Below are 461,373 nucleotides of genomic sequence, written 5' to 3' on the forward strand. Positions count from 1 at the left end.
ACCAGGAGTTAAAGTTCTGTTTTCAAGTAATGAAATTAAACTTAAATAAAGTGATCCAGTATATATATTACCTACATGACGATTATAGTATACAGCATCTTCATAACCAGACGTTAATCGAGATTGAGTCGTTTCATCAGTATCATTAATGATAGAATCTAATGCTTTTTTGCCCATTTTAGTAAAAGGCACATGGAAACATAATGATTCAAAATCGGATAATGATTTATCTTCACGACGTGCATACTCTTTCCAACTTTCTTGGAATGATTCAATATATGCATCTTTTGATAATGCACCTGCAACAAGTGGATATTTATAACCAGTCGGTCTCCAGAAATCATACACATCTGCTGTATAAGCAACAGCATCATTGTTTAATTGTAAAATGCGAGGCTGATGTGAAATTAACATTGCCACTGCACCAGCACCTTGTGTAGGTTCACCGCCTGACTCGATACCATAACGTGCTGTATCACTTGCAATGACCAATACTTTTTCGTTAGGACGGTTTGCAAGATAATCTTTAGCAAGTTGAATTGCAGGTGTAGCTGCATAGCAAGCTTCTTTCATTTCAAAACAACGTGCAAAAGGTTGGATATTTAATAAATGGTGAATTTGAACTGCTGCGGCTTTAGCGTTGTCGATAGCAGATTCAGTAGCAACGATAACCATTCCAATATGTTTTTTATCATCTTCTGTTATAATATCTTTAGCAGCATTGGCTCCCATTGATACGATATCTTGAGATACTGGACTTACTGCCATTTGTGTTTGTCCAATCCCAATTAAAAATTTGTTTGGATCAACTTGACGAGCCTCTGCAAGCTTCGCCATGTCTACATAGTATTTAGGGACATAAAAATTGATTTTATCGATACCTATATTCACAGGCATGTCATCCTTTCGAATAGTCTAATTTTAACAATACAATACTCTGTATTTTACCAAAATAAATTACTAAAATACAATTATATCTATATTACAGGCAAGGAGATAAAGAATGAAACAAATCGCTATTGTAAGTGCTAAAAGAACGCCAATTGGCAAATATAAAGGGAAATTGAGAAATTATTCAGCTGTTGAACTAGGTACAACAGCTTTAAAAGGAGCTATTGAATCAATTGATATCGATCCATCTCTTATTGAACAAGTTATTTTCGGAAATGTCTTACAAAGTGGTATAGGACAAAACTCTGCACGACAAATTGCTATTAAATCAGGTATTCCTGATACAACTCCAGCGATGACGATTAATGAAGTATGTGGTTCAGGACTTAAAGCAATTATTTTAGGGAAGCAACTTATTCAATTAGGAGAAGCTAAAGTCGTTGCTGTTGGTGGTGTTGAAAGTATGACTAATGCACCTAAACTTATTTTAAAAGACGGAGAAGACCCTGTAGAAAGTTTTATGCATGATGGATTAACGGATGCTTTCCATTATGTTCCGATGGGTGTCACAGCAGAAAATATAGCTGAAAAATATCATGTAACACGTGAAATGCAAGACGAGTTTGCTAACCATTCTCATGCTAAAGCTGCAAAAGCCGTGGAAGAAGGTAAATTTGATAACGAAATTATAAAAATGACAGACGCTGAAGGTAATGAGATGACTTCTGATGAAGGTATAAGATCAAATAGTAGTGTTGAAAAATTATCTACTTTGAAAACAATATTTAAAGAGAATGGAACAGTCACTGGTGGTAATGCTTCGAGTATTAATGATGGATCATCTGCCCTTATTTTAATGGAAGCAACATTTGCAAAAGAACATGGATTTGAAATTCTTGGCATAGTAGGAGATTACGCTGAAGTAGGTTGCGATCCACAATACATGGGTTATGCACCTTTTTATGCAGTAGAAAAATTATTAGAAAAAACACATCAAAACATTAATGATATTGATATTATAGAAATGACTGAAGCATTTGCAGCTCAAAGTATACCTGTTAAGGATCATTTAAAAATTCCTGATAGCATTTTAAATATTTATGGTGGTGCCATTGCATTAGGACATCCTATTGGTGCAAGTGGTGCACGTCTCGTTACAACACTTGTGAATGCTTTAGAACAAGAACATCAACATGCAGGTATCGCAACAGCTTGCATTGGTGGAGGACTAGGCATTGCTTTAATGATTGAAAAGGGAGTACATTAATATGAAAAGTTTAGATAAAAACTTTCGTCATTTATCAAGAGAAGATAAATTAAAACAATTAGTAGACTACGGATGGTTAGATAAAACGAATTATCAAACATTATTAAGCAATCCAGTTATTGATGAGGAAGTGGCAAACAGTCTCATCGAAAATGTCATTGGCCAGGGTACGTTACCAGTTGGATTATTACCTAAAATTATCGTAGATGAAAAAGAATATGTGGTACCTATGATGGTTGAAGAGCCGTCAGTTGTTGCTGCTGCGAGTTATGGAGCGAAACTTGTTAACCAAACTGGAGGATTTAAAACGATAAAAAGTGAACGATTGATGATTGGACAAATCGTATTTGATGATGTTAAAGATACAGAAGACTTAACACAACGCATTCAAAAACAAGAAAACCAAATTAAACGTATTGCAGATGAAGCCTATCCTTCTATCATCCGTCGTGGGGGTGGCTATCGTGGTATTGACATAGATGCGTTTCCTAATGAACAGTTATTATCTCTTAAAGTATTTGTTGATACTAAAGATGCGATGGGCGCAAATATGCTTAATACCATTTTAGAAGCAGTGACAGCCTATCTAAAAAATGAGTTAACAGATCAAGAGATATTAATGAGTATCTTATCTAATCATGCAACGTCTTCTGTTGTAAGGGTAGAAGGTGAGATTGATATCAATGATTTAAATCGCGGCGATTATTCTGGTGAAGAAGTAGCTAAGAGAATGGAGCGTGCGTCAGTGCTTGCACAAGTCGATATTCATCGGGCAGCAACACATAACAAAGGAGTCATGAATGGAATTCATGCCGTTGTTCTAGCTACAGGTAACGATACACGAGGTGCTGAAGCAAGTGCGCATGCTTATGCAGCACGTGATGGTCAGTATAGAGGCATGGCCACGTGGAAATATGATAAAGCCCGTGGACGTCTTGTGGGCACAATTGAAGTACCGATGACTTTAGCCATCGTTGGCGGAGGAACGAAAGTATTACCAATCGCGAAAGCTTCTCTAGACTTACTCAACGTTGAGTCTGCTAGAGAATTAGGACATGTAGTGGCTGCAGTAGGTTTAGCACAGAACTTTTCAGCTTGTAGAGCCCTTGTTTCAGAAGGTATTCAAAAAGGACATATGAGTTTGCAATATAAATCATTAGCGATTGTTGTAGGCGCTAAAGGTGAAGAAATTTCAAAAGTTGCTGAGCAACTTAAACAAGAACCTAAAGCAAATACCGAAGCGGCTAAACGTATTTTAAAATCAATACGTCAATCTTAAAAATAAGCCATGAGAATTTAGAAATGGAAGAGATTCCATCACTAAACTTTCATGGCTTATTATGTTATGTCAATTAATAAATGTAATTGTAATTACGCGCAGCAGATGCACTAATATAACGCGTACTGTAGGCTAGTGGACGGTTATAATTATATTCTGAAACAAGAATTTTTCCACTACTGTAAACACGTTCAACGATGGCAACATGACCGTAATATCCTGCAGTTGATTGCATAATAGCATAGCGTTTAGGCTTATGTCCTGTTCTATAACCAGCACGCTGAGCTCTATAGTACCAGTTTTTGGCATTACCCCATTGATTTGAAACAGGTTTACCTAATTGAACACGGCGTTGATATGCCCACCAAGTACATTGATATTTATTATAATAGTTATAACCAGCTGCTTCAGAAGTATGTGTATGTTCAACATTTTGATATGTATAAGTTCCAGTAAAAATAATTGTCGTAGCTAATATTAGACGTAAAATGAATGTTTTAATTTTCATTAAGTTCTCCTTAAAAATCAAATAATTTAAAATCTAAAATAATAATATTATTTAAAAAGTTGTAATACAATATAAGAAATGAATTATACAAATAACTGTAATACTTCTGAAATATACGTAATATACTGTAGCTAAATTTTTGTATAAAAAAAGACGCCACGATGGCGCCTTAGTGAGATGATACTTCCATGTAATGTATAACTACATTTTATTGAAATCATACATCTGTGAATTGGTTAAAAACAGCTAATGCTCTTTTAACACTAGTCACCGGTATGTTTTCAAGACACGGATTTGTTCGAAAATATAGCAATATTTCGTTTTGGCTCTTCACGTCTTTAGGAAAAGTGTTATCTTGATTAATCCAATTTACCAATTCACCTAATGGTGTGTCATCGCCTATAAAATTTTGCATAAATTCGTAAAAGCTCAATTCATCACCTCATATTCGCTTGAGCCGATTTTGATTATAACATTTTTTGTAATTTGAAAATATAGTTTTGTTTATATGAAAAATAATTTATTTATAAATATTATTTTTCCATAAAGTATACATATTTGAGTCAGTTCTCGAATGAATTCAAATTGAATGAATTTACATTTTTTTTACAAAAATAATGTATAATAAAAAAAAGAATTTTTTAAGAAGGTGAGCAATTGGATATCAAGCATATGAAATATTTTATGGAAGTTGTGAATCAAGGTGGTATGACAAATGCTTCTAAATCTTTATATATTGCTCAACCAACTATAAGTAAAGCAATAAAAGATATTGAAAAAGAATTAGACATGCCTTTATTCGATCGACAAAAACGTTATTTAGTTCTTACAGATGCAGGAAAAGTGTTTTATAAAAAATGTGAAGAAATTTTAGCATTATATGATAATATTCCAAATGAAATTAATGGCTTGCTTGGTTTAGAAACAGGTCATATTAATATTGGGATGTCAGCAGTGATGGATATGCAACAGTTTATTAATATTTTGGCGGAGTTTCATAAATTATATCCAAACGTTACCTATAGTCTTAATGAAAGTGGGGGTAAATCGATTGAAAATCGTTTGATTAACGATCAAATAGACATTGGCATTACGACCATTCCTATAGATGAGAACACATTTGATTATGTGTCTTTATATAGTGAAGATTTAAGACTTATAGTGAGTGAAGAACATCAGTTAGCTAAGCGTTCATCTGTGACTATGGCTGATTTGAAAAATGAAGATTTTATATTATTCAATGAGGACTTTTATCTTAATGATAAAATTATAGCTGCTGCAAAAAATGCTGGTTTTATCCCAAATACAGTGTCCAATGTATCACAATGGAATTTCATCGAATATTTAGTCATAGCACGATTAGGCGTTAGTATTTTACCAGAACATATTGCCAAGATGTTAAAAGATGAGATTAAAAGTATAAAAATTGAAGACTCAGGTATGAGCTGGGAACTTGGAGCAATTTGGAAAAAAGATAAACTTTTAAGTTATGCAACTTCTAAATGGATAAAATTTATGACTGAGAGATTGGAAAACAAGTAAACGGTTCATTTTTACAAATAGTGAAAAACCTTAACGTAGGTTCTCTCACTATTTTTTTATTTTTAAAACGGTTCCATAGAAAATAACTATAAGTTATATATAAAATCAATATTTTTATAATCTATCAATATAGATTACAATTTTGAATATAGACTAAAAAATCGCTGTAACAAATTCGACAAATTTATGGAGGTCAGTCGTTTTGAAAAAAGCATTAAATATTATAGAGATTATTCTTCAAATCGTATTGGTGGTAGCGATTAGTATTATAGGTTCACTGCTACAAAAATGGCTACATATACCATTAGCAGGAAGTATTATCGGTATGATATTATTTTATATTTTATTACATTTTAAAATTATTCGTGTTGAATGGGTTTCTAAAGGAGCCGACTTCTTATTAACTACAATGGTCTTCTTCTTTATTCCTTCAGTTGTAGGAATTATGGATATTGTTTCTAATATCACTACAAGTTATATTATTTTCTTCCTCTTGATTATTATTGGTACAAGCTGTGTGGCACTTGTTTCTGGATTTATTGCTGAAACAATGTCTAAGAAAAAACCTCATACTAAGAAAGGAAATCATTAAAAATGGATATATTAAAAGGCGTTTTAATGATATTATTAACTGTTGTAATGTATAAACTTGCTCAAATATTACAACGTAAATATAATAACCCATTATTGAATCCAGCATTAATCGGTTCACTTGGAATAATTATTGTTTTACTTTTAACACGTCAAAACTATCACGATTACATGATTGGCGGTCAATGGATTAACCATCTATTAAATGCCACTGTTGTATGTCTTGCTTATCCACTTTATAAAAATAAAGATAAGATTGTAGAAAATATTGGGGTCATTTTTTCAAGCGTCATGGCTGGCGTGATATTGAATTTTGTGTTAGTGTTTAGTTCGTTAAAGTTATTAGGTTACTCAGAAGAAACAATCGTAACTATACTACCTAGATCAATCACAGCTGCTGTAGGAATTGAAGTTTCTCAAGAACTTGGAGGTACAGATACGATTACAGTCCTGTTTATCATTACTACTGGATTGATAGGTAGTATGATGGGTTCAATGCTACTTAAGGTTGGTCAATTTAAAACATCAATCGCGAGAGGTTTAACATACGGAAATGCATCACATGCTTTTGGAACTGCAAAAGCGTTAGAACACGACATCGAATCTGGCGCATTTAGCTCAATTGGAATGATTTTAACAGCAGTTATTAGTTCAATTCTTATTCCAATTATGATTAAGTTGTTTTACTAAAGGGAATACAGAAATAAAATGTATATTTAGGAAAGGGGCTATTTAATCAAATGGCGAAGATTAAAGCAAATGAAGCATTAGTTAAAGCATTACAAGCTTGGGATATTGATCACTTATGGGGTATTCCAGGTGACTCAGTTGACGCAGTAGTAGATAATTTAAGAACAGTTAGAGATACTTTCAAATTTTATCATGTACGTCATGAAGAAGTTGCAAGCTTATCAGCTGCAGCATATACAAAGTTAACAGGTAAAATCGGTGTAGCTTTAAGTATTGGTGGACCTGGGATTGTTCACTTATTAAATGGTATGTATGACGCTAAAATGGACCGTGTACCTCAACTTATTATTACAGGTCAAACGAATAGTACATTATTAGGTACAAAATTCTTCCAAGAAACTAACATTTCTAAAATGGTTGACGACGTAGCAGTATTCCATCACCAAGTTCAAAAAGGCGATGACTTATTTGAAATTACAAATGAAGCGATTCGTACTGCATATGAAAAAAATGGTGTAGCCGTTATTATTTGTCCAAATGATCTATTAACTCAAAAAATTAAAGACACTACAAATCGTCCAGTAGATACGTCTAGACCAGTGTTACCAACACCATCTTATCGTAGCATTAAAAAAGCTGCTAAATTAATTAACAAAAGTAAAAAACCAGTTATGCTTGTTGGGGTAGGTGCAAAAAATGCTTCAACTGAATTACAAGACTTCATTGAAGCAGCTAAAATCCCTGTAATTCATACATTACCAGCTAAAACTGTTTTACCTGATTCACATCCATACAGTGTGGGTAACTTAGGTAAAATTGGTACAAAAACGTCTTATCAAACTATTCAAGATGCTGATTTATTAATCATGGCTGGTACTAACTTCCCTTATGCAAATTACTTACCTAAGAAAAATATTAAAGCGATTCAAATCGACACAAATCCAAACGTAATTGGTGAACGTTTCGATATTAATGTTGGTATTGTTGGTGACGTTAAATTAGCATTCCATCAATTAACTGAAGCAATCAAACCAGTACCTCATCGTTCATTCTTAGACAAAACGTTAAAACGTAAAGCTGTATGGGATAAATGGATGGAAAAAGACATGAATAATACAAGTGCTCCAATTCGTCCAGAACGTTTAATGAAAGCTATCAATGATTACAGTAAAGATGACGCTGTATACTCAATCGATGTTGGTACTTCAACTGTTTGGGGTACACGTTACTTAGACTTAAATGTTAATAATAAATTTATTATCTCAGCATGGTTAGGTACAATGGGTTGCGGTCTTCCAGGTGCCCTTGCTTCTAATATTGCTTACCCAGGTCGTCAAGCAATTGCAATTACTGGTGACGGTGCATTCCAAATGGTAATGCAAGACTTCGCAACTGCTGTTCAATACGATTTACCAATGACAGTCTTCGTATTAAATAACAAACAATTATCATTCATCAAATATGAACAACAAGCTGCTGGTGAGTTAGAATATGCCATTGACTTCTCTGATATGGATCATGCTAAATTCGCTGAAGCTGCTGGTGGTAAAGGTTATGTATTAAAAGACCCTAACCGTATTGATGAAATTGTTGAAGCAGCATTAAATGAAAATGTACCAACTGTTGTTGATGTACATGTTGATCCAAATGCTGCGCCATTACCAGGTCAAATCGTTAACGAAGAAGCATATGGTTATGGTAAATGGGCTTACAGATCTATCACAGAAGATAAAGAATTTGACTTTGATAAAGTACCACCAATCTCTGTAGCTGCTAAACGTTTCTTATAAGAAATAGATTCGACACACTGACGAAAGTAATGCTTTTGTCAGTGTTTTTTTATGAATATTTAAATTATAAAAAATGTAAAATATTAGTAAAAAAGATATTGAAAACGCTTTATATTATAGGTATAATTAAATTGTTAAAAAAGAACTGCGTGTTACTATTTAATTAGGCATGAGCAGATAAGCTATCATTATTTTTGTCATAAATGATGGGCTTATTTGGTCATGCTTTTTTAATGCGTAAAAAAGATATATTGAAAGGATTGAATCAAAATGTTTAAAAAGCTATTTGGACAATTGCAACGTATTGGTAAAGCATTGATGTTACCTGTGGCAATCTTGCCTGCAGCTGGATTATTACTAGCAATTGGAACAGCTTTTCAAGGTGAAGCATTACAGCAATATCTTCCATTTATTAAAAATGGAGTAATTCAAAATATTGCTAATATGATGACAGGTGCTGGTGGTATTATTTTTGATAACTTACCTATCATTTTTGCACTCGGTGTAGCAATTGGACTAGCAGGTGGAGATGGTGTAGCAGCCATTGCAGCTTTTGTCGGATTTATTATTATGAATAAAACCATGGGAGCATTCTTAAATGTTACACCAGCACAATTGGAAGATCCATCTAAAGGATTCGCAAATGTTTTAGGCATACCTACACTTCAAACTGGAGTGTTTGGTGGGATTATTATAGGGGCTCTAGCAGCTTGGTGTTATAACAAGTTTTATAATATTTCCTTACCATCGTATTTAGGGTTCTTTGCGGGTAAACGTTTTGTGCCGATTATGATGGCAACGACATCGTTTATTTTAGCTTTCCCAATGGCTTGGATTTGGCCATTCATTCAAAATGGATTAAATGCATTTAGTACAGGTTTGTTAGATTCTAATACTGGATTGGCAGTATTCTTATTTGGATTTATTAAACGATTACTTATTCCATTTGGTTTACATCATATTTTCCATGCGCCATTCTGGTTTGAATTTGGTTCTTGGAAAAATGCAGCTGGAGAAATTATTCGAGGAGATCAACGTATTTTTATTGAGCAAATACGTGAAGGTGTTCATTTAACTTCAGGTAAATTCATGCAAGGTGAATTTCCTGTTATGATGTTTGGATTACCAGCAGCAGCATTAGCAATTTATCAAACAGCTAAACCTGAGAATAAAAAGGTAGTTGGAGGTTTGATGTTATCAGCAGCTTTAACATCATTCTTAACTGGTATTACTGAACCGTTAGAATTTTCATTCTTATTCGTAGCACCATTATTATTCTTTATTCATGCAGTACTTGATGGATTATCATTTTTAACACTTTATCTACTACATTTACATCTAGGATATACATTCTCTGGAGGATTCATAGATTTTGTTTTATTAGGTATTCTTCCAAATAAAACACCATGGTGGTTAGTGATTCCAGTAGGATTAGTTTACGCTGTTATTTATTATGTTGTATTTAGATTCTTAATTGTTAAATTCAACTTTAAAACGCCAGGTCGTGAAGATAAACAAGCCTCTGTAGCTAATACATCTGCAAGTAAATTACCTTTTGATGTGTTAGATGCAATGGGCGGTAAAGAAAATATCAAGCATTTAGATGCTTGTATTACGCGTTTACGTGTTGAAGTCAATGATAAATCTAAAGTAGACGTTGAAGGACTAAAAGCCCTTGGTGCTTCAGGGGTGCTTGAAGTAGGAAATAATATGCAAGCGATTTTTGGTCCTAAATCAGATCAAATTAAACATGATATGGCACGCATTATGAATGGAGATATCACAAAACCTAGTGAAACCACTGTGACTGAAGATACATCAGATGAGCCAGTACAGTTGGAAGAGGTAAAAGAAACGGATATCTATGCACCAGGTACAGGTCATATAATTCCATTATCTGAAGTGCCAGATAAAGTATTCTCAGAAAAAATGATGGGTGACGGTATTGGATTTGTTCCTGAAAAAGGCGAAATTGTAGCACCATTTGATGGTACAGTTAAAACGATTTTCCCAACGAAACATGCCATCGGTTTAGAATCTGATACAGGAATTGAAGTATTAATTCATATTGGTATCGATACAGTGAAATTGAATGGTGAAGGCTTCGAAAGTTTAGTCGATGTCAATGAACCTGTCACACAAGGTCAACCATTAATGAAAATTAATTTAGCATACTTAAAAGAACATGCGCCAAGTGTCGTTACACCAGTGATTATTACAAATCAAGGTGATAAAACATTAACATTCGATGATGTTGATTCAGTAGATGCTGGTAAACGCATTATGACAATTAAGTAATAAAACAAGCCTGGGACATCATATGTGTCTCAGGCGTTTTTAATGTGTTGACAGTCGATGACTGAATTGAAAAGGTGTGGTCTCAAGTTTTTCAATTCTAATCTCTTTGCCATGGCGGGGCGACGAATTCAGAAAGAATTCTGTCCCCCTTACTTTTTATTTAATATACAACATTATTCAGTTATATCATTCTCAATTAATAATTTGATAGCTTTATGATCTGTAGCATTTCTAAATAAGTCATAAGCATTTTCAATGTCACTTAATTTACTATAATGTGTCACGAGTTGTTCTGGTTGAATGATTTTAGATTTGAGAGCTTCCAACAATTCTTCAGTGGTATTAGCAGAAACTAAACCCGTTGTAATGTTGATATTTTTAATCCATAATTTTTCGATATCAAATTGAACGGGTAAGCCGTGAACACCAACATTAGCAATTGTTCCATCGACGCCAATCAACTTTTGACATAAATCAAATGTTGCTGGAATACCAACTGCTTCAATAGCAACATCGACGCCACGATGATTGATATCTTTGATTTGTTGAATTGCTTCATTCACATGATTAGAATTAATTGTATGAGTCGCGCCAAATTTTTTGGCTGTAGCTAAACGATGATCGTCTAAATCAATCATAATTATTTTTGAAGGTGAGTAGAATTGAGCAGTTAATAAAGAAGCTAATCCAACTGGTCCAGCACCTACAATAGCAACAGTGCTTCCAGGTTTTACTTTTCCTTTTAATACGCCAATTTCATAACCAGTCGGTAAAATATCTGAAAGCATCACGAGTGCTTCATCAGATAAAGAAGTAGGAGCATGATATAAAGAATTATCTGCAAAAGGGACTTTCACATATTCTGCTTGCGTACCATCAACAAGATGTCCTAATATCCATCCACCGCCATTTTCACAATGAGCATAGATACCTTTTTTACAGTAATAACATTTGCCACAAGATGAGATACAAGACACAATGACTTTATCGCCGACTTTGAAGTTATTGACATTAGAACCAACAGATTCAACAATACCAATACCTTCGTGACCTAATGTGGTATATTGAGGAACTTCAGGTGTGTCCCCTTTAATAATATGTAAATCAGTACCACAAATTGTTGTTTTGACCATTCTAATAATAGCGTCAGTACTTTCCGTAACAACTGGTTTTTCTTTATCGACGAGCTTAGCTACGCCAGGTTTTTCATAGATGTAAGCTTTCATGTTGATTCCTCCAATATAAATTGTGAATTATTTCACAAACATTATAACATTAATTTAATAAGATGTATTCTATTTTGAAGAGAAAATCATTGAACTCTTGTTAAACGTATTTAACAAGAGGATTTAGATGAAAAAATAAGTGTAACATCGTAAAATAAATATGTATAAGAGAACTAGACCGTTAAATTAAATAAGTAGGTGAAAATATGACTAAAAATATTGAAAGTATAGAACAATTTCATCAATTTATTCAAACGCATCGATTAGTAGTGATTCATGTTATGCGGAATCATTGTTCAGTATGTCATGCGGTATTGCCACAAATTGAAGATATCGTCAATGATTATTCTAAAGTACATTTTGCTGTTATCAATCAATCTAATGTAGAAGCTATTGCGGGAGAACTATCTATATTTACTGTTCCAGTGGATTTAATATTTTTGGACGGAAAAGAAATGCATCGACAAGCGCGTTTTATCGATATGCAAGATTTTGAGCACCAGTTAAGTTTAATGCATGAGAGTTTAAATTAAGTTAAGAAAGCCTAAACACGATAAATGAATTGTTGTGTTTAGGCTTTTTTTACTATTTATTTAAGATTGCTTCAATGATAGCATCAGCACGTTGTTGATGCTCTAAAATAATATGACTTGATTGTTTGAAACGAGTAAGTTCATCTTCTTCTAATTTCAGTTCAATGACACGATCAGCACCATTACCGTTAATCACTGTTGGCGTTCCAATATAAAGGTCATTTAATCCATATTCACCTTCAAGATAACTTGACACATTCATAATCACATTTTTATTAAATAAAATAGCTTCTACAATACGTACTAAACTTAATGATATGCCGAAGTTTGTAGTACCTTTTCGAACGTAAATATCATATCCCACTTGAGTAGTTTGAGAAGCGATAGATTGTTTGAACGCGGTTTGGTCTACTCCTTTATTCAATAAATCAAGAACAGGTTCGCCGGCAATTTGAGCATGAGACCAAACAGCTACTTGAGAATCACCATGTTCGCCAATAACAGGCGCATAGACATTTTGTGGTGCCACATCAAACGTGCGACTTAAGAAAAATTCGAAGCGGGCTGTATCTAATGAAGTGCCTGATCCAATAATTTTATTCTTAGGAAATTGAGACACACGTTTTATGACATAACTCATAATATCGACTGGATTAGATGGAAGTACAAAATAACCATCGAAACCATGAGCAATGACTTTTTGAATCATAGGCACAAAGATATTTACATTATCTTCTAATAATTTTAAACGTGTGTCGCCTTTATCTAATTTTGCACTTGCACAAATGACGACGATATCAGCATCACTACAATCACTATACGAACCAAGATGTACATCTACAAACTTATCTCCAAAAGGTGTAGCATGGTTTAAATCCCATACATCTGCTTTTGCTTTATCTTCATCAATATCAATAATAGCTAGCTCATCGACTAGTCCTTTATCTACAACTGCATGTGCAAACGCAGAACCTACGAATCCACTACCAATAAGCACAATTTTATTTCTTTTCATTCAGCATAACCTACTTTCTAAAATAAAATAAAAATTCTGATAATTGTATTTAGAATAGCACGTATCATTATTTTTTTAAATCTTTAAAAGTTGAATAAGCGATTTACTAAAATATAATGACTATGAGGTATATAATAATATAGAGTATAGGAGGTTAAAAAATGAAAAAACGATTGTTAACCGTAGTGACATCTGCAATTCTTGGAACTTTAGCTTACATTAAAGTAAAAGAAAAACGCAGTTATCAAAGCTTTATTACTGAAAAATATATTCGTATGTCTGGAATGAAAAAAACATTTGAAAATGTGAATGAGGCTAAAAAAGCATTAGAGGAAGTCAAATCTTTAACAGCTGGTAAATATGATGGGACAGATTATGAATTTAAACATCGTGCGCATACTAGAAGTATTAATGGGTCTGTCACATATATTGTTAATGATAAAAGAGAGCCTCATCAAGATGTTGTGCTTTACATTCATGGTGGTGCTTGGTTCCAAGATCCATTAGATAATCATTTTGATTTTATTGATCAACTTGCAGGAGAATTGGATGCACGAGTGATTATGCCTGTCTATCCTAAAGTACCTCATAGAGATTATCGAACAACATTTGAATTACTAAAAAATATTTATCAAAAAGAAATATTAGAAGTAGAAAATCCACAACATATGACGATAATGGGAGATTCAGCAGGTGGTCAAATTGCTTTATCATTTGCACAATATCTTAAAAAAGAAACACCATTACCACAACCAGGACATATTGTGATGCTGTCTCCAGTTCTTGATGCAACATTTAGCAATCCTGAAGCTAAGAAATATGAAAAAATAGATCCTATGTTAGGAATTGAAGGAAGTAAATATTTCATTCAATTATGGTCTGGTGATACGCCAATAGAAGACTATAAAATATCACCAATTAACGGAGATTTAGAAGGTCTTGGTCGTATATCTATTTTTATAGGAACAAAAGAAACGCTATATCCAGATGCATTAAAGCTCTCTAAAATGTTAAATGATAAAGGAATTGAACATGATTTTACACCAGGTTATAACTTATTCCATATTTATCCTATTTTCCCATTACCAGAACGTCAAAAGTTCTTTACACAACTAAAAAATATAATGGGAAAAGATTAAATACTAGTTTGAACGTTAGTGTTATTTTTAAGAGCATTAAAATAAAGAATAAAATATCTTTGATATCACATCTGCCTAGGCTGTTTTTTAAAAGTAATAATAAAATAATGAGTAAAATGAGTATCATTCTAAGCATTTGAAATACAATGAAAATCGAATGTTTAGGTTGGGAAATTTTATCGAAATTCAATAAAAAATGTCACTTATTAATAGTCTAGCTCTAGCAGTAAGTAACATACCCATCCGCATGTATATGACGTTGATTGAATAGTAAATCAGATACTGTACCACTTAGTCCCATAATAACTATGGCACCTATCATAGTAAACAGTATTTCTCTTGTTCGTTTATGAGTAGTGTCCATATGATGTACCTCTATAAACGATATTACAATTTTTATATAAATATAAAAACAGATACTAACTTGTATTATTCTCTAGAGTTAGTATCTGTTTCTTTATATTGAATATTAATAGTATTTTTATGTGAAGGTAGAGCATCTTCTTTTTTAATTTCAGTAAAGTTTGAAGTCGAATGTGGTGATTCATTTTTGTTGATTGTCTCGTTAGAAGATTGAGAACGATTGTTGATATAACGAGGGTCAGTATCTAGGACAGAATGACTCATGTCATTTCCTTGTAGACTGCCAATCAAAATAAAGATGAGATAACTAGAACAAGCCAGTAAAACTAAAGCAAGATAAATGCCAACTGCAATTTTAACAGGTTTAGCCATAGATTTATCCATTTATGTCCTCCTAGAGTCATAGCAATGTTTACTTATAAACTAACATGAGAGTTTTAAGTAAATGTAAATAAGAAGTAAATATTTATCAATTTACTATTAATAAATGTACGATAATTAAATTTGTTTATAGTAATTTAAAATAATCAATAATTTATCCGAGAAAATATTTATGTTTTATTAACTTTTTTATAATTTTATACTATTCTTAACTGAATATTTACATTTTTAAAACTGACTAAATATTAAGATGATAGCATACCCTTATTAAAGTGTTTAACGCATTAATTAAGATAATATTAAATGAAAGACAAAATATGTTTAAAGAGAGGGACTTCAGTTTGATTCTCATTATCATTTGTATCGCTTTGATATTATTTCTAGGAATTAGAGAGAAAAAGCGACATACACACCGTTTAAATAAGATTCCTCTACGAATAAATATTAATGGTATTCGTGGTAAATCAACTATTACAAGAATGATTTATAGTATTTTGCGAGAAGATCAATATCATGTCATTGGTAAAACAACAGGTACTGATGCCAGAATGTTGTATTGGTTTACAGAGAAAGAATATCCTGTCCTTAGAAAACCGCAAGGCGCCAACATAGGAGAACAAAGAGACATTGTGCAAAAAGTAGTTAAGCAAAAAGGCAATGCGCTTGTTAATGAATGTATGGCAGTTAATCCAGATTATCAAATTGTCTTTCAAGAAGATTTAGTAAAAGCGAATATTGGTGTCATTGTCAATGTTATGGAAGACCATATGGACGTATTAGGGCCGACACTTCAAGATATTGCTCAAGCATTTACTGCAACGATTCCCCGAAATGGAAAATTAGTAGTCATGAAGGATGAGTTTACAGACTTTTTTGCTAAAGAAGCTAAAAAACGTAAAACTGAACTTATTGTTGTAGATAAAAATGATATACCTGAATCATACTTAAGGAAATTTAATTATTTAGTATTTCCTGATAATGTAGCCATCGCTTTAGGTGTAGCTCAAGCTGTAGGAGTTGAAAAAGACGTTGCGCTGCGCGGAATGTTAAATGCGCCTCCCGATCCTGGAGCGGTTGAAATTAAATATTTTAATGCAAATAACACAAAAAATGTATTTGTTAATGCGTTTGCTGCTAATGAGCCTCAGTCTACGAAAGCGATATTAAATAAAGTGGAATCATACGATTATCCTTATACAAAAAAAGTAGTGATTCTGAACTGTCGTTCTGACAGGGTAGATCGAACGCGCCAGTTCGTTGAAAATTTTATTGAGGACGTCGAATTCGATACCTTAATTTGCACAGGAAAAAGCACGCAAATGGTTACAGATATAATGCAACGGCTACCTGAAAAGACATACATAAATCTTGAAAATCATGACTTTTCAGATATAGAAAAAGCGATTCTTAGTGAATCACATCAGGCACTCATATTTTGTGTGGGAAATATTCATGGTCCAGGTGGAAAAATAGCAGAATTTATAGAAGGGATAGAATAAAATGATAGGTTCGGAGTTATACTTTTCCCTATTTGTTGGTATTGTATTAAGTTTAATTTTTGCAGAAAAATTTGGGATTAATCCCGCAGGTCTTGTTGTACCTGGTTATTTAGCCCTTATTTTTGATCAACCCATTATGTTACTATCTGTGTTGGTCATTAGTTGTCTCACTTATTTTATTGTTACGTTTGGTATTAGTAGATGGGTCATTCTTTATGGTAGACGTAAATTTGCAGCGATGATTTTAACTGGTATGGTTCTAAAATTTATTTTTGATTTAATTTATCCACTCACTCCATTTGAAGTTGTAGAGGTTTCAGGTATCGGAGTTGTTATTCCTGGTATTATTGCCAATACCATTCAAAAACAAGGTGTTGTAATTACATTAGCTACAACAATGTTATTAACATGTATGACTTATGTCATCTTGTTCTTATATAGCTTTATTAATTAATCGCGAGCGAGGAGCGCATAATAATGAAAAAAACAAAACGATTATCAGCGAGCGAATGGTTACTTAAGCAATCAAAACGACATAAACGAAGAAACTTTTTGTATACGTTTATTGTCTTAGTTATCACAGTAGTACTTCTAATTTTTGCTATTCGAGCTGTTAAAGTTGAACCTGTAGAGACGATGCCACATTCAGGTAATAGTATTAGAAATACATATTTAGGAAATATCACTTTGAATAATGACATCAGAAAAGTCAATTTAAATGATGTTTTTAAAAGTTTAAGACAGCCATTACAACAAAGTGATTTTTCCACAGCTTCTTTATATGTGAACCAATTTTCTAAAAATCCTAAAGAAAATTTAAACAAAAACATAGAAAACATTATGTTTTTAAAAAAACAAAATATTAAAAGTATCAATTTAATTAATAGCACTATAGATAATGTACAAGCGCAAGATTTATCCAAAAAAGTTGAAGCACAAACAGATTATAATTTTTTAACTGGAAATGGTTCGAATCCAATTAATAGTAAAACAGTGCAACAAAAAGTTAAAAATAAAAAAGTCGCTAATGTTTCGTTCACAGATATTGAATCGTATTATGAAGATCCTTTAAAAAATACGACATCTATTAGCTTAGATCCTAAAATTTTTGTACCATTAATTAAAAACTTAAAGGAAAACAATGATCTTGTAGTTGTGAACGTAGATTGGGGGATTCCTAACGAACGTAATGTAACAGATCGCCAAAAAGCTTATGCTCATGCATTAGTTGATGCAGGTGCAGATGTAATCATTGGCCATAATACAGTTATACAAAGTATTGAGAAATATAAACATGCTAGTATTTTTTATAGTTTAGGAAATTTAACCTCTGCTGATTTTCTATCAAAAAATCAAAAAAGTATAGTTGTTCAACATGATTGGGATGGTCAGCATCATCAATTTCAAATTACACCTGTTCGCTCTGCAGATGGAAAATTAACAAAAGATCATATGAATAGTATGGAGTCACAACGTTATTACAATAATATTAAAGATAAAACAATTCATCTGAAAGAAAAGAATGGGGGGTATTCTTTTGAATATTAAACAAAATTGGTTACCTATTGTTACAACACTCATTATTATTGCTATTTTATTAATGGTTACATTTGCTAGAGCAAATGAAGGTCTCGATAATTACGAAAAAAATGAATTAAATAAAGCCACGGAGCAATATTTATCTAAAGGGGCCAAGTAGTATGAATATCTATAATAAAGTGACACTATCAGTCATTTTAGTGATTACAATTTTAATCTCATTTACATTTTATTTTTTTAATAAAGAAGATAAACCTGATAAAGATGATCTATATGAAAACAAGATTGCTAACCGTAAATCAGCAACCTCTGATGAGCAAAAAACGTATGGTGTCGCTTCAAACAATGCTATCGCAACACGTGTAGGTAATAAAATTATTGAAGATGGTGGTAATGCAGTTGACGCAGCGGAAGGTGTCGCATACGCGCTTGCAGTAACAGAACCTCATTCATCTGGATTAGGTGGTGGCGGCGCTACACTTACCTACGATGGTAAAAATGGTGAAGAACCTCGCATGTATGAATATAAAACAACATCTTCATTTAATTACAAAAAAGGAGATAAAATAGGGACACCTGGTTTTGTACGCGGTTTACATGATATGCATGAAAAAGAAGGTAAAATGGATGAGAAAAAAATCTTAAACTATGTCATTCCATTAGCTGAAGATGGCTTTGAAGTAGATTCAGAGTTAGAACGTAGTTTGAAATTATTTGGTTCTGACATTGATCGAAACTCTCCCTTCTTTAAAGGCAAGCGTACAGTTCGTGAAGGTGCAATTGTAAAACAACCTGCTTTAGCAAATACTTTAAAGAAAATTCGAGATAAAGGGCCGGATTATTTTTATAATCATATTGGAAAAAGTTTATCTAAACAATTAAAAAATCAACTCACTGAAGAGGATTTTAAACAAGTAAAAACAGAAGAAAAGAAACCTATTAGTACAAAATATTTAAACAATACTGTTTATGCTGCATCTAACCCATTAGGTGGGATCTTAATGGAACAAGGTTTGAAGATTGATGAAAGCGTAAATTCTGCAAATGATCGTACAGATTATATTACAGGGATTGTCAAATCTCGTGATATTATGTATCGAAATAGAGATATTGTTAATGGCAAAGAATCTAGTAGCAATACCTACTTGTCTCAAGATTATTTATTAGATAAGATTAACGGTATCAATTTTGACGAACAAGGTAGTGACTTCAATACACAACGTATTGATAACACAAGTACAACGCACTTTGTAGTGATTGATAAGAACGGTAAGTTAGCAAGTACTACAAATACATTATCAAGCTTCTTTGGAACAGGTAAATATGTTAAAGAAGGTTTTTACATGAACAACTCACTAACAAACTTTTCAACAGATCCAAACAGTCCAAATTATGGTGAGAAACATAAAGCACCACGTTCTTATACGTCACCTACTATTATTGTTGGACCCGACTTCTATATGGGCATTGGTACGCCAGGAGGAAATAAAATTCCAACGATTCTTAATGAAGTCATTGTAGACTATTTAAGAGGAAATGGTACGTTGCAAGAATCTATTAATAAGCCACGTTTTTATAATGATGGTGGAACAATCTTCTATGAAAATGCTATGGATGATAACGATGTCAATATTTTCAAAAGTCTAGGTTTTGGTGTAGAAGAAAAACGTAACGACCCTAACTTTGGTAGTGTGCAAGGTGCCGTTTATAATAAGAATGATAGAACAGTGGAAATTGGGCATGATGTAGGGAATAGATAATAAAAAAGGACAAAAATCAATCGGTTTTTGTCCTTTTTTATTTACTCAAAATAAGTATTGAAATAATTATTTAAAACGCTATCATAAATACATAGATAGCTAAATTTAATTTATTTACAATAGAAAATATAAAAATAATAAATTGTCATTAATATAATGATATGAATAGTGATATAAAGGGTGAGTCGTATGAAAGAAGCAGTATTAGGTATTGATCTTGGAACGAGCGCAGTTAAAATTATTGCGGTAAATCAAACAGGCCATGTGATTACTTCAACAAGTGTGCCTTTAAATTTAATACAATCCCAACCTGGATATAGCGAACAAGATCCAGAGGAATGGTTTAATGCAGTTAAAACAGGCATATATCGGTTAAATCATTCTGATGAAATGAAATCGTATAAAGTGAAGGGCATCTCATTCTCAGGTCAAATGCATGGACTAGTAGCCTTAGATAAAGAAGGTCACCCTGTACGACATGCTATCCTTTGGAATGATACACGTAATTCAGAACAATGTAAGCAAATTCGATCGGTTTATGGAGAGCGATTAAATGGAAATCCGATTCTTGAGGGTTTTACACTTCCTAAGATGATGTGGGTAAGTACACATGAGCCTGAACTATGGAAGAAAGTAGATGTGTTCGTTCTTCCTAAAGATTATGTACGTTATTGTTTAACGGGTAAGATTCACATGGAATATTCTGACGCTGCAAGTACGCTCCTTCTTAGTCCAGAAACGCATGATTGGTCAAAAGACGTTGGAGATACATTTGATATAGGAGATGTTTATCCATCACTTGTGAAATCCACAGACGAAGTTGGAATGATTCAAGACCCCTTAGCGAGTGAACTTGGTTTTACATCTCCAGTAAAAGTATTTGCTGGGGGTGGAGACAATGCCTGTGGTGCTATTGGTGCAGGTATAATCAATGATAATGATACATTATGTAGTATTGGTACTTCTGGTGTAATCGTAAACGTAGAAAAAAGTAATCAAACGCACTATAAAAATAATATACATTTTTTTGATCATAGTGTTCCAAATACATATTATGCAATGGGAGTAACGTTGGCTGCAGGATATAGTCTTAATTGGTTAAAGAGAACATTTTTTGATAACGATACGTTTGATGAAATTGTTAAACAAGCGAGTACCTCGTCAATAGGTGCAAATCGTTTATTATTTGCGCCTTACCTAGCTGGTGAGCGTACACCACATGGCGATGCATTTATTCGAGGGAGTTTCATTGGTATTAGCGGTAACCATTCTAAATCAGACTTTGCACGGGCGGTACTAGAAGGTATTACCTTTTCTTTATATGATTCAATTCAATTGATGCGAGAAGCGGGAAAAGAAATTACACATATTACTTCAATTGGTGGAGGGGCAAAAAGTGAATTTTGGCTTCAAATGCAAGCTGATATTTTTAATGCATCTATACGTAAATTGAAGCATGAAGAAGGACCAAGTATGGGGGCAGCAATGATTGCGGCGTACGGATTACAATGGTTTGATTCTTTTGATGACTGTGTAGCACAATTTATAGACGTTGAACATATATATGAACCAAATTTGCAACGACACCAACAATATGAATCTTATTACAATATTTATAAACAAATCTATCAACATACACATCAACTTACAGAAGCATTATTAAAGATTTAAAGCGTTTAGCCCATGATTATTTAGAAAGAAACTCGAAGAATCAGATGACAAAGTAGGGACAGACATCGTTTTTATGTCCCTACTTTTTTAATAGTAAATTCCGATTAACATTCCTTTTTATAATTAAAATATTATATTTATAAAAAATATATTGACAAAAATCTAATATAGATATTAAATAATATATATAAATTCCTCATTCCAAATAACACTATCTGTTAAGTATGGAAAGGAGTGATAGTTATGAACGATACCCATTTCATTGATCAACTATCACACGTAAATATGATTGAGACGCTTTATTTAAATTCCAATGATTTAAAACCCTCTATGAATCTTTTCCTAAATTTATTATTTAAACGATTATTACTAGAATATTATGTATACATTCGTACAATTTACAATAAGTATGCATGTTTAGAAATGCCATTTCTATCCTTTCAACTTTTTTTCAATCATTTTCATGATTTATTTTATATCATGTATACACTCATCGATACGCAAAATATAACAACTTATTCTAACGTTTTAGAATAGTAAAACGATATAGTTAAGTATGTTTGTGTGTATAAGAGATCCACCCCGTTAAGAAATAGAGTGAGTAAGAAAACAATAAATAATTGATAAAATTCAATCAAGTGGTGAACATTCATATTACTAAAAGATGAATTATAACTGAGTGTATTTATAAACATCTTTTTCAGTAGAAGTGAGTATATTTCTCATTTCTACTGTTTTTTTATGAATAAAATTAATATTTTGCGTCTAATTTTTTTACAAGAAAATTAAATTCGTTAAAATACTTAAAATGTGAATTATTTCACAAATAAATTTTGGATTTACTATATTAGGTGTTGAAAACGTTTTCTGCCAGGTGTACTATGACATTGGCTAGGAAATTAGAGAGAAAGAGGTTATTGGGAAATGAATATTATTTTAGGCGTTGGGACTCTTGTATTAGTATTAATTGTAATGACACTTTTCTTAAACTTTGCACCATATGGGAAACAAGGATTACAAGCACTGTCGGGAGCAGCCTGTGCGACTTTCTTACCACAAGCATTCTTAAGTTATGCGATAGGTGGCGTTTTCCATATTCACTTCTTCCAAGTGATTGGAGATTTAGCAGGAAGTTTAGCTGGCGTTGCAGTAGGGATTTTGACATGTGTTAATTTAGGTATTTCCCCAGTATTTGCAGTTATCGTTGGTTTAGTATTACATGATTTTAAATTACTACCAGCATTTATTGCAGCGTATGTTATTTCATTTGGTATTAAATTTATTGAGAAGAAAGTACCAGAAGGGTTAGACTTAATTACAGTTATTTTAATTGCTCCAGCTGTTGCATTTGGCTTAGCAACGGTAATTAGCCCAGGCGTAATGGCTGTATTGCAACAAATTGGTGGCGCAATTACTGCTGTAGGAGATAGTAATCCATACGCTTTAGCAGTGATACTTGGATTAGTAATTCCAGTTACAGGTATGACACCATTAAGTTCAATGGTACTGACAAGCTTATTAGGTTTAACAGGTGTACCAATGGCAATCGGTGCATTAACTTGTACAGGCGCTTCATTTGTTAACTACGTGATGTTTAGTAGATTAAACATTGGTGGTCCATCTAAAGCATTTGCAGTTTTTGTTGAACCGCTCACTCAAATTGATTTAATTGCTAAATATCCATTACAATTATATGGAACAAATGCCTTGATTGGTGTAGTAAATGCATGTATTGTAACATTTAGTGGACTAGTAATAAATGTAAAAGGTATGGCTACACCAATTGCTGGTGCAATTGTATTGTTTGGCTTTAATACACCAATGAAAGCAGTAATTACAATCATTGCTGTAGCAATTTCAAGTATCATTTTGGCGTTCGTTATCAGTACATTGATTAAAAAATTCAATCTTATGGATTTATCTATTAAATTACCATCTAAACAAAAACAACCTAAGGAGAGTGTTTAAGAATGGCTACTAAAAAAAGTTATGACTATCAAAGTGCGTTTGATATTATTGGGCCAGTCATGATGGGACCTTCAAGTTCTCATACAGCTGGAGCAGTAAAAATAGGGAATGCTACTTTTAATGTACTAGGAGGCATTAAACCAGAAACATTAGCAATTCATTATTATGAATCATTCGCAAAAACACACCAAGGGCATGGTACAGATTTAGCAATTGTAGGTGGTGCAATGGGTTATAGTACGTTCGATAGTCGAATTAAAGATTCATTAACTATTGCTAACGATTTAGGTATTCATGTTGATATTATTGAAGAAGATGGAGAAAGTATTGGAGAACATCCAAACTGTGCTTATTTAATTGCTGAAGCGAATGGACGTCATATTGAAGTAATTGGTAATTCTATAGGTGGCGGTACCATTAAATTGAGAAGAATTAGTGTTGAAGGTATAGATGTTAACTTTAATCATGGCTTACCTATTTTAGTCATGGATGGATCTAAAAATAAGTCGGAAGTGAATCATTTCTTAAATGATGTAAACGAACTTGGCGTAAGTATAGATGAAGAATTGGTTGATACAGATGATGATAATAGTTTAGTTGTTTTACCGTTAACAAAAGCAATCAAAGAATCAACATTAAATCAAATTAAAGAAAAATATAATCACTTAAACATATCCTATATAAAATAAAGGAGGATTAAAAATGTTCGATTCAATTAGAGAAACTATAGATTATGCTGTTGAAAACAATATGTCATTCGCGGATATTATGATTCAAGAAGAAATGGAATTATCAGGTCAATCACGTGATGAAGTTAGAGATTTAATGAAAGAAAATTTACAAGTCATGCGTGATGCTGTAGTTAAAGGGACCACAGGAGATGGGGTAGAAAGTGTCACAGGTTATACGGGACATGATGCAGCTAAAATCCGTGATTACAACGAAAATCATCATGCTTTATCAGGCCATGAAATGATGGAAGCAGTCAAAGGCGCTGTAGCAACAAATGAAGTGAATGCGGCAATGGGTATTATTTGCGCGACACCGACAGCTGGGTCCTCCGGTACGATTCCGGGCGTATTATTTAAATTAGAAAAAACACATGGTTTAACAGAAGATCAAATGGTTGATTTCCTATTTGTTGCATCATTATTTGGACGTGTAGTTGCAAATAATGCGAGTGTTGCTGGAGCAACGGGAGGTTGTCAAGCAGAAGTAGGTTCAGCTTCAGCTATGGCAGCAGCTGCTGCAGTATCGGTCTTTGGTGGTGAACCAGAAGCTTCGGGTCATGCGATGGCATTAGCTATTAGTAACTTATTAGGCCTTGTGTGTGACCCAGTGGCTGGACTTGTTGAAATCCCATGCGTCATGCGTAACGCCATTGGTTCAGGAAATGCATTAATTTCAGCTGATTTAGCATTAGCTGGTGTGAAAAGTAGAATTCCAGTCGATGAAGTCATCGAAGCGATGGACAAAGTAGGGCGAAACTTACCAGCACAACTTAGAGAAACTGGACTAGGTGGTTTAGCAGGTACACCAACAGGAGAAGCCATTAAACAAAAAATCTTTGGTAATGCAGAAGATCCAGTCAATAGTTTTTCATAATATTTAAAATCCTAAACCATTCTTGAATGATAGCATATTCAAGAATGGTTTTTTATACCTTAAATTATCAGAAAATTTCAAAAAATAATTGCAATATTTCACTTTTAAATATAGAATAACTTAAAAGGGGATGATGATATGCTTAGATTATATATCTTATTTTTAGCCTTCATCATTAATACAACGTTAACACGTGTATGGACGATCGAAGGAACTTGGGAGCATCTTTTACTTCAATCAATGTCTATGAGTATAATGTTTGTATTTCTTTTTTACTATATGTGTTTTATGCTTGAAAATAGAAAACATAACAAAATAGATAAGCTTAGAGATGAAAAATAAACAAAAAAGTCGAGACAGTTATTTGAATAACAGAGTCTCGATTTTTTTATGAATTATGTATCCGCTTTTAAATCGTATTGATAGAAAGCTAAATCAAGCCAACGTTCAAATTTATAGCCTACGTTTTCAATCGTACCAGCATGTTTAAAATTGAATGTTTCATGAAGTTTAATACTTGCTTCATTTAATGTATCTATACCTGCAACTATAGTACGATACTGGCGGTGTTTAGCATCATCAATTAAATGTTCGAGTAAATGTGATGCCACGCCTCTTCTACGATAGTCTTTATTTACATATATAGAATGCTCAATAGAATATAAATAGGCTGGCCAATGTCTAAATTGACCATACGTGGCAAACCCAGCTACTTTATTATCTATTTCAAATACAAATATAGGTTCGTTTGCAAGCACTTTTGTTTCGAACCATACTTCTCGTTCATTAAGACTTTGTGGATGATAAGTATATACAGCCGTTGTATTCAATATAGCATCATTATAAATATTTAATATATCAGGTAAATCTTTACGTTCTGCTTCTCTAATTATGATAAGCACCTACTTATAGTATTTATTATTAATTTAAGCACTTGCATGAAATTAAATCAAATATATATCATATAATCTAACATTTTATTTAGAAAAATAAATGGTATACTATGAATTAAGAATTTTAAAATTAAAGGAGTACTACTTAGTGAAGAATTGGACAAATCGACTCATGACCATGATTGGCGTGATTTTGATATTAGTAGCAGTATATTTATTTGCGAAACCATATATTGATAATTACTTACATCAAAAAGATAATAACGATAAAGTAGAACAATACGATAAAAATGATAAAAGCAATACATCAAAAGAAAGACCTACGATTCCAAAAGATAAATCGAAAATGGCAGGGTATATCAGTGTACCCGATGCGGAAATCAAAGAACCTGTTTACCCAGGTCCTGCGACACTTGAACAACTTAATAGAGGTGTAAGTTTTGCAGAAGGTGATGAATCACTTGATGATCAAAATATTTCTATTGCAGGACATACGTTTACTGATCGTCCACATTACCAATTTACAAATTTAAAAGCAGCAAAAAAAGGCAGCAAAGTTTATTTTAAAGTTGGAGATGAAACACGAGAATATAAAATGACAAGCATTCGAGATGTAAACCCTGAAGATGTTCAAGTATTAGATGAACATGAAGGGGAAACCAATCAACTGACATTAATCACGTGTGATAATTATAATCAACAAACAGGCGTTTGGGAAAAAAGAAAAATTTTCGTAGCTAAACAAATTAAATAAATACTTTAGTTGACCGTTCATCTTCTCATTGATGAGCGGTTTTTATGCATAAAATTTTATTCTTTGTATGTAATTTCTAAATGTGAATATAGTTTCACTCTTCAAGTACTGACTTCAATCCCAATCATAAGGTGGATATAATGGACGATGAAAAGTATTGTAAGGGGGAAACCACTCATGATTAGAGCCATTGCAGTAGATATGGATGGGACATTTTTAGATACAAATAAAGAATATGACAAAGTGCGATTTGAGACAATTTATCAAGAATTAAAACGAAACCATATTGAATTTATTGCAGCCAGTGGTAATCAATATGCAAAGTTAAAGTCTATTTTTGGAGAGCGAGACATGTATTTCATTTCTGAGAATGGTGCAGTGATTTATCATGGCAATCAATTGTATAATTACTGTAGTTTTGATCAAACTATATATGACAAAGTAGTGAATTATATTCATCTTGATCAACACATCGACGAATTCATTGTATGTGGACTTAAAAGTGCATATATTTTAAAAGATACGTCAGAAGCCTTTAAAAAGGATGCTCATTTTTATTATCGTCAATTAGAAGAAATAGATACATTTCAACCTTTACCTAATGATGAATATGTGAAGATTGCATTAAATATTAATCGTGAGACACATCCCAATTTGGACACAGATTTAGAAACAAAGTTTAAAGAAGAAATTAAACTGGTTTCAAGTGGCCATGATAGTATCGATATTATTATGCCTAATATGACAAAAGGCCAAGCGTTAAAACGTTTGTTAAAAAAATGGGACATGTCACCATCAGAATTAATGGCATTCGGTGATGCTAACAATGATAAAGATATGCTAGAATTTGCAGAGCATAGTTATGTTATGGCAAATAGCCATGATCAATCATTATTTGATATCGCAAAATTTGTAGCGCCAAGTAACGATGAACAAGGGGTACTTCAAATGATAGAAGAAAAAGTATTAAAAAGTGAGACAGAATAATTCGTCGACTCACTCAGTGGTCGACTGCCAACACATAAAAATGCCTGGGACATCATAAGTTGTCCCAGGCATTTTTATATATCAAATCTTAGTTTAATTGAGTGTCACATTTACCTGTGTTAATGACAGATAATGCAGCATTTAATCCACCTTCAACTAAGTTTCTAACTGCTTCATCTGAGAAGAAAGCAATATGAGGTGTCACTAAGATGTTTTCATTTTCAATTAATTCAAGTAAAGTTTTATCTTCAATTTCTTTACCTGTCCAGTCATATGTGAAGTAATCAGCTTCATTTTCATATGTGTCAATGGCAGCACCATATAAAGTACCATCATTTACAGCATCAATTAAAGCTGGTGTATCAATAACAGCACCACGAGCAGCGTTGACTAATACAGCGCCTTTTTTCACTTTGCTAAACATGTCAGCATCGAATAAGTGGAAGCTTTCTTTGTTAGCAGGTACATGTAAAGAAATGATATCAGCATCGGCAATTGCTTCTTCAACTGAATCTTTATATTCTAAGAAATCTAATGAGTTGTTTGGATATGCATCATAGCCTACTACTTTTGCACCAAAACCAGCATAAATTTTACCAGTTGCAGCACCAATACGGCCTGTACCGATAATTGCAACAGTCATGTTTTTAACAGGTGTAGACATGATAGGTGCAGCCCATTTGAAATTATGTTCTTGAACGCGTTTTTCAATTGCAGGGAATTTACGTACTAATTGTAAAGCGATTGATACTGAGTATTCAGCAATTGTTTCAGGTGAATAACTTGGTACGTTAGAAATTACAATATTGTGTTTTTTTGCAAGATCTAAATCATACATATCAAAACCAGCAGTACGTTGAGCGATTTGTTTAATACCGTATTTTTCAAGTTTAGGATAAACAGAATCTGCTAATTTACCGAATTGCATTGTAGTTACGCCATCGAAACCTTCTAATTGATCTACTGTGTCTTCGCTTAAAATATCTTCAGAAGTAACAACTTCTACATTGTGTTCTTTACCCCAATTTAACGCGTCTTTTTTTTCGTAATCACGAGTTCCGAAAAACATAATTTTTGTCATTAAAATAACCCCATTTCATTTTGTATAAATAAGTTAAAATTTAATAAATACGTAAGACTAAAGTTGAAGTAAGAGATTGGGTACAACATCATTGAATGTTATCTCTAACACAACTTACAACCCTATTATATTGTGAATTAGTTCACAAATCAATTAAAAAGGGACTTTTATTTTGTATAATATGAAATTATATACATAAAATATCATTTAAAATGAAATATTACAACTTGGGAATAGGTGAATCCTTTTGAGCTAATTATTTTGGCTAAAATAATTTGTATTTTATAATTTGAGTAAGTTTTTAAATAGAGGAGTGGATGACTATCAATCAGATTCAAAATACCATTATAGATGCGTTTAAATTTAGATTTGCTACTAAGGAATTCGATACAACAAAAAAGATAAGTGATTCTGAATTCAATACCATTCTTGAAGCAGGACGATTATCTCCTAGTTCGTTAGGTCTTGAGCCTTGGAGATTTCTTGTGATTCAAAACGAAACGCTACGTGAGAAATTAATACCTTATAGTTCTGGTGCACAAAAGCAACTTAATTCTGCCAGTCATTTTGTACTAATTTTAGCCCGTAAGAATGTAACACCGACGTCTGATTATGTACAGTCATTTATTAGAGGGATTAAGCAGTATGAAGAGAGCACCATTCCAATGTTTGAAGATAAAGTACAGGGATTCCAAACACGTTTCCATATTAATGATAATGCTAGAACCATTTTGGATTGGGCGTCTAAACAAACCTACATTGCATTAGGTAATATGATGACAGCAGCTGCATTAATGAATATTGATTCCTGTCCAATGGAAGGTTTCGATTTAGATGGCGTAACTGAGTTATTAGAACATGAAGGGATCATTGATAGTAATCAGTTTGCACCTTCAGTTATGGTAGCTTTTGGTTATAGAAAAGAGAATCCTACAAAACCTAAAACACGTCAACCACAAGAAGATGTAATTAAATGGATAAATTAAGCATAGTTTTGTAAAAAAAGGGTAAATAATAAGTATACAAAACGTATCAATGAATGAAGTAAATTTAACATTACTTTATATAGAGTTACGTTATGATTTATAAACAAAGAAAGAGGGATGAAAACGGATGGCAAAAGTAAATGTTAGAGATTTTTTAGATGAACAATATGATTTATTTATAAATGGTGAATTCCAACCAAGTGAAAGTGGAGAAACACTTACGGTAACTAACCCAGCAAATGGTGAAGAGTTAGCCAAAGTTGCTAAAGCAAATGAAAAAGATGTTGATAAAGCAGTGCAATCAGCACATGAGGCATTTGATAGTTGGAGTAAAATTTCTAAAGCAGAACGTGCAGATTATTTATTAGAAATTAGTCGTCGTATTGAAGAAAATAAGGAACATTTAGCAACAGTTGAATCACTTCAAAATGGTAAACCTTACCGTGAAACATCAACAATTGATGTTCCTCAAGTAGCTGAACAATTTAAATATTTTGCAGGAGTATTAACGACTGATGAAGGTTCGGTTAACCAAATAGATCATAACACGATGAGTTTAGTTGTAAATGAACCTGTGGGAGTAGTAGGTGCAGTAGTAGCATGGAACTTCCCAATCTTACTTGCATCTTGGAAATTAGGTCCAGCATTAGCAGCGGGTAATACAGTGGTAATTCAACCTTCTTCTTCTACACCATTAAGCTTAATTGAATTAGCTAAAATTCTTCAAGATGTGTTACCTAAAGGTGTAGTCAACGTCATTACTGGTAAAGGTTCAGAATCAGGTGATGCGATTTTCAAACATGAAGGTGTAAATAAATTATCATTCACTGGTTCAACAAGTGTAGGTTATGGTGTTGCTAAAGCAGGCGCTGAACGTATTGTGCCAACTACGTTAGAACTTGGCGGTAAAAGTGCTAATATTATCTTTGATGATGCAAATTTAGATCAAGTCATTGAAGGCGTTCAATTAGGTATTCTATTCAACCAAGGTGAAGTATGTAGTGCCGGTTCACGTTTATTAGTACAATCATCTTTATATGATAAATTATTACCAAAATTAAAAGAAGCGTTCGAAAATATTAAAGTGGGTGACCCATTCGCTGAAGATACAAAAATGGGTGCACAAACTGGCCCAGAACAAATTGAAAAAATTGAAAGTTATATTAAATTAGCAGAAGAAGATGACAAAGCAAATATTTTAACGGGTGGACATCGTATTACTGATAATGGTTTAGATAAAGGCTACTTCTTCGAACCAACAATCATTGAACTTTCAGATAATAGTCATAAATTAGCTCAAGAAGAGATTTTTGGACCTGTTATTGTTGTTGAAAAATTCGAAGATGAAGAAGAAGCAATTAACATTGCTAATGATTCAGAATATGGTTTAGCTGGTGGTGTCTTCACTACAAACTTACTTCGTGCATTAAATATTGCAAAAGCAATTCGTACTGGACGTATTTGGGTTAATACGTATAATCAAATCCCAGCTGGTGCACCATTTGGTGGTTATAAAAAATCTGGTATCGGCCGTGAAGTTTATAAAGATGCAATTAAAAACTATCAACAAGTTAAAAACATCTTTATTGATACAAGTAATGAAACAAAAGGCTTATACTAATTAAAATATGATTAAATAGCTTAATACATGTTTTAAAATGTCGACAAAGGTATATACTTTGTCGGCATTTTTTTATGAAGTATGATTAAAAATTAGAAAAGTATGACAGATTTCATTTTGAAGTTGTATAAGTCTCTCGGTAATACCAATTTAACGTATATGCAGACGTTTTGATGAAAATCTAAATAGTAAGATCTTCGAACTGAAATCAAAATTTAATATAAATTGTATTTTCAACTTAAAAATTGATGGTTAATATAATATAAATACGTCTTTATATTTTAAGTTTGATGAAATTTAAATACATTATATATTTTGAAAAGAGAAAATGATGAAACGTTTAAAATTTTTAGTTATTTATTTAGTTATTACAATTATAGTAAGCGGTTGTTCAAACATTGATAATGTAAAGCATCCTAAAGAAGCCTATACACCTAAATCATTAACTGTTGAGTTTGTTCCATCTCAAAATGCTCAAATTCTTAATGCTAAAGTAAAACCTTTGCAACAATTATTATCTGATGAGCTGGAAGTTCCTGTAAAAGTACATATAGCAACAAATTATAATACAATGATAGAAGGGTTGAAATCGAAAAAAATCGATATTGCATTTATTTCTCCTGTTTCTTACACATTAGCTCATGATGCTCATGCAGCAGATGTATTGTTAAAGTCAAAAGGTTACCTAGTAGATAATAAAGGAAATCAAACACATCACCTTGTAGATTACTATAGATCTCAAATTGTGGTTCGTAAAGATAGTAATATGAATCATTTAAAAGATTTGAAAGATAAGAGGGTAGCGTTACAAGATGTGGAATCAACGTCAGGATATATTTATCCTTTAGCATCGTTAATGGAAAAAGGAATAAAAAAGTCTGATATTCAAATTCAACAAGTGAAAGGTCATGATCAGGGGTTAATTGCATTATTAAATCATGATGTAGAAGCTGTTGCTACATATCAAGATGCTCGGGCAGATTTAAAAAAAGAGTATCCCAATATTTATCAAGAAACTAAAGTGATTTATCGCACAAAGAAAATTCCGAATGATACCATTTCAGTACGTAATGATATGAGTAACAAATTGAAAAAGAAAATTAGTCGAGCATTTATTGATATCAGTCATACAAAAAAAGGTAAATATATTATTAGTGATATTTATGGTCATCAAGGTTATGAAAAAGCAAAAGATAGTGATTTTGATACTGTAAGAAAATATCGAGATATTGTAGATTAAAAAAGGTTGGATGATTGTCATCCAACCTTTTTTTTAATCAGGAACCACACTTACATCTCCATGAACAGTCACACTAAACCCTTCAGGTGATGTTAAATTCGTTTCTTTAGCGTGAGGTTGATAGATATCAATATGTGTTAATCCATAAGTGTTCTTATTGTCTGGATTCACTTGATTAGATTGCCATGTATTCACAGCAATGTGATGATGATAGTGTTGTGTAGAAATAAATAAACTTTGAGGGAGGTTTGAAATATGTTCAAAACCAAGTTGATCAATATAGAATTGACGAGCCTCCATCAAATTATGTGTTTTTAAATGGAGATGTCCTAGTTTTCCATCTGATGGAAAACCTTGCCAACCCTTTTCAGTACGATGTGAAATTAAATCTTGTGCATCAACTTCAAGGGTATCCATTTTAATAAAGCCATTCTCCCATTCCCAACCACTAGAAGGGCGATCTTGATAGACTTCAATACCATTACCTTCTGGATCATTGAAATATAGCGCTTCACTTACTAAATGGTCACCGCCACCAACAGGCTGATTTAAACGACTCATATGATATAGGAAGTTAGCTAAGTCTTGTCGTGAAGGTAATAAATAAGCGATATGAAAAAGGCCAGCTTCTCTAAATTCAGGATGACGTCCATGATTTAAAAGATGAAGCGTTAACGTGTGACCATGTTCTCCAACATTAAAAATGGTTTGTGTGTCAGTTTTCTTTTTAATAGAAAAGCCGAGTACTTCAGAATAAAAGTGATTCATTTTGTTTAAATCTTTAACATTTAAAGTGACGTTCGTCACTTGCATTGCTTCTTTTGAATGAAATGCAGTCATGTATCATTGCCTCTCTTTTTTTATACTAAGTATATTAAATATACTAGAATAATTAATAGGAAACAAGATAAATCACTTGATTAAAAAAATCCTCTAGAGAATCATTCTCTAGAGGATTTTATTTTACTCTTATCCTAAATAAACATCTTGGTAACTATCATTTTTTTCTAATACATCTTTTGCAAATGGACAAGAAGCGATAATTTTTAAATTATTTTGACGAGCATGTTCTACAACTGCATCAACTAATTTAGTTCCTAAACCTTGACCACCTAATTCATCAGATACACCAGTGTGATCGATTTCAATTTCATTGTTATCTACTTGTTTGTAAGTGATTTCTGCTTTAGGATTATTTTCGTCTTCACCTACATAAAATTTATTGTTACCTTGTTTAATTTCTTCAGCCATATTACTTCACTCCTTATATAATGTCTTAGTATTATTTATCACATTTCCACTAAATTAAAACATTACATAAATAAAATTTAGAATATAAAAATTATAAAAAATTTAAATACAAAGTTATTGCTTTTTTATAAAAGAACAGATATAGTTGAGAACGAAATTATTACGTTTTGGAGGGGTTTGTGTGAAGAAGATGATCGCAATTATCGGTTTAATGTGTTTGTGTCTCATATTATCTGCTTGTAGTACAAACCGCGATATCACTCACAAACAGAAAAAAGTAACAACTGAGAATAAATTAAAAATTTATACCACGGTTTTTGCGTTTGAAAGCTTTACAAAACAAATTGGTGGTAAATATGTGGATGTAGATACGATTTATCCACCGGGTGCTGATATGCATACATATGAACCTAGTCAACGCGATATGATTAATATTGCAAAAAGTGATTTATTTGTTTATTCAAGTGATCATCTTGATCCAGTAGCAGCTAAAATTACAAAATCAATGAATAATAATGATATGAAATTAGCGGTTGCAAATAGTTTAAATAAACAAATCCTTGTGAATGAAGATGATGATCACGATGAACATGGACATCATCATGAAGCAACATCATATGATCCTCATGTTTGGCTTGATCCAATACTAGACCAACAATTCGCAAAGAAAATTAAAGATGATTTAGTTCATAAAGATCCTGCGCATCGTATATATTATGAGCATAACTATAAACAATTAGTTGAAGATTTAAAACAAATTGACCACACATTATCTAACATAACGACGCGTCCTAAACGAGATAAAGTAATTATTTCTCATGATTCATTAGGATATTTAGCGCGACGTTACCACTTCGAACAAGAAGGGGTTAGTGGTATGAATAATAAAGAGCCAAGTCAGAAAGACATCTTAGCGCTCATTAATCAAATAAAAGACACACATGAACCGTATATTTTATATGAACAAAATATTTCTTCAAAAATAACCGATGTGATTCGTAAAGAGACCCAAACTCAACCTGTAAATTTTAATAATTTAGCAGTATTGTCTCAATCTCAATCAGAAGATCAAACACTCACTTTTCAATCCATTATGAAAAAAAATATTCAAGCCCTCGATAAAGCATTAAACAAATAAAAAGGAGAGCAAGAAAGAATGGCGTTACATTCTTTCTTGCTCTCTTTTTTTATTTTTAATTTACCATCTAATATAACTTACAGTTGTATTGTAATATTCTTCAAAACCATGAATACCGTCTGCACCACCAAGGCCAGATTCTCTCCAACCTGCGTGATAACCATTGACTGCTTCTTCTGCCTCACAGTTCGCATACACTTCTCCAAATTTTAAACGTTCAGTAGCTGTCATAATTTCTTTTAAGTTTTCAGAGAAAATATAAGATGATAGACCTGCATTCGTATCATTTGCCATATCAATAACGTCATCAAAGTTTGTATACGTAGTTATAGCAAGAACAGGACCGAAAATTTCTTCTTTAAAAGCACTATCAGTCGTTTTTACATGATCTAAAATTGTAGGAGCGTAGAAGAATCCTTTACGATCTAATTTATAGCCACCTAATACTAAATCTGCGCCATGTTTTACTGCTTCTTGAACTTTATCATCAATACTATCTAATTGTTTTTGATTAATGATTGCACCATAGTCAGTGTTTTCATCGTATGGATCTCCAACTTGAAGCGCATCCATTTTATCTTTCACTTTATTAATAAAGTCATCATGTACATCTTCATGAACAAAGATACGTTCTGGACATGTACATACTTGGCCAGCGTTATTAATACGTGCAGTAACAATATAATCAACAGCTTTATCTAAGTCAGCGTGTTGTGTGACAAGAACAGGAGCATTTCCACCTAGTTCTAAGTTAAGTTTTTTAATGCTGTCAGCCGCATTTTTAAATACAGCTTTACCTGCGCCCATACTACCCGTTAATGAAACAAGCTGAATATCTTTATGAGTTGCCAATTGTGTTCCAACTGTTTCACCAGTACCTGGAACGATTTGAATAAGACCAGCTGGAATAGTTGAATCACGGAAAAGTTCAGCAATTTTTAATGTTAATAATGTTGTTTCTTCACTTGGTTTGATAACGACAGAACAACCCGTTACAATAGCTGGAATCACTTTACGCATAAGCACTAAAATTGGAGCATTCCAAGGCACAATACCAGCCGTCACACCGATAGGTTTTTTTGTCAGTTGAATGGTTTCGTTTACTATACTATTTTGTAATACTTCACCTTTGTTACTCATACTTAAACTTGCCATATAATCAATGAATTCTATTGATTTATCAATTTCACCTTTAGCTTGTACTATTGTTTTACCTTGTTCTTTAACGTATAAATGAGCAATGTCATCTTTATGTTGTTCAAGTAAAGGAATTAATAATTTTACATGCTCAGCACGTGTAGGAGCTGGTACTTTTTCCCATTCAAGTTGAGCGTGTTTAGATTTTTCAATTGCGTCGTTTACCTCTTCTTCAGTAGCGAATGTAATCGTATCGATTGTTTCTCCCGTAGCAGGATTAATCACGTCCATTGTTTCGTTTGACTTACTTTCTACAAATTCATTATTAATAAATAGTTGATTCGTCATTAACGACACCTCCATACCTATTATTCCCGTAAAGTATTAAATTTAATCTATAAAAAAAGAAGATTCAAAAGGAGATTAATGTTCTCCCTTTGAACCTTCTTTTTTTGAATATTTAAAATGTCTAACCCCTTTATATAAAATAGGAATGAGTAGAATAAAGCCAAATAACCCCATAATTGGAAATACTTTGCCAATGAGTGAAATAAAGCCGATAAATGTACAAATGAACGTCACGCTTGTCATGACGATAATAAGTACAAAATATTGTTTTGAAAACGGTGTTGTGAAACGAGAGGCGAATGCGTACATTAAGCCTACAATAGTATTATAGATAACTAGAATCATAATAATAGACATGATAGTTCCCAAAATAGGTGAGATATGTCGTGCCAATAATAAGGTTGGAAGCGCTACGGATTTAATATCATTAAATTTTGTCATTAAGCCTAAATTAATCATTAAAAGTAAAAATGTAATAATGACGCCACCGATTAATCCGCCCCAAATAGAAGCACGTTGGTCATGTAAACGTCCCCCCATTACACTTAGAAAACTGAAGGCAGCAGCAATTTGTAAACTGGCATAATTGATGCCATCAAACCACCATCCAAGTGAAATAGATGATTTATGCTGTGCATATTGATTTGCACTTTCAAAGTCAAGATGGCCAGTTGCAAGATAATATATCGCAATAATTGTGACGACGATAACTAAGAAAGGTGTAACGATACCGAGTACTGCAATTAAACGATCAAATTTTAAAAATAATGTAACCAAAATCAGACCGACGAGAATAAGTGAACTAAGCCAATAAGGTAAATGAAAACTTTCTTGAATTGTAGATGCCCCGCCCGCGCTCATAATAATAGCGAGTGAAAACAAAAATAATGTTAGGATAATATCAAATAATCGAGCAATCATAGGGTGCAAATAGTAATGAATGGATTCTGAATGATTATGTGATTTTATATTGTAACCAGTATTTAAGACGAACATACCGCCTAGTGTGATGATTAATCCTGTAATAATAATCCCTAATACACTGAATTGACCGTTACTTGTGAAAAATTGGAATATTTCTTGACCTGTAGCAAAACCAGCACCAACGACAACACCTACAAAGGCAAATGCTACGATCATCGATTCTTTTAAAACTTTCATTTTCAAAAATCCTTTCTAAATCAAACACATGAGAATATATTAATCTATTTTAAAGGACATTTTGTTAAAAATAAATATTAAAGTTTACTTGTAATGAACATTGTATTTCTCAAAAATACATTAGAAAGAATTTGTATAAATTTTAAGTTATATGGGGTATATAATAGTTTATAGTTCTTATATAAATGTTGTTTAAAAAATGTAATTAATATACTATACATTATTCAGTAAAGTTTGATAGGATATTGCAATATATTCAATTTAAATAAGGAAGGTGTAGATATGTTATTTGATTTACCTGTAATGCTAGTTATTGTGTTATTTCTTGCATTAGGTATCTTCAGTCAATGGTTAGCAAATCGAATTAAATGGCCTTCAATTGTAGTCATGTCGATTGTTGGTTTATTAGTCGGACCTATATTAGGACTAGCAAATCCTGAGCATACGCTAGGTTCAGAGGTATTTAGTCCAATTGTATCTCTTGCGGTAGCAATCATATTATTTGAAGGAAGTAGTAATCTAGATTTTAGAGAATTAAAAGGCATTTCTAAGGCGGTTATACGTATTATTACGATAGGCGCCACAATTGCATGGGCGCTTGGAGCTATTGCCTTACATAAAATTTTAGGTTTTCCTATTTCTATCGCTATTGTTATGGGTGGATTACTTCTTATTACTGGACCAACGGTGATTCAGCCACTGTTAAAACAAGCCAAAGTTAGAAACAGTGTAGATACTGTCTTACGTTGGGAAAGTATTATACTTGATCCACTTGGTCCAATACTAGCATTAGCTGCATTTTATGTGTATCAAATCGTTGGACAAGGTTTTGGTTTCCAATTACTCTTTATATTTATTTTTAAAATGTTGGTTGTAGCATTAATTGGCTTTGGTGCTTCATTCTTCTTCAATTGGCTCATCCAACGCGATGTCATACCACAAAATTTAATGCCTTCCATTCAGTTGGTGTTTATATTGCTCGTGTTTAGCATCTGTGACCAAATTCTCGATGAATCTGGTTTACTGGCAGTAACCATTTTTGGATTAATGATGGCACGTTATAAACGACATGATTTAATTTATAAAGAGTCAGATCATTTTATTGAAAATATGTCTTCCATTTTAGTTTCAACGGTGTTTATTTTAATAACATCATCATTAACACCGTCTGTATTGATGGATGTATTATCATGGAAACTTGTGATTTTCTCACTTGTTATGATTGTGTTAGTACGTCCAATTGCTGTTTTATTATCTACAATTGGTACTGAAATCACTAAAAAAGAGCGTGCGCTTGTAGCCATGATGGCACCAAGAGGGATTGTTGTATTAACTGTAGCACAATTTTTCGGTGGATTATTTTTAAATGATAATATAAAAATGGCATCTTATATTACACCGGTAACATTTGGTTTAGTATTTATTACTGTAGTAATATATGGTTTTAGCTTTACACCAATAAGTAAAATGCTTGGTTTAGCAAGCACTGAACCTCCAGGTGTCATTTTAGTAGGTGAGAGCGAATTTTCTTATCACTTAGGTAGACAGTTACAATCGCATGGTATTCCAGTGATGGTGTTTAACTTGTTTAGTAACACTTCTGATAAAGCTGAAGAACTCGGTTTTGAAATTTTTAAAGGAAATTTATTATCAAGTAGTGATCGTATGTATGCAGACTTAATTCGCTATAACAAATGCTTATTAATGACCAAATCATTTATTTTTAATAGTCTTGCATTTAATGAGTTAGTTCCAGAATTTGGATTAAATAATGTAAATATGATGCCAGTATCCTTTACAGATGATCAAGCACGTAATAATTTAAATGGACCGCTTCGTAATCATATTTTATTCGATGAAAAGCATAGTCCAAGATGGTTTGACAATGTGATTACGAATCAAAATATTATCGAAGTTCCAGCCTCTTCATATCATGATATTACAGATAAAGATATGATTATTTATCACATTAGTGACGATAAAGAAGCGACATTCCATAGGAGTACAAAATCAATGGATGAATATGACAATGGAACATATGGTATTTTAAGAAACGTATATAAATAATAAAAACGCCCGGCGACAGTTCATTTGAAGTGTCGCCGGGCATTATTATAGGTTTATTTTAAATATCTGTCGTGCATTAATAATTTTAACATGCGAATTTGTTCCATAATGTCTTTACCGACATTTGTATCTCTAATTTTTTTACGTTGTAATTCTTCATCAACGACACGTCGTACTGATAGTTCATCAGCACCATCAGATAAGACATTCTCTTTAGAATCAAAGAATTGGTGTGCTACAAGCTGCATACCAAATGAATTGTAAAGTAACGTGTAACCTGCGATACCTGTCGTAGATTGATAAGCTTTTGAGAATCCACCATCAATGACTAACATCTTCCCATTAGCTTTAATAGGATCCTCGCCATCGATTTCTTTTACTGGTGTATGTCCATTGATAATACGACCTTCATCAGGATTAAGTCCGAAATCTTTTAGCATTTTGCGAATCATATCAACATCTTCACGTAAGTAATAATAAGGGTTTTTCGGTTCTTTATGAGACGCTTTATCTTCAATGAAGTAGCGCTCAAATGTAGTCATGGCACGTTTACCAAATAAAGAACTGTATTTTCCTGTCCATAAATACCATACAAGATCCGTAGATAAATCATCTGTTTTCTCTTTGTCGCTAAACGCTAAGCGCACGTGACGTTCAAAGACATCTAATAAATCACGGCCTTTATGTTTTACACCTTCAATTTCAAAAGATTCCATTTCGCCTTTATCATCTACAGGAATGCAACCATGAATAAGAAGATTTCCATTATAAGGGAGATATAATTTACCTTTTTGCATTAGAAAGGCCATATGACGTTTTAATTTTTCAGATTGTTGGAAAGACAGTAATAATTTATTAACAACATCTTCTTCTTCTGGTAATAATTTTGCAGGATCTTTAGGGTCCACCGTACTAAAGCAAGTATCTTTTAAAGGATACGTTTTACCATAAATTGTAATTTCGTTTGTATCATAATTTATTTTTTCTAAAACTAAACGGTCTTCCATTTCAAAACTTGGGCGACGTTTAATAATTGGCATTTCAAGCTTAAATTGAATCATTGTAATGGCTTGGTGAATCTTAGTAATTTGTGCTTCTTCGTGTTTAGATAAGCCCACTTTTTTATCCGGACGTTTTTTCGGTTTGAACGCTGGGTTATCGCCATCGTAATGTTTTTCAGCTAAAGTGAGGAGTGGTCTTAAATTAATACCATATGCATCTTCAATAATATCTAAGTTATCGTAGCGTGCACATATACGTAGTAAATTGGCTAAACACACTTTAGAACCTGCATAAGCTCCAATCCAAAGTACATCATGATTACCCCATTGAATATCAACAGAATGGTAGTCAATTAATGTATCCATAATTTTGTCAGGTTCTGGACCACGATCGTAGATATCACCCACAACATGAAGATGATCGACGACAAGACGTTGGATGGTATAAGATAATCCAATAATTAAATCATCTGATTGATCAAGCTCGATAACTTGATTTAAGAGCGTTTCATAATACGATTTTTTATTATTAAATTCGTTATTTTTATAAAGCAACTCTTCAATAATATATGTATACTCTGAAGGTAAGGCTTTACGTAGTTTTGAACGCGTATATTTTGAAGAACAATACGTGATTAAATCAATCAAACGCTCGATTGTCAGGATATACCATTCATTTAACTCACGTTTTGAATTAAAGTCATTCTTAATGAGCTTTAACTTTTCTTCTGGGTAATACACTAGCGCAGCTAAATCATCTATTTTTTTTTGAGAGATGTTACCTGAAAAGATATCGTTAATTTTAGCACGGACATTACCAGAGCCATTTCTTAATACGTGTTGGAACGATTTATATTCACCATGAAGATCGCTGACGAAGTGTTCAGTACCTTTTGGTAATTCTAAAACGGATTCTAGATTAATAATTTCTGTTGCAAGTTTTTCAGGACTATCAAATTGCTGAGATAGTAAATCCAAATACTTTTTCTTTAATTCACTTTCCGTAGATTGAGACATTTGATTTCACTCCTGTATAGGAAATTTATTAGATAATAAGCAGAGTAATAAAACCGCTTACATAAATTATCGTTAAAAAGCATCACTTTTTCAATAGTGATGCTTGAATTGTTGTAAATTTAATTTGAAAGTAAAATTAATGTACTTATTTAGCGTTATTTTTTTTGAAGAATAGACGATAGAGTACATAAAGAATAATAATGATAAGAATCACATACATAAAATAAGAATATGTATGGATGCCAGACATTAATACATCGAAACTATCGCTAAGAAGACGACCAAGTAAAATTAAGGCAAAGTTCCAAATCGTTGTGCCTAATAAAGATAACATCGTAAATGTTGCAACATTCATTTTATTGATACCTGCTGGAATAGTGATTAATACACGTAAAACAGGAATGAAACGACATAATAGAACTGCCCACGCGCCATAACGTTTAAACCAGTCGTTCGCACGTTTCACATCATTTCCTTTAAGTTTGAACCATTTACCATACTTATCAACAAATCGATAAATACTTTCCTCTTTAATTAAACGACATAAATAATACAAAATAAGTAAACCGATAAATGAAGCAATTGTTGAAATAATAAATAAGACTAAAATTGAAAGACCTGATTTAACTGACATTAAACCTGCAAATGTTAATATAATTTCAGAAGGCACAACAGGTAAGACATTTTCTAATAAAACAAGAATGAAAATGGCTGCATAACCCCATTGACCTATAAAATTTGTAATAATTTGTTCCATTATAAAGTTAAAAATCCTCCGTTATTAAACATTACTCGAATAAAAAATTCATAGTAAATTCATTATATAGGAATTTACTATGAATTGCTTGTGATAACATAATAAGGATTGTACAACTCATTTTAAGGATTTTAAATATTGATGATACAATTGTTCTGCTTCATTATCATCTTCAACGCCATAGACATTCATTCTACCATCTTTGAATAAGGTAATTTCATAATTGCCATCTTTAATTAGCTTTGCAAATGAGGTTGACTTCACAATATCACCTGGGAAATGTTCAGCATAGTCAAAAGCAGTAGGTTGATATCTAAATAGGTAGGCTTTTCCGCATAAGCTTTCAATATTCTGTTGTTGTTTCGTTTCTAATAATTCGTAATGACCTTTACCACATACGTCACATTCATCATCTTTTAAAATATCGATATTCAATGCTTTATAATCAATATGAAATGCATCAAGAGTAATTAACTTATGAGAAAATCCATGACCAGATAAATAACGAATCGCTTCTGTGACCTCATAGCTTGCTACCTGTGTAATCACAGGCGGTAATACGCCATTAATAGCACAACTCTCTGCACTGGTTGGAATTTGTTTTAATAAACATTTCAAACAAGGTCCTTTGAAATCAATGCCGTAAACGGTACCTTTACTACCTACAGCAGCACCATACACCCACGGAATATGGTGTTTTTGACAGGCTTCGTTAATAAGATAACGAATTTTGAAATGATCCATACCATCAATGACAATATCAGGATTGACGGCTTTGAAAATATCTTCAATAGTTGTAGAGTCAATTTCTTGGTAATAAGTTTGAACGTTTACATTTGAATTAATGTGTTCAATCTTTTGTTTAACTGCGTGAACTTTAGGGACCATGTTGTGAGCATCATCTTCAGTATAGAGTGCTTGGCGATGTAAATTAGATAATTCAACGATATCCATATCGACAATGGCTAAATGATGCGCACCCATACGTGCTAAAAGCTCTGCAACGTGACTTCCTAACGCGCCTGCACCAAGTATTAAAATGGTTGCATTGGAGAGGGCAATTTGGCCATCCTCTCCAAATGCATGATAACGCATTTGACGGTTATAGCGTTGCATTATAAGAATCCTAAACCTTCAGTAGGGCTTGATGCTTGGGCTGTATATTTTACTGGAATACGTCCTGCTTCATATGAGAGACGACCTGCATGAATACCCAATTTCATTGCTTCAGCCATTTTAACAGGGTCTTTTGCACCTGAAACTGCAGTGTTTAAAAGAATAGCATCAGCGCCTAATTCCATCGCATGACACGCATCTTTTGGTGAACCAATACCAGCATCCACAATAACGGGAACATTTGAATGTTTAATAATGTAACTTAAATTAAGTTGGTTATTAATACCACGTCCAGTACCAATTGGAGAAGCAAGTGGCATGACAGCATGAACACCTAATTCTTCTAAACGTTTCGCTAATACGACATCATTAGAAATGTAAGGACATACGATATAACCTTTTTCTAATAACACTTTACATGCTTCATATGTTTCAAATGGATCAGGGAGCAATGTTTCATCATCACCAATCACTTCGACTTTAATCATGTCACATACTCCAGCATGTTTTGCAATTTCAGCGATACGAATCGCTTCTTCAGCCGTTTTGGCGCCAGCTGTATTTGGAAAAGTAATAAAGTCTTTAAGATTAATATTTGCTAATGGATTAGGCAAGTTTTTATCATATAAATTCATACGTCTTACGGCAAAAGTTAGTACATTCGCTTCTGCTGCTTCAATCGCTTTTGTTTGCGTCGCTTCATCTTCAAATTTTCCTGTACCTAATAATAAACGAGATTTAATTTCTAATGGTCCAATTTTAAACATTTTATCCGCCTCCAACAAATTCTAATAATTCTAATCGATCATCTTCACGTACTGTATGTTGATCGTAGTCTTCTTGTTTAATTAAAGTTTTATTATATTCGACAATGACACGTTTAGGATCTAATTCAAGAGATTCAAGTACAGAAGTAATAGATTGTTCTGAATCAAAATTGAATGTGTCTCCATTAATGATACACTTCATAATTTAACCTCCTTGAAGCACTAAATGATTCATATCGACGCGGTTTAACACCGGTGAGTATCCAATTAGCGATATCACGCCCAATAATAGGTGAAAGTAAAATACCGTTACGATAGTGACCAGAAATCACATATAAATCTTCATCAATACGGTCCATTATCGGTATTTCTCCTTCAGTATATGGACGGACACCAGACCACTGTTTAATGACTTTGCCGTGTGCGAGTTCTGGTATACGTTCATTTGCAAAGTGGTGTAACCAAGAGATGCCATCGTCTGTATTACCAACTGAATAATTATCAAACTCGCTTGTGGCACCAATTAAGAAACGATTTGGATATTTTGGCACGATATAACAGCCATTGGTCATAAATACGGTTTCTTTTAAATCCAAGTGGTCATTTTCAATCAGTAAGACTTCACCTTTTACACCGACTACATCTCTAGGTAGTGAGTATTGAGTTAATAATTTAGATGTCCATGCGCCTGCTGCCACAATGACTTTCTTAGCTTGTAATGTGCCTTGTGACGTTTCAACATCGTAGTACCCATTTTGGCGCTGAACAGATTGTACCTCTGTATTGACATATCGCTTAATTTGACGTTGCTTTAAAGATGTAAATAAAGCTTTAGTGTAGTGATTGGCATTAATCTGTCCATCTTGTGGAATGTAAATAGCCATTTCACTTGATGTTACTGTGCCATTCGTTAAATGAGTCAGTTCCTCATCTGAAAGAACAATGACACTAGAATCTAAACCACTTAAAAATTGATACTGTTTTTCTAAACTTTCAACATCTTCAGGACGATTAGCCACTTTAATTAAGCCTGAATTTTGAAACTGAATGTCAATACCTGTCTCAGCTTCTAAATCTTGACATAATTGTGGAAAGAGACTTCGTGATTCAAGAGCAAGTCTAAATAAATCAGTATCTTCAGTAAATTCATTTTGAGCACCTAACATTCCACCTGCTTTATATGACGCGTGTTTACCTGGTACGTCACGATCGATAAGTGCAATGTCAAGGTGAGATTGACTTAATTGGCGTGCAATAGACATGCCAATCACGCCCGAACCTATGATTAAAACATCATGCATCTTTCAACCACTCCTTTCGCAATAGTTCAATTTGTTGTAAAGATGCGTTCATAAAAAAAGAAATCGCACAAATTCCTTTAAAACCATGAGGTAATTGAAGAATCGTTTTTTCAGTGATACCTCCAATGGCATAAATGGGAATAGGAATCTCTAACACACGCTGAATCTCTGCTTTTGATCGAGGCAATTGATTAGGTTTTGAAGGTGTCTTAAAAATGTGACCAAAAAAGACATAATCAAGATCGTGTTCATAAGCTGCTTTAACAGATTCAATTGAATGTGTAGACATACTCACTTCAATCTCTGGATGCGTTGATTTATAGCTAAATGCATCTTCATCCATTTCTCGAAAATGAATATGAGAGAGGTGAAGTTGTTCAAGTAAATGTACATCACTATGAATAATGATTTTTGATTTAGGGAATCCTTTTTCTATAAGTGATGTTAAAAATGAAGACAAATCACTTGATGACATGGGAGTACGAAACAATAAACCATCTATTCCATCCGAGATATCAAGAAAATGTTGTACATCATCATTGGTTAAATCTTTATATTTCGCTATCGCTATAAAAATGAACATCACTCCTTATTAAACAAAAAAACGCTATTTCCCTGCAGTAGGGAAATAGCGTTTTGTTTAACTTTACGATATCCTAGTCGCCACTTTCCTACGCCAGTACAAACTGGATCAGGTTCCAGGAATTATAAAGTTCGTTCTTTACTCTCAGCCTTAAACAAAGGCACTTCCAGTGGATTGTTTATTCAGTTGTGTTTAAAATAAACATCAGCGTTTTTGCTTCAATTTTATTCTACAACCTTTTTTAATAGAGTTCAAATACAAAAACAAATTAGATTTGTAGCAATATACTTTTTAATCAGTAAAACACATTTTACATAGCTATGTATAAATAAAATAAAAAATATTCAAAAAGTAATTGTAAACGCTTGCAAAACCTGTTAATATTATAAAAAATATAGCAAAAAGCTTATGATATGGGGCTTGAAAGGCGGTTAAAAAAAGGGAACAACATGATTGGGAGTTTTCATTATCAACGTGTAAGTAGAATCAACACAACTTTAAAGGGAAGCAGGAAAAAATTATGGTACAAAGACAAAAGAAAAGTAATGTTCGTTGGTATTTCGCTATCGCATTCTTTATTATTGGGGTCATTGCATATATGGATAGATCTAATATCTCATTTATTGCACCTCAAATGATGGAAGATCTTCACATGACAAAGCAACAATTTGGTTTATTAGCTTCATTCTTCTCACTAGGTTATGCATTGATGCAAGTGCCTTCAGGTATGTTAGCAGAGAAGTTTGGTCCACGTAAGATGATTTCAATCGCATTATTATGGTGGAGTGCATTTACAATTTTAACGGGAATGATTAAACATCATGGTTTATTATATTTAGTACGTTTCTTATTTGGTATCGGAGAAGCGCCAATGTATCCATCTAATGCAGTATTCAATTCAACTTGGTTTGCTAAAGATGAAAAAGGGAGAGCATCGAGTGCGTTGTTAGCAGGATCATATTTCGGTCCAGTATTAGCACCAGTAATTACTATCGCAATTGTTAATGCATTTAACTGGCAAGCCGTATTCTACATTTTTGGGGCAGTTGGTATTGTGATTGCAGCACTTTGGGCAATTATTGCAAAAGATTTACCTGAGCAACATCGCATGGTCAATGATGCAGAAAAACAGTATATCATGCAACATCGTGATTTAGTAGAAACAACTAAATCCGTAGCACCTTGGAATCAATTTTTTAAACGCATGAGTTTCTATGCCATTGCAGGGCAATATTTCGTAGTTCAATTTGTTATTGCTCTATTCTTAATTTGGTTACCTACTTATTTAACTGAGCAATATCATGTACAATTTAAAGATATGACAATTAGTGCTTTACCATGGTTTATTATGTTTATTTTAATTTTATCTGCGGGTGCGATTTCAGATAAAATTTTGCATAGCGGTCAAAGTCGTTTTGTAGCGAGAGGGTTAATTGCAATTGTTGGCTTTATCGTATTTGCTATCTCCATCTTCTTTGCAGTTCATACACAAAACTTATATGTGACCATCTTTTGGTTATCACTTGGCTTAGGTGGTATGGGTATTTCAATGGGAATGAGTTGGGCAGCAGCAAATGACATTGGACGTAACTTTGCTGGTACAGTATCGGGTTGGATGAATTTATGGGGAAATATTGGTGCGTTAATCAGTCCATTTTTAGCAGGTGCATTAGTATCATCACTTGGCTGGACAATGACATTCCAATTATTAATTATTCCAGCGGTGATTGCAGCTGTATTATGGTTCTTCGTTACACCAGACAAACCATTAATTAAAGATGAAAGTAGACATATTAAATAAGATTTATACATTATCCACAAAAGTGAAAGCCTGGGACATCATCAGTTGTCTCAGGCATTTTTAATATATTGACTGTCGATGACTGAATTGAAAATCAATGTTACCTCTCTTCTTACTACTGTTTTCTTTTTATAATATCCGGGTAAAACGTTATAATTATATTTGGAAGGTGATTATATGATTATTATTAATGCGAAGCTTAAAATTAAAGAAGATGTGCGTAATGACTATTTAGATTTAATGAACAAATTAGTTCAAAGTTCCCGTCAAGAACCGGGTAATACATTTTATGCTCATTATGAAGATGTAGCAGAACATAACACATTCGTTGTTGTTGAAAATTATAAAGACCAAGAAGCGGTTCAAGCACATAACCATTCAGATCATTTCAAAGCATTTAGTGAAAATATAGGAAAATATGTCGCTGAAGAACCTGTCATTGATGTAGCAGAAACAAAATAATAACTAAACATGCCTTGTCTAAGTGATATTTGTACTTGGGCAAGGCGTTTATCATGTTATGATAAGATGGTATGAAATAAGATGGTATGAAAAATGAAAGGAAAGATAGTAGTGGGACATGTGATTGCTTCATTAATAAGGTTTGATAAGCCTAAAATTAATCTATGGAAAGGTATACGCCAAGGATTATTAATGATTATCCCAACATTGATAGGGTATTTACTAGGACATTTTAGTTTTGGTCTACTCGTAGCAACTGGAACTTTGGCACATACTTATGTATTTAAAGGTTCAGCACAATCCATGTTAAGAACAGTCATTATTTGTACGTTATCCTTTACCATTTGTATGATGCTTGGAACATTAACTGTCAATCAGCCAGTTCTGTACGGCGTATTATTATTAATCGTTACTGTCATTCCATTCTATGTATTTAATGTGTTAAAAATTGCGGGTCCTTCATCCACATTCTTTTTAGTTACATTTTGCTTATCCAGTAACTTACCTGACGCTCCAGAACAAGCACCGATTCGTGGCTTAGCGATTTTTATTGGAGGAATGTTAGCGACATTAGTCGTCATTTTAACTATTGTATTCCAAAAACAAAAAGCTGAAGATCGAGCGATTACCTCTGACTTTCAGACGATTAATAATTTAATGCATCACTTTAATGATGCTGAAAAATTTAAAGACATTTCACAAGACACAGTAACGAAATTTAAAAATTCAGAGAAACTATTGATTACATCGACTACTGCGATGAGTGAAAAGTTAAGTTCTCGCTTTGAAAAGTTATTGCTTCTTCATACATCAGCCCAAGGAATTTATGCCGAGTTACTTGAACTAAATGAAAAAAATATTCGTCCCATCCCTCAAGAACTGATTGAGATGATGGATATGATTACAAGAAATGCCTATAAATTATCTTCAAAACGAGAAAAATGGACGAAAAAAGTCGATGTGGATGAACCATTTGAAAGTTTGATGCAACACATACTTAAAATAGACGAAATTGCACAATTACAACCGGAACAAATAGAATCTGAAGCGAGTATTCGTAAGCCATTATATAGTAAACGTATCGTTCAAAACTTAACACTCGATTCCATTATTTTCCGCAATGCATTAACGTATGCTGTTATTATGGGCGCAGCTATTTTTGTATCGTTATTTTTCAATATCCAACGTTCATATTGGATTCCATTATCCGCCCATACAGTATTATTAGGATTAACGACGATTCGGATGTTAGACCGTTCATTAGCACGTGGTCTTGGAACAATTGTAGGGACTTTACTTCTATCAGCCATACTCTTTTTCCAACCTCATTTAATTGTCGCAGTCATTTTAATGGGGCTGTCTGCTATGATGACAGAAGGATTTGTCGCAGCAAATTATGCTTTTGCAGTTATTTTTATTACAACACAAGTCATCCTGTTAAATGGTTTAGCCTCTGGTAATTTATCCATTGATATTGCGTATACACGAATTGTTGACGTATTGATCGGGATTGTGATTGCGGTCATTGGTGTTTTAATCATTAATCGAAAAAATGCTTCAACCATGTTACCTACTGTGATTGCAGAAGTGGTACGTAAAGAAGCGGTTATTTTCCAATATTTATTTTCAGAAAATAAATACCAAGATACAGCACGTGATAGAACAGAAAGTTTATCATTATCTGTAAAAATGAATAATATGACACAAGTGTACAATTCAGCCAATGGTGAATTATTCTCAAGTAAAGAGGCCATTCGTTATTATTATCCAAGTATTTTTGCCTTAGAAGAAATTAGCTTTATGTTAATGCGTGCAATGCAAGACAAACAACGTCAACGCATTTCAGAAAAACAAATGGGAGAATATCTTGTCACATTTGAAAATGTAGCAAAACATTTTGAATTACGCGGTAGTCTTAATGAAAAAGAATTGACGGATTTACCACAGTATAATTATTTAAAATCTGCCTTAATGAAGTTACAAGATAATTGTGTAGCAACACGTAAAGACGTTGATTATACAAATCATCAGAAAACGGTGGACGCTTAATATCAATGTATGACGTTTCATTATAGCGTATGGTGGTAAAGCTTACTAAACACTATAGAGGAGCGTGACATCATGCCTTGGACAATGAATGATTATCCACAAACTTGGAAACATTTAGATGAATTAGAGCGTAAAAAAGCAATTGATATTGCAAATGCGATGTTAAAAGATGGCTACAAAGAGGGAGACGCTATTCCTATTGCAACAAAACAAGCAGAAGAATGGTACAAAGATGCCAGTAAAGAAGAATTAGAAGAATTAAAACATAAACATATTACTCAACATCAAAAAGATCCATCAGCACGACCTGAACTGAATGATGAAGATGTTCATGTATATTATGAGGATCATGAATGGAAAGTTAAAACAGAAGATGCAAAACAAGCGTCTGATACGTTTAGTACTAAAAAAGAAGCAAAACAACGTGCCAAAGAAATTGCTGATAATCGTGGTACACAAGTGATTGAACATCAAAAAGATGAATAATGTAATAGAGTCCGAGTAGCAATGAAACTTGCTATTCGGCTTTTTTTATGACTAAATGACTCAGACTAAATGAGTAGCGTCAAGTCTAGGTTATCATTTTTAGTTCACTTAAGAGTTAGATATAATATACAGTGATGATTAAAGGAGGCAACAAATATGTACGTAGAGAGAAAACCATCATTGTACATTGAAGAGCTACGCAGTGAATTCAAAGAAAATATTGATAAGTTTAAGAATGGAGATGAAGCCTTCGATAAGCTAGTGGGTTTCGTAGAGCTCGATCATTTATATTCTTCTGCATTAAAAGAGATTAGTACGAAGTTAGATATTTTAGATGACAATTTTAATCATATTTACAAACATAATCCAATTCATCATATGGAACGTCGCGTCAAAGAAATGACGAGTTTAGTTAAAAAATTGCAACGTAAAGGTTTAACTATAGATGCGGAAACAGCGAAAACCAATATTTTAGATATCGCTGGTATTCGTGTGGTCTGTAATTATCTTGAAGATATTTATGTGATTGAGAAATTATTATTAAAACAAGAGGACGTTAAATTACTTAAGCGTAAAGATTATATACAACACCCAAAAGAAAATGGTTATCGCAGTCTTCATATAGTCGTGTCGATTCCAGTCTTTCTAGCTGATAGAGTAGAGGTTACACCAGTAGAAATTCAAATTCGAACTATTGGTATGGATATGTGGGCAAGTTTAGAGCATAAAATTCGTTATAAAAATAATACAAATACAGAGGACTATAAAGACAAACTTAAAGAATGTGCAGTAGAAATCTCAGATGTCGAAGCAAAAATGCAAACCATTCACTCAGAGATTCAAGATAAAGATAAATAATTTAGTCATATAGCGAAACGATAGAAATGTATAGCTATTGTTTCGCTTTTTTATATAAAATAAAATGATATATTTTTATGATAAAATAAATTAATAGTAATATATATTTTTTGGAGTTTTAAAATGATTAAACAGAATTTTAAGTCACAACGATATGAACTAAAACAATTTAAGGGTGAACACATTGAAGTCGCATTTGCCGGAAATATGGATGCAGATAAAACCATCGTATTTATACATGGAGCAATGATGACATATCGCATTATGTTGTTGTTTGAGCCTTATTTTAGAGAGAACAACCTTATTTTTGTTAACTGTCCAAGTAGAGGCAGAAGCTCTAACATTGTAAGAGAACAACATACATTAGATGATTATTCTGAGCGTATCAATGATGTACTTTCACAAGTTATCGAAACATACGGTATTAAAAACTTAGTGATCATAGGTTATTCTATGGGAGGAATGATAGGCACACGTTTATTAAAATTTAATACGTTACCTATTTCACATCTGGTTTATTTAAATAGCGCTGCACGTATTACACCAAATCAAAGTATGTTGTCACGCTTATTTACTTCAAATAGTAAAAGAGATCATTTTAAAGATGAGATGATTGCCTTTAAAAATTTACCGCAGTATATTTTGAAAAAATCTTTTCATAACAAAAATAATAGTATTCGTAACTTATTTTCATATATTGCACCCATTAAAACGATTATTACAGATATCATTTATTCTACAAACGCAGATTACCTTCCAGATATAGAGGAAATAGAGCAATTTCCTAAACTTTTATTTATTTCAGGAGAAGATGACGAAATCATTCCTTACACTGATTCACAAGAAACAATGAAAATGTATAAAAAATATGGCGGTGAAGTAAATGAAGTTATATATTCTGGTATCGGACATATCGACTTTCCTGCTGTCTTGGATAATTTGCCTAATGGAACCATAGGTATTATTGACCACATTAAACAGTGGATTCAAGAAGAATAAGACGACCGGCAGACTGCATAAGCAAATGTTAAAATCATACTTGCTTATGACGTAGCGTCATTAGCTATGTTAACAGTAGGAGGTGAATGATATGTCACACTATACGATTGGAGAATTGGCAAAACAGAGTAAAGTCACGATTCGAACACTACAATATTACGATCGAAGAGGATTACTTATAGCTCATCGACAAACTGACTCTAATCGCAGATATTATACTGACGAACATGTAAAGCAGCTTGAACTGATTTTAGTATTAAAACAATTAGGATGTACGTTAGATGAAATAAAGACATTACTTGATGAAGATACAAATATGAACACACTTAAGACACTACTTTCATTGAGAAAAGATGCATTACACTCAAAAGTAGAGGTGTACAGTCATACATTAAATCAAATTGAAAAAGTCGACACATACATTTCTGAGCAATCAAGTGCGTCTATTAACCATCTTACTGACATAGATGACGCTATGAAACAAGAATATAAAATAACATACTTTAGAAAAAAGATTTGGATAAGTGCTGGAATCTTAGGGATCATACACTATAGTGGTTTACTATTAAGTCTATTAGGACGTTCAACTAAGCCGTTGATCGTTATATTTCCCATCTTAATCACATATGCCATTGCGCTGACAGCAATATATTTAAAAAAAGTGTTATATCTATGTCCGAATTGCCAGCATACATTTAAACCTACATTAGGTGCCTTCGTGAAAGCGAAACATACACCTAAAACAAGACAATTAACATGTCCCAACTGCCATCAAACACATTATTGTATCGAAGTATATCAAAACGAATCGTAATAAACACCTGGCTTATCATGAGCTAGGTGTTTTAAATTACAAAAAGTAAGCGCTTGCAAAAATAGAGTGAGTGTATTACTATACTTGTATACAAGTTAACGTATTGAGGTGAAAAGATGGAACAACATTATCCGAAACAATGGAAAAACAGAATGACTACAGGGGAAAGTATCGCTGCGGAACTTAGGTTTCAGATTGTTAATAGTACACTTGAACCCGATACTTTACTAACTGAAAATCAAGTGGCTAAACAATTCGATGTCAGTCGCTCTCCGGTTAGAGATGCATTTAAATTACTGCAAACGAATCAACTCATTCACCTCGAGCGCATGGGTGCAAGGGTTCTTGAATTTGGTGAACAAGAAAAGAAAGAATTATATGATTTACGATTAATGCTTGAATCCTTTGCATTTTCAAAATTAAAGCATATTGATAGAAAAAAAGTGATTAAAGAAATGAAAAAACATTTAGAAATGATGAAAGTCGCTATTCAATTTGAAGATGCTGAATCATTTACGCAACACGATCTTCAATTGCATGAAGCATTGATTCACGCCTCTCGACATCATTATCTTCAAACATTTTGGAACCATTTGAAACCCATTGTAGAAGTACTTGTATTATGTTCAATGAGAGAGCGAATGAGAACAAATAAAGAAGATTTTGACAGAATACACCGTAATCATTCGGTATTTATAGAAGCGGTAGAACGTTATGATACTGATACGTTAAGAGAAGCGTTTCATTTAAACTTTGATGATGTAGGTAAAGATATTGAAAGCTTTTGGTTACAATAAATAGAAGGAAGAAGGAATACATATGAAATACATGATTGGAGTAGATATTGGAACAACAAGTACGAAGTCAGTACTTTATGATGAACATGGTCAATTTATTACAAAACATCATATTGGCTATCCTTTACATACACCAAACGTTGATGTTTCAGAAGAAAATCCTGACGAATTATTCGATGCCGTATTAATGACAGTCAAACATGTGGTTCGCGAATCTGGGGTGCGCAAAGAAGATATTAAACTCATTTCTTTTAGTGCGCAAATGCATAGCTTAATTGCACTAGATAGTCAACACGAGCGCTTAACTGAAAGTATAATTTGGGCGGATAACCGTGCGAATCAATATGCTGACTTGATAAATGAACAATATGGGGGACATGACATTTATAAACGCACAGGTACACCCATTCATCCTATGTCACCACTCTCTAAAATCTTTTGGATGAAACATGAGCAACCAGATATTTATCAAAATACTGCAATGTTTGCGGATATTAAAACGTATATTTTCTATCAACTTTATGAAGCATACGTGATGGATCACTCTATGGCTTCAGCGACAGGCTTGTTTAACTTACAACAGTTAGACTGGGATCAAGAAGCACTTGAATTACTCGGTATTTCAGCCTCTCAATTGCCTCAACTTGTACCGACGACACACATTTTAAAAGGGATGAAAAAACGTTATGCCACATTGATGGGTATCGATGAAAATACACCGGTTGTGGTTGGTGCAAGTGATGGGGTGTTATCAAATTTAGGCGTTAATAGTTATAAAAAAGGTGAAGTTGCAGTCACAATTGGGACATCAGGTGCGATTCGTACAGTCATTGATAAACCTCGTACAGATTATAAAGGCCGCATTTTCTGTTATGTCTTAGATGAAGAGCATTATGTGATTGGTGGACCGGTCAACAATGGGGGTGTCATTCTTCGATGGTTACGAGATGAATTACTCGCCAGTGAAGTTGAAACAGCAAAACGCCTGGGAGTGGATCCTTACGATGTACTTACTAAAATAGCGAGTCGTGTTAAGCCAGGGGCAGATGGCTTAATTTTCCATCCGTATCTTGCGGGAGAGCGTGCACCCTTATGGAATGCGAATGCACGGGGTTCATTCTTTGGCTTAACATTGTCACATCAAAAAGAGCACATGATACGCGCTGCACTTGAAGGGGTGTTGTACAACCTTTATACCGTCTATTTAGCACTTGTTGAAGTAATGAATGAAACACCTAATACGATTAAAGCAACAGGTGGCTTTGCGAAAAGTGAAGTATGGCGTCAAATGATGGCAGATATTTTTGATACTGATGTCATCGTACCAGAAAGTTATGAAAGCTCTTGTCTAGGTGCGTGTGTCCTTGGTTTAAAAGCATTGGGAGACATTGAAGATTATTCGATGATCGAAAATATGGTTGGTACGACTCATGCACATCAACCTAACCAAGATACAGTAAATATATATCAACAACTTGTAACGATATTCATAAGCTTAAGCCGTACACTTGAAGATCGCTATGAAGAAATTGCAGATTTTCAACGTAAACATATTAATTAATCCACATATTTAAATCAATTATACATCAAAGGGGAGAAGACAAATGGGAACAATATGGACACTAGCAAGTGTTGTTATTGGAATCGTATTACTACTGACACTGATTATTTTCTTAAAACTAAATACATTTATTTCATTAATTATTACATCGATTGTCACGGCTATCTTATTAGGTATGCCTTTAAATAAAGTAATGGAAACGATAGAGGCAGGTATGGGCGGCACTCTAGGTCATATTGCACTCATCTTTGGATTAGGAGCAATACTTGGCAAATTACTTGCAGATGGTGGAGGCGCCAACCGTATTGCGGATACACTGATTGATACATTTGGACAAAAACACGTTCAATGGGCGATGCTGATTGCAGCTTTCATCGTTGGTATTGCATTATTCTTTGAAGTAGGACTCGTATTACTCATTCCACTTGTTTTTACCATTGCTAAACGTGCGAAAGTGTCACCACTGAAATTAGGATTACCTATGGTAACAGCATTATCTGTGACACATGGTTTCTTACCACCACATCCTGGTCCTGTGGTCATAGCAAAAGAATTAAAAGCGAATATTGGACATGTGTTACTATATGGGATTATTATTGCTATTCCAGTGACGCTCATTGCAGGTCCGATTTTTAATATAGTTGCACAAAAACTTATCCCATCTGCTTATACACGTGAAGGGGATATTTCAGCACTTGGTTCACAAAAAGAATTTAAAGCATCTGAAATGCCAAGTTTTGGTTTAAGTATACTCACTGCTGTATTACCTGTTATTTTAATGTTATTATCAACGGTTGTTCAATTAGTGACTGGACATGAAAATGCTAAAAATCTGTTTGAACAAATTATTTACTTTATCGGTACAGCAGGTACAGCGATGTTAATTTCAGTCATCTTTGCTATTTTTTCAATGGGCTTACATAGAGGAAGAAAAATGGATGACATTATGAAATCTGTAACGAATGCTATTTACCCAATCGGTATGATGATTTTAATTATTGGTGGTGGCGGTACATTTAAACAAGTCCTCATTGATGGCGGTGTAGGGGATACAATTGCTAAGTTATTCGAAGGTTCAACCCTGTCACCTATCTTACTAGCATGGATTGTCGCTGCAGTATTACGTATTGCACTAGGCTCAGCAACAGTCGCAGCGATTTCAACAACAGGTATCGTCTTACCATTATTACAACATTCAGATGTAAATGTGGCACTTGTCGTACTTGCCATTGGTGCAGGGAGCGTGATCTTATCACACGTTAACGATGCTGGGTTCTGGATGTTTAAAGAATATTTCGGATTGACCGTTAAAGAAACCTTCTTAACTTGGTCATTACTTGAAACCATCATTTCAGTATCGGGCATCATCTTCATCTTATTCATTAGTTTGTTTGTATAACTTATAAAAGAAGTGAGAGAGAAATCAATGAATTTCAATCTTACTTCTTATTTTTTTATAGCATGGAAGAATACAGTCAATCGCTATGAATGACAATAAAAGAATGATAAACTTACTTATAATATAAAAGACAGAATGCGCAAAGGAGATATTCGAGTTTGAAACAGATAAAGAAAGCCATCATACCTGCGGCTGGTTTAGGGACACGTTTTTTACCAGCGACAAAAGCCATGCCTAAGGAAATGCTTCCTATTTTAGATAAGCCAACGATTCAATATATTGTTGAAGAAGCGGCACGTGCGGGCATTGAAGATATTATTATTGTGACGGGTAAACATAAACGTGCGATTGAAGATCATTTCGATAATCAAAAAGAATTAGAAATGGTCCTTGAAGAAAAAGGTAAAACAGACTTATTAGAAAAAGTACATTATTCTACAGATTTAGCGAATATCTTCTATGTACGCCAGAAAGAACAAAAAGGATTAGGACATGCCATTTATACTGCACGTCAATTCATTGGTAACGAACCGTTTGCAGTATTATTAGGTGATGATATCGTGGAATCTGAAGAGCCAGCGATTAAACAATTAATGAATGTATATGAAGAAACAGGACATTCTGTTATTGGGGTGCAAGAAGTGCCTGAACATGTGACTCACCGTTATGGCATTATTGATCCATTAGAGAAACAAGGTCGTCGCTATGAGGTGAAACAATTTGTTGAAAAGCCTGAACAAGGTACAGCACCTTCTAATTTAGCGATTATGGGACGTTACATTTTAACGCCAGAAATTTTCGATTATTTAAAAACACAAAAAGAAGGCGCCGGTAATGAGATTCAATTAACTGACGCGATTGAACGTATGAATAGTGATGTTCCAGTGTATGCATATGACTTTGATGGTAATCGTTATGATGTTGGAGAAAAATTAGGATTCGTTAAAACGACAATAGAATATGCGTTAAAAGATCCTAGAATGAAAGATGAACTCGTCACATTTATTAAACATTTAGGATTATAATAATTAAAGTGCCTAAGACATTGAAGAACAAGTGGTGATTCTTCAATCTTCTTAGACACTTCAATCTCATCAAAACTAAACCTAAAAACAGGACACACCCTATTTTCCGCTAAGGCGTGCCCTGGATTAGAGAAGAGATAAATTGTCGACAAACACTTCTCTAACCATAAATCCTCAACATCTCAGAAATTTTTTCTGAGAATCTTTTCCTCAGCGTCTTAGGACTTCTCCTAAGACATTTTTATTATATAATATAAAATTTGAATATCATAGATATTGCAATAGCAATATTTTGACTAATAATATCACTTTTCGGGAGAATTAAAATTTTCTTGGATAAGTGATGTTTTATTTTTAAAGAAATTCAATCCTAGTATGTTATTGATGAAAAAGCGAAGTTTGATAAAATTATAATAAATAAACTAAAACAGAGGTGTTATTTATGAAAAAAAATATTAACGTTGTTGGTGCAGTTATTTATTCGGAAAATAAAATCCTATGTGCACAACGTAATGAAAATATGAGTTTACCTCTAAAATGGGAATTTCCAGGTGGAAAAATAGAAAAGGGAGAAACAGAAGAAGAAGCTTTAATTAGAGAAATAAATGAAGAAATGAAATGCGATTTAACTGTAGAAAGTAAAATAATAGCAGCTGAATATGAATACGATTTTGGGATCGTTAACCTTACAACTTATAAATGTACATTAAATAATGAAATGCCAACTTTAACAGAACATAAAGAAATAAAATGGTTAGAACCCGATGAACTTACTGAATTGGATTGGGCGCCTGCTGATATTCCAACTGTAGAAATAATTGTTAAAGGTAAAAATTAATGGAAGACAAACTAATATTAAATCTAAAACAATCCTTAAAAAAAGGATTTATTGATAAAAATCTGACAAATGAAAGTAATTTAACTCCTAAGTTACTTGTAAACAATAATAATCAAAACGTGCTTACTTCTATTATTAATGAATTAGAAAAATGTTGTTCTTTTTTTATATCTGTAGCATTTATAACAGAAAGTGGTTTAGCAAGTTTAAAAACTATATTCAATGATTTAAATCATAAAGGGATTAAAGGTAAGTTAATCACTTCTAATTATTTAGGTTTTAATACACCCAAAATGTATAGAGAATTATTAAAACTAGAAAATATAGAAGTTCGATTAACTGATGTAGAAGGCTTTCACGCTAAAGGATACATATTTGATCATAAAGATTATTCTTCAATGATTATAGGAAGTTCCAATTTAACATCGACTGCTATGAAAATAAATTATGAACATAATATTTTATTATCTACTCATAAAAACGGAGAGTTAATTTATAATTTAAAAAATCAATTTGAAGTGCTTTGGGAAAATAGTATAAGTCTAAATTCTCAATGGATTAATGATTACGAAGAAATATTTGAGTCTAAATTATATAAAGATTTTTTAAAAATAAATAGAGAACAAAATCATTTGGTTAACCGATTTAAAAAATCTAATGAAATCCAACCTAACATTATGCAAGAAGAAGCATTAATGTCTTTAAAAAATCTTAGAAATTCTGGAGAGAATAAAGGATTAGTAATTTCTGCAACTGGAACAGGTAAAACGATTTTATGTGCCTTAGATGTTAGAAACTATAATCCTCAAAAATTTTTATTTATTGTTCATAATGAAGGTATTTTGAAAAAGGCAATGAAAGAATTTAAAAAAGTTCTTCCTTTTAATCAAGAAACGGATTTTGGCTTTTATACTGGTAAACATAAAGATATCGAAGCAAAATATCTTTTTGCAACAATTCAAACATTGTCTAACAATAATAATTATGAAGTTTTTGATAAAAAAGAATTTGATTATATTGTTTTTGATGAAGCTCATAGAACAGATGCATCGACCTATCAGATTATAATGAATTATTTCCAACCTAATTTTATGCTTGGAATGACTGCTACACCTGAAAGAACCGATGAAGGAAATATTTTTGAGTTATTTGATAATAACATTGCTTATGAAATTAGGCTACCTAAAGCTTTAGAGAGCGATATTTTATGTCCTTTTCATTATTTTGGAGTAACTGATTACATTCATAATGGTGTAACAAGTGATGATTATACTGAATTAAAAGATTTAACTTCAGAGGAAAGAATAAAACATATTATTGAAAAAACAAATTATTATGGATACTCAGGTAGTCAGTTAAAAGGACTTATTTTTGTAAGTCGAAAAGAAGAAGCGACTGAAATAGCTGAAAAACTATCGCTTAATAATATTCCGAGTAAAGCTTTAATAGGCTCAGATACTCAGAATAAGAGAACAAAAGTAATAAATGAATTGGTTAATGGAAAAATCAATTATATTGTCACTGTTAATTTATTTAATGAAGGAATAGACATTCCAGAAGTTAATCAAATAGTAATGCTAAGAAGTACTCAATCTAGCATTATATTTACTCAACAACTTGGAAGGGGCTTAAGAAAAAGTTCAGAAAAAGAGTTTGTAACGATTATCGACTTTATTGGAAATTATGAAAATAATTATTTAATTCCTATTGCTTTATCAGATAATCAATCTCATAACAAAGACGACTATCGAAAATTTCTGACTGAACCTAATAAATTAAGTGGTGTGTCAACTATTAACTTTGAGGAAATAGCTAAAAAGAAAATTTTTAAATCAATTGATCATGCTAATTTAAATAGTACTAAAATAATAAAAGAAGCATTTGAAAGTGTAAAAGAAAGAATAGGTAGAATACCTATGCTTATGGATTTCATTACTCAAAATTCTATTGATCCCAAAGTGATTATCTCTAAGTTTAACAATTATTATTTATTTCTGAAAAAATATAATTATATTGAAAAAGATTTTAATAAAGATGCTGTTAAAAATTTAACTTTTTTATCAAAAGAATTACTACCCGGATTAAAACAAGCTGATTATAAAATTTTAGAAAGTATAATAAGTGAAAATAATTATGCATCAATACCTAAAGATGACTTGGAAACTTCTTTAAATATTCTATCTTTAAACTATTTTGGAAAAAATGAAAATGAAAGATATGGTAGTCCAATTATAGATATCAAGACAAAAAGACTAAGTAAAACTTTTTCTAAGTATCTTGAAGATGAAGATTATCAAGCATTTGTTTTGGATATTCTAGCCATAGCAAAATATTATAATCAAAAAATTCAAGATTCTGGAAATGATTTAATCTTATATAATCAATATACACGCTTAGATTTTCTTAAATTAGTAAATTGGAGAAATCATGAGAAAAATATGGCAAATAATATATATGGCTATAGAATTTTGGATGAACACATACCATTATTTATTACTTATCATAAGTCAGAAGATATAGATGATAGTATAAAATATGAAGATCATTTCTTAAATCAAGAAGAGTTTGCTTGGGTTTCAAGAAAAAATGTATCATTAAAGAATAAAGAAATAAAGCAAATTATTAATCATAAAGAGGACGGAAAGACAATATATATTTTTGTTAAGAAAAATGACTCTGAAGGCTCGCAGCATTATTATTTAGGAGAAGCTGAGTATGTGAAAGGTAGCGCAAATGAGACAACTAATGTCACGGAAGATAAGATTGTGACCATGAATTTTATAATGAAAACTCCAATTAGAGATGATATTTATAGATATTTAGTAAATTAAATAGCGATTTATTGTTAGTTTTAATTAAATTAAATAAATTGGGTGAATATATATTTAAACGTATTTTATCACTAAATATTTTTTAGAAAAGAAGCATAAGATTTAATGATTTTATGCTTCTTTTTTAATTAATTAAAAAGGAATATGAAGGTATCGAAATTTTTTATTCCCTAACACACTTATCATTTAAATTCAACTTACATGTGAAAAAATGAACAAACGAATTTTCAAATTATTGAACTATTTGTGAAAAGTATCACATACCCCTTTTAAAATATAAAAAAGCGTGTATGATAAGAATTGTAAGGAATAAGTAATTGGAGTGATACTAATGAGAAAAGTAATAGAAGGCGTTATCTTTTCTGAAGAAGGCAGCTACGATATTTATTTAAAAACAGGCGTAAACCAAGGATTAATTAGTGATATAAAAGATGGATATATGACAATTGATTCAATGTCTTATTTAGACGCAGAACGTTTATATTTCTATGGTCTCGAACGTAAAACACTAGTTACAAATTAAAATACAAAATTGAATGACCTCCTATAACATTCAAGAACGTATCTTATCATGCCCTCGTTGGTGAGCAGTCGAGGGCATATCCTAAATATACCCCCAATCATTTTTAGATAATGTGTTAAAACCCGCATCTCACTTCCCTTGATGCGGGTATTTTTATTATAAAGATTTAAAGTTCTTTTTCACTTCATTATATTGGTACTCTTGATTATACAATTTGAACTTATAGCCATCTTCACTAGCAAAAGGCATTCGAATATTTGGAATGTGATCTATTCGTGCAATGAATTCCCTTTCTTGGCGTGTACGTTCTTTGACACTCATGTTTAACCACTCTTCTTTAGTAAATAAATCTTCGAAACGAAATGAAAAACTTGTGCGACCTACTTTTTGACGTAATGCTTGAACTAATGGACTAAAATCTTTCGCAATCACAGACATATCTATTCCCCTTTATTTATAGTCATATATCTTCACTTTATTACGTTTAAGTTTAAATTACAATCTATAATTGAGACTTTAAATTGATAATGACGTTTATGTATAAAGAATTATGGAAATGGATGAATAAACAACAATAAAGGATGATGAATATGGCTAAATTAACAGATACAGTTGCGATAATTACAGGTGCGAGTAGTGGAATTGGTGAAGCAACGACCAAACGACTTGCTGAAGAAGGTGCTAAAGTTGTGCTAGCTGGTCGTAATGATGAGAAGTTACAACGTGTTGCAGAACATTTGAATGAAGGAGACTATCTTATTACGCCAACCAATGTGATGTATCGTGATGATGTGGATGCTCTTGTAGAAAATGCGATTGCTAAATTTGGAAAAATTGATATCTTTGTCAATTGTGCAGGCATTAACTTATCTTCTAAAATCACAGATTACAAAGTAGACGATTGGGATAAAATGGTTGATACGAATATTAAAGGATTGTTATATGGTCTGAATGCTGTACTTCCTCATTTTGAAGAACAATCTAGTGGTCATATTGTCAATATGGCATCTATTTCAGGCTTTGAAGTTAATAAGACGAGTGCATTATACAGTGCAACGAAATCTGCTGTATTACGTATTGTAGAAGCTTTAGAAAAAGAGCTTGCGCGAACGGGTATTAAATCAACCAGTATTTTACCAGGAATGGTAGATACACCTATGACAGAAGGATATGACTTTGGTGATAGAAAGAAATTAGATCCTGAGAATATAGCTGATGCGGTAATCTATGCAGTGACGCAACCTGCACATGTAAACGTTAATGAAGTCGTCGTTCGTCCAGTTTAAATCTAATGAGAATAAGAGCGTTTCTTGCCTATGGTAGGAAACGCTCCTTTTTACCCTTCAATATTAGTGTTGAAATGTTACACTTATATTGAAAGATCATATAACTTAAAAGGGTGATAAAGTGATGGAACAACGTTTATTTGAATTGTTAGATGTATTAGTTAAATATAATACGGAGAGTCCTCCTGGACGTAATACGGATCCTTTACAAGATGACATTGAACACTTATTAAAAACACTAAATTTTGATATTCAACGTGAACATTTATATGAAAATGATAGTGTTATCGTCGCAACATTAAAAGGGGAAGATGAGGATGCACCTAAATTAATTCTCAATGGTCATGTAGATGTGGCGAATGTGGACGATGATTCTAATTGGCAATATCCACCGTTTCAATTGACTGAAAAAGAGGGATGGCTATATGGTCGTGGTGTGAGTGATATGAAAGGCGGTATGGCCTCGCTGTTTTATGTGCTTGAAAAGTTACATCAAGAAGGACGACGACCTAAAGGAGATATTGTCGTGCAATCTGTAGTAGGAGAAGAAGTGGGTGAAGCGGGGACGAAACGCGCATGTGAAATCGGTCCTCACGCAGATTTGGCATTAGTATTAGATACAAGTGAAAATATGGCACTTGGACAAGGCGGAGTCATTACAGGATGGATTACGGTTAAAAGTAAGAATACCATTCATGATGGCGCACGTAGTCAAACGATTCATGCAGGTGGAGGTTTATTTGGTGCGAGTGCAATTGAAAAAATGACCAAAATCATTCAAGCACTGAATGAACTTGAACAGCACTGGGCAGTGATGAAACATAGTCCTGGTATGCCGCCAGGTGCGAATACGATTAATCCAGCAGTGATTGAAGGAGGACGCCATCCTGCTTTTATTGCTGATGAATGTTGTTTATGGATTACGGTTCATTATTTACCAAATGAAAGTTATGAAGACGTTACAAAAGAGATAGAAGCATATTTAAATCGTGTTGCAGATGCAGACATTTGGTTAAGAGAGAACCCGTTACAGTTCGAATGGGGCGGTGAATCAATGATAGAAGATAAAGGAGAAATTTTCCCAAGTTTTACTATTCCATTAGAACATCCAGGCTTTAAACAATTACAAGATGCACATTATCACGTTCATCACAGTGAAATGAAACATGGTATGAGTACCACAGTGACAGATGGAGGTTGGACTGCTCATTTTGATATTCCAACCATTTTATATGGTCCAGGTAGTTTAGAAGAAGCTCATAGTGTAGATGAAAAGATAGAAGCACAAGAACTTCAAACTTATAGTGAGGTGTTATATACATTCTTAAAACACTGGTATGACCATCCTGAGAAATAAATTAAAAAGCCAAGTCGTGCTGTTGAATGACACGACTTGGCTATTTTATAGTCACATTATTTTTTTAATGTGTTTCGAAGACGATTGACCCAGCTCGCTCTTCTTTTAGAAACGACGGGCATTCCTGAAGGCTGGGTTGCCTCCTTTTTTAGCTTTTTACCATACTTAACTGCTTCTTTCATCAAGTAAGCTTGTGAATTTAATGGAGATAAATCATTTTGAACGTAATGATACTCACCATACTGATCTTGATAACGTCCTTTTTGATTATCAGATAATTGTAAATTCATAAAGTCTACAAGACGTTTACCGATTTCTTTATCTTCTACAGGGAATAAGATTTCAACACGTTTAATCATGTTACGTGTCATGACGTCTGCAGATGATAAATAAATACGTTCGTCACCATTATTGTAGAAGTAATAAATACGAGAGTGTTCTAATAGACGACCTACAATACTTACAACTTCAATATTTTCGCTGACACCTGGAATGCCTGGTTTTAGGCAACAGATACCACGAATAATAAGTTGAATGGTAACACCCGCTTGAGATGCTTCAAATAATTTTTCAATGATGGCCTTATCAGTTAAGGAATTCATTTTCATCATAATTTTACCGTTACCATGTTGACGATGACTTGCAATTTCTTTATCAATCCGATCAATAAAGACGTCACGAATATCGAAGGGTGCGACAATTAATTTATTATATTCAGGTTTAACTGAGTAACCACTTAAATAGTTAAAGAAATTAATGGCATCTTCAGCAATTAATGTATCTGTCGTAATCACACCCATATCTGTGTATAGTTTTGCAGTTTTATCGTTATAGTTACCTGTACCTAAGTGTACGAATGAAGTTAATTTGCCACCGATGCGTTTAACGACTAGAGCAATTTTACTATGCGTTTTTAAATGGGTCATACCATAAATAACGTGACAACCTGCATCTTCTAACATACGTGCCCAATGAACATTATTTTCTTCGTCGAAACGTGCTTTTAATTCTACAAGTACAGTTACTTGTTTACCATTTTCAGCCGCTTCTTTTAAGCTTTTAATAATTGGTGAGTCTTTACTCACACGATAAAGCGTTTGTTTAATCGCAATCGTGTTAGGATCTTCAGCTGCTTCACGAATAAAGTCTACAATAGGCTCAAATGATTCGTATGGGTGATGGAAAAAGACATCACGTTTTAATGCAAGATCATACACATTATTGTTACCTAATGAACGTGGAATTTGTGGTGTGTATTTATCATATGTTAAATATTTTAATTTATGGGATAGATGATCAACTAAGCCAAAGATAAATGTTAAATCTAAAGGTCCATTAAGTAAGTAAACGTCTTGTTCATCCACTTCTAAAGTGTCTGTTAACCATCCTAAATCTTCGATAGAAGCGGTACGATTGTCGACTTCTAAACGTACAGCCGAACCACTTTTACGTTCTTTTAAGAAACGTTCGATTTCGATAAGTAAGTCTTCAGCGCCATCTTCATGAATCGTTAAATCAGCATTTCTAGTAATTCTAAATGTAAAGGTATTTAATACTTCATAGCCTGTAAATAAGTGATTGATGAAGTGTGTAATGACATCTTCTACCATGACTACATATTGTTTTGAGCCTTCATTATAAGTTAAGAATCTAGGGATAAGAGATGGAATTTGAACAATAGCTGAGTTAATGGCATCATCTGTATCGATATCTACGAAGATATTTAGACTTTTATTATTTAGTTTTGGGAAAGGGTGGTATGCATCTATACCAAGTGGTGTTAACGTTGGTAAAATCGTGAGTTTAAAATCCCTTTCTAACTTACTTAAAATAGAGTCAGATAAGTTTTCTGGTTTACACATCACAATGTCATAATTGCGTAATTCTTCGATAAGTTCGTTATAGCGTTCATATTGCATATTGACATAATTTTTAGCTTTTTCTTGAATAGCATCTACTTGTTCTTGTGGTGTCATTTGTGTTTTATTTTCAGGTTTATCGAATCCCATTTTTACTTGGTCTTTTAAACCAGCCACACGCACCATAAAGAATTCATCTAAGTTCGAACTAAAGATAGATACGAAATTTAATTTTTCTAATAGTGGATTGTTGTTATCATAAGCTTCTTGTAATACACGATAGTTGAAATCTAACCAACTAAGTTCGCGATTATTATAGTATTTCGGCAAGCTAATATCATAGTCTCCCAATTGAGTTTGCATATTCAAAATACACCTCGTCATTTCTTCGATTATCAATCTTTCTATTTATAAACATATATAGTCTATGACAGAACTATCTATAATATAGCATACAAATTTTAAGATTTTGTAAAGACAATGGATACTGATCCTTTAAGAATCTTTTCAATATGCTTTTTCTGTCTTAATGCTTGATATTTCTCAGCAATCGGTTCGCCTTCAGTATAATGTACGGTCAGTTCATAATCGTCATTGCCTTTTTTCGTTTCTTTTAAACTCACGTCTTGAAAAAAGCTAGTTTGTGAAATATTTAAAGCATTCACAAATTTAATAATGCCACCTAATGCTTGAATGGTTTCAATTTCCTTATTACTAAACCAATCTGTTTCTTTACAATAGAACTTAAGTAAAGATTTATTTTTAAAACTTGCTAAAAGGGCGAGTTTAACGCGATCTTTATGTGTATACCCATTAATCATTGAATTCGCGATAATATAATACGTATGTGGAGAACTTGAATCTGAATCAATAAATCTACCTAAATAATAAATATAGGTTGCTTCTTCAAAGAGACGTTGCTCTGTGTCATTAATCTTTAAATCACCTAAATCCATTAATTGTTTTAATAAAGATTGCGCTAATTTTAGACGACCTTGCGAGCTATGTTCTTCGATATGATAGTCATGTGCTAAGAAATAAATCGCTTCTTTACGCACATTATGTTTGTCAAATACATCTGGATAGCGTGAGCGAATTTGTTTAATAATATAGCCTTCACGTAAGCCATTTCTTGAAAATGTGAATTGCTTCGCATCTATTTTTTTATAAAGTGTCTTAAATACTGATACTGCTGGAAGAATAATATCTGCACGATCGCGACTTAATCCATCTAGGTTATTTAACTCATCACGTGAACTTTTACGTATCATGTTGTACACTTCATCAATATCTTTATCTGACATTGTATAATTGTGTACGCCACTTATAGGATAAGCGTGTTCAGATTGATGAATACGTGCTACGTTACGTGCAGAACCACCAACGCCGACTAAGGCAATCTCTTGATCTTTAAGCCAATCCAATGTACTAAATTGTTGAGATAAAAATTTCTCCATATCTTTGATCGCACCTTTATCATTGTGGTCTTTGCCATCAAAGAATTTATGTTTTAACGTGACTACCCCGAAAGGAAAACTATGTGATTCAAATAGTTCTTTATCCTTAAATAAAGTAACTTCCGTTGAACCGCCACCGATGTCTACAGATACGCCATTTTCAATTTCAGTGGTATGAGTAATAGCATAGTAACCATAATATGCTTCTTCTTTTTCAGGAATAATTGAGATTTCAATATCAAGTTCATCTTTCACTCTTTTAACAATGTCATCCTTATTCTCAGATTGACGAATCGCTGCTGTTGCGATAGGATGTAATGCTTTTACTTTAAATTTTTCAGATACAGATTTAAAACTGCGTAATGCTTCAATGAGTACGTTAATGCCTTCTTGGCTCATTTTATTTTCTTTTGTCAAGTATTGACTCAAGCGAGCAGGCGTTTTAATGTTGAGCAATTCATTTAATCCTGCATCTTTGCTAAATCTAAAGATAACTAATCTAATCGTATTTGAGCCAATATCTATTAATCCTATACGTTCTTCCATCATGGCCTCCTAAGTCTTTCAATACTTCCTATTATAGTTTTATTTTACATGAATTTTATAAATAGAAAAAGATACGAATCCTATTTGCATTTCTTTGAATATAAAAAAGAATTCAATTGTAAAACGATTTCATTTTTAGTATAACGTTTAATCTAAACTGTTTAGTGGAACAATAAGGTTGTATTAGAAAACAAGTTCACTAGGAGTGTGACAAGATGAAACGTTTAGAAGATAAAATTGCAGTCATCACAGGTGCAAGTACCGGTATTGGACAAGCATCAGCAAAAGTGTTAGCTAAAGAAGGGGCACATGTCTTAGCACTTGATATTTCAGATGAATTAGAAAAAACTGTAGATGATATTAATCAAGAAGGCGGTAAAGCGACAGCTTATAAAGTTGATATCTCTCAAGATCAACAAGTGAAAGATTTTGCTGAGAAAGTTAAACAAGACTATGGTCACATTGACATTATCTTCAACAATGCAGGTGTAGATAATGGGGCAGGACGTATTCATGAATATCCAGTTGAAGTATTTGATAAAATTATGTCTGTTGATATGAGAGGGACGTTCTTAGTAACGAAATTCTTATTACCATTAATGTTGGATAATGGGGGTTCAATCATTAATACAGCTTCATTCTCAGGACAAGCAGCAGACTTGTATCGTTCTGGTTATAATGCCGCTAAAGGTGGCGTCATTAATTTCACTAAATCGATTGCGATTGAATATGGACGTGAAAATATTCGTGCGAACGCGATTGCACCAGGTACCATTGAAACACCGCTTGTAGATCATTTAGCTGGTACATCTGAAGATGAAGCGGGTAAAACGTTCCGTGATAATCAGAAATGGGTCACTCCACTTGGTCGTTTAGGACAACCTGAAGAAGTAGGTAAATTGGTTGCTTTCCTAGCATCAGATGATAGTTCATTTATTACAGGTGAAACGATTCGTATTGATGGCGGTGTGATGGCATACACTTGGCCTGGTGAAATGTTAAGTGAAGATAAATGGAAACATTCTGTAGAATAAATCATAATGGATATATTAGCGTTTAAATGTGAGAGATGGCTTCAATGTGAAGCTGTCTCTTGCTTTTTATGTATTTAGATAAATTATCATATTTTATAAAAATGTTATAATATTGTTGTCGTCTTTCCTTTAGACGGTCGTACGTTTAAAGGGGGTGAAGTTATGACGTTAATATTTGTACTCGTTATCGCACCTATATTAAATAGGTGGCTCAATATATTGTTTGATTATTGGTTTGAACAATATAAGAATAAAAAAGACGGCAGATAATCCAATACACAAAGAACCCCTAGTCTAGGGCAATAGACTAGGGGTTCGTATCGTTATGACGTTAATACTCGTTAATGTGATATTAACATAAGTAGATGTAATATTTCAATATTCAAATTACCATTTGATTTGATTGTACGTTTGGTCATTTAAAGAACGTACAATTTCAGTGATTAATCGTACTGAATTTTCATAATCATCCGTATGGAGAACAGATACATTTGAGTGCATATAGCGTAATGCTACACCAATGGCAATTGTTGGAATACCATCGTTAGCAACATGGATACTACCAGCATCTGTACCACCGCGTGGCGTTGTATCCCATTGAACCGTAATATAATGTTTTTTTGCCACTTCTTTAATATGTTGACGTAAGCCTTGATGTGCCACATTTGAAGCATCCATTAAAATAATGACTGGACCGTCACCAATGGCTGTATCACTACCATATTGTGCCATTCCAGGTGTATCGTATGCGACCGCAACGTCGACTGCGATAGCTAAATCGGGGTTGATTTTATTTGCTGCGACTTTAGCGCCACGTAAACCAACTTCTTCTTGTACAGTACCACCTGCATATAAATTAATACCAATCGATTCATCTTTAAGATTGTTAAGTACGTCAATAGCCAGTGCACAACCGTATCGATTATCAAATGCTTTGGCAGTTAAATATTTACCATTTGCAAGTTGTTCAAACTCACTATAAGGTGTAATCATATTTCCAATTTCAATACCGTATTGTTCAGCATCTGCTTTACTTCTAACACCAATATCAATAAACATGTCTTTGATATCGATAGACTTTTTGCGTGCGTCTGGTTCGAGTACATGTGGAGGTTTAGAACCAATGATACCTCGTATCTCTTTACCATCGTCAGTCGTGATGGTTACTTTTTGAGATAACATCACTTGGCTCCACCAACCGCCAATAGGTTGAAATTTAATAAACCCATTATTGTCAATTTTAGTAACGATGAATCCAATTTCATCTAAATGACCAGCTAACATTAATGATTTAGATCCCGTTTTACTTTCCCTTTTACCAAAGATACCACCCAAACCATCTTCGATAATCTCATCACTAATCGGTGTTAAATAGTCTCGCATTTTTTCTTTAACTTGGTATTCATAACCAGCGATACCATTAACATCTGTTAATGTTTTTAGTAATTCGATAGATTCTTTCATACATTGAGTCCTCCTAAAATGTTGTTAAGTGTATTGTAGCATGGATAAAATGAATTTTATGAAAAATAGTTTATCATATCTATGTAAATTAAATGTATCCTATTCATAGTTAGTAAGTGATATAATTTGTGTAAAATTAAATATGGGGAAGTCGATGAGTATGATGAAAAAAGTCTTAACATTATTTGGGTTGTTAGTGTTAAGTGTGAGTATATTAGGAGCTTGTAATCAATCACGTTCAAAAACATACGAAGGTGATATTAATGGTAAGCATGTTCTTACAACATTAACTTATAAAAATAATAAAGTGATTAAACAATCAACTGTCAGTACGTTAAAATATGAGGATCTCGGAATGTCTAAACAAGAAGGTAAAACATCTTTTAAAGATTATCGTCCATTAAAAGGAAAAAAGGGTGTAACATATACGCTAAGTAGTAAGCATCAAAAAATAGTTGAAAATATAGATATTGATTATAACAAAGCAAATTTAAAAGACGTTAGTCGTTACTTTGCATTAGCACATTATTCTAAAAACTATAAAAAAGTAACAATGGATGGTACGGTCAAAGAACTTAAAAAAATTGGATTCCAGAACAAAAGCAATATGAATGAAGAATAATATAAAAGTGAGACAACCATTGGCTTAGATGGATTGTCTCACTTTTTTGTTGACTATTGAATAAGTTTTAATTTATAACTTGCGATATCTTCAATATGTCCATTTTTTCTTTTAATCACAATATGATCTTCTGTAATTTCGTTTGGGCTTTTAACACCTACTGCAGCCGCAACATTAAATAATCCTTCATGTAAACTCGTCACATAGTTTGTGACACGATATTGCTTTTCTTCAACAATTAAAGCTTTTTCTTTTTTAGGATCAGTTGTTGCGACACCAACGGGGCAAGTATTTAAATGACATTGTTGACTCATAATGCAACCAATGCTAATCATCATACCTCTTGCAATATTACATAAATCAGCACCAAGTCCGAGTGCAATGGCTACTTTATCAGGTGTAATAAGTTTTCCAGATGCGAATATCTTCACATATTTGCGTGCATCATAACGTTCTAAAACACCAGTAACGATTGGAAGGGCAGTAAAAAGTGGGAGACCTACACCATCTTGTAATTCTTGGAATGTTGCGCCAGTTCCACCTTCACCACCATCAACAGTAATAAAGTTTGGATAAATAGCTAGGTTAATCATTTCTTGAACAAGGGCCTCAACTTCATCAACTCTGCTTACAACAATTTTAAAGCCCACAGGTTTCTGACCGAGTTTTTGCAACTTAGCTACAAATTCTAATAATTCTTTCGGATTATTAATGAAATCGAAGCGGTTAGGTGAGTTGATTGTCTTATAGGGTTCGATATGACGAATTTTAGCAATTTCTTCTGTAACTTTATTGCCCTCCATATGACCACCACGTGTCTTAGCGCCTTGTGCAAGCTTAATTTCAAATGCTTTAACTTCTTTATAGTTTGCCACATTTAAGAAAGCTTCTTCACTAAAAGCACCGTCTTTATCTCTCACGCCGAATAAACCTGGTCCAATTTGATAAATAATATCGCAGCCACCTTTAAGATGATATTCAGATAAACCACCTTCCCCTGTATTCATCCATGTGCCAGCACGTGCAAGTCCTTGAGATAATGCAGTGATCGCGCGACCACCTAATGAGCCGTAACTCATACCAGATTGGCCTACTAAACGTTTAACTTTAAAGGGATGTGCTAATTCTTCGCCTATAATAACTGCATGATCATCTGATAAATAATAAGGATCGATGTGTTTATTCTCACGATGCTCTTCACGCTTAAACAATCGTTCATTATCGATTGAATAAATAAATGTTGAAATCATTGAATGGTTATCAATTTGAAGTTCTGACTTTTGTAATGGAAACATAGCGTTTCGAATATAAAAGCCTTCTTCATAGATTTTTTCTGTACCAAAACTAGTCATTCTTGAATGATATTTACTTGCTAAAACGATATCAGTATATTGATTTCTTGAAAATGGTTTTCCTTCGGTATCATTTGCAAATAAATATTGACGTAATTCTGGTCCTATTTTCTCTGAAAAGTAACGTACTCTGCCTAATACAGGAAAGTTACGTAACACACTATGTTGTTCTTGTCTTTTATCTTTGAATAAAAGAAATAATCCAACCATTAATATAGAAAGTAACACCATCATAATAAGAATATTAACTATAAATTGCATGACAGTAAGTAATGTTGTCATGCCCATCCCCCCTCAATTCCCTTTATACTGTAAATCTTACATCAAAAAATTTTATTTACAAATAAAAATAAATAGATTTAATATTTATCTTTAAATATCAAATTGTGGAAAAGTTAGAATCTCTTATGACAATAATGTGTTTAAATGATAAAGTACTATATGCGTAGATAGTTGAGGTGATATATGAAAAAAGAAAAAGATGTGATTACACAAGTGGTATCAAAAAATCGATGGAGTAGTCCTAAAATAATAAAAAAGGATTTTCTACTCATTCCTTTATTTATCTTTTTCCAAATTTTAACGCCTATTATTATTGTTTTTGGCGTATTAGGTGTGACGGCTATGGTTACCCAACAACCACCGCCATCTTATTTATATAATGTGATGCTAAGTTTAAGTTTTGTGATTGCTCAATTTATTGTGTTAGGATTATTTTTCACATTACATAAGTTTTATATTGCGAATGTTGTACGACGACAATATCGTATTGCGATTCATCAGTATTTGAAATTTATGATCATCATCGTAATGGTTAGTGTGATGTTATATTATGGTTTTAATGCATTGGCACACATATTACCGCATCCTTTTGGCTATGTAGACACACAAGCACAACGTCGTTTAGAAGGATTGTTTATTCATCCAAGTGCGCTGATATTCACTTTTATTTCAGTAGTATTATTACGCCCCTTAATTGATGAGTTACTATTTCGTCATCTGTTGATTCATGAATTAGGTAAAAAATTTAATCTTTTAGTAATGATGATTGTTAGTGTGTTAATAGAAACTATTGTCCAAGTATATGATTTAATTTCAATATTGGAAGCCATCCCTTACATGATTATTTCAATAGGTGCAGTGATGGTATATATGAAAAGTGGGAAAAATTTAGCAGCCTCCTATCTTTATCATAGTACTGTACAACTCATCATATTTATTATTACAATGATTGATAAGCTTGTTTAAATAGAAAGAATAGGAGAGTTATATGACTTCGGAACATAATGATACATACTACCAAACCTCAGAACAGCGACCGATAAGAAATGAATTTGATTCAAAACGTATTGTTAAACGTGATTTTTGGCTCATACCTACATATTTAGTCATGAATATTGTTTTTCCGTTGATTCTTACATTTATTGTGATGGCAATGATTTCAGGCATCACAGGTGGTCATATATCGGAAAGTAAGTTTACAAAATATTATTTAGGATATGCGCAAGTCTTTACGTTAATTGGTCAATGTCTTGTATTAGTAGTCTTTTATTTAATGCATCGCAAAACCATTATTCCTATTGCCATCTCACGTTTCAAAGCTTTAAAAAAACATATTCCACTCATTATTATTGTGATGGTGGCCCTTTATGTGTTGCAAGGCGCATATGGTTATTTAGTAGAATTTTTACCGAAACAATATCAGTTTGATGATACAGAAAATAACAAAATGATTATTAAAATGTTTGAAATCAATTGGCTTTGGCCTGTTTTATTTTTAGATATTGTGATTATTACACCTGTTGTAGAAGAATTATTATTCAGACATTTGTTAATTCATGAGTTAGGTAAAAAATTAACGTATGGTGTGATGTATGTCGTGTCAGTACTCGGATTTGCAGGATTACATATGACAAGTGCATCATCACCATTTGAAGTTGGTCCTTATATAATTATGGCTACAGGATTTGTTGTGGCATATCACTTAAGTGGTCGAAATTTAGCGATGACGATTACCCTACATATGATAAATAACTTTGTTTCTTTTATAGCGATTATTATGAGTATCATTTGGGGTTAAGGGTAAGAGGTAAAGTCATTGAAATTCAAAAAATAGTAACATTGAATTTCATTACTTTGCCTCTTTTTTTGTTATGATAAAAAAGAATATGTCATCCCATTAAAGAGTAAAGATAAGGAGGAAACGCTTGTGTTATTAGAAGTAAAACATCTGACCTACAAAGCCGATCAACGAACGATACTCAATAATATTAATTTTAAATTAGATCAAGGTGAAACCGTTGCAGTGGTTGGTCCTTCTGGAAGCGGAAAAAGTACATTCTTAAAGCAACTCAACAATTTAATTAGTCCGACTGAAGGAGAATTATTATTTAAAGGAAAACCATATGATGAGTATCGTCCTGAAGAATTACGTTCTAAAATTAGTTACATGATGCAACAAAGTGAATTATTTGGAACGACAGTAGAAGATAATATGGCTTTCCCAGCATTAACGCATCATGATCAATTCGATGAAGATAAAGCGAATGATTTACTTAATAAAGTCGGCTTATCGAATTATAGTCTAGATTCAAAAGTAGAACATATGTCTGGGGGAGAACGTCAACGTATTGCTATTGCACGCCAGTTAATGTATCAACCAGAAATATTACTTCTAGATGAATCAACGAGTGCACTTGATACGCAAAATAAAGAAAAAATTGAAGATATTATCTTTAAATTAGCAGATGAAGGCGTCGCTATATTATGGATTACGCATAGTAATGATCAAAGTATGAGAAACTTCCAAAGAAGAATTACTATTAAAGATGGTCAGATTACAAATGAGGAGGTGTTAAGTCATAATGAGTAATACAGCGCTTTGTTTAACAGCATTATTATTATTAATTCCTATTATTATTTCATATAAAGAAGGCTTACATATTATCAAAGATTTAGTCGTCGCTTCGATTAGAGCGGTGGTTCAATTATTAATTTTAGGATTGATATTAGAATATATTTTTAAAATTGATCAAGTATGGATATTATTGATTGCAGTATTAGTCATTATTATTAACGCTTCTTGGAATACAATTCATCGTGCATCGCCTGTTATGCATCATGTGTTTTGGATTTCTTTTGTTTCTATATTTATATCAACAGCAATTCCATTAGCATGTACAGTGCTTGCTGGTGCCATCGATTTTAAAGCAAATGATGTCATTCCTATCGGTGGTATGCTTGCAAATAATGGTTTAATTGCCATTAATTTGGCATATCAAAATTTAGATCGTGCGTTCGTTCGAGATGTAGATGATATTGAATCTAAGTTAACATTAGCAGCAACGCCAAAGCTTGCATCTAAAGGGGCGATTCGTGAAAGTATTCGTTTGGCGATTGTTCCAACAATCGATTCTGTAAAAACATATGGGTTAGTGTCTATTCCGGGTATGATGACAGGATTAATTATTGGAGGTATGGCACCATTACAAGCCATCAAATTCCAATTACTTGTTGTATTTATTCATACTACTGCAACGATTATGTCTGCATTGATTGCAACGTATTTAAGTTATGGTCAATTCTTTAATGCACGTCATCAACTCGTAGCACGTACAACGAATATAAAAGACAATAACTAAATCTCAATGACACATTTTTTCGCACAAAAGTTTAAGAAATTATTATATAATGAAACAGTTACGAATGATAAAGGTTACCATTGCGTAACTGTTTTTTTATACCAAAATATAGAAAGAAAGGAGTTCTATGCATGTCTGTCATGCGAGTGGCAACCTTCATTATTAGTGTGTTTATCGTCGGTATGGTTGAGATGATGGTTGCAGGAATTATGAATTTAATGAGTGGAGATCTCGGTGTCTCTGAAGCGATTATTGGTCAGCTTGTGACTTTATATGCATTAACCTTCGCTATTTGTGGACCCATACTTGTTAAGCTTACGAATCGCTTTGCAGTACGACCGGTCTTATTATGGACACTCGTTGCATTTATTATTGGAAACGCAATGATTGCGATGGCGCCTAACTTTACTATTTTAGTGATTGGACGTATCTTATCTTCAGCAGCAGCGTCACTCATTATTGTTAAAGTCTTAGCTTTAACAGCGATGTTAACGATACCTAAAAATAGAGGGAAAATGATTGGTGTCGTTTATACTGGATTTAGTGGGGCTAACGTATTTGGCGTCCCAATCGGTACGATGATTGGGGATGCAATAGGTTGGAGATTTACGTTCTTATTTATTATTATTGTGAGTGTGATAGCCGGTGTACTGATGATGGTGTATTTACCATCAACATCAGAATTAAATCAAGTTCAACGGCAATGGGGTTCAACTTCAAATAAACAGCTAAATACATCTAAAATTTTAAGACCAGCGGAGGTAGTCAAATATTTAGCGATTACTTTTTTAATTTTAGTAGCCAATTCTGTGACATTTGTTTATATTAATCCTCTTATTTTGAATCATGGCCATCAAATGGGATTTGTATCATTGGCGTTATTAGTGAATGGGATTGCAGGAGTGATTGGTACGTCGTTAGGTGGCATATTAGCAGATAAACTTAGTAGTAAACGTTGGCTAATCATTGCCTTTTCTATTTTTATAGTTATGATGTTGATGATGAATCTTATTTTGCATACTGTTACCTTATTATTAATTGGATTGTTTATATGGAATATTGTACAGTGGAGTACCAATCCAGCAATTCAAAGTGGTATAATTGAACATGTTGAAGGTGATACGAGTCAAGTGATGAGTTGGAATATGTCGAGTCTGAATGCGGGAATAGGATTTGGAGGCATTATTGGAGGACTCGTTGTTTCAAATATCTCTGTTCAAGCAGTCACGATTGTGAGCGCGATGGTTGGAGCTATGGGTCTTATTATTGTCTTAAGTTTAAAAAATATGTCTTATATGAGACATTAAAGAGGAAGTGGAACAGAATTCATTTTGAATTCATTGTTCCACTTCTTTTTATTTATATATATAACAATAAGGTGTTTGAGGAGAATAAGATGGCCATGGCATAGTGTGGTATGTCGCAAAATAGATTAAATCATCTATCATGTGTTTACTGAGATGACGTTCATGTTCTAATGAGTTCACACCGTGCGCTTTTAAAATCTCTAATTTTCCAAACCAAAACACTAAATCTAAAATATGATAAGCAGATTGAAACGGTGATGCATTAGAAAGGCACCAGTCAAAACGTAATTTCCAACAATGGGGATTGTTGTCAAGTTGATTTAAAAATGAAATTGCAGGTGTTTCAAAATAATGCGTTGTCACCATACGGGCTTGGTCTTTACCAGTTTGAGCTTGAGAAATGTGAAGGTGTATATCATTTAATGTCATGACTTCCACAAAGCGCTCAGGTGATAATTTTCTAGATTCATTGCGAATATAAATATTGCCTTCCTCTTTCGTAGTACCTATAACAACCGGTTTAGTAAATTGAGAAAGGGGACGAGACATGTTTGACTCTTGAATAGGTGCATAAATCAATTCAAGACCTTTTGATTTTCCGCGTGATGCTTCATCATAAGCCATTAATGATAATATCTCTAAAGTTGTTAAATGAGTCATTCTTTTTTTAGGAAAATAGGTATCTTTCAGATAGGCAAAATGGGCTGCTTTCTTTTGTCCTAATAAATGAGAATCAAGATGTAGCGTTCCACTTAATAACATCACTTGATGATAGTATTTATCTAATTTTGGTCGTTGCATTAATGCCATAATACTCATACTACCAGCAGACTGTCCCATTAATGTTATATTGTTTGAATTTCCACCGAAATAGTTAATAAACGTATGTACCCATTTGAGTGCATTAATTTGATCAGACAAACCATTGTTTTTATTATAATCGCTATTGAAGTAAGACCAGTCTAAAAACCCTAAAGCACCTAAACGATAATTAAACGTAATGACAATGACATCATGTTGTTCAACAATATGTTCAGGTGTATAAAGTTCCTGAGAACCATGTCCGTTCACAAAGCCACCACCATAAAAATAGATAATGACAGGCTTATTTTTATATTGATTATTTTGACACCAAATATTTAAATATAAACAGTCTTCACTTTGGTTAAATAATTGAGCATGTGATGAGAAGAAGGTTTCGAGTTTGTTATGTGGTTGTGGTGGTATAGATTTAAACGATGTTGCTTCAATGGTCTTATTCCAACTTTTTAAGCATTTCGAGTGTTTAAATCGATGTTCATTGATAGGTTTATCAACATAAGGAATCCCGAGAAAGTAATTAATTTTCCCTTTAGTATAGCCTTTAATATCTCCGCCATGTGTTTTAATTAAAGTCAACAGTATCATCTCCATACTTATCTTATATCTAATATAACATTAAAAAAAACGTCTGAAGCAAGATGAGACTATTCTCTAACTTGTTTCAGACGTTTGAATGATTATTCGTTACCTTTAGCAGCTGCTTCAGCTTCTTCTGGTGAGCCATCTTTCATTTTTTTATTGATTTTCTTAGCACGTTTGAAGTAAATACTATTGAAGTGACTTGAAGAACCAATTTTATAAAAAATGAGGGACAACACAATAATAGCAATAAAGTCATATGGGTAGTGAATCCAGTTCATACCTTTAAATTCTTTACTACCTATAAATGACATAGCAGCTAATAAAATAAGATAGACAATAATCCATAAGCTACCGCCAATTTGCTTTTTAGTATTTTTCCAATTCATTTTATATTCATAGAAGAAGTAAATTGGTAAACCTAAAATAATAATTAAAATAACTTCTGCTGTAGTAGGCCACATTGCCCAATAAATGGCCAGTGATGCTAATACGAATGATAAAGGTGCCATGATTTTTAATAATTTACCACGGAAGGGACGATGCAATTTAGGTCCCATTTTACGTAACGCAATAACGGTAGTAGGACCTGTAAGATAGGCTACTAATGTTGCAGTTGAAATAACAGCTGCAAGTACCCCCCAATCGCGGAATAACGTTACCATGATAATACTCATGACAGCATTAAATGCAATCGCAACACGTGGAATATTATATTTTGAATTAATTTTTCCTAAGAATTTAGGAATATGACCATTTTTTTCCATAGCGCTTAATACGCGACCAGTAATGGCTACAAATGATACACCAGTACCAAATGGAGATACTACGGCTTCAATATAAAGTAAAATGGCTAACCAATTAATACTTAATAAAATTGCCATGTCTGCAAATGGTGAATTAAAGTTAATACCGTGCCAACCATGTGAATGAATCATTGATTGTGGCATTGAAGTGATAAATGTACTTTGTAAGATAATATATAAAATTGCACTTAATGTTAGTGAAATGCCGATACCACGTGCAATGTTTTTCTCAGGATTTTTAATTTCTGAGCCCATATTAATGATCGTTTGGAATGCATTAAATGAGAAGATAATACCTGATGTTGTTGTTGCTGCAAAGATAGGTGCACTACCATACGGCATAAATGTATTCAAGGAATGACCATAGTTTCCTGCATCAAACCCTGAGAGCGTTAACATAATAATTGTTAGGAGTGGCACACCTAATTTAAATACAGAAATTAAACTTGTAAATGATGTTAATAATTTTACAGACCAATAATTTAATAATGAAAAGACAATGATGATAATGTAAACAACAAATAAACCAATTGTACTTACAGAACCATTATGCATCAATGCCTGAGTTGGCTTAGCCCAGTCCCAAGGCCAAGAGCTTATATATTGGACTGCAGATACTGCTTCAATTGGAATAATCGTTACGAGTGATACCCAATTTGCCCATGCAGCAATGAAGCCAAGTAATGACCCATGTGTATATTGAGCATAGTTACTCATTCCACCGGATTGTGGAAACATTGTTCCTATTTCAATATAGTTATAAGAAATCGTTCCAATAACTATGAAGCCTATGACCCATGAGATAATGGCTGCTGGTCCAGCTACTGAAGATGCTTCCCATGCTCCAAAGAGCCAACCAGAACCAATTAACGAACCTAAACCGAGTAACACAAGCTGCGTTAGGCTAATTTTATTATCGCTTTTATTCTTTCCCATAAATACTCCTTTTAATTTATTTTATTTTTTATAAAAAAACACGATATAATTATACGCTTATCATTTAATTAGTCAAACTAAATATTTAATAGATTTCAAAATATTATTAAAAGGAGTTTATTAAATTTTTTCTATAATATAATGATGATAATGTTATGAAAAAGTATGTAGTGAAACCGATGTAGAAAGAGAATAAATGATAAATAAAAATAGAGATGATAGGCATAGAATCGTATGATTTGAAATAATACAAAAAACCCTGTAAAGAAAACTTCTTTACAGGGTTAAAACATTTAATTAATATTTTTGGTCACCATTTAATTTAACTAGGATTTTAGCTTGTGATTTATCATTAACTAATTGATTGAATCCTGATTCAACGATGTCAGCTAATTCAATTTTATCTGTTACAACGCTCTTAACATCTAAGCTACCATTTGCGATTAAATCAATTGTTTGTTGGAATGTTGTTGGTGTATAAGCAATAGTAGACGTTAATTTAACACCAGAGTTTGTCAATAACATTGGATCAAAGTTAACTTCGTGTGCAAAGATTGAAACAATGACAACACTACCTCTTGGGCGTGTTACTTTTACTGATTGTGCTAATGTTACGCCAACACCAGCTACTTCAAATGTTACATCTACACCGTTTTCAGTGTGTTCGTTTACGAATTCTAGTGGATCAGTATGACCAGAGTTTACAACGTGAGTTGCGCCCACCTCTTTAGCTTTAGCTAAACGTTCTTCTGATAAATCAAATACAAAGATTTTACTAGCACCAGCTGCTTTAGCTGCAACGACTGTTAATAAACCAATTGGACCCGCACCAAAGATAGCCACTGTATCACCAAATAATAAGTTACCTTCTTTAACAGCTTGCACTGCTACTGCTGTTGGTTCAACTAATGCACCTTCTTGAGCAGACACATTTTCAGGTAAGTGATACACATTGTCTTCAGGTGCATTAGTAAATTCAGCGAAACCACCATCTGAACCCAATCCGATGAATGTATACCCATCATATAAATCTAAATTTTCTTCTTTTTCACGTGCAGAAACAGTTGGGTTTACAACGACACGGTCGCCTTTTTTATATTTTGTAACGTCTTTCCCCACTTCTTCAACGATACCTGAGAATTCATGTCCTAAAGTTACAGGTGCTTTTTGACCTAAGAATGGATCAGGTTTGTCAGTTGAAATAAATACTGGACCTTCTAAATATTCGTGTAAGTCAGTACCACAAATACCAGCCCAAGATACTTTAACTTTTACTTCGTTATCTTTTAATTCTTTTGGTTCACGATCTTCAACGCGAACATCTTTTTGACCATACCATACTGCTGCTTTCATGATATATAACATCCCTTTCATAATAAAAAACACTTTGTAATTATAGATTAATACGAGGAACTCAGAAATTCAAATATATATAAATGAATTGTTAAACACTTTAGAAAAATTTGACAATTTTTCGAACTTTAATTGTAGACAATATAAAAAAGTTGGAATGTACTATTTACAAAGAATAGTTGTATATAAGTAATGTTAAATTTAAAAACTTAAAAAAATAATTAGGTAAAAAAATTAATTATTACATATAAATAATGTTTCAAAAAATTATAAAGGGTATATAAGTATAGGTGGTGGAATTTTAACGATTTCTATTAAAATGCAATTTTTTAAAACTTTATTACGCAATGGCCATATGGTTCTTGATTGAGACAATCAAAAATAGAATACTTTGGCTTTTTTGTATTTAAAATTTTCCATCATTAATACGATAGAAGGGGACATCCTATGACGCTTAGTATAAAGAACCTTACTAAAATTTATTCTGGAAATAAGAAAGCAGTCGATAATATTTCTTTAAATATTGAAGCTGGAGAATTTGTTGCATTTATTGGAACAAGTGGTAGTGGTAAAACAACAGCATTAAGAATGATTAATCGCATGATTGAACCTACAGAGGGTTCAATTGAAATGAATGGTAAAGATGTACGTAACATGAATCCAGTAGAATTACGTCGTAGTATTGGATACGTGATTCAACAAATTGGATTAATGCCACATATGACTATCAGAGAAAATATTGTGCTCGTTCCAAAACTTTTAAAATGGTCTAAAGAAAAGAAAGATGCTAAAGCAAAAGAGTTGATTAAATTAGTCGATTTACCTGAGGATTACTTAGATCGTTATCCGTCTGAATTGTCGGGTGGACAACAACAACGTATTGGTGTAGTTAGAGCGCTTGCAGCAGAACAAGACATTATTTTGATGGACGAACCGTTCGGTGCATTAGATCCTATAACTAGAGATACGTTACAAGATTTAGTTAAAGATTTACAAAAAAAGTTAGGAAAAACGTTTATTTTTGTAACTCATGATATGGATGAAGCGATTAAGCTAGCAGACAAAATTTGTATTATGTCGAAAGGCCAGATCGTTCAATATGATACACCGGACAATGTTTTAAGATATCCAGCAAATGATTTTGTTAGAGAATTTATTGGACAAAATAGACTGATTCAAGATCGACCAAACTTGAGAACGGTTGAAGATGCAATGATCAAACCAATTACTATTCAAGCTGACGATTCTCTTAATGATGCAGTCAATATTATGAGAACCCATCGTATAGACACTATTTTTGTAGTGAATAATAAACATCGTCTTTTAGGGTTTTTAGATATTGAAGATATAAATCAAGGATTACGTCAAGGTAAAGAATTAATTGATACGATGCAGCGTGATGTTTATAAAGTACATATCGATTCAAAACTACAAGATTCAGTGCGAACTATTTTAAAGCGTAATGTACGTAATGTGCCTGTAGTAGATGATCATGATACATTAATTGGACTGATTACACGAGCAAACTTAGTAGATATTGTGTATGACTCCATTTGGGGTGAAGAGAATGAAACGAGTCACTCTTCTAAAACCTATTCAAATGAAGTTGAGCGAGAGAATGAACGTCAAAATGAAACACAACAACGTTTAACAACACAAGGTACACAACGTTATCATGAAGATATTATGAACGGAACAGATAGAGAACATACCCATAATACGGATGATACGGGAGTGGATCGTTAATGAGAGACTTTTTTGCACAATACGGAGAAGAACTCGTATCGAAAACGATAGAACATTTCTATATTTCTATTATTTCGTTACTTATTGCTATTGTCGTAGCTGTACCACTTGGTATTTTATTATCAAAAACAAAACGTACGGCGAATGTTGTATTGACTATTGCAGGTGTACTTCAAACGGTACCAACACTTGCCATTTTAGCGCTTATGATTCCAATTTTTGGTGTAGGTAAGACACCAGCAATTGTAGCTTTATTTATCTATGTATTATTACCTATCTTAAATAATACAGTATTAGGAGTTCAAAATATTGATAAAAACATTATTGAAGCTGGAACAAGTATGGGGATGACAAAACTTCAATTAATGAAAGATGTGGAATTACCCCTTGCCTTACCATTAATTATTAGTGGTATACGTCTTGCAAGTGTATATGTCATTAGCTGGGCTACACTTGCGAGTTATATTGGTGCAGGTGGTCTAGGTGATTTAGTATTTAATGGCTTAACTCTCTATGAACCACCAATGATTATTAGTGCTACAATTTTAGTGACTTGTTTAGCACTAATTGTGGATTTCTTATTATCTTTAGTTGAAAAATGGGCTGTACCTAAAGGTCTTAAAGTATCTAGATAGTTTAAAAGGGAGGAATGAACAGCTATGAAAAATATTAAATATATATTTATCGTTCTTACATTGTCTCTCGTAGTATTATCTGGATGCGGCTTACCCGGTTTAGGTGACAGTAATTCGAAAGACAGTGTGAAAATTACAGCGACTGAAAGTAGTGAAACCAAAATAGTAGCAAATATTGAGAAATTAATGATTGAACATTATACAAATGGAGATATCAAACCAATCATTATTGGAAATTTAGGTTCAAGTATTGTTCAACATAATGCACTTATGCGTGGAGATGCTAATATGTCAGCGGTGCGTTTTACAGGAACAGAGTTAACCAGTGTACTCGATGCACCCCCAACTAGAGATGCGAATAAAGCCATGGATGAGTCACAGCGATTATTTAAAAAGAAATATGATCAAAAATATTATCATTCACTTGGCTTTGAAAACACGTATGCGTTTATGGTAACAAAAGAAACTGCTGATAAATATCACTTAGAAAAAGTATCAGACTTAGAAAAATATAAAGATCAGTTACGCTTGGGTATGGATACTCAATGGATGAATCGTGCCGGAGATGGATACCCAGCTTTCCAAAAAGAGTATGGCTTTAAGTTCAAAAGTGCACGTCCAATGCAAATTGGTTTAGTGTATGATGCACTTAAAAACAAAAAATTAGATATTGCCGTTGGTTACTCCACAGACGGACGTATTGCGGCATATAATTTGAAAATCTTAAAAGATGACCGTAACTTTTTCCCTCCATATGATGGCAGTCCATTAGCCACAGAAGAATTAATTAAAGACCATCCAGAGATTGATAAAGCTTTAACAAAATTAGAAAATACAATAAGTACAAAAGAAATGCAAAAACTGAATTATGAAGCAGATGGAAAAGGAAAAGAACCAGCCGTCATTGCAGAAGAATTTATTAAAAAACATAACTATTTTGAAGATAAGAAAGGTGGTCAATAACTGTGAAAGGGAATGTGTTAAGTTCGCTTTATGAATATTACACTTTGAATTTTGGCTATCTGATGGAACTCTTTTTTAAACATTTATTAATGTCTATATATGGAGTATTGTTTGCATGTATTATTGGCATTCCAATTGGTATTTTAATTGCACGTTATTCAAAAATAGCATGGCCAGTGATTACTATTGCTAATGTTATTCAAACCGTGCCAGCCATTGCAATGCTTGCTATACTGATGTTGGCGTTAGGGCTCGGTCCATCAACGGTTGTATTTGCAGTGTTTTTATATTCCTTGCTACCGATTATTAAAAACACCTACACAGGTATGACAGAGGTTGACTACAATATTAAAGACGCAGGTAAAGGTATGGGAATGACTAATAACCAAGTTATGCGTATGATTGAGCTTCCACTATCGTTATCTGTGATCATCGGTGGTATTCGTATTGCACTTGTTGTAGCAATAGGAATTGTTGCTATTGGTTCATTTATTGGCGCACCGACGTTAGGAGACATTATTATTCGTGGAACCAATTCTACTGATGGTACAGTCTTTATTCTTGCAGGTGCGATTCCAATTGCATTAATTGCGATTTTAATTGATATTGGTCTACGTTTATTAGAGAAAAAATTAGATCCCACACATCGTTCTAGTAAACAAGTACAAAGTTTAAGATAAATTAAAAGCGTTGCTTAGACGATGACTAAGTTGTTACTTAGTTCGTCAGCAACGCTTTTTTTATTAGAATAATAGTGAAGCAAGTGGTGGTACGATTACAACAATAATCACACCTACAATTACTACTGCAATACTTCCCATTGATTCTTCTGTTTCTCCTAGTTCTTTAGCAGCGGCAACACCAAGTGTGTGTCCACTTGTACCAAGAGCTAAACCACGTGCAATTGGATTTGAAATTTTAAACATTTTTACAATTTTTCCACCTAATGCTGAAATAACGACAGCGTTAAGGATAACTGCTAATGATGTTAATTCTTTTACACCACCGATACCGTCAGATACTGGTAAGGCAATCGCAGTTGTTGCAGCTTGAGGTAACATAGACGCACTAATTTGATCACCTAAGTGGAATAATGTTGCAACTAAATAGATTAAGATTAAAGCTACTAGTGTACCCACAGCAATACCACCAAAAATTTGTAACCAATACTTTCTAAGTACTTGACGTTTTTTATAAAGTGGAATCGCGAAACTAATTGTTGCAGCTTCTAAGAAGAAGTTGATAATATCTCCACCAATTTTATAGTTATCATAACTAATACCTGTTACTTTTAAAAAGACAATTCCTGCCACCATCGCTACAAATAAAGGTGCCAGTAGGAAAAAGCCATTTGTTTTTTTATAGAAATATTGTGCAATAATATATGGAATTAATGAGACTAAAATACCAAAATAAGGTGTTGTAATACCTAAGTGATCAGCCATTAGTTTTCCTCCTTAAGTCGTGTTTTTTCATTTTGTTCTTCAGTAGGGAATAATGTTTTTGTTACAAATAATTGTGATACATAGCCCACACTGACTAATAATAATAATGTTGAAATAATAATTAATAGAATAATTAAAATTGGATGTTGACTTAAAAGTGGTAATGAATTAATAACTGACACACCGGCTGGTACGAATAAGAAGCCGATATTATTTGTTAGAGCGGTTCCCACACCCTCTACTTGACGTAATTTTACGACTCCTGAACTTAATAAAATAAATAATAATACGAGTCCGATTACCGATGCAGGCATTGGAAACGGAATAAATGATTCAATAATTTTTGAAACAAATAATACAGCAACAATAGTTAATACTTGGATAAAGAAATTGTAAGTTTTACCTGCTTTCTTATTTTCCTGAGTATTAGCGGTAGTTGAATTGTTTTTCGCCATATTGATACTCTCCCTCTTTTTCTTTTCTCTTGATGTTAGTATAAAATGAAAACGCTTTCTTTAGTTGGATTTAGATGTGAGTTACGAAAATTAATAGGTGAGTTGCAGTATTTCCCAGTTGAAAATCAGAAAGTGTTTATAGAACAACAAATAAGCTATGAGGTCATTAAAAAAGCTTTTAATCTAACACTTGATCATATGAAGCGTTAGGTTAAAAGCAAACTTAGAATAGATATTAAACAAGACCAATTTCTTGTTTGAATGATTTCATAAATGAACGACTAACTTGAAATTTGACATTCGTTGTCATTGTCACTTGATACGTATAATTAAACCAGTGTTCGACACTTTCGATATACTGCTTATTAATAATCGTAGCTCTATGAATTTTTATAAACAATTGCTTAGGTAATTTCTTCTCATAATAATTGAGTGGTTCTGTCGTTTCATATGTTTTTTTTAAAGTCGTAATAGTCGAAATTCCGTTGTTCACAGAAATCGCAACAATATCGTCTAAATTAATGACATAAATACGTTCATCCACTTCGATAGGAAGTACACTTTGATTATTATTATAAGAAGAAGTACTCGTTTGTGATTGTGGAGAGTGAATAGGGTCAGACAATGTTTGAACCTGTTGTTTAGCGTTTAATAATCGTTTTACTTTTTGAACTGCTTGTTCAATCCGTTCTAATTCAAAAGGTTTTAAAATATAATCAACTGCATCTAATTCAAATGCCTTTACTGCAAACGTATCATGTGCCGTAGCAAAAATGATATAAGGGGGGTGTTTCATTTTTCGAATTTTATGAGCTAAATCAATCCCATTTTCATCCATTAAATTAATATCTAAAAACACTAAATCATAGGTATGACAGAGTAGTTTTTCTAGAGTTTCTTCAATATTTTCAGCTTCATCGATTATTTCGAAACTAGATATTTCATTTAATAAGTAATGTAATTCATTACGTGCTAATGGCTCATCGTCAACAATAAGTGTCCTCATTTAACGTTCCTCCTTTATTAAATGGTATGGAATCATACAGGATACTGTTGTTCCATGATTAGATGTATCAAAGTGTAACTTTGCATTAGAACCATATAAACCAGTGAGACGGCGATTTAAGTTTTCTAATGCACTGCCAGTTCCAGTTTCTGAAGCCACACTGATTTGTCCAAGTGAGGGTAATTTTTCAGGCGCTATACCATGTCCATTATCACTAACTGATATTTTTAATGAGGCTTTTTTGTATTGAACGTCTACACAAACAATGTTATCTTTTCGTCGATGTTTGAATGCGTGTTTAATTGCATTTTCCACCAAAATTTGAATGATAAATGGTGGAATTAACACTTGTTTATAGGCATCATCAATATGATATTTAATTGTAAATCGATCTGGAAAACGTGCTTGTTCTAATGATAAATATGCTTTGACTTGTTGTAATTCTTTTTCTAAAGTAATCGTACTATTACGCGCACCTTGTAAGTTTGATCTGAAAAATTGACTCAATTGTAAAAGTAACTTGCGTGCTTTTTCACTGTCAATACGTACAAGTGCTGAAATGGTATTAATCGCATTAAAGAAAAAGTGTGGATTAACTTGAGCTTGTAGAGACTTAATTTCAGCATCCCGTAATAATTTACTTTGCGTTTCGGCAAGTCCCAGTTCTAATTGGCTTGAAAAAATATCTGCTAAACCTCGAGCAAGTTGTTTAGTTGATGTTGTAATATGACTATAGTCTGTAAAATAAAATTTTAAGGTACCTGCGACATTTCCATGCGTCATTAAGGGTACAACGATAGCTTCTCGAAGCGGACAATTCGGATTATTACATCCAATGTCCTCTTTTGAATTGGCTTCTTTTAATTGACCTGTGCGTATGACTTCTTTAGATAAATTAGTAATGATTTCTTTTTTAGCGACATGATGATCGCTACCCGCACCTACGTGTGTTAAAATATCGGTTTTATTGGTAATTGCCACAGCAGATACTTTCATTAGTCTCAGTATAATTTCAGCTACAGGACGAGCTGATTTTTCATTTAATCCTGAACGAAAATAAGGTAGTGTTTTATTTGCTAATTCAAGGACGTCATGAGTTTGAATTGCACGTGTTTGTTCTTCTTGTTTTAAAGTAGATAGAATAATAGATAAAAATAACGCAGTACCAATACTATTAATTAATATCATCGGTAAAGCAATAAATTTTACCAATGACCAAGCATTAGAAACATCATCAGCAAAAATTAAAATACAAGCCATCTGAATACTTTCGTTTATTAATCCAATCATTGCACCTATTAAAACAGTTGGATAACGATTATGTCTCATGGTGCGATATCCATAAAATCCAGAAATTAATGCAATGATGACTGATGAAAATAGGTAAGTATAAGCATTTGCTCCACCAATGATGATTCGTGATAAGCCCGAAATAATACCAACGATAATCGCCACAAAAGGACCACCGATTAAACCAGACATTCCAATCGTTAACACCCGTGTATTCGCAAGTGACGTTTCGTTATTTAGATGATAGTAAATATTACTGGAAATAATTTTGCCATGTTCAATTTCAATTCCAGTAAAGTTAGAAATAATTGCAAATAATGAAAATAAGATGGTGAGTTCTATTTGAGCACGTAATTTTTCACGTGCACTCATAATCGTCTTGAAGTGACTAATATTCATTAAAATGTAAGCAATAATAATAATTAAGCCCACACGTTCAAGTAATAAAATAAATAAATTAAACATATTTGCACCTATTAAGTATATTAATAAAATTTAAAAGTTTTACTACACTTTTTATTATAGTATGGAAAATTTAAAGTTGATAGTTTAAAATGTTTACTTATAAATACTTAGCACTTAATTTATAATAAATGATAATTTATTTTGGAAAATAATATTTAAAAAGAAAAAAAGATTTTTATATCCCATTATAGTAAGCTATGATAAAATTTTAATGTAGTTTAAAATTATATAGTTTTTGGGCAAAGTAGGAGGAATTTTTTTATAATGGAGTCTTCAAAAGAATTTAAGGGAGATAATCGGTTACTCGTTGGAATTATTATTAGTGTATTAACATTTTGGTTGTTTGCGCAATCGTTACTTAATATTGTGCCCACACTACAATCATCATTTAATACCGATTTGGGTACCATTAATATTGCAGTGAGCTTATCTGCCTTATTTTCTGGTTTGTTTATTGTAGGTGCTGGAGATGTTGCTGATAAATTTGGTCGCGTCAAAATGACTTATTTGGGACTAGGCTTAAATATCATTGGTTCATTATTATTGATTATTACACCAGTTCCATGGTTATTACTGATTGGACGTGCTTTGCAAGGTTTATCAGGTGCATTCATTATGCCATCAACTCTTGCGATAATTAATGAATATTACATAGGAAAAGAAAGACAACGTGCATTAAGTTTTTGGTCTATTGGTTCATGGGGCGGAAGTGGAATATGTTCATTGTTCGGTGGATTTATCGCTTCAACAATAGGATGGCAATGGATTTTTATTATTTCTATTGCTTTGTCGATACTTTCATTTTTCTTAATTAAACACACGCCAGAAACAAAAAATGAACCAGATACTGATACAGACAATAGCGGTTCAAAATTTGATGTTATAGGTTTGATTTTATTAGTTATTACATTATTAAGTGTCAATGTGATGGTAACACAAGCATCTGATCGTGGATTATTATCACCTGTCATTCTATCATTATTTGGAATATTTTTAATTGCTGGTATATTCTTTGTCCTTCGTGAATTTAAAACTGAGAACCCACTTGTTGATTTTAGTTTATTTAAGAATAAAGGATATAGTGGTGCTACACTTTCAAACTTCATGTTAAATGGAGTAGCAGGTGGTACGCTCATCGTAGTAAATACATACTACCAAAGTCATTTAGGTTTCACTTCATTACAAGCAGGATTAATCTCTATCACTTATTTAGTAGCAGTTCTTGTAATGATTCGTGTAGGTGAAAAACTATTACAAAAATTAGGTGCTAAAAAGCCATTGCTCATAGGTAGTGGATTTACATTTTTAGGGTTACTACTTTTATCACTAACCTTCTTACCTAATTTGTTTTATATTATTTCAAGTATTATTGGTTATCTATTATTTGGTATTGGGCTCGGTATGTATGCAACACCATCTACAGATACAGCAGTTGATCAAGCGCCAGATGATAAAGTGGGGGTTGCCTCTGGATTGTATAAAATGGCTTCATCATTAGGAAATGCATTTGGTGTAGCTTTATCAAGTACGATTTATGGTGTTTGTGCAGCGAAAATGAATTTAGAACTTGGAGGTTTGGCGGGCGTACTCTTTAATGCCATCATCGTTTTAACTGCTTTCTTTGTCATTTTCTTCTTAATTCCAAGTAAAACTAAACGTGCTTAATTAAAACTGGATATTCATACCATTTAAATCTGAGGTGCGCTAGAGTGCCTCAGATTTTTTTATTGATAAAAGAATAAATGTAAACATAATAATGAGTCCTTATACAGAGTGATAATGACTTCTACATCAATTATTGAAAAATAAAAATAGTTCTAATTTTATCAAATTATTTAGAATATTCTGTTTATATTATTGACGATACTTTATTAAAGTAGTATTTTAAAAATAATATTAAAAGAAGGAGTCGAATGTTATGAAAATAGCAATTGCTGGTTCAGGAGCGTTGGGAAGTGGTTTCGGTGCAATGTTATATCGCCAAGGTAATGATGTTACACTCATTGATGGTTGGGAGCCACAAGCAACAGCTGTAAAACATGAAGGTTTACATATTGATATAAATGGAGAAGACTATCATTTAAACATTCCTATGTATCAAGATACAGAAATACCAAGTGATCTTCAATTTGATATTGTATTTTTATTTACAAAAGCTATGCAACTTGAGAGCATGTTAACACATATCCAGCCACATATTCATGATACAACAATTATGGTGTGTACAATGAATGGTTTAAAACATGAAGACCGTATTGTAAATTATGTAGATAAATCACGTATTGTTCGTGGTGTAACTACATGGACGGCCGGATTAGAATCACCTGGACATACTCATTTAATGGGTAGTGGTCCAGTAGAGATAGGTTCTCTTGTGCCAGAGGGACAGAATAATGTTGAAGTGATATATAATCTATTAGAACAAGCAAAACTTAATCCACATAAAAGTGAAGACTTGCAACAATCTATTTGGAAGAAGATTTGTGTAAATGGTACAGCAAATGCGCTATGTACCATTTTAGAATGTCGTTTATCAACATTAAATGAAAGTGAATACGCAAGAAAACTTGTATATGACATTACTAAAGAGATAGTAGAAGTTGCTACTGTTGATGATGTACATTTAAATGCAGATGAAGTCTATCACTATCTTATCGATTTAAATGATAAAGTAGGTCCACATTTCCCATCAATGTATCAAGATTTGATTAATAATAATCGACGTACTGAAATTGATTACATTAACGGAGCAGTGGCTCGCTTAGGTTCAGAACATCATATCGATGCGCCAATTAATCAATTTGTAGCGAACATGGTACATGCCAAAGAAAAGCAACGTCAAGCTAAGTAAATAGAGTGCAAAAGTGAGTTAAAAGTGATTAACTCACTTTTTAATTTGTAATCATTAAGGGTAAATATAATATATAGTGAGATAAGGAGTTGTGAAATTAATGAAACAATCAACGAAAAGAGTTATCATGACGGGCGTTATTGGCGGATTATTAAGCGGTGCAGTTAAAATGGGATGGGAAGCACTCATCCCTCCTAGAACACCACAACGTGAAGAAGAACCACCACCAATGACATTACTGCATAAATTGAATTTACCTGACAATGTTAAACATGCTACGTACCGTTATAACGAGAACGATATACCTATAACTGTCATGGGCATTCATTATGGCTTTTCAATTGCAAATGCTATCGTATATGGATTACTTGCTGAAAAGTGTCCAAAAGTGACGACATTAAGAGGCACATTCTTCGGTATTTTGATTCATATTGCTTTTCATGAATATATACTACCTAAATTAAATCTAACACCACAAGTTAAAGATTTACCTAAAGAAGAACGCATTTCAGAATTATTAGGTCATATTGTTTGGATGAATACGATTGATTTAATACGAAATAGTCATCGATAAATAAAAAAGGAAGAGCGTGAGAGTCTCGCTCTTCCTTTTTATATAATTAATCTTATCAATGGTTAGAAGTGTCTGAGGATGTTTCTGAAGTAGTTTGACGCTTTATTTCTATGCGTTGTCTTAATTTTTCTCCCTCAATTTTACCGACTTTCGCATAATGACTATGAGCAAAATGCATTTGAATAATTAAAAACGTTGCACTTATAGCCCAATATAAACTTAACGCTGATGCTGAATGTAATGATGCATAAGTAATAAATAAAGGAGATAAGACCATCATGACATAATAAGATCGACGTTCATTTTTAGGATAATGGATTGAGTTGACAAGAGGTTGTATAAAATACATCACAGCTGCAATGATGGTCATGATGATATCAGTATGCATTAAATTAAACCATAAAAAATGAGGATGCTGAGTAATACCACCACTTGTTGGATATTTAATTGACGTATATAATCCGAGAAGAATTGGAATTTGAATTAAAATTGGAAATGTGCCAATTAAATTTTTAAAAGGATTGATTCCATACTCATTATATTTTTTCATTAATAATTTATTTGCTGCACGTCGTTCTTCAGGCGATTGAGCTTCTTTAATTTTTTCTTGGATTTTATTAATTTCTGGTTTTACGACATCTGTTTTGCCACGAATAACATGAATATTTTTTACTTGAATACACATGAGTGGCATCAGTATTAAACGCAATATAAATACAATGACGATAATAGCTAAACCATAGTTTTCGTTGAATGCATGTCCTAAGACATGGAGTAAATCATCCATCGGTTTTACAAATACAGTATAAAACAGGCCGTGTTGTGCTTCTTTATGAGAATAGTCACAACCTGCAAGCATTATTAAGGACATCGGTAATAAGAACCATTTCTTTTTCATATTTAAACTCCTATACACTGGTCTTTAATAATCTTAGTCTTAGTGATATAAGCTTAACATAATAATGAAGAAAAGAAGACATACATGTTTTAATAGACTATATTGGTCGTTTGGATAGCGTTGTGATTTTAAGGATAAAATAACTCCATAGACTTGTCAGTAATAAGACGAAGCTAAATAATGTTATTTTCACTTGTAATGGTAACCATGACATCATAAAACGCCAATCAGAATTTGATAATAAGAGTATTGGAAGTAAGTGAAGTATCGCTAAAATAAGTGTGAAAGTTAACATCATCATACTTATTTTGATGAGTAATCCACCAGACATCGTTTTAAAATAAATAGACTTAAATTTAAAAATTAAGCGATAGATTATTAGAAAAACACTTGCTACAGCTATCAGTAAAATAATAGTGATGATGATAAATACGATATTCCACTGATTAATAAGATATTGTAACGTTTTAATATGTTGACCATTACTCATTTGTATATTGAGATGCTGTGCAAGTTCGGCTACATTTTTTGAATAACTATTAGCAAGAACTACAATGCCATAGTCTTTTTTGGGATTTAAAATAATATATGAAGAATAGTTTTCAAGTGTACCAGGATGATATACAATTGTTTCTGAATGATTATCATCAATAAACCAACCTGCTGCATAGTGAACGTCTTGAGAATGATCTATTGCTTTAACTCTAGGCTGATGCGTTAGTTGAACTAATGATGCTACTTTTTTTGGCGGATTAAGTTGAAACTTCAACCAAGAGGCTAAATCTTTCGTGTTCGTCATCATATAAGCAGCTGGATTATCTCCTAAATTAAATTCAGGACTATCAGCATAAGCTTTTCCTTTTTTTATTACATACCCTTGAGCATCATTGTTCTTTTTCATATTACTTTCTTTTACTGTTGATTGCGTCATATGTAATGGAGTGAAAAGATGTGTGCTTAAATAATTCGCATATGATTGATGAGAAGCCTTTTGAACAATCAAACCTAAAATATCATAATTCATGTTGGAATACTCAAATTGCTTGCCTGGTTTAGCATCTAAGTTACGTCCTTTGATACTATGAACAAGGCCTTCTAGACTGTTTGTGTCTTTTGTGATGTTGTCATCATTTGTGATGTCTCCTGAAATACCACTTGTTTGAGCAATCAATTGATCTACTGTGATATCTACTTTTTTATGATTATATTTCATATAGAAACCTGGAATATACTGACTGACTTTATCATTGAGATTGATTTTATGTGCCTCAACAAGTTGCATCATTGCATAACCAGTAAATGCTTTGGTATTTGAAGCAATTTCAAAACGCGTATGTGGTGTGACTTTGGATTTCTTTTTAATATTTGAAAAACCATAGCCTTTATTAAGAATCGTCTTATTATTTTTTACAATAAGAACGGACATTCCTGGAATATGATCGTCTTTCATTTTATTAACAATCATGTTATCGATATAACTTTGTGACGATGGACTAAACATTGAATAACTAGATTTTAATTTAATAGCTATGGAAAGAATAATGATTCCTACTAATAAAATCATCCCAATCATGATCAATTTTTTTTTCATTTTCCCTTACTTCCTTACTTAATACTTCTTAAAATTAAACCTCTAAAAATAGTATAGCAAGTTTAAACTTAAACGGCTCTATACAAATATTAAATACTGTTGACACCTCTTTAAAACTGGTAAAAAGAAAATATTTCAAAAATATAATTGTAAAAAGTTACTTAAAATGTAATTTATACTATATTATTTCCGTGGAAATGTATACTTTTTCACTAAATGGGAGTATATTTTATCCATTAAAAATGAATATAAAAAGAGGTAAGGATGGATTATGTTCACTCAACTTAAAAGACTTATTATTGGTAAGCCCAAAAAAAATAGAGACTTAAAAAATGAAAAAATAAGTAACTTTAAGGCTTTAGCAATTTTATCTTCTGACGCATTATCTTCAGTAGCATATGGTCCAGAACAGATTTTAATTACTTTATCTGTGGTTGGAGCTATTGCATCTTGGTATACATTGCCCATTGCGGCCGCTGTTTTAGTGCTACTTGCGGCATTGATTCTATCATATCGTCAAATTATATATGCTTATCCTAAAGGCGGAGGAGCGTATATGGTTTCTAAAACAAATTTAGGAGAAAAATGGGGATTGCTTGCAGGTGGCTCTTTATTAGTAGACTATATTTTAACCGTCGCAGTAAGTATTTCATCAGGTGCGGATGCTTTTGTCGCAGCGTTTCCAGGATTATATCACCATAAAGTATTCATTGCATGTTTATTAGTACTATTTATTCTAATAATGAATTTACGTGGTTTAACAGAGTCAGCAACTGTGCTCTCTTATCCAGTTTATTTATTTATACTTGGATTAATAGTCATGATTGTTATTGGAACATGGAAAGTGGCAACAGGACAAGCTGAACCTCATATGCATGCGACAGTAGGAACCGCAGTGCCAGGTGTCACATTATTTTTATTACTTAAAGCATTTTCTTCAGGTGCATCATCTCTAACAGGTGTAGAAGCTATTTCGAATGCAGTAACAAACTTTAAAGATCCTGGTTCTAAAAATGCAGTTAAAACGTTAATTACTATGGGAATGATATTAGCTTTCTTACTTGTAGGTATTGTGGGATTAGCATATTGGTATGGTATTATGCCACAGACTGAAACAACTGTATTATCTCAACTTGCAATGAATATTTTAGGGCATAATGTAGGATATTATTTTGTACAAGTAACGACTGTTATGATTCTTGTCCTTGCTGCTAATACTGGATTCACAGCCTTTCCAATGTTAGCTGCAAGTATGTCAAAAGATAAATATATGCCACGTATGTTTAACGTAAGAGGAGACCGTTTAGGTTATTCAAATTCAATTATTACATTAGGCATTTGTGCAATGTTGCTTATTATCTTTTTCCATGGTAAAACTGAAAATCTTATTCCTTTATATGCAGTAGGTGTATTTATTCCTTTTACACTAGCTCAATATGGAATGGTTTTAAAATGGATTCGTGGTCGTGAAAAAGGATGGTCTACTAAACTTATTGCAAATGCTATAGGGGGGACTATTACTTTTATCGTATTTATGATTTTCTTAATTACGAAATTTAGCCAAGTATGGCCAATCTTAATCTTTTTACCGATTGTTGTATATATATTTACGCGTATTAATAGACACTACAAGGATATTGCTGAGCAACTTAGCACAACTAAAATTGTTCAAGATATGCCAGTAGTTGATAAAAATCTAGCGATTGTACCCGTTAATACGATCACTACAGCATTAAATAAATCTATTTATTATGCACATATGATTGCAGATGATGTGATTGCTGTACATGTATCTTTCGGAGACCAAACTGATAATTTATTTATTGAAAAATGGAACAAACAATATCCAGATATTAGACTAGTGACGTTACACTCAGAATATCGCAGTGTCATTCGTCCGATTTCTCGATTTATCGATAAAATTAATAAAAAAGCGAATGCTCAAAACTATGTCATCACAGTGGTTGTCACTGAATTTATTCCTAAAAAACCATGGCATAACTTTTTACACAATCAAACGAGTTTGCGATTAAAAATGCATTTATTCTATCAAAAAAATGTTATTTTAGCGACGGTTCCTTATAAATTACAAAAGTAGAAGAAAATAAAAAGAACTCGAGAGATACAGGTCTCTTGAGTTCTTTCTATATATTAATGATTTAATTCATTGGCAAGTACAATTTCATTATAGTTAATATTTTCACGTAATTGCGTGGCAATTTCATTGGTAACTTTATTTTTAGAAATCAATTCGTCTAAAATTTGACGCTGAGTATACAATGCATCTAATTTAGCATCATATTGTTGTTGAGTGTTTAATTCATGCATAAATTTATTTTCTTCACGTTGATGTTTTCGATTATGATGTTGTCTTAACGTACGTGATAGTGCGTAATATTGGTTGATAATTAAACTGACTTCGAGGACATTTGTGCTATTTTGTTCTTCTTGAAGTCTCAAAGTCACCTGACGGTTAACAATACGTATAATGTGTTGTACTTTTTTAAAGTTATTTCTTAATTCTTTTCTGTCAGTATAGCGCTGTTGTTCAAATGAGGATTGATTCACACTATGATGTGAATCTTTTCGCGCTTTAAATCTAAGTATGATTAACTTACTAAAACGATTTAATTTCTCAATAAAAGACATTTCTCTAAATGATTGTGTAAATTCCATTACTTTGCGATAATCACTTAAATCTTTTTTAGTAATACGCTCCTGTTTAATTAACTGTTGAAGTGTCTCAGTTTCAACTTCTTCTGCAATGTCTCTTAATCGATGTAATTCTTTCGTATTTTTATCATCGCTTTCCATGTCGATTAAAAATGATAATTCATTAAAATATTGATTCAGAATAGGTCGATAATCGATATCTTTGTGCGTAGCTGCTTTTTCTTTTAATGTGCGAATAACATGTTGAATCATGAAAATTTTAGCGGATTGATAACTCATACCTTTGAAGTGTGATTGTTGTTTGGATGGCGTAATGAACGGAAGAATCATTTGTGCAAAAATTAAACTGATGAGTACCATCATTGAAGCAATAAATAGTAAATCGTTTCTATGATCAAAGTTTTGATTGCCGTTAATAATGAATGGTAATGTTAATGCCATTGACAATGAAATCGTTCCATGAATGCCACACAAAGTCATAATAAATGCATAACGACTCCGTTTTGGTGGTTGTGTTTCTTCTTCGTCATCGAGATATGCTTCAACATTTTTCGGATAGTAAAAATCTTTGAACAAAACATAGACCCAAATAAATCTAAAGATATAGATGGCAAATGCTATAAGGAATGCTACCACAATTAGAAAAACTAAATTTTGTGGTTCATTACGTACAATTTCTAAAATAACTTCTGGCACAATATATCCTAAAACGACGAAGACAAAGCCATTTAATGCATAACTTAATGTATTCCAAATTTGATTGTAGTTCATTTGTAATTCAGTTTGGGCGCGAATGAGACGATCTCGTTCTAAACCATGAATCAACCCAGCTACCACTACTGCAATAATCCCAGAAGCATGAACTTCTTCAGCAATAAAATAAATGACAAAAGGAGTAAGTAATTGGATGAAAGTCAATGTATTACTATCTTTTAAACCTTTATTAGAAGTGAGGTAAACACGTAAACTGACGACTAAAGCGCCAATTATTGCACCTACTAAAATACCAAGAAATGTTGAGAGTAGAAACTGACCAATTGCATTCATAGCTGAAAAACTACCTGTCACCAGGGCAGTGACTGCAATTTTAAAAGAAATAATACCTGCAGCATCATTTAATAGAGACTCTCCTTCTAAAATTGCCATAGACCCTTTGGGTAATACTTTACCTTTAGTAATGGCTGATACAGCAACTGCATCTGTCGGACATAAAATAGCTGCAATAGCAAAAGCAGCTGGCATCGGTAAATTAGGCCAAATCCAATGGATGAAAAAGCCGACTCCAATCACAGTTGTAAATACTAATCCCATGGCCATAAGAACGACAGGTTTTCGATATTCTAGAAGTTTTTCTCGAGAAACATGTGTCCCTTCCACAAATAAGAGTGGGGCAATGACAGCCATCATAAAGACTTCTGGTTCAAATTTAAAATGTAGTGGAATGGGTAAGATGAATAAAGCGACACCTAAGGCAATTTGAATGAAAGCTGTTGGAATGTTGGGGAAGCGATGATAAATAATAGAACTAATGATAACAGCAAGTATAAATAATAAAAAAGCTTCTAACAATTCCATATGTATTGTGACTCCTTTTTTTAAATAATTAATATTTTATCATGATTAAAAAGATAATGAGATATTTTAGTATATTTCATTATTAAGACATAGAAAAGCGAAACTGAATTCAGTTCCGCTTAAATAAAATGTCTAATGATTGATTGATTCTCGAGGTTGCTGACGTGTTTTTTCAGCTAAATATTCAGCGTTTTTCTTATACTTTTTATAAAACAAGAATAAGAATATAAACCAAACTGGTGAAATACATATGGCTACTCTCGTATCAGCACTAAAGAATAATAACACAAATACAAATAAGAAAAATGCAAGAATAACATAGGCTATTGCTTTACCGCCTAGAAGTTTAAATTTATTATGTTTATGTTCTTCAGGATTTTTCCGTACATATATAATGTAAGAAATAATGATCATTGCCCAAACGACTATAAATAATACAGTTGAGAGGGTAGTGACATAAATAAATAATTGAATTGCATCTGGGAAGATAAAGTTTAATAATGCAGCTAAAAGTAATGTTCCAGAAGATACCAGCATTGATAAGTAAGGCACACTATGATGATTTGTCTTACTTAACATTTTAGGTCCTAATCCTTGTTTAGATAAACCAAATAAAATACGACTATTAGAATAAATACCACTATTCGTTGCAGAAGCGGCTGCTGTTAATACGACAAAGTTAACAAGTCCTGCTGCAAAAGGTAAGCCAATCATACTAAATAACATCACAAATGGACTTGCATCAGGGTTGATCTTATTCCAAGGAATCACTGACATGATCACAAGTAAGCCTCCCACATAGAATAATAAAATTCTAACAGGTACATTATTAATTGCTTTTGGAATAACTGTGCGAGGATCTTTAGTTTCTCCGGCTGTAACACCTATTAGTTCAATACCAATAAATGAGTAGACAGCAATTTGGAATGACATTAAAAATCCAGCTGGTCCATTTGGAAAAATACCGCCATGATTTACAAGATTACTAAAAGACGCATGACCATACGATGTTTTAAATGAAAAGAAAATCATAACTAAGCCAACGATAATCATAGCAATAATAGTAATAATTTTTATAATAGAGAACCAAAATTCTAACTCTCCAAATAATTTTGCACCAAGCATATTGAATGAAATAAGTAAGAGTACGATAAATAATACAGTTAGCCAGTGAGGAACGTTTGGAAACCAAAAACTAAAATATTGTCCCATTGCTGTTAAATCAGACATACTTGAAACAATCCAAGATAACCAATATGTCCAACCAATGACAAAACCACCGAACGGCCCTAAATATTCGTTGGCAATGTCTACAAATGAATTGAAACGTGTATTACTAAGTAACAATTCTCCAAGTGCTCTCATAAAAGCAAATAACACGATACCAATAATTAGATAGGTGATGAGTAGTGATGGTCCTGTTAACGAAATCGTTTGTCCAGAACCTAAAAATAATCCTGTGCCAATAGCGCCACCAATTGCAATTAATTGAATGTGTCTATTACTTAATTCTCTTTCTAACTGTCTTGCCATAGACTTCCCCCTAAGAAAGCAATATGATAATCGAGTAAGCGTTTTCTTCGAATTTTGAAAACTTTTTTAACAAAGTAGAAAAGAGTAAAGATCAATTTGTAATTAATTAGAATATTCAGATTTTTAAAAGTTTACCTTTTTTAAATTTTGTTAAATATGTAACTTTGTTAAAAGTTAATTTTATTATACTCTTAATTTTCAAAAAAACAAATATGTGTATACAACTATGAAAAACAGAATAATTTATATTTATAATAATCTATGGCATAATAGATAAAATTTAAAAATGTATTAGAGGAGTAGAGGAATGAGAATCGGAGCGATTTCTGATCTACATATAGATAGACATCCTAAATTAAAATCAAATGTATATCTAGAAACATTGATTAAAGTAGTACAACATAGAGAGGTTGACTTACTATTAATTGCAGGAGATATTTCGAACTATTTTAGAGATAGCTATCAATTTATTAAAGATTTAAAAACTGCTTTACATATTCCCGTACTATTTGTTCCAGGAAATCATGATTATTGGAAAGTAGAGGATGAAACGACATCTCAAGATATTTATGATTTTTATAGAACAAAGCCAGAGTGTTTGTTGGATCATCCATATGTAATTAATGATAATTGGGCTATTGTAGGCCATACTGCTTGGTATGATTACAGTTACGCTGATAAAAAGTTTGAAGAAACTCGATTAAAAAAAGGGAAATATTATGGGGCCACTTGGCAAGATAAAGTGAAAATCGATTGGGATGAAGATGATACGATTTTATCCAAAAAGGCGGCTAAGCATGTTAAACAAGCATTGGAGCAACTTCAAGATAAACAAATTATTTTAATGACACATATTGTAACACATTCTAAATTTGTAGTACCTACCCCTCATCGTATTTTTGATTTTTTCAATGCATTTATAGGTACATCAGATTTCGATCAATTATATCAGCAGTTTCCGATTAAATACAGTATTATGGGACATGTTCATTTTCGTAAATCTTTAGTTGAAAATAATATAACCTTTTTATGTCCTTGTTTAGGTTATAAAAGAGAATGGCGAACAGCAGATATATATTCAGAAATGAATCATGCATTAATGGACTTTGTAATAGAATAAAAAAAGAGCAAGAAACGACGTTTAGAAGGAAGTCGCTTCTTGCTCTTTTAATTTATGGTTTTACATAGATACATTTTTTACCAGGGGCGTTAAAGCTAAGCTCCATGAATTCTTTTTTAATTTTTATAATCTGGAAGCGATTAGGTACTAATGCAGGCACAATTACTTTTCTTAAAAAGTGACTCCATAAAGGATCAATATAATAGTAATGTGTGTCGTCATATCCAATAAGTAATGTAACGTGAATGTTAGACACAAGCTGACGCGTATGGTTATCAAATTTAAACGTTTTACGTGAAGGTTTTTGACCTAAACTTGTATGATACATAAGAACCGGTTGTCCTTGATCAATCACAGTTTCTAGTTCCTCTAAATTCGTACCAGTGCCATCTACGATACGTGAATCAAAAGTTTGTAAATATGGAACATAAGCAGAAGGGAAAATCGTTTGGTGATGACCAAACTTAACAAGTAAATGATGACCAACATAGCCTTTATAGGGATTATTTGGATGAGTGGGCCAATGTTTCATAATATCAGTAGCTTTAATATTATGATGATTATATTGTAATAACATAGCTGCAGAAACGCCTTCACAACCCATAATCATAGGGATTGGAAAAAGTTGACTTTTAGGCGTAACAGATAATAATTTTTTATTCATTAACGTTCTCCTTTATGACAATAAAACATTGTTTTAAAGTAAATTTATTATATACCTTGATTAGAGTAGCGTATAATCATTTGAATTCTTTGTTTGAATATTATTTACTAAGAAACATTATTACTAAAATATGGATATCGTTTTAAGTATATATTCATTTTTAGTTTGTGGTCAAAGCGTATTAATATCTAACTGTAATAATTCGATTATATATTGAAAAGAAATCCCTTTTTCATATTCTTGGAAAACGTATCGTAATATATTGGCTTTCATTTTATATTTACTAGACATAAAAAACGCCCTTCAAAGTTTTAATATCTACTTTGAAGGGAGCATATCAACAATTGTCTTAACATATTGGCAGTCGATGATTATATTAAAAATGGATGCTAGATTACATTTATTAATATAAGAATACATTAGATACGTTGATATTTTTTAAAATATAAAAATTGAAGTAAAACTATGAGAATTGCTGTGATAACAATTACTGTGATATAAGGCATTACATTGTATTGTCCTTTAAGACCAACTAAAGGAGACACTAAACCACCAAGGATAAATTGAAACAAACCTAGTAAACTAGAAGCATTTCCACTTCCACCAGTACGTTCTTCCATAGCCATTGAAAATCCTAAGGGGCCGATTGAAGTGACAGGACAAACATTTAAAAAGAAAGCGACTAATAAAAGCCACAATGGACCTTGTAATATCAAAGTAAATACAATGAGAAGTACACCAATAAGTTGAATGAAAGTCAAATAAATTAAGATTTTAAAGCGATGTATACGTTCAACAAGCAAAGCAACGATTTGACTCACAACAATTAAACCAATGCCATTGATTGCAATCATTACACTAAATTGTTGAGGTGTCATATGGTATATTTTCTGAGTGATAAACGGAGAAGCAGATGAAAAACTAAATAACATAACATAAGTTAATCCTTGCAAAAACATTGGAATAATAAATTTTGGTCGTTTAAGTAAACGTCCAAAGTCAGAAAATATATGTTTAAAATTGGAAGTAACGTGCTCAAAGTGATGTGTGGTCGGCATATTGAAAGTAACGCCACCTAACATAATCATACTAATAGCTGTTAAAATAACAAAGATAATTCTCCATGAGCCAAGAGAAAGCGATAAACCTCCAAGTAACGGCATTAAAATAGTCACTATACCATTTACAACCATAAGAGAAGCAAGAAATTTAGCTAGAGTATTTCCTTGGTAATAATCTCCTGCGAAAGCTTTAGCGATAACAATAATACCTCCGGCAGTTAATCCTTGTACCAAACGTATCAATAAAAATATTGGAAATGTTGTAATAAATATCGCACTACATGAAGCTAAAACGAATACACTAAGAATTATTAGTGCAATTCTTTTTCGACCCAATACATCTGATAAAGGTCCGAATACAAACTGTCCAAGCGCTAGACCAATCATTGCAAAGGATAGGGTAAGTTGTATGCTTGACGTTGATGTATTAAATTGTTGCTGAATTGCTGGTAAAGCAGGTAAATACATATCTATAATCATTGGACCAAATGCTGTCATTGTTCCTAGAACGATAAGTAATAGCATCGGCAATTTAGTATGTGTTGAGTTATGCATAATTGTACTCCTTGAAAAGATTTGCAATGTACATTATATAGGTTTTTGAGAAAATATGTAATTTCAAATATAAAAAGCTCTAAAAAGATTGATTTAATCAATTTTTTTAGAGCTGAAATTTATCACAATACATAAGAATATTAATTATTATTACCAAGAATACTGTTTAGTTTTTTCTTGATATCATCTACTTTATTATTGACATCATCTAATAGCGCATTCACTTTGTTTTCATTTGCGTTGTTTTGTTGTGCATTATTTGCTTCTTTTAATTTATTAACTTGGTCTTGATAAAATTGAGTTAATTTAGAGTCTTCTTTAGTAATTTCATTATTTTTTAATTTATCAATTTGAGATTGAATTTGTCTAAGACGTGATTCAGTGTCTATTTTATCTTTAATATCATTTTTTGCATCTTCAACTTGTTTCTTAATATTATCGCTTTGATTTTGAACTTCTTGTTGATAATTTTTAGATACATCATTTGTTGCATTATAAGTATGTTGTTTATTTTCCGATTCATTTTTATGATCAATATAAGATTTAGTCGCAAAAATGCCAATAATTAAAAGAAGAATTGCAATAATAGCGATTAACCAACGTTTTGATTTTTTATTTTTTTCATTCTCTTCTTCAAGTAATTGTTCACGTCTAAAGTCACGATCGTTATAGTAACGATTAGCATTTTCATCATAATCGCCTTGATTTTGATGATACTCATGACGCGGTTCATTTCTTCTGTAATTTTCTTCATTTTGACGTCCTTGTTGACGTTGTTGATACTCCCGACTTTTTTGATTACGTTGTTGATATTGATCATCGTATTGATATGAATCTTTGTATTTTTCAGTACGTTTCATAGATTTCACCTCTTTTTAATTATTTAACTTAATTAATCGAGCAATATTTTCAACAGTTTGTGTTAAGAATCGTTCTCCATGTGCTAATAAATAGGGTAGTTCTGAGGGCGTTTCTATAATGCTAAACACACTATCAATTCCATGTTGATATACGGCTTGATAATTTTTTCCCAAACTACCGCATATCGCAATCACAGGTAAGTCGAATTGTTTGGATGCTTTTGCCACTCCAATAGGTGTTTTACCATAAATTGTTTGTACATCTATTTTTCCTTCTCCTGTAATAACTAAATCGGCATCTTTAATTCTTTCAAGAAACTGCGTTTCTTTTAAGACAATATCGATGCCATTAGATAATGACGCATTGAAGAAAGTGAGAATACCGGCGCCTAATCCACCGGCAGCTCCAGCACCGGGTATATCTTTAACACTGATATGATATGCTTTCTCTATCATATCATGATAATTTGCGAGTGCGGAATCCAACTTTGGTATCATCTTTTCAGTTGCTCCTTTTTGTGGTCCATAAATATATGTGGCACCATTAGGGCCTAATAAAGGATTTGTAACATCACATGCCACTTCAAAGGTAACGTCGTTTAATCTATAATCTAAATTTGACGCATCTATATGGGTCAAATGAGCAAGAGCACCACCACCAAGTTCAATTTCTTCATTATCAGAGTTTAGAAACTTTACGCCAAGAGCGGTCAGCATACCACTACCACCATCATTTGTTGCACTTCCTCCTATGCCTAATATAATTTTAGTCACATGATGGTTTAGAGCGTCTTTAATTAATTCGCCAACACCAAATGTTGTAGTAATTAAAGGATTACGTTCATCTGTACGAATTAAATCTAATCCTGAAGCTGCTGCCATTTCAATAATAGCTACACGATTATCTTTAGAACGAGCATAAGATGCAGTCACTTCTCTAAATAGTGGATCATGTACTTTAATGCTATGAATTGACGCATCTAATGCTTCTATTAAAGCCTCGGTTGTACCTTCGCCACCATCTGCCATAGGGATAACCTCTGTTTTAAGCGAATCACCGAATATATTTTTAAAACCCCGTTCTATAGCTAATCCAGCTTGTTTAGCAGTCATACTCTCTTTAAATGAATCTGGCGCAATAACAATTTTTTTTATGTTCAACGAGATCACTTCCGATTAAAATTATAAATAAAAATCTAAATTAAAATGATTTAATGTTTAAAATATAAAAAAAGTATATAATGGTATTTAATTAAATAGAATCGATTAAACACTATAATTTAACATTATTGTAGTGGAGGAGTAGTGTAAATGTCTAACTTTAAACAACACGAATTTTACATCTGGGTCATAGGGTTATTATTATTTTACGGTTACTTAGGTTTAATCATTCCTTTACATGGAATCGATTGGTTTTTTGGAAGTCCTCAAGGCATAAGTGCCTTTTACCAACATTTTGATAATTTGAATGGACGTTATATTAGTAATTTAATTGAGCTTGTAGCAGTACGTTCGGTAATATTACGTATGATTATGTATTCAATAATATCAGTAAGTATTATTTTATTAATACTCAAATTGATACGCCAAACATTTTCAATTCGTCATCTCATGCTTGCAACTATTTTATTACTTATTATACCTAATTCAGTTTTTTCAGAGAGTTATGGAAGCTTTGGTTATTTTTTTAGTTATGCTTTTGGAATGATATGTGTTCTCTATCATTTTTGTTTTATAAGTAAAATTTTATTTACAAAAGATGAACTAAAAATGTACAATATCATTTTGTTTTGGATAAGTTGTTTCAGTGGGCAATTATTTGCTGAATCATTAACTTTTTTTGTTAATTTAGCTTTATTCACGACATTAATGGCTTATTTTATGTTAAAACGTAAAATTAATTTTAATTTATTAATAGGGTTTCTATTATCATTATGTGGTACATTAATAATGTTGATTAACCAGACGTACATTAATTATCTGAGTGACATTCAAGCAATGAGAGCACACATTGATGGCTTAGGTTATGTTCATAAATTAAGAGTTACAATATTAAATGACCTTCCACATTATATGTTTTTTAATCATATTGTCATAGTGTCTATGATTGCGATTGTTATAATTGGGTTACTTATAAAAAATACTCGCTTTCAAACGTTTTCTAAAATTAGACAAATTCTATTAATGATTGGCATACTTGCATTGCCTATATACAAGATATTTATTTTTGAACCCTTTAATTTTAATCAAACAACGTTGATTACAAGTTATGGTCTAATTAATTTCTTACTATGCTTTAGCTTTTTCGTCAGTATAAGTATGGCTAGTTTTATTATAGTTACAGATAGCTACTATCGTATCATTTTAATCGCTGCTTTTATTTCCATTATTTTAAGTGCGATACCTATCTTTTTCATTTCAGAGGTAACGTCTCAACAGTTCTTTATTGTCTATATAATGTGGTGTGTGATATTGATTACTTTAGTTACTGAATTACATACTTTAAAACAAAGCTATGATAATATTTTAAAAATTTGTGTAGGATGTTTATTATTCGTATTTATTGCTATTTTTACGATTGTGCATTTTAAATATGAAGCTAGATTAAATAATATTCAAACTCAAATTCAACAACATAGAAATGAAATTATTGTAAAACATTTGCCATTTGAGACATATTTCTATGAAATGACTCCAACTGAAGAAACCGCAAAGGAAAATTTCAAAGAGTACTATCAAATTTCAAATAATAAACAACTTAAAATACTGCCGTTTGATATTAATGTAATAGAAGACAGAGGAGATTAACTATGAAGTTAAAACAAACGCACTATGAAATAATCAAATTCGTCATCGTGGGTGGGATTAATACACTTGATTATTATTTAGTGTATCTCATTTTATTAAAATTATTACACGTTCACTATATGGTGAGTCATATTATTGGATTTATAGTAAGTTTTATTATTTCTTATTATTTAAATTGTTATTTCGTTTATAGAGTTAAACCAACCCTTAAGAAATTTTTAAGTTTTCCATTAACACAAGTAGTAAATATGGGAATGCAATCTTTGTTTTTATATATATTTGTAAGATGGTTTCATTTCCCTTCTGAAATTGCACCCTTTGTAGGACTTATCGTTACAATTCCAATTACTTTTATATTATCTAAATGGATTTTAAAAGACTAAAATTTAAGAAAGAGCTAGAAATATGTATTTCTAGCTCTTTTTTTATAAATAGTAAATTAGGCTTGACTAAAAAATTAATTAGTTTATTTTTATAAAAATAATAGAAATAAAAAAATATTGTAATTCAAATTTCGATAGTACATACTATTAATACTAAGTGTTTAAGGTGGTTAACTAGATATGACCCAAAGCGAAAATCTTAAATTGGCGCAAAGAGGCGCTTATTTAAGTTTAGTTGTTTATATCGTTTTATCTGTTGCAAAATATATTACTGGGTATGTGTACGATTCAGCAGCTGTAAGAGCAGATGCATTGAACAACATGACTGATATTGTTGTCTCTATCGCTGTTATTGTGGGATTAAAGATTTCAATTAAGCCAGCTGATAAAAATCACCCTTATGGTCATTTGAAATCTGAAAATATTTCAACGCTTCTCGTATCATTTATTATTATGTTTGTAGGTATACAAGTAGTGATTGAAAATGCACCTCGAATGTTGACAAATGAACAACATATTCCAAATTTTATTACGATTATTATTAGTATGATGAGTGGTGTCATTATGATTGGTGTTTATGCTATTAATCATAGGCTTGCAAAACAAACTAAAAGTAGCTCATTAGACTCGGCCTCAAAAGATAATTTATCTGACGGTTTAGTCAGTATTGGTACTGCTATTGGATTATTATTTACACAATTTGGTCTACCTATCATTGATGTAATACTTGCCACTGTATTAGGGTGTTTAATTATTTATACTGGGTTTGGAATATTTAAAGATTCAATTTTTACATTGAGTGATGGATTTAAAGAACAAGATTTAGAAGAATATCGAAATCTTGTTCAAGAAGTTACAGATGTAAGAGAAGTAAAGAATGTAAAAGGACGTTATCACGGCAGTAGCATTTTTTTAGATGTAACGATTGTAGTTGATGCAAGTTTATCATTACAAGAAGCGCATGATATTTGCGATAGAGTAGAAACACATTTAGAAAATAATGGTATATCGTCTGTATATGTTCATCCAGAACCAAATACATTAAATGAAAAATAAAAAAGAGCGGGAGTATACTCCTGCTCTTTTTTTATTCAATTTACCACCAACCATTTGATTCTCTAAAACGTATCGCTGCTCCAATTGATCCATAACGTTCTTTTGCATATTGAATCATGCCTTTCGTTTGGGTTTCCACTGATCCATACCCCCATGATTGGTTAGTTTGGCCTAATCCATGGTATTGACCATTTGATGCATTAGGGTTACCGCCAGATTCGGGAAGTACAATTTTCTCCCACATTTCTTCTGTGCCTCCAGCAGCTAAGAAACGTTGATATACTGATTGTGTGCTACTTGTACTAAAAGTTGTCGTGTTTGAACTTGATGTATTTAAATTAGATGTATGACTTTGATGATATTGGTATTGATGTTGTTGAGAAGGGGAGGTTGATACCTCTTCTGCGTGTGCCTGGCCACTTTCTACTCCAGCGGCACCTAATGAGAGCATTGTCATTAATGCAAAGATTGATTTTTTCATAATAAAAAACTCCTTTGTGATTTGGATATTAATGTTCGAATTAAAACATTGCATCCCAATAAATCTAGATGTTGACTACGGTATGTTCACTATAACAGTTCATTTAATGACATAGGTTACTGTCATATCAAGAATAATTATCAAATATGAACACGACGTAACAAATATCTCAACGTTTATCATATATTCCGAATTAAATGATAAGTAGTCCTATTATGAAAAAAATTGAAATCGTTCTATAATAATGTTGTAAAGATAAATAGATATTAAATTAAATAATGAGGAAAGTATTTATAATTCAATCATCATACTCATTAACTTTCTATTAATCTAAGGAGTGTTATATTATGCCAAAATTAATTTTATGTCGACATGGACAAAGTGAATGGAATGCGAAAAATTTATTTACCGGTTGGGAAGATGTTCAACTGTCAGAACAAGGGAGAAATGAAGCCATCACTTCAGGTAAAAAATTAAAAGAAAACAAAATTGAAATTGATGTTGCCTATACTTCTTTATTAACAAGAGCATTAGAAACAACTCAATATTTATTAGCTGAATCTGATCAAGAATGGATTCCTGTTCATAAAAGTTGGCGTCTGAACGAACGACACTATGGAAAATTACAAGGATTAAATAAAGATGATGCCCGTAAGGAATTTGGTGAAGAACAAGTTCATCAATGGAGACGTTCTTATGATGTATTACCGCCAGCACAAACTGAAGAACAACGTCAATCTTATTTAAATGATCGTCGCTATCGTCATTTAGATCATCGTATGATGCCTTACTCTGAAAGTTTAAAAACAACATTAGAGCGTGTAATTCCAATTTGGACTGATCATATTTCACAACATTTATTAGATGGGGATACTGTACTTGTAGCAGCACATGGTAACTCTATTCGAGCATTAATTAAATATTTAGAAGACGTATCAGATGAAGACATTATAGGCTATGAAATTAAAACAGGTGCACCGTTAATTTATGAATTAGATGACGATTTAAAAGTAACTAATCATTATTATTTATAAAAGTGTGAGCAAGAATTTTTATTTATTGTAATATAGTAGATAGAATAAAAGGCTAAAGCATTAAAGAAGTGCTTTAGTCTTTTATTAATGTAGTGGAGTAAGATTGCTTATAAAAATAGTTAAACGGTTTTAACTAACGTCGATATTGCTTAATCATCTTTAATGCACGTTTACGTGTTTTAATATTAGAACTTTTTAAGTTGCGACGTGCAGTTTGTAAATCTGGTTTCATAAATATTCCTCCTTTTTATAAAGAATAAAGGAAAAGATGGCTTATGTAAATAGTAATTATTACGATTTAAAAATAAAAATAAGGAGATGATACCATGTCGCATAGTAAAAAGTTAATTATGATTTTCACTATGCTATTAGGTGGTTTTTTTGGTTTATTAAATGAAACCTTGTTGACCACAGCATTACCGAGAATAATGAAAGATTTTCATATTGAATATTCTCAAGTACAATGGCTCACAACAGCCTTCTTACTAACAAATGGAGTAGTTATTCCATTATCTGCATTTATTATTCAACGTTATACAACAAGACAGGTCTTCTTAACTGGAATTATTATATTCTTTCTAGGCACTTTACTAGGAGGATTTAGCCCTAATTTCATTACTTTATTAATTGCAAGAATTATCCAAGCATTAGGTTCTGGTATTATGATGCCACTAATGATGACGACTATATTAGATATATTTGAACCGCACGAACGTGGAAAATATATGGGGATGTTTGGATTAGTGATTGGTTTAGCACCAGCGATTGGACCTACATTATCTGGATATTTGGTTGAATACATTAATTGGAGAGCATTGTTTTATGTTGTAGCTCCAATTTCAGCAGTGACCTTCATACTTGCTTTAATTTTTATTAAAAACGTTGGAGTAAAAGTAAAAGCACCCATTGATATGCTCTCCATTATTTTATCTATTATCGGATTTGGTGGTATGTTATACGGGGTAAGTTCTATTTCTCAGAAAGGTTGGAATGACCCAGTCGTTCTGAGCACTATTATTTTAGGCATTATTTTTGTAGTTTTATTTATTTGGAGACAAGAACGACTTGAAACCCCTCTATTAAGTTTTAAAGTATTTAAAAATAGTCAATTCACAGTAGGTATTGCTATTATGGCTGTAACGATGATTTCGATGATTGGATCTGAAACGGTATTACCTATGTTTGTACAAAATGTGTTGCAACGTACGCCTGTTGATTCTGGTTTGATATTGTTACCCGGAGCAATTGTAATGGCAATCATGTCAATCATATCTGGGCGTTTATACGAAACGTTTGGCGCACGAGTACTTTCAATGATAGGTATGCTTATTGTAACAATTACGACGTCCTACTTTGTAGTCATGGATGAGCATACGTCAACAATTGTTTTAGCAACTATTTATGCGATTCGTATGATTGGTATTGCTTTAGGGTTAATGCCTGTAATGACGCATACAATGAACCAACTCACTCCAGAATTAAATGCCCATGGATCTTCAATGACAAATACAATTCAACAAGTAGCGGGTTCTATTGGTACAGCTGGTTTAGTAACAATTTTAAGTGTAGCAAGTCAGCATTTTAAACCGACATTTAGTGATTATCAAGGAATGGCTAAAACAGAGATGATGAAACACATTCAAACAGACGCAATGATACATGGTTATCATTCTGGCTTTTTATTTGCAGTCATTATCACAGTCGTTAGTTTATTATTAACTTTTTTACTTAAACGAAAAAAGAATTTAAATGAAGAAAGGCATTAACCTCATATCTAAACATTCTATTTTATTTAATAGTTTAAATAGTTATTGACTATTCATAGTGATGAGATTAGAATTAATTTATTCTGACTAATTTAATAGGAATATGGAGGAGTTATTAATGAAAAGACTTTTATTTGTAGCTTTGACACTTATTTTTGTATTAGCCGCATGTGGTAATAGTGGTTCATCTGACAAAAATAGTGATTCAAAATCAAGTAGCAGTAATAGTGATAAAAAAACATTACGTGTAGGAACTGAAGGGACTTATGCACCTTTTACTTTCCACAACAAAAAAGATCAGTTAACTGGTTATGATATTGATGTAATTAAAGCTGTTGCGAAAGAAGAAGGATATAAACTTAAATTTAATGAAACATCTTGGGATTCAATGTTTGCTGGTTTAGATGCAAAACGTTTTGATGTCATTGCAAACCAAGTGGGTATCAATAAAGAAAGAAAAGAAAAATATAAATTCTCTAACCCTTACACTTATTCAAGTGGTGTCTTAGTTGTTCGTGATGATGAGAAGAATATTAAATCATTTGATGATGTGAAAGGTAAAAAATTAGCGCAAACATTTACTTCTAACTACGGAAAACTTGCTAAAGATAAAGGTGCTAACATCACTAAAGTAGATGGTTTCAACCAGTCTATCGATTTATTATTATCTAAACGTGTGGATGGTACTTTTAATGATAGCTTATCTTATTTAGATTATAAAAAACAAAAACCTAATGCTAAAATTAAAGCAATCAAAGGTGATGCAGAACAAAATAAATCAGCATTTGCATTCTCTAAAAGTGTCGATGATAAAGTTGTTTCTGATTTCAATGATGGTCTGAAAAAACTTAAAGAGAATGGTGAACTAGCAAAAATTGGTAAGAAATGGTTCGGTGAAAATGTTTCTGAGCCTAAATAGTCAACAACAACACGCATTAGATGCAGCAACTCAAGCATTTGGACCCATGTTGGAAGGTTTAGTAAAATACTCTATTCCAATTACAATTGTGACATTTATTTTAGGTTTGATTATCGCTTTGTTTACGGCGTTAATGCGTATTTCATCTAGTAAAGTATTAAGAGGAATTGCACGTGTATATGTATCTATTATTCGTGGCACACCAATGATTGTACAACTCTTTATTATCTTTTATGGTATTCCAGAACTTGGACGTCTAATTACTGGAAATGCGGACGAACAATGGACATTGTCTTCTGTTGTTTCAGCGATTATTGGATTGTCTTTAAATGTAGGTGCATATGCATCTGAAATTATCCGTGGTGGTATTATTTCTATTCCAAAAGGCCAGACAGAAGCGGCATACTCTATTGGAATGAATTATCGTCAAACGATTCAACGTATTATTTTACCTCAAGCGATTCGTGTCTCAGTCCCAGCTTTAGGTAACACATTCTTAGGATTAATTAAAGACACATCATTACTAGGATTTATCTTAGTAGCTGAAATGTTCCGTAAAGCGCAAGAAGTTGCTTCTACAACATACGAGTACTTTACAATTTATATTCTCGTAGCCGTGATGTATTGGATTGTTTGTTTTATTATTTCAGTCATCCAAGGCTTCTATGAATCATATATTGAAAGAGGGTATAAGGCATGATTGAGTTATCCAATATTCATAAATCTTTTAATGATAAAGAAGTGATTAAAGGTATTGATTTGAATGTAAAAAAAGGTGAAGTTGTCACATTAATTGGTCGTTCCGGTTCGGGTAAGACTACATTATTGCGTATGATTAATGCGTTAGAGATTCCGACTGAAGGCAACGTTACTGTGAATGATAAAACGTATACTGCTAAAGATAAGAAATCTCAAATTGAAGTACGTAAACAATCAGGGATGGTATTCCAAAGTTATAATCTTTTTCCACATAAAACGGCTTTAGAAAATGTGATGGAAGGTTTAGTAACTGTAAAGAAAATGAGTAAATCAGAGGCTGAAAATAGAGCATTAGACTTACTTGAAAAAGTAGGTTTGACACATGTTAAAGATCAGCGCCCTCATGCACTCTCTGGTGGTCAACAACAACGTGTGGCGATTGCGAGAGCTTTAGCGATGAATCCTAAAGTGATGTTATTTGATGAACCTACATCTGCACTTGACCCTGAACTTGTAAATGATGTGTTGAAAGTTATTAAAGAATTAGCAAATGAAGGCATGACGATGGTGATAGTTACTCATGCAATGCGTTTTGCAAAAGAAGTATCTAATAAAGTTGTATTTATTCATGACGGTGAAATTGGTGAAGAAGGTTCTCCTAAAGAATTATTTGATCACCCTAAAACTGATGAATTAAGACGTTTTTTAAATGTGATTAATGAAAATTAAAAAAGAATCGTCGTTTGAGATATTTCATCTTGAACGACGATTCTTTTTATTGAATAATGCTTTCTTTCTTCAGATAAATAGATTTTAGAAATATTTATATTTTAAACTGATAGTAAAACAGTAAGCTCAAATTGAAGTACTTTATTCTCATATTGATTAAATGTCATAATTTCAACGGTTAAACTACCAAATTGTTTTTTCAATTTTTTATCTAAAACTTTAACTTTTACATATAAGTTGTCATTTGGATAGACAGGTTTAATAAAGGTTACATTATTTAAATGAGTCCCTGCTATAATGTCTTCTTCATATTTGTTTTCTTCAATCCAAAGTTTAAAGGAAAGAGAAAGGGTATGCATACCTGATGCTATAATCCCTTTATACATTCCTTGACCTGCTTTTTTCTTATCTAGATGCATATATTGAGGGTCAAATTGATGAGCAAACTCTAATATTTCTTTCTCAGTTATTTTGTAATGTTTACTAATGAATGTATCTCCTATAGAAAACATACTGTATTTCATAGTTATATGCCTACCTTAAAGTATACTTATAATGCAATGATTATCTTCTGTTTTTGATCCATTGTTGAGTATGATAAAGAACAGGTTTAATTGGTTTAATGAAGTCACCAATATATTCATAAACACCAGCATTAAAGCCTTTTTTGAACTGTTGGACACCATAATCTTCAGCATTTTCACTAAAGTCTCCAGTAATACCATAGAAGTTGTAACGGTCAATGTTATGCTCTTTAGCAAATTTAATCATTTCCCACTGTAAACGATAGGCCCCCATATATTCATTATATTTTGGGTTAGAACCACTAGATAAATAATATACTTCATGTTCATTGTAGATATATAATGCAGCTGCTAGATTTAATACTTCACCTTCTGCTGCAATTTTATCTTTTGTTTGGTTTATTTTACGTTCATTGCTATCAAATTGTTGTTGAAGTTGATTGCGTTTATTTTTGTTCTTTTTAGAGTTAGGGCTTTCTTTTAAAGCTTCTTCAATTTCAGTAAGTTGTTTTGTTAAATCCTCATGTTTATGTTGTAGAGTAGACAAATAATCTTTTAAATCGATATAAGCTAATTTTAGCATGGCATGATCTTTATATGTTTTTTGCATTTCATAGAAATAAGGCTCATCTCTAAATTTAAAGCCATGTTTTTCTTCAGCCATTTGGAACAGTTCGAAGAAAGTATGTGTGTCTTCCATAGGTAATGTTTTAACTTTTACGCCCATTTCATACGTCTTTTTAATATTACGACGTGTTTGATAGTCCATTTCTTTTAATAATTGGTCTTCAGTTTTATCTTTAAGATCAAGTACAGACAACCAACGAATTTGACTCATTGTACTATAACCTACAGACCAACCTTGATGTTTATATCCTAAGTCTTCAAGTGTTTTAATCACTGCACGATTATCGTAGCTTTTTAAAATTTCTCCATCTGCATTACGTAGGTTTTCTAAAATATATGGATCTACTAAAACAAAGAGACAATTTTGTTTTTTTAAATATTCTGTTAGTGATTTGAAAAAGAAGTGAACCAGTTTGATATTGCTATAATCCATTACTGGACCACGATGTGTGTAAAAATATTTATAAAATTTTAATGCGCGTGCTTCAGTCATTAATGTTGCTGCAATGACATCTCCACTATCATCTTTAACACCTACAACATGTACATCATGTTTCATCTCATTTCTATTATCAAAGTGTATTCGAGATTGTGTATAGTGAGAAAAATGTTCGGATGTGAATTTTTCAAATTCTTCAGGTGTTAAACTTACGAATTTCATGATTATCTACTCCTCTGTATTTTTAAGAATTCTAAACTATTTTATCAAATTAGTTCTATTATTACACACATTTAGTAAATTAATTTGCTCATATTTTAGTATTAGATAATAATTATTTTTTTAAATATATAACTATAAAACTTAAAATATATTATTTTTTAATAGTCTAGTTTATATTGCAAAACCACGGTATGATAATCAGTATATGCATAGTATAATAGTAAGAGTTATATTAGGTTAGATTAGAAAAAGTAGGAGTGAAGAAATTTGAAAAGATTGATTGTATCATTAAGTGTATGTGTCATATTGCTAGCGGGTTGTGGTAATGATGAATATGCTAATAAAATAGATAAAGCTGTAAAACTACAAGATAAAAAACAAGAACGACTTGCTAGGAATGAACAAGGCGATGTGGTAAAACACTTTGATAAAAAAGACGCTAATATATATGTGTATGAAAAAGGTAAGTATGTTGTATTAGCATATAGACCATTAAGCAACAACGATGAAATGCATTATTATACATATCAATTTAAAGATAAGAAGGTAACCTACTTAGAGCACTTTGATACGAAACAATATATTAGTACACATGATTCGGATTATAAGGAAGAAAATCTTAATTAACTGAAACAATCTTAAGGAGTATATATGAAAAAATTGATTTTTATTGGAGCTGGGATCATATGTTTAATCATTATCGTTGTCGCTTGCTCTCAAAAGAAAAAAGAAACAACCCCAGCTCATACGAGAAATGGGAAAATTTTAATTGTAGAATATGGAGACTATAAATGTCCTTATTGCAAAAAAATTGAAGATAACGTCATGCCTATCATAAAAAAAGATTATATTGATACAAATAAAGTGGAATATCAATTTATTAATGCAAGTTTTCTTGGAAAAGATTCATTAATGGGCTCTAGAGCAGGGAATGCTATTCAAGCTATTGCACCAAAAGAATATCTTACTTTCCAAAAAAATATATATGCTCATCAACAAGATGAAAAAAAACAGTGGATTACTGAAACATTACTAGATAAAGAAATTGACCAATTAAATATTTCTCAAAAACAAAAAGATCGCATAAAAAAAGAATATAAAACTAAAAATAGTGATGCTTGGAAGGAAGCAGAAAAACAGAAAAAGTTAACAAAAGAAAATCATATTCAATCTGTTCCAACAGTTTTTATCAATGGTAAAAAAGTAGAAGACCCTTATAAAGTCAAAGAATGGAAAAAATATTTATAGCATAATACAAAAGACCTAACTTAGTGTTGTTTAAATATTAAATTAGGTCTTTTAATTATGTTTTTATATCGTTTAAGACATATTTAAAAATTTTACATTCAAAATCATTATTTTTATAAAAAAAGGGAATACAAATAAAAGAAACAAAATCAGCACAATTAATATATTTTAATTAAGTCGCTTAGTTTGTAATTTTTGTTAGATTTATTTAATATACTAAGTATAATAATTATATCAAAGTAAAAGATAAATAAATTGAATAATATTATTTTATCATTTCACTATTGGAGGGAAAATAAATGGCTAACTTTAATTTAGATCCAGTTCATTCAGGTGTAAATTTCTCAATACAACACCTTGTAATTAGTAATGTAAAAGGACGTTTTAACGATTTTGATGCAGATATTACAGGTGACTTTCATGATTTAAGTTCTTTAAAAGGAACTTTTACTGTTCAAGCTAATTCTATTGATACTAAAGTAGAAGATCGTGATAATCATCTTAAAAGTGAAGATTTCTTAAACGTTGAACAATATCCTGAAATTAAATTTGAAATTATTAGTGTTGATGATCGTTCAGTTACTGGTAATGTAACAATTAAAGATCAAACACAAAAAGAAACATTTGATTTAGATTATAAAGGTATTAGCTTAAACCCACTTAACAATAAAAATACAGCAGGTTTAGTTATTACTGGTGAACTTGATCGTGAAAAATATGGTGTTACATTTAACCAACCATTAGAAACTGGTGGTTTCTTATTAGGTAAAACATTAAATGTGGAATTCGATTTAGAATTTCCTATCGAAGAATAATACGGTTAAAAAATAGGCAAGGTTCTAACTTTGCCTGTTTTTTTATTGTCTTAAAATATAATAGTTGCTAAATTATAAGAATCACCATTTTAGAAATCAGGAGAGATAACGATGTCAATCGATGTAAAAGAAAATAAAATAATTTTTAAAAGAACATTTAAAGCTCCTATCAATGATGTATTTGAGGCCTATACAAATCCATCGTTATTTGAGCAATGGTTTCATCCACAAGGCGCTAAGACAAAAGTATATCGTTTTAATACTGAAGAAGGCGGGGAAGCCTTCTTTGCAATAGAAACCTCAGAACAGACAAGCTATACATTAACAGAATATCGAAAAGTGGATCGTCCGAAGTATCTTGAATACTTTGATTACTTTGCTACACCTGAGGGAGAAAAAGATACGCGTTTACCTGGTATGCATATTTCAATCAATTTTAACTCAGATAATAAACAAATGACTACTATTACGTCTACGTCAGTGTTTCCAACTAAAGAAGCAGCTCAACAAGCAGTAGGTATGGGAATAGAAGCAGGTATGAATTCAACATTAGATCAACTAGAAGTCTTACTTAATGAATAAATCGTCACGAGGATGTCAAAATTAAATTGAACTTTTAAGTTATAATAATATTGAAAAGAGGATGATATAGTATGAAAGAAAGATATTTAAAAGTGCTGGGATTATTTTCAATTAGTACTTTAATTCCAACATTATTAATTAATTCAAAGTGTTTAAATAATGGCGTCATAAAATATATTTTAAGAACGGCATTAGGCTATGGTATTTTTGCTTCAGGATTACGTTATTTTTCAAAATTAAAAAAAGCACATTAATATCATGACAAGAGCAAGATATGGAAAATAAACCTCCATATGTTGCTCTTTTTTAATCTCCTCTATTCAAAATGCACGTTACTATATATAATATAAAATTATAAATGAATTAAGGAGAGGGAATATGACAAGTAACCATACAACAATTGAAGATACATATACTACAAAAGATCTTATTAAAGCGGCTGTAAGACAGGTACAAATGAAAGAAGTTATGGCAACTCAAACACCTGGACGATATTTACTAAAGTCAATGATGTCAGGATTTTTATTAGCTATTGTTACAGTATTTATGTTAGCAATCAAAACACAGTTTGCAGGAACAAATGATGGACTTGTTAATTTATTAGGAGCAATCTCATTTAGTTTAGCTTTAGTTCTTATTGTTCTAACTAATTCAGAATTACTTACTAGTAATTTTATGTATTTAACTGTCGGATGGTACTACAAAGTCATTGCAGTTAAAAAAATGTTATACATATTCTTATTTTGTTTTATTGGAAATATTATAGGTGGGTTTATTTTATTCTTATTAATGAAGGGTACACATGTGATGACACCTGAAATGGTTGCAAGTCTAAGTAAAACAGTACATTTAAAAACGGTAGAATCAACTTGGTTAAATATTCTTATCAAAGGGATATTCTGTAACTTCTTTATTAATATTGGTATTTATGTTTCAATGCTTTTTAAAGAAGGTTTAGCTCGCGCATTTTTCATTGCTGTTGGTGTTATAGTATTTGTATTTATGGGATATGAACACGTTGTATTTAATGCTGGATTATATGCAGGAATGATTTTTTATAATAGTGATGCATTATCATGGATAGATGTGCTAAAAAATATCGTATTTGCTTTTGTAGGTAACTATATTGGTGGAGGTATTTTTGTAGGGCTTGTTTATGCCTATTTAAACGGAAAAAGAGACAGTATAAAAGCATAGTAAGACGATCAAAGAGCGGAAATATCGAGAGACATTTCCGCTCTTTTAATCCCCAACATATTGACTTAATATTCAGGAAATCTTATTATTTTAATCAACATTAAAATAATAAGGGGGAAACCATTTGGTTGCGAATATTCTAGTAGCTCATGGCATGAGAAAAGGAGATCAAAATAAAGCACTCGGTGAATTTATAGATAGTTTATTACAAGATGAAACTTACGCTTATGAGCTTGCTTTTATTGAAAGTGAAGAAAAAAGTGTTGAAAATACGATTATTAATTTAATAGAAAAAGGAGAAACGCAATTTAAAGTTGTACCTTTACTTATATTTTCAGCTATGCATTATATTGTAGACATTCCAGAGATGTTAAGAAACATTAAACAAGCACATCCAAATATAACCTATGAAATTAGTGCACCTCTTGGTACGCATCCATATATGGTAGATTTAGTAGAACAACGTATTAATGATGTGGATATAAAAGAAGAGTCAGATGTGGCAGTTGTATTGATTGCACATGGTAGCTTTTCTTATACTAAAGCACATGATGAACTAAAAGAATTTAGTACTAAGTTAAAGCAAGATAAACCGATATATTGCCGTACGTTATATGGAGATATTACGTTTAAAAATGATTTAAATCAACTTTCAAGACAATATCGTCATCTTATTGTGGTCCCAATGTTTTTATATGATGGACGTTTAGTTAATAAAGTAAAAGGTCTTATATCAGAGATGGATATTGCTAATGAATTGCACATGACTCCGTCTATTAATTTCGACCCTATTTTAAAATCGATTATTCGAGAGCGATTAAAAGAATTAACAGTATAGTAACTACATACATCTTTCATTATATGAGTGCTAAATTCTCACTTATATAATGGAAGGTGTTTTTTATTAGGGAAATCCCCGATTTTACATTTAAATGTGAAAATAATCACAATTTTAAAAGAATATGGTATAAAATAGCCTTGTAAAGAATAGTGAGTTCAAAAATATTTGAAGTTAATAATAATTAAATGTAATAAAAGGGGTATTGATATGGCTAAACAAAAACTCGTAATGATTGGTAATGGTATGGCTGGTTTAAGAACAATTGAAGAAATTTTAGAACGTTCAGATTCTCAATTTGACATTACAATTATTGGTAAAGAACCTTATCCTAATTATAATCGAATCATGTTATCCAACATTTTACAAAAGAAAATGACAGTCGAAGAAACGATTATGAACACTTATGACTGGTATAAAGAACATCATATTGAACTAATTGTAGATGATCCAGTTGAAAAAGTAGATAGACAATCCAAAACTGTCACTACATCTAAAGGTATCACTGTAGCTTATGATATCTGTATCTTTGCGACTGGTTCAAAGGCATTTGTTTTACCTATACCTGGATCAGAATTACCAAGTGTCATCGGTTGGCGCACAATTGAAGATACTGAGCGTATGATTGAAATTGCTAAAACAAAACGACGTGCCATTGTTATTGGTGGAGGTCTTCTTGGATTAGAATGTGCAAGAGGATTAATGGATCAAGGTATGGATGTGACAGTTCTTCACTTAGCAGAATGGCTGATGGAAATGCAATTAGACCGTAAAGCTGGAGATATGTTAAAAGCTGATTTAGAGCGTCAAGGTATGCATATCGAACTACAAGCAAATTCTAAAGAAATTATAGGAACAGATGATGTAGAAGCTATTAAGCTAGCTGATGGTAGAGTAATAGAAACAGATTTAGTCGTTATGGCTGTTGGTATACGTCCATTTACCGAAGTAGCTCGTGAAGCGGGATTAGAAGTGAATCGAGGTATCGTCGTTAATGATTACTTACAAACATCTGATGAACATATCTATGCTGTGGGTGAATGCGCGGAACACAATGATAAAGTATATGGTTTAGTTGCACCTCTTTATGAACAAGGTAAAGTGCTTGCTGATTATTTAACAGGTAAAGAGACTGAAGGATATAAAGGATCTACGACATTTACGTCTTTAAAAGTATCAGGCTGTGATTTATATAGTGCAGGACAAATCGTTGAAGATGACACTGTACATGGCATCGAAATCTTTAACAGTGTAGATAATATTTACAAAAAAGTCTATCTAAGTGAGGGTCGAGTGGTAGGTGCCGTTTTATATGGTGATACAGATGATGGTTCAAGATTTTATAATATGATGAAAAAACATGAATCATTAGAGGACTATACACTAGTGTCACTTCTTCATAAAGGCGGAGAAGAAAGTGGAATTTCAATAGCAGATATGCCTGATGATGAAACAATTTGTGGTTGTAATGGTGTAGATAAAGGTACGATTGTCAACGCAATTACAACAAAAGGGTTGACTACTGTAGATGAGGTTACAAAAACAACCAAAGCAGGAAATTCTTGTGGTAAATGTAAAGGACAAATTGGAGAAATACTAAAATGTACATTAGGTGATGAATTTGTAGCTGCTAAACCAACAGGTATTTGTGCATGTACTGATTTGACACGTGATGAAATTGTTACCCAAATTAGAGCTAAAGGTTTAAAAACGTCAAAAGAAGTTCGTCACGTACTTGATTTTAAAGATAAGAATGGTTGTCCAAAATGTCGCCCAGCTATCAACTATTATCTAAATATGGTATATCCTCATGAACACCAAGATGAAAAAGCATCAAGATTTGCGAACGAACGTTATCATGCAAATATTCAAAATGATGGTACTTTCTCAGTGATTCCACAAATGCGTGGTGGTGTCACAGATGCTGACCAATTAATTCGTTTAGGTGAAGTAGCGAAAAAATATAACGTGCCTCTTGTTAAAGTAACAGGGTCTCAGCGTGTAGGATTATATGGTCTTAAAAAAGATGAGTTACCAAAGGTTTGGAAAGATTTAGGTATGCGTTCTGCCTCTGCATATGGTAAGAAAACGCGTTCTGTGAAAAGTTGTGTTGGTAAGGAATTCTGTCGATTTGGTACACAATATACGACACGTTTAGGTATTCGATTAGAAAAAACATTTGAATATATCGACACACCTCATAAATTTAAAATGGGTGTCTCTGGTTGTCCAAGAAGCTGTGTAGAATCAGGTGTTAAAGACTTTGGTGTCATTTCAGTAGAAAATGGCTATCAAATTTATATTGGTGGTAACGGTGGCACAGAGGTCACTGTAGGTCAATTACTCACTACTGTTGAAACTGAAGATCAAGTGGTACAACTGTGCGGTGCGCTTATGCAATATTACAGAGAGACTGGAATATATGCTGAACGAACAGCACCATGGCTTAAACGACTAGGATTTGATCATGTTAAAGAAGTGCTTTTAGATGAACAACGTCAAAAAGAACTTTTTGATAGAATTATGGATGCAAAACAAGCACTTGAAGAAGAACCTTGGGAAGCTATTGTTGAAAATAAAGAAGCACAAAAAATATTTGATGTCGAGAAAGTGTGAGGATGAGTGTAATGGAAAAAGTTAAAGTAACAACTATGGATGAATTAACACCATTAATTGGTAAAAAGGTTATTATTAAAGATAAACAAATCGGTATATTTTTAACAGAAAATGGACAAGTGCATGCTATTAATAATGTGTGTCCACATAAAGAAGGACCGCTATCTGAAGGTACTGTAAGTGGAGAATACGTTTATTGTCCACTCCACGATCAAAAAATTGATTTGAATACGGGTAAAGTGCAAGAACCTGATACAGGTTGTGTTGAAACATATCAAGTTGAAATTCAAGATGGAGACGTATTTATATGTCTCTAGTCACTAATAGTGGATTTGGAAAAGTATATTTAATTGGGGCTGGCCCTGGCAATCCTAATTTGCTAACTAAACAAGCAGAACGATTAATTCGTCAAGCAGATGTTATTTTATATGATCGTCTTGTCAATCCATTGATATTACAATATACAAAGCCAACTACTGAAATCATAGATGTTGGAAAAAAACCTTATACTAAACATATTCAACAAGAAGATATTAATTTAAAAATAGTAGCAGCAGCGAAAAAGTATAAAGTTGTTGTACGTTTAAAAGGTGGAGACCCAGGAGTATTTGGACGAGTAACTGAAGAAATAGACATTTTAAAAGAACATCAGATTGCCTACGATATTGTACCTGGGGTAACTTCTGCGAGTGCAGCGGTAGCTTCATTAGACTTAGGTTTAACGATGCGTTCAGTAGCACCAAGTGTTACATTTTCTACAGGTCATTTTAAAGATGATATTGATCAAGACATGGATATACGTAATTTAGCTAATGGTGGGACTTTGGCAATTTATATGGGAATTAAACGATTAAATTATATTATTAGTCAAATTAGAAGATATACTAAAGAAGATTATGATATTGCTATCATTTTTAATGCTACGTGTTATAACGAAACAATAGTAGTTGGTAAACTAAGCACTATTGAATATCAATTATCTAAGCTTAATATTAAACATGATCCAGGAATTTGTATATTAGGCCATATCATTAACTATATGGATGACGAAAAGATTATACACTCAAAACAAACAATAGATGAAACATTGTACGTTATTAAAGGGAATAAAGACTTAGCCCTTTCAAAAGCAGAAGACTTATCTCAACAGTATTTAAAATGCTTAATTCAATATGATGAAACTTATCATTCTTCACAAAAGTATTTATATGAATCGATCATAACGCAGCACCAAAATATTAAATATATTGAAGTGTAGTTCTTTACGCTTCGAATGTCATAAGTGAGATAACACGATATTTAAAACGTGTGTTATCTCACTTTTTTTAGGGATTCTTTTATATGAAATAGGTAATTCCCTAATATAAAAACCATGTGAAAAAATGTACAATTTAAATGAAATTTCTTTAAATAACATTGGACATAAGTAACGTATTACCTTTGCAGGTAGGAGGATTTATATAAATGGGAAAATTCGGATTAAACTTTTTCAAACCAACTGAAACGTTTAATGGAAATTGGTCAGTTTTAGAAAGTAAAAGTAGAGAATGGGAAAAAATGTATCGTGAAAGATGGAGTCACGATAAAGTAGTAAGAACCACACATGGCGTAAACTGTACAGGATCATGTTCGTGGAAAGTTTTTGTTAAAAATGGTGTGATTACGTGGGAGAATCAACAAATTGACTATCCAAGTTGTGGTCCAGATATGCCTGAATTTGAACCTCGTGGATGTCCACGTGGCGCGTCATTTTCATGGTATGAATACAGCCCACTTCGTGTAAAATACCCTTACATTAGAGGTAAACTATTAGATCTATGGACAGAAGCACTTGAAGACAATAATGGAAATCGTATCGCCGCATGGGCATCTATCGTTGAAGATGAAAAGAAAGCTAAATTATATAAAGAAGCACGTGGTAAAGGTGGACATGTACGTGCAAGTTGGAAAGATGTAACAGATATTATCGCAGCACAAATTCTTTATACCATTAAAAAAGATGGTCCGGATAGAATCGCTGGTTTTACACCTATTCCAGCAATGTCGATGATTAGTTATGCATCTGGTGCGCGTTTTATTAATTTATTAGGCGGGGAAATGTTAAGTTTTTATGATTGGTATGCTGATTTACCACCTGCATCTCCTCAAATTTGGGGTGAACAAACTGATGTACCTGAATCAAGTGATTGGTACAATGCTTCTTACATCATTATGTGGGGCTCTAACGTTCCACTTACTCGTACGCCTGATGCCCATTTTATGACTGAAGTACGTTATAAAGGTGCAAAAGTGGTTTCTGTAGCACCAGATTATGCAGAAAATGTTAAATTTGCTGATAATTGGTTAGCACCTAATCCAGGAACAGATGCCGCAGTTGCTCAAGCTATGACACATGTCATCTTACAAGAATTTTATGAAGATAAACCAAGTGATATGTTTGTTAATTATGCAAAGCAATATACAGATATGCCATTTGTATTGATGTTGGATGAAGATGAGAATGGTTATAAGGCAGGACGATTTTTACGTGCAAGCGATTTAGGTATAAAAAGTGAAAATGGTGAGTGGAAACCAGTGATTCACGATGCGATTAGCCACAAACTTGTGGTTCCAAACGGTACAATGGGTCAACGTTGGGAAGAAGGCAAACAATGGAATTTAAAACTTGAAACAGAAGATGGAAGTAAAATTGATCCAGCTTTATCTGTTGCAGAAGAAGAATATGAGTTACAAACCATTCAATTCCCTTACTTTGATAGTCAAGGAGACGGTATTTTCGAACGACCTATCCCAACTAAAAAAGTTAAATTAGCAGATGGTAAAGAAGTACGTATTGCTACAGTATATGATTTAATGGCTAGTCAATATGGTATTAAACGATTTGGTCATGAGTTAGAAGCTAAATCTTATGAAGATAGTGAATCTAAATATACACCTGCATGGCAAGAAAACGTTACAGGTATTAAACAAGAATTAGTGACACAAGTCGCAAGAGAATTTGCACAAAATGCTATTGATACTAAAGGACGTTCGATGATTATTATGGGTGCGGGGATTAACCACTGGTTCAATTCTGACACCATTTACCGTGCTGTATTGAATTTAGTTCTCTTATGTGGATGCCAAGGTGTTAATGGTGGAGGTTGGGCTCACTATGTTGGGCAAGAAAAATGTCGTCCAATCGAAGGATGGAATACTGTAGCTTTCGCTAAAGATTGGCAAGGTCCACCACGTTTACAAAATGGTACAAGTTGGTTCTATTTTGCAACTGATCAATGGAAATATGAAGAATCTAATGTAGATAAATTGAAATCACCACTTGCTAATAACATTAAACATCAGCATCCAGCAGATTATAATGTGACAGCAGCACGTTTAGGTTGGTTACCTTCATATCCACAATTTAATAAAAACAGTTTGTTATTTGGTGAAGAGGCAAAAGATGCGGGCGATGATTCAAATGAAGCTATTTTAAAACGTGCGATTGAATCAGTGAAAAATAAAGAAACAGAATTTGCTATTGAAGACCCAGATTTAAGAAAAAATCATCCTAAAACATTATTTGTTTGGAGATCTAACTTAATTTCAAGTTCAGCTAAAGGTCAAGAGTACTTTATGAAACATTTACTTGGTACACGTTCAGGATTAATGGCTGAACCGAATGAAGATGATAAACCAGAGGAAATTAAATGGAGAGAAGATACAGTAGGTAAATTAGATTTACTTGTATCATTAGATTTTAGAATGACTGCAACGCCTTTATATTCTGATATTGTGCTGCCAGCAGCAACTTGGTATGAAAAACATGACTTATCTTCAACAGATATGCATCCATTTATTCATCCATTTAATCCAGCAATTGATCCATTATGGGAGTCACGTTCTGACTGGGACATTTACAAAACATTGAGTAAAGCAATTTCAGAAATGGCTAAAGATTATTTACCAGGTACATTTAAAGATGTGGTAACTACACCACTTGCACATGACTCTAAACAAGAACTAGGTTCTGAATACGGTATCGTTAAAGATTGGTCTAAAGGTGAAGTAGAAGGTATTCCAGGTAAAACTATGCCTAACTTCTCTATTGTAGAACGTGACTATACTAAAATTTATGATAAATATGTTACATTAGGACCTTTACTTGAGAAAGGTAAAGTAGGTGCACATGGCGTTAGTTTTAGCGTTAAAGAAGAATACGAAGAGCTAAAAAGTATGATTGGTACGTGGAATGATGACGATGAACATTCTGTTAGAAATGATAGACCACGTATTGATACTGCACGTAAAGTAGCTGATGCAATTTTAAATATCTCTTCGGCAACGAATGGTAAATTATCTCAAAAATCATATGAAGATTTAGAAAATCAAACTGGAATGGAATTGAAGGATATTTCAAAAGAACGTGCATCTGAAAAAATTTCGTTCTTAAATATTACAGCTCAACCAAGAGAAGTTATCCCAACAGCAGTATTCCCAGGCTCTAATAAAAATAATCGTCGTTATTCTCCATTTACAACAAATATTGAAAGACTTGTACCTTTTAGAACGCTAACTGGAAGACAAAGTTACTATATCGATCACGAAGTATTCCAGCAATTTGGTGAAAGCTTACCAGTATATAAACCAACACTTCCACCAATGGTATTTGGCGCAAGAGATAAAAAGGTAAAAGGTGGACAAGATGCACTTGTTCTACGTTATTTAACACCTCATGGAAAATGGAATATTCATTCAACATATCAAGATAATGAACGCATGTTGACTTTATTCAGAGGCGGTCCAGTTGTTTGGCTGTCTAATGAAGATGCTGAGCAACATGGTATCAATGATAATGATTGGCTTGAAGTTTATAACAGAAATGGTGTTGTGACTGCAAGAGCGGTAACGTCACACCGCATGCCTAAAGGTACGATGTTTATGTATCACGCACAAGATAAGCACATTGAAACACCAGGTTCTGAGATTACTGATACTCGTGGGGGATCACATAATGCACCTACAAGAATTCACTTAAAACCTACGCAATTAGTTGGAGGATATGCGCAAATTAGTTATCACTTCAATTACTATGGACCAATTGGAAACCAACGTGATGTGTACGTCGCAGTTAGAAAAATGAAGGAGGTAAATTGGCTTGAAGATTAAAGCGCAAGTTGCAATGGTATTGAATTTAGATAAATGTATTGGCTGTCATACATGTAGTGTGACATGTAAAAATACTTGGACCAATAGACCGGGTGCAGAATACATGTGGTTTAATAATGTAGAAACAAAACCAGGTGTAGGATATCCAAAACGTTGGGAAGATCAAGAGCACTATAAAGGTGGTTGGGTATTAAATAAAAAAGGTAAACTTGAACTTAAATCAGGTAGTAAGTGGTCTAAAATTGCCTTAGGTAAAATCTTCTATAATCCAGATATGCCGTTAATCAAAGATTATTATGAACCTTGGACTTATAATTATGAACATTTAACCACAGCTAAAGAAGGTAAACATTCACCAGTTGCAAAAGCACATTCATTGATTTCAGGAGATAAACTAAATCTTGAATGGGGACCAAACTGGGAAGATGATTTAGCTGGTGGACATGTAACAGGACCAGAAGATCCAAATATTCAAAGAATTGAAGAAGATATCAAATTCCAATTTGATGAAACATTTATGATGTATTTACCTCGTCTATGCGAGCATTGCTTAAATCCTAGTTGTGTCGCTTCATGTCCTTCAGGGGCTATGTATAAAAGAGATGAAGATGGTATTGTTTTAGTCGATCAAGAGGCATGTCGTGGGTGGCGCTACTGTATGACAGGTTGTCCTTACAAAAAAGTATATTTCAACTGGAAAACAAATAAAGCTGAAAAATGTACATTCTGCTTCCCAAGAATTGAAGCAGGAATGCCAACTGTATGTTCAGAAACATGTACAGGAAGAATGAGATATTTAGGCGTTTTATTATATGACGCTGATCGTGTACACGAAGCGGCTTCAGCTGAAAATGAACAAGATTTATATGAAAAACAACTTGATATCTTCTTAAACCCATTTGATGAAGAAGTGATTGAACAAGCAGAAAAAGATGGTATCAGTTATGAATGGATCCAAGCTGCTCAAAATTCACCTGTGTATAAATTAGCGATTGAATATAAATTGGCATTTCCATTACATCCTGAATTTAGAACAATGCCAATGGTATGGTACTGCCCGCCTTTAAGTCCAATTATGAGTTATTTTGAAGGTAAAAATTCAGGTCAAAATCCAGATATGATTTTCCCGGCCATCGAAGAAATGCGTTTACCTATTGAATATTTAGCAAACTTATTTACAGCAGGTAAAGTAGAGCCAGTAAAAGAAGCGTTACAAAAAATGGCAATGATGAGAAGTTATATGCGTGCTCAAGTCACAAACAAACCATTTGATACTTCTAGATTAGAACGTTTAGGTTTATCAGAAATTCAAACAAAAGAAATGTATCGTCTATTAGGTTTAGCTAAATATGAAGATCGATTTGTTGTACCATCTTCACATAAAGAAACCTATTTAGATACGTATCACGCTCAAGGTAGCCAAGGATATGGCGGTGAATATTTCGGAGATAATTGTGAAGGCTGCGGTGTTCCAGTAGGTTCAACGTCAGGAAAATCTGGTCAAGAGATTTATAATGAGAATTTCTATGGAGGTATTTTCCGTGATTAATCTAACACAATTTAAATACTATCAAGAAAGTTTTGGATATCTTGCACAACAACTTAATTTTCCAGAAAAATTAACATTTCATCCTAATACATTTGAAGAAACGATTCATCCTTCGCATCCAGGATATTCAGATTTAATGAAATATCGTGAAATTATGTACCAATTTACTTTATCTGAAATTAAAGCAATTTATACGGATACGTTTGATTTCAATAAAACATCACCTCTTTATATGACTTACAATAAATTTGATACTCAAAAAGAAAGAGGTCAAATGCTCGCAAAACTAAAAGTACTTTATGAAATGTTTGGATTAAAAATGGTAGATAATGAATTATCAGATTATCTACCATTGATGTTGCAGTTTTTACATGTAGCAAGTTGGCATAATGATCCTCGTGCAGAAGGCAATATTGAGTTAGTGATTATGATTATTGAAGATGGTACATATGAAATGGCAAATCAATTAGCTAAGGAGAATAATCCTTACGCTTATGTGATTCGTGCATTACGAGAAACATTAAAAGCTTGTTTAGACATTCCAAAAGAGGTGACACATCATGCTTAATCAATTTCTTTGGATTATTTACCCATATTTATGTGTGGCAATTTTTATCGTTGGTCATATTGCTCGATATAAATATGATCAGTTTTCATGGACTGCAAAATCGAGTGAGTTTTTAGAAAAAAAACAACTTAAATGGGGCAGTCTGTTATTTCACTTAGGAATTATTCCAGTATTTTTTGGTCATGTGGTGGGGTTAGCTATTCCAGCAAAATGGATAGATGGACTTGGCATAAGCGAAAGTACATATCACTTTGGAGCTGTTTATATTGGTAGTATTTTTGGTATAATGACTCTAATTGGAATGTTACTTTTAACAGCAAGACGTTTAACGATTAGTAATGTGAGAAAGTTAAGTTCAGCTTCTGATATTTTCGTAAATTTCTTATTAATATTGATTATATTTATGGGATGTTTCTCAACTTTAGTTACTAATGCAATGGTAACTGACTTTGATTACCGTCAAACGATTTCTATATGGTTTAGACACTTATTTACATTCTCACCCAATGCAGCACTAATGACAGGCGTTCCATTATCATTTAAAATTCATATCTTATTAGGATTTACAATATTAGCTTGTTGGCCATTTACACGTCTTGTACATGTATGGAGTATTCCATTAGCATATACAAATAGACGTTATATTGTATATAGAAAACATAAAGCACCTCGTGCACATTAAATATAAAAGGAGTACGATATATGATTCCGGAACCTTTGTTTGAACCGGTACATTTTCAGCAGGAACTTGACACACTTAGAAAAAAAGTAAACTGTGATTTTGCTGCTGTTGCACTATATGAAAACCACGAACCTTCTGGACCTATTAAATGGCAATATGTTTCAGGTAATTTAAACAGTCGTTATAAATTGATTGTTTTGAGAAAAGGCAGAGGCTTAGCTGGGACAGTCATGAAAACAGGAAAGCGAATGGTTATAGAAAATGTTTCCAAAACAATAACACCAGAAGAAAAAATTAAGTACCCTATTTTGATGAGTGAAAACTTAAACGCGCTCGTTGCTATACCATTATGGCATGAACAGCATGTTGCAGGCGTGTTATTATTAGGACAAAGAGGTAGTAAAACATTGCCTAAAGTGATTAATCAATTAAATATTAAAGGCCGTTTGTGGGAATTTAATGAAGAAATCTAGGTGATATATGTGTTAGAGTTATATAATCTGCAAATGGAAGACTTACTAAAAAAATATTATGAAACTACAAATGAAAAAATTGTTTTTGTAAATAAAGAAGGAAAAGTCATTGCAATGAATGACGCCGCTGAAGAAATTATTTCTAAAGATAATAATTATAGTGCGATGACAAATGCGATTTGTGATCGTTGTGAAGGGTATTCAAATGAATTTGAACTTCAAAGTTGCAAAAATTGTTATTTAGACACATCTAAACCAAACGATATCAATTTTCAAGTGTTTATGAAAACAGTAGATCATAAAGTTCGACCATTTACAGCTTCTTATCAAGCGATTGATGAAGATAATGAGATATATGCATTTACACTTCAAGATATTTCGCCGCAAATTGAAAGACAAGAAAAAATGTATCAACGTCAGATGATGAGAAAAACAATTTCCGCGCAAGAAAATGAAAGAAAACGTATTTCTAGAGAACTACACGATAGTGTTGTACAAGAAATGCTAAATATTGATGTTGAACTCAGATTGCTGAAATATCAAAAAGAATCCTCAGAACTTGTCCAACAATCACAACGTATTGAGGGATTAATGTCTAAATTGATTGATGATATCAGACATCTATCAGTTGAATTAAGACCCTCATCTCTAGATGATTTAGGCTTGGAAGCGGCTTTTAAATCATATTTTAAACAATTTGAAAATAATTATGGTATGCAAATTGTATATCAGTCTAACATTAAAGATAAAAGATATGATAGTGAAGTAGAAACGGTGGTTTACCGTGTGGTACAGGAAGCGGTATTTAATGCATTAAAATACGCAGGCGTAAGTTCGGTAGATGTCTTTGTTCAGGAGGTTGGACGTTTATTAATGGCTGAAGTGATTGATCATGGACAAGGTTTTGATCCGAATTCTCAACCACAAGGTACAGGACTAGGGTTGTATGGTATGAATGAAAGAGCAGAGCTTGTAAACGGAAAAGTAAATGTAGAAACACATTTAGGAAAAGGAACTATTATCACTTTAGAAGTGCCACTCTAGAGAGCGTAAAGGGACTGACTTATAATTGAAAATAGTAATTGCAGATGATCATGCAGTAGTAAGAACAGGTTTTTCTATGATATTAAACTTTCAAGAAGATATGGAAGTTGTAGCTACGGCAGCTGATGGAGTAGAAGCGTATCAGAAAGTGATGGAATACAAGCCGGATGTATTAATTATGGATTTAAGTATGCCACCTGGTGAGTCTGGCTTAATTGCTACTAGCAAAATTTCTGAAAGTTTTCCTGAAACAAAAATATTAATTTTGACAATGTATGATGATGAAGAATATTTGTTTCATGTTTTAAGAAATGGTGCTAAAGGATATATTTTAAAAAATTCACCAGATGAACAACTCATTTTAGCAGTACGAACAGTGTATAAAGGTGAAACGTACATTGATATGAAACTAACGACATCATTAGTAAATGAATTTGTAAATGTTTCTAATCAAGATGAAAAAGCAACTAATGACCCTTTCAAAATACTTTCTAAAAGAGAATTAGAAATATTACCATTAATTGCAAAGGGATATGGAAATAAAGAAATTGCTGAAAAATTGTTTGTATCCGTTAAAACAGTTGAGGCACATAAAACGCATATTATGACTAAATTAAATTTAAAATCTAAACCAGAGCTTGTAGAATATGCGCTTAAGAAAAAACTTTTAGATTTTTAAATATATTGAAAGACTTAAATAATGACACTCATATTATATTTCACCAGCACATGATATTCATGTGTTGGTTTTTCTTTGTCTTATTATTTAAATATAGGGGGATTATTAGAGAGTATAAGGGAAACTCCTTATGTTCATATTTTCACAAAGTGATTAAAATTTAAATGTAATCAGTAATTAATCACACAAATTGGCTATATTGATATGTGATTTAATTATCGATAATAGAAAATAAAACATTGATGAAGGTGAAAAAATGAATAAAACTAAGGATGGTTTTCAACTTACGTTACAAACTTTAAGTCTTGTAGTTGGATTCATGGCTTGGAGTATTATTTCTCCATTGATGCCATACATTTCACAAGATATTAAAATTAATCCAGGACAGTTATCAATTATTTTAGCGATACCAGTTATCCTAGGATCGATTCTTCGTGTACCATTTGGTTATTTAACAAATATTATTGGCGCTAAATGGGTATTCTTTTGTAGTTTTATTATATTATTATTTCCTATTTTCTTCTTAGGACAAGCTCAATCGCCTAGTATGTTAATGGCGTCTGGATTTTTTTTAGGAGTAGGAGGAGCCATTTTCTCTGTAGGTGTCACTTCAGTTCCTAAATATTTTTCAAAAGACAAAGTAGGATTAGCAAATGGTATTTATGGAATGGGGAACATTGGTACAGCAATTTCATCATTCTTAGCACCTCCTATTGCAGGTATTGTAGGATGGCAAACAACAGTAAGAAGTTATCTTATTATTATCGCTATTTTTGCAATATTAATGTTTTTCCTTGGAGATGCTAAAGAACCTAAAGTTAAAGTGCCTTTAGGCGCTCAAGTTAAAGATTTATCTTCAAACTACAAACTATATTATTTGAGTTTATGGTACTTTATTACATTTGGTGCTTTTGTAGCATTTGGTTTATTCTTACCTAACTATTTAGTTAATAATTTCGGAATAGATAAAGTAGATGCAGGTATTCGATCAGGAGTATTTATCGCATTGGCAACATTCTTACGACCTGTGGGTGGGATTTTAGGAGATAAATTCAACGCGGTTAAAGTCTTGATGATAGATTTTGTTGTGATGATTATCGGTGCAGTTATTTTAGGTATTTCAAGTCATATTGCCTTATTTACTATAGGTTGTTTAACAATTAGTATTTGTGCTGGATTAGGAAATGGACTTATCTTTAAACTTGTGCCATCTTACTTTGCTAAAGAATCTGGTACTGCAAATGGAATTGTTTCTATGATGGGAGGATTAGGTGGTTTCTTCCCACCACTTGTTATCACGTATGTTACTTCATTGACAGGTTCAAGTCATTTAGCATTTATTTTACTAGCTGTATTTGGAATACTTGCTTTTATTACAATGGGTCATCTTTACAAAAAAGAATACGCAAAATAAATAAACAACGTAGTGCACTAGCACTACGTTTGTTTATTAAATTATGCTAAGTATCTATGTTTTCAATAATCTAATGTAAAATGAAATATGAATACAACGTACTTTGTTTGATGAGAGGTTGAAGAAAAAGCACAAGCTGAAACTGCCCTCTAAGAGAGTAAGACAATAATACGAAGAATTATAAATAAGCCAGTAAATGAATGTCTCATCACTCATTTACTGGCTATCTTGCTGAGAGTTATATCTCAACTTCTTTTATTTATTCTACTGTAATTGTAGTACCTTCGTCTTCTTCATTAATCTTCTTAGGTAAAATCACCACTAAAACACCATCTTCATAACTTGCTTTGATTTGATCTTTATTAATATCTTCGAATTCAAAGCGTCTTACCAATTCCCCACTTGAGCGTTCACTTAATTGAACACTACCAGTTTGCTCAGATACTTGTTTAATTACTTTAATCGTTAAAGTAGCATGTTCATATTTAAGATGAATGTCTTGTTTCTTTACGCCAGGTAATTCGGCTTCTAGAACATATTGATTTTTTTGACTGTAAACATTTGTTGGGAAGCTTTTAGTTGAAAATTGGTTAAATACTTGTTCACCTAAATCACGAAATACATCTCTTGGATTATTTTTAAAAATAGCTTGATCAAAAAACTCTCTATTATTCATATATGAAATCTCCTTTTCAGAGTGATATGTCATAAAATATATTGAAATTTTACAATATCATTATATAAATAGAGATACTACACGTAAAGTAAAAGCAATTTGAAAGTTTGAAGAATTAAAAAGTGAAAGATGTGGAATAAAGAAACATGACAAAAGACGTCAATATTATGTATTAGTTAAAAAATAAAAGAAAGAAGGCACAATAATTACTTAGCTTTTGTCATGTGTATTAACTATTCAGCTTTAGAGCCGAAGTTCTCTGAAATAATATGTCTTAAGCTACTAGCAAGGCCATCCGCTTCATCGTCAGAAATATCAAAATCATTAAACACTTGATTAGAAATTTGCTCTAATACTGGTTTAATGTCTCTACCATTTTGAGTTAATGAAATTTGTAAATTACGTTCATCTTCTTTTTCTCGCATGCGTTGTACGTAACCTTTTTTCTCTAATTTTTTTAAGAGAGGCGTTAAAGTTCCAGAATCTAAGAAGACACGTTGACCAAGGGACTTAATATTTATTTTTTCGTCGTTTTCAATAGCCATAAGAACCATAAAACTTGTGTATGTTAAATCATACTCTTTTAGATAGTGAGTATATTTTTTAATTACCTCTTTTGAAGTCACATAAAGTAAAAAACATAATTGTTTACTTAAATAACTGTCCTTTACATACATATTTTTCCCCCCTCAACTTATTTAAAGATAGTATGAACAATACCTATTGTCAAGACTATATCCAGAGTATTATATAAGTTTTTTAATAAATTTAAAAACAAATTTAACTAAATCTACATATAAATTTAGAATGTTGATTTATTTCAAATTCTAAATTAAATTATTAGTATATTTTGTTACAAAAAAGAGGTATCACTTTAAAAAAGTTACTATTTCATTCATAATTATTTAAATGATAAAAGAAGCTATTTTATTGAGTAAGAGGATGAAGGAGTGCTCTGATGAGTAAGAAGCAAAAGATTATTAGAATTATTATTATATTAGCTATTTCTCTTGTAGTAGCTATTGCGTTCTTCTTTGGAACGAAAGCGTATCAAGGGCATAAAAATGTGCAACTTGTAGACAATTATATAGAACAAAAACATTTGAAAGATAAAATTAAATCAGAAAAAACATTATATAGTGCTAAAAGAGGCGTTTATTATAAACAAGTAGTGTTTAAAGACGAACCTAATTTAACATATATCATTCAGCCAATTGGTACACGTAAAGGTATTTTAGTTGAAGGATTTGATACGGAAACCAAGAAAAGTATTAAAGGTGCAAAACATAACTATTTCAACCAAAATTATAAGCCATAATATATAATCAATACGTAGAACCAGAGATATTAATGATGATTACTACTCAAAAAAACAATATCTATAGAAAAATAGATATTGTTTTTTTAAATGAAATTTTTTGTTAAATGGTAAAGGTAAACGAGTTAGTTAAAAAAGATTTTAGAGTAATGTCATTCATTTATAAACCGCTCTTACATTGAGAAGGTTAAAGATAGTGATTGAATTCCAACATCTATATTCTAAAAATATTCTCACTTTTCTGTTTTTAATTAATTATTTTTGCCAAATTAAATATGTATATTATTTAATAGTTTTTAATTTGTTATATCCGAATTTTGAATAATTTGATATAATTAAGCGATGTCAGAAGAAGGGGGTTTCAACGTGACTCTGTTCAAGAGAAAAGTTAGCCTACCTATGCAAGTATTAATTGCATTAGTGCTAGGTGTAGTAATTGGTTTATTATTATTTGGACAAACAGGTGTTGCAAATTATATTAAACCTTTCGGTGACGTTTTCTTAAATTTAATCAAAATGATCATCATCCCAATTGTATTCTGTTCACTTGCTTTATCTATTTCGAATTTAGGGGATTCGAAAAAAATAGGAAGCTATGGATGGAAATCAATTCTTTATTTCGAAATTATTACAACCATCGCCATCGGTTTAGGTTTAATTATTGGTAATATTTTTAAACCAGGAATTGGATTAGATCCTGATAAGTTACCTAAAGGCGATATTACTAAATATCAATCAACTGCGTCTGCCGCAGAACAATCTACATACGGTAACCACTTTATTGATACAATCGTAAATATTATACCAACTAATATTTTTGAAGCTTTAACTAAGGGTGAGTTATTGCCAATTATTTTCTTCGCAGTATTCTTTGGTTTGGGATTAGCTGCGATTGGAGAAAAAGCTGAACCAGTTAAAGGTTTCTTAAACGGTACATTAGAAGCCGTATTTTGGATGATTAATAAAATCTTAAAATTAGCACCAATTGGTGTATTTGCATTTATTTGTACAACTGTTATGACATTCGGTGCTTCAGCTTTAATTCCATTAGCTAAACTTGTTTTAGTAGTTGTGTTTGCGATGATTTTCTTCATTATTGTTGTTTTGGGTATTGTAGCAAGAATTTGTGGAATTAGTATTTTCTCAATCATTAAAATACTTAAAGATGAATTATTACTTGCATTCTCTACTTCAAGTTCTGAAGCAGTGTTACCAGTAATGATGAATAAAATGGAGAAATTTGGTTCACCAAAAGAAGTGACTTCTTTTGTTATACCAATTGGATATTCGTTTAATTTAGACGGATCAGCCTTATATCAATCTATCGCCGCTTTATTTGTTGCTCAAATGTATGGTATTCACTTATCATTATCTGAACAAATCATTTTAATGGTGACATTAATGGTTGCATCTAAAGGTATGGCAGGTGTGCCAGGAGTATCTATCGTAGTGTTATTAACAACATTGGGGGCAATGGGCTTACCAGCTCAAGGTCTTGCGTTAATTATCGGTGTAGATCGTTTGTTAGACATGGTTCGTACATGTGTGAACGTTATTGGTAATGCATTATCTACAGTAGTTATCTCTAAATGGGAACATGTTTATGATAAAGAAAAAGGTAAGAAATATCTAGAATCAATTTAAAAAAGGACATCTGACATTTTTAGCGTCGCTTGGATAAGCGATGCTTTTTTATTCAAAAAGAAAAAGCGAGATAACTGATTTTAAATGAATGTTATCTCGCTCTTTATACTGCCTAATATATCAAAAGTTACATGCCTTTCATATCATGCATTTCATGAATTTTCATCATGAGACCATGTGGCACTTCATCATGATTTACTTTTGATACTCTAGAAAATGAATCAGAACCTTTTTCTTTTACTAAAAAGACAAAATCGCCTTTTTTTACTTTTACATTAGTGTTAGAAGGTAATTTAACATTTTTCTCTACTTTTTCAGTTTGTTCATTTACCATTTTATCAATAGTGTGACTATCTTTCATATAGCCATAGTAGGATTCTTTTTGCTGACCATTTAGCATTACAATGACTAAAATAATGCTAACAATTAACATAATTGCAATTAAAAAAATTCCTAACCCTAAACCTTTTTTGTTCTTCATTAAGACTCTCCTTAAATATATTAATTTATTTATACAAAAAATAGAATTAAATTGCAATAAAAGTTTCACAAAAATTCAATTGTACTTCAACTAATATAAATGAAGCATTATAAATAAGCAAAAAAAAGTAGATAGAATTCATGATACATTCTATCTACTCTTATTAACAATCAAATTAAAGATCAATTGTGATTGGTGTATCAATATCATCATCATTCATTAAAGTAATCGTTTTTGGATTTATTTTTAACACACATAAATTAGAATCCTCTTTAGAATCGAAGAATGTTTTGTCTTGTGTTTCCCACAACCAATCAATGACTTTCTGATCTTCTACAATGTCAATACTTGCTTCTATTTCAACAAAACTATTATTTGTTGTTTCATTATATCCTAGTAAAATATATGCTTCTGGATTACTTTGAATTTCTTTTACTTTAGAACTTTCATTGCTTGTTTTTGTATATAAATTAAGACCATCGTTATAGAACACCATATATCTGCTATTCGGTTTATTATTATATGCAGTTGATAATACGCCAATTTTAGAAGTATTTAAAACTTTCTCAATCGCTTGAGTCACTTTTTGTTTGTCCAAACTAATCATCTCCTTATTGTATTTATATCCTTTTAAAATTAAATTTAAACAGATTTGATATAAATATATTTCACTTCATCATGATGCAACGTTATGTTAAATGGATGATTGGTTTCTTCTTGTATAAATAGTTCTGTTTTAGGTTGATTGCATCTATCTAACTGATGAATAATACTTTTTTCAATGTATACAGGTAAATTATCTTGAGACATTAATTGATGGATCGTCCCATGTTCTTTATTTAATGTATTTGCGATGATTAAGCTGTTTTCGTTTAATTTATTTAGTATTTGATAATGCTGTTTACTGTCAGACAAATAGCGATCATTAATTTTATTAAATAAGATAAAATGATAATTTCCATCTTTTTGACTCATTAAGTAATTATTTGAAATATGGATAGGCACATCGATAAATGCTGCAATAAATTGATAAAGATGCATAATTGGAAGTAAACTCCCATGTCGATTAAATAATGCAATAAACATCGGATCATCTTCAAAAAGGTGATAGCAAATACCGCCTCCATATTTTAATAGTGCCGTTAAATGACAAACTAAATCTGCTAATTGAAGTGGATGTTTACCGTCATTTGTATACTTAAAGCAACGTAATGATAAGCTACTATAGACAAATTGAGTCGAAGGTATATTAGAATTCTTTATAAAATGAATGTAGTTTTCGAAGTGGGTATTTGCATGAGTAAATCCGCGTTGGTGTTCAATTAATATATTTTTCGTATCAATATTTTCAATGTCAACAAAATAGTAATCAAAATTAAGACGCTTCATTGTATCATAGACCTCTTGTAACTTTTCATACTGATGTAATAATCCTTCCACTAAAACACCATATTTAATCGAACGATTTTTGTTTCTAAGTTTTAAATATGATAGATGGATATCTTGAATAGTCATTGACTTGGTATCAAATACTAGCATAAATCGTACACTTTTTTTATTCCATTTATAATCTTGATTATTTTCTAAAAACGTCATAATTAAATCGTAAAAAGTAGTGAACTCAGATTTATTTTTGATAACGACGGCTAAACTGATATTTTTTTCAAATAATTTTTCGAAGCAGCGATTGAGTAAGGTTCCGTTAATTGAATGTTGATTCATATCACTCATATCATTAATCAAAATGGCTGGTTTAGGTAAATAAGATAAATCGATATCATAATAATCATTAAAAACAAACTGGAATAATTCGTTAATATTTTTAAAATGAATAAATGCCTTTGAAGAACGAGTATGTTGAAGGGCTTCTAATTGCTCAAGATCAATGATAGTCGTTTCGGTAGATAAGTGTTCAGTTGTTTCAAATTGAGAGATTAATTCAAAATACTTAGGTTCAATGTCACTCTTCAATCGTATCGCAGATATATGATCAGAATGATTCAGTTGAGAACGAAATCGTTTTGGACTTAAATTAAGATAATTTTTAAATTGATTAGTAAAATTGGTATGACTACTAAAACCAGATTGTTCAGAAATACTTGTAATAGAGTCATTCGTACAAATGAGTAACCTAATAGCATGATTGATTTTCAAACTTGTATAATAATCTTTAAAATTAATATTCAATATACGTACAAATAAATTTGAACAATATGACTCAGAAATAAGTGCATGTGCTGCAATATCTTGTAGAGAGATATTGGAAGTAATGTGATCATGAATGAATGTAAGTATATTTGTTAAGATATGCTGTTCAACAGGAATCTTTGGAATATATATATGAGGATGTCTAATAACTGCTTCTTTATAAAAAGTTTGTATGATCTTTGGAATCACTTTGTCATCATGATGAGACGTGTTGTACATATGTTCTATATTATTTAAAATGATTGATTTGATAAAATAACTTGATTGTAAGAGATGAGCATCAAAGTGGCAATTAAAAAAAGCAGCGTCTTCAAGATAAAAGTAAGCCATTGGTATTTTGAGCTCAATTAGATTTCTTCCTTTATTAATTTGATATAAATCGCCTTGATTAATGATTGCAATATGATTTGATAATTGATGATATTTTCCATTGATTGTCATTTCTAATTCATTAGTTAAAGAAAATAATATAAGAACATGATTGATGTTTCTCCTAGTCATAGAAGTAATATTTTCATGTAAAAAAAGAGTACTGCTCATAAATAAGTCTCCTCATCTTGTATAGTATTTGTGTGTGGGATTTGGGTCTGTTTGAATAATAAGAGTTATTATATATGAAAATAAATGAGATATTAATAGTTAAAAATAAAAAATTTTTGTTTATTTTTAACTGAAAACGATAACAATTTTATAGATGCACAATATTATTATTTTTTTTAGAATGTCGCATGAGACTATTGAAAATTTTTAGTAGGTTAATGAAACGAATTTAAATGCATAATAAATATAGATTTTGAGTGAAGAGATATAAGATATCAGATAATGATTCACTTGAAATTAACAATGACTAATTCTGTACATACATCACGATACAACATCATTTGAATATGTAGCATCAAGAATGAATTTACTTATATATTTGATGTAAGCCCCATATATTTAAAATCACTTTTAAAATGTATATCAAGAAACCACATCTTAGAGCATTAGCGACAGATATACAATAGTTTAATGAAACTAACGATTACGGTGATTTAAATAGAAAAAAAAAACATTACTCCTTAGAATAAGCAACTTAGAATAGAAGATGCATACAAATATAAAAAGGTATTAACAGTAGCTAACTATTATATTTAGAATCATTATAACTCCCCAAAAATTTCTATTTAATGTGTAACAGTTTTACATCATAACATCTAAATATACTTTTACTTAATTAAACATCACGAATTATATTCAAAGTTAAGAATGTCAGAATTAGTATTAAAAAAATCCTGGGATAATGAATTGTCCCAGGATTTTTGATGTATTAGTAAGTAGGAATTAATAGGTATGTTTATTGCGTTTATAATTGCCGTGATTGTCACTTTAGTTTTATCACGAAGAAAAGCTTACAAAGCGGCAGCAGAATAAAAAAGTAACTCTTGCGATATATTGCAAGGGTTACTTTTTTATTAAAGTTTTTGCTTACGCCATAAGAAAATACTTACAATAGTGACTAATATTAAAGAGATTCCTACAATAACCAGCCACGAAACGTAACTCTTATCATCAATAGGTAATGGAACGTTCATACCAAAGAAACTAAAGACAAGTGTAGGTAGTGTTAGTAATACCGTAAAAAGCGTTAATGTCTTCATAATATTGTTCATTTCATTTGAAAGTAATGAAGAATACGATGACGTGATACTTTCTAAAATACCTGTGTATAATTCAGTTGTTTCAATCGCTTGGTTATTTTCAATGACTAAGTCTTCTAATAAATCCTCATCTTCTTCAAAACGTTTAATTGCAGGCAAACGGAATAATTTTTTAATAATCGTATCATTCCCTTTTAAAGCTGCTAAAAAGTAAACCAAACTTTTTTCTACTTCCATTAAACGATAAAGTTGTTTATTCGTAATACTATTTTTCAAATCTCTTTCAATACGGATTCTTGATTTATTTAAAAGACGCAAATTTCTGTTATAGTGATTTGAAATCGTAAGTAAAATATCTAAAGCAAAGCGACTATGAAATTTTAAATTTACGTTATCTTGTCTTGAATAATTTTCAAGAAATTCATTTTCAGCATCACAAATTGTAAAAATCACACCATTTCCAATCACAATACCTAGAGGAATGGTAACAAATGAGAGAACATGACGATTCGTAGAACTTACAATAGGCAAGTCGACAATAATAAGAGAATAGCCAGTATCTTCATCATATTCAATACGTGCACTTTCATCTGCATCAAGAGGATCACGAATAAAATCTTCTGGCAGATTGTACTGTTCAATTAATTGCTCAATTTCTTCTCTATCAGGTTCGACAACATTTATCCATGATGCAGATTGGTTTATATTTGTTTCAACTATTTCATTAGTAGTTGAGTGTTTATATGCAGTCAACATAATCGATAGTTCCTTTCTTAGTCTTTATTTCGCTGTGTCAATATTTAAAGCTTTATATTGATGCTGAACCATGATTCTTAAAGGTCCATGATAAATAATTTTAAAAATATGATTGGTTAAATCTTCAACTGAAAGACGGTGGGGATCATTCACCCAAAATTTAACAGTAGATATTGTTGCACCAGCAACATAACTATGAAAATATTTTTCTGGTATACCTTCAATCTCATGATTTGTACTAATATATTTTTGCATATTTTCCCCGATTAAGGAATAAATTTTTTCTTCAAGTTTTGACTTCCTATTTAATTGTAAGATCGTTTGATAAAAAGTAATATTATCCGAAATATGTTGAAGCATATTTTTTAAAATAATATTAATAAAATTTTTAGCAGTATCTTCTGGATCTTTTCCCATAATATTATGAAGATGATTTAAGAATGTCATTTGAGAAATAAATTCATCTTCCATATCTGATAATAATAAATATTTATCTTCATAATGTAAATAAAAGGTACCTCTATTAATATCTGCACGATCTGCAATATCTTGAATTGTAATTTTTTCTAATTCCTTTTCATTTAATAATTCGATAAATGAAGACTTAATTGCTGACCTCGTCTTACGAACTCTCCGATCTTCTTTCATTCTGCATCAATCCTTTATAATTAATTAACAATATTAGGCATAATGTTCATTAATTAACGATATGATCATTATTGATTATTGTATTGAAGTGATAACCTCATTATAATTTACAACGTATTAAATATTCAACACATTGTTCAATAAATATAGGGAGGTAAGTAAAAATGAATATTTTTTAAAAGTAAATTACTATGGTTAGCACCAATTGCAGCTATTTTATTATTAGTGATATTCTCTTTAGTGTTTTATCCTGCATTCAATCCAAAACCAAAACAAATACAGATTGCAGTGGTAAATAATGACAAAGATATAGATATTCAAGGTAATAAAGTGAATATTGGTAAAACAATTGAAGATAAATTAATGGATAGTGATTCTGATATTGTTAAATGGATTAAAGTAGATAAAGAATCAGATATTAAAAAAGGGCTTAATGATCATGAATATTACGGCGCAGCTATTTTTAATAAAAATTTTTCAAAAAATGCAATGAGTAAAACGCAGTTGATTATTTGAAAAAAGGTGTATTATATTATTTAGATATCTAACTAAATAAGATAGGCACAAATAGAATATAATTATTAATATTGAGTTAGTGTGTTAGCATATAAAATGAAACACTATTCTGATACTATTTATATTAAATGCGTTGTTTGGTTTAACAGGGGCTGTATGGTCATTATTAATCGCTAAAACAATTTGTTCACTATTAGCAATGTTTATTGCATGTGTTTTAAGGAATGAGTTAACCTTGGACACACAAGCGTTAGTAGAAGAATAAAATAATTTGATATTAAAGCGAGCTATAAGGGAGGAGATCTCTTATTTAGCCCGCTTTAAATTTATATAAACGATGACATATGATAATAATTATTGTTAAATAAGTTATATTACTTTATTATTGTTAAATGAGTATTTTTTATAGGAGGACGTCAATGGTCATTTTAAAGCGAAGTTCTAAAGTAGCTATAGCGTTATTGATGATGTTCCTATTTTTATTCGTGCCGAGTATGACAAAAATAGCTTCTGCGCACGCTACTTTAGAAAAAACAACCCCAGCACAAAACGGTATCGTATCAAAACAACCAGATACAATCGAATTAACATTTAATGAGCCAGTAAATGCCGAATATTCAGGGATAACGATATATAATGATAAAGGAAAGAAAGTTGCTGATGTTAAACCGAGTACAATAGGACATTCAGATACTTTATCTTTCTCAGGCAAGCAATTAAAAGAAGGTACACAACAAATTAAATGGCATACTGTATCTGCTGATGGTCATGAAATTAGTGATCAATTTGAATTTTCAGTTGGTAAAAAAACAGCCAATGGTGTAGATACTACTCCTGTTGCATATGAAACGCCTGCATTTTGGTTTGGTGTGTTTAGATATATCGCTGAAGGCGCAACAATTATTTTAGTTGGTTTATATTGGTTAAACGGTATTGCACGTAGAAATAATTTATCAACATTTGATATTTTCCCTAGACATGTCGCTGTATCATTGATCATGATGATGGCATATATTATGTCACTTGTACTTTATCTGATGACTCTATCATCTGATATTTTGGATTCAGTTTTAACATTTAATCCAAGTGTCTTAATTCAATTCCCATATATACTGAGCGCTGTTGCTTTAATTATTTTAAGTGGATTATTTGTATTAAGAAATATGGAACGAACATGGTATTGGGCTATTTCGATAATTATGATTTTAGCTTTAAGTATGTCAGGACATGCTTGGTCTCAAAGTGCACCTGTTTGGTCAATTATACTTAGAACATTACACTTAGCTGGTATCAGTTTATGGCTAGGCGCATTAATTTATTTGTTTTCTTCAGTATTTACTAAAAAACGAGATGCAGTTGATTTATTGCGAGAAATCTTATTTAAAGTGAATGGAGCTGCTGTTGCAGTTATCATTATTACTGGTATATTAATGTCGATTGATGAAACTAAAATTTTATCAATATGGTCTAATATGCAAACGTGGACAATATTATTAATAATTAAAATCGTAGGAACATTAATGATGATGGCTTTAGGCTTTATGCAAACAACGCGCGCCTTAAACAAACGTTATAGAATTAATAAAGTCTCTTTAATCGTAGAAGTTTCTATTGGTATCATTTTAATACTTGTTGGTGTTATTATGAGTCAAATTAATATTCCATAAAAGGAGATTGTAAAATATGTTTAAAAAATTATTAGCTTCAGGTTTAGTGTTCTTCTTTTCACTAGGTTTATTTAAATATGCTGATGCACATGTAACGATAAATCCAAAAGCAGTTGAACCTGGATCTTATGAAAAAGTGGATGTTCGAGTACCTGTTGAACAAAAAGATCATACTGAAAAAGTCGAATTAGATATTCCAAAAGAAGTACAAGTGTCAAATATTCAACCCGTAGAAGGGTATAAATATAGTTTAGATAAAGACAAAAAAGGTAATATCACAAAAATTACCTGGAAAGCGAAAGATAAAGGCATTGGTCCTAATGAATTTATCGAATTCCCACTTCTTGTAGAAAGTCCTAAAGAAGAAGGCACATATTCATTTAAAGCTGTGCAGACATACGATAATAAAGATAAGGTAAAATGGACGGGTAAAGCGAATAGTGAACATCCTGCTCCAACATTGGAAGTGGAAAAAAATGCAAATGCTGTAACTGTTAAAGAAGACAACGCTAAAAAAGATGAAAGAAGTCAATCATCTTCAGGTGGTTCTATCGCATTGTGGATTATTTCACTTGTTGCCATTATTTTATCTTTAGTTGCATTATTTAAACATGCAAGAAATAAATAAGACATATAATAAAGTGACTTCTAGTGCTTGCTAGAGGTCATTTTTCATAACATGATTTGATTACAAAATTTTGTCACTTTAAAGACGAAGATAATCGATTATAATAATTGAAGTAAGGGAGGATTTTTTATGCGCAGATTATTATATGCTTTTTTAGTCTATATGATTATTGGACTTGTAAGTGGATTTTACTACAGAGAGTTAACGAAAGCACATGATTTTACGGGCGATACGCAACTAGCGCTTGTTCACACACATACATTAATATTAGGTATGTTTATGTTTTTACTTTTACTTCCGCTTGAAAAAGTATTTAAGTTAAGTAGTTTTTATTTATTTAATTGGTTCTTCATTGTATACAATGTTGGTGTCATTATTACTGTAGGAATGATGCTAACAAAAGGCACTTACCAAGTCACTGGAAAAAGTTTTTCACCAGAAGCATTTGCTGGATTTGCAGGTATCGGTCATACAGGAATGCTTGCTGGCTTATTATTACTTTTCTTTTTACTAAGACAAGCCATTTTAAAAGAACCGAGAGATTAAAATAATAATTTGAGACACAATAGATTCAAACCTATTGTGTCTTTTTTTATAATTAAGAATAAAGAGACTAAAAGAGGAGGACGTTTTAATGATTCATTATTCAAATCATCCACCAAATGTTAAAGATTATTGTGAATTAAGAGCAAAAGCAGGTATGAGTCCTAAATCAGAAACAGCAGCAAAAAAAGGATTACCCCATGCATGCTTTAATATTACTATTTATGAAGAATCAACATTGATTGGGATGGGTAGAGTGATTGGAGATGGAGGAACTGCATTTCAGATTATAGATATTGCTGTCCATCCATATTATCAAGGACAAGGTTTTGGGAAAGAAATCTTAAAACAAGTGATGTCATTTATTGAAAATCATGCAGAAAAAGGGACATATGTCAGTCTGATTGCAGATTATCCAGCTGATCAATTATATAAGAAGTTTGGATTTCAATCTACCGAACCAAAATCTGGTGGAATGTTTAAAAAATATTAAAGAAAAGAGATGAGATTAAATTAAATTTCTTTTAAGTTTGTTATTTTATGTCTAGATTACGCTTTACGTAGATATTCTAAATAAAAATCTTTAGGTGATGGCTTCTAGATTAAAAAATATAAGTGAATTTTTAATTTTTAATAAGCTAAATAAATTCTGAAACAATTATTTGAAGTGCATCTAGTATATAAGTTAAATATATTATTTAATAAAATATTCATAAAATAATATACACATATAAAATGAATGATGATAATATATAAATGAACAAATACACCTATTGTTCAGTACAATATAGTAAATGATTGTGAAACATTGAGTTATAATATAGTTTTTAAATAAAAATGTTTCATCATTTACACCTATACAGCTAAGAATAAACATCAAGAATAGGAGTGAATAATCACTGTGAATTATCGAGAAAAATTACAGAAGTTTAGTATCCGCAAATATACAGTCGGTGCTTTTTCAACTGTTATTGCGACATTAATTTTCTTAGGTTCACCTCAAGCACACGCCAGTGAACAACTACAAAAAGATGGACAAGTGATTCAAGCAAAAGCTAGAGACCAAGAACAAACTTCAAATGAGACAAGTAACAAGCAAGTTCAATCTAACACAGAACCTAAAGCTTCACCTGTATCTGAGAGTCAAAAAGGAAACAATGAAACTTTAAATAAAGTTCAGACTACTGATACATTAACAAATGATTTAACATCATTTTCATCTCAAAACGAAAACAAAGATACATCTCATACAACAACAGATTTAAAAGAAAACAATGAAGCTAAATCTCAACTAAATAAATTAGATGATATAAATGTAACCGAGGTGAATGAAGGACATAATCATGACAACCGTAATCGTACTCGTTACGAAGATAGAGAAGCATCAGATGATACTCTAGTATCTTCAACTTCAACAACAATTGATGGTGATAAACTTCAAGCAGCTTATGACCGTTCTTACGCTGAATATCAAAAAATTGATAGAGAACAATCTGATAATAAAAAAGTTGCTCAAATTAAATCGACGTTCAATAAAGTTAATCATTTCTTTAGTGAAAATAACAATTCAAATCAAACATTAATTAATGAATTATATAAGGAACTAGAGCAAGCTAATGCATTAATTGAATCACTGCCACAACGACAAGTAAGAACTATTAGTACAAGAGCAAATAGAGAAGCACGTGCTGTAAGATCAAGTAGACGCCCTGTACGTGGACAAGGTGGAACGAGACCCCCTAGCAATACTGCTAACACTTATACACCACCAGTAGTTCATAACTCTAGACCAAAACCTGGCTCAAAAATAAAAAAGAATTCAGATTTGTATAATAATGCTAAAAAAGAATGGTATGTAGAAAATGAAAATGATGGTTCCGGTTATTGGTCAGGAACGTTTTTACATGCGACAAATAAAAGTGCACCATATTACACTACACGCTCACATTATCGAAATATGAGTCCATCTAGTGTTAGAGGTATTGCAGAAATTTCATCAATTAGACAAAATGATGGATATTTATGGACGATTAATTTTAATAAGTATCATATTAAACGTAATGGCATGGTATTTTGGTTTGGTTTACCAAAAGGTCAAACGCCGACAGGACCAGTTCGTTTTACAGTTACAGATGTCAATGGCCGAGAAACAGCATCATCTGGTGCTGGAGATGGTAGAGACCAATCATTATCAAGAATGTGGGATTCTGCTGGTGGTATTACATCAAGTGCATATAATTTCAGACAAGGTAATCCTTTGAATAGAAGTGAGTTCTATAACGATTCAGTTAATCATATTTATAATTTAGGGGATTTTGCACGTGGTAATGAAAATCAACCACTTACATTCTTTGAAAGAGAAGGTGTTCCAAATAAAATTAAAGTAGCTGGAGACGATATTTATCGTTATTTAACTGCGCAAGTAGATCATAATCAAGGTATTGATCATATCTATGCATTTCAAGCTAGAGGAACAGATAGTTATACTATTCAATTTAAAACGTCTGGTAGCTCACAAGATAGATTATATTATGCAGCAGGTGGTAGAGGGATTGAATTTAATGAAATCAACAACTATAACCAATTATATTTAGAGCCACTAGAACAGTATAATGATCGTAAAACTAAAATTGTAGATGTTATTGATCGCGTACTGCATATTGACCATGTTGAATCGGCTTATGATGTGCCAGAGCGTAGAATAATGAAAAAACATTACTTAGATAGCGATTTCGCTACACACGAATATGCTGAAGATGTTGCAAGTTATCTAAGTAACCCTAGTGATCATGTAATGGGTTTATTCCCTAGAGTGCCTACTGATCGTTATAGAGGTAATTTTGGTGTGAATCCACTTAACTCTTATGAAATTCATGAAATGTTTTCTGAAGAAAAATTAAAAGAGGCTGCGAGAACGGGAAGACCAATTGAAATTTTTGTTGGGTTTAATGTAAGTGATGCATACCATAATGGTGAAACAATCAAAAAAGTAAATTTATTTGTCAAACCAAAGTTAGAACAATCTATTGGATTCTATTCAGATAATGCACCCGATAATAAAGAGAATTCACCTGAATCACAAGCTGCACATCATGCTGTCTTTTTACAACAAGAAGGTCAAATGCTTAATACAGTGACTAATGGTAATAATAAGGATTATCATCAAAATATTCGAATTCAATTTAAAAGTAACGAGTCTGCAAATGTATGGGAAATCTCTGGATATCCACCCTCTCTACGAATTGAAGATGCAGTAGATAGACCCAATACAGAACTTGAGAAAAATAAAGTATTGGTTGGTCAATTGCCACCAGGACGCCATGTGATGACAGCGAGAATTGGTAATGAAACTAAAATCTTTGAAGTCATTGCCAAACCCAATCCGCCAGTTATTTCAACACTTGCGACACAATTAGGACAAAAAGGTGGTAAAAAACCAACTATTACAGTGACACATGTACCACAAGATGAGAGAGCAAAAGTACGTTTAGTTTCAGGTGGTACAGATGGTGCAGGTCCTGGCACATCACCTTTAGGCTATACTGTACTCGCGGAAAAGATGGCAAACTTAGATGGCACGGTGACATTTGAAGAAAGTGATTATACTAATCCTTTACCTAATAATGGGGTTATTAGAGCAATTACATACTATGAAGATCCAGTGCAATCCAACTTTAGTAATTCGATTAATGTAGGACTAGATACTACACCGCCAACATTTAGCAACGTAAGAGGTCTTCAAGATAAATATTATCGTGGAGATAACGTTAATATTTCAATTCCTGTTTCTGATAATGCATATGGTTCAGGTGTGGAAGATGCATCTATCACTGGAAATAGTGGTTTACAAGCGGTATTCAATAGAGATGCTTCTGGAGACGCAGGTACTTTAGTGATTACAGGAACAATTTCGAATGATGTAACGTGGAATAGTGACATACTTGTTCAACCCGTTGCTCATGATAGAGCAGGCAATACTACCAATGTAAGCCCATATCATCTTCATATTGGAAAGTTATCTGATGATAAACCAGTTCAGTTGTTTAGTCAGCAAGAATTGAAAACAGTGGTTAATCCTAATAGTATTTCGCAAAGTGAAAGAAATGATATCATTAACTCGCTTAAAGCTAAAAATAGTAGTTTGACATCATTTTTAAGTACATTTAATCCGTACATGGTTAATAATGATGGTAGAGTAGTCTTGACTTTTAAAGATGGTTCGACTCGTATAATTGATCCGGCTCAAGTGATTACATATAGACCTCAACGTAAATCAATATATACTGAACCAGGTAGTTCAAATACAAAAGAAGCATTTATCACAATTGCTAAAGGTCAAGAGTATACAATTGGACCTGATTTAAGAAAATATTTCTCATTAAGTAATGGACAAGATATTCCTAATAATTCGTTTACAACTATTAATGGTAGTTCAATACCATCACCTCAAGCAATAAGTCGTCTAAATGCTGGTATTTATACTTATAACGTAGATGCATTAAATGCTTACAACCATAGTTCAGAACGTTTGACAATTAAAGTTAACGTAGTTGATGTCAATACATTAGCAGAAAATCAACGTGTTTATCGTTCAACAACTAAAAATTTAAGTAATGATGAAATTACACAAGTTAGAAATGCCTTTAAAGATGCTAATCCGCAATTAAATTTAAATGATAGTGATATCAGAATTGAAAACGATGAACCTTTAAGTAATCATCCAAGTCGTGTAAGAGTAACGATTACTAAAGGTGAATTAACAAAACAATTCATTTCAACATTTGATCATATGGATTTCTTAAAATGGATAAATTTACGTAATGATTATACTGTGACTTGGACAAGTCAAAAACTTAATGGAAGAGGCACAGATGGTGGATTTGAGTGGTCTCCAGATGGTAAAACAATAATTTATCGATATGATGCAACGACTGGAAGAAGAATAACAGGCAATGACGTATTATCACTTTTAAGAGCAACGCCTAAACATGCAGGGTTAAGAAACCATATAGAAGGTCAAGAAAAAATGTTAACAGAATCAGGCTCAGCTCGTGGATTTAAACCTGTAGGATATTCTAAAGGGAATAGTATATATTCGGATGAAGAACATCCATTTACATATGATGGTCAACCTATTCAAGTATTAGACATCGTTGACAGCAATACTGGATATAGCAACTCTGCCGTTGCACGCAGTGACTACAGACATACAAGTAGCAATTCGACAGTGATCAGTGGTGATATTCCAGCCATGAATGGTGCTGCTGGTTTTCATTTAGATAAAATACTTAAACAAAATGGTACTGATAATGGAATTATGGGTGCGATAGATAAACAACAATTGTATTTAACGCCTTATGGTGCAAAAAGCTATATTGAACGCCTTGGACAATCAATGTCATCAACAGACAATGTGATTAATATCGTATTTGTACCAACTGATAAAGTAACGCCAAATATTGTATTAGATGATTATAATGATCATGTTGTATTTTCAGTAGAAACTTTCAGAAATACACTTACATTAACTGATAACTTTGGTATTAAAAATGTTACTGTACCTAATGACAGTCAAATACCTATGAATGTATTAAACCATTCAACATTAAGTGGTGTTGCCCCTAATGTATCTACTCCAATGTCTAAACAAGTAAAGGTTAAAGTAACAGATGGTAGTGATAACGAAACAACGGCTGTATTTAATGTATTAATCAAACCATTAAAAGATAAATATAGTGTCATGACAACTGCTGATGAGTCACATCCAATACGTATAGCAAATATTAGTAACAATGCAAGTTTATCTGAGACAGATAGACAAGCTATTTTTAACAGTTTAGATATTTCGAAATCAATTACCAATAGAAATTACGTTACAGATGGCAGTAATGAAATAAGAAGTAGGGAAATTAGTAATGTTCATCGTTCAGGTAATAATGCAAATGTTGAAGTGACTATCACTTATGCAGATAATTCAAGAACATCCATTACTGTACCAGTAAAACATGTCATTCCTAATATCAGAGGAATAGAATTATTTACAGTACAAGGTCAGCCATTCCCAAGTGGTAAAGGAACAAATAATAATGACTTCTTCGTTATAAACAATGATCAACCTTTGACAGATGCTACTGTGACTTGGATTGGTAATGGACCAGATATTAACTCTACAACAGTAGGTGTCCCACAAATTTTAAGAGCAAACATCTTATTTGATGGTGAAACAACACCCATTGAAAAAGAAGCACACTATAGAGTAGTTAAAGCGAAACCAAAAAGAGTATATCAAACAACAATAAATGGTAATTTCTTATCTTCAAATGAAGGTTTGTCATCTAATGTAGGATCGTTTGTAGAAGGTATTGCAAATTATTTACCATCGGGTACGAACTTCGATTGGGCACCTGGTTCTGGACAACCTTTATCAAATAGTCCAGGTATTTTTACAGAAACAATTAACGTGATATATCCTAACGGTCAAGTAGACCCAGTTAATGTATTGTTTAAAGTGAAACCAACTACGCCTTCAATCGACACTTTAAGTACAAAATATAAAGCTGATTTATCTGGACAATCTATTAAAGTAAATAATGTTCCAAATAATGCACAGGTTAAACTATATACTGAAGATGGTAGAGAAATGAGTAATACAACTATGACTAGAAATCGTGATGGTTCAGTGTCTATTACAATTCCAGGAGTATTACCACTTGGTAATATTAAAGCTAAATCAATTATCACGGTTGATCATGTAACGATTACTGAACAAAATAATAGTGGTTCTGTTGTGAACTCAACACGTTCAGAATCAATAGAATCAGATTTAAGTGCATCTTCACCTGTAACAAAACAACTTGAAGCGGTAGACGGCGGATTAAAATTTGTTAAAGGGGACAACATTGATTTAAATAATCCTAGAACTTACATTAACTCTAATTCAGATATCATACGAGTAGAATGGGAACAGAATGCTAATCAATGGAAAAACACAATTGGTACTACAACTAAACGCGCCATTGTCACATTGAGTAATGGAGAAACGAGAACAGTTTCTATTCCAGTAACCATTTATGCACCAGCCACTGCTAAAGCACCACAACGTGATGTGGTCGGTCACGCGTTAACTTATGGCGATGACGCAGCAAATTATGTGACATTTGAAAATAATTATATGAATGGGGCTACAGTGACTTGGAAAAATAATAATGCTCCAAATAATAATATTGCTGGCGTTCAAAGCTTAACTGCTGAAGTAAGGTATAACGGTATTAATCACGTATATAATGTGCCAGTAAAAGTATATGAATATAAATATAAATTTAAAAAATCAGAGTATAGTACGATTGTAGGAACAAGTTTTGAAGGAAATGGAAATATTAATAATTATGTCGTATTAGAAAATGCGAATGGTTTACCTACAGATGGTTTCCATTTTGTTTGGACTCAAAACACCACAGCTTCTCATAGCGAACAATGGTCAAATTTAGCACATCCAAATCAAGCTTTTAAAAAAGAAGCGAGATTTGAAGTATTAGATAACCAAAACCATGTATTCTTTACTTCTGATCCAGCAATATTTAAAGTGACAAATGCAGTTCCAAATCCAGCAACTGTTACACAAAATGATGTTGGTGATGTAGTCATTTCACCAGGGGTAGGTAAAAACTTAGGCGTTAATGCTGGAAATATAATTGTAAATCCAGATAGAATTACTGTTAAAAAAGGAAATCAAGTTATTGGCACATTTATCAAAAATAACACAGGCAAATGGACAAAAGCGAGTGATTCTATAAACACGCCTGGTTTATCAGTTTCTCCAGATGGTAATGAAATTATTTATGACAAAATGTCAGTTCCAAATGATACGTTGATTAACACCGAATCAACGACCGGGAATGGAGAATTGACTAGTGAAGCTGCTATAAGTGCGACTTACAAAGTTAAGCCAGCAACACCATCTAACACAACATTTGCATTTAAACAAAATGGTGAGTTCGAAGTTATTCCAAACAATGCTAATGCATCAACAACAAAAAATCCTACAGATAAAGTTAAAATTAGCTATGTAGAAAAAATTGGTAATAGTACAGAACAATCTAGAGAATTAATTGTAACTAAAAATAATCAAAATCAATGGTCGATGAATAATCAGCTAGATTATGTAACACTTGATTCTAGAACAGGTAAAGTGACATTTAAAGCTAATTCTTTAAAACCGCATGTACTGATTAATACAGAATCTATTGCTGGAAGTGACGATAATTTCAGTCATAATACAGTTGGAATTGTGGGACCAGAACATCATGATGTTATCATTCATGAGATAGTCAAAGAACCTGGTGAAAGAGTTAGTAATGAGGAACTTAATAATGCGATTAATGTAGATAATAAAGATCATGCTAATGTAAACGAAGGAGTAAGTTTACCTACAAATTTACAGAGTGATACAACGCAAACAGTACCAACACGTATTACTTATAGAGATGGAAGTATAGAAATTGTAAATGTACCAATTAGAACCCATGCAGATAAATCGAGCATTAGAAATGCTTTACCTAAACTTAACGCACAAGGAGACACTAATGGTAAAACACCATCAAGTGTGAATGCATATAATAATGAAATGCAGCATTTGCATGATGAAATTGAAGCAGTTCGAAGAAAAGCTAATGAAGTGTTATCAAATGATAGAGCAACAAATACTGATGTTGCAAATGCGACAAATAATATTAATGATGTCTCATTGAAAATTCAACATGCAATTTCATTACTACAAAATAAAGCAGATAATAGTGCTTTAGTTGAAGCAAAACGTCAACTTGATGTAGCAACAGCAGAACAAGATCCAACGCCAGGAATGACGCCAGCAACAGCAGATAACTATAGAGCGAAAAAAGCAGAAGCAGAACGAATTAGTTCAGAAGCTCAAAAAGTAATAGATAATGGTGATGCGACAGTTGAAGAAATCAGAAATGAGAAAGTAAAAGTAGAAGAAGCATTAACTCAATTAACTGAAGCAAAAAATGCATTAAAAGCAGATAAGTCAGTGTTAGAACAAAAACGTCCAGGATTAAATCATGTGGGTGTTACCGAAGGTAAACAACCAGCGAGCGTGACTGCATACAATAATGAAATGACTAAAATTCATGATGAACTTGAAGCAGCAAAAACAGAAGCAGATAGAGTGATTCATGATGACAATGCGACACCAGCACAAGTAACAGCGGCTATCGCAAAAATTGACGCGGTACAACCTAAGTTAAACAATGCCATTAGTTTACTTCACGACAAAGAAAATAACAGTGAATTAGTGAAAGCAAAAGCGAAATTAGATGCAGCGACTAGCGAGGAAGATCCAACACCAGGAATGACGCCAGCAACAGCAGATAATTATAGAGCGAAAAAAGCAGCAGCAGAGCGAATTAGTGCAGAAGCCCAAGGTGTGATTAACAACGGTGATGCGACAGCTGAAGAAATCAGAGATGAGAAAGCAAAAGTAGAAGAAGCATTAACTCAATTAACTGAAGCAAAAAATGCATTAAAAGCAGATAAGTCAGTGTTAGAACAAAAACGTCCAGGATTAAATCATGTGGGTGTTACCGAAGGTAAACAACCAGCGAGCGTGACTGCATACAATAATGAAATGACTAAAATTCATGATGAACTTGAAGCAGCAAAAACAGAAGCAGATAGAGTGATTCATGATGACAATGCGACACCAGCACAAGTAACAGCGGCTATCGCAAAAATTGACGCGGTACAACCTAAGTTAGATAATGCCATTAGCTTACTTCACGACAAAGAAAATAACAGCGAATTAGTGAAAGCAAAAACAAAATTAGATGCAGCGATTGGTGAACAAGATCCAACACTAGGAATGACGCCAGCAACAGCAGATAATTATAGAGCGAAAAAAGCAGAATCAGAACGAATTAGTTCAGAAGCCCAAAGCGTGATTGACAACGGTGATGCGACAGCTGAAGAAATCAGAGATGAGAAAGCAAAAGTAGAAGAAGCATTAACTCAATTAACTGAAGCAAAAAATGCATTAAAAGCAGATAAGTCAGTGCTAGAACAAAAACGTCCAGGATTAAATCATGTGGGAGTTACCGAAGGTAAGAAACCAGCGAGCGTGACTGCATACAATAATGAAATGACTAAAATTCATGATGAACTGGAAGCAGCAAAAACAGAAGCAGATAGAGTGATTCATGATGACAATGCGACACCAGCACAAGTGACAGCGGCTATCGCAAAAATAGATGTAGTACAACCTAAGTTAGACAATGCCATTAGTTTACTTCACGACAAAGAAAATAACAGTGGATTAGTGGAAGCGAAACGTCAACTTGATGAAGCAACGGCAGAACAAGATCCAACGCCAGGAATGACGCCAGCAACAGTAGATAACTATAGAGCGAAGAAAGCAGCAGCAGAACAAGTAAGTGCAGAAGCTCAAAAAGTAATAGATAATGGTGATGCGACAGTTGAAGAAATTAGAGATGAGAAATCAAAAGTAGAAGAAGCATTAACAGCATTAAATCAAGCGAAAGATGATTTAAGAGCAGATAAAACAGAATTACAACATAAACTTCCAGAATTAGATCAACGTGGCATTACCGAAGGTAAAAAACCAGCAAGCATCACTGCTTATAATGAAGCTCTAGGAAGAATACAAAGTGAAATTGAAGAAGCTAAGACGAAAGCACAAGAAGTGTTAAATAAAGAAAAAGCAACACCAGCAGAAGTGAGAGAAGCATTAGACAAAGTGAAAGCAGTCTTACCAAAACTTACTGAAGCGATTAGTTTACTTCACGACAAAGAAAACAATAGTGAATTAGTGAAAGCAAAAACAAAATTAGATGCAGCGACTAACGAGGAAGATCCAACACTAGGAATGACGCCAGCAACAGCTGATAACTATAGAGCGAAGAAAGCAGAAGCAGAGCGAATTAGTTCAGAAGCCCAAAGCGTGATTGACAATGGAGATGCGACAGCTGAAGAAATCAGAGATGAGAAAGCAAAAGTAGAAGAAGCATTAACTCATTTAACTGAAGCGAAAAATGCATTAAAAGCAGATAAATCAGTGCTAGAACAAAAACGCCCAGGATTAAATCATGTGGGAGTTACCGAAGGTAAAAAACCAGCGAGCGTGACTGCATACAATAATGAAATGACTAAAATTCATGATGAACTGGAAGCAGCAAAAACAGAAGCAGATAGAGTGATTCATGATGACAATGCGACACCAGCACAAGTGACAGCGGCTATCGCAAAAATAGATGTAGTACAACCTAAGTTAGACAATGCCATTAGTTTACTTCACGACAAAGAAAATAACAGTGGATTAGTGGAAGCGAAACGTCAACTTGATGAAGCAACGGCAGAACAAGATCCAACGCCAGGAATGACGCCAGCAACAGTAGATAACTATAGAGCGAAGAAAGCAGCAGCAGAACAAGTAAGTGCAGAAGCTCAAAAAGTAATAGATAATGGTGATGCGACAGTTGAAGAAATTAGAGATGAGAAATCAAAAGTAGAAGAAGCATTAACAGCATTAAATCAAGCGAAAGATGATTTAAGAGCAGATAAAACAGAATTACAACATAAACTTCCAGAATTAGATCAACGTGGCATTACCGAAGGTAAAAAACCAGCAAGCATCACTGCTTATAATGAAGCTCTAGGAAGAATACAAAGTGAAATTGAAGAAGCTAAGACGAAAGCACAAGAAGTGTTAAATAAAGAAAAAGCAACACCAGCAGAAGTGAGAGAAGCATTAGACAAAGTGAAAGCAGTCTTACCAAAACTTACTGAAGCGATTAGTTTACTTCACGACAAAGAAAACAATAGTGAATTAGTGAAAGCAAAAACAAAATTAGATGCAGCGACTAACGAGGAAGATCCAACACTAGGAATGACGCCAGCAACAGCTGATAACTATAGAGCGAAGAAAGCAGAAGCAGAGCGAATTAGTTCAGAAGCCCAAAGCGTGATTGACAATGGAGATGCGACAGCTGAAGAAATCAGAGATGAGAAATCAAAAGTAGAAGAAGCATTAACTCATTTAACTGAAGCGAAAAATGCATTAAAAGCAGATAAATCAGTGCTAGAACAAAAACGCCCAGGATTAAATCATGTGGGAGTTACCGAAGGTAAAAAACCAGCGAGCGTGACTGCATACAATAATGAAATGGCTAAAATTCATGATGAACTTGAAGTAGCGAAAACAGAAGCAGATAGAGTGATTCATGATGACAATGCGACACCAGCACAAGTAACAGCGGCTATCGCAAAAATAGATGTAGTACAACCTAAGTTAGACAATGCCATTAGTTTACTTCACGACAAAGAAAATAACAGTGGATTAGTGGAAGCGAAACGTCAACTTGATGAAGCAACGGCAGAACAAGATCCAACGCCAGGAATGACGCCAGCAACAGTAGATAACTATAGAGCGAAGAAAGCAGCAGCAGAACAAGTAAGTGCAGAAGCTCAAAAAGTAATAGATAATGGTGATGCGACAGTTGAAGAAATTAGAGATGAGAAATCAAAAGTAGAAGAAGCATTAACAGCATTAAATCAAGCGAAAGATGATTTAAGAGCAGATAAATCAGTGCTAGAACAAAAACGCCCAGGATTAAATCATGTAGGTGTTACCGAAGGTAAACAACCAGCGAGTGTGACTGCATACAATAATGAAATGGCTAAAATCCATGATGAACTTGAAGCAGCGAAAACAGAAGCAGATAGAGTGATTCATGATGACAATGCGACACCAGCACAAGTAACAGCGGCTATCGCAAAAATAGATGCAGTACAACCTAAGTTAGATAATGCCATTAGTTTACTTCACGACAAAGAAAACAACAGTGAATTAGTGAAAGCAAAAGCGAAATTAGATGCAGCGACTAGCGAGGAAGATCCAACACTAGGAATGACGCCAGCAACAGCAGATAATTATAGAGCGAAAAAAGCAGAAGCAGAGCGAATTAGTTCAGAAGCCCAAGGTGTGATTAACAACGGTGATGCGACAGCTGAAGAAATCAGAGATGAGAAAGCGAAAGTAGAAGAAGCATTAACTCAATTAACTGAAGCAAAAAATGCATTAAAAGCAGATAAGTCAGTGTTAGAACAAAAACGCCCAGGATTAAATCATGTAGGTGTTACCGAAGGTAAACAACCAGCGAGTGTGACTGCATACAATAATGAAATGGCTAAAATCCATGATGAACTTGAAGCAGCAAAAACAGAAGCAGATAGAGTGATTCATGATGACAAAGCGACACCAGCACAAGTAACAGCGGCTATCGCAAAAATAGATGCAGTACAACCTAAGTTAGACAATGCCATTAGTTTACTTCACGACAAAGAAAATAATAGTGAATTAGTTGAAGCGAAACGTCAACTTGATGCAGCAACGGCTGAACAAGATCCAACGCCAGGAATGACGCCAGCGACAGCTGATAACTATAGAGCGAAGAAAGCAGAAGCAGAACGCATTAGTTCAGAAGCTCAAGGTGTGATTAATAACGGTGATGCGACAGCTGAAGAAATCAGTGATGAGAAAGCGAAAGTAGAAAAAGCATTAACTCAATTAACTGAAGCAAAAAATGCATTAAAAGCAGATAAGTCAGTGTTAGAACAAAAACGCCCAGGATTAAATCATGTAGGTGTTACCGAAGGTAAACAACCAGCGAGTGTGACTGCATACAATAATGAAATGGCTAAAATCCATGATGAACTTGAAGCAGCAAAAACAGAAGCAGATAGAGTGATTCATGATGACAAAGCGACACCAGCACAAGTAACAGCGGCTATCGCAAAAATAGATGCAGTACAACCTAAGTTAGACAATGCCATTAGTTTACTTCACGACAAAGAAAATAATAATGAGTTAGTGAAAGCAAAAACAAAATTAGATGCAGCGATTGGTGAAGAAGATCCAACGCCAGGAATGACGCCAGCAACAGTAGATAACTATAGAGCGAAAAAAGCAGAAGCAGAGCGAATTAGTTCAGAAGCCCAAGGTGTGATTAACAACGGTGATGCGACAGCTGAAGAAATCAGAGATGAGAAAGCGAAAGTAGAAAAAGCATTAACTCAATTAACTGAAGCAAAAAATGCATTAAAAGCAGATAAGTCAGTGCTAGAACAAAAACGCCCAGGATTAAATCATGTAGGTGTTACCGAAGGTAAACAACCAGCGAGTGTGACTGCATACAATAATGAAATGGCTAAAATCCATGATGAACTTGAAGCAGCGAAAACAGAAGCAGATAGAGTGATTCATGATGACAATGCGACACCAGCACAAGTAACAGCGGCTATCGCAAAAATAGATGCAGTACAACCTAAGTTAGATAATGCCATTAGTTTACTTCACGACAAAGAAAACAACAGTGAATTAGTGAAAGCAAAAGCGAAATTAGATGCAGCGACTAGCGAGGAAGATCCAACACTAGGAATGACGCCAGCAACAGCAGATAATTATAGAGCGAAAAAAGCAGAAGCAGAGCGAATTAGTTCAGAAGCCCAAGGTGTGATTAACAACGGTGATGCGACAGCTGAAGAAATCAGAGATGAGAAAGCGAAAGTAGAAGAAGCATTAACTCAATTAACTGAAGCAAAAAATGCATTAAAAGCAGATAAGTCAGTGCTAGAACAAAAACGCCCAGGATTAAATCATGTAGGCGTTACCGAAGGTAAAACACCAGCGAGCGTGACTGCATACAATAATGAAATGGCTAAAATCCATGATGAACTTGAAGCAGCAAAAACAGAAGCAGATAGAGTGATTTATGATGACAATGCGACACCAGCCCAAGTGACAGCGGCTATCGCAAAAATTGACGCGGTACAACCTAAGTTAAACAATGCCATTAGTTTACTTCACGACAAAGAAAACAATAGTGAATTAGTGAAAGCAAAAACAAAATTAGATGCAGCGACTAACGAGGAAGATCCAACACTAGGAATGACGCCAGCAACAGCTGATAACTATAGAGCGAAGAAAGCAGAAGCAGAACGCATTAGTTCAGAAGCTCAAGGTGTGATTAATAACGGTGATGCGACAGCTGAAGAAATCAGAGATGAGAAAGCAAAAGTAGAAGAGGCATTAACTCAATTAACTGAAGCAAAAAATGCATTAAAAGCAGATAAATCAGTGTTAGAACAAAAACGCCCAGGATTAAATCATGTAGGCGTTACCGAAGGTAAAACACCAGCGAGCGTGACTGCATACAATAATGAAATGGCTAAAATCCATGATGAACTTGAAGCAGCAAAAACAGAAGCAGATAGAGTGATTTATGATGACAATGCGACACCAGCCCAAGTGACAGCAGCTATCGCAAAAATAGATGCGGTACAACCAAAGTTAGACAATGCCATTAGTTTACTTCACGATAAAGAAAATAATAGTGAATTAGTTGAAGCAAAACGAAGATTAGATACCGCAACTAGTGAAGAAGATCCGACACCAGGAATGACGCCAGCGACAGCTGATAACTATAGAGCGAAGAAAGCAGAAGCAGAACGCATTAGTTCAGAAGCTCAAGGTGTGATTAATAACGGTGATGCGACAGCTGAAGAAATCAGTGATGAGAAAGCAAAAGTAGAAGAAGCATTAACTCAATTAACTGAAGCAAAAAATGCATTAAAAGCAGATAAATCAGTGTTAGAACAAAAACGCCCAGGATTAAATCATGTAGGCGTTACCGAAGGTAAAACACCAGCGAGCGTGACTGTATATAATAAGGAAATGGCTAAAATTCATGATGAACTTGAAGCAGCGAAAACAGAAGCAGATAGAGTCATCAACGATGAACATGCGACACCAGCCCAAGTGACAGCGGCTATCGCAAAAATCGATGAGGTACAACCAAAGTTAGATAATGCCATTAGTTTACTTCACGACAAAGAAAACAACAGTGAATTAGTGAAAGCAAAAGCAAAATTAGATGCAGCGACTAACGAGGAAGATCCAACACCAGGAATGACGCCAGCGACAGCTGATAACTATAAAGCGAAGAAAGCAGAAGCAGAACGAATTAGTTCAGAAGCTCAAGGTGTGATTAATAACGGTGATGCGACAGCTGAAGAAATTAGAGATGAGAAAGGAAAAGTAGAAGAAGCATTAACAGCATTAAATCAAGCGAAAGATGATTTAAGAGCAGATAAAACGGAATTACAACATAAACTTCCAGAATTAGATCAACGTGGAACTACCGAAGGTAAGAAACCAGCAAGTATCACTGCTTATAATGAAGCTCTAGGAAGAATACAAAGTGAAATTGAAGAAGCTAAAGCGAAAGCACAAGAAGTGTTAAATAAAGAAAAAGCAACACCAGCAGAAGTGAGAGAAGCATTAGACAAAATAAAAGCAGTCTTACCAAAACTTACTGAAGCGATTAGTTTACTTCACGACAAAGAAAACAATAGTGAATTAGTTGAAGCGAAACGTCAACTTGATGAAGCAATAGCAGAACAAGATCCGACCTCAGGAATGACGCTAGCGACAGCTGATAACTATAAAGCGAAGAAAGCAGCAGCAGAACAAGTAAGTGCAGAAGCTCAAAAAGTAATAGATAATGGTGATGCGACAGTTGAAGAAATTAGAAATGAGAAAGCAAAAGTAGAAGAAGCATTAACTCAATTAACTGAAGCAAAAAATGCATTAAAAGCAGATAAGTCAGTGTTAGAACAAAAACGCCCAGGATTAAATCATGTAGGTGTTACCGAAGGTAAACAACCAGCGAGTGTGACTGCATACAATAATGAAATGGCTAAAATCCATGATGAACTTGAAGCAGCAAAAACAGAAGCAGATAGAGTGATTCATGATGACAATGCGACACCAGCACAAGTAACAGCGGCTATCGCAAAAATTGACGCGGTACAACCTAAGTTAGATAATGCCATTAGTTTACTTCATGACAAAGAAAATAACAGTGAATTAGTGAAAGCAAAAGCGAAATTAGATGCAGCGACTAGCGAGGAAGATCCAACGCCAGGAATGACGCAAGCAACAGCGGATAACTATAGAGCGAAGAAAGCAGCAGCAGAGCGAATTAGTTCAGAAGCCCAAGGTGTGATTAACAACGGTGATGCGACAGCTGAAGAAATCAGAGATGAGAAAGCGAAAGTAGAAAAAGCATTAACTCAATTAACTGAAGCAAAAAATGCATTAAAAGCAGATAAGTCAGTGTTAGAACAAAAACGCCCAGGATTAAATCATGTAGGCGTTACCGAAGGTAAACAACCAGCGAGTGTGACTGCATACAATAATGAAATGGCTAAAATCCATGATGAGCTTGAAGCAGCGAAAACAGAAGCAGATAGAATCATCAACGATGAACATGCGACACCAGCCCAAGTGACAGCGGCTATCGCAAAAATAGATGCAGTACAACCTAAGTTAGACAATGCCATTAGTTTACTTCACGACAAAGAAAACAACAGTGGATTAGTGGAAGCGAAACGTCAACTTGATGAAGCAACGGCAGAACAAGATCCAACACCAGGAATGACGCAAGCAACAGCAGATAACTATAGAGCGAAAAAAGCAGAAGCAGAACGAATTAGTTCAGAAGCTCAAAAAGTAATAGATAATGGTGATGCGACAGTTGAAGAAATTAGAAATGAGAAAGCAAAAGTAGAAGAAGCATTAACTCAATTAACTGAAGCAAAAAATGCATTAAAAGCAGATAAGTCAGCGCTAGAACAAAAACGCCCAGGATTAAATCATGTAGGAGTTATCGAAGGTAAGAAACCAGCAAGTGTGACTGCATACAATAATGAAATGGCTAAAATTCATGATGAACTGGAAGCAGCAAAAACAGAAGCAGATAGAGTGATTCATGATGACAATGCGACACCAGCACAAGTAACAGCGGCTATCGCAAAAATTGACGCGGTACAACCTAAGTTAGATAATGCCATTAGTTTACTTCATGACAAAGAAAATAACAGTGAATTAGTGAAAGCAAAAGCGAAATTAGATGCAGCGACTAGCGAGGAAGATCCAACGCCAGGAATGACGCCAGCAACAGCAGATAACTATAGAGCGAAGAAAGCAGCAGCAGAACAAGTAAGTGCAGAAGCTCAAAAAGTAATAGATAATGGTGATGCGACAGTTGAAGAAATCAGAAATGAGAAAGCAAAAGTAGAAGAAGCATTAACTCAATTAACTGAAGCAAAAAATGCATTAAAAGCAGATAAGTCAGCGCTAGAACAAAAACGTCCAGGATTAAATCGTGTAGGTGTTACCGAAGGTAAGAAACCAGCGAGCGTGACTGCATACACTAATGAAATGGCTAAAATCCATGATGAACTTGAAGCAGCAAAAACAGAAGCAGATAGAGTGATTCATGATGACAATGCGACACCAGCCCAAGTGACAGCGGCTATCGCAAAAATAGATGCAGTACAACCTAAGTTAGACAATGCCATTAGTTTACTTCACGACAAAGAAAATAATAGTGAATTAGTGAAAGCAAAAACAAAATTAGATGCAGCGATTGGTGAAGAAGATCCAACACTAGGAATGACGCCAGCAACAGCAGATAATTATAGAGCGAAAAAAGCAGAAGCAGAGCGAATTAGTGCAGAAGCCCAAGGTGTGATTAACAACGGTGATGCGACAGCTGAAGAAATCAGGGATGAAAAAGTAAAAGTAGAAGAAGCATTAACTCAATTAACTGAAGCAAAAAATGCATTAAAAGCAGATAAGTCAGTGTTAGAACAAAAACGCCCAGGATTAAATCATGTAGGTGTTACCGAAGGTAAAAAACCAACGAGTGTGATTGCATATAATAATGAAATGGCTAAAATTCATGATGAACTTGAAGCAGCAAAAACAGAAGCAGATAGAATCATCAACGATGATAATGCGACACCAGCCCAAGTGACAGCAGCTATCGCAAAAATAGATGCGGTACAACCTAAGTTAGACAATGCTATTAGTTTACTTCACGACAAAGAAAATAATAGTGAATTAATTGAAGCAAAACGTCAACTTGATGAAGCAACGGCAGAACAAGATCCAACACCAGGAATGACAGAAGTAACTGCGAATAATTATAAAGCTAAGAAAGTACAGGCAGAACAAGTAAGCAGAGATGCACAAAAAGTGATTGAAAATGACGATGCAACATCTGGGGAAATTGCGCAAGCAATAGCTAAAGTAAATGAAGCTACAGTTGCATTAAAACAAGCTAAACATGATTTAGTTCCAGACAAAACTTTATTGAATAATGCTAAAAACAATTTAGAAACAAGCATTAATCAGGTGCCTGAAACTAAAAATATGACTAGTGATTCTGTTGAAAATTATAGAAATAAATTAAGCCAAGCAAAAGATACATTAGCTAATGCACAAAAAGTTATTGATAACCCAACTTCAACAGTTGATGAAATTAATAAAACTATCGAAAATGTGAAACGTGCTAAAGATGAACTTGAACAAGCTAAACATGACTTAATATTAGATTATGATGCTATTATTAAAAAAATTAAACAACAAACTGATTTAACAGATGCTCAAAAGGATAAATTAATAGAAAAGACAAAAGCTTCTACAACTTCTGATGAATTAGAAAATATTAAACATAATACTGATTTATTAAATGATGCGATGAAACAATTAAAAGAAAACATCGCTGAAAAAGATAAAGTCAAAGCAAGTATTAATTATACTGATGGAGATAAAGATAAAAAAGATACCTATGATGATGCTCTAAAAGAAGCTGAAAAACTAATTAATGATGCAAAAAATCCTATTATTGATCCTAGCGTGATAAATCAACTTAAAGATAAGATAATTGATGCTAAAAATAATTTAAATGGTGTAGAAAAATTACAAAATGCTAGAAATAATGTTAAACACATATTGGAAAGCTTAAAACATTTGAACAATGCGCAAAAAGATGCGTTTAACAATAAGATAGATAATGAAAATTCACGTGATAATTTAGATATAATTATTAATAAAGCTAAAGAAGTGGATAAAGCTATGAAACATTTAATTGATGAAATGGCTGATAATTTAGATATCAAGCATTCTGTTAATTATTCAGAAGCTTCACCAGATAAAAAATCCGCTTATGATGAACTTATTAAAAAAGCTGAAGACTTAATAAATAAAGGTATTGGCACAAATGCATCACTTGAAGAAATTAATAAATTAATTCAAGATATTAAAAAAGCAAAATATGATTTAGATGGAAAACATCAAGTTGAATTAGCTAAACAAAAAGCTTTAGAAGAGTTAGAAAATGAAGTTAACCGATTGAAAGATGAAATTGACAACAATCCTAACCTTTCTAAAGAAGATAAAGAAAAACTTAAATCTAAATTAGAGCGTCTTCTTGAAAATGCAAAAGGTCAGATTAATAATGCAACTACATTAACAGACCTTAATAAGATTAAAGATAATACTCAAAAAGAAATCGATAAATTAAAAGCATTAATTGATGCTAAAACTTTGGCTAAACAAGAAATTATTGATTTTGCTAATAAAAAACATCAAGAAATTCTAAATAATTCTAACTTAACTGATGCTCAGAAACAAAAAGTGGTAGCTGAAATAGATAAAACTTTACAAAAAGTGCTTGAAAACATTGATAACGCCAATGACATCAATGAAATTAACCGTAAACTTAAAGAGGGCAAAGATAATATAGCGAAAATTGTTGCAAAAGAAATTACTAATGCGTTAATAGATAATAAAATTAAAGAAATTAAAGCACGCAAAGATTTAACAGATGAACAAAAAGCTAAATTAATTGATTATCTTGAAAAACTTAGACGTGATACGTTAAAAGAAATTGATAAATCACATATTGATGATATCGGTTCAATTATCCAACAATTAATGGACAAATTGAATATGCTTGATATTGATAAAATTGAAAACATCTTAAGTCATAACAATAAAGACAATAATCAAAATCAATCAAATGTTGACGGTATTCAATCTAATAACAGTCATTTATCTAAATCACATAGATTACCTGATACTGGTTCAGAAAGTACATCTATTCAATTAGAGATTGAATTAATGACACTATTAGTTGGTCTAGGATTAGTATTAAAAAATCGTAGAAAAAAACAAAAAAATAACAAGAATAAAAGATAAAAAAGATATAACTTAGTATCTTTAAAAATAAAGAGCAGGAAACCACTATAAACTGGGTTTCTTGCTCTTTTTTATTAAATAAATATGAACTATGCTTCAAAATCTATAATAATTCTTCCAGCGTTCTCATGATTAAGTACTGTCTCAATAGAATGTTTTAAATCTTTAAAAGCAATTGTATTTTTAATTTCATGTAATTTATTAGATTTTAAATCAGTTGCTAATCTTCTCCATACACGTTGACGTAATTTCATTGGTGTCATAACTGAATCAAGTCCAACGACGCTTACACCACGAAGAATAAATGGAAATACTGAAGTTTCAAAGTGGTTACCTCCAGTCATACCAATTAATGCAACCCCACCACCATTTGTTAGATGCTTTGCTATATAAGGTGTTCCAGGACCACCGCAAGGATCAATAGCAGCTTGCCAAGTTCTTTTTCCTAATATTTCATTACTATCTTCAGAAATACGATCGATAACTTCTCTTGCTCCTAATTCTTTTAATTTATTCGTAGCTTTTTTATTTCCAGTACTTGCTACAACTTTATAACCAAGTTCATTTAACATCATTACAGCTAAAGACCCAACACCACCAGAAGCGCCACGTACAAGTACTTTATCGCCTTCAAGTGTCATAAAGTTAGCTTTTTCTAATTTTTCTATTGCTAAACCAGCTGTGTAACCAGCAGTCCCATAAATCATCGCTTCTTCAAGTGTTAGATTTTCAGGACATTTAACAATCCAATCTGATTTAACACGGGCATACTCACTAAATCCGCCGTAATGATTGACACCTAAATCATAGCCAGTAATAATAACTTCTTCACCTTTTTCGATTGTAGGATCATCAGATTCTACAACTGTACCTGCTAAATCAATTCCAGGAACCATTGGATATGATTTAAGTACACCACTATCTTTAACAGTAGCTAAGGCATCTTTATAATTAATACCAGAATATTGAACTTTTATTAAAACTTCACCTTCAGGTAAATCATTGATTGATAAATCTTTGAAATCACTTGTGACAGTGCCATCATTATCTTTTTCAACCATAAACGCTTTGAAATTTACACTCATAAAATCGTACTCCTTAAAAATAAAAAATTAGATGTTAATTGCATATCCTAAATAACCATACCACATTTTAAACGAGTCATTAAGTTAAAAAGTTTATATAAATTAAATATAAAATAGTCTATATTTTGATAAAAAAATAATTATATTGACAGTAAAACAGCATAAATATATAATTTTACTGATAATGATTATCACTTGATAATAATCATGTTGATAGAGATATAAAACTGTAATTTTAAAATTTAGATGTAGAGAATATACATTTTAAAATATTTAACATCAAAAGATAATCACTAAATTTTAATGAGGTGAATTTATTATGAAGAAATTACCAACTATTTTACTAACATCATCACTACTATTAACAGCTTGTGGTCATAATAATCACGATAATGCTAATGAGAAAACTTCAAAAAAATCTACAAATGAGAATAAAGTAGCATTACAGAAAGCAGCTAAAGAATATAGAAAATATACAAATGAACAGTTAGATCAGTTTTTAAAAGGAACTGAAGAATTTGTATCTGCAATAAAAGCAGATGATATTGAAAAAGCAAAATCTTTGTATCCTAAAGTACGCATGTATTATGAACGTTCTGAACCCGTAGCTGAAGCATTTGGCGATTTAGATCCTAAAATCGATGCCCGCCTAGCTGATATGAAAGAAGAGAAAAAAGAAGATAAGTGGACAGGGTATCATAAAATTGAAAAATCTCTTTATCAAGAAAATAAAATAGATGAAATGACTAAGAAGGATGCTGATCAATTACTAAAAGATGCTAAAGAATTAGATGCTAAAGTAGATACATTAGATATTACACCTAAGTTAATGCTACAAGGATCAGTGGATTTATTAAATGAAGTATCTACATCAAAAATTACTGGAGAAGAAGAGATATACTCTCACACCGATTTATATGATTTTAAAGCAAATATCGAAGGGGCTCAAAAAATTTATGAATTATTTAAATCTGAATTAGAAAAGAAAGACAAAAAATTGAGTTCTACAATTATGGATAATTTTAATAAAGTGAATCAATTACTTGATAAATATAAAAATAATGATGGTTATAAAGATTATAGTGCAGTAACTAAAGAAGATAGAAAAGCGTTATCAGATGCAGTTAACTCACTAGGAGAACCATTAAGTAAAATGGCTGTGGTTACAGAATGAGTAATATAAATCATAAAAATCACCCTCAAATGACTAGACGTTCATTTTTAAAGTTACTAGGTATAGGAAGTGCTGGTGCTGTTATTGGAGCAAGTAGTGTAGGCAGTATCTTTTCGTTTAAATCTATGTTTGATACCCCTGAAAGTGAAGAAAACGATTCATATGAATTTTATGGACATATTCAAGCTGGTATTACTACACCAACTCAAAAAAATTGTAATTTCATTGCATTAGATTTAAAGTCCAAAGATCAAACATTAATTAAAGATATGTTTAAAAAATGGACTCAAATGTCTGTTAGTATGACTGACGGTGCTATTATTGGGGAAAATAGTAACAATACACTATTACCACCTGTAGATACTGGTGAATCAATAGGATTAGATGCTAGCAAACTCACTTTAACATATGGCGTGAGTAAGTCTTTTTTGAAAAAAATAGGATTATCATCTAAAATTCCATTTGATTTTAGAGATATACCTCATTTTCCTAATGATCAATTAGATGAAGAGTATAGTGATGGAGATATTATGATTCAAGCTTGTTCAAATGATCCTCAAGTTACTTTTCATGCCATACATAACTTAATACGACCTTTTAGAGACATCATTAAAATTCGCTGGTCACAACATGGTTTTATTTCTACTAAAAAAAATGAAACACCGAGAAATTTGATGGCATTTAAAGATGGTACAGTTAATCCACGAAACAATAACGACTTAAAAAAATATGTATTTATTGATAATGGATGGGCAGAAAATGGGACGTATTGCATTATAAGACGAATCCAAATTCATATTGAGACATGGGATCGTACTGCATTAGAAGAGCAAGAAGCAACATTTGGTCGTAAACGTTCTACAGGTGCCCCTCTAACAGGTAAGAAAGAATTCGATAATATTGATTTAAAGGCTAAAAATAATAAGGGTAAGTATATTATCGATGAGAATGCGCATACCCGTTTAGCTCGTGAAGTAAAAACTTCTATTAAACGTAGAGCATATAATTATAATGATGGTACAAATGCTAAAACAGGTGACTTAGATACTGGACTCATGTTTATTTGTTTCCAAAAATCTATTCAACAGTTTATCGATATTCAAAATAATTTAGGACACAATGATAAATTAAACGAATATATCACACATCGAGGTTCTGCATCATTTCTTGTATTACCAGGGATACAAAAGGGAGGCTATATCGGTGAAGCACTATTTAGTTAAGATATCGATAATTACTCTCTTAATCATTATTACACGTTTGTTTTCATTGACTTCAGTTAGTGTTGCAAATGATAGTCAATTAAATGATGCGTATGTAGCTATCTCTGATGCGAAATCGACATTAGAGCACAAACAATTAAATTATAACGAAAAACAAAACGTGTTGAATGAAGTAAAACATAAAATAATGTCTTTAAATATTAAAGAAAATAAAAAAGGAAAAGATGTTAAATCGAAACTTCATATGATTGATCAAGCAACGACTACAAATAAACAAATCGACTCGTTATCAGAATTAACAAAATCTCTCATCGTTTACGAAAGTTCTGTATCGACTGATGATATTGATAAAGATATTAGAAATTTAAAAAAACAAATTAACGCAAAAGATAATATCATTCAAGAAGCTGTAAAAAATAAAGATAGATCAAAATTACAGTCTATTAATAATATGTTAAATCAAATTTGGAAAAAACATGAAACGGCCATCAGAAATTATGATGAAAATAAATATGGACAAATAGAAGTGTACTTGATGCAGTTGCGTGTAGCTATTCAAAAAGAACCATTAGACATAAAAAAAGTAGATAATGCTTGGAAGACATTTAAAACAAGTATTGATACTGTTGATAAAAAGCAATCAAATACTGAAAAAAATCAATATAAAGTTACCCAACTTAATATTGAATTAGAGAAAGCAATCAAAGGTATCGAGAGTCATCAGTTAAAACAATCAGATGAGGCACTGGCTAAATTTATACAAATATGGCCTTATGTGGAAGGCAAAATTCAAACTAAAAACAGTAGTTTATATACAAAAATTGAAGATAAAATTCCATATTATCAAAGTATTCTAAATAGTAGTAATAAAGATCGTATTAAAGAAAGTTTAATAAAAATAAATTCTGAAATCAAAGATACTGTAAGTGAAGAAGCGTATTCATCCATAGATGTAATGATTATCTTTTTACGTGAAGGATTAGAAGTATTATTAATCATATTGACATTAACAACTATGACCAGAAAGGTTAGAGACACTAAAGGGACAACAAGTGTCATTGGTGGCGCTATATTAGGTTTGATTTTAAGTCTCGCATTAGCACTTATCTTTATTCAAGTACTAGGAAATAATGGATTATTACGTGAAGGTATGGAAGCAGCACTAGGAATAATAGCAGTTGTTTTAATGTATATTGTGGGTATATGGATGCATAGACGTTCAAGTGCTAAGCGATGGAATGATATGATTCAACAAATGTATCATTATGCAATAAGTAATCGAAACTTAGCATTATTAGGTACAATTGGATTAATATCCGTTTTGAGAGAAGGCGTTGAAGTCATTATCTTTTATATGGGAATGATGGGAAGTATAAAAACTTTAGATTTTGTTATAGGAATTATACTAGCCATTGTTATATTAATCATATTTACATTGTTATTCAAAACAGTTATACGATTGATACCTATATATTTTATTTTTAGAGTACTTTCTATTTTAATATTTATTATGGCATTTAAAATGTTAGGAATTAGTATTCAAAAATTACAATTACTTGGAATGATAACACAACATAGTATTGAGTATATTCCAACACTTAATATCATTGGTTTTTATCCAAGTATTGAAACGATGAGTGCACAATTAATTTATATACTATTAATTGCTTATTTCACTTTAAAACATACTAAAACAAAGCATCATATCTAAATTGAAAATAAAGTCTCAAACGAGTAGATTAATTTACTCGTTTGAGACTTTTGCATTTGATTCGAATTCATTAATGTCGAGTAGTTATTTTAGTTAAAAGAATGCTTATTTCAAATAAAATAATGAGTGGTAAAGTCAAAAATAGATTCAAAGTGATATCTGGTGGTGCAAGAATACTAGCAATAATGAAACAAGTAAAATAAATATATTTGCGATATTGGTGTAATTGTTTAATATCTATTACATCCATTTTAACTAGTCCCATACAAAACATAGGTAATTGAAAGACGACACCAAATATAAATAACCACCTTATTAATTCATGTAAATAAGCATTAAAACCAATCACTGGTTGAATATACATTGTTTTCGATAATGTTAATGAAAATTTTATAATTAATGGAAATCCGATAGTATAGGCGAAACCGACACCAATGATAAATAACGCAGTACATAATAAACTATATTTATAAATAAAAAAACGTTCACGTTGATGAAGCCCTGGTGATATAAATGCCCATAATTGATAGAAAATAATAGGAAGAACTAAGCACAAAGTTACAAAACTAATGATTAGTATATAGATTTGAATCATTTCAGTGAATGAAAAAGTATGTAAAACAACTTGAGTGCGTTTAATATGGTAAACAAAAGTTGTGATCCACCATTTAGATGATATGTATACTAACGGCAAAGTAATTAAAAATGAAATAAGTATATTAATTAAACGTCGCCTTAATTCTTCAAAGTGTTCGAGTAAGGTCGAACTAGTTTGATTTGTCTCGCTGTTGTTTAGAATGTTTACTGGGTGTTTCCTCCACCTCATCTGAATCAATGTGTTCAGCTGCAGACTTAAATTCTCTTAAAGTACTGCCAATCGCTTTACCAAATTGTGGTAATTTTTTAGGACCAAAAATAATTAATGCAACAATACTAATAATGACTAAACTGGTAGGTCCAGCAATGCCTAATATAAATAACTCATGAAACATCTTAAACACCTCACTTTAATATAGTCTATCTTTACTTTATACTTATTGATAATTATTATCAATACATATTTTAATTTATAAAAAAATAATTTAATATAGTGTTTGAAATATGTTTGATAAGGAATAAGATATTATCTGGTTTTGAGAAAAATAAGTACAATAAAAAGAGGGAAAATATGAAAGAAGAAATTGAAGAAATTAAAAAAGATAATGTAAGTGAGTTAAGAAAAATTGCAGAAAAAACGTTTTATGATACTTTTAAAGATAGTTATACTGATGAAAATTTTAAAAAATTTTTTAAAGAAAACTATAATGAAACGAAGTTATTATCAGAAATCGTACATCACCAATCATTTCACTATTTCTATAAGGTTGATGATGAGATTGCTGGTTATTTAAAATTAAATATTAATGAAACACAAACTGAACCAAAAGGTGATCAATATTTAGAAATTCAACGCATTTATTTTGATAAGGATTACCAAGGTGGAGGAAGAGGAAGTCAATTTATTCAATTAGCTATTGATAAAGCAAGGGAGTATAATAAATCAAAAGTATGGTTAGGTGTTTGGGAAAATAATCCTTCTGCCATTGACTTTTATAAAAAGCAAGGATTTGAAATTACAGGACACCATGACTTTATTAATGGTAATGTAATAGACATGGATTTAATTATGGAAAAAGAAATTTAAAATAACACAATAAAGCACTAAGAGGACAGAAAAGTTCTGTCCTCTTAGTGCTTTATTATTTATCTAAAATATCTCTCATAAGTTGAGTTAGTTTTTTTAGAGATTGATTATTACGATTTATAAGTGCATGTCGGTGAATGGTAGGAATCGTATCATGTATTAAATGATTTAGTAACACTTCTTCGTCTGTGTACCAAACTTTTGCTAGACTGTTCAGCACATCAATATAGACGCCACGTTCTTCTTTATATTCTTTGTGATTAGGAGTATATAAACAAACTTTTTTATCAATAGTTAAGGCATCAAAAATGATAGAAGAATAATCAGTAAGTACAATGTCTGATATTAAGATTAAGTCTTGTGTTTCGATATCTATAGGAGCCTCAATGACACCTTCTAGAATAGCATCATCACCTTCAATATGCCCCTTATATATCACATAGTATTTTTCTAGTAACTCTGGTGTCATCGTTAAAGGTGTAAATGATTCTGTATTTTTATGCCATGTTGGCGCATATAATAAAACAGGTTTTGTATGATTAAGTTTTAATTTTTCACGTATTTTTCTTTGCTGATTTTGATTATCTTTATAGTTTAGTAAATAACTTACTCTTGGATAACCAAAAGGAAGAAATTGAACCGTTTCATTAGGAAAAGCAGTCTCAAATAAACCTTCTGAAGCTTTTGAATCTAATAAGACATATGATTGGTGTTTCCATTTATTATATTTTCTTGCTCTGTAATTATAAATATTTTGATTTTGATAGGGTTCTTTACTATCTAAAAATAATTCTTTAATAGGCGTACCATGCCATAATTGAATGACTGTACCATTAGGTTGATACGCTTCAGGCATATAACTTTCAATGACTACAATTTTTGCAGTTTCAATAAGTTCTTTATTATGTTCTGCATCAATGGGAAGGAAATATGGTCCATGTCTATCGTCTGTAATGTAATAAGCTTCTGTTGTTGGATTTCGTTTTACAAAGTAATTAAAAAGGTATTTAGAGTTACCTCTATAGCCATAATCGAATCCTAAAAATACGACATGATTTTTCAATTTGGATGTATCTTTAGTATAGACATAACTTAGTTTTTTATGATTTTGAATCGCACGTTGATGAATTTTATTGTACATCCATTTAGGCAATTTAAATTTTGTTGTTACAAGCCAGCTATCAGCAAAACGAAGAGTTTCGTCAGCTAATGGATGCTTATATTTAGGAAATGGAATCGAATGGCCGTGGATATAAGCTAGTTTATTTAAATCAAAGTGATTGGTAATTTTAATTTCTCTTGTATCTAACGAATTCCAAAATGAACTAGATGTCTGTAATTCCTCAATAAAATCAAAAACAACATGTCCATCTATATCAACCTCATTTTTTAAAATAGTGATGACTGCTAGGTCCATAATAGATTGAATTTGATATTTTGAGAGGTAAATCAGCGCAGTATCAATATTATAAATGATATTTGGATAATGATTAATATTATTCATCCAAGCGAGAAAACTTAATTTATCATTCCCAAAATAACGACAATCATTAAGATAAACACCATGGATTGTGTAATCAACTGCAATAGAATGTTCACCTAATGAGACAGCATTAAGCATGTCTTGATTAATTTTTATTTCGTTAGAATAGGGGATAAAATGTGAATACCCTGCAGATTTAGCTTTATTAAGTTGTATATCTAGATGTGACATATTAGATATATTTATTTGTTTAATCATTATGCATTATCCTTTAACTCCTAAATTTCATATTTTTATTTTACCATGCACTTTTAAAAAATTCATATTTACATGAATGATAATATAAAATCATATGTTTATGAAAATTCAAATAGATCTTACTACTATTGTTGACATAAATTATTTTTACAGTATTGTCAATTGTGATAAGAAATGTTATATTATTTTTGTGAAAATATTCACAAAAATAAAAAGTGTAATATTCTAATTTTAACTTGATTACAATATGTTAATTTTTGTGAATACCTGTTAAAATTAGAAAAGTGAATTTTTAGTTGTTTAGCTAGATAATTCATCAATATAATAAAATATTAAGGAAAGAAGCGTTTAAACTATGTTAGTACATTCTTTTAACCCTTTTGGTAACTTAGCGTTATCTAGTTTAATTGCAGCAATTCCAATCATTTTATTCTTGTTATGTTTAACTGTGTTTAAAATGAAAGGGATTTATGCAGCAATCACTACTTTAGTAGTTACTTTACTTATTGCATTGCCATTCTTTAAATTACCTGGTGGTATTGCTACAGGTGGTGTAATAGAAGGATTCTATCAAGGTATTATCCCAATTGGTTATATCGTTATTATGGCCGTTTTATTATATAAAACGACTCAAGAATCTGGTCAATTTAGTACAATTCAAGATAGCATTATGAGCATTTCACAAGACCAACGTATTCAATTATTATTAATTGGTTTTGCTTTTAATGGCTTCTTAGAAGGTGCTGCAGGTTTCGGTGTGCCAATTGCAATTTGTGCATTATTACTTGCACAACTAGGTTTTAAACCTTTACAAGCAGCAATGTTATGTTTAATTGCCAACGCTGCTTCAGGTGCATTCGGTGCAATTGGTATTCCAGTTGGTATTGTGAATACACTTCATTTACCAGGACATGTTGAAGCAATGAGCGTGTCTCAAGTGTCTACACTTACTTTAGCAATTATTAACTTTATTATTCCATTCTTATTAATCTTTATTATTGATGGTTTTAAAGGTATTAAGGAAACATTACCACAAATTTTAGTAGCTTCAATTACTTATACAGTATTACAAGGCTTAATTACAGTATTTGTTGGTCCAGAATTAGCTGACATCATTCCACCATTAGTGACTATGGGTGTGTTAGCAGTATTCTCTAAAAAATTCCAACCTAAAAATATTTTTAGAATACAAAAAGATGTTAAACCAGAAGCAGTTACTCCACATAGTGGCAAAGAAATTTTATATGCATGGAGCCCATTCATTATCTTAACTGTAATTGTAATGATTTGGAGTGCAACATTCTTTAAAAACTTATTTGCACCAAATGGTCCTTTATCAGCATTGGTATTTAACTTTAATTTACCAGGAACATACAGTGATGTAGCACATAAACCTATTACATTAAGTTTTAATTTTATTGGTCAAACTGGTACAGCCATTTTACTTACAATTATTATTACAGTTTTAATGTCTAAAAAAGTTAATTTCGGTGATGCAGGACGTTTGTTCGTAGAAGCATTCAAAGAACTATGGTTACCAATTTTAACTATTTGTTTCATTTTAGCAATTTCTAAAATCACTACATATGGTGGTTTAAGTGCTGCAATGGGTCAAGGTATCGCAAAAGCAGGCGGCGTGTTCCCAATTTTATCTCCAATCTTAGGATGGATTGGTGTGTTCATGACTGGTTCTGTTGTAAATAACAACTCATTATTCGCACCAATTCAAGCTTCAGTTGCCCAACAAATTGGTACAAGTGCACCGTTACTTGTTGGAGCGAATACTGTTGGTGGTGTGGCTGCAAAACTTATATCTCCACAATCAATTGCGATTGCAACAGCAGCTGTAAAACAAGTGGGTAAAGAATCAGAATTACTTAAAATGACATTAAAATACAGTGTTGCTTTATTGATATTTATCTGTATTTGGACATTTATTTTATCAATGTTTATGTAGTTATAATAAAAAGGATTGCAATTCGGAGAATTCCGATTGCAATCCTTTTTTATTTGAAAATAGAATAAAAATAATCGTAAATTTTATCTGGAGAATAATGTTCAAGAGTTTGATGACTCGATTTAATCATATTTTCTGAATGCGTTCTCTTTTGAATAGCAAGATCAATATATTTTGCTAATGATTGTGCATTCGCATAGTCTGCTAAATAACCATTTTTATTATGTTGAATCAGTTGTGAAGGTCCAAGTGTATCTTTAAAACTAATAACAATATTGTCTTGAGCCATTGCTTCTAATATGACCATTCCAAACCCTTCATTTCGTGAAGGAACGACAGTCATTCGGCTTTGTGCCAATTTTTCATTAAGGTGTTGAGTGGCTGGATGTATAGTTATTAAGTCATTAAGCTGGTAATGATTAATAGTTTCTTGTAAATTTTGATGTTCTTGACCTTCACCATAAATCTCGATTTTATAGTTTTTCTGTCTAAGCGTATCTTTAATGAGTTGGACACTTTCGATTAAAATATCATAACCTTTTTCATATTCTAGACGTCCGGCACTTAAAATAATATTTTTTTTAGGTAGATTTAATTTTTTAGTTCGAATAATATTAGGAACGACATATACAGGTGTTTCAATGAATGATTCATAATGGTTTTTATCAGTATGAGTTAAAGTGGTTAGTGCGTCTAGATGTTGATAAGCATCTAATATTTCTTGTCGATACGCTTTGGGATAGGCATTTAAATTCATATGTTCCATACCTATTGTCATTGCATGTCCATGATAATATTTAGAAATAAATATATTAAAACTTGCTCTTGTGCCTATGAGTACATCGGTATCTATATCATTAATTGCACGTATCAGTTTATGTTCAATATACTTGGAGAATTGATTTAAACCAGGCTCATGTTTTGAAAGGTAGATAGGCTTTAATAAAGGAGTGTATTTATTCAGTCGATTCATAAAGATAGAAATCACATTTTGTGGTTTTAATCTATAATCAACTAAGGACTTTATTTTAATAGAAGAATTAAGTTTGAAGTAAGGCATATCTTTAGCTCTAAAAATAGAGATAATTTCAACGTTATGACCTTTGTCCGCTAAGGTATTTGCTAGTTCAGTCATTGCTTTAACTGTGCCACCTAAGGCGTATATATTATGCATTAAAAAAGTAAATGATTTCATGATTGTACCTCGTTATTAATAATATTATAAAAATTATAGCATGTAATAAACCAACTGTATAAATATTGTAAGCTTTATAATAAAATTAAAATATTTTTGAAAATAGAGATAAAATAATATGATAATTCGTGTAAATACTTTTTTCAAAGAGAAATTATGTATATAATTACTATAGTAATTAAAATGTTATTTACGCTTTTAACGTCAAATTAATATTTATTTTTTTATCAATTAAAGAAAGCGTTTTAAATTAAAAATGGTCGTGTTTATTTCGACTGAAGATGTGATTATAAAAGGGGGACTGGGTTGTTATGAGTATAGAACATAGCAAAACAGATGTCATCTTAATCGGTGGCGGAATAATGAGCGCAACATTAGGAACATTACTAAAAGACTTATCTCCAGAAAAAGAAATTAAAATTTTCGAAAAATTGGAACAATCAGGTGAGGAGAGTTCTAATGTATGGAATAATGCTGGAACAGGACATTCAGCTCTATGTGAATTAAATTATACAAAAGAAAATAAAGATGGCAGTATTGATGTAACAAAAGCAATTAAAATTAATGAACAGTTCCAAGTATCTAAACAATTTTGGGCTTATCTAGTTAGAACTGGTCAACTAGAACATCCAGGTAATTTTATTCAATCTGTGCCACATATGAGCTTTGTTAAAGGTATTTTAAACGTAGACTTTTTGAAAAAACGTGTAAAAGCTTTAAAAGAAAATATTTTATTTCAAAAAATGGAAATCACAGAAGATCGAGATAAAATTGTTGAATGGGTGCCGTTAATGGTAGAAGGTAGAACATCACCCGTTCCTATTGCATTATCTCGGGATGAAACTGGTACAGATGTAAACTTTGGAGCACTCACTAAAAAATTAATTTCTAATTTAAAAGAACATAAAGTAGATGTTACGTATCATCAAGAAGTTCAAAATATTGAAAGATTAAATAATGGTTATTGGAAAGTGACTGTCAAAGATTTGAAGTCTAATACAATTCACACGTTTGAATCTGAGTTTGTGTTCATTGGTGCTGGAGGAGCAAGTCTTCCACTTCTACAAAAAACTGGAATTAAGCAGTCTAAACATGTAGGTGGTTTCCCAGTAAGTGGTCTTTTCTTACGTTGTAAAAACAAAGACGTTATTGAACGTCATTATGCAAAAGTATATGGTAAAGCAGATGTTGGAGCACCGCCGATGTCTGTACCACATTTAGATACACGATTTGTAAATGGAGAACGATCTCTATTATTTGGACCGTTTGCAGGCTTCTCACCTAAATTTTTGAAAACAGGATCCAATTTAGATTTAATTCGTTCTGTTAAACCGAATAATATTGTGACGATGTTAACAGCAGGAGTTAAAGAGTTTAATTTAACTAAATACTTAGTTTCTCAATTAATGCTTAGTCATAAAGATCGAATGAATGATTTAAGAATCTTTTTACCGAATGCTAGAGACGAAGATTGGGACGTTGTTATTGCTGGACAACGTGTTCAAGTGATTAAAGATACAGAAGATAGTAAAGGAAATTTACAATTTGGTACAGAGGTCATTACTTCTGATGATGGATCACTTGCAGCATTATTAGGTGCTTCTCCAGGAGCTTCAACAGCTGTCGATATCATGCTAGATGTATTAAAACGCTGTTACAAAAATGAATTTGATGCTTGGATTCCAAAAATTAAAGAGATGATCCCATCATACGGACTTAAACTTAATGAGCACGAAGAAGTTTATAACGCAGTAAATAAAGAAGTAAGAAAATATTTAAATGTGAAATAATCGAAAAAACAGGTAGTGTCATTTTTAACACTGCCTGTTTTTTCGATTAAGTTAAAATAGGATATGCGGAAATAGAATTTTAAATGTCGTGCCATTTTTAGAATCACTAGATACACATATTTTACCGTGATGTAAATCAATGATGGACTTAGTAATTGCTAGTCCTAAACCATTACTATTATCACTAGCATTGAGTTTATAAAAACGATCAAATAGATGTGGTATCGCTTGTTTAGAAATAGTTTGTCCTTCATTTGTGACCGCAAACATAATATGATTATTTTCTTGATTCAAAGTAATATCGATAATGCCATTTATATCTGAATATTTAATAGCATTTTGAATTAGATTCGAAAATGCTTGATGTAAAAGGCGACGATTTCCCTGAAAATATATTTTATGCATATCAGATAATAACATCAATGATTTATCATCAATCGTGTATTGTTCATGTCGAATGATATCAGTAATGAGTGAAGATAATTCTAAATTATCGTCAACAGATAAGTGATTCGCATTATCTAATTCAGATAGTAATAGTAGTTCTTTTATTAAGTTACTAAGACGTGTAATTTCTAAATGAATATCATTGATTAAGCTATGACGTTCATCTTCTGAATGCGCAAATTGTAATTCAGTTAATAGTCTTTCAATATGTGTAAGAGGTGTTTTAATTTCATGTGAAACATTTTGAACAAAATGTTGACGCATGTCATCTAATTGTTTTAATGACTGACGCATGGTATCAAAACGAAACTGTAAAGTTCCAATTTCATCATGACGGGTATGAGAAATGGGTGTTTCAAAATTCCCATTCATTAATTGTTCGGTCGCCATTTTTAACTTTTTAATAGGTTTAATGATTGAGTATGTTGAAGCAATAACAAGTGAAATAGATATCAGCAATAAGAAAATAAGTAATACCAATAAAAATATTCTAAACTCGCCGAATGTTTTACCTATATCTGGTCGCATAAATACTGCTATAGGTTCATGGTCTTCATAAAATCTTATGCCCACAGTGTTATCAGTTTCATTATCAAAGAAACCTGTCACGAATAATTCAAAAGGTTTGTTTTTTATACCGTGATAATCATGACCACGCATAACTTGGTTAATAGATGATGAGGACAGTGTATCTTTTCTAAAAGGTTCACCATAAAATGTTTTTTGTCCTTGTTTATCGACGGTAACGATTTGATAATTCATTTGTCCTAAATGTTGAAAATAAGATTTTACGTATTTTGAAGGAAGTTGATGTTCATAAGTACGAGCTTCTTTTAACGTACGCATAATTTTAGTGTCATTATTTTCTTTGAGATTGAAATGATAATGTATATTTGCAATGAAAAAACTAACTAATGCACTAAAAATAATCACAGTAATAGTATAAATTGCAATGCGACTATATAGTGTTTTAAACATCTTTATTCACCTTGTATCCCTGGCCTCTTACTGTTTGAATTTCAATAGTTGCCTCTAATTTTTTTAACCGTGTTCTTAAACGCTTAATATGAACGTCTACTGTTCTTTCATCGCCTGTATAATCGAAACCCCAAATTTTTTCAATAATAGACTCTCTTGTGTAAATTTGTCTTGGATGAGTGCATAATAAAAATAGGAGTTGGAATTCTTTAGTAGGAAGATTCATTTTTTTAGATGCTACACTCACCTCCATAAATTCATCATTTAAAATGACATTTCCTATTTCAATCTTATTTTGCGTATTAATTTGATAACGACGCAAAACGGCACGAATTCTAAATAATAATTCCTTAATTTCAAAAGGTTTAGTTACATAGTCATCTGTGCCACTGACAAATGCACGTTCTTTATCACTTAATGCATCTCGTGCTGTTAGCATAATAACTGGTAATTGATAGCGATCTTTTAATAATTGACATAATTCAAATCCATCCATACCTGTCATCATAATATCTACAACTGCGATATCCACGCGATGATGATTAAGATATTTTAATGCTTGTTCTCCACTCGAATGTGTCACGGTTTTTATATGATCCGCTTCTAAATGTTTAGAAACGTAATGCAAGAGTTTTGGATCATCATCTACAATTAAACATTTTATCATTTACTTTTCGCTCCTTTTCTAATTATTATACGAATCTTTAAAATCTAAGACAATTTTCTTTGTTGTTCATATTCAGTTCATATTTACTCTCTATACTGTTTAATAAAGATAAATAGGGAGGAAAAAGAAATGAATTTAGCTTGGAAAGAAATAAAATTTTATAAGTTTCGATATATATTAATTATGCTAATCATCTTCTTACTAGGGAGTATGGTATTATTTATTAATGGTTTAGCTCAAGGTTTAGCGAGAGAAAATGTGTCATTTTTAAATAATCAAAATGCACAAACATATATTATTGAAAAAATGAAAGAACCTAAAATTGAAAAATCACAACTTGATTCAAATCAACAAAATAAGATAGAAGATATTATAAATCAACAAGCAACACATCTTGGACCACAAACATTAAAATTAAAACAACAAGATCAAGATATTCTTACGTTCTCTACTTCTAAAGAAGATCGTCCCTCTTTAAAAGAAGGTCGCTATCCTAATCATTCATATGAAGTTGCAATAAATGATAAATTAACGGGACAAGATGTAAAAAAAGGAGATATGATTAAGTTTAAAGGTCATAAAGAAGCTTATAAAGTAAGTGGTATTATTGAAGATACAATGTATTCTCATAGCTCAATGGTTATGATGAATCATTCAGATTTTAAAGCACTTAATAAAAATTATTCTACATTCTACCCAGTTAAAGAATTAAGTAACAAAGATAAAAATAGAATTAATGATATTTCTAATGTAACAACTGTTAGTGAAAAAACATTGACTGATAACATTGCAAGTTACCAAGCAGAACAAATGCCATTGAATTTAATGATAATTAGTTTGTTCGTGATTACAGCAATTGTATTAAGTGCATTTTTTTATGTTATGACCATTCAAAAAATCTCACAAATAGGTATATTAAAAGCAGTAGGTATTAAAACGAGACATTTATTAAGCTCATTAATTATAGAGATTATTTTAACTACCATGGTTGGTGTTATTTTAGCCACAGTACTTATTTTAATATTAAGTTTAATTATGCCAGTTACGATGCCATTTTATTTAGGTTACGGTACAATTTTATTAATGATTGTTATTTTTCTTATTGTAGGATTTATCGGTGCCTTACTATCATTTATCAAAGTAGTAAAAGTGGATCCAATTGATGCTATTGGAGGTATGGAATAATGACATTAAAACTCGAACATATTAGTAAAACATTTGGAGAAGGTTCAGCGAAGACAAAAGTATTAAAAGATATTAATTTAGAAGTTCAACCAGGAGAGTTTATTATTTTAAATGGTGCATCAGGTTCAGGTAAATCGACATTATTAAATATATTAGGTGGGTTGTTAACACCTACTGATGGTAAGATATTATATGAAGGTCATGACTTATATTCAAATTATAAAAATAGTACAGAATTAAGACTTAATGATATTGGTTTTATTTTTCAAGCGTCACATCTTGTGCCTTATCTAACGGTTGAAGAACAACTCACTGTTATTGCTAAGGAAGCGGGAGTAAATAAAAAAGAAGCCGTTTCAAATGCTAAATATTTATTAACAGAAATTGGTCTCAAAGATCGTTTGAATGCATTTCCACATATGTTATCAGGAGGAGAAAAGCAACGTGTAGCAATTATGCGTGCCTTTACAAATAATCCTAAAATCATTCTTGCAGATGAACCAACAGCAAGTTTAGATGCAAGTCGTGCTACGAAAGTAGTAGAGATGATTAAGGAACGTATAAAATCTGAACAGATGGTAGGTATTATGATTACACATGACGAGCGATTATTTGACTATGCTGATCGCGTTGTAAAATTAGAAGACGGCAAAATACTTAATTAAAAAGTGAATAGTATTCATACTATGGAAAAGTCTGGATCATATAAGAAAATGATCCAGACTTTTTGTATATTAAAGTAATATCCAAATTGACGCTATAAATACTCCGACTAAATACAAAGTCAAAAGTAATTTATATTGATATATAAGTGCAAGAAAATCTCGTAAGAGCGCTTTATCTAGAAAATGATAAGGCGTTGAACTTCCTAATCCTATTATTTTTATATTTAACTTTTGTGCAAAACGTAAGGCTCTTAAAATATGAAATTGACTCGTCACGCATAAAATACTAGGGACATTTTCAAACGATGTATTAATGAAAGATTTAGAATATAAAAAGTTCTCATATGTACTGCTTGATTGTGATTCCATCAATATTGAAGAAGATGATACACCACATTTAATGAGATAATTCTTCATTGCTAAGGCCTCTGAAATTGGTTCGTCAGGACCTTGACCACCACTTACCAATATATTGCAATTATGCGACTGTACTTTATAGATTTCTAAAGCTCTATCCAGTCTAGAGGCTAGCATAGGAGTGACTGTTTCATTGAATATACCTGCGCCAAGTATAAGAATCATATCATATTGTTTATGGGTTTTAGCACGTTCAAATGCAGAAGAAAAAATTAAATATATAATGAAAGCGTAACAAGCACTAAATAAAATTAAAGCAATCCATAAAAACATGCCATTTAAAATAGGTAATGGTATTGTACTAAGATATATAAATATACTAATAAATAAGGTACCATTTATTAATCTACGAAACATTTTGTTTAAGAAATGGATTCCTTTTTTAATTTTAAATAGATGAGAATGTTTGACAAGCAAACCAATGGTAGAAATGATGATTAATATAAACAAACCAGTTGGTAGAGTCATGGTCATGATATTAATGAGATTAATGGTGAAACATAATATCACGCTTGTAATAAAAAAAGAAAGGGAGATAAAATATCTTATATTAAACAAAACACTTAGGATAATAATTAAAACAATAAATAATAAAATGATTGCTAGCATATTTAATAACCTCATATCTATTTATATATTTAAATGTAATGAAAGGGTCACAATTTAGCAACTATTATATTTTTCTATTTGTTTTCAACGTGGAAAATTATTGATATTATTTAACAGAGTATAAAAATTAACTGCACAATATATGAAATTATTTAAGTAAGGAGATTTGTAATGAGTAGAATCTCAAAAAATCATATTGAATTTATGAAACATTTCATAGATGAGACAAATACATTAACGTCTAAACTTTTAAAAGATCAACAAGTAAAATATGGTGTTTCTACTGAACAATCGAATGTACTACGATTACTCAGTCATCATCAAGCTTTATCTATAACGGAAATTACTGAAAAACAAGGGGTTAATAAAGCGGCAGTAAGTCGTCGTATAAAAAAATTAATAGAAAGTGACTTTGTTGCATTACAGAAGCCTAACAATAAAATAGATCAACGCTTAAAGTATATTGTTTTAACAGAGAAAGGGCGCCAATATACGGAAGAAAATAACGAAATTATAAGTCAAATTGTGAATGATATGGTTAAAGACTTATCTAGTAAGGATATAGAAAAAGCTCTGAGTGTGCTTTATATTATAGATGAACGTGTGAAGCATTTTAACGCTAAGGTAAAATAAACGTTAATCGGAAATTATCTCCACAAGAAAAAAGAGTTATAATATTTGTGTGAAAAATATAAATGACATTGCATCTTATGAGAGGAAGTTGATGACAAAATGAAACAATGTCCTTATTGTGGACAAGAATTAAATAAAAGTGATAGGCAATGTTCTAATTGCGGAAATATGATACCTAAAGAAAAAAATAAAGCAACATCGTCCTCTCAATCAGAACAATCTAATTTAAAATTTAAAAAGTTTATTCCTTGGGTCATTATAACTTTCATTATTATTTTAATTGGTATTGTTTTCATACTATTAAAAAATTTCAATTCTCCCGAAGCTCAAACCAAAATTCTTGTAAACGCAATTGATAACAACGATGCTCAAAAAGTAGCTACGTTAATTAGTACTAAAGATGTTCCTGTAGATGATGAAGAAGCAAGTGTTTATATTCAATATATTAAAGATGAAGTTGGAATGATGAAATTTATTCATGATGTCAAACACACAACAGATAAATTAAATAAAAGTAATCATGATTCTGCCTATATACAAACAAAAACAGATAAAAATGTATTAAAAATTAGTAAAAATGGAACGCGTTTTTTAATCTTTAATAATATGAGTTATAGACCACCTACAAAAACTGTTATTGTTAAGCCGAAAATAGATACAAAATATGAATTTAAAGCTGGTGGAAAACGTAGAGTCATTCATGCAAAGGCGAATCAAGCAACTTCTATTGGTAAATACATTCCAGGTGTTTATGCTATCGATGCTGAAAAAGACACAGAATATGGTCATTTTACAGGTCAAATGAAATTTGATTTTAGATATGCTAAAGGAAATACTGTGGAGGTTAATGAGAACTTTAACGAAGCTTCACTTAAAGTTAAATTAAAGGGTAAAAGTGACTTAGATAAAAATACATTGAAAGTAACTATTAATGATAAAGAAATGAAATATGATGCATCAAAAATATATGGTCCATATCCTCAAAATAAAGACATTAGTGTTTCAGCTACAGGTATGGTTAAAGACAAAACATTTACGTCTACAAGTAAAACAATAAAAGCAAAAGATTTAGGAAACATTAATAGTGCAATACTAGATTTTGATGAAGATAAAATTTTTGATTATGTTTCAAAGAAAACTGAAGAAGAAAACATACTTAGAGTTACGTTAGAACCATTTTTTAATCAATATACCTATGCGCTAAATTATGCTATTAATCAACAAAATTTTGAGATAATAAGTCCATTTCTAAAAAATAAGTCTGATGCATATATAGATATAAAAAATCATTTAAGTGATTCAAAGCATTTTGAATTCTCACAGTTGTTAAGTGCAACTCAAAGTGGAGATATTATTAAAGCTAAAGTACAACAAATTAATCAACGCGGAGAAATAGAATATGTCACTTATGAAATAGAAGAAGATAAAGATAATGGAATATTACAAATCATAAACATTAAATAGATTCTAAGGAGAATATTTAAATGGAACAAAGACATAACCAAGATAAGCATTCCTTGTTATTTATTATTATTCTAGGTATGTTGACTGCTATAGGACCGTTAGCGATTGATATGTTCTTACCTGGTTTACCTGAATTGAAAAATGATTTTAACACTACGACAGCTAATGCTCAATTGACACTATCGTTTTTTATGATTGGTCTTGGAATTGGTAATTTATTTGTAGGACCGATTTCCGATAGTGTGGGGCGTAAGAAACCTTTAATTATCGTTATGACCATTTTTACTCTTGCAAGTCTCGGAATCATATTTGTTCATAACATATGGCTTATGATTATCTTAAGACTTTTACAAGGTATTACCGGGGGAGGCGCGGCAGTTATTTCAAGAGCCATTGCAAGTGATTTATATAAAGGTAATGAATTAACTAAATTTCTATCTTTATTAATGTTAGTTAATGGTGTTGCACCGGTTATTGCGCCTGCGCTTGGAGGTATCATTTTAAGTGTAGCAGTTTGGAGAGTCGTATTTGTTATATTAACTATCTTCGGTATATTAATGATAATGGGAAGCCTAACGAAAATACCAGAATCTTTAAGTTTAGAGTATAGAGATAGCAGTGGTATCAAAGTGATATTTCAGAATTTTAAAAGCTTATTAGGTACACCACGATTTGTACTACCCATGCTAATACAAGGTGTTTCATTTATTTTATTGTTTAGTTATATTTCTGCTTCACCGTTTTTAGTTCAAAAAATTTATGGTGTATCCCCACTGCATTTTAGTTGGATGTTTGCTGGAATAGGAATAACATTAATCATCTCTAGTCAATTAACAGGAAAACTAGTAGATTATATTCATACGCAAACACTTTTAAGGTTATTGACATGTATCCAAATTATTGGTGTATGTATTGTTTCGTTAACGCTCATCCAACATGGACCATTCATTTTTTTAGTGATTGGTTTTATAACATTAGTAGCTCCAGTTACAGGTGTAGCTACTTTAGGGTTTTCTATTGCGATGGAGGAAAGTACCACTGGTAATGGTAGTGCTTCGAGTTTATTAGGGCTTGTGCAATTTTTATTTGGAGGTATTGTTACACCTTTGGTAAATGTAAAAGGGGAATATAACAGTACACCTTATCTAACAATCATTATTAGTGCAATTGTGATCCTTATTATTTTACACCTTATTAATTTTAAAGTGTTTAAAACAAAAAGATAAATAAATAGGGAGCAAAACAAAATTTAATTTGATTCTGTCTTGCTCTCTTCTTTATTATCTTTGTAACTTAATTGTATTGGATAATAAAGAATTTGCTACTTCTTTAGGACTTTCTTGGCAACCGCTTCTTAGCCAGTAAAGAATTACTCCAATTTGACCGCTAATTGTATAAGAAATAAAAAGCTCTCTATTTTGAATTAAAGTTTCATTTTCAGTTAAAATCTTATCGTAATATTTCTTGGTAATATCTAAGTAGTCCATAACTAAACTTCTATTTGGATTTGAGATAAAAATAGCGTGAAAAAAAGATTTCTTTCTATATATATATATGAGAATAATATGGAAGAACTTAAATACTTTTTCAGGCTCTTTTTTTATATTGTGAAAATTATTAGAAAGTGCTTTTAATAATTTTTCATACTTATTTAAATGGTAACTTTGGATTGTAGACAATAAGTCGTATTTATCCTGAAAATTATCATAAAAGGTTGAACGATTAATTTTACATTTTGCACATATCATTTTAATTGAAATTTGTTCGAAAGGATAATCTTCTAGCAAATCGATCATACTTATTATAATTTTATATTTCGCTTTTAATTTCATGTATGTCACCTAAATTAAAAAGAATAACCGACAATTTTTTAAGTTTTGTTGGTATTTTTTTTATTGATATGTCTTTATAATATATAAAGTGATTTTTAAAAGCAAATAGGAGGAAAGTTCAATGAAGAAAATGGTGTTAATCAATATCATTACTATCGTTGCTTTAGTTATTATCGGAGTAGTTGGATTTTATTTCTATCATAATGCAACTAGCTATGTAACCACTGATAATGCTAAAGTTGACGGTAATCAAATTAAAATTGCGAGTCCAGCATCTGGACAAATTAAATCTTTTGACGCAAAACAAGGCGATAAATTGAAAAAAGGTGACACAGTGGCAGAAGTAACTGCTCAAGGTCAAGATGGTCAAACTCAAGATCAAAAAATTAAAATGCCACAAGATGGTACAATTGCTAAAACTGATGGAATGGAAGGCTCTATCGCTCAAGCAGGTTCACCAATTGCTTATGCATATAATTTAGATGATTTATACATTACAGCTAATATCGATGAAAATGATTTAAGCAGCATTGAAAAAGGCGATAAAGTTGATGTAACAATCGACGGTCAAGATTCTAAAATCGATGGTAAAATTAAAGAAATCGGAAAAGCAACTGCAAATAGTTTCTCATTAATGCCATCATCAAACAGTGACGGTAACTATACTAAAGTTTCACAAGTGATTCCTGTGAAAATTTCTTTAGATTCACAACCATCTAAAAATGTTGTTCCTGGAATGAACGCTGAAGTTAAAATCCATAAAGACTAAGGAGGTCATAAAATGACAGTGACCTTCATTATTGGATATATCGTTGCAGCGGTCATTTTAGTTGGTTTAATTAATTTATTCGTGTTGAAATCACGTAATAAATCTAAGTTAAATCAATCAAAGGGACAACAAGTAAATGAAGAATCTAAGAGTCAAAATAATCCATCTAAATTTAAAATGAGTGACTTAGAACAAAATAACGATGCAAAGAATGCATCATCTTCTCAGATCAGTGAAGAGAAAAAACGTTACTTTAATAATGATCAATCTCATTATAAGGAAGATAACGATATCAATAATGATAAAAGAAAAAATCATTTTGAAGAAGAACAAGAGCAACAAGATTCATCTTCAGAACAAATTCATCCTGAGCAAAAGCAAACTTCATATTCCTTACACTACTCAGACGATGAACAACACAATGCTCATGCTGAAGATACAGTAAACCATAATGATAGAGATGTTAATAATCAACATCTTTCCAAAGATTCTATTTATGAACCTATTAATCCTGATTCCCAAGAAGGACGTGTGAACGAACGTATAAAAGACCAAACACAAGATTTTGTCTTCGGTGCAGGGATTACAAGAGGTAAAATTTTAGCTGCTATGTTGTTTGGTATGTTTATCGCAATTTTAAACCAAACATTACTTAATGTAGCTTTACCTAGAATTAATACAGAGTTCAATATTTCTGCTTCAACTGGGCAATGGTTGATGACAGGATTCATGTTAGTAAATGGTATTTTAATACCAATAAGTGCGTTTTTATTTAATAAGTATTCATATCGTAAGCTATTTTTAATAGCGCTTTTATTATTTACAATCGGCTCATTAGTTTGTGGTATTTCAACTAACTTCCCAATTATGATGGGAGGACGTGTTTTACAAGCAATTGGTGCAGGTATATTAATGCCATTAGGATCTAATGTAATTGTTACTATTTTCCCACCTGAAAAACGTGGTGTGGCAATGGGAACAATGGGTATCGCAATGATTCTTGCTCCAGCGATTGGACCAACATTATCTGGTTACATCGTCCAAAATTATCATTGGAATGTTATGTTCTATATGATGTTTATCTTAGGATTACTTGCTTTCTTATTTGGATTAGCATGGTTCAAAATTTATCAAAAAACAATCAATCCCAAAGCAGATTATCGTGGTATCGTATATAGTACAATTGGATTTGGTGCTTTATTATATGGCTTTAGTGAAGCTGGTAATAAAGGATGGGGTTCAACTGAAATCATTATAATGTTTATAATTGGTGCTGTTTTCATTATCTTATTTGTTATTCGTGAATTAACAATGAAAGTACCAATGCTTAATTTAGAAGTACTAAAATCACCAACATACACACTTACTACTGTTATAAACATGGTAGTAATGATGAGTTTATTCGGAGGTATGATTTTATTACCATTATATCTTCAAAATTTACGTGGTTTCTCAGCATTAGATTCTGGTTTACTATTATTACCAGGGTCATTATTAATGGGTGTATTAGGACCTGTGGCTGGTAAATTACTTGATACTATTGGTCTTAAACCACTTGCTTTATTCGGTATTGCAGTGATGACTTACGGAACGTATGAATTAACAAAATTGAATATGGATACTTCTTATCTTCATATTATGAGTATTTATGTAATACGTTCGCTAGGTATGGCATTTGTTATGATGCCGTTAATGACTGCAGCTATCAATGCTTTACCACCTCGCTTAATTTCTCATGGTAATGCGTTCTTAAATACGATGAGACAATTAGCTGGTTCAATTGGTACTGCAATTCTTGTTACTGTAATGACAACTCAATCTACAAATCATCTTAATGCATTTGCAACTGAATTAGATAAAACTAATCCAGTCATTCAAGATCATGTACGTGAAATGGCAGCGCAATATGGAGGTCAACAAGGCGCATTACAAGTTATCTTGACTTATGTAAATAAATTAGCCTCAATTGAAGGTATCAATGATGCGTTTTGGATTGCTACAGCATTAAGTGTCTTAGCATTCATTTTAAGTTTATTCTTAAAAGGTAAAAAAGGTGCTGAAGCTGAACATGAGAGATTGATGAGTAAAGAAAGTAATAAATTTTAATAAATAAAAAAGGTATTGGACATATAAAACGTTCAATACCTTTTTTTATTTTATTAAATATAAAATGAGATTACATTTCTATTTGATTCTAGGATGACGATTTCTAAAGAAAAAGCTTATAAATAATAACGCTAAACTACTTGAAAGTAAGATCAGTGCATTGTGAATAGCATCTGCTTCAGTAATAATTTGATTTGGTGGTAAATCTAAGAAAAAGTGATGCAAGTTCTGAGAGATTTGCTTTCCTAACATTTGAATTGTATAACTAAAGGAAAAAGCAATCATTAACGCAACAGCGATAATGATGAAATTAATCACTTTTAAAATCGTTCTATTAAATACAATGGTTAAAATTGAAATAATCATGCTGCCAATACATAAAACGAAAAATATATTAAAGGCTAGAATAAATTTATCGATTACACCTTGTAAGTTAGCGACTTCACTAATATTAATATTGAGTGGTCCAATCTGAGTAGTTGTATTTTGAAAATTTTTAATCTCAGAGAAATCAATCGCTTGATTTGCAAGAACAAAATTTAGAATAGGTTGTTTATACATGCTATAACAAGTAATCCCTACAAGTATAAGAATGATGATATGTATAATTAAACTTATCCACGAATTTTTCTTTTTACCATAATAAGCTTGTTGGTTAACACGAGCATATGGGGGGCGGTTTGTTTGATATCTATTAGGGTTTTGCATTATTATTACTCCTTTGCCGTCATTCATTTGTTTTCTATAGTTGACTCATTTATACTGAATTTAATGTATAATAGGCAATTATATGAACTAGATTGCTCATTTTTAATCATATAAATAGTATTATATCGTTTTTTTAGCTGTCTGTAATAAAGTTTGATTAATTTTACAAATTTATAAGGTAGGTAAAATGTTATGAAAACACGTATGGTAAATAGAATTGTTAATAAATATTTACTACATAATCGCTCAATTCAGTTTAAGAGTAAAGACGAATTTGAATCGTTTATGGAGCGTAGAAAAGATATTAATAGAGCGAAACATAAGCAACCTCCAACTTTAAATGTGAAAGCAAATCTTGATAAATTATCTTTAGGAGATATGCAAGTGTTTAGATTTAATTTTCGTCACGAAACTAAAAAGAAAATTTTGTATATTCATGGTGGATACAACACATTACAACCTTCTCCATTCCATTGGAGATTAATGGACAAACTTGCACTCAACACTTTATATGAGGTCGTTTTACCGATATATCCTAAAGCACCAGAGTTTCATCTTAAAGATACATTTAAAGCAATTAATAATGTATATGAATCGTTATTAAGTGAAGTTAATAATGAAAACATTGTTATTATGGGTGATGGAACTGGTGGAGCACTTGCACTGAGTTATGTACAACAATTAGTAGAAAATGGCAAACCTTTACCATATAAACTATGTTTAATTTCTCCAATGCTTGATGCAACAATGACAAATCCTCAAATTACTGAAGATTTGGTTGAAAAAGATCGTTTTGTGAATATTCAAGGACTTCAAAACATAATGAATGTGTGGAGTGATAAAGAACCATTATCAAATCCTTTAATTTCTCCGATATATGGAATAAAACAAGGATTACCACCAATTATAATGTTTGGCGGGGGTAAGGAAATTTATTATCCAGATATGCAACGTTTGGCATATGAATTGGAAACGCATAACCAATCTATACAATTTTTTGAGTATCCAAAAATGTTTCATGACTTTGCGTTATTCCCAATTCATGAATCTCATAAGGTAATTAAACAAATTAATAAGGCAATTCGTGAATAATGATAAGGACTAAAGTAGAATCGAATTAGATTTTACTTTAGTCCTATATTTTTATATTGAGTATTTATTGACTTGCAATAATAATTCACTAATAATATCATGCTGACCTTTACAATGATAATAAGTATCGAGAGATTGTGCCAAGCTTAAGTTTTCTTTGGATTCATAAGTTGTAGTATGTAACTCTATTACATTTAAAAGTTGTTGTTCAACGTCTTGAGAATGTCTTTTTAGATTAGCAATTAAATCATTTTCATCCGTAGTCGTTTTAATTTCTCTATCTAATGCTTCTATCGCTTGTTTTTGTCCTTGGTAAAAACTGATATTAAATGATCGTTGAATGAGCTCTTGACTTGGTCCATTCATAAATAATGAACGGTTTTCATTTAATTCAATCAAATGCATTTTAAGTGTGTCACTAAGATCAAATAGTGTGTTTTCTAAGATTTCAGAAATAGTGTCTGTCATTATGCCTCTCCTTTCTTTGGAATGCCGATTTGATGTCCTAATGATTTAGGCCAACGCTTATCATATTGAGAATCATAGTATATTTGGATATTAGATTTATAATGTGCGGGGAAAGAAGCAGGGCGGCGTGTTAAACGATTAATACCCATCATCATTATTTCGCTTGTTGCAGCTAAAGTTTCATCATTTTTAAATAATTCTAAAAAGAAGTGAACACGTTTTTCATCATAATCATAAATACGAACACGAACTGAAAACGATTCTTCGAAGTGTAATTCCTTTAAATATGCTGTATGTTCTTCGACTGTAAATGTTGTATAATTAAGCGCTTCTCTTTCTTTTAATGATAAACCATTATAATGATTAAATTCACTAATAACTTCACTGAAAACTGAATTATATTCTGCATCATGCATATGTTGGTTAAAATCGACTTGAGAAGATACTACACTCTTATGAATAATAAATGGATAGTTCATAATATTTTATCCCTTCTTTAAAATTTTATAAAAATACTTTACTAACATAAAATAACACATACACAATATTTAATTCATGGTAGAATGATAACCGTATGGTTAAATAGGAGGAAACAGAAAGATGACCATGATTATTCGATATCAAACTAAGGACGAACCACTAACTCAAGTTGAACAAAGCAGTGATGTACCTAATGATGCTACTATTGTGTGGTTGGATTTTGAAGATGCAACATCCGAAGAAAATGATTTTTTGATTGAAAACTATAATTTTAACTATTTAGAATTAGAAGATGCTATTAAAGGGGTACCACGAGTTAAATATAAATCTTATGATGTTTACCAATACATGGTATTTCATAGTATGCATAAAGATAATTTTACTCCTATAGCATTGAACGTATTTCTAGACGGAAAAACATTAATTACTTATCATCAACATCATTTTGAATCGTTAATGGAAGTTGTCAAGATGAATGCTCGTAAACATGATCCAGATTTAGATTGTGCTGATATCGTTATACATATCCTTGATATGATGGTAGATAAATATTTTGATTTTGTTTATACCATTGAAGATGAGGTATACAACTTTGAAGACGCGCATGTAGATGATACACATAGTAAAAAAGTAATGGATAATGTCTTTCAATTACGTTCTAATCTTATAAAAATAAAACGTGTATTATTCCCAATGCAAGAACTTGTGAATACAATTAAGACTGAAGGTAACTTAATTGTAGATTATAAACATTCAATGTATATTCAACATATTGATGATCATATTATTAAACAAAATAATATTATTAGAACCTCTCAAGAAATGACAAATGAAATTCGAGAAAATTTTGAATCTTATTCTTCTTTTAGAATGAATAGTATTATGCAAGTATTGACACTCGTGTCAGTTATATTTTCTCCTTTAACATTTATAGTAGGCGTATATGGAATGAACTTTGAATATATGCCAGAGTTAAAATGGCACTATGGTTATTTTATTTGTTTAACTATAATGTTACTCATTTCAATTGCATTAATTCTCTTTTTTAAAAAGAAAAAGTGGTTTTAATATAGAACATAGTTTAAAGAAAGTAGGTTGTTACATGAGAGATATCCAAAGAGAGCAAAGAAAAAATGAACATGTAGAAATTGCAATGGCCCAACAAGATGTCCCTCAATCAGATTTTGACCGTATGAGGTTTGTACATCATTCAATTCCAAATATCAATGTGAATCAAGTGGATTTAACGAGTCATACTTCAAATTTTGATATGACATTTCCCTTGTACATTAATGCAATGACAGGTGGAAGTGATTGGACTAAGACAATTAATGAAAAGTTAGCAGTCGTTGCTAGAGAAACAGGCTTAGCTATGGCTGTAGGATCTACGCATGCAGCTTTAAGAAATCCTAAGATGGCTGAATCATTCAGCATTGTACGTAAAACAAACCCTGAAGGCATTATATTTAGTAATGTAGGGGCAGATGTACCAGTAGATAAAGCTGTTAAAGCAGTTGAATTATTAGACGCACAAGCTTTACAAGTACATGTGAATGCACCACAAGAATTAGTGATGCCAGAAGGGAATAGAGAATTCTCGACATGGTTAGAAAATGTGGAAGCAATTGTTCAACGCGTAAGTGTACCTGTTATCATTAAAGAAGTAGGATTTGGCATGAGTAAAGAATTACTACAATCTTTAGTAAATATAGGCGTAACGTATGTAGATGTGAGTGGAAAAGGTGGCACTAATTTTGTCACAATAGAAAATGAGCGTCGTTCAAATAAAGACATGGATTACCTTTCAAATTGGGGCCAATCGACTGTAGAATCATTACTTGAAAGTATAAGTTATCAAAATAAACTAAATGTATTTGCAAGTGGTGGATTACGAACACCTTTAGATGCAATTAAAAGTTTAGCTTTAGGTGCAAAAGCTGTTGGCATGTCACGTCCATTTTTAAATCAAGTTGAACATGCTGGTATTACTAGTACCATTGAATATGTAGAATCATTTATAGACCATATGAAATCTATTATGACAATGCTAGATGCTAAAGATATTAATGATTTAAAACAAAGTAAAATTGTTTTTGATAGTAAGTTAATGTCTTGGATAGAGCAAAGACATTTAAAAGTTGAACGTGGATAATATTAATCGCTTTTGAAGAAGGACGACCTTTTCAAAAGCGATTTTTTATTGAATGAGGTGTTACTTCCATGTTTCTTCTGGTAATAGACAATCGGATTTTCTCATTCTAGAGACATATGGATTTCCTTTAACAGTATATCTTAAGTGTTTTTCTGTCCATTCACCTTTATTTGGGATACCTATACGTGCACTTTCTTCAATCTCTCTAGGAAATTTTCTATTCTTTACATCAATAGATAAACGACATTGATTAATTGTTGAACCATCTATTGCTCTAGGAATATTAAATGCTTTAGTCCACTTTCCCGGACCATTTGTAAGTTCGAAACCAGATTTATTTCGGTTGATTTTCATACCTTCGATACCATCATCAGGTTCAACTGCACGTATTAAGACACCTTCTGGGATACCTTCTTCACGTGTTACTAAATTAATAAGTAAATGCGTATGCATAACATGGCCATATATGGTTCCGCCACGTTCATATAAAGAAGTGACTTTAGGCGTTTGTTTCCCACCAAATCCATGTGCTGCTTTATCTTTAAAACCTAAATAAGCTTCTGTTTCGACGATATAGCCACTATAAGTTTGTGTATGATCTTGATAACTAATTTTAACGCCTAATAAAGATTTAGCCGTTTCAATTGTTGGTTTATTTACAAAGTCCAATATAAATACCTCTTTCTTTAAATGAATCATTTGGATGCTTGTTTAAACTTTTTAATAATTTTATTATAGTGGAAAATGATAGAGTTAGAAAATATTAAATGCATTGATAGAGAATCAAAAAACATCTAATAGATAACGTTTACATTTTTAAATTTATATAAAACCTATGGAATATTAATTAAAAAAGTGTAACAATAAGTATTGATGATAAAGTCAAAGTTTAAAAGTAATAGATGAAATTTAAAGCAGTTTGCTACAATGAAACTAACTTTTCAAAAGTTGGTGAATAAACAAATGATATATTCAATTTTTATTTTTGTATTATCAGGTCTCTGTGAAATTGGTGGAGGCTATCTAATTTGGTTGTGGTTAAGGGAAGGGCAATCAAGTTGGTTAGGATGTATTGGTGGACTAGTACTTGTCTTATATGGTGTGATTGCTACATTTCAAGTGTTTCCAACCTTTGGACGTGTCTATGCAGCATATGGTGGAGCGTTTATTATAATGAGTATCATATGGTCATTTGTATTTGATAAACAAATTCCAGATAAGTATGATGTCTTAGGTGCTGTTGTATGCATTATTGGCGTATTAATAATGATTTTACCAAATAGAGCCTGATCAAGCGTGTTGAGAGGGAGACGTAAGTAATGATAGTTGAAGTAGAGAATCAAAATCATGGTATAGATTTAATTAAAATAGATAATGACGATACGTATATTGTATTTACAAACTATGGAGCACGAATTGTTTGTTGGAAATATCATGATAATAATATTGTGTTAGGTAATAAGGTAGAAGCGGATGAATTTTACCCCGAAAATCCATATAAATTTGGAGCTACTATTGGTCGATATGCAGGACGTATTGAAAATGCTTCTTTTAATTTAAACAACAAATATTATCAATTAGAAGCAAATGAAATGACTAATCAACTTCACGGTGGTAGTAATGGTTTAGATAGACGATTGTTTGATTATGAAATACAAAATAATATAACAAATATTAAAGTTATATTTAAACTTCAGATACAATCAAAAGAGGATGGTTATCCTGGAGATATGATGATTAAGGTTATACATACATATGATGTTGAACATCGCTGGACGATTGAATATAAAGCAACATCAAATGAAGATACATTATTCAATCCTACAAATCATGTGTACTTTAATCTAAATAGAGATAATAATGTCATTGATAATCACTCTATAATAAGTGAACAATTAAAAATGTATCCTATTGATCAGAATCATCTTATTTCCAGTCAACAACCTATTGATTTATTAGAACGATTTAATCATCGTCCTATTCAATTTCAAGATATTTTTAATTCTGAAGATAAACAAATTAAAGAACAAATCCATTTTAATAAAGGACTCGATCATCCATTTGATATTGGTCATCATCGTCTTATCGTTGAAAATAACGAGTTTGCGTTAGATGTAGAAACAACAATGACTAATATAGTGATTTTTACTTTTAACGATACATCAGAATGGAAGAGTGATTTTAATATTTATAAACCTCATTCAGGTGTAGCGGTAGAAACACAATACTTACCTAATGATATTAATAATGAGGGTAATAAAGCTAAATCAATTCTAAAAGCTAATGTTCCATTTTATGCGAAGACAATATATCATATTTCAGAAAAATAACTTTATTTTTATTCAGAAACATACCACTATGACATTAAGTGATAGAGGTATGTTTTTATTTATTCATTGCTTTTTCTTTTAATAATTTCAATTTTTCAATACGTTTAGGAGATAAGTAAGGATTATTAATGGCTTGATTTAAACGGTCTATATTTTCGCGGTCATTATAATAAATATCATTCAAATTTTGAACAGATAAGCGTGTAGGAGATTCGGCAGTTTTAAGGAGTAATAAATGATCTTGTTGCTGCACATAACCTTCTTTTAAAACACGCATATAAAATCCTGTTTTACCGGAGGATGACATCCGCTTAACTAAATGTTTAATACCATACTTTCTTTGAATCTTCCAGCAAGGTTCTCGTATTTCAGAAACTTCTACAATTGCCTCTCCTAATTGATATTGATTTCCAAAATACACATCATTTTCATCAAGGTCAACGAGAGTTAAATTTTCACCAAACATTGCATAATCAGGTAGTATATTAATATCATTTTTATACATTGAATAATTTTCCTTACTAAAACAACAAACAGCTTTGTGTGGACCACCATGGTCTTTATAAGCTTGTTCATCCTCACTGAACCCTGTATAAGATAACCACATTTTTCCAGAAAACATTGTTTTATTTAAAGCAGAATGCATTGGACGTTTTTGATCATAGTTTAAAGTTTCAATTTTACCAGTTGAAATAGCATATACCGGAATCATGTTATGCTCTCCTTTTTTATAATATCTGTTATTTTACTATATTTTTAAAAAGTATAAAAATTTTTTTGATAAATTAAATGAATGTAAAATAGACCTAGGTATTTTAAAAAGGCTAGTGTAAAATAATAAATGAGTATATGAAAAGGAGTTATAGTACCGATGAAGGATGCGAAAGAACTCAAATTAATGACGACAGATGATGCAGTGGCTCAAATTCAAGATAATATGATTCTTGGAATTGGAACAGGAAGTACAATTGAACTATTGATCCCTAAGATTGCAGAGCGTATTCAACAAGATAATTTAAATGTTACAGGTGTATGTACATCTAATAAAAGTGAATTTCTTGCTAAACAATATAATATTAATGTGGTTGATATTAATGATATTACTTATATAAATTTAGCTATTGATGGTGCAGATGAAATTGATTCAGATTTAAACCTTATTAAAGGAGGCGGAGGTGCCTTATTCAGAGAGAAAGTCATTGATGAAATGGCAAGAAAATTTATCGTTTTAGCAGACGAAAGTAAAATGGTAAATTACTTAGGTGAAACCTTCAAATTACCTATTGAAGTTGATAAATTTAACTGGTTACTTGTATCTAAAAAAATTGAAGCATATCATGATATCTCAGTCGAACGAAGAATGAATGAGGATATACCATTTATTACAGATAATGGAAATTATATTTTAGACTGTGAATTAAAAAGTAAGATAGATCCTTATCAATTACATGAATTTTTAATTCATCTCACAGGTGTGCTAGAAACAGGTTATTTTTTAGATATGACAACACAAGCGATTATTGGCACTCAAGAAGGAATTAAAGTAATTAATAAGAAGTAAAAAAGAGAGGAACATGTTTAAGTTCCTCTCTTTTTATTTATTAGATTTATTGATATCATTGATTTCTTCTTTTACATCATCCACTACAGATGAGCGTCTATCTTCTGCATATTTAGAAGATGATTTTAAATGATGATCACCGTCTTGGACTTCAGATTCATTAGTCTGTGTATGAGTCACATTATTTTCTTGTAACGATTGATGTAACGTTTCTTTTTTGTCCAATTCACTATTAGATGTCTTATTTGAATCATCTGTGTCATCATTTACATGGTCTAAATAATTATTAGGTTCTACTTCATCTAATGATTGGTTTGTTGTTTTATATAAGATAAAGCGAATGACTAAACTTAAAAGAATGAAAATAATACCAACAATTGTAGTACTTAAAGCAATGACTTTCATAGAGAATAAGTCACCAGTTTCTTCGCTAAATAAGAATACTTGAGCAAATGTCATTGCAGCATGGAATAGCATTGCAATATAAATCGTACGACCTTTAGTTGCTCTAATTAATTCACCGACAATCATTGAAAACATAAATGTATATAAGAAGTGATAACCTGCATATTGCATTCCATATGTTGTGTTAATAGTCCAAATAGAATACATTAAACCTACAATGATTGAAGCAAAAAATGTATTGACTTTACTTTCAACAATATTTTGTAAATATGAACGGAATCCAAATTCAGCAAAGAAAGCCATGAAAATATGACCAACAATAATTGTAAATACAGATACTGATAAATCATTGGCTTGTAATAAAATAAAACTATCAGCAAATCTATTGAAACTCATCATTCCAATAATAAAAATAATGAGTGGCAAAATTAACGCAAGTATTATACGTTCAATAACTCTAATATCAATAGAGAAATTCAAACCAGCTAGTTGAGTACGCTTATTTTTAAATGCAATAATACAAATTATTGCAGCAATAAAAGGCGCTAAATTATTAATACTAAACACAAAACGTTTAATACCAATAGATGCTTGAAAGTCTCGCAGGATTAAAGACAATGCCATTGTAACAACGAAAAATACAAAAATTGTTAAAGCCCATTGAAATCCTGAAATACGTTTCGTCTTCATGTATGTAACCTCCATTAGGGTAACCATATATATATTCTTTCCTTAATATTATACATATTACAAGGGGATAAATAAATTGTCCATTTTAAATATCATTAAAATGTAATAGTATTGAATTATTTTTAAATTTTTGAAACTAATATTTAATGTCTGAATCATAAATTAAAGGGTGAATAATTTAATAAAAATGGGTATTGATTGTATAAAATATGTTATATGATTAAGGTAACCTTAAATAATTAGGAGGCATCTATTATTATGTACAGTAAAAGCAATCCAAAACTATGGAAAGGAAGAGTAGATAGTCAAAATGATCCTAAGCAGTTCAAGCATTTTCAGACCGTCACATTTGATAATTTAGAAAATATAGAAAATCAATTTGATAAAGTTGGTGTAGGTTTGTTAGGCTATGCCGTTGATAAAGGGATAGAACTGAATGAAGGAAGAATTGGTGCTAAAAAAGGACCAGACGAAATAAAAAAAGCTTTTGCTCAATTACCGGATTTAAGTGAATGTGAATCTCTTGTTGATTATGGAAATGTAGAATATACAAAAGGTTCTCTAAGTGAAGTTCAAGAAGAAATGGGGCGTTTGGCTGCTCGAGTTATTCAACAGCATCACCAATCTTTTTTTATTGGTGGAGGACATGATATCGCATACGCACAATATCTAGCAACGAGACACATTTATCCTGATGCTTCTATTGGCATTATTAATATCGATTCACATTTCGAGACGCGTGCTGATGTACAATCTAATTCTGGTACAATGTTCAGACAAATTTTAGAAAAAGATGATAATATTGATTACTTAGTTTTAGGTTTATCTCAAGGTAGAAATACACGTTCTTTATATGAATATGCTGAAGAAAAAGGAATTATCTATGTATATGCAGATGAAATTTTAAATGATTTGTCTCCAACCATTAAAGATAAAATTGAACGTTTTATTCATCAGCATGAAACGATTATGTTTACAATTAGTATGGACGCCATCGATAGTGCATTTGCGCCTGGAGTAAGTGAACCTACTGTACTCGGATTGAATCCTCATTCTGTATTTAATATAGGTAAACGCGTCATATTAAGTGGAAAAACGTCTTCTATTAGTATTGCTGAAGTTAATCCAAATTATGATATTGATCATCGTACTGCTCAACTTGCAGCGAATTTTATTCACCATTTTATAGAGTAGTTATTTTAAAAATCGAAGTGAACTTTTAGATAAGAGTAGTCCACCATTCTAAGTAATGGATATCTACTCTTATTTAGTTATAAGAAAAGTTTGATAATTATGATACTATAGACTATACAACATTTTATTGGACTTAGAGAAAGGGAAGTGACATTGATGACAAGTTTTAACGACGTTGTAAAATGGAGACGCATGTTTCATCAATATCCTGAGTTATCAAAATACGAATATAAAACGACGCAACGTATAAAAGATATATTAACTTCATACAATATTAAAATGATTGACATTCCAATGGAAACGGGTCTAGTAGCAGAAATAGGACAAGGAGAAAAGTGTATCGCTGTTCGTACTGATATTGATGCGTTACCTATTCAGGAGCAAGTTAGTCAAGACTTTACTTCTACTAATGATGAAGTGATGCATGCTTGTGGACATGATATTCACATGGCTAGTATCTTAGCTATTGCTACCAAGTTAAAAGAAGAAGAAGAACAATTAAATGGAAGAGTAAGGTTTTTATTTCAGCCAGCCGAAGAACTTGGATATGGAGCTAAAGTCATGGCTAAAACCAATGCACTAGATGATGTACAAGCGATTATTGGATTTCACAATTATCCAACATTAGATATTGGAGAATTTGCCATTAAATCAGGTCCTATTACTTCTGCTGTAGATCGTTTTGAATTTAAAATTCATGGCAAAGGAGCTCATGCTGCCAAGCCAGAGCAAGGCAATGACCCTGTAATGGCGTTAGGGCAATTAATTACAAGTTTGCAAACAATTATTAGTCGTAATTTATCTGCCTTTGATAGTGCTGTCATTACAATAGGAGAAGTGTCTTCAGGTAATACTTGGAATGTTATAGCAGATAATGCTTATGTTCAAGGTACGGTACGTTCATTCAAACCTGACGTACAAGATTATATTGAACAACGTATGCATGACATTGCTAAAGGATTAGAACAATTATTTAATATAGAGATTGAATTAATTTATACACGTTTACCAGGCGCAGTTATTAATGACGTAGAGCTTACAAAACATGCTAAAGAAGCGGCAAAAAAAGTAGGATACACAGTAATTGATTTAGAACATCCGTATACAATTGGAGAAGATTTTTCTGGTTTATTAGAGCATCATCCAGGGGTATTTGCATTTATTGGATCGAATAGCGAATATGATTTACATCATCCAAAATACAATCCAGATGAACGTATTTTAGAAAAAATACCTGATTACTTTATAGAACTGATTTATCAATTATTAGCATAATATTTATTAGAAAATTTTTGGAATTATGATTTAATTACTATTTAATGTGGTAAACCAGTATTGAGTGATTAAATAGGAGATGATTTTAATGGGTGCACAAGATCCAAGAACTAAATTTAAAGATTCTGATTATAAAAAACAAGAACAAGAAACACCAGGTTATCAATATAAAATGTCACCTAAACCAGATTGTGGTGAAGAATCATATGAAGGTCATGGTCGTTTACAAGATTATAAAATGCTTGTAACTGGTGGCGATTCAGGTATTGGACGTGCAGCAGCAATTGCTTATGCTAAAGAAGGTGCTGATGTAGTTCTTAACTACTTACCAAGTGAAGAACAAGATGCACAAGAAGTTAAAAAAGTCATCGAAAAAGCTGGAAGAAAAGCAGTGCTTATCCCTGGAGATGTGAGAAATGAGCAGTTTAACTATGATTTAGTAAAACAAGCTTATAATGAATTAGGTGGCTTAGACAACATTACTCTTGTTGCAGGTCATCAACAGTATCATGATGATATTCATGGATTTACAACTGAACAATTTGCTGAAACATTTGAAACAAATGTGTATCCAATTTTTTGGACTGCTCAAGCAGCAACTAAATATTTAAAACCAGGTGCTTCAATTACAACGACATCTTCAGTGCAAGGGTATAAACCTGCTGCAATTTTACATGATTATGCCGCTTCTAAAGCAGCAATTATTTCATTAACAAAAAGTCTTTCTGAAGAATTTGGAGATAAAGGTATTAGAGTGAATAGTGTAGCGCCAGGACCATTTTGGTCACCTTTACAAATCAGTGGTGGACAACCTCAATCAGCAATACCAGAATTTGGCCAAGCTACTCCACTAGGTCGTGCAGGTCAACCTGTTGAATGTGTGGGACCATATGTATTATTTGCTTCAGAAGATGGTAGTTATTTAACTGGTCAAGTTCATAGCGTTACTGGTGGTATTCAAATCGACTAATTTAGTAAAATGTTAAGTATACTGGCGAGAGATTTTTAGAAATCTCTCGCTTTTTATTTTATAAAGGAGAATTAAAAATGAAAGGGATTAATCCAAATCAATTATCAGATATTCAAAATTATAAATTATTAAGTGGTTCAGTTATACCTAGACCTATTGCGTTTGTAACATCGGAAGATGAAAAAGGTAATTTAAACGGTGCACCATTTAGCTTTTTCAATGTAGTGAATAATAAGCCACCTATGATAGCAATTGCAGCACAAAGAAGTAATGGTAAGCGTAAAGATACTGCTATAAATATTGAAAAAACAAAAGAATTTGTTATGCATATTACAGATGAATTCAATATTGAAGATATCAATGAGACGGCTGCACCTTTAAAATACGAAGACAATGAATTAGAACGCACATCATTGACTCTTATCAGTTCATCTATTATACAGACGCCTGCTGTGAAAGAAGCTAATATTCGTTTTGAATGTAAATTAGATCAAATGATTCAATTAGGTACTAAAAATGATGGTGCTGATTTAATTATAGGAGAAGTTGTTATGTATCATATAAATGAAGATGTCTATTTTGAGGATAGTAAAATTGATTTTAATCAGCTTAAACCCGTAGCACGTTTAGCAGGAAATAATTATTCTAAACTCGGAGACACATTTACAATTGAACGTCCAGAATCATAATAATATGAATTTTACATGTAATTGTATTGACGATGATACATGAATCTTGTACCTTTAAATATAAATTCAATTAGTATTAATGAAAGTAGGTTAAATATGGGAGAAGGTAATAAAGGGCATGCATGGGCACTACTACCTCTTGTGCTATTTATTGCATTATTTTTAGGAATAGGAATCGCTACTGGAGATTTTAGTAATATGCCTTTAAATGTTGCGATAACGATTACTGTGATTGTAGCATTAATGATGAATAGAAAAGAAAAATTTTCAAAAAAGATTGAAATATTTACCCAAGGAGCAGGGCATTCAAATATTGTCCTAATGGTTTTCATCTTTATCTTAGCAGGTGCATTTTCAACTACTGCTGAAAAAATGGGTGGTGTTACGTCTACAGTTAATTTAGGACTATCACTCATACCACAAAATTTTATTATTGTAGGATTGTTTATAATTTGTATGTTTGTCTCTATCTCTATGGGAACCTCAGTTGGAACGATCGCAGCACTTGCACCTGTAGGATTTGGATTTTCTCAGGCAACTGATATTTCAGCTATGTTAGCGATGGGAACAGTAGTAGGCGGTGCGATGTTTGGTGATAATTTATCAATGATATCAGATACCACAATAGCAGCAGTACGTACTCAAAAAACAAAAATGAGCGATAAGTTTAAAGTTAATTTTTGGATTGTTTTACCAGGTGCAATTCTAACAATTATCATTTTATTTTTCTTAACAAATGGTGTACATGTTGATCATTCTAAGCAATATGATTATAACTTAGTGAAAGTCATTCCTTATATTTTAGTGCTTGTTTTAGCCGTCATTGGTGTGAATGTTATCGTAGTTTTAATTAGTGGTACTATACTTTCTGGAATCATTGGTCTTATTGATGGTTCTTTCAATTGGAAAGGTTTATTAACTGCTATATCAAAAGGAATTATTGGAATGGAAGATATTGCAATTATAGCTTTACTTATTGGTGGGCTTGTTGGTCTTATTCAACATAACGGCGGTGTAGAATGGTTGCTTAATTTTGTGAAATCGAAAGTGAAATCGAAACGTGGTGCTGAATTTGGTATCGCTAGTCTTGTGAGTGTAGCGGATATCGCTACAGCAAATAACACAATTTCAATTATTATGTCAGGACCATTGGCTAAAAATATTGCCGACGAGTATGAAGTAGATCCTCGTAAATCAGCAAGTCTTCTTGATATTTTTGCTGGATGTTTTCAAGGTCTGTTACCCTATAGCCCTCAACTTATTGCAGCAGCGGGTGTCGCTGGAATATCTCCTTTTAGTATGATGCCATATTGTATTTATTCAATTTTATTAGGCATTTGTGGAATTCTAGCAATTGTATTTAGATTTCCACGTCTTAAGACGAAATAAATGATATATAACAAGTTAAAATCATCTAAATTTATATTTTTTTTAATTTCTGATAGTTGAAATTTTGGTAGTATTTATAAATGCGTTAAAATATAACTAAGAGTGAAAGTAGGTGAGATGAGTGGCAAAATATAATGTAGAAAATGAACAAGTTGAGATTCATATTGAGCGTTTATTTAAATATTCTCCAGAATTGGTTTATAGTGCTTGGACAGATATAAACTTATTAAAGCAATGGTTTATGACCTCCCAACGAACAAATAAGTTATTTGATGCAGATATTCATGAAGGTGGACAATATCGTATAGTAGATGCTCGTAATGGTAAACAAAATGTAATTCAAGGTAAATATGAAGAATTAGTATCCGATGAATATATCAAAATGACTATTGGAATGCCAGAATTAAGCGATAGTCAAGATGTTATTGAAGTAGAATTTGAAGAGCGTGAATCAGGCGGTACGCAAATGTTCTTTTACTATCAATCTATAGTAGAAAAAGAACGTCGTTTAACGGCTTTAGAATATAAACATAAAAAGAAAGAATATCATGATTCTACTGCACATGGTTTAGAATTAATGTTTGATCGAATGAATGAAGTTTTAGATCAATATGTAGAGGACAATGATATGTTACTTTAATTAAAATGAAAAGACCTATTGAGTAAGAGTAAGTTATTACTTAATAGGTCTTTTTATTTATTATAATTCACCGTTTTCTTTTCGCTCATTATATTTTCTTAGTAGCGTTTCAAAGAAGATATGATAATTAATAAAGCTAGAATAATCTATATCATTGTATAAATAAAATGTATGACTAGAAACGTAAACATTATAATTTGCCTTTTGTGCTAATGTATTGTCTTTCATGGTTGTAACAGAAATAAAATAACGTTGGCGCAATTGAAGTAAATTAGTAATCTCAGTTAATTGGTGAGTTTCTCCAGATAAAGAAATCACAAAAAATAAGTCATCTTCATTAGAGTAGTTAAGTACCATTTTAATCTCATGTTCATCATGCAATACAATTACATTTTTATGCATAGTTAATAAGATACGTTGTGCCTCTTCAGCTACATTTTTCTGAGCTCGTCCAGTACCATATAAGTATACATTGGTAGCTTTATCAATTTTTTCAGTAATAAGGTTAAAATTTACCCTTTCTAGGTAAGTAAATGTTGTTTCAATTTCTTGTTTAAATTGTTTGATTGAATCGGTAGGAACTTCATGTAAAGATTGACTTTCAAATTTTAAATAAGATTTAAAATCACTATAGCCATCAAAGCCTAATTTACGGGTGAAACGATGAATCGTTGCGTTTGATGCATGTGTATATTGTGATAGTTCTTGTATTTTTAAAGTTTTACATTGTTCTATATGTGTATTAACAAAATGAGCTATATGAAGGTCATTGTCATTTAATTTATCAAAGTTAGCATTAACTCTCTCATCTAATAACATATAAACACCTCAAGTTATAATATTGAAAATTTTTTCATCTATAGAAAATATAAACTGATTATACAAAAATATTTCAAAATGAGTCAATGCCATTGTATATATGAAAGCGTTTACTATAATAGAATTAAGATATTAAGAAAGCGCTTAAAAAAGTGCAATATCATATGATTAATGATGATATTTAGATTTGGGGGGCAGCATATGAACGCAATAAAACGTTTTGGGAGCGCAATGATAGTTCCAGTATTAATGTTTGCATTCTTCGGGATTATATTGGGGTTTGCAACACTATTTAAAAACCCAACGATAATGGGTGGTTTGGCAGACAGTCACACATTTTGGTTTAAATTTTGGTCAGTCATTGAATCTGGTGGTTGGGTTATCTTTAATCACATGGAAATTGTATTTGTAGTAGGGTTACCCATTTCACTTGCTAAAAAAGCACCAGGTCACGCAGCATTAGCAGCTTTAATGGGTTACTTAATGTTTAATACATTTATCAATGCCATTTTAACGCAATGGCCACATACGTTTGGTGCAAACTTACAAAAGGGTGTTGAAAATGTTACAGGTTTAAAAGCAATTGCAGGTATTCCAACATTAGATACTAATATTTTAGGTGGTATCATTATTTCAGCTATTGTAACTTGGATACATAATAGATATTACAGTAAGAAATTACCTGAAATGCTTGGTGTTTTCCAAGGTTTAACATTTGTAGTCACTATTTCATTCTTTGTTATGTTACTAGTAGCAGCCATTACATGTGTAGTGTGGCCAACGATTCAAAGCGGAATTGAATCATTACAACACTTCATTATTGCTTCTGGTTATATAGGCGTATGGTTATACCATTTCTTAGAACGTGTATTAATACCTACTGGACTTCACCATTTTGTTTATGCACCAATTGAAGTAGGTCCAGTTGTAGCAAAAGATGGTTTAAAAGCAGAATGGTTTAGACATTTAAATCAATTTGCCGAAAGTAGCAAACCATTAAAAGATCAATTCCATTATGGTTTCATGCTTCAAGGTAATGGTAAAGTATTTGGCGCAATTGGTATTGCTTTAGCAATGTATTCTACAACACCTAAAGAAAATCGTAAAAAAGTAGCTGCATTATTGATACCTGCTACATTAACTGCTGTTGTAGTTGGTATTACAGAACCATTAGAATTTACATTTTTATTTATTGCACCATTCTTATTTGTTATTCATGCATTATTAGCTGCAACAATGGATACAATCATGTATGGTTTTGGGGTAGTTGGTAATATGGGTGGAGGACTGCTTGACTTTATTGCAACAAACTGGATTCCACTTGGACAAAATCACTGGATGACTTATGTAGCTCAAGTTATTATTGGTTTAATTTTTTCAGCAATTTACTTCTTTGTATTTAGATATCTTATTTTAAAATTTGATATTCCATTACCAGGACGTCGTGCTGAAGAAGAAGTGAAACTATTTTCTAAAAAAGATTATAAAGAGAAAAAAGGAGAAGATAGTACAGACACTTCAGGTTTTAAGCCTAGTAATGAATATGAAGAAAAAGCATATTATTATTTAGAAGGTTTAGGTGGAAAAGAAAATATTAAAGATGTGACAAATTGTACAACACGTTTACGCTTAACTGTTAATGACGAATCAAAAGTAGAAGATACTGCATATTTTACACATCAACAAATGGCACATGGACTTGTAAAAAGTGGTAAGAATGTACAAGTAGTTGTAGGAATGACCGTACCACAAGTACGAGAAGCATTTGAACACTTAGTGTTTGATGAAAATGATAAAAAATAAGATACCAAAAGGGTCGAAACATTTTGTTTCGACCCTTTAACTACTCTAAGAAATACGTGCATTATGTAATGCGCGAGTTTTATATGTGGCTGATAAAATATCAATATTTCGACAAGCAATAAACTGAATGAGTTTCGAGAATATTTCTGGTTTACAACATACGCTAGCATAATTATTGTTTAATGTATAAGTTAAATCATATTGATTAGAGAAATATGTCATTATATCAATAACTTTATCTTTAATAAAAGCATCTTGTAATCCATCTATACATAAATTAAAGCGTTTAGAAGAAGAATAATGTTGTCCAGAATCTAATAAGATGTGTGTATTTCTAGAAGAGAGAATTTGGTAAATAGAAATTTGGTAAAAACTTAAAAAACTAATGAAATAGGGTAATTGTTGTTTAGGTAAGCTAATTTCAAGGGCTGGAGTATTGTTATATTTAATAATGTTGTATTGAAATGATTCGCAAAATTGAACATTTCTGCAAATTTTCATTAATTGTCTTTTAGTCGATCTTGATTGCAAACCTACAATATTTAGAATGTAAGTTTCAAATTTATCTATCCACATGCAAGAACCTCCCAATTCTTAATAATATGTAGTCTTCATGTCATTATCATTCTTAAAATAAAACACGTCGTTCCCATATACAGTCTGATTGTATCACTCTTTATTATGATTATCACTACGACTTTTGAATGAATTTTAATTTAATATTTTTGTAATACATTCGTAACTCTATTTAAAAAAGAAAAAATAAAAATATACATATTTTTAAATATTCTGAAAATTTATTGTTTTACTTTTTCTCCTGTGATACTCTTATTTCATTATTTAAAATAAGAGGGTGACGTCATGTTAAGTAAAGTAAGTGAATTTGCAACTAAGACATTTTTATTGTGGATGTTTATTGCTGCTATTATAGGTTTTATATTTCCAACTCAACTAGCGACGATTGGTCAATTCGTCCCATGGCTATTAGGAATTGTGATGTTAGGCATGGGAATGACAATTAAACCTAGTGATTTTAAATTGGTTTTTAAAGAGCCGAGGTCTGTTATTATCGGAGTGATCTTACAATTCACTATTATGCCTATCTTGGCCTATACTATTGCGAAAATATTTCATTTACCAGCTGAGTTAGCAATTGGAGTGATTTTAGTTGGATGTTGTCCTGGCGGAACATCAAGTAATGTCATGAGTTATCTAGCTAATGCTAATGTTGCGTTATCTGTAGCGATTACAAGTGTATCTACTTTATTAGCACCATTTGTAACCCCTGCTTTAATTTATTTATTTGCTCATGAGTGGTTACATGTATCATTTTTAAGTATGCTATGGTCGGTCATTCAAGTTGTTTTATTACCAATAATCATAGGATTCATTCTACAACTTGCTTCCAAAAAAGTAACTCGAGAGGCTACTAAAATTTTACCAATTATTTCTGTAGTAGCGATTTCATTGATTTTAGCGGCTGTTGTTGGAGGGAGTAAATCACAAATTCTTAAAACTGGATTACTTATTTTTATTGTAGTCATTTTACATAATGCAGTGGGCTATTTATTAGGTTATGTTTTAGCACATGTATTCAAACTTGATAGAAGAGACAAAAAGGCGGTTTCTATTGAAGTTGGAATGCAAAATTCAGGTTTAGCTGTGTCTTTGGCAACTGTACATTTTAATCCACTAGCAGCAGTGCCAGGAGCCGTATTCAGTTTTGTTCATAATATTTCTGGACCTATTCTTGCCAAATATTGGTCTAAACGTTAATGTAATATGTTAAACTTACCTATAATATTAAGTTTAAAGGAGAAATATCATGTATAAAGCAATAGTATTCGATTTTGATGGTACAATTGTCGATACTGAACAACACTTGTTTAATATTATTAATAAGCATCTAATTAGTCATAATGCAACACCAATTACACTCGATTTTTACCGTGAAAATATTGGTGGAGAAGCAAAGGATTTACACGAATATTTGGAACAGACGATTGGAAATGATAATAAAGAAACTATTTATAAAGAACATCATCAAACAAGCAATCAATTAGAAATTAATCCTACGATTAAACAATTGATGAAATACTTAAAGCAACGTCATATTCCTATGGCAATTGCGACAAGTAGTTATAAAAAGGATATTTTTCCAGTATTTAAGAGTCTAGGTTTAGATGAATATATAAATATTATTGTTGGGAGAGAAAGTGTAGAATATGTAAAACCAGAGCCAGAACTTTATTTGACTGCGGTTCAGCAGCTTAATTATTCTCCAACGCATTGTTTAGCTATTGAAGACTCTGTAAATGGTGCTACAGCTGCTTTTCGCGCTGGATTAGATGTTATAGTAAATACAAATTATATGACTCAAACACAAGATTTCTCAACTATTCCATATATTGGTAAAGATTTAAATAACGAAGAAATTATAAATCGTTTTTTTGAAAAGGGTCATGTGTGAATGAAATGTCGTGGCAATTAATTATCTTCTTTTTAGCTGGACCCATTATTATTGGAATAGGAAATCTTGTTTTAGGTCCAATATTTAATAAACGTATTCCTTTTAGAGTTCGTATACGTTCATTCATGTTAGGATCAATGATATATCTTATACTTGCTTTTATAGCGTATTTCTTTTTGTTACAAGGCAAATTATAAAGTGATCGACCAATATAACAGTAAAAAGGAACCTTTTTCTAAGGTTCCTTTTTTATTAAATAATTATTTTTAGAATAATTGTAAAGACTAATAAAACAATTAAAATCGCATCAATACCTACCATTACGGTAAATCTAGTGCTTTTAGATCCTTGAGATTTAGCTTGTTTCATTGCATTATAATTTGGTATGAGACTTAAAAATAATAAAACAATAATTAATATTATACCGATAGTGACTGACATATATATTTATTCTCCTTTTCTTTTTTCAATCCATTCCCATATAAATCCTGCAATAATACCTACACAGATTCCTATTAAAACACCGAACTTTGGAGAAGATAATACTATTCCTATAATTAAAAAGATTATAACAGCGATAGATAAAGTAATACTAAATTTTATTTTACGTTGATCAGAATTAAAGATTGAAAATACAATTAAGTATAGTAAGAAAAATGCTAAAGTTGCTAAAAACGTTCGTAGTATAAGCGAACTTACCATGTGCTGTTGTTCACTAAAAAAGTTCAGTAAAAAGAACACAATAGCAAAAATAATGGATATTTTTATATCCTTTTTTAATAAATGCTGCATAAGGTTAAACTCCTTTAAGTCTATATAAGCAGTATAGCATACTGCTAAAGTATCAATTAAATATATTAATTTAGTAATATGATTCTCAACTAAAAATAACTCAATAATACAAATATTAAATTATTCATTTTTGTAAAAAAGTAAAAATATTTTAATTAAATAAATGGAAACGCTTTCAATGTAATTTAAAAAATATATTTTATTTTCTGAAAATTATAGTATAATAACTTCAATAAGGTAAAGGATATGTCGACTAAGAAAACGTAATAAATATTTTCTATAGTTTAAAAGTATCGCACCTTAGTCCAAATAGAGATGGGGTATTTTTATGGATAATAATGAATTACACAGGGGACTAAGTGCACGTCAAATTAGAATGATTGCGCTTGGCGGGACAATTGGTGTAGGTTTATTTATGGGGGCAACAAGTACAATTAAATGGACTGGACCGTCAGTTATTTTTGCGTATTTAATCGCAGGAATATTCTTATTTTTAATAATGAGAGCAATGGGAGAATTGATTTATTTAAATCCAACAACAGGTTCATTTGCAACATTTGCTAGTGAATACATACATCCAGCTGCTGGCTATATGACAGCGTGGAGTAATATATTCCAATGGATTGTCGTTGGGATGAGTGAAGTCATTGCCGTAGGTGAGTATATGAATTATTGGTTCCCTCATTTACCACAATGGATACCAGGTGTGATTGCAATAGTATTATTATTAGTAGCAAACTTAGCTTCAGTTAAAGCGTTTGGAGAATTTGAGTTTTGGTTTGCAATGATAAAGGTGGTAACAATCTTATTAATGATTATTGCTGGGTTAGGATTGATTTTCTTTGGAATTGGTAATGGAGGACATCCTATCGGTATTTCTAACTTATGGAAACACGGTGGATTTATGCCAAATGGATTAGTTGGTTTCTTCTTTGCACTTTCAATCGTTATTGGTTCTTATCAAGGGGTTGAGCTCATTGGTATTACTGCAGGTGAAACAAAGAATCCTAAAGAGAATATTAAAAGTGCTGTAAATGGCGTTATATGGCGTATATTAATTTTTTACATAGGTGCTATTTTTGTTATCGTTTCAATATACCCTTGGAATCAATTAGAAAGTATTGGTAGTCCTTTTGTAGCTACATTCTCTAAAATTGGTATTACATTTGCTGCAGGTTTAATCAACTTTGTTGTATTAACTGCTGCATTATCAGGATGTAACTCTGGTATTTTTAGTGCAAGTCGTATGATATATACACTTGCTCAAAAAGGGCAAATGCCTAAAATCTTTACACGTGTAATGAAAAATGGTGTGCCGTTTTATCCAGTATTAACTATTGCAATTGGTATTTTAATCGGAGCATTATTAAATGTTATTTTACCTGTATTTATTAAAGGTGCTGATAGTATTTTCGTGTATGTTTATAGTGCATCTATTTTACCAGGTATGATTCCATGGTTTATGATTTTAATTAGTCATATTCGTTTCAGAAAATTACATCCAGAACAGGTTGAAAATCATCCATTTAAGATGCCAGGAGGCCCAATTTCTAGTGTTATTACCATTATCTTTTTACTCATTGTTTTAATTGGTATGTTATTTAATAAAGACACAGTTATTTCAGTGGTTATAGGTATTATTGTCTTAGCAGGGGTTACAGTTTATTACTTTATTCGCGGTCACCACAAAAATGATGCTATAAAAAGAGTAAAATAACGATAAATATATATATTAAAAAATCTGAGACGTGCATAAACGTCTCAGATTTTTTAACGTTTGGATAGTAAATCCCTAAGTTAAACATAGACTAATATCAAGTTTTTCAATTGTAGACCGAGACCCTAACATAAAGCCATTCAAAAAGAAAGTCGACGACCAACGTAAGTTAGGAATGAAGTGGAACAATGAGTTCTATCCCACTCCTTTTTTACTAATGTTTAAATTCAATTTTTGATAAATATTTGTGATAATTATCTAATGAAATCTTTGACTGTGTTATATAGTCTAAAGAATCGTGATAATTACGTGCTATAAAGCGGTAAAAGATAATATCAATCGTATATAATTGTGCAAATAATGCAGTCGTCGCACTCATACACAGTTCGTTTTTATAATCTTCATTATACGTTAAAACTAAATCAGAATCTTTTGCAATTGAATTATTGTTAGAACTTGTAATAGTAATCATTGAAAGATTAAAATCTTTAACGACTTTTACCATTGCTTGTAGTTCGCTCTGTTCACCACTATTTGTAATAAAAACGACACAGTCATTTTTATTATGTGTAGACAACATTGTAGTAAGTAAATGTGTATCTTGAACTAATTGAATATTGAGACCAATACGGGATAATTTCTGATAAAATTCAAGGGCACACACATATGAACTCCCATAACCATATAGAAAAATGGTATGTGCCTGTTTAAATGTTTCACAAATAGCGTCAATAGTTTGGTGATCTATAAAATGATTACTTTGTTTTAACGACGCTTTAGTTTGAAAATATAATTTTTGTTTTAAACTTTCTACTGATTCATTTTCTACTAACTTGATATTATATGGTGTGACTTGTTTAGGAAACCATTGCTTAATTTCATCGCGTATAGCTTTAAAATTTTGATTAATTAATTTTTGACTATAACGATTCATAGTAGATACACTAATATTAAGCTCATCTGCAATCGCTTCATTAGACATTGAAACTAATTTATGTGGAGAATTTAATATGAAACGTGAAAGTTTCTGTTCACTTTTAGAAGACGAAGCGTAGACTTCATCTATCCTACTTAAAATATTTGTCATCCAATCACCTAATTTATTAAAAGTTTTTCTTTCATCATAAATAGATAGATGAAAATGAAAACATCTCTATCTAGGCATGTGAATACATCATATATTACATCTAAATTCCCACAAATATCGATAAATAACTGTAAAGTGATTAAGTTAAGTAAAGGTTTACGTAATAGGATTACCGAAATAATGTGATATTCTCCCATCAATATGACATTATTTCGAAGATTAAAAAAATAGTATGCAGTTTTTACTTAATATTAATCAAGCATTATTATACATACTATCAATTACAATGACAATTCACCTACTAAACTTATCAAAAAAATAAGGTTATTGATAATTATTAATCTGATTATAAACTTTATAAATATGATTTTGACGTTCTTGCAAATCAACGATTAAATTTCCATTTTTAAAATTTTGAAGAGGGATCTGTTTTAAGTGAGTCACCAATTTATTGTATTGCTCGAAACAATACATTTGTGAATCAGAACAATGAGATGAAATACTATTTATTTGATTATGTTTAAAATGAGCACGGCAATGAGTAATAAAATTATTGTAATCTTTAATTCCCAAAGATAAATGTGCTATGTCCATAAAATAATAATATTTAGCTTTTTCTAGTAAAATTAATAATTGAATTAAAATGTGTTGATCGTATATTAAGGTTTTATAATGCATGGTACATTCATCCTTTAAAAGAGAATGTTAAGGATATATGGTGTGTAAGCATTTAGTATTTAAGAATGAAAGTGAGAATACATCGAAATTTCTTCAATACTCACTATATTCATTATTCATTGTTTTTAGTCTGTAGAAATTCCTTATAGTTATGAATAGTAATATCGTATGTTTGAATCTTTTTTTCAAATGAATAAGAAATATCAACAATATTTAATATTGATAATTCACGAGTTCTACCGAATCCAATTTCATAAACAATAGCAAACCATTGACCGTTACGGCATAGTAAACCGATGAATATCACATTTTCTGCAGTAATTTCATTATTTTCTGAAAAGTCAACAAGCATAACATGTCTTTCGTTACTATAAATTAAAATTTCTGAAAATAGATGTGGTAATGTTAGAGAACGTGTATCTTCTAATTTAATATTATTGGAGATATGTTTCAGTATTTTTAGCATTTGTGTATTAGGTGTTTTTAAACATTTATTCATAATTGAACGAATGTCTTGAGTGTAAGGTAATGTAGAGTGAGATTGACTTTCTTGCAAAGTTAAAAATAGTGCAATAAGTTCAGATTCATTTAATTTAAGTTGAAAATAATGATCAGTATTTTGAATTTCATATCCACCATGTCTTCCTTTATGAGCGTATATATGAACGCCTTTAGATTCTAAGTCATTAATATCTCTAGTAATTGTACGGGTAGAAACATTAAATTGTTTTGCTAAATCAGAAGCATTGATTTTATGTCCTTGTTGAATTAATGACATCATTTGATTTTGTCTTTCCATTTTATTCAATATACTCACCACCTATGAACATTACATATTACATTAATTATAACATAAGACCGGGATTCAAGACATTTATAGTAATAAGTTGATTATAAGTGTAAAAATAAACTATTTTTATTTAGAAAACGCTTACAATTATTAGGTGATTATGCTAATATAATATTTGTAACAGGGTAGAACGATTTCAAACAAAGGGGTAGGGGCTATATAACAGATAGCTCAAGGTGAGTCGTTCGGGTTACATCGAAACATCTTCAATATTTATTACTTACTTTCCTTTCTATTTTGTCGGCTAGCAAATGACTAGCCGATTTTTTATTTTAAAAAAATAATATGTTATATGATAAGATGAATAAAAACGTTGAGGTGACATCATGCAAAATCAACAACTTCAATTTATAGATAAGCATATTACGAATTGGTTCCAACATTTAGATGATATTATTCCTAATTTAATTAAAAATATGGTTACAGAAACAAAAGAAAATCGATTCGATTTAGTTACAAATGTAGATAAACAAATCCAAAATGATTTCGAAGCCTATCTTGAAAAGTATTTTCCTACACATCAGTTATTAGCTGAAGAAAAAAATAATGATGGTATTGAACCCTATCAGGGACACCTTTGGATTATGGACCCTATTGATGGAACAGCCAATTTAGTGAAACAACAAGAAGATTATTGTATTATTTTAGCTTACTTTGAAAATGGACAACCTAAATTATCTTATATTTATGACTACGCTCATAAAATAATATATAAAGCAATTGAAGGTAAGGGAGCTTTCATGAATAATGTCAAACTTGAGTCTCCAGAAGTATTATCGCTTAAAGATACTATTGTTTCATTTGGTTCAGAATACGTGAGTGAAAATTTAAGTAAAGCTTTGTATCAATCGTCTTTTAGTGTGAGATATATAGGAGCTTGCGGATTAGATTCAGTGCGAGTAATTAAAGGACAATTTGGAGCACATTTTAATACCAATCCTAAACCTTGGGATATCGCAGCACAGTTTTTATTCGCTAAAGAATTAGGATTAGTGATGACGCAAATGGATGGGCAACATCTTGATTTCGCTAAAGGTGGTCCCTTTATTATTAGTAATAAAGGGTGCTACGAGGAGATATTAGCTATTATTAATGATGAACACTAATACTTCTATTCTTAGTTATTTGATATATTTACTACTAAAGTTGTATAGTAAATTAAATCATTTAATATATAATAATGGAGATATATTTTAATATAAATAGAATAGGAGGAGGAAGATGCAACGTCCTGATAAGAAAAAACATTCCTCTAGTAAAATAATGAAATGGGTTATTAGTATACTTGTTGTGTTAGCTATCGTTGCTGTAGCCGTTATCGCAGCAACGATATTGATCACAGGTAATAAAATTCATAACCCGCTTCATCGTCAACAATCTGAATTGCGTTCTCATAATGTTAATTTAAGAAATGGAGATCCATTTACAATTGCCTTATTTGGTGTTGACTCTAATGCACAACGTAAAAGTACAAATGATGGTGAACGTAGTGATACAATAATGATTTTATCAGTGAATCCAAAGAAAAAAACGACTGAGCTTGTAAGTATTCCACGTGATACTCAAGCAGAAATCGTAGGAAGAGGTACAACTGAAAAAATTAATCATGCTTATGCTTATGGGGGCCCTACCATGGCTGTTAAATCATTAGAAAAACTAATGAATGTGCCAATAGATCACTATGCTACTATTGATATGGATGGATTACACGACATGATTGATTCGGTCGGCGGTGTTAACATAACGAGTAATGATACATTTACAGTTCAAGGTACAACATTTACTAAAGGGCAATCCACTCATATTGATGGAGATACAGCTATGGCATTTATTAGAAGTCGTAAAGAAACAGGTGCAGGTGGCGATTTTGGACGTCAAGAACGTCAACAACTAGTTTTACAAGCTATGGCAAATAAAATGGTGAGTTCTTCAGCGATTACACATTTGCCATCATTAATTACTCAAATTCAAAAGAACGTCACAACCGATTTAACATTAGGAGACTTAAATGAAATTAGAAGTCATTATAAAGAGGCTAATGATACAGTGAATCGTCATCAGCTAGAAGGTACAGGTAGTATTCAAAATGACGGATTATGGTATTTTATTCCTAATGAAAGTTCAAAAGGGCAAATGACAGAGGTATTAAATAATAATTTGAAAAAATAAAAGATTGATATAGAATTTAAAAAATCTGAGACTCATTTATATGTCTCGGATTTTTTATTTAAAGATATAAAAATTTAAGAGTATATGCTTTATTTAAAAGAATAAAGAAAGGTCAATAGATAGTATTGAAAGCCTTAACATTATATGATTTTAGTTATACAATAATATTAATTCTGTATTGAATATGGGGAAACAATACAGAATCTTAATGAAATTGGTTGTTTACGGAATATAATTATAAGGTGGGGAAAGCAATGCAAGAACATTTAGTTTTAACCCTAGATGATGTGGATTATCTTGTAGAACCTGGAACAAATTTACTCGAATTTATTAAATCTCGTGATACTTTCGTGCCTTCAATTTGCTATAACGAATCCATGGGTCCAATTCAAACCTGTGATACTTGCATGGTTGAAATTGACGGTAAAGTTGAACGAGCGTGTAGTACAGTAGTTGACCGTCCGATGTCAGTCAATACTCAAAATAAACGAGTGAAAGCTAGCCAAAAAGAAGCATTAGATAGAATTTTAGAAAAGCATATGCTGTATTGTACGGTATGTGATTATAATAACGGTGATTGTGAGATTCACAATGCCATGGATGCATGGGGATTACAAGAACAATCATATGAATATAAAACAAAACCTTATGAAAAAGATTATGGTCCTTTCTATCGTTATGACCCAGACCAATGTATCCTATGTGGCAGATGTGTAGAAGCATGTCAAGATGTGGAAGTTAACGAAACACTTTCTATAGACTGGGATCGTGAGCACCCACGTGTGATTTGGGATAATGATGTTCCAATAAATGAATCGTCTTGTGTATCATGTGGTCAATGTGCGACAGTATGTCCATGTAATGCAATGATGGAAGTCAATATGGAGGGTAATGCAGGATATTTAACTGATACAGAACCGGGTTCATTAGCAGCTATGATTGATTTAACTAAAAAAGCTGAACCAGGAGATGGATTGTTATTTGCTGTGTCGGATTCTGAAGCAGAGATGCGCAAAGAAAGAATTAACAAAACTAAAACAGTATGTACATATTGTGGTGTAGGATGTTCATTTGATGTATGGACAAAAGATAGAGAAATCTTAAAAGTTCAACCATCACACGACTCTCCAGCAAATAAAATCTCTACTTGTGTAAAAGGTAAATTCTCATGGGGACACATTAATTCGGATCAACGTTTAACTAAACCTTTAGTACGTAAAAATGGTGAATTTCATGAGGTTGAATGGGAAGAAGCCCTTGATGTTATAGAAGAGAACTTTAAGCGCATTAAAAATAAATATGGTGGCGATCATCTAGCATTTATCGCCTCTTCAAAAGGTACAAACGAAGAGTCATATTTAATGCAGAAACTTTCTCGCCAAGTATTTGGTTCAAATAATATTGATAATTGTTCGAGGTATTGTCAAGCACCTGCTACAAAAGGATTATTTAGAACGGTAGGACATGGCGGGGACTCAGGTTCTATTGATGACTTGGAAAAAGCAGCTATGACGGTACTTATTGGTACAAATACAGCAGAAGCACATCCAGTTATTGCTTCAAGAATTAAACGTGCACAGAAATTGTTTGGACAAAGAATGCATGTCTTTGATATTCGTAAACATGAAATGGCTGAACGTGCAGATGAATTTTATCAACCTAAACCTGGTACAGACTTAGTATGGTTGAGTGCTGTGACAAAATATATTATCGATCATCATTTACATGATATCGAATTTATTAAAAAGTGGGTTGACAATTTTGATGAATACTATGAGTCGTTAACTCCATTTTCATTAGAATTTACTGAAGAGGTTACAGGAATTTCAAAAGCGCGGTTAATTAGTTTCGCGGAAGAATGCGCAAAAGCAGAATCTGTAGCTATTTGTTGGGCAATGGGTGTCACACAACAAGATATTGGTAGTGATACAAGTACAGCAATTTCAAATCTTCTTCTTGTAACAGGTAACTATAGAAGACCTGGCACAGGGGCTTATCCATTACGCGGCCACAATAATGTTCAAGGTGCAAGTGATATGGGAAGTATGCCAGATCAATTTCCAGGTTATCAAATGATACACAATGATGAAATTAGAGCGAAATTTGAGAAAGAGTATGGTGTCACATTGAATCCAACGCCTGGTCGTGATAATCATCAAATGATGGATGGTATTCATGAAGGACAAATTCATTCACTATATTTGTATGGTGAAGATACAGGAATTGTAGATTCAAATATTAACTATGTACAATCTGCATTAGAAAAAGTTGAATTTTTGGTAGTTCAAGATGAATTTATAACATTTACAGCAACGTATGCGGATGTTGTGTTACCAGCTAGTCCTTCGTTAGAAAAAGATGGCACATATACAAATACAGAGCGTAGAATTCAACGTATTAATCAAGCATTATCACCTTTAGGTGACTCAAAACCTGACTGGGTAATTTTCCAATTGATTGCTAAAAGAATGGGCTTTGATTGGAATTATAGTCATCCTTCAGAAATTATGGACGAAATTGCACGCTTAACACCTTCTTATTCAGGTGTCAGCTATGAAAGATTAGAAGGTTTTAACAGTTTACAATGGCCTGTAGCACCAGATGGTATAGATCAACCTACATTATATCTTGATGGCTTTAATTTCGATAATAAACGTGCAAAATTATTTAAATTAACATTTGATAATTTCTTTAAAGAAGATGAAGTATATGATTTACATGTGAATAATGGTCGCGTACTAGAACATTTCCATGAAGGAAATATGACATATCAAACAGAAATGATTAAATATAAAATGCCTCATGCATTTGTAGAAATTTCACCTGAATTAGCAAAAGATCGCGATATCCATGAGGGTGCAGAAGTAAAACTTATTTCTGATACAGGAGAAGCTACTTTAGTTGCTACAATTACTGATAGAGTTAAAGGAAAAGAGATATATATTCCTTTAAATAATGATGCTATGAGTAATGGTGATATAGGTGCTATAAATAAATTAACTAATAGTGACGCGGATTATGCTACACACACACCATCTTATAAACGTACACATTGTCGTTTAGAGGTTATAACTAGAAAAGGTAAATCTCCTTTAAATCCAACGAATTTCCGTGTAGATAAACATCGTCATCCACAATATAGTGTCCAAGTTCAGAAAAAATGGAAGCGTAAGGATTATATTTTCCCGGGAAATGTGGTGGATTAATATGGCTGAAAGAATAACTAAAATTAATCGTCTTGAAAAATCAAAGGAACAACTTAAATTGGAAAGTTTGAATGAAGTTACAGATGCAATTGTTGAAAATAAGGATAGTATTTTAAAAGCTATTCGTATTATTAAAAATTTAGATGATGCAAAACTCTTAGATGCTATTAACGGTGGTATTAAAGGTCGTCAAGTTATTATAAATAAATTCGCTACGGAATTAAATAAAGAGATGTATACTGGACTGATTACAAATTTAGCTCCAATGGTATTTATGCTTGGAAATCTAGAAGTTAAAGAACTAAGTCAATTTTTAAATAAACTTAATAGTGGCTTACACGTAGCTAATCAAGCAAGTCCAAATGCCAAAATGACGATACGAAGCTTAATGAGTGTATTAAAAGATGATGATATGAATCGTAGCTTAACGTACATGCTAAATTTACTTAAAGGCATGTCTAGAAAATAAATTGAATAGATACGACTCCTTAATATAAGAATGAGATGACTTATGTTAAGGAGTTTTTTTAGAAATGAATTTGTAAAATATAGTATACATCTATTATGATAAAGTAGAGTGTATAAATTAAAGTGTAAGGAGAGAGGACTTATTCATCCAAATATTATTAAAATAATGACTATTATTTCTAATATTTTTGTTATATTAGGAATTATATTTTTAATTATGATGAAATTAATGTTAGCGATAGCAATGTTTGCCGTTTCATTGGCAATTAGTCTTGTTATTTTTAATGTATTATTTCGAGATCGTACGGGCATGAAAATTATTATTAATATTTCGTTTGCCATCGTCGTTATTGCTATTATAGTTGCATACAGTATGTTATCTAAATAAGACAATTAGAGGAATTTCAATTTATGAAATATAGAAATAGTAATCATTTACGTTTATCTATTATACTTTTTATTTTTGTTCTCATCATATTGATTGTATTACTTTGTATCAATCATAAGGATATACTACGTAATGATCGAAGATACAGTTTTCAAGAGGCCTTTCAAAAGCAAACCCAATCAAACCAATTAAATACCATTGATAAAAATAATCAGTTTGTTCTAGCGAATAATAATGAAGTGAAAAGAGCAATGAGTATTTCTAAAAAAGATAATGATTTAAAATATATGGATTTATCTAAAACGGTTCCAATGAATGAAGATGAGGTAAAACATATACTTAAAAATAAAGGTATTTTAACAGATCAGGCCCAAACATTTTTAAAGGCCCAAGATAAGTACCAAGTTAATATTATATATTTAATGAATCATGCAATAATAGAAACAGCAAATGGTCAATCCGAACTGGCTAATGGTATTAAAGAGAATAATCATAAATACTATAATTTTTTTGGAATTGGTGCATTTGATCAAGATGCCATTGCTACTGGTCATAGTTATGCTAAAGAGCATGATTGGACAACACCAAGTAAAGCAATTATGGGCGGTGCAGCTTTTATTCGTCATCAATATTTTGAAAACGAACAAATTACGCTTTATCAAATGAGATGGAATCCTAAAAATCCAGGGTCTCATCAATATGCGAGCGATATTGAGTGGGCAGATAAAATTGCAGATAATATGAAAAAAGATTATGAACGTTTGGGTATAAAAAAAGATAAGATACGTAGGAATTACTATATATCTAATAAATAGAGATATTGAGGTGTAATAGAATGAAAGTTGCAGTGATAGGTGCTGGTATCGGAGGTTTAACGGTTGCAGCCCTTTTACAAGAACAAGGGCATGATGTCAAAGTCTTTGAGAGAAAGACTGATATTAAAGAAGTAGGTGCTGGTATTGGCATCGGTGATAACGTTTTAAAAAAACTCGGTAATCATGATTTAGCTAAAGGTATCAAAAATGCCGGACAAAATTTAAAATCATTAAATATCTATAGCGATAAAGGCGACTTGCTTACATCAGCTAAATTGAAAGAGGGAACATTAAATGTGACGTTATCTCGTCAGTCATTAATAGAGTTAATATATTCATATGTAAAACCTAATACTGTATTTACAGATTATGAAGTGACTAAAGTGGATGTTCAATCTGAACTGCCAATGCTTCATTTCTCAAAACATGCAAGTCAGACGTTTGATTTATGTATTGGCGCGGATGGTATTCATTCAGCTGTTAGAAAAGCATTATTCCCAGACTCTAAAGTGATTTATCAAGGTTATACGTGCTTTAGAGGAATGATAGATGAAGTGGACATAATGAATCAATATACAGCAGATGAATATTGGGGAAGACGTGGACGCGTGGGTATTGTGCCTCTAATCAATAATCAAGCCTATTGGTTTATTACAATTAATGCAAATGAAAAAGATCCTAAATATGTATCATTTGAAAAACCACATTTGCAGGCTTATTTTAATCATTATCCTAATCAAGTGAGAGCATTGTTAGATAAACAAAGTGAAACAGGTATTATTAAAAACGATTTATATGATTTAAAACCTTTAACTTCATTTGTACATCATCGTACAGTCTTACTAGGAGATGCTGCCCATGCAATGACGCCAAACATGGGTCAGGGCGCAGGACAAGCAATGGAAGATGCTATCGTTTTAGCTAATTGTATTGCTTCTTATGACTTAAAAAAAGCATTACAGCGATATAATAAATTACGTGTAAAACATACTAAAAAAGTAATAAAACGCTCTCGAAAAATCGGACATATCGCTCAAAAAGATAATAAACTAGTTGTTGCATTGCGCAATTCTATCATGAAACATATGCCAAAACGATTTTTTAGTGGTCAAACTAAATTTTTATATAAAACAAAAGATAAATAAGGAGTGATCATAGAATTCACTATGGATTCTATGATCACTCCTTATTATTTTATTTAATATTATTTTTTATTAACAACAAATTGCGGTTCTTCACCATTCAATTTTTTAATTGTATCATTAGCTACAATTTTAGACATCATTTCACGAGCTTCAAACGTAGCATTACCGATGTGTGGCGTAATGACTACGTTATCTAAAGATTTCAACCCTTCAGTAATATCTGGCTCGAATTCATACACATCGAGAGCTGCACCTTCAATATCTTTATGTTTCAATGCATCAACAAGTGCCTGTTCATTAACGATTGGTCCACGTCCTGCATTGACTAAATAAGCAGTCGATTTCATTTTTTTAAATTGTTCTGAATCAATCATATGGTGTATATCTGGATTGTAAGCAGCGTTGATTGTAATAAAATCAGAGTGTTCTAATAATGTATCTAAATCAACGTATTTAGCACCAATTTCACGTTCTTTTTCCTTTTTTTGGTGAGGACCTGTATAAAGGATATCCATATCAAATCCTTTTGCACGTTTAGCTACTGCACTACCAATTTCTCCAAATCCGATAATACCAAGTGTTTTGCCTGAGACTTCACGGCCTCTAAAGAATAATGGCGCCCAACCATCAAATCCTTTTGTACGAGAAAGTTTGTCACCTTCAACGATACGACGAGCAATTGCTAATACTAAACCGAATGTTAATTCAGCAGTTGCAGCTGTAGATGCTTTTGGTGTATTTGTAACATCAATGTTTTTTTCACGTGCATAATCTACATCTACATTATTAAACCCAGCGCCATAATTGGCAATAATTTTAAGATTTTCACCGCTGTCAATCACTTCTTTATCTACATTAGTAGATAAAATACTAATCAAAGCAGAAGCATCTTTGACACCTTTTTTTAATGTTTCTTTATCGATGATATCTTCACCTTCATACATGTCTACTTCAAAATGTTCTTTAAGTAGATTTAAACCAGCTTCTGGAATTTTACCAGCTATATATACTTTTTCCATCCATCTCACTCCTTTGTAATCTTTCAAATTAAGTATAATGGAAGAAAGATAGGGACACAAAGAATTTATATGAATAAAGTTATTGTATTATTTTTAAAGCAATTACGGATATTAAGATTAAAGCAATACAAAATATACGAATAAATTTTTTTGATTCATTATAGAAAATCATACCTACAATGGTACCTCCAGCAGTCCCAATCCCTGTCCATATTGCATAGGCAGTTCCCATCGAAATCGTCTGCATAGATAGTTTTAAAGTACTAAAGCTAAATATAAATGTAAGCGCACCTAGTAGAATATATATTTTTTTATGTGTACGATTCAGTTCATTTAAGAAAACAACACCTAAAATCTCAAAGCATCCTGCAACTAAAAGGTATAACCACGCCATTTTATAGACCTCCTTCAGATTGGTCATCAGTAGAAATCTTTAATCCGATAATACCTATAATTAATAAAATAATAAATAATAATTTCATAGGTGAAATAACGTGATTAATAAATAACATATCAACAATGACTGTTCCTGCAGCGCCTATACCAACAAAAACAGCATAAACAGTACCTACTGGAAGTTGTTTTGTAGCAGAAAGCATTAAATAAAAACTTAAAGCAATAAATAATAAAGTGATAAGCCAAGTAAACGTATTATGAGCGTAATTTAAACACGTAACCCAAACAACTTCTATCAATCCAGATAAAATGACCTTTAACCATTGCATTACATCCATTACTCCTTATAGTATTTTTGATAAGTAAAAACATTTTCTCAGACAATTATGAGTTATGCAATTTTAGAAAATAGAAAAGTGAGAAAGAATTCATTGTGAATTCATTTTCTCACTTTTAAATTAATGAAAATATAATCTTAAAGGTGATATTAAACGGTAATATATTTATATTCAAGTTATATCAATCTTAGATATTTATGATAAATGAATATAATTATAAGAACGTACTTCGCTTGCTGAAATTGTACGTGTATCCGTCACGTAGGCGCCACCTGTATAATTCATTTCTGAAATTGTAATTGATCCATCACTATTTACACTTTCTACATAAGCCACATGTCCTAAACTTCCTGCTGTGGTTTGTAAAATTGAACCAGCTTTGGCATGATGATTAACTGTGTATCCAGCTGCTTTTGCAGCATTTGCCCAGTTATTTGCATTACCCCATGTTGAACCAATAGCACCATTCACTTTGTCATATACATACCGTGTACATTGACCAACGGTATACAAGTTGTTCTTAGTTGAAGATGTTGTCTTAGTTGATGTACTCTACTCGTTACACTTGAGGAATTTGCAGTAGATGAACTACTAGATGACGTAGTATGAGATACACTATTTAATTTATTCATTGTAGATGTGGCGCTAGCTACATCTTCTGTAGTATGACTGGCTAAATGTAGATTAGGATTTGTATGATTGTTTGAGTAAATAGTATTAGTGAAATGAGAAGGTGCTTACTTGTTAGTGACGATTTTTTTAGATTTTGCTTCATTATAGTGAATTACATTTTGATTTTGCTTTTGTTGATTCAAATGTTGATTAGGTTGATTTTGTGCGTTGTAGTTTGATTGACCAAAATGATATCTTTGATTATTTAGATTTGAATGATTAATTTGACGTGCTTGATGTGCTATATTAGATTGACTTGTCTGTTGATGATTATAGCCTTGCTTTTGAAGTTGATTCTGATTTTGTTGGTGATTTAAATTTTATTGTTGTTCACTATTATTATGTTGTTTTTGTTGATTCACTTGTTGAGTAGCTTGATTTTGAGTTAATTCTGCTGCATCTGCATGATGTATATTTAATCCAAAAGCAGAGACTCCAATTCCTGCTGTCAGTGTTGATAATGTAATTAATTTTTTCATAAATAAAGTCCTCCCAAATACTATTCAACAATAGGATAATTTTAGCGATATGTTGAATATGTTTTAACATTAACTTGTCGCTGTTAACGATAAGTCATACTTTATCAGATAAAAACATGTAGTAGGGCATTGTTACTTTACCGTAAATGAAATTCAAAATTCTTGCACAACTATGTAATAAAAATCTGTTTAATATTTCTTGCAAACTGCATGTTTGCTATACATTTTCTAATTTTTTGAAAATATTAATAGAATTTATATTACAGCACCTTGTAATAAACTTATTTTATATAAAGATATATACATAAAGGGTAAGCGGTTACATTTATGGAGATTTATTTGATATCATACTACTAATAGTGTTTGTAAAAATTTAAATTAGGCTATAGAATAAAATAATACTATTTTGAAGATGCAGTATTTATATCTGCATCTTTATTTATTGATAATAATTTTTTAGATGACTATTAAAAATTCTAAATAGAGAAATGAGGAATGATAACTATGAAAATTGCAATAGTAGGATCAGGAAATGGTGCGGTTACAGCTGCAGTAGATATGGTCAATCAAGGACATGAAGTCAAATTATATTGTCGAAATTCATCAATTCACAAATTTGATAGAGCGTTAAAAAAAGGTGGATTTGATTTTAATAATGAAGGTCATGAAACGTTTGTACCTTTTACAAATATTAGTGATGATATTGAATATGTATTAAAAGATGCAGAAGTGATACAAGTAGTGATTCCTTCATCTTACATTGAATATTATGCGAAAGTGATGTCCCATTATATAACGGCGGAACAAATTATTTTCTTTAATATCGCAGCAGCTATGGGATCAATTCGATTTATGAATGTATTAGAAGAACGTCATATTAATATTCAACCTAAATATGCAGAAGCTAATACCCTTACTTACGGGACACGTGTAGATTTTGAAGAGGCTCGAGTGGATTTATCTCTTAATGTAAGAAAAGTCTTTTTCTCAACATACAATAAGAGAGAGTTAAATGAATGTTTTGATAAAGTGAGCCAATTGTATCCACAATTAGTAAAAGAAGAAAGTTTGTGGAAAACGAATCTAGAAAATGGAAATCCTGAAGTTCATCCAGCTCCTACACTATTAAATGTAGGTCGTATAGATTATGCAGATACATTTGCATTATATAAAGAAGGTATCACAAAACATACAGTGCGACTTTTACATGCTGTAGAATTAGAACGTCTAACTTTAGGGCGTAAATTAGGATTTGAATTATTAACTGCTAAAGAAGCGCGTATTCAACGAGGTTATTTAGAACGTAAAGACGAGGATGAACCGCTAAATCGTTTATTTAATACAAGTCCTGTATTTTCACAAATTCCAGGACCGAACTCTGTAGAAAATCGTTATCTTACTGAAGATATCGCATATGGACTTGTATTATGGTCAAGTTTAGGACGTGAAATTGGTGTAGATACACCGAATATTGATGCGATAATTACCATTGCCTCTACTATTCTCGAACGTGATTTCTTTAATGAAGGACTAACAGTAGAAGAACTTGGTTTAGATAAATTAGGATTAAAATAAGTATAATGTTTGGTATAGAAAAGAGGTCTTAAGAAAAAAGAAAAAGGAGCAAATATATGAAAAGAAAACCCACATTTCTAGAAGCAATATCTACAATTATTGTCATGGTAATAGTTGTTACAATTGGATTTGTTAAATTCAATATCCCTATTCAAGTATTGTTACTTATCGCTTCAACCTACGCTGCTTTTATTGCTATGCGTGTCGGTTTAAAATGGAAAGACTTGGAAGAAGGAATTACACATCGATTGACAACAGCTATGCCTGCTATTTTCATTATTTTGGCTGTAGGTATCATTGTAGGTAGCTGGATGTACGCAGGCACTGTACCTGCATTAATCTACTATGGACTTAAGTTTTTGAATCCTAGTTATTTTCTAATTTCGGCATTTATCATTTCGGCTATATGTAGTTTAGCAACCGGGACAGCTTGGGGATCTGCATCTACAGCTGGGATTGCCTTAATATCTATTGGAAGTCAACTTGGTATAAATCAAGGAATGGCAGCAGGTGCAATTATTGCAGGTGCAGTATTTGGAGATAAAATGTCACCTTTATCAGATACAACCAATCTTGCTGCACTCGTAACAAAAGTAAACATTTTTTCTCATATTAGAGCAATGATGTGGACAACCATTCCAGCATCAATCATTGGACTTATCGTATGGTTTTTTGCTGGATTAAACTCCCAAGGTAATGTAAATACAAAGCAAATAAAAGAACTTTTAAATGAACTAGCTAGTATTTATAATATTAATTTTTTCGTATGGATTCCCTTAATTGTGATTATCATTTGTTTAATACTAAAAATTTCAACTGTTCCATCTATGCTTGTTTCAGCGTTGAGTGCTATTTTGATAGGTAAGTTTAATAATGGATTTAAATTTGTAGATGGTTTTAAAGCAACGTTTGATGGCTTTACATCATCTATGACTGGTCATTCTCATGTCACCGAAAATGCAAAAACATTGATTGAACAAGGTGGAATGATGAGTATGACACAAATCATTGTGACCATTTTTTGTGGTTATGCATTTGCAGGTATTGTAGAGAAATCTGGTTGTTTAGATGTAATGTTACAAACTGTTGCAAAAGGTGTTAAATCTGTTGGTACCCTCGTTCTTATTACTGTTCTATCGTCTCTAATGTTGGTATTTGCTGCTGGTGTGGCGTCAATTGTTATTATTATGGTTGGGGTACTTATGAAAGACATGTTTGAAGATATGAATTTAGATAGAAGTAATTTATCTCGTACATTAGAAGATTCCAGTACTATGGTCCTACCATTAATTCCTTGGGGAACATCAGGTATTTACTATGCGCAACAATTAGGAGTTTCAGTTGATCAATTCTTTATTTGGGCAGTACCATGTTATTTATGTGCTATATTAGCAATTATTTATGGATTTACTGGCATTGGAATACGTAAAAAAATAAATTAAATGATTAATTTGATGTTTAATTCCCCTATGATATGGAAATAACAAATTAGGATTAAAGTATTGATGAGAAACATAGTAGCGATGTTATTTAAAAAATACATTAATTTTAGATATCCTAAAAAATGAATTAAAAGAGGATTTAATTTTTGTGGCGAGAATTCAATCCATAATAATGAATTTGATTAATATGATAACTTAAAGCGTTCGAAACACTAAATTAAAGTAAAGTTTCGAACGCTTTTTGTATTATGCATAAAAAAAAGATTTAGAATTCATATTGAATTCTAAATCTTTTTTCTTTATCAATTTAATTAATGAATGAAATTATATGAAGCAGCTTCACTTGAAGAAAGTGTACGAGATGTTACTACACCTACACCATGACCATAATTCATTTCAGACACTGTGATTGAACCATTACTATTTACATTTTCAACATATGCTACGTGACCGTAAGCACCAGCAGTAGATTGCATAATTGCGCCTGCAGATGGACGGTTATTTACTGTGTAACCAGCAGATGCTGCAGCATTTGCCCAGTTATTTGCGTTACCCCAAGTCGAACCGATTTTACCACCTACACGGTCATATACATAATATGTACATTGGCCAGAAGTGTAGTAGTTTCTACCTGAGCTAACAGAGTTAGAAATTGAAACACCTGTTGATGAAGGTGCAGTTACAGTAGTTACTTTTACATTATTATTAGAAGTAGAAGCAGCACCTAAACCACCAGTTTGTTGATTACTTGTTGTGTAAGATTGTGTTGGATTACTAGCAACTTGATTTGAGTTATTAGTATTATAGTTGTTATAACTATAAGTTGAATTTGTATTAGAATAATTATTATATGTATTGTAGTTATAATTGTAATTATAGTTAGAATGATTTAAACGATCTGGGCTCCAGTTACCTTTCCAAGTGTAATGGTAGTTACCTTGTTGATCGATAGTGTAAGAGTAGCTATATGAAGTAGGATCATTTGGATTATATCCTTGTTCAGCTGCATGAGCTTCATGTCCTTGTCCGGCGATAGCAATTGCGGCAACTCCTGCAGTAGCGATTGTAGCTGTAGCGATTTTTTTCATTATAAATTTCCTCCTGAGAATTAAATTAATATTATTTTATATTTAATAGTCATTTGTTAACTTAGTCTTTAAATCATTTTACTTAACGACAAGAAATACTTTATCAAAAAAATTACAATTTGTGGGGAATGTTAACGATTTGTAATTTTTCGATAATATAAAAGCTTGTAAATTTAATTCTTAGTAATATTTTTTAATATAAAAAACGCTATTATAACAGTGTTTATAGAAGAATATGAAAAAGACATTCATTTTCTTGTAATCTTTTTGTAAAATAATAGAAAAATAATTTATAACAAAATAATTTAGCCTATTGAATGATTACTTGATTAAATAAATACTAAAAAATTATTTTATATGTCATCCTTATATATAAATAAAGTAAGTTTATATTGAAAAACAATAAAATCATACTATAAGATAATAAAGTGATAAAATAAGTCAAAATATTGCTACTGCTAATACCGAAATAAAACATAAAATTGTATATGAAGATAGATCTCCGATACGCATACATAAGTATCGAGGCGATAATTCAATAGAATTAAGTGGTGAATAAAGGGGAGAAATGTCATCGCTTATATCTAGTCTTTATATTACAAACGAGAGGAAAGACGTATGATAGATAATTTTTCGGTAAAGCTTTTAAAAAATACGAGAATATTAAAACAAAAAGAATCCAATATCAAACTTATATATTGGTTAAAGGGTTCTGGAAAAATAAATTTAGACTTAGATACATATAATATGAAAAAAAGAGATCTCGTATTTATTATGTTAAATGATTTATATTCGATAGAAGGCGAAACGAACTCTGTTATTGCAATAATTGAAATTTCATTCACAGATTATTTAAGATTTGCAGACGATTATATCAGACAAAAAGGATATAAATTTTCTTCTATTGAACGAAAACAATTAGAATCATTTATTATTAATCTTCTTGAATTTGAAAGTCGAAAACCTCGACTTCCACACATAAGGGATAAATTAGTTAAACATTTATGTGTAGAATTAGGTTATATTCAAAGAAAACATCGTCAAAACTATAAACTAAACAATCCACTTGTAGATGAAGTTCATGAATATATTATCGAACATCATCATGAAAAGATTAATAAACAAGCATTAGCGAATTCACTTGATATGTCTAACAAAGAGTTAAGTCAAGTGATTAAATTTCATACACCTTATCATAATATTGCTCAATATATTAATGATATTCGTTTGAAATTATGTTTACTTGATATTTTAGATAGTAGTGAATTTATTCAAGATATTGCTTATAAACATGGATTTAATCATTTTCCGAGATTTATTGCATTATTTAGTAAGAAATATGGGATGACTCCAGGTCAAGCACGAAAAAAACAATTTGCTCCAATATATAAGGCTAACGAAACGGTTGAAATATCTTTAGATTATGAAGCACAGTTACTTATAGCTGAGGCCAAAAGTAACTATCATACCTAAAATAGGATTAAGTCCATTAATAAGTAAAAAGATAAAGTATTTAGACCTTTACTCATACTTAATATGAAGTAAGTATATGTATGATATAAAGATAAACTGGTAACACTTTAAAATTGTATCGCAATACTAAAGTCTGTCTTCTAGAATTGTTGTATAAATTGCGAGGTGGCAACTATCATGACGAAAAATGATATGGATGTACTATTATTTTATCTTTTATTTTATAAAGCAGTCGATGAACTTTTAAAATATTCTAAAAACCTAAATATTGAACACCTAAATGTACTATATGCTATTATTGATTATCATAAAACGAAGCATCAAGGTATGGATATTGAAACATTAATGAAAAAAACGTATTTATCTAAACGAACTTTATTCCATCTTGTTAGTCATTTATACCACGAAAATTGGATTTTTAAATCTTATGATGCAAATGATCAACGAAGATTAAGAATCTTACCTGTAGAAGTGTATGAAAGAAAAATGAATCATTTATTATTAGAAATTGGAGAATTACTTGAAAATAACTATCTTAAAACATCAATCAAGAATATGAATTATTGTAAGTTAACATATTTAATTACTATTTATAAAGTTTTAAATAAGATTGAAAAAAGTATTAAGCACTATCAGTTAAGTTTAAATGATTTGCTTGTTTTAGGCATTATTTGGTCGAATCAAAATGACATCTCGTTGAAATCGATAAACTATTTTTCGCGTTGTCAGTCTATAAATATAAATTTAGTAATTAAACAATTACAACAAAGTGGTTATATTTTGAAAGAAAGAGATGTTATAGATGAACGTAGAGTGTGTATAAAGTTAAATATGTCAAAAAAGGAAGAGATTCATTATATCTTGAGACATTGTAGTAAAATGATAAAAAAGGAATTAATATTATAATTTGTTCTAAAAATAACTAGTGATGTAAGAAAGTCTTGTCTCTTACATTACTAGTTATTTTAGGTGTATAACACATGAAATAATTATGTATAATTTAATTTGGCAAATGAGATTTTAATATATAATATCATTTTAATTTCATAAAAATATTGAAATATTATACTTAAATGTTATAAAATAATTTTTATAGCATAAGAAATGTTTAGTGTTGTAGTAGTTAGTATACATGAACCTTGTAGCAACTAGATGTACATCAGAGGAGTGGTTTAGAATATGGGACAAATTAAAGACATCAATGATTTAGTTAACGCAACATTTCAAGTGAAAAAGTTTTTTAAAGACACTAAGAAAAAATATAATCTGAATTATGAAGAAATTTATATTTTAAATTATATTGTTAAAAGTAAAAAAGATGAAATTACTTCAAAAGAAATTGCAACGTATTCAGAATTCAAACCTTATTACTTAACTAAAGCATTACAAAAATTAAAAGATTTACAATTATTATCAAAAAAACGTAGTATACAAGATGAAAGAACAGTTATTGTTTATGTAACAAAAGAGCAACGCGAGAGAATTAATGCTTTAATTGCTGAATTAGAGAAATATATACAATAGAATGATGATGGGGTAAATGAGTGAGACAGAATTTCTGTCCACTCTTTTTTAATTCTAATATACTATGTTAATGAGATACTTTATATTATTAAAACCGAGTGTTAAACTATGATTAAATATATCAAATATCGAATAGGTGATAGTCATGTTAGATTCATTTTTAATAAGTAGTGATATTCAAAGAAAATGGATTAAAAAATTTAAAACAATTGAAGATACATTTAAACAAAGAGCAGCAGAAGAAGATATTGACTCTAAATTCCCATTTGACAATATAAAATGGCTTGTAGAGGAAGGTTATAGTGTGTTAACTTTACCTAAATCATATGGTGGAGAAGGTGCAACAATAGAAGATATGGTCGTTTTACAATCATATCTTGGAGCTATAGATGGCGCTACAGCACTGTCTATAGGCTGGCATCTAAGCGTTGTAGGACAATTATATCAACAGCATATGTGGAGTCAAACTATGCTTGATCAATTTGCAATAGAAGTAAAAAATGGCGCGCTTGTAAATAGAGCAGTAAGTGAAGCGGATACTGGCAGTCCTACTCGTGGTGGGAGACCTGCTACGCATGCAATAAAAACTAAAGACGGTTATAAATTAAATGGTGTGAAAACGTTTACTTCTATAAGTAAAGCATTGACACATTATATTGTTGCAGCATTTGTAGAAGATATTCAAGAAGTAGGCTTCTTTTTAATTCCTAGAGAGACTAAAGGTTTAGAAATTGCAGATAATTGGAATATGTTAGGAATGCGTGCAACGGAAAGTCATGATTTAGTATTAAATGATGTTATAGTTCCGTTTGAAAACTTTGTAGAAACGAAACATAAACCTCAGCTCAATGGATGGATTTTACATATACCAAGTGTATATTTAGGTATTGCCCAAGCAGCGAGAGACTATGCTATTGAGTTTGCCAAAACGCATTCCCCTAATAGCATTGATGGAACAATTGCTACACTACCTACTGTACAACAAAATGTTGGTAAAATGGAATCACTCTTATTATCTGCTCGTCATTTTTTATGGAGTACAGCTAAAGGTTACAATCAATATAATGAAACACTTAATATTTGGAATGAAACATCTGCAAGTAAAATTTTAGTCATGAATCAAGGATTAGAAGTAGTGGATCTTGCTATGCGAATCGTAGGGGCAAAAAGTTTAGAAATGGATCGGCCATTACAACGCTATTATCGTAATATGCGTGCTGGCCTACATAATCCTCCTATGGAAGATGCAGCATATACGAATATTGCAAAATCTATACTTGATTTAATGTAGAATGAATTTTTTATTTATAATATGTTTAAAGAAAGCTATGATTACGTATAATGTAGTCATAGCTTTTTTTACATATTTTTTGGAGGGATTTAATGACTAAAATATATTTTAATCATGATGGCGGCGTTGATGATTTAATATCGCTATTCTTATTACTACAAATGGATAATATTGAATTAGTAGGTGTAAGTACAATCGGTGCAGATTGTTATTTAGAACCTTCTCTAAGTGCTTCATGTAAAATTATAAATCGTTTTTCAAATTTATCTATTGATGTAGCTCCTTCATATGAAAGAGGAGTTAACCCTTTTCCGAAAGACTGGAGAATGCATGCCTTTTTTATGGATGCGCTGCCTATTTTAAATGAGGAATGGATTGATAAACGTTCTATAACGAGTACATTTGAAGCTTATGAGGATATTATTAATGTATTAAATAATAGTAAAGAAAAGGTGACTTTATTGTTTACTGGTCCGTTAACTGATTTAGCCAAAGCAATCAAATATGATAAAGCAATAGTAAACAATATTGAAAAGTTAGTTTGGATGGGAGGAACATTTTTAGAAAAGGGAAATGTAGAAGAACCCGAACATGATGGCACAGCTGAATGGAATGCTTTTTGGGATCCTGAAGCTGTTAAAACAATATTTGATACGTCTATCAAGATAGAAATGGTAGCGTTAGAAAGCACTAATCAAGTACCATTGACACCAGCTATTCGTCAAATGTGGGCAAATCAACGTCAGTTTATAGGAGTTGATTTTTTAGGCATCAGTTATGCAGCTGTACCTCCTCTTACTCATTTTGTCACCAACTCTACTTACTTTTTATGGGATGTATTGACGACTGCTCAAATTGGTAAAGAAAACTTAACAGATTCTATAGAACTTAAAGTAGATGTATGTACAAAAGGACCAAGCCAAGGACGCACATATGAGAGCGATGATGGACGTATGGTGCATGTCGTTAATCATGTCAATCATGATGAATTCTTCAACTATATTACGTCTTTAGCTAAAAAAGTATCTCATTAACTTTAAATGTAAACTTTTTATATAAAATAGTTTACATAAGTGGTATAATTTTCTTCATAAAAGGAGGAAATCAAATGAGTACAAAAAATTTAGTATATACAGCGTTAATGACAGCGGTTATTTGTATTTTAGGCCTAGTACCCGGAATACCGTTACCATTTATGCCTGTACCAATTGTATTACAAAATATAGGTATCTTTTTAGCAGGAGTTATATTAGGACGTAAATACGGCGCACTCAGTGTTATTATCTTCTTATTATTAGCAGCCACAGGTTTGCCATTATTATCAGGTGGACGCGGTGGAATAGGTGTGTTTGCAGGTCCTTCAGCAGGATTTTTATTCTTATATCCAGTAGTGGCGTATCTTATAGGTTTAGTAAGAGATCGTTTTAAAAATCATATTAATTTCTTGACATTATTTATTGGTATACTTGTATTTGGTGTTTTATTATTAGATATTGTAGGAACAATCATTATGGGATTCATTATACATATGCCTATAAGTAAAGCATTTTTATTATCATTTACATTTATTCCAGGAGATATTATTAAAGCGATTATTGCGAGTTTAATCGGCACAACATTACTTAACCATTCACGTTTTAAGAATTTGATATAATAGTACAAAATATACATAGTTGGGTGATGGTTACTATGACATACATAACAATGAAGCAGATTAAAGAAAATGGAAAAATATACTTAGAAGATGAGTTGAATATTATATATTTAACACCTTCTGATCCAATGACATATCACATGAATAAGTGGCAGTACAAAACGTTACCTTCAATTAATCAGTGGTATTCAGATATGGAGAAACAACGAATTTTGCATAAAAAACAACATTCTTCTCATTTATCTTTTACATTTCCAGAAAACCAATTACTGCATTCTACATGGTTAGAAGCGATACGCAATGAAGGATTTCAATTAGGACTACTTGAATTGTACGCGATAGATAGTGTTACATTAAAACAATTTGAGAGCAATATTCAGGTAGATATTGAACCTGTAACTTCATTTAACATGGAAGATTATTTAAGTGTTTACAATAAATTTTCAAAACCGTATGGCGAAGCGTTTGTTAAAGAAAATGAAGAACGAACGAGAGAGGCAATATTAAATCAAATAGATGATGTCACTCGTATAGTTGCATATTATCTTCATAAACCTGTGGGGATTTTGGATGTTATAGTTACAGATGAAACCGTTGAAATTGATGGGTTCGGCGTTTTAGAAGACTATCGTCATAAGGGAATAGGTACTACGATGCAGTCCTATGTAGGTCATTTAGCTGGTTCTCGACCCGTCATATTAGTGGCAGATGGTGATGATACAGCAAAAGACATGTATATAAAACAAGGCTATATTTTTCAAAGCTTTCAATATCAGATAGTCAAAGAAGATGCAATATAAATAAAAGTAGGGAGTGAAAAATGAATTTATAATAAATTCTATTTCACTCCTTTTACACGTTCTGGATGACTATAAATATTAAAAGAATTACCTCTAATAAAACCAATAGCAGTAATATTTAAGTCATGTGCCAGTGTTACTGCTAATGTGGTAGGTGCAGATTTTGATAATATAACACCAACACCGATTTTAGCTGCTTTTAGTAAAATTTCAGATGATATACGTCCACTAAAAATAAGCATTTTATTTCTAACAGGAATTTGATGAGTAAGACAAAAACCGTAAAGTTTATCTAAGGCATTATGTCTACCTATATCTTGACGATGTTCAAAAAATGCCTCACCATCACTAATCGCTGCATTATGCAAGCCACCTGTTTGTTTAAATAAAGTACTTGCACTTTGTAAACCTGTCATCATATTTAAAATTTGTCTTGGAGTGAGAATGATATTAGACATCGATGTTTTAGCAATTGTCGCATCATTTTGAAAATAAAATTCTCGACTTTTTCCACAACATGAAGCAACCATGCGCTTTGTAGAATACTCAAAACGATCACTTAATGACTTAGTTAATTCTACATGAGCAAACCCTTTACTATCATCAATTTGTAAATGTTTAATTTCTTCTTTTTTATAAATGGCCCCTTCAGATGCTAAAAATCCTATGACTAACTCTTCTAAATGTGTCGGACTGCAGATTACTGTAGCAAATTCTTTTCCATTCACCATAATCGTTAATGGAAATTCGGTTACATAGCTGTCTTCAGTTTCGATGAGTTGCTCATCTTCATACCTAATAATTGGTTGATTTTGAACGGCATCTTTATCCATGAATGTCTCCCCTTTGGTTATAACTACTTTATACTGTATCATTATATTCACAAAAAGTATTTCAATATTGAATGATTATATAAAACTTTATATTTTAAAATTTAGAAATAAATATAAAACATGGTAAAACTTTTCAAAAGATATAAAAAGCGTATAATATTTGATTGAATAGGGGGCATAAAAATAAATGACTGTAAAACGATTATTAGCGGTGTTAGGGACTTTCATTATCATTATGGCAGGTTGTTCAAATTCAAAAGATAATGAGAATAGCAAGCAATCTTCAAAGTCAAATAATAGTGATAATCCTAAAACTGAATTGAAAGTTTCAGCAGCAGCAAGTTTAAGTGATGTAAGTAAAGCATTAAAGAAAGAGTTTGAAAAAACACATAAAAATGTAAATGTAACATTTAATTATGGTGGATCAGGAGCCTTAAGACAACAAATTGAAAAAGGTGCACCAACTGATGTCTTTATGTCTGCAAATACGAAAGATGTAGATATGTTGAAAAAACATAATCAAGCTCATAATACATATAAATACGCACATAATCAGTTGGTATTGATTGGTGATAAAAACAGTGATCAAGCTTCAGTAAAAGATTTAAAAGACAACGAAAAATTAGCTATTGGTGAAGTGAAAACTGTACCAGCAGGTAAATATGCGAAACAATATTTAGATGATCAACATTTATATAGTGATGTAAAAGATAAAATTGTATATGCCAAAGACGTTAAACAAGTATTAAATTACGTTGAAAAAGGTAATGCTCAAATGGGATTTGTATATGAGACCGATTTATATACGAATAATGAAAGAACAGATAAAGTAAATGAGATTAAAAAAGCGGATTTGAAAAAATCTATCACTTATGAAGCGGGAGCAACATCAGATAATAAATTTGCTAAAGAATGGATGGAATTTTTAAAATCTAAAAAAGCGAAAAATATTTTAAAAGAATATCACTTTAAAGTATAGGGGGATGACATATGCCTGATTTAACACCTCTATGGATTTCTATTAAAGTAGGATTTATCAGTACGATAATTGTCTCTATATTAGGAATTTTTATTTGTAGAACGTTATATAAAAGAAAAGGGCATGCAACTCAATTTCTTGAAAGCTTAATATTATTACCTATTGTTTTACCACCAACAGTACTAGGGTTTATACTTATTATTGTTTTTTCACCTAGAACATTTGTGGGACAATTCTTTCAAAATATACTTCATTTACCCGTAGTATTTACAATGACAGGTGCAGTAATTGCATCTGTCATTGTTAGTTTTCCACTGATGTATCAACATACTATTCAAGGATTTCGAAGTATTAACCCTAAAATGTTAAATACTGCACGAACAATGGGAGCAAGTGAATGTAAAATCTTCTATCGTTTAATTCTACCATTATCTAAACGTTCAATTATTGCGGGTATTATGATGAGTTTTGCGAGAGCTATTGGAGAATTTGGTGCAACATTGATGGTTGCAGGATATATTCCAAATACAACCAATACCCTGCCACTTGAAATCTATTTTTTAGTAGAGCAAGGAAAAGAAAATCAGGCATGGTTATGGGTACTTGTACTCGTTGCTTTTTCTATTACAGTCATTAGTATGTTGAATTTTGCGAATCGTGATAAAGCTCAGGAGGTAGACTAGATGTTACAAGTTAAATTACAACATCAGTTAAAACAAACATTGATTCATATTAACATTGAAGATACAAAAGCTAAAATATATGCAATACAAGGTCCCTCCGGCATTGGAAAAACGACAATATTAAATATTATTGCGGGATTAAGACAACCAGATGAGGCTTATATTAATGTTAATAATCAGTTATTAGTAGATACTGAAAACCATATTAATGTAAAGATTCAACAACGCCAAATTGGCTATTTATTTCAAGATTATCAACTTTTTCCTAACATGACGGTTCTCCAGAATATTACATTTATGACTAAACAGTCTAAACATATTGATGAGCTTATTCAACGTTTAAATATTAGCCATTTAATGAATCAATTTCCGCCGACACTGTCTGGTGGGGAAGCTCAACGTGTAGCACTCGCTCGAACTTTAAGCACGAAACCCAATTTAATTTTACTTGATGAACCTTTTTCAAGTTTAGATGATATTTCTAGAGATGAAGGCATCCATCTAGTTAAGCAAATTCATGAGGAATGGTGTATACCTATTATTTTTGTAACGCATTCTAATTATGAAGCAGAAGTATTAGCAGATGAAATGATTCAAATTAAATAAACAGGAGTAGGATATCGAAGTCTAGAATGTTTTAGATTTCTGTCCTACTCCTATTTCGTTATAATAAAAAGAAGAGAGAATGTTGAGAGAGGTTTCAAATAATGACTCAAGAACGTTATTCAAGACAAATTTTATTTAAAGATATTGGAGAACATGGACAACAAACCATTAATCAGAAACATGTATTGATTGTTGGAATGGGCGCTTTGGGTACCCATGTAGCTGAAGGACTTGTTCGTGCTGGTATTCGAGAGTTGACTATTGTGGATAGAGACTATATTGAATATAGTAATTTACAAAGACAGACATTGTTTACAGAAAGTGATGCAGATCGTATGTTGCCAAAAGTGGTTGCTGCACAAGATCACTTAAAACATATTCGCTCTGATATAAAAGTGAATATTTATATTGAACATGTAGATGCCCAATTTTTAGAGCAATATGCAACGAGTGTAGATTTGATTATTGATGCAACGGATAATTTTGAAACAAGACAATTAATCAATGATTTTTCCTACAGATATCGCATTCCTTGGATTTATGGTGGAGTAGTTCAAAGTACCTATGTAGAAACTGCATTTATTCCAGGTCAAACACCTTGCTTTAATTGTTTAATGCCTCAGTTACCAGTGATAAATCTGACATGTGATACAGTCGGTGTGATTCAGCCAGCCGTAACGATGACCACAAGTTTTCAATTACGGGATGCTTTAAAGATATTGATTGGTAAACAGATTCCCACGAAGCTGACATATGGAGATATTTGGGAGAATACACATTTTTCTTTTGGTTATAGTAAAATGCGTCGTGATGATTGCCCAACTTGTGGCAAAAATGCTAGCTTTCCGTATTTATATACTCATTCGACTTCATATGCAACTTTGTGTGGTAGAGATACAGTTCAATATGAAAATAAAGACATTACAAAAAAAGTATTAGTTGATTTTCTTATAGCACTTGATATTCGTTATCATGAAAACCAATATATGTTAGTATTTGAATTTAAAAAACATAGAATTGTATATTTTGAAGGTGGGCGAATGTTGATTCATGGTACAACTAAGAAATCTGAAGCAATACAGTTAATCAATCAACTATTTGGATAAGGAGAGAATGATGATGCATGAGCATGAAAATAAAGAAGTTAAAAAAACAATTCAATGTGCAGTGTTAACAATTTCTGATACACGAAATAAAGAAACAGATAAAGGGGGTCAATTAGTTCAAAAGTGTTTGAAAGAACTGAATATAGAAGTGACAGAAGAACACTATAATATCATTAAAGATGACAAGGAAGACATCCAATCTCAAATTGATGAATGGTTAGCATCAGATATTGATGTCATTATAACGACTGGAGGTACTGGTATAGCACAACGTGATGTGACTATAGAAGCTGTAAAACCACTTTTAGATAAAGAAATTGAAGGATTCGGCGAACTTTTTAGATATTTAAGTTATACGGAAGATGTAGGAACAAAAGCGCTTCTCTCAAGAGCATTAGCGGGAACTGTTATGAGTAAATTAATCTTTACGTTGCCGGGATCAACTGGGGCAGTAAAGTTAGCAATGACTAAACTCATTATTCCGGAATTAAATCATATGGTTTATGAACTCAATAAATAAAATAGTCATAAAAAGCATTGTAAATCATAGGTTTCCCTAATTGAAAATGCTGCTTATGACTATCATAATAGAAGACAATCATATAGATTAATCTAATTGACGGTGATAATCTCCAGATTTACCTCCAGATTTTGATTCAAGGTATGTGTCACCAATGATCATTCCTTTATCAGCTGCTTTTGTCATATCGTATACTGTGAGAGCTGTAACTGAAGCAGCTGTTAAAGCTTCCATTTCAACACCAGTCTTACCTGTAGTAGAAACCGTAGCAGTAATGCTTAATTGATAGTGGCGTTGTGTGTTCGCTTGATTCCAAGAGAATTCAATATCTATTCCAGTTAAGGGCAATGGATGACACATCGGAATAATAGTCGAAGTATTTTTAGCAGCCATTATACCTGCAATTTGAGCAGTATTAAGTACATTACCTTTTTTATTTGTATTGTCAATAATTTGATGGTAAATCGCTTCATTCACTGTGATGCTTGAATGCGCTTTAGCAATACGTTTTGTAATACTTTTATTCGAAACATCAACCATTTTTGCATTACCTTGATGATTGATATGTGTGAAATTTGACATAAATAGCCTCCTATAGAAATATCTAAAAATCATAACATATAAATAAAGTTATAATCATTTATTTTTAATAAGTACATCATTATTTTACTGAGTTTATAAAATAGTATAGCATGAATTTATCGTGTAATTGGAGTTGATAAAATGGTAGTTGAAAAAAGAAAACCAATACCTATTAAAGAAGCAATTGAACGTATTGTAAAACAAGATATATATACTCCACAAAGTAATATATCATTAGAGGACAGTTTAGGATATGTCTTAGCTGAAGACATTGTAGCAACTTATGATATACCACGTTTCAATAAATCGCCGTATGATGGTTTTGCTATAAGAAGTGAAGATTCGGCTGGTGCCTTTTCAAAAAATCGTAAAACATTTAAAGTGATAGATCATATTGGTGCAGGCACAGTATCTCATAAAACAGTCGGAGAAAATGAAGCAGTTCGTATTATGACAGGCGCTCAAATTCCTGAGGGCGCAGATGCAGTAGTGATGTTTGAACAAACTGTGGAAAACGGAGATACATTTACTATTAGAAAACCTTTTGAAGAGAATGAAAATGTGTCGCTAAAAGGAGAAGAAACGAAAACAGGAGATATTGTTTTAAAAAAAGGACAAGTCATTAATCCTGGAGCTATTGCAGTACTAGCGACCTATGGTTATACAGAAGTGCCTGTGTTTTTAAAACCAAGTATTGCAGTCATTGCTACTGGAAGCGAATTATTGAATGTAGACGAAGAATTACAACCAGGAAAAATTAGAAATTCTAATGGTCCGATGATACAAGCATTAGCTGATAAAATGGGATTAACGATAGAGTCTTATAGTATACAACAAGATGACTTAGAAAGTAGTATTCAAGTCATCACTAAAGCAATGAAAGATCATGATATTGTCATTACTACTGGAGGTGTTTCGGTAGGGGATTATGACTTTTTACCAAAGATATACAAAGCAATTCAAGCAGAAGTGTTATTTAATAAAATTGCGATGCGTCCTGGAAGTGTGACAACTGTGGCAGTTGCAAATAATAAGTATTTATTTGGTTTATCAGGGAACCCATCGGCTTGTTTTACTGGTTTTGAATTATTTGTTAAACCAGCAGTGCAACATATGATGCAAGCCAAAGCAGTTTACCCTCAAGTTGTGAAAGCAACATTAATGGAAGATTTTGCGAAAGCCAATCCATTTACAAGATTTATTCGAGCAACTGCATCTTTTACTCATAATTGTGCGACTGTGGTTCCATCCGGATTTAATAAATCGGGTGCTGTAGTAGCAATAGCACATAGTAATGCAATGATTATGTTGCCAGGGGGGACAAGGGGATTTAAAGCCGGACATACTGTAGATGTTATTTTAACTGAATCGAATGTTTTCGAAGAGGAACTATCATTATGATTTTACAAATAGTTGGTTTTAAAGATTCGGGTAAAACAACGTTGTTACAACAATCTATTACATTTTTAAAATCTCAAGGCTATCATATTGTAACGATTAAACATCATGGACATGATAAAGATGATATTACGCTTCAATCTTCTAATGTGGATCATATGAAACATTTTGAAGCTGGTGCAGATCAGAGTATTGTTCAAGGATCTGCTTATCAACAAACGGTAACACGTAGAAATCAGCCGTCGCTTGAAGAGCTGATAAAAGAAAGTGTAACTATTCGTTATGACGTTATTTTAGTTGAAGGGTTTAAACATGAGAATTATGACAAAATAGTGGTATATCAGACCCAAGAAGAATTAGAAAAACTGAGACTTCTTACACATGTTCAATATTTTTATAATTATAATAATGAGAATGCTTTAAACAACTATGAGCAATGGTTACTAAAATGGATGAAACAAAAGGATGAATAAAAAAATGAAACAATTTGAAATCGTGACGAATCCAATTGAGCCCGAACAATATAGAACATTTACTTTAAATGAACATCAAGGAGCTGTTGTTGTCTTTACAGGTCATGTTCGCGAATGGACTAAAGGGGTGAAAACAGAATATCTTGAGTATGAAGCTTATGTTCCAATGGCTCAAAAAAAACTAGAACAAATTGGAGAAGAAATTACACAGCGTTGGCCAGGAACGATAACAACGATTGTACATCGTATTGGTCCTCTACACATTTCCGATATTGCAGTATTGATTGCTGTCTCTTCGCCACATCGTAAAGACGCCTATCGTGCAAATGAATATGCGATTGAAAGAATTAAAGAAATTGTGCCGATTTGGAAAAAAGAAATTTGGGAAGACGGTGCAGAATGGCAAGGACATCAAAGAGGAGACCACAGTCAAGCAACTAAAGGAGGGGCTTAAATGAGAGTATTATATTTTGCAGAAATAAAAGAAATATTAGAAATGAATTCAGAGGACATTGATTTAATAGAAGATATTACAGTAGAAACATTTAAAGAATTATTATTTGAACGTCACCCATCCATTCGTGATAAAAAATTTCAAGTAGCTGTGAATGAAGAATTTGTTCAACTTAATGATATTGTAAAGCAAGATGATATTGTTGCGTTAATACCTCCAGTTAGTGGTGGTTAAATATGAAAGCAATTATTCTAGCTGGGGGACACTCTAAACGTTTTGGTAGTCCCAAAGCATTTGCTTGTATTCACGGTGAAATGTTCTATAAACGAATTATTAATACATTAACAGAAACGAATTTATTTGACGATATTATTATCAGTACAAACAAACAACTTAAAAATGAATTTGAGTATAAACAGATTATGATAGATGAAGAAACACATGCAGATAAAGGCCCGTTATCAGGAATCTACACAGTTATGAAACATTATAATAATGAAGAATTATTTTTTGTGGTTTCTGTAGATACTCCTATGATTACTAAAGAAGCAATAAGTCAACTATATCAATTTACAATTTCACAGCGTATGGAACATCAAGCAGATATTATAGCTTATTCAGACAATGATAAACCTATACCGACCATTGCGTTTTATAGTCGAGGAGTCATTTCGAATATTGAAAAAGCACTCAATTCTAATGATTATAGTTTACGGCATGTATATAAAAATGTGATAACATGTTTTCTAGATACTAAAGAGGTTCAGCCTTTAAAAAATTGGTCTAAAAATATTAATTATCAAGATGATTTGAATACTTTACTTCATCAGATTAATGATTAAAGGGGGACGCGTTAATGACGATCCAAATTAAAGACAAATTAGGACGTCCTATAAGAGATCTACGAATTTCTGTAACAGATCGTTGTAATTTCAGATGTGATTATTGTATGCCAAAAGAAATATTTGGTGATGATTTTGTTTTTTTGCCTAAAGAGGAATTACTGACATTTGATGAAATTACAACAATTGCCAAAGTTTATGCTGAATTAGGCGTGAAAAAATTAAGAATCACTGGTGGAGAACCCTTGTTACGACGTGATTTATATAAATTAATTGAAAAACTCAATCGTATTGAGGGTATTGAAGATATTGGTATGACTACTAATGGTTTACTTTTAAAAAAACATGGTCAAAAGTTGTATGATGCAGGATTACGTAGAATTAATGTAAGTTTAGATGCAATTGATGATGAGGTATTTCAAGCAATCAATAACCGTAACATTAAAGCTTCTACCATCTTGCAACAAATTGATTATGCGGTCTCTATTGGATTTCATGTAAAAGTAAATGTAGTTATACAAAAAGGAATTAATGATGATCAAATCCTACCTATGATCGAATATTTTAAAGATAAACACATTCAAATAAGATTCATTGAATTTATGGATGTAGGTAATGATAATGGTTGGGATTTTAATAAAGTTGTTACGAAAGAAGAAATGCTATCTACTATTGAAGAAGAGTTTGATATAGAACCACTTCCACCTAGATACTTTGGTGAAGTTGCCACATATTATAGACATAAAGATAATGGTGCACAGTTTGGTCTAATCACCAGTGTTTCAGCTTCATTTTGTTCTACTTGTACAAGAGCAAGACTATCATCTGATGGAAAATTTTATGGATGTTTATTTAGTGTGATTGATGGTTTTGATATTAAATCATTATTGCGTAGTGGTGCTACACATCAAAAATTAAAAGACACGTTCATTTCATTATGGCAAGCACGTGATGATCGTTATTCAGATGAACGTACAGAACAAACAGTAAAAAATCGACAACGAAAGAAAATTAATATGAATTATATTGGTGGTTAATCTATACAGAAGTAAGTGATAATCATATGTGATATTACTTACTTCTGTATTTTAATTTGATAGTAGCTTTAATTAATTTTAATAATTTCAAAGTAATTTATATTAATCACTAAACAGATATAAATTAATATTTGTAATAGATTAAATTGTACATATGTTATATAATTAAATTAAGCAATTTTATTATATTATGTATTTATACAACTTAGAATCAACTTTGGAGGCATGTACTATGAATAATAAAGTGAATCGCTTTATTGAAGCGGAAAAAGAACTCAGTCAACTAAAACATTGGTTAAAAATGACGTATAAAATTTCTATTGAGGAATTTGTCGTTTTATTTAAAGTGTATGAAGGTAAAAAAATTAGCGGAAAAGAGTTACGCGATACATTACATTTTGAAATGTTATGGGATACAAGCAAAATTGACGTAATCATTCGCAAAATTTACAAGAAAGAATTAATTTCTAAATTACGTTCTGAAACAGATGAACGACAAGTATTTTATTTCTTTAATGCGTCTCAACAAAAAGTATTAGATAAAATGAAAAATGAAATTGAAGCTATTAGTATTGCAAATTAATTAAATAAAAAGAGCACCTCTCATATTCTATAACGAATAATAGGGGTGCTCCTTTTTATATATTAAATGAAAGATTAATACGTATTACCATGTACTTTTCTACCATGAACAATTAAATAAAGTACTGTACATAAAGCAGCTACAATAGCCATAATGAGATAAACTTGAGTATACGTGATTGAATCTGTAAATAATCCAAGCAACGATGGACCAAAGCCAATACCAATATCTAATCCTATAAAGTAAGTTGAAGTTGCAATTCCATATTTACTTGAAGGGGAGACTTTAATTGCAATGGCTTGCATTGAAGAAGAGAGGTTTCCATAACCAATACCTAAGAACACGCCAGCAAGTAATAATACCCAACCATTATAGCTAAATACTAATAAAACAAATGTGATAATTAAGGCAAGAAAAGCTGGATAAACCACAACGTTTTCATTTTTTGCATCAATCATTTTACCAGCAATAGGTCGAGTGATTAATGAAGCGACCGCATAGAAAATAAAGAAATAACTAGATGCTTCTAACAAATGACGTTGCTCAGCAAAAGGTTTTAAGAATGTTAGGATTGACGCATAATTTAACCCGATGATCATCATAACAATTGCTACTGGTACAGCTTCTTTAGCAATAAAATTATGAATATTGAAACCAGAAGCTTGAGCTACTTTTCTATCAACTGCATTTTTAGTAGGATTAAAATCAATTTTAATAAAGAGTGAAACAATTAAACTTGCGATTCCTAGTATGAGACAGATAAGAAATAGTAAATTAATTGAGAATGATTTCAATAATAAAATTCCAAAGAAAGGCCCAATAGCTGATCCAAGAACAAGGCTCAGTGAAAATAAGCTAATACCCTCACTTTTACGTTCTACAGGGGTAACATGTGCAGCAATTGTACCTGTAGCTGTCGTTGCGATAGCTGTAGCAATTCCATTTAGGAGTCGTACAAACATCAAGATGGTTATTGACCCAGAGATAAAATAAAGTAACTGAGTAATGATTAGAAAAATTAAACCAACAATTAAAATTTTTTTAGGACCAAAACGATTGACATACTTTCCTGTTCCAAAACGTCCTATTAATGATCCAATAATAAATAGTCCTACAACAAGTCCAGATATACTGTCTGACACATGATAGGATGTTTTAGAATAATCAGCGATGATAACTAATAATAAGTACATACATAAATAAACAAAGAAGTTAATGATAAAATTGATTGTAAAACTTCTAGTAAAAATAGGTTGTTTAATAGTACTAGTCTGATTCATGAGTATCCCCCTTCGATAATGTGGTATGTAATTTTTTCATGATTGCTATGACGTGATCCAAGTCATCATTAGATATATTAGATTGATGGATTAAATCTTCTTGAATAGGTGTAATACAAGCATTCATGTCCTCAAATAATTGCTGTCCTTTTTCAGATAAACTTAATAGCTTTTCACGTTTGTCAGTACCTGGAGTAACCAAAAGTAAATCCTTTTCAAATAGGACTTTAATAATTTTACGCGCAGTCGGTTTTTCAATAAAACGACGTTTAGATATTTGAACCAAAGTCGTTTGATCATATGTACCAATATCTTTAAGCACTAACCACTGACCTGTATGTAGACCAAATTGATCTAATATAGGTTGAGTACGTTTAATATAAGGACGATAAATACCAATAAAACTATTAAAAAATTCATTTGTGAGCATTTTAAATTGTCTCCCTCGAAAATAGTTAGCGAGGCTAACTAATTAATACCGAAAATTATTATACGCTGATTTCATTCGTTTTTCAACACTAAATATAAGTTATAGAGTAAAGTATAGTGAAATTTGTTAAAATACAATTAAGTTTAAATTAGTAAAGGGGATATTGATACATGAAATTGAAATTTGATCATATGATTCATTACGTCGATCAATTAAAAGGATTTAAATATCCAGGTGAGTTATTAAAAATTCATTCTGGAGGCAAACATCATCAATATGGCACTTTCAATCGTTTAACTTATATAAATGGAAATTACATCGAACTTTTAGATGTTGAAAATGTCGAAAAGTTAAAGAAAGAAGCTAAAACTGAAAAGGGTAGAGTCGCTTTTGCAACGAAAATTGTTCAAGATGATTTTAAGCAAGGATTTAAAACAATGGCATTTAGAACGGAAGATATAGAGAGAGTAAAACAATCTTTAAACGAACGTCATATTGATACGATTGGTCCTATAAATATGGACAGAGAAGATAAAAAGGGTGAAAAGATAAGATGGAAGTTACTCTATATCGCTGATCCCGACTATATGGTAAGGCCTCCTTTTTTTATTGAGGGGAATAAAAATAACGTAGATTATATGCAAGATTTAGATTCATTTTTTCAAAAACAATTTAAAATTGATAAAATTATAATAGATAGTTCTAAACGTTCTAAAACCTTAACTAAGTGGCAAACCTGGTTTAATATGGACATTATAGAAGAAAATGAGAACTACACTGATTTAAAATTAGAAGGGGATACTATCGTTTATCGGATTCAAGATGCAGCTCAATCTGGATACAATACCATTATTTTTAAAGATAATGAAACTACGACTCCTTATTCAATCATTATTAAAGGAGCCAAATATCGCTTCGAACCTAATGAAGGAACTAATTAAATAGATAGGTATAAGTACTATGTGCGATAAAAGCAATATGAATAAAAACTAGTACTAGAGAGATTAAGCTTAGTATTAAAGAAAAACGATTTGTTTTTAATAGTATAAATAAAATGGTAAGTACAAGTGATAAAGCGACAAACATCACTCTCAAACTAAAAAAATTTATAGTTAATGGATGAGCCATTGTATAAATTATTGCAATAGCATTACATACAATAAATATAAGTAAAATAATATTTCTCAATTTTAAAAACCTCTTTAATAAAAAATAGTAGTGTTTTTCATTCATTAAGTATAACAAAAAGAATAGCTTTTTGAAGAAAATACAACTTCTATTATGAGTTTGTCGACACTCTCAAATCTACAATGTATAATGATAAGTAATGCAAAGATAAAGGAGTTTTATATAGCATGGAAAAGATGAATATCACAAATCAGGAACATGACGAATTTGTAAAAACTCATCCGAATGGTGATTTATTGCAACTGACAAAGTGGGCAGAGACAAAGCGCTTAACTGGATGGTATTCAAAACGTGTGGCAGTAGGTGAAAATGGTGAAATTAAAGGTGTAGGACAGTTATTATTTAAAAAGATACCGAAGTTACCATTTACATTATGCTACGTATCACGTGGATTCGTAGCCGATTATAATGATAGAGACGTACTGAGAGCACTTTTAAATGAAACAAAAAAAATTGCTAAAGAAGAAAAAGCGTACGCGATTAAGATTGATCCAGATGTTGAAGTAGAACATGGCACAGAAGCACTTAAAAATTTAAGAATGCTTGGATTTAAACATAAAGGGTTTAAAGAAGGATTATCAAAAGACTATATTCAACCTCGTATGACAATGATTACACCTATTGATAAAACCGATGATGAAATTATTCAAAACTTTGAACGTCGTAATCGTTCTAAAGTTAGATTAGCGCTTAAACGAGGTACTAAAGTTGAACACTCAAATCGTGAAGGGCTTAAAACATTTGCGAAATTAATGCAAATTACGGGTGAACGTGATGGCTTCTTAACACGTGATATTAGCTATTTTGAGAATATTTATGACTCATTACATGAAGATGGGGATGCAGAATTATTCTTAGTGAAATTAGAGCCACAACAAGTGCTTGATGAAACGAATAAAGATTTAGAAGCTCAAGAAGCAGAAAAAGCTAAATTAGAAGCGAAGTCAGAAGCACGTCCAAATGATAAAAAAACAGCTAACAAATTAAATGATGTAGAAAATAAGATTTCTAAGACAACTGAATTAAAAGAAGATTTAGAAAGATTAAATCAAGAACATCCAGAAGGCGTATATTTATCAGGCGCATTACTTATGTTTGCAGGTAAAAAATCATATTACTTATATGGAGCTTCTTCAAATGATTATCGTGATTTCTTACCGAACCATCATATGCAATATGAAATGATGAAATACGCAAGAGATCATGGTGCAACAACGTATGACTTTGGTGGCACAGACAATAATCCATCAAAAGATTCTGAACACTATGGATTATGGGCTTTTAAACGTGTATGGGGCACTTATTTAAGTGAAAAAATTGGTGAGTTTGATTATGTCTTAAATCAACCATTATATCAATTAATCGAACAAGTTAAACCAAGACTTACAAAAGCCAAAATTAAACTCTCTCGCAAATTAAAACGTAAATAATTAATTTACAGTATTGTAGATACAGTATTTAATCTGAACGATTCTATGAAGAAACGTTCAGATTTTTTTACCAATATTAATCACTTATTATAGGAGAAATAACTAAATGATTAAAAAGATGCTTCAATTTTCATTAGGTAATAAGTTTGCTATTTTCTTAATGGTTCTTTTAGTTATTATAGGTGGCATATATTCAAGTGCTAAACTTAAATTAGAATTATTACCTGATGTTGAAAACCCAATTATTTCTGTCCAAACGACGATGCCAGGAGCTACACCTCAAACGACACAAGGTGAAATTAGCTCGAAAATTGATAAACAAGTCAGATCACTCGCTTATGTAAAAAGTGTAGAAACACAATCGATATCTAATGCTTCAATTGTGAAAGTTGAATATAACAACGGAACTGACATGGATAAAGCTGAAGAAGTACTGAAAAAAGAAATAGACAAAATCGATTTTAAGGATGGAGTAAGTGAACCAGAATTAATACGTAATTCCATCGATGCCTTTCCTATCGTAGCTTACTCATTTACAAATGAAAGTAATGACTTAAGAACTACTACAAAGGAAATTAATGAACAATTAATACCTAAACTTCAAACTGTTGATGGTGTTCAAAGTGCACAACTGAATGGACAAACTACACGTCAAGTTACTTTAAAATTTAAACAAAAGGAATTGGATAAAGTAAGGTTATCTGCGGATGATGTTGAAAATTACATTAAGACAGCGACAAGAGAAACACCACTCGGTTTATTCCAATTTGGAAATAATGAAAAATCCCTTGTTGTGGATGGTCAATTTAAATCAGTCAGTGCATTAAAAGATTTAAAAATCCCGCTTTCTATAGCAGGCCAAGGACAATCAAGTGATTCTAACGATAATAGTATTAGTAGTACTGGCCAAGAGGGTAGTCAATCATCTAGTTCAAGTCAATCGCAAGCGAATAGCTCTTTAAAAGGAACAAGTGGTCAAATGCCAAGCGTGCCACTTAGAGATTTAGCTAAAATCACTGTGGGCGATGAACGAGATTCTATTTCAAAAACAAATGGTAAAGACGCAGTTAACGTACAAGTAATGAAAGCACAAGATGCAAATACAGTTCAAGTGGCTAGAGCAACGCAAAAGAAAATAGACGAGTTTGTTAAAAATAATAGTGATATCAAAGCCACAAAAACAATGGACACAGCTAAACCAATTGAAGATTCACTATATACTATGATTGAAAAAGCGGCATTAGGTACCATCGTCGCAATTATTGTTATTTTATTATTCTTAAGAAATATTAAAACAACAGCGATATCTATCGTTTCAATTCCGTTATCTATTTTGATTGCACTTATTGCACTGAAATTAAGTAATGTATCACTTAATATTTTAACTTTAGGTGCATTGACTATTGCGATTGGTCGAGTCATAGATGATTCTATTGTTGTAGTAGAAAATATCTATCGACGATTATCAGATCCAGGTGAACAATTAAAAGGAGACAATTTAGTTATTAGTGCAACGAGAGAGGTATTTAAACCTATTTTATCTTCTACGATTGTTACAATTATAGTTTTCTTACCGCTAGCTTTTGTTTCAGGCTCAGTAGGTGAAATGTTCCGACCATTTGCGTTAGCTATCACATTTAGTTTACTAGCTTCGCTTCTTGTTTCTATTACTGTTGTGCCAGCCCTTGCCTCAACGTTCTTTAAAAATGGAATAAAAATAAATAGCAATGTTAATGAAGAAAATAAATTAGGGGGGATGAGTAAGGGATATAAACGAGTACTTGGTTGGTCACTTAATCATAAATGGCTTGTTCTTATTATTAGTATTGTTATATTAATTACGAGTATAGGAATTGGTGCAGCTAAATTAGGAACAAGTTATATTTCTACAGGGGAAGATAAGTTTTTAGCGTTAACTTATACACCTAAACCAGGAGAAACTGAAGAAGCAGTACTTAAACATGCTGAAAAAGCTCAAAAATACCTTCAAAGCAAAGATAAAGTTAAAACAGTTCAATTTTCTGTAGGTGGGCCTTCTCCAGCAGATCCAACGGGAAGCACGAATAGCATGGCTATTATGGTGGAATATGATTCGGATACGCCTCACTTTGAGGAAGAACCAGATAAAGTGGTTACACATCTTTCTAAAATGAAAGACCCAGGTGAATGGAAAAATCTAGACTTAGGTACAGGAGCTGGAAACAATTCAGTGGACGTAACTATTAAAGGACCTTCTACTGATGCAATTAGAAGTACAGTAACTAAAGTTGAAAATAAAATGAAATCCATTAAAGGTGTAGCAGATGTCAATTCAGATTTATCACAGACCTATGATCAATATGAAATCAAAGTAGATCAAAATAAAGCAACAGATAAAGGTATTTCAGCTGCACAATTAGCATTGAATTTAAATGAGAACTTACCAGAAAAAACAATTACAACTGTTAAAGAAAATGGTAATAATATAGATGTAAAAGTAAAACAGAATAAACAAACAAATTGGTCTCAAAATAAACTAGAAAACATCGACTTACACGCACCAAGTGGAGAAACTGTTAAATTAAAAGATATTGCACGTCTAAACAAAACAACAACACCAAGTAAACTTGTTCAAAAAGATGGCGATTATGCTACAACAGTTTCAGGTAAGATTACCGCTTCTGATGTTGGTGGAACCTCTAGTAAAGTGATGCGTGAAATCAATACAATTGATAAACCTAATAACGTTAAGTTTAATGTTGGCGGTGCAACAGATGATATTAATACAGCAATGAGCCAACTCGCTTTTGCAATGCTTATTGCTATTGTTATTGTGTATCTTGTGTTGGTTATCACATTCAAAGGTGTTTTAGCACCATTTACAATTCTATTCTCATTACCATTTACAGCTATTGGTATAGTATTTGCATTATTGATTACCAGAGAAACCATTTCAGTACCAAGTTTAATTGGTATGTTGATGTTAATTGGTATTGTTGTTACAAATGCAATTGTATTAATTGATAGAGTGATTTCAAATGAACATCAAGGTATGTTAATGAAAGAAGCTTTAATTGAAGCGGGTGGAACTCGAATTAGACCTATTTTGATGACTGCAGTTGCAACAATCGGCGCATTATTACCATTGTTATTTGGGCAAAATAGTTCAATTCTAATTTCTAAAGGAATGGCTGCTACAGTCATAGGTGGATTAGTATCATCAACACTACTAACCTTAATCGTAGTGCCTGTTATCTATGAAATACTCTTTACTTTAAAAAACAAACTTACACGTAAATAAAGATAAATTTAGGATAAGTCAAAAAAAGCAATTGAGACGTATGCACATACGTTCAATTGCTTTTTTATTAATACATAGTAAAAGTTAAAATAATATATATTACAAAAATAATGATAGATATAATATTTAAAATCGAAACACCTTTATGATCGTTTTTAAGTGCTTTAAAAGCTGTAACTTCTACATTTCCTACAAGAAGAAGCAATACAACAAATACCCACCAATTTTCACTAGGAAATTGGATCGTAGTGATAGCTACTACAAATAATAATAATATTCCCATAATAATACGTAAAATATGTACGAACATTGATTTCATTTTAAAAATACTGATATAACTTACAATAAGATACAGTATGGGTAATAAAATTAAGTATATTTTCACTTGATGACATCCTTTCTATTACGACTAATATCATAGCATTCATGAACTTTAATGCCTAGATATATTGAAAAATTATTTCTGACGTAATTTTGAACGTATGTCTGAAATTTCTTTTTCAATTTCTTCTAATTGTTTTACTAAAGGATCAATCTGTTGATTTAGTGATTCTTTTTTCTCTAAATCATTTTGTAAACGAATATAATCGTATTTAAGCTCAGCTAATTGTGATTCTAATTCCATGTCTAGTCGAACTCCTTATTTATTAATATGATTAGTAATGATTATAGCATGAAACAAGTAACTTCTAAAAATACTGTTAATTGTGTTAGAGTAATGAGTTGTAATGGAATATTAGGGAAGAAGGGATGAATTGTGACTGAGCAATTTATAATCATTATTTTGTTAATTGCATTAGGTTACTTACTTAAACGTATTAACTTTATTAAATCTGCAGATAGTCAAGTATTGTCTACGCTTGTATTGAATGTCACATTACCTTCTTTAGTTATTGTCAATTTAAATAGTGCGAATCTTGATTTATCGTTTTCTATTTTACCAATTATGATGCTCATCTATGGCATATTAGCCAAAGTAATTATGGTTGCATTATTTAGAAAATATGATAATCATGTCAAGGGTTCAGTAGGTATGATGGCAGCGTCATTAAACATTGGTTTATTTGCTTATCCACTTGTAGAAACAATTTGGCCTAAAAATGGTATGATTTATTTTGGTATGGCTGATATCGGTGGGGCAATTATTATGTTTGGAGTCACTTACTTTGTAGGTAGTTATTACAGTGAAGGAAGCGATCAATTTAATTTCAAATTTTTAGGGAAAAAGTTAATTTCTTCAATACCACTCGTTACTTATATTGTAATGTTTATACTTAATATGGCTAATATTCATTTACCAAAAGCTTCAATTGACTTTTTTACAATTATTTCTAAAGCGAACATGCCATTATCAATGATTTTACTTGGAATTATGTTGAGCTTCAGAATCGAAAAACAATTTTTACCAATTGCAGTGAAATATTTAATTGTCCATTACGGACTTGGATGTATTGCTGGTTTATTAGTCCACTTTTTCTTACCAACATCAGATGATATGATTAAAACAACGTTATTAATTACATGGTTACTTCCTGTGGGTGTGGCAATTATTCCATATTCAATTCAATTTAAATATAAAACATTACCGTTAGTGGGAATGGTTACTAATATTTCTATTGTGATAAGTATTATTATTATATATATTTATCAAGCTATCTTTGTATAAAAACTACATATACACATGAAAAAAGCAAGCGATTTTTAATCATCGCTTGCTCTTTTACTTTATAGTATGATTACCCTTTTCCACCCATAAATGCAGGATAGTTCATCATACCACCATCAACATATAATGTTGTTCCATGAACATAGCTAGCTAAATTAGAAGCTAAAAACAATGCACCGTTTGCTACATCTTTTGCATCACCGATTTCTCTAGCTGGAATCATTTCTAATGTTTCGGCACGTGTTTTTGGATCAGAGAATTTTTCTTTTGTATGCTCAGTCACAACGGCACCTGGAGAGATATTATTAATACGAATGCCATGTTGGGCATATTCCATTGACATTGTTTCCATCATTAACTTAAGACCGCCTTTACTTGCAGCATAGTTAACGTAATTTGGCCAAGGAATTGTATCATGCACGCTTGAAGTATTAATAATAATACCTTTCTTATCTTCTTTTAAAAATTGTTTTACCGCTTCACGTGAACCAATAAATGCACCTGTTAAGTTAATATCAAGGACTTTTTGCCATTCAGCCATAGACATTTCATGACTTGGAGTGGCTTTTTCAAAACCAGCATTATTAATCATGATATCAACTGTTCCAAATTCTTTAACAGCCGTTTCTACTAATCGTTTCACATCTTCTTCGACTGAAACATCGGCTTGCACCATAATTGAGTCACCGCCAGATTTTTTGATTGTTTCTTGAAGGGCATCAAGTTCTTCCATATGATTTTCTGATCTATAATTTAAGACTACTTTCGCTTTTTCTTTACCAAAAACTTCCGCCATTGCTTTTCCTATGCCACTGCCAGAGCCAGTAATAACCACAACTTTATTTTCTAATTCAGAAAACATTGTATGACCTCCTCAATATACCTATTTTAAGTTTCCTAATATAATTGCTGCGATGATAATCAACGCAATACCTGACCAAATCCCAATCATTTGGCGTCGATCTTTTTTCTCACCTAATAAGAATATACCACCAAGAGTAGAAACTATAACTAATAATTGTGATAATGAGAAACTTGTTGCTACACCAACTTTAGGTTGAGAATAGAACATAAATAAGTTACCTATTCCCCAAACAATCCCTGGAATAATATTAAGTGCGGTAGATTTAATATTTGTTTCATGTCTCATTGAAAGTAAAAATCCACCAATAGCCATACCAACTGATTGGAAGAATAAGGCATCAGTACCATTTACGCCAAATATATTGCCGATTACTACATAACCTACATAACCTAATGTACCTACCACTAGAATAACCATTGCTTTACTAAAATTAGGATCTTTTGTAGAACGCTCATTTTTTCCTTTTAGTGATGTAAGTGTAATCCCTGTTACTAATAAAACCATTGCAATAAGTCCTAACGTAACTTGTAATCCAGTACTCCATTCACCTAAAAAGATAGCACTAAATAAAGTTGTACCTACTAATTGTAAACCAGTAGAAATAGGCATTGTTTTAGATACGCCGACAAGGTTAACAGATTGTAATTGAGTTCCTTGACCGAATGCCCACATTGCACCAGAAATTAACCCTACAATGATGACAGTAGGGTTATCAAATTGTGCATGACCTGTAAGAAGTAAGATTAGACCAATAACCAATGTACCTAACGTTGTACCTCTAATTTGATTGTATGGACCTCCTCCTACAAATACATTGATTAATACGAGACTTCCCCAAAATAATGCAGGTAATAAGGCGATTAATATGTTAATAATCTGCATTTATTACTCACTCTCCTTTTCAAAAATAAGTGCTTTCCTTTCCATAACACTTGGTGAATATTTTATATTATTTGTGATTGATATAAAACGCAATTGCTCATTTTTTTATAAAATATAAAAGACTAATATTATAAAAATGTATAGCCTAAGTATTTTAGTAAGCTGAATTTAATATAGGGGTTTTACTTTAAATTAATAAGATGAGATGGAAAGTAACACTATTGCTATACATGTTACAATATTAAACGTATGAAAATAAAAAGTAAGAATGTGAAAGGAAATTTGAATGAAATCATTAATTCTAGCGGAAAAACCCTCGGTAGCGAGAGATATTGCAGAAGCACTAAATATTAAAGAAAAACATCATGGATATATTGCAAATCAGCGCTATATAGTGACATGGGCTTTAGGTCATTTAGTAACAAATGCTCAACCAGAACATTATGACAAAACATATAAAGAATGGAAATTAGAAGATTTACCTATACTACCTAAGCAAATGCATACTGTGGTCATAGGGAAGACAAGTAAACAATTTAAAATTGTAAAATCTTTAATATTAAATAAAGATGTGAAAAACATTATTATTGCTACAGATGCTGGGCGTGAAGGAGAACTGGTAGCACGTCTCATCTTAGATAAAGTAAAAAATAAAAAGCCAATTAAACGTTTATGGATTAGTTCGGTGACTAAAAAAGCAATACAACAAGGCTTTAAACATTTAAAAGATGGACATGAATATAATCACTTGTATCAAGCAGCTCTTGCACGAAGTGAAGCGGACTGGATAGTGGGTATTAATGCTACTAGAGCACTGACAACTAAATATGATGCTCAACTTTCATTAGGAAGGGTACAAACACCAACGATTCAACTGGTTTATCATCGACAACAAGAAATTAATCATTTTAAACCTCAAAAGTATTATACACTTTCTTTAAATGTAAATGACGCTACATTTGATATTCAAACTAATAAAAGATTTACTAATAAAGAAGAAATACAAAAATTATCTGAAAAAATAGAAAGACAATCAGGTCAGATTGAAGATGTTTCAATTAAGCAAAAAAAATCTTACGCAAAACCTTTATATAATTTAACTGATTTACAACAAGCATCTTACCAACGATTTAAAATAGGACCCAAAGAAACTTTGAATATTTTACAGAGTCTTTATGAACGTCATAAATTATTAACATATCCAAGAACAGATTCTAACTACTTATCTAACGATATGACAGATACCATACAAGAACGTCTCCAAGCCTTATTAGCGACTGATTATAAATCACATGCTCGTCAGTTAATGACTAAGTCATTTACAACTAAGATGCATATTTTTAATAATCAAAAAGTGTCAGACCATCATGCGATTATTCCAACTGAAATTAGACCCAACTTTGATACATTAACTAACAGAGAAACAAAAATATATTTAATGGTTGTACAACGATTTTTAGAAACATTAATGGATCCTTATCAGTATGAAGCGACACAGGTTATTTTAAAAGTGGGAGAATATCAATTTAAACATGCCGAAAACGTCACACGTAAATTAGGATTTAAAGCACTTAGTAACAATGATTCTACTTCTAATAAGACTATCACTTTTAGCAAGAATGAAACCTATCGTGTACAACAAGTCAAAGTAAGCGAACATGAAACCACACCACCTGAATATTTCAATGAAGGTAGCTTACTTAAGGCGATGGAAAATCCACAAAATTATATTCAATTGAATGACAAAAAGTATGCTAATACCCTTCATAAGACGGGAGGAATTGGAACAGTAGCGACGCGTGCAGATATTATTGAAAAACTATTCAAGCTTAATGCAATAGAATCAAAAGATGGGAAATTAAAAGTGACATCTAAAGGAAAACAAATATTAGAGCTTTCTCCTAAAGCACTAACTTCTCCTTTAATGACTGCGGAATGGGAAGAAAAATTACTTTCTATTGAGAAAGGTAAATATAATGCTAAACAATTTATTAATGAGATGAAAGATTTTACTAAAAAAATTGTTGGGGAAATCAAACATAGTGATCAAAAATATAAACATGATAATTTAACTTCTACTGAATGTCCAAATTGCGGTAAATTTATGATAAAAGTAAAAACTAAAAACGGACAAATGCTAGTGTGTCAAGATCCTACCTGTCATACTAAAAAGAATATTCAACGTAAAACGAATGCACGTTGTCCTAACTGTAAAAAGAAAATGACATTGTTTGGAAGAGGAAAAGAAGCGGTCTACCGATGTGTATGCGGTCATACTGAAACACAAGCACAAATGGATCAACGATTGAAAAATAAAAATAATGGTAAAGTTTCTAAAAAAGATATGAAAAAATATATGAATAATCACGATGAATTGGATAATAATCCTTTTAAAGATGCATTAAAGAACTTGAAACTTTAAATAAAATCGAACTTATAATGAAATAAATCGATAAAAGTTCGTTTTTAGTATTGTTTTTTTAAGTAAGTAATATTAAACTATTAAAGTATTTTAAAAAAAGGAGTTTAAAGCTGTGAAAAAATACTTCCAATTCGACGAGTATGGTACTAACTACAAAAGAGAAATCATCGGTGGTATCACAACTTTCTTATCAATGGCTTATATATTAGCCGTGAATCCTCAAGTCTTAAGTTTAGCAGGTGTTAAAGGTATATCTGGGGATATGAAAATGGATCAAGGTGCCATTTTTGTAGCGACAGCATTAGCAGCCTTTGTAGGATCTTTATTCATGGGACTAATTGCAAGATATCCGATTGCGCTTGCCCCAGGGATGGGATTAAATGCGTTCTTTGCATTTACAGTTGTTTTAACAATGGGAATTCCTTGGCAAATCGGTTTAACAGGTGTGCTGTTTTCTGGTATATTCTTTGCGATATTAACAGCAACTGGATTGAGGGAAATAATTATTAATGCAATACCCTATGAAATGAAAATGGCAGTTTCGGCAGGTATAGGGCTATTTATTACTTTTGTAGGTTTACAAAGTGCAGGTATTATTGTAAAAAATGATTCAACGCTTGTAACATTAGGTCATCTAACTAAACCATCAGTACTTTTAGCTATATTTGGGATTGCTATAACAATCATTTTATATGCTAGAAAGGTTCCAGGTTCAATCTTTATTGGTATGATTATAACTGCAATTGTAGGGATGATTACAGGTCAAATTCATACACCATCAGGTATTGTAGGTAAAATTCCAAGTATTACACCTACATTTGGAGCAGCTTTTGAAGCATTTAAAGATCCAGGCCAATTATTTACCATCCAATTTCTTATTGTTATTTTAACGTTCTTCTTTATTGATTTCTTTGATACTGCAGGTACTTTAGTAGCAGTAGCAACCCAAGCAGGTATAATGAAAGACAATAAGTTACCAAGAGCTGGAAGAGCATTATTTGCAGACTCACTTGCTACAATTGTTGGGGCTATTTTTGGTACAACTACAACAACCTCTTATATTGAATCTACTTCTGGTGTTGCAGTAGGAGCACGTACAGGTTTTGCAAGTATCATAACTGGTTTTTGTTTCTTATTAGCATTATTCTTTAGTCCGCTAATTGAAGTCGTTACAAGTGCAGTAACAACACCAGCGTTAGTTGTAGTTGGTATTTTAATGGCGGCAAACTTTGCTGAAATTAATTGGAAAAAATTTGAAGTAGCAGTACCAGCATTTATTACAATCATTATGATGCCTTTATCATATTCAATTGCTACAGGTATTGCATGTGGGTTTATCTTCTATCCAATAACAATGTTAATTACTAAAAAACATAAAGAAGTTCATCCTATCATGTATGTATTAATGGTATTATTTATTTTATACTTCGTGTTTGTACACGGTTAGACATAAAAAGACACATTTAATTTTTGAATTAAATGTGTCTTTTTAATATTGAAATTATTAATTGTTTTTATCATCTTTGTATTGAGTATAAATAACTTTAGAATCTTTATTTGGAATGTAAGTTGGTGCGTTGAGCACAACAAATATAAAGAATACCATTAAGAAAAAGAGTACCCAATGCGTAAACATACCAATAATAGGTAGAAAAGCAACAAATGATCCAATTAATCCAATAAATGGGATCATTGCCATAGGCTTAATTGTATTTTGAGAATCTACTAATAGAATGATGCCTAAAATAAGATAAAGTAAAGCATTTAATAACAAAGGTTGCCAACCAAAGCTAAGAATAACTGTGCCTCCTAAAAAAGGAATACCATAGAAAAATTCGCTAGCTATTAAGAAAATACTAATGATTGATAAAGTAAGTTTCACATTTCTTTTCATTTATATAATATTCACCTCCGATAAAGTTCATGAATTTTAAAATAATTAACATTAAAAATATATAGTTGCAATTTCAAAATTCATTACTCTCTATATCTATTATAAAGGTTTATAGAAAAAAGGGAAAAAATTTACTCAAAATGGTTGAACTACATAAAAATTTTCAGTAAAATAATTAAGTATGTGTTAGACGTAAATAAAAAAGTTAAAGAAAAACCTTGATTTATTAGTGTTTTTCTTGTAACATATTTAATGTTGGACTTGAAGAAAGCGATGAAGCGAAAGGTTACTGACACACCCGGCCGCTTTGCCATGGCGTTGTGTGAGATAGTTTTCGTGGAGAAGTCTATCACTTCAATGTAGACGAACAAGGAGGGAAAATTATGGCAAAACAAAAAATCAGAATCAGATTAAAAGCTTATGATCACCGTGTAATTGATCAATCAGCAGAAAAGATTGTTGAAACTGCTAAACGTTCTGGTGCAGATGTATCTGGACCAATTCCGTTACCAACAGAAAAATCTGTTTACACAATTATTCGTGCGGTGCACAAGTATAAAGATTCTCGTGAACAATTCGAACAACGTACACATAAACGTTTAATCGACATTGTTAACCCAACACCAAAAACAGTTGATGCTTTAATGGGCTTAAACTTACCATCTGGTGTAGACATCGAAATTAAATTATAATAGATCAATTTAGGAGGTGGACTTTCGATGACCAAAGGAATCTTAGGAAGAAAAATTGGGATGACACAAGTATTCGGAGAAAATGGTGAATTAATCCCTGTTACAGTAGTAGAAGCAAATCAAAACGTAGTATTACAAAAGAAAACTGAAGAAGTTGATGGCTACAATGCTATCCAAGTAGGTTTTGCAGACAAACAAGCATATAAAAAAGATGCTAAATCAAATAAATATGCAAATAAACCAGCTGAAGGTCACGCTAAAAAAGCTGGCGCAGCACCTAAGCGCTTCATTCGTGAATTCAGAAACGTTAATGTTGATGAATACGAAGTAGGTCAAGAAGTCACAGTAGATACTTTTGAAGCTGGAGACATTATTGATGTTACAGGAACTTCAAAAGGTAAAGGTTTCCAAGGTGCAATTAAACGTCATGGTCAAGGTCGTGGACCAATGGCTCACGGTTCTCATTTCCATAGAGCTCCAGGTTCAGTAGGTATGGCTTCAGATGCTTCAAGAGTATTTAAAGGTCAAAAAATGCCTGGACGTATGGGCGGTAACACAGTTACAGTTCAAAACTTAGAAGTTGTTCAAGTTGATACTGATAACAATGTTATTTTAGTAAAAGGTAATGTACCTGGACCTAAAAAAGGTTTTGTAGAAATTAAATCTTCAATTAAAAAAGGTAATAAATAATAAGTAGCGAAAGGAGGAAAAAGCATAATGGCTAATTATGATGTATTAAAAGTAGACGGATCAAAATCTGGTTCAGTTGAATTAAGCGATTCAGTTTTCGCAATCGAACCAAACAACAGTGTTCTTTTCGAAGCAATCAATTTACAACGTGCTTCTTTACGCCAAGGTACACATGCAGTGAAAAATCGTTCAGCTGTTCGTGGTGGTGGACGTAAACCATGGAGACAAAAAGGTACAGGACGTGCACGTCAAGGTACAATTCGTGCTCCACAATGGCGTGGTGGTGGTATCGTTTTCGGACCAACTCCAAGAAGCTATTCATACAAAATGCCTAAGAAAATGCGTCGTTTAGCATTACGTTCTGCATTATCTTTCAAAGTTCAAGAAAACAACTTTACAATCGTTGATACTTTTGGCTTTGATGCACCAAAAACAAAAGAATTCAAAAATGTTTTAACTACACTTGAACAACCTAAAAAAGTGTTAGTAGTAACAGAAAACGAAGATGTAAACGTTGAATTATCTGCACGTAATATTCCTGGCGTACAAGTAAGTACAGCTCAAGGATTAAACGTATTAGATATCACTAGCGCTGACAGTGTAATCATTACTGAATCAGCTGCGAAAAAAGTTGAGGAGGTGCTCGGATAATGGAAGCTAGAGATGTTCTTAAGCGCCCCGTAATCACTGAAAAATCTTCTGAAGCAATGGCTGAAGATAAATATACTTTTGACGTAGATACTCGTGCTAACAAAACTCAAGTTAAAATTGCAGTTGAAGAAATCTTCGACGTTAAAGTTGAAAGTGTAAATATTATCAACTACAAACCAAAGAAAAAACGTATGGGCCGTTATCAAGGCTATACAAATAAAAGAAGAAAAGCGATTGTAAAACTTAAAGAAGGTTCAATCGACTTATTCAACTAAAATAAAATAATATTACCATTAAGGAGGTAAGCGACAATGGCTCTTAAAAAATATAAGCCAATTACAAATGGTCGTCGTAATATGACTACGTTAGACTTCGCTGAAATCACGAAGACTACACCTGAAAAGTCATTATTACAACCGCTACCGAAAAAAGCGGGTCGTAACAATCAAGGTAAATTAACAGTTCGTCACCATGGTGGAGGACATAAACGTCAATATCGTGTAATTGACTTCAAACGTAATAAAGACGGAATCACTGCTAAAGTTGATTCAATTCAATATGATCCAAACCGTTCAGCTAACATTGCTTTATTAGTATATGCTGATGGTGAAAAACGTTACATTATTGCACCAAAAGGATTACAAGTAGGCCAAACAGTTGAAAGTGGTGCTGAAGCAGATATCAAAGTTGGTAATGCTTTACCATTACAAAATATTCCAGTTGGTACTGTAATTCATAATATCGAATTAAAACCTGGTAAAGGTGGACAAATTGCTCGTTCAGCAGGTGCAAGTTCACAAGTACTTGGTAAAGAAGGTAAATATGTATTAATCAGATTACGTTCTGGTGAGGTACGTATGATTTTATCTACTTGCCGTGCTACAATCGGTCAAGTTGGTAACTTACAACATGAACTTGTTAACGCTGGTAAAGCTGGTCGTTCAAGATGGAAAGGTATCCGTCCAACAGTTCGTGGTTCTGTAATGAACCCTAACGATCACCCACACGGTGGTGGTGAAGGTCGTGCTCCTATCGGTAGACCATCTCCAATGTCACCATGGGGTAAACCAACGCTTGGTAAGAAAACACGTCGCGGTAAAAAATCATCTGATAAACTTATCGTTCGTGGACGTAAGAGAAAATAATAACAACTTATTTGAGTGTGCGGCTTAACAGCTGCACGCACACAATAAGAAGGGAGGCGCCCAAATGGCTCGTAGTATTAAAAAAGGACCTTTCGTTGATGATCATTTAATGAAAAAAGTAGAAGCTCAAGACGGAAGTGAAAAGAAACAAGTAATCAAAACATGGTCACGTCGTTCTACAATTTTCCCAAATTTCATCGGTCATACTTTTGCAGTATATGATGGTCGTAAACATGTACCTGTTTATGTAACTGAAGATATGGTTGGTCACAAATTAGGTGAATTTGCTCCAACTCGTACATTTAAAGGACATGCAGCTGACGATAAAAAAACTAGTAGATAATAATATATATAAGTAGAGGAGGATATCCTAATGGAAGCAAAAGCGGTTGCTAGAACAATCAGAATCGCACCTCGTAAAGTAAGATTAGTTCTTGACTTAATTAGAGGTAAAAATGCTGGAGAAGCTATTGCTATTTTAAAATTAACTAATAAAGCTTCATCACCAGTAATTGAAAAAGTATTAATGTCCGCTTTAGCAAATGCTGAACATAACTATGACATGAATACAGATGAATTAGTTGTTAAAGAAGCATATGCAAATGAAGGACCAACTTTAAAACGTTTCCGTCCACGTGCACAAGGTCGTGCAAGTGCAATCAACAAACGTACAAGCCACATTACAATCGTCGTAAGTGACGGTAAAGAAGAAGCTAAAGAAGCTTAATAACTATTTAAGGAGGGAATACTGTGGGTCAAAAAATTAATCCTATCGGACTTCGTGTTGGAGTTATCCGTGATTGGGAAGCTAAATGGTACGCTGAAAAAGATTTCGCTTCTTTATTACACGAAGATTTAAGAATCCGTAAATTCATTGATAACGAATTAAAAGAAGCGTCAGTTTCTCACGTTGACATTGAACGTGCTGCTAACCGTATTAACATCGCAATCCACACTGGTAAACCTGGTATGGTAATTGGTAAAGGCGGTTCAGAAATTGAAAAACTTCGTAATAAATTAAATAACTTAACTGATAAAAAAGTACACATCAACGTTGTGGAAATTAAAAAAGTTGATATGGATGCTCGTTTAGTAGCAGAAAATATCGCACGTCAATTAGAAAATCGTGCTTCATTCCGTCGTGTACAAAAACAAGCTATTACAAGAGCTATGAAACTTGGTGCAAAAGGTATCAAAACTCAAGTATCAGGTCGTTTAGGCGGAGCTGACATCGCTCGTGCTGAACAATATTCAGAAGGAACTGTCCCACTTCATACTTTACGTGCTGACATTGATTATGCACATGCTGAAGCAGACACTACTTATGGTAAATTAGGTGTTAAAGTATGGATTTATCGTGGTGAAGTTCTTCCTACTAAGAATACTAGTGAAGGAGGAAAATAATAATGTTACTACCAAAACGTGTTAAATATCGTCGTCAACATCGTCCAAAAACAACTGGTCGTTCTAAAGGCGGTAACTTTGTAACATTTGGTGAGTATGGTTTACAAGCTACAACAACTTCTTGGATCACATCTCGTCAAATCGAATCTGCTCGTATCGCTATGACACGTTACATGAAACGTGGCGGGAAAGTTTGGATTAAAATCTTCCCACATACGCCTTACACTAAAAAACCTTTAGAAGTACGTATGGGTGCTGGTAAAGGTGCTGTTGAAGGCTGGATCGCAGTTGTAAAACCAGGTCGTATTTTATTTGAAATCGCTGGTGTATCTGAAGATGTAGCTCGTGAAGCATTACGTTTAGCAAGTCACAAACTTCCAGTAAAAACTAAGTTTGTAAAACGTGAAGAATTGGGTGGTGAAACAAATGAAAGCTAAGGAAATTAGAGACTTAACCACTTCAGAAATCGAAGAACAAATCAAATCTTCAAAAGAAGAGCTTTTTAACCTACGCTTTCAGTTAGCTACAGGTCAATTAGAAGAAACTGCACGTATTCGTACAGTTAGAAAAACAATTGCACGTCTAAAAACTGTTGCTCGTGAAAGAGAAATTGAACAAAGTAAAGCTAATCAATAAAGTATAAGAAAGAGGAGGTTACAAAAGTGAGTGAAAGAAACGATCGTAAAGTTTATGTAGGTAAAGTTGTTTCTGATAAAATGGACAAAACAATTACTGTACTTGTTGAAACTTACAAAACACACAAATTATACGGTAAACGAGTAAAATACTCTAAAAAATATAAAACTCATGATGAAAACAATTCAGCTAAATTAGGAGATATTGTTAGAATTCAAGAAACTCGTCCTTTATCAGCATCGAAACGTTTCCGTTTAGTAGAAATTGTTGAAGAATCAGTAATTATTTAATACAAGATTAGAGATAAGGGAGGTTTAACTAATGATCCAACAAGAAACGCGTTTAAAAGTAGCAGACAACTCTGGTGCTCGTGAAGTACTTACAATCAAAGTATTAGGTGGATCTGGTCGCAAAACAGCGAACATTGGCGATATCATCGTATGTACTGTTAAAAATGCAACACCAGGTGGCGTTGTTAAAAAAGGCGACGTTGTGAAAGCTGTTGTTGTTAGAACTAAATCAGGCGTACGTCGTAACGATGGTTCTTATATCAAATTTGATGAAAATGCATGTGTCATTATTCGTGATGACAAAGGCCCACGTGGTACTCGTATCTTTGGTCCTGTTGCTCGTGAATTACGTGAAGGTAACTTCATGAAAATCGTATCATTAGCACCAGAAGTACTATAATTTATTAAAACCATAATATTTAAGGAGGTGCCCACATGCATATCAAAAAAGGTGACAACGTTAAAGTTATCGCAGGTAAAGATAAAGGTAAAGAAGGTAAAGTAATCGCTACTGAACCTAAAAAAGACCGCGTCGTTGTGGAAGGTGTTAACGTTATTAAAAAACACCAAAAACCAACTCAATTAAATCCTGAAGGTGGAATCTTAGAAACAGAGGCAGCAATCCATGTTTCTAACGTACAATTATTAGATCCTAAAACAAATGAACCTACTCGTGTTGGTTACAAATTTGTAGATGGTAAAAAAGTTCGTATCGCTAAAAAATCTGGCGAAGAAATCAAATCTAATAATTAATAACTAGTTGAAAGGAGGATCCACTTTGAACCGTTTAAAAGAAAGATACAATACTGAAGTTACTCAAAACTTAGTTAAAAAATTCAACTATAGTTCAGTAATGGAAGTACCAAAAATCGAAAAAATCGTTGTAAATATGGGTGTTGGTGATGCAGTTCAAAACTCTAAAGTGTTAGATAATGCTGTTGAAGAGTTAGAATTAATCACTGGACAAAAACCATTAATCACTAAAGCTAAAAAATCAGTTGCAACATTCCGTTTACGTGAAGGTATGCCAATCGGTGCAAAAGTAACACTTCGCGGAGAAAGAATGTATGAATTCTTAGATAAATTAATCGCAGTTTCATTACCTCGTGTACGTGACTTCCAAGGTGTTTCTAAAACAGCTTTCGATGGTCGTGGTAACTACACTTTAGGAATTAAAGAACAATTAATTTTCCCAGAAATCGATTATGATAAAGTAAGTAAAGTAAGAGGAATGGATATTGTTATCGTAACAACTGCTAACACTGACGAGGAAGCTCGTGAATTGTTAACAAACTTCGGTATGCCATTTCGTAAATAATCTCTAAAAGGAGGCTAATTAAGTGGCTAAAACTTCTATGGTTGCTAAGCAACAGAAAAAACAAAAATATGCAGTACGTGAATATACTCGTTGTGAACGCTGTGGTCGTCCACATTCTGTATATCGTAAATTTAAATTATGCCGTATTTGTTTCCGTGAATTAGCTTATAAAGGCCAAATTCCTGGCGTACGTAAAGCTAGCTGGTAAGATCAAAGAGTTTGAAAGGAGGCAACAATAAATGACTATGACAGATCCAATCGCAGATATGCTTACTCGTGTAAGAAACGCAAACATGGTGCGTCACGAGAAATTAGAATTACCTGCATCAAATATTAAAAAACAAATTGCTGAAATCTTAAAAAATGAAGGTTTCATTAAAAACGTAGAATACGTTGAAGATGATAAACAAGGTGTTATTCGTTTATTCTTAAAATATGGTCAAAACAATGAACGTGTTATCACAGGATTAAAACGTATCTCAAAACCAGGTTTACGTGTATATGCTAAAGCGAACGAAGTGCCTAAAGTATTAAATGGTTTAGGTATCGCATTAGTTTCAACTTCTGAAGGTGTCATCACTGATAAAGAAGCTAGAAAACGTAACGTTGGTGGAGAAATCATCGCATACGTTTGGTAATAATAAATAAGGAGGTGCCATAACATGAGTCGTGTTGGTAAGAAAATTATTGACATCCCTAGTGACGTTACAGTAACTTTTGACGGACAAACTGCTACTGTAAAAGGTCCTAAAGGTGAATTAACTAGAACTTTTGATGAAAGAATGACTTTTAAACAAGATGAAAACACTCTAGAAGTTGTAAGACCTACTGATTCTAAAGAAGATAGAACAGTTCACGGTACAACTCGTGCGTTATTAAATAATATGGTACAAGGTGTTTCTCAAGGTTTTGTAAAAACTCTTGAACTTGTTGGTGTAGGTTACCGTGCTCAAATGCAAGGTAATGACTTAGTATTAAACGTTGGTTACTCTCATCCTGTTGAAATTAAAGCTGAAGATGGCATTACTTTCGCAGTAGAGAAAAATACAACTGTTACAGTATCTGGTGTATCTAAAGAACAAGTTGGAGCTATCGCTTCTAATATTCGTTCAGTAAGACCTCCAGAACCTTATAAAGGAAAAGGTATTCGTTACCAAGGTGAATATGTTCGCCGTAAAGAAGGTAAAACTGGTAAATAATAGATAACTCTCTAAAGAAAGGAGTAATACAATGATCAGTAAAATTGATAAAAACAAAGTGCGTTTGAAAAGACATGCTCGTGTGCGTACTAAATTATCAGGTACAGCTGAAAAACCACGTTTAAATGTATATCGTTCAAACAAACACATTTACGCACAAATTATTGATGATGCTAAAGGTGAAACTTTAGTACAAGCTTCATCTCAAGATAAAGATATCGCTAGTGATTCTACTTCTAAAGTTGATTTATCAACTAAAGTTGGTGAAGTAATCGCTAAAAAAGCTTCAGATAAAGGTATCAAAGAAATCGTATTTGATCGTGGTGGTTATTTATATCATGGTCGCGTTAAAGCGTTAGCTGAAGCTGCGAGAGAAAACGGATTAGAATTTTAATTTAAAGGAGGGACAAATACATGGCTCGTAGAGAAGAAGAAACGAAAGAATTTGAAGAACGCGTTGTTACAATTAATCGTGTTGCTAAAGTTGTTAAAGGTGGACGTCGTTTCCGTTTCACTGCATTAGTAGTAGTAGGAGATAAAAATGGTCGTGTAGGTTTCGGTACTGGTAAAGCTCAAGAGGTACCAGAAGCTATTAAAAAAGCTGTAGAAGCAGCTAAAAAAGATTTAGTAGTAGTTCCACGTGTAGAAGGAACAACTCCTCACACTATCACTGGCCGTTATGGTTCTGGTAGCGTATTTATGAAACCAGCTGCACCTGGTACAGGAGTTATCGCTGGTGGTCCAGTACGTGCCGTATTAGAATTAGCAGGTATCACTGATATCTTAAGTAAATCATTAGGTTCAAATACACCTATCAACATGGTACGTGCGACATTAAATGGTTTACAAAACCTTAAAAACGCTGAAGATGTTGCGAAATTACGTGGCAAATCAGTAGAAGAATTATATAATTAAGGAGGGAAAATAAATAATGGCTAAATTACAAATTACCCTCACTCGTAGTGTTATTGGTCGTCCTGAAACACAACGTAAAACTGTTGAAGCGTTAGGTCTTAAAAAGACTAATAGTTCAGTAGTTGTTGAAGATAACCCTGCAATTCGTGGGCAAATCAACAAAGTTAAACACTTATTAACAGTTGAAGAAAAATAATTAAGGAGGTGCCTAAATAATGAAATTACATGAGTTAAAATCAGCTGAAGGTTCACGTCGTGTACGTAACCGTGTAGGTCGTGGTGCTGGTTCAGGTAATGGTAAAACTAGTGCTCGCGGTCAAAAAGGTCAAAAAGCACGTTCAGGTGGTAGCGTAAGACCAGGATTTGAAGGTGGACAATTACCTTTATTCCGTCGTTTACCAAAACGAGGTTTCACTAACATTAATCGTAAAGAATATGCTATTGTTAATTTAGACCAACTTAATCAATTTGAAGATGGTACTGAAGTAACTCCAGCTTTATTAGTTGAAACTGGTGTGGTTAAGAATGAAAAATCTGGTATTAAAGTACTAGGCAACGGTTCACTTGATAAAAAATTGACAGTGAAAGCTCACAAATTCTCAGCTTCAGCGGTTGAAGCTATCGATGCTAAAGGTGGAGCACACGAGGTGATCTAATGTTTCAAACGTTTATGAACTTCTTTAAAACTAAAGAAGTTCGAAACAAGATTTTCTTCACATTAGCAATGTTAGTAATATTCAAAATAGGAACTTATATTCCGGCTCCTGGAGTTAATCCTGAGCCTTTTGAACAGCAAGGTTCTGATCAAGGTGTCGCTGCTCTTCTTAATACGTTTGGTGGCGGAGCCTTAAAGAACTTTTCTATCTTTGCTATGGGTATAATGCCGTACATCACTGCTTCTATCGTAATGCAATTATTACAAATGGACATTGTCCCTAAATTTACTGAATGGGCTAAACAAGGTGAAGTAGGTAAAAGAAAACTTAGCAATGTAACACGTTATTTCGCTATTATATTGGCATTTATACAATCAATTGGTATGGCATTTCAATTTAATAACTATTTAGGCGGTAAATTGATTATTCATCAATCTGTCATGAGTTATTTATTGATTGCTGTAGTTTTAACAACTGGAACTGCATTTTTAATTTGGCTTGGTGATCAAATTACACAATTTGGTGTAGGTAATGGTATTTCAATCATTATCTTTGCAGGTATTTTATCGACGTTGCCATCATCAATTATCCAATTTGTGCAACAAGCATTTGTTGGTAATGACGATACAACGTTAGCATGGTTAAAAGTTATTGGTTTAATTGTTGGATTAATTTTATTAACAATTGGAGCGATTTATGTATTGGAAGCGAAACGTAAAATTCCAATTCAATATGCTAAAAAACAATCTGCACAACGTTTAGGATCACAAGCAACATATCTACCTTTAAAAGTAAACTCTGCAGGGGTTATTCCAGTCATCTTTGCGATGGCATTCTTCTTATTGCCAAGAACATTAACATTGTTCTTCCCTAAAGCTGATTGGGCGCAAAATATTGCAGAATATGCTAACCCTTCAAACACTTATGGTATGATTGTTTATGTCATATTAATTATTGCATTTGCATATTTTTATGCTTTTGTTCAAGTTAATCCTGAAAAAATGGCTGATAACTTGAAAAAACAAGGTAGTTATGTACCAGGAATTAGACCTGGGGAACAAACAAAAAAATATATTACTAAAGTACTTTATCGCTTAACTTTTGTAGGCTCTATTTTCTTAGCAGTTATTGCTATTCTTCCAATTATAGCGACAAAATTTATGAATTTACCTCAATCAATTCAAATTGGTGGTACAAGTTTATTAATCGTTATTGGTGTAGCAATTGAAACTATGAAATCACTTGAAGCACAAGTGAGTCAAAAAGAATATAAAGGCTTTGGTGGTAGATAATTTGTAGGAGGGCAATTTATGAATATCATTTTAATGGGTTTACCTGGAGCTGGTAAAGGTACTCAAGCGAGTGAAATTGTTAAGAAATTCCCAATACCACATATATCTACTGGTGACATGTTCAGAAAAGCGATTAAAGATGAAACTGATTTAGGAAAAGAAGCTAAATCATACATGGATCGTGGAGAATTAGTCCCTGATGAAGTTACTGTAGGTATCGTTAAAGAAAGAATTTCTGAAGACGATGCAAAAAAAGGTTTCTTATTAGATGGATTCCCTAGAACAATTGAGCAAGCTGAGGCATTAAACAATATTATGTCTGAGCTTGACAGAAATATTGATGCTGTTATCAATATTGAAGTTCCTGAGGAAGAGCTAATGAATCGTCTTACAGGTCGTCGTATCTGTGAGAAATGTGGTACAACTTATCATCTTGTATTTAATCCTCCGAAGGTTGATGGTGTTTGTGATATCGATGGTGGAAAACTTTATCAACGTAAAGATGATAATCCAGAAACAGTATCTAATCGTTTAAGCGTTAATGTTAAACAATCTAAGCCAATTTTAGAGTATTACGATGAAAAAGGCGTATTGAAAAACATTGATGGTGCGAAAGATATTGACGAAGTAACCAAAGATGTCATTGATATCTTAGATCAATTAAAATAGATCAACTAATGTGCGATCTAGATTTATGTGAACTTTGATTAGGTTTCTCTGGCAAGAATTTATTTTTTGAGTGTCGTATGACGATCATAATTCCCGCATTTTGTTAAACTTATAATAACTATTCACTATATTAGATTCGTATCGTTGAAGTTGTCTATTGACGATTACCTTACTATTGTAAAAAGGGGGAAGTTAATCAATGGCGAAACAAGATGTAATAGAATTAGAAGGTACAGTACTTGATACTTTACCAAATGCTATGTTTAAAGTAGAATTAGAAAATGGTCATGAAATTTTAGCACATGTAAGTGGTAAAATTAGAATGAATTATATTCGTATTCTACCTGGCGACAAAGTAACAGTAGAAATGTCTCCGTATGATTTATCACGCGGTAGAATTACGTATCGTTATAAATAATCGTCACTCCATAATATAGGGAGGTATAAAAATGAAAGTAAGACCATCAGTAAAACCTATTTGCGAAAAATGTAAAGTCATTAAACGTAAAGGTAAAGTTATGGTAATTTGTGACAATCCTAAGCACAAACAAAGACAAGGTTAATAAAAGAGAGGTGTAAAAATATATGGCACGTATTGCAGGAGTAGATATTCCACGTGAAAAACGCGTAGTTATTTCATTAACTTACGTATATGGTATCGGTACTTCAACAGCTAAAAAAATTGTTGAAGAAGCTAACGTATCAGCTGATACACGTGTAAAAGATTTAACAGATGACGAATTAGGTCGTATCCGTGAAGTAGTTGACGGTTATAAAGTAGAAGGTGACTTACGCCGTGAACAAAACTTAAACATTAAACGTTTAATGGAAATTTCATCATACCGTGGTATTCGCCACCGTCGTGGTTTACCAGTTCGTGGTCAAAAAACTAAAAACAATGCTCGTACTCGTAAAGGCCCAGTTAAAACTGTAGCTAATAAGAAAAAATAATAGGTAAAGGAGGCAAAATATAAATGGCACGTAAACAAGTATCTCGTAAACGTAGAGTTAAAAAGAATATTGAAAATGGTGTAGCACACATCCGTTCAACATTCAACAATACAATCGTAACTATCACTGATGAATTTGGTAATGCTTTATCTTGGTCATCAGCTGGTGCATTAGGTTTCAAAGGATCAAAAAAATCAACACCATTCGCTGCTCAAATGGCATCTGAAACTGCTTCAAAATCAGCAATGGAACATGGTTTGAAAACTGTTGAAGTAACAGTAAAAGGACCTGGACCAGGTCGTGAATCAGCGATTCGTGCATTACAATCAGCTGGTTTAGAAGTAACAGCAATCAGAGACGTTACTCCAGTACCTCACAACGGTTGTCGTCCACCAAAACGTCGTCGCGTATAATTTTTATTGATTGTTATTGTTACAAATCACTGAGCGAAACAATTTTAAAATTAATTCGACGTTATTAAGGAGGATTTTGTAAATGATAGAAATTGAAAAACCTAGAATTGAGACAATTGAAATTAGTGAAGATGCTAAATTCGGTAAGTTCGTTGTTGAACCACTTGAACGTGGCTACGGTACTACACTAGGAAACTCCTTACGTCGTATCCTACTATCTTCATTACCAGGTGCAGCCGTTAAGTACATCGAAATTGAAGGTGTTTTACACGAATTTTCAGCTATAGACAATGTTGTTGAAGATGTTTCTACAATTATTATGAACATCAAAAAATTAGCATTAAAAATCTATTCTGAAGAAGATAAAACATTAGAAATTGATGTGAGAGATGAAGGCGAAGTAACAGCAAGTGATATTACTCACGATAGTGATGTTGAAGTTCTAAACCCAGAACTTAAAATTGCAACAGTGTCTAAAGGTGGACATTTAAAAATTCGTCTTGTTGCTAATAAGGGTAGAGGTTACGCATTAGCAGAACAAAATAATACTAGTGATTTACCAATTGGTGTAATTCCTGTAGATTCACTATATTCACCTGTTGAACGTGTAAACTATACAGTTGAAAATACACGTGTAGGTCAAAGTAGTGATTTTGATAAATTAACTTTAGATGTTTGGACTAATGGTTCAATTACTCCACAAGAGTCTGTTTCATTAGCTGCTAAAATTATGACTGAACATTTAAATATTTTCGTTGGTCTTACAGATGAAGCGCAAAATGCTGAAATCATGATTGAAAAAGAAGAAGATCAAAAAGAAAAAGTACTTGAAATGTCTATCGAAGAATTAGACTTATCAGTACGTTCATACAACTGTTTAAAACGTGCAGGCATCAATTCTGTTCAAGAATTAGCGGACAAGTCTGAAGCTGATATGATGAAAGTGCGTAATTTAGGTCGTAAATCTCTTGAAGAAGTTAAATATAAATTAGAAGATTTAGGATTAGGTTTAAGAAAAGAAGATTAATAAGTTAAAGGAGGTTAACTCATGGGTTACAGAAAATTAGGTCGTACTTCTGATCAACGTAAAGCTATGTTACGTGACTTAGCTACATCACTTATCGTAAGTGAGCGTATTGAAACTACAGAAGCTCGTGCAAAAGAAGTTCGTAGTGTTGTTGAGAAATTAATCACTTTAGGTAAAAAAGGTGACTTAGCATCTCGTCGTAATGCTGCTAAAACATTACGTAATGTTGAAATCTTAAATGAAGATGAAACTACACAAACTGCACTTCAAAAATTATTTGGTGAAATTGCTGAACGTTATGCAGAACGTCAAGGTGGATACACTCGTATTCTTAAAGTAGGTCCTCGTCGTGGTGACGGTGCTGAATCAGTTATCATCGAATTAGTAGATTAATTTTATATATAAATACACTAACTACTTGTATTTAAAGCAAATGAGTGCAACGATAATGTTTGCCACATACAAATATTGTCTAGCTCAGAGTACCCCATCAACTAAATACTAATATAAAGCGTGAACTCAACTAAAATGTGATGGGGTGCGCGCTTTTTTAATTTTAATGAATCTATAATGATTAAAAAGAGTCGTGCTTTTGAGGCATGACTCTTTTTATATATGAAAGACGTTTACTCATGTACATCTAGTTTTTATTCATGTAAACTAATGTAGTAACTATTAATAAAGGAGGAAGGCTGTGAAAACTGATAATAACAATATCATCGAACTTAAACATGTACATTTTCAATATCAAAAAGATGCGGCCTTCACTTTAGAAGATGTGTCATTTAATATACCAAAACATCAATGGACATCCATTGTAGGACATAATGGTTCGGGGAAATCTACAATTGCAAAACTTATAGTTGGAATAGAACAAGCAACTGAAGGAGAAATTTTTTATAACAATCATTTAGTTACGCCTGATTATTTAAGAGAGGTTAGACGCCATATTGGTATTGTCTTTCAAAATCCAGAAAATCAATTTGTAGGTTCAATTGTGGAATATGATGTAGCTTTTGGACTCGAGAATCACGCAGTATCTCATGACAAAATGAAAGCAATCGTCATTCAATCTTTAGATAATGTAGATATGAAAGAATATATGGAATATGAACCACATTCTTTATCGGGAGGCCAAAAGCAACGCGTGGCTATTGCAGGAGTCTTAGCACTAAGTCCAGATGTCATCATTCTTGATGAAGCAACCTCTATGTTAGATCCCCAAGGTAAACAGTCTTTACTTTCATTAATTAGACAAGTTAAACAAGAGAAAAATTTAACGATTATTTCTATTACTCATGATTTAAGTGAAGCGTTAGAAAGCGACCATGTCGTCATTATGAATAAAGGTAAAGTTTACAAAGAAGGCAAGCCAAATTTTATTTTTTTAAATACACAGTATTTAGTAGAGATTGGCTTAGATTTACCATTTGCAATGAAAATGAATCAAAAGCTAGGCTTTAAAGATGAATTCACTACATATGAAGGGCTGGTTGATAAATTATGACCATTCAATTTAATCATGTTTCATATATTTATCAAAAAGGCACTCCTTATGAATATCAAGCCTTAAATGATATCAATCTCAAAATTGAGCAAGGTAAATACTATGCGATTGTTGGTCAAACAGGAAGTGGTAAATCCACACTCATTCAACATTTTAATGGGCTATTAAAACCAACAAAAGGTAGTATTACTTTTGATAATAAGGAGATTACTCATAAAACAAAAGACAAGCATCTACGAGAATTAAGACAACAAGTAGGTTTGGTTTTTCAATTTCCTGAATCACAATTGTTTGAAGATAGTGTGGAAAGAGAAGTAGCATTTGGTCCTAAAAATTTTAAGATGAATGTGGAACAAGTTAAGTCTTATGCGTATCAGTTACTCTTAGATTTAGGTTTTGATCATCATATTATGGAACAATCGCCATTTGAAATGTCAGGTGGTCAGATGCGTAAAATTGCATTAGTTTCTATCCTTGCAATGAAACCGAATATAATTATTCTTGATGAGCCTACTGCTGGACTTGACCCAAAAAGTCGTCAGCAAGTGATGGAATTAATAAAATCAATTCAAGTCAATCATCATAAAACAGTCATATTAGTGTCACACGATATGAATGATGTGGCGCGATATGCAGAAGAAATCATTGTAATGAGACAAGGGAAAGTAATAGAACAGTGCTCTCCTAAATCATTATTCAGACAACACGAAAAACTGAAAGATTGGCATATTGCATTGCCTGATGTAGTACAACTGCAATATGATGTTGAAGATAAATATCAAACTATGTTTAATGATATTGCCTTAAATGAAGATGAGTTTGTAACATTGTATCAGGAGTGGCAAGAACATGAAAAATAAACTTATTATAGGACGTTATTTACCTAATAACTCTGTGATACATCGTCTTGATCCTAGAGCAAAGTTAATTTTTGTATTTGTATTTATTATTTTTATCTTTTTTGCTCATTCTTTTGCTACATTCGCTTGGATAATATTATTAATTCTATATTTTATGAAAATGGCTAAAATTCAATTTTGGTTTTTAATTAAAGGATTAACACCAATATTTTTCTTCTTAATCTTTACGTTTTTAATGCACATCTTCTTTACTCACGGCGGGACTACGCTATTAGAAATAGGTTTTATTAAAATTGATAGTACAGGGGTATTAGAAGGTATTTTTATTTCTTTAAGATTAATAACGATTGTTATGGTTGCGACAATTATGACATTATCAACAAGTCCAATTGACTTGACTGATGCTTTTGAAAAGTTAATGGCCCCATTGAAACTATTTAAAATTCCTGTGCATCAATTAAGTATGATTATGTCAATTGCTTTAAGGTTTATTCCAACATTGATGGATGAATTAGATAAAATTATTCTTGCTCAAAAATCAAGAGGTTCTGAAATCAGTTCGGGGAGTTTAATGACAAGAATTAAAGCTTTCATCCCATTAATGATACCGCTATTTATTTCTGCCTTTCAAAGAGCTGATGAATTAGCCATTGCAATGGAAGTTAGAGGATATGATGCTAATGTACAACGTACAAGTTATCGTAAGTTGTCATGGCATAAGAGAGATACTTTGAGTCTATTCAGTCTGATACCTATTGGAATGATATTATTTATATTAAAATATATGGGAGTGTAAGATATTGCGCATACTAGTAAATATTGCGTATCAAGGACATGGATTTCTTGGTTTTCAAATTCAACAACAAGGTAGAACTGTTCAACAACAATTTGAAAAAATTTTAAAACGTATGCATCGTCGACATGTACGTATACATCCATCAAGTCGCACAGATCGTGGTGTGCATGCTTATGAACAGTATTTTCATTTTGATACAGAATTGAATATTGAGCCTAAACAATGGAAATATGCGATGAATAGTGCGTTACCTGAGGATATTTACGTGAATAGTGTAAAACAAGTAGATGACACGTTTCATTGTCGTTATGATTGTGTAGGTAAGAGATATCGCTATAAAGTGTATCAAGCAGAACATCGCAATCCATTTGAAAGTGGTCTTAAGACATTTATAAAAGATGACTTAGATTTAGATAAGATGAATGAAGCGGCTAAACACTTTATTGGAACTCATGATTTTACTGGATTTTGTTCACAAAAGACTGAAGTTGAAAGTAAAGAACGTACACTATACCAAAGTGAAGTTGTAAAAACGGACGAAGGTTTTGACTATATCGTCACAGGTTCTGGTTTCTTATATAATATGGTGCGTGTACTTGTAGCTTTTTTAGTAGAAGTAGGTAAAGGGAAGCGACAACCTAACGAAGTTCCTGAACTGCTTAAAGCTAAAAATAGAGATAATGTGCCTTTTACAGCACCCGCTGAAGGATTATATCTTGAAAAGATATATTTAGATCCAGAAGCACTTAAAAATGACTTTGGTGAGGATGTAAAAATACATTATAAAAAATCATTACAAAATAACTAATATGCATTGACAAATGGGCTTATAAAATATAAGATAGTTAACGGTATTGTTTTATATCATCCCACGATAAGCCCCGGAAACTTATTGTGTTACAAGATATATAAGCAGATTAGACAGGAATAAAATAAATGAACATTACGCTTTGAAATCGTAACAGAATGACCTAGATTGCAGGCCTCGTTCGTAGGTTCGACTGCGATGAGTACCTGTAATCTAAGACGAAGCATTTATTTTTAGGAGGATAATTATTATGCGTCAAACATTTATGGCAAATGAATCAAACATTGAGCGCAAATGGTATGTTATCGATGCTGAAGGCCAAACATTAGGTCGTTTATCATCTGAAGTAGCATCTATCTTACGCGGTAAAAATAAAGTAACTTATACACCACACGTTGATACTGGTGACTATGTAATCATCATCAACGCTGAAAAAATCGAATTAACTGGTAAAAAAGAACAAGATAAAGTTTACTACCGTCACTCAAATCACCCAGGTGGTATTAAATCAGTGACTGCTGGTGAATTAAAACGTAATAACCCTGCTCGTTTACTTGAAACTTCTATCAAAGGAATGTTACCAAGTTCACGTTTAGGTGAAAAACAAGGTAAAAAATTATTTGTATACAGTGGCGCTGAACACCCACACGCTGCACAACAACCAGAAAACTACGAATTACGTGGTTAATTAGAAGGAGGAAATTACATTGGCACAAGTTGAATATAGAGGCACAGGCCGTCGTAAAAACTCAGTAGCACGTGTACGTTTAGTACCAGGTGAAGGTAATATCACTGTTAACGATCGTGACGTACGCGAATACTTACCATTCGAATCATTAATCTTAGACTTAAACCAACCATTCGATGTTACAGAAACTAAAGGTAACTATGATGTATTAGTTAACGTATACGGTGGTGGTTTCACTGGACAAGCTCAAGCTATCCGTCATGGTATCGCTCGTGCATTATTAGAAGCTGATCCAGAATACAGAGGTTCTTTAAAACGCGCAGGTTTATTAACTCGTGACCCACGTATGAAAGAACGTAAAAAACCAGGTCTTAAAAAAGCACGTCGTTCTCCACAATTCTCAAAACGTTAATCGATTTGTTATCAATTCAACATCAAAAGTCATTTTATGGTGTCGGTTGGTGTTAAAGAGACAATTCATTTAATAGATTTAAAGCATCAGCATCTTGCTGATGCTTTTTTTCTGGCATTAATTCAAGGTAATAATTTTGAGTAGTTAGTACTGAATTGTATCCAAAACGTCTTGATATATAGTCTATACTGATATCTTTAGAGAATAAAAATGAAGAATGTGTATCTCGTAGTCCATGAAAAGTTGTTTTCTGAATATCCACCTTATTAAGTAAATCATGCAATTGTTTGGCTTGATGAAAACCATCAGTTTTGAAAATATAATCAGCTTTCTTAGAAGACAATTTTAGCAAAGCATTATAAACATCTTTATTAACAGTAATATCACGTCTAGAGTGTTTTGTCTTTAAGCTAATGTCAGAATTAGTAGGGCTTATTGAACGTTGTATTTTAATACCATACTTAAAAATATCAGCTTTTGTAATACCCAACAATTCACCTCTACGAGCACCAGTTTCAAGTGCTAATAATACTAAAACATTAAATTCATCTTCTTGATTTGATAGACAATAATGTCTAAGTTTTTTAAATTCAGTGATTGAAAGAGGGATGTTCTTTTTTTCAGTTTCTTTCCCTTTTGCCTTAAGTAGATGACCAAAATCATTTGGTATTAAACCACGGGCATATGCATATTTCAATGATCCTTTAATTTTTAACATTAATTCTTTAGTGGTTTTTTTAGAATGAGTTTGGGCATATATATCAAGTTTTCGCTATATCACAATATCATTTAAGTTTTTTAGCTGTATATCATTTAGAAAACTCAAATATGCAACTAAGTTATTTGAGACAATCTTTTAAGTCATTTTAATTTATATCATTCAAAATTTGATATTCATCGTTTATTAGATATGAGATAATAATAAAAATAATACATGTAGGAGGTTAATATGAAAACGAAATCAGAAGATAATATCTCTAGTTTTGATAATTTACTTAAACAAATAGAGGAAGCATCTAATAATATACAACGTGAAAAAGGCACTCTTTTTGAAAAATTAGTTTTAGCATATTTAAAGAATGAACCTACATATAAAGCACTATATAAAAATGTATGGGAACTAAGAGATGTACCAAATGAATTTGGGTTACCAGATAAAAAAGATAAGGGTGTTGACCTAGTAGCTGAACAGTTTAATGGTGATATCATTGCAATACAGGCAAAATTCTATAAAAATTCTATTGGAAAATCTGAAATCAACTCTTTTGTTGCTGAAACTGGGTCTAAATATTACCAGGGAGGATTAATTGTTTCTACTGTAGATGAATGGAATAAAAATGCAAGATCTACTATAGAGAATAATCAAAAAAATATAGAAATACTTGGATTATCAGATTTAAGAAATTCTCAAATCAATTGGTCAGATTTTAACTTTGAAAGACCAGAAGAACTAACTATTAAAAAGCCTAAAGAACTACGTTTTTATCAAAAAACAGCTTTAGAAAATGCTATTAATCATTTTGAGAAAAATGAGCGTGGTCAATTAATAATGGCACCAGGAACCGGTAAAACATTTACTAGCTTGAAAATTTCTGAATCATTATCTAAAAAAGCGAGTAATCAATTTAAAGTACTATATCTTGTTCCTAGTATTCAGTTATTAACTCAAACACTTAGAGGATGGAACAATGATACAGAATTAAAAATTGCAAGTATGGCTGTTACATCTGACAGAGATGCTTCTAGAGGAAATGATGGAACGGAAGATATTAAAGCTACTGATATTGGTTATCCGGCTACAACATCTAAAGACCAATTATTGAAGAACTGGAATGACATTAAAGAAACTCAATCTGATAGAGATATGATAGTTGTGTTTAGTACATACCAAAGTATTGATGTAATAGGTGATGCTCAAAAAGAAGGTTTTCCCGAATTTGATTTAATTATTTCTGATGAAGCACATAGAACTACTGGTGCGCATGAAATGAATAAAGATGCTAGTGTATTTACTAAAGTTCATGATAATGAAAAAGTTAAAGGTAAATTAAGAATGTATCAGACGGCAACACCTAAGATATACGGTGATAATGCTAAGAAAAATGCTAAAGATAAAAGTATTCTTTTATCTTCAATGGATGATGAAACAAAATATGGTGAAGTATTTTATCGTATGGGCTTTGGACAAGCTGTATCACATGGAATATTAACAGATTATAAAGTTATGGTTTTAGCTGTTGATGAAACAGCTATTCAAAAAGATATGCAGAAAACACTAGCAGACCCAGAAAATGGGCTTAATATTGATGATGTTGGTAGAATAGTAGGAATTTGGAATGGAATGATGCGTCGTAATGGATATAAAAATCCAATAAAGAATAGTCCATATGATGGAGCACCATTAGAACGTGCTATTGCCTTTACAAGAACAATTGAAGACTCAAAAAAAGTATCAAAACAGTTTGAAGAAGTTGTAAATGAATATATTGGTACTTCAACTGATCAACAAACAACTAAACTTTCAATGAAGCATGCTGATGGTTCAATGAATGCTTTACAAAAAGGAGAAGTACTTGACTGGTTAGCAGATCTAAATAAACCTTCAGACGAAGCTAGAATTGTATCAAATGTTAGATTCCTTACTGAAGGTATAGATGTTCCTACATTAGATGCAGTTATTTTTCTAGCTCCTAAAAAATCACAAGTTGATATAGTACAAGCTGTTGGACGTATTATGCGTAAATCAGAAAACAAGGATTATGGATATATCATCCTACCAGTTGTTATACCTTCAGGAGAGACTCCAGAAACAGTATTAGATAATAATAAGCATTATGAAGCGGTTTGGCAGATTATTAATGCTTTACGTTCTGTTGATGAAAGATTTGAAGCGATGGTTGATAAATTAAATATTGCGAAGCCTAAACAATTAAAGGTAATAGGAATTGGCGGTGCACCTAGCAAAGAAAATAATAATGAAAACACAACTGATGGAACTGAACTTGGTGAAAAATATGAACAAACCCAATTAGAATTTGATTGGGATAAATTTGAAGGTGCTATTTTTGGTAAAATTGTTCAAAAGGTTGGAGATAGAAGGTATTTAGAAAACTGGTCGGCAGATGTTGCAAAAATTGCTCAACGTCAAATTAGTTGGATTAAAACAAAATTAACTGATAAAAAAGATCCTATTACAATTGAATTCAAAAAATTTGTTTCTTCATTACAGCATAATATCAATGAAAGTATTGATGAGAATCAAGCTGCTGAGATGTTGTCGCAACATTTAATTACTAAACCAATATTTGAAGCACTATTTTCAGAATACAGTTTTGTTAATAATAATCCTGTTTCAATGGCAATGGAAAATATTATAAGTGAATTAGAAAAAGCTGGTTTTGCAAAGGAACAAGAAAATCTTGAACCTTTATATGAATCAATTAAAATGCGTGCCGAAGGTGTTGAAAAGTCTGAGGATAAACAAAAAATTATCATTACATTGTATGAACAATTTTTTAAAACAGCATTCGAAAAAACTTCAAAAAAAATGGGAATAGTATTTACTCCTATTGAAGTTGTAGATTTTATTATTAAATCAGTAGATGATGTTTTAAAAAAACATTTTGGGAAAGCATTAGCTAGTGAAAGTGTACATATTTTAGATCCTTTTACAGGCACTGGAACTTTTATTATCCGTACATTAACTTATTTAAAAAAACAATTGGAAAATGGTGAAATTACACTATCGGATATTACACGTAAATTCACACAAGAGTTACATGCTAATGAAATAATCTTATTAAGTTATTATATCGCTGCTATTAATATTGAATCAACCTTTGATGAGATTAATGGAGATAAACAAGGCTATGTTCCATTCGAAGGTATCGTTTTAACAGACACTTTCGAAAGTGATGAAGAAGAAGGTACTTTGAATGATACTTATTTTGGCAAGAACAATGAACGACTAAAAAAACAACAAGACGCTACAATTACAGCGATAGTAGGAAATCCTCCTTACTCTGCTAGACAAGAGAGTGAGAATGATGATAATAAAAACATTACTTATCCTAATTTAGATGAAAAGATTAGAAATGATTATGTTCAATACACAAATGTTAGAAATAAAAATACTTTATATGATTCTTTATTTAGAGCATTTAAATGGTCTACTAATCGATTAGAAGGTAAAGGGGTAGTCGCTTATATTACAAATTCCTCATTTATAGATAGTCAGACTACATCAGGCATTCGAAAAGATCTTTTTGAAGAATATAATTATATTTATATTTTGAATCTTCGTGGTTCAGTTCGTGGGAAATCTGGTATTGATGCGTCAAAAGAAGGTGGAAATGTATTCGATATATTAACAGGGGTATCAATTAATATTTTTATTAAAGATGAAAGTGATGTACACGAAATTTATTATTATGATATTGGGGATTATAAAAGTAAAAAGCAAAAATTAGATTTTTTAGTTGATAAAAGAAGTCTTCAATCGATAGATTGGAATAAAACTGTTCCAGATATAAATTATGATTGGATAAACCATCGAGATAAAGATTATCTTAGTTTTATACCACTAGATAGTGACTTAGATGGGTTGTTTTTAAGCAAATCTTTAGGTGTGAGCACAAATAGAGATATATGGGTTTATGGATTTAATAAAAAATCTGTAATTGAGAATTCAGAAAGAATGGTTGCTAATTTTAATTCGGAAATTAGAAGACTTAAACATCATACAACTGATAAACTAGCTCATATAAATCAGGAAAAAGATTTTATTTCATGGAGTTCTGGATTGAAGAGTCTTTTTAAAAAAGGTAAAGATATTGATTTAGATAAATCAAAAGTTCGATTGAATTTATATAGACCTTTTACAAAAAAATGGATATATTATGATGAACAAATTATTGAACGTCCTAGAAATCACAGAAAGAACTTTGGGAATTTCAATGAAGTTATACTTGTTCCAGGAACAGGTTCAAGGCGTGGTTTTTCAACAATTATTGTAGATAAAATACCAGATTTAAATATTTTAGATGCTGGTGCACAAGGGTTTTCTAGATATAATAATGAAAAATCTGAATTTTTAAATTTAGATACTTCCAATATAAGAGAGTCTGTTGTTAAAGAACTGGGTTTAAATGAAGAAGAAGCCTTTTATTATACATATGCTGTTTTACATTCTTCAGTTTACAGAGAGAGTTATGCTAATGATTTGCAAAAGTCATTACCGAGAATTCCTAAGCTTAAGAATAAAGAACAGTATGTAGAAATTGGTCGTCAACTTGCATATTTACACTTGAATTATGAAACAGTTCCTAAATATGAAGGATTAACGATAAACAAAGAACAAAAGAATCCGAGTTATAAAGTGGAAGCAATGAAACATCCCAAAATCCGAAATGAACAAGGAAAATCTGTTAATGATAAAACTAAAATTATATTTAATAAAGAAGTTACTATTTCTGATATTCCTGAGCAAGCTTATAAGTATGTGGTCAATGGTAAATCAGCTATTGAATGGATTATGGATCAATATAAGGTTAAACATGATAATAAATCTGGCATCATAGATGATCCAAACGAATTCAGTGAAGATTCTAAATATATATTTAACCTATTACTTTCAATTATTAATGTAAGTATGAAAACATTAGAATTAATTGATGAATTACCTGAATTTAAAGTGATTGACTAGTCTATTTTATGGTGCTAATTGGTGCCAGTTGTATCCCTAATGTTAGATTTCTATCATTATATGAGTATTTTTACATGTCATAATTATTGATATGAAAGGATATATTAGTATTTGATAACTTTCATTTTCGATTGTTCAATTCTCAAAACGTTAATATTGGAATTGTTGCAAACTTGTTTGCTTACAAGTTCAGTATGCAAATTGCATCAGCAATTTGTGTTCCATTAGAACGATTAAAGCACTTCTCAAAGTTGAGAAGTGCTTTTTTATACATAGGAAAAACTAAAGGAGCAATAGTCATATTTATTACAGTTATCGACTACTTAACATGTTAAAAACGTCTAAGACAGATGTCTTAGGCTGATATATCTTTTTATTTTTTCATAACTTCTTCAACCACTTCTGTCATGTCATTATGAATAACTAAACTTGCTTGTCTATCATATGGTGTAGCGTCTCTATTAATAATTACAAGATTGTCTCCTGTAAAGTTAGAAATAAAGCCAGCAGCAGGTTGTACGACTAAGGATGAACCTAACACAATGACAGTATCTGCTTTTTGGATTTTATCTAATGCTCTAAAGACAGTAGGCTGATCGAGCATTTCACCGTATAATACGATATCAGGACGAATGACATCACCGCAGTTCTCACAATATCTTAATTTGTGTTCCATAACATATGATTTCGTATATTCTTTCCCACAATTGATGCAATAAAAGCGATTCAGTGTACCATGAATTTCATCAATATGTTCACTTCCAGCATCTTCATGTAACCCATCGATATTTTGGGTAATCACACCTAAAGATTTGCCTTCTTTTTCTAACTCTGCAATCCATTCATGGACGATATTAGGCTTTTTATCTGCTACTAGTAGTCGTTTATGATAAAAGTCGATAAAGCTTTCTTTATTATCATTTAAATGATCAATACTTAATAAATATTCAGGTGAATAACCCTCTTTTGAAATTTCATCAAATAATCCACCCATGGAACGAAAATCAGGTATACCACTTGCAACCGATACACCCGCACCAGTAAAAAATACAATTTTGTTTGATTTATCAACAATTTCTTTTAATTTTTCAATTTTATTACTCAATCTGAGCACCTCGTTTATAATAATGACTAATATAACTTTTTTAAAATGAATTTTATACTATTATTACAACATATTTTTACCTTTATTTTCTAGTTTTAAAACAAGTAATAGTATAGAATGAAATTGCGCTTAAAATCTTTATGAGATATATGTGTTCATTTTATATGGACATGTTTAATAAAATAAGTTGGATGTGAGAATTTGAATGAATAAATACGATCGTTTAGAAGAAATTACTAAACTCGTAAATCAAAAAGGAACGGTTAGGACAAATGAAATCGTTGAGGAACTTAATGTGTCTGACATGACAGTGCGTCGTGATTTAGCTGAACTAGAAGAAAAAGGATTACTAACTAAAATACATGGTGGTGCACGTAGTAATTCAACTTTTCAAATTAAAGAAAAGTCTCATCAAGAAAAGCACACAGAGAATATTGAAGAAAAACGTGCTGTCGCAAGGAAAGCTGTTAACTTAATTGAAGAAAATGATACGATTTTTTTAGGACCTGGAACAACAATCGAGTTACTAGCTCAATTAATAGAACGAGAGTCATTAACAGTGATTACGAATTGTTTTCCAGTATTTCAAATATTATTTAAAAAGCGTTCGCTAAATTTTAAAGTTTACTTATTAGGTGGAGAAATGAGAGAACTTACTGAATCATTTGTAGGTGAAATGACAAATACGCTTCTTAAAACAAAACGATTTAGTAAAATGTTTTTTAGTTGTAATGGAATAAAAGATGCAGATGTACTCACTTCTACAATTGACGAAGCGTATACACAACAACTTGCACTTCATCGTTCACTTGAAAAATACTTATTAATTGATACTTCAAAAATTGGAAAAGAAGATTTTACTCAATTATGTCATTTAGAAGATTTAACAGCAGTAGTTGTTGATAAAAATGATGAAGATAATGTACAAAAATTAAAAGCTTACACAGAAGTGATATATTAATTGAATGATACCAAGATTGTTTAAATAAACAATCTTGGTATTTTTTTAGATAATTGAACGCAATTAAACATAAAAACAAAATATTTTGTTTAAAAAAATGAAATTTCAAACAATATTCCAACATTTATTGTTGATTATTTGTTTATTTATGTTTATAATTTAGGTGTAAAGATTTGAAAGCGCTTTTTCAAACACATGTGTTTAATTATCTTATTTTCAAAGGAGAATCATTATGACAATTTTTATTGGTTCAGATGTCGCTGGTCAACGTCTTAAAGATGTTGTAAAAACATTTTTAAAAGAAAATAACCATGATGTAGTAGATGTAACAGAAGGAAAAGAATTAGACTTTGTTGATTCAACATTAGCAGTTGTACACGAAGTACAAAAGAACGATGATAATTTAGGAATTGCAGTGGATGCTTATGGTGCAGGTAGTTTTATTGTCGCTACAAAAGTAAAAGGAATGATTGCTGCTGAAGTATCAGATGAACGTTCAGCATATATGACACGTAGTCACAACAATGCACGCATGATTACAATGGGTTCTGAAATTGTAGGCGATACATTAGCAAAAAATATTGCTAAAGAATTTGTAAATGGACACTATGATGGCGGACGTCACCAAATCCGCGTAGATATGTTAAATAAAATGTGCTAATTGGAGGAATAAATAATGAAAATTGCTATAGGTTGCGATCACATTGTAACTGATACAAAAATGGAAGTTTCACAACACTTAAAAGCTCAAGGACACGAAGTTATTGATGTAGGTACGTATGATTTTACACGTACACATTATCCTATCTTCGGTAAAAAAGTAGGAGAAAAAGTTGCTAGTGGAGAAGCAGATTTAGGCGTATGTATTTGTGGTACTGGCGTTGGTATTAGTAATGCAGCAAACAAAGTCCCAGGTGTAAGAACAGCATTAGTACGTGATATGACATCAGCACTTTATTCAAAAGAAGAATTAAATGCTAATGTTGTTAGTTTCGGCGGTAAAGTAGCAGGCGAATTATTTATTTTCGATATCATTGATGCATTTATCGAAGCAGAATACAAACCTACTGAAGAAAATAAAAAATTAATTGCTAAAATTAATCATTTAGAAGCACATAACGATAATCAAGCTAATCCTCACTTCTTTGATGAATTCTTAGAAAAATGGGACAAGGGTGAATATCACGATTAAGGAAGATGTGAAATGATTCTAACATTAACTTTAAATCCTTCAGTTGATATCTCTTACCCATTAGAACAGTTTCATCTAGATACTGTGAATAGAGTTAAAAAGACGAGTAAAACTGCTGGAGGAAAAGGATTAAATGTAACACGTGTATTATCAGAATTTGGCGAAAATGTGTTAGCAAGTGGCTTTTTAGGTGGCGCATTAGGTCAATTTATTGAAGAACAATTAATGGATGCTCAAATTGAACAGTCTTTCTTCAAAATAAAAGGAGAAACGCGAAATTGTATCGCTATTCTACATGAAGGACAACAAACTGAAATACTCGAACAAGGACCAACTATTGACAAGGAAGAAGCAGAAAGCTATAAAGCACATCTTTTAGAACTATTTAAAAGAGCTAATGTTATAGCGATGTCTGGAAGTTTACCTAAAGGTCTTAATACAAATTACTACGCTGATATTGTGAAATTAGCAAATGAACAAGGTCTACCTACGATTTTAGATAGTTCTGGTCAATCATTGATGGATGTATTGTTGAGCGAAAATAAGCCTTCAGTGATAAAACCTAATATTGATGAATTATCTCAATTATTACACACTACTGTCACTACAGATATCGATAGTTTAAAAGAAGCGGTTACTCAACCCATCTTCAAAGGTATTGAATGGATTATTGTTTCTTTAGGTGGCGATGGCGCTTTCGCTAAACATCATCAAACATTTTATAAAGTAAATATTCCAAAAATAAAAGTCGTTAATCCTGTAGGGTCTGGTGATTCTACAGTGGCAGGTATTGCATCAGGTCTTGTTCATCAACAATCCGATGAAGATTTACTGAAAAAAGCTAATGCATTTGGAATGTTAAATGCAATGGAGCATCAAACAGGTCATATCAATGTAGATAAATTTAAAGAACTATTCAAACAAATTGAAGTTATAGAGGTGTAATTCATGACAAAATCACAACAAAAACTAGCATCAATCGAACAATTAAGTAATCAAGATGGGATTATTTCAGCTTTAGCATTTGATCAACGTGGGGCATTAAAAAGAATGATGGCTGAACATCAAACAGAACCTCCTACAGTTGAACAAATCGAACAATTAAAAGTACTTGTATCAGAAGAGTTAACACAATATGCATCTTCTATTCTTTTAGATCCTGAATATGGCTTACCTGCTTCTGATGCACGTAATAAAGAGTGTGGTTTATTACTTGCATATGAAAAAACTGGATATGACGTGAATGCAAAAGGTCGTTTACCAGATTGCTTAGTAGAATGGTCTGCTAAACGTTTAAAAGAACAGGGTGCCAATGCAGTTAAATTCTTACTTTATTATGATGTAGATGATTCAGAAGAAATTAACATTCAAAAGAAAGCTTATATTGAACGAATTGGTTCAGAATGTGTTGCTGAAGACATTCCATTTTTCTTAGAAGTGTTAACTTATGATGATAATATTCCAGATAATAAAAGTGCTGAATTTGCAAAAGTAAAACCTCGTAAAGTAAATGAAGCAATGAAGTTATTCTCTGAAGATCGATTCAATGTTGATGTGCTTAAAGTTGAAGTACCCGTAAATATGAATTTTGTTGAAGGATTTACAGAGGGTGAAGTTGTATACACAAAAGAAGAAGCAGCACAACATTTCCGTGATCAAGAAGCAGCGACACATTTACCTTATATTTATTTAAGTGCTGGTGTATCAGCTGAATTATTCCAAGACACATTAACATTTGCACATGATGCAGGTGCACATTTCAATGGTGTGTTATGTGGGCGTGCGACATGGTCTGGTGCAGTTAAAGTTTATATTGAACAAGGAGAACAAGCTGCAAGAGAATGGTTACGTACAACTGGTTATAAAAACATTGATGATTTAAATAAAGTACTAAAAACAACTGCAACATCTTGGAAAGCAAAATAACTTAGGGGAGGTTATTCATATGAACAGAGAAGAAGTACAATTACTTGGTTTTGAAATTGTCGCATATGCAGGAGATGCACGTTCAAAATTATTAGAAGCATTAAACGCTGCTAATGAAGGTGATTTTGATAAAGCTGAACAACTTACGGAGGAAGCAAATGAATGTATTGCAAATGCACATAAAGCTCAAACAAACTTATTAGCTCAAGAAGCGCAAGGTGATGACATTGCATTTAGTATTACAATGATTCACGGTCAAGACCATTTAATGACAACGTTATTATTAAAAGATTTAATGAAGCATTTAATTGAATTATACAAAAAAGGGAGCTGACCCCTATGAATAAGTTAATAGCATGGATAGAAAAAGGAAAGCCGTTCTTTGAAAAAATATCTCGTAATATTTATTTAAGAGCGATTCGTGATGGATTTATTGCAGCAATTCCAATTATCTTGTTCTCAAGTATATTTATTTTAATCACATATGTACCTAACGTGTTTGGCTTTACTTGGAGTAAAACGATGGAAGGTATATTGATGAAACCATATAACTATACCATGGGTATTGTTGGTTTAAGCTAAAAAAGAGCCGTAAACGTTGATATGAAGCGGTTTACAACTCTTGATGATATGAATTGAATACGTTTTGAATACGTAATTACTAAAAACTAACATAATTTGCGAACTTTTCGGCCACTTTCTCACGCTGCTTTTCAGTAACATGTGCATATATTCCCATAGTCGTTTGTATATCCCCGTGACCTAATCTATCTTGTACCTCTTGAACAGATAAGCCCGCTTCAAATAATAATGAACAGTGCGTATGTCTAAAGCCATGTACTGTTATCCTTTTAAAATTATTCTTCTTACATATCAAATTCAAAGTTTCATTAGCATATACTCTATTTAGTCGTTTATTCGTTTCTACATTCGTGAATATTTCTTGATGTTTGCTAGATGTATTATGACCGTGTTTAAGAGATAACACACGTTGTTGAGTACGCCACTCTTTTAATACCTCTAATGTTTTACTATCAACGCTGATCGTTCTAATAGATGAACGAGTTTTAGGCGTATCTATAAACTGCCTATGATTTAAGCCCTCTGCAAGCGTCTTATTCACACTTAACGTTTGATTAGTAAAATCTATATCATTCCATGTTAAAGCCATTAATTCGCCCCGTCTGATACCTGTAAAGGCAAGTGTACGAAATAAAGCATGATGTAATACATTATCTTTTACAAGCTCTAAAAACTGCTGCAATTCATCACTTGTATAGTATTTCATTGTTTCGTGCTTTTGATTACTTTTCTTACGTGGTGCTTTTATGTGATTAAATGGATTATCAGTTATGATTTTTAAACTAATAGCATACTCAAAGATAGTAGACGCATATATACGCCCCTTTTTCGTTTCTGAATATGTTCGATACCATTCATTCAATACCTTTTGACAATGTGGCACGGTAATATCTTTAATAGCCATATCCTTAAAGTGTGGAAGTATCATCATTTTAAACGTTGTCATTGCTTGCTGATAGGTGCTTTCTTTTACTGTATTTCTATATTGTTCTAACCATAGTTCATATATTTGCTTAAACGTCATTATTTCAGTATTTAAGAAGCCGTTAGCTTGTACTTCTGTTTGCAGCTTAGCTTCTGCAATTTTGGCCTCTCTCTCAGTTTTAAAGCCACGTCTTGTTGTCCGCTTCTGCTTACGAGTGATTGGATCAACACCGAGATATGCAACAAACATATACGCCGTTGAGCCGTCTTTCTTTTTATATTTCTTAATCATTGTAAATCAATCCTTTCTACTTGCCCGCATGCGTTTGATTGGATTGAACACACCTTTGAGAATGGTTACTCATTGGTGCGGTAATAGTATGTATGAACTCGTAAGCAGAAGTGAGAGAGTTAATCAGTGATTTGTGAGTATCTTTCTATTAAAGTGTCTATATCTTTAAGTATATTAATATTAATATAATCACTTAATTCAGAAGATTCTAATACAGTATTTTTAAATGTATAGTCAGTAGGATAACTGTTTTTTACTATTCCTAAAAAGTTTTCAAAATCTGCTTTTTCATCTTCAGTTAATCTATTTTCATTAGACAATATAGCATTAAACTTTAATAATTCATTTATAACATGAGCAATAAAATGTATATTATTTGATTTATTATCCTCAATTGTAATCCTTTTTTCGATTTCAAAATCTCTAAATATATAATAATTGTTTATTATCTCACTTACTGTTATATTTTCATTATTTAAATACTTTTTGTATATTTCATTACCTTGTGAAATTGTCTGTAGTGTTTTGAAATTGTAATTTTTGAAGCTGCTAATTATTCTTTTAGCTTTTTCCATTAACTCGCTTATAATTAAATCTAAATTATTAGTAGCAAATTCTAATAACTCATTATAATCATATACGTGTTCTCTCTCAGTAGAAAATTCACTTAAATTAAATGTTATATACAGATTGTATTTAGTGAATATTTGTTGATATAAATACGTTTCTCCCTTACTATTCAATCCTGATAAATCATATTTGTCACTTTTTAAAGAAAAACGTTTTTGCAAGAAATTAATAGGATCGCCATATAATAAATAATCTACACCAATATTTCCAAGCTCAGCTATTTGTTTGAGTCTTTTTTTGTTAGGTAAATTTGCACCATTTTCCCATTTTGAAACGTTACTTTTACTTACGTTAAATAATTTTCCAAAATCACTTAAATCTTTCCCGTTAGCTATACGAATTTTTTTAATCCGTTGTCCTACCTTTAGTTTATCGATTTCACTCATATTATTACCTCCAAAAAAATTATACTATATCAAAATAAATATTTAAACCTGTAGTTGAGAAAAATTGAGTATTAGTTATTGCAATTTAATTCTAAGTTTGATAAATTAGATTTATAAAGTTGAGAGGAGTTGAGTTTATGATTAATAAAATAGCTGGCTATAGAAAGATGATAGGAAAATCACAAAAGGAAATGGCAAAAAAATTTGATATTTCTGTGCAAGCTTATTCAAAAAAAGAAAATGGTTTAATACCTTTTAAAGATAGCGAAAAAGTTATATTTAAGAATTTACTATTACCATATTTCCCAGATATAACAATTGATGATATTTTTTTTAGTCAAATGTTGAGTAATGTTGAGTTTAAGGAGGTTTCTAAATGAGTGAACAATCTATTCTAAGTGAATCCGCTTCTTTAGAATTAGCAAACGGTATTTTGAAATTGGCCGAACAGATAGCGCAGCGAAAGATAGAACAACAACAGAAACGATGGGTTACGCAAACAGAATTAAGAAAGTTATACAGATGTACACATAGTGATATTACCGAGTGGGAACGTTTAGGGCTAACTAAACGAAAGCAAGGTCGCAGTTATTATTATGATCTCAAAGAAGTCGAAGAATTTTTACTATCACAGAAAAAATAAATTATCTAAGTCCCGCATGTTAATAATTTGTGATTGAACGATAGTATTAATTCAATTTTAAGGTGGTGTTTAAATTGATTAGATTTCTGAATGAACTCGTTTATATATGTGTAATTACGATATTTCTAAATATGTATTCTGAATTACATTATGCGTTAGTATTTTTCATATTTGGGAGTATGATTGCAGCACTTAAATTTGATATGAGAGATGAAGAACGCTCATATCTCTATAAAGCATATAGAGAGTATTCAAGAAAGAGCTAGAGAAAAGCAACTATCTAATCTCAAACAAAATAAACCGTTAGGTTCAGCTGAACTAAACGGTCAGAAATAGAAAAAAAATTTAAGTAGAAAGTATCTAAAAAATAAATCGCTTCAATATGGAGCAATAGGAGGAACAAAACAATGAAATTATTTAAAAAGAAATACGATCATAAAAAAGTAAACAAAGTGAAAGATATGATTTTATATACTTCATATTCATTTGAAGCTAAAGCATATGAAGAAGCTATTGAATTATTGAAAGATAACAATAAACAAAAAGCTATTGAACTTATGTATGAAAGATTAATAGAAGCACAAAGAAAAGAATATGAAATGAAGTTAGAAATAGAAAAAGCGTCATCTGTTCACGCCCGCCAAAGCAGAAACAGATAACGCCAATAAATGCAATATAGAAAAATAATAAACTACTGAAAGGATAGCATTTTATGACTAATAAAATCAAGTGTTCTAAAGGTTATGGTGTAATTACGCAAAGTGTTATGTCTAGCAAAGATATAAGTATAGAAGCCAAAGCATTGTATTGCTATTACATGGCTCATGTAGGCGACAATATTATCCCAAGTGCTACACAGACATGCAATGATTTGATGATCAGTTACAAACGTTTTAAAACACTACGAACACAATTATTTGAAAGAGGATTTTTATAGATTGATAAAAATTAGCAGCAAAGGAGGGCAGACGATTGGAACAACCGAGTTATTACGCAATATTAACAGCACGTGTCCGTTATGATAACCGATTAACTGATAGTGAGAAAATACTTTATGCGGAAATAACAGCATTAAGTAATAAATATGGTTACTGTTCAGCAAGCAATAATTACTTTGCTAAGTTGTATGAAGTATCTAAAAGAACTATATCAACACGTATAAATAACTTAAAAAAGTTAAATTATTTGAAAATAGAACTTGAATTAAATGGTAAGGAAGTAAAGAAAAGAAAAATGTACCCCATGACGCATACTTCTATACCTATAGAAGATAATTTCCATAGGGGTGTAGAAAATATAGTGCATACACCTATAGAAGCAAACTTCCAAGAGAATATTACAAGTAATAATATTACAAGATTAAATAATACAAGTAGTAGTAGTGCAAGCACTACTAAACAACAACCACCATCACATTCTTATAGTAATGTATTCAACTTTTACCAAGAAAATGGATTTGGAATATTACAACCATTTGTGATTGATCAAATTAACGCATGGATAGATGATTTCAACGGTAATGAAAATATCGTTATTGAAGCATTAAAAGAAGCAGCAACAAATAACGTGTGTAAGTGGAGTTATGCTAACAGTATTCTTAAAAGTTGGTATCAAGACGGTATTAAGTCTATTGATGATATAGAAGCGCGTAGAAAACAACGTGAAGTAAGTAAGAATAAAACGGAATCTACAAAAACATTCGATAACTCTCAATATGCAGATTTATTTTAGGAGGGAAGATACTTGAAAAGTATTAATGATATTGATTTAAAAAGCAAAATGCGTAGTGAATTGATTGAAGAACAATATAACCTTAAATGTGATAAATGCAAAAACATATATAGTTATCATAAATTCAGAAAATCAGACGGTACAATACAAATAATCAGAAACGGGTGCGAGTGTGAATCCATTGAGAAAGGAAAACAAAGCAGAAGCCAACATAAAGCAAATCAAAAACGCTTGAATATTGAAAAAGTATTTAAGCAATCCATGATGAATGATGATTTGTTAAAAGCTGAATTTGATAATTATAAACCAACTAATAAAAATTTATTAGAAGCTAAACAGATTCTACAAAAGTATGCAGCTAACTTTAAACCAGATAAACCAAAGTCGCTACTTTTACAGGGGAGTTATGGTATAGGAAAAAGTCATTTAGCTATGTCGGTTGTAAGAGAAGTCAAAAAGAAAGGCTATACAGCTTTATTCTTAGATGTTACTGAATTAGTGAAAGCTTATCGAAATACCTACAACAAGAATGTAGCAATGACTGAAAAAGAATTAGATCAAATGATTAGAGATGTAGATTTGCTTGTAATAGATGATTACGGAACAACAGTAAACGATTATGGCAATGAAAAACTATTTTCACTAACAGACATGAGAACAGGTAAAAGCAACATCATAACAACTAATCGTGAAGCATTAGAACTTTCTAATAATGACGATAAAGCAAAAAGATTTAGTCGTTTGATGAAAAACACACAAATTATAAAAATGCATGGTACAGATTATAGATTAAAAGATTTTAAATCATAAGTGGTAACGGGCTTTGTACCCGTTCCGCTTCTCAGAAAGGAGTAACACATAGTATGGCAAGCCTAAAACAAGCGTATCAACAAGACACAGACGCCGAAGAAATCGAAATGATTAGTGATGATACATTATTCACAGTTTACAATCCTAAATTTATTGAAGAAAAAAAGCAGATGATAGAGGACTATATCGAAACGTTATACGAACGTAATACACCAAACATGGTATGTGATCCAGTAACTCAAATGGTTTACTATCAATCGCAAAATTTAGAAAGCCTAGTTATGTACATCATTGAAGAAAAAAAGAAATTGAATGCATTCATCAGAAAAAGCAATAGAAACCTATATCATTTATACGCTGTTTTAGAGAGCTATACAAAGCAAGAACAAATATTTATAAAGAATTACATCAGAAATGCAAAGGTGCGTGATAATGAGCTTGTGAGACACTTTAAAATTGATTTATATAACTATGTCCAAGCTGAAAGAGAGAAAAGGCAAGAAGAACATAACAAAAAGTCATTTAATGCGTACTTAGTGGACAAAGACGAAATAAGAAAAAGACATCAAAAGAAAAAGATTAATAATGGTTATGGCTTAACACTCAATCAAGAGAAAGAGCTGCGATTGATTAAAGAACACGAAGAAGAACGAAATACAGATATAGGGATATTCATTGACTTAATTCAACAGATGAACAATGATGAACTCTTATCTTATGTGTTAGATCGTCATGAATTTAATATTGATAGTTATAATCTCAAAATATTAACTGACGCAGCACTTTATCGCTTGCCATTGAAACAAAGAAAACAAGCCTATAACCATTTAAAAGCAATAACAAGAATACTAAAAAATAATCCAATCGAAAAGAGGTTAAAACAATATGAACAATGATGAAATGAATAAATTAAGTGAAGCATTAGAACTATCAGAATCACAAAGATTAGCATTATATAATTACAGTGAACGAGAAGCTAAAGAAAAAGCACAATCACAAGAACAAAAGAAAGAATTAAGCAGTTTAGAAAAGCATGAGAAACGTCAACAAATCATGTCTATTAAAGACGCTAACCAACGACAAGAAGAAATTGCTAAGCATGTTGATTTATTTAAATAGGAGGGCTATTCATGAAAACATTAAAACAAATTGAAGTGCATAAAAAGAATATTGAAAGCTATCAAAAGGATATACAAGCATTAGAGCAAGAAGTAAATAACGAAAAAGAAAAGATTGATCAACTTAATAAAGACTATCAAGAATTAGTAGTAAGTGGCCAAGTTGAAAAAGCTGATAAGCTATATACTAAAATTGATAAGCAAGAAACGACGTATAAAGCAAAAGTAAAACGTTTAAGCGTTATGAAGCAATCACTGAAACAGGTTATTATTAAAAATTGTAGCAGTATGCAAGAAGAAGCCGATAAATTAAGTGATGAATATATTGATATTTACTATGATGATTTAAAACACTATAACAAGCTCAAAGAAGAACTAAAACAAGCAGAACAGAAACTAGAACAACATAACAATAGTTATCTACTTAATCAACGTAATTTAAGCCATTATATAGATAGATTAACAAGAGAAAACAATATTCAACCAACTGAGTTTATGGGTAGCGTTAATAGTCGCAAACCATTTTATATTTAATCAATGTAGCCTACTTTTTTAGTAGGCTTATTTTATCTGTGAGGTGCATATATGATCCTTAAAAGAATTAGTCACACATTATCCTATCATGAAACTAAAATATCTGAGTATGCTTTACTAACAGAGTATAATCCTAAGTTTATTAACACTAAGATTAAAGCTATTACTACACAAATAGAGATGATGTATCACTTAAATATGTCACATATGACGACAAATGATGTTTATGGCGTTGTATCTATTTCTTATCCTTTAGAAAAGTTAGTGATTAGTATAATTGATGAAAAAGAGAAATTGCAGCGTTTCAAAACGAAATCAAATAGAAATATGCAACAACTAAAACAGATTATTAAGAAATATACACCAAGTGAACAAAAAGATATCATGTATTATATGCAGTCTAATGGCTCAGTCATAGATTATGACCTTATAGAACGCCTACAACGTGATTTATACAAGCTAAAACATTCAAACAAACAGAAAGTAAGTATTTAAGCATGAGATACAACAGAGAAGCTATTAAGCAGTTTATACGTGATTACTCAAAAGAAAATCGTAAAACTATATATGATGAAACTACCAATGTAGACGATTTCTTTTCACTGAATGATGAAGTAGAACAATTTGAATTAAATGAAAATATTGGAAATCAAGTGTTTTTTAATGAATTAGATCAACTCATTTATGCAGTAGGAACTAGAAGGGAATACTATATATTTTTCTTACTATGTGAAGGGAAATCTATGAATGAAGTTGCTAAGATACTTAATTTAAGTAGAGAAAGAATCCGTCAACTATTTAATGGTTTATTAGATAAATTAGAAAATAAGGAGGGATAAAATGAAATCACTAACGCTAAAACAAAAGCAATTCGCAGATGAGTACATTCGAACCGGAAACGCCTATCAGTCGGCAGTAAATGCGGGTTATAGTGTAAGTTATGCGAGAGGTAATGCGATAAAATTGTTGGAAAATGTGAGTATAAATAAATATATAGATGACAACTTAGAAATTATTCAAAAAGAAAGCATAGCAGAAACTGATGAGATCATGCGTTATTTAACACGAGTGCTTAGAGGCGAAGAAAAAGAAGAAATATTGGTATATGTGGGCGACGGTATGCAAGAAATCCAAACAATACAACCTAGTGCCAAAGACAGAATAAAAGCAACAGAATTATTAGGTAAACGTTATCGTATGTGGACTGAAAAACAAGAAATAGAAATCACTACACCAATATTCATTGATGATGTGCCTGAAGAAGATTAAAAAATGATTATGAAATAGTACTTACTCAATTTTGAGTAGGTGCTTTTTATTAATTTTTTGATTAACCAAATCTATTGCTCAAAAAAGTATAAGCATATTTTTATTAATAAATAATTAAGGTATTGGTATTTTACAGTACCCTTTATTTTGTATTTAGTTTTAATTAAGGAATTAGTTTGTTAGTATCAAATTTAAAGATATCTAGGAGGGAATATAAATGGGGTCAGTTCTCACTGTTGTTTTAATATTCTTAATTTTATCTCTAGTCTTTAAATCTCTTAAGAAAAAGAAGTAAGAGAGATATACATATTTGAGTAGTATTAATTTTAAGTTATAAAAAGTAAGCGTTTTCTATTTACATTCAGAGCCTTTTATAAGATAATAAATGCAGCTACTAAACTTACTACTCAAAATTGAGTATCCTTTAATAAACTGACTGTATCCTTTGGGTGCAGTCTTTTTTTGGTAAATTGATAAAATCTTATATTTTAATTGTAAAAAGACAAATAAAAAAGAATACCAACATAACTTATGCTAATTAAGTCGATATTCTACAAATTAGATACTGCCAAAAATTAAAGGAGATAATTGTTGAAAAATAGCAATTTATATTGAATTTATCGCATTAAATATTAAATCAGCTATGTATGTTTCGGTAAATGCAGCTAATACCACTAATGGTAATGATACGAATAAATACATTTTTACTAAAAATATGATATTCATTTTTAAAGAATAGGTCTGTTTTTTCTCTTTTCTAAATAGATTGATAATTTTTTGTATTATCGTTTTATTTATTATATAAAGACAACTAATAAGCACGCATTGACTCATGATTTCTAAAGTGTAGTGTGGAATATAAGCTATTAAAGCTGCTATTCCTTTTTGAGTGTCGAAGCTTATTAAAAAGCCTAGCATTATACCTGGAATAATCATTGATACTATTAAATTTAATGTATATAAAAAAGGGATCGGTATTAAAGCTAAAATAATCATTTGTAATGGGACACTAAAGCCATTATTTACTATAAATCCCCATACTTTTTCTAATCCTGTTGTTTCACTTACTCTTTTTGGTGATTGATTACCTAATTGTTTTATAAATTCTTCAGTGGGATGAAAAAAGAAAGCAAGGATAGTTACTGTAACTAGTAAAATAGTTGCTATTATAAAAATCTTCAATGCTCGTTTGTAATAACTATAATATTTTACATTAAACATATTTTCCTCCATATATTATTATAAGGATAAGTGTAAAATTCATTAAATAACAGGTATAGTATCTCAAATAAACAAATCAAAATCTAGACTATTATATAATAACTTGATGATTAACACGTAAAGAAGAACATAATTTTTAACTAATGGGAACATATTGAAAGTGTATATTTTTACTCTTACAACCGTATTTAAAAGTCCACCTGTAAGCAGTACCTTAAAATAGGGAAGTGGTTTGATTAGACAAAAAGGCCGCCTCAAATTAAGGCCACCTAAGAAATGCTGATACGCCAAGTTACCGTATCAGAAATTTAAATATAGACTTATTAATCAATTTAATAGCTGACGCACTAAGTTAGTGCATTAGAAAACGAAAATATTCGTTCTCTAAAATTTAGATGAATACAGCCGAAATGTCGGCTCAATAGAAGAGGAATAGTAAGTTAGAAAAATCTAATTCTGAAAAGCCATTTGTGGCTACTCTGCGTAGTCAAAATGGCTACGCAGCACACGTTTATGATGTACGATCTCACAGCGCAAATGTGCGCAGTGAATCTCACAATCTAAGTTTGAGCAATGAAACTATTAAAATACAAATAATACAATGATATGCTAATGTAAAGTTAAAAAGGAGTATTAGCAATGGCAAAAGCTTTAATGTTAATCATAACTATTGTTTGTATAGCTTATATTGTGTATAACTTCATTAAAGATAAACCAGTCATTAATATTTTCTTTGCTTTAATAATACAATCAATTTTATTATTTCTAATCCGCTTCTTTTGGATAAAGCAATCTTTTAATAAATCACTTTTATCGTCTTTTGACTTATTTTCGATTATAGTTGTAGTTATTTATTTGATATATAAATTAAGTAGAAGAAAAGAAAAAGAGGATAAATAATTACGATAGTTGCGTATTCAACTTGAGTACGCAGCTTATAAATGACCTAGTAATAAATTTCATTCCCCAAATTTGGGGAGTGAGAATGTAAAAAAAATTATAGATACTGTAAAAATTGTAGACAATGAATAAATTCAATGCCTATAATGATATTAGAAGTTGTTCCCTTATGAAGCACTTCTATATTATATTTTTCTATATGTGAGTCATTTTTTCTTGGCTATGTCCATTGGGCATAGCTTTTTATTTTATTGTAGACAAATATATAAATAATGAGATAATAGCAAAAGAGGTTTAAGACCTTTAACTTCTTTACGTACATATAGAGTTTTAACTCTATCTCAACTACAATGAGGCTAACCTTAATTGGTTAGCTTCTTTTTTTGCGTAAAAAAGCACTCTCAACTTAGCTCATGACGGACTAAGTGAGAGTGTAGATGAAAAGTAAGGAGTGAAACATTTTTATTAATTTATTACATTTATGCATACAAGTTAATGATTTTTATTTTAATAGTGTGGCTAAATAAAAATTAGTGTGTAATAATGATAATTGAGATTGTCTAACTGGCGACTCTTTCCTTTCCACTAAGTATTTCTTCTCCATCGAAAATACTGTATGTTTAGGCAATCTCGACACTTTAAAAGCTTTCATAAATAGCATATCTCTTTAGGGGCGTAAAGCCCCTTTTTGTATGCGAAAAAGTCTCACTAGTACGTGACTAGTAAGACTAAGTTTCAATGAAAGCAATGTTAACTACGAGTTATTTTAACATACATCTACTTCACTTAATAGACATACATTTTATTATACACTGCCGTAACCATTCGTGACGGTAGCTGCATGAACAATTCGTTCAGTCATGTATAAAAGGGAGTAGGAAAACACGACGCCCTTTGTTAGTTGATCTAAGTAGGGACTGAACGAAACGTTATCCCCTTATTCATGGGGTTGTGAAACGCTACCCCATATGTCGCAACTTGCGACGTTAGGTAAGTGAATATAGTAACCGCTTCGATACATTAGCATATTCCCAATTTAGACATATATTAATACAAGGATGTAGTCCTAATTTAGGATTGCAGCATTAACCAGCTTGTCGATTTAGCAATGCGGTATAAAAGGGATTTAAAAATTTATTATACCTTTAAAAATTAGTAGATAAACATTTGTTTCTAGTAGCTAGTAAAAGTAAGTATTAATAAGCTAGTATTGTATATTAGGCAAAATCTTTTGTACTAAGAAAGTGTTTACGTAAATAATTATTTAATTAAAATCAAAATATTTAATGCCAAAAACAATAATAGAAAGTTGAATTTAAGTATTTACAATTCTTAAAGTATAATTATAATTATTAGTGTATGTATAAATAGGAGGTGTTTGTATGTCAGTTAACATTGAGGTTAATAGTGAGGTTTTGAAATGGGGGATTAAGGTTTCAGGGAAAAACTACAACCAAGTTAAAGAGAAATTTAAAAAAATCGATAATTGGATGAAAAATGAAAGTTCCCCTACATTTAATCAACTTGAACAATTAAGCTCATATTTAAATTTACCGTTTGGTTATTTGCTGCTTGATACACCTCCAAAAGAAGATATAGAACTTTTAAATTTTAGAACTATAGATTCTGAGGAACATGGAGAGCCTTCTAGAGAATTGATTGATACTATCTATGATATGGAAACCAAAAAGGAATGGATGAGAGAATTTTTAATCGAGGAAGGATATGCAAAAAATTCTATAGTCAATTCTATAAATTTAGAAGATGACTTTAATGTTTCTTCGAATAAAATTAGAGAAATACTTGGTTTACCGATTGAATGGTATCTTGAAAAAAAAGCAAAGGATTCATTTAATTATTTAAAAGACTTAATAAGTTATAACGGTATTTTAATTATGCAAAATGGTATAGTAAAAAATAATACAAGACGAAGATTAGATATAAATGAATTTAGAGCTTTTTGTTTAATAGATGATTATGCTCCTCTTATTTTCTTAAATAACAGAGATAGTATAAATGGGAAGAAATTTTCATTAATGCATGAATTAGTGCATATTGCTCTTGGTAAACAAAATATTTTTAATGATAATAATGAATTTAGACATAAATATGATAAGATTGAAACTTATTGTAATAAAGTAGCTGCTGAATTGTTAATACCAACAGATAAATTTTACGATAAATGGAAAAATGGTCTTGAAAAAATACTAGTTGATAAAATTTATTCTTTATCTAAATATTTTCAATCAAGTAATGTAGTAGTAGCACGAAAGGCTTTAGATAATGACTTCATAGATAAAGAAATCTATAATAAAGTTGTAAAAGAAGCTAAACATTCATATGAAATTAGTCTTAAGAAAAGAAAGTCAGGTGGTAATTATATAAATAATACTATTGCAAAATTAGACAATAATTTTACTCTAGCTATTTCTAGTGGTGTTGAAAAAGGTAGCACTTTATATAGTGATATTTATAAATTAACTGGATTAAAAAGAGGCACATTTGATGAAGTAATTAATAGATTGGAGGGTAAGCATTAAATGGATAGTTCTACTTTAAATCAAACTAATAATATATTTTTAATAGATAGTAATTGTTTAATTGCGCCCTCCAAAAATTACTATAGTTTTATTTTAACGCCTAGTTTTTGGAAAAAAATTAATAATTTTTCAAAGAAAGGTTTAATTAAAACGATTGATAAAGTGAAAAATGAGATTTGTCATCAAACTAATCAGTCTAAAAAAGATGAACTACAAAAGTGGTTTGAAAATTCTAATGTCAATAATGTTATAAATGTAAAGAGTAAGGAAGATATAGTTGCAAATTATCAAAAAATTTTAAATTATATTCAAAGTCAAAGTTGCTATCAGGAGATTGCTCTAAAAAAATGGTCTGACCAAAATGTAGCAGATCCATGGTTAATTGCCACAGCAATGACTTTTAATTATACTATAGTGACTTTTGAGATGGATAGAAATAAGATGCAATTAAATAATCAATTAAATGAAGCAAAGATTCCTGAGATATGTAAAGCTTTTGGGGTGAATTATTGTAACCTTTTTGAAATGCTAGAAAAATTAAATTTTCAATTATGAATGTATTTTATATTTATGCGTAATATTTTAAAATTAAAGACTTTAACTCTGAACTAATATATAGCAAATAGCATGCGAACAATATACATAAAACTTATTGGTTGAAAACGTCACTTACTAAGTGGCGTTTTTTTATAAAATTAAAGGGTAAAAAATATATAAATACATAATTAAAGGGAGAAATAATATCATGAATGAATTCAGTAATAGTATTGAGGATTTTGAAGATATCTATCAAGAAGAATTAAATAATTCAGAAACTAATTATTTTATTTTAGATACAAATGGTGATTATAAAGGAGAAAAAGAATTTGAAACATATATATGGGAAACTAATAAATATGGAAAGGTAAAAGAAGGTGATCTTTTTATATATAGACGTCCTCAAAGAGCATCAGAGATTAAAAATGAATTTTATTTTTTTGGGTGTGGAAAAATTAAAAAGATTGAGTTAATCGAAGGTGCAAAAGTTAAAGGAATTATTGATAAATCAATAAAATTTAAAGAAAAAGTTTTACAAAGAGATGTTCAAAATATGAAATGGCATACTGAAAAGAAAAAAGAAGGTACTTTTCAAAATTTCTTTTTGCAATATGGAATGAATTTAATTAATAAGAAAGATTTTTTGGAAATTTTATCTTTTAATAAAAAAATATTAGAAGTTCAAAATGAAAGTTTTGAAGATGAAAATACTAATGTGAATATTGATAATGAAATTGAGAAGAAATTGGCTGAAAAAATTAATAATGGAAATTATGAAGTAAAAGATAAAAACGCAACAACTAAAGTAAGAGGCACTGCACAAAGAGTTTTTTCTCAAAAAGTAAAAGTAAATTATCAATATAAATGTGCAATTACAGGGATTGAAACTACTTCATTTTTAATAGCTTCTCATATAGTTCCTTGGAGTAAAAATGAAAAAATTCGTCTCGATCCTTCAAATGGTATCTGTTTATCCTCATTGGTAGATAAAGCATTCGATCAAGGTTATATAGCAATTTCAGATGAATATAAAATTATATTTTCAGATGAATTAAAGAAAGACAAGCAATTATATAGAGAATTAAAAAAGTATGAAAATGATTTTATCAAATTACCTGTAGAATTTAAACCGAACTTAAATTATTTAAGGTGGCATAGAGAAAATATTTTTAAGAAACAGTAAACATGCGGACAAGTTAAATATTTCATCTTAAACTAAACGTCACTATACAGTGGCGCTTTTTATTTGAATACGTTTTGAATACGTTATTTAAAAATTAATAGCAACCTATAATAAAGTTATATCTATAAAACACTGATATATCAACGTTTATAAACAGTTAAAAATACATATAAAAAGTACAAACTAAACCATGGGAATAGTTGGTTTGATTGTAGCTGGAACAACAGCTAAGTCTTTAACCGATTCCTACAACAGGAAATTAGATAAAACCAATCAAATTAACTTTATTTCTACAATGATGGCTGCGATGAGTGGATTTTTATTCTTAGCAGCAGATCCTATTAAAGAGGGTGGATTTTTAAGTGCATTTATGGGCACAAAAGGATTATTAACAGCCTTTATTTCAGCCTTTATTACCGTAATTGTTTATAATTTCTTTATTAAAAGAAATATTACAATAAAAATGCCTAAAGAAGTACCACCAAATATTTCTCAGGTATTTAAAGATATCTTCCCGTTGTCAGCGGTTATTATCATTATTTATGCATTAGATTTATTATCAAGAACATTTATTCATACAAATGTAGCGAACGCCGTATTAAAAATCTTTGAACCATTATTTACTGCGGCAGATGGCTGGATTGGTGTCACACTTATCTTCGGTGCTTTCGCATTCTTCTGGTTTGTAGGTATACATGGTCCATCTATTGTTGAACCAGCAATCGCTGCAATTACTTATGCAAATCTTGAAACAAACTTAAATTTGATTCAAGCAGGAGAACATGCAGATAAAATTATTACACCTGGTACACAAATGTTCGTTGCAACTATGGGGGGTACCGGTGCTACCTACCCTGTAACACTACTACCATTAAAATTTAAAAGTAATTTCCCTTATATTAAGTGTATTCACCTTACCGTTCTCATTATCCTTTCTAGGAACAAAATCAAACGCAATTTCTTTAACTGTACTCAAGATTAACTCCTCTTTTTGCTTAACATTCAACTTACTCCAACCTTTAATCAAGATGTCATCAATCATGTTTAATTGTTCATTCGTAACTGTTTGTGTACTTTCCACTTCTGTGCCAGCATATTCAACCTCATCAAGTATCTCTTTCGTTTCGTCCATTAAGCTAAAATACTCATCATCTTCAATGTAACCTAATGACCATGATCGTGTGAGTTTCTCACGCTGTTTCATAATCTTATCTATATCGTAATCTAGTTTAGGTGTACTTTCTTCTACGATATCCACCTTAAACTTATTCATGTCATAGGTTTTGAGTAACTCTATAAACTTATCTTCTACTTCACTTTCATTGAACGAAATAGTTTGAACATTTTTATCTTTTGAACACGTATCACATTTATAGCGTCTTACTTCGTAAGAATATCCTTTTTTATCCGTTATCTTACCAGCGTATAGATGTAGCTTATTATGGCATTGAGGACATGTTAGAACGCCTCTAAAGATAGCATGATGTTTTACCTTACTTCTATGTGTTTTGTTCTCTATAACGTCTATAATTCGCTTATAATCACTTTCTGATAATACTGGCTCATGCGTATTCTCAATATACATATCTCCATACTTGGTATGACCACGTAATACTGGGTTTTTCATCAATCTAATAATAGAAGTCCTATTCCATTTTTTAATCTTAGGTACATTGACTTTTTTTATATTCATCTGTCTAGCAATTTCATTACCCGATACTCCATGTTTAAATTGCTCAACAAGATAATCAATTACCCACTTATGCTTATTAGGTACAAGTTTTCCATCTACATTGTCATAGCAAAAGGGAGCTTCTCTAATATAGTTACCTTCTCTTACTGCTGCACGACTACCAAATAATGCACGTTCACGTATCGTAGCACGTTCCCACTCAGCCATAGCACCTACCATAGTGATAAACAACTTACCAATGGCAGTTGTGGTATCAAATACTTCAGTAGCACTCTTGAACGCTACATTATACTTCTCAAACATTTCTAGCATTTCAAGTAAGTCTTTAACGTTACGTGTTAATCTATCCAACTTATAAACCAACACTAGATCATAATACTCTAGGTTATCCATAATACGTTTCAATGCTGGTCTATTCATCGAGCCACCACTTACACCAGCGTCAGTAAACACTTTAAAATCGTGCCAATTCTGTACTTCACAAAAGGCTTTCAATTTCCGTTCTTGCTCATGGATAGAATAACCTTCCGTTGCTTGCTCATAGGAACTCACCTGACACGAACGTAAATAGCTACGTTCATAATACATCACTCCTTAAAAAAGTAAAAAAATAATAAGGGTAGACGGACTACCCAATTATTTATTAGCTATTTGTTTCAATAACTCAATAATTTCATCATTTTGTTCTTGTATTTTGTTATTTTGTTTAATAATTTCGTCATTTTGCGCTATTTGCACATAAGTGTTTGTTTTCATATCTTTGTAATGATGAAACTTTGCTTGTTCTTTTTGGCTAAAATGAGTGCCAACACCAATTAAATTATAAATATCATCAAAACTATTAGCTTTTGTTTGATAATAAAAAGCGTTAGATGTAACATCAGTAGGATTACTAATACCTTGTTTTTCAAAACTTTTAACTCGTACATTTTTTGATCTTTGATCGTAAGCATTGTCTATACCAATAGCTTTATTTATTTCTTCACTAAGATTTGGATCGTTATTCCTTTGTAATTGAGCTAGTCTTTCTTGTTCTTCTGCACTTAGTGCTTCGATGGCTTTTTTACCTTCTTTGTCTAATCTATTTTTAATTTGTCCTAGTGCATAACCGTTTTTAAAACCAATCTTTTTAGGCATATTACCATTCCTTATTCTATATTTTTATATTCAAACACTCGTAGTGGCTCAAACTGAATAACGTATTTACCATAGCGAGCGGAATACCCATACTTTTGTTTATAATGTTCAATACTTTGTAGTACAAAACTTTCTGTAACTTCAAAAAAATTAGCAAGTTCATATAAATTATGTATGCCTTGCAAAAATGCTTCAATTATTCCTTTTAAAGTTATGATTTTTTCATTAGCAAGTCTTCTTGCTTTTAATTCATATTTTCTATTTTGAATATCTTGCTCATTAAGTATATTACCGTAAGAGATTTCATGGTGAGCTAGCTCTTCTGACAAAATTTCTAGTTTTTTAGCGTCAGATAAATTTTTATCAATCAATATTACTCCGTTATCATAAAAACCTTTAAACATTCCCGGCAATTCGAAAGTATCGCAAATATGTAAATGATTATTTTGGATTAGTAAATCTTCATATCTCCCCACATAATCAGTCCTTTTTGCGTGCTTGACGCACTAATTCAGCAAATTCTCTAATTTTATCTAATTCTTCTTCTGTGAAGTCATCGTCTAAATGCGCTGCAATAGTATCTTGCTCAACGCTTTTATCTTCTGTGATGCGAGATTTAGGAACATTAAAATAATCCGCTAATTCTTGAACTTTAGAAATTCTTGGATATTTAATTTCTTTTAACCAATTAGAAATAGTTGATTGACTTACACCTATTGCTTCGGATAATTCTATTTGAGTAACATTTTTCTCTTTCATAAGTTGTTCTAAATTCTCTGATAAAATTTTTCTAGCACTTTTGTATTCCATGTTTTTTCTCCTTTAGTATTACTTAATGTAATACTAATTTACCATAAGTAATATTACTTTACAACAAGAAATATCACTTTTAATAAAAAAATATTACTTAAAGTGTTGACATATTACTTAAAGTGATAGTATAGTTGTTTATGCACACAGGAGGTGATAAGAAAATGCCAGATGAATTCAAAGAATTTCCGGTAAAAGTTTGGCGTACTAACTCAAATATGACTCAGCAAGATGTTGCTGACAAACTGGGAGTAACTAAACAATCGGTAATTAGATGGGAAAAAGATGGAGCAGAACTAAAAGGATTGCAGTTATATGCTTTGGCTAAATTATTCAAAACTGAAGTTGATTATATAAAAGCCAAAAAAATTTAATATCATTATCACTTTAAGTGATAATAAGGAGGTAAAAGATTGAACGAAATACAACTTAGCAACGACCTAACAACTATTGAAACTGAAATTAAAAGTTATCAAAACATCGCTGGTCAATCTATTTTTGAGATTGGTCGAAGATTGAAACACGTTAAAGAAAACGACTTAGCACATGGAGAATGGATTAAATGGTTGAAGTCTATAAATATGAACAGAAGTCAAGCTACTAAATTCATTAAAGTTAGCGATGAGTTTTCAAATGGTTCGTTGACGAACCATTTAGGAGTAAATGTTCTTTATGAAATAGCGACTTTACCTGAAGAAGAACGTACCAAAGAACACACAACAGCCAAAGGTGAAATTAAAACGCCTGATGAAATGACAGAAAAAGAGTTACGTGAATTAAAGAAACAACTCAAACAACGCGATGAACAAAACGCTCAACTTCAATCTCAAGTAGAACAAGCACAACGTTCAGAAGAAATTGCGAAGAAACAACTAGAAGATGCAGAAAGTAGAGAACCAGAAGTGATTGAGAAGTATATGGAGCCAGAAGATTACAACCATTTAAAGCAAAGTAACCAACAACTTCAAGATTACCTGCAAGAAGTATCTAATCACAACAAGCAACTTAAATCAGATATTGAAAAGTTGAAAAATGAACGTTCTGAAACTGATGAAAAATCAGCTAAGTACGATCAACTCAATGAAGCTATTAATAAGATGAACGGTCAACTTACTAAAGGACAACAGAAAATCAAAGCACAAAAAGAAGTTTATGACTTAGTAAGAGCCAGCGAGAAATTGATTAAAGAAGTTTCTCCTTTATGTTACCTAGCTTATGGAAAAGACATAGTCGATAACGAATATGCTAGAGAGCCAATCGAAAGAATTATTAAAGATTTAAAAGATATATCAAATAGATTACAAAAACAAATTAATCAAGGAGATGTTATAGATGTCTAACTTTAACGATAACGAAAACAACGAAAATAATGAATTAGAACTTTTTAAAAAGCAAATTGAACAAACTAATAAACAAGGTGAATTTATCGCAAAAGCCTTTGATGAAATTATCAATATGAAAAGCAAGATGGAAAATATGGTAGATGAAGCAAAAGCAATCAACAATCAAACGAACGAAAGATTAAATGATTTGGAGAACACTAAAACATTATTACTAGGCGAAGCTAAGAAAGTTAAATCTCAAGTTACAAGAAGAGGTTATGAGTTAGCTAATCATTATTTTAGAAATGGTGTTTCTGATGAATTGTTCCATAAAAAACGTATTCATTTACAAACTGGTATTTACAAAAAGATAAATGAACAGTTTGACGCTATCACATATACAACAATTAGACATATTGATTTTGACGCAGCGATGGAATTTATCAACAACATTGAATTAGTAGATTTACCACTAAATTATTTAAAACTAACAGAAACTCAAAAATCAGTAGCTGAGAAACATAACGATAAAGTAATCACTTTATTCACTACAAAACCAAAGGAGGCATAATATGAACGTTTTATACAAAACAACCCTCCTCATCACAATGGCAGTTGTGACGTGGAAGGTCGTAAAGATTGAGAAAAACACAAGATTTAAACTTAGAAATTTTGTTTATCCAAAAATTGATAACACTCAAAGTAAAAAGTTAATGGATATTGCTAATCACGATCTAAAAGATATTTAACTGTATTCAGAATTTTCATATCTTGTTGAGCTTTTAAACTTTCGTATAAAGCAATTGAATAAATAATTTCGTAAGTTACGTTTTCAGGAGCATCTTCTTTCAATTTATTTATTCTATCTCTAAGAAAGTCACTGTCACCACCGAATTCTTTTTCGGCTTGATTACTAAGTTCACCAAAGAAACTTTGAAAATCATCAAAATTCATAGTTATCCCCCTTTCTTCAAAAGATAACTAAATTATACACGAAAGGAGTGATTGAAGATGACGACAAATGAAATGACACAAGAAGTCTTCGATAAATTCATCAATTTTTTTGATAAATTCGGAATATTACAAGAGTTAGTTGAGGAGGAAGAACGTGAGAAAGCAAAAAGTAAGTAATGAAGATAAATCAATTTATATCGCTGGAACAATGGCATTAGCATTATTCACTTTTCTAACACTATGTGGAGTGTTCATTGCACAAGCACTAGGTGTAGGAGTAATTGCAGCAGTAGTGACATATGTATTCTTTGATACTTGTTACTACGAAAAAAAGACTGATACTCACGCCAATGAGTAACAGTCGAACACTAATTAAATAAAATTCAACTCAATCATACAACGGGAGGATAGATCATGCAAGAACTAAATATAGATGAGAAGAACGCAATCGAACTTTCAATGCTTGCTATCGAAAATAGAACGCTTAAAAAACGTATAGCGTCAAAAGATGAAATTATCGATGACTTAATGAGAGATATCCGATACTGGGCAAGAATGTACCAATCAGCAAACACTCGTGCCAATAAAAACGCACAATCAATAGTCGAATGTACGGAGGTGCATGAACGTGAAAGAAACAGTCACTTATATAATCAAGCGAAAAGATAACGACTTATATGTAACCAACATGCCTAGTCATAACTTCCCAGCAATCAAATACTCAACTGAATTCAGAGATGCTAAAGAATTTAACGGAGTAGATAAAAGTTCGATAGATATGACGGTACACAAAGCCATCAAACATACGCACATAGAACAGGATAAGTATGAGGAGGTTGAACATGATGGATAGATCGGAAAGTATCACAGAAATCAACAAAGCCTTAAATAGCTTTCACAAAGAAGTGAAACAACCATTCAAAGATAAAAACAATCCCTTCTACAAATCAAAATATGTACCACTTGAAAATGTAGCGGAAGCAATAGATAAAACGTCAACTAAGTTCGGTTTAACTTATACACAATATCCAGTATCAAATGAAAAGGGCGAAGTAGGTGTAGCAACAATGTTACACCACGAAAGTGGCGAGTACATGGAATATCCACCGCTTATGGTTAAGCCTGAAAAGAATACGCCACAAGGTGTAGGCTCAGCAATTACTTATTCAAGACGCTACTCATTAAGCACAGTATTTGGTATCACTAGCGACCAAGATGATGACGGTAATGAAGCAAGTGGTAAACGAAGCAACCAAAATAACCAACGTCAAAATTACAAACAAAACAATACGCCAAAGATGGCTAGTAGCCAAACGATTGGAACGTTAAAACAACAAATAATCAATATTACTGATTTGATGAAAGAAAACGGTAAAGCCAATTCACAAAAAGAAGTAGAAGGAAAATTCGAAGTTAATGGCTACAACCTAACGGAAGATGCAGCGACACAAATCATTCAAAAAATATTAGCAACAGCCAAAAAGTATAGTGGAGGTAATCAGTAATGATAAACAGAGTAATTTTAGTAGGTAGATTAACGAAAGATCCTGAATACAGACAAACGCCAAATGGAGTAAGTGTAGCAACTTTCACATTAGCAGTAAACAGACCTTTCACAAACTCACAAGGTGAACGTGAAGCAGACTTTATCAATGTAGTTGTGTTCAGACGACAAGCAGAGAACGTCAATAATTATCTTTCTAAAGGCTCATTAGCAGGTGTAGATGGACGTATTCAATCACGTAGTTATGAAAACCAAGAAGGACGCCGAGTGTTCGTAACAGAAGTAGTAGCAGACAATGTTCAATTTATGGATAGCAAAGGCAGTAATCAACAAAACAATCAATCACAACAACAACGAGGACAAGCATCAGCAGGCAATAATCCGTTTGCAAATGATAACAACGCAAATATAGATGATGATGATTTACCGTTCTAGGAGTGATTTAAATGGCACAACTAACTAACGTTGAAGTTTCTTATAAAGAAAAAGACTTTTTTGAGCATCTTTCTAACGAAGGTGAGCCATTAGAGTTAAGAAAAAATAGATGTTCTGATTGTCCAGCTACTAATATGTATTTGGAAATTAACGAACGATTAGCAAAACAAGATGCATTTATACAATTAAAGTGTGCTAAAAGAAATTTTTGTCATCAAACACCATGTAAATCATGCAGAGGTTTAGCCGACTATCTAAGAGTGAAAGGCGATTTAGATATAAACGATGAAACTTTAATCATTAAGGGCAGTGATTAAATGCCAATTATTAAAAATTACATCACTCAAGATGACGGTACAACTACCGTTGTCATTGAGGGTGTAGAACTAGACAACAAAACGTCACTCTTACTTGATAACGGGTTTGATGTAGAAGTCGATGTAATTCCAGTTGATCCATTCAGAATAACGAACAAACAGCGTAAGAAGATATTCGCACTCGTCAAAGATATAGAAGTCCATACAGGTATGCCAATGGACTATATGCGACATATGTTTATCGAATATGTAAGAACGTATTACGGATATGATGAACGCATTTCACTTAGTAATTGCACACGTACACAGGCAAGTCAGATTATCGAAGTAACAATCGACTGGGTATTCGCCAACGGAATAATACTCGCTTACAAAACAAGTGATTTATTAAAAGGCGATAAGTCGTTACTTTACTGGGCGACAGTCAATCGTAACTGTGTAATATGTGGCAAAAGTGGAGCAGACCTTGCACATCACTACGCAATAGGTCGTGGTGCTAACCGTAAGAAGATGCAGCATTACGATTATGAAGTTCTAGCCTTATGCAGAGAACATCACTCCGAACAGCACAACATAGGCGTTAAGTCTTTTGACAAGAAATATATCTTACAGGATAGCTGGATAAAAGTAGATGATCGTTTAAATAAAATGTTGAAAGGAGTAAAGACGAATGAGTGAAGTATCGTGGATAAAACTTAAAGTTGGAATGTTTGATGATAGCAAAATTAAGTACATTGAGGCACTTCCTGAACGTGACACAATCATTACTGTTTGGGTAAAGTTGCTAACTCTTGCTGGTAAGTATAACGAACAAGGTTTCATCATGTTATCTGAAAATCTACCGTTTAATAATGAGATGTTAGCCAATGAATTTAATCGGCCACTTAATTCAATCAGATTAGCAATGAGAACTTTCGAAGAATTAGGAATGGTAGAAGAAGTCAAAGGTGCATATAAAGTTAAGAATTGGGAGAAGCATCAAAGTTTAGACAGTAAAAGTAAGCATAATGAGAAAAATAGACTTCGCCAACAACGTTACAGAGAACGTCAAAAGCAAAATAAATTAGAAAATAACGTTACCGTAACGTTACGTAACGATACAGAAGAAGAAGAAGAAAAAGAAGAAGAATATAAGAATAAGAAGAAAGAAGATAGAAGTAACGACATCTTCGCCAAATCAATTAATTACATCACAAATAACTTAGCTAATAACTTATCACCTATTCAATTAGAACTTATTGGAGAAGATATTGATGAAATAGGAGAACATGCAGATGAAGTAGTGAAAGTTGCTGTTGATTACACAAAAGAACAAGGTAATCATGTTGGTTACTTTACTACTGTGTTGAAAAACTGGGCTAAAGAAAACGTAAAAACTAAAGAAGATGCAGAAAGAAAAATTAAGCCTAAACAACAAGAAGATGATTTCCTAGCTAAGAAGAAAAAAGAGTTATTTGGAGGTTAGACACTATGCCGATGACCAAAGCAGAAGCATTTGACATCATTGAATTAGTCGGCAATGTCTACGATATGAAATTCAATGATGAAAAGTACAAGATTTGGTTAGATTTTCTGACTAAAAATGGTGATTATCAGCGAACATTATTAAAAACAAAACAGTACATCAAAGAAAAGAAATTCAAACCTACTGTATCTGAAATTTTAGGTTACAAACCAAACACAAAAATTGTCGATACTATTCCTGTTGAAGAAACGAAAGCCTATAAATTACAACATGATCCTGAATATAAAAAACGTCATGAAGAACGTAAAAAGAAATGGCAGCAGATGAAACAAGAGTGGGGTGTTATGGATGACGAAACTTGATGTATTAAGCACCGAACACTCTATTGTTTCAAACTTAATGAGAAACCCTAACTTATTAAGTAAGTTGAAACTTAAACCTCAAATGTTTACTGATATAAACGCACAGAAGTTTGTTCAGCACGTCTTGGATAAAGGCAAGGTAGACGTGAATGAAATTTATTACAAAAGTAGAGAAGATGTAGAGTTCATTCCTACACAAGTTTTAACTAAATTATTTAACTCAAATGGTACTGACAAAACTTACTTTATGCAAGACCAGATGAACATTTTGAATGAGTATATTCTAAATCAAGCTAGAAACGAAACAAATAATTTTCAATCTTCACCATCAAAAGAAAACTTTAAGTATCTTATTGAACAATTAAAAGAACTAGATACGTTGACGATTGAAAAAGATAACCCTACCGATACATTCCTAACAAATGTTATGGAGAACATACTCTCAGATACGCCTAAGACGTTCATAACGACGAGTTTTAAACGACTAGATGAAAAGATACATGGCTTTGAAGAAGGGCAATTAAACGTGCTTGCTGGTCGTCCTAGTACAGGTAAAACAGCACTTGCACTTAATATTGTTTGGAACTTAGCAAAAGAAGGTTATCCGACAACATTTTTCAGTTTAGAAACTGGTGGAAACAACATTGTTGAACGTTTAACTTCGGCAATATCTAATGTTCCACTATATAAGATTAAAAAGTCAGACGGACTAAGTGATGATGAAGTCGATAGGGTGATGGCTGCAATCAATAGCATTAAACAACACAGTCATTTCAGAATTGAAGATCATGCACAGATTACACCACAAGACGTGAGAGAAATAGCAATGCGACAAAGTGACAAACCTCATGTGATTTGCATTGACTATCTTCAACTTATGAAATCAGATTTACCACAAAAAGATAGACGACTTGAAGTAGAAAAAATCAGTCGTGACCTAAAAATCATTGCTAAAGAGACAGGTTGCCTAATTATCGCACTATCACAATTAAGTCGTGGTGTTGAGAGTAGACAAGACAAACGACCTATGATGAGTGATTTAAGAGAAGCTGGAGGCATTGAACAAGACGCTAACATGATATTCATGCTTTACAGAGATGATTACTACAATAGAGAACTTGCAGATGATGATACAGGTAAATCAGATATTGAGTTGAATGTAGCTAAAAATAAAGATGGAGAAACAGGTGTCGTTGAACTCCAATTCTTTAAAAAAACACAGAGGTTTTATTAATGATTATTGCAGAGTTGCAGCAAACGTTAGGTGTTATGTATCGAGAAGTATATAAAGATGAGCCACTCATTCGAGAACTTATTCTTGAAATGGGTTGGGCTATTGATAGATTGCTAAAAAAAGATGAGATCGTCATGTTTGACGAATACGAAAATGTACGTGAAGTGATTGAACAAGAGATGAAGTGGAGGCGAAACGATGGGAATTATCGAAAATCAACCTAACGCTTATGACCTGTTTGAAAGTGACGGTTGGAAATTGTTGAGAGTGCTACCTAGAGACGATGGCACTTTCTACTTAACCAACTTAGGTGGAATGGCAGATAAATATTTTAAGCAGTATGTGACAAAAGAAGAACTAGCTGAGATGAAACGTAAACATAAATTATTTAAGCGAGAAGAACTCAAACATCAAACAACGATAGACGATTTCTTATTCTAGGAGTGACAACGTGAGAGAAAGTGAAATTCAAAAACAAATTATTGAAACACTTAACGCAAATGGTTGCAAAGTCTGGCGTGCTAATGCTGGAACAGTTCGAGTAGGTGGCAGAACAATCAAACTGCTACCGAAAGGATTTCCTGATGTATTTGGTGTGAGATTAACTGATGGAAAATTTGTTGCAGTAGAGATTAAGAAGCCAAAAGGTCGAGTGAGCGATGAACAAGTGAAGTTCAGAGATTTCTTTGAAAAACACAATGTGATACATGGTATCGCACATAGTCCAGAGGAAGCATTAGAAATCGTAAAGGAGAAGATGAAGAATGGTAAAGATTAAACGAAAAGTAGAAATGACATTACCAGAATTGATTGAGTGGGCTTGGAAGAATGGTGTTAAAGGTAAAGTTTTTCCTTCTTCTAGGTTGGGACAAATAAAAATTGATCATGACGGCAATATAGGTTCAATTGGTTGGATATTTGAAAACGAAACTTTCACAGTAGAAGTGGAAGAAGAAATTACGGAAGAAACAGAAATTCCAGAAATGCTTGAAGTATTTCAAGATAATGATGGAACGCAATGGTTTGGGAATTCTATTGAACAAGTAAAAGATGACTTTAGTAAAGAATTCTGGTTGAAAGACGAAAATACAATGACACTCATCTGGAAAGATGGCGAATTGGTAGGTGATGAGTAATGGATAACATTTGGAAAGATTTTGCAAAAGAGTATATGCCAGAAGATAAATTTGAAAGAGTATGCGAAGAAATTAAAAACTCAAAACAAGTAGTAGATGTTAATCACGAATTTTCTTTAAACAGTTTATTTGGTGGTGTTTACAACAAAGAAGATAAAAAAGTAGGAATGAGAATAACAAGTGGTTGCCAAAATGCTTTTGATGTTTGTTACAAAAATAAAAAACCGATTATTAATGAAGAAGAATTCGGAAGAATTGATTTAATGTTCGACAACAAACTCAGTATTGAAAATTTCATCGAAACTGCACAACTCTTATTGAAAGCATATGACGAAATTACGAAAGAGAGTGATGAGCAATGGCCAAATTAAAAGTTAACTTTGTAATCGAAGGTACAGCTTATATTGATGCAAAAGATGAAACACTAGACGAAGAAGAACGTGTAATGGCGTTAGCAGAAGAACGTCCTAATGAATTTGATAGACAGTTAGATATTACCAATGTAAAAAGCGTTGGTGTCATTTCAGAAGGTTGGAAGTGATCGTATGTACGATAGATATAAAAATATTCCAGATGTGTACATTGGCGGTAAGAAATATCGACTATGCGACGTATATAAGTATTTTGATGTCGGAGATTCGACTGTTCGTAAAAGATACTACAAGCAAAAATTAAGAGGTTGGGAACTTGTCTATGGTAAAGGCAAGGTTCCCGTTGAAATTGAACAAGGTAAGGGGATAGACGAAAAGATGATGAACTAGCAGATATTAAAAAATCTAGAGATTATGCAGATAGATTAATCGAAAAAATGGAGGCAGAAGTATGAAAAACACATTAAATGATTTGAATAACCACTTGTTCGCTCAATTAGAACGACTAGGTGATGAAGATTTGAAAGGCGAAGAATTAAAAGAAGAATTAAATCGATCTAAAGCTGTATCAGACGTAGCCAAAAATATAGTAAGTAACGGTAACTTAATCTTGCAGGCACAGAAATTCCAAGATAACAGATTAGACGCTAACGCTACATTACCTAAGATGTTAGATGAGTGATTGCTATGAGATACAAAGAGAAACATTTGAATTTCATTAAACAGTATCTAGGTAAGAAAACTTATAAAGAAATAACAGAATTATTTAATAAAGAATTCGGAACAAATAAGAATTTGCACGATATAAAAAATGCTGTTTATAGAAATAGTGAAAAAATAGGCTATAAGGTTGGGAAAGCTGGTTTTCAACCTAACCATAAATTAACTGCTTTACCTATTGGAGCAAAACGAGTAGATGACTGGGGATATATCAAAATTAAAATATCTCATAGTAAGAATAGGAATAAGCGCTGGCAACTTTATCATCATTATATTTGGGAAAAAGCTAACGGTAAAATTCCACATAATCATGTTGTGATATTTATGAACGATGATAATAGAGATTTCAGATTAGAAAATTTACGATGTGTAGACCGACGAGTGTGGTTAAAACTTAAACAAAACGATATGGCGTATGATGATCCAGAACTGTTAGAAACAGCAATAAATATTAATGCACTAGCTTTAAAACATAACGAATTGATAAGAGAAGGTGTCTAATGTGAGTAAATTCAGAATGACTAATAAAAATGACGGTACGGTCACTTATGCGATTGAGGGTGGAGATGAGTTAGTTTTAAGTGTTATCAAATTACTGACTAACAAACAATCAACTCCAGCAACTAAACCAGTAACTAAGAAAGTTGAGAAACAAGAGGCAAAAACAGAAATTCCGAGAAAGATTGAACCAACAGAGATAAAAGAACGTTCAAGAACATTACCTTTGAAATCACACAATGACAATTACGCTCATAAAGAGCAGGAAGGTTTTTCTATTGGAGATGTATTGAATAAAGAGATGTCTAATGAGAAATCTCACTTTTACACAGGTATCAAAGTAGATGATGACGGACAAAAAAGATATCAATGTAGATATATTTGTCCTAATTGCAAAACTAAAAGTAAACACTATGTTTATACAGATGAAAAAGAAATAGATTGCCATGAATGTGGTGAACGAATGGAAGTTAAAAGTATTGAAGATTACGCAGGTGTAGAAAAAGATAATTTTAATAACTTCTATTATGCTGGCTTGTATATTCCTAGAGAAAGTTCATTTCAATAAATGAGTGAACGATCATACACACAAGGCAAGACACCTACACAAATACAACATGAGTTACGTGAGTTAGGTGTCAAAGGCTTTGTGGTTAAGGTAGCAGGAAGTAGAGTGACGATGAAAGTTAGTGAGTGTGACATAAAAAGGAACAGGGAGTGTTTGAGATGATACCTAAATTTAGAGTGTGGGATAAAACTAATAAAGAAATGCTCGAGTGGGAAGAATTAGATTTAAACAAAGAACGTGATGAAGTTGAAATAACTATATTTGAACCAACAGGACAATTTGCACACCCTATATTTTTCTATGACGCTATGCAATCAACAGGCTTAAAAGATAAGAACGGTGTTGAGATTTATGAAGGGGATATTGTCGAAAATATATATAAAGAAATAGGCTTTATTAAAAATTGTAACGACGCTCTTTGTTTTAGTCGTAAAGAACGTAATTTCTATTTATCAGGTATAGGTGCAGGTAGACCTTTTAAGATATTAGGCAATATCTACGAAAACCCAGAATTATTGGAGGGCGAGTAGATGAACGCAGAAGAATATGAAATTAGATATTTGCAATCGCCACATTTAATGGAATATTATCCAAGATTTGATAACTGCAATCAATACATCTTCGATAGTACAAATGATTATTTATTAAGCGTTGTTAACGAATTAGATTTACACAACTTACATTTGCGTAAGACTGGTTTATATGAAATCGCAAAAGTGCATGGAGGAAAATTAATAAGCAAACCTATAAGAAATTTAACGGTAGATGAAATACTGGATATTGTTAATAAAGAAAATGAGTATGGACCAGTAGAAACAAGAAGATTATCGGAGGACGAGTAAATGGCAAAACTACATTTTGGCTCAAAAGAGTATTTTGAAAAACAATCAGAATTTTGGTTTAAAGAGAATTCGAAGCATATTTCAGAACGTGACGCTTATAAGAAACAACGTGACGAACTCATCAATGACATTGCAGACATTAAACGTAAGGCAGAGGCGTTTGATGAGATAAAAGTCAATCTTTATCACGTAAAAGATTTAAAGCCATGGGAAACATTAGATCCAAAAGACCATGAATTTTTAAGAGATATTTTTAATGAAATTCCAAGTGATTGGGAGGCCGACCATTAATGTTTCAAGATATAGATAACTTACAAGAAGCATTATGGCACATTGAGAAAGTAGATAAATCGATTTTAAATAATTATCAAATTGAACTATTAAATATTTCTAAAATGAATATTCAACAAATATTAAGTGATTTGGAGGAACAATAAATGAAGAACGTAATTAAATTTGTAGGTAAATCAATTTTTAGAACAGTAGTCACTAGAGTGGTTAAGGACTTAATTGCAACATACAACTATACAAAGTATGCAAAAAATAAATTATCAAAAGAAGAACAAGATTTCTTAAAAGGATGTAATAGATTTGGTTTGTCTGACATTCAAGCATTACGTTTAGTTCAAATTATTGAAGAAGAAATGGAGAGAAAATAATGGATAGACATGAAAAAATGTGGATTAGTTTGAGAAGTAGTTTAAATACAAGAATTAGACAGTATCAAAATGCTGATTGCGTTACGGGATTAGATGAAATTGCAGAAACAGAACTAGATGCTTGGCAAGGTATCATTCAAGAAATGGAAGGACTTGAAAGAAAATTCGAGGAGGAACAATAAATGGGAATTTTACCAATTAAATTATTATCAGAGAAAGCAATTTTACCAACGAGAGCAAATCCGACAGATAGTGGATTAGATTTATATGTTGCAGAAGATACAACAATTTTAGCGCACAGTACAAAAGTAGTGCCAACACATATTGCGATTGATTTAGCGTATGGATATGAGGCGCAAGTAAGACCACGTTCAGGTAAATCAAAAGATACAAAATTACGTGTAGCACTTGGAACAATTGATCATACGTATAACAAAGAGATTGGAATTATCACAGACAATATCGGTGATGAGGCAATCGTAGTTAAAGCAGGCACACGTCTAGCACAATTGGTTGTTACACCAGTGATGTTACCAGAGCCAACGGAGGTGCAAGAGTTTGATGAAGTGTCGGAAAGAGGAGCGTATGGAAGCACAGGGGAATAAAGGCGATATTTATCAACGTGTAAAGGAAGTGCTGAGAAGATGAGTATTAAAAAAGCAAGAAAAAAACCAGTAGAAATTGAGTTTATTCAATTTGTAAATAAAGATAGTGCCATTGATATATTGTTCTGGGCGAAGCCTAAAGTTAAATACGAACCCACTAAAAGTTGCATTCTTATAAATACTTTAGAGGGAGAAATGACAGCTAATGTTGGCGACTATATTGTCAAAGGTGTAAATGGAGAATTTTATCCAGTTAAACCAGATATTTTCAAAAAGACATATGAGGTGCTGGGAAAGTGACGAATTTATTTTTTATCATATTAGCTTTAATACTATTAGCTGCAAACGTTGGAATGATTGTCAAAATGTATTTAGAAAATACCGAACAAGAGCGTCAATATAAAAAGATTGCTAAGAAGACTAGGAATAAACGTAAGGAATTTGAAGAACGTAAAAGAAAACAATTCGAGAATAACAAGCTGGATAAGGAGTGAACGGAATGAAAAGTAGTGAAGAAGTAATCGGAAAATTAAAAAGTGTAATTAGCGATATTGAAGAATCAAAGCAAGAAGATTCAATAACGATTACTTATAAGTCAGCATTGGAACACGTTATAGAATATATCGAACATGGAGATGATGCAGATGATTAAACGCATATTAATTAACCTTTTATTTGCAGGATTACTATACTTGCTTATTAAACCACTCATCACTATTTTAGAAAGCGAAGATGATATTGATACTGCACCGAATGACTTTGCGATGAACGGAGATCAGATTGATTTGAACAGAATTAAAGCAGAGGTGAGTGAGTAGTGGATTGGATAAAAATAATTTCTATAATCCTTCTATTTTTCTTATGGGCGTATATTCTTTATAGATGGATGAAGACTGAAAGAAAATTAGAAAGTAAAGGTATAGAGATTTCTAATTTAAAAAGAGATGTAGAATATTGGAAGGATTTAGCTGAAAAACGTAGAACTGAATTAATAACAAATGAAATCAAAGCTGAATACGAAGTAGAGTATCAAACAAACACAATCGGTAAATATATAGTAGAAGTTAATAAAGGCACTTATTTAGTGGAATGCAAACACGATGCTTACGAATATTGGAAAAAACACGGTCTATTTCCTACTACTACAATTTTCACTTGTACAGAAAATGCTTTAAAGGCAACACATTATAGAAAGTGGGAGACAGCTAAGAAATGTGCAGAAATATGTGGTGGTCGTGTGTTACAACATAAACCTAATTTGGAGGTAGCAGAATGAGTTGGCTTATTATCATATGTGTATTTTTAATATTATTAACATTTGGTTTTGCAATAGAGAATGCAAAATTAAGAGGGAATATGGAAGGTAAGGAATATCAAATAAAGTTATTAGAACATAGATTAAGTAAATATGAAGATTAAGGAGGAAATCGATTGTATTCAAAAGAAGCAATATTAAACATGATTGATAACTACCAAATGACATGTAAATACTTAATTACTGTAATACCAGATTGTGATAGTAATTCGATTGCACAGTATGGCATACAAGCGACGTTACCTAAACCACAGGGGCAAAATAGCAGTAAGGTGGAAGATACTGTTATACGTCGTGAGAGAATGAGCAAACGACATGCACAGATGTTGGCAGAAGTAGAATTTATTAATCAATCGCAGCAGAAGTTAGGACATGTTGATTTTATTTTCCTAGATCATTTAAAGAAAGCTAAACGTAGAGATGAGATTATTAAAGTTATGCCTAACTCACGATTGAATAGAAATAACTTTTTAGCACGTAAAGATGAGTTAGCAGAGAAGATATATTTACTACAATGACAAAAATGACGTAAGTGACTGATATGACAGTTGTTGCGAAGAACATAAATTTAAAATTACAATGGTTACAGGGAATGCGGAAACGTTCCTTGACATGCTAATAAGTACGACATTTTACCATGCTTTTTTTCTCCTTTAAAAAGTATACGACCTATCTGAGAGAACACTCAGGTAGGTTTTTTATTATAAATTTATAGAGTTATTAACGTAAAGTAGGTGGTAGTATAAGATGACTGAATTAAATAAACGACAAAAGACATTTGCAGAAGCTTACGCAATACCCGGAACAGAATGTTGTGGTAACGCTACTAAATCGGCTATAAGAGCAGGATATAGTAAAAAAACAGCATATTCACAAGGACAAAGAATGTTGAAGAATGATGAAATACAAAGCTACATAAAGGGGGTAGAAGAAAAACTTTTTGATGAACAAATAATGAGTGCAAAAGAGGTTTTGTATCGCTTAACTAATACAGCAAGAGGTAATACGGTAGAAATAGAGCCGGTAGTAACAAAAAAAGGTGATTATAAACTCAACCCTTCTACTGAAAAATATAATCTTGTATATGACGAAAGTATTGAGTTAGTTAAAAAGCCACCTAAGATAAGTGATCAGAATAAAGCATTAGAATTATTAGGTAAATATTATGTGATGTGGACTGATAAACAAGAAGTCACTCAACGTAATATCGAAATTAACATAGGTGATTACAATGACGAATCTTAAACTTAATTTTAATCACCCAGAAAAAATATTCAACAAGAATATATTTGAGATACTTACTAATTACGAGAATTTCACCGAAGTACATTATGGTGGAGGTTCAAGTGGTAAGTCACATGGGGTTATTCAAAAAGTAGTACTTAAAGCATTAATGAAGTGGCCTATTCCTAGACGTATGTTGTGGCTAAGAAAAGTACAGTCGACAATCAAAGATAGTTTATTTGAAGATGTTAAGAGTTGCTTAATTGATTACGGTATATGGGATATGTGCCAATGGAATAAAACTGATAATAAAGTAGTGCTGCCTAATGGTGCTACATTCTTATTCAAAGGTTTAGATAATCCAGAGAAGATTAAATCAATTAAAGGTATCTCAGACATTGTTATGGAGGAGGCGTCAGAATTTACATTGAATGACTATACACAACTAACATTGCGTCTAAGAGAACGTAAACATGATTTTAAACAGATATTCTTGATGTTCAACCCAGTATCTAAATTAAATTGGGTGTATAAGTATTTCTTTGAACATGGTGAAGATATGGAAGGTGTAATGATACGCCAATCTAGCTATAAGGATAATAAGTTTTTAGATAAAATCACTCGTGAAAACTTAGAGTTATTAGCTAAACGTAATCCAGCTTATTACAAAATATATGCACTAGGTCAATTCGCTACTTTAGATAAATTAGTATTTCCTAAGTATGAGAAACGATTGCTCAATAAAGATGAGTTAAGACATTTACCTTCATACTTTGGACTCGACTTTGGATATGTGAATGATCCTAGTGCTTTTGTTCATGTAAAAATAGATAAAGAAAATAAGAAGCTATATATCATTGAAGAATATGTTAAGACTGGAATGTTAAATAATGAAATTGCTAAAACAATAAAGCAATTAGGTTACGCTAAAGAAGAAATTACTGCCGATAGTGCAGAGCAAAAGAGTATTCAAGAAATTAAAAAACTAGGCATTGAACGTATTAAGCCTACAAGAAAAGGTAAAGGCTCGGTTGTTCAAGGACTTCAATTCTTAATGCAGTTCGACATAATAATAGATGAACGTTGTTTCAAAACTATTGAAGAATTTGATAACTACACATGGCAAAAGGATAAAAATACAGACGAATATTTGAATGAGCCAGTAGATACTTACAATCATTGTATAGATGCACTCCGCTATTCAGTAGAACGTTTTTATAAGCCACAAACAAATAAACGTTCAAATATTAGAAAAAGTATTAGCGCTATCAAATCAATGGGCTTATAAGGAGGGATAACGCTTGTTAAAAGTAAATGAATTCGAAAGAGATGCAGAGTACCGACAACATCGAGATAAGATATACAGACGTGACGCAGTAGAAACATATCGTTACGACGGTACATTAAGCGAGATACTAGGTGATTATGATTTCATTAGCAAATGTATTAGTCATCATTTAGAGGCGCAAGTCCCTAGATTACAAATGCTTGATGATTATTATCAAGGACTTAACTACAATATTATGCGTAATCGTAGACGTAGAGAAAGACACTTAGCAGATAATCGTGCAGCACATGACTTTGCATCATACATCGCAGACTTTATTAATGGTTATTGTTTTGGTCATGCGATACAAGTACAAACAGAAGATGAAAGTACACAAGAGAAGATTAACGGGCTACATAACTTAAACGACATCGACACACATAACCGCTCAATCGGACTAGACTTGTCTATCTTCGGTCGTGCTTATGAGTATATTATCCGTAATCAAGATGATGAAGTGAGATTGTATAAATCTGATCCACGTCATACATTTGTGATTTACGATAATACGATTGAACAAAATAGTTTAATCGCAGTGAGATACTGGCAAACGTCAACAAGAGAATATGACGACACAGATATTTACAATGTAGACATCATTACACCTAATGCAACTAATTTCTTTTATGCTAATAAGTCTACTAACCTATCACTACAAGAACGCAGACCACCAGAGCCACATTCGTTTGGTAAGGTAACAATCACAGAGTTTAGCAATAATGAAAAGCGTCGTGGAGACTTTGAGAAAGTTATTCCACTTATCGACTTATATGACAATGCACAATCAGACACAGCTAACTATATGAGTGATTTAAATGACGCAATGTTATTCATTAAAGGTAATATCGATTTTCAAGGTATGTCAGTTGAAGAACAAAAAAAAGCAAATGTTATTCACTTATCTCCGGAAGTATATAGAGATAATGAAGAAAAGGCGACAGAGGGTAACGTAGACGCTAAGTACATTTATAAAGAATATGATGTAAATGGTGTCGAAGCCTACAAAGATAGAATCAGTCGTAACATTCATATGTTTACTAACACACCAGATATGACTGACGAAAACTTTGGTGGCAATCAGTCAGGTGAAGCTATGAAATATAAGTTATTCGGACTAGAACAACGTACTGCAATCAAAGAAGGTTTATTCCGAAAAGGCTTGCGTAGACGTTATAAGTTAATCGGTCAAATTATGAGTATCAATCGTGAGTTAGATAAAGATGCTATTCAAGATTTAACATTTACATTTACACGTAATATACCTAAGTCAATCAAAGATGAAATGGAAATGTACTTACAAGCTGGTGGACAAGTCAGTCAACAAACATTGATGTCAATTGTATCGTTCATCGACAACCCACAACAAGAAATGGAACGTATTGAAAATGAAGAAGATATCCAACTTCAAAAGTCGGATGAACGTATGTACAGACAGGGTATAGACAACCAAACTGATATTAAGGAGTGATAGTCTATGTCCTACTGGGAAGATAGAGCAAAGGAAATCATTGATGAAGAAAGTAAATCAGATTATGAGATTGCTCAAGAGATACAACGTATTGTTGATGAGATGAATGAAGATATTGAAGATGAGATCAATCGTTTCTATGCAAGGTATGCAATTAAAGAAGGTATTTCATTTATTGAGGCTAAGAAGAAGATTGATGCAGTAGATGTTCAAATGTTCCAACAGAAAGCAAAACAGTATGTTGAGAATAAAGATTTTAGTGATAAAGCTAGTGCAGAACTAAGAGCCTACAATACTAAGATGTATGTTAGTCGTGAGAAGTTACTTCAAGCGCAACTAGGACTTATCGTGACTTATGCTTATGCCAAGATTGAACAATCTATGTATAACTACATGGAGAGCGCTTATTATCGTGCATTAGAGCAACAAGCAGGTATCTTAGGAGAAACGCTTCAAGTATCTATCAATGACGTTAAAACAATCATATTCACACCATTTGAAGGACATAAATGGAGTACAAGACTTTGGTCAGATATGGACGTGGTAAGACGACACGTACAAAAGACCACACGTCATGTATTACTACGTGGCAGACACCCTTATGAGTTTGTGAAAAGCTTACGCAAAGATACAGGGGCAACTTCTTCACAAGCTAAACGATTGCTCATCACAGAAACAGCTAGAGTGCAAATGGAAGCATCTAAACGTCATATGTTAGAACAACATGGAGAAGATGCTGAGTATGAATATGTGACTGCTCAAGAGGTGCTACATCAAAAAGATAAAGATGGTAATATCAAAAAGACAATAAAAGTATGTAAGGTATGCCAAGCGTTAAATGAAAAAGTTTTTAAGGTGAAAGATATGAAACCGGGTATTAACGCTGCACCTATGCATCCTAATTGTAGATGTACCGTTATTCCACATAAGAAAGACTGGCGTGATAAGTTCTTCGAAGAACGTAAAGGTAAATATAATCTAAGTAAATTTACGGAGTGATAATATGACTGAGCAAGAGAAATATTTGAAAGAAATCGCTACTGAATTAAAGTTGATTCGTGAATTGTTGGAGAAAACGGAAGACAAGAAAACTGTAAAAATTGCAATGGATGTTAATAATGAAACGTTAGCTGCTATTGTTAATGAAGTAAACGCAAATAAAGATGCTGTATTTACTTTTTAGGAGTGTTTAAATAATGGAAAAGATAACTACTGAAAGTTTAATTGGTTTAAAAGGTTTTTATCAGTCTTTAGCGAATAATGGTATTCAATTAAGAACAGGAGAACATTTCAATCAATTAAACGACTATGTAAAACACGAAACATTTTATCAATGTCGAAACTGCAAAAGTCTCAATGTAGAAGTAATTAGAATAGTCACACCAACTAATTTTGCAGGTTTTAAACGTGAGTGTATAGATTGTGGCACTTATGAGATATGTGACCTTGTAGATGAACAAAATGGAGATGAGTAAATGTTAGAAACTCTCAAACGTATCGCAAGCGCGTTGGAAGGTGTACACACTGAATTAAAGCGTCTGAACGATACAAACCCTAGTAACCAAGCACAAGCGAAACCTAAGCAAGATAAGAAGAAAACATTTGAACCAAAGAATTTTATTTAAACTATGACCTAAGTAAGTCATTAAACTGCTAATAACGTAATCAACTGGATTAATACAATGTAATAAACATAAATATCAGCACACTTTATTGGGCTTAACCGCACTATAATGGGTGCTTTTTTTATGCGTAAAATCATTCGTGTTAAGACTGTTTGAAAGGACGATATAAATGAATGAAATTAAACGATTAAAGCTAAATTTACAGCATTTCGCTGAAGATAATCCAAATGATCCTGAAGGAAAAGATAAACAAAGTGGAGATAAACAAGGCGATGATGACAAAAAAGTTTTTGAATTAACTCAAAGTGAGTTAGATAGTCAAAAACACAAAGCTGTAAATAAAGCATTAGCAAATCAAGAGAAAAAATTCGAACAACGGTTAAAAGAAGCTGTTGAAAATGCACGTTCCGAAGGTGAAAGCTACGCTAATTTAACTCAAAAAGAAAAAGAAGAAAAAGCATTATCAGAACGTGAGAAAGCAATTGCTGAACGTGAAAAAGCACAAGCACTTAGAGAGTTAGAATCTGATGTTATTGCTGATTTAAAAGAACAGAAGTTACCCACTTCTTTTGCTAAAGCGCTTATCAAAATTGAAGATAATGAAGAGATTAAATCAACTATTAATGAAATCAAATCAGATTTTGACAATGCAGTACAAGAGCAAGTTAAAGAAGCTACTCGTCAATCTACTCCAAGTAATCAAAGTAGCAGTTTTGGCAATCGTCAGGCAAGTGGAAAGTCATTCGAACAACTTGCTAATGAAAATAGAATTATAAAATAACGGAGGTATTAATTTATGGCAGATGTAAAACGACAAGATTTTAATCCAGATAATGTAATGATGCACGAAATGAAAGATGGTACATTATTAAATGATTTTAACGAGCCTATTATGTTAGAGGTATTACAAAATTCAAAAGTAATGCAATTAGGTAGAGTACAAGATATGGGTGGAAAGTCAGAAAAAACTTTCACTTATTGGGCAGATAAACCGGGCGCTTACTGGGTAGGAGAAGGTAGAAAAATTCAAACTACTAAACCAACAGTAGTACAAGCAACAATGCGTTCACACAAACTAGGTGTAATCGTATTAGCGACTCGTGAATATTTAAATTACACTTATTCTCAATTCTTCGAAAAGATGAAACCACAAATTGCAGAAGCATTTTACAACAAAATTGATGAAGCATGCGTATTAAACGTAGATAATCCGTTCACACAATCTATTGAACAATCTGTTACAACTGCTGATAATGTTGTAAATGGTCCAATTACTTTAGAAAACGTATTAGCGTTAGAAGATGAGTTGTTAGAACATGATGTAGAAGCTAATGCTTTCATTTCTAAAAATCAAAACAAAACAGCGTTAAGAAACGTTATCGATAAAGTTACTCAAGAAAAATATTACGATAAATCAAATGAAACTTTAGATGGTATTCCAATTGTAGATTTAAAATCTAACGAAATTAAAAAAGGTGACTTATACGCTGGAGATTTCAATAAAATGTTCTACGGTGTACCTTATAATATGAGCTACAAAATTTCAGAAGAAGGTCAAATTTCTACACTAACAAATGCTGATGGCACACCAGTTAACTTATTCGAACAAGAAATGATTGCACTACGTGTAACTATGGACTTCTCATTCCACGTAGCAGACGATAATGCATTTGCTAAATTAACTGAAGGTGCAACTGAAACTGTCTAATTAATCTAAGGAGGTCTGACACATGGCTTATTCATACGAAGTAGTACGACCATTTGTTGATGCAGAGGATAACAAACCATATGAAGTGGGCGATATTTATCCTACTGATATTACAGACGAACGTATTACTCAATTACTACATGCTGATAACAGATACAATAAACAATATATTAAGTTGGTTATTGATAGTAAGAACACAAAAGCAGAATTAATTGAAATTGCACATAAACATGGTATTGAAGTATCTGAAAGTGATACAAAAGCAGACATCTTAGACACATTGGAGGGATAATATGGCTACATTAGAAAATGTTAAGCTATTACTCTCAATTAAAGATGACTTACAAGATAAACTGCTTATTCGCATTATGGATAACACTGAAAAGCGTTTGATTAGCTTACTTCCTATCGGTATCGAAGAAGTTCCAGATAGATTGGAATACATCGTCGAAGAAGTAGCAGTCAAGCGCTTTAATCGTGTTGGCGCAGAAGGTATGACACAAGAAAGCGTAGACGGGCGTTCCAATACGTTTCAAGCAAACGACTTTGACGAATATATGGATGTAATAGATCAATACACACCACGAACAACAGGTAAACGTGGGGTAGGTATTTTCTATTGAGATATAACAAGAGAGTCGTGTTTGCTAAAGAAACGAAAGGAAAGTATAACCCTAAAACAAGCAAAACTGAAACATACGAAAAGCGCTATGATGCAATGCCATGTAATATCAGTCCATTAAGTCCACAAAAAACAGTGGTGCAATATGGGGACATCAACAAAGACATCAATATCATACGTTTAAACGGTCGTTTTGAACCTGCTGTGACGCATGCTTATATCAATGATACTAAGTATCAGATAACCAAAAGAATTGACTATGAACACGATACAGTGTTCTACATCGAGGAGGTTAAGTAATGCGTGTAGGCGGTGGAGATTTAGACGACTTAATTAGAGAGTTTCAAAATATGCATGACAATATTGATGATGATGTAGATGAAGTGCTGCATAATAATGCGATTGATTTTGCTAGCGATACAATTTTAGAAGCTAAAGAGAAAATGAACGCTGGTTATTGGACTGGTAACTTAGCAAGAATGGTTGAAGATACAAAGGTCGGACATTTGAATTATGTAATTACTTCAAAAGCTGGGTACAGTGGCTTTCTTGAATACGGTACTCGTAAGATGCGACCTAGAACGTTTATGTTTCCAGTGTATGAAAAATACACCAAACAAGTCAGAGCAGACCTCGAAAGATTAATAGAAGATTAGGAGGTATGCGATGAAGCAATCAGTCAATTTGCAATTGTTCAATTATCTTTATACAAGGTTTGAAGAACTTGGTGTGCCTATCATTCGCACAAGCGAACTCAATCAAGAATTACCTTATCCTTTTATCGCCATTCAATCTATTAGAGATGATATTAGTCGTTTAACTTTTGACAGCTATGGTGGTAGTCCCACTGCAATTATCCATATTTGGTGTACAGAAGATGATAAAGGTAAAAATGATGAGTTATACATTCAAGTGCAATCTATCCTACTAGATGAGATACAACTAGATGGATATACATTGACGCTCCCACAAATAAGTGTGAATGAAAGTACAGAACAAGAAACTAATCAAACGTTGTCACATACAACTATAAGTGTAGAGTACGCAAGTCATTAAATTGGCTTGCTTTTTTTAATACAAAAATTTAGGAGGTATTCAACCTATGCCAACAAAACAAGGTACTGATGAATTAGTTTTAATTCGTAAATTAGGCGATAGAAAAGATGCTAACAAAGTAATGTTAGTCACTGAATTAGAACGTGAAACTGAGAAAGACAGAGATACAGAAGCTACATTTGATGGCTCAGTTAACTCAGGTGGTACATTAGAGTCTACTGTAACGATTAATTGCTACATGGACCAAAAAGACACTTTATGCGATGAAATCGAAGACGCAACAGAAGATGATACACCATACGAGTTATGGGTAATCAATAAGCGTGTTCAAAATAGCGAAGGTAAGTATAAGGCTGAATATAGACAAGGTTACTGGAATAGTATCACTCGTACTAATGAAGCAGACGGTATCGCTGAATTTGAAACAGAATTTGGCGTTTATCTTAAAAAACAACGTGGATTTGCTACATTACCGCAAGCAATCGAAGAAAACAAAGCTGCTTATGGCTTCCATGATACTGTTGCATCTGATCCAGCAGACGACGGTTTAGCTGACAGTATTCCGCAACCAACAGAAGTTGAAACTGTATAAACATGAGGGGCAATATCCCCTCTTTTTTATTTGCGCAAATAAAAAAATAAGTGAGGTATTTAATTTATGGAAATTACTTACAACGGTAGAAAATTAGAATTATCATTTGGATTTAAAGCATTAAATGCTATTGATAGAAAATTAGGTGTTGAAGCAGAACAAATGAAATTTGGAATGGGATTACAGTCTACAATTCCTTTTGTGTTACAAGGAAATCCAATTACTTTAGGTGAATATATTATCGCTATGACATCACATCATAAAAAACACCCTACTGAAAATGATGTTTTAGATGTTCTAGATGATATTGCTGAGAATCAAGGGTTAGTAGAATTTGCAGAAGAATTAGTGGAGACATTGGGAAAGAGACCTTCAACCCAAAGCCTAGTGCCAGACAGATTCAAACCAGCGAAGAAAGACAACAAGAAGAAATAGAAAATGAGCCTTTAACATACGAAAAGATTATCGTGCTATGTATGAGTAAACTCAAGATATATGATTTAAAACGCATAGAAATGATGACTCTAACCGAATTTAACTATCGTATGTGGGCTTATGAATATGAACAACTCTATAAAGATATGGAAATGTACAAACTTGCCTTTGCTATACGTGATGCACAATATGAACGTAAAAAACGTGGTGGTAAAAAAGGCGAAGTTGAGTATGTATTCAAAAGTGCAAACGACATCATAGATTACGAAGAAAATATCAAACGTTTAAATAAAGGTGAAAGTATTAAGTATGGTTCTGACTTTAAGAGAGAAACTAGCGCACCATCTGATTTGCTTAAAATGATTGCAAATCATAACAATTCTTTAAGAAAGGAGTGATAACGTGGCAGAAGCTAATTATAGTATTAAAGCGCAGATTGAGGCGAATACACGTAAATTTAAAAGTGCTATTCAATCAGCTAAGAAAGTGGCTCAAAACTTCAAGAAAACGCAAGAGTCAATTAAAGACACTAAGTTAGATGGCGACTCATCTGGTGTAATGAAAGCAGTTAAAGCAGCAAGAGATGCAGTAAAAGGCTTTGATAATACACATGCAGATGCAGAACTTGACGCAGATATTTCTGATGTCAGAGATAAAGTCGCACAAGCTAAGACATTAGTTGAAAAATTCGATGCTTATCGTGGTGATGCAGAGTTAGACGCTGATGTATCTAAAGCTACTGCAAACATCAAGAAAGTACAGAAATATTTAGATATGTACGAGAATTCTGATGCAGAAGCAGATGCAGATGTGAATATTAGAAAAGCGATTACGCATATTTCTGAGTTGCAACATAGCCTAGATAGTATCGACGGTAGCAAGTATTCAGCTGAGTTAGACGCTGACGCTACTCGTGCAAGAGAACACATAGCAATGGCTAAGAAACAGCTTAATGACTTCGCTCATCAAAAAGCTAAAGCTAATCTTGAAGTTGATAGCGCAGGGGCTATTGCTCACATAAAAGCATTTAAAGCTATGCTACGTTCTATTCCTAACCGTGTTCGTACTCGGCTTGATGTTGACGGAGGCAACTCATTAGGTTTTTTTAGATCATTAGGGGCCGCGATTGACGAGTCAACTAAAACATGGGATAAATTAGCAACAAAGATTAGAACAATCGGTACAGTTTTAGGCAATATGATAAAAGGTGCTTTATTATCTAACATCTCATTACTTGTTCCAGCAATCGCTAGTCTAGTTCCAGCGCTTATGGCAGTGTTAAATGCAATAGGTGTTGTTTCTGGCGGGGCGTTAGGTTTAGCTGGAGCCTTTGGAGTAGCTGGTGCTGGCGCAGTGGCATTTGGTGCAATGGGCATTAGTGCTTTAACAATGTTAGCTGACGGTACGTTGGAAGCAACTAGAGAAACAGAACGTTATCAAGCATCATTAGATAGCTTACAAGACGCTTGGGCAGGACTTATAAAGCAAAACCAAGCACAAATCTTTAATACATTAGCAAACGCTATTGATACTGCTAAAGTTGCGTTAGCTGGACTTACACCATTCATCAATGGCGTATCTAAAGGAATGGAACAAGCAAGTGCTAAAATGCTTGATTGGGCTAAAAACTCACAAGTAGCACAGAAATTCTTTGAAATGATGGGAACAACTGGCGTAAGAATATTTAACAATATGCTAGACGCTGCTGGCTCATTCGGTAGCGGCTTAATTAGTGTGTTAACTCAAATTGCACCATTAGCTGAATGGGTATCACAAGGCTTCAAGAAAATGGGACAAGCATTTAATGAATGGGCGCAGTCAGTTGAGGGACAAAATGCGATCAAGTCATTTATTGAATATACTAAACAGAATTTGCCATTGATAGGTCAGATATTCGGTTCAACATTTAGAGGTATATTCAACTTAATGAAAGCATTTGCGCCTAATACTCATCTTGTATTGCAAGGTTTAGCAGATATGGCTAAACAATTCGAACAATGGAGCGCAACGATTGCAGAGAGTGATGGTTTCAAGAAATTTATTGAATATGTTCAAGAGAACGGACCTAAACTTATCCAATTATTAGGTAATATTATTAACATTATCATTAATGTAGCTACTGCTATGGCTCCTTTTGCAGCCGCGGTATTAGATGTAGCTATTGCTATGACAGATTTTATTGAAAAACTAACTGAGGCGCACCCAGCAATCGGCATAATGCTAGGTTTAATTGCAACATTAGCTGGTATTTTCATGACTTTAGGCCCACCAATTTTAGGCGCAATTGACTTTATTGGGACATTTGTAAGTAGTATTGGCGGACTAAGCGGAGTAATTGGCATTGCGACAGGTGCTATTGATCTTTTAGGTGGCGTGCTTACAGCGTTATCTGGTCCAGTAGGCGTTGTAATTGCGATAGTCGGTGCTTTGATTGGCGTACTTGTATGGTTATGGAACACTAATGAAGGTGTAAGAGAAGCGCTCACAAATGCGTGGGATGTAATTTCTAGCACGATAGGTGGAGCTATCCAATCGGTAATTGATTGGTTTACACAACTGTATAACAATATCATGCAAACTATCCAACCTTTAATGCCTATTTTCCAACAATTTGGAGATATGGTTAATCAAATTCTAGGTGTAGTAGTCGTTCAAGCGATTAATTTCCTAGTAGAAGCATTTAAAGGCTTGTGGCTTGCAGTATCTGTGATTTTTACTGCAATTGGCGCAATAGTATCATCTGTAATTCAAATTATAGTTGGTTTATTTACCGCATTTATTCAGTTGATAACTGGCGACTTCTCTGGCGCATTACAGACTTTACAAACGACTTTTACAAATGTTCTTAATACTATTTGGACTGCGGTACAGTCGATTTTTACTCAAATTTCAGAGTTTATATTCGCAAGTTTAAATTCGATACTTGGTACAAGCATTTCAAGTTGGTCACAAATATGGTCGTCTACTACTCAATTTCTCAGTCAAATCTGGTCTAGTGTGACACAGTGGTTTGGTCAAGTTGCTTCAAGTGTTGCTAATTGGATGCGTCAAGCTTGGTCGCATATTACTTCTATCGGCTCTCAATGGGTTAGTTCTATTGGATTAACTGTTTCTAATTTCTTTAGCCAAGTAGCTAATGGATTTATGCGAGTGGTTCAATCTGTGTGGCAACATATGCAACAAGCGTATAGTAGAGTTGTTTCTGGTGGCTCTCAATGGGTATCAGGAATTGTCAATGCGATGTCTAATTTCGTTTCTAGCGTGATTAGTGGTTTTGTTAATGCAGTCTCACAAGTCCAATCAGGAATGCAACGTGCTTATAGCACAATTGTTGGTTTTGTCGGCCAATTTGCTAGTGCTGGAATGGATTTAATGCGTGGTTTAGTTCGAGGTATCATGAACGGAATGTCATGGGTAGTTAATGCAGCGAGAAACGTAGCTAAAAGTGCAGTTAATGCAGCTAAAAGTGCATTAGGAATTCATTCACCATCACGAGTATTTAAAGGCATTGGTCAGTACGTTTCACAAGGTCTAGGTATCGGAATTGAAAAAGAAGGTCGTCACGTTGTAAGTGGCATGGGTAGTATGGCTCAATCAATTACAGACGCATTTAACAGTAATTTAGCAATTCCGGATATAACTGCCAACATGAAGAAAGTTAGCGCTAATATGAACGCTCAGGTGCAACATACACACAATATCAAAACAAATCCATCGCAACGTGTTGTACGCATTGAAATGGACGTTAATAATGAAGCATTAGCAGCTATTGTCAATGAACAAAACGCAAATCGTGATGCAACATTCACATTCTAAGGAGGTCGTTCAATGGATTTAGAAATCAAAAAACAAAATGGAGAAAAGTACACATTGGGCGACTTCGGTTTTGTCGTCGATGATATGGTTATTGAAAGTATAGAAATTGAAGATAATTATGAAACAAAAGAAAACACAAGTGGTCGTATTCTTTTAAACAGTCAATATCGTAAACGTAAAATAAACGTTAAATGTCATGTAAATTCTACAAAACTAAATGATAATGCAAGATTAAGGGACGAGTTCTACAATTTAACAAATTCTACCGAAGAAGTATGGATAAGAGAATTAAGAAGAACAGTCCCTTTAAATTATCGTTTTATTGAGCCATTAGAAGATGATTATCAAGAAATAAGCGAATATAACAATCTCGTACTAGATCATGAAGAATTTAACGACAATTATTATGTAAATGGTAAACGTTATAAAGTTAAAAATGCTGATGTTATCGTACCAGAAGAAAATGGAAAGAAAATTAGTTTTGAATTGGTATTTGAAACGACAGAAATTCCATTTGCTGAAAGTATTGGCACGTCTCTTGATTTAGAAAAACGTCCAGATAGGGAATTATGGTCGAATGATATGCTTATTCCCTTCGATGAACAAGATAGTTCTCGTATTTACTCATTCAAAAATATATGGAACAACGTTGTTTATTATCATGGTACAGCAGATAACGACCAATTTAATATGTATAAGAAAGTGACGATTATCTTAGGGGAAGATACAGAAAACTTTACTTTTACTATGACACATTCTGATGTTATGACAATTCGTAATATCAAAATGAAAAAAGGTGACAAGATTGAGTATGATGGTGTGCAAACATTCAAAAATGGTACGCCATTAAGTTATGAAGTATCTGGCTCACAGCCGAAATTCCGTCATGGATGGAATGAGTTTGAATTTAATCAACAAGTTAAGTCGGTTAAATTCGATATGAAATTTTATTATAAGTAGGTGTTGCAAATTGCCAATATTAATAAGTCCAAAGCGTGGTCGTGGCAAGTTTGTTAATACCACTACCAATTGGACGGATAAAAACAGTTCAGAAGCAATTTTACAGTTTGAATTACTGGAAGATGCTTATAATTACGAAGTAGTAAGAGCGATAGATAAGCGTTGGAGGGTTTCAAGAGTTGAAGGACCGGACGACGAAAAAGAATATTTAGCTTTTTTAATTGACCGTCAAGCGCATGGTACTAAACAACGTGTGACGGTCTCTTGTCGTTATAAGCCAATAGACACTATTAAACGACGCAGAATCTATGCACCTATTAATGGAAGTTTTACCGCTAAGAAATTCTTAGATATAGCCTTTGGTCCTACTGATTTAGAGTATAAATTGACCGAAAGTAAGTTACCTTCATCAGACTTTGAAAATGCTGGAGAAGGTGAAACTGTTGAAGAATTAATTAAAAAAGCAATGTCGCATTGGGATTTAGAGTTCTACATTGATTTTAATAAGAAAACTAAAAAATACACATTTGTATTCACTCCTTATAACCAAAAAGAAGTTGATTACATCATAGATGATGAAATTAATGCAAATAATATCAAAGTTGAAGAAGATACAGGAGATATGGCAACATACTGTGTCGGTTATGGTGATTATACAGATGAACAAGGTATTACTGGCGCTGGACTGATTATGAAGTTCGAACATCCGGACATGAAAGACATCGGCAAATACGAAGCAGAGCCTATTAAAAATGGTCGTATTAAAGATGAGGAGTTAATGAAAGCAAAGTTACAGAAACGTATAGATGACTCAATCAAACGTTCTATTAGTTTAGACTTTATCGTCTTAAAAAAATACTATCCAAACGCTAAACCTAGAGTTGGCGATTTAGTTAAGATACGCAATTCTGTATTAGGACTAAATGAAATAGTACGCATTGTTGAAGTTAAGACAAAACGAGATATAAACAATGAAATTGTTAAACAAGAGGTAGTATTAGGTGAGTACAGACGTTATGACAGATACATGAATCGGATTAATGTCGCAGCTAATGCTATTGGTGGCTTAGGTGGTGGCGCATTTGTTAGAGATTACCGTTCAACAAGTGCCAAAACATCAAGTGTCTTAGCTACAACAATCGAAATGCGAAATGAAGGTAATGCTTCCGTTGATAAAGCTGGGTTAATGTCGCCAGAAGATAAGAAAAAGCTAGATTCCATTGACACATCTTCAAAATTAACTGCTAAGAAAGTAGATGGAACTATTATAGATTTGAGTAATAAAGAGCTAACCATTGATGAAAATGGAAATCTAAAAATTAAGGAGGTCAGCGATAATGCGTAAGACAATTTACACGAGTCTCGAAAATATATTTGGTGCTAGACATGTAAGAGAACTAGAACTTAATTTTATTTCTACACGTGACATGGTAACTTACGTGGAAGATCAATTACATCGACATAACTATGTTGATAACGAAGCGCATCAATCACATCAAATTAAACATACGTTTGCTGACGGTGAGACATTAAGCATAAAAGATTCTATTAACTGGCTTCATGCTAGATTGAGAGCATTTTTAGTACCTACATTAGCTAATGATCAACAAGAAATTATTGATGCTAGAGCAAGTGTAGACGGTAATGTGTATAAAACGTTAGGCGATAGATTAGGTAGTGACTTCAATTCATTAAGAGGCGATTTAGATAAAGAACTAAATATTGCTGCTGATAGCTCATACTTATGGACTCCACCATATATTAAAGGTGCTGCGCGTGGTGAAAATGAAACACCATTGCACAATGAACCGACAGAAAATTTAAAAGTCTTTTATGATAAGTTTGTCGATAATGAGTATTGTCGTAAAACGTATATTGGTAAGGACCAATCGGGAGAGTACAGTGTTTACTCATATACATTTGAGCCACAACATTATTCAAAAACGTTACTTTTAACAAGTTGCATTCATGGTAATGAATACAGCGCATTTTACGCTAATAGTCGTTTCTTAGATTTGGTTGTAAACAAGTGGCATACTGATCCACATTTAGCTTATATACGAAAAAATGTGCGTATTGTATGTGTCCCTATTGTTAATCCACATGGATTTGCTAACGATAATCGAGAAAACTCCAATAACGTAGACCTTAATCGTAACTTTGATTACAACTGGAAAGTTGGTAAAGGAACTGATCCAACTGGTAAAAACTTTAAAGGTAGAGCGCCATTTAGTGAACAAGAATCAAAAAATATGAAAAAGTTAGTTGAAGGACTTAATCATATTACTGCGCATGTTGATTGTCATAACATTGAGTCACAAGTAAGTGATTATTGCTTATTCTACCCGCGTTTTTCTAATCAAGACAACAACCATATGACGCAATTCATGCAAGATGTAAGCAATCATGGTGATTTAGTTACTTGGGGTTCAAGTACATTAAGTTCATTTAGTAACTGGGTAGGTATTAAAAAAGACATCACTTCATATTTACCAGAAGTGTACGAAGGTCGTGCTGGTAAACCACGTGGTGCTGAAGAAATGTGGCGTAGCGTTAATTTCTTAGGCAATATTATTATTCGCTTAATGCAAACTAACAATAGTGGGCAAGGTAGAACGTCGAATGAAGCATTCGCTAAATCGTTTGTATATAGCGATAGATATAACAACAAAGGCGTACCTACATTCAGTCTTGTTGCTACAAATAAGTGGCAACGAATGTTAATGACACAACAACGTTTTAACATTACAGCAAATGGCATTGTTGAAATGAATGGCTCTATTACAGTAGAAGTTGATAGAGATACAACGTTTGGTGTAAATCCAATGGTAGTACAAAACTACAACCCGTTTAGTGGTGATGGAAAATCTGATGAACGTCAATTGTTCAAAATTGAATATAAACTGCCAAAAGGTATTCATACTATTTCTATTAATGCGATTGCTCCTGTTCAAATGTCTAGCATCACACCAAGTGATGTTAATCGAACAGCAGAAGTTATGTGTCCGGTGGAAGTTAAACGTTCAGAAGGTGTTTGTCATATCAAACAACTTATTCAAAACATTAAATTTATTCCAACTGGCTCACACAATGCATTTCAAGCATTTACATCAACTGGGTATGGTAACCAAAAAGAGAAAACATTCAAGCAAATTTATCCTAATTATGAATCAGCTTATGATATTAGAAATGAAATTATTACTAAGAAATAAGGAGGTTAAGATATGGGTTTAATGGATATGGATGGTATTTATAAAAACGCTCAATTAGTAGCGACTGACGAGCCTTACTTAAAATCACTAAGTGATGAACAATTAGTTTTTTATAATTTAGATGTCAATACAGCAGTGTTAACATTTCAAGTAAAAAAAGGTGAATATCCACTACAAATCAGCAATTTAAATAGTGATATTTATGTGTATTTAGAATCAGAAAACGGATCACATACAACTTTAGTTGAGACAGAATATATTGATTCTTTAAATGGAATAATCCGTTTTACAGTGGATAGTGCATTTTTAAGTTCATCTACTGATACATGGGTAAAAGGTCAAGTTTATGTTAAATCGATAGGCAGACCAGATACCATTGTTTTAAACGAGTTTAAATTTTATGTTAAAGATGCATTGATTAATAAAATTAGCGCAAATATTAAAATTCGTTATATTAGACAGATTGATGAATTGATTGAAGAAACCAAAAAGAAGGTTAGCACTCTTTTAATTGGTATAGATAAAATAGATAATGTACAAACTACTTTTGATGCGTTTGTCGGTCAACAAAAATCAGAATTAGAGAATACTATTAATAATTATAATAAGCAGTTAAAAGATTTAGCAGATTCAACACAAAGAACTGTAAGCGAACAACTTATTCAATTTAAGAACGATGCTGACAATATTAAAGAGAATCTGAAAGACGAAACATCTGGGGCAATCACAAAACCGGATTTAGATTCAACGCTTTCGAACTATGTGACTACAACTGATTTTAATAACGCCTTAGACAATAAAGCGGACAAAGGCGAAATTGCTCCTTCTAATTTACCCGATAATTTTAATGAATTAATCAATCAAGCAGTATCGAATAGAATTAGCGAATTAAATCAAAATAAACCATTATTTAATGATAATGGCGAGGTATATGAAATTAATAATCCAGACTTATCGACAATGGACTTTGTTGATACTTCTGGATATTTTTATGCGGTTGGTCCACTTCATACACCTGACGGGAATGACACAGAAGGTATGTTGCAAATCTTAGCTTATGGTAATTATACAAAGGTCATTTACTCACCTAACGAAAGTAACGAAATTTATCTACGTTCAAAATTAGATCAAGTAGGTAACAACTGGACCGATTGGCTCAACATTGGTAGTGAAGTAGAAATCGGTACTAATGATAGCTATTATGAGGAAAGTTATGAAGATGTAGATACAACTATTGACGAAAGTGATACAAACACTTCTGTGGAAGAAAACAATACAGATACTTCAATCGAAGAAAATACTGCAGATACTACTACTGAGGAAAGTGAAGTAAGTAATACAGTTAGTGAAAGTGATACAGAAACTACAAACGACACAAACAGTATAGATACTTCAACAGATGAGAGTACAGAGACAACATAAATGAAAGAAGGTGCTAAATAATTGGAAGATGTCAAAGTCAAAATTATTCAGTCAGAAGAATTTAAAACTTTCTTTTATGCTGGTGATTTAAAGTTGCTGTATGTGTTAATTCTATTGATGGTATTAGATATATTAACTGGGATAGCTAAAGCGATTAAAGATAGAAGATTATGGTCGAGAAAAGGACTGTTTGGATATGGAAGAAAAATACTTATTTTCGTCATAATCGTTGTTTCTAATGTGATTGATCAGATACTATCATTGAATGGTGGTTTAATTATGATTACCATTTTATTTTACATTGCAAATGAAGCTTTATCTGTAGTTGAAAATTGTGCAGCTATGGGCGTGTTAGTACCTAAACAATTAGCTGAACGGTTAGCAGTTATGAAAAACGAAGGAAATCAACCACCATCAATTACCACTGAAATAAAAGAAGAAATGACAACTAAATATAATAAAGAACTTGAAGATAACGAAACATCAGAAATTAATATCAAAGTTAAAAAGTAAGTCGGCACTTATGTGTCGGCTTTTTATTATGCAAAAAAGAAGGTGGATAAATGGCAATTTTACCTTCAAGTGGTAAACCGACAGCTTCACAAGTTGTAGCTTGGGCTAAATGGATGGCCGATAATCGTCGTGGCGTTGACATAGATGGTAGATATGGGTATCAGTGTTAATTCTAGCACCTTTAACGAGCAATCGTTATAGCAAACTCCTCTAATTCATGGAAAACCTAAACAAGTTAAGTTGTAGGCAATCATGAGCGAAGCCTAGCAATAGGAACGTGCAACGACTAGTCGAAAGACGTACACTTAAGCGAGTGGAAACGGGGAGCAACCTTACAGGTTGATGATATAGTCTGAACATTCATAGAAATATGAAGAAGGTAACAAGTAGCGAATGTTATCGTAACAAAATTGTGGGACTTACCTAACTACATCTTTGAAAGATATTGGGGATTTAGAACATGGGGTAATGCGAATGCTATGGCTAGACGCAGTAACTACCCAGATACTTCGTGGAAAATATATGCAAATACTCCTTCATTTGTTCCAAAACCCGGTGACGTGGCTGTTTGGACTTATGGTTGGGCTGGACATACTGCAATTGTAGTTGGTCCTAGTGATACTAACCGTTTTCGTTGTGTTGATCAGAACTGGTACGGAGCAAATCAATATAGAGGTTCAGTTGCTGCATATGTAAATCATGATTATAGCGGTAGAGGTGGTAATCTTTATTTCGTTAGACCACCATATAAATCAGAACCTAAACCAAAGCCAAAACCAAAGCCAACACCAACACCAACACCTAAACCTAGTACACCATCTAAAGACACTAGCACTACAACTAAACCAAGCACTCCAACAACTACGCCTACTGAAACAAAAACAGTAGTTAAAGATGTAAAGGAAATTAAATTTACTGTTGATGATATAGAAACAAACTATCCTACGTTTATTCCACACAGAATAGCACAAGGTAGGGATAGAGGTAGATCGCCTAAAAAAGTGTTAATACGTGACGCTGGGACAATGTGTAGTGTTCTTGATTTATATACAACGAGAAGAAAATACATCCGAGATGCAGAGTTACCTCATTACTATATTGATAGAAATTATATTTGGCAACCTAGATATGAACAAATAGAAGTGCCTAGCGCACCTGATTGCTTAGTTATCGAAGTTTGTGGCGACTACTCAGATAGTCAAAATGATTTTATTTTAAATGAAATACATGCAATGAATTATTTAATTGGTCGTATGAAGTTTCATAGCATTCCGATGAAACAATCATCTTTCATGATTGAAAGTGAATATTGGCGCACTATTTTAGAACATGGTGCTTGGAACACGGTAACTAAAGGTAAGCCAAATAAAAAAGTTGAAGATAAGACAATAGAGGCATTAATTAATCTATATCAAAACAGAGAAAAATTACTTAATGATATTCCATCTGATAAAGTGACAAAACGTAAGATTAAGGTCGAAGTGCCAAAGGATGATGAAACTACTTCAAGTAGTGATAATAAAACTTCTACAAATACATCAACGACTAAACCAAGTACAACAACATCTACTACCAAAACTAAAACGTCAGTTAAGAAAAAAGTTCCTACTGTTACAGTTGTTTATAGTAAATACACCTACAATAATGCACTAAATATTCAAATGGCTAAAGCGCCACAAGTTAACTATGGTAGTGGTTGGTATAACGCTAGTCGTAGTGCAACGTCAGCAGCTATGAATAACGCAACGATATGGAACAATAGTAAAATGCGTTATCAAATGCTTAATTTAGGTAAGTATCAAGGTATTCCGGTTAGTAAGTTAAATCAAATATTGAAAGGTAAAGGTTCATTATCTGGACAAGGGCAAGCCTTTTCAGATGGTTGTAAGAAATACAACATTAATGAGATTTATTTGATCGCTCATGCATTTTTAGAAAGTGGATATGGTACATCAAACTTTGCAAGTGGACGATACGGAATTTACAACTACTTTGGTATAAATGCGGTTGATTGGGCGCCAAAGAAAGCAATTGATTATGCAAGAGCAGAAGGTTGGACTACACCTTACAAAGGTATTGTTGGTGGTGCTAGGTTTGTTAGAAAAGGTTATATCGATAACGGACAACAAACACTTTATCGTATGCGTTGGAATCCGCAATCACCGGGAAATCATCAATATGCAACAGATATTAACTGGTGTAAGCATCAAGCGAACACCATTTATAATTTATATTCACAAATTGGAATGAAAGGTGAATACTTCATACGAGATAGATATAAATCATAATTTACAGGACTATGTGCTGACAGCATGTAGTCCTAATTTATTGAAAGAGGTGGCTCAATGGTAATTTATAAAAATAAAGATTTAGACGTGAATGTCAATGAACGAGGGGCTAACTTAGGTAATATAGATGTCACTGTTTATACAAAGGATAAAAACACAGCATCTATTAGAATGAAGCTATATAAAGAAGTTAAATATTTACATGAAACAATTTATGATCCGATAGATTTAAATAAAGCTAAAATGATTCCTAAAATAGATTTGGTGATGGGTGACGGTTCAATCTTTATAAAAGAGCCAGTAAATATTATTGATGCTCAAGTCGGACTTATTGAATTTGATATACCGCCTAATATTATCAAACACGTAGGTAAAGCAAATGCAAGTGTTTATATGGAAGATGAAAACGGGATAGATGGAGTTTATCTTTCCCACTTCTATTTTTATATAGATGATGGCGGTATGACTAATAGAATTGGCAAAGAGATCAATGCGGAAATTTTGGATAATATCATCAAAAAAATAATCAAAGACAACACAATAGATATTTTGGATGATAATTTTAGAGAAAAAGTGAGCCAAGCACTAAAAGATTACCTCGATAGTAATATTGATTATAGCGATGTAAGAGATGCTAAATTAGATTATCCAACATTAAAAGAACGTCTAGCAGTAGAAAAGGAACAAAATGACTTTAATGACTTGAAGATAAAAGAGAAATCGTTTTACGAGTTTTTGAAACAAAATGCAGTTTCATATGATGATAATACGGTCGTTATTAATAAAGATAGAGATATAGATTTCAATTTATCTCTTGGAGGTACTGATAAAATAAAATTAAATTTTGGTAAAAACCCGAATGACGATTTTATCAAATTTAGAACAGCAGATTATATCGGTGCAGATTCGCCTAAGGGAATTAGGAATGTAGATTTTAACTTTATGAAATCAATGGTTAAAGTAGGTGATGTCACAGGAAGTGGCGATAACTATTACGCTACTACTATTGGAACAAAACTAGAGTTTGATTTTACAGGAGTTTTACTTAAATTTAGATATTACACAGACAATCGTGGTGGCGTTTGGAAAATAAAAGTAGATAACAAAGATATTGGTAATTTCAGCACACATATAAATTCACAAAAACAGTCTAATTTACTGACTCCTAGCATTGCTGAAATAACAGTAATAAGCGGATTAGCTGATACAAAACATACAGTAGTTATGGAATTCATAGGACAAGACAATGCTAACCCGTATTCAACGCCTAGAGGTTGGCTCAGAATGTCTACTCAAACATCTAATCCAACGCAAACATACACTACTTTCACTACACGAACAGCTTCATCAAGTACAGGGAATAAATCAATTTCTAAAAAAGAAAATTATACCGATGACATGGTGTCAAATGGGAACTTATCGGGAACTGGCGATAACTATTATGCTACTACGACTGGGACAAAGGTAACATTTAAATTTACTGGTACATCTATCAAAATGAGATATTATACAGACAGTCGCGGGGGCATGTGGAAAGCGTCAATTGACGGTAATTTTGCCAACTATGTTAGTACGCATATAGACGCACAAGAAAAGACACAACTTATTGATTCAGCAGTAGGAGAAAAAACAATAGCAAGTAGTTTAGAGAATAAAGAGCATACATTAGTTTTAGAATTCGTAGGATCAGATACAGCACATTCTGTTGATAGTCCTCGTGGTTGGATTAGAAAGACAACAAGTACATCTAATCCTTATTCTTCTTTCGAAACATTTGTATACACGACTATTTCTGGTGCAACAGAGTTAGTAACTCAAAATTTATTGTGGGATAGTAATAAGGAATTTGCGTTCAATGTCACTTATGGGGGTACATCTGAATGGATACCAGAACATAACAATACAGGTACTTTAAAACTATCGAATAAAGGTGTCCAAAAATTACTTTTAGATAATATAGAAGTAAACACAAACTCACTTTCGGAAACCAAATTCAAAGAAGCAAAGTTGCTCCAAGATTTATATGGTGTGAATAGCGAAACAAATGAAGAAGTTTGTCGTTTGACTATCGTTGCAACAATTACGTCACTAGGCGTGAAATTCAATACTAAAGTTACATGGTTGAAAGAGCTAAACATTGGTAGTGGATATGTAAATATGTTTACAATTAATCCTAATTTTGCCGATAAGTTAGTAACTTCATATTATTCTAAGTATTCACTAGCTCAATTCGATAATTCATATGAATATTTACAGGAAAGCGCACCTTATTCATATGCAGCTCTTTCAAGTAAGTTCCCTAACACATATTTAACATGCGACAATATTAATGGTCATAAAACATTGCGTCTCGAACACTCAGATAGAGATGGTGATGAATATGGCAAAGGTTTATTCGCATTACAACATCGTAATTCAGATTTACAAAAATTATATCCAAAAGTTTATACAAATCATCAAACTACAATTGGAGAAGAATATACATTCGAAGGCTATTTCGGTTTCGGTAGATTACCAATGGTTAATGAATTATTAGGATAATTTTTAAGCTGACCTTTTTAGGTCGGCTTTTTATTTTGATAAGGAGTGTAAGAAATGGAAGTAAAAGTAATTGTAAGATATATCGTGTTAATTATGGCAATCGTCAATCAATTTTTAGCAAATAGAGGACTTAGTCCTATTCCAGTAGATGAAGAAACAATCAGTACAATTGTATTAGCTGGTATCGGTTTGTACACAGCATGGAAAGACAACCCAACAAGTAAAGAGGGACAATGGGCAAACAAAAAACTAAAAAAATACAAAGCTGAGAAAAAATATCGTCAAGCAACAGGACAAGCACCAACTAAAGAATATATCGAGCCATCAGATTTAGATGAGTTAGGGTAGGTGTTAGCGTATGTTAATGACAAGAAGACAAGCTGAGAAATGGTTAGATAACTCAGAAGGTAGACAATACAATGCAGATGGTTATTATGGTTTCCAATGTTACGATTACTCGAAAATGTATTTCTATGTTGTGACAGGCGAATGGATAGGTGGACTTAAAGCATCTAACATTCCTTTTGACAATAAAGCGAAGATTGAAAAGTACGCTACGATTATTAAAAACTACGATAGTTTCCTACCACAAAAAGGCGATATCGTTTGTTTCCCTGATAAATATGGTGGTGGATATGGACATACTGCAGTTGTAACTAGAGCCACACTCACACAGTTTGAGGTACTCGAACAAAATTGGTTTGGGAATGGTTGGACAGATGGTGTCGTTAAACCAGGATGGGGGCCTGAAACAGTGTCACGTCGTTGGCACTATTATGACAACCCTATGTACTTTATACGTTTCAACTTTCCTAAAAACGTTAACGTGGTTAAGAAAGCCAAACGAAAACTATCATCTAATAAAGCTAGTGGACAAATTAAACGTAAGAAAATTATGATTGTTGCTGGTCATGGTTATAATGATCCAGGTGCAGTTGGTAATGGCACAAATGAACGTGACTTTATTCGTAAGAATCTAACGCCTAAAATCGCTGACTATCTACGCAAAACAGGTCATGAAGTTGCATTATATGGTGGTAGTAGTCAATCACAAGATATGTATCAAGATACTGCCTATGGTGTCCGTGTAGGTAATAAGCGTGATTACGGTATGTACTGGGTAAATAAACAAAATTATGACCTTATCGTTGAATTCCACTTAGATGCAGCAGGTGCTAGTGCGCGTGGTGGCCATGTTATCATCTCAAGTGCGTTTAGTCCTGATGAAATAGATAAAGATTTACAAGAAGTGATAAAAAATAACTTAGGACAAATCAGAGGTATCACTAAACGAAGTGATTTACTCCATGCTAACGTATCAGCAGAAATCAACATGAATTATCGTCTAGCAGAGTTAGGTTTCATCACTAATAAAGAAGATATGGACTGGATAAAGAAAAATAGCGACAAGTACGCTAAATTGATTGCTGGTGCTATTCATGGTTCTCCTATTGGTGGTGTCGTTGCTAGTAAGAAGAAATCATCTAGCAAGAAATTGAATGTACCTAAAACGATTCCTAGTGGATATAAACTAAATAATAAAGGTGTACCTTATAAGAAAGAAAAAGGTCGCTACACAGTAACAAAAATTAAAGGTAATAACGTTAGAACAACATATTCAGATAAAGCAGAAATCACAGGCACATTACCTAATGGAGAAGAAATTATCTATGATGGCGCTTTTGCAGTAAATGGCTATCGTTGGATCACTTATCTAAATGATGATTTAAAACGTCGCTATATTGCCACAGGTGAGATTGATAAAAATGGTAAGCGAATAAGTTCTTATGGAAAATTCAGTAAAGTATGATATAATTAGTAAACATTATCCTATTTATTTCACACGTTTTACGGGACAAGTTTAGTGCTTGTCCCTCTTTTTTTATGTTATAATAAGTATATGAAATGGTCATTCTTGAAATGACTCGGTCATTACTGGCACAGACTGTATAAAGTGCCTACATCACATTAACTGAGCATTCATATGTCGTCGCTGACGAGTGACAAGCACTGTGTCCCAAAATGGGGTAGGTTATTGTGATGTATTTACCTACTAGATGATACGCTCTCTAGTAGGCTTTTTTATGTTATAATCAAATAGAAATTGCGGTACACATCTGAGGAGTGTATCTGAGTATAACTGTTGCGACGGTTATCTATTAATTATGTTATAATAAATATGCAGATCATTTTAGAGTATCTTTGGCTGTTAGGCAGTTTAAGGGTATTCTTATAAAAGATACTGTATCTCTTAAAAAAAGCTACCTAACATGTCACTGGGTAGCTTTTTATGTTATACTAAAGATACCCAGTTTGTGATAATTAAAATAATTATCAGATTTATAAGAGGCAACACTATATTCTAACCACGTTCTTATGAGCGTGGCCTTTTTTTTATTTTAACCGCCTCGATTTTGATACGGTTATTCTAAAGTGGTCGAATTCGACCAGTTTTATACATAAAAATAGTGTTACAAGCACTACATTAGTCGTTCCATTTATGTTTATGTGGTTAACTAAATCAAAAAGAAATAAAGCAATTGGTAGAGCATCAGTTGTACCAACATTCTTTGGAGTAAATGAACCAATTTTATTTGGTGCACCACTCGTATTAAACCCAGTATTTTTCATACCATTTATTTTTGCACCAATAGCAAACGTATGGATCTTTAAATTCTTTGTTGATGTACTTAAAATGAATAGTTTTAGCATCTTCTTACCATGGACGACACCAGGGCCTCTTGGTATTGTGATGGGTACAGGATTTGCATTTTGGTCATTTGTGTTAGCAATTGTATTAATCGTAGTTGACGTTATGATTTATTATCCATTTTTAAAAGTATATGATGAACAAATTCTTGAAGAAGAACGAGGTAACAAAGAAGTAAATAATGAATTAAAAGAAAAAGTATCCGCAAACTTTGATACGAAAAAAGCAGATGCAATTTTAGCAACTGCTGGTGCAAATGAAGCGACAACAACTGAACCAGCACCTTCCGATGAGGAAGTATCGGCTAAAGAGTCATCAAATTCAATTAACGAACAAACTAACGTTTTAGTCTTATGTGCCGGTGGCGGTACAAGTGGATTACTTGCAAATGCGTTAAACAAAGCTGCTGAAGAATATCAGGTACCTGTAAAAGCGGCAGCTGGTGGTTATGGTGCACATATGGATATTATGAAAGACTATCAATTAATTATTTTAGCGCCTCAAGTTGCTTCTAACTATGAAGATATAAAACAAGATACAGATCGATTAGGTATTAAATTAGCAAAAACTCAAGGTGTTGAATACATTAACTTAACTCGTGATGGCAAAGCAGCATTAGACTTCGTTCAACAACAATTTGAAAAATAATTAGGAGATGAAAGTATAATGAAAAAATTACCAGAAGATTTTATTTTCGGTGGTGCAACAGCAGCTTATCAAGCAGAAGGTGCGACTCAAACTGACGGAAAAGGTCGTGTAGCCTGGGACACTTATCTAGAAGAAAATTATTGGTATACAGCTGAACCTGCAAGTGACTTTTATCATAAATATCCAGTTGATTTAGAATTAAGTGAGAAATTTGGTGTTAATGGTATCCGTATATCTATCGCATGGTCAAGAATTTTTCCAACAGGTTATGGAGAAGTTAATCAAAAAGGTGTAGAATTCTATCACAAATTATTTAAAGAATGTCATAAACGTCACGTTGAACCGTTTGTTACATTACATCATTTTGATACCCCAGAAACACTTCACAGTGATGGAGATTTCTTAAACCGTAAAACGATTGATTATTTTGTAGACTATGCAAAATTCTGCTTTGAAGAATTTACTGAAGTCAACTATTGGACTACTTTTAATGAAATTGGTCCTATTGGTGATGGCCAGTATTTAGTAGGTAAATTCCCACCAGGTATTAAATATGATTTTGCAAAAGTATTCCAATCTCATCATAATATGATGGTCGCACATGCGAAAGCGGTTAAATTATTTAAAGACAATGGATATAATGGGGAAATTGGAGTCGTTCATGCATTACCAACTAAGTATCCATACGATCCTTCAAATCCGGAAGATGTAAGAGCAGCAGAACTTGAAGATATTATTCATAACAAATTTATCTTAGATGCAACGTATTTAGGAAAATATTCTCGTGAAACTATGGAAGGTGTACAACATATTCTTTCTGTCAATGGCGGTAAATTAGATATTACCGATGAAGACTATGCTACATTAGATGCTGCAAAAGATTTAAATGACTTCCTAGGTATCAATTACTATATGAGTGATTGGATGAGAGGATATGAAGGAGAATCAGAAATTACACACAATGCTACTGGAGATAAAGGTGGCTCTAAGTATCAACTTAAAGGTGTAGGACAACGTGAATTTGACATAGATGTTCCTCGTACTGATTGGGATTGGATGATTTATCCACAAGGTCTTTATGATCAAATTATGCGTGTTATAAAAGATTATCCTAACTATCATAAAATTTATGTTACTGAAAATGGGCTTGGGTATAAAGATGAATTCGACGAAGAACGTAAGACAGTTGATGATGATGCACGTATCGACTATGTTAAAAAACATCTTGAAGTCATTGCTGATGCGATACGTGATGGTGCCAATGTAAAGGGCTATTTCTTATGGTCACTTATGGATGTGTTCTCATGGTCTAATGGTTATGAAAAACGTTATGGTCTATTCTACGTTGATTTTGACACACAAGAACGTTATCCGAAAAAAAGTGCATATTGGTATAAAGCATTAGCTGAATCTAAAGAAATTAAGTAATTTTATAAATTTGACAGGACAGAAATGAAATTTTCTGTCCTGTTTCTTATTTTATTGAGGTACTAGTATTAAAAAATAAGGAGTATAATTTTGTCGCACATTCTATGGGGAATTTATCTTTCACGTATTTTATGAAAAGTGATGGTAATCATCCACCATTTCCGACACTAAATAAAAAAGAAGTCAATATGGCTAGAACATATAATGGCGTTCTTAATTTAAATGAAAAGGTGAATGAAATTCAAGTTGATCAAAATGGCAAACCAAACAAAATGAGTGAAGATGATAAAAAGTGACTTGGATTAAAAAATATTTATAAAGGTAAACAAATAGAAGATTTAAACATTTATGAAGATAATTAAAATGGTATGCATTTTGACGTTAAAGTATCTAATAGCTCGTCTCGGCCATTAAAATCTTTGTTAGAAGCAAGTCCAAAAACGTATAAAAATTCTTAATATATAGAATCAACGACTCAACATAGCCAACTTCATGAAAATAAAGATATTGCAAATGAAAACATTAAAGTTTATGAAACAAATAAAAATTAGGAGCGTTCATAATACTGACTCTCCTAATTATCTAGACAAGCATGAGCTATAAGTTCAATTAATTTAGTACGATGAGTATGTCCGTATACATTAGGAAGAATCATGATTTCATCGACTTCAAATTCGTTTTGTAATTGTATTAACTGCTGAGCTACTTCATGTGGTAAGCCACTAATCATTCGACGTTTATTTTTTTCTATTTTTTCTTGATCTCTTTCAGAATAATGGCGTTGTTGTGCTGTTTCAATAGAAGGATATACTTTAGGTTGTTTAAGATAGTTAATACGTATTAACCACAAATTTAATGCATCTAATAATTGTTTAATCGTTAATTCATTTTCTGCCGTAACGACAAAAGTAGCTAAAATAATATAGGGTGAATGCGAATGACCATGATACTCTGTAAAACGCGATTTATAATGTCGAAAGACATGTGTTAAATTTGCGTTCGATTGACCCATATGAGCAATCACAAAAGGTAAGCCTTTTTTTGCGGCAAGCTCAGCACTTTGTTCACTCATTCCTAAAATAAACATCTCAGGTGAATGCTCTGTGTATGGAGTGGCTTCTAAAGTTTTGAAACGATGTGAATGAATAGTGTCATTCGTAAAGTATTTGTTCAAATCATCTACTTGTTGAGATAGTTTGGGTTTTTGAGTTTTAAATTCATTTAGCGCTTCGTTTACATTTTTGAAGCTAGGAGATCGCCCAATTCCTATATCAATTCGGCCAGGATGTTTGACTTCCATAATTTTAAATTGTTCTGCAACTTTGTAAGCACTATAATGGGGGAGCATAACACCGCCACTTCCAATATGAATAGAGTGTGTATGTTCAAGTAACATAGCCATTACGATTTCAGGAGCGCTTGATACAACAGAAGGAACTTGATGATGTTCTGCTACCCAATAACGTGCATAACCAAGTTTCTCTGATAGTTGAGCAAGTTCAATTGAATGATTTAAAGCTTCTTGTGGTGTATCACCTTCAAAGAGTGGTACATAGTCTAAGATACTTAATTTCAAGTTTAAGACCTCACTTTGCTTGGTATAATAAAGTATTAAGTGTTATCATACTAGACATTATAAAGTGAAAGCAGTTGAATTGCGATAAAATTGTTTGTGATATGACACTGTTTTTGAATACTGAAAGGAGTCTTTTATAATGAATAATGAGCAAGTTTTATTAGCAAAATATCCTAAAGGTATGCCCCAAGATGATACATTTAAATATGAAAATATTGACATAGTTGATCCGAAAGAAAATGAAATTCAAATTGAATCTTTATATATATCTGTCGATCCATATATGCGTGGAAGAATGACTCAAGCCGATTCTTATGTGGAGCCTTTTAAAATTGGCGAACCTATTCAAAGTCACATTGTAGGCAAAATTATTAAATCAAATTCTGAAAAATTTAATGAAGATGACATTATTGTAGGTATGTTGCCATGGAAGCGTATTAATACAGTAAATGAAGAGAAAATAAGTAAAATATCTAATACAGATGTACCACTTTATTTATATTTAAGTACGTTAGGTATGACAGGTCAAACAGCTTATCATGGTTTATTAGAGATTGGTCAACCAAAAGAAGGCGACACTGTAGTAGTTTCAGCAGCTTCTGGTGCAGTAGGTGCTGTGGTTGGTCAAATTGCTAAAATCAAAGGTGCTAGAGTAGTAGGTATAGCTGGTGGAGATAAAAAAGTGAATTATCTAACAGAAGAATTGGGTTTTGATGCAGGTATTGATTATAAAAAGGATGATTTTGCAGAAGCATTAGCAAAAGCCGTACCGAATGGCGTAGATGTTTATTTTGAAAATGTAGGTGGCACAATAGCTGATGAAGTTATGAAACATCTCAATCGTCATGCACGTATTCCTGTTTGCGGTACGATTTCTAATTATAATAATACTGAACAAGAAAAAGGTCCACGTGTACAAAGCACATTAATTAAACATCAAGCACTAATGCGTGGTTTCTTGGTAGCAGAATTTGCCGATGACTTTGAACATGCAAGTAAAGAACTGGCAACGTGGATACAAGAAGGAAAAATTAAAACAAAAGTATCTATAGAAGAAGGATTTGAATATTTACCAAAAGCGTTCAGAAACTTATTTACAGGTGAAAACTTTGGCAAACAGATTGTTAAAGTGTCAGAGAATGTATAATTTAAAATTCAGTAAAAGGTAGGTATATACTTATGAAAGCTATAGGATTTAAACAACCATTTAAATTAGAAGAAGGAAATGTATTTGAACCATTTGAATTAGATATGCCCCAGCCATCTTCTAGAGAGTTGCTTGTTAAAATACAAAGTATAAGTGTAAATCCGGTTGATACAAAACAACGCCTTACTGAAGTTAAAAATTCTCCGAGAATTTTAGGTTTTGATGCAGTAGGGACGGTTCAAAAAACTGGAACAGAGGTTACAATGTTTAAGGAAGGCGATATTGTATTTTATTCTGGTGCGCCTAATCAACATGGTTCAAATCAGGAATATCAACTTATTGATGAACGATTAGTCGCAAAAGCACCTAAAAATCTTTCGGCAGAACAAGCTGCTAGTCTTCCGTTAACTGGTATTACAGCGTCAGAAACTTTATTTGATGTGTTTAAAATTTCAGAGAATCCAAATCAAAATAAAGGGAAAACATTACTTATTATCAATGGCGCAGGTGGTGTTGGAAGCATTACGACTCAAATTGCTAAGGCATATGGTCTAAAAGTCATTACAACTGCGTCACGTCAAGAAACAATCGATTGGTCAAAAAAGATGGGTGCAGATATCGTACTCAATCATAAAGAAGATTTAAAATCTCAATTAGAACAACAGCACATTGAAGCGGTAGATTTCGTATTTTGCACGTTTGATACAGACATGTATTATGAAACAATGATAGATATAGTGAAACCAAGAGGACATGTTGCTACGATTGTAGCTTTTAAAGGATCACAAGATTTAAATTTATTAAAAACAAAAAGTGTTTCCTTTACACATGAATTTATGTTTACAAGACCTATTTTTCAAACAGAAGACATGATTAAACATCATTATTATTTAGAGGATATTGCTAAAAAAATTGAGAATGGTACGTATCAAAATACAACGACAAAAGTCATCAATGGCTTAACAGCAGAACATTTATATGAAGCACATCAAATATTAGAATCCAATTCCATGATAGGAAAACTTGTTATAAATGTAGAAGAATAGAGAATGATTTAACACCTCTTAGTGTCTATAAATAAGACATTAAGAGGCGTTTTTATTATTTTATAATATATCAATTTGATTAATTATAAAAATTCCAATATATCGTTAGATATAACATGAATAGGGTATAGTATTTCTAACTATCAGAAAGGAGAATAATATAATGCGAAAAAAATCTATAAGCATTGTATTTTGGATTGCATTAGCTATCTGTACATTATTTGTAGTGTATGGAGCGATATTACCTAAGCAATTAGAAGCAATCACGCAAAATATTACATCGTTTATTGCAGTTAATTTTTCTTGGTATTATCTTTTACTAGTTTTAATTATATTTTTTATTTGCGTATACTTATTATTTTCAAGATATGCATCCATTACGTTAGGTGTGGAAGGAGAAGAGCCAGAATTTTCATTACTTTCTTGGTTTGCTATGTTGTTCAGTGCAGGAATGGGAATAGGATTAGTGTTTTGGACTACAGCTGAGCCAGTTAGTCATGCCTATAAAGCAACGCCTATACATAAAATTGGTACACAAGCAGCAATTAATGATGCGTTCCAGTTTGCTTTCTTCCATTGGGGAATTCATGCGTGGGCAGTGTATAGCATTGTTGCATTAGTTTTTGCTTATTTTAATTTTCATAAAGGGTATCCAGGTTTAGTAAGCGCAACGCTTGTTCCAATTTTTGGAGAAAAAAGAATGAGAGGACCAATCGGAAGTGCTATAGATGTTTTAGCTGTTATTGCAACGGTTACAGGTGTAGCAGCTACCTTAGGTTTTGGTGCTTTACAAATTAATGAAGGTCTTCACTACTTGTTTAAAGTACCGAGTCATTTCGGCACACAAGTCATCATTATTATTATTGCAACTATTTTATTTAGTTGGTCTGCATGGTCCGGAATTGATAAGGGAATAAAAACTTTAAGTAATATTAATATGATTTTAGCTTTTATTGTATTAATAGGATTATTTCTAGTAGGACCTACTTTATATATTTTAAATACATTTACTAACGGATTAGGAAATTATATTTTTAATTTCTTTAGTATGAGTTTGCGTATTCCAATGGATGGTGGCGCAAAATTTCAATGGGTACAAAATTGGACTATATTTTACTGGGCATGGTGGGTGTCTTGGGCACCATTTGTAGGAATATTCATTGCACGTGTATCACGTGGTAGAACAATTAAAGAATTTATTTTAGGAGTGTTATTTGCTCCAGCTCTTGTATCTTTCTTTTTCTTTGCAGTGTTCGGAGGAGCAGCAGTGTATCTTCAGCATAGTGGAATTGCTAATATTGCTAAAGAAGCAGCAGAAACTGCAACATTTGCCACTTTAGAGCATTTTCCATTGGGATTTGTATTAAGTATTGTTACTTTAATCGTTGTTATGATTTTCTTTGTAACTTCTGCAGATTCGGCTACTTATGTACTTGGAATGTTAAGTAGTAAAGGAGATATTAATCCTAACTCTTTCGTTAAAGTAAGTTGGGGTATTATTATGGCCTTATTTGCGATGATAATGATTTACACCGGAGGAACACAAGCAATTCAGAACTTATTAATTATTGCAGCACTCCCATTTTCCATAGTTATTATTCTTATGATATGGTCTTTATTTAAAACGTTGAGTTCAGATCATCCGCGGGTATCAAAGAAAGATGTTTTAATGAAAAAAGATAATTTACAATGCAAAAAAACAAATAATATAAAAAACGAAAATAATTATGAAAAATAGGTTTTTATTGTGTTAAATTTGGGAATATTTAATCTAGAAGGTAAACTTTAATAAATTTTAAAAAATTAAATAAAAAATTTTAATGTTAACGTTTTAAAAAATTTTTAAAGGGTACTTAAATTTTATAATTAAATAATTTCAACAATGACTAAGGAGGTGTGTTTAGAGGTGCATAGATTTAAAAACTTTATCCTTGGCCTATTAATAGTTGCGATTGTTGGTTTCTTATTGTTTATGTACATAGATGATAGTCGTATTAAGCGTTATCAAGACTATTTCTTACAATTCAATTGGTTCCAACCATTATTAATTGGTTTATCTGCTTTACTCGTATTAATTGGTATTATATTGGTATTTAGCATCTTTAAACCAACATATAGAAAACCAGGTCTTTATAAAGACTATAATGATGGACATATTTATGTATCACGTAAAGCAGTCGAAAAGTCTGCATACGATACATTAACTAAATACGATGAAATCAGACAACCAAACGTGGTTACTAAACTTTACAATAAGAAAAACAATTCTTACATTGACATTAAAGCTGATTTCTTAGTGCCTAATGATGTGCAAGTAAAATCATTAACTGAGAGCATTAGATCTGACATTAAACATAATGTTGAGCATTTTACTGAAATGCCTGTTAGAAAATTAGAAATTAATGTTAGAGATCAAAAATCTGCCGGACAACGCGTACTATAAGGGAGGGATAACATGGCTGATAATAATCAAAATAGTCAAGATTCTACTCAACAAATTATCGACTTCCTAAAGTCGTATAAATGGCGAATTATAGGTTTCTTTGCATTCTTAATTATTGCAATCTTATTCCTGACTTTAGGGTTCTGGAAAACAATTTTAATTATTGTTTTATGTTTAATCGGAATTGGCGTTGGGTATATGAAAGACCGTACACAAGATTTCATGAACTTCTTAAATCGATGGAGTTAACATTCATTATTTAAGAATTCATATAAATTAAAAAATTAAGTATTAAAAATTAAATTTTATTTAAAAAGGAGAATTCACATGGCTGTAGATAATAACAAAGCTAAACAAGCGTATAATAACCAAACTGGAGTAAATGAAAAAGAAAGAGAAGAACGTCAAGAACAAGCACAACAATACAGAGAAGAACGTCAAAATAATCAACAACATTTTGAAAATAAATTAACGTTCTCTGATGAAGTTATCGAAAAAATTGCTGGTATCGCTGCTCGTGAAGTAAGAGGTATCTTAGATATGAAAGGCGGATTCACTGACAGTATTTCTAGCGCATTCTCAAGCGGTAACAACGTAACACAAGGTGTTTCTGTTGAAGTTGGTGAAAAACAAGCGGCTGTAGACTTAAAAGTCATCTTAGAATACGGTGAATCAGCTCCAAAAATCTTCCGTAAAGTAACTGACTTAGTTAAAGAACAAGTTAAATACATTACTGGTTTAGATGTTGTTGAAGTTAACATGCAAGTTGACGACGTAATGACTAAAAAAGAATGGGCCCAAAAAAACCAAAAAAATAACAACAACAATAACAATAATAACAACAATAATAATTTCGAAAGATCAGATTTACAATAAGTTTATTGAAAAAAGACCTTGGAATGTTCCAAGGTCTTTTTATGGTTAATATCATTTTTTAACAAGAGACGGAATAACATTCAAATTGAATGTTATTCCGCTTCTTAATTTTAATGTAGTGGATTATTAACTTTAATATAAGTGTAATGATGTGCTTCATCTTCTAAACGCATAGTGGTTACACACTTATAATCAATTGTTGCAGCAAATAAAGTATGAGTAATCTTTTGCATACGTCCTGTATCAACGTCAGTCAACTTAGCTAATATATCTTGAATAATATGACTGATATGATGCCACATTATTTTTTCAAAATCCATATTTTCTACTTTTTCAGTAATTGTTAATATTAATTCAGCTAGATGATTTTGAACAGTTGAATAGAATACTTTATTAAAAACAGATGTAGTAGATTGAGTAAGAATTCTAGATTTCTTATGGAAATGTGATGTTTTATACCCCATTTGGTTTAATTGAGTTTCATCAATACGTAATCCTTCGAAATCTCGAATATAGATTTTACTTAAACTACCATCTTGATTAAATGTAGCAATAGAATTTTGTAAGTGTGCCTCTAGTGCGATTCCATATTTTACATATAGTGGAATAACTATTCCTAATAATTGAGTCGCATAATCTTGAATCCATGTATAAGCCGCTTTTTCAAATGTCTTAAATTGATGTGTATGTTGATATCGTTTTATTAAGCTTTCAATTGGCGGTTCAGTATTGTTTGGATAATAAGCAACCAGACTAGAAGGTATGACAGGTATTGTATCTTCTTCGATTAATGTATAAATATTTTCTCTAAATAATGTTCCCAGTTGTTCACTACGTTCAGTTTGGATTGTTGAATGATCTTTAGAATTATAAAAATGAATGCCAGCAATTTCATCTAATGTTTCTATGCGATAAGGTTGAAAATCAGGGTCGTTTTTTAAAATATCATTCACAATTTTAGTAACTAAAGGTCCATTATACGTTGTTTGTTCAGAAAGCGTCCGTATTTCTCCAGTAATATGAACATTTGTAGAAAGTTTAATGTGCGGAAATAGTTTAGGATATTTTGGCATTAATGTTCTGAATGACAAGCCAGCATAATAAGGTAAGGTCATATCAATAGGAATAATAAGTTGTTCATCTAGTTCTTGTTGATACTGACTAAGTAAAATATGCTCGAATTGCCAAGGATGGACCACCATTAAATGATAATCTTCAATTCTTATATCATTATATTTATTTAAAAGGTGAGTAAATAATTTATGAAAAGATTGGTGAAGTATATCATTATAGGTTGAAGATAAGGATTGAACATTCGCTATACTATTGTGTATGAATACACATTTTAATTGAATTTCTTGACCGTATTCTGAACTATAATGAAAATTCTCTTTACCGCTCATCCCTTTACGAAGCTTTGCGCCTGGATGAAGAGGATGACCTTCTATAACTGATTGTTCCGAACGTAAATAACTATCGCCACTTTTTGCAATCAATTCCCATAAGGATTCGTAGTTTGAATGCATATGTTTAGCTTGATAACTTAGTGCCAGAATCATATTAGCAGCACTATTATTTAAATCTTCTCTAAATTGTTCACTAGCAGCGTTATCAAGCTTTGGCGCTTCAGCTAAAATTAAATCTAGAATATCATTTGGATGTTGGATTCTTTCATATTCGTGATTACGATGTTTTAAGATATAAAAGGGGCCTTCCACATCTACCCGGTCGAAGGCATATCTACCTTTTATTTGACTGTAAATATCGATATTTGATTTTGGAAAATGAATACATAATACGTCTTTATCTTTAGAAAACATAGAGACGGTTAATTTGGTAGGTCTAATAATCTGACTATTATCTTTAGCGTGTATTAAGTTTTCACGATATAAAGATGTAATAAGACGTTGAGAAATTTTATCTCTACCTATTAAAATATATTGTTTAAAATGAACGATTAAATCAGGATAAAATTCATTTAAATATGTATAAACATCATATTCTTCATTAGTAAGTTGTAAGTTATGATTATTAATGGTTGTATTTTGATTCATATAACACCTCATCCACATTCTACAAAATTATAAATAGTTTGTATAATATCTAACTCTAAAATTAAACCTTTTTAAAAGATAGTTTAAATTTAAGACACAATATTTTAATAAATTCTAAGTTCATGTCATTGCTAGTACCCTTAATTAAATTTATAATTATTAAACTAGTTAAACTTAATTATGAAAACGAATGATAAGGCGGAGGATTTAAAAATGTTAAACGAGTGGAAGCATGCAGATAGAAATATGCAATATAGAGTGTTAAATGCTCTAATAAAGGAAAATATATGGACTCATTCAACTACCATTTTTAAAGAAAATCATTATATAACGATTGAGTTCGAACAAGTGCTTCTAAACATTCATTATAAATATGAAAGTGCATTATCTCGATATGAATTTGATGGGCCGATAATATATATGAATCATCAACATAAAGAATCAGTGGATAGTTTAGAAAAACTATTAGACATACTAGTAACAGACTTTCATATTGATATACCATTTCATTTAAAAAGTGAACTTATTCATAGCAGAGATAGTTTCATTGAAGTATATAAAGCATTCGATACACGTCATGAGTATCTTCAAAGACATGATAAGTATATAAATGCCTCAGAACGTTTAAATTTTTTTACTTGGCTAGAAAAGTTGAAAAAAGATAATGATATAGATGACGTACTATATTCTGAAAGCTTAATATTTGAAGGTCATCCTACACATCCACTTACTAAAACAAAATTACCTTTATCAATGGAAGAAGTGAGAACCTATTCGCCAGAATTTGAAAAGATTATTAATTTGAAAGTGATGCTAATACATAATGAGTATGTAACTGTTACAACCATTCTTGATCATTCTCAGTTCATTTTAAATGAGGTTATTCCTGAATATATTGACGAATTACATACATTCATGAATGATAGAGAACGTTTGCTTAAAGACTATAAAGTCATTTTAGTTCACCCATGGCAATATGAACATACTATTCGTAATAAATATAAGGAGTGGCTACAAGATTATATTTTGATATCTACTCCATTTCAGGTTCCATCTAAAGCAACATCTTCTTTTAGAACAATGTCGCTAATCAATCATCCTTATCATGTGAAATTACCAGTCAATGTTCAAGCTACTAGTGCAGTTAGAACAGTGTCCCCAGAAACAACAATTGATGGACCCAAATTAAGTCAAGCATTACATCGTGAATTAAATCAGTATACACAATTAGATGTTGCACTTGAGCCCTATGGTTTATTTGCTAAAACAGACAGTGACGATGCTAGACAACTTGCTTGTATTATTCGTGAAAAACCTTTTACAAAAGATGATGGTATTTTATTAGTTACAGGTGCATTAGTAAATAAAAATGTAGTAGATAATGAAATCACAGTAGATAGTTACCTTAAATGGATTAATGATGATATCAATCAACATACCATTCATCAGTTTATGCGAAATTATACTCGTCAGCTGGTAACACCTTTATTAGCTTTAATACAAGATTATGGTATAGCTTTAGAAGCACATATGCAAAATACACTAGTGCATTTAGGACCAAAGTATCAAATACAATTTATAGTGCGAGATCTCGGTGGCTCTCGAATAGATATTAAAACCCTAAGTCAAAGATTAAAGCATATAGAAGTGGAAAATAAAAGTTTACTTGCAGACTCAATTGAAGAAGTCATTATGAAATTTCAACACGCAGTCGTTCAAAATCAACTAGCAGAATTAATTTTTCATTTTAAAAAGTATGAATTTATAAAAGAAGAAGAACTTTTTAATATAATTCAAGAAGAAATAGAAGTAGCAATTAATGATACTAAGCCTCATGCAGATACATTAAGAAAAGTTTTATTTGGACCTACAATTACAGTAAAAGCATTGTTGAAAATGAGAATGAAAAAGAAAGTGAAAAAATATCTGAATATTAGTTTAGATAATCCAATAAAAAGAGAGGTGAATTAAGTGTCTCGTATTGTAATCAATTTATCAAAGATTGAATATAATGCACATGTATTAAAAATGTTGTTTGACAGCAAAAATATAGCCATGATACCTGTGATAAAAAGTATTGCTGGAGATGAACATATCATTAAACGATTAATGAAAGTAGGATTTAACTACTTTGCAGAATCTCGACTAGAAAATATTCCTCAGCAATTTACAAAAGATTGTCAATTTTTACTTTTGAGATCTCCTTTAAAGCATCAGTATGAAGATTTGATTAAAAAGAGTTACGTAAGTATTCAAACAGAAATGGCAACAATACATCAGTTAAATCATATTGCAAATGAAATGAGTAATCAACATCAAGTTATATTGATGGTCGATTGGAAAGATCAACGTGAAGGTGTATTACCTTATGATATAGTTGAATATATTCATGAAATAAAACGAATGAATAATATAAAACTTTTAGGTCTTGCATTTAATTTCATGTGTTTTAAGTCTAAAGCTCCAACATTAAATGATATCGACGAAATAAATCAATTTGTTCATCATGTACAATACGAAACAGGAGTATCATTTGAAGTTATTTCTGGAGGTAACTCAAGTATGCTTCCATTATTAAAACAATATGATTTAGGATGTATTAATGAGTTGAGAATAGGAGAAACATTATTTCGTGGTGTGGATACAACTACTAATCAAAATATACCCGAGTTATTTCAAAATGCAATATTACTTGAAGCGGAAATTATTGAAATTAAACCTAGGTATACGAAGACAAAAGAAAGTTACTTACAAGCTATTGTAGATGTGGGATATATTGATACTGTGATTGAAAAAATAAAACCACTCAATCATCGAATAGAAATTATGGGTGCTTCAAGTGATCATTTAATGATAGATTTAAAAGAAGAAATTAACTATAAAGTAGGAGATTGCATACCATTTTCATTAGAATACGAAGCGCTATCACAACTAATGTATCATCAGAGAATGGAAAAATATTATAGTGAAGAACATACTATTTCTCAACGTATTAACAATTTGAATCAATCAAAATATATCAACAACAAATAACGCATTATATAGAATCTGAGACATCAATAGTGTCTCAGATTTCTTTATGCGTTGGCGTTGGCAGTCAACGTTTTCGTGATGGGCCAACGAATTCAAAATAAATTCTGTGCCAATCTTTATTTTTATATTTTATTGACAATGATAATCGTTATCAATAAAATGAAGATATACCTCAATACATATTAAGGAGTGTCATCATGAAAAGAACAACAATTTTTGGAATTATTTCAATATTACTGATTTTAGTATTAACAACTGCATGTGGAAAGGTAAGTAACAATGGTTCAAATTCATCTAATCAAATTTCGTCATCTAAAGATATTATTGAGATTAAACATGATTTAGGAACAACTAAAGTACCTAAAGATGCTAAGAGAGTAGTAGCTTTAGAATTTTCATTTGTTGATGCATTAGTAGCTTTGGATGTTAAGCCTGTAGGAATAGCAGACGATAATAAAAAGAATAGAATGATTAAACCGTTAAGAGATAAAATTGGAAATTATACATCTGTTGGTACGCGTAAACAACCAAATTTAGAAGAAATAAGTAAATTAAAACCTGATTTAATTATTGCTGACAGTAATCGACATAAAGGAATTTATAAGGAATTAAGTAAAATTGCTCCAACAATAGAATTAAAAAGCTTCGACGGCGACTATAATGAAAATATCGGAGCGTTTAAAGTTATAGCTAAATCTCTTAATAAAGAGAAACAGGGTAAAAAACGTTTAGACGAACATAAGAAAAAAATAGCTCAATATAAACAAGAGATTCAATTTGATAAAAATGAAAAAGTACTTCCAGCTGTAGCTTCTAAGTCTGGGTTACTAGCGCATCCAAGTGAATCTTATGTGGGACAGTTATTAGGTGAATTAGGTTTTAAAGAAGCATTAAATAAAGATGTGACGAAAGGATTAAGTAAATATTTACAAGGACCTTATTTACAACTCAATTCAGAAACATTATCTGAAATCAATCCAGAACGCATGTTTATTATGACAAATGGTGCAAGTTCTAATGAACCTTCTTATCAAGAATTGAAAAAAGATCCTATTTGGAACAAACTTGATGCAGTTAAAAATCATAAAATAGATGTGGTTGATCGTGATACATGGGCCCGCGCACGTGGTTTAATCTCTTCAGAAGAAATGGCTAAAGAAATCGTAGAAATCTCAAAAAAAGATAGAAATAAATAGGATGGATTGACAATGACTATACAAAAAAGTAATCGTCTTTCTGCTAATAAAAGATCAATCAAGAAGCGTATGACACTCACCTTTTCAGTGAGTGTTTGCCTTCTTGTTATTTTTGTTTATCTTAATTTAGCCACTGGAACTTTAAATATTCAAACTAAAGATATGTATCATTACTTTTTTACTTCAATTGAAAACAAGCAGACGTTTATCATTCAAAGTGTTAGAATGCCAAGGATGATTGTTGCCATACTTGTGGGAGGTGCCTTAGCTCTGGCTGGTTTACTCATGCAATCTATAACTAGAAATCCATTAGCATCTCCGCAAATATTTGGGGTAAATGCGGGTGCTTCATTTATTATCGTATTAGTGACAGTATTAATGCCTACGATGGGAAACTATGCAACCTATTTAGCGTTTATTGGGGCATTTATTGGTGGGTTAACTGTGTATTTATTATCTGGTTCTACGAAAAAAATAACACCAGTGAAATTAGCTTTAGCAGGAATGGCAGTACATTTGTTTTTTAGTAGTCTTACACAAGGTATTATTTTACTTAATGAAGATTCTAATTCTACTGTTATGTTTTGGTTAGTTGGCTCTTTAAATGGAATGAAATGGAAAGATGTAATGATAATTTGTCCTTGGATTCTTATGGGACTTATCATACTAATTGCATTTGCAAGACAACTTACAATAATGGAATTAGGTGATACACTAGCCAAAAGTTTAGGTCAAAAAACTGAAGTGATAAGAATCATTATCGGATTACTTGTTATTATATTTGCTGGGACATCTGTCTCTATTGTAGGACCTATTGGATTTATAGGATTAATCGTGCCACATATAGTAAAACGTTATGCACCGCATAATTACTTCATTTTAATTCCGTTAACATTTATAGTTGGCGCAAATTTATTGTTATTATCTGATACATTGAGTCGTTTAATTACATATCCCTATGAATCACCAGTTGGAATTGTTACTTCATTTATAGGAGCATTTTATTTCTTATTTATTACTTTAAGGAGAGTGAAACGAATATGACACACCACTCATTAGCTATTCGTTATGCACTTGTCGTTACGATATTAATCATAAGTATATTTATTAGCTTATGCGTCGGCGCAACAATGTATAATCCCGTTAAAGTAATAAATAGTTTATTGATACAAGATGATTTTATTCTAAATGAATATCGTATACCTAGAACACTTTTAGGATTAATAGTAGGAAGTAGTTTAGCTATTTCAGGAACAATCATACAAGGGGTAGTAAAAAATCCTCTCGCTTCTCCAGATGTTATTGGAATGACTAAAGGTGCAAGTTTAGCAGCGATTATAATTATTATGGTTTTTCCCAATGCTCCTTTAATCATTTTACCTATGGGTTCATTTGTTGGTGCATTAATAATCAGTTTAATTTTATCTTTTTTAATATCTCAATTTAATATTAAAGGATCTACCTTGGCATTAATTGGCTTAGCAATTGGTGCTATATGTACAGCAATTGTACAATTTTTACTAATACGAAATCCCATGGATGCAAATAATGCGCTTATATGGTTAACAGGTAGTCTTTATGGTCATACGATAGAAAATGTATATTCAATTTTACCTTGGTTTATTATTACGATTCCAATCGTCATTGCTTTAAGTCATCAACTCGATATCTTAAACCTAGGAGATTCAATAGCGATAGCATTAGGTACACGAATAAAACGTATTAAAATGATACTGTTGATTTTATCAGTGATGTTAGCAGGATCATCTATTTCAATAGTTGGAGGAATCAGTTTTCTTGGATTGATTGCGCCACACATAGCTCGAAAAATCGTCGGATATCGTCATGTTCACGTCGTAATGATGTCTGGTTTAATTGGAGCAATCCTCATTTTATTTAGTGATGGATTAGCAAGAGGTATTCATCCGCCACTTGATATACCAGTAGGCGTAGTTATTGCCATTGTTGGTGTTCCATACTTTTTATTGTTACTTAGAAGAATTTAAATATTAAAGAGTGAGATCGTATTCACAGTGAATACGATCTCACATTTTTTGTGAAATTTTAAACTTTTGTATATTGCAAGTTATTTGAAAATAAGATATAGTAAAGTACATATTGTTTATAAAAATACATATAAAGTTATATTTATATAATTAATAGGCGTTAATTTCGATGAAAATACAAAACAAATGAATAAATACAATTACCTATACAAATAGAAAGAAGGGTGAATATTGGAGAATTATAACAAACAGGAGAAAATAAAAGGAAGAATAAAATTTATATCGATGTCAATCATTGGTATTATTTTATTTTTAATACCCATTCCAATTGTACAAGATGGGGAGAAACAAACAACATTACCAGTGGCATTTTTGGCAAATTGGTTAAAAGATTTATTAGGACCTGCAATGTCAATTCTCATTATTACAATCATTACGTTATCGACTATTTTGACTATTTTATTTTCAACAATTTTAAAGGATAAAGTAAAACCAGGTGGTCTTATCGCGAATGCATTTCAAGTTGGCCCAGTGTGGATGATACTAAGAGTACTTGCAGTTGTATTTGCCTGGATGACTTATTTTAAAATTGGAAGTAAAGTGATCTATTCAGAAGATACGGGTGGATTAGTATTTAATGACTTATTACCTACATTAGTAGCAGTATTTCTTTTTGCTGCCTTATTTTTACCTTTATTAATGGAATACGGTTTATTAGAATTTTTAGGACCATTGTTTAGACCAATCATGAGACCATTATTTACTTTACCAGGACGATCAGCAGTTGATAATTTAGCCTCATTTATAGGAGATGGAACAGTAGGCGTGCTTATTACAAGTCGTCAATATGAAAAAGGTATTTATTCAAAAAGAGAATCAATAGTAATTTCTACAACTTTTAGTGTTGTATCGATCACATTTGCTATTGTTATTGCTCAAACTATTGGATTACAACAAAAGTTTTTTGTATTTTATTTAACAGTGATCGTTTCTTGCTTAGTTGCAGCGATAATCATGCCAAGAATATGGCCACTAAATCAAATTCCCGATGATTTTACGAAAGAAGTATCTGAAAGTACACGACTTGAAAAACTTCCAGAAGGAAAAACTGCATTAGCTCATGGTTTTGATGAAGCTACAATTGTAGGGCTAAAAGCACCAGGAGTTAAAGAATTTTTTAAAACGGGAATTAAAACGGTAATTGATATGTGGTTTGTTATTTTACCAGTAGTGATGAGTATAGGGACTATTGCCACGATAATAGCAAATTATACACCAGTATTTGAAATCATAGGAAAACCATTTATTCCTATATTACAATTACTTCAAATTCCTGAAGCTGCAAAAGCGTCTGAAACTTTACTTATTGGTTTTGCAGATATGTTTTTACCTTCTATCTTAATAGCGACGGTACACAGTGAATTGACACGATTTGTGATTGGTGCTTTAAGTATATCTCAATTAATTTATCTATCTGAAGTGGGCGGTGTGATTTTAGGTTCTAAAATCCCGGTCAGTCTCGGAAAATTATTTATGATATTTTTAATCAGAACTGCAATCACATTACCAATTATTGCTTTAATGGCACATTTATTACTATAAAAAAAGAAGCAGAGTAAGGATTGATGAATGCAATTCCAATTCCTTCCTGCTTCTTTTTTCTATTCTAAAGTTGATAGTACGTTTGCTTTTACAATTTCACTTGTTAATACTGGTGAATCTTCTGTTGAAGATTTTCCAGTATTTTTATGCGCTTCTTTAAACGCATCACTTTGGGTCCAAGCTTTGAAGTTTTCTTCACTGTCCCACCATGTATTAACATACATATTTTCAGTATCATTAGTATTATCAATTTGCCAAACTTCAATTTTTCTGAAACCTTCTAGTTGTTCAATCTTACCACCTTTAGTGAAACGTGGTGCCATTTTTTCAGCAAATCCTTTTTTTACAGTAATACGATTTGTAACAACAAACATAGTCAGACCTCCTTACTTATTTATTTTAATAATATACAAATTCAAAGATATATCAAATAAAATACTTGTAATAAATAAGAAAAATAAACGTTTAAAGAAAGGTATCTATATACCGAAAATATGTTCGTATTTTAAGGCTATTTATGTTAATATATTTTTAATAAAGGAGAAGATAAATGACAGGAAAAACGCATGTAGCTGCTGGTTTGCTTGTAGGAGCAATAACAGTTGACCATTATCATACAGATCTATTTTCTACTGTAACAGTAATTTGTTTAGCAATATCAGGAAGTTTACTTCCAGATATTTGTCATACAAGAAGTAAGATTGGAAGACAATTTAAAATTCTTAGTTTGCTCGTTAGTACTATCTTCGGACATCGAACATTTACGCATTCATTGTTATTTTTAGGTATGATAGGTTTTTTACTTATTTTAATTCAAACTCCGACTTATTATTTAGTTACTATTATCGGTGCAATGGCTTCTCATGTTATACTAGATATGTTGACACCTAGAGGGGTAAAGTTACTTTATCCAATACCTTTATCGATTAAGTTTCCTTTTACTTTCAAAACTGGTGGTTTTTTAGATGCATCTTTATCAACAGCTTTTAGTATTGGAGCAATATACATAATATTTCAAGAGTTTATAAATGAAATCTTGAAATATGTGAGCCATTCATTGTCCGGATGATATCAATGAATATGATGGATCATCTTTCTTGTCTTAATATCAAATTTATAATTAATATGATAAATATATTTGAATGACACGAACTATCTATAAGGAGAGTTAGTAATGCTAGATCAAAGTAAATTAGAAAAATACAATCAAGAACATTTAATTGAATATGAGAAAATGATGAGTAGTAATGAAAAAGAACAATTAGATGAAAAAGTGAACTCATTAGATTTAGAATTTATTCAAGAACTTTATCAAAGTTTATATGTTAATCGTAAAACAATTACAGATGTTACTGCAGTTTCTGAAGTTGATTATAAAATTAAGGAAGCATTCACGGAGCAAGATCGTGAATATTATGAACATAAAGGAATAGAAGCAATAAGAAATGGAGAATTTGCTGTTGTTCTTATGGCTGGTGGTCAGGGCACACGTTTAGGTTATAAGGGACCTAAAGGTTCTTTTGAAATTGAAGGTATAAGCTTATTTGAACTTCAAGCAAGACAACTATTGCATCTAAAAAATGAAACAGGACATTGTATTAATTGGTATATTATGACTAGTGATATTAATCATGAGGAAACATTACGTTATTTTGAAAACCATGATTATTTTGGTTATAACCCAGAACGTATTCACTTTTTTAAACAAGACAACATTGTGGCTCTAAGTGAAAATGGTAGACTTATTTTTAATGAAAAAGGCTATATTATGGAAACACCTAATGGTAATGGCGGGATATTTAAATCGCTAGAGCATTATGGTTATTTAGATAAAATGGAGAAAGATGGCGTAAAGTTCATTTTCTTAAATAATATTGATAATGTGTTAGTAAAGGTTCTTGATCCTGTATTTGTAGGGTTTACAGTAGTAAATGATAAAGATATCACATCTAAATCTATTCAACCTAAAAAGGGTGAAAGTGTCGGACGATTAGTTAGTAAAGATAATAAAGATACTGTACTTGAATACTCAGAACTTGATGAAAATGTAGCGAATACATTTGATAATGCAAATATTGGCATTCATGCATTTAAGTTATCGTTTATAAATCAAGCGGTAAATAATGATTTACCATATCATTTAGCCATTAAAAAATTGAAACAACTGGATGATGACTTTGGTTTAATTGAAAAAACAGCTTTAAAATTTGAACTATTTTATTTTGATATTTTCCGATATGCGAATAGCTTTATTACATTACAAGTTCCAAGAAAAGAAGAATTTTCACCTTTGAAAAATAAAGAGGGAAAAGACAGTGTAGAAACTGCAACTGATGATTTAAAACGAATGAATGTAATTTAAAGGATGGTGGAATACGATGTCTAAATCATCTCAGCATACAAAAGATAATGTAATTGAATCATTTAAAGACATCATTCCACTATCTTTTGGCGAGGAAATTGGTAATGCAACTTCACATGGTGTTGCTGCACTAATGACTTTATTTTTACTGCCTTATGTAGCAGTACATAGTTATAATGAGTATGGAACACTAAGTTCTATTAGTGTTTCTATCTTTGTTATTAGTATTTTCATGATGTTTATTTCTTCTACTGTATATCATTCAATGAAAAATAATACATCGCATAAGTATATATTAAGAATTATTGACCATAGTATGATATATGTAGCAATTTCTGGAACGTATACACCTGTCTTACTAACAGTTGTTGGAGGTTGGTTAGGATGGCTGGTCTTTTTGTTATTATGGGGAACAACAATATGGGGTATTCTATATAAGTCAATTTCAACTCATGTAAATCCCAAATTAAGCTTAATCGTATATTTAGTTATGGGATGGGTTGGCATTATATTTTTACCTGTGATTATTATTAGAACATCTTGGTTATTTATTTTATTTATCGTATTAGGTGGTCTTTCTTATACCATTGGAGCATGGTTTTATGCACAAAAAAACCGTCCATATTTTCATATGATATGGCATATTTTTATTGTTATCGCATCACTCTTTCATTTTATAGGAATCGTATATTTTATGTAGACCTAGCTGAAAGGTTATATCATTGAGAATAACTTAGTTTATTAAGTGCTTATTTAGAAACAGGACTATGAATTCAAAAAGAATTCTACCCTGTTTTTTCTTTTTTTAATAATACATTAAAGTTGTTTACGAATATAATTAAGAATATTCTATATTATGAACTTTTTAAATACATAGGAGGGCAAAGATGAAATTAAAATCAATAGGTATTGTAGTGACTTTGGTTTTAACAATGTTTATGGCAGCAATTGAAAGTTCAATTATTTCACTAGCATTGCCTACCATTCGTAAAGATTTGAATGCTGGTACAGCAGTGCCATTAGTCTTTACCGTTTATTTTATAGCACTTGTTGTAGCAAATCCTATTGTGGGTGAACTTCTCACAAGATTTAAGATTCTATATATAGCTGTAGTCGGCATACTATTATTTGGTATTGGAAGTTTTATGTCAGGTATGAGTGAAACGTTTACAATGTTAATTATTTCAAGAGTCATACAGGGACTTGGCGCAGGAGTTATGATGTCTTTGACTCAAATTGTACCAAAACTAGCATTTGAAATTCCGCTTCGTTACAAAATAATGGGCATCGTTGGAAGTGTCTGGGGAATTTCAAGTATTCTTGGACCGTTATTAGGTGGTGGAATATTAGAAGTTGCAACATGGCATTGGTTGTTTTATATCAACATACCCATAGCATTGATAGCTATTGTTTTAGCTTTTCTTACTTTTCATTTTCCAGAAGAAGCGGAAGTACAACACATACACTTTGATGCAAAAGGATTATCTTTGTTTTATATATTTATCGGACTTCTTATGTTTAGTTTATTAAATAAAACAGGTGTTACTTTTAATATTATTGCATTTATACTAGCAATAGTTATATTATTCGTTTTATTCAAATATGAAAATAAAAAAAATATGCCTTTTTTACCAATAAGTGAATTTAATAAATCAATTTCACTGGTATTTATAACTGATTTACTTATAGCAATATGTCTAATGGGGTATAACTTATATATACCTGTTTATTTACAAGATTATTTAAAATTATCTCCAATACAAAGTGGATTAGTTATATTTCCACTTTCTGTTGCATGGTTAGCTTTAAACTTCAATTTAGCTAAGGTAGAATCAAAATTTTCAAGAAAAAAATTATATATCGGAGCTTTCATATCATTAATTTTAAGTAATATGATTTTAGTATTTGGACTTCATATTCCTCTTATTATTGCGGGAGCTGTGATTCTTGCAGGATTGAGTTTTGGTTTCGTTTATACTAAAGACAGTGTAATTGTGCAAGAAGAAACAAGTCCTAAATATATGAAAAAAATGATGTCATTCTATGCATTAACTAAAAATTTAGGATCATCTATAGGATCTACATTGATGGGGTCATTATATGCACTTCAATTTGGTTTATTAGGAGGTAACTTTTATAATATATTAACTGTAATCACAATTGTTACGCTTATATTAATTTTAATGTGGGTATTTTTATTTAAAGAGAATAAAGAAAGTATAAAATAATAATTTTAAGTTACTATATATAAATGATAAAGTATCATTATAAAGTATTATTGATGAAAAGAGGAGGAAAGAGAGGAATGAAATTTTCTAATCAAAAATTTAACGGTATCTTTCCGGCTCTTCTTATTCTTATTATTTTTATTCTATCAGGTTGTATATTTTTAATATTTTTAGGATTTGGGTTATTTGGATTAAGTCGAATTCTTATTTTTTTAAAATTAGGATTTTTTACATACAATAGGGATTTATTCAGCAATTTAGTATATTACGGTAGCTATATAGTATTTGGATACTTTTTGCTATTTGCTATTGAGCATTTAATGGATTACTTTAGAAAACAATTACCTAATAATCCATATTTTAATGGAACACTATTTCATTTAATTTCATATGTAATTACGACTATCCTATTCTATTTTGTTATTCATATTCATTACGTATATATTAAAATTGAATTTTGGGTTATTGCATTAATTATTGGAATACTATATTTATGTAAAATGATTTTTTATCCAGATAGCGAAGACTTGAATGATAAGAAGTAGATATAAGTTATAAATTCTTGATAAATTCAGCACAGATTGTAAGTAAATTTGTTAAAATATGAATATAAAGAAACTTAAGGGGGATAATGAGTTGTTAACGGTAGAACAAGTGGAAAAAATAGTGGGAAACTTAAAAGATCCAATTATTAATGTGCCTTTAAAAGAAACAAAGGGAATTGTAGAAGTAAAAATAAAAGAAGAAATTCAACATGTAAGTGTTAAAGTTGCTATGGCTCAATTAGGTGGACAACCACAGCTTGATTTGCAAATGTCAGTGGTTAAAGCTTTAAAAGAAAATGGTGCAAATACAGTGGGCATTCGTTTTGAGGAACTACCTGCTGAAGTTGTGGAAAAATATACAGGAAAAGAAAAAGAAAAACCTAAGACAATTGAGGGATTATTGTCACAGAATAATCCAGTGGAGTTTATTGCAATTGCTTCTGGTAAAGGGGGAGTAGGAAAATCAACTATAGCCGTAAACTTAGCAGTAGCATTAGCAAGAGAAGGTAAAAGAGTAGGACTCATAGATGCTGACATTTATGGTTTTAGTGTTCCAGATATGATGGGTATAGATGAAAAGCCTGGTGTTCAAGGAAAAGAGATTATTCCTGTAGAACGTCATGGTGTTAAAGTGATTTCAATGGCATTTTTCGTTGAAGAAAATGCACCAGTTATTTGGCGTGGTCCTATGTTAGGAAAAATGTTGACGAATTTCTTTGTTGAAGTTAAATGGGGAGAGTTAGATTACTTATTACTTGATTTACCTCCTGGAACAGGGGATGTAGCTCTTGACGTTCATTCAATGTTACCAAGTAGTAAAGAAATAATAGTAACCACACCACATCCAACAGCAGCATTTGTAGCAGCAAGAGCTGGAGCTATGGCTAAGCATACAGAGCATTCTATTTTAGGTGTTATTGAAAATATGAGTTATTTCGAAAGTAAAGAAACTGGAAAAAAAGAGTATGTATTTGGTAAAGGTGGAGGACGTAAACTTGCGGACGAGCTAAATACCCAATTGTTAGGAGAACTACCTCTTGAACAACCTTCTTGGAATCCTAATGACTTTTCACCATCTATTTATCAAGAAGAAGATCGATTAGGAAAAATCTATAAAACAATTGCGCAAAAAGTAATTGCTGCAACAATAAAATAATAAATAAAAATTAGTGTAAAAGTGCTCGAAAAAAATATCATTTCGAGCGCTTTTTCTATTGCAAAATATAAAAATTCTGATAGAATATTTTTTTGTGAGCAAGTTAAAAGAATTGCTTAAAACAAAAATAAAATTATTAAAATAATTTGTTGACACTAAATGAATTGTTTGATAAGATATAAAAGTCGTTTTCAAGAAATGTTAATACATTTTAAAAAATGTAAATTCGGTGTAAAATTTACCATTGCGAAATCTTGGAAAACGATATAAAATATTAAAAGTAATCAAAATTAGTTATTGACTTTCGAAATTGAAATTGATATAATTTGATAGATTACATTTTAAATGAACATTGAAAACTGAATGACAATATGTCAACGTTAATTCCAATAAAGTAACTTAAATGTTACAAACACTATTTAGTATGATGAGCTAATCAAACATCATAAATTTTTATGGAGAGTTTGATCCTGGCTCAGGATGAACGCTGGCGGCGTGCCTAATACATGCAAGTCGAGCGAACAGACGAGGAGCTTGCTCCTTTGACGTTAGCGGCGGACGGGTGAGTAACACGTGGGTAACCTACCTATAAGACTGGGATAACTTCGGGAAACCGGAGCTAATACCGGATAATATTTCGAACCGCATGGTTCGATAGTGAAAGATGGCTCTGCTATCACTTATAGATGGACCTGCGCCGTATTAGCTAGTTGGTAAGGTAACGGCTTACCAAGGCAACGATACGTAGCCGACCTGAGAGGGTGATCGGCCACACTGGAACTGAGACACGGTCCAGACTCCTACGGGAGGCAGCAGTAGGGAATCTTCCGCAATGGGCGAAAGCCTGACGGAGCAACGCCGCGTGAGTGATGAAGGTCTTCGGATCGTAAAACTCTGTTATTAGGGAAGAACAAACGTGTAAGTAACTGTGCACGTCTTGACGGTACCTAATCAGAAAGCCACGGCTAACTACGTGCCAGCAGCCGCGGTAATACGTAGGTGGCAAGCGTTATCCGGAATTATTGGGCGTAAAGCGCGCGTAGGCGGTTTTTTAAGTCTGATGTGAAAGCCCACGGCTCAACCGTGGAGGGTCATTGGAAACTGGAAAACTTGAGTGCAGAAGAGGAAAGTGGAATTCCATGTGTAGCGGTGAAATGCGCAGAGATATGGAGGAACACCAGTGGCGAAGGCGACTTTCTGGTCTGTAACTGACGCTGATGTGCGAAAGCGTGGGGATCAAACAGGATTAGATACCCTGGTAGTCCACGCCGTAAACGATGAGTGCTAAGTGTTAGGGGGTTTCCGCCCCTTAGTGCTGCAGCTAACGCATTAAGCACTCCGCCTGGGGAGTACGACCGCAAGGTTGAAACTCAAAGGAATTGACGGGGACCCGCACAAGCGGTGGAGCATGTGGTTTAATTCGAAGCAACGCGAAGAACCTTACCAAATCTTGACATCCTTTGACCCTTCTAGAGATAGAAGTTTCCCCTTCGGGGGACAAAGTGACAGGTGGTGCATGGTTGTCGTCAGCTCGTGTCGTGAGATGTTGGGTTAAGTCCCGCAACGAGCGCAACCCTTAAGCTTAGTTGCCATCATTAAGTTGGGCACTCTAAGTTGACTGCCGGTGACAAACCGGAGGAAGGTGGGGATGACGTCAAATCATCATGCCCCTTATGATTTGGGCTACACACGTGCTACAATGGACAATACAAAGGGCAGCGAAACCGCGAGGTCAAGCAAATCCCATAAAGTTGTTCTCAGTTCGGATTGTAGTCTGCAACTCGACTACATGAAGCTGGAATCGCTAGTAATCGTAGATCAGCATGCTACGGTGAATACGTTCCCGGGTCTTGTACACACCGCCCGTCACACCACGAGAGTTTGTAACACCCGAAGCCGGTGGAGTAACCATTTGGAGCTAGCCGTCGAAGGTGGGACAAATGATTGGGGTGAAGTCGTAACAAGGTAGCCGTATCGGAAGGTGCGGCTGGATCACCTCCTTTCTAAGGATATATTCGGAACATCTCGTAGAGATGATACGGAATAACGTGACATATTGTATTCAGTTTTGAATGTTTATGTTAAAACATTCATATTTAATTAAATATTGCATTTACTATTATATTTTGTTATAATACTTAGATGTGATTATTAATTAATGACATTGTACATTGAAAACTAGATAAGTAAGTAAATAGATTTTACCAAGCAAAACCGAGTGAATAGAGTTTTAAATAAGCTTGAATTCATAAAAAATAATCGCTAGTGTTCGAAAGAACACTCACAGATTAATAACTATATTAGATTAAGTTATTAAGGGCGCACGGTGGATGCCTTGGCACTAGAAGCCGATGAAGGACGTTACTAACGACGATATGCTTTGGGTAGCTGTAAGTAAGCGTTGATCCAGAGATTTCCGAATGGGGAAACCCAGCACAAGTTATGTTGTGTTATCGACAAGTGAATTCATAGCTTGTCAGAAGGCAGACCCGGAGAACTGAAACATCTTAGTACCCGGAGGAAGAGAAAGAAAATTCGATTCCCTGAGTAGCGGCGAGCGAAACGGGAAGAGCCCAAACCAATAAGCTTGCTTATTGGGGTTGTAGGACACTCTATACGGAGTTACAAAGGAATATATTAAACGAATCATCTGGAAAGTTGAATCAAAGAAGGTAATAATCCTGTAGTTGAAAATATATTCTCTCTTGAGTGGATCCTGAGTACGACGGAGCACGTGAAATTCCGTCGGAATCTGGGAGGACCATCTCCTAAGGCTAAATACTCTCTAGTGACCGATAGTGAACCAGTACCGTGAGGGAAAGGTGAAAAGTACCCCGGAAGGGGAGTGAAAGAGAACTTGAAACCGTGTGCTTACAAGTAGTCAGAGCCCGTTAATGGGTGATGGCGTGCCTTTTGTAGAATGAACCGGCGAGTTACGATCTGATGCAAGGTTAAGCAGAAAATGTGGAGCCGTAGCGAAAGCGAGTCTGAATAGGGCGTGTAGTATTTGGTCGTAGACCCGAAACCAGGTGATCTACCCATGGTCAGGTTGAAGTTCAGGTAACACTGAATGGAGGACCGAACCGACTTACGTTGAAAAGTGAGCGGATGAACTGTGGGTAGCGGAGAAATTCCAATCGAACTTGGAGATAGCTGGTTCTCTCCGAAATAGCTTTAGGGCTAGCCTCAAGTGATGATTATTGGAGGTAGAGCACTGTTTGGACGAGGGGCCCCTCTCGGGTTACCGAATTCAGACAAACTCCGAATGCCAATTAATTTAACTTGGGAGTCAGAACATGGGTGATAAGGTCCGTGTTCGAAAGGGAAACAGCCCAGACCACCAGCTAAGGTCCCAAAATATATGTTAAGTGGAAAAGGATGTGGCGTTGCCCAGACAACTAGGATGTTGGCTTAGAAGCAGCCATCATTTAAAGAGTGCGTAATAGCTCACTAGTCGAGTGACACTGCGCCGAAAATGTACCGGGGCTAAACATATTACCGAAGCTGTGGATTGTCCTTTGGACAATGGTAGGAGAGCGTTCTAAGGGCGTTGAAGCATGATCGCAAGGACATGTGGAGCGCTTAGAAGTGAGAATGCCGGTGTGAGTAGCGAAAGACGGGTGAGAATCCCGTCCACCGATTGACTAAGGTTTCCAGAGGAAGGCTCGTCCGCTCTGGGTTAGTCGGGTCCTAAGCTGAGGCCGACAGGCGTAGGCGATGGATAACAGGTTGATATTCCTGTACCACCTATAATCGTTTTAATCGATGGGGGGACGCAGTAGGATAGGCGAAGCGTACGATTGGATTGTACGTCTAAGCAGTGAGATTGAGTGTTAGGCAAATCCGGCACTCTTAAGATTGAGCTGTGATGGGGAGAGGAAATTGTTTCCTCGAGTCGTTGATTTCACACTGCCGAGAAAAGCCTCTAGATAGAGATTAGGTGCCCGTACCGCAAACCGACACAGGTAGTCAAGATGAGAATTCTAAGGTGAGCGAGCGAACTCTCGTTAAGGAACTCGGCAAAATGACCCCGTAACTTCGGGAGAAGGGGTGCTCTTTAGGGTGCAAGCCCAGAAGAGCCGCAGTGAATAGGCCCAAGCGACTGTTTATCAAAAACACAGGTCTCTGCTAAACCGTAAGGTGATGTATAGGGGCTGACGCCTGCCCGGTGCTGGAAGGTTAAGAGGAGTGGTTAGCTTCTGCGAAGCTACGAATCGAAGCCCCAGTAAACGGCGGCCGTAACTATAACGGTCCTAAGGTAGCGAAATTCCTTGTCGGGTAAGTTCCGACCCGCACGAAAGGCGTAACGATTTGGGCACTGTCTCAACGAGAGACTCGGTGAAATCATAGTACCTGTGAAGATGCAGGTTACCCGCGACAGGACGGAAAGACCCCGTGGAGCTTTACTGTAGCCTGATATTGAAATTCGGCACAGCTTGTACAGGATAGGTAGGAGCCTTTGAAACGTGAGCGCTAGCTTACGTGGAGGCGTTGGTGGGATACTACCCTAGCTGTGTTGGCTTTCTAACCCGCACCACTTATCGTGGTGGGAGACAGTGTCAGGCGGGCAGTTTGACTGGGGCGGTCGCCTCCTAAAAGGTAACGGAGGCGCTCAAAGGTTCCCTCAGAATGGTTGGAAATCATTCATAGAGTGTAAAGGCATAAGGGAGCTTGACTGCGAGACCTACAAGTCGAGCAGGGTCGAAAGACGGACTTAGTGATCCGGTGGTTCCGCATGGAAGGGCCATCGCTCAACGGATAAAAGCTACCCCGGGGATAACAGGCTTATCTCCCCCAAGAGTTCACATCGACGGGGAGGTTTGGCACCTCGATGTCGGCTCATCGCATCCTGGGGCTGTAGTCGGTCCCAAGGGTTGGGCTGTTCGCCCATTAAAGCGGTACGCGAGCTGGGTTCAGAACGTCGTGAGACAGTTCGGTCCCTATCCGTCGTGGGCGTAGGAAATTTGAGAGGAGCTGTCCTTAGTACGAGAGGACCGGGATGGACATACCTCTGGTGTACCAGTTGTCGTGCCAACGGCATAGCTGGGTAGCTATGTATGGACGGGATAAGTGCTGAAAGCATCTAAGCATGAAGCCCCCCTCAAGATGAGATTTCCCAACTTCGGTTATAAGATCCCTCAGAGATGATGAGGTTAATAGGTTCGAGGTGGAAGCGTGGTGACACGTGGAGCTGACGAATACTAATCGATCGAAGACTTAATCAATTTTTTCAAGTTTTGCGACGCAAATCTTTACTTACTATCTAGTTTTGAATGTATAATCATTCACTTGTCTGGTGACAATGGCAAGGAGGTCACACCTGTTCCCATGCCGAACACAGAAGTTAAGCTCCTTAGCGCCGATGGTAGTTGGACTGACGTTCCGCTAGAGTAGGACGTTGCCAGGCATAAATATTATTCCGCAGTAGCTCAGTGGTAGAGCTATCGGCTGTTAACCGATCGGTCGTAGGTTCGAATCCTACCTGCGGAGCCATGGCTCCTTGGTCAAGCGGTTAAGACACCGCCCTTTCACGGCGGTAACACGGGTTCGAGTCCCGTAGGAGTCATTTATTTGGAGAATTAGCTCAGCTGGGAGAGCATCTGCCTTACAAGCAGAGGGTCGGCGGTTCGAACCCGTCATTCTCCACCATTTAAATATCGGAGGGGTAGCGAAGTGGCTAAACGCGGCGGACTGTAAATCCGCTCCTTCGGGTTCGGCAGTTCGAATCTGCCCCCCTCCACCATCTTATTGGGCTATAGCCAAGCGGTAAGGCAACGGACTTTGACTCCGTCACGCGCTGGTTCGAATCCAGCTAGCCCAGCCATAAGAGCCATTAGCTCAGTTGGTAGAGCATCTGACTTTTAATCAGAGGGTCAGAGGTTCGAATCCTCTATGGCTCACTTTAAGCACTCCTTAATGGGGTGCTTTTTTATTACCCATTTTTAGTAGTGATGTTCATGAAAAAATTTATAAGTATTGACTTTCATAGTATGACAGTTATACCTTTCATTGGTATAATTATGAGTATGAAAGTTATAGACGGAGGAGAGATTATGGATTTTTCCAACTTTTTTAATAATCTTAGTACTTTGAAGATTATTACAAGTATATTAGATATACTTATTGTCTGGTATGTCCTTTATCTTCTCATTACTGTATTTAAAGGAACTAAAGCAATTCAATTGCTTAAAGGTATATTATTTATAGTTATTGGACAACAAGTAAGTAAACTTCTTAATTTAACTGCTACCTCAAAGTTATTTGATATTGTGATTCAATGGGGCGTTTTAGCTTTAATTGTGATATTCCAACCAGAAATAAGACGAGCACTTGAGCAATTAGGGCGAGGAAGCCTATTTAAACGCTATACCAATACTTACAGTCATGATGAAGAAAAATTAATCCAATCTGTATCAAAGGCTGTTCAGTATATGGCTAAAAGACGAATTGGAGCATTAATTGTTTTTGAAAAGGAAACTGGATTACAAGACTATATTGAAACTGGTATATCAATGAATTCTGCAATATCTCAAGAATTATTGATAAATGTTTTTATACCTAATACACCATTACATGATGGGGCTATGATTATTCAAAATACTAAAATTGCTAGTGCTGCATGTTATTTACCACTTTCAGATAGTAATAAAATTTCTAAAAGTTTAGGTACAAGACATAGGGCAGCCGTAGGAATTTCTGAAGTTTCGGACTCATTTACTGTGGTAGTATCTGAAGAAACCGGTTCAATATCAGTTACTTTCGATGGTAAATTAAGACGTGATGTTTCTGATGAAGTATTCGAAGAGTTATTAGCTGAACATTGGTTTGGAGCTCGCGCTCAAAAGAAGGGTGTGAAATAGCATGTTAGAAAGTAAATGGGGATTAAGATTTTTTGCCTTAATATTAGCGATCTTTTTTTATCTTTCTGTTAATAATGTGTTTGGCAATATTTTTAACAATGATAATCTATCTCAGAATTCTTCTAAAACAATAGAAGATGTACCTGTAGAAATTCTTTATAATACTAAAAATTTACATGTTACTAGATCACCAGATACTGTTGATGTTACTATTTCAGGACCACAATCAAAGTTATTGAAAATAGAAAGTTCAGACGATATCAAGGTTACAGTTAACTTATCTAATGCTAAATCTGGAAATTATAAAGAAGATTATATTGTTAAGGGATTAAGTAACGATATTAGTTATAATGTTAAACCTAAACATGCGTATATCACTTTGGAAGATAAAGACACTAAAACTATGCATGTTCAGCCTGATATTGCACAAAACAATATAAATTCAAATTATAAAGTAAGTGAAGCTTTTTTAAATAAAAATACTGTTCAAGTTACGGGCGGTAAAAAGCAATTAGATAAAATTGCATATTTAAAAGCGACATTTAAAAATGCGACTAATATCAGTGAGGATACTACTGATGTAGCTGAAATTACTGCATTTGACAAGCAATTGAATAAATTAAACGTTCAGATCAAGCCTAATAATGTTAAAATGTCAGTGAAACTTGAACCTTACAGTAAAAAAGTAAAAATTAAAACTGTTAAAAAAGGTTCGTTACCTGACGATGAAAGTTTAGATAACATTAAACTAAATGAGAATGAAGTAGAAATTTATGGTAATAAAGATGATTTGAAGGATATTAATGACATAGAAGCTGATGTAAATTTAGATGATATCACTGAGTCAACTAATAAAACTCTTCAACTCAAAATACCTAAACAAGTTAAGAAATCTGAATTCAATGAAGTCACAGCACATGTCAATTTAAAATAGTAAACTAGATAATAAAGGAGTAATTAAAATGGGAAAATATTTTGGAACTGATGGTGTAAGAGGAGTAGCTAATAAAGAATTAACACCTGAATTAGCGTTTAAGCTAGGTCGCTATGGTGGTTATGTATTAGCACATAATGAAGGAGAGAAACATCCTAGAGTTTTAGTTGGTAGAGATACTCGTGTGTCGGGTGAAATGTTAGAATCTGCTTTAATTGCTGGATTAGCATCAATAGGTGCAGAAGTAATGAGATTAGGAGTTATTTCTACTCCAGGTGTTGCATATTTAACACGTGAAATGGGAGCACAATTAGGGATAATGATTTCTGCCTCTCATAATCCTGTGGCTGACAATGGTATTAAGTTCTTTGGTGCTGATGGTTTTAAACTTTCAGATAAGCAAGAAGAAGAAATTGAACAATTATTAGACCAAGAACAACCTGACTTACCACGTCCTGCAGGTAAAGACATTCTGCATTTTTCAGATTATTATGAAGGTGCACAAAAATACTTAAGTTATCTTAAATCTACTATTGATATAAATTTAGATGGACTTAAAATTACATTAGATGGGGCGAATGGATCAACTTCTTCACTTGCGCCTTTCTTATTTGGTGATTTAGAGGCAACAACAGTTACAATTGGTTGTAATCCAGATGGATACAATATTAATGATGAATGTGGGTCTACTCATCCTGAACATTTAGCTGAAAAAGTTGTAGAAACTGAAAGTGATTTTGGTTTAGCTTTTGATGGAGATGGAGATCGTTTAATTGCTGTTGATGAAAAGGGTAACATCATTGATGGTGACCAAATTATGTTTATTATTGGTCAAGACATGCATAAAAATCATGAATTAAATAATAATATGATTGTATCTACTGTAATGAGTAATTTAGGATTTTATAAAGCTCTTGAAACAGAAGGCATTCAATCAAATAAAACAAAAGTTGGAGATAGATATGTCGTTGAAGAAATGAGACGAGGCCATTATAATTTAGGCGGAGAACAATCTGGACATATAGTAATGATGGACTATAACACGACTGGTGATGGACTACTAACTGGCGTACAACTTGCAGCTATTATTAAATCAAGTGGTAAAACTTTAAGTGAGTTAGCAGCCCAAATGAAAAAGTATCCACAATCATTAATCAATGTAAAAGTAACAGATAAACATCATGTGTCTGAAAATGAAGACGTTAAAGCTGTTATGGATGAAGTTGAGAATGAAATGAACGGTGAAGGAAGAATATTAGTTAGACCTTCAGGAACTGAACCATTAGTAAGAGTAATGGTTGAGGCAGCTACAAATGAAGATGCTGAACGTTACGCTCAAACAATTGCTAATAAAGTAAAAGAAAAAATGGGATTAAATTAATAGTACCATTAAAAAACAAGAATACACTCTCTTTAAAGTTAAAGTTGTAGAACTGAAAACTTTAAAGAGAGTATTTTTTATCAAAAAATATAAATTAAATATCAAATTATGACTATAAGTTTATGAATTAAATATAATAATATTTGCAAATGATTAATAAAAAAAGGTAAAATAAATAGTATTGGAAGAAAGGAGGATAGATGTAATAAAAATAAAACAAAGCGCCTGGACAAGTAATTAGAATGTTAATCATTTAGTATTAATTAGGAGAATACTCATAGACATACTAATTATATTGTAGACGAGGAGAATAGTTATCGATATAATCGGCGGATGCTATTCCGGATGAGGCACATTCGTTAGCTTATTATTTAAAACATATAGGTAACTAGATGTACAACTATAATAAGAATGCCAAATATAAAATAAATAGAAGACATAGAAATATGATGTTTAGAATCCAATACAAAAAAACGAACAATGTCTAATTAAAAAATTTTATATAGCAGATAAAATTATCATATGACTATGTAATGGAGGAAAAAGAAATATGTGCGGAATTGTTGGATATATTGGCTTTGATAATGCCAAAGAATTATTATTATCTGGTTTAGAAAAATTAGAATATAGAGGATATGATTCAGCAGGAATTGCTGTTGTCAATGATGAGGGTACTACTGTATTTAAGGAAAAAGGACGTATTGCAGAATTAAGAAAAGTAGCAGATAGCAATGACATTGATGGTCACATTGGTATTGGTCATACTCGTTGGGCTACTCATGGGGTACCTAGTACTGTTAATTCACATCCTCATCAATCAAATAATGGACGTTTTACTTTAGTACATAATGGTGTCATTGAAAATTATGAAGAGCTAAAAAGCGAATACTTATCAGATGTAACGTTTAAATCAGAAACTGATACAGAAGTTATCGTTCAATTAGTAGAATATTTTTCAAATAAAGGGTTAGAAACTGAAGATGCATTCACTAAAGCAGTATCTTTATTAGATGGATCATATGCTTTAGGCATGTTAGATTCTGAGGATGAAGACACTATTTATGTAGCTAAAAATAAATCACCTTTACTTGTTGGTATTGGTGACGACTTTAATGTTATTGCTTCAGATGCATTAGCAATGATTAAAGTTACAAATCAATATAAAGAAATTCATGATCATGAAATTGTTATTGTTAAAAAAGAAAGTGTAACAATTAAAGATAAAGATGGAAATATTCAAGATCGTCCAACGTATACTGCTCAAATAGATGCATCAGATGCTGAAAAAGGTATTTATGATCACTATATGTTAAAAGAAATTAATGAACAACCAGCAGTAATGCGTCGTATTATTCAAGAATACGAAGATGAAAATGGAGATTTAAATATTGATTCTGAGATTATTAAAGATGTGTCGAATGCAGATCGTATTTATATCATTGCTGCAGGGACAAGTTATCATGCTGGTTTAGTTGGTAAAGAATATCTTGAAAAACTATCTGGAGTGCCAACTGAAGTTCATGTGGCATCAGAATTTGTTTATAACATGCCATTATTATCTGAAAAACCTTTATTTATTTATATCTCTCAATCAGGAGAAACAGCTGATAGCCGTGCAGTATTGGTTGAAACAAATAAATTAGGCCATAAGTCTTTAACAATTACAAATGTAGCAGGTTCAACGTTATCTCGTGAAGCTGATCATACGTTGTTATTACACGCAGGACCTGAAATTGCTGTTGCATCAACTAAAGCTTATACAGCTCAAATTGCTGTATTATCAATTCTTTCTCAAGTTGTAGCTAAAGCGCATGGACGCGATAACGGTATTGACTTATTAAGAGAATTAGCAAAAGTAACAACTGCAATTGAAACGATTGTAGATGACGCACCAGTAATGGAAAAAATTACTAAAGAATTCTTAGAAACGACTAGAAATGCTTTCTTTATTGGTCGTGCGATGGATTACAATGTAAGTTTAGAAGGAGCATTAAAACTTAAAGAAATTTCATATATTCAAGCTGAAGGATTTGCTGGTGGAGAGTTAAAACACGGTACTATTGCTTTAATCGAAGATGATACGCCAGTCATTGCTTTAGCTACTCAAGAAAATGTGAATTTATCAATTCGTGGTAATGTTAAAGAAGTAGTAGCTCGTGGCGCTAAACCTTGTATTATTTCAATGGAAGGTTTAGAAAAAGATGGAGACACATATGTGATTCCTCATGTACACGAATTATTAACACCTTTAGTATCAGTAGTAGCACTACAATTAATCGCATATTATGCAGCGTTACACAGAGGATTAGATGTTGATAAACCTCGTAACTTAGCCAAATCAGTTACAGTTGAATAATTCAAAAAGCTGGGACATGAATGACATGTCTCAGTTTTTTATTTAATTTGTTAAATAATCAGAATCATCATACACTTATTTTAAGTAGAGGTGATCATTTGATAAATTTAAAGCATATCTATAAAAAGAAACACGGAAAAACAATCCTTAATGATTTAAATTGGCATATTGAAGCGGGAGATAATTGGATTCTTTATGGGTTGAATGGTGCAGGAAAAACAACACTATTAAATATCATGAATGCTTATGAGAGTGTATCTCAGGGTGAAATAGAAATGTTTGAAATGGTACCAGGTAAAAAAGGATATTCTGCAGAAAACGTTCGTCAACATATTGGATTTGTTTCGCATAGTTTATTAGAAAAATTTCAAGACGGTGAGAAAGTGATTGATGTCGTATTAAGCGGCATATTTAAATCTATTGGTCTATATAAAGAGTATTCTGATGAACATATTAAAGAAGCAGAAAAATTATTAAATTTAGTAGGAATGTTATCATATAAAGATCAATATTTAGGATATCTCTCAACAGGACAAAAACAAAAAGTAATGATTGCTCGCGCGCTTATACATCAACCTGATGTGCTTATTCTTGATGAACCAGCATCAGGATTAGACTTTTTGGCTAGAGAGCAGTTATTATATTTATTAGAAAATTTAAATAAGACATACGCTCATTTGACGATGATTTACGTGACTCATGTCATAGAGGAAATTATTCCTTTATTTAGTAAGATATTTTTATTAAAAGAGGGTAGTTGTTTTGATAAAGGAATAACAAAAGATATTTTAACTGATTCGATTATGTCTAAATTTTTTAATAATCAAATTGAAGTCATTCAATATAGAAATCGATATCATCTTTATATAAAATATAATTGAGTTTGCACTTTGGTTAAATAAATGTCACAATTTTTAAGAAAGAATTAGATGGAGGGTATCACGATGATATTTGAAAATATTAAAGCAATATTCTTAGATATGGATGGAACACTATTGCATGAAGATAATAAAGCGACTGTAAAAACAAAAGAAGTAATTGATCAATTAAGAGAAAAAAATTATAAGGTATTTCTAGCAACAGGACGTTCTTATTCTGAAATTCATAATTTAGTACCAAAAGGTTTTAAAGTAGATGGTGTTATTAGTTCTAATGGAACAAGAGGTGATATTGAAGATAAACTTTTATTTAAACATAGTTTGACAATAGATAGTGTAAAAAAAATCGTGCAACTGGCTCAACAACAACATATTTATTATGAAGTTTTTCCTTTTGAAGGAGATAGAATTTCACTAATTGAAGATCAATCATGGATGGAAGATATGATTGATAGTGAACATCCACAAAATGAAGTGAGTGAAAGTGAATGGAAATCACGTCGAGATGCCATGAATGGTAAAATTAATTGGAGAAAAGATATTCCAAATGACGCCTATTCTAAAATTTATCTTTTCAATAAAAAGTTAAATAAAATTAAAACGTTTAGAGATGAATTAATACAAAATAAAGTGTTATTAAATATTAGCGTATCTAATTCTTCAAGGTTTAATGCTGAGACGATGGCTTATCAAGTGGATAAAGGCACTGGAATTAAAGAAATGATAGATCATTTCGATATTAAACAAGAAGAAACACTTGTTATTGGTGATAGCGATAATGACAGAGCAATGTTTGAATTTGGAGGATACACTGTTTCAATGAAAAATGCACGTCCAGAAATTCAGTCTATTACTGATGATACTACACAATATACAAATGAAGAAGATGGCGCGGCTTTATATTTAGAACACCATCTTTTAAATTAAAATAAGGTAAGAAAGTAGGAGAAACCTGCTTTCTTACCTTTTGTGTTGAATAGTGATTTATTTATCGTTATTTAAATTTTTTTGATGATTTAAGTCTTCTTTAACATGATTTTTTGTATCATTAAAAGATGAAGGATCGTTTTTTAACGCTTCTTTTTTATGATTTATTTCTTTTTTTTCTTTTCGTTTACTTTTTTTCTTTTCGTTTACAGGTCTTTTCACATTCTCACCGCGACGTAAGAAATATTGAACAATACCCATTATAATTACAAAATATAGAATTAAACGTACAATAATAATAAGCGTTTGAGCAATAATTAAAATCACTTGTGCTACATTTTGGGACATATTTCCGGTTAATACAGTTAATATTGTACCAAGTGGTTGTGTAATGATAATAATGAGTAGGTTAATTAATAAGATAGCTAAAAAGAATTTGAACCAAGTTTTACGTCCATTTTTAATTCCTTTAAATCCATCTTTAAAATGACCTATAGCACTTAAGTCATTTTTACGTGCAAATGATACAGTATAATTAATCATTAATATAAAGAAGAACCAATATACGATTGAAAGAATGAATCCCATAATGATAATTAAGATAATTTGTACAGTAAGTAAAATACCAATAGCGTGATCGGATGTACTTACTGACTGTTGAATAGATGTGAATAATGGTGTTAAAGCTTTATTAAATAAAAAGTTTAATCCTAATGTGATTAAATATAATACAGCATAAAGAATAATACTAATTAAAGCTAAAAGAAGACTTTTAACATATTTTCCTTTTTTAAAAGCAAAAAACAAATCAGAAAATTGAACAGCTTCTTTTTCAATAGCTTTAGCCATAATATTAAAAGCTCCTGCAAGTAATTGATAACCTGCAAGTATAAAAAATAATAATCCTAAGACCAAGACGAGTATTATCATTACTAATGATGCGCCTGATGACTGTTGAAATTGTGTTGCTAGTTGCATCTGCATAAAGTTTTGAATGAAGAAAGTTCTAGCAATCACAAATGCCACAAATACAATAATAAAACTTACTAAACTAAATAGTATTGTTTTTATGAGTTGTGACTTAGCATTTTTAAATGCTAAACTATGAAATTTAAACAAAATAAGCACTCCTTTACGTTAATATAATACACAATATCAGAATTTGTGCTTTTTTTAAATTAATATCTAACAATATTATGTTTTAAGTGTTAAAATATGCTAATGATTTAATAATGAAAGGAGACTTTATGGTGAAATTTGCAATTTTAACCGACGTTCATGGTAATTTTGATGCCTTACAAACTGTTTTAGATGATATTGATAATAGAGAAGATATCGATCAAATCTTTAACTTAGGTGATAATATTGGAATTGGCCATGAAACCAATAAAGTATTAGATATGATTTTCGATCGAGATGATATGGAAATTATTGCTGGTAATCACGATGAAGCAATTATGTCAATTGTTAATGGTACACCGTATCCAGAAGATTTAAAAAATAAATTTTATGAACACCATCAATGGATTGAAAGTCGAATGGATGAAGATTACTATGATGTATTAAATACACTACCAAGATATTTAGAAAAAACAATTTGTGGGAAAAAATGTTTATTTATACATTATGAAATTGAAAATCAAAGATTAGAAGAGGGGATTGATAAACAACCATTTGAACCTATTGTAGATAATCAAAAAGAAGAGATAGTTAAATTATTTGAAGATAAGGATGCGGATTTTATAGCTTTTGGACATAATCATCAATTACACTTGTATGATGATAATAACAAAACCTATTTCAATCCTGGTTCAGTAGGACTTAATAATGGTAAATATGCCGTATATGGAATCGTCACAATTAACGAAAATGAGTTTAGTGTTGAAAGAGTAAAATTACCGTATGATAATGAAGAATTTCTTCAAGGATTTGATGAAAAACATGTACCAGGCAAACAATTTATTTTCGATTATTTTATATAAGTAAAAAAAGTCGAGCAGAAACTAATATGAATTCTGTTCGACTTTTTACTTATATTGTAAACTGCGGACATTGTTTGTGTAGTCTTAATGATGAGCGTGCTCTTTATGTAATCCAGAGCATAGTACTGAAGTATCGTGATCATGTTGTGCTGTTTCTAATTGAATTGTCATATGTTGTATATTTAAGTGAAGTAATTCATGTTCTATTTTTTTAAGAAGTCCTTCACAGTCCTGAACAGACATAGTTTCAGAGACGACTGCATGACAACTTAACGCATTCATATCATTTGAAATAGTCCAAACGTGATAATCATGGACATTATAAATTTCATTATGATTTATAATTGTACTAATGATTTTATCTAAATTGACGTCACTTGGTGTACCTTCCATTAAAATATTAAGTGACGAACGTGAAATACCGATTGCACTTTTCAATATAATAATGGAAACTAGAATGCTTGCGATAGGATCAGCAATTGTAAAGTTAAATACGTATATAAGAATAGATGCTATAATGGCACCTAATGAACCAAGTAAGTCTCCTAAAACGTGAATAAAAGCACCGCGCATATTTAAGTTATGTGACGTATCACCGCTTTTAAACATGATTATTGCAACGATAATATTCACTATAAGTCCAATCACACTAATAATAAACATTTCAGTGGATTGCACTTTAATAGGATTGAAAAATCTTCTAATCGCTTCGATGATAATGACGCCACTAATAATTAATAAAGTTATACCATTAAATAAGGCAGCTAAGACTTCAAAACGTTTGTAACCGAATGTTTTAGTTGAAGTAGCATTTTTCTCTGCATAAATAAATGCGATTAAAGCAACTCCTAGTGAAACAGTATCGCTAAACATATGAAGTCCATCTGATAATAGCGCAAGACTATTAGCGATAAATCCTCCTAAAATTTCAACAATCATAAATAAGCCTATAATAATAAAAGAAATTGTTAATACCTTTTTGTTATTGGTATGGACATGATTATGAGTATGGTTATGATGGTGTGTGTGATTAGACATTTATTATTCACCTCTTTGATGATGAGCATGTTGAATGGCTTGTTTTAATAAAGTAGAAACATGTTGATCGTCTATAGAATAAATCATGGATTGTCCATGACGTGACGATTTAACGAGGCCTGCTTGTTTTAAACTCTTTAATTGATGCGATACATTTGATTGAGTTAATTTTAATGTATGCGTAATATGCCCAACACTAGCTTCACCTTTATATAACAATTCTAAAATACGTAAACGGTTATAATCGCTTAACGCTTTAAATGTCTCAGTTAAACGGTTAAGCATGTATTCATCTATAAATATATCTCTATCTTTATTTGTATTGGACATCACATGAGACCTCCTCTTTAATATATTAATATATATTCATATATTAATATATAGTGTCCTTGTCAAAGTGTCAATGATATATAGTAAATAAGTTTAAAAATGATACTAAGTGGTATTAATAAACTATGAAATGAATTGAAGGAGGAAATAAGTTTATGAGTATATTAGTTATTGGTGCTAATGGTGGCGTAGGTTCTAAATTGGTTAACCAATTAAAAGAAGATCAAGTTGATTTTACAGCCGGTGTTCGTAAAGAAGAACAAGAAAGTGCGTTAAAAGATCAAGGTGTTAATGCCATTTTAATAGATGTAGAAAAAGATAGTATTGATGATTTAACTGAGAAATTCAAAGGCTTTGATAAAGTTATTTTCTCAGTTGGTTCAGGTGGTAGCACAGGTGCTGATAAAACAATCATTGTTGATTTAGATGGTGCAGTGAAAACGATTGAAGCAAGTAAAAAAGCAAATGTTAAACATTATGTAATGGTTTCTACTTACGATTCACGTCGTGAAGCATTTGATGCAAGTGGAGATTTAAAACCTTATACAATTGCAAAACACTATGCAGATAATCATTTAAGAAATTCTGGACTAACTTATACAATCGTTCATCCAGGTGGTTTAGAAGATAAATCAGGTACTGGTGAAATTAAAGCTGACTTGTATTTTGATGAAGGAAGTACAATTCCACGCGAAGATGTGGCTTCTGTATTAAAACACGTAGCGACTTCTGAAAATAAATTTGAAAATAAAGAATTTCAAATTCTTTCAGGGCATCAATCTATTCAAGAAGCATTATCTCGTTTTGAGTAGTTAAGTTAGATAATTAATTACAAATGAAAAGTTCTGTGTTAGAGTAGGACAGTGAGTTTTAAAACTTGCTGTTCTATTCTTTTTTATTAATATATATAATTTCTATTAAATTAATAATGAAATTGATATAATAAACATATGAGTGAAAATTTTTATTTAACTATAGAAGCGAAATAGCATTTATATAGAATTAGTTATCTGATATATTAAAAGCTTAAATAGATAGTAATTTAAAGATAAAATGGGTCATCAATTGTTCTAATTATACATAATCATTTAAATACGATATTTCACTTTAAAATAAAGAGAGAAGCAATAACCGTGTTTTAGGAGGTGCAATCATGCCATTATTTTTAAAGCCTATTTTCTTTGAAAAAATATGGGGCGGTAATAAGTTAAATCAATTTAATTACGACATACCAAGTGAACAAACTGGAGAATGCTGGGGTATTTCTGCACATCCGAATGGAAAAAATATGATTGAAAATGGTCAGTATGCTGGTCAAACATTAGATCAAGTATGGAATGAGCATAGAGAATTATTTGGAGACTTTCCAAGTAAAGATTTCCCTTTATTATGTAAAATAGTGGATGCAAGACACCCTCTATCTATTCACGTTCATCCTGACGACTCGTATGCATATGAATTTGAAAACGGTCAATATGGTAAGTCAGAATGTTGGTATATTGTTGATGCAGAAGAAGATGCTGAAATTATACTCGGTACCTCTGCTGATTCAAAAGAAACATTTGAGAATAAGATAAAAGAAGAGGCGGTGTTGGATGTAGTAGAAAGACTCAAAGTTAAACCAGGTGAGTTTTATTTTATACCAGCTGGAATGCTTCATTCTATAGGTTCTGGTGTTTTAGTATATGAAACAATGCAATCATCTGATATTTCATATAGAGTATATGATTATGAACGTAATCGAACTGATGGATCATCATTAGAAGTTAAAAAAGCATTAGACGTGATTCAATTTACTGCAAATGCACCTGCTATAGTACCTGAAACTACAATTGTAGAAAATCATAAACGTAGCCAAATTGTATCTAATGACTTTTTTACAATGGTTAAATGGGAAATAAGTGGAACGCTTAATTATATGAAGCCTCGTGAATTTTGTCTTATTTCTGTATTAGAAGGTCATGGACAAGTGATTACAGATGGAGAAATCTTTAAGCTAGAAAAGGGGTCTAATTTTATTTTAACTTCTGAAGATTTAGATAGCGTATTTGAAGGCGAGTTCACTCTAATTATAAGTTATATTTAGTTAATCAATTTAATTTATAAGCAGAAATGTTGGAATAATTTCTATATCTAGCATGATTTTCTAGTGTGATAGCTGAATCTAGAAGTTTTTTATTTTCCTTTTTCTGTTAATCGGAAATCTAATAAGGTTTAAATAATGAGGTAGTATATTTTAATAGTGAAATGGAATTTTGTGATGATTCATATGATTCTATTTCACTTTTTTGAATTTAAAAAGTGATTTCATAATACGTCAACTCTATTAAAAAAATATGATAAAATAAAAAAAACGAAATCTTATAGACTATTCATATATTTAAGTTAAGCTATCTAAAAATGACTAATAGGTGCTAAAATTAATATTAATATATACATGAATAAAGATGCTAAATTTAAAATAAGTAAGAAGGAGATTCTAGATGGCAGAAGAAGTAAATTACTTTTGGTTAAATTGTGGATATACAAGATGGAACCATAATGAACCATTAGTTGGACAAATAACTTTATTTGAGTCTGGAGCACAGTTCAATCCTACTCAGGGTTTTCGAGCGTTCAAAAAAGCTAAAATTGGCGATCAAGTGATTTTTTATCAAGTACAAACAGATACTGGATTATTAGGAATTGGGGAAATTATTAGTGTTCAAACAGGAGCACAAAATAAAATTAGAGTTGAATTTAAATTTAATGAAGAATTAAAGCCTTTAACTACTGACTATTTAAAACGTAGTGAAGTGCTAGATTATCGAATGAATAATATGCGAGAAACGTTAATAAATCAGCTCACAAAAGAAGAGTTTCAATTAATCGTTGAGTTAGGAAAAGGTAACATTCAATTACCTCGATATTTCTTCTTATCTGAAACTGAAAAATTTGAACCTGATACACATTATACGATTTTTACACATACTTATAATGGAATTAAACGGAATGGTTATCATTTTTATAACCAATTAGAAGTAGGGGATAATTTAATATTTTATGATAAGAATAGTAATCAATCGGTCGTAGGAATTGGTGAAGTATCTCGTCATATTCATGAAAAACCTCCAATTCCTGGTCGTACTAATAGTACTGCAATAGAGATTTATTATGAAAAGAATATCACTCCTGTTACATTAGGCGCACTAAATAAACATCCTAAATTAAAAAACTTATACTTTTTACAAGAAAATGCTAAGCAAGCAATAGCAAGTATGAGTCAAGCACAATACGATGCTATTATAGAAATGAGTGAAAATGATGGGATTAGAACACCATTTGAGACTATTAAAAAACCAGGATTCAATACAGATCATGATGAGACAATTAAACCTTTTATTTTACTTGTTGTAGATAAACGTGAAGAAGGTTTGAAAGCAGCCAATAATCTTTTACAAAAAACGAATGCTAATCCAGTTATTACTAGTGGTCACCCTGACTTTAGTGAAGATATGTTATATGGCAGATATCTACCTAATGAGACAGGTGCCTTATATTATAGAGAAGGTTTTATTACACAACTTATGCCTAAAAATGACAAAAGTTACTTAGTAATTGATAACTTTAATAGACTTGATCCAGATATATTTCAAACTTATATTAATGTTTTAGAAGGGTACGAAGTTACATTACCTAGATATAATAAAGACGGTAACATGATTACTTGGTCTCGTGAAAAAGATTCTTTTTATCATTTTAATCCTAATTGGCATATTATTGGGGTAACATACGAAAAGTTAGAAGATATAAAAAATAAATATTCACAACAATTTTTAAAATATACACGTATTGTAAAAGTGAATCATGATGCATAATAGCAGACAAGTTAGATAAAAAACATCATAACGTATAATGAGCTAAAGTGGATATAGAATTTGAAATAAATTCTATATCCACTTTTTTATGTTTAATGAGTCCTTGTAAAAGGAATATATTAAATAAGTTAAAAAGGAAGGTGACGGAACATGCCAATCGTTTATTACGATGGAAACTGTGTGTATTGCTATAATTATTGTATTTGGCTAATACAACATGGTTTACCTAAAAACTATGAGTTTGCGACTTTAAAAGGAAAAGCGGGACAACATTTATTTGAACAACATCCTGAAGCTAAAAATAAAAATAGTGTGATACTACAAGAAGGAGATCATTTATATTACGAGACTACTGCAGTAGCAAAATTAATCACAACATTAAGTAGTGAAAAATGGTTAGGTATACTACTTAGAGTAACGCCATTAACAATAAGAAACTTAGGTTATCGACTATTTGCTAATAATAGAGATAAAATGTGGAAAACACATTGGCATAAACCCAACGCATATGAAAAATCATTCTTTATTGATGATGATAGACAATAAATGAGAAAACTATTTTTTAATTGATAATATATATAAGTTTTAATTATATATTATAAAGCTTTTGATAATGATTCTATATATTTATTCATGAGTATTAGTGTTTTCAAATTACGTGTGTAAAATAACTTTACAGATTATAATTATTATAATATAATTATGACTGTAAAAGAGAGACATGATTGTATAAAAAAGGAGAGATTCGATGACGCAACAAGATGTAGTAAAAGAATTAAATCAACAAGTGGCAAACTGGACAGTAGCATATACAAAATTACACAACTTCCATTGGTATGTTAAAGGTCCTAATTTCTTCTCATTACATGAAAAATTTGAAGAATTATACAATGAAGCTAGTCAATATGTAGACGATTTAGCAGAACGTATTCTAGCAATTGGAGGTAATCCAGTAGCAACATTAAAAGAAAGTTTAGAACTTTCAATTGTAAAAGAAGCAGATACACATTACACTGCTGAAGAAATGGTTAAAGCTTTCTCTGAAGATTTAACTCAAATTTCTAAACAACTTGGAAAAGCAATTGAAGTTGCAGGTGAAGCAGGAGACGACGTTTCAGAAGATATGTTTATTGGTATGCAAACATCAGTAGATAAACATAATTGGATGTTTAAATCTTATTTAGTTTAAGTATTCTATTTTAAAAAGAGCCATTGTGGACGATAAAACGTCTACAATGGCTCTTTTAACTTTTAATATTAACATTGATAAGTGATTATTCAGCGATTTCTAAAGCAATTTCCATCATTTGAGTAAATGATGTTTGACGTTCTTCAGCTGATGTAGCTTCATCTCTTAAGATATGATCACTTACAGTAAAAATACCTAATGCTTTTTTACCAGCATGAATCGCATTTAAATATAAGCCAGCTGATTCCATTTCAATACCTAAGATACCCATGTTCTTCCAACTATCATTGAAATGTTTATCGGCATTATAAAACGTATCTGATGATAAAATATTTCCAACATGTGTAACTGCCCCGATATCATCAGCAACTTGTTTAGCTTTAGTAATTAACTCAAAATCTGCAATTGGAGCAAAGTGACCAGGAATATTAAATTGATCTACATAATTTGAATTAGTTGAAGCAGCTTGAGCAATAATGACATCATATAAATTCACATTCTCTTGTAATGCACCACATGAACCTATTCGAATAATTGTATCAACATCAAAGAAATTATAAAGCTCATACGAATAAATTCCAATACTTGGAATACCCATACCTGAACCCATTACTGAGATCTCTTTACCTTTATAAGTGCCAGTGTATCCAAACATATTACGTACTTCATTAAATTGTTCAACATTTTCTAAAAAGTTATCAGCAATATATTTTGCACGTAATGGATCTCCAGGCATTAATACTGTTTTAGCAATTTTAGCTCCATTAGGTTGAATATGAGGTGTACCGTTTGTCATGAATATCTTCTCCTTAACATTTTATTCAAAATAAAGATAACATTTGTTTAAAATTTTTGCGAATTTTTGTACTATATAAATGAGAGAAACATATAAATTATGTTAATATAAGTTGGCTTTCGAGCAATACATTGGAGGAAATTTTTATGGAATATTCAAAATATATTGATCATACACTTTTAAAACCAGAATCAACACGTCAACAGATTGATAAAATTATTTCTGAAGCTAAGGCGTATCATTTTAAATCGATTTGCGTCAATCCGACCCACGTTAAGTATGCTTCTGAACAACTTGTGAATTCTGATGTACTCGTATGTACAGTGATTGGGTTCCCACTTGGAGCTACAACAACCGCTACAAAGATTTTTGAAACAGAAGATGCGATTAAAAATGGCGCGTCTGAAATTGATATGGTTATCAATATAGGCGCACTTAAAGATGGAAGATATGAAGATGTTCAAAAAGATATTGAAGGCGTAGTTGGCGCAGCTAACGGAAAAATAGTGAAAGTTATTATTGAAACTATTCTTTTAACAGACGATGAAAAAGTGAAAGCAAGTGAACTAGCAAAAGCTGCTGGTGCAGATTTCGTTAAAACATCAACTGGCTTTGCTGGGGGAGGCGCTACACCAGAAGATGTGAAATTAATGAAAGACACTGTGGGAGACGAATTAGAGGTTAAAGCTTCAGGTGGCGTGCGTAATCTTGAAGATTTTCACAAAATGCTTAATGCAGGTGCTACACGTATTGGAGCAAGTGCTGGTGTTCAAATTATCAAAGGTTTAGAATCAAATTCTGATTATTAATAGTATGTTTTTTAACATCATTTAGAAATGCAACAACCGAGAAAGGGGATAGCACAATGAGAATGGTAGACATCATTGAAAAAAAGCGTGATGGACAGATATTAACTAAAGAAGAAATCGAATTTTTCATAGAAGGATATACCAATGGAGATATCCCAGATTATCAAGCTTCTAGTTTAGCGATGGCAATCTTTTTCCAAGATATGAATGAAGAAGAACGTGCAGCTTTAACTATGGCAATGGTTAATTCAGGTGATGTTATTGATTTATCAAAAATCAATGGTATTAAAGTAGATAAACACTCAACTGGTGGCGTTGGAGATACGACGACATTAGTGTTGGCACCATTAGTAGCTGCAGTGGGAGTGCCAGTTGCCAAAATGAGTGGCCGTGGTTTAGGACATACGGGTGGTACGATTGATAAATTAGAATCTATTGATGGGTTCCATGTTGAAATCTCTGAAGCGGACTTCATTAAACTTGTTAATGAAAATCAAGTTGCAGTGATTGGACAAACTGGCAATTTAACACCTGCAGATAAGAAACTATACGCATTAAGAGATGTTACAGGAACAGTTAACTCTATTCCTCTAATCGCATCATCTATCATGAGTAAGAAAATTGCCGCGGGTGCTGATGCAATCGTCCTAGATGTTAAAACTGGAAATGGTGCATTCATGAAAACATTAGAAGACGCCGAGGCTTTAGCACATGCTATGGTTAGCATAGGAAATAATGTTGGTAGAAATACAATGGCTATTATTTCAGATATGAGCCAACCACTTGGTCGTGCGATTGGGAATGCTTTAGAATTAAAAGAAGCGATTGATACCTTAAATGGTCAGGGACCTGAAGATTTAACTGAACTAGTGTTAACGCTTGGTTCACAAATGGTCGTACTTGCTGAAAGAGCAAATACACTTGAAGAGGCGCGTCAATTGCTCAATGAAGCCATCGAAAATGGTTCAGCATTAGATAAATTCAAAACATTTTTAGAAAATCAAGGTGGAGATGCTTCAGTTGTCAATTTACCGGAGTTATTACCGACTGCCGAATATCAAATTGATTATAAAGCAAAATCAAGTGGTGTAGTTTCAGAGCTTATTGCTAATGAAATTGGAGTTGCTTCAATGATGTTAGGTGCGGGAAGACAAACGAAAGACGATGACATAGATTTAAGTGTTGGCATTGTGTTGAATAAGAAAGTAGGAGACAAAGTCAATGTAGGAGAGTCTTTATTAACGATTCACAGTAATCGTGAAAATGTTGATGATGTAATTAAGAAACTTGACGAAAGTATCGAAATTAAAGCGCAAGCAAAAACACCAACATTAATTCATAAAATAATTACAGAGTAGGAGTGTTAAATATGACGACACCATTTAAAAGAGTGCATTTAATTGTCATGGATTCAGTAGGTATTGGTGAAGCACCTGATGCTGCAGCTTTTAATGATGAAGGTTCACACACATTAAAACACACGTTAGAAGGTTTTAACCAATCATTACCTAATTTAGAAAAATTAGGATTAGGTAATATTGAAGATTTGCCAGTGGTCAATAAAGTTGAACAACCAGGTGCTTTTTTTACTAAATTAAGTGAAGCTTCTGTTGGAAAAGATACGATGACAGGACATTGGGAAATTATGGGACTAAATATCATGCAACCATTTAAAGTTTATCCAAATGGATTTCCTGATGAATTAATTCAAGAGATTGAAGAAATGACAGGTCGAAAAGTTGTAGCAAATAAACCTGCTTCAGGTACTGTAATTATTGATGAATTAGGCGAACATCAAATGAAGACAGGAGATTTAATTGTTTATACTAGTGCAGACCCAGTACTTCAAATTGCTGCACATGAAGATATTATCCCACTTGAAGAATTGTATGATATTTGCGAAAAGGTTCGTGAATTAACTAAAGATCCTAAGTACTTAATTGGCCGTGTTATTGCACGCCCATATGTAGGTGAACCAGGAAACTTTACACGCACGTCTAATCGTCATGATTATGCACTTAAACCATTTGGTAAAACAGTAATGAACACATTAAAAGATCATGACTATGATGTTATTGCAATTGGTAAAATTAATGACATTTATGACGGTGAAGGTGTAACAGAAGCAATAAGAACTAAAAATAATATGGATGGCATGGATCAGCTCATTAATGTCGTTAAAAAGGACTTTAATGGTATCAGCTTCTTGAATTTAGTGGATTTTGATGCGTTATATGGTCACCGCAGAGACAAAGACGGTTATGCACAAGCCATTAAAGATTTTGACGAACGCTTACCAGAATTAATTGATCATTTACAAGAAGATGATTTAGTTATTATTACGGCAGATCATGGTAATGATCCAATTGCAGAGGGTACTGACCATACGCGAGAATATATTCCAGTGCTTATGTTTAGCCCTAAAATAGATGCATACCATGAATTATCAGGAGATACAACATTTAGTTCTATTGGTGCAACAATAGCAGATAATTTCAATGTTGAATTGCCAAAATACGGAAAAAGTTATTTAAAAGAAATGGGAGTTGAATAATTATGAAAATAATGAGATATTTACTAGGTTTAGCATTTGGATCAGCAGGAATACTACATTTTACAAATGAACGTCAATTTAGATCGATTGTACCGGAGTATTTACCATTACGAAAAACAGCAGTTTTAGTGACAGGCGTATTTGAAATGTTCTTTGGAGTTATGTTATTAGCCAAAAGACCTGCTGATTGGTTGAAAAAAGGTATTAATGCATTTTTACTTGCAGTTTTACCAGCAAACATTTACATGGCAAGAAAGCAATTACCATTAGGAAATAAATCTGTTCCTAAGTGGGCATTATACTTAAGATTACCACTTCAATTCATTTTAATAGCTATCGTAAAAAAATTATAATAAAATTTAAATAAACCATACCCTACCTAAAGCATTTAGGTAGGGTATGGTTTATTTAATTATTAATTATTTGCCTTCACCAAAAACGTCGTTCCATTGATTACGTTTATCTAAGAATTCTTTTGCGAGTGCTTTAGCACCTTCAAGAGAATGACTAGCAGCCCAACCGCATTGAACTTCATTGCAAGCAGGAACTTCTGTAGCTTCTAACACATCATTTAAAGTTTTTTCAACAATATTTAATACATCTTCGTAGTCATCGTGATCAATAAATGAAACATAAAAACCAGTTTGACAACCCATAGGACTTAAATCTACAACTTTATCAGAATGATTTCTGATATGTTCAGCCATTAAATGTTCTAATGAATGTAGCGCTGGCATATCCATATGCGCTTTATTTGGTTGTTTAAAACGTAAATCATATTTTTTGATAACGTCTCCATTAATCCCTTCCATTGTGCCTGCTAAGCGAATATATGGAGCAACTACTTTTGTATGGTCAAGATTAAAACTTTCAACGTTCATTTTAGTCATTTTTATTTCCTCCTATAAATACATTGCTTGAATAATATGATTGTAACAAGAGTGCCAATCATTTACAATTTTCTTAATTAAGTGATTTAAATACTTATTGTAAGAAAATTTTGTAAATTCAAACGAATTTAATGACAATCTATAGTAAATCCGATAAAATAAGTAATAATTAAATTTAAAGATACATCAAGAAATTGATTGACTTGATGTCTAAATAAATATAGATATTAATATTCGTGTATAAAAGGAGTATAGATTGATGAGTAGTAAACAAGAGATATTAGACTATATAGAGAATAAAAAGTACGATTATGTCGAAATAAGCCATCGTATACACGAGCGTCCTGAGTTAGGCAATGAAGAGATATTTGCTTCAAGAACATTAATTGATCAATTAAGAGCAAATGAGTTTGAGATAGAAACAGATATTGCCGGACATGCTACTGGTTTTATTGCAACTTACCAGTCTGAAAAAGAAGGACCAACTATAGGATATTTAGCTGAATATGACGCTTTACCTGGTTTAGGTCACGCGTGTGGTCACAATATCATTGGGACAGCAAGTGTATTAGCAGGAGTCGCACTTAAACAAGTCATCGACCATATTGGTGGAAAAGTAGTTGTATTAGGATGTCCTGCCGAAGAAGGTGGAGAAAATGGAAGTGCGAAAGCTTCATATGTAAAAGCCGGTGTGATTGATGATATTGACATTGCACTTATGATTCATCCTGGAAATGAAACATATCCAACGATAAATACATTAGCCGTTGATGTGCTTGATATTAAATTTTATGGTAAAAGCGCCCACGCTTCAGAAAATGCGGATGAGGCTTTAAATGCATTAGATGCGATGATTTCTTATTTCAATGGTGTAGCTCAATTACGTCAACAGATTAAGAAAAGTCATCGTGTACACGGTGTGATTTTAGATGGAGGTAAAGCTGCTAATATTATACCTGATTATACGCATGCAAGATTTTATACACGTGCCACTACTAGAAAAGAACTTGATATTTTAACAGAACGTGTTAATCAAATTGCAAGGGGTGCAGCCATCCAAACGGGTTGTGACTATGAATTTGGTCCTATTCAAAATGGTGTAAATGAATTTATAAAAACACCTAAACTAGATGAATTATTTGAAAAATACGCCATAGAAGTTGGCGAAGAAGTAAGTTATGATGATTTTGGTTTTGGTTCGACAGATACAGGAAATGTTAGTCATATAGTTCCTACGATTCATCCACATGTTAAAATTGGCTCAAGAAATTTAGTAGGTCATACACACCGTTTTAGAGAAGCAGCTGCAAGTGTTCATGGCGATCAAGCTTTGATTCGAGGCGCAAAAATTATTGCTCTTATGGGACTAGAATTAATTGAAAATAAAAAACTATTTGATGAGGTTGTAGAGCAACATTCTCAAATAAAGGGGTAAATAAATGAAAAATGAATATAGTGTTCCAAAGTTAACGTTAAGTGATTTGTATGATGAAAATATTGTATATAATTCAAGACCTTCTTATGCATTGAATCCTTGGCTCACAACAGAAGAACATCAGTCTAATTTTTTGACTGGTCGTGAAATGATTATCGCTAAGGATATGCCGATTGTTGTACACGAAGCGAGTATTACAGATAAGTTACAACAACTATTTGATCTTATTGGTAAAAAAATACCGGAGCATCTTTATACATTTAGAAATCGTGAAACGTATGAACGCTTGTTACAAGAGATTATCAATAAAGAAGGGAAAAAAATATATTTTCAATATATCGAAAACAATGACATAGTAGATGACGAAGCGTATGCCATTGATAAAGACGTTTTTGTAGCTTTAAATAATAAATCATGTATTCCTGAATGGACAAATCATAAATATTTACCGGATCGTGAAATTGTGTCAATTAGAGACTTCAAAGGTCGTATCAAAGATTGGGATTATCCTTTTGTAATTAAGCCAGGAGATGAATTACCAACTGCAGGTGGCTATGGCGTAATGATTTGCTATAACGACGAAGACTTAGAAAAAGCAACTAAACGAATATTTGAAGCGGCCCATGCCACCGATAATTTAATCATTGAACAAAAAATAGAAGCAGTTAAAAATTATTGTGTCCAATTTGCATATTCTAAAGAAATAGGTATTACCTATCTAGGTACTGCCCATCAAATTACCGATAAATATGGTCTATACGCAGGAAATGAAAATGTGCATGATGTTCCAGAAAAAGTGATTCAAGCTGGTCGTGAAATTATGCAAAATGGAGTGAACTTAGGCTTTATTGGTGTGGCAGGATTTGATTTATTATTAGATGAAAATGATAATGTATTTGCTATAGATTTGAATTTTAGACAAAATGGTTCGACAAGCATGTTACTATTGCAAGATGAATTAAATCCTAACTATCAAAAATTTTATAGTTATTTTTCAAGAGGAGATAATACTCGTTTTTTCAATGTTATTTTAAAATATGTTAAACAAGGCGTGCTTTATCCTCTTTCGTATTATGACGGTGATTGGTTTGGTAAAGATGAAGTGAAATCTCGCTTTGGATGTATATGGAATGCTGATTCTAAAGAAGAAGTTGAACAATTAGAACAAGCATTTATTAGTGAACTTGATGATACTAATTAAGTTAGAGTATAGGTTAAATTAACTATAAAAAAGAATATAGATGTTTGACGTTAATTTTAATATAATTTAACATTTAATTAGTATATTAAGAGAGAGGGTTTGCAATGGAATATAAGCATAATGACTATTTCAAAGAGATATTAATTAATGAAGTCATTATTTTGGCTAGTAAAAATAAAAAATTAATTCGTATTCATCATGAAGATGGTGATTATACAGGGATGTGGACGAATGAAGACATCGCAAAAGAGTATTTAAATCACTCAGACATTCAATTTGATCGACTATTAAATATTGATATTGATACGTTCGTTACGTATGACATGGATGAATTGTTTGATGAAAGTGATAAAATTTTAATCAATACTTCAATTAAAGAAGAGGGACATATTGTCAAAGTTGTAGACATGATGGATGAACTCATGTCTGAATTAGACAAAATTCGTCTTAAAGAATTTGCAAAAGATATTTCAAAAGAAAATCATGTTTTTGGTTTAACACGTAAAGGGGAAAAAAGATTTATTCTTATTAGTGATAAAGAAAATCAAAAACCTAATATTATGCCTGTATGGAGTATTAAAAATCGGGCACGAAAAGTTCGTGATAAAGATTTTGAAGAATGTGATTTAATCGAAATCGAAGGTAGTGTATTTAGTGAATGGCTTGATAAATTAAGAGATAATGATCAAGCTGTTGCAGTAGACTTAAAACCTGGAGTCGTAGGTACCATTGTTTCTCCACAAAAAGTATCTAATGAATTATCATTTTAAATCAAATCCCAATAGGTTTCTTTTTTAAGAAATCTATTGGGATTTGTATGTTAATATTTTTGGTTTGAATTAGCTTAAATGAAGGACACCGATTGCACCTGAAAATGCACCATTTTCAATGTAAAAAGGATGGCATCCTCGTAAGACAGTATAATCCTCAATAACTTTTCGTAGTAAGGGATTATTATTAAAAGAAGACCCAATATAAACAACATTTTTTGTTTGATATTCACGAGCTACTGTAATCGCCATCGTTGTAATCACTTCTCCAACGACACCTACTACAGATGCTAATTTATCTGAGTTAGTAACATGTTCATTCATATTATTTAGTACATTGCCAAAGTTTGCAGCAGTGAGTTCACCAGGAATAGGCGGTTCAGAATCTTTATATATATGTTTAACTTTTAAATCGATAATATCTCTATTTCCAGATTGAGCGAGATCTGTAAGTGTTTCATAATCAGATATTTCAGTCAATAAATAACCTAAACCTCGAATCATTCCGCCACCAGTACCAATTCCACCTACACGTTCTTGATGGTGACCGTTATAATAATGTAAAGATGTACCAGTACCTATATTTGCAAATATGTATTGATTAATATGATGGCCTTGCTCCTTAAGTAAAATACCTAATCCCCTTGAAGCAGCATCAAACTCAACAAATATTTGGGATGATTGTTTGATGTTTTCAGCAATAACGCCTGCGTTACCCCCTGTTAAATTGATTTTTTCGAATTCATTTTGGTTTAACCATTGAATGACTTTATTTATATCTGTTGTTAATTCAGTTGACAATGTACGGTGTGTATCATCTTCCATTGCTATTTTAATTAATGTACCGCCGGCATCGATACCTACTCTCATTTTTTTCACCTCTAAAATTAATATATGACAAGTTAATACTATAATAATTTTGACGAATTGCAATTATTTTACAATATTATAAAATAAATGGTAAATATTAGAGTAAATAGATCATTTTATAAGATTTAAAGGTTATATATGATATTATTAAAACAACTTTGTGATATAGGGGCTAATTTTATGAGTATAGTAAAGCAATTTGAAAACATTACAATTCAAGAATTTGAAGAACAATATCGCGATGATGTCTTAAATTTTGAATTAAGTGAACGACAACAAATTTATTCATCATTACCTAAATCTGTATTAGAAGATGCTTTAAATGATGAAAATCGAGTAGCTAATATTGCCATTAATGAAAATGGAGATGTAGTAGGATTCTTCGTACTTCATCAATATTATCAACATGAAGGATATGATACACCTGAGCATGTCGTTTATGTTCGATCATTGTCTATTAATGAAAAGTTTCAAGGACAAGGCTATGGTACAACTATGATGATGTATTTACCTCAATATGTTCAAGCATTGTTTCCAGACTTCAATCATTTATATTTAGTTGTTGATACTGAAAATGAAGGGGCCTGGAATGTATATGAACGTGCTGGATTCATGCATACAGCTACTAAAGAAGAAGGACCCATCGGTAAAGAACGTTTATACTATTTAGATTTGGATTCTAAACATGTATCGTCATTGAAATTAGTTGAGAATAAAGATTCAAATATTGCAATGTATCAAATTATTGATTTATTAAAAGATGATCAAAAAGTTGGATTTATTGCACTCGAACATCTAGATACCCATCTAAAAATCGCCGCAATAGAAGTATATAAAGATCAAAGAAAAGAGGGGATTGCTGGGAGTGCTTTAAGACAACTCCCTACATATGTACGCAAACATTTTAAAGAAATAAGAAGTATAGGTATTACATTATTTGGAGAAAATAATGAACTTAAGCCATTATGTATTAGTAGCGGCTTTGTTGAGACAGATCAATCAGATGACTTAGTTATTTTCAAAAAATATATTAATTACTAATTGAATAGCAATTGCGAAATCATAAAATGTCATTTATAATTTATCTTTGTTACTATTAATAAAAGCAATATAAAGATAATAAAATCCTTTGAAAGGAAGTTTAGTTATAATGAAAATTCAAGATTATACTAAAGAAATGGTTGATGAAAAATCATTTATCGATATGGCTTATACTTTATTACATGATAAAGGGTCAACAATGAATCTCTACGATATTATTGATGAATTTAAAAGCCTTGGTAATTATGAATATGATGAAATTGAAAACCGTATTGTACAATTTTATACTGATTTAAATACAGATGGACGTTTCTTAAACGTTGGTGAAAATCAATGGGGATTACGTGATTGGTATTCAGTAGATGATATTGAAGAAAAAATTGCACCAACAATTCAAAAATTTGATATTCTTGATGACGATGATGAAGAAGATGAAAATCTTAAGTTACTTGGCGACGATGAAATGGATGATGACGATGATATTCCAGCTCAAACGGATGATCAAGAAACATTAGATGATTCTGATGATAATGAAGAAGATATTGACGGTTCAGATATCGTTATTGAAGAAGATGATGATGACGACATCGCTGAAGGTGAAGAAGAAGCATTTGAAGATGCAGAAGATTTTAATGACTAAATATTAGTTTTAATTGACTTTTGAATGAAAAATGTTAAAATTTTATTCGGGCTCCTTTAATTAGGACACGTGTATAAATGTTATACGCTCCCCTTACAAATATGTGAGAGGGAGCGATTTTTTTATTTTTAGGAAATGTTTAAATTTTGTAGAGATAGAGTAAGGAAGCAACCCTTAATAAATTAGGAGGTCAGACAATGACAAAATTTATCTTTGTAACCGGCGGAGTAGTTTCATCTTTAGGTAAAGGTATCACAGCCGCTTCTCTAGGAAGATTGTTAAAAGACAGAGGACTTAAAGTAACAATTCAAAAATTTGATCCATATTTAAATGTTGATCCTGGTACAATGAGTCCTTATCAACATGGAGAGGTATTTGTTACAGATGATGGCGCTGAAACTGACTTGGACTTAGGACATTATGAACGTTTTATAGATATCAATTTAAATAAATATTCTAATGTCACTGCGGGAAAAGTATATTCACATGTGCTAAAAAAAGAACGTCGTGGAGATTATTTAGGTGGAACAGTTCAAGTGATTCCACACATTACAAATGAAATTAAAGAACGCTTATTATTAGCTGGAGAAAGTACAAATGCGGATGTAGTCATTACCGAAATCGGCGGCACAACAGGTGATATTGAATCCCTTCCATTTATTGAAGCTATTCGCCAAATTAGAAGTGACCTTGGTCGTGAGAATGTTATGTATGTTCATTGTACATTACTTCCATACATTAAAGCAGCTGGAGAAATGAAAACTAAACCAACACAACATAGTGTAAAAGAATTACGTGGTTTAGGTATTCAACCTGACTTAATTGTTGTTCGAACAGAATATGAAATGACTCAAGATTTAAAAGATAAAATTGCTTTATTCTGTGATATAGATAAAGAGAGTGTTATTGAATGTAGAGATGCATCGTCATTATATGAAATCCCATTACAATTAAGTGCTCAAAATATGGACGATATTGTAATTAAACGATTAGATTTAGATGCTAAATACGATACACAATTAGATGAATGGCAATATTTATTAGATACCGTTAATTCATTAGATGGTACAATTACTATTGGCTTAGTTGGTAAATATGTAAGTTTACAAGATGCATACTTGTCAGTGGTTGAATCACTAAAACATGCAGGTTATCCATTGAAAAAAGATGTTGTAGTAAAATGGATTGATTCAAGTGAAGTAACAGACGAAAATGTAGAGAGTTACTTAAGTGATGTGGATGGAATTTTAGTTCCTGGTGGTTTTGGTTTTAGAGCAAGTGAAGGTAAAATTTCAGCTATCAAATATGCAAGAGAAAATAATATACCTTATTTTGGCATTTGCTTAGGGATGCAATTAGCAACTGTCGAATTTGCAAGAAATGTTGTAGGCCTTAAAGATGCCCATTCAGCAGAACTTGATCCAAATACACCATATCCAATTATTGATTTGTTACCTGAACAAAAAGATATCGAAGATTTAGGTGGCACATTACGTTTAGGTCTTTATCCATGTACTATTAAAGATCATACTTTGGCGCATGATATTTATAATGAAACAAATATTGAAGAGCGTCATCGTCATCGTTATGAATTTAATAATACTTATAGAGAACAATTAGAAGATAAAGGAATGGTCTTTTCTGGTACTAGTCCAGATGGTCGTTTAGTGGAAATGGTAGAAATTCCAGAAAATGATTTCTTCATTGCTTGTCAATTCCATCCGGAATTCTTATCTAGACCTAATAGACCACAACCCATTTTCAAAGCTTTTGTAGAAGCTGCTTATAAACACCAACAAAATTAAAATATCAAAATAGAAGCGGAACAGACTACTTTTTAAAGTCTATTCCGCTTCATTTATATCAATTTATATAGAAGTTAAAGGCTGTACATGTTAAGTATTAATGATTATAAAGTTATTTTATAATTCCAAGTCTCTAGTCATTTCAATCATTTGTGTATATATATCATAGTAAATGTAATTAAACGCCATTGTATGAGGTTGTACAATTTTATCATAATCCTCAGTATATACGATTGGACGCGGGGTTGATAAGTTTACAAAATGCATAAGATGTTCAGGGAAATCTTCTTGTTTAGGACGATTGCATACTAATACAAAATCAATATCTTTGTCTATTAATTGTTGAACATCTTGAGCAACTTCCTTGGTATAAAAAGGAGAGAATAAAAATACACGGTCAGTTGTGTCTAAGTCATTTAAACTGTTTAATTCACTCAATTTTTTACTAGAATTTAATTTTTCATCACTGTCTAATATAAAAGTTTCAAAGAATTTTAAGTCTCCATAACCATTAATATATACATACCCTTCTCCACCAATAGCTTGGATTAAACATTGAGCAGCCATTTGTATATCTAACGCCTGGTCTTCTAAACGATTGAATACACCCGTTAATTGTGTTTGTAGTATCTTTGACATGATTATCCTCCATTTCATTAGTATTGTAATGAAATATGATATTTTATGCAATGAAGCTTCAAAAGTTATCAATTATTTTTAAATTAAGCATGCAATAAAAAATATTATCTGCTATAATAATTTTTGAAAATTTATGTAATTGGATACAAGGAGGAACTTTCATGCCATTAGTTTCAATGAAGGAAATGTTAATCGATGCGAAAGAAAATGGTTATGCGGTTGGTCAATACAACTTAAATAACTTAGAATTTACACAAGCTATTTTAGAAGCTTCTCAAGAAGAGAACGCGCCAGTTATCTTAGGTGTTTCCGAAGGTGCTGCACGTTACATGAGTGGTTTTTATACAGTAGTTAAAATGGTAGAAGGTTTAATGCATGATTTAAATATTACTATACCAGTAGCTATCCACCTAGATCATGGTTCAAGTTTTGAAAAGTGTAAAGAAGCTATTGATGCTGGATTTACTTCAGTAATGATTGATGCTTCACATAGCCCATTTGAAGAAAATATTGAAATTACTTCTAAAGTAGTAGAATATGCACATCAACATGGCGTGTCAGTTGAAGCTGAATTAGGAACAGTGGGTGGACAAGAAGATGATGTTGTAGGCGGTATCATCTATGCTGATCCTAAAGAATGTCAAGAATTAGTTGAAAGAACTGGTATTGATACTTTAGCACCAGCATTAGGTTCAGTACACGGTCCTTATAAAGGCGAACCTAAATTAGGCTTCAAAGAAATGGAAGAAATTGGTGCATCAACTGGCTTACCACTTGTTTTACATGGTGGTACAGGTATTCCAACTAAAGATATTCAAAAAGCAATCCCTTATGGTACTGCAAAAATTAATGTAAATACTGAAAATCAAATTGCTTCAGCTAAAGCTGTTAGAGATGTATTGAACAATGATAAAGAAGTTTACGATCCTCGTAAATACTTAGGTCCAGCACGTGAAGCTATTAAAGAAACAGTAAAAGGCAAGATTAGAGAGTTTGGTACGTCTAATCGTGCTAAATAAAATAAAGATTATTAAAGGTTAAGGCAACCTTAACTGTCAGCAAAGTGATCGCTTTGTTGACAGTTTTTTTATTTTATACAAAATTTTACGATATATTATTAAAGTATTTGTATAAAGTTAGTCGTGCGGAGTGTTACTCAATGACTGACTCACGATGTATAAAAATTAAATTAACTTTTTATAAAATTTATGAAAAAACAGAATTAATTAATTGTATAAATTGATTTATAATAGTGTTATCAATCCGTTATATGAATTATTAGATTTTTAGATATTAATATTAATATTATAATTGCTAAATTTTTTTAAAAGTTAGTGTTTTACAAATAAATAATATATAATTTATAATGCGAATTATGTATAATTTTACAAAAGGCGATAAAGGAGAAAAAATAAATGAGTCAAGAAGTAATTAAAATCCGAGGTGGTCAACCACTAAAGGGTGAAGTTACAATTAGTGGTGCAAAAAATAGTGCCGTAGCTATTATTCCAGCTACTTTATTAGCGCAAGGACAAGTGAAAATTGACGGTTTACCGCAAATCTCAGATGTTGAAACACTTGTGAGTTTATTAGAAGATTTAAATATTAAAACAAATCTTAATGGTAAAACATTAGAAGTTGATACATCAGAAATTAAAAATGCACCATTACCAAATAATAAAGTTGAATCTTTACGTGCCTCTTATTATATGATGGGAGCCATGTTAGGTCGATTTAAAAAATGTGTGATTGGTTTACCAGGTGGTTGTCCATTAGGCCCACGTCCAATTGATCAACACATTAAAGGATTTAAAGCTTTAGGTGCTGAAATTGATGAATCAAGTGATACATCAATGAAAATAGAAGCAAAAGAATTGCACGGAGCCAACATCTTTTTAGATATGGTAAGTGTTGGTGCAACCATCAATATTATGCTTGCAGCTGTTCATGCAAAAGGGCAAACAACGATTGAAAATGCTGCCAAAGAACCAGAAGTAGTAGATGTAGCAAACTTTTTAAATAGCTTAGGCGCAAATATCAAAGGCGCCGGTACGAGTACTCTAAAAATCAGTGGTGTTGAAGAGTTACATGGAGCCGAATATCAAGTGATTCCTGATAGAATTGAAGCGGGAACGTATATGTGTATTGCCGCTGCTTGTGGTGAAGAAGTAACAATTAAAAATATTGTACCTAAACATTTAGAAGCCCTCACAGTTAAACTAAATGAATTAGGCGTTGATATTGATATCGATGATGATAAAGAACAAATAGTAATTAAAAGTAAATCATCATATAAAAATGTAGATATTAAAACATTAGTATATCCTGGATTTGCTACTGACTTACAACAACCTATTACGCCTTTATTATTTATGACAGATGGTCCTTCTTTCGTTACAGAAACGATATATCCAGCTCGTTTCCGCCATGTAGAAGAGCTCAAAAATATGGGAGCTAGTATTGAAGCAGATACGTCTACTGGTACTGCAACAATTAAACCTTCTAAACTTCAAGGTGCCGAAGTATATGCGAGTGATTTACGTGCAGGAGCTTGTTTGATTATTGCTGGATTACTAGCAGAAGGTGTTACAACAATTTATAATGTTAAACATATTTATAGAGGATATACAGATATCGTTAAACATCTTAAAGAATTAGGTGCGGATATTTGGACTGAACAAGTTTAATTATTTTTGATATACTTAAATATATTAATTGCTGAAGTATATTAAATACCTGTAATGTTTAAGAAGTTTTGAATAGAGGTGAAGACAATGGAAATCTGTCCATATCTCGAAGAAACCTTTAAAATTGTTGGTAGAAGTTGGAACGGTTTAATCATTAATTACCTATCTCGATGCGCTGATTATACTGCACACTTTTCCGATATGAAAAGGGATTTAAAAACAATTACTCCACGTGCATTAAGTATTAAGCTTACAGAATTAGGTGAGTGGGGATTAGTAGACAAAAAAGTCATTTCTACACGTCCTGTTTCTATCGTTTATGAGTTAACCGATAAAGGAAAAGCACTTGCTGAGGCTTTAAGACCAATTGAAGCATGGGCTAGAGATTACGTCACATTAGAACATAACGATTCAGTTAAATAATATAGTTAAAAGGTTGGAGTTTATATAAACTTTAACCTTTTAATTATGTTTAAATAACATCAAATCGGATATATATTAGACATACACATTCTTAAGGAGTGAATCATTGATGAGAAATTATACTCAACAATATATTAATGGTGAATGGATTGATAGTGAAAGTAACGAAACAATTGATGTAATTAATCCAGCAACAGAAGAAGTTATTGGAAAAGTTGCAAAAGGTAATGAAAAAGACGTAGAAAAAGCGGTTCAAGCTGCTCATGACGTATATTTAGAATTTCGCCATAGTTCAGTTGAAGAAAGAAAACAACTACTAGATAGAATAGTAGAAGAATATAAAAATAGAAAACAAGATATTATTGAAGCAATTACAGCAGAGTTAGGCGCTCCACTAACTGTTTCAGAAAATGTTCATTATCAAATGGGTTTACAACACTTTTCAGAAGCACGTAGAGCTTTAGATTCATTTGAATTTGAAGAACGTCGCGGAGATGATTTGGTAACTAAAGAAGCGATTGGCGTTTCAGGATTAGTTACACCATGGAATTTCCCAACTAATCAAACATCTCTTAAATTAGCAGCAGCATTTGCTGCAGGTAGTCCAGTTGTGTTAAAACCTTCTGAAGAAACACCATTTGCTGCAATCATTTTAGCTGAAATCTTTGAAAAAGCAGGCGTTCCTAAAGGCGCATTTAACTTAGTTAATGGTGATGGTGAAGGTGTAGGTAATCCATTAAGCGAACATCCTAAAGTTAGAATGATGTCATTCACTGGTTCTGGAGCTACAGGTTCTAAAATTATGGAAAAAGCAGCTAAAGATATCAAAAAAGTATCTCTTGAATTAGGGGGCAAATCACCATATATCGTACTTGACGATGTAGATATTAAAGAAGCTGCAAAAGCTACAACTGGAAAGGTTGTTAATAATACTGGTCAAGTATGTACTGCAGGAACAAGAATCTTAGTTCCAGAAAGTATTAAACAAGAATTCTTAACTGCCTTAAAAGAAGAGTTTAGTAATGTTAAAGTTGGCGATCCACTTGATAAAAATACCCAAGTAGGACCAATCATTAGTAAAAAACAATTCGACACAGTACAATCTTATATTGATAAAGGTATTGAAGAAGGCGCTGAATTATTATATGGTGGTCCAGGTAAACCAGAAGGATTAGATACAGGTTATTTTGCTAGACCAACTATTTTTATAAATGTTAAAAATGATATGACTATTGCACAAGAAGAAATTTTTGGTCCAGTTGTTTCAGTAATCACATATAATGATTTAGACGAAGCAATCGAAATTGCTAATGATACTAAATATGGTTTAGCAGGATATGTAATTGGTAAAGATAAAGAAACGCTTCAAAAAGTGGCACGTTCAATTGAGGCAGGTAGAATTCAAATTAATGAATCTCCAAACGAACCCTATTTACCATTTGGTGGTTATAAACAATCTGGTATCGGTCGTGAATGGGGCGACTACGGAATTGAAGAGTTCTTAGAAGTAAAATCAATTGCTGGTTATTTTAAATAATTAAGTATAATGAAATAGTTTAATATAAATACAGTTCATGGAATCATTTTAGTTCCATGAGCTGTTTTATTTTTTGAAATTTAATAAAATCATTTTGTAATTAAATTAAAAATTTGCTATATTAATTCTAGTATTTAAGATGCTAACGTTTAAAACATTTAAGTTATAATCATTTAGATGATTTAACAATGCTAGTAGCTAGATGATTTTTATAAAAATATAAGAAATGGGTGCAATTTATGCCTGAAAGAGAACGAACATCACCACAATATGAATCTTTTCATGAATTGTATAAAAATTATACGACAAAAGAACTTACGCAAAAAGCAAAATCATTAAAACTAACTAATTATAGTAAATTGAATAAAAGTGAGCTTGTCTTGGCAATTATGGAAGCTCAAATGGAAAAAGATGGAAATTACTATATGGAGGGTGTTTTAGATGATATACAACCTGATGGATATGGTTTTTTAAGAACCGTTAATTATTCTAAAGGTGAAAAAGATATATATATATCAGCTAGTCAAATTAGACGTTTTGAAATTAAACGAGGCGATAAAGTAACTGGAAAAGTACGAAAGCCTAAAGACAATGAAAAATACTATGGACTTCTACAAGTTGACTTTGTTAATGATGAAAATGCAGAAGTTGTAAAAAAACGTCCTCATTTCCAAGCACTTACTCCGTTATATCCAGAGGAAAGAATTATTCTTGAAACAGAGCCTCGAAATTATTCTACTCGAATTATGGATTTAGTTACTCCAATTGGTTTAGGTCAACGTGGTCTTATTGTCGCTCCTCCTAAAGCTGGTAAAACTTCATTACTTAAAGAAATTGCAAATGCAATTAGTACAAATAAACCAGATGCTAAATTATTTATATTATTAGTAGGTGAACGACCTGAAGAGGTAACTGATATAGAGCGTTCAGTAGAGTCAGCAGAAGTAGTACATTCCACTTTTGATGAACCTCCTCAACATCACGTTAAGGTAGCAGAATTATTATTAGAAAGAGCAAAACGTCTTGTAGAGATAGGACAAGATGTCATTATCTTGATGGACTCTATTACGCGTTTAGCAAGAGCATATAACCTTGTTATCCCACCTAGTGGTAGAACATTGTCAGGTGGCTTGGATCCAGCATCCTTACATAAGCCTAAAGCATTTTTCGGTGCTGCTCGTAATATTGAAGCAGGTGGTAGCCTAACTATTTTAGCAACGGCTCTAGTAGATACAGGTTCACGTATGGATGATATGATTTATGAAGAGTTCAAAGGTACAGGTAATATGGAACTTCATCTTGATCGTAAATTATCTGAACGTCGAATATTCCCAGCTATTGATATTGGGCGTAGTTCTACGCGTAAAGAAGAATTATTAATTAGTAAGTCTGAATTAGAGTCATTATGGCAACTTAGAAATATGTTTACTGATTCTACCGATTTTACAGAGCGTTTTATAAGAAAATTAAAACGTTCAGAAAATAACAAAGAATTTTTTGAACAATTGCAAAAGGCAGCCGCTGAAAGTACAAAAACAGGAAAACCAATTATCTAAAATATGTGATTGAGGGTTGCGTTTTCCTTCAATAACTATTATAATTACACAGTATTGGGTAAAAACTCACAAATAACTCTGTTCCAGATGGTTCAGGGCAAAGGAGCTGAAAAAAATGAAACAAGGAATTCATCCTGATTACCACAAAGTCATCTTTTTAGATACAACAACGAACTTTAAATTTTTAAGTGGTTCTACTAAAACTTCTTCAGAAACAATGGAATGGGAAGATGGTAACGAATACCCAGTTATTCGCTTAGATGTATCATCTGATTCACATCCATTCTACACAGGACGTCAAAAATTCGCTGCTGCGGATGGTCGTGTGGAACGTTTCAACAAAAAGTTTGGTCTCAAATCAAACAACAATTAATTTTGAACTTAAAATGCCTGCCTAATCTATTATGTATAGAATTAAGCAGGTATTTTTTTATTTCTAAACTATTTTATTAATTTCTTCAGTGATAACCCAGTAATAAACTCATTTATAATAATCGAAAATATGATATAATTAAGCGATTATGTTTTGAAAAAGGTGGAACTTATAATGTATGAGACTTACCATTCTGGTTGGATTGAATGCATTACTGGAAGTATGTTTAGTGGTAAATCGGAAGAATTAATTCGTCGATTAAGAAGAGGAATTTATGCTAAACAAAAAGTAATCGTATTTAAACCAGCTATTGATGACCGGTATCATAAAGAGAAAGTTGTATCACATGATGGTAATGAGCTAGAAGCCATTAATATCTCAACAGCTAGAGAAATACTATTACAAAATTTATCTCAATTTGATGTCATAGGTATAGATGAAATTCAATTTTTTGATAATGAAATTGTACATATAGTAGAAAAGCTAGCTGAAGATGGTCATAGAGTTGTAGTAGCAGGATTAGACATGGACTTTAGAGGTGAACCTTTTGACCCCATGCCTCAAATTATGGCCGTAAGTGAACAAGTGACCAAATTACAAGCCGTTTGTGCAATATGTGGTTCGTCATCAAGTCGGACGCAACGTTTAATTAATGGACAACCAGCAAGAATTGATGATCCAATTATATTAGTAGGAGCAAATGAAAGTTATGAGCCAAGATGCAGAGCACATCATATTGTAGCACCTAGCATCAATGACAAGGAGGAAATATAGTGTTTGATCAATTAGATATTGTTGAAGAAAGATATGAACAGTTAAATGAAATGTTAAGTGATCCAGAAATTGTTAATGATCCAGATAAATTACGAAAATATTCTAAAGAACAAGCTGATTTACAGAAAACAGTAGATGTTTATAGAGATTACAAAAGTAAAAGAGAAGAAGTAGCAGAAATAGATGAAATGCTAACTGAAACAGATGATAAAGAAGAAATTGAAATGTTAAAAGAAGAAGCATCAGGATTAAAAAGTGAACTTCCAGAATTAGAAGAACAACTTAAATTCTTGTTAATTCCTAAAGATCCAAACGATGAAAAAGACGTTATTGTCGAAATTAGAGCAGCAGCTGGTGGAGATGAAGCAGCTATTTTCGCAGGCGATTTATTAAGAATGTATACAAAATATGCGGAATCTCAAAATTTTAAAACTGAAATTGTTGAAGCGGCAGAAAGTGATCATGGTGGATATAAAGAAATCAGTTTTTCAGTTTCAGGTAGTGGTGCTTATAGTAAGTTGAAATTTGAAAATGGTGCTCATCGTGTACAACGTGTGCCCGAAACGGAATCTGGAGGACGCATTCATACATCTACAGCGACTGTAGCTGTTTTACCTGAAGTTGAAGATGTAGAAATTGAAGTGCGTAATGAAGATTTGAAAATTGATACGTATCGTTCAAGTGGCGCTGGTGGTCAACACGTTAATACTACAGACTCTGCTGTACGTATTACGCATATTCCAACCGGTATTATTGCAACGTCTTCAGAAAAATCACAAATTCAAAACCGTGAAAAAGCATTAAAAGTATTAAAAGCACGATTATATGATATGAAATTACAAGAAGAACAACAAAAGTATGCGGCTCAACGTAAATCAGCTGTAGGGACAGGAGATCGTTCTGAACGTGTAAGAACTTATAATTATCCTCAAAGTCGTGTGACAGATCATCGAATTGGTTTAACTTTACAAAAGCTCGACCAAATTATGGAAGGTAAATTGGATGAAATTATTGATGCATTAACACTTTCTGAGCAAACTGAAAAACTGAAAGAACTAAATAATGGCGAGCTTTAAAGATACCTTACAAGAAGCGATTGAATTAACAAAAGAAAAAGGATTTGAACAATCTAGAGCGGAATGGCTGATGTTAGACTTATTTGAATGGTCTAGGACAGATTATTTAATGCATATGTATGATGAGATGTCTCAAGCTGAAGAAGCAAAATTTTCACTTGCATTAGACCGTATGTTATTAGGAGAGCCCATTCAATATATTGTTGGTTTTCAATCATTTTATGGATATCAATTACAAGTAAATTCTCATTGTCTTATTCCACGTCCAGAAACAGAAGAAGTCATGCTTCATTTTTTAGAGCATTGTAAGGATGGGAGTACAATTGCTGATATAGGAACAGGCAGTGGAGCGATTGCAATTGTACTTAAAAAACTAAATCCAACCTTAAATGTAATAGCTACAGATCTTATTGAAGATACTCTAGAGGTAGCATCTGATAATGCACATCAATTAAAAGCGGATATCAGATTTCTAAAAGGTAATGCCCTTAAACCACTTATTAAAGAAAATATTAAATTAGATGGCTTAATATCAAACCCTCCTTATATTGATCAAACTGAGATGAAAGATATGGAAGATACAGTAGTAAAGTATGAACCTCATATCGCGTTATTTGCTGAGGATGAAGGGTATGAGATTTATGAGATGATTCTAGATGATTTACCCAAAGTACTTAATAAAGGGGCTTATGTAACTTTTGAAATTGGTTATAATCAAGGAGAAATATTAAAAGCACGTATTATAAATAAATATCCGCATGTTAATGTAAATCTCTTGAAAGATATTAACGGATTAAATAGAATGATTTCATTTAAGTGGTAATAGTGGAGTGGGAAAGAAATGTATTATTTTCTAACCCACTTCTTTTTCTTTAATAACTTCACATATGTGAAAGGTGTGATCAAAATGAAAACAAAAATATGGAATATGAAAGATTATAGTCAAGATTCCCAAACGTTTTCTCAATTAGCAGAAATAAAAACTATTTATGAAAATGGGGGCCTAATTGCGATACCTACTGAAACAGTATACGGTTTAGGTGCCAATGCTAAAAATGAACAGGCAGTAGAAAACATTTATAAAGCTAAAGGACGTCCGTCTGATAATCCACTGATTGTTCATATTTACAAGCAATCACAAATGGATGCATTTGTATCAACTATCCCTAAGGAAGCCAAAAAATTAATGAATGCATTTTGGCCTGGCCCAATCTCGTTTATTCTTCCTTTAAAACAAGGATACTTATGTGAGAAAGTGACAGGTGGGCTTAATTCTATTGCTGTAAGAATGCCAAGTCATCCAATTGGAAGAGCCATATTAGAATATGTTGATTTGCCAATCGCAGCACCCAGTGCAAATATAAGTGGAAGACCTTCTCCAACGACATTTCAGCATGTGTATAATGATTTAAATGGAAAAATAGATGGTATTGTAAATGGGGATCAAAGTGAAGAAGGCTTAGAGAGTACAGTTTTAGATTGCACACAATTTCCTTTTAGAATAGCAAGACCAGGCTCAATTACTCAAACAATGCTTAATCACGTGGTACCTCACAGCGTCATTCAATATGATTATAATCAATTAGAACGGCCCATAGCACCAGGTATGAAATATAAACACTATGCACCTAAAACACCTGTATATATGTTAACTGAATTTACACAACCTATTTCTGAGTTAAATGAATCAGGGTTAGCATTTGTTTTACCTTCTAGTATGAAAAAGTATGTACCTAAAGATTGTACATTTATCTCTCTTTGTGAAAATCAAAGAGATGTTAAAGGGGCTAATCATAACTTATATAAAATTTTACATGACATTGATGATGATGAACGAATACAAAAAGCATTTATTTATACTTTTGATAATATTGAAGGCTCTGAAGCAGTTATGAATCGTATGATGAAAGCAACGGGAAATCAAATAGTTAAAGGAAGAGAATTATGAAGATAATATTTGTATGTACTGGAAATACGTGTAGAAGTCCTATTGCAGAAAGTATAGCTACAGTGCTTCTACCTAACGATTCTATTCAATCACGTGGATTATTTGCAATGAATGGACAATCTATCACTCCTGAAGCATTAGAAGTTATTTTAGAAAATAATTTACCAGAACCCTCTGTATCTCAAATATTCAGTCAAGATGACTTAAAAAGTGATTTAATTTTAACAATGACCGATAATCATAAAAGACAGTTAATCAGTCAATATGGGACAGAATATCCTATCTATACATTATGTGAGTATGTATCAGAAACAGGTGAAATAGGTGATCCATTTGGCGGTAGCATAGATACCTATCGTCACACATTTAACCAATTATACGCTCTTATTAACAAATTGAAACACGAAGAATAAAGAGAAATATTACGCTAATAGTATAAGTTGAGTAATAAATAAGTTATAATAAAAAAGTATAGCTTGTCAGCTATGCTTCTTTTTATCTTTGCAAGTGAGGTGAAATAATATGCAAGAACTTACAACTTTACTGGATGAATTGAAATCCCAATCTTTTTTCAAGAAAGATGAGATGTGTGTGATAGGATGTTCAACTTCTGAAGTAATTGGGGAAAAAATTGGGTCAGTTGGTTCAATGGAAGTCGCTGAAACTATTTTTAATGAATTAGAACGTATAAAACGTGAAACGGGCGTTTCATTTGCGTTTCAAGGTTGTGAACATATCAATAGGGCGATTACAATTGAGCGTGAAGATTATAATCCATTTACTATGGAAGAAGTAACTGTTGTACCAGATGTTCATGCAGGAGGAAGTCTTGCTACATATGCCTATCAACATATGAACGATCCAATAGTCATTGAATATATAAAAGTGCCTAAAGGTATTGATATTGGTCAGACGCTTATTGGAATGCACATTAATCATGTTTGTGTTCCATTGAGAACAAGCGTTAAAAAAGTTGGTGAAGCTATAGTTACAATCGCTACTTCAAGACCAAAAAAAATTGGTGGAGAAAGAGCTAAATACGAATAAGTTCTAAAGGAAGAAGGGGAATATATGTCTTATATTAAAGAACAAGATCACATTATTTATGAAGCGATTCAAAATGAATATAACCGTCAAAACAATAATATTGAACTCATTGCTTCAGAGAACTTTGTTTCAGAAGCGGTAATGGAAGCGCAAGGATCTGTAATGACAAACAAATATGCAGAAGGCTATCCAGGTCGTCGTTATTATGGTGGTTGTGAATATGTTGATGTTACAGAAACAATTGCTATTGAACGTATCAAAGCTTTATTCGGAGCTGAACATGCAAATGTACAACCACATTCAGGTTCGCAAGCTAATATGGCAGTGTATTTAGTTGCTTTAGAAATGGGAGATACTGTGCTTGGAATGAATTTAAGTCATGGTGGTCATTTAACCCACGGTGCTTCAGTTAATTTTAGTGGTAAGTTTTATAACTTTATCGATTATGGTGTAGATAAAGAAACTGAAAGAATTAATTATGATGAAATTCGTGAATTAGCACTGAAACATAAGCCTAAATTAATTGTAGCTGGTACGTCAGCGTATTCTAGACAATTAGATTTTAAGAAATTTAAAGAAATTGCTGATGAAGTTGGTGCTAAATTAATGGTTGATATGGCACACATTGCAGGTTTAGTAGCAACTGGATTACATCCTAATCCTGTAGAATATGCTGACTTTGTTACCAGTACAACTCATAAAACGCTGAGAGGACCGCGTGGAGGCCTAATTCTTTGCAAAGAAAAATATAAAAAAGAGATAGATAAGACAATATTTCCTGGAATTCAAGGTGGACCACTAGAACATGTGATCGCTGCAAAAGCTGTTGCTTTTGGAGAAGCTTTAGAACCAGATTTCAAAGTGTATCAAGAACAAGTCATTAAAAATGCTAAAACTTTAGCTGAAACACTTCAAGATGAAGGATTTAGAATTGTTTCAGGAGGTACGGATAATCATCTAGTTTCAGTAGATGTGAAACAATCAGTTAATTTAACTGGTAAACAGGCTGAAGAAACATTAGATTCAATTGGTATTACATGTAATAAAAATACAATACCTTTTGATCAGGAGAAACCATTCGTTACAAGTGGAATTAGACTAGGCACTCCTGCTGCAACGACGCGTGGTTTTGATGAAGTAGCATTTAAAGAAGTAGCTTTAATTATCAGTACAGCATTAAAAAATTCAAATGACCAAGCAAAATTGAAAGAAGCTAGTGATAGAGTAAAACAATTGACTCAACAATATCCGCTATATGAATAACAACATAAATGGAGGAAATGAATTATGAGTAAAGTACATGTATTTGATCACCCACTCATTCAACATAAATTGAGTTACATTCGTGATAAAAATACCGGAACAAAAGAATTTAGAGAGCTTGTTGATGAAGTAGGTATGCTAATGGCATATGAAGTTACAAGAGATTTACAATTGCAAGATGTAGAAATTGAAACTCCTGTAACAACTATGACAGCCAAACGATTAGCTGGAAAAAAATTAGCAATTGTACCTATTTTAAGAGCAGGCTTAGGGATGACAGATGGTGTATTAAACTTAGTTCCAGCTGCTCGTGTAGGACATATTGGATTGTATCGTGATCCTAAAACATTAAAAGCAGTAGAATATTTTGCTAAATTACCTCAAGATATTGATGAGCGTGAAATTATAGTAGTTGATCCAATGTTAGCTACAGGCGCTTCAGCAATCGAAGCAATCAATTCACTAAAAAATCGAGGTGCAAAGAATATTCGTTTTATGTGTTTAATTGCCGCACCTGAGGGTGTTGAAAAAATGCAAGAAGCACATAAAGATGTTGATATCTATATTGCAGCTTTAGATGAAAAACTTAATGAAAAAGCATATATTACACCTGGTTTAGGAGACGCTGGGGATAGATTATTTGGTACTAAATAGTACTATAGGAGTAAATATTATGAGAAAGATTATGACAGTCTTTGGTACAAGACCAGAAGCAATTAAAATGGCACCTTTAGTTAAAGCACTTGAAAAAGATTCAATGCTAGAACCAATTATTGTTGTAACTGCTCAACATAGAGAAATGCTTGATTCAGTTTTAAAAACATTCAACATAACACCCCATTATGATTTGAATATCATGAAAAAAGGGCAAACTCTTTCAGAAATAACAGCTAGATCTATTATTCAACTTGAGCAAATTATGAAAAAAGAATGTCCAGATATGGTACTTGTTCATGGTGATACCACGACTACTTTTTCTGGCGCATTAGCAGCATTTTATAATCATACATCTGTAGGACACATAGAAGCTGGTCTTAGAAGTGGGAATAAATATGCGCCTTTTCCAGAAGAAATAAATCGACAGATGGTTAGTAACATTGCCGATTTACACTTTGCTCCTACTATTGGTGCAAAACACAATCTAATTCAAGAAAATAAAGATAAGACATCTATAGTGATTACTGGCAATACTGCCATTGATACACTAAATTTTACAATTAATAAAAATTATACCTCTGAGTTGATAGAAAAGCATAAAAATAAAAAAATTGTATTGCTGACCGTTCATCGTAGAGAAAATATTGGAAAACCTATGGAACATATTTTCAAAGCAGTTAGAGATATCGTTGAAGATATTGAAGACGTGGTAGTAGTTTTTCCTTTACATATGAATCCCGAAGTTAGAAAACTATCATACGCTTACTTAGAAAAACATCCAAGAGTAGAGCTTATTGAACCATTAGATGTTGTTGATTTTCATAATTTTGCTAATCATGCTTATTTAATTTTGACTGATTCTGGAGGCATTCAAGAAGAAGCACCATCATTAAATAAACCAGTTTTAGTTCTTAGAGATGTAACTGAAAGACCTGAAGGTGTAGAAGCTGGAACATTAAAAGTAATTGGAACAGAGTATACACATGTGTATCAAGAAATAAGAAAATTATTAATGAACAAACAAGTTTATAATAATATGGCATATGCTCAAAATCCTTATGGAGATGGAAAGGCATCTGAACGTATATGTGAAAGCATTAAATACTATTTAGGATTAACCGAAGAAATACCTAAAGAATTTGAAAAGTTAAAAAATTGTTGATTTAATTGTGAACATTTTATGACAATATTGGTGTTAAATTAAACAACAATTTGAATAGAATTGACACATAAATTACCCTATATTATTATTAAATTTGTATGAGTGGAACGGTTTCCATGATTGTCATAAGTTTTGGAGGCACAAAGAATGAAACGGTTCAGCATCATATTTAGACAATTCATTCAATATTACATTTATTTTTTAATAATGTTAAGTATTTTGTATTTTATTAAATCTAATTCTTTTTTATTAGGCTTAATAATTGGGACACTCGGGTCTCTAATCAACACATACATTTTTGAGATATATCTTTCTAGGACAAAACAACCAGATAATATACATATTTCTACAGGCAATGTATGGAGATACTTAGTCGCAATTATTGCATGTATAGTATGGGTTGTCTTTAAAGAGAATGTAAATATCATTGGTATAATGATAGGCCTTATGATTTCTTATGTATTAATCATTTTACGCCCTCTCTTGCTAAAATAGTAAACTATATACAGAAAGAGGTGAGTACATGGATCACAAATCCCCACTCGTAAGTTGGAATGTGTTTGGATTTGATATTGTTTTCAACTTAGCAAGTATTATGATGCTTATTATTACTGCTATTATTGTTTTTATAATAGCTATTGTTTGTACGCGTAATCTCAAGAAAAGACCTAGTGGCAAACAAAACTTTATCGAATGGATTTTCGATTTTGTAAGAGGCATTATTGAGAGTAACATGGCTTGGAAAAAAGGTGGTCAATTTCACTTCTTGGCGGTAACATTAATTTTATTTATTTTTGTTGCCAATATGCTAGGTTTACCATTTGCAATTGTTACACATGATCATTATTTATGGTGGAAATCTCCAACTGCTGACGCGACTGTAACGTTGACGTTATCTACGATGATGATTTTATTAACACATTATTATGGTGTTAAAATGCGTGGAACAAAGGCATATGTTGGTAATTACTTTAAACCTTTCTGGCCATTAGCAATTATTAATGTCTTTGAAGAATTCTCTTCAACATTAACACTAGGTTTACGTCTTTACGGTAATATTTTTGCTGGTGAGTTACTATTATCACTATTAGCTGGCCTGTTTTTCCAAAACGGCTGGGGCTGGATAATTAGTATTCCTGGCTTAATTATATGGCAAGGATTCTCAATCTTTGTCGGTACAATCCAAGCATATATCTTTATTATGCTATCTATGGTTTACATGTCCCATAAAGTTGCGGACGCACATTAACATAAACAAACATTTTAGGAGGAATTATTAATATGGGTTTAATCGCAGCAGCAATTGCAATCGGTTTATCAGCATTAGGTGCTGGTATCGGTAACGGTCTTATTGTTTCAAGAACAGTTGAAGGTGTAGCACGTCAACCAGAAGCACGTGGTCAATTAATGAGTATTATGTTCATTGGTATTGGTTTAGTTGAAGCATTACCAATCATCGGCGTTGTTATCTCATTCATGACATTATTCAGATAAGAAATGTTCGAGGCGAAGTCTCTTTGATCTTCGCCATTCGTTTTATTTAGTGGCAAAGTGATGATTAATAATGAAAGGAGTGTCAAATGCCAGTGAATGCATTAACCAATTCATTTGTTTTAGGTGCAGCTGCAGGTGGCGTTGAATGGGGAACAACAATTGTTACATTTATTACATTTATTATCCTATTGGCGTTATTGAAAAAATTTGCTTGGGGTCCATTAAAAGAAGTAATGGATAAACGTGAACGCGATATCAATAGAGATATTGACGAAGCTGAAGAAGCAAAATTGAATGCACAAAAACTTGAAGAAGAAAATAAAAAGACACTTAAAGAAACACAAGATGAAGTTCATCATATTCTTGAAGATGCAAGAATTCAAGCACGTAAACAACATGAAGAAATTATTAAAGATGCACATGAACGTGCAAATGGTATGATTGAAACAGCACAAAGTGAAATCAAAAGTGAAAAAGAACGCGCTCTTGCAGATATTAATAATCAAGTTTCTGAGTTATCTGTTTTAATTGCTTCTAAAGTTTTACAAAAAGAGATTTCAGAACAAGATCAAAAAGGTCTCGTTGATAAGTATCTTAAAGAGGCAGGCGATAAATAATGGTAGATGTAGCAAAAAAATATGCTAAAGCTTTATTTGATGTCTCTATAGATAAAGATCGATTAGATTTAATGTATGAAGAATTAAAAGAAGTTAGTAATGCAACTTTAAATTACATTGATGATTTAAAAGCAATTGATTCAAATCCTAATCAACCTGCTTCTGAAAGACGTAAATTTGCAGGTATTGTATTTGGGGATGCGAACTATTACTTAAAAAATATGCTAATGATTTTAGCAAATAATCGTCATTTAGCGCTTATACATTCTATCTTTAAAGAATTTAAACATTTGTATGACCATCATTATAATCAAGGTGATGCTTTGGTTGAATCTGTATATCAATTGAATGAAGAAGAATTATCTCATATTGAAAGAGTGATTCTTAACAAAACTAAATTGTCTAAAGTACATATTACAACTAAAATAAATCCTAACTTAATTGGCGGGTTTAGAGCAAAAGTTGGGACTACTGTATTAGATGGTAGTATAAAAAATGATTTAGAACAAATAGAGCGTAAATTTAAAAGAGTTAATTAAAAAAGAGGAGTGACATAGATGGCCATCAAAGCTGAAGAAATCAGTGCATTACTTCGCTCACAAATTGAAAACTATGAGTCAGAAATGTCTGTTGATGATGTAGGTACCGTCCTTCAAATTGGTGATGGTATTGCATTAATTCACGGATTAAATGATTGTATGGCTGGTGAGCTTGTAGAGTTTTCAAACGGTGTGCTTGGTTTAGCACAAAACCTTGAGGAATCAAATGTGGGTGTCGTAATTTTAGGACCTTATAGTGAAATTAGAGAAGGCGACGAAGTTAAACGTACTGGCCGTATCATGGAAGTGCCAGTAGGTGAAGAACTTATCGGACGTGTTGTAAATCCACTTGGTCAACCAATTGATGGACAAGGTCCTATCAATTCCACTAAGACACGCCCTGTTGAGCAAAAAGCAACAGGCGTTATGGATCGTAAATCAGTTGATGAACCATTACAAACTGGTATTAAAGCGATTGACGCATTAGTACCAATTGGTCGTGGACAACGTGAGTTAATCATTGGTGATAGACAAACAGGTAAAACAACGATTGGTATTGATACAATTTTAAACCAAAAAGGTTTAGATACAATTTGTATTTATGTAGCTATTGGTCAAAAAGATTCAACAGTACGTGCAAACGTTGAAAAATTACGTCAAGCTGGTGCTTTAGACTACACAATTGTTGTATCTGCATCAGCAGCGGAACCAGCACCATTATTATACATCGCCCCTTATTCAGGAGTGACAATGGGTGAAGAGTTCATGTTTAATGGAAAAAATGTACTTGTTGTATATGATGATTTAACTAAACAAGCAGCTGCTTATCGTGAATTATCATTATTATTACGTAGACCTCCAGGCCGTGAAGCGTATCCAGGTGACGTCTTCTACTTACACAGTAGATTATTAGAAAGAGCAGCTAAATTAAACGATGCATTAGGTGGCGGTTCAATTACAGCTTTACCTATCATTGAAACACAAGCTGGGGATATCTCTGCATATGTTCCAACTAACGTGATTTCAATTACTGACGGACAAATTTTCTTACAATCTGATTTATTCTTCTCAGGTGTACGACCTGCGATTAATGCTGGTCAGTCTGTATCACGTGTTGGTGGTTCAGCACAAATTAAAGCAATGAAAAAAGTTGCTGGTACATTACGTTTAGATTTAGCATCTTATCGTGAGTTAGAATCATTTGCACAATTTGGTTCTGATTTAGACGAATATACTGCTAGAAAATTAGAACGTGGTAAACGTACGGTTGAAGTTTTAAAACAAGATCAAAACAAGCCACTTCCTGTTGAAAATCAAGTGTTAATTATTTATGCCTTAACAAAAGGTTATTTAGATGATATCCCTGTAGAAGACATTACACGTTTTGAAGATGAATTAAATAGTTGGTCTAAATCAAATGCTTCAGAATTATTAGGGGAAATCAGAGAAACTGGTAATCTTCCAGATGATGCTAAATTTGAATCAGCTATTAATGAATTTAAGAAAAGTTTTAGCAAATCTGAATAACTAAACTTTAAATCAAAAAGGTGGTGAGATAATGGCTTCTCTTAAAGAGATAGATACTCGTATTAAATCGACGAAAAAAATGAAACAGATTACCAAAGCGATGAACATGGTTTCAAGTTCTAAATTACGTCGAGCTGAAAAAAATACTAAGCAATTCGAACCCTATATGGAAAAAATGCAAGATGCGATAACTGCTATTGCAGGCGCAAGTAAAAATTCAAATCATCCAATGTTAAGACCAAGACATATTCAACGTAGTGGTTACTTGGTTATTACAAGTGACAAAGGATTAGCGGGTGCTTATAGTTCGAATGTGCTTAAGCGACTAGTCAATGACATTAAAGAAAAACATACAAATAGTGATGAATATAGCATTATTGTTTTAGGTCAATCCGGTGTTGATTTCCTTAAAAATAGAGGTTATGAAGTTGAAAGTTCACTTGTTGATGTACCTGATCAACCTTCATTTAAATCAATACAAGCTATCGCTAAGCATGCGATTGACTTATTCAGTGAAGAACATATTGATGAACTTAAGATTTATTATAGCCACTATGTTAGTGTTCTTGAAAATAAACCTTCTGTTAAACAAGTTCTACCATTATCTCAAGAAGATTCTAGTCAAGGCCAAGGTCAAATGTCTTCATATGAATTTGAACCAGATAAAGACTCAATCTTAAGAGTTATTCTTCCACAATACGTTGAAAGTTTAATTTATGGAACGATTCTTGATGCTAAGGCTAGTGAACATGCAGCACGTATGACTGCAATGAAAAATGCATCTGATAATGCAACTGAACTTATTGATGACTTATCATTACAATATAATAGAGCGAGACAAGCTGAAATCACTCAACAAATTACAGAAATTGTTGGTGGTTCTGCCGCACTTGAATAATATTTTAAAGGAGGAAACAACATGGGTAATGGCCGTGTAACTCAGGTTATGGGTCCTGTAATTGATGTTCGATTCGAACATAATGAAGTCCCTGAAATTAATAATGCCCTAATTATTGAAGTACCCAAAAATGATGGCACATTCAAATTAACATTAGAAGTTGCATTGCAACTAGGTGATGATGTTGTTCGTACTATTGCAATGGATTCAACTGATGGTGTTCAACGTGGTATGCAAGTTGTGAATACTGGTAAAGATATTAGTGTTCCTGTAGGTGAAGAAACACTTGGACGTGTGTTTAACGTTTTAGGAGAAACAATAGATTTAAACGAAAAAATAGATAGTTCTGTTAGACGTGATCCAATTCATCGTCGTCAACCTAATTTTGATGAATTATCTACTGAAGTAGAAATTCTTGAAACAGGTATTAAAGTTGTAGACTTATTAGCACCTTATATTAAAGGTGGTAAGATTGGTTTATTCGGTGGTGCCGGCGTAGGTAAAACTGTATTAATTCAAGAATTAATCAATAATATCGCTCAAGAACATGGTGGTATTTCTGTATTCGCTGGTGTAGGTGAACGTACTCGTGAAGGTAACGATTTATACTATGAAATGAGCGATAGTGGCGTTATCAATAAAACAGCCATGGTATTTGGGCAAATGAATGAGCCGCCAGGTGCGCGTATGCGTGTTGCTTTATCAGCATTGACAATGGCTGAATATTTCCGTGATGAACAAGGTCAAGATGTACTTTTATTCATTGACAATATTTTCCGCTTTACTCAAGCTGGTTCTGAAGTTTCAGCATTATTAGGACGTATGCCTTCAGCTGTAGGTTATCAACCTACATTAGCAACTGAAATGGGTCAATTACAAGAACGTATTACATCTACTAATAAAGGTTCAGTCACTTCAATTCAAGCAGTATTCGTTCCTGCCGATGACTATACTGACCCAGCACCAGCAACTGCGTTCGCACATTTAGATGCAACAACAAACTTAGAACGTAAATTAACTGAAATGGGTATTTATCCTGCGGTAGACCCATTAGCTTCAACTTCTAGAGCTTTAGAACCATCTATTGTTGGACAAGAACATTATGAAGTTGCACGTGAAGTTCAATCTACATTACAAAAATACAGAGAATTACAAGATATCATTGCAATTTTAGGTATGGATGAATTATCTGAAGAAGATAAATTAACAGTAGAACGTGCGCGTAGAATTCAATTCTTCTTATCACAAAACTTCCATGTGGCTGAACAATTTACTGGTCAAAAAGGTTCTTATGTTCCAGTTAAAACAACTGTAGCGAACTTTAAAGATATCTTAAATGGTAAATACGATCATATTCCTGAGGATGCATTCCGTTTAGTTGGAAGTATGGATGATGTTATTGCTAAAGCTAAAGATATGGGTGTTGAAGTTTAAACTAATTAGGAGGTAAAGATAATGAACACAGTAAATCTTGATATTGTCACTCCTAATGGTTCAGTCTACGAAAAAGATGATGTTGAACTCGTTGTATTTCAAACTACTGCGGGCGAAATAGGTATCATGAGTGGACATATTCCGACAGTTGCCGCATTAAAGATAGGCCATATTAAAGTTAAGTTTAAGAATGGTACTGAGTATATAGCTGTTAGTGGTGGCTTTGTTGAAATTAGACAACATAAAGTATCTGTCATTGTTCAAACAGCTGAAACAGCTAGTGAGATTGATGTAGAAAGAGCTAAATTGGCTCGTCAAAGAGCACAGTCTCATTTAGATGAAGAGGATAACAGTGACATTAACCGAGCTAAACGCGCATTAGCTAGAGCGGAAAACCGTCTGCGTGTAGCTGAATTAAAATAATGATTAAATGACGTGGGATAATATTTATGATGAATATATTGTCTCACTTTAGTGAGAATGGTTAATGAAAAAGTAACAGGTATTAAAATATTTTGATTTAGTTAATTATTCTTAATATATTAAAAGAGTTTGAGACATTTAATAGTGTTTCAAACTCTTTTTTTATTGTACATAAAAGAACTTAGAATAATAATAACTTTAAATTTTTATTTTAGTTACTTTTTATTAAATATCGTAACGTTCTTATGTATCATTATTAACTTTTTTAATGTACAATATATTACAGAAATCTTTAAGGAGAGAAAAGAATGGAATATGTTGGACAATTTGCAATAATACATTTATTTTTACATGTAATATGTATATGTATTGCGTACTGGGCATTACATTCTCTCAGATTAGATCAATTTTTTAAAAAAGGATATTCAACACGACTGCAAGTGTGTATGATTTTCTTAGCAATTTTAATGGGTACTGCAGTAAGTAACTTTATCGTAGATTTATTACAGTACTCTACACAAATTAAATATTTATTTTAAAAAATGAATTTCTATCAATTAACTAAAAATGTAGATATACTAATTAAATAAGTAATTCAAAATGGGAAATGTTATAAGAAATAGGAGTTTAATGTGGAGGATTAATATGGATAAGATAATTATAAATGGAGGCAATCGCCTTACTGGTGAAGTTCAAGTAGAAGGAGCTAAAAATGCTGTATTACCTATCCTTACAGCATCGTTATTAGCGTCTGAAGGACAAAGCAAATTAACCAATGTGCCTGATTTAAGTGATGTTGTTACTATCAATAATGTTTTATCTACTTTAAATGCTAAAGTGGATTACGATAAAGAAAACGGATCAGTTACAGTTGATGCTTCTGCTACACTAAATGAAGAAGCACCTTATGAATATGTGAGTAAAATGAGAGCAAGTGTGTTAGTAATGGGACCTTTATTAGCACGTCTAGGTCATGCAATTGTTGCATTACCAGGTGGCTGTGCAATTGGTGCTCGTCCAATTGAACAACATATCAAAGGTTTTGAAGCACTAGGTGCAGAAATTCATTTAGAAAACGGAAATATATATGCAAGCACTAAAGAGGGATTAAAAGGCGCAACTATTCATCTAGATTTTCCAAGTGTAGGGGCAACTCAAAACATTATAATGGGTGCTTCTTTGGCACAAGGAAAAACTGTTATCGAAAATGTAGCTAAAGAACCTGAAATTGTAGATTTAGCTAATTATATCAATGAAATGGGTGGTAACGTTATTGGTGCTGGTACAGATACCATTACTATCCATGGTGTTGAAAAATTAACGGGAGTTGAACATTCAATTATACCTGATCGCATTGAAGCAGGTACACTTATTATCGCAGCAGCAATTACAAGAGGAGATGTTTTTGTAAAAGGTGCTGTTAAAGAACATATGACAAGTTTAATTTATAAGTTAGAAGAAATGGGAGTTAATCTCGATTTTAATGAGGAGGGTGTACATGTCACTACAAATGGTGAACTTCAACCTGTAGATATTAAAACACTGCCTCATCCAGGTTTCCCTACAGACATGCAATCACAAATGATGGCATTATTATTAACAGCTGAAGGTCATAAAGTGGTTACTGAAACAGTATTTGAAAATAGATTTATGCATGTTGCAGAATTTAGAAGAATGAATGCTAATATTAATGTAGAAGGTAGAAGTGCTAAAATAGAAGGTAAAAGTCAACTACAAGGTGCTCAAGTAAAAGCTACCGATTTAAGAGCTGCCGCAGCTCTTATTTTGGCTGGTTTAGTAGCAGAAGGCACAACTCAAGTGACAGAGCTTAAACACTTAGATCGTGGTTATGTTAATTTCCATGAGAAGTTAAAATCACTTGGTGCAGATATCAAAAGAGTCAATGACTAATTTTTAAATAGATTTGAGGTAATAGTTATGGAAACCATTTTTGATTATAATGAAATAAAAAAAATCATCCCTCATAGACAACCTTTTTTACTTATTGATCGTATTGTTGAATATGAAGAAGGAAAGCGTTGTGTAGGTTTAAAACAAGTTTCAGGAAACGAACCATTTTTCCAAGGGCATTTTCCTGATTATGCAGTTATGCCTGGTGTTCTCATTACGGAAGCTTTGGCACAAACTGGAGCAGTAGCTATGTTAAATAGTGAAGAAAATAAAGGTAAAATTGCTTTATTTGCTGGTATTGATAAATGTAGATTTAAAAAACAAGTGACACCTGGTGATACTTTAATGTTAGAAGTTGAAATTACAAAAATTAAAGGTCCTATTGGAAAAGGTACAGCAAAAGCTACTGTTGATGGACAGCTTGCTTGTAGTTGTGAACTTACTTTTGCTATTCAAGATGCATAATTTAAAATAGAGTAGTAGCGAAATAAATCATTTCGTTACTACTCTATTTCTATTTTTTAAATTTTTCTTCTTTTAATTTCGGCTTAGATTGCATCATTCTGTTGAATGTGATTTTCAATTCTTCTCCTGATAATCCTTCATCAATAAGTTGTTCTAATAGAGTTTCTGCGTATACTTGTCGATGTGTATAAATATGACACTCGAAAATAATTGACATTTTTCCTGCAAATAGAGAAATGTTTTTTATTGTTGCATCAAACAATGCTGGATCGTTAGAAGGTCTAGTAATCACTACTCTGATATCTAATATTGTTTGTGATTCATAATATTTTTGCATGATATCATAATGTGTATCTGAAATTACAATTTCCAGAAGCCAACCTGTACCACTACTTTCTTTATTTATAATCACACCATCATAAAGTTCAAATTCTGAAATCCTGTTACCATCGCTTACTATTTGGAATCGAACTGCTTTAAACGTCTTCATAACATTACTCCCATACTCTTAAAAATTTTTAAATTATATGATTATTGTTTTTTTGTTAAATAAGAAGTGTCATATCTTAATATTTTTCTTAAATATATCAGATATTAATACTAAAAAGGGAAGAAATTTAAAAAAATAGCTTTTTGACGTTATATTCAATTCTATTTAATATAACGATATAAGGAGGTGACACATGTTAAATAAGATAGTAATCGTTGGTCGTATGACTAAAGATGCAAAAATTTATAATAATGAGGAGGTGAAAATCGCAACGTTTAGTGTGGCTACTGAACGTAATTATAAAGATGAAAATGATGAAATAGCGTGTGACTATATATTGTGTAAAGCATTTGGTAAGATGGCCAGTAACATTGAAAAATATACTTCTCAAGGATCATTAGTAGGTATTACTGGCCAAATGCGTTCTCGTAAATATGAAAAGGAAAAACAAACTCACTTTGTAACAGAATTATATGTTGAAACAATTAAATTTATGTCCCCTAAATTAAATAATGAAAAACTCTCAGATAGCTCACTAAATACAGACACTTATCCATTTGATAATCTCGAATTAATGAATATAAAATAAAACTCTCTATTTTTAATACTCCAAACCTTTCCAATTAATATAAAATAAGTCTTTCAATTATACTCAAGAGGTCGATATAAATATTCCGACCTCTTTAACTATGTATGAGACATTAGATACATTTAATTTATTGAATGATAAAAAATACAATTTATTTTTCTGAAATATTACAAAGTAATTACAGTTAATTCTTTTATTATATATCTAATAAACACTGCCATTAAAGTTTTTATAGTATATATATAAGAAGAATTATCTATAAACCTATGTAATTTTAATGTAAAATAAGTACATTTTTTTTATTTCACTGTAACCTGCTAAGCTTTTTTAGATGTTAGAGTAGTAGTTGTAAAATATTTAAGAAAACAAATGACTTAGGAGGATTATACTATTATGAAAAAGACAATTATTGCATCTTCATTAGCAGTAGGTTTAGGATTAGTAGCAGGAAACGTAAGTCATGCTGATGCAAGTGAAAGTCAAATTAATAAAGAAAAATTAGCTCAATTAGCGGAATCTAACGATCAATCATTAAATCAACATCCTATTCAAGAAGGAGCATATAATTACCAATTTAATTTAAATGGTAAAACTTATCATTTTTGGTCAGATGGAACATATTTTAAATGGGAATATTATCCATCAAACGGTTCAACTGTAAATAGTGCTAATCAAAATGTAGCTTCAACTCAAACAGCACAAAATGTATCTTACCAAAATAATAATTATAAAAATATAAATCAATCAGCTTCAACTTCAAATGTAAGTCAACACTATGCAAATGAAGCTCAAACACAACAAACACCAAAAACAACACAAACTAAACAAACAACACAAACACAACAAACACCAAAAACAACACAAACTAAACAAGCAACTCAAACACAACAAGCACCTGCTAATGCAACTACAAATCAACCTAAACAATCAACAAGTGGTTCATCTGTAAATGTAAATAGTCATTTACAACAAATCGCTCAACGCGAATCAGGTGGAGATATTCATGCAATCAACCCTTCTTCTGGTGCAGCAGGTAAATATCAATTCTTACAATCTACTTGGGATTCAGTAGCACCAGCACAATATAAAGGTGTATCACCAGCACAAGCACCTGAAAGTGTTCAAGATGCAGCGGCAGTAAAACTTTATAATACTGCAGGTCCATCTCAATGGGTTACAGCGTAAAACTTAATAAATAATTTACTAGTGCCTGAGACAATATGAGTTGTCTTAGGCATTTTATATATATTGATAGTAATGACTGAATTTAAAAAGATTTCTGTACTATTCTTTATTTATTATATTTATAATAATAGTTGTATGAATTAAACTTATTTCAATGAATATCTTTTTTATTTGAATTATAACAATGGTTTTGTTATGGTTAAGTTAAACTAAAGACTACTAGGGGAGCCATGGAATATGGCTGAGATGAAGCATTCAGACCCTTATAACCTGATTTGGTTAATGCCAACGTAGGAAAGTAGTAATACATATTCATTCATTCTATTTTTTTGAATATTGACTACATTTCTACGTTGAAATGTAGTTTTTTTATTTAAGGAGGAATAGTTAATGAGTTTTTCAGATGAATTAAAGCAAGCGTCAAAGCCAATTATTGAAGAGATTTATAATGATGGTTTTATTCAAGATTTATTAAAGGGAAAATTATCAAAACAAGCAGTACGCCAATACTTACGTGCTGATGCTTCTTATTTAAAAGAATTTACTAATCTATATGCTTTACTTATTCCTAAAGCACCTACTATGAAAGAAGTAAAATTCTTAGTAGAGCAAATTGAATTTATGTTAGAAGGCGAAGTAGAAGCTCATGAAATTTTAGCGGACTATATTAACGAACCTTATGAAGAAATTGTAAAAGAAAAAGTGTGGCCACCTAGTGGAGACCATTACATTAAACATATGTATTATCATGCTTATACTCATGAAAATGCTGCATACACTATAGCTGCAATGGCACCATGTCCTTACGTATATGAAGTGATTGCTAAATGGGGATTAGAAGATTCAAATCTTAATAGAGATGCACTTACTGCTAAGTGGTTTGATTTTTATAGCACTGAAATGGCACCTTTAATTGAAGTATTTGACCGTTTGTTAAATGAACTTACAGAACATTGTACCGAACAGGAAAAAAGAGAAATTAAAGAAGCATTTTTACAAAGTACTGTACATGAACGTCATTTCTTTAATATGGCATACATTGATGAAGAATGGGATTTTGGAGGAGCAAATCATGAATAAACCTAAGATTGCGTTAACAATTGCTGGTACTGACCCTTCTGGTGGCGCAGGAGTTATGGCAGATTTAAAATCATTCCATGCTTGTGGCGTATATGGAATGGCTGCTATTACAAGTATTGTGGCTCAAAATACTAAAGGAGTTCAACATATCCATAATCTAGAAACTAGTTGGGTTAAAGAACAATTAGATAGCGTGTTTGATGATGAATTACCTCATGCAATTAAGACTGGAATGATTGCTACACATGAAACGATGGAACTGATTCAAACATATTTAAAAAATCATAGCGATATTCCCTATGTTATCGATCCAGTTATGCTAGCTAAAAGTGGCGATTCCTTAATGGATGATGAAACAAAAAAACATCTTCAGAAAACGCTCTTACCATTAGCGGATGTCGTGACTCCTAACATTCCAGAAGCTGAAGAAATTACTGGCTTGAAAATTGATACTGAAGATAATATTCGTAAAGCAGGTCATATATTTATAAATGAAATAGGAAGTAAAGGTGTAGTAATTAAAGGCGGTCATTCTGCTGATTTAAATAATGCTAAAGACTTTTTATTTACTAAAGATGATGTCTATACTTTTGAAGAGAAGCGATTTAATACGCCACATACTCATGGTACAGGTTGCACATTTTCAGCTGTGATCACAGCCGAACTAGCTAAAGGTAAAACCATTTATGAAGCTGTAAAAAAAGCTAAAAAATTTATTTCATTAAGTATTGAACATACACCTGAAATCGGTCAAGGACGCGGCCCGGTAAACCATTTTGCTTATATGAAGAAAGTAGGTTTAGACGATGAATAGTTTAGAAAAGATAAGACAAGAGAATCCACTAGTAGTCTGTTATACCAATGATGTGGTTAAAAACTTCACTGCGAATGGACTCTTGAGTATTGGTGCAAGTCCAGCAATGAGTGAAGCTCCAGAAGAAGCAGAAGAGTTCTATAAAGTAGCAGGGGCACTGCTTATAAATATTGGAACATTAACTAAAGCAAATGAAAAAGATATTTTAGAAATTGGAAAAATTGCTAATCAACAAGGTACACCCATTGTATTTGATCCAGTTGCTGTAGGTGCATCAACATATCGTAAACAATTTTGTGAATCTTTTCTTTCTGAAATAAATGTTTCTGTAATTAAAGGTAATGCATCTGAAATTCTTACTTTAGTAGATTCAAATACTACAATGAAAGGCACTGATGGAGAAACAGACTTAGATGTAGTGACAATTGCTAAAAAAGCTTATGAAAAATATCAAACAGCAATTGTTATTACAGGTAGAGAAGATGTTATTATTCAAGATAATCAAATTGTCAAATTATCAAATGGTTCTCCATTACTTGCAAAAATCACAGGCGCGGGTTGTTTATTAGGCAGTTTAGTTGCTGGATTTTTATTTAGAAATACACATCCGTCATTACAAGTATTAGAAGAATCAGTAAGTTATTATAATATCGCCGCAGAGATTGCTGAAAAAAGCGAAAAAGTTAATGGACCTGGAACATTCTTATCTCAATTACTTGATGAAATGTATCAACTTAACTATGATACTTATAAACAATTTGTAAAACGTAAAGAGGTTTAAATATGTTTGATTCAAAAAGCTTACAAGTCTATTTTATATGTGGAACACAAGACATCATCGGTGATCAAAATATTAAAGATGTTTTAAAAGCAGCATTAGAATCAGGAATTACATTATTTCAATTTCGAGAAAAAGGGCCAAATGCTTTAGTAGGGGATGAAAAAGAAGCATTAGCTAAGGAATTAAAAACACTTTGTCATGAGTATAAAGTACCTTTTCTAATTAATGATGATGTGGATTTAGCTGAAAAAATTGATGCAGATGGTATACATGTAGGTCAAGATGACGAAATAATTGCTTCTTTTGCTAATCGTTTTAAAAATAAAATTATAGGGTTAAGTGTAGGAAACGTAAAGGAATATCAACAATCAGATTTAGAACACGTAGATTATATAGGTGTAGGTCCAATGTATGAGACATCTTCAAAATCTGATGCAAGTGCCCCTGTAGGTCCTGAAATGATTGCAACATTAAACAATATTAATCCAAGCTTACCTATGGTTGCTATAGGTGGTATTACTGAAGACAATTGTGAACTTATAGCTAAAGAAGGCGCTGATGGTGTGTCAGTTATTTCAGTCATTACACATAGTCAAAATATTGACAAGACTGTTAATAAATTAAAGCACTATTTCAAATAAATATCTCTTTTTTTCAGTTTTTGTTTTCTAGTACACCCTATCTATGATAAAATTATTTCTACGTGAATATATCAATAGAGGTGTAAAAATGAAGAAGAAAGCGCTACTACCTTTGTTATTAGGGGTAATGGTCTTTTTAGCTGGATGTGACTATTCCAAATCTAGTAATAGAAATGGATTTTTCTACAATACATTCGTTGAACCAATGGCTAAAATTCTACATTGGTTAGGCCATTCTGTTTTTCATGATGATTATGGTATTGCAATCATCGTTTTAGTATTAGTTATTCGTATTATCTTATTGCCTTTCATGCTATCAAACTATAAAAATAGCCATATGATGCGTGAAAAAATGAAAATTGCTAAACCTGAAGTAGAAGGTGTACAAGAAAAAGTTAAGCGAGCACGTACTCAAGAAGAAAAAATGGCTGCTAATCAGGAAATGATGGAAGTTTATAAGAAATATGATATCAATCCTATGAAGAGTGCTTTAGGCTGCTTACCTGTTTTAATTCAAATGCCTATTGTTATGGGATTATATTTCGTATTGCGTTATCGTATTGGTGGCGGTATTACAGAACATCCACATTTCTTATGGTTTAATTTAGTACATCCTGATATTTGGATTACTATTATTGCCGGTGTGTTATACTTTATTCAAGCATGGGTGTCAAGCAAACAAATGCCTGAAGAACAACGTCAAATGACTTATATGATGATGATTGTTTCACCTATTATGATTATTTGGATTTCATTAAGTTCAGCTTCAGCACTAGGTTTATATTGGTCTGTCAGTGCGGCATTCTTAATTATTCAAACATTCTTTGCAAATAAACATTATGAAAAAGTTGCAAAACAAGAAATTGGACCTATGGTTGAGGCACATAAAGAAAATAATTCAAATAAAAAAGGTAAAAATACGCAAGTTGTTTCTAAAAATAATAAGAAGAAAAAATAATATAAGCATAATACGATAAAAAGTAGGAAAAGATAGATGATCTTTTCCTACTTTTTTTATTCTTCTAAGTGCCACTCGCTATAAAATTGAGATAAAAATAGTTTCATAAATTGATGACGTTCTTCAGCTAGTTGAAATCCTGTTTGTGTATGCATTAATTTTTTTAATTTTAATAACTTATCATAGAAGTGTCTAATAGCAGAAGGAGGTAAATCAACCATATCTTTTTCTGAAGGAATTGAATGATAGGGAGATTCTGTCCACATCGGCTCATTGAAATGTCCAGAAAATTGAAACGTTCTTGCGATACCTATAGCACCAATAGCATCTAAGCGATCAGCATCTCTAACGATTTGTCCTTCGATTGGAAGTGTAACATCGTTATTTCTACCATTTCGATAACTCAAATGTTTGATAATAAAAATAATATTCTTTTGAACAGTATCATCCAATTCTATTTTTTTAAAAAATTGATGTAATTCGCTTAAAGCATGGTGTTTATCAGTCAATTTATCATCTATGACGTCATGCAATAAAGCTGACAATACTATTGTAAGAAAATCGCCTTGATGTTCTTGTTTGGCAATATATTTAGCTAATAATGTGACACGTTCAATATGTGCAATATCATGTCCAGAGTAATCATTTTTATGAAATTGGTACATATATTCTTTAGCTAATAATATTTGTTCTGCTTGATTCATAAACTACTCCTTTAAAAACATGTATTGAATGAGTTTAAAGAATAGGTGATAATAATTGAGATATGCCTTCTTTAAACTTAATCCAAGTACTACGTTGATTATATAATTCTTTAGTCAACTCATATGAGACTTTCATATCTTTAATAAATGCTTTTTTAAGTTGAAGAGAAATATCTTCGTCATAAATGAACGCATTCACTTCGAAATTTAATGAAAAACTACGATTATCCATATTTGCTGTACCTACAGTAGCAATTTCATCATCGACAATAAGTGTTTTTGAATGTAGAAATCCATTATTATATTGATAAATTTTAACACCTGCGTCTAATAAAGAAGCGGCATTTTTTAATGTAGCCCAATAAACAAAAGGATGATCGGGTTTACATGGAATCATTAAATTAACTTCAACACCACCTAAAGCGGCAATTTTTATGGCATCAATAAAAGCTTGATCAGGAATAAAATAAGGTGATTGAATATAAATAGAATGTTTTGCTGACATAATCATCTTTAAATAGCCATATTTAATTTGTTCCCAGTCTTCATCAGGACCACTTGAAGCGATTTGAACACCAATCTCGCCGCCTGAATCTACATCAGGAAAATATCTATCTTCATATCTGATATTGTCACGTGTTGATTGTGAATTCCAATCTAAGATGAATCTTAATTCTAATGCATTGACAGAGTCACCTTCAAGTCTTAAATGAGTATCTCTCCAATAACCAAATTTTTTATCTTTACCAAGGTATTCATCACCAACATTAAACCCCCCAACATAACCAATCTTGCCATCTATAATTACAATTTTTCTATGATTACGGTTATTCATTCTTAAATTGATTAAGGGCAATTTGGAAGGGAAGAAGGCTTCTGCGTGTCCACCTTTGTCTTTAAACTGTTTCAAATCTTTCTTGCGTAATGTTCTTGAGCCCATATCATCATATAACATTTTAACTTCTATACCATCTTCAAGTCTGTCTTCGAGTGCCTTTAAAATACGACGTCCAAGATCATCACTTTTGAAAATATAGTATTGAATATGTATATAATCTTTAGCATTCTGAATATCTTCAATTAATGCGTCAAATTTAGCATGACCATCTGTAAAGATTTTTATACTGTTATCAGTAGTTAAGAATGCAGCATTATTATAGAGTAACATGTGCACCATTTCTTTAAACTTAACAATTTGATGATTACCTTTAGAAAAATCATCTTTTTCAAGTGCATTTAATTGCTCATCAACTATCATAGCTAAACCTTTACGATCTTCTTTTTTTAATTTAAAAATATGTTTGCGTTGTATTTGACGCCCTAATAATAGATATAAAATAAATCCTACTATCGGTAGAAATACAAGAACTAAAAGCCACGCCCAAATGGAACCTGCACTACGACGTTCCATGAAGATAATGATAAATGCGAAAATCAAGTTTAATATAAAGGCAGTGATTAATATGATGTTAATAATTAAAGAAGAGTGTGAGAAAGATAATTGCACGATCTCTACCATATTAATTAATTGAACCTCCTAAATCGTTTAAAATTAATGTACTAACAAATATTGTACCATGCACTATAATAAATGGTATGATTAATTTTTAAAATAAAAATGTATAATTGACGTAATAAAGAGGAAATTATACGATGATATAGAAGCTATGAAAGGGTGAATTAGTTGGAAAATCAAAATCATGCCCATCATTCTGAGCAAGTTAAATTAAATTTAAAATCTCGATTAAATCGAATAGAAGGACAAGTGAAAGCAATTAATCGAATGATTGATGAAGACGTCTACTGTGATGATGTATTAACTCAGATAAGAGCAACACGTTCAGCACTTAATAGTGTTGCTACTAAGTTACTAGAACATCACATGAAAAGTTGTATTATGGAAAAAATAAATCAAGGTACTGAAGAAGAAGCAATGGAAGAACTACTAGTGACATTTCAAAAACTAGTGAAAGATTAGTTAGGAGATTGTAATATGTTAAACAGTAATATTGTATTTATAGATAACATTGAAACAGAAGAACAAGCACAAATGTTAAATGAACGTTTGTTAAATATGATTGGAGTACATACGGTATCAATCGATATAGAAAGAAATAAGATTAATGTTGAATATGAAACACCTACTAATTTAATTAGTATTGAAAAAGAAATTTATGACGCTGGATTTAAAGTACTTTCATAATAAAAAGCTTTAGTGTAACTTAAATAATTTAAAATAATTTTCAAATATAGTAGTAAAGCATGACTAATTAGGGTAGTATATCATTGAAGGTCAAAAAACGAGGTGAGATACCATGAACAAATCAGATAAGTTACAAAATGTAGTCAAATTATTATCATCTTTAGGCGTCAATATCAAAAAAACAAAATCTCGTTTCGACATTATTAATACTTTGCCTACCACAAAAACCGTTACTCAAGAACTTAAATAATATGTGATTGAAAAAAGTCTGAGACATTATTAGTTGTCTCAGACTTTTTTATGTGTTGGAGATACATTGCTGAAGTGGAACGATAAAGTCAAAATGAGTTTTGTTTCATTCTCATTCATATTATTTTCATGTTATTAACTGAATTAAAATATATTTATTATTAAGCATCTTTTGACGCTGGCTTTTGATGGTAATAAATAGAAAGTATAACACCAATACCTAGCATTAAACTCCATAATGCGCTACCACCATAACTAATAAAAGGTAGTGGTATACCTGTAATAGGTAAGAGTTGAATCGTCATACCGATATTTTGCAAAATATGGAAGACGAGTAAAGAAATATAACCAATTAAAAATACCTTATTAAATGATGAAGTTGTTTTTATAGCTAAACGGATAAGATGGAAAATTAAAGCTAGGAATATAAGAAGTAATATCACTGCTCCAATAAATCCAATTTCTTCTCCAATGACAGAAAAAATAAAATCGGTATGGTTTTCTGGAATGTATACTTCTCCGTGATTATAACCTTTACCAAATAATTGACCGGATCCTATAGCTTTTAACGATTCTGTTAAATGGTAGCCATCTCCATTACTATAAGCATAAGGATTCAACCATGAATTGATTCGACCCATTTGATACATTTTGATATGTAACGTTTTCTCAATCAGAGAGGGTTTATATATAATGGCTAAAATAATACTACTTCCTAATATTGCTACAGTAATAAAGATAGGGGCAAGAATACGCCATGTAATACTACTCACTAGCATGATTCCAACAATAATGGCACATAGAACCAATGTAGTTCCTAAATCATTTTGAAGTAAAATTAATATCATAGGTACTAGAGATATGCCAATAATTTTAAAAAATAAGATTAAATCAGTACGAAAAGATTTATTAAATGTAAATCGATTATGATTAGAAACGATTTTAGCCAAGGCAAGTATCAAAATAATCTTCATAAATTCTGAAGGTTGAATACTAATTGGACCAAAAGCATACCAACTTTTAGCGCCATTAATAATAGGCGTAATAGGTGTTTCAGGAATGATTAATAAACCTAGTAGTAAGATACAAAAGAAGATATACCATATATATGTATTATTTTTTATTTTTTTGGGAGAAAAAATCATCACAATAAGTGCTAGTATTGCTCCTAAAATATAATAGATAATTTGACGAATACCAAAATTGGCACTATATTGGCCGCCACCCATAGCAGAACTGATTGTAGTCACACTAATGATGGCTAAAATCATTATTAATGCTATAAGTATCCAGTCAATTTTTCGAAGCCAATGTGTTGTAGGCTGTTGACGGGATGAATATTTCATAAAAAACTCCTTAAATTCTATGGGATAGTATATATAGATTTTACATGACTTTATATGATTATGCTACAAAATATAGAAGATGATATAAAGTCGAAGCGGTTTAATCTAAAAAATAACCATTAACATGAGTGGACTATTCTTTAAGAAATTTATATATTTATTTATTGGTAAATGCAAAAAATACTGATACTGTGATAATATGAACTTTTAGAAAGAATAATTTAAATTACATATCGTTAATGAAACGTATAATTAACAATTTAAACTTAATACATTATAGTATTATAATTATGATGAGAGAAACAAAAGCGTAATTAAACTTCAATTTATAAATGGCTTTTGTCATTATTTTTCTCGATGGAGGATATAAAGCATGGTAAAAGAAAATATTTGTATCGTATATGGTGGTAAAAGTGCTGAGCATGATGTATCAATTTTAACGGCACAAAATGTATTAAATGCGATTAATAAAGACAAGTATCTTGTAGATATTATATATATTACAAATGATGGTCAATGGAAGAAAAAAGAAAATATTACAAAAAACATTAAAACTATTGAAGAATTACATTTAGAAGATATAAGTCCTGGAGAAATTACATTACTTTTAAAAGAAAATGGGGAAGGAAATAAATATGATGCTATTTTCCCATTATTACATGGACCAAATGGTGAAGATGGTACCATTCAAGGTTTATTTGAAGTGCTAGATTTGCCATATGTAGGAAATGGTGTATTAGCTGCATCCAGTTCGATGGATAAATTAGTAATGAAACAATTGTTTGAACATCGCGGTTTACCTCAACTACCTTATATTAGTTTTTTAAGAAGTGAATATGAAAAATATGAAGGTAATATTATTAAACTCGTTAATGATAAATTAACATACCCAGTATTTGTAAAACCTGCTAACCTTGGCTCTAGTGTGGGTATTAGTAAATGTAATAATGAAGATGAACTTAAAAAAGGGATTGAAGAAGCATTTCAATTTGATCGTAAGTTAGTGATTGAACAAGGTGTTATTGCACGTGAAGTAGAAGTTGCAGTTTTAGGTAATGACTATCCTGAAACAACATGGCCTGGAGAAGTAATTAAAGATGTTCAGTTTTATGACTATAAGTCAAAATATAAAGATGGTAAAATCAGTTTACAAATTCCAGCAGAATTAGATGAAGAGGTTCAAATGACGCTACGTAATATGGCATTAGAAGCATTTAAAGCTACAGATTGTTCTGGATTAGTACGTGCTGATTTCTTTGTGACAGAAGATAATCAAATCTACATTAATGAAACAAATGCGATGCCTGGTTTTACAGCATTTAGCATGTATCCAAGTTTATGGGAAAATATGGGATTATCATACTCTGATTTAATCACTAAATTAATTGATTTAGCTAAAGAACGTTACGAAGAAAAAAAGAAAAATAAATATACTATCGATTAAGCGAGGAGCCTAAGTATGATTGAAGTTTCATTAAAACAAATTCAAAAATGGATATCTTGCGATATTGATGAAGCATATTTAGAACATCAAATTAAAGGAGTCACTATCGATTCTCGTCATGTAGAAAAAGAGATGTTATTTGTTCCATTTAAAGGTGAAAATGTAGACGGTCATCGTTTTGTAGAACAAGCACTAAAAGATGGGGCTGGTGCTTCATTTTATGAAAAAGGACAGGATATTAGCGATTCAATTCAAGGACCTATTATATGGGTTGATGATACATTAACTGCTTTACAACAATTAGCTAAAGCGTACTTAAAGCATGTTAATCCAAAAGTAATTGGAGTGACCGGTTCTAATGGTAAAACAACAACAAAAGATATGATTGAAAGTGTGTTACATACCGAATTTAGAGTCAAAAAAACACAAGGTAACTATAACAATGAAATTGGTTTACCTTTAACCATTCTTCAATTAGACAAAGACACAGAAATTTCTATTTTGGAAATGGGTATGTCAGGATTCCATGAAATTGAATTGTTATCTAAAATTGCGGAACCTGATATTGCGGTTATCACAAATATTGGTGAATCTCACATGCAAGATTTAGGTTCTAGAGAAGGTATTGCTAAAGCCAAATCTGAAATTACTATTGGTCTTAAATCTGATGGCACATTTATATATGATGGAGATGAACCACTTCTAAAGCCCCATGTTGAAAATGTGAAAAATGCAAAACTTGTTAGTGTTGGTTTAAATCATGACAATACATTAGTATGTAAAGTTGAAAATAGTAAAAATGATGGCATAGCATTTATGATCAATAACAAGGAACATTATGAATTACCAATTTTAGGTATTCACAACATGAAAAATGCTACTATCGCTATTGCAATTGGACATGAACTTGGTTTAGATTACAACACAATTCAAAAGAATATAAGTAATGTACAACTCACAGGTATGCGTATGGAACGACATGTTACTGATAATCAAATTACGGTTATTAATGATGCTTACAATGCAAGTCCAACAAGTATGAAAGCGGCTATTGATACATTAAGTCATATGAATGGACGTAAAATCATTGTACTCGCTGATTCTTTAGAATTAGGTGAAAATAGTCAACGTATGCATGAAGATGTAGGTACTTATTTGGACAATAAAGGTATTCATACGTTACTTACTTACGGTAATGATGCTAAGTTTATAAGTCGTACAGGTGGCCAGTTTGTGGAAGATGTAGCTTATTTTTCAGATAAAAATGAACTGACTCATTACTTAAAGTCTATTTTGCAACCTGATGACAAAGTGTTAATTAAAGGGTCACGTGGTAATAAACTTGAAGAAGTAGTAAATGCTTTAATTTAATTATTCATTATAATTAAGAGTTGCTTAGAAATGAAAGGTTTCAAAGCAACTTCTTTTTATTATTTTAATAGAACAAATACTCTACTTAAAAACGTTACTTGCTGTAGATATGAAAATTGCTTTATTGCTATAACTATTTTTAGGTGGTACTATATAGAAGTTGACGTAATAAGAAGACCTTATATACAAAAACGTATATTGATAAATAAAAGAATTAAAAGGAGAATTATATTGCAAAATTTTAAAGAATTAGGGATTTCGGATAAAACGGTAAAAACCCTAGAAGAAATGGGTTTTAAAGAACCAACACCGATTCAAAAAGAAAGTATCCCTTATACATTAGAAGGAAAAGATATCCTTGGACAAGCTCAGACAGGTACGGGTAAAACAGGAGCTTTTGGTATTCCTTTAATAGAAAAAGTTGTTGGAAAATCAGGTGTTCAAGCTTTAATTTTAGCACCTACAAGAGAATTAGCAATGCAAGTTGCTGAACAATTACGCGAATTCAGTCGTGGACAAAATATTCAAGTTGTTACTGTCTTTGGTGGTATGCCAATTGATAGACAAATTAAAGCGTTAAAACGTGGGCCTCAAATTGTAGTAGGAACGCCAGGACGTGTTATCGATCATTTGAATCGTCGTACATTAAAAACGAATGATATTCATACTTTAATTTTAGATGAAGCGGACGAAATGATGAACATGGGCTTCATTGATGATATGAGATTTATTATGGATAAAATCCCTGCTGAACAACGACAAACAATGCTATTTTCAGCGACAATGCCTAAAGCTATTCAGACATTAGTACAACAATTTATGAAATCACCACAAATTGTTAAAACGATGAACAATGAAATGTCTGATCCTCAAATCGACGAATACTATACAATTGTTAAAGAGTTAGAGAAATTTGATACATTTACTAATTTCTTAGATGTACATCAACCTGAGTTAGCTATTGTATTTGGTAGAACTAAACGTCGTGTAGATGAGTTAACAAGTGCATTGCTTACTAAGGGTTACAAAGCAGAAGGATTACATGGAGACATTACACAAGCCAAACGTTTAGAAGTACTTAAAAAATTCAAAAACGATCAAATTGATATATTAGTTGCCACAGACGTTGCAGCACGTGGTCTTGATATTTCAGGTGTAAGTCACGTATATAACTTTGATATACCTCAAGATACTGAAAGTTATACACATAGAATTGGACGTACAGGTCGTGCAGGTAAAGAAGGTATTGCTGTTACGTTTGTTAACCCAATTGAGATGGATTACATTCGTCAAATTGAAGAAGTAAATGACAGAAGAATGAAAGCTTTAAGACCACCTCATCGTAAAGAAGTGCTTAAAGCACGTGAAGAAGATATTAAAGACAAAGTTAAAAACTGGATGTCACGTGAGAGGGAAGATCGTTTAAAACGTATTTCTAGTGAATTATTAGAAGAATATGATAGCACTGAATTAGTAGCTTCATTATTACAAGAACTTGTCGAAGCAAACGATGAAGTTGAAGTTCAATTAACTTTCGAAAAGCCACTTGCA

General features: G+C 32.1%; 470 protein-coding genes, 6 tRNA genes, 3 rRNA genes, 8 pseudogenes and 2 riboswitches (2 of these 489 running past the window's edge). Of the genes and pseudogenes, 375 read left to right on the forward strand and 112 right to left on the reverse strand.

What is annotated here, in order from left to right; translation table 11 throughout:
- Nucleotides 1-891, reverse strand: partial view of a hydroxymethylglutaryl-CoA synthase gene (locus NST64_RS01665; protein WP_039984099.1) — the 5' portion only. The gene continues 276 nt to the left of window position 1, outside the view; only the first 891 of its 1,167 coding nucleotides appear in the window; its start codon is at nt 889-891; its stop codon lies off the left edge, out of view.
- Nucleotides 892-1,003: 112 nt separating this feature from the next.
- Here NST64_RS01665 and NST64_RS01670 point away from each other — a divergent pair, with 112 nt between their 5' ends.
- Nucleotides 1,004-2,158 carry a thiolase family protein gene (locus tag NST64_RS01670; RefSeq protein ID WP_107632481.1) on the forward strand — a complete coding sequence of 385 codons (1,155 nt, stop codon included), beginning with the start codon at nt 1,004-1,006 and terminating at the stop codon, nt 2,156-2,158.
- Between the two features lies 1 nt (nt 2,159).
- Nucleotides 2,160-3,437, forward strand: coding sequence for a hydroxymethylglutaryl-CoA reductase, degradative (locus NST64_RS01675; RefSeq protein WP_002449342.1), 1,278 nt, complete (start codon nt 2,160-2,162; stop codon nt 3,435-3,437).
- Nucleotides 3,438-3,510: 73 nt separating this feature from the next.
- Here the strand turns inward: NST64_RS01675 and NST64_RS01680 are convergent, their stop codons facing one another.
- Both NST64_RS01680 and NST64_RS01685 read right to left on the reverse strand, forming a co-directional pair.
- Entirely contained in the window at nt 3,511-3,945 is a 435-nt protein-coding gene (locus NST64_RS01680) for a CHAP domain-containing protein (RefSeq protein WP_002449185.1), read from the reverse strand.
- Nucleotides 3,946-4,162: 217 nt separating this feature from the next.
- Nucleotides 4,163-4,378 carry a sterile alpha motif-like domain-containing protein gene (locus tag NST64_RS01685; RefSeq protein ID WP_002454831.1) on the reverse strand — a complete coding sequence of 72 codons (216 nt, stop codon included), beginning with the start codon at nt 4,376-4,378 and terminating at the stop codon, nt 4,163-4,165.
- A 224-nt stretch (nt 4,379-4,602) separates the two neighbouring features.
- On the opposite strand from NST64_RS01685, the gene cidR reads away from it, so the two are divergent.
- From cidR to ptsG, 5 genes are all read left to right on the forward strand, one after another.
- On the forward strand, nt 4,603-5,487 hold the full coding sequence (cidR, locus tag NST64_RS01690; RefSeq protein ID WP_019835139.1) for a cidABC operon transcriptional activator CidR: 885 nt from the start codon (nt 4,603-4,605) through the stop codon (nt 5,485-5,487).
- Between the two features lie 202 nt (nt 5,488-5,689).
- Complete coding sequence (locus NST64_RS01695; protein WP_002449529.1) at nt 5,690-6,079, forward strand: CidA/LrgA family protein; 390 nt, start codon at nt 5,690-5,692, stop codon at nt 6,077-6,079.
- Between the two features lie 2 nt (nt 6,080-6,081).
- Nucleotides 6,082-6,768, forward strand: a complete 687-nt coding sequence (locus NST64_RS01700; protein WP_002449420.1) for an LrgB family protein — start codon at nt 6,082-6,084, stop codon at nt 6,766-6,768.
- 50 nt (nt 6,769-6,818) lie between these two features.
- Nucleotides 6,819-8,558, forward strand: a complete 1,740-nt coding sequence (locus NST64_RS01705; RefSeq protein WP_002449340.1) for a pyruvate oxidase — start codon at nt 6,819-6,821, stop codon at nt 8,556-8,558.
- 270 nt (nt 8,559-8,828) lie between these two features.
- Entirely contained in the window at nt 8,829-10,856 is a 2,028-nt protein-coding gene (gene ptsG, locus NST64_RS01710; RefSeq protein WP_002449343.1) for a glucose-specific PTS transporter subunit IIBC, read from the forward strand.
- Between the two features lie 173 nt (nt 10,857-11,029).
- Here ptsG and NST64_RS01715 read toward each other — a convergent pair whose 3' ends face one another.
- Complete coding sequence (locus tag NST64_RS01715; protein WP_142805683.1) at nt 11,030-12,082, reverse strand: zinc-dependent alcohol dehydrogenase family protein; 1,053 nt, start codon at nt 12,080-12,082, stop codon at nt 11,030-11,032.
- A gap of 206 nt (nt 12,083-12,288) precedes the next feature.
- On the opposite strand from NST64_RS01715, the gene NST64_RS01720 reads away from it, so the two are divergent.
- Entirely contained in the window at nt 12,289-12,615 is a 327-nt protein-coding gene (locus tag NST64_RS01720) for a thioredoxin family protein (protein ID WP_002454835.1), read from the forward strand.
- Nucleotides 12,616-12,667: 52 nt separating this feature from the next.
- Here the strand turns inward: NST64_RS01720 and NST64_RS01725 are convergent, their stop codons facing one another.
- On the reverse strand, nt 12,668-13,630 hold the full coding sequence (locus NST64_RS01725; protein ID WP_049432689.1) for an L-lactate dehydrogenase: 963 nt from the start codon (nt 13,628-13,630) through the stop codon (nt 12,668-12,670).
- Between the two features lie 161 nt (nt 13,631-13,791).
- Between NST64_RS01725 and NST64_RS01730 the strand changes: the two genes are divergently transcribed.
- On the forward strand, nt 13,792-14,769 hold the full coding sequence (locus tag NST64_RS01730) for an alpha/beta hydrolase fold domain-containing protein (RefSeq protein WP_107632272.1): 978 nt from the start codon (nt 13,792-13,794) through the stop codon (nt 14,767-14,769).
- 220 nt (nt 14,770-14,989) lie between these two features.
- Here the strand turns inward: NST64_RS01730 and NST64_RS01735 are convergent, their stop codons facing one another.
- The gene (locus NST64_RS01735) at nt 14,990-15,133 is read right to left on the reverse strand and encodes a hypothetical protein (protein ID WP_002449276.1); all 144 of its coding nucleotides are present in this window, start codon (nt 15,131-15,133) and stop codon (nt 14,990-14,992) included.
- Between the two features lie 65 nt (nt 15,134-15,198).
- Nucleotides 15,199-15,516 carry a hypothetical protein gene (locus tag NST64_RS01740; RefSeq protein ID WP_002488227.1) on the reverse strand — a complete coding sequence of 106 codons (318 nt, stop codon included), beginning with the start codon at nt 15,514-15,516 and terminating at the stop codon, nt 15,199-15,201.
- 338 nt (nt 15,517-15,854) lie between these two features.
- Here NST64_RS01740 and pgsB point away from each other — a divergent pair, with 338 nt between their 5' ends.
- The 11 genes from pgsB (at nt 15,855) to NST64_RS01795 (ending at nt 25,897) form a co-directional block, all read left to right on the forward strand.
- The gene (gene pgsB / locus NST64_RS01745; RefSeq protein WP_002454839.1) at nt 15,855-17,012 is read left to right on the forward strand and encodes a poly-gamma-glutamate synthase PgsB; all 1,158 of its coding nucleotides are present in this window, start codon (nt 15,855-15,857) and stop codon (nt 17,010-17,012) included.
- A 1-nt stretch (nt 17,013) separates the two neighbouring features.
- The gene (pgsC, locus tag NST64_RS01750) at nt 17,014-17,466 is read left to right on the forward strand and encodes a poly-gamma-glutamate biosynthesis protein PgsC (RefSeq protein ID WP_002449243.1); all 453 of its coding nucleotides are present in this window, start codon (nt 17,014-17,016) and stop codon (nt 17,464-17,466) included.
- Between the two features lie 23 nt (nt 17,467-17,489).
- The gene (locus NST64_RS01755; protein ID WP_002449286.1) at nt 17,490-18,560 is read left to right on the forward strand and encodes a CapA family protein; all 1,071 of its coding nucleotides are present in this window, start codon (nt 17,490-17,492) and stop codon (nt 18,558-18,560) included.
- On the forward strand, nt 18,550-18,711 hold the full coding sequence (locus tag NST64_RS01760; protein WP_002449238.1) for a hypothetical protein: 162 nt from the start codon (nt 18,550-18,552) through the stop codon (nt 18,709-18,711). The genes NST64_RS01755 and NST64_RS01760 overlap by 11 nt, the downstream gene beginning before the upstream one ends.
- Nucleotide 18,712: 1 nt before the next feature.
- Entirely contained in the window at nt 18,713-20,311 is a 1,599-nt protein-coding gene (locus NST64_RS01765) for a gamma-glutamyltransferase (protein ID WP_002449535.1), read from the forward strand.
- Between the two features lie 189 nt (nt 20,312-20,500).
- Nucleotides 20,501-21,982 carry a xylulokinase gene (xylB, locus tag NST64_RS01770; protein ID WP_107632271.1) on the forward strand — a complete coding sequence of 494 codons (1,482 nt, stop codon included), beginning with the start codon at nt 20,501-20,503 and terminating at the stop codon, nt 21,980-21,982.
- A 243-nt stretch (nt 21,983-22,225) separates the two neighbouring features.
- Entirely contained in the window at nt 22,226-22,519 is a 294-nt protein-coding gene (locus NST64_RS01775; protein ID WP_039984097.1) for a hypothetical protein, read from the forward strand.
- 387 nt (nt 22,520-22,906) lie between these two features.
- Nucleotides 22,907-23,950: a PTS sugar transporter subunit IIC gene (locus NST64_RS01780; protein WP_002449239.1), complete on the forward strand. Its 1,044-nt coding sequence runs from the start codon at nt 22,907-22,909 to the stop codon at nt 23,948-23,950.
- A gap of 2 nt (nt 23,951-23,952) precedes the next feature.
- Complete coding sequence (locus NST64_RS01785; RefSeq protein WP_002449314.1) at nt 23,953-24,639, forward strand: serine dehydratase beta chain; 687 nt, start codon at nt 23,953-23,955, stop codon at nt 24,637-24,639.
- A 13-nt stretch (nt 24,640-24,652) separates the two neighbouring features.
- Entirely contained in the window at nt 24,653-25,555 is a 903-nt protein-coding gene (gene sdaAA, locus NST64_RS01790; protein WP_002449485.1) for an L-serine ammonia-lyase, iron-sulfur-dependent, subunit alpha, read from the forward strand.
- A 138-nt stretch (nt 25,556-25,693) separates the two neighbouring features.
- Nucleotides 25,694-25,897: a hypothetical protein gene (locus NST64_RS01795; RefSeq protein ID WP_077700026.1), complete on the forward strand. Its 204-nt coding sequence runs from the start codon at nt 25,694-25,696 to the stop codon at nt 25,895-25,897.
- 53 nt (nt 25,898-25,950) lie between these two features.
- On the opposite strand, the gene NST64_RS01800 is transcribed toward NST64_RS01795, so the two are convergent.
- Entirely contained in the window at nt 25,951-26,448 is a 498-nt protein-coding gene (locus NST64_RS01800) for a GNAT family N-acetyltransferase (RefSeq protein ID WP_077700062.1), read from the reverse strand.
- A 148-nt stretch (nt 26,449-26,596) separates the two neighbouring features.
- Here NST64_RS01800 and srtA point away from each other — a divergent pair, with 148 nt between their 5' ends.
- Together srtA and NST64_RS01810 are read left to right on the forward strand one after the other, a co-directional pair.
- Nucleotides 26,597-27,202, forward strand: a complete 606-nt coding sequence (gene srtA / locus NST64_RS01805) for a class A sortase SrtA (RefSeq protein ID WP_002449272.1) — start codon at nt 26,597-26,599, stop codon at nt 27,200-27,202.
- Between the two features lie 177 nt (nt 27,203-27,379).
- Entirely contained in the window at nt 27,380-28,189 is an 810-nt protein-coding gene (locus tag NST64_RS01810; RefSeq protein WP_064207185.1) for a Cof-type HAD-IIB family hydrolase, read from the forward strand.
- An 88-nt stretch (nt 28,190-28,277) separates the two neighbouring features.
- Here NST64_RS01810 and NST64_RS01815 read toward each other — a convergent pair whose 3' ends face one another.
- Nucleotides 28,278-29,270 (reverse strand): D-lactate dehydrogenase, encoded by a 993-nt coding sequence (locus NST64_RS01815; protein WP_002454848.1) that lies wholly within the window; start codon nt 29,268-29,270, stop codon nt 28,278-28,280.
- Between the two features lie 317 nt (nt 29,271-29,587).
- On the opposite strand from NST64_RS01815, the gene NST64_RS01820 reads away from it, so the two are divergent.
- From NST64_RS01820 to NST64_RS01830, 3 genes are all read left to right on the forward strand, one after another.
- On the forward strand, nt 29,588-30,256 hold the full coding sequence (locus NST64_RS01820; protein ID WP_080978694.1) for an NAD(P)H-dependent oxidoreductase: 669 nt from the start codon (nt 29,588-29,590) through the stop codon (nt 30,254-30,256).
- A 127-nt stretch (nt 30,257-30,383) separates the two neighbouring features.
- Nucleotides 30,384-31,877: an aldehyde dehydrogenase family protein gene (locus tag NST64_RS01825; RefSeq protein WP_107632269.1), complete on the forward strand. Its 1,494-nt coding sequence runs from the start codon at nt 30,384-30,386 to the stop codon at nt 31,875-31,877.
- A gap of 331 nt (nt 31,878-32,208) precedes the next feature.
- On the forward strand, nt 32,209-33,117 hold the full coding sequence (locus NST64_RS01830; protein WP_340731025.1) for a phosphate/phosphite/phosphonate ABC transporter substrate-binding protein: 909 nt from the start codon (nt 32,209-32,211) through the stop codon (nt 33,115-33,117).
- 33 nt (nt 33,118-33,150) lie between these two features.
- Here NST64_RS01830 and NST64_RS01835 read toward each other — a convergent pair whose 3' ends face one another.
- Together NST64_RS01835 and NST64_RS01840 are read right to left on the reverse strand one after the other, a co-directional pair.
- Nucleotides 33,151-33,957, reverse strand: a complete 807-nt coding sequence (locus NST64_RS01835) for a VOC family protein (protein ID WP_002454852.1) — start codon at nt 33,955-33,957, stop codon at nt 33,151-33,153.
- A 129-nt stretch (nt 33,958-34,086) separates the two neighbouring features.
- Complete coding sequence (locus tag NST64_RS01840) at nt 34,087-34,368, reverse strand: GNAT family N-acetyltransferase (protein WP_002448625.1); 282 nt, start codon at nt 34,366-34,368, stop codon at nt 34,087-34,089.
- 181 nt (nt 34,369-34,549) lie between these two features.
- Here NST64_RS01840 and NST64_RS01845 point away from each other — a divergent pair, with 181 nt between their 5' ends.
- Nucleotides 34,550-35,506 carry a metal ABC transporter solute-binding protein, Zn/Mn family gene (locus tag NST64_RS01845; protein WP_049334739.1) on the forward strand — a complete coding sequence of 319 codons (957 nt, stop codon included), beginning with the start codon at nt 34,550-34,552 and terminating at the stop codon, nt 35,504-35,506.
- A gap of 60 nt (nt 35,507-35,566) precedes the next feature.
- On the opposite strand, the gene aldA is transcribed toward NST64_RS01845, so the two are convergent.
- Nucleotides 35,567-36,991, reverse strand: a complete 1,425-nt coding sequence (gene aldA / locus NST64_RS01850; protein WP_103288372.1) for an aldehyde dehydrogenase — start codon at nt 36,989-36,991, stop codon at nt 35,567-35,569.
- 75 nt (nt 36,992-37,066) lie between these two features.
- The gene (locus NST64_RS01855) at nt 37,067-38,152 is read right to left on the reverse strand and encodes a YkvI family membrane protein (protein WP_103288371.1); all 1,086 of its coding nucleotides are present in this window, start codon (nt 38,150-38,152) and stop codon (nt 37,067-37,069) included.
- 282 nt (nt 38,153-38,434) lie between these two features.
- On the opposite strand from NST64_RS01855, the gene NST64_RS01860 reads away from it, so the two are divergent.
- The gene (locus NST64_RS01860) at nt 38,435-40,219 is read left to right on the forward strand and encodes a cation:proton antiporter (RefSeq protein ID WP_107632267.1); all 1,785 of its coding nucleotides are present in this window, start codon (nt 38,435-38,437) and stop codon (nt 40,217-40,219) included.
- Nucleotides 40,220-40,272: 53 nt separating this feature from the next.
- Here the strand turns inward: NST64_RS01860 and NST64_RS01865 are convergent, their stop codons facing one another.
- The 7 genes from NST64_RS01865 to NST64_RS01895 all read right to left on the reverse strand — a co-directional run bounded on the left by NST64_RS01865 (nt 40,273) and on the right by NST64_RS01895 (nt 46,761).
- Nucleotides 40,273-42,237: a fructose-1,6-bisphosphatase gene (locus NST64_RS01865; RefSeq protein ID WP_107632266.1), complete on the reverse strand. Its 1,965-nt coding sequence runs from the start codon at nt 42,235-42,237 to the stop codon at nt 40,273-40,275.
- Nucleotides 42,238-42,382: 145 nt separating this feature from the next.
- Entirely contained in the window at nt 42,383-42,994 is a 612-nt protein-coding gene (locus NST64_RS01870; RefSeq protein WP_107632265.1) for a DedA family protein, read from the reverse strand.
- Between the two features lie 117 nt (nt 42,995-43,111).
- Nucleotides 43,112-44,110: a ThiF family adenylyltransferase gene (locus tag NST64_RS01875; RefSeq protein WP_049432663.1), complete on the reverse strand. Its 999-nt coding sequence runs from the start codon at nt 44,108-44,110 to the stop codon at nt 43,112-43,114.
- Nucleotides 44,110-44,877, reverse strand: a complete 768-nt coding sequence (locus NST64_RS01880) for a thiazole synthase (RefSeq protein WP_002454859.1) — start codon at nt 44,875-44,877, stop codon at nt 44,110-44,112. The genes NST64_RS01875 and NST64_RS01880 overlap by 1 nt, the downstream gene beginning before the upstream one ends.
- Nucleotide 44,878: 1 nt before the next feature.
- Complete coding sequence (gene thiS / locus NST64_RS01885; RefSeq protein WP_049432659.1) at nt 44,879-45,079, reverse strand: sulfur carrier protein ThiS; 201 nt, start codon at nt 45,077-45,079, stop codon at nt 44,879-44,881.
- Nucleotides 45,063-46,178, reverse strand: coding sequence for a glycine oxidase ThiO (gene thiO / locus NST64_RS01890; protein ID WP_049432656.1), 1,116 nt, complete (start codon nt 46,176-46,178; stop codon nt 45,063-45,065). The genes thiS and thiO overlap by 17 nt, the downstream gene beginning before the upstream one ends.
- Nucleotides 46,171-46,761: a thiamine phosphate synthase gene (locus tag NST64_RS01895; RefSeq protein WP_107632264.1), complete on the reverse strand. Its 591-nt coding sequence runs from the start codon at nt 46,759-46,761 to the stop codon at nt 46,171-46,173. Before NST64_RS01895 ends, thiO begins: the two co-directional genes overlap by 8 nt.
- Nucleotides 46,762-46,829: 68 nt before the next feature.
- Nucleotides 46,830-46,939: riboswitch (TPP riboswitch) on the reverse strand.
- A 342-nt stretch (nt 46,940-47,281) separates the two neighbouring features.
- Between NST64_RS01895 and NST64_RS01900 the strand changes: the two genes are divergently transcribed.
- The 14 genes from NST64_RS01900 (at nt 47,282) to NST64_RS01965 (ending at nt 63,204) form a co-directional block, all read left to right on the forward strand.
- Nucleotides 47,282-48,562, forward strand: a complete 1,281-nt coding sequence (locus tag NST64_RS01900) for an MFS transporter (RefSeq protein ID WP_049418967.1) — start codon at nt 47,282-47,284, stop codon at nt 48,560-48,562.
- A 177-nt stretch (nt 48,563-48,739) separates the two neighbouring features.
- Entirely contained in the window at nt 48,740-49,024 is a 285-nt protein-coding gene (locus NST64_RS01905) for a putative quinol monooxygenase (RefSeq protein WP_002448351.1), read from the forward strand.
- A gap of 111 nt (nt 49,025-49,135) precedes the next feature.
- Complete coding sequence (locus NST64_RS01910; RefSeq protein ID WP_199184098.1) at nt 49,136-51,073, forward strand: FUSC family protein; 1,938 nt, start codon at nt 49,136-49,138, stop codon at nt 51,071-51,073.
- A gap of 72 nt (nt 51,074-51,145) precedes the next feature.
- Nucleotides 51,146-51,559 (forward strand): DUF2188 domain-containing protein, encoded by a 414-nt coding sequence (locus NST64_RS01915; protein ID WP_002448481.1) that lies wholly within the window; start codon nt 51,146-51,148, stop codon nt 51,557-51,559.
- A 156-nt stretch (nt 51,560-51,715) separates the two neighbouring features.
- Complete coding sequence (locus NST64_RS01920; protein ID WP_002454864.1) at nt 51,716-52,417, forward strand: GTP pyrophosphokinase; 702 nt, start codon at nt 51,716-51,718, stop codon at nt 52,415-52,417.
- A 123-nt stretch (nt 52,418-52,540) separates the two neighbouring features.
- Nucleotides 52,541-53,416, forward strand: a complete 876-nt coding sequence (locus tag NST64_RS01925; protein ID WP_002448335.1) for an alpha/beta fold hydrolase — start codon at nt 52,541-52,543, stop codon at nt 53,414-53,416.
- A 91-nt stretch (nt 53,417-53,507) separates the two neighbouring features.
- Entirely contained in the window at nt 53,508-54,230 is a 723-nt protein-coding gene (locus tag NST64_RS01930) for a MerR family transcriptional regulator (protein ID WP_002488749.1), read from the forward strand.
- A gap of 116 nt (nt 54,231-54,346) precedes the next feature.
- Nucleotides 54,347-55,027, forward strand: coding sequence for a GntR family transcriptional regulator (locus NST64_RS01935; protein ID WP_002488719.1), 681 nt, complete (start codon nt 54,347-54,349; stop codon nt 55,025-55,027).
- Nucleotides 55,028-55,049: 22 nt separating this feature from the next.
- On the forward strand, nt 55,050-56,588 hold the full coding sequence (gntK, locus tag NST64_RS01940) for a gluconokinase (protein ID WP_002488737.1): 1,539 nt from the start codon (nt 55,050-55,052) through the stop codon (nt 56,586-56,588).
- Nucleotides 56,589-56,631: 43 nt separating this feature from the next.
- Nucleotides 56,632-57,987 (forward strand): gluconate:H+ symporter, encoded by a 1,356-nt coding sequence (locus NST64_RS01945; protein WP_002488781.1) that lies wholly within the window; start codon nt 56,632-56,634, stop codon nt 57,985-57,987.
- A 158-nt stretch (nt 57,988-58,145) separates the two neighbouring features.
- The gene (gene galU, locus NST64_RS01950; protein ID WP_002448353.1) at nt 58,146-59,012 is read left to right on the forward strand and encodes a UTP--glucose-1-phosphate uridylyltransferase GalU; all 867 of its coding nucleotides are present in this window, start codon (nt 58,146-58,148) and stop codon (nt 59,010-59,012) included.
- A 442-nt stretch (nt 59,013-59,454) separates the two neighbouring features.
- On the forward strand, nt 59,455-59,850 hold the full coding sequence (locus NST64_RS01955) for a (deoxy)nucleoside triphosphate pyrophosphohydrolase (protein WP_002488794.1): 396 nt from the start codon (nt 59,455-59,457) through the stop codon (nt 59,848-59,850).
- On the forward strand, nt 59,850-62,681 hold the full coding sequence (locus NST64_RS01960; protein WP_340731026.1) for a DEAD/DEAH box helicase: 2,832 nt from the start codon (nt 59,850-59,852) through the stop codon (nt 62,679-62,681). Before NST64_RS01955 ends, NST64_RS01960 begins: the two co-directional genes overlap by 1 nt.
- A gap of 331 nt (nt 62,682-63,012) precedes the next feature.
- Nucleotides 63,013-63,204 (forward strand): hypothetical protein, encoded by a 192-nt coding sequence (locus NST64_RS01965; protein WP_002448449.1) that lies wholly within the window; start codon nt 63,013-63,015, stop codon nt 63,202-63,204.
- A gap of 156 nt (nt 63,205-63,360) precedes the next feature.
- Here the strand turns inward: NST64_RS01965 and NST64_RS01970 are convergent, their stop codons facing one another.
- Entirely contained in the window at nt 63,361-63,642 is a 282-nt protein-coding gene (locus NST64_RS01970; RefSeq protein ID WP_002488818.1) for a DUF1413 domain-containing protein, read from the reverse strand.
- Nucleotides 63,643-63,794: 152 nt separating this feature from the next.
- Between NST64_RS01970 and NST64_RS01975 the strand changes: the two genes are divergently transcribed.
- Together NST64_RS01975 and NST64_RS01980 are read left to right on the forward strand one after the other, a co-directional pair.
- The gene (locus NST64_RS01975) at nt 63,795-64,490 is read left to right on the forward strand and encodes an SDR family oxidoreductase (RefSeq protein WP_002448484.1); all 696 of its coding nucleotides are present in this window, start codon (nt 63,795-63,797) and stop codon (nt 64,488-64,490) included.
- Between the two features lie 124 nt (nt 64,491-64,614).
- Nucleotides 64,615-65,847 (forward strand): acetylornithine deacetylase, encoded by a 1,233-nt coding sequence (locus NST64_RS01980; protein ID WP_107632281.1) that lies wholly within the window; start codon nt 64,615-64,617, stop codon nt 65,845-65,847.
- A 56-nt stretch (nt 65,848-65,903) separates the two neighbouring features.
- Here the strand turns inward: NST64_RS01980 and NST64_RS01985 are convergent, their stop codons facing one another.
- Nucleotides 65,904-68,069, reverse strand: coding sequence for an RNA degradosome polyphosphate kinase (locus NST64_RS01985; protein WP_107632282.1), 2,166 nt, complete (start codon nt 68,067-68,069; stop codon nt 65,904-65,906).
- A gap of 98 nt (nt 68,070-68,167) precedes the next feature.
- Nucleotides 68,168-69,709 (reverse strand): exopolyphosphatase, encoded by a 1,542-nt coding sequence (ppx, locus tag NST64_RS01990; RefSeq protein WP_340731027.1) that lies wholly within the window; start codon nt 69,707-69,709, stop codon nt 68,168-68,170.
- A 215-nt stretch (nt 69,710-69,924) separates the two neighbouring features.
- On the opposite strand from ppx, the gene NST64_RS01995 reads away from it, so the two are divergent.
- Nucleotides 69,925-70,743, forward strand: a complete 819-nt coding sequence (locus tag NST64_RS01995) for an SDR family oxidoreductase (protein ID WP_002448573.1) — start codon at nt 69,925-69,927, stop codon at nt 70,741-70,743.
- A gap of 387 nt (nt 70,744-71,130) precedes the next feature.
- Here NST64_RS01995 and NST64_RS02000 read toward each other — a convergent pair whose 3' ends face one another.
- Nucleotides 71,131-72,207 carry a M42 family metallopeptidase gene (locus NST64_RS02000; protein ID WP_064207332.1) on the reverse strand — a complete coding sequence of 359 codons (1,077 nt, stop codon included), beginning with the start codon at nt 72,205-72,207 and terminating at the stop codon, nt 71,131-71,133.
- A 154-nt stretch (nt 72,208-72,361) separates the two neighbouring features.
- Between NST64_RS02000 and NST64_RS02005 the strand changes: the two genes are divergently transcribed.
- Entirely contained in the window at nt 72,362-72,829 is a 468-nt protein-coding gene (locus tag NST64_RS02005) for a DUF1307 domain-containing protein (protein WP_241961015.1), read from the forward strand.
- A gap of 53 nt (nt 72,830-72,882) precedes the next feature.
- Here NST64_RS02005 and NST64_RS02010 read toward each other — a convergent pair whose 3' ends face one another.
- A complete protein-coding gene (locus NST64_RS02010; RefSeq protein WP_049418936.1) occupies nt 72,883-74,463 on the reverse strand; it encodes an FMN-binding glutamate synthase family protein in 1,581 nt (526 codons plus the stop codon).
- A 183-nt stretch (nt 74,464-74,646) separates the two neighbouring features.
- On the opposite strand from NST64_RS02010, the gene lnsB reads away from it, so the two are divergent.
- The 5 genes from lnsB to NST64_RS02035 all read left to right on the forward strand — a co-directional run bounded on the left by lnsB (nt 74,647) and on the right by NST64_RS02035 (nt 79,129).
- A complete protein-coding gene (gene lnsB, locus NST64_RS02015) occupies nt 74,647-75,429 on the forward strand; it encodes a CPBP family lipoprotein N-acylation protein LnsB (RefSeq protein WP_049334710.1) in 783 nt (260 codons plus the stop codon).
- A gap of 22 nt (nt 75,430-75,451) precedes the next feature.
- A complete protein-coding gene (locus NST64_RS02020) occupies nt 75,452-76,261 on the forward strand; it encodes a CPBP family intramembrane glutamic endopeptidase (RefSeq protein WP_049418933.1) in 810 nt (269 codons plus the stop codon).
- Nucleotides 76,262-76,390: 129 nt separating this feature from the next.
- A complete protein-coding gene (locus NST64_RS02025; protein WP_049418930.1) occupies nt 76,391-77,053 on the forward strand; it encodes an ABC transporter ATP-binding protein in 663 nt (220 codons plus the stop codon).
- The gene (locus NST64_RS02030) at nt 77,046-77,822 is read left to right on the forward strand and encodes an ABC transporter permease (protein ID WP_002488808.1); all 777 of its coding nucleotides are present in this window, start codon (nt 77,046-77,048) and stop codon (nt 77,820-77,822) included. Before NST64_RS02025 ends, NST64_RS02030 begins: the two co-directional genes overlap by 8 nt.
- Nucleotides 77,823-77,953: 131 nt before the next feature.
- Nucleotides 77,954-79,129, forward strand: a complete 1,176-nt coding sequence (locus NST64_RS02035; RefSeq protein WP_002448516.1) for an MFS transporter — start codon at nt 77,954-77,956, stop codon at nt 79,127-79,129.
- 48 nt (nt 79,130-79,177) lie between these two features.
- Here the strand turns inward: NST64_RS02035 and NST64_RS02040 are convergent, their stop codons facing one another.
- From NST64_RS02040 to NST64_RS02050, 3 genes are all read right to left on the reverse strand, one after another.
- Complete coding sequence (locus NST64_RS02040; RefSeq protein ID WP_049418927.1) at nt 79,178-80,527, reverse strand: carboxylesterase family protein; 1,350 nt, start codon at nt 80,525-80,527, stop codon at nt 79,178-79,180.
- 101 nt (nt 80,528-80,628) lie between these two features.
- Complete coding sequence (locus NST64_RS02045; RefSeq protein WP_002448541.1) at nt 80,629-82,272, reverse strand: APC family permease; 1,644 nt, start codon at nt 82,270-82,272, stop codon at nt 80,629-80,631.
- 297 nt (nt 82,273-82,569) lie between these two features.
- Nucleotides 82,570-83,625, reverse strand: a complete 1,056-nt coding sequence (locus NST64_RS02050; RefSeq protein ID WP_002448606.1) for a 2,3-butanediol dehydrogenase — start codon at nt 83,623-83,625, stop codon at nt 82,570-82,572.
- Between the two features lie 447 nt (nt 83,626-84,072).
- Here NST64_RS02050 and NST64_RS02055 point away from each other — a divergent pair, with 447 nt between their 5' ends.
- Genes NST64_RS02055 through NST64_RS02070 form a run of 4 tightly spaced genes read left to right on the forward strand, consistent with a single transcriptional unit; the run spans nt 84,073 to nt 87,649 of the window.
- Nucleotides 84,073-85,371, forward strand: a complete 1,299-nt coding sequence (locus NST64_RS02055) for a betaine/proline/choline family ABC transporter ATP-binding protein (RefSeq protein WP_049418921.1) — start codon at nt 84,073-84,075, stop codon at nt 85,369-85,371.
- Entirely contained in the window at nt 85,371-86,006 is a 636-nt protein-coding gene (locus NST64_RS02060; protein ID WP_017174996.1) for an ABC transporter permease, read from the forward strand. The genes NST64_RS02055 and NST64_RS02060 overlap by 1 nt, the downstream gene beginning before the upstream one ends.
- 24 nt (nt 86,007-86,030) lie before the next feature.
- Nucleotides 86,031-86,969 carry an osmoprotectant ABC transporter substrate-binding protein gene (locus NST64_RS02065; RefSeq protein WP_048762189.1) on the forward strand — a complete coding sequence of 313 codons (939 nt, stop codon included), beginning with the start codon at nt 86,031-86,033 and terminating at the stop codon, nt 86,967-86,969.
- Nucleotides 86,970-86,971: 2 nt separating this feature from the next.
- Nucleotides 86,972-87,649 carry an ABC transporter permease gene (locus NST64_RS02070; protein WP_017174994.1) on the forward strand — a complete coding sequence of 226 codons (678 nt, stop codon included), beginning with the start codon at nt 86,972-86,974 and terminating at the stop codon, nt 87,647-87,649.
- A 63-nt stretch (nt 87,650-87,712) separates the two neighbouring features.
- Here NST64_RS02070 and lrgB read toward each other — a convergent pair whose 3' ends face one another.
- From lrgB to NST64_RS02090, 4 genes are all read right to left on the reverse strand, one after another.
- On the reverse strand, nt 87,713-88,414 hold the full coding sequence (gene lrgB / locus NST64_RS02075) for an antiholin-like protein LrgB (RefSeq protein WP_002448343.1): 702 nt from the start codon (nt 88,412-88,414) through the stop codon (nt 87,713-87,715).
- Complete coding sequence (gene lrgA / locus NST64_RS02080; RefSeq protein WP_049334701.1) at nt 88,414-88,869, reverse strand: antiholin-like murein hydrolase modulator LrgA; 456 nt, start codon at nt 88,867-88,869, stop codon at nt 88,414-88,416. The genes lrgB and lrgA overlap by 1 nt, the downstream gene beginning before the upstream one ends.
- Nucleotides 88,870-89,104: 235 nt before the next feature.
- Nucleotides 89,105-89,875: a response regulator transcription factor LytR gene (locus tag NST64_RS02085; RefSeq protein WP_002448373.1), complete on the reverse strand. Its 771-nt coding sequence runs from the start codon at nt 89,873-89,875 to the stop codon at nt 89,105-89,107.
- Entirely contained in the window at nt 89,876-91,630 is a 1,755-nt protein-coding gene (locus NST64_RS02090; protein WP_002488772.1) for a sensor histidine kinase, read from the reverse strand.
- A gap of 264 nt (nt 91,631-91,894) precedes the next feature.
- Here NST64_RS02090 and NST64_RS02095 point away from each other — a divergent pair, with 264 nt between their 5' ends.
- The 3 genes from NST64_RS02095 (at nt 91,895) to NST64_RS02105 (ending at nt 95,055) form a co-directional block, all read left to right on the forward strand.
- Nucleotides 91,895-93,295, forward strand: a complete 1,401-nt coding sequence (locus NST64_RS02095; protein WP_002488740.1) for an MFS transporter — start codon at nt 91,895-91,897, stop codon at nt 93,293-93,295.
- A gap of 253 nt (nt 93,296-93,548) precedes the next feature.
- Nucleotides 93,549-94,481 (forward strand): 2-dehydropantoate 2-reductase, encoded by a 933-nt coding sequence (locus NST64_RS02100; RefSeq protein WP_049418916.1) that lies wholly within the window; start codon nt 93,549-93,551, stop codon nt 94,479-94,481.
- A gap of 100 nt (nt 94,482-94,581) precedes the next feature.
- Complete coding sequence (locus NST64_RS02105) at nt 94,582-95,055, forward strand: DUF1440 domain-containing protein (protein ID WP_002454890.1); 474 nt, start codon at nt 94,582-94,584, stop codon at nt 95,053-95,055.
- 55 nt (nt 95,056-95,110) lie between these two features.
- Here the strand turns inward: NST64_RS02105 and yidC (NST64_RS02110) are convergent, their stop codons facing one another.
- Both yidC (NST64_RS02110) and NST64_RS02115 read right to left on the reverse strand, forming a co-directional pair.
- Nucleotides 95,111-95,953 carry a membrane protein insertase YidC gene (gene yidC, locus NST64_RS02110; RefSeq protein ID WP_002448436.1) on the reverse strand — a complete coding sequence of 281 codons (843 nt, stop codon included), beginning with the start codon at nt 95,951-95,953 and terminating at the stop codon, nt 95,111-95,113.
- A gap of 97 nt (nt 95,954-96,050) precedes the next feature.
- The gene (locus tag NST64_RS02115) at nt 96,051-97,544 is read right to left on the reverse strand and encodes a serine hydrolase domain-containing protein (protein WP_049418913.1); all 1,494 of its coding nucleotides are present in this window, start codon (nt 97,542-97,544) and stop codon (nt 96,051-96,053) included.
- 271 nt (nt 97,545-97,815) lie between these two features.
- Between NST64_RS02115 and NST64_RS02120 the strand changes: the two genes are divergently transcribed.
- Nucleotides 97,816-99,642 carry an APC family permease gene (locus NST64_RS02120; protein WP_049418911.1) on the forward strand — a complete coding sequence of 609 codons (1,827 nt, stop codon included), beginning with the start codon at nt 97,816-97,818 and terminating at the stop codon, nt 99,640-99,642.
- Nucleotides 99,643-99,695: 53 nt separating this feature from the next.
- On the opposite strand, the gene NST64_RS02125 is transcribed toward NST64_RS02120, so the two are convergent.
- Entirely contained in the window at nt 99,696-101,792 is a 2,097-nt protein-coding gene (locus tag NST64_RS02125; RefSeq protein WP_049418908.1) for a cation:proton antiporter, read from the reverse strand.
- 132 nt (nt 101,793-101,924) lie between these two features.
- The gene (locus NST64_RS02130; RefSeq protein ID WP_049418905.1) at nt 101,925-103,325 is read right to left on the reverse strand and encodes an amino acid permease; all 1,401 of its coding nucleotides are present in this window, start codon (nt 103,323-103,325) and stop codon (nt 101,925-101,927) included.
- A 307-nt stretch (nt 103,326-103,632) separates the two neighbouring features.
- Here NST64_RS02130 and NST64_RS02135 point away from each other — a divergent pair, with 307 nt between their 5' ends.
- Entirely contained in the window at nt 103,633-104,445 is an 813-nt protein-coding gene (locus NST64_RS02135) for a metallophosphoesterase (protein ID WP_002448624.1), read from the forward strand.
- Between the two features lie 52 nt (nt 104,446-104,497).
- Here NST64_RS02135 and NST64_RS02140 read toward each other — a convergent pair whose 3' ends face one another.
- The 4 genes from NST64_RS02140 to NST64_RS02155 all read right to left on the reverse strand — a co-directional run bounded on the left by NST64_RS02140 (nt 104,498) and on the right by NST64_RS02155 (nt 108,746).
- Nucleotides 104,498-105,109 (reverse strand): C39 family peptidase, encoded by a 612-nt coding sequence (locus NST64_RS02140; RefSeq protein WP_049418902.1) that lies wholly within the window; start codon nt 105,107-105,109, stop codon nt 104,498-104,500.
- A 419-nt stretch (nt 105,110-105,528) separates the two neighbouring features.
- Nucleotides 105,529-106,725, reverse strand: a complete 1,197-nt coding sequence (locus NST64_RS02145) for a multidrug effflux MFS transporter (protein WP_002448477.1) — start codon at nt 106,723-106,725, stop codon at nt 105,529-105,531.
- Between the two features lie 140 nt (nt 106,726-106,865).
- Entirely contained in the window at nt 106,866-107,585 is a 720-nt protein-coding gene (locus NST64_RS02150; protein WP_107632285.1) for a hypothetical protein, read from the reverse strand.
- Between the two features lie 15 nt (nt 107,586-107,600).
- A complete protein-coding gene (locus NST64_RS02155) occupies nt 107,601-108,746 on the reverse strand; it encodes a glycerate kinase (protein ID WP_049418896.1) in 1,146 nt (381 codons plus the stop codon).
- 150 nt (nt 108,747-108,896) lie between these two features.
- Between NST64_RS02155 and NST64_RS02160 the strand changes: the two genes are divergently transcribed.
- The 3 genes from NST64_RS02160 (at nt 108,897) to NST64_RS02170 (ending at nt 111,832) form a co-directional block, all read left to right on the forward strand.
- Nucleotides 108,897-110,393, forward strand: coding sequence for a hypothetical protein (locus NST64_RS02160; RefSeq protein WP_002448402.1), 1,497 nt, complete (start codon nt 108,897-108,899; stop codon nt 110,391-110,393).
- A 2-nt stretch (nt 110,394-110,395) separates the two neighbouring features.
- Complete coding sequence (locus NST64_RS02165) at nt 110,396-110,776, forward strand: GtrA family protein (protein WP_002448341.1); 381 nt, start codon at nt 110,396-110,398, stop codon at nt 110,774-110,776.
- Nucleotides 110,777-110,956: 180 nt separating this feature from the next.
- On the forward strand, nt 110,957-111,832 hold the full coding sequence (locus NST64_RS02170) for a cation diffusion facilitator family transporter (RefSeq protein ID WP_002488753.1): 876 nt from the start codon (nt 110,957-110,959) through the stop codon (nt 111,830-111,832).
- A 40-nt stretch (nt 111,833-111,872) separates the two neighbouring features.
- Here NST64_RS02170 and NST64_RS02175 read toward each other — a convergent pair whose 3' ends face one another.
- A complete protein-coding gene (locus NST64_RS02175) occupies nt 111,873-112,313 on the reverse strand; it encodes a hypothetical protein (protein ID WP_002488789.1) in 441 nt (146 codons plus the stop codon).
- A 347-nt stretch (nt 112,314-112,660) separates the two neighbouring features.
- Between NST64_RS02175 and NST64_RS02180 the strand changes: the two genes are divergently transcribed.
- Nucleotides 112,661-113,347: a 2,3-diphosphoglycerate-dependent phosphoglycerate mutase gene (locus tag NST64_RS02180; RefSeq protein WP_002448565.1), complete on the forward strand. Its 687-nt coding sequence runs from the start codon at nt 112,661-112,663 to the stop codon at nt 113,345-113,347.
- Nucleotides 113,348-113,480: 133 nt separating this feature from the next.
- Here NST64_RS02180 and NST64_RS02185 read toward each other — a convergent pair whose 3' ends face one another.
- Nucleotides 113,481-113,579 (reverse strand): putative metal homeostasis protein, encoded by a 99-nt coding sequence (locus NST64_RS02185; protein WP_100066500.1) that lies wholly within the window; start codon nt 113,577-113,579, stop codon nt 113,481-113,483.
- Nucleotides 113,580-113,673: 94 nt separating this feature from the next.
- Between NST64_RS02185 and NST64_RS02190 the strand changes: the two genes are divergently transcribed.
- From NST64_RS02190 to NST64_RS02205, 4 genes are all read left to right on the forward strand, one after another.
- A complete protein-coding gene (locus NST64_RS02190) occupies nt 113,674-115,113 on the forward strand; it encodes an MDR family MFS transporter (protein WP_049418891.1) in 1,440 nt (479 codons plus the stop codon).
- Nucleotides 115,114-115,231: 118 nt separating this feature from the next.
- Nucleotides 115,232-116,032, forward strand: coding sequence for a transporter substrate-binding domain-containing protein (locus NST64_RS02195; protein WP_002488763.1), 801 nt, complete (start codon nt 115,232-115,234; stop codon nt 116,030-116,032).
- Complete coding sequence (locus NST64_RS02200) at nt 116,013-116,732, forward strand: amino acid ABC transporter permease (RefSeq protein WP_002488746.1); 720 nt, start codon at nt 116,013-116,015, stop codon at nt 116,730-116,732. Before NST64_RS02195 ends, NST64_RS02200 begins: the two co-directional genes overlap by 20 nt.
- Nucleotides 116,729-117,460 carry an amino acid ABC transporter ATP-binding protein gene (locus tag NST64_RS02205; RefSeq protein WP_002488805.1) on the forward strand — a complete coding sequence of 244 codons (732 nt, stop codon included), beginning with the start codon at nt 116,729-116,731 and terminating at the stop codon, nt 117,458-117,460. The genes NST64_RS02200 and NST64_RS02205 overlap by 4 nt, the downstream gene beginning before the upstream one ends.
- A 101-nt stretch (nt 117,461-117,561) precedes the next feature.
- On the opposite strand, the gene NST64_RS02210 is transcribed toward NST64_RS02205, so the two are convergent.
- Together NST64_RS02210 and NST64_RS02215 are read right to left on the reverse strand one after the other, a co-directional pair.
- Nucleotides 117,562-117,984 (reverse strand): MaoC/PaaZ C-terminal domain-containing protein, encoded by a 423-nt coding sequence (locus tag NST64_RS02210; protein WP_002448363.1) that lies wholly within the window; start codon nt 117,982-117,984, stop codon nt 117,562-117,564.
- Nucleotides 117,985-118,024: 40 nt separating this feature from the next.
- Nucleotides 118,025-119,272 (reverse strand): aminoacyltransferase, encoded by a 1,248-nt coding sequence (locus NST64_RS02215; RefSeq protein ID WP_002454905.1) that lies wholly within the window; start codon nt 119,270-119,272, stop codon nt 118,025-118,027.
- A 267-nt stretch (nt 119,273-119,539) separates the two neighbouring features.
- Between NST64_RS02215 and NST64_RS02220 the strand changes: the two genes are divergently transcribed.
- From NST64_RS02220 to NST64_RS02305, 18 genes are all read left to right on the forward strand, one after another.
- Nucleotides 119,540-119,899: a DUF4467 domain-containing protein gene (locus tag NST64_RS02220; protein ID WP_049418886.1), complete on the forward strand. Its 360-nt coding sequence runs from the start codon at nt 119,540-119,542 to the stop codon at nt 119,897-119,899.
- Nucleotides 119,900-119,923: 24 nt separating this feature from the next.
- A complete protein-coding gene (locus NST64_RS02225; protein WP_049418884.1) occupies nt 119,924-120,520 on the forward strand; it encodes a thioredoxin domain-containing protein in 597 nt (198 codons plus the stop codon).
- A 299-nt stretch (nt 120,521-120,819) separates the two neighbouring features.
- Nucleotides 120,820-121,335, forward strand: a complete 516-nt coding sequence (locus NST64_RS02230) for a YceI family protein (RefSeq protein WP_049418881.1) — start codon at nt 120,820-120,822, stop codon at nt 121,333-121,335.
- A gap of 111 nt (nt 121,336-121,446) precedes the next feature.
- Nucleotides 121,447-121,917: an SRPBCC family protein gene (locus NST64_RS02235; protein WP_049418879.1), complete on the forward strand. Its 471-nt coding sequence runs from the start codon at nt 121,447-121,449 to the stop codon at nt 121,915-121,917.
- Nucleotides 121,918-121,988: 71 nt separating this feature from the next.
- Nucleotides 121,989-122,171, forward strand: coding sequence for a hypothetical protein (locus tag NST64_RS02240; protein WP_002448340.1), 183 nt, complete (start codon nt 121,989-121,991; stop codon nt 122,169-122,171).
- Between the two features lie 124 nt (nt 122,172-122,295).
- A complete protein-coding gene (locus NST64_RS02245; RefSeq protein ID WP_002448547.1) occupies nt 122,296-123,114 on the forward strand; it encodes a formate/nitrite transporter family protein in 819 nt (272 codons plus the stop codon).
- 124 nt (nt 123,115-123,238) lie between these two features.
- Entirely contained in the window at nt 123,239-123,952 is a 714-nt protein-coding gene (locus NST64_RS02250) for a sirohydrochlorin chelatase (protein ID WP_002448589.1), read from the forward strand.
- Between the two features lie 210 nt (nt 123,953-124,162).
- Complete coding sequence (nirB, locus tag NST64_RS02255; RefSeq protein WP_002448503.1) at nt 124,163-126,568, forward strand: nitrite reductase large subunit NirB; 2,406 nt, start codon at nt 124,163-124,165, stop codon at nt 126,566-126,568.
- Between the two features lie 2 nt (nt 126,569-126,570).
- Nucleotides 126,571-126,885, forward strand: a complete 315-nt coding sequence (nirD, locus tag NST64_RS02260; protein ID WP_049418876.1) for a nitrite reductase small subunit NirD — start codon at nt 126,571-126,573, stop codon at nt 126,883-126,885.
- The gene (cobA, locus tag NST64_RS02265) at nt 126,876-127,826 is read left to right on the forward strand and encodes a uroporphyrinogen-III C-methyltransferase (protein WP_049418873.1); all 951 of its coding nucleotides are present in this window, start codon (nt 126,876-126,878) and stop codon (nt 127,824-127,826) included. Before nirD ends, cobA begins: the two co-directional genes overlap by 10 nt.
- Nucleotides 127,827-128,032: 206 nt before the next feature.
- Complete coding sequence (locus NST64_RS02270; RefSeq protein WP_070491921.1) at nt 128,033-131,716, forward strand: nitrate reductase subunit alpha; 3,684 nt, start codon at nt 128,033-128,035, stop codon at nt 131,714-131,716.
- Nucleotides 131,706-133,265, forward strand: coding sequence for a nitrate reductase subunit beta (gene narH / locus NST64_RS02275; RefSeq protein WP_019834828.1), 1,560 nt, complete (start codon nt 131,706-131,708; stop codon nt 133,263-133,265). Before NST64_RS02270 ends, narH begins: the two co-directional genes overlap by 11 nt.
- Complete coding sequence (gene narJ / locus NST64_RS02280; protein WP_019834829.1) at nt 133,258-133,833, forward strand: nitrate reductase molybdenum cofactor assembly chaperone; 576 nt, start codon at nt 133,258-133,260, stop codon at nt 133,831-133,833. The genes narH and narJ overlap by 8 nt, the downstream gene beginning before the upstream one ends.
- Nucleotides 133,826-134,515 carry a respiratory nitrate reductase subunit gamma gene (narI, locus tag NST64_RS02285; RefSeq protein WP_017174958.1) on the forward strand — a complete coding sequence of 230 codons (690 nt, stop codon included), beginning with the start codon at nt 133,826-133,828 and terminating at the stop codon, nt 134,513-134,515. Before narJ ends, narI begins: the two co-directional genes overlap by 8 nt.
- Nucleotides 134,516-134,535: 20 nt before the next feature.
- Complete coding sequence (nreA, locus tag NST64_RS02290) at nt 134,536-134,988, forward strand: nitrate respiration regulation accessory nitrate sensor NreA (RefSeq protein ID WP_017174957.1); 453 nt, start codon at nt 134,536-134,538, stop codon at nt 134,986-134,988.
- Nucleotides 134,989-135,021: 33 nt separating this feature from the next.
- On the forward strand, nt 135,022-136,032 hold the full coding sequence (gene nreB, locus NST64_RS02295) for a sensor histidine kinase (RefSeq protein ID WP_206170738.1): 1,011 nt from the start codon (nt 135,022-135,024) through the stop codon (nt 136,030-136,032).
- Between the two features lie 25 nt (nt 136,033-136,057).
- A complete protein-coding gene (nreC, locus tag NST64_RS02300) occupies nt 136,058-136,711 on the forward strand; it encodes a nitrate respiration regulation response regulator NreC (RefSeq protein WP_002448626.1) in 654 nt (217 codons plus the stop codon).
- Between the two features lie 256 nt (nt 136,712-136,967).
- A complete protein-coding gene (locus NST64_RS02305; protein ID WP_049418863.1) occupies nt 136,968-138,125 on the forward strand; it encodes a nitrate/nitrite transporter in 1,158 nt (385 codons plus the stop codon).
- 259 nt (nt 138,126-138,384) lie between these two features.
- On the opposite strand, the gene NST64_RS02310 is transcribed toward NST64_RS02305, so the two are convergent.
- Nucleotides 138,385-138,801, reverse strand: coding sequence for an Hsp20 family protein (locus NST64_RS02310; protein WP_049382388.1), 417 nt, complete (start codon nt 138,799-138,801; stop codon nt 138,385-138,387).
- 233 nt (nt 138,802-139,034) lie between these two features.
- Nucleotides 139,035-139,478 (reverse strand): MarR family winged helix-turn-helix transcriptional regulator, encoded by a 444-nt coding sequence (locus NST64_RS02315; protein ID WP_049382387.1) that lies wholly within the window; start codon nt 139,476-139,478, stop codon nt 139,035-139,037.
- 281 nt (nt 139,479-139,759) lie between these two features.
- Here NST64_RS02315 and NST64_RS02320 point away from each other — a divergent pair, with 281 nt between their 5' ends.
- Together NST64_RS02320 and NST64_RS02325 are read left to right on the forward strand one after the other, a co-directional pair.
- Nucleotides 139,760-140,119 (forward strand): DUF3139 domain-containing protein, encoded by a 360-nt coding sequence (locus NST64_RS02320; protein ID WP_049382386.1) that lies wholly within the window; start codon nt 139,760-139,762, stop codon nt 140,117-140,119.
- A gap of 366 nt (nt 140,120-140,485) precedes the next feature.
- Nucleotides 140,486-141,763, forward strand: a complete 1,278-nt coding sequence (locus NST64_RS02325) for a cation:dicarboxylate symporter family transporter (protein WP_017174953.1) — start codon at nt 140,486-140,488, stop codon at nt 141,761-141,763.
- Nucleotides 141,764-141,890: 127 nt separating this feature from the next.
- Here NST64_RS02325 and NST64_RS02330 read toward each other — a convergent pair whose 3' ends face one another.
- The 5 genes from NST64_RS02330 to NST64_RS02350 all read right to left on the reverse strand — a co-directional run bounded on the left by NST64_RS02330 (nt 141,891) and on the right by NST64_RS02350 (nt 147,496).
- Complete coding sequence (locus NST64_RS02330) at nt 141,891-142,244, reverse strand: DUF4889 domain-containing protein (protein ID WP_002488761.1); 354 nt, start codon at nt 142,242-142,244, stop codon at nt 141,891-141,893.
- Nucleotides 142,245-142,419: 175 nt separating this feature from the next.
- Complete coding sequence (locus NST64_RS02335) at nt 142,420-142,842, reverse strand: pyridoxamine 5'-phosphate oxidase family protein (protein WP_002488735.1); 423 nt, start codon at nt 142,840-142,842, stop codon at nt 142,420-142,422.
- Between the two features lie 44 nt (nt 142,843-142,886).
- Complete coding sequence (gene rsp, locus NST64_RS02340; RefSeq protein WP_049418859.1) at nt 142,887-144,992, reverse strand: AraC family transcriptional regulator Rsp; 2,106 nt, start codon at nt 144,990-144,992, stop codon at nt 142,887-142,889.
- A 914-nt stretch (nt 144,993-145,906) separates the two neighbouring features.
- A complete protein-coding gene (locus NST64_RS02345) occupies nt 145,907-146,848 on the reverse strand; it encodes a magnesium transporter CorA family protein (RefSeq protein ID WP_002454917.1) in 942 nt (313 codons plus the stop codon).
- Between the two features lie 24 nt (nt 146,849-146,872).
- Entirely contained in the window at nt 146,873-147,496 is a 624-nt protein-coding gene (locus NST64_RS02350; protein ID WP_002488716.1) for a TetR/AcrR family transcriptional regulator, read from the reverse strand.
- A gap of 168 nt (nt 147,497-147,664) precedes the next feature.
- On the opposite strand from NST64_RS02350, the pseudogene NST64_RS02355 reads away from it, so the two are divergent.
- The 7 genes and pseudogenes from NST64_RS02355 to ebh all read left to right on the forward strand — a co-directional run.
- A pseudogene (locus NST64_RS02355) lies at nt 147,665-148,009 on the forward strand (YhgE/Pip domain-containing protein); the annotation flags it as partial.
- A gap of 109 nt (nt 148,010-148,118) precedes the next feature.
- A pseudogene (locus NST64_RS02360) lies at nt 148,119-148,277 on the forward strand (MATE family efflux transporter); the annotation flags it as partial.
- 154 nt (nt 148,278-148,431) lie between these two features.
- Nucleotides 148,432-149,679 carry a copper resistance CopC/CopD family protein gene (locus NST64_RS02365; RefSeq protein WP_002454920.1) on the forward strand — a complete coding sequence of 416 codons (1,248 nt, stop codon included), beginning with the start codon at nt 148,432-148,434 and terminating at the stop codon, nt 149,677-149,679.
- Between the two features lie 16 nt (nt 149,680-149,695).
- A complete protein-coding gene (locus tag NST64_RS02370; protein ID WP_002488717.1) occupies nt 149,696-150,307 on the forward strand; it encodes a YcnI family protein in 612 nt (203 codons plus the stop codon).
- Nucleotides 150,308-150,436: 129 nt separating this feature from the next.
- Nucleotides 150,437-150,853, forward strand: a complete 417-nt coding sequence (locus tag NST64_RS02375; RefSeq protein ID WP_002454922.1) for a DUF2871 domain-containing protein — start codon at nt 150,437-150,439, stop codon at nt 150,851-150,853.
- An 88-nt stretch (nt 150,854-150,941) separates the two neighbouring features.
- Nucleotides 150,942-151,343 carry a GNAT family N-acetyltransferase gene (locus NST64_RS02380; protein WP_002448456.1) on the forward strand — a complete coding sequence of 134 codons (402 nt, stop codon included), beginning with the start codon at nt 150,942-150,944 and terminating at the stop codon, nt 151,341-151,343.
- 408 nt (nt 151,344-151,751) lie between these two features.
- Nucleotides 151,752-171,539, forward strand: a pseudogene (gene ebh, locus NST64_RS02385) (hyperosmolarity resistance protein Ebh); the annotation flags it as partial.
- 539 nt (nt 171,540-172,078) lie between these two features.
- On the opposite strand, the gene NST64_RS02390 reads toward ebh, so the two are convergent.
- On the reverse strand, nt 172,079-173,074 hold the full coding sequence (locus NST64_RS02390; RefSeq protein ID WP_002448474.1) for an acrylyl-CoA reductase family protein: 996 nt from the start codon (nt 173,072-173,074) through the stop codon (nt 172,079-172,081).
- A gap of 319 nt (nt 173,075-173,393) precedes the next feature.
- Here NST64_RS02390 and efeO point away from each other — a divergent pair, with 319 nt between their 5' ends.
- From efeO to NST64_RS02405, 3 genes are read left to right on the forward strand one after another with little or no spacing between them, the layout of a single operon-like run.
- Nucleotides 173,394-174,248, forward strand: a complete 855-nt coding sequence (efeO, locus tag NST64_RS02395) for an iron uptake system protein EfeO (protein WP_049334640.1) — start codon at nt 173,394-173,396, stop codon at nt 174,246-174,248.
- Nucleotides 174,245-175,471 (forward strand): iron uptake transporter deferrochelatase/peroxidase subunit, encoded by a 1,227-nt coding sequence (gene efeB / locus NST64_RS02400; RefSeq protein ID WP_049417685.1) that lies wholly within the window; start codon nt 174,245-174,247, stop codon nt 175,469-175,471. Before efeO ends, efeB begins: the two co-directional genes overlap by 4 nt.
- Nucleotides 175,452-177,182 (forward strand): FTR1 family protein, encoded by a 1,731-nt coding sequence (locus NST64_RS02405; RefSeq protein WP_107632399.1) that lies wholly within the window; start codon nt 175,452-175,454, stop codon nt 177,180-177,182. Before efeB ends, NST64_RS02405 begins: the two co-directional genes overlap by 20 nt.
- 70 nt (nt 177,183-177,252) lie before the next feature.
- Here NST64_RS02405 and tatC read toward each other — a convergent pair whose 3' ends face one another.
- Both tatC and NST64_RS02415 read right to left on the reverse strand, forming a co-directional pair.
- Nucleotides 177,253-178,008, reverse strand: coding sequence for a twin-arginine translocase subunit TatC (gene tatC, locus NST64_RS02410; protein ID WP_071859962.1), 756 nt, complete (start codon nt 178,006-178,008; stop codon nt 177,253-177,255).
- On the reverse strand, nt 177,950-178,174 hold the full coding sequence (locus NST64_RS02415; RefSeq protein ID WP_017174935.1) for a twin-arginine translocase TatA/TatE family subunit: 225 nt from the start codon (nt 178,172-178,174) through the stop codon (nt 177,950-177,952). Before NST64_RS02415 ends, tatC begins: the two co-directional genes overlap by 59 nt.
- A 176-nt stretch (nt 178,175-178,350) precedes the next feature.
- Between NST64_RS02415 and NST64_RS02420 the strand changes: the two genes are divergently transcribed.
- Nucleotides 178,351-178,866, forward strand: coding sequence for a GNAT family N-acetyltransferase (locus NST64_RS02420; RefSeq protein ID WP_049417689.1), 516 nt, complete (start codon nt 178,351-178,353; stop codon nt 178,864-178,866).
- A 55-nt stretch (nt 178,867-178,921) separates the two neighbouring features.
- Here NST64_RS02420 and NST64_RS02425 read toward each other — a convergent pair whose 3' ends face one another.
- Complete coding sequence (locus NST64_RS02425) at nt 178,922-180,607, reverse strand: CDP-glycerol glycerophosphotransferase family protein (RefSeq protein ID WP_049417690.1); 1,686 nt, start codon at nt 180,605-180,607, stop codon at nt 178,922-178,924.
- Nucleotides 180,608-180,962: 355 nt separating this feature from the next.
- Between NST64_RS02425 and NST64_RS02430 the strand changes: the two genes are divergently transcribed.
- Nucleotides 180,963-182,564, forward strand: coding sequence for an L-lactate permease (locus NST64_RS02430; RefSeq protein WP_002448432.1), 1,602 nt, complete (start codon nt 180,963-180,965; stop codon nt 182,562-182,564).
- A 49-nt stretch (nt 182,565-182,613) separates the two neighbouring features.
- On the opposite strand, the gene NST64_RS02435 is transcribed toward NST64_RS02430, so the two are convergent.
- Nucleotides 182,614-183,759 (reverse strand): glycosyltransferase family 4 protein, encoded by a 1,146-nt coding sequence (locus NST64_RS02435; RefSeq protein ID WP_049417692.1) that lies wholly within the window; start codon nt 183,757-183,759, stop codon nt 182,614-182,616.
- 311 nt (nt 183,760-184,070) lie between these two features.
- Between NST64_RS02435 and mqo the strand changes: the two genes are divergently transcribed.
- On the forward strand, nt 184,071-185,549 hold the full coding sequence (mqo, locus tag NST64_RS02440; protein WP_049417695.1) for a malate dehydrogenase (quinone): 1,479 nt from the start codon (nt 184,071-184,073) through the stop codon (nt 185,547-185,549).
- Between the two features lie 51 nt (nt 185,550-185,600).
- Here the strand turns inward: mqo and NST64_RS02445 are convergent, their stop codons facing one another.
- Together NST64_RS02445 and NST64_RS02450 are read right to left on the reverse strand one after the other, a co-directional pair.
- Complete coding sequence (locus tag NST64_RS02445; protein WP_002448349.1) at nt 185,601-186,974, reverse strand: sensor histidine kinase; 1,374 nt, start codon at nt 186,972-186,974, stop codon at nt 185,601-185,603.
- Entirely contained in the window at nt 186,967-187,641 is a 675-nt protein-coding gene (locus NST64_RS02450) for a response regulator transcription factor (protein ID WP_002448578.1), read from the reverse strand. Before NST64_RS02450 ends, NST64_RS02445 begins: the two co-directional genes overlap by 8 nt.
- A 129-nt stretch (nt 187,642-187,770) precedes the next feature.
- Here NST64_RS02450 and NST64_RS02455 point away from each other — a divergent pair, with 129 nt between their 5' ends.
- Both NST64_RS02455 and NST64_RS02460 read left to right on the forward strand, forming a co-directional pair.
- Nucleotides 187,771-188,826, forward strand: a complete 1,056-nt coding sequence (locus NST64_RS02455) for an ABC transporter permease (RefSeq protein ID WP_049417698.1) — start codon at nt 187,771-187,773, stop codon at nt 188,824-188,826.
- On the forward strand, nt 188,826-189,491 hold the full coding sequence (locus NST64_RS02460) for an ABC transporter ATP-binding protein (RefSeq protein WP_002448319.1): 666 nt from the start codon (nt 188,826-188,828) through the stop codon (nt 189,489-189,491). Before NST64_RS02455 ends, NST64_RS02460 begins: the two co-directional genes overlap by 1 nt.
- A 69-nt stretch (nt 189,492-189,560) precedes the next feature.
- On the opposite strand, the gene NST64_RS02465 is transcribed toward NST64_RS02460, so the two are convergent.
- Entirely contained in the window at nt 189,561-190,517 is a 957-nt protein-coding gene (locus NST64_RS02465; protein ID WP_049417700.1) for a YdcF family protein, read from the reverse strand.
- 171 nt (nt 190,518-190,688) lie between these two features.
- Between NST64_RS02465 and NST64_RS02470 the strand changes: the two genes are divergently transcribed.
- The 3 genes from NST64_RS02470 to NST64_RS02480 all read left to right on the forward strand — a co-directional run bounded on the left by NST64_RS02470 (nt 190,689) and on the right by NST64_RS02480 (nt 193,840).
- On the forward strand, nt 190,689-191,150 hold the full coding sequence (locus tag NST64_RS02470) for a MarR family winged helix-turn-helix transcriptional regulator (RefSeq protein ID WP_002448483.1): 462 nt from the start codon (nt 190,689-190,691) through the stop codon (nt 191,148-191,150).
- A gap of 99 nt (nt 191,151-191,249) precedes the next feature.
- Nucleotides 191,250-192,614, forward strand: coding sequence for a TcaA NTF2-like domain-containing protein (locus NST64_RS02475; protein WP_049417702.1), 1,365 nt, complete (start codon nt 191,250-191,252; stop codon nt 192,612-192,614).
- Nucleotides 192,615-192,634: 20 nt separating this feature from the next.
- Nucleotides 192,635-193,840, forward strand: a complete 1,206-nt coding sequence (locus NST64_RS02480; RefSeq protein WP_002448360.1) for a multidrug effflux MFS transporter — start codon at nt 192,635-192,637, stop codon at nt 193,838-193,840.
- Nucleotides 193,841-193,894: 54 nt separating this feature from the next.
- Here the strand turns inward: NST64_RS02480 and NST64_RS02485 are convergent, their stop codons facing one another.
- A complete protein-coding gene (locus NST64_RS02485) occupies nt 193,895-194,446 on the reverse strand; it encodes a TetR/AcrR family transcriptional regulator C-terminal domain-containing protein (RefSeq protein WP_049417704.1) in 552 nt (183 codons plus the stop codon).
- Nucleotides 194,447-194,567: 121 nt separating this feature from the next.
- Between NST64_RS02485 and NST64_RS02490 the strand changes: the two genes are divergently transcribed.
- Together NST64_RS02490 and NST64_RS02495 are read left to right on the forward strand one after the other, a co-directional pair.
- Complete coding sequence (locus tag NST64_RS02490; RefSeq protein ID WP_002448529.1) at nt 194,568-195,215, forward strand: HlyD family secretion protein; 648 nt, start codon at nt 194,568-194,570, stop codon at nt 195,213-195,215.
- A gap of 12 nt (nt 195,216-195,227) precedes the next feature.
- Nucleotides 195,228-197,321: a DHA2 family efflux MFS transporter permease subunit gene (locus NST64_RS02495; RefSeq protein ID WP_049417706.1), complete on the forward strand. Its 2,094-nt coding sequence runs from the start codon at nt 195,228-195,230 to the stop codon at nt 197,319-197,321.
- 78 nt (nt 197,322-197,399) lie between these two features.
- Here NST64_RS02495 and NST64_RS02500 read toward each other — a convergent pair whose 3' ends face one another.
- Complete coding sequence (locus NST64_RS02500; RefSeq protein WP_002448359.1) at nt 197,400-198,029, reverse strand: hypothetical protein; 630 nt, start codon at nt 198,027-198,029, stop codon at nt 197,400-197,402.
- A gap of 192 nt (nt 198,030-198,221) precedes the next feature.
- Here NST64_RS02500 and NST64_RS02505 point away from each other — a divergent pair, with 192 nt between their 5' ends.
- Nucleotides 198,222-199,121, forward strand: a complete 900-nt coding sequence (locus tag NST64_RS02505) for an alpha/beta hydrolase fold domain-containing protein (RefSeq protein WP_002488799.1) — start codon at nt 198,222-198,224, stop codon at nt 199,119-199,121.
- 51 nt (nt 199,122-199,172) lie between these two features.
- Here NST64_RS02505 and NST64_RS02510 read toward each other — a convergent pair whose 3' ends face one another.
- On the reverse strand, nt 199,173-199,589 hold the full coding sequence (locus NST64_RS02510) for a hypothetical protein (RefSeq protein WP_002448421.1): 417 nt from the start codon (nt 199,587-199,589) through the stop codon (nt 199,173-199,175).
- Nucleotides 199,589-200,068, reverse strand: a complete 480-nt coding sequence (locus NST64_RS02515; protein WP_002448563.1) for a thioesterase family protein — start codon at nt 200,066-200,068, stop codon at nt 199,589-199,591. The genes NST64_RS02510 and NST64_RS02515 overlap by 1 nt, the downstream gene beginning before the upstream one ends.
- 121 nt (nt 200,069-200,189) lie before the next feature.
- Here NST64_RS02515 and corA point away from each other — a divergent pair, with 121 nt between their 5' ends.
- On the forward strand, nt 200,190-201,137 hold the full coding sequence (corA, locus tag NST64_RS02520; protein ID WP_049417709.1) for a magnesium/cobalt transporter CorA: 948 nt from the start codon (nt 200,190-200,192) through the stop codon (nt 201,135-201,137).
- Between the two features lie 34 nt (nt 201,138-201,171).
- Entirely contained in the window at nt 201,172-202,221 is a 1,050-nt protein-coding gene (fni, locus tag NST64_RS02525; RefSeq protein WP_002448337.1) for a type 2 isopentenyl-diphosphate Delta-isomerase, read from the forward strand.
- A gap of 60 nt (nt 202,222-202,281) precedes the next feature.
- Here fni and NST64_RS02530 read toward each other — a convergent pair whose 3' ends face one another.
- The gene (locus NST64_RS02530; RefSeq protein ID WP_002454970.1) at nt 202,282-202,890 is read right to left on the reverse strand and encodes a DNA-3-methyladenine glycosylase; all 609 of its coding nucleotides are present in this window, start codon (nt 202,888-202,890) and stop codon (nt 202,282-202,284) included.
- 294 nt (nt 202,891-203,184) lie between these two features.
- Between NST64_RS02530 and NST64_RS02535 the strand changes: the two genes are divergently transcribed.
- Nucleotides 203,185-203,511 carry a YnfA family protein gene (locus NST64_RS02535; RefSeq protein ID WP_049417711.1) on the forward strand — a complete coding sequence of 109 codons (327 nt, stop codon included), beginning with the start codon at nt 203,185-203,187 and terminating at the stop codon, nt 203,509-203,511.
- Between the two features lie 29 nt (nt 203,512-203,540).
- On the forward strand, nt 203,541-204,551 hold the full coding sequence (locus NST64_RS02540) for an aldose epimerase family protein (protein ID WP_002448396.1): 1,011 nt from the start codon (nt 203,541-203,543) through the stop codon (nt 204,549-204,551).
- Nucleotides 204,552-204,606: 55 nt separating this feature from the next.
- Here the strand turns inward: NST64_RS02540 and NST64_RS02545 are convergent, their stop codons facing one another.
- The gene (locus NST64_RS02545) at nt 204,607-205,263 is read right to left on the reverse strand and encodes an MOSC domain-containing protein (RefSeq protein WP_002448618.1); all 657 of its coding nucleotides are present in this window, start codon (nt 205,261-205,263) and stop codon (nt 204,607-204,609) included.
- A 159-nt stretch (nt 205,264-205,422) separates the two neighbouring features.
- Between NST64_RS02545 and NST64_RS02550 the strand changes: the two genes are divergently transcribed.
- Entirely contained in the window at nt 205,423-206,112 is a 690-nt protein-coding gene (locus NST64_RS02550; RefSeq protein WP_002448572.1) for a ribose 5-phosphate isomerase A, read from the forward strand.
- Nucleotides 206,113-206,145: 33 nt separating this feature from the next.
- Here NST64_RS02550 and NST64_RS02555 read toward each other — a convergent pair whose 3' ends face one another.
- Nucleotides 206,146-207,207 (reverse strand): CPBP family intramembrane glutamic endopeptidase, encoded by a 1,062-nt coding sequence (locus NST64_RS02555; protein ID WP_002488800.1) that lies wholly within the window; start codon nt 207,205-207,207, stop codon nt 206,146-206,148.
- Nucleotides 207,208-207,465: 258 nt separating this feature from the next.
- On the opposite strand from NST64_RS02555, the gene hutG reads away from it, so the two are divergent.
- From hutG to NST64_RS02585, 6 genes are all read left to right on the forward strand, one after another.
- A complete protein-coding gene (gene hutG / locus NST64_RS02560) occupies nt 207,466-208,401 on the forward strand; it encodes a formimidoylglutamase (protein ID WP_002488819.1) in 936 nt (311 codons plus the stop codon).
- Nucleotides 208,402-208,557: 156 nt separating this feature from the next.
- Nucleotides 208,558-209,676: an amidohydrolase gene (locus NST64_RS02565; RefSeq protein ID WP_002488744.1), complete on the forward strand. Its 1,119-nt coding sequence runs from the start codon at nt 208,558-208,560 to the stop codon at nt 209,674-209,676.
- A gap of 88 nt (nt 209,677-209,764) precedes the next feature.
- The gene (locus NST64_RS02570) at nt 209,765-210,646 is read left to right on the forward strand and encodes an SDR family oxidoreductase (protein WP_002488817.1); all 882 of its coding nucleotides are present in this window, start codon (nt 209,765-209,767) and stop codon (nt 210,644-210,646) included.
- Nucleotides 210,647-210,723: 77 nt separating this feature from the next.
- Entirely contained in the window at nt 210,724-211,335 is a 612-nt protein-coding gene (locus tag NST64_RS02575; protein WP_049417719.1) for a flavin reductase family protein, read from the forward strand.
- A 96-nt stretch (nt 211,336-211,431) separates the two neighbouring features.
- A complete protein-coding gene (locus tag NST64_RS02580) occupies nt 211,432-212,724 on the forward strand; it encodes a Na+/H+ antiporter NhaC family protein (RefSeq protein WP_002448544.1) in 1,293 nt (430 codons plus the stop codon).
- A gap of 121 nt (nt 212,725-212,845) precedes the next feature.
- Nucleotides 212,846-213,364: an SRPBCC family protein gene (locus tag NST64_RS02585; RefSeq protein WP_002448616.1), complete on the forward strand. Its 519-nt coding sequence runs from the start codon at nt 212,846-212,848 to the stop codon at nt 213,362-213,364.
- Nucleotides 213,365-213,424: 60 nt separating this feature from the next.
- On the opposite strand, the gene NST64_RS02590 is transcribed toward NST64_RS02585, so the two are convergent.
- A complete protein-coding gene (locus NST64_RS02590) occupies nt 213,425-214,183 on the reverse strand; it encodes a MurR/RpiR family transcriptional regulator (RefSeq protein ID WP_002448387.1) in 759 nt (252 codons plus the stop codon).
- A gap of 201 nt (nt 214,184-214,384) precedes the next feature.
- On the opposite strand from NST64_RS02590, the gene NST64_RS02595 reads away from it, so the two are divergent.
- A complete protein-coding gene (locus NST64_RS02595) occupies nt 214,385-215,986 on the forward strand; it encodes an alpha-glucoside-specific PTS transporter subunit IIBC (RefSeq protein ID WP_049417721.1) in 1,602 nt (533 codons plus the stop codon).
- Between the two features lie 45 nt (nt 215,987-216,031).
- Here NST64_RS02595 and NST64_RS02600 read toward each other — a convergent pair whose 3' ends face one another.
- Nucleotides 216,032-216,562 carry a hypothetical protein gene (locus tag NST64_RS02600; protein ID WP_002454979.1) on the reverse strand — a complete coding sequence of 177 codons (531 nt, stop codon included), beginning with the start codon at nt 216,560-216,562 and terminating at the stop codon, nt 216,032-216,034.
- Nucleotides 216,563-216,847: 285 nt separating this feature from the next.
- Between NST64_RS02600 and NST64_RS02605 the strand changes: the two genes are divergently transcribed.
- Genes NST64_RS02605 through NST64_RS02615 form a run of 3 tightly spaced genes read left to right on the forward strand, consistent with a single transcriptional unit; the run spans nt 216,848 to nt 218,653 of the window.
- The gene (locus NST64_RS02605; protein ID WP_002488728.1) at nt 216,848-217,762 is read left to right on the forward strand and encodes a bile acid:sodium symporter family protein; all 915 of its coding nucleotides are present in this window, start codon (nt 216,848-216,850) and stop codon (nt 217,760-217,762) included.
- A gap of 49 nt (nt 217,763-217,811) precedes the next feature.
- Nucleotides 217,812-218,456, forward strand: coding sequence for an HAD-IA family hydrolase (locus tag NST64_RS02610; RefSeq protein WP_002448575.1), 645 nt, complete (start codon nt 217,812-217,814; stop codon nt 218,454-218,456).
- Between the two features lie 5 nt (nt 218,457-218,461).
- The gene (locus tag NST64_RS02615; RefSeq protein WP_002454981.1) at nt 218,462-218,653 is read left to right on the forward strand and encodes a hypothetical protein; all 192 of its coding nucleotides are present in this window, start codon (nt 218,462-218,464) and stop codon (nt 218,651-218,653) included.
- A gap of 55 nt (nt 218,654-218,708) precedes the next feature.
- Here the strand turns inward: NST64_RS02615 and NST64_RS02620 are convergent, their stop codons facing one another.
- Together NST64_RS02620 and NST64_RS02625 are read right to left on the reverse strand one after the other, a co-directional pair.
- Complete coding sequence (locus tag NST64_RS02620; RefSeq protein ID WP_002448560.1) at nt 218,709-218,897, reverse strand: hypothetical protein; 189 nt, start codon at nt 218,895-218,897, stop codon at nt 218,709-218,711.
- A gap of 6 nt (nt 218,898-218,903) precedes the next feature.
- Nucleotides 218,904-219,248, reverse strand: coding sequence for a hypothetical protein (locus tag NST64_RS02625; RefSeq protein ID WP_002448336.1), 345 nt, complete (start codon nt 219,246-219,248; stop codon nt 218,904-218,906).
- A 328-nt stretch (nt 219,249-219,576) separates the two neighbouring features.
- Here NST64_RS02625 and NST64_RS02630 point away from each other — a divergent pair, with 328 nt between their 5' ends.
- Nucleotides 219,577-220,965 carry an amino acid permease gene (locus tag NST64_RS02630; RefSeq protein WP_049417724.1) on the forward strand — a complete coding sequence of 463 codons (1,389 nt, stop codon included), beginning with the start codon at nt 219,577-219,579 and terminating at the stop codon, nt 220,963-220,965.
- A 214-nt stretch (nt 220,966-221,179) separates the two neighbouring features.
- Here NST64_RS02630 and NST64_RS02635 read toward each other — a convergent pair whose 3' ends face one another.
- From NST64_RS02635 to NST64_RS02645, 3 genes are all read right to left on the reverse strand, one after another.
- Complete coding sequence (locus tag NST64_RS02635) at nt 221,180-222,052, reverse strand: MurR/RpiR family transcriptional regulator (protein ID WP_049417726.1); 873 nt, start codon at nt 222,050-222,052, stop codon at nt 221,180-221,182.
- Nucleotides 222,053-222,376: 324 nt separating this feature from the next.
- Complete coding sequence (locus NST64_RS02640) at nt 222,377-222,730, reverse strand: hypothetical protein (RefSeq protein ID WP_002448527.1); 354 nt, start codon at nt 222,728-222,730, stop codon at nt 222,377-222,379.
- A gap of 112 nt (nt 222,731-222,842) precedes the next feature.
- On the reverse strand, nt 222,843-223,538 hold the full coding sequence (locus tag NST64_RS02645; RefSeq protein WP_037554333.1) for a helix-turn-helix transcriptional regulator: 696 nt from the start codon (nt 223,536-223,538) through the stop codon (nt 222,843-222,845).
- Nucleotides 223,539-223,906: 368 nt separating this feature from the next.
- Between NST64_RS02645 and NST64_RS02650 the strand changes: the two genes are divergently transcribed.
- The 7 genes from NST64_RS02650 to NST64_RS02680 all read left to right on the forward strand — a co-directional run bounded on the left by NST64_RS02650 (nt 223,907) and on the right by NST64_RS02680 (nt 231,771).
- Nucleotides 223,907-224,686, forward strand: coding sequence for an inositol monophosphatase family protein (locus tag NST64_RS02650; RefSeq protein WP_002448358.1), 780 nt, complete (start codon nt 223,907-223,909; stop codon nt 224,684-224,686).
- A gap of 115 nt (nt 224,687-224,801) precedes the next feature.
- The gene (locus NST64_RS02655) at nt 224,802-225,749 is read left to right on the forward strand and encodes an LCP family protein (protein WP_049417728.1); all 948 of its coding nucleotides are present in this window, start codon (nt 224,802-224,804) and stop codon (nt 225,747-225,749) included.
- Between the two features lie 254 nt (nt 225,750-226,003).
- Nucleotides 226,004-228,955, forward strand: coding sequence for a formate dehydrogenase subunit alpha (gene fdhF / locus NST64_RS02660; protein ID WP_049417730.1), 2,952 nt, complete (start codon nt 226,004-226,006; stop codon nt 228,953-228,955).
- A 1-nt stretch (nt 228,956) separates the two neighbouring features.
- The gene (locus NST64_RS02665) at nt 228,957-229,424 is read left to right on the forward strand and encodes a DUF1641 domain-containing protein (protein WP_049417731.1); all 468 of its coding nucleotides are present in this window, start codon (nt 228,957-228,959) and stop codon (nt 229,422-229,424) included.
- Nucleotides 229,425-229,589: 165 nt separating this feature from the next.
- Nucleotides 229,590-229,811 carry a hypothetical protein gene (locus tag NST64_RS02670; protein ID WP_002448552.1) on the forward strand — a complete coding sequence of 74 codons (222 nt, stop codon included), beginning with the start codon at nt 229,590-229,592 and terminating at the stop codon, nt 229,809-229,811.
- A gap of 23 nt (nt 229,812-229,834) precedes the next feature.
- Entirely contained in the window at nt 229,835-230,626 is a 792-nt protein-coding gene (locus NST64_RS02675) for an N-acetylglucosaminidase (protein ID WP_049438253.1), read from the forward strand.
- 20 nt (nt 230,627-230,646) lie between these two features.
- The gene (locus tag NST64_RS02680; RefSeq protein ID WP_002448454.1) at nt 230,647-231,771 is read left to right on the forward strand and encodes an FAD-dependent monooxygenase; all 1,125 of its coding nucleotides are present in this window, start codon (nt 230,647-230,649) and stop codon (nt 231,769-231,771) included.
- Between the two features lie 59 nt (nt 231,772-231,830).
- On the opposite strand, the gene NST64_RS02685 is transcribed toward NST64_RS02680, so the two are convergent.
- From NST64_RS02685 to NST64_RS02705, 5 genes and pseudogenes are all read right to left on the reverse strand, one after another.
- Nucleotides 231,831-232,790, reverse strand: a complete 960-nt coding sequence (locus NST64_RS02685) for a 2-hydroxyacid dehydrogenase family protein (RefSeq protein WP_002448389.1) — start codon at nt 232,788-232,790, stop codon at nt 231,831-231,833.
- A gap of 79 nt (nt 232,791-232,869) precedes the next feature.
- Nucleotides 232,870-233,184 carry a DMT family transporter gene (locus NST64_RS02690; protein ID WP_002454990.1) on the reverse strand — a complete coding sequence of 105 codons (315 nt, stop codon included), beginning with the start codon at nt 233,182-233,184 and terminating at the stop codon, nt 232,870-232,872.
- 1 nt (nt 233,185) lies between these two features.
- A complete protein-coding gene (locus NST64_RS02695) occupies nt 233,186-233,515 on the reverse strand; it encodes a DMT family transporter (RefSeq protein ID WP_002448391.1) in 330 nt (109 codons plus the stop codon).
- A 204-nt stretch (nt 233,516-233,719) separates the two neighbouring features.
- Nucleotides 233,720-234,120: pseudogene (locus tag NST64_RS02700) on the reverse strand (CHAP domain-containing protein); the annotation flags it as partial.
- A gap of 396 nt (nt 234,121-234,516) precedes the next feature.
- Nucleotides 234,517-234,675, reverse strand: a complete 159-nt coding sequence (locus NST64_RS02705) for a hypothetical protein (protein ID WP_241486995.1) — start codon at nt 234,673-234,675, stop codon at nt 234,517-234,519.
- Between the two features lie 504 nt (nt 234,676-235,179).
- Here NST64_RS02705 and NST64_RS02710 point away from each other — a divergent pair.
- Nucleotides 235,180-236,250 carry an NAD/NADP-dependent octopine/nopaline dehydrogenase family protein gene (locus NST64_RS02710; protein ID WP_002488631.1) on the forward strand — a complete coding sequence of 357 codons (1,071 nt, stop codon included), beginning with the start codon at nt 235,180-235,182 and terminating at the stop codon, nt 236,248-236,250.
- Nucleotides 236,251-236,306: 56 nt separating this feature from the next.
- A complete protein-coding gene (gene nhaC / locus NST64_RS02715; RefSeq protein ID WP_002448535.1) occupies nt 236,307-237,692 on the forward strand; it encodes a Na+/H+ antiporter NhaC in 1,386 nt (461 codons plus the stop codon).
- A 311-nt stretch (nt 237,693-238,003) separates the two neighbouring features.
- On the opposite strand, the gene NST64_RS02720 is transcribed toward nhaC, so the two are convergent.
- Nucleotides 238,004-238,780 carry a CHAP domain-containing protein gene (locus NST64_RS02720; protein ID WP_002448555.1) on the reverse strand — a complete coding sequence of 259 codons (777 nt, stop codon included), beginning with the start codon at nt 238,778-238,780 and terminating at the stop codon, nt 238,004-238,006.
- 618 nt (nt 238,781-239,398) lie between these two features.
- Here NST64_RS02720 and NST64_RS02725 point away from each other — a divergent pair.
- The 7 genes from NST64_RS02725 (at nt 239,399) to NST64_RS02755 (ending at nt 245,522) form a co-directional block, all read left to right on the forward strand.
- Nucleotides 239,399-240,253 (forward strand): helix-turn-helix transcriptional regulator, encoded by an 855-nt coding sequence (locus tag NST64_RS02725; RefSeq protein WP_340731030.1) that lies wholly within the window; start codon nt 239,399-239,401, stop codon nt 240,251-240,253.
- Nucleotides 240,254-240,430: 177 nt separating this feature from the next.
- Nucleotides 240,431-241,159: a transcriptional regulator, SarA/Rot family gene (locus NST64_RS02730; RefSeq protein WP_107632204.1), complete on the forward strand. Its 729-nt coding sequence runs from the start codon at nt 240,431-240,433 to the stop codon at nt 241,157-241,159.
- A gap of 273 nt (nt 241,160-241,432) precedes the next feature.
- A complete protein-coding gene (locus NST64_RS02735; RefSeq protein ID WP_002448494.1) occupies nt 241,433-241,777 on the forward strand; it encodes a transcriptional regulator, SarA/Rot family in 345 nt (114 codons plus the stop codon).
- A gap of 145 nt (nt 241,778-241,922) precedes the next feature.
- Nucleotides 241,923-243,068 carry an acyl-CoA dehydrogenase family protein gene (locus tag NST64_RS02740; protein WP_340731031.1) on the forward strand — a complete coding sequence of 382 codons (1,146 nt, stop codon included), beginning with the start codon at nt 241,923-241,925 and terminating at the stop codon, nt 243,066-243,068.
- Nucleotides 243,069-243,160: 92 nt separating this feature from the next.
- Nucleotides 243,161-244,102: a nucleoside hydrolase gene (locus NST64_RS02745; protein WP_002448362.1), complete on the forward strand. Its 942-nt coding sequence runs from the start codon at nt 243,161-243,163 to the stop codon at nt 244,100-244,102.
- Between the two features lie 74 nt (nt 244,103-244,176).
- Nucleotides 244,177-244,722, forward strand: a complete 546-nt coding sequence (locus NST64_RS02750) for a biotin transporter BioY (protein ID WP_002448536.1) — start codon at nt 244,177-244,179, stop codon at nt 244,720-244,722.
- A 35-nt stretch (nt 244,723-244,757) separates the two neighbouring features.
- Nucleotides 244,758-245,522: a GNAT family N-acetyltransferase gene (locus NST64_RS02755; RefSeq protein WP_107632205.1), complete on the forward strand. Its 765-nt coding sequence runs from the start codon at nt 244,758-244,760 to the stop codon at nt 245,520-245,522.
- A gap of 38 nt (nt 245,523-245,560) precedes the next feature.
- On the opposite strand, the gene fdhD is transcribed toward NST64_RS02755, so the two are convergent.
- Nucleotides 245,561-246,355 carry a formate dehydrogenase accessory sulfurtransferase FdhD gene (fdhD, locus tag NST64_RS02760; RefSeq protein WP_107632206.1) on the reverse strand — a complete coding sequence of 265 codons (795 nt, stop codon included), beginning with the start codon at nt 246,353-246,355 and terminating at the stop codon, nt 245,561-245,563.
- Between the two features lie 187 nt (nt 246,356-246,542).
- Between fdhD and modA the strand changes: the two genes are divergently transcribed.
- The 5 genes from modA (at nt 246,543) to NST64_RS02785 (ending at nt 250,249) form a co-directional block, all read left to right on the forward strand.
- Nucleotides 246,543-247,334: a molybdate ABC transporter substrate-binding protein gene (gene modA / locus NST64_RS02765; RefSeq protein WP_002448452.1), complete on the forward strand. Its 792-nt coding sequence runs from the start codon at nt 246,543-246,545 to the stop codon at nt 247,332-247,334.
- Nucleotides 247,335-247,345: 11 nt separating this feature from the next.
- Complete coding sequence (gene modB / locus NST64_RS02770) at nt 247,346-248,017, forward strand: molybdate ABC transporter permease subunit (RefSeq protein WP_070508201.1); 672 nt, start codon at nt 247,346-247,348, stop codon at nt 248,015-248,017.
- Nucleotides 248,018-248,623 (forward strand): ATP-binding cassette domain-containing protein, encoded by a 606-nt coding sequence (locus NST64_RS02775; protein WP_002448316.1) that lies wholly within the window; start codon nt 248,018-248,020, stop codon nt 248,621-248,623. It abuts the gene before it with no gap.
- Nucleotides 248,624-248,724: 101 nt separating this feature from the next.
- Nucleotides 248,725-249,729: a ThiF family adenylyltransferase gene (locus NST64_RS02780; protein WP_071859847.1), complete on the forward strand. Its 1,005-nt coding sequence runs from the start codon at nt 248,725-248,727 to the stop codon at nt 249,727-249,729.
- Between the two features lie 13 nt (nt 249,730-249,742).
- The gene (locus NST64_RS02785) at nt 249,743-250,249 is read left to right on the forward strand and encodes a MogA/MoaB family molybdenum cofactor biosynthesis protein (RefSeq protein WP_002454996.1); all 507 of its coding nucleotides are present in this window, start codon (nt 249,743-249,745) and stop codon (nt 250,247-250,249) included.
- 87 nt (nt 250,250-250,336) lie between these two features.
- On the opposite strand, the gene moaC is transcribed toward NST64_RS02785, so the two are convergent.
- The gene (gene moaC / locus NST64_RS02790) at nt 250,337-250,831 is read right to left on the reverse strand and encodes a cyclic pyranopterin monophosphate synthase MoaC (protein ID WP_002448592.1); all 495 of its coding nucleotides are present in this window, start codon (nt 250,829-250,831) and stop codon (nt 250,337-250,339) included.
- Nucleotides 250,832-250,972: 141 nt separating this feature from the next.
- Here moaC and NST64_RS02795 point away from each other — a divergent pair, with 141 nt between their 5' ends.
- The 7 genes from NST64_RS02795 (at nt 250,973) to NST64_RS02825 (ending at nt 255,618) form a co-directional block, all read left to right on the forward strand.
- Entirely contained in the window at nt 250,973-252,232 is a 1,260-nt protein-coding gene (locus NST64_RS02795; protein ID WP_002454997.1) for a molybdopterin molybdotransferase MoeA, read from the forward strand.
- Complete coding sequence (mobB, locus tag NST64_RS02800) at nt 252,229-252,702, forward strand: molybdopterin-guanine dinucleotide biosynthesis protein B (RefSeq protein WP_002448518.1); 474 nt, start codon at nt 252,229-252,231, stop codon at nt 252,700-252,702. The genes NST64_RS02795 and mobB overlap by 4 nt, the downstream gene beginning before the upstream one ends.
- Nucleotides 252,703-252,706: 4 nt before the next feature.
- Complete coding sequence (locus tag NST64_RS02805) at nt 252,707-253,156, forward strand: molybdenum cofactor biosynthesis protein MoaE (RefSeq protein ID WP_002454998.1); 450 nt, start codon at nt 252,707-252,709, stop codon at nt 253,154-253,156.
- Nucleotides 253,157-253,390: a molybdopterin converting factor subunit 1 gene (gene moaD / locus NST64_RS02810; RefSeq protein ID WP_002454999.1), complete on the forward strand. Its 234-nt coding sequence runs from the start codon at nt 253,157-253,159 to the stop codon at nt 253,388-253,390.
- Between the two features lie 2 nt (nt 253,391-253,392).
- Nucleotides 253,393-253,998 carry a molybdenum cofactor guanylyltransferase MobA gene (gene mobA / locus NST64_RS02815; RefSeq protein WP_002448453.1) on the forward strand — a complete coding sequence of 202 codons (606 nt, stop codon included), beginning with the start codon at nt 253,393-253,395 and terminating at the stop codon, nt 253,996-253,998.
- Nucleotides 253,999-254,012: 14 nt separating this feature from the next.
- Entirely contained in the window at nt 254,013-255,035 is a 1,023-nt protein-coding gene (gene moaA, locus NST64_RS02820; RefSeq protein WP_002488606.1) for a GTP 3',8-cyclase MoaA, read from the forward strand.
- 232 nt (nt 255,036-255,267) lie between these two features.
- Complete coding sequence (locus tag NST64_RS02825) at nt 255,268-255,618, forward strand: SarA family transcriptional regulator (RefSeq protein ID WP_002448468.1); 351 nt, start codon at nt 255,268-255,270, stop codon at nt 255,616-255,618.
- Nucleotides 255,619-255,692: 74 nt separating this feature from the next.
- Here NST64_RS02825 and NST64_RS02830 read toward each other — a convergent pair whose 3' ends face one another.
- A complete protein-coding gene (locus tag NST64_RS02830; protein WP_107632207.1) occupies nt 255,693-256,898 on the reverse strand; it encodes an MFS transporter in 1,206 nt (401 codons plus the stop codon).
- Nucleotides 256,885-257,328, reverse strand: a complete 444-nt coding sequence (locus NST64_RS02835) for a MarR family winged helix-turn-helix transcriptional regulator (protein ID WP_049438237.1) — start codon at nt 257,326-257,328, stop codon at nt 256,885-256,887. Before NST64_RS02835 ends, NST64_RS02830 begins: the two co-directional genes overlap by 14 nt.
- 170 nt (nt 257,329-257,498) lie before the next feature.
- On the opposite strand from NST64_RS02835, the gene NST64_RS02840 reads away from it, so the two are divergent.
- The 3 genes from NST64_RS02840 to NST64_RS02850 all read left to right on the forward strand — a co-directional run bounded on the left by NST64_RS02840 (nt 257,499) and on the right by NST64_RS02850 (nt 263,226).
- Nucleotides 257,499-258,269, forward strand: coding sequence for a VOC family protein (locus NST64_RS02840; RefSeq protein WP_049438235.1), 771 nt, complete (start codon nt 257,499-257,501; stop codon nt 258,267-258,269).
- 414 nt (nt 258,270-258,683) lie between these two features.
- Nucleotides 258,684-259,946: a lipid II:glycine glycyltransferase FemX gene (locus NST64_RS02845; protein ID WP_107632208.1), complete on the forward strand. Its 1,263-nt coding sequence runs from the start codon at nt 258,684-258,686 to the stop codon at nt 259,944-259,946.
- Nucleotides 259,947-260,052: 106 nt separating this feature from the next.
- Nucleotides 260,053-263,226 (forward strand): efflux RND transporter permease subunit, encoded by a 3,174-nt coding sequence (locus NST64_RS02850; RefSeq protein WP_340731032.1) that lies wholly within the window; start codon nt 260,053-260,055, stop codon nt 263,224-263,226.
- A 67-nt stretch (nt 263,227-263,293) separates the two neighbouring features.
- Here NST64_RS02850 and mspA read toward each other — a convergent pair whose 3' ends face one another.
- Both mspA and NST64_RS02860 read right to left on the reverse strand, forming a co-directional pair.
- Complete coding sequence (mspA, locus tag NST64_RS02855; protein ID WP_002448383.1) at nt 263,294-263,611, reverse strand: membrane stabilizing protein MspA; 318 nt, start codon at nt 263,609-263,611, stop codon at nt 263,294-263,296.
- Between the two features lie 72 nt (nt 263,612-263,683).
- Nucleotides 263,684-263,851, reverse strand: a complete 168-nt coding sequence (locus tag NST64_RS02860; protein ID WP_002448622.1) for an SE1832 family protein — start codon at nt 263,849-263,851, stop codon at nt 263,684-263,686.
- A 132-nt stretch (nt 263,852-263,983) separates the two neighbouring features.
- On the opposite strand from NST64_RS02860, the gene NST64_RS02865 reads away from it, so the two are divergent.
- Nucleotides 263,984-264,892, forward strand: a complete 909-nt coding sequence (locus NST64_RS02865; RefSeq protein WP_002448531.1) for an AEC family transporter — start codon at nt 263,984-263,986, stop codon at nt 264,890-264,892.
- Between the two features lie 70 nt (nt 264,893-264,962).
- On the opposite strand, the gene NST64_RS02870 is transcribed toward NST64_RS02865, so the two are convergent.
- Both NST64_RS02870 and NST64_RS02875 read right to left on the reverse strand, forming a co-directional pair.
- Nucleotides 264,963-265,754, reverse strand: coding sequence for a glucose 1-dehydrogenase (locus NST64_RS02870; RefSeq protein WP_107632209.1), 792 nt, complete (start codon nt 265,752-265,754; stop codon nt 264,963-264,965).
- Nucleotides 265,755-265,775: 21 nt separating this feature from the next.
- Nucleotides 265,776-266,639, reverse strand: coding sequence for a GRP family sugar transporter (locus NST64_RS02875; protein ID WP_049334560.1), 864 nt, complete (start codon nt 266,637-266,639; stop codon nt 265,776-265,778).
- Nucleotides 266,640-266,925: 286 nt separating this feature from the next.
- Between NST64_RS02875 and NST64_RS02880 the strand changes: the two genes are divergently transcribed.
- Nucleotides 266,926-269,061 (forward strand): DNA topoisomerase III, encoded by a 2,136-nt coding sequence (locus NST64_RS02880; RefSeq protein ID WP_107632210.1) that lies wholly within the window; start codon nt 266,926-266,928, stop codon nt 269,059-269,061.
- Nucleotides 269,062-269,173: 112 nt separating this feature from the next.
- Nucleotides 269,174-270,508 carry an NCS2 family permease gene (locus tag NST64_RS02885; RefSeq protein WP_002448576.1) on the forward strand — a complete coding sequence of 445 codons (1,335 nt, stop codon included), beginning with the start codon at nt 269,174-269,176 and terminating at the stop codon, nt 270,506-270,508.
- A gap of 57 nt (nt 270,509-270,565) precedes the next feature.
- Here the strand turns inward: NST64_RS02885 and NST64_RS02890 are convergent, their stop codons facing one another.
- On the reverse strand, nt 270,566-270,955 hold the full coding sequence (locus NST64_RS02890; RefSeq protein ID WP_002455008.1) for a hypothetical protein: 390 nt from the start codon (nt 270,953-270,955) through the stop codon (nt 270,566-270,568).
- Between the two features lie 383 nt (nt 270,956-271,338).
- Here NST64_RS02890 and rpsJ point away from each other — a divergent pair, with 383 nt between their 5' ends.
- From rpsJ to rpsI, 35 genes are all read left to right on the forward strand, one after another.
- Nucleotides 271,339-271,647: a 30S ribosomal protein S10 gene (gene rpsJ, locus NST64_RS02895; RefSeq protein WP_001118667.1), complete on the forward strand. Its 309-nt coding sequence runs from the start codon at nt 271,339-271,341 to the stop codon at nt 271,645-271,647.
- A 27-nt stretch (nt 271,648-271,674) separates the two neighbouring features.
- A complete protein-coding gene (gene rplC, locus NST64_RS02900; RefSeq protein ID WP_002448523.1) occupies nt 271,675-272,337 on the forward strand; it encodes a 50S ribosomal protein L3 in 663 nt (220 codons plus the stop codon).
- Between the two features lie 27 nt (nt 272,338-272,364).
- Entirely contained in the window at nt 272,365-272,988 is a 624-nt protein-coding gene (gene rplD / locus NST64_RS02905; protein ID WP_002448327.1) for a 50S ribosomal protein L4, read from the forward strand.
- Nucleotides 272,988-273,263, forward strand: coding sequence for a 50S ribosomal protein L23 (gene rplW, locus NST64_RS02910; RefSeq protein WP_002448403.1), 276 nt, complete (start codon nt 272,988-272,990; stop codon nt 273,261-273,263). Before rplD ends, rplW begins: the two co-directional genes overlap by 1 nt.
- 36 nt (nt 273,264-273,299) lie before the next feature.
- Nucleotides 273,300-274,133: a 50S ribosomal protein L2 gene (rplB, locus tag NST64_RS02915; protein WP_002448473.1), complete on the forward strand. Its 834-nt coding sequence runs from the start codon at nt 273,300-273,302 to the stop codon at nt 274,131-274,133.
- Nucleotides 274,134-274,197: 64 nt separating this feature from the next.
- The gene (rpsS, locus tag NST64_RS02920; protein WP_002448348.1) at nt 274,198-274,476 is read left to right on the forward strand and encodes a 30S ribosomal protein S19; all 279 of its coding nucleotides are present in this window, start codon (nt 274,198-274,200) and stop codon (nt 274,474-274,476) included.
- A 30-nt stretch (nt 274,477-274,506) separates the two neighbouring features.
- A complete protein-coding gene (gene rplV / locus NST64_RS02925; RefSeq protein WP_001829734.1) occupies nt 274,507-274,860 on the forward strand; it encodes a 50S ribosomal protein L22 in 354 nt (117 codons plus the stop codon).
- A 23-nt stretch (nt 274,861-274,883) separates the two neighbouring features.
- On the forward strand, nt 274,884-275,537 hold the full coding sequence (rpsC, locus tag NST64_RS02930; RefSeq protein ID WP_017174845.1) for a 30S ribosomal protein S3: 654 nt from the start codon (nt 274,884-274,886) through the stop codon (nt 275,535-275,537).
- A gap of 2 nt (nt 275,538-275,539) precedes the next feature.
- Entirely contained in the window at nt 275,540-275,974 is a 435-nt protein-coding gene (gene rplP / locus NST64_RS02935) for a 50S ribosomal protein L16 (protein ID WP_002448374.1), read from the forward strand.
- Nucleotides 275,964-276,173, forward strand: a complete 210-nt coding sequence (gene rpmC / locus NST64_RS02940) for a 50S ribosomal protein L29 (RefSeq protein WP_000644737.1) — start codon at nt 275,964-275,966, stop codon at nt 276,171-276,173. Before rplP ends, rpmC begins: the two co-directional genes overlap by 11 nt.
- A gap of 26 nt (nt 276,174-276,199) precedes the next feature.
- Nucleotides 276,200-276,463, forward strand: coding sequence for a 30S ribosomal protein S17 (gene rpsQ / locus NST64_RS02945; RefSeq protein WP_002448443.1), 264 nt, complete (start codon nt 276,200-276,202; stop codon nt 276,461-276,463).
- Nucleotides 276,464-276,494: 31 nt separating this feature from the next.
- Nucleotides 276,495-276,863, forward strand: a complete 369-nt coding sequence (gene rplN, locus NST64_RS02950) for a 50S ribosomal protein L14 (RefSeq protein WP_002432661.1) — start codon at nt 276,495-276,497, stop codon at nt 276,861-276,863.
- 35 nt (nt 276,864-276,898) lie between these two features.
- Nucleotides 276,899-277,216, forward strand: a complete 318-nt coding sequence (rplX, locus tag NST64_RS02955; RefSeq protein ID WP_002448459.1) for a 50S ribosomal protein L24 — start codon at nt 276,899-276,901, stop codon at nt 277,214-277,216.
- Nucleotides 277,217-277,241: 25 nt separating this feature from the next.
- Nucleotides 277,242-277,781: a 50S ribosomal protein L5 gene (rplE, locus tag NST64_RS02960; RefSeq protein ID WP_002448593.1), complete on the forward strand. Its 540-nt coding sequence runs from the start codon at nt 277,242-277,244 to the stop codon at nt 277,779-277,781.
- A gap of 22 nt (nt 277,782-277,803) precedes the next feature.
- Nucleotides 277,804-277,989 carry a type Z 30S ribosomal protein S14 gene (locus NST64_RS02965; protein WP_001140799.1) on the forward strand — a complete coding sequence of 62 codons (186 nt, stop codon included), beginning with the start codon at nt 277,804-277,806 and terminating at the stop codon, nt 277,987-277,989.
- 31 nt (nt 277,990-278,020) lie between these two features.
- Entirely contained in the window at nt 278,021-278,419 is a 399-nt protein-coding gene (gene rpsH / locus NST64_RS02970; protein ID WP_002448514.1) for a 30S ribosomal protein S8, read from the forward strand.
- A gap of 24 nt (nt 278,420-278,443) precedes the next feature.
- Nucleotides 278,444-278,980: a 50S ribosomal protein L6 gene (rplF, locus tag NST64_RS02975; RefSeq protein ID WP_002448579.1), complete on the forward strand. Its 537-nt coding sequence runs from the start codon at nt 278,444-278,446 to the stop codon at nt 278,978-278,980.
- Nucleotides 278,981-279,011: 31 nt separating this feature from the next.
- Nucleotides 279,012-279,374: a 50S ribosomal protein L18 gene (gene rplR / locus NST64_RS02980; RefSeq protein WP_002448369.1), complete on the forward strand. Its 363-nt coding sequence runs from the start codon at nt 279,012-279,014 to the stop codon at nt 279,372-279,374.
- Between the two features lie 20 nt (nt 279,375-279,394).
- Nucleotides 279,395-279,895, forward strand: a complete 501-nt coding sequence (gene rpsE, locus NST64_RS02985; protein WP_002448405.1) for a 30S ribosomal protein S5 — start codon at nt 279,395-279,397, stop codon at nt 279,893-279,895.
- 16 nt (nt 279,896-279,911) lie between these two features.
- Nucleotides 279,912-280,091, forward strand: a complete 180-nt coding sequence (gene rpmD / locus NST64_RS02990) for a 50S ribosomal protein L30 (RefSeq protein ID WP_001096576.1) — start codon at nt 279,912-279,914, stop codon at nt 280,089-280,091.
- A gap of 19 nt (nt 280,092-280,110) precedes the next feature.
- Nucleotides 280,111-280,551 carry a 50S ribosomal protein L15 gene (gene rplO, locus NST64_RS02995; protein ID WP_002448533.1) on the forward strand — a complete coding sequence of 147 codons (441 nt, stop codon included), beginning with the start codon at nt 280,111-280,113 and terminating at the stop codon, nt 280,549-280,551.
- Entirely contained in the window at nt 280,551-281,843 is a 1,293-nt protein-coding gene (secY, locus tag NST64_RS03000) for a preprotein translocase subunit SecY (protein ID WP_049417774.1), read from the forward strand. Before rplO ends, secY begins: the two co-directional genes overlap by 1 nt.
- A gap of 18 nt (nt 281,844-281,861) precedes the next feature.
- Nucleotides 281,862-282,512, forward strand: coding sequence for an adenylate kinase (locus tag NST64_RS03005; protein WP_002448556.1), 651 nt, complete (start codon nt 281,862-281,864; stop codon nt 282,510-282,512).
- 199 nt (nt 282,513-282,711) lie between these two features.
- Entirely contained in the window at nt 282,712-282,930 is a 219-nt protein-coding gene (gene infA, locus NST64_RS03010; RefSeq protein ID WP_001829792.1) for a translation initiation factor IF-1, read from the forward strand.
- A gap of 31 nt (nt 282,931-282,961) precedes the next feature.
- The gene (gene rpmJ, locus NST64_RS03015; RefSeq protein WP_001829709.1) at nt 282,962-283,075 is read left to right on the forward strand and encodes a 50S ribosomal protein L36; all 114 of its coding nucleotides are present in this window, start codon (nt 282,962-282,964) and stop codon (nt 283,073-283,075) included.
- Between the two features lie 22 nt (nt 283,076-283,097).
- Nucleotides 283,098-283,463 carry a 30S ribosomal protein S13 gene (gene rpsM / locus NST64_RS03020; RefSeq protein WP_002448629.1) on the forward strand — a complete coding sequence of 122 codons (366 nt, stop codon included), beginning with the start codon at nt 283,098-283,100 and terminating at the stop codon, nt 283,461-283,463.
- Between the two features lie 23 nt (nt 283,464-283,486).
- Nucleotides 283,487-283,876 carry a 30S ribosomal protein S11 gene (gene rpsK / locus NST64_RS03025; RefSeq protein ID WP_000101625.1) on the forward strand — a complete coding sequence of 130 codons (390 nt, stop codon included), beginning with the start codon at nt 283,487-283,489 and terminating at the stop codon, nt 283,874-283,876.
- A gap of 82 nt (nt 283,877-283,958) precedes the next feature.
- Nucleotides 283,959-284,903 carry a DNA-directed RNA polymerase subunit alpha gene (locus NST64_RS03030; protein ID WP_002448356.1) on the forward strand — a complete coding sequence of 315 codons (945 nt, stop codon included), beginning with the start codon at nt 283,959-283,961 and terminating at the stop codon, nt 284,901-284,903.
- A 21-nt stretch (nt 284,904-284,924) separates the two neighbouring features.
- Nucleotides 284,925-285,296: a 50S ribosomal protein L17 gene (rplQ, locus tag NST64_RS03035; protein ID WP_002448491.1), complete on the forward strand. Its 372-nt coding sequence runs from the start codon at nt 284,925-284,927 to the stop codon at nt 285,294-285,296.
- A gap of 301 nt (nt 285,297-285,597) precedes the next feature.
- Nucleotides 285,598-286,410, forward strand: coding sequence for an energy-coupling factor transporter ATPase (locus NST64_RS03040; RefSeq protein WP_048762077.1), 813 nt, complete (start codon nt 285,598-285,600; stop codon nt 286,408-286,410).
- Nucleotides 286,407-287,270, forward strand: coding sequence for an energy-coupling factor transporter ATPase (locus NST64_RS03045; RefSeq protein ID WP_019835776.1), 864 nt, complete (start codon nt 286,407-286,409; stop codon nt 287,268-287,270). Before NST64_RS03040 ends, NST64_RS03045 begins: the two co-directional genes overlap by 4 nt.
- Nucleotides 287,260-288,066: an energy-coupling factor transporter transmembrane component T family protein gene (locus NST64_RS03050; RefSeq protein WP_107632211.1), complete on the forward strand. Its 807-nt coding sequence runs from the start codon at nt 287,260-287,262 to the stop codon at nt 288,064-288,066. The genes NST64_RS03045 and NST64_RS03050 overlap by 11 nt, the downstream gene beginning before the upstream one ends.
- A 4-nt stretch (nt 288,067-288,070) precedes the next feature.
- Nucleotides 288,071-288,874, forward strand: coding sequence for a tRNA pseudouridine(38-40) synthase TruA (gene truA / locus NST64_RS03055; RefSeq protein ID WP_072291654.1), 804 nt, complete (start codon nt 288,071-288,073; stop codon nt 288,872-288,874).
- 250 nt (nt 288,875-289,124) lie between these two features.
- Nucleotides 289,125-289,562, forward strand: a complete 438-nt coding sequence (rplM, locus tag NST64_RS03060; protein WP_002448612.1) for a 50S ribosomal protein L13 — start codon at nt 289,125-289,127, stop codon at nt 289,560-289,562.
- A 19-nt stretch (nt 289,563-289,581) separates the two neighbouring features.
- Complete coding sequence (gene rpsI / locus NST64_RS03065) at nt 289,582-289,974, forward strand: 30S ribosomal protein S9 (RefSeq protein WP_002448344.1); 393 nt, start codon at nt 289,582-289,584, stop codon at nt 289,972-289,974.
- Nucleotides 289,975-290,026: 52 nt separating this feature from the next.
- On the opposite strand, the gene NST64_RS03070 is transcribed toward rpsI, so the two are convergent.
- On the reverse strand, nt 290,027-290,692 hold the full coding sequence (locus tag NST64_RS03070) for a site-specific integrase (RefSeq protein ID WP_241961013.1): 666 nt from the start codon (nt 290,690-290,692) through the stop codon (nt 290,027-290,029).
- Between the two features lie 231 nt (nt 290,693-290,923).
- Between NST64_RS03070 and NST64_RS03075 the strand changes: the two genes are divergently transcribed.
- A complete protein-coding gene (locus tag NST64_RS03075) occupies nt 290,924-295,678 on the forward strand; it encodes a type ISP restriction/modification enzyme (RefSeq protein WP_107632212.1) in 4,755 nt (1,584 codons plus the stop codon).
- A gap of 373 nt (nt 295,679-296,051) precedes the next feature.
- Here the strand turns inward: NST64_RS03075 and NST64_RS03080 are convergent, their stop codons facing one another.
- Nucleotides 296,052-296,783, reverse strand: coding sequence for an NAD-dependent protein deacylase (locus NST64_RS03080; RefSeq protein WP_107632213.1), 732 nt, complete (start codon nt 296,781-296,783; stop codon nt 296,052-296,054).
- A gap of 205 nt (nt 296,784-296,988) precedes the next feature.
- On the opposite strand from NST64_RS03080, the gene NST64_RS03085 reads away from it, so the two are divergent.
- The 7 genes and pseudogenes from NST64_RS03085 to NST64_RS03115 form a co-directional block, all read left to right on the forward strand.
- Nucleotides 296,989-297,744: a DeoR/GlpR family DNA-binding transcription regulator gene (locus tag NST64_RS03085; RefSeq protein WP_017174829.1), complete on the forward strand. Its 756-nt coding sequence runs from the start codon at nt 296,989-296,991 to the stop codon at nt 297,742-297,744.
- Between the two features lie 232 nt (nt 297,745-297,976).
- A complete protein-coding gene (lacA, locus tag NST64_RS03090) occupies nt 297,977-298,405 on the forward strand; it encodes a galactose-6-phosphate isomerase subunit LacA (RefSeq protein ID WP_072291661.1) in 429 nt (142 codons plus the stop codon).
- Nucleotides 298,406-298,420: 15 nt separating this feature from the next.
- Nucleotides 298,421-298,936, forward strand: a complete 516-nt coding sequence (gene lacB, locus NST64_RS03095) for a galactose-6-phosphate isomerase subunit LacB (protein WP_049417778.1) — start codon at nt 298,421-298,423, stop codon at nt 298,934-298,936.
- Nucleotides 298,937-298,948: 12 nt separating this feature from the next.
- Nucleotides 298,949-299,881, forward strand: coding sequence for a tagatose-6-phosphate kinase (locus NST64_RS03100; RefSeq protein WP_049417780.1), 933 nt, complete (start codon nt 298,949-298,951; stop codon nt 299,879-299,881).
- Between the two features lie 3 nt (nt 299,882-299,884).
- On the forward strand, nt 299,885-300,862 hold the full coding sequence (gene lacD, locus NST64_RS03105) for a tagatose-bisphosphate aldolase (protein ID WP_002455020.1): 978 nt from the start codon (nt 299,885-299,887) through the stop codon (nt 300,860-300,862).
- Between the two features lie 19 nt (nt 300,863-300,881).
- Entirely contained in the window at nt 300,882-301,196 is a 315-nt protein-coding gene (locus NST64_RS03110) for a PTS lactose/cellobiose transporter subunit IIA (protein WP_002448512.1), read from the forward strand.
- A 5-nt stretch (nt 301,197-301,201) separates the two neighbouring features.
- Nucleotides 301,202-301,432, forward strand: a pseudogene (locus NST64_RS03115) (PTS transporter subunit EIIC); the annotation flags it as partial.
- Between the two features lie 91 nt (nt 301,433-301,523).
- Here the strand turns inward: NST64_RS03115 and NST64_RS03120 are convergent.
- Nucleotides 301,524-302,660 carry a site-specific integrase gene (locus tag NST64_RS03120; protein WP_100442509.1) on the reverse strand — a complete coding sequence of 379 codons (1,137 nt, stop codon included), beginning with the start codon at nt 302,658-302,660 and terminating at the stop codon, nt 301,524-301,526.
- Nucleotides 302,661-302,779: 119 nt separating this feature from the next.
- Nucleotides 302,780-303,676, reverse strand: a complete 897-nt coding sequence (locus NST64_RS03125; RefSeq protein WP_107632215.1) for a helix-turn-helix domain-containing protein — start codon at nt 303,674-303,676, stop codon at nt 302,780-302,782.
- A gap of 137 nt (nt 303,677-303,813) precedes the next feature.
- Between NST64_RS03125 and NST64_RS03130 the strand changes: the two genes are divergently transcribed.
- From NST64_RS03130 to NST64_RS03185, 12 genes are all read left to right on the forward strand, one after another.
- Nucleotides 303,814-304,056: a helix-turn-helix transcriptional regulator gene (locus NST64_RS03130; protein ID WP_093514894.1), complete on the forward strand. Its 243-nt coding sequence runs from the start codon at nt 303,814-303,816 to the stop codon at nt 304,054-304,056.
- Nucleotides 304,053-304,319 carry a hypothetical protein gene (locus NST64_RS03135; protein ID WP_107632216.1) on the forward strand — a complete coding sequence of 89 codons (267 nt, stop codon included), beginning with the start codon at nt 304,053-304,055 and terminating at the stop codon, nt 304,317-304,319. Before NST64_RS03130 ends, NST64_RS03135 begins: the two co-directional genes overlap by 4 nt.
- Nucleotides 304,320-304,726: 407 nt before the next feature.
- A complete protein-coding gene (locus NST64_RS03140) occupies nt 304,727-304,978 on the forward strand; it encodes a hypothetical protein (RefSeq protein ID WP_107632218.1) in 252 nt (83 codons plus the stop codon).
- A 53-nt stretch (nt 304,979-305,031) separates the two neighbouring features.
- Nucleotides 305,032-305,256 (forward strand): hypothetical protein, encoded by a 225-nt coding sequence (locus NST64_RS03145; RefSeq protein ID WP_048762058.1) that lies wholly within the window; start codon nt 305,032-305,034, stop codon nt 305,254-305,256.
- A gap of 35 nt (nt 305,257-305,291) precedes the next feature.
- Complete coding sequence (locus NST64_RS03150; protein ID WP_340731033.1) at nt 305,292-306,050, forward strand: DnaD domain protein; 759 nt, start codon at nt 305,292-305,294, stop codon at nt 306,048-306,050.
- Between the two features lie 12 nt (nt 306,051-306,062).
- Nucleotides 306,063-306,860 (forward strand): AFG1/ZapE family ATPase, encoded by a 798-nt coding sequence (zapE, locus tag NST64_RS03155; protein WP_048762055.1) that lies wholly within the window; start codon nt 306,063-306,065, stop codon nt 306,858-306,860.
- 53 nt (nt 306,861-306,913) lie between these two features.
- The gene (locus NST64_RS03160; RefSeq protein ID WP_107632220.1) at nt 306,914-307,756 is read left to right on the forward strand and encodes a pathogenicity island protein; all 843 of its coding nucleotides are present in this window, start codon (nt 306,914-306,916) and stop codon (nt 307,754-307,756) included.
- A complete protein-coding gene (locus NST64_RS03165) occupies nt 307,746-307,979 on the forward strand; it encodes a hypothetical protein (protein WP_103288065.1) in 234 nt (77 codons plus the stop codon). Before NST64_RS03160 ends, NST64_RS03165 begins: the two co-directional genes overlap by 11 nt.
- Nucleotides 307,980-307,990: 11 nt before the next feature.
- On the forward strand, nt 307,991-308,512 hold the full coding sequence (locus NST64_RS03170) for a hypothetical protein (RefSeq protein WP_107632221.1): 522 nt from the start codon (nt 307,991-307,993) through the stop codon (nt 308,510-308,512).
- 51 nt (nt 308,513-308,563) lie between these two features.
- Nucleotides 308,564-309,007 carry a pathogenicity island protein gene (locus NST64_RS03175; RefSeq protein ID WP_065581158.1) on the forward strand — a complete coding sequence of 148 codons (444 nt, stop codon included), beginning with the start codon at nt 308,564-308,566 and terminating at the stop codon, nt 309,005-309,007.
- A gap of 2 nt (nt 309,008-309,009) precedes the next feature.
- Nucleotides 309,010-309,351, forward strand: coding sequence for a sigma factor-like helix-turn-helix DNA-binding protein (locus tag NST64_RS03180; protein ID WP_107632222.1), 342 nt, complete (start codon nt 309,010-309,012; stop codon nt 309,349-309,351).
- A 1-nt stretch (nt 309,352) separates the two neighbouring features.
- On the forward strand, nt 309,353-309,781 hold the full coding sequence (locus NST64_RS03185) for a terminase small subunit (protein WP_340731035.1): 429 nt from the start codon (nt 309,353-309,355) through the stop codon (nt 309,779-309,781).
- A 606-nt stretch (nt 309,782-310,387) separates the two neighbouring features.
- Here NST64_RS03185 and NST64_RS03190 read toward each other — a convergent pair.
- Nucleotides 310,388-311,002, reverse strand: a complete 615-nt coding sequence (locus NST64_RS03190) for a stage II sporulation protein M (protein WP_107632224.1) — start codon at nt 311,000-311,002, stop codon at nt 310,388-310,390.
- A gap of 639 nt (nt 311,003-311,641) precedes the next feature.
- Here NST64_RS03190 and NST64_RS03195 point away from each other — a divergent pair.
- The 5 genes and pseudogenes from NST64_RS03195 to NST64_RS03215 all read left to right on the forward strand — a co-directional run.
- Nucleotides 311,642-311,902, forward strand: a complete 261-nt coding sequence (locus tag NST64_RS03195) for a hypothetical protein (protein ID WP_107632226.1) — start codon at nt 311,642-311,644, stop codon at nt 311,900-311,902.
- A 1,382-nt stretch (nt 311,903-313,284) separates the two neighbouring features.
- Entirely contained in the window at nt 313,285-314,442 is a 1,158-nt protein-coding gene (locus tag NST64_RS03200; protein WP_340731036.1) for an ImmA/IrrE family metallo-endopeptidase, read from the forward strand.
- Nucleotides 314,443-314,997: a DUF4411 family protein gene (locus tag NST64_RS03205; protein WP_107632424.1), complete on the forward strand. Its 555-nt coding sequence runs from the start codon at nt 314,443-314,445 to the stop codon at nt 314,995-314,997.
- Between the two features lie 190 nt (nt 314,998-315,187).
- Complete coding sequence (locus tag NST64_RS03210; protein ID WP_107632425.1) at nt 315,188-316,162, forward strand: HNH endonuclease; 975 nt, start codon at nt 315,188-315,190, stop codon at nt 316,160-316,162.
- Between the two features lie 187 nt (nt 316,163-316,349).
- Nucleotides 316,350-317,030, forward strand: a pseudogene (locus NST64_RS03215) (PTS transporter subunit EIIC); the annotation flags it as partial.
- Nucleotides 317,031-317,033: 3 nt separating this feature from the next.
- On the opposite strand, the gene NST64_RS03220 reads toward NST64_RS03215, so the two are convergent.
- From NST64_RS03220 to NST64_RS03235, 4 genes are read right to left on the reverse strand one after another with little or no spacing between them, the layout of a single operon-like run.
- Nucleotides 317,034-318,443: a recombinase family protein gene (locus NST64_RS03220; protein WP_340731037.1), complete on the reverse strand. Its 1,410-nt coding sequence runs from the start codon at nt 318,441-318,443 to the stop codon at nt 317,034-317,036.
- 48 nt (nt 318,444-318,491) lie between these two features.
- Nucleotides 318,492-318,992: a hypothetical protein gene (locus NST64_RS03225; RefSeq protein ID WP_271436822.1), complete on the reverse strand. Its 501-nt coding sequence runs from the start codon at nt 318,990-318,992 to the stop codon at nt 318,492-318,494.
- Between the two features lie 11 nt (nt 318,993-319,003).
- The gene (locus NST64_RS03230) at nt 319,004-319,468 is read right to left on the reverse strand and encodes an ImmA/IrrE family metallo-endopeptidase (RefSeq protein WP_271436821.1); all 465 of its coding nucleotides are present in this window, start codon (nt 319,466-319,468) and stop codon (nt 319,004-319,006) included.
- Nucleotides 319,469-319,472: 4 nt separating this feature from the next.
- Complete coding sequence (locus tag NST64_RS03235; RefSeq protein WP_340731038.1) at nt 319,473-319,802, reverse strand: helix-turn-helix domain-containing protein; 330 nt, start codon at nt 319,800-319,802, stop codon at nt 319,473-319,475.
- Nucleotides 319,803-319,966: 164 nt separating this feature from the next.
- On the opposite strand from NST64_RS03235, the gene NST64_RS03240 reads away from it, so the two are divergent.
- The 4 genes and pseudogenes from NST64_RS03240 to NST64_RS03255 form a co-directional block, all read left to right on the forward strand.
- A complete protein-coding gene (locus NST64_RS03240) occupies nt 319,967-320,176 on the forward strand; it encodes a helix-turn-helix transcriptional regulator (protein WP_271436819.1) in 210 nt (69 codons plus the stop codon).
- 39 nt (nt 320,177-320,215) lie between these two features.
- Nucleotides 320,216-321,142, forward strand: a complete 927-nt coding sequence (locus tag NST64_RS03245; RefSeq protein WP_340731039.1) for a DUF3102 domain-containing protein — start codon at nt 320,216-320,218, stop codon at nt 321,140-321,142.
- The gene (locus NST64_RS03250; protein ID WP_340731040.1) at nt 321,135-321,695 is read left to right on the forward strand and encodes an ORF6C domain-containing protein; all 561 of its coding nucleotides are present in this window, start codon (nt 321,135-321,137) and stop codon (nt 321,693-321,695) included. Before NST64_RS03245 ends, NST64_RS03250 begins: the two co-directional genes overlap by 8 nt.
- Nucleotide 321,696: 1 nt before the next feature.
- Nucleotides 321,697-321,780 (forward strand): annotated as a pseudogene (locus NST64_RS03255) (hypothetical protein); the annotation flags it as partial.
- 67 nt (nt 321,781-321,847) lie between these two features.
- Here the strand turns inward: NST64_RS03255 and NST64_RS03260 are convergent.
- A complete protein-coding gene (locus NST64_RS03260) occupies nt 321,848-322,078 on the reverse strand; it encodes a hypothetical protein (protein ID WP_340731041.1) in 231 nt (76 codons plus the stop codon).
- Nucleotides 322,079-322,232: 154 nt separating this feature from the next.
- On the opposite strand from NST64_RS03260, the gene NST64_RS03265 reads away from it, so the two are divergent.
- The 64 genes and pseudogenes from NST64_RS03265 to NST64_RS03580 all read left to right on the forward strand — a co-directional run bounded on the left by NST64_RS03265 (nt 322,233) and on the right by NST64_RS03580 (nt 364,000).
- Complete coding sequence (locus NST64_RS03265) at nt 322,233-322,436, forward strand: hypothetical protein (protein WP_340731042.1); 204 nt, start codon at nt 322,233-322,235, stop codon at nt 322,434-322,436.
- Nucleotides 322,437-322,492: 56 nt separating this feature from the next.
- Nucleotides 322,493-322,747: a hypothetical protein gene (locus tag NST64_RS03270; RefSeq protein ID WP_340731043.1), complete on the forward strand. Its 255-nt coding sequence runs from the start codon at nt 322,493-322,495 to the stop codon at nt 322,745-322,747.
- Nucleotides 322,707-322,931 (forward strand): DUF2483 family protein, encoded by a 225-nt coding sequence (locus tag NST64_RS03275; RefSeq protein ID WP_340731044.1) that lies wholly within the window; start codon nt 322,707-322,709, stop codon nt 322,929-322,931. Before NST64_RS03270 ends, NST64_RS03275 begins: the two co-directional genes overlap by 41 nt.
- Nucleotides 322,921-323,583, forward strand: a complete 663-nt coding sequence (locus tag NST64_RS03280) for an ERF family protein (RefSeq protein WP_340731045.1) — start codon at nt 322,921-322,923, stop codon at nt 323,581-323,583. The genes NST64_RS03275 and NST64_RS03280 overlap by 11 nt, the downstream gene beginning before the upstream one ends.
- The gene (locus tag NST64_RS03285; RefSeq protein ID WP_340731046.1) at nt 323,583-324,017 is read left to right on the forward strand and encodes a single-stranded DNA-binding protein; all 435 of its coding nucleotides are present in this window, start codon (nt 323,583-323,585) and stop codon (nt 324,015-324,017) included. The genes NST64_RS03280 and NST64_RS03285 overlap by 1 nt, the downstream gene beginning before the upstream one ends.
- A gap of 11 nt (nt 324,018-324,028) precedes the next feature.
- Nucleotides 324,029-324,334 (forward strand): hypothetical protein, encoded by a 306-nt coding sequence (locus tag NST64_RS03290; RefSeq protein ID WP_340731047.1) that lies wholly within the window; start codon nt 324,029-324,031, stop codon nt 324,332-324,334.
- Nucleotides 324,335-325,012, forward strand: a complete 678-nt coding sequence (locus tag NST64_RS03295; protein WP_340731048.1) for a putative HNHc nuclease — start codon at nt 324,335-324,337, stop codon at nt 325,010-325,012. It abuts the gene before it with no gap.
- Nucleotides 325,005-325,799, forward strand: a complete 795-nt coding sequence (locus NST64_RS03300; RefSeq protein WP_340731049.1) for a phage replisome organizer N-terminal domain-containing protein — start codon at nt 325,005-325,007, stop codon at nt 325,797-325,799. Before NST64_RS03295 ends, NST64_RS03300 begins: the two co-directional genes overlap by 8 nt.
- A gap of 5 nt (nt 325,800-325,804) precedes the next feature.
- Nucleotides 325,805-326,161, forward strand: coding sequence for a hypothetical protein (locus NST64_RS03305; protein ID WP_340731050.1), 357 nt, complete (start codon nt 325,805-325,807; stop codon nt 326,159-326,161).
- On the forward strand, nt 326,148-327,395 hold the full coding sequence (locus NST64_RS03310; RefSeq protein WP_340731051.1) for a DnaB helicase C-terminal domain-containing protein: 1,248 nt from the start codon (nt 326,148-326,150) through the stop codon (nt 327,393-327,395). The genes NST64_RS03305 and NST64_RS03310 overlap by 14 nt, the downstream gene beginning before the upstream one ends.
- Nucleotides 327,395-327,619: a hypothetical protein gene (locus tag NST64_RS03315; RefSeq protein ID WP_340731052.1), complete on the forward strand. Its 225-nt coding sequence runs from the start codon at nt 327,395-327,397 to the stop codon at nt 327,617-327,619. Before NST64_RS03310 ends, NST64_RS03315 begins: the two co-directional genes overlap by 1 nt.
- Nucleotides 327,594-327,836: a hypothetical protein gene (locus tag NST64_RS03320; protein ID WP_340731053.1), complete on the forward strand. Its 243-nt coding sequence runs from the start codon at nt 327,594-327,596 to the stop codon at nt 327,834-327,836. Before NST64_RS03315 ends, NST64_RS03320 begins: the two co-directional genes overlap by 26 nt.
- 10 nt (nt 327,837-327,846) lie before the next feature.
- On the forward strand, nt 327,847-328,173 hold the full coding sequence (locus NST64_RS03325; RefSeq protein WP_049414093.1) for a VRR-NUC domain-containing protein: 327 nt from the start codon (nt 327,847-327,849) through the stop codon (nt 328,171-328,173).
- A complete protein-coding gene (locus NST64_RS03330; protein ID WP_340731054.1) occupies nt 328,160-328,531 on the forward strand; it encodes a hypothetical protein in 372 nt (123 codons plus the stop codon). Before NST64_RS03325 ends, NST64_RS03330 begins: the two co-directional genes overlap by 14 nt.
- The gene (locus NST64_RS03335; protein WP_340731055.1) at nt 328,531-328,902 is read left to right on the forward strand and encodes a hypothetical protein; all 372 of its coding nucleotides are present in this window, start codon (nt 328,531-328,533) and stop codon (nt 328,900-328,902) included. The genes NST64_RS03330 and NST64_RS03335 overlap by 1 nt, the downstream gene beginning before the upstream one ends.
- On the forward strand, nt 328,890-329,072 hold the full coding sequence (locus NST64_RS03340) for a hypothetical protein (protein WP_049431359.1): 183 nt from the start codon (nt 328,890-328,892) through the stop codon (nt 329,070-329,072). The genes NST64_RS03335 and NST64_RS03340 overlap by 13 nt, the downstream gene beginning before the upstream one ends.
- Nucleotides 329,047-329,292, forward strand: coding sequence for a hypothetical protein (locus tag NST64_RS03345; RefSeq protein WP_340731056.1), 246 nt, complete (start codon nt 329,047-329,049; stop codon nt 329,290-329,292). The genes NST64_RS03340 and NST64_RS03345 overlap by 26 nt, the downstream gene beginning before the upstream one ends.
- Before the next feature lie 61 nt (nt 329,293-329,353).
- The gene (locus NST64_RS03350) at nt 329,354-329,584 is read left to right on the forward strand and encodes a hypothetical protein (RefSeq protein ID WP_064206950.1); all 231 of its coding nucleotides are present in this window, start codon (nt 329,354-329,356) and stop codon (nt 329,582-329,584) included.
- 5 nt (nt 329,585-329,589) lie between these two features.
- Nucleotides 329,590-330,123, forward strand: coding sequence for an HNH endonuclease signature motif containing protein (locus NST64_RS03355; RefSeq protein WP_340731057.1), 534 nt, complete (start codon nt 329,590-329,592; stop codon nt 330,121-330,123).
- A 1-nt stretch (nt 330,124) separates the two neighbouring features.
- A complete protein-coding gene (locus NST64_RS03360; RefSeq protein WP_340731058.1) occupies nt 330,125-330,688 on the forward strand; it encodes a hypothetical protein in 564 nt (187 codons plus the stop codon).
- 158 nt (nt 330,689-330,846) lie between these two features.
- On the forward strand, nt 330,847-331,218 hold the full coding sequence (locus tag NST64_RS03365) for a YopX family protein (protein WP_340731059.1): 372 nt from the start codon (nt 330,847-330,849) through the stop codon (nt 331,216-331,218).
- Complete coding sequence (locus NST64_RS03370; protein WP_340731060.1) at nt 331,219-331,530, forward strand: hypothetical protein; 312 nt, start codon at nt 331,219-331,221, stop codon at nt 331,528-331,530.
- A complete protein-coding gene (locus NST64_RS03375; RefSeq protein ID WP_340731061.1) occupies nt 331,531-331,821 on the forward strand; it encodes a hypothetical protein in 291 nt (96 codons plus the stop codon).
- Nucleotides 331,821-331,967: a hypothetical protein gene (locus tag NST64_RS03380; RefSeq protein ID WP_340731062.1), complete on the forward strand. Its 147-nt coding sequence runs from the start codon at nt 331,821-331,823 to the stop codon at nt 331,965-331,967. Before NST64_RS03375 ends, NST64_RS03380 begins: the two co-directional genes overlap by 1 nt.
- A complete protein-coding gene (locus NST64_RS03385) occupies nt 331,968-332,189 on the forward strand; it encodes a hypothetical protein (protein ID WP_340731063.1) in 222 nt (73 codons plus the stop codon).
- Nucleotides 332,189-332,371 carry a hypothetical protein gene (locus tag NST64_RS03390; RefSeq protein ID WP_340731064.1) on the forward strand — a complete coding sequence of 61 codons (183 nt, stop codon included), beginning with the start codon at nt 332,189-332,191 and terminating at the stop codon, nt 332,369-332,371. Before NST64_RS03385 ends, NST64_RS03390 begins: the two co-directional genes overlap by 1 nt.
- Nucleotides 332,372-332,794, forward strand: coding sequence for a dUTP diphosphatase (locus NST64_RS03395; protein WP_252908143.1), 423 nt, complete (start codon nt 332,372-332,374; stop codon nt 332,792-332,794). It abuts the gene before it with no gap.
- Between the two features lie 39 nt (nt 332,795-332,833).
- Nucleotides 332,834-333,094 (forward strand): hypothetical protein, encoded by a 261-nt coding sequence (locus tag NST64_RS03400; protein WP_340731065.1) that lies wholly within the window; start codon nt 332,834-332,836, stop codon nt 333,092-333,094.
- Nucleotides 333,091-333,288 (forward strand): hypothetical protein, encoded by a 198-nt coding sequence (locus NST64_RS03405; RefSeq protein ID WP_340731066.1) that lies wholly within the window; start codon nt 333,091-333,093, stop codon nt 333,286-333,288. The genes NST64_RS03400 and NST64_RS03405 overlap by 4 nt, the downstream gene beginning before the upstream one ends.
- Nucleotides 333,289-333,293: 5 nt before the next feature.
- Nucleotides 333,294-333,446 (forward strand): hypothetical protein, encoded by a 153-nt coding sequence (locus NST64_RS03410; protein ID WP_340731067.1) that lies wholly within the window; start codon nt 333,294-333,296, stop codon nt 333,444-333,446.
- Nucleotides 333,439-333,612, forward strand: a complete 174-nt coding sequence (locus NST64_RS03415; protein WP_340731068.1) for a hypothetical protein — start codon at nt 333,439-333,441, stop codon at nt 333,610-333,612. Before NST64_RS03410 ends, NST64_RS03415 begins: the two co-directional genes overlap by 8 nt.
- Before the next feature lie 68 nt (nt 333,613-333,680).
- Nucleotides 333,681-334,070, forward strand: a complete 390-nt coding sequence (locus NST64_RS03420) for a hypothetical protein (protein ID WP_340731069.1) — start codon at nt 333,681-333,683, stop codon at nt 334,068-334,070.
- Entirely contained in the window at nt 334,067-334,213 is a 147-nt protein-coding gene (locus NST64_RS03425; protein ID WP_340731070.1) for a hypothetical protein, read from the forward strand. The genes NST64_RS03420 and NST64_RS03425 overlap by 4 nt, the downstream gene beginning before the upstream one ends.
- Nucleotides 334,214-334,225: 12 nt before the next feature.
- On the forward strand, nt 334,226-334,627 hold the full coding sequence (locus tag NST64_RS03430) for a hypothetical protein (RefSeq protein WP_137689550.1): 402 nt from the start codon (nt 334,226-334,228) through the stop codon (nt 334,625-334,627).
- Between the two features lie 229 nt (nt 334,628-334,856).
- The gene (locus tag NST64_RS03435; RefSeq protein ID WP_340731071.1) at nt 334,857-335,354 is read left to right on the forward strand and encodes a terminase small subunit; all 498 of its coding nucleotides are present in this window, start codon (nt 334,857-334,859) and stop codon (nt 335,352-335,354) included.
- Nucleotides 335,341-336,621: a PBSX family phage terminase large subunit gene (locus NST64_RS03440; protein ID WP_340731072.1), complete on the forward strand. Its 1,281-nt coding sequence runs from the start codon at nt 335,341-335,343 to the stop codon at nt 336,619-336,621. The genes NST64_RS03435 and NST64_RS03440 overlap by 14 nt, the downstream gene beginning before the upstream one ends.
- Nucleotides 336,622-336,634: 13 nt before the next feature.
- Complete coding sequence (locus NST64_RS03445; protein ID WP_340731073.1) at nt 336,635-338,128, forward strand: phage portal protein; 1,494 nt, start codon at nt 336,635-336,637, stop codon at nt 338,126-338,128.
- Between the two features lie 6 nt (nt 338,129-338,134).
- A complete protein-coding gene (locus NST64_RS03450) occupies nt 338,135-339,127 on the forward strand; it encodes a minor capsid protein (protein WP_340731074.1) in 993 nt (330 codons plus the stop codon).
- A gap of 4 nt (nt 339,128-339,131) precedes the next feature.
- Nucleotides 339,132-339,311, forward strand: coding sequence for a hypothetical protein (locus NST64_RS03455; protein ID WP_340731075.1), 180 nt, complete (start codon nt 339,132-339,134; stop codon nt 339,309-339,311).
- 13 nt (nt 339,312-339,324) lie between these two features.
- On the forward strand, nt 339,325-339,603 hold the full coding sequence (locus NST64_RS03460) for a hypothetical protein (protein WP_340731076.1): 279 nt from the start codon (nt 339,325-339,327) through the stop codon (nt 339,601-339,603).
- Nucleotides 339,604-339,753 (forward strand): hypothetical protein, encoded by a 150-nt coding sequence (locus NST64_RS03465; RefSeq protein WP_340731077.1) that lies wholly within the window; start codon nt 339,604-339,606, stop codon nt 339,751-339,753.
- Nucleotides 339,754-339,922: 169 nt separating this feature from the next.
- Nucleotides 339,923-340,534, forward strand: coding sequence for a capsid assembly scaffolding protein Gp46 family protein (locus NST64_RS03470; protein WP_340731078.1), 612 nt, complete (start codon nt 339,923-339,925; stop codon nt 340,532-340,534).
- A gap of 15 nt (nt 340,535-340,549) precedes the next feature.
- A complete protein-coding gene (locus NST64_RS03475) occupies nt 340,550-341,461 on the forward strand; it encodes a phage major capsid protein (protein ID WP_340731079.1) in 912 nt (303 codons plus the stop codon).
- Nucleotides 341,462-341,483: 22 nt separating this feature from the next.
- Nucleotides 341,484-341,753, forward strand: coding sequence for a hypothetical protein (locus NST64_RS03480; RefSeq protein WP_070653615.1), 270 nt, complete (start codon nt 341,484-341,486; stop codon nt 341,751-341,753).
- A 1-nt stretch (nt 341,754) separates the two neighbouring features.
- Entirely contained in the window at nt 341,755-342,084 is a 330-nt protein-coding gene (locus NST64_RS03485; protein ID WP_340731080.1) for a phage head-tail connector protein, read from the forward strand.
- The gene (locus NST64_RS03490) at nt 342,081-342,383 is read left to right on the forward strand and encodes a hypothetical protein (RefSeq protein ID WP_340731081.1); all 303 of its coding nucleotides are present in this window, start codon (nt 342,081-342,083) and stop codon (nt 342,381-342,383) included. The genes NST64_RS03485 and NST64_RS03490 overlap by 4 nt, the downstream gene beginning before the upstream one ends.
- Nucleotides 342,383-342,739, forward strand: a complete 357-nt coding sequence (locus NST64_RS03495; protein ID WP_137689540.1) for an HK97-gp10 family putative phage morphogenesis protein — start codon at nt 342,383-342,385, stop codon at nt 342,737-342,739. Before NST64_RS03490 ends, NST64_RS03495 begins: the two co-directional genes overlap by 1 nt.
- A 10-nt stretch (nt 342,740-342,749) precedes the next feature.
- Nucleotides 342,750-343,139, forward strand: coding sequence for a hypothetical protein (locus NST64_RS03500; protein ID WP_340731082.1), 390 nt, complete (start codon nt 342,750-342,752; stop codon nt 343,137-343,139).
- Nucleotides 343,140-343,185: 46 nt separating this feature from the next.
- Nucleotides 343,186-343,731 carry a phage major tail protein, TP901-1 family gene (locus tag NST64_RS03505; RefSeq protein WP_196306353.1) on the forward strand — a complete coding sequence of 182 codons (546 nt, stop codon included), beginning with the start codon at nt 343,186-343,188 and terminating at the stop codon, nt 343,729-343,731.
- Nucleotides 343,732-343,797: 66 nt separating this feature from the next.
- A complete protein-coding gene (locus tag NST64_RS03510; protein ID WP_340128134.1) occupies nt 343,798-344,166 on the forward strand; it encodes a tail assembly chaperone in 369 nt (122 codons plus the stop codon).
- 41 nt (nt 344,167-344,207) lie between these two features.
- On the forward strand, nt 344,208-344,564 hold the full coding sequence (locus tag NST64_RS03515) for a hypothetical protein (protein WP_340731083.1): 357 nt from the start codon (nt 344,208-344,210) through the stop codon (nt 344,562-344,564).
- Between the two features lie 4 nt (nt 344,565-344,568).
- Nucleotides 344,569-347,982 (forward strand): phage tail protein, encoded by a 3,414-nt coding sequence (locus tag NST64_RS03520; RefSeq protein ID WP_340731084.1) that lies wholly within the window; start codon nt 344,569-344,571, stop codon nt 347,980-347,982.
- A gap of 12 nt (nt 347,983-347,994) precedes the next feature.
- Nucleotides 347,995-348,942 carry a phage tail domain-containing protein gene (locus NST64_RS03525; RefSeq protein WP_340731085.1) on the forward strand — a complete coding sequence of 316 codons (948 nt, stop codon included), beginning with the start codon at nt 347,995-347,997 and terminating at the stop codon, nt 348,940-348,942.
- 10 nt (nt 348,943-348,952) lie between these two features.
- Nucleotides 348,953-350,287: a tail tube TT1 domain-containing protein gene (locus tag NST64_RS03530; RefSeq protein WP_340731086.1), complete on the forward strand. Its 1,335-nt coding sequence runs from the start codon at nt 348,953-348,955 to the stop codon at nt 350,285-350,287.
- Nucleotides 350,280-352,154: a M14 family metallopeptidase gene (locus NST64_RS03535; protein WP_340731087.1), complete on the forward strand. Its 1,875-nt coding sequence runs from the start codon at nt 350,280-350,282 to the stop codon at nt 352,152-352,154. The genes NST64_RS03530 and NST64_RS03535 overlap by 8 nt, the downstream gene beginning before the upstream one ends.
- 12 nt (nt 352,155-352,166) lie before the next feature.
- A complete protein-coding gene (locus tag NST64_RS03540; RefSeq protein WP_340731088.1) occupies nt 352,167-353,576 on the forward strand; it encodes a BppU family phage baseplate upper protein in 1,410 nt (469 codons plus the stop codon).
- Nucleotides 353,577-353,597: 21 nt separating this feature from the next.
- Nucleotides 353,598-354,089, forward strand: a complete 492-nt coding sequence (locus NST64_RS03545; protein WP_242289664.1) for a phage holin family protein — start codon at nt 353,598-353,600, stop codon at nt 354,087-354,089.
- Nucleotides 354,090-354,487: 398 nt separating this feature from the next.
- The gene (locus tag NST64_RS03550; protein WP_445785731.1) at nt 354,488-356,377 is read left to right on the forward strand and encodes a glucosaminidase domain-containing protein; all 1,890 of its coding nucleotides are present in this window, start codon (nt 354,488-354,490) and stop codon (nt 356,375-356,377) included.
- Between the two features lie 57 nt (nt 356,378-356,434).
- Nucleotides 356,435-358,918 (forward strand): BppU family phage baseplate upper protein, encoded by a 2,484-nt coding sequence (locus NST64_RS03555; protein ID WP_340731091.1) that lies wholly within the window; start codon nt 356,435-356,437, stop codon nt 358,916-358,918.
- 54 nt (nt 358,919-358,972) lie between these two features.
- Nucleotides 358,973-359,266 carry a phage holin gene (locus NST64_RS03560; RefSeq protein ID WP_071859722.1) on the forward strand — a complete coding sequence of 98 codons (294 nt, stop codon included), beginning with the start codon at nt 358,973-358,975 and terminating at the stop codon, nt 359,264-359,266.
- Between the two features lie 10 nt (nt 359,267-359,276).
- Nucleotides 359,277-360,728 (forward strand): N-acetylmuramoyl-L-alanine amidase, encoded by a 1,452-nt coding sequence (locus NST64_RS03565; protein ID WP_340731092.1) that lies wholly within the window; start codon nt 359,277-359,279, stop codon nt 360,726-360,728.
- A gap of 663 nt (nt 360,729-361,391) precedes the next feature.
- A pseudogene (locus tag NST64_RS03570) lies at nt 361,392-362,276 on the forward strand (PTS lactose transporter subunit IIBC); the annotation flags it as partial.
- Between the two features lie 15 nt (nt 362,277-362,291).
- Nucleotides 362,292-363,704: a 6-phospho-beta-galactosidase gene (lacG, locus tag NST64_RS03575; protein ID WP_029376784.1), complete on the forward strand. Its 1,413-nt coding sequence runs from the start codon at nt 362,292-362,294 to the stop codon at nt 363,702-363,704.
- A 53-nt stretch (nt 363,705-363,757) separates the two neighbouring features.
- Nucleotides 363,758-364,000, forward strand: a complete 243-nt coding sequence (locus NST64_RS03580; RefSeq protein WP_256856133.1) for an alpha/beta hydrolase — start codon at nt 363,758-363,760, stop codon at nt 363,998-364,000.
- Nucleotides 364,001-364,278: 278 nt separating this feature from the next.
- Here NST64_RS03580 and NST64_RS03585 read toward each other — a convergent pair whose 3' ends face one another.
- On the reverse strand, nt 364,279-365,280 hold the full coding sequence (locus NST64_RS03585) for an LLM class flavin-dependent oxidoreductase (protein ID WP_049417811.1): 1,002 nt from the start codon (nt 365,278-365,280) through the stop codon (nt 364,279-364,281).
- Between the two features lie 139 nt (nt 365,281-365,419).
- Here NST64_RS03585 and NST64_RS03590 point away from each other — a divergent pair, with 139 nt between their 5' ends.
- The 6 genes from NST64_RS03590 (at nt 365,420) to NST64_RS03615 (ending at nt 370,792) form a co-directional block, all read left to right on the forward strand.
- A complete protein-coding gene (locus tag NST64_RS03590) occupies nt 365,420-366,427 on the forward strand; it encodes an NADP-dependent oxidoreductase (protein WP_002448412.1) in 1,008 nt (335 codons plus the stop codon).
- A 32-nt stretch (nt 366,428-366,459) separates the two neighbouring features.
- On the forward strand, nt 366,460-367,473 hold the full coding sequence (locus NST64_RS03595) for a zinc-binding alcohol dehydrogenase family protein (protein ID WP_019835196.1): 1,014 nt from the start codon (nt 366,460-366,462) through the stop codon (nt 367,471-367,473).
- 163 nt (nt 367,474-367,636) lie between these two features.
- Entirely contained in the window at nt 367,637-369,211 is a 1,575-nt protein-coding gene (locus NST64_RS03600) for a BCCT family transporter (RefSeq protein ID WP_049417817.1), read from the forward strand.
- A 168-nt stretch (nt 369,212-369,379) separates the two neighbouring features.
- Nucleotides 369,380-369,916, forward strand: coding sequence for an alkaline shock response membrane anchor protein AmaP (gene amaP / locus NST64_RS03605; RefSeq protein ID WP_002448415.1), 537 nt, complete (start codon nt 369,380-369,382; stop codon nt 369,914-369,916).
- A gap of 12 nt (nt 369,917-369,928) precedes the next feature.
- Nucleotides 369,929-370,165, forward strand: coding sequence for a DUF2273 domain-containing protein (locus tag NST64_RS03610; RefSeq protein ID WP_002448488.1), 237 nt, complete (start codon nt 369,929-369,931; stop codon nt 370,163-370,165).
- Between the two features lie 78 nt (nt 370,166-370,243).
- On the forward strand, nt 370,244-370,792 hold the full coding sequence (locus tag NST64_RS03615) for an Asp23/Gls24 family envelope stress response protein (RefSeq protein WP_002448598.1): 549 nt from the start codon (nt 370,244-370,246) through the stop codon (nt 370,790-370,792).
- Nucleotides 370,793-370,902: 110 nt separating this feature from the next.
- Here NST64_RS03615 and NST64_RS03620 read toward each other — a convergent pair whose 3' ends face one another.
- Nucleotides 370,903-372,846, reverse strand: a complete 1,944-nt coding sequence (locus NST64_RS03620; RefSeq protein ID WP_077700602.1) for an IucA/IucC family protein — start codon at nt 372,844-372,846, stop codon at nt 370,903-370,905.
- Nucleotides 372,847-373,059: 213 nt separating this feature from the next.
- Here NST64_RS03620 and NST64_RS03625 point away from each other — a divergent pair, with 213 nt between their 5' ends.
- The 6 genes from NST64_RS03625 (at nt 373,060) to NST64_RS03650 (ending at nt 380,683) form a co-directional block, all read left to right on the forward strand.
- Nucleotides 373,060-374,817, forward strand: a complete 1,758-nt coding sequence (locus tag NST64_RS03625) for an IucA/IucC family protein (protein ID WP_107632486.1) — start codon at nt 373,060-373,062, stop codon at nt 374,815-374,817.
- Complete coding sequence (locus NST64_RS03630; RefSeq protein WP_107632485.1) at nt 374,818-375,879, forward strand: alanine racemase; 1,062 nt, start codon at nt 374,818-374,820, stop codon at nt 375,877-375,879.
- Nucleotides 375,880-376,076: 197 nt separating this feature from the next.
- On the forward strand, nt 376,077-377,075 hold the full coding sequence (locus tag NST64_RS03635) for an ABC transporter substrate-binding protein (protein WP_107632484.1): 999 nt from the start codon (nt 376,077-376,079) through the stop codon (nt 377,073-377,075).
- Between the two features lie 12 nt (nt 377,076-377,087).
- Complete coding sequence (locus NST64_RS03640; protein ID WP_017175372.1) at nt 377,088-378,119, forward strand: FecCD family ABC transporter permease; 1,032 nt, start codon at nt 377,088-377,090, stop codon at nt 378,117-378,119.
- Complete coding sequence (locus NST64_RS03645) at nt 378,116-379,081, forward strand: FecCD family ABC transporter permease (protein ID WP_017175371.1); 966 nt, start codon at nt 378,116-378,118, stop codon at nt 379,079-379,081. Before NST64_RS03640 ends, NST64_RS03645 begins: the two co-directional genes overlap by 4 nt.
- 285 nt (nt 379,082-379,366) lie before the next feature.
- Entirely contained in the window at nt 379,367-380,683 is a 1,317-nt protein-coding gene (locus NST64_RS03650; RefSeq protein WP_423229176.1) for a YjiH family protein, read from the forward strand.
- 59 nt (nt 380,684-380,742) lie between these two features.
- Here the strand turns inward: NST64_RS03650 and NST64_RS03655 are convergent, their stop codons facing one another.
- Nucleotides 380,743-381,057 carry a heme oxygenase gene (locus NST64_RS03655; RefSeq protein WP_107632488.1) on the reverse strand — a complete coding sequence of 105 codons (315 nt, stop codon included), beginning with the start codon at nt 381,055-381,057 and terminating at the stop codon, nt 380,743-380,745.
- 176 nt (nt 381,058-381,233) lie between these two features.
- Here NST64_RS03655 and NST64_RS03660 point away from each other — a divergent pair, with 176 nt between their 5' ends.
- From NST64_RS03660 to NST64_RS03760, 21 genes are all read left to right on the forward strand, one after another.
- On the forward strand, nt 381,234-381,752 hold the full coding sequence (locus NST64_RS03660; RefSeq protein ID WP_002448517.1) for a metal-dependent hydrolase: 519 nt from the start codon (nt 381,234-381,236) through the stop codon (nt 381,750-381,752).
- A gap of 105 nt (nt 381,753-381,857) precedes the next feature.
- On the forward strand, nt 381,858-383,045 hold the full coding sequence (locus NST64_RS03665; protein ID WP_107632489.1) for a UTP--glucose-1-phosphate uridylyltransferase: 1,188 nt from the start codon (nt 381,858-381,860) through the stop codon (nt 383,043-383,045).
- Between the two features lie 16 nt (nt 383,046-383,061).
- Nucleotides 383,062-383,745: a PAQR family membrane homeostasis protein TrhA gene (gene trhA, locus NST64_RS03670; RefSeq protein WP_002448539.1), complete on the forward strand. Its 684-nt coding sequence runs from the start codon at nt 383,062-383,064 to the stop codon at nt 383,743-383,745.
- A 187-nt stretch (nt 383,746-383,932) separates the two neighbouring features.
- The gene (gene sdrM / locus NST64_RS03675; protein ID WP_145442179.1) at nt 383,933-385,273 is read left to right on the forward strand and encodes a multidrug efflux MFS transporter SdrM; all 1,341 of its coding nucleotides are present in this window, start codon (nt 383,933-383,935) and stop codon (nt 385,271-385,273) included.
- A gap of 77 nt (nt 385,274-385,350) precedes the next feature.
- The gene (locus NST64_RS03680; protein ID WP_002448546.1) at nt 385,351-385,818 is read left to right on the forward strand and encodes a SepA family multidrug efflux transporter; all 468 of its coding nucleotides are present in this window, start codon (nt 385,351-385,353) and stop codon (nt 385,816-385,818) included.
- 91 nt (nt 385,819-385,909) lie between these two features.
- Nucleotides 385,910-386,974 carry an Mrp/NBP35 family ATP-binding protein gene (locus NST64_RS03685; RefSeq protein ID WP_002448502.1) on the forward strand — a complete coding sequence of 355 codons (1,065 nt, stop codon included), beginning with the start codon at nt 385,910-385,912 and terminating at the stop codon, nt 386,972-386,974.
- 452 nt (nt 386,975-387,426) lie between these two features.
- Nucleotides 387,427-388,977 (forward strand): 16S ribosomal RNA (locus NST64_RS03690).
- 300 nt (nt 388,978-389,277) lie between these two features.
- A 23S ribosomal RNA gene (locus NST64_RS03695) occupies nt 389,278-392,199 on the forward strand.
- A 67-nt stretch (nt 392,200-392,266) separates the two neighbouring features.
- Nucleotides 392,267-392,381: ribosomal RNA gene (rrf, locus tag NST64_RS03700) — 5S ribosomal RNA — on the forward strand.
- Together the 16S, 23S and 5S rRNA genes with 6 tRNA genes alongside form the textbook arrangement of a ribosomal RNA operon.
- Nucleotides 392,382-392,392: 11 nt before the next feature.
- A tRNA-Asn gene (locus NST64_RS03705) sits at nt 392,393-392,467 on the forward strand.
- 1 nt (nt 392,468) lies between these two features.
- A tRNA-Glu gene (locus tag NST64_RS03710) sits at nt 392,469-392,540 on the forward strand.
- Between the two features lie 7 nt (nt 392,541-392,547).
- Nucleotides 392,548-392,623 (forward strand) — tRNA-Val (locus NST64_RS03715).
- 10 nt (nt 392,624-392,633) lie between these two features.
- Nucleotides 392,634-392,717: transfer RNA gene (locus NST64_RS03720), tRNA-Tyr, on the forward strand.
- A gap of 6 nt (nt 392,718-392,723) precedes the next feature.
- A tRNA-Gln gene (locus tag NST64_RS03725) sits at nt 392,724-392,798 on the forward strand.
- Nucleotides 392,799-392,801: 3 nt separating this feature from the next.
- A tRNA-Lys gene (locus tag NST64_RS03730) sits at nt 392,802-392,874 on the forward strand.
- A 153-nt stretch (nt 392,875-393,027) separates the two neighbouring features.
- Nucleotides 393,028-393,834, forward strand: a complete 807-nt coding sequence (gene cdaA / locus NST64_RS03735) for a diadenylate cyclase CdaA (protein WP_002455035.1) — start codon at nt 393,028-393,030, stop codon at nt 393,832-393,834.
- Between the two features lies 1 nt (nt 393,835).
- Nucleotides 393,836-394,768 (forward strand): CdaR family protein, encoded by a 933-nt coding sequence (locus NST64_RS03740; protein ID WP_002488151.1) that lies wholly within the window; start codon nt 393,836-393,838, stop codon nt 394,766-394,768.
- A gap of 28 nt (nt 394,769-394,796) precedes the next feature.
- A complete protein-coding gene (glmM, locus tag NST64_RS03745; protein ID WP_002448705.1) occupies nt 394,797-396,149 on the forward strand; it encodes a phosphoglucosamine mutase in 1,353 nt (450 codons plus the stop codon).
- 550 nt (nt 396,150-396,699) lie between these two features.
- Nucleotides 396,700-398,505: a glutamine--fructose-6-phosphate transaminase (isomerizing) gene (gene glmS / locus NST64_RS03750; RefSeq protein WP_002488138.1), complete on the forward strand. Its 1,806-nt coding sequence runs from the start codon at nt 396,700-396,702 to the stop codon at nt 398,503-398,505.
- 20 nt (nt 398,506-398,525) lie between these two features.
- Nucleotides 398,526-399,386 carry an ABC transporter ATP-binding protein gene (locus NST64_RS03755; RefSeq protein WP_002488142.1) on the forward strand — a complete coding sequence of 287 codons (861 nt, stop codon included), beginning with the start codon at nt 398,526-398,528 and terminating at the stop codon, nt 399,384-399,386.
- Between the two features lie 63 nt (nt 399,387-399,449).
- On the forward strand, nt 399,450-400,310 hold the full coding sequence (locus NST64_RS03760) for an HAD family hydrolase (protein WP_049417932.1): 861 nt from the start codon (nt 399,450-399,452) through the stop codon (nt 400,308-400,310).
- Between the two features lie 57 nt (nt 400,311-400,367).
- Here the strand turns inward: NST64_RS03760 and NST64_RS03765 are convergent, their stop codons facing one another.
- Nucleotides 400,368-401,429, reverse strand: coding sequence for a YtxH domain-containing protein (locus NST64_RS03765; RefSeq protein ID WP_142837407.1), 1,062 nt, complete (start codon nt 401,427-401,429; stop codon nt 400,368-400,370).
- Nucleotides 401,430-401,557: 128 nt separating this feature from the next.
- On the opposite strand from NST64_RS03765, the gene NST64_RS03770 reads away from it, so the two are divergent.
- Complete coding sequence (locus tag NST64_RS03770) at nt 401,558-402,292, forward strand: metallophosphoesterase family protein (protein WP_002448650.1); 735 nt, start codon at nt 401,558-401,560, stop codon at nt 402,290-402,292.
- An 84-nt stretch (nt 402,293-402,376) separates the two neighbouring features.
- Here the strand turns inward: NST64_RS03770 and czrB are convergent, their stop codons facing one another.
- Nucleotides 402,377-403,330: a CDF family zinc efflux transporter CzrB gene (gene czrB, locus NST64_RS03775; RefSeq protein WP_002448714.1), complete on the reverse strand. Its 954-nt coding sequence runs from the start codon at nt 403,328-403,330 to the stop codon at nt 402,377-402,379.
- Nucleotides 403,331-403,333: 3 nt separating this feature from the next.
- The gene (locus tag NST64_RS03780) at nt 403,334-403,660 is read right to left on the reverse strand and encodes an ArsR/SmtB family transcription factor (protein WP_002448641.1); all 327 of its coding nucleotides are present in this window, start codon (nt 403,658-403,660) and stop codon (nt 403,334-403,336) included.
- A 155-nt stretch (nt 403,661-403,815) separates the two neighbouring features.
- Between NST64_RS03780 and NST64_RS03785 the strand changes: the two genes are divergently transcribed.
- The 5 genes from NST64_RS03785 to NST64_RS03805 all read left to right on the forward strand — a co-directional run bounded on the left by NST64_RS03785 (nt 403,816) and on the right by NST64_RS03805 (nt 408,706).
- Entirely contained in the window at nt 403,816-404,472 is a 657-nt protein-coding gene (locus tag NST64_RS03785; RefSeq protein WP_002448697.1) for an NAD(P)-binding oxidoreductase, read from the forward strand.
- A 341-nt stretch (nt 404,473-404,813) separates the two neighbouring features.
- Nucleotides 404,814-405,746, forward strand: a complete 933-nt coding sequence (locus NST64_RS03790) for a type I phosphomannose isomerase catalytic subunit (RefSeq protein WP_107632245.1) — start codon at nt 404,814-404,816, stop codon at nt 405,744-405,746.
- Nucleotides 405,747-406,143: 397 nt separating this feature from the next.
- Nucleotides 406,144-407,517, forward strand: coding sequence for an EVE domain-containing protein (locus NST64_RS03795; RefSeq protein ID WP_002448691.1), 1,374 nt, complete (start codon nt 406,144-406,146; stop codon nt 407,515-407,517).
- A gap of 150 nt (nt 407,518-407,667) precedes the next feature.
- The gene (locus NST64_RS03800; protein ID WP_077700794.1) at nt 407,668-408,063 is read left to right on the forward strand and encodes a thiol-disulfide oxidoreductase DCC family protein; all 396 of its coding nucleotides are present in this window, start codon (nt 407,668-407,670) and stop codon (nt 408,061-408,063) included.
- Between the two features lie 202 nt (nt 408,064-408,265).
- Nucleotides 408,266-408,706, forward strand: coding sequence for a Dps family protein (locus tag NST64_RS03805; RefSeq protein WP_002448670.1), 441 nt, complete (start codon nt 408,266-408,268; stop codon nt 408,704-408,706).
- 85 nt (nt 408,707-408,791) lie between these two features.
- Here the strand turns inward: NST64_RS03805 and deoD are convergent, their stop codons facing one another.
- On the reverse strand, nt 408,792-409,502 hold the full coding sequence (gene deoD / locus NST64_RS03810) for a purine-nucleoside phosphorylase (RefSeq protein WP_002448701.1): 711 nt from the start codon (nt 409,500-409,502) through the stop codon (nt 408,792-408,794).
- 146 nt (nt 409,503-409,648) lie between these two features.
- On the opposite strand from deoD, the gene deoC reads away from it, so the two are divergent.
- The 4 genes from deoC to NST64_RS03830 are packed head-to-tail and all read left to right on the forward strand — an operon-like array spanning nt 409,649 to nt 413,218.
- Complete coding sequence (gene deoC, locus NST64_RS03815; protein ID WP_002455046.1) at nt 409,649-410,311, forward strand: deoxyribose-phosphate aldolase; 663 nt, start codon at nt 409,649-409,651, stop codon at nt 410,309-410,311.
- A 56-nt stretch (nt 410,312-410,367) separates the two neighbouring features.
- Nucleotides 410,368-411,669: a pyrimidine-nucleoside phosphorylase gene (locus tag NST64_RS03820; protein WP_049437372.1), complete on the forward strand. Its 1,302-nt coding sequence runs from the start codon at nt 410,368-410,370 to the stop codon at nt 411,667-411,669.
- 11 nt (nt 411,670-411,680) lie between these two features.
- Entirely contained in the window at nt 411,681-412,865 is a 1,185-nt protein-coding gene (deoB, locus tag NST64_RS03825) for a phosphopentomutase (RefSeq protein ID WP_107632244.1), read from the forward strand.
- A 2-nt stretch (nt 412,866-412,867) separates the two neighbouring features.
- Nucleotides 412,868-413,218 (forward strand): DoxX family protein, encoded by a 351-nt coding sequence (locus NST64_RS03830; protein ID WP_002448667.1) that lies wholly within the window; start codon nt 412,868-412,870, stop codon nt 413,216-413,218.
- Between the two features lie 66 nt (nt 413,219-413,284).
- Here NST64_RS03830 and NST64_RS03835 read toward each other — a convergent pair whose 3' ends face one another.
- Nucleotides 413,285-413,755 (reverse strand): S-ribosylhomocysteine lyase, encoded by a 471-nt coding sequence (locus NST64_RS03835; RefSeq protein WP_002448640.1) that lies wholly within the window; start codon nt 413,753-413,755, stop codon nt 413,285-413,287.
- 259 nt (nt 413,756-414,014) lie between these two features.
- On the opposite strand from NST64_RS03835, the gene NST64_RS03840 reads away from it, so the two are divergent.
- The 3 genes from NST64_RS03840 (at nt 414,015) to NST64_RS03850 (ending at nt 417,161) form a co-directional block, all read left to right on the forward strand.
- On the forward strand, nt 414,015-415,190 hold the full coding sequence (locus tag NST64_RS03840) for a M20 family metallopeptidase (protein ID WP_002448654.1): 1,176 nt from the start codon (nt 414,015-414,017) through the stop codon (nt 415,188-415,190).
- Nucleotides 415,191-415,194: 4 nt separating this feature from the next.
- Nucleotides 415,195-416,391, forward strand: a complete 1,197-nt coding sequence (gene ldmS, locus NST64_RS03845) for an L-aspartate--L-methionine ligase LdmS (RefSeq protein WP_002488135.1) — start codon at nt 415,195-415,197, stop codon at nt 416,389-416,391.
- Nucleotides 416,392-416,495: 104 nt separating this feature from the next.
- The gene (locus tag NST64_RS03850) at nt 416,496-417,161 is read left to right on the forward strand and encodes a DUF2750 domain-containing protein (protein WP_002455050.1); all 666 of its coding nucleotides are present in this window, start codon (nt 416,496-416,498) and stop codon (nt 417,159-417,161) included.
- A 69-nt stretch (nt 417,162-417,230) separates the two neighbouring features.
- On the opposite strand, the gene coaW is transcribed toward NST64_RS03850, so the two are convergent.
- Nucleotides 417,231-418,031 (reverse strand): type II pantothenate kinase, encoded by an 801-nt coding sequence (gene coaW / locus NST64_RS03855; protein ID WP_002488139.1) that lies wholly within the window; start codon nt 418,029-418,031, stop codon nt 417,231-417,233.
- Nucleotides 418,032-418,211: 180 nt separating this feature from the next.
- Between coaW and NST64_RS03860 the strand changes: the two genes are divergently transcribed.
- From NST64_RS03860 to NST64_RS03870, 3 genes are all read left to right on the forward strand, one after another.
- A complete protein-coding gene (locus tag NST64_RS03860) occupies nt 418,212-419,072 on the forward strand; it encodes a GNAT family N-acetyltransferase (protein WP_002448658.1) in 861 nt (286 codons plus the stop codon).
- A gap of 109 nt (nt 419,073-419,181) precedes the next feature.
- Nucleotides 419,182-419,712 carry a DNA-directed RNA polymerase subunit delta gene (rpoE, locus tag NST64_RS03865; RefSeq protein WP_002448639.1) on the forward strand — a complete coding sequence of 177 codons (531 nt, stop codon included), beginning with the start codon at nt 419,182-419,184 and terminating at the stop codon, nt 419,710-419,712.
- Nucleotides 419,713-419,909: 197 nt separating this feature from the next.
- Complete coding sequence (locus NST64_RS03870) at nt 419,910-421,517, forward strand: CTP synthase (RefSeq protein ID WP_002448707.1); 1,608 nt, start codon at nt 419,910-419,912, stop codon at nt 421,515-421,517.
- A gap of 117 nt (nt 421,518-421,634) precedes the next feature.
- Here NST64_RS03870 and NST64_RS03875 read toward each other — a convergent pair whose 3' ends face one another.
- Entirely contained in the window at nt 421,635-422,156 is a 522-nt protein-coding gene (locus NST64_RS03875) for a DUF2529 domain-containing protein (RefSeq protein WP_002455052.1), read from the reverse strand.
- A 161-nt stretch (nt 422,157-422,317) separates the two neighbouring features.
- Between NST64_RS03875 and fdaB the strand changes: the two genes are divergently transcribed.
- The 27 genes from fdaB (at nt 422,318) to fabZ (ending at nt 445,967) form a co-directional block, all read left to right on the forward strand.
- Nucleotides 422,318-423,175, forward strand: a complete 858-nt coding sequence (gene fdaB, locus NST64_RS03880) for a class IIb fructose-bisphosphate aldolase FdaB (protein ID WP_002448638.1) — start codon at nt 422,318-422,320, stop codon at nt 423,173-423,175.
- 396 nt (nt 423,176-423,571) lie between these two features.
- Complete coding sequence (locus NST64_RS03885; protein ID WP_049437369.1) at nt 423,572-424,843, forward strand: UDP-N-acetylglucosamine 1-carboxyvinyltransferase; 1,272 nt, start codon at nt 423,572-423,574, stop codon at nt 424,841-424,843.
- 87 nt (nt 424,844-424,930) lie between these two features.
- A complete protein-coding gene (locus NST64_RS03890) occupies nt 424,931-425,266 on the forward strand; it encodes a winged helix-turn-helix transcriptional regulator (protein ID WP_002448699.1) in 336 nt (111 codons plus the stop codon).
- A gap of 109 nt (nt 425,267-425,375) precedes the next feature.
- Nucleotides 425,376-426,803 carry an aldehyde dehydrogenase family protein gene (locus tag NST64_RS03895; protein WP_002448710.1) on the forward strand — a complete coding sequence of 476 codons (1,428 nt, stop codon included), beginning with the start codon at nt 425,376-425,378 and terminating at the stop codon, nt 426,801-426,803.
- A gap of 239 nt (nt 426,804-427,042) precedes the next feature.
- The gene (gene rho / locus NST64_RS03900; RefSeq protein WP_002448642.1) at nt 427,043-428,359 is read left to right on the forward strand and encodes a transcription termination factor Rho; all 1,317 of its coding nucleotides are present in this window, start codon (nt 427,043-427,045) and stop codon (nt 428,357-428,359) included.
- Nucleotides 428,360-428,474: 115 nt separating this feature from the next.
- Nucleotides 428,475-428,732 carry a type B 50S ribosomal protein L31 gene (locus NST64_RS03905; RefSeq protein WP_002448672.1) on the forward strand — a complete coding sequence of 86 codons (258 nt, stop codon included), beginning with the start codon at nt 428,475-428,477 and terminating at the stop codon, nt 428,730-428,732.
- Nucleotides 428,733-428,906: 174 nt separating this feature from the next.
- Nucleotides 428,907-429,506, forward strand: coding sequence for a thymidine kinase (locus NST64_RS03910; protein ID WP_002448715.1), 600 nt, complete (start codon nt 428,907-428,909; stop codon nt 429,504-429,506).
- Entirely contained in the window at nt 429,506-430,582 is a 1,077-nt protein-coding gene (gene prfA, locus NST64_RS03915; RefSeq protein WP_002488140.1) for a peptide chain release factor 1, read from the forward strand. The genes NST64_RS03910 and prfA overlap by 1 nt, the downstream gene beginning before the upstream one ends.
- Entirely contained in the window at nt 430,569-431,405 is an 837-nt protein-coding gene (gene prmC, locus NST64_RS03920) for a peptide chain release factor N(5)-glutamine methyltransferase (RefSeq protein WP_002448696.1), read from the forward strand. Before prfA ends, prmC begins: the two co-directional genes overlap by 14 nt.
- 84 nt (nt 431,406-431,489) lie before the next feature.
- On the forward strand, nt 431,490-432,530 hold the full coding sequence (locus NST64_RS03925) for an L-threonylcarbamoyladenylate synthase (protein ID WP_049417942.1): 1,041 nt from the start codon (nt 431,490-431,492) through the stop codon (nt 432,528-432,530).
- Entirely contained in the window at nt 432,527-432,943 is a 417-nt protein-coding gene (locus NST64_RS03930) for a low molecular weight protein arginine phosphatase (protein WP_002455058.1), read from the forward strand. The genes NST64_RS03925 and NST64_RS03930 overlap by 4 nt, the downstream gene beginning before the upstream one ends.
- A gap of 109 nt (nt 432,944-433,052) precedes the next feature.
- Nucleotides 433,053-433,577 (forward strand): TIGR01440 family protein, encoded by a 525-nt coding sequence (locus NST64_RS03935; RefSeq protein ID WP_002448698.1) that lies wholly within the window; start codon nt 433,053-433,055, stop codon nt 433,575-433,577.
- Nucleotides 433,578-433,601: 24 nt separating this feature from the next.
- Entirely contained in the window at nt 433,602-434,840 is a 1,239-nt protein-coding gene (gene glyA, locus NST64_RS03940) for a serine hydroxymethyltransferase (protein ID WP_002448684.1), read from the forward strand.
- Between the two features lie 24 nt (nt 434,841-434,864).
- Entirely contained in the window at nt 434,865-435,494 is a 630-nt protein-coding gene (gene upp / locus NST64_RS03945) for a uracil phosphoribosyltransferase (RefSeq protein ID WP_002448669.1), read from the forward strand.
- Between the two features lie 19 nt (nt 435,495-435,513).
- A complete protein-coding gene (wecB, locus tag NST64_RS03950) occupies nt 435,514-436,659 on the forward strand; it encodes a non-hydrolyzing UDP-N-acetylglucosamine 2-epimerase (protein ID WP_002448685.1) in 1,146 nt (381 codons plus the stop codon).
- Between the two features lie 147 nt (nt 436,660-436,806).
- Nucleotides 436,807-437,154, forward strand: coding sequence for an ATP synthase subunit I (locus NST64_RS03955; protein WP_002455060.1), 348 nt, complete (start codon nt 436,807-436,809; stop codon nt 437,152-437,154).
- A gap of 28 nt (nt 437,155-437,182) precedes the next feature.
- A complete protein-coding gene (gene atpB / locus NST64_RS03960) occupies nt 437,183-437,908 on the forward strand; it encodes a F0F1 ATP synthase subunit A (RefSeq protein WP_002448665.1) in 726 nt (241 codons plus the stop codon).
- Nucleotides 437,909-437,940: 32 nt separating this feature from the next.
- Nucleotides 437,941-438,153 carry a F0F1 ATP synthase subunit C gene (gene atpE, locus NST64_RS03965; protein WP_002448651.1) on the forward strand — a complete coding sequence of 71 codons (213 nt, stop codon included), beginning with the start codon at nt 437,941-437,943 and terminating at the stop codon, nt 438,151-438,153.
- A gap of 86 nt (nt 438,154-438,239) precedes the next feature.
- Nucleotides 438,240-438,770, forward strand: coding sequence for a F0F1 ATP synthase subunit B (locus NST64_RS03970; RefSeq protein WP_107632242.1), 531 nt, complete (start codon nt 438,240-438,242; stop codon nt 438,768-438,770).
- On the forward strand, nt 438,770-439,309 hold the full coding sequence (locus tag NST64_RS03975) for a F0F1 ATP synthase subunit delta (protein WP_049437363.1): 540 nt from the start codon (nt 438,770-438,772) through the stop codon (nt 439,307-439,309). The genes NST64_RS03970 and NST64_RS03975 overlap by 1 nt, the downstream gene beginning before the upstream one ends.
- 18 nt (nt 439,310-439,327) lie before the next feature.
- A complete protein-coding gene (atpA, locus tag NST64_RS03980) occupies nt 439,328-440,836 on the forward strand; it encodes a F0F1 ATP synthase subunit alpha (protein WP_002448637.1) in 1,509 nt (502 codons plus the stop codon).
- A 31-nt stretch (nt 440,837-440,867) separates the two neighbouring features.
- Nucleotides 440,868-441,734: an ATP synthase F1 subunit gamma gene (gene atpG / locus NST64_RS03985; protein ID WP_107632241.1), complete on the forward strand. Its 867-nt coding sequence runs from the start codon at nt 440,868-440,870 to the stop codon at nt 441,732-441,734.
- A 21-nt stretch (nt 441,735-441,755) separates the two neighbouring features.
- Nucleotides 441,756-443,168, forward strand: coding sequence for a F0F1 ATP synthase subunit beta (gene atpD, locus NST64_RS03990; protein ID WP_002448706.1), 1,413 nt, complete (start codon nt 441,756-441,758; stop codon nt 443,166-443,168).
- 21 nt (nt 443,169-443,189) lie between these two features.
- A complete protein-coding gene (locus NST64_RS03995; RefSeq protein ID WP_002448708.1) occupies nt 443,190-443,591 on the forward strand; it encodes a F0F1 ATP synthase subunit epsilon in 402 nt (133 codons plus the stop codon).
- A 308-nt stretch (nt 443,592-443,899) separates the two neighbouring features.
- Nucleotides 443,900-444,130 (forward strand): DUF1146 family protein, encoded by a 231-nt coding sequence (locus NST64_RS04000; RefSeq protein ID WP_002448711.1) that lies wholly within the window; start codon nt 443,900-443,902, stop codon nt 444,128-444,130.
- Nucleotides 444,131-444,236: 106 nt separating this feature from the next.
- Complete coding sequence (gene murA, locus NST64_RS04005; protein WP_049437361.1) at nt 444,237-445,502, forward strand: UDP-N-acetylglucosamine 1-carboxyvinyltransferase; 1,266 nt, start codon at nt 444,237-444,239, stop codon at nt 445,500-445,502.
- Nucleotides 445,503-445,529: 27 nt separating this feature from the next.
- Nucleotides 445,530-445,967: a 3-hydroxyacyl-ACP dehydratase FabZ gene (gene fabZ / locus NST64_RS04010; protein WP_002448673.1), complete on the forward strand. Its 438-nt coding sequence runs from the start codon at nt 445,530-445,532 to the stop codon at nt 445,965-445,967.
- Nucleotides 445,968-446,016: 49 nt separating this feature from the next.
- Here the strand turns inward: fabZ and NST64_RS04015 are convergent, their stop codons facing one another.
- Nucleotides 446,017-446,457, reverse strand: a complete 441-nt coding sequence (locus NST64_RS04015; RefSeq protein ID WP_002448687.1) for a YwpF-like family protein — start codon at nt 446,455-446,457, stop codon at nt 446,017-446,019.
- Nucleotides 446,458-446,650: 193 nt separating this feature from the next.
- Here NST64_RS04015 and NST64_RS04020 point away from each other — a divergent pair, with 193 nt between their 5' ends.
- The 7 genes from NST64_RS04020 (at nt 446,651) to yidC (NST64_RS04050) (ending at nt 452,505) form a co-directional block, all read left to right on the forward strand.
- Complete coding sequence (locus tag NST64_RS04020; RefSeq protein ID WP_049437359.1) at nt 446,651-447,046, forward strand: single-stranded DNA-binding protein; 396 nt, start codon at nt 446,651-446,653, stop codon at nt 447,044-447,046.
- A gap of 393 nt (nt 447,047-447,439) precedes the next feature.
- Nucleotides 447,440-448,231: a transglycosylase family protein gene (locus tag NST64_RS04025; RefSeq protein ID WP_002488136.1), complete on the forward strand. Its 792-nt coding sequence runs from the start codon at nt 447,440-447,442 to the stop codon at nt 448,229-448,231.
- 211 nt (nt 448,232-448,442) lie between these two features.
- A riboswitch (TPP riboswitch) is annotated at nt 448,443-448,545 on the forward strand.
- Between the two features lie 76 nt (nt 448,546-448,621).
- Nucleotides 448,622-449,311: a thiaminase II gene (tenA, locus tag NST64_RS04030; RefSeq protein WP_002488134.1), complete on the forward strand. Its 690-nt coding sequence runs from the start codon at nt 448,622-448,624 to the stop codon at nt 449,309-449,311.
- On the forward strand, nt 449,304-450,125 hold the full coding sequence (thiD, locus tag NST64_RS04035) for a bifunctional hydroxymethylpyrimidine kinase/phosphomethylpyrimidine kinase (protein WP_002455065.1): 822 nt from the start codon (nt 449,304-449,306) through the stop codon (nt 450,123-450,125). Before tenA ends, thiD begins: the two co-directional genes overlap by 8 nt.
- Entirely contained in the window at nt 450,118-450,906 is a 789-nt protein-coding gene (gene thiM, locus NST64_RS04040) for a hydroxyethylthiazole kinase (RefSeq protein ID WP_002448660.1), read from the forward strand. Before thiD ends, thiM begins: the two co-directional genes overlap by 8 nt.
- 2 nt (nt 450,907-450,908) lie before the next feature.
- Nucleotides 450,909-451,547 (forward strand): thiamine phosphate synthase, encoded by a 639-nt coding sequence (gene thiE / locus NST64_RS04045; RefSeq protein ID WP_107632240.1) that lies wholly within the window; start codon nt 450,909-450,911, stop codon nt 451,545-451,547.
- Nucleotides 451,548-451,635: 88 nt separating this feature from the next.
- The gene (yidC, locus tag NST64_RS04050) at nt 451,636-452,505 is read left to right on the forward strand and encodes a membrane protein insertase YidC (protein WP_002455066.1); all 870 of its coding nucleotides are present in this window, start codon (nt 451,636-451,638) and stop codon (nt 452,503-452,505) included.
- A 56-nt stretch (nt 452,506-452,561) separates the two neighbouring features.
- On the opposite strand, the gene NST64_RS04055 is transcribed toward yidC (NST64_RS04050), so the two are convergent.
- Together NST64_RS04055 and cls are read right to left on the reverse strand one after the other, a co-directional pair.
- On the reverse strand, nt 452,562-453,209 hold the full coding sequence (locus tag NST64_RS04055; protein WP_002448635.1) for an HD domain-containing protein: 648 nt from the start codon (nt 453,207-453,209) through the stop codon (nt 452,562-452,564).
- A gap of 34 nt (nt 453,210-453,243) precedes the next feature.
- Nucleotides 453,244-454,728, reverse strand: coding sequence for a cardiolipin synthase (gene cls, locus NST64_RS04060; RefSeq protein WP_002448646.1), 1,485 nt, complete (start codon nt 454,726-454,728; stop codon nt 453,244-453,246).
- A 165-nt stretch (nt 454,729-454,893) separates the two neighbouring features.
- Between cls and csoR the strand changes: the two genes are divergently transcribed.
- From csoR to NST64_RS04075, 3 genes are all read left to right on the forward strand, one after another.
- Nucleotides 454,894-455,187: a copper-sensing transcriptional repressor CsoR gene (csoR, locus tag NST64_RS04065; protein ID WP_002437530.1), complete on the forward strand. Its 294-nt coding sequence runs from the start codon at nt 454,894-454,896 to the stop codon at nt 455,185-455,187.
- Between the two features lie 15 nt (nt 455,188-455,202).
- Entirely contained in the window at nt 455,203-455,412 is a 210-nt protein-coding gene (csoZ, locus tag NST64_RS04070; protein WP_340731093.1) for a putative copper chaperone CsoZ, read from the forward strand.
- A 112-nt stretch (nt 455,413-455,524) separates the two neighbouring features.
- A complete protein-coding gene (locus NST64_RS04075; protein WP_002437525.1) occupies nt 455,525-455,662 on the forward strand; it encodes an Lmo0850 family protein in 138 nt (45 codons plus the stop codon).
- Between the two features lie 160 nt (nt 455,663-455,822).
- On the opposite strand, the gene NST64_RS04080 is transcribed toward NST64_RS04075, so the two are convergent.
- Complete coding sequence (locus tag NST64_RS04080) at nt 455,823-457,007, reverse strand: FtsW/RodA/SpoVE family cell cycle protein (protein ID WP_002455068.1); 1,185 nt, start codon at nt 457,005-457,007, stop codon at nt 455,823-455,825.
- Nucleotides 457,008-457,380: 373 nt separating this feature from the next.
- Between NST64_RS04080 and NST64_RS04085 the strand changes: the two genes are divergently transcribed.
- The 3 genes from NST64_RS04085 to cshA form a co-directional block, all read left to right on the forward strand.
- A complete protein-coding gene (locus NST64_RS04085; RefSeq protein ID WP_049437355.1) occupies nt 457,381-458,451 on the forward strand; it encodes a D-alanine--D-alanine ligase in 1,071 nt (356 codons plus the stop codon).
- 15 nt (nt 458,452-458,466) lie between these two features.
- On the forward strand, nt 458,467-459,822 hold the full coding sequence (locus tag NST64_RS04090) for a UDP-N-acetylmuramoyl-tripeptide--D-alanyl-D-alanine ligase (RefSeq protein WP_107632238.1): 1,356 nt from the start codon (nt 458,467-458,469) through the stop codon (nt 459,820-459,822).
- A 231-nt stretch (nt 459,823-460,053) separates the two neighbouring features.
- A protein-coding gene (gene cshA / locus NST64_RS04095) for a degradosome RNA helicase CshA (RefSeq protein ID WP_107632237.1) crosses the window boundary here: on the forward strand, nt 460,054-461,373 show its 5' portion. The gene runs 192 nt beyond the window's last position; the window shows 1,320 of its 1,512 coding nt (coding positions 1-1,320); it begins with the start codon at nt 460,054-460,056; its stop codon lies beyond the right edge, outside the window.

Origin of the sequence: Staphylococcus sp. FSL W8-1268 (assembly GCF_038003965.1) — a bacterium.
GTDB lineage: Bacteria > Bacillota > Bacilli > Staphylococcales > Staphylococcaceae > Staphylococcus > Staphylococcus hominis.

Excerpts from the sequence above, each read along its gene's own strand:
- NST64_RS03870 (WP_002448707.1), top strand. The coding sequence starts at position 419,910 with ATGACAAAATTTATCTTTGTAACCGGCGGAGTAGTTTCATCTTTAGGT.
- nhaC (WP_002448535.1), top strand. The coding sequence starts at position 236,307 with ATGAAAAGAAAACCCACATTTCTAGAAGCAATATCTACAATTATTGTC.
- fabZ (WP_002448673.1), top strand. The coding sequence starts at position 445,530 with ATGGAAACCATTTTTGATTATAATGAAATAAAAAAAATCATCCCTCAT.
- NST64_RS02020 (WP_049418933.1), top strand. The coding sequence starts at position 75,452 with ATGACTTCGGAACATAATGATACATACTACCAAACCTCAGAACAGCGA.
- infA (WP_001829792.1), top strand. The coding sequence starts at position 282,712 with ATGGCGAAACAAGATGTAATAGAATTAGAAGGTACAGTACTTGATACT.
- NST64_RS03955 (WP_002455060.1), top strand. The coding sequence starts at position 436,807 with ATGAAACGGTTCAGCATCATATTTAGACAATTCATTCAATATTACATT.
- NST64_RS03505 (WP_196306353.1), top strand. The coding sequence starts at position 343,186 with ATGCCAACAAAACAAGGTACTGATGAATTAGTTTTAATTCGTAAATTA.
- NST64_RS02845 (WP_107632208.1), top strand. The coding sequence starts at position 258,684 with ATGGAAAAGATGAATATCACAAATCAGGAACATGACGAATTTGTAAAA.
- NST64_RS01975 (WP_002448484.1), top strand. The coding sequence starts at position 63,795 with ATGGCTAAATTAACAGATACAGTTGCGATAATTACAGGTGCGAGTAGT.
- NST64_RS02065 (WP_048762189.1), top strand. The coding sequence starts at position 86,031 with ATGAAAAATATTAAATATATATTTATCGTTCTTACATTGTCTCTCGTA.
- thiM (WP_002448660.1), top strand. The coding sequence starts at position 450,118 with ATGAATAGTTTAGAAAAGATAAGACAAGAGAATCCACTAGTAGTCTGT.
- NST64_RS03100 (WP_049417780.1), top strand. The coding sequence starts at position 298,949 with ATGATTCTAACATTAACTTTAAATCCTTCAGTTGATATCTCTTACCCA.
- NST64_RS03930 (WP_002455058.1), top strand. The coding sequence starts at position 432,527 with ATGAAGATAATATTTGTATGTACTGGAAATACGTGTAGAAGTCCTATT.
- NST64_RS02270 (WP_070491921.1), top strand. The coding sequence starts at position 128,033 with ATGGGAAAATTCGGATTAAACTTTTTCAAACCAACTGAAACGTTTAAT.
- NST64_RS02345 (WP_002454917.1), bottom strand. The coding sequence starts at position 146,848 with ATGTTGACTGCATATAAACACTCAACTACTAATGAAATAGTTGAAACA.
- NST64_RS03475 (WP_340731079.1), top strand. The coding sequence starts at position 340,550 with ATGGCAGATGTAAAACGACAAGATTTTAATCCAGATAATGTAATGATG.
- NST64_RS02470 (WP_002448483.1), top strand. The coding sequence starts at position 190,689 with ATGAGTAGAATCTCAAAAAATCATATTGAATTTATGAAACATTTCATA.
- lacD (WP_002455020.1), top strand. The coding sequence starts at position 299,885 with ATGACAAAATCACAACAAAAACTAGCATCAATCGAACAATTAAGTAAT.
- fdhF (WP_049417730.1), top strand. The coding sequence starts at position 226,004 with ATGCAAGAACATTTAGTTTTAACCCTAGATGATGTGGATTATCTTGTA.
- NST64_RS02655 (WP_049417728.1), top strand. The coding sequence starts at position 224,802 with ATGCAACGTCCTGATAAGAAAAAACATTCCTCTAGTAAAATAATGAAA.
- NST64_RS02695 (WP_002448391.1), bottom strand. The coding sequence starts at position 233,515 with ATGCAATGGTTAAAGGTCATTTTATCTGGATTGATAGAAGTTGTTTGG.
- NST64_RS03680 (WP_002448546.1), top strand. The coding sequence starts at position 385,351 with ATGAAATTTTCTAATCAAAAATTTAACGGTATCTTTCCGGCTCTTCTT.
- secY (WP_049417774.1), top strand. The coding sequence starts at position 280,551 with ATGTTTCAAACGTTTATGAACTTCTTTAAAACTAAAGAAGTTCGAAAC.
- NST64_RS03395 (WP_252908143.1), top strand. The coding sequence starts at position 332,372 with ATGGGAATTTTACCAATTAAATTATTATCAGAGAAAGCAATTTTACCA.
- NST64_RS04000 (WP_002448711.1), top strand. The coding sequence starts at position 443,900 with ATGGAATATGTTGGACAATTTGCAATAATACATTTATTTTTACATGTA.
- NST64_RS02835 (WP_049438237.1), bottom strand. The coding sequence starts at position 257,328 with ATGCTCACAAATGAATTTTTTAATAGTTTTATTGGTATTTATCGTCCT.
- NST64_RS03270 (WP_340731043.1), top strand. The coding sequence starts at position 322,493 with ATGCAAGAACTAAATATAGATGAGAAGAACGCAATCGAACTTTCAATG.
- NST64_RS02705 (WP_241486995.1), bottom strand. The coding sequence starts at position 234,675 with ATGAAAAAATTAATTACATTATCAACACTGACAGCAGGAATTGGAGTC.
- NST64_RS03220 (WP_340731037.1), bottom strand. The coding sequence starts at position 318,443 with ATGTATTATGAACGTAGCTATTTACGTTCGTGTCAGGTGAGTTCCTAT.
- NST64_RS03800 (WP_077700794.1), top strand. The coding sequence starts at position 407,668 with ATGCCAATCGTTTATTACGATGGAAACTGTGTGTATTGCTATAATTAT.
- NST64_RS03335 (WP_340731055.1), top strand. The coding sequence starts at position 328,531 with ATGGATAACATTTGGAAAGATTTTGCAAAAGAGTATATGCCAGAAGAT.
- NST64_RS03305 (WP_340731050.1), top strand. The coding sequence starts at position 325,805 with ATGCCGATGACCAAAGCAGAAGCATTTGACATCATTGAATTAGTCGGC.
- glyA (WP_002448684.1), top strand. The coding sequence starts at position 433,602 with ATGTCTTATATTAAAGAACAAGATCACATTATTTATGAAGCGATTCAA.
- fni (WP_002448337.1), top strand. The coding sequence starts at position 201,172 with ATGAGAGATATCCAAAGAGAGCAAAGAAAAAATGAACATGTAGAAATT.
- cobA (WP_049418873.1), top strand. The coding sequence starts at position 126,876 with ATGTCTCTAGTCACTAATAGTGGATTTGGAAAAGTATATTTAATTGGG.
- NST64_RS02670 (WP_002448552.1), top strand. The coding sequence starts at position 229,590 with ATGACTATTATTTCTAATATTTTTGTTATATTAGGAATTATATTTTTA.
- yidC (WP_002448436.1), bottom strand. The coding sequence starts at position 95,953 with ATGAAAAAGAAATGGTTCTTATTACCGATGTCCTTAATAATGCTTGCA.
- NST64_RS02095 (WP_002488740.1), top strand. The coding sequence starts at position 91,895 with ATGGAGTCTTCAAAAGAATTTAAGGGAGATAATCGGTTACTCGTTGGA.
- NST64_RS02375 (WP_002454922.1), top strand. The coding sequence starts at position 150,437 with ATGCGCAGATTATTATATGCTTTTTTAGTCTATATGATTATTGGACTT.
- NST64_RS03175 (WP_065581158.1), top strand. The coding sequence starts at position 308,564 with ATGATCCTTAAAAGAATTAGTCACACATTATCCTATCATGAAACTAAA.
- NST64_RS01825 (WP_107632269.1), top strand. The coding sequence starts at position 30,384 with ATGGCAAAAGTAAATGTTAGAGATTTTTTAGATGAACAATATGATTTA.
- atpA (WP_002448637.1), top strand. The coding sequence starts at position 439,328 with ATGGCCATCAAAGCTGAAGAAATCAGTGCATTACTTCGCTCACAAATT.
- rho (WP_002448642.1), top strand. The coding sequence starts at position 427,043 with ATGCCTGAAAGAGAACGAACATCACCACAATATGAATCTTTTCATGAA.
- NST64_RS03235 (WP_340731038.1), bottom strand. The coding sequence starts at position 319,802 with ATGGAATACAAAAGTGCTAGAAAAATTTTATCAGAGAATTTAGAACAA.
- NST64_RS01835 (WP_002454852.1), bottom strand. The coding sequence starts at position 33,957 with ATGACTGCATTTCATTCAAAAGAAGCAATGCAAGTGACGAACGTCACT.
- lnsB (WP_049334710.1), top strand. The coding sequence starts at position 74,647 with ATGAAAAAAGAAAAAGATGTGATTACACAAGTGGTATCAAAAAATCGA.
- NST64_RS03600 (WP_049417817.1), top strand. The coding sequence starts at position 367,637 with ATGCGAAAAAAATCTATAAGCATTGTATTTTGGATTGCATTAGCTATC.
- wecB (WP_002448685.1), top strand. The coding sequence starts at position 435,514 with ATGAGAAAGATTATGACAGTCTTTGGTACAAGACCAGAAGCAATTAAA.
- NST64_RS02450 (WP_002448578.1), bottom strand. The coding sequence starts at position 187,641 with ATGATAAAATGTTTAATTGTAGATGATGATCCAAAACTCTTGCATTAC.
- NST64_RS02590 (WP_002448387.1), bottom strand. The coding sequence starts at position 214,183 with ATGTTATTAGATGAGAGAGTTAATGCTAACTTTGATAAATTAAATGAC.
- moaC (WP_002448592.1), bottom strand. The coding sequence starts at position 250,831 with ATGTCAAATTTCACACATATCAATCATCAAGGTAATGCAAAAATGGTT.
- NST64_RS03145 (WP_048762058.1), top strand. The coding sequence starts at position 305,032 with ATGACTAATAAAATCAAGTGTTCTAAAGGTTATGGTGTAATTACGCAA.
- NST64_RS02675 (WP_049438253.1), top strand. The coding sequence starts at position 229,835 with ATGAAATATAGAAATAGTAATCATTTACGTTTATCTATTATACTTTTT.
- NST64_RS03590 (WP_002448412.1), top strand. The coding sequence starts at position 365,420 with ATGAATAATGAGCAAGTTTTATTAGCAAAATATCCTAAAGGTATGCCC.
- NST64_RS02635 (WP_049417726.1), bottom strand. The coding sequence starts at position 222,052 with ATGACAAATATTTTAAGTAGGATAGATGAAGTCTACGCTTCGTCTTCT.
- NST64_RS03330 (WP_340731054.1), top strand. The coding sequence starts at position 328,160 with ATGGTAAAGATTAAACGAAAAGTAGAAATGACATTACCAGAATTGATT.
- NST64_RS02315 (WP_049382387.1), bottom strand. The coding sequence starts at position 139,478 with ATGTATGTAAAGGACAGTTATTTAAGTAAACAATTATGTTTTTTACTT.
- NST64_RS02465 (WP_049417700.1), bottom strand. The coding sequence starts at position 190,517 with ATGCTAGCAATCATTTTATTATTTATTGTTTTAATTATTATCCTAAGT.
- lacB (WP_049417778.1), top strand. The coding sequence starts at position 298,421 with ATGAAAATTGCTATAGGTTGCGATCACATTGTAACTGATACAAAAATG.
- NST64_RS03070 (WP_241961013.1), bottom strand. The coding sequence starts at position 290,692 with ATGTTAAAAATTAAAGGATCATTGAAATATGCATATGCCCGTGGTTTA.
- NST64_RS01765 (WP_002449535.1), top strand. The coding sequence starts at position 18,713 with ATGAATATCTATAATAAAGTGACACTATCAGTCATTTTAGTGATTACA.
- NST64_RS03975 (WP_049437363.1), top strand. The coding sequence starts at position 438,770 with ATGGTAGATGTAGCAAAAAAATATGCTAAAGCTTTATTTGATGTCTCT.
- lrgB (WP_002448343.1), bottom strand. The coding sequence starts at position 88,414 with ATGGCTGATCACTTAGGTATTACAACACCTTATTTTGGTATTTTAGTC.
- NST64_RS03625 (WP_107632486.1), top strand. The coding sequence starts at position 373,060 with ATGTTAAACGAGTGGAAGCATGCAGATAGAAATATGCAATATAGAGTG.
- NST64_RS03250 (WP_340731040.1), top strand. The coding sequence starts at position 321,135 with ATGTCTAACTTTAACGATAACGAAAACAACGAAAATAATGAATTAGAA.
- NST64_RS01865 (WP_107632266.1), bottom strand. The coding sequence starts at position 42,237 with ATGTCTCAATCTACGGAAAGTGAATTAAAGAAAAAGTATTTGGATTTA.
- atpE (WP_002448651.1), top strand. The coding sequence starts at position 437,941 with ATGGGTTTAATCGCAGCAGCAATTGCAATCGGTTTATCAGCATTAGGT.
- NST64_RS03615 (WP_002448598.1), top strand. The coding sequence starts at position 370,244 with ATGGCTGTAGATAATAACAAAGCTAAACAAGCGTATAATAACCAAACT.
- NST64_RS03350 (WP_064206950.1), top strand. The coding sequence starts at position 329,354 with ATGAAAAACACATTAAATGATTTGAATAACCACTTGTTCGCTCAATTA.
- NST64_RS03365 (WP_340731059.1), top strand. The coding sequence starts at position 330,847 with ATGATACCTAAATTTAGAGTGTGGGATAAAACTAATAAAGAAATGCTC.
- NST64_RS02060 (WP_017174996.1), top strand. The coding sequence starts at position 85,371 with ATGAGAGACTTTTTTGCACAATACGGAGAAGAACTCGTATCGAAAACG.
- NST64_RS03560 (WP_071859722.1), top strand. The coding sequence starts at position 358,973 with ATGGAAGTAAAAGTAATTGTAAGATATATCGTGTTAATTATGGCAATC.
- rplF (WP_002448579.1), top strand. The coding sequence starts at position 278,444 with ATGAGTCGTGTTGGTAAGAAAATTATTGACATCCCTAGTGACGTTACA.
- NST64_RS01900 (WP_049418967.1), top strand. The coding sequence starts at position 47,282 with ATGGTACAAAGACAAAAGAAAAGTAATGTTCGTTGGTATTTCGCTATC.
- thiS (WP_049432659.1), bottom strand. The coding sequence starts at position 45,079 with ATGAAGTGTATCATTAATGGAGACACATTCAATTTTGATTCAGAACAA.
- NST64_RS02535 (WP_049417711.1), top strand. The coding sequence starts at position 203,185 with ATGATATATTCAATTTTTATTTTTGTATTATCAGGTCTCTGTGAAATT.
- NST64_RS02555 (WP_002488800.1), bottom strand. The coding sequence starts at position 207,207 with ATGAAGACGAAACGTATTTCAGGATTTCAATGGGCTTTAACAATTTTT.
- NST64_RS02125 (WP_049418908.1), bottom strand. The coding sequence starts at position 101,792 with ATGGAATTGTTAGAAGCTTTTTTATTATTTATACTTGCTGTTATCATT.
- NST64_RS03995 (WP_002448708.1), top strand. The coding sequence starts at position 443,190 with ATGAACACAGTAAATCTTGATATTGTCACTCCTAATGGTTCAGTCTAC.
- NST64_RS03085 (WP_017174829.1), top strand. The coding sequence starts at position 296,989 with ATGAATAAATACGATCGTTTAGAAGAAATTACTAAACTCGTAAATCAA.
- NST64_RS02330 (WP_002488761.1), bottom strand. The coding sequence starts at position 142,244 with ATGAAGAACAAAAAAGGTTTAGGGTTAGGAATTTTTTTAATTGCAATT.
- NST64_RS01810 (WP_064207185.1), top strand. The coding sequence starts at position 27,380 with ATGATTAGAGCCATTGCAGTAGATATGGATGGGACATTTTTAGATACA.
- NST64_RS02350 (WP_002488716.1), bottom strand. The coding sequence starts at position 147,496 with ATGAAAGAAGATCGGAGAGTTCGTAAGACGAGGTCAGCAATTAAGTCT.
- NST64_RS03755 (WP_002488142.1), top strand. The coding sequence starts at position 398,526 with ATGACATGTCTCAGTTTTTTATTTAATTTGTTAAATAATCAGAATCAT.
- nreB (WP_206170738.1), top strand. The coding sequence starts at position 135,022 with ATGGAAGACTTACTAAAAAAATATTATGAAACTACAAATGAAAAAATT.
- NST64_RS02650 (WP_002448358.1), top strand. The coding sequence starts at position 223,907 with ATGCAAAATCAACAACTTCAATTTATAGATAAGCATATTACGAATTGG.
- NST64_RS02795 (WP_002454997.1), top strand. The coding sequence starts at position 250,973 with ATGGTAGTTGAAAAAAGAAAACCAATACCTATTAAAGAAGCAATTGAA.
- NST64_RS02365 (WP_002454920.1), top strand. The coding sequence starts at position 148,432 with ATGGTCATTTTAAAGCGAAGTTCTAAAGTAGCTATAGCGTTATTGATG.
- NST64_RS02425 (WP_049417690.1), bottom strand. The coding sequence starts at position 180,607 with ATGATTAAACAAATAAATATATCTAATATGTCACATCTAGATATACAA.
- NST64_RS03595 (WP_019835196.1), top strand. The coding sequence starts at position 366,460 with ATGAAAGCTATAGGATTTAAACAACCATTTAAATTAGAAGAAGGAAAT.
- NST64_RS03805 (WP_002448670.1), top strand. The coding sequence starts at position 408,266 with ATGACGCAACAAGATGTAGTAAAAGAATTAAATCAACAAGTGGCAAAC.
- cdaA (WP_002455035.1), top strand. The coding sequence starts at position 393,028 with ATGGATTTTTCCAACTTTTTTAATAATCTTAGTACTTTGAAGATTATT.
- lrgA (WP_049334701.1), bottom strand. The coding sequence starts at position 88,869 with ATGGCGAAAAACAATTCAACTACCGCTAATACTCAGGAAAATAAGAAA.
- NST64_RS01960 (WP_340731026.1), top strand. The coding sequence starts at position 59,850 with ATGGAAGACAAACTAATATTAAATCTAAAACAATCCTTAAAAAAAGGA.
- NST64_RS02055 (WP_049418921.1), top strand. The coding sequence starts at position 84,073 with ATGACGCTTAGTATAAAGAACCTTACTAAAATTTATTCTGGAAATAAG.
- NST64_RS02215 (WP_002454905.1), bottom strand. The coding sequence starts at position 119,272 with ATGAAATTCGTAAGTTTAACACCTGAAGAATTTGAAAAATTCACATCC.
- NST64_RS02305 (WP_049418863.1), top strand. The coding sequence starts at position 136,968 with ATGAATAAAACTAAGGATGGTTTTCAACTTACGTTACAAACTTTAAGT.
- NST64_RS01930 (WP_002488749.1), top strand. The coding sequence starts at position 53,508 with ATGTCACACTATACGATTGGAGAATTGGCAAAACAGAGTAAAGTCACG.
- NST64_RS01980 (WP_107632281.1), top strand. The coding sequence starts at position 64,615 with ATGGAACAACGTTTATTTGAATTGTTAGATGTATTAGTTAAATATAAT.
- NST64_RS02620 (WP_002448560.1), bottom strand. The coding sequence starts at position 218,897 with ATGTCAGTCACTATCGGTATAATATTAATTATTGTTTTATTATTTTTA.
- NST64_RS03185 (WP_340731035.1), top strand. The coding sequence starts at position 309,353 with ATGAAATCACTAACGCTAAAACAAAAGCAATTCGCAGATGAGTACATT.
- NST64_RS02565 (WP_002488744.1), top strand. The coding sequence starts at position 208,558 with ATGACAAGTTTTAACGACGTTGTAAAATGGAGACGCATGTTTCATCAA.
- NST64_RS01720 (WP_002454835.1), top strand. The coding sequence starts at position 12,289 with ATGACTAAAAATATTGAAAGTATAGAACAATTTCATCAATTTATTCAA.
- lacA (WP_072291661.1), top strand. The coding sequence starts at position 297,977 with ATGACAATTTTTATTGGTTCAGATGTCGCTGGTCAACGTCTTAAAGAT.
- NST64_RS03970 (WP_107632242.1), top strand. The coding sequence starts at position 438,240 with ATGCCAGTGAATGCATTAACCAATTCATTTGTTTTAGGTGCAGCTGCA.
- NST64_RS02130 (WP_049418905.1), bottom strand. The coding sequence starts at position 103,325 with ATGGCAAGACAGTTAGAAAGAGAATTAAGTAATAGACACATTCAATTA.
- NST64_RS03770 (WP_002448650.1), top strand. The coding sequence starts at position 401,558 with ATGGTGAAATTTGCAATTTTAACCGACGTTCATGGTAATTTTGATGCC.
- gntK (WP_002488737.1), top strand. The coding sequence starts at position 55,050 with ATGAAATACATGATTGGAGTAGATATTGGAACAACAAGTACGAAGTCA.
- NST64_RS02780 (WP_071859847.1), top strand. The coding sequence starts at position 248,725 with ATGACTCAAGAACGTTATTCAAGACAAATTTTATTTAAAGATATTGGA.
- NST64_RS03910 (WP_002448715.1), top strand. The coding sequence starts at position 428,907 with ATGTATGAGACTTACCATTCTGGTTGGATTGAATGCATTACTGGAAGT.
- NST64_RS02805 (WP_002454998.1), top strand. The coding sequence starts at position 252,707 with ATGAAACAATTTGAAATCGTGACGAATCCAATTGAGCCCGAACAATAT.
- NST64_RS02850 (WP_340731032.1), top strand. The coding sequence starts at position 260,053 with ATGATTAAAAAGATGCTTCAATTTTCATTAGGTAATAAGTTTGCTATT.
- NST64_RS03460 (WP_340731076.1), top strand. The coding sequence starts at position 339,325 with ATGGAAAAGATAACTACTGAAAGTTTAATTGGTTTAAAAGGTTTTTAT.
- NST64_RS02010 (WP_049418936.1), bottom strand. The coding sequence starts at position 74,463 with ATGACAACATTACTTACTGTCATGCAATTTATAGTTAATATTCTTATT.
- NST64_RS02875 (WP_049334560.1), bottom strand. The coding sequence starts at position 266,639 with ATGCAGATTATTAACATATTAATCGCCTTATTACCTGCATTATTTTGG.
- NST64_RS01840 (WP_002448625.1), bottom strand. The coding sequence starts at position 34,368 with ATGGCTGAAGAAATTAAACAAGGTAACAATAAATTTTATGTAGGTGAA.
- NST64_RS03820 (WP_049437372.1), top strand. The coding sequence starts at position 410,368 with ATGAGAATGGTAGACATCATTGAAAAAAAGCGTGATGGACAGATATTA.
- NST64_RS02435 (WP_049417692.1), bottom strand. The coding sequence starts at position 183,759 with ATGAAATCATTTACTTTTTTAATGCATAATATATACGCCTTAGGTGGC.
- NST64_RS03165 (WP_103288065.1), top strand. The coding sequence starts at position 307,746 with ATGAACAATGATGAAATGAATAAATTAAGTGAAGCATTAGAACTATCA.
- NST64_RS03420 (WP_340731069.1), top strand. The coding sequence starts at position 333,681 with ATGAAGACTGAAAGAAAATTAGAAAGTAAAGGTATAGAGATTTCTAAT.
- NST64_RS03555 (WP_340731091.1), top strand. The coding sequence starts at position 356,435 with ATGGTAATTTATAAAAATAAAGATTTAGACGTGAATGTCAATGAACGA.
- NST64_RS01775 (WP_039984097.1), top strand. The coding sequence starts at position 22,226 with ATGAACGATACCCATTTCATTGATCAACTATCACACGTAAATATGATT.
- NST64_RS02720 (WP_002448555.1), bottom strand. The coding sequence starts at position 238,780 with ATGAAAAAAATCGCTACAGCTACAATCGCTACTGCAGGAGTTGCCGCA.
- NST64_RS03295 (WP_340731048.1), top strand. The coding sequence starts at position 324,335 with ATGCCAATTATTAAAAATTACATCACTCAAGATGACGGTACAACTACC.
- NST64_RS02610 (WP_002448575.1), top strand. The coding sequence starts at position 217,812 with ATGTATAAAGCAATAGTATTCGATTTTGATGGTACAATTGTCGATACT.
- moaD (WP_002454999.1), top strand. The coding sequence starts at position 253,157 with ATGAGAGTATTATATTTTGCAGAAATAAAAGAAATATTAGAAATGAAT.
- NST64_RS02190 (WP_049418891.1), top strand. The coding sequence starts at position 113,674 with ATGTCGCATAGTAAAAAGTTAATTATGATTTTCACTATGCTATTAGGT.
- NST64_RS02135 (WP_002448624.1), top strand. The coding sequence starts at position 103,633 with ATGAGAATCGGAGCGATTTCTGATCTACATATAGATAGACATCCTAAA.
- NST64_RS02105 (WP_002454890.1), top strand. The coding sequence starts at position 94,582 with ATGAAACAATCAACGAAAAGAGTTATCATGACGGGCGTTATTGGCGGA.
- NST64_RS01725 (WP_049432689.1), bottom strand. The coding sequence starts at position 13,630 with ATGAAAAGAAATAAAATTGTGCTTATTGGTAGTGGATTCGTAGGTTCT.
- atpD (WP_002448706.1), top strand. The coding sequence starts at position 441,756 with ATGGGTAATGGCCGTGTAACTCAGGTTATGGGTCCTGTAATTGATGTT.
- NST64_RS02570 (WP_002488817.1), top strand. The coding sequence starts at position 209,765 with ATGGGTGCACAAGATCCAAGAACTAAATTTAAAGATTCTGATTATAAA.
- NST64_RS03415 (WP_340731068.1), top strand. The coding sequence starts at position 333,439 with ATGATTAAACGCATATTAATTAACCTTTTATTTGCAGGATTACTATAC.
- NST64_RS03450 (WP_340731074.1), top strand. The coding sequence starts at position 338,135 with ATGTCCTACTGGGAAGATAGAGCAAAGGAAATCATTGATGAAGAAAGT.
- moaA (WP_002488606.1), top strand. The coding sequence starts at position 254,013 with ATGACGATCCAAATTAAAGACAAATTAGGACGTCCTATAAGAGATCTA.
- NST64_RS03500 (WP_340731082.1), top strand. The coding sequence starts at position 342,750 with ATGAAGCAATCAGTCAATTTGCAATTGTTCAATTATCTTTATACAAGG.
- rpmC (WP_000644737.1), top strand. The coding sequence starts at position 275,964 with ATGAAAGCTAAGGAAATTAGAGACTTAACCACTTCAGAAATCGAAGAA.
- rplQ (WP_002448491.1), top strand. The coding sequence starts at position 284,925 with ATGGGTTACAGAAAATTAGGTCGTACTTCTGATCAACGTAAAGCTATG.
- narI (WP_017174958.1), top strand. The coding sequence starts at position 133,826 with ATGCTTAATCAATTTCTTTGGATTATTTACCCATATTTATGTGTGGCA.
- NST64_RS02755 (WP_107632205.1), top strand. The coding sequence starts at position 244,758 with ATGACATACATAACAATGAAGCAGATTAAAGAAAATGGAAAAATATAC.
- NST64_RS03225 (WP_271436822.1), bottom strand. The coding sequence starts at position 318,992 with ATGCCTAAAAAGATTGGTTTTAAAAACGGTTATGCACTAGGACAAATT.
- NST64_RS03340 (WP_049431359.1), top strand. The coding sequence starts at position 328,890 with ATGGCCAAATTAAAAGTTAACTTTGTAATCGAAGGTACAGCTTATATT.
- NST64_RS02490 (WP_002448529.1), top strand. The coding sequence starts at position 194,568 with ATGAAGAAAATGGTGTTAATCAATATCATTACTATCGTTGCTTTAGTT.
- NST64_RS02420 (WP_049417689.1), top strand. The coding sequence starts at position 178,351 with ATGAAAGAAGAAATTGAAGAAATTAAAAAAGATAATGTAAGTGAGTTA.
- thiD (WP_002455065.1), top strand. The coding sequence starts at position 449,304 with ATGAATAAACCTAAGATTGCGTTAACAATTGCTGGTACTGACCCTTCT.
- NST64_RS03125 (WP_107632215.1), bottom strand. The coding sequence starts at position 303,676 with ATGAGTGAAATCGATAAACTAAAGGTAGGACAACGGATTAAAAAAATT.
- NST64_RS03210 (WP_107632425.1), top strand. The coding sequence starts at position 315,188 with ATGAATGAATTCAGTAATAGTATTGAGGATTTTGAAGATATCTATCAA.
- NST64_RS02870 (WP_107632209.1), bottom strand. The coding sequence starts at position 265,754 with ATGTTTTCTGAATTAGAAAATAAAGTTGTGGTTATTACTGGCTCTGGC.
- NST64_RS02185 (WP_100066500.1), bottom strand. The coding sequence starts at position 113,579 with ATGAAACCAGATTTACAAACTGCACGTCGCAACTTAAAAAGTTCTAAT.
- NST64_RS02515 (WP_002448563.1), bottom strand. The coding sequence starts at position 200,068 with ATGAACTATCCATTTATTATTCATAAGAGTGTAGTATCTTCTCAAGTC.
- NST64_RS02640 (WP_002448527.1), bottom strand. The coding sequence starts at position 222,730 with ATGCATTATAAAACCTTAATATACGATCAACACATTTTAATTCAATTA.
- NST64_RS02225 (WP_049418884.1), top strand. The coding sequence starts at position 119,924 with ATGAAAAAATTGATTTTTATTGGAGCTGGGATCATATGTTTAATCATT.
- NST64_RS03470 (WP_340731078.1), top strand. The coding sequence starts at position 339,923 with ATGAATGAAATTAAACGATTAAAGCTAAATTTACAGCATTTCGCTGAA.
- NST64_RS03905 (WP_002448672.1), top strand. The coding sequence starts at position 428,475 with ATGAAACAAGGAATTCATCCTGATTACCACAAAGTCATCTTTTTAGAT.
- deoB (WP_107632244.1), top strand. The coding sequence starts at position 411,681 with ATGACGACACCATTTAAAAGAGTGCATTTAATTGTCATGGATTCAGTA.
- NST64_RS02485 (WP_049417704.1), bottom strand. The coding sequence starts at position 194,446 with ATGAAATTAAAAGCGAAATATAAAATTATAATAAGTATGATCGATTTG.
- NST64_RS01970 (WP_002488818.1), bottom strand. The coding sequence starts at position 63,642 with ATGTCTGTGATTGCGAAAGATTTTAGTCCATTAGTTCAAGCATTACGT.
- NST64_RS02890 (WP_002455008.1), bottom strand. The coding sequence starts at position 270,955 with ATGAAAAGAAATGTGAAACTTACTTTATCAATCATTAGTATTTTCTTA.
- NST64_RS03390 (WP_340731064.1), top strand. The coding sequence starts at position 332,189 with ATGGATAGACATGAAAAAATGTGGATTAGTTTGAGAAGTAGTTTAAAT.
- NST64_RS04020 (WP_049437359.1), top strand. The coding sequence starts at position 446,651 with ATGTTAAATAAGATAGTAATCGTTGGTCGTATGACTAAAGATGCAAAA.
- mobB (WP_002448518.1), top strand. The coding sequence starts at position 252,229 with ATGATTTTACAAATAGTTGGTTTTAAAGATTCGGGTAAAACAACGTTG.
- NST64_RS03030 (WP_002448356.1), top strand. The coding sequence starts at position 283,959 with ATGATAGAAATTGAAAAACCTAGAATTGAGACAATTGAAATTAGTGAA.
- rsp (WP_049418859.1), bottom strand. The coding sequence starts at position 144,992 with ATGAGCAGTACTCTTTTTTTACATGAAAATATTACTTCTATGACTAGG.
- NST64_RS02235 (WP_049418879.1), top strand. The coding sequence starts at position 121,447 with ATGTCAATCGATGTAAAAGAAAATAAAATAATTTTTAAAAGAACATTT.
- NST64_RS02605 (WP_002488728.1), top strand. The coding sequence starts at position 216,848 with ATGTTAAGTAAAGTAAGTGAATTTGCAACTAAGACATTTTTATTGTGG.
- rplC (WP_002448523.1), top strand. The coding sequence starts at position 271,675 with ATGACCAAAGGAATCTTAGGAAGAAAAATTGGGATGACACAAGTATTC.
- NST64_RS03760 (WP_049417932.1), top strand. The coding sequence starts at position 399,450 with ATGATATTTGAAAATATTAAAGCAATATTCTTAGATATGGATGGAACA.
- NST64_RS03830 (WP_002448667.1), top strand. The coding sequence starts at position 412,868 with ATGAAAATAATGAGATATTTACTAGGTTTAGCATTTGGATCAGCAGGA.
- NST64_RS03890 (WP_002448699.1), top strand. The coding sequence starts at position 424,931 with ATGGAAATCTGTCCATATCTCGAAGAAACCTTTAAAATTGTTGGTAGA.
- rplM (WP_002448612.1), top strand. The coding sequence starts at position 289,125 with ATGCGTCAAACATTTATGGCAAATGAATCAAACATTGAGCGCAAATGG.
- NST64_RS02460 (WP_002448319.1), top strand. The coding sequence starts at position 188,826 with ATGACATTAAAACTCGAACATATTAGTAAAACATTTGGAGAAGGTTCA.
- NST64_RS03370 (WP_340731060.1), top strand. The coding sequence starts at position 331,219 with ATGAACGCAGAAGAATATGAAATTAGATATTTGCAATCGCCACATTTA.
- NST64_RS03565 (WP_340731092.1), top strand. The coding sequence starts at position 359,277 with ATGTTAATGACAAGAAGACAAGCTGAGAAATGGTTAGATAACTCAGAA.
- NST64_RS01855 (WP_103288371.1), bottom strand. The coding sequence starts at position 38,152 with ATGAAAGTTTTAAAAGAATCGATGATCGTAGCATTTGCCTTTGTAGGT.
- rpsM (WP_002448629.1), top strand. The coding sequence starts at position 283,098 with ATGGCACGTATTGCAGGAGTAGATATTCCACGTGAAAAACGCGTAGTT.
- NST64_RS01670 (WP_107632481.1), top strand. The coding sequence starts at position 1,004 with ATGAAACAAATCGCTATTGTAAGTGCTAAAAGAACGCCAATTGGCAAA.
- NST64_RS03780 (WP_002448641.1), bottom strand. The coding sequence starts at position 403,660 with ATGTCCAATACAAATAAAGATAGAGATATATTTATAGATGAATACATG.
- NST64_RS03300 (WP_340731049.1), top strand. The coding sequence starts at position 325,005 with ATGAGTGAAGTATCGTGGATAAAACTTAAAGTTGGAATGTTTGATGAT.
- NST64_RS02200 (WP_002488746.1), top strand. The coding sequence starts at position 116,013 with ATGTTTCTGAGCCTAAATAGTCAACAACAACACGCATTAGATGCAGCA.
- NST64_RS03240 (WP_271436819.1), top strand. The coding sequence starts at position 319,967 with ATGCCAGATGAATTCAAAGAATTTCCGGTAAAAGTTTGGCGTACTAAC.
- nirB (WP_002448503.1), top strand. The coding sequence starts at position 124,163 with ATGGCTAAACAAAAACTCGTAATGATTGGTAATGGTATGGCTGGTTTA.
- NST64_RS04015 (WP_002448687.1), bottom strand. The coding sequence starts at position 446,457 with ATGAAGACGTTTAAAGCAGTTCGATTCCAAATAGTAAGCGATGGTAAC.
- NST64_RS03410 (WP_340731067.1), top strand. The coding sequence starts at position 333,294 with ATGAAAAGTAGTGAAGAAGTAATCGGAAAATTAAAAAGTGTAATTAGC.
- NST64_RS02880 (WP_107632210.1), top strand. The coding sequence starts at position 266,926 with ATGAAATCATTAATTCTAGCGGAAAAACCCTCGGTAGCGAGAGATATT.
- NST64_RS03535 (WP_340731087.1), top strand. The coding sequence starts at position 350,280 with ATGCGTAAGACAATTTACACGAGTCTCGAAAATATATTTGGTGCTAGA.
- rpsJ (WP_001118667.1), top strand. The coding sequence starts at position 271,339 with ATGGCAAAACAAAAAATCAGAATCAGATTAAAAGCTTATGATCACCGT.
- NST64_RS03315 (WP_340731052.1), top strand. The coding sequence starts at position 327,395 with ATGATTATTGCAGAGTTGCAGCAAACGTTAGGTGTTATGTATCGAGAA.
- NST64_RS03160 (WP_107632220.1), top strand. The coding sequence starts at position 306,914 with ATGGCAAGCCTAAAACAAGCGTATCAACAAGACACAGACGCCGAAGAA.
- NST64_RS04025 (WP_002488136.1), top strand. The coding sequence starts at position 447,440 with ATGAAAAAGACAATTATTGCATCTTCATTAGCAGTAGGTTTAGGATTA.
- NST64_RS03400 (WP_340731065.1), top strand. The coding sequence starts at position 332,834 with ATGAGTATTAAAAAAGCAAGAAAAAAACCAGTAGAAATTGAGTTTATT.
- rpmD (WP_001096576.1), top strand. The coding sequence starts at position 279,912 with ATGGCTAAATTACAAATTACCCTCACTCGTAGTGTTATTGGTCGTCCT.
- atpB (WP_002448665.1), top strand. The coding sequence starts at position 437,183 with ATGGATCACAAATCCCCACTCGTAAGTTGGAATGTGTTTGGATTTGAT.
- NST64_RS02140 (WP_049418902.1), bottom strand. The coding sequence starts at position 105,109 with ATGAATAAAAAATTATTATCTGTTACGCCTAAAAGTCAACTTTTTCCA.
- NST64_RS03790 (WP_107632245.1), top strand. The coding sequence starts at position 404,814 with ATGCCATTATTTTTAAAGCCTATTTTCTTTGAAAAAATATGGGGCGGT.
- ppx (WP_340731027.1), bottom strand. The coding sequence starts at position 69,709 with ATGGAAGAACGTATAGGATTAATAGATATTGGCTCAAATACGATTAGA.
- NST64_RS01730 (WP_107632272.1), top strand. The coding sequence starts at position 13,792 with ATGAAAAAACGATTGTTAACCGTAGTGACATCTGCAATTCTTGGAACT.
- rplP (WP_002448374.1), top strand. The coding sequence starts at position 275,540 with ATGTTACTACCAAAACGTGTTAAATATCGTCGTCAACATCGTCCAAAA.
- NST64_RS03205 (WP_107632424.1), top strand. The coding sequence starts at position 314,443 with ATGGATAGTTCTACTTTAAATCAAACTAATAATATATTTTTAATAGAT.
- NST64_RS02740 (WP_340731031.1), top strand. The coding sequence starts at position 241,923 with ATGTTAGATTCATTTTTAATAAGTAGTGATATTCAAAGAAAATGGATT.
- NST64_RS02320 (WP_049382386.1), top strand. The coding sequence starts at position 139,760 with ATGAGTAAGAAGCAAAAGATTATTAGAATTATTATTATATTAGCTATT.
- NST64_RS02600 (WP_002454979.1), bottom strand. The coding sequence starts at position 216,562 with ATGTGGATAGATAAATTTGAAACTTACATTCTAAATATTGTAGGTTTG.
- aldA (WP_103288372.1), bottom strand. The coding sequence starts at position 36,991 with ATGACGAATCAACTATTTATTAATAATGAATTTGTAGAAAGTAAGTCA.
- fdaB (WP_002448638.1), top strand. The coding sequence starts at position 422,318 with ATGCCATTAGTTTCAATGAAGGAAATGTTAATCGATGCGAAAGAAAAT.
- NST64_RS02050 (WP_002448606.1), bottom strand. The coding sequence starts at position 83,625 with ATGAAAGCAGCAGTATGGTATGGTCAAAAAGATGTTCGCGTTGAAGAT.
- deoD (WP_002448701.1), bottom strand. The coding sequence starts at position 409,502 with ATGACAAACGGTACACCTCATATTCAACCTAATGGAGCTAAAATTGCT.
- trhA (WP_002448539.1), top strand. The coding sequence starts at position 383,062 with ATGTCTAAATCATCTCAGCATACAAAAGATAATGTAATTGAATCATTT.
- NST64_RS02580 (WP_002448544.1), top strand. The coding sequence starts at position 211,432 with ATGGGAGAAGGTAATAAAGGGCATGCATGGGCACTACTACCTCTTGTG.
- NST64_RS02415 (WP_017174935.1), bottom strand. The coding sequence starts at position 178,174 with ATGTTTCATGAGTTATTTATATTAGGCATTGCTGGACCTACCAGTTTA.
- mqo (WP_049417695.1), top strand. The coding sequence starts at position 184,071 with ATGAGTATAGAACATAGCAAAACAGATGTCATCTTAATCGGTGGCGGA.
- NST64_RS02750 (WP_002448536.1), top strand. The coding sequence starts at position 244,177 with ATGAGTACAAAAAATTTAGTATATACAGCGTTAATGACAGCGGTTATT.
- NST64_RS04055 (WP_002448635.1), bottom strand. The coding sequence starts at position 453,209 with ATGAATCAAGCAGAACAAATATTATTAGCTAAAGAATATATGTACCAA.
- NST64_RS02685 (WP_002448389.1), bottom strand. The coding sequence starts at position 232,790 with ATGGAAAAAGTATATATAGCTGGTAAAATTCCAGAAGCTGGTTTAAAT.
- xylB (WP_107632271.1), top strand. The coding sequence starts at position 20,501 with ATGAAAGAAGCAGTATTAGGTATTGATCTTGGAACGAGCGCAGTTAAA.
- NST64_RS01945 (WP_002488781.1), top strand. The coding sequence starts at position 56,632 with ATGGGAACAATATGGACACTAGCAAGTGTTGTTATTGGAATCGTATTA.
- NST64_RS03840 (WP_002448654.1), top strand. The coding sequence starts at position 414,015 with ATGAGTAGTAAACAAGAGATATTAGACTATATAGAGAATAAAAAGTAC.
- NST64_RS02090 (WP_002488772.1), bottom strand. The coding sequence starts at position 91,630 with ATGTTTAATTTATTTATTTTATTACTTGAACGTGTGGGCTTAATTATT.
- NST64_RS02380 (WP_002448456.1), top strand. The coding sequence starts at position 150,942 with ATGATTCATTATTCAAATCATCCACCAAATGTTAAAGATTATTGTGAA.
- NST64_RS02390 (WP_002448474.1), bottom strand. The coding sequence starts at position 173,074 with ATGAGTGTAAATTTCAAAGCGTTTATGGTTGAAAAAGATAATGATGGC.
- NST64_RS03130 (WP_093514894.1), top strand. The coding sequence starts at position 303,814 with ATGATTAATAAAATAGCTGGCTATAGAAAGATGATAGGAAAATCACAA.
- NST64_RS03195 (WP_107632226.1), top strand. The coding sequence starts at position 311,642 with ATGGCAAAAGCTTTAATGTTAATCATAACTATTGTTTGTATAGCTTAT.
- NST64_RS04085 (WP_049437355.1), top strand. The coding sequence starts at position 457,381 with ATGGTAAAAGAAAATATTTGTATCGTATATGGTGGTAAAAGTGCTGAG.
- NST64_RS03190 (WP_107632224.1), bottom strand. The coding sequence starts at position 311,002 with ATGTTTAATGTAAAATATTATAGTTATTACAAACGAGCATTGAAGATT.
- deoC (WP_002455046.1), top strand. The coding sequence starts at position 409,649 with ATGGAATATTCAAAATATATTGATCATACACTTTTAAAACCAGAATCA.
- NST64_RS03660 (WP_002448517.1), top strand. The coding sequence starts at position 381,234 with ATGACAGGAAAAACGCATGTAGCTGCTGGTTTGCTTGTAGGAGCAATA.
- NST64_RS03200 (WP_340731036.1), top strand. The coding sequence starts at position 313,285 with ATGTCAGTTAACATTGAGGTTAATAGTGAGGTTTTGAAATGGGGGATT.
- rpsS (WP_002448348.1), top strand. The coding sequence starts at position 274,198 with ATGGCTCGTAGTATTAAAAAAGGACCTTTCGTTGATGATCATTTAATG.
- NST64_RS03875 (WP_002455052.1), bottom strand. The coding sequence starts at position 422,156 with ATGTCAAAGATACTACAAACACAATTAACGGGTGTATTCAATCGTTTA.
- NST64_RS02175 (WP_002488789.1), bottom strand. The coding sequence starts at position 112,313 with ATGAAAAAATCAATCTTTGCATTAATGACAATGCTCTCATTAGGTGCC.
- NST64_RS02730 (WP_107632204.1), top strand. The coding sequence starts at position 240,431 with ATGACGAAAAATGATATGGATGTACTATTATTTTATCTTTTATTTTAT.
- rplO (WP_002448533.1), top strand. The coding sequence starts at position 280,111 with ATGAAATTACATGAGTTAAAATCAGCTGAAGGTTCACGTCGTGTACGT.
- murA (WP_049437361.1), top strand. The coding sequence starts at position 444,237 with ATGGATAAGATAATTATAAATGGAGGCAATCGCCTTACTGGTGAAGTT.
- NST64_RS03120 (WP_100442509.1), bottom strand. The coding sequence starts at position 302,660 with ATGATTAAGAAATATAAAAAGAAAGACGGCTCAACGGCGTATATGTTT.
- NST64_RS02195 (WP_002488763.1), top strand. The coding sequence starts at position 115,232 with ATGAAAAGACTTTTATTTGTAGCTTTGACACTTATTTTTGTATTAGCC.
- NST64_RS03620 (WP_077700602.1), bottom strand. The coding sequence starts at position 372,846 with ATGAATCAAAATACAACCATTAATAATCATAACTTACAACTTACTAAT.
- NST64_RS02455 (WP_049417698.1), top strand. The coding sequence starts at position 187,771 with ATGAATTTAGCTTGGAAAGAAATAAAATTTTATAAGTTTCGATATATA.
- NST64_RS01920 (WP_002454864.1), top strand. The coding sequence starts at position 51,716 with ATGTACGTAGAGAGAAAACCATCATTGTACATTGAAGAGCTACGCAGT.
- NST64_RS04075 (WP_002437525.1), top strand. The coding sequence starts at position 455,525 with ATGAACAAATCAGATAAGTTACAAAATGTAGTCAAATTATTATCATCT.
- rplR (WP_002448369.1), top strand. The coding sequence starts at position 279,012 with ATGATCAGTAAAATTGATAAAAACAAAGTGCGTTTGAAAAGACATGCT.
- csoZ (WP_340731093.1), top strand. The coding sequence starts at position 455,203 with ATGTTAAACAGTAATATTGTATTTATAGATAACATTGAAACAGAAGAA.
- NST64_RS03740 (WP_002488151.1), top strand. The coding sequence starts at position 393,836 with ATGTTAGAAAGTAAATGGGGATTAAGATTTTTTGCCTTAATATTAGCG.
- NST64_RS03785 (WP_002448697.1), top strand. The coding sequence starts at position 403,816 with ATGAGTATATTAGTTATTGGTGCTAATGGTGGCGTAGGTTCTAAATTG.
- NST64_RS02120 (WP_049418911.1), top strand. The coding sequence starts at position 97,816 with ATGTTCACTCAACTTAAAAGACTTATTATTGGTAAGCCCAAAAAAAAT.
- ptsG (WP_002449343.1), top strand. The coding sequence starts at position 8,829 with ATGTTTAAAAAGCTATTTGGACAATTGCAACGTATTGGTAAAGCATTG.
- NST64_RS04080 (WP_002455068.1), bottom strand. The coding sequence starts at position 457,007 with ATGAAATATTCATCCCGTCAACAGCCTACAACACATTGGCTTCGAAAA.
- NST64_RS03525 (WP_340731085.1), top strand. The coding sequence starts at position 347,995 with ATGGATTTAGAAATCAAAAAACAAAATGGAGAAAAGTACACATTGGGC.
- NST64_RS03050 (WP_107632211.1), top strand. The coding sequence starts at position 287,260 with ATGAAAAATAAACTTATTATAGGACGTTATTTACCTAATAACTCTGTG.
- rpsE (WP_002448405.1), top strand. The coding sequence starts at position 279,395 with ATGGCTCGTAGAGAAGAAGAAACGAAAGAATTTGAAGAACGCGTTGTT.
- NST64_RS03045 (WP_019835776.1), top strand. The coding sequence starts at position 286,407 with ATGACCATTCAATTTAATCATGTTTCATATATTTATCAAAAAGGCACT.
- NST64_RS03465 (WP_340731077.1), top strand. The coding sequence starts at position 339,604 with ATGTTAGAAACTCTCAAACGTATCGCAAGCGCGTTGGAAGGTGTACAC.
- NST64_RS02775 (WP_002448316.1), top strand. The coding sequence starts at position 248,018 with ATGTTACAAGTTAAATTACAACATCAGTTAAAACAAACATTGATTCAT.
- NST64_RS03610 (WP_002448488.1), top strand. The coding sequence starts at position 369,929 with ATGGCTGATAATAATCAAAATAGTCAAGATTCTACTCAACAAATTATC.
- NST64_RS01915 (WP_002448481.1), top strand. The coding sequence starts at position 51,146 with ATGCCTTGGACAATGAATGATTATCCACAAACTTGGAAACATTTAGAT.
- atpG (WP_107632241.1), top strand. The coding sequence starts at position 440,868 with ATGGCTTCTCTTAAAGAGATAGATACTCGTATTAAATCGACGAAAAAA.
- rpsH (WP_002448514.1), top strand. The coding sequence starts at position 278,021 with ATGACTATGACAGATCCAATCGCAGATATGCTTACTCGTGTAAGAAAC.
- NST64_RS02615 (WP_002454981.1), top strand. The coding sequence starts at position 218,462 with ATGTCGTGGCAATTAATTATCTTCTTTTTAGCTGGACCCATTATTATT.
- NST64_RS02145 (WP_002448477.1), bottom strand. The coding sequence starts at position 106,725 with ATGCATAACTCAACACATACTAAATTGCCGATGCTATTACTTATCGTT.
- NST64_RS01905 (WP_002448351.1), top strand. The coding sequence starts at position 48,740 with ATGATTATTATTAATGCGAAGCTTAAAATTAAAGAAGATGTGCGTAAT.
- rpsK (WP_000101625.1), top strand. The coding sequence starts at position 283,487 with ATGGCACGTAAACAAGTATCTCGTAAACGTAGAGTTAAAAAGAATATT.
- NST64_RS03515 (WP_340731083.1), top strand. The coding sequence starts at position 344,208 with ATGAGTAAACTCAAGATATATGATTTAAAACGCATAGAAATGATGACT.
- NST64_RS01860 (WP_107632267.1), top strand. The coding sequence starts at position 38,435 with ATGTTATTTGATTTACCTGTAATGCTAGTTATTGTGTTATTTCTTGCA.
- NST64_RS03860 (WP_002448658.1), top strand. The coding sequence starts at position 418,212 with ATGAGTATAGTAAAGCAATTTGAAAACATTACAATTCAAGAATTTGAA.
- NST64_RS01875 (WP_049432663.1), bottom strand. The coding sequence starts at position 44,110 with ATGCAACGCTATAACCGTCAAATGCGTTATCATGCATTTGGAGAGGAT.
- NST64_RS03320 (WP_340731053.1), top strand. The coding sequence starts at position 327,594 with ATGGGAATTATCGAAAATCAACCTAACGCTTATGACCTGTTTGAAAGT.
- rplV (WP_001829734.1), top strand. The coding sequence starts at position 274,507 with ATGGAAGCAAAAGCGGTTGCTAGAACAATCAGAATCGCACCTCGTAAA.
- NST64_RS03640 (WP_017175372.1), top strand. The coding sequence starts at position 377,088 with ATGACTATACAAAAAAGTAATCGTCTTTCTGCTAATAAAAGATCAATC.
- NST64_RS03290 (WP_340731047.1), top strand. The coding sequence starts at position 324,029 with ATGGCACAACTAACTAACGTTGAAGTTTCTTATAAAGAAAAAGACTTT.
- NST64_RS03180 (WP_107632222.1), top strand. The coding sequence starts at position 309,010 with ATGAGATACAACAGAGAAGCTATTAAGCAGTTTATACGTGATTACTCA.
- NST64_RS01895 (WP_107632264.1), bottom strand. The coding sequence starts at position 46,761 with ATGTTCATTTTTATAGCGATAGCGAAATATAAAGATTTAACCAATGAT.
- NST64_RS02180 (WP_002448565.1), top strand. The coding sequence starts at position 112,661 with ATGCCAAAATTAATTTTATGTCGACATGGACAAAGTGAATGGAATGCG.
- NST64_RS02665 (WP_049417731.1), top strand. The coding sequence starts at position 228,957 with ATGGCTGAAAGAATAACTAAAATTAATCGTCTTGAAAAATCAAAGGAA.
- NST64_RS03655 (WP_107632488.1), bottom strand. The coding sequence starts at position 381,057 with ATGTTTGTTGTTACAAATCGTATTACTGTAAAAAAAGGATTTGCTGAA.
- glmM (WP_002448705.1), top strand. The coding sequence starts at position 394,797 with ATGGGAAAATATTTTGGAACTGATGGTGTAAGAGGAGTAGCTAATAAA.
- NST64_RS01780 (WP_002449239.1), top strand. The coding sequence starts at position 22,907 with ATGAATATTATTTTAGGCGTTGGGACTCTTGTATTAGTATTAATTGTA.
- NST64_RS02735 (WP_002448494.1), top strand. The coding sequence starts at position 241,433 with ATGGGACAAATTAAAGACATCAATGATTTAGTTAACGCAACATTTCAA.
- NST64_RS03140 (WP_107632218.1), top strand. The coding sequence starts at position 304,727 with ATGAAATTATTTAAAAAGAAATACGATCATAAAAAAGTAAACAAAGTG.
- NST64_RS02160 (WP_002448402.1), top strand. The coding sequence starts at position 108,897 with ATGTCTAACTTTAAACAACACGAATTTTACATCTGGGTCATAGGGTTA.
- NST64_RS01755 (WP_002449286.1), top strand. The coding sequence starts at position 17,490 with ATGAAAAAAACAAAACGATTATCAGCGAGCGAATGGTTACTTAAGCAA.
- efeO (WP_049334640.1), top strand. The coding sequence starts at position 173,394 with ATGAAGAAATTACCAACTATTTTACTAACATCATCACTACTATTAACA.
- NST64_RS02830 (WP_107632207.1), bottom strand. The coding sequence starts at position 256,898 with ATGAATCAGACTAGTACTATTAAACAACCTATTTTTACTAGAAGTTTT.
- NST64_RS03380 (WP_340731062.1), top strand. The coding sequence starts at position 331,821 with ATGTTTCAAGATATAGATAACTTACAAGAAGCATTATGGCACATTGAG.
- NST64_RS02370 (WP_002488717.1), top strand. The coding sequence starts at position 149,696 with ATGTTTAAAAAATTATTAGCTTCAGGTTTAGTGTTCTTCTTTTCACTA.
- NST64_RS02165 (WP_002448341.1), top strand. The coding sequence starts at position 110,396 with ATGAAGTTAAAACAAACGCACTATGAAATAATCAAATTCGTCATCGTG.
- NST64_RS02045 (WP_002448541.1), bottom strand. The coding sequence starts at position 82,272 with ATGGGAAAGAATAAAAGCGATAATAAAATTAGCCTAACGCAGCTTGTG.
- NST64_RS03440 (WP_340731072.1), top strand. The coding sequence starts at position 335,341 with ATGACGAATCTTAAACTTAATTTTAATCACCCAGAAAAAATATTCAAC.
- NST64_RS02595 (WP_049417721.1), top strand. The coding sequence starts at position 214,385 with ATGAACGCAATAAAACGTTTTGGGAGCGCAATGATAGTTCCAGTATTA.
- rplW (WP_002448403.1), top strand. The coding sequence starts at position 272,988 with ATGGAAGCTAGAGATGTTCTTAAGCGCCCCGTAATCACTGAAAAATCT.
- NST64_RS03635 (WP_107632484.1), top strand. The coding sequence starts at position 376,077 with ATGAAAAGAACAACAATTTTTGGAATTATTTCAATATTACTGATTTTA.
- nreA (WP_017174957.1), top strand. The coding sequence starts at position 134,536 with ATGATTCCGGAACCTTTGTTTGAACCGGTACATTTTCAGCAGGAACTT.
- fdhD (WP_107632206.1), bottom strand. The coding sequence starts at position 246,355 with ATGGATAAAGATGCCGTTCAAAATCAACCAATTATTAGGTATGAAGAT.
- czrB (WP_002448714.1), bottom strand. The coding sequence starts at position 403,330 with ATGTCTAATCACACACACCATCATAACCATACTCATAATCATGTCCAT.
- NST64_RS03665 (WP_107632489.1), top strand. The coding sequence starts at position 381,858 with ATGCTAGATCAAAGTAAATTAGAAAAATACAATCAAGAACATTTAATT.
- NST64_RS03485 (WP_340731080.1), top strand. The coding sequence starts at position 341,755 with ATGGCTACATTAGAAAATGTTAAGCTATTACTCTCAATTAAAGATGAC.
- NST64_RS03310 (WP_340731051.1), top strand. The coding sequence starts at position 326,148 with ATGACGAAACTTGATGTATTAAGCACCGAACACTCTATTGTTTCAAAC.
- NST64_RS02445 (WP_002448349.1), bottom strand. The coding sequence starts at position 186,974 with ATGTTTAAAACACTATATAGTCGCATTGCAATTTATACTATTACTGTG.
- NST64_RS02690 (WP_002454990.1), bottom strand. The coding sequence starts at position 233,184 with ATGGCGTGGTTATACCTTTTAGTTGCAGGATGCTTTGAGATTTTAGGT.
- NST64_RS02240 (WP_002448340.1), top strand. The coding sequence starts at position 121,989 with ATGAAAGAAAGATATTTAAAAGTGCTGGGATTATTTTCAATTAGTACT.
- hutG (WP_002488819.1), top strand. The coding sequence starts at position 207,466 with ATGTACAGTAAAAGCAATCCAAAACTATGGAAAGGAAGAGTAGATAGT.
- NST64_RS03455 (WP_340731075.1), top strand. The coding sequence starts at position 339,132 with ATGACTGAGCAAGAGAAATATTTGAAAGAAATCGCTACTGAATTAAAG.
- NST64_RS03005 (WP_002448556.1), top strand. The coding sequence starts at position 281,862 with ATGAATATCATTTTAATGGGTTTACCTGGAGCTGGTAAAGGTACTCAA.
- NST64_RS03170 (WP_107632221.1), top strand. The coding sequence starts at position 307,991 with ATGAAAACATTAAAACAAATTGAAGTGCATAAAAAGAATATTGAAAGC.
- NST64_RS04090 (WP_107632238.1), top strand. The coding sequence starts at position 458,467 with ATGATTGAAGTTTCATTAAAACAAATTCAAAAATGGATATCTTGCGAT.
- NST64_RS02860 (WP_002448622.1), bottom strand. The coding sequence starts at position 263,851 with ATGGAATTAGAATCACAATTAGCTGAGCTTAAATACGATTATATTCGT.
- NST64_RS01955 (WP_002488794.1), top strand. The coding sequence starts at position 59,455 with ATGAAAAAAAATATTAACGTTGTTGGTGCAGTTATTTATTCGGAAAAT.
- NST64_RS01680 (WP_002449185.1), bottom strand. The coding sequence starts at position 3,945 with ATGAAAATTAAAACATTCATTTTACGTCTAATATTAGCTACGACAATT.
- NST64_RS01830 (WP_340731025.1), top strand. The coding sequence starts at position 32,209 with ATGAAACGTTTAAAATTTTTAGTTATTTATTTAGTTATTACAATTATA.
- NST64_RS03850 (WP_002455050.1), top strand. The coding sequence starts at position 416,496 with ATGGAATATAAGCATAATGACTATTTCAAAGAGATATTAATTAATGAA.
- NST64_RS02170 (WP_002488753.1), top strand. The coding sequence starts at position 110,957 with ATGACCCAAAGCGAAAATCTTAAATTGGCGCAAAGAGGCGCTTATTTA.
- NST64_RS02210 (WP_002448363.1), bottom strand. The coding sequence starts at position 117,984 with ATGAAATACAGTATGTTTTCTATAGGAGATACATTCATTAGTAAACAT.
- thiO (WP_049432656.1), bottom strand. The coding sequence starts at position 46,178 with ATGCATGATGTTTTAATCATAGGTTCGGGCGTGATTGGCATGTCTATT.
- NST64_RS01880 (WP_002454859.1), bottom strand. The coding sequence starts at position 44,877 with ATGTTTAAAATTGGACCATTAGAAATTAAATCTCGTTTATTATTAGGT.
- NST64_RS02480 (WP_002448360.1), top strand. The coding sequence starts at position 192,635 with ATGGAACAAAGACATAACCAAGATAAGCATTCCTTGTTATTTATTATT.
- rpmJ (WP_001829709.1), top strand. The coding sequence starts at position 282,962 with ATGAAAGTAAGACCATCAGTAAAACCTATTTGCGAAAAATGTAAAGTC.
- NST64_RS02475 (WP_049417702.1), top strand. The coding sequence starts at position 191,250 with ATGAAACAATGTCCTTATTGTGGACAAGAATTAAATAAAAGTGATAGG.
- NST64_RS02545 (WP_002448618.1), bottom strand. The coding sequence starts at position 205,263 with ATGATTCCGGTATATGCTATTTCAACTGGTAAAATTGAAACTTTAAAC.
- pgsC (WP_002449243.1), top strand. The coding sequence starts at position 17,014 with ATGATAGGTTCGGAGTTATACTTTTCCCTATTTGTTGGTATTGTATTA.
- prmC (WP_002448696.1), top strand. The coding sequence starts at position 430,569 with ATGGCGAGCTTTAAAGATACCTTACAAGAAGCGATTGAATTAACAAAA.
- NST64_RS01995 (WP_002448573.1), top strand. The coding sequence starts at position 69,925 with ATGAAACGTTTAGAAGATAAAATTGCAGTCATCACAGGTGCAAGTACC.
- NST64_RS03650 (WP_423229176.1), top strand. The coding sequence starts at position 379,367 with ATGTCAATCATTGGTATTATTTTATTTTTAATACCCATTCCAATTGTA.
- NST64_RS02430 (WP_002448432.1), top strand. The coding sequence starts at position 180,963 with ATGTTAGTACATTCTTTTAACCCTTTTGGTAACTTAGCGTTATCTAGT.
- NST64_RS02840 (WP_049438235.1), top strand. The coding sequence starts at position 257,499 with ATGAAATTGAAATTTGATCATATGATTCATTACGTCGATCAATTAAAA.
- coaW (WP_002488139.1), bottom strand. The coding sequence starts at position 418,031 with ATGAGAGTAGGTATCGATGCCGGCGGTACATTAATTAAAATAGCAATG.
- NST64_RS02035 (WP_002448516.1), top strand. The coding sequence starts at position 77,954 with ATGTCTGTCATGCGAGTGGCAACCTTCATTATTAGTGTGTTTATCGTC.
- NST64_RS03135 (WP_107632216.1), top strand. The coding sequence starts at position 304,053 with ATGAGTGAACAATCTATTCTAAGTGAATCCGCTTCTTTAGAATTAGCA.
- NST64_RS03885 (WP_049437369.1), top strand. The coding sequence starts at position 423,572 with ATGAGTCAAGAAGTAATTAAAATCCGAGGTGGTCAACCACTAAAGGGT.
- NST64_RS01795 (WP_077700026.1), top strand. The coding sequence starts at position 25,694 with ATGCTTAGATTATATATCTTATTTTTAGCCTTCATCATTAATACAACG.
- NST64_RS02725 (WP_340731030.1), top strand. The coding sequence starts at position 239,399 with ATGATAGATAATTTTTCGGTAAAGCTTTTAAAAAATACGAGAATATTA.
- NST64_RS02085 (WP_002448373.1), bottom strand. The coding sequence starts at position 89,875 with ATGAGGACACTTATTGTTGACGATGAGCCATTAGCACGTAATGAATTA.
- rplX (WP_002448459.1), top strand. The coding sequence starts at position 276,899 with ATGCATATCAAAAAAGGTGACAACGTTAAAGTTATCGCAGGTAAAGAT.
- NST64_RS02115 (WP_049418913.1), bottom strand. The coding sequence starts at position 97,544 with ATGAAAAAAAAATTGATCATGATTGGGATGATTTTATTAGTAGGAATC.
- NST64_RS01675 (WP_002449342.1), top strand. The coding sequence starts at position 2,160 with ATGAAAAGTTTAGATAAAAACTTTCGTCATTTATCAAGAGAAGATAAA.
- NST64_RS03480 (WP_070653615.1), top strand. The coding sequence starts at position 341,484 with ATGGCTTATTCATACGAAGTAGTACGACCATTTGTTGATGCAGAGGAT.
- NST64_RS02785 (WP_002454996.1), top strand. The coding sequence starts at position 249,743 with ATGCATGAGCATGAAAATAAAGAAGTTAAAAAAACAATTCAATGTGCA.
- tenA (WP_002488134.1), top strand. The coding sequence starts at position 448,622 with ATGAGTTTTTCAGATGAATTAAAGCAAGCGTCAAAGCCAATTATTGAA.
- NST64_RS03935 (WP_002448698.1), top strand. The coding sequence starts at position 433,053 with ATGCAAGAACTTACAACTTTACTGGATGAATTGAAATCCCAATCTTTT.
- NST64_RS01735 (WP_002449276.1), bottom strand. The coding sequence starts at position 15,133 with ATGGACACTACTCATAAACGAACAAGAGAAATACTGTTTACTATGATA.
- NST64_RS01965 (WP_002448449.1), top strand. The coding sequence starts at position 63,013 with ATGAGAAAAGTAATAGAAGGCGTTATCTTTTCTGAAGAAGGCAGCTAC.
- NST64_RS01700 (WP_002449420.1), top strand. The coding sequence starts at position 6,082 with ATGGATATATTAAAAGGCGTTTTAATGATATTATTAACTGTTGTAATG.
- NST64_RS01815 (WP_002454848.1), bottom strand. The coding sequence starts at position 29,270 with ATGACAAAAATTATGTTTTTCGGAACTCGTGATTACGAAAAAAAAGAC.
- NST64_RS02245 (WP_002448547.1), top strand. The coding sequence starts at position 122,296 with ATGACAAGTAACCATACAACAATTGAAGATACATATACTACAAAAGAT.
- upp (WP_002448669.1), top strand. The coding sequence starts at position 434,865 with ATGAGTAAAGTACATGTATTTGATCACCCACTCATTCAACATAAATTG.
- NST64_RS03110 (WP_002448512.1), top strand. The coding sequence starts at position 300,882 with ATGAACAGAGAAGAAGTACAATTACTTGGTTTTGAAATTGTCGCATAT.
- NST64_RS01705 (WP_002449340.1), top strand. The coding sequence starts at position 6,819 with ATGGCGAAGATTAAAGCAAATGAAGCATTAGTTAAAGCATTACAAGCT.
- NST64_RS02540 (WP_002448396.1), top strand. The coding sequence starts at position 203,541 with ATGATAGTTGAAGTAGAGAATCAAAATCATGGTATAGATTTAATTAAA.
- NST64_RS02505 (WP_002488799.1), top strand. The coding sequence starts at position 198,222 with ATGAAAACACGTATGGTAAATAGAATTGTTAATAAATATTTACTACAT.
- NST64_RS01820 (WP_080978694.1), top strand. The coding sequence starts at position 29,588 with ATGACTATCAATCAGATTCAAAATACCATTATAGATGCGTTTAAATTT.
- NST64_RS03895 (WP_002448710.1), top strand. The coding sequence starts at position 425,376 with ATGAGAAATTATACTCAACAATATATTAATGGTGAATGGATTGATAGT.
- NST64_RS01935 (WP_002488719.1), top strand. The coding sequence starts at position 54,347 with ATGGAACAACATTATCCGAAACAATGGAAAAACAGAATGACTACAGGG.
- tatC (WP_071859962.1), bottom strand. The coding sequence starts at position 178,008 with ATGAGGTGGAGGAAACACCCAGTAAACATTCTAAACAACAGCGAGACA.
- NST64_RS03075 (WP_107632212.1), top strand. The coding sequence starts at position 290,924 with ATGAAAACGAAATCAGAAGATAATATCTCTAGTTTTGATAATTTACTT.
- NST64_RS03540 (WP_340731088.1), top strand. The coding sequence starts at position 352,167 with ATGGGTTTAATGGATATGGATGGTATTTATAAAAACGCTCAATTAGTA.
- NST64_RS02100 (WP_049418916.1), top strand. The coding sequence starts at position 93,549 with ATGAAAATAGCAATTGCTGGTTCAGGAGCGTTGGGAAGTGGTTTCGGT.
- NST64_RS01925 (WP_002448335.1), top strand. The coding sequence starts at position 52,541 with ATGATTAAACAGAATTTTAAGTCACAACGATATGAACTAAAACAATTT.
- NST64_RS03645 (WP_017175371.1), top strand. The coding sequence starts at position 378,116 with ATGACACACCACTCATTAGCTATTCGTTATGCACTTGTCGTTACGATA.
- NST64_RS02575 (WP_049417719.1), top strand. The coding sequence starts at position 210,724 with ATGAAAGGGATTAATCCAAATCAATTATCAGATATTCAAAATTATAAA.
- NST64_RS02205 (WP_002488805.1), top strand. The coding sequence starts at position 116,729 with ATGATTGAGTTATCCAATATTCATAAATCTTTTAATGATAAAGAAGTG.
- NST64_RS02680 (WP_002448454.1), top strand. The coding sequence starts at position 230,647 with ATGAAAGTTGCAGTGATAGGTGCTGGTATCGGAGGTTTAACGGTTGCA.
- NST64_RS01740 (WP_002488227.1), bottom strand. The coding sequence starts at position 15,516 with ATGGATAAATCTATGGCTAAACCTGTTAAAATTGCAGTTGGCATTTAT.
- yidC (WP_002455066.1), top strand. The coding sequence starts at position 451,636 with ATGAAGAAGAAAGCGCTACTACCTTTGTTATTAGGGGTAATGGTCTTT.
- sdaAA (WP_002449485.1), top strand. The coding sequence starts at position 24,653 with ATGTTCGATTCAATTAGAGAAACTATAGATTATGCTGTTGAAAACAAT.
- NST64_RS03280 (WP_340731045.1), top strand. The coding sequence starts at position 322,921 with ATGATGGATAGATCGGAAAGTATCACAGAAATCAACAAAGCCTTAAAT.
- NST64_RS01715 (WP_142805683.1), bottom strand. The coding sequence starts at position 12,082 with ATGAAAGCTTACATCTATGAAAAACCTGGCGTAGCTAAGCTCGTCGAT.
- NST64_RS02630 (WP_049417724.1), top strand. The coding sequence starts at position 219,577 with ATGGATAATAATGAATTACACAGGGGACTAAGTGCACGTCAAATTAGA.
- NST64_RS02625 (WP_002448336.1), bottom strand. The coding sequence starts at position 219,248 with ATGCAGCATTTATTAAAAAAGGATATAAAAATATCCATTATTTTTGCT.
- NST64_RS02825 (WP_002448468.1), top strand. The coding sequence starts at position 255,268 with ATGAATAATAAAGTGAATCGCTTTATTGAAGCGGAAAAAGAACTCAGT.
- NST64_RS02000 (WP_064207332.1), bottom strand. The coding sequence starts at position 72,207 with ATGAAAGAATCTATCGAATTACTAAAAACATTAACAGATGTTAATGGT.
- NST64_RS02005 (WP_241961015.1), top strand. The coding sequence starts at position 72,362 with ATGAGTATGATGAAAAAAGTCTTAACATTATTTGGGTTGTTAGTGTTA.
- glmS (WP_002488138.1), top strand. The coding sequence starts at position 396,700 with ATGTGCGGAATTGTTGGATATATTGGCTTTGATAATGCCAAAGAATTA.
- NST64_RS02550 (WP_002448572.1), top strand. The coding sequence starts at position 205,423 with ATGAAGGATGCGAAAGAACTCAAATTAATGACGACAGATGATGCAGTG.
- NST64_RS02230 (WP_049418881.1), top strand. The coding sequence starts at position 120,820 with ATGGCTAACTTTAATTTAGATCCAGTTCATTCAGGTGTAAATTTCTCA.
- corA (WP_049417709.1), top strand. The coding sequence starts at position 200,190 with ATGACCATGATTATTCGATATCAAACTAAGGACGAACCACTAACTCAA.
- modB (WP_070508201.1), top strand. The coding sequence starts at position 247,346 with ATGCCTGATTTAACACCTCTATGGATTTCTATTAAAGTAGGATTTATC.
- mobA (WP_002448453.1), top strand. The coding sequence starts at position 253,393 with ATGAAAGCAATTATTCTAGCTGGGGGACACTCTAAACGTTTTGGTAGT.
- NST64_RS01870 (WP_107632265.1), bottom strand. The coding sequence starts at position 42,994 with ATGGAACAAATTATTACAAATTTTATAGGTCAATGGGGTTATGCAGCC.
- NST64_RS03375 (WP_340731061.1), top strand. The coding sequence starts at position 331,531 with ATGGCAAAACTACATTTTGGCTCAAAAGAGTATTTTGAAAAACAATCA.
- cls (WP_002448646.1), bottom strand. The coding sequence starts at position 454,728 with ATGGTAGAGATCGTGCAATTATCTTTCTCACACTCTTCTTTAATTATT.
- NST64_RS03435 (WP_340731071.1), top strand. The coding sequence starts at position 334,857 with ATGACTGAATTAAATAAACGACAAAAGACATTTGCAGAAGCTTACGCA.
- rplN (WP_002432661.1), top strand. The coding sequence starts at position 276,495 with ATGATCCAACAAGAAACGCGTTTAAAAGTAGCAGACAACTCTGGTGCT.
- efeB (WP_049417685.1), top strand. The coding sequence starts at position 174,245 with ATGAGTAATATAAATCATAAAAATCACCCTCAAATGACTAGACGTTCA.
- sdrM (WP_145442179.1), top strand. The coding sequence starts at position 383,933 with ATGAAATTAAAATCAATAGGTATTGTAGTGACTTTGGTTTTAACAATG.
- rplB (WP_002448473.1), top strand. The coding sequence starts at position 273,300 with ATGGCTCTTAAAAAATATAAGCCAATTACAAATGGTCGTCGTAATATG.
- nirD (WP_049418876.1), top strand. The coding sequence starts at position 126,571 with ATGAGTGTAATGGAAAAAGTTAAAGTAACAACTATGGATGAATTAACA.
- NST64_RS02745 (WP_002448362.1), top strand. The coding sequence starts at position 243,161 with ATGACTAAAATATATTTTAATCATGATGGCGGCGTTGATGATTTAATA.
- NST64_RS02150 (WP_107632285.1), bottom strand. The coding sequence starts at position 107,585 with ATGAAACGTACTGAAAAATACAAAGATTCATATCAATACGATGATCAA.
- NST64_RS03795 (WP_002448691.1), top strand. The coding sequence starts at position 406,144 with ATGGCAGAAGAAGTAAATTACTTTTGGTTAAATTGTGGATATACAAGA.
- NST64_RS03285 (WP_340731046.1), top strand. The coding sequence starts at position 323,583 with ATGATAAACAGAGTAATTTTAGTAGGTAGATTAACGAAAGATCCTGAA.
- NST64_RS02500 (WP_002448359.1), bottom strand. The coding sequence starts at position 198,029 with ATGCAAAACCCTAATAGATATCAAACAAACCGCCCCCCATATGCTCGT.
- NST64_RS01985 (WP_107632282.1), bottom strand. The coding sequence starts at position 68,069 with ATGCAAACTCAATTGGGAGACTATGATATTAGCTTGCCGAAATACTAT.
- NST64_RS02510 (WP_002448421.1), bottom strand. The coding sequence starts at position 199,589 with ATGACAGACACTATTTCTGAAATCTTAGAAAACACACTATTTGATCTT.
- NST64_RS02710 (WP_002488631.1), top strand. The coding sequence starts at position 235,180 with ATGAAAATTGCAATAGTAGGATCAGGAAATGGTGCGGTTACAGCTGCA.
- NST64_RS03425 (WP_340731070.1), top strand. The coding sequence starts at position 334,067 with ATGAGTTGGCTTATTATCATATGTGTATTTTTAATATTATTAACATTT.
- NST64_RS03355 (WP_340731057.1), top strand. The coding sequence starts at position 329,590 with ATGAGATACAAAGAGAAACATTTGAATTTCATTAAACAGTATCTAGGT.
- NST64_RS02310 (WP_049382388.1), bottom strand. The coding sequence starts at position 138,801 with ATGAATAATAGAGAGTTTTTTGATCAAGCTATTTTTAAAAATAATCCA.
- rpoE (WP_002448639.1), top strand. The coding sequence starts at position 419,182 with ATGAAAATTCAAGATTATACTAAAGAAATGGTTGATGAAAAATCATTT.
- NST64_RS03260 (WP_340731041.1), bottom strand. The coding sequence starts at position 322,078 with ATGAATTTTGATGATTTTCAAAGTTTCTTTGGTGAACTTAGTAATCAA.
- NST64_RS03510 (WP_340128134.1), top strand. The coding sequence starts at position 343,798 with ATGGAAATTACTTACAACGGTAGAAAATTAGAATTATCATTTGGATTT.
- NST64_RS02495 (WP_049417706.1), top strand. The coding sequence starts at position 195,228 with ATGACAGTGACCTTCATTATTGGATATATCGTTGCAGCGGTCATTTTA.
- rplD (WP_002448327.1), top strand. The coding sequence starts at position 272,365 with ATGGCTAATTATGATGTATTAAAAGTAGACGGATCAAAATCTGGTTCA.
- NST64_RS03925 (WP_049417942.1), top strand. The coding sequence starts at position 431,490 with ATGAAAACAAAAATATGGAATATGAAAGATTATAGTCAAGATTCCCAA.
- thiE (WP_107632240.1), top strand. The coding sequence starts at position 450,909 with ATGTTTGATTCAAAAAGCTTACAAGTCTATTTTATATGTGGAACACAA.
- NST64_RS01785 (WP_002449314.1), top strand. The coding sequence starts at position 23,953 with ATGGCTACTAAAAAAAGTTATGACTATCAAAGTGCGTTTGATATTATT.
- NST64_RS03385 (WP_340731063.1), top strand. The coding sequence starts at position 331,968 with ATGAAGAACGTAATTAAATTTGTAGGTAAATCAATTTTTAGAACAGTA.
- modA (WP_002448452.1), top strand. The coding sequence starts at position 246,543 with ATGACTGTAAAACGATTATTAGCGGTGTTAGGGACTTTCATTATCATT.
- NST64_RS02030 (WP_002488808.1), top strand. The coding sequence starts at position 77,046 with ATGAGTAATACAGCGCTTTGTTTAACAGCATTATTATTATTAATTCCT.
- NST64_RS03835 (WP_002448640.1), bottom strand. The coding sequence starts at position 413,755 with ATGACTAAAATGAACGTTGAAAGTTTTAATCTTGACCATACAAAAGTA.
- ldmS (WP_002488135.1), top strand. The coding sequence starts at position 415,195 with ATGAAAAATGAATATAGTGTTCCAAAGTTAACGTTAAGTGATTTGTAT.
- NST64_RS03495 (WP_137689540.1), top strand. The coding sequence starts at position 342,383 with ATGCGTGTAGGCGGTGGAGATTTAGACGACTTAATTAGAGAGTTTCAA.